422 protein-coding genes, 23 tRNA genes, 3 rRNA genes, 2 other RNA genes, 6 pseudogenes and 2 riboswitches (2 of these 458 cut by a window edge) are annotated in these 461373 nt (G+C 41.0%); of the genes and pseudogenes, 274 read left to right on the forward strand and 182 right to left on the reverse strand.

The genetic code is table 11. The features are described from left to right. Both trxC and MST17_RS02580 read left to right on the forward strand, forming a co-directional pair. Positions 1–364: the 3' portion of a thioredoxin TrxC gene (gene trxC / locus MST17_RS02575; RefSeq protein WP_180026773.1), read on the forward strand. It extends 68 nt beyond the left edge of the window; the window shows 364 of its 432 coding nt (coding positions 69–432); the start codon falls outside the window, past its left edge; the stop codon is at positions 362–364. A gap of 21 nt (positions 365–385) precedes the next feature. Beyond that, positions 386–805, forward strand: a complete 420-nt coding sequence (locus MST17_RS02580; protein ID WP_078191328.1) for an acyl-CoA thioesterase — start codon at positions 386–388, stop codon at positions 803–805. Between the two features lie 63 nt (positions 806–868). On the opposite strand, the gene MST17_RS02585 is transcribed toward MST17_RS02580, so the two are convergent. From MST17_RS02585 to MST17_RS02595, 3 genes are all read right to left on the reverse strand, one after another. After that, positions 869–1369: an ester cyclase gene (locus MST17_RS02585; protein ID WP_180026772.1), complete on the reverse strand. Its 501-nt coding sequence runs from the start codon at positions 1367–1369 to the stop codon at positions 869–871. A 132-nt stretch (positions 1370–1501) separates the two neighbouring features. Further along, positions 1502–2005, reverse strand: a complete 504-nt coding sequence (locus tag MST17_RS02590; protein WP_180012065.1) for a DUF4442 domain-containing protein — start codon at positions 2003–2005, stop codon at positions 1502–1504. Positions 2006–2032: 27 nt separating this feature from the next. Then, a complete protein-coding gene (locus MST17_RS02595; RefSeq protein ID WP_078194203.1) occupies positions 2033–2521 on the reverse strand; it encodes a YajQ family cyclic di-GMP-binding protein in 489 nt (162 codons plus the stop codon). A gap of 92 nt (positions 2522–2613) precedes the next feature. On the opposite strand from MST17_RS02595, the gene MST17_RS02600 reads away from it, so the two are divergent. Then, the gene (locus MST17_RS02600) at positions 2614–2928 is read left to right on the forward strand and encodes a rhodanese-like domain-containing protein (protein ID WP_078194202.1); all 315 of its coding nucleotides are present in this window, start codon (positions 2614–2616) and stop codon (positions 2926–2928) included. 44 nt (positions 2929–2972) lie between these two features. Here MST17_RS02600 and mnmC read toward each other — a convergent pair whose 3' ends face one another. The 4 genes from mnmC to MST17_RS02620 are packed head-to-tail and all read right to left on the reverse strand — an operon-like array spanning position 2973 to position 6420. Continuing rightward, on the reverse strand, positions 2973–4919 hold the full coding sequence (mnmC, locus tag MST17_RS02605; RefSeq protein ID WP_180026771.1) for an FAD-dependent 5-carboxymethylaminomethyl-2-thiouridine(34) oxidoreductase MnmC: 1947 nt from the start codon (positions 4917–4919) through the stop codon (positions 2973–2975). 37 nt (positions 4920–4956) lie between these two features. Continuing rightward, positions 4957–5472, reverse strand: a complete 516-nt coding sequence (locus MST17_RS02610; RefSeq protein WP_078191313.1) for a hypothetical protein — start codon at positions 5470–5472, stop codon at positions 4957–4959. Between the two features lie 5 nt (positions 5473–5477). Beyond that, on the reverse strand, positions 5478–5780 hold the full coding sequence (locus tag MST17_RS02615; RefSeq protein WP_078191312.1) for a YciI family protein: 303 nt from the start codon (positions 5778–5780) through the stop codon (positions 5478–5480). Positions 5781–5808: 28 nt separating this feature from the next. Next, on the reverse strand, positions 5809–6420 hold the full coding sequence (locus MST17_RS02620) for an inner membrane-spanning protein YciB (protein WP_078191311.1): 612 nt from the start codon (positions 6418–6420) through the stop codon (positions 5809–5811). Positions 6421–6464: 44 nt separating this feature from the next. Here MST17_RS02620 and MST17_RS02625 point away from each other — a divergent pair, with 44 nt between their 5' ends. Then, the gene (locus tag MST17_RS02625; protein ID WP_180026770.1) at positions 6465–7322 is read left to right on the forward strand and encodes a PHP domain-containing protein; all 858 of its coding nucleotides are present in this window, start codon (positions 6465–6467) and stop codon (positions 7320–7322) included. Here MST17_RS02625 and MST17_RS02630 read toward each other — a convergent pair. From MST17_RS02630 to radC, 3 genes are all read right to left on the reverse strand, one after another. After that, positions 7309–8358 carry a hypothetical protein gene (locus tag MST17_RS02630; RefSeq protein ID WP_180026769.1) on the reverse strand — a complete coding sequence of 350 codons (1050 nt, stop codon included), beginning with the start codon at positions 8356–8358 and terminating at the stop codon, positions 7309–7311. The genes MST17_RS02625 and MST17_RS02630 overlap by 14 nt on opposite strands. Before the next feature lie 77 nt (positions 8359–8435). After that, a complete protein-coding gene (locus MST17_RS02635; RefSeq protein ID WP_078191309.1) occupies positions 8436–9347 on the reverse strand; it encodes a bestrophin family protein in 912 nt (303 codons plus the stop codon). A gap of 75 nt (positions 9348–9422) precedes the next feature. Continuing rightward, positions 9423–10124: a DNA repair protein RadC gene (radC, locus tag MST17_RS02640; protein ID WP_180026768.1), complete on the reverse strand. Its 702-nt coding sequence runs from the start codon at positions 10122–10124 to the stop codon at positions 9423–9425. Positions 10125–10236: 112 nt separating this feature from the next. Here radC and coaBC point away from each other — a divergent pair, with 112 nt between their 5' ends. Together coaBC and MST17_RS02650 are read left to right on the forward strand one after the other, a co-directional pair. Next, positions 10237–11508: a bifunctional phosphopantothenoylcysteine decarboxylase/phosphopantothenate--cysteine ligase CoaBC gene (gene coaBC / locus MST17_RS02645; RefSeq protein WP_180026767.1), complete on the forward strand. Its 1272-nt coding sequence runs from the start codon at positions 10237–10239 to the stop codon at positions 11506–11508. A 392-nt stretch (positions 11509–11900) separates the two neighbouring features. After that, a complete protein-coding gene (locus MST17_RS02650) occupies positions 11901–12419 on the forward strand; it encodes an Asp-tRNA(Asn)/Glu-tRNA(Gln) amidotransferase subunit GatC (protein ID WP_180026766.1) in 519 nt (172 codons plus the stop codon). A gap of 118 nt (positions 12420–12537) precedes the next feature. On the opposite strand, the gene dusA is transcribed toward MST17_RS02650, so the two are convergent. Further along, positions 12538–13569, reverse strand: coding sequence for a tRNA dihydrouridine(20/20a) synthase DusA (gene dusA / locus MST17_RS02655; RefSeq protein WP_180024574.1), 1032 nt, complete (start codon positions 13567–13569; stop codon positions 12538–12540). A 284-nt stretch (positions 13570–13853) separates the two neighbouring features. Here dusA and MST17_RS02660 point away from each other — a divergent pair, with 284 nt between their 5' ends. The 3 genes from MST17_RS02660 to MST17_RS02670 all read left to right on the forward strand — a co-directional run bounded on the left by MST17_RS02660 (position 13854) and on the right by MST17_RS02670 (position 16609). After that, on the forward strand, positions 13854–15269 hold the full coding sequence (locus MST17_RS02660; protein WP_180026765.1) for a methylenetetrahydrofolate reductase C-terminal domain-containing protein: 1416 nt from the start codon (positions 13854–13856) through the stop codon (positions 15267–15269). Between the two features lie 187 nt (positions 15270–15456). Then, entirely contained in the window at positions 15457–15867 is a 411-nt protein-coding gene (locus tag MST17_RS02665; protein ID WP_180026779.1) for a hypothetical protein, read from the forward strand. 97 nt (positions 15868–15964) lie between these two features. Then, positions 15965–16609, forward strand: coding sequence for a HEPN domain-containing protein (locus MST17_RS02670; RefSeq protein WP_180022580.1), 645 nt, complete (start codon positions 15965–15967; stop codon positions 16607–16609). Between the two features lie 52 nt (positions 16610–16661). Here MST17_RS02670 and MST17_RS02675 read toward each other — a convergent pair whose 3' ends face one another. Both MST17_RS02675 and MST17_RS02680 read right to left on the reverse strand, forming a co-directional pair. After that, on the reverse strand, positions 16662–17858 hold the full coding sequence (locus tag MST17_RS02675; RefSeq protein WP_180026764.1) for an MFS transporter: 1197 nt from the start codon (positions 17856–17858) through the stop codon (positions 16662–16664). 123 nt (positions 17859–17981) lie between these two features. Next, on the reverse strand, positions 17982–18899 hold the full coding sequence (locus MST17_RS02680; protein ID WP_180026763.1) for a DMT family transporter: 918 nt from the start codon (positions 18897–18899) through the stop codon (positions 17982–17984). 942 nt (positions 18900–19841) lie between these two features. Here MST17_RS02680 and MST17_RS02685 point away from each other — a divergent pair. The 5 genes from MST17_RS02685 to MST17_RS02705 all read left to right on the forward strand — a co-directional run bounded on the left by MST17_RS02685 (position 19842) and on the right by MST17_RS02705 (position 25068). Then, positions 19842–20969, forward strand: coding sequence for a Re/Si-specific NAD(P)(+) transhydrogenase subunit alpha (locus MST17_RS02685; RefSeq protein WP_180026762.1), 1128 nt, complete (start codon positions 19842–19844; stop codon positions 20967–20969). 11 nt (positions 20970–20980) lie between these two features. After that, positions 20981–21301: a proton-translocating transhydrogenase family protein gene (locus MST17_RS02690; RefSeq protein WP_078191287.1), complete on the forward strand. Its 321-nt coding sequence runs from the start codon at positions 20981–20983 to the stop codon at positions 21299–21301. Positions 21302–21304: 3 nt separating this feature from the next. Beyond that, positions 21305–22759 (forward strand): NAD(P)(+) transhydrogenase (Re/Si-specific) subunit beta, encoded by a 1455-nt coding sequence (locus tag MST17_RS02695; RefSeq protein ID WP_078191286.1) that lies wholly within the window; start codon positions 21305–21307, stop codon positions 22757–22759. Positions 22760–23105: 346 nt separating this feature from the next. Then, entirely contained in the window at positions 23106–24437 is a 1332-nt protein-coding gene (locus MST17_RS02700; RefSeq protein ID WP_180026761.1) for an ammonium transporter, read from the forward strand. A gap of 13 nt (positions 24438–24450) precedes the next feature. After that, positions 24451–25068, forward strand: coding sequence for a hypothetical protein (locus MST17_RS02705; RefSeq protein WP_111885449.1), 618 nt, complete (start codon positions 24451–24453; stop codon positions 25066–25068). Between the two features lie 92 nt (positions 25069–25160). Here MST17_RS02705 and rsfS read toward each other — a convergent pair whose 3' ends face one another. The 5 genes from rsfS to MST17_RS02730 form a co-directional block, all read right to left on the reverse strand. Beyond that, positions 25161–25562, reverse strand: a complete 402-nt coding sequence (gene rsfS / locus MST17_RS02710; protein ID WP_078191283.1) for a ribosome silencing factor — start codon at positions 25560–25562, stop codon at positions 25161–25163. Between the two features lie 73 nt (positions 25563–25635). Next, positions 25636–26433, reverse strand: a complete 798-nt coding sequence (locus tag MST17_RS02715; RefSeq protein ID WP_078191282.1) for a hydroxypyruvate isomerase family protein — start codon at positions 26431–26433, stop codon at positions 25636–25638. Between the two features lie 42 nt (positions 26434–26475). After that, a complete protein-coding gene (locus MST17_RS02720; RefSeq protein ID WP_180026760.1) occupies positions 26476–27345 on the reverse strand; it encodes an NAD(P)-dependent oxidoreductase in 870 nt (289 codons plus the stop codon). Positions 27346–27377: 32 nt separating this feature from the next. Continuing rightward, positions 27378–28166 (reverse strand): crotonase/enoyl-CoA hydratase family protein, encoded by a 789-nt coding sequence (locus MST17_RS02725; protein ID WP_180009005.1) that lies wholly within the window; start codon positions 28164–28166, stop codon positions 27378–27380. A 111-nt stretch (positions 28167–28277) separates the two neighbouring features. Next, positions 28278–31085 carry an ATP-binding protein gene (locus MST17_RS02730; RefSeq protein WP_180026759.1) on the reverse strand — a complete coding sequence of 936 codons (2808 nt, stop codon included), beginning with the start codon at positions 31083–31085 and terminating at the stop codon, positions 28278–28280. Between the two features lie 153 nt (positions 31086–31238). On the opposite strand from MST17_RS02730, the gene cysM reads away from it, so the two are divergent. From cysM to MST17_RS02755, 5 genes are all read left to right on the forward strand, one after another. Beyond that, positions 31239–32159 carry a cysteine synthase CysM gene (gene cysM, locus MST17_RS02735; protein ID WP_078191278.1) on the forward strand — a complete coding sequence of 307 codons (921 nt, stop codon included), beginning with the start codon at positions 31239–31241 and terminating at the stop codon, positions 32157–32159. A 32-nt stretch (positions 32160–32191) separates the two neighbouring features. Beyond that, positions 32192–33010: a 3'-5' exonuclease gene (locus MST17_RS02740; RefSeq protein WP_180009011.1), complete on the forward strand. Its 819-nt coding sequence runs from the start codon at positions 32192–32194 to the stop codon at positions 33008–33010. 6 nt (positions 33011–33016) lie between these two features. Further along, positions 33017–34405: a 23S rRNA (uracil(1939)-C(5))-methyltransferase RlmD gene (gene rlmD, locus MST17_RS02745; RefSeq protein WP_180026758.1), complete on the forward strand. Its 1389-nt coding sequence runs from the start codon at positions 33017–33019 to the stop codon at positions 34403–34405. A 33-nt stretch (positions 34406–34438) separates the two neighbouring features. After that, the gene (locus MST17_RS02750; RefSeq protein WP_078194183.1) at positions 34439–36745 is read left to right on the forward strand and encodes a bifunctional (p)ppGpp synthetase/guanosine-3',5'-bis(diphosphate) 3'-pyrophosphohydrolase; all 2307 of its coding nucleotides are present in this window, start codon (positions 34439–34441) and stop codon (positions 36743–36745) included. 79 nt (positions 36746–36824) lie between these two features. Further along, the gene (locus MST17_RS02755; RefSeq protein WP_180026757.1) at positions 36825–37475 is read left to right on the forward strand and encodes a hypothetical protein; all 651 of its coding nucleotides are present in this window, start codon (positions 36825–36827) and stop codon (positions 37473–37475) included. Positions 37476–37537: 62 nt separating this feature from the next. Here the strand turns inward: MST17_RS02755 and secF are convergent, their stop codons facing one another. From secF to queA, 8 genes are all read right to left on the reverse strand, one after another. Then, complete coding sequence (gene secF / locus MST17_RS02760; protein WP_111885820.1) at positions 37538–38500, reverse strand: protein translocase subunit SecF; 963 nt, start codon at positions 38498–38500, stop codon at positions 37538–37540. Positions 38501–38510: 10 nt separating this feature from the next. Beyond that, positions 38511–40409, reverse strand: coding sequence for a protein translocase subunit SecD (gene secD / locus MST17_RS02765; protein WP_180026756.1), 1899 nt, complete (start codon positions 40407–40409; stop codon positions 38511–38513). 54 nt (positions 40410–40463) lie between these two features. Continuing rightward, positions 40464–40793, reverse strand: a complete 330-nt coding sequence (gene yajC / locus MST17_RS02770) for a preprotein translocase subunit YajC (RefSeq protein ID WP_078191271.1) — start codon at positions 40791–40793, stop codon at positions 40464–40466. A 106-nt stretch (positions 40794–40899) separates the two neighbouring features. Next, the gene (tgt, locus tag MST17_RS02775; RefSeq protein ID WP_078191270.1) at positions 40900–42030 is read right to left on the reverse strand and encodes a tRNA guanosine(34) transglycosylase Tgt; all 1131 of its coding nucleotides are present in this window, start codon (positions 42028–42030) and stop codon (positions 40900–40902) included. An 80-nt stretch (positions 42031–42110) separates the two neighbouring features. Then, positions 42111–43007 (reverse strand): DUF4303 domain-containing protein, encoded by an 897-nt coding sequence (locus MST17_RS02780; RefSeq protein WP_180026755.1) that lies wholly within the window; start codon positions 43005–43007, stop codon positions 42111–42113. Positions 43008–43087: 80 nt separating this feature from the next. Further along, positions 43088–43654 (reverse strand): LemA family protein, encoded by a 567-nt coding sequence (locus MST17_RS02785; RefSeq protein WP_078191268.1) that lies wholly within the window; start codon positions 43652–43654, stop codon positions 43088–43090. A 54-nt stretch (positions 43655–43708) separates the two neighbouring features. Further along, on the reverse strand, positions 43709–44737 hold the full coding sequence (locus tag MST17_RS02790; RefSeq protein WP_180026754.1) for a hypothetical protein: 1029 nt from the start codon (positions 44735–44737) through the stop codon (positions 43709–43711). 21 nt (positions 44738–44758) lie between these two features. Next, positions 44759–45799, reverse strand: a complete 1041-nt coding sequence (gene queA, locus MST17_RS02795; RefSeq protein WP_180026753.1) for a tRNA preQ1(34) S-adenosylmethionine ribosyltransferase-isomerase QueA — start codon at positions 45797–45799, stop codon at positions 44759–44761. A 178-nt stretch (positions 45800–45977) separates the two neighbouring features. On the opposite strand from queA, the gene MST17_RS02800 reads away from it, so the two are divergent. Continuing rightward, positions 45978–46064 (forward strand) — tRNA-Leu (locus tag MST17_RS02800). A 257-nt stretch (positions 46065–46321) separates the two neighbouring features. On the opposite strand, the gene MST17_RS02805 is transcribed toward MST17_RS02800, so the two are convergent. Further along, positions 46322–46621, reverse strand: coding sequence for an HNH endonuclease (locus MST17_RS02805; protein ID WP_168378735.1), 300 nt, complete (start codon positions 46619–46621; stop codon positions 46322–46324). A 191-nt stretch (positions 46622–46812) separates the two neighbouring features. Then, complete coding sequence (locus tag MST17_RS02810; protein ID WP_180026752.1) at positions 46813–49047, reverse strand: NADP-dependent isocitrate dehydrogenase; 2235 nt, start codon at positions 49045–49047, stop codon at positions 46813–46815. A 1122-nt stretch (positions 49048–50169) separates the two neighbouring features. On the opposite strand from MST17_RS02810, the gene MST17_RS02815 reads away from it, so the two are divergent. The 9 genes from MST17_RS02815 to MST17_RS02855 all read left to right on the forward strand — a co-directional run bounded on the left by MST17_RS02815 (position 50170) and on the right by MST17_RS02855 (position 61017). Next, positions 50170–51456: a sensor histidine kinase KdpD gene (locus tag MST17_RS02815; RefSeq protein ID WP_180026751.1), complete on the forward strand. Its 1287-nt coding sequence runs from the start codon at positions 50170–50172 to the stop codon at positions 51454–51456. A 92-nt stretch (positions 51457–51548) separates the two neighbouring features. Continuing rightward, positions 51549–54308, forward strand: coding sequence for a bifunctional [glutamate--ammonia ligase]-adenylyl-L-tyrosine phosphorylase/[glutamate--ammonia-ligase] adenylyltransferase (glnE, locus tag MST17_RS02820; protein WP_180026750.1), 2760 nt, complete (start codon positions 51549–51551; stop codon positions 54306–54308). An 18-nt stretch (positions 54309–54326) separates the two neighbouring features. Then, positions 54327–55253: a branched-chain amino acid transaminase gene (locus tag MST17_RS02825; RefSeq protein WP_078191262.1), complete on the forward strand. Its 927-nt coding sequence runs from the start codon at positions 54327–54329 to the stop codon at positions 55251–55253. Between the two features lie 83 nt (positions 55254–55336). Next, positions 55337–56227, forward strand: a complete 891-nt coding sequence (locus MST17_RS02830) for a mitochondrial fission ELM1 family protein (RefSeq protein ID WP_180026749.1) — start codon at positions 55337–55339, stop codon at positions 56225–56227. 12 nt (positions 56228–56239) lie between these two features. Continuing rightward, a complete protein-coding gene (locus MST17_RS02835) occupies positions 56240–57049 on the forward strand; it encodes a polysaccharide deacetylase family protein (RefSeq protein WP_180026748.1) in 810 nt (269 codons plus the stop codon). Between the two features lie 3 nt (positions 57050–57052). Then, complete coding sequence (locus MST17_RS02840; RefSeq protein ID WP_180026747.1) at positions 57053–58045, forward strand: glycosyltransferase; 993 nt, start codon at positions 57053–57055, stop codon at positions 58043–58045. Position 58046: 1 nt separating this feature from the next. Then, positions 58047–59069, forward strand: a complete 1023-nt coding sequence (locus MST17_RS02845; protein WP_180026746.1) for an ELM1/GtrOC1 family putative glycosyltransferase — start codon at positions 58047–58049, stop codon at positions 59067–59069. A gap of 101 nt (positions 59070–59170) precedes the next feature. Beyond that, the gene (locus MST17_RS02850) at positions 59171–60226 is read left to right on the forward strand and encodes a glycosyltransferase family 4 protein (protein ID WP_180026745.1); all 1056 of its coding nucleotides are present in this window, start codon (positions 59171–59173) and stop codon (positions 60224–60226) included. Next, positions 60223–61017 (forward strand): glycosyltransferase, encoded by a 795-nt coding sequence (locus MST17_RS02855; protein WP_180026744.1) that lies wholly within the window; start codon positions 60223–60225, stop codon positions 61015–61017. Before MST17_RS02850 ends, MST17_RS02855 begins: the two co-directional genes overlap by 4 nt. A gap of 44 nt (positions 61018–61061) precedes the next feature. Here the strand turns inward: MST17_RS02855 and MST17_RS02860 are convergent, their stop codons facing one another. From MST17_RS02860 to MST17_RS02880, 5 genes are all read right to left on the reverse strand, one after another. After that, the gene (locus MST17_RS02860) at positions 61062–62153 is read right to left on the reverse strand and encodes a glycosyltransferase (RefSeq protein ID WP_180026743.1); all 1092 of its coding nucleotides are present in this window, start codon (positions 62151–62153) and stop codon (positions 61062–61064) included. A gap of 77 nt (positions 62154–62230) precedes the next feature. Beyond that, positions 62231–62449, reverse strand: coding sequence for a hypothetical protein (locus tag MST17_RS02865; protein WP_111885360.1), 219 nt, complete (start codon positions 62447–62449; stop codon positions 62231–62233). Positions 62450–62574: 125 nt separating this feature from the next. Further along, a complete protein-coding gene (locus MST17_RS02870; protein ID WP_180026742.1) occupies positions 62575–63441 on the reverse strand; it encodes a lysophospholipid acyltransferase family protein in 867 nt (288 codons plus the stop codon). 315 nt (positions 63442–63756) lie between these two features. After that, the gene (aspS, locus tag MST17_RS02875; RefSeq protein WP_180026741.1) at positions 63757–65541 is read right to left on the reverse strand and encodes an aspartate--tRNA ligase; all 1785 of its coding nucleotides are present in this window, start codon (positions 65539–65541) and stop codon (positions 63757–63759) included. 160 nt (positions 65542–65701) lie between these two features. Further along, a complete protein-coding gene (locus MST17_RS02880; protein WP_180026740.1) occupies positions 65702–66481 on the reverse strand; it encodes a DUF4184 family protein in 780 nt (259 codons plus the stop codon). 146 nt (positions 66482–66627) lie between these two features. On the opposite strand from MST17_RS02880, the gene znuD reads away from it, so the two are divergent. Further along, positions 66628–68712, forward strand: a complete 2085-nt coding sequence (gene znuD, locus MST17_RS02885; RefSeq protein WP_180026739.1) for a zinc piracy TonB-dependent receptor ZnuD — start codon at positions 66628–66630, stop codon at positions 68710–68712. Positions 68713–68821: 109 nt separating this feature from the next. Continuing rightward, positions 68822–70288: a phospholipase D family protein gene (locus MST17_RS02890; RefSeq protein ID WP_180026738.1), complete on the forward strand. Its 1467-nt coding sequence runs from the start codon at positions 68822–68824 to the stop codon at positions 70286–70288. Positions 70289–70375: 87 nt separating this feature from the next. Here the strand turns inward: MST17_RS02890 and MST17_RS02895 are convergent, their stop codons facing one another. Further along, complete coding sequence (locus MST17_RS02895) at positions 70376–70834, reverse strand: hypothetical protein (protein ID WP_180005494.1); 459 nt, start codon at positions 70832–70834, stop codon at positions 70376–70378. 183 nt (positions 70835–71017) lie between these two features. Here MST17_RS02895 and MST17_RS02900 point away from each other — a divergent pair, with 183 nt between their 5' ends. After that, on the forward strand, positions 71018–71482 hold the full coding sequence (locus MST17_RS02900; protein WP_373685127.1) for an RcnB family protein: 465 nt from the start codon (positions 71018–71020) through the stop codon (positions 71480–71482). Between the two features lie 47 nt (positions 71483–71529). On the opposite strand, the gene MST17_RS02905 is transcribed toward MST17_RS02900, so the two are convergent. After that, entirely contained in the window at positions 71530–72027 is a 498-nt protein-coding gene (locus MST17_RS02905; protein ID WP_180026737.1) for a phosphate-starvation-inducible protein PsiE, read from the reverse strand. A 170-nt stretch (positions 72028–72197) separates the two neighbouring features. Between MST17_RS02905 and MST17_RS02910 the strand changes: the two genes are divergently transcribed. Continuing rightward, entirely contained in the window at positions 72198–72833 is a 636-nt protein-coding gene (locus MST17_RS02910; protein WP_180022436.1) for an FMN-binding negative transcriptional regulator, read from the forward strand. A 44-nt stretch (positions 72834–72877) separates the two neighbouring features. On the opposite strand, the gene MST17_RS02915 is transcribed toward MST17_RS02910, so the two are convergent. From MST17_RS02915 to MST17_RS02925, 3 genes are all read right to left on the reverse strand, one after another. Further along, positions 72878–74659 carry an acyl-CoA dehydrogenase C-terminal domain-containing protein gene (locus MST17_RS02915; RefSeq protein WP_180026736.1) on the reverse strand — a complete coding sequence of 594 codons (1782 nt, stop codon included), beginning with the start codon at positions 74657–74659 and terminating at the stop codon, positions 72878–72880. Between the two features lie 193 nt (positions 74660–74852). Then, complete coding sequence (locus MST17_RS02920) at positions 74853–76655, reverse strand: acyl-CoA dehydrogenase C-terminal domain-containing protein (protein WP_180026735.1); 1803 nt, start codon at positions 76653–76655, stop codon at positions 74853–74855. Positions 76656–76973: 318 nt separating this feature from the next. Then, positions 76974–77603, reverse strand: a complete 630-nt coding sequence (locus MST17_RS02925) for a hypothetical protein (RefSeq protein ID WP_180026734.1) — start codon at positions 77601–77603, stop codon at positions 76974–76976. A gap of 141 nt (positions 77604–77744) precedes the next feature. Between MST17_RS02925 and MST17_RS02930 the strand changes: the two genes are divergently transcribed. The 5 genes from MST17_RS02930 to MST17_RS02950 all read left to right on the forward strand — a co-directional run bounded on the left by MST17_RS02930 (position 77745) and on the right by MST17_RS02950 (position 84736). Beyond that, positions 77745–78614 (forward strand): IS982 family transposase, encoded by an 870-nt coding sequence (locus tag MST17_RS02930; RefSeq protein WP_005137615.1) that lies wholly within the window; start codon positions 77745–77747, stop codon positions 78612–78614. Between the two features lie 102 nt (positions 78615–78716). Then, positions 78717–80393 (forward strand): sensor histidine kinase efflux regulator BaeS, encoded by a 1677-nt coding sequence (gene baeS / locus MST17_RS02935; RefSeq protein WP_180027151.1) that lies wholly within the window; start codon positions 78717–78719, stop codon positions 80391–80393. A 12-nt stretch (positions 80394–80405) separates the two neighbouring features. Then, positions 80406–81092: a response regulator gene (locus MST17_RS02940; protein ID WP_111885370.1), complete on the forward strand. Its 687-nt coding sequence runs from the start codon at positions 80406–80408 to the stop codon at positions 81090–81092. Between the two features lie 233 nt (positions 81093–81325). Next, complete coding sequence (locus MST17_RS02945) at positions 81326–83023, forward strand: carboxypeptidase regulatory-like domain-containing protein (protein ID WP_180027150.1); 1698 nt, start codon at positions 81326–81328, stop codon at positions 83021–83023. Between the two features lie 357 nt (positions 83024–83380). Next, a complete protein-coding gene (locus MST17_RS02950) occupies positions 83381–84736 on the forward strand; it encodes an amino acid permease (RefSeq protein ID WP_180022415.1) in 1356 nt (451 codons plus the stop codon). 642 nt (positions 84737–85378) lie between these two features. Here the strand turns inward: MST17_RS02950 and MST17_RS02955 are convergent. The 5 genes from MST17_RS02955 to MST17_RS02975 all read right to left on the reverse strand — a co-directional run bounded on the left by MST17_RS02955 (position 85379) and on the right by MST17_RS02975 (position 91347). After that, positions 85379–87298: an acyltransferase family protein gene (locus tag MST17_RS02955; protein ID WP_168378762.1), complete on the reverse strand. Its 1920-nt coding sequence runs from the start codon at positions 87296–87298 to the stop codon at positions 85379–85381. A gap of 196 nt (positions 87299–87494) precedes the next feature. Next, entirely contained in the window at positions 87495–87866 is a 372-nt protein-coding gene (locus tag MST17_RS02960; RefSeq protein ID WP_218949225.1) for an MmcQ/YjbR family DNA-binding protein, read from the reverse strand. 35 nt (positions 87867–87901) lie between these two features. Next, complete coding sequence (locus MST17_RS02965; RefSeq protein ID WP_180027149.1) at positions 87902–88507, reverse strand: murein L,D-transpeptidase family protein; 606 nt, start codon at positions 88505–88507, stop codon at positions 87902–87904. A gap of 112 nt (positions 88508–88619) precedes the next feature. Then, positions 88620–90065, reverse strand: coding sequence for a YdiU family protein (locus MST17_RS02970; protein ID WP_180027148.1), 1446 nt, complete (start codon positions 90063–90065; stop codon positions 88620–88622). Between the two features lie 121 nt (positions 90066–90186). Next, positions 90187–91347, reverse strand: coding sequence for an acyl-CoA desaturase (locus tag MST17_RS02975; RefSeq protein WP_180027147.1), 1161 nt, complete (start codon positions 91345–91347; stop codon positions 90187–90189). A 189-nt stretch (positions 91348–91536) separates the two neighbouring features. Here MST17_RS02975 and MST17_RS02980 point away from each other — a divergent pair, with 189 nt between their 5' ends. After that, positions 91537–92070 carry an META domain-containing protein gene (locus MST17_RS02980; RefSeq protein ID WP_180027146.1) on the forward strand — a complete coding sequence of 178 codons (534 nt, stop codon included), beginning with the start codon at positions 91537–91539 and terminating at the stop codon, positions 92068–92070. A 66-nt stretch (positions 92071–92136) separates the two neighbouring features. Here the strand turns inward: MST17_RS02980 and MST17_RS02985 are convergent, their stop codons facing one another. The 3 genes from MST17_RS02985 to MST17_RS02995 form a co-directional block, all read right to left on the reverse strand. Continuing rightward, positions 92137–92850 (reverse strand): glycerophosphodiester phosphodiesterase, encoded by a 714-nt coding sequence (locus MST17_RS02985; protein WP_180005543.1) that lies wholly within the window; start codon positions 92848–92850, stop codon positions 92137–92139. A gap of 185 nt (positions 92851–93035) precedes the next feature. Beyond that, positions 93036–93620 carry a cob(I)yrinic acid a,c-diamide adenosyltransferase gene (locus MST17_RS02990; protein ID WP_111885379.1) on the reverse strand — a complete coding sequence of 195 codons (585 nt, stop codon included), beginning with the start codon at positions 93618–93620 and terminating at the stop codon, positions 93036–93038. A gap of 47 nt (positions 93621–93667) precedes the next feature. After that, positions 93668–95521, reverse strand: a complete 1854-nt coding sequence (locus MST17_RS02995; RefSeq protein WP_180022410.1) for a TonB-dependent siderophore receptor — start codon at positions 95519–95521, stop codon at positions 93668–93670. A 236-nt stretch (positions 95522–95757) separates the two neighbouring features. Next, positions 95758–95914: riboswitch (cobalamin riboswitch) on the forward strand. A 127-nt stretch (positions 95915–96041) separates the two neighbouring features. On the opposite strand from MST17_RS02995, the gene MST17_RS03000 reads away from it, so the two are divergent. The 6 genes from MST17_RS03000 to MST17_RS03025 all read left to right on the forward strand — a co-directional run bounded on the left by MST17_RS03000 (position 96042) and on the right by MST17_RS03025 (position 102531). Next, complete coding sequence (locus MST17_RS03000; protein ID WP_180027145.1) at positions 96042–97910, forward strand: TonB-dependent receptor domain-containing protein; 1869 nt, start codon at positions 96042–96044, stop codon at positions 97908–97910. A gap of 159 nt (positions 97911–98069) precedes the next feature. Next, positions 98070–98711 (forward strand): phosphoribosylanthranilate isomerase, encoded by a 642-nt coding sequence (locus tag MST17_RS03005; RefSeq protein ID WP_180022408.1) that lies wholly within the window; start codon positions 98070–98072, stop codon positions 98709–98711. Next, complete coding sequence (gene trpB / locus MST17_RS03010; RefSeq protein ID WP_111885382.1) at positions 98695–99921, forward strand: tryptophan synthase subunit beta; 1227 nt, start codon at positions 98695–98697, stop codon at positions 99919–99921. The genes MST17_RS03005 and trpB overlap by 17 nt, the downstream gene beginning before the upstream one ends. A 205-nt stretch (positions 99922–100126) precedes the next feature. After that, a complete protein-coding gene (locus MST17_RS03015) occupies positions 100127–100852 on the forward strand; it encodes a CPBP family intramembrane glutamic endopeptidase (RefSeq protein WP_180027144.1) in 726 nt (241 codons plus the stop codon). A 22-nt stretch (positions 100853–100874) separates the two neighbouring features. Further along, on the forward strand, positions 100875–101399 hold the full coding sequence (locus tag MST17_RS03020; RefSeq protein WP_180027143.1) for a DUF1543 domain-containing protein: 525 nt from the start codon (positions 100875–100877) through the stop codon (positions 101397–101399). A 139-nt stretch (positions 101400–101538) separates the two neighbouring features. Beyond that, positions 101539–102531 carry a DUF2804 domain-containing protein gene (locus MST17_RS03025; protein WP_180027142.1) on the forward strand — a complete coding sequence of 331 codons (993 nt, stop codon included), beginning with the start codon at positions 101539–101541 and terminating at the stop codon, positions 102529–102531. A 51-nt stretch (positions 102532–102582) separates the two neighbouring features. On the opposite strand, the gene MST17_RS03030 is transcribed toward MST17_RS03025, so the two are convergent. Further along, positions 102583–103458 carry a metal-dependent hydrolase gene (locus MST17_RS03030; RefSeq protein WP_078191325.1) on the reverse strand — a complete coding sequence of 292 codons (876 nt, stop codon included), beginning with the start codon at positions 103456–103458 and terminating at the stop codon, positions 102583–102585. 145 nt (positions 103459–103603) lie between these two features. On the opposite strand from MST17_RS03030, the gene MST17_RS03035 reads away from it, so the two are divergent. After that, complete coding sequence (locus MST17_RS03035) at positions 103604–104632, forward strand: AraC family transcriptional regulator (RefSeq protein ID WP_180027141.1); 1029 nt, start codon at positions 103604–103606, stop codon at positions 104630–104632. A gap of 84 nt (positions 104633–104716) precedes the next feature. Here MST17_RS03035 and MST17_RS03040 read toward each other — a convergent pair whose 3' ends face one another. Beyond that, entirely contained in the window at positions 104717–106051 is a 1335-nt protein-coding gene (locus MST17_RS03040; RefSeq protein WP_180027140.1) for a Na+/H+ antiporter NhaC family protein, read from the reverse strand. Between the two features lie 363 nt (positions 106052–106414). Here MST17_RS03040 and trpA point away from each other — a divergent pair, with 363 nt between their 5' ends. From trpA to MST17_RS03060, 4 genes are read left to right on the forward strand one after another with little or no spacing between them, the layout of a single operon-like run. Further along, positions 106415–107218 (forward strand): tryptophan synthase subunit alpha, encoded by an 804-nt coding sequence (gene trpA / locus MST17_RS03045; protein ID WP_078191221.1) that lies wholly within the window; start codon positions 106415–106417, stop codon positions 107216–107218. Next, on the forward strand, positions 107215–108111 hold the full coding sequence (gene accD, locus MST17_RS03050; protein ID WP_180005414.1) for an acetyl-CoA carboxylase, carboxyltransferase subunit beta: 897 nt from the start codon (positions 107215–107217) through the stop codon (positions 108109–108111). The genes trpA and accD overlap by 4 nt, the downstream gene beginning before the upstream one ends. Beyond that, positions 108108–109391, forward strand: coding sequence for a bifunctional tetrahydrofolate synthase/dihydrofolate synthase (gene folC / locus MST17_RS03055; protein WP_180027139.1), 1284 nt, complete (start codon positions 108108–108110; stop codon positions 109389–109391). The genes accD and folC overlap by 4 nt, the downstream gene beginning before the upstream one ends. Further along, positions 109382–110401 carry an SPOR domain-containing protein gene (locus tag MST17_RS03060; protein WP_373683938.1) on the forward strand — a complete coding sequence of 340 codons (1020 nt, stop codon included), beginning with the start codon at positions 109382–109384 and terminating at the stop codon, positions 110399–110401. Before folC ends, MST17_RS03060 begins: the two co-directional genes overlap by 10 nt. Before the next feature lie 20 nt (positions 110402–110421). Here MST17_RS03060 and MST17_RS03065 read toward each other — a convergent pair whose 3' ends face one another. The 3 genes from MST17_RS03065 to MST17_RS03075 all read right to left on the reverse strand — a co-directional run bounded on the left by MST17_RS03065 (position 110422) and on the right by MST17_RS03075 (position 112768). Next, positions 110422–111021, reverse strand: coding sequence for a dual specificity protein phosphatase family protein (locus MST17_RS03065; protein WP_180027138.1), 600 nt, complete (start codon positions 111019–111021; stop codon positions 110422–110424). Next, on the reverse strand, positions 111011–111838 hold the full coding sequence (locus tag MST17_RS03070; RefSeq protein WP_180027137.1) for an MBL fold metallo-hydrolase: 828 nt from the start codon (positions 111836–111838) through the stop codon (positions 111011–111013). Before MST17_RS03070 ends, MST17_RS03065 begins: the two co-directional genes overlap by 11 nt. Positions 111839–112132: 294 nt before the next feature. Then, positions 112133–112768: a peroxiredoxin gene (locus MST17_RS03075; protein WP_180027136.1), complete on the reverse strand. Its 636-nt coding sequence runs from the start codon at positions 112766–112768 to the stop codon at positions 112133–112135. A 337-nt stretch (positions 112769–113105) separates the two neighbouring features. On the opposite strand from MST17_RS03075, the gene secA reads away from it, so the two are divergent. The 10 genes from secA to MST17_RS03125 all read left to right on the forward strand — a co-directional run bounded on the left by secA (position 113106) and on the right by MST17_RS03125 (position 119760). Next, positions 113106–115829 (forward strand): preprotein translocase subunit SecA, encoded by a 2724-nt coding sequence (secA, locus tag MST17_RS03080; RefSeq protein WP_180011742.1) that lies wholly within the window; start codon positions 113106–113108, stop codon positions 115827–115829. Between the two features lie 144 nt (positions 115830–115973). Beyond that, complete coding sequence (locus MST17_RS03085; RefSeq protein ID WP_078191213.1) at positions 115974–116330, forward strand: hypothetical protein; 357 nt, start codon at positions 115974–115976, stop codon at positions 116328–116330. A 160-nt stretch (positions 116331–116490) separates the two neighbouring features. Then, complete coding sequence (argJ, locus tag MST17_RS03090) at positions 116491–117711, forward strand: bifunctional glutamate N-acetyltransferase/amino-acid acetyltransferase ArgJ (protein ID WP_180005408.1); 1221 nt, start codon at positions 116491–116493, stop codon at positions 117709–117711. A 153-nt stretch (positions 117712–117864) separates the two neighbouring features. Continuing rightward, positions 117865–118932, forward strand: coding sequence for a quinolinate synthase NadA (gene nadA / locus MST17_RS03095; protein WP_078191211.1), 1068 nt, complete (start codon positions 117865–117867; stop codon positions 118930–118932). Positions 118933–119086: 154 nt separating this feature from the next. Then, a tRNA-Pro gene (locus MST17_RS03100) sits at positions 119087–119163 on the forward strand. Positions 119164–119208: 45 nt separating this feature from the next. Then, a tRNA-Arg gene (locus MST17_RS03105) sits at positions 119209–119285 on the forward strand. Positions 119286–119329: 44 nt separating this feature from the next. Further along, positions 119330–119405 (forward strand) — tRNA-His (locus tag MST17_RS03110). 3 nt (positions 119406–119408) lie between these two features. Further along, positions 119409–119485 (forward strand) — tRNA-Pro (locus MST17_RS03115). Between the two features lie 105 nt (positions 119486–119590). Next, positions 119591–119666: transfer RNA gene (locus MST17_RS03120), tRNA-His, on the forward strand. A 17-nt stretch (positions 119667–119683) separates the two neighbouring features. Further along, a tRNA-Pro gene (locus MST17_RS03125) sits at positions 119684–119760 on the forward strand. Between the two features lie 114 nt (positions 119761–119874). On the opposite strand, the gene MST17_RS03130 is transcribed toward MST17_RS03125, so the two are convergent. Genes MST17_RS03130 through MST17_RS03140 form a run of 3 tightly spaced genes read right to left on the reverse strand, consistent with a single transcriptional unit; the run spans position 119875 to position 122077 of the window. Then, a complete protein-coding gene (locus MST17_RS03130) occupies positions 119875–120354 on the reverse strand; it encodes an OmpA family protein (RefSeq protein ID WP_180005407.1) in 480 nt (159 codons plus the stop codon). Between the two features lie 8 nt (positions 120355–120362). Next, positions 120363–121580, reverse strand: a complete 1218-nt coding sequence (locus MST17_RS03135) for a diguanylate cyclase domain-containing protein (protein WP_180027135.1) — start codon at positions 121578–121580, stop codon at positions 120363–120365. Beyond that, a complete protein-coding gene (locus MST17_RS03140; protein WP_078194120.1) occupies positions 121577–122077 on the reverse strand; it encodes a YfiR family protein in 501 nt (166 codons plus the stop codon). Before MST17_RS03140 ends, MST17_RS03135 begins: the two co-directional genes overlap by 4 nt. Positions 122078–122600: 523 nt before the next feature. Between MST17_RS03140 and MST17_RS03145 the strand changes: the two genes are divergently transcribed. From MST17_RS03145 to hisC, 12 genes are all read left to right on the forward strand, one after another. After that, positions 122601–124139 (forward strand): 16S ribosomal RNA (locus tag MST17_RS03145). Between the two features lie 61 nt (positions 124140–124200). After that, positions 124201–124277, forward strand: a tRNA-Ile gene (locus MST17_RS03150). Positions 124278–124325: 48 nt separating this feature from the next. Next, positions 124326–124401: transfer RNA gene (locus tag MST17_RS03155), tRNA-Ala, on the forward strand. 442 nt (positions 124402–124843) lie between these two features. Further along, positions 124844–127737 (forward strand): 23S ribosomal RNA (locus MST17_RS03160). Between the two features lie 176 nt (positions 127738–127913). Next, positions 127914–128028: ribosomal RNA gene (gene rrf, locus MST17_RS03165) — 5S ribosomal RNA — on the forward strand. The 16S, 23S and 5S rRNA genes sit together here with 2 tRNA genes alongside, the layout of an rRNA operon. Before the next feature lie 291 nt (positions 128029–128319). Beyond that, positions 128320–129774, forward strand: a complete 1455-nt coding sequence (locus MST17_RS03170; RefSeq protein ID WP_180005468.1) for an RNA polymerase factor sigma-54 — start codon at positions 128320–128322, stop codon at positions 129772–129774. Between the two features lie 168 nt (positions 129775–129942). Further along, on the forward strand, positions 129943–130275 hold the full coding sequence (gene hpf, locus MST17_RS03175) for a ribosome hibernation-promoting factor, HPF/YfiA family (protein WP_078191195.1): 333 nt from the start codon (positions 129943–129945) through the stop codon (positions 130273–130275). Between the two features lie 135 nt (positions 130276–130410). Beyond that, positions 130411–130662, forward strand: coding sequence for a BolA family iron metabolism protein IbaG (gene ibaG, locus MST17_RS03180; RefSeq protein WP_078191194.1), 252 nt, complete (start codon positions 130411–130413; stop codon positions 130660–130662). A gap of 6 nt (positions 130663–130668) precedes the next feature. Beyond that, positions 130669–131925, forward strand: a complete 1257-nt coding sequence (gene murA, locus MST17_RS03185; protein WP_078191193.1) for a UDP-N-acetylglucosamine 1-carboxyvinyltransferase — start codon at positions 130669–130671, stop codon at positions 131923–131925. Next, a complete protein-coding gene (hisG, locus tag MST17_RS03190; RefSeq protein ID WP_180021457.1) occupies positions 131925–132626 on the forward strand; it encodes an ATP phosphoribosyltransferase in 702 nt (233 codons plus the stop codon). The genes murA and hisG overlap by 1 nt, the downstream gene beginning before the upstream one ends. Positions 132627–132827: 201 nt before the next feature. After that, positions 132828–134129 (forward strand): histidinol dehydrogenase, encoded by a 1302-nt coding sequence (gene hisD, locus MST17_RS03195; protein ID WP_180026924.1) that lies wholly within the window; start codon positions 132828–132830, stop codon positions 134127–134129. 181 nt (positions 134130–134310) lie between these two features. Then, entirely contained in the window at positions 134311–135408 is a 1098-nt protein-coding gene (gene hisC / locus MST17_RS03200; protein WP_180026923.1) for a histidinol-phosphate transaminase, read from the forward strand. Between the two features lie 116 nt (positions 135409–135524). Here hisC and pabB read toward each other — a convergent pair whose 3' ends face one another. Further along, a complete protein-coding gene (gene pabB / locus MST17_RS03205; RefSeq protein ID WP_180026922.1) occupies positions 135525–136865 on the reverse strand; it encodes an aminodeoxychorismate synthase component I in 1341 nt (446 codons plus the stop codon). A gap of 256 nt (positions 136866–137121) precedes the next feature. Between pabB and MST17_RS03210 the strand changes: the two genes are divergently transcribed. The 6 genes from MST17_RS03210 to MST17_RS03235 all read left to right on the forward strand — a co-directional run bounded on the left by MST17_RS03210 (position 137122) and on the right by MST17_RS03235 (position 145544). After that, positions 137122–138171: a DUF6160 family protein gene (locus MST17_RS03210; RefSeq protein WP_180026921.1), complete on the forward strand. Its 1050-nt coding sequence runs from the start codon at positions 137122–137124 to the stop codon at positions 138169–138171. A 197-nt stretch (positions 138172–138368) separates the two neighbouring features. Further along, on the forward strand, positions 138369–139202 hold the full coding sequence (locus MST17_RS03215) for a C39 family peptidase (protein WP_180026920.1): 834 nt from the start codon (positions 138369–138371) through the stop codon (positions 139200–139202). 60 nt (positions 139203–139262) lie between these two features. Continuing rightward, a complete protein-coding gene (locus MST17_RS03220) occupies positions 139263–140462 on the forward strand; it encodes a hypothetical protein (protein ID WP_180009927.1) in 1200 nt (399 codons plus the stop codon). A gap of 12 nt (positions 140463–140474) precedes the next feature. Then, complete coding sequence (locus MST17_RS03225) at positions 140475–142139, forward strand: OmpP1/FadL family transporter (protein ID WP_168378502.1); 1665 nt, start codon at positions 140475–140477, stop codon at positions 142137–142139. Between the two features lie 14 nt (positions 142140–142153). Continuing rightward, positions 142154–143506 carry a putative pilus assembly protein FilE gene (filE, locus tag MST17_RS03230; RefSeq protein ID WP_180026919.1) on the forward strand — a complete coding sequence of 451 codons (1353 nt, stop codon included), beginning with the start codon at positions 142154–142156 and terminating at the stop codon, positions 143504–143506. Between the two features lie 22 nt (positions 143507–143528). Beyond that, positions 143529–145544, forward strand: a complete 2016-nt coding sequence (locus tag MST17_RS03235) for a hypothetical protein (RefSeq protein WP_180026918.1) — start codon at positions 143529–143531, stop codon at positions 145542–145544. 68 nt (positions 145545–145612) lie between these two features. Here the strand turns inward: MST17_RS03235 and MST17_RS03240 are convergent, their stop codons facing one another. Further along, the gene (locus MST17_RS03240; RefSeq protein ID WP_078192366.1) at positions 145613–146161 is read right to left on the reverse strand and encodes an NUDIX hydrolase; all 549 of its coding nucleotides are present in this window, start codon (positions 146159–146161) and stop codon (positions 145613–145615) included. A gap of 126 nt (positions 146162–146287) precedes the next feature. Between MST17_RS03240 and MST17_RS03245 the strand changes: the two genes are divergently transcribed. The 9 genes from MST17_RS03245 to MST17_RS03285 all read left to right on the forward strand — a co-directional run bounded on the left by MST17_RS03245 (position 146288) and on the right by MST17_RS03285 (position 154645). After that, positions 146288–146896, forward strand: coding sequence for a CoA pyrophosphatase (locus MST17_RS03245; protein ID WP_078192365.1), 609 nt, complete (start codon positions 146288–146290; stop codon positions 146894–146896). Between the two features lie 35 nt (positions 146897–146931). After that, the gene (locus tag MST17_RS03250) at positions 146932–147462 is read left to right on the forward strand and encodes a gamma carbonic anhydrase family protein (RefSeq protein WP_180026917.1); all 531 of its coding nucleotides are present in this window, start codon (positions 146932–146934) and stop codon (positions 147460–147462) included. Positions 147463–147624: 162 nt separating this feature from the next. Further along, positions 147625–148290 carry a tRNA (adenosine(37)-N6)-threonylcarbamoyltransferase complex dimerization subunit type 1 TsaB gene (tsaB, locus tag MST17_RS03255; RefSeq protein WP_078192363.1) on the forward strand — a complete coding sequence of 222 codons (666 nt, stop codon included), beginning with the start codon at positions 147625–147627 and terminating at the stop codon, positions 148288–148290. Positions 148291–148302: 12 nt separating this feature from the next. Beyond that, a complete protein-coding gene (locus tag MST17_RS03260) occupies positions 148303–149127 on the forward strand; it encodes an undecaprenyl-diphosphate phosphatase (RefSeq protein ID WP_078191179.1) in 825 nt (274 codons plus the stop codon). Further along, entirely contained in the window at positions 149121–149939 is an 819-nt protein-coding gene (locus tag MST17_RS03265; protein WP_218949201.1) for a class I SAM-dependent methyltransferase, read from the forward strand. Before MST17_RS03260 ends, MST17_RS03265 begins: the two co-directional genes overlap by 7 nt. A 125-nt stretch (positions 149940–150064) precedes the next feature. Then, positions 150065–151456: a C13 family peptidase gene (locus tag MST17_RS03270; protein ID WP_168378508.1), complete on the forward strand. Its 1392-nt coding sequence runs from the start codon at positions 150065–150067 to the stop codon at positions 151454–151456. 28 nt (positions 151457–151484) lie between these two features. Then, complete coding sequence (gene fghA, locus MST17_RS03275) at positions 151485–152330, forward strand: S-formylglutathione hydrolase (RefSeq protein WP_180026916.1); 846 nt, start codon at positions 151485–151487, stop codon at positions 152328–152330. 132 nt (positions 152331–152462) lie between these two features. Then, a complete protein-coding gene (locus MST17_RS03280) occupies positions 152463–153569 on the forward strand; it encodes a YjgN family protein (protein ID WP_180026915.1) in 1107 nt (368 codons plus the stop codon). 14 nt (positions 153570–153583) lie between these two features. After that, positions 153584–154645 (forward strand): M48 family metallopeptidase, encoded by a 1062-nt coding sequence (locus tag MST17_RS03285; protein WP_180026914.1) that lies wholly within the window; start codon positions 153584–153586, stop codon positions 154643–154645. Positions 154646–154676: 31 nt separating this feature from the next. On the opposite strand, the gene MST17_RS03290 is transcribed toward MST17_RS03285, so the two are convergent. After that, complete coding sequence (locus tag MST17_RS03290; protein ID WP_168378512.1) at positions 154677–154973, reverse strand: DUF2218 domain-containing protein; 297 nt, start codon at positions 154971–154973, stop codon at positions 154677–154679. Positions 154974–155578: 605 nt separating this feature from the next. Between MST17_RS03290 and rpe the strand changes: the two genes are divergently transcribed. The 9 genes from rpe (at position 155579) to MST17_RS03335 (ending at position 162992) form a co-directional block, all read left to right on the forward strand. Then, entirely contained in the window at positions 155579–156265 is a 687-nt protein-coding gene (gene rpe, locus MST17_RS03295; RefSeq protein WP_168378513.1) for a ribulose-phosphate 3-epimerase, read from the forward strand. Between the two features lie 613 nt (positions 156266–156878). Then, positions 156879–157394 carry a hypothetical protein gene (locus MST17_RS03300; protein WP_180026913.1) on the forward strand — a complete coding sequence of 172 codons (516 nt, stop codon included), beginning with the start codon at positions 156879–156881 and terminating at the stop codon, positions 157392–157394. 46 nt (positions 157395–157440) lie between these two features. Next, entirely contained in the window at positions 157441–159396 is a 1956-nt protein-coding gene (locus MST17_RS03305) for a multicopper oxidase domain-containing protein (RefSeq protein ID WP_180026912.1), read from the forward strand. After that, on the forward strand, positions 159383–160357 hold the full coding sequence (locus MST17_RS03310; RefSeq protein ID WP_180026911.1) for a copper resistance protein B: 975 nt from the start codon (positions 159383–159385) through the stop codon (positions 160355–160357). The genes MST17_RS03305 and MST17_RS03310 overlap by 14 nt, the downstream gene beginning before the upstream one ends. Before the next feature lie 300 nt (positions 160358–160657). Next, positions 160658–160975, forward strand: coding sequence for a multidrug efflux SMR transporter (locus tag MST17_RS03315; RefSeq protein ID WP_078191168.1), 318 nt, complete (start codon positions 160658–160660; stop codon positions 160973–160975). A gap of 55 nt (positions 160976–161030) precedes the next feature. Next, positions 161031–161348, forward strand: coding sequence for a quaternary ammonium compound efflux SMR transporter SugE (gene sugE, locus MST17_RS03320; RefSeq protein ID WP_078191206.1), 318 nt, complete (start codon positions 161031–161033; stop codon positions 161346–161348). Positions 161349–161385: 37 nt separating this feature from the next. Continuing rightward, entirely contained in the window at positions 161386–161868 is a 483-nt protein-coding gene (locus tag MST17_RS03325; protein WP_180026910.1) for a methylated-DNA--[protein]-cysteine S-methyltransferase, read from the forward strand. 39 nt (positions 161869–161907) lie between these two features. After that, a complete protein-coding gene (locus MST17_RS03330; protein ID WP_180026909.1) occupies positions 161908–162561 on the forward strand; it encodes a nuclease-related domain-containing protein in 654 nt (217 codons plus the stop codon). Positions 162562–162623: 62 nt separating this feature from the next. After that, positions 162624–162992 (forward strand): SseB family protein, encoded by a 369-nt coding sequence (locus MST17_RS03335; RefSeq protein ID WP_078191165.1) that lies wholly within the window; start codon positions 162624–162626, stop codon positions 162990–162992. A gap of 56 nt (positions 162993–163048) precedes the next feature. Here MST17_RS03335 and MST17_RS03340 read toward each other — a convergent pair whose 3' ends face one another. After that, positions 163049–163981: a tRNA-dihydrouridine synthase gene (locus tag MST17_RS03340; protein ID WP_180026908.1), complete on the reverse strand. Its 933-nt coding sequence runs from the start codon at positions 163979–163981 to the stop codon at positions 163049–163051. A 449-nt stretch (positions 163982–164430) separates the two neighbouring features. Here MST17_RS03340 and MST17_RS03345 point away from each other — a divergent pair, with 449 nt between their 5' ends. After that, entirely contained in the window at positions 164431–164640 is a 210-nt protein-coding gene (locus MST17_RS03345; RefSeq protein ID WP_067761877.1) for a cold-shock protein, read from the forward strand. 151 nt (positions 164641–164791) lie between these two features. Here MST17_RS03345 and MST17_RS03350 read toward each other — a convergent pair whose 3' ends face one another. Next, positions 164792–165601, reverse strand: coding sequence for an inner membrane protein YpjD (locus MST17_RS03350; protein ID WP_078191164.1), 810 nt, complete (start codon positions 165599–165601; stop codon positions 164792–164794). A gap of 138 nt (positions 165602–165739) precedes the next feature. On the opposite strand from MST17_RS03350, the gene ffh reads away from it, so the two are divergent. Next, entirely contained in the window at positions 165740–167143 is a 1404-nt protein-coding gene (gene ffh / locus MST17_RS03355) for a signal recognition particle protein (RefSeq protein WP_078191163.1), read from the forward strand. A gap of 283 nt (positions 167144–167426) precedes the next feature. Further along, entirely contained in the window at positions 167427–168020 is a 594-nt protein-coding gene (locus MST17_RS03360) for an alpha/beta hydrolase (protein WP_180026907.1), read from the forward strand. Between the two features lie 137 nt (positions 168021–168157). Here MST17_RS03360 and MST17_RS03365 read toward each other — a convergent pair whose 3' ends face one another. From MST17_RS03365 to MST17_RS03375, 3 genes are all read right to left on the reverse strand, one after another. Then, positions 168158–168835, reverse strand: coding sequence for a hypothetical protein (locus MST17_RS03365; RefSeq protein ID WP_180026906.1), 678 nt, complete (start codon positions 168833–168835; stop codon positions 168158–168160). Between the two features lie 223 nt (positions 168836–169058). Beyond that, positions 169059–169787 (reverse strand): type III pantothenate kinase, encoded by a 729-nt coding sequence (locus MST17_RS03370; protein WP_180026905.1) that lies wholly within the window; start codon positions 169785–169787, stop codon positions 169059–169061. A gap of 23 nt (positions 169788–169810) precedes the next feature. Continuing rightward, complete coding sequence (locus MST17_RS03375) at positions 169811–170566, reverse strand: biotin--[acetyl-CoA-carboxylase] ligase (RefSeq protein WP_180026904.1); 756 nt, start codon at positions 170564–170566, stop codon at positions 169811–169813. A 29-nt stretch (positions 170567–170595) separates the two neighbouring features. Between MST17_RS03375 and MST17_RS03380 the strand changes: the two genes are divergently transcribed. From MST17_RS03380 to ligA, 5 genes are all read left to right on the forward strand, one after another. Then, the gene (locus tag MST17_RS03380) at positions 170596–171408 is read left to right on the forward strand and encodes a sulfite exporter TauE/SafE family protein (RefSeq protein WP_180008514.1); all 813 of its coding nucleotides are present in this window, start codon (positions 170596–170598) and stop codon (positions 171406–171408) included. 147 nt (positions 171409–171555) lie between these two features. After that, a complete protein-coding gene (locus MST17_RS03385) occupies positions 171556–172251 on the forward strand; it encodes a GntR family transcriptional regulator (protein WP_078191157.1) in 696 nt (231 codons plus the stop codon). A 10-nt stretch (positions 172252–172261) separates the two neighbouring features. Then, positions 172262–175711, forward strand: a complete 3450-nt coding sequence (gene smc / locus MST17_RS03390; protein ID WP_180026903.1) for a chromosome segregation protein SMC — start codon at positions 172262–172264, stop codon at positions 175709–175711. Between the two features lies 1 nt (position 175712). Beyond that, positions 175713–176765 (forward strand): cell division protein ZipA C-terminal FtsZ-binding domain-containing protein, encoded by a 1053-nt coding sequence (locus MST17_RS03395; RefSeq protein WP_180026902.1) that lies wholly within the window; start codon positions 175713–175715, stop codon positions 176763–176765. Between the two features lie 98 nt (positions 176766–176863). Continuing rightward, positions 176864–178897 carry an NAD-dependent DNA ligase LigA gene (ligA, locus tag MST17_RS03400; protein WP_180026901.1) on the forward strand — a complete coding sequence of 678 codons (2034 nt, stop codon included), beginning with the start codon at positions 176864–176866 and terminating at the stop codon, positions 178895–178897. A 240-nt stretch (positions 178898–179137) separates the two neighbouring features. Here ligA and MST17_RS03405 read toward each other — a convergent pair whose 3' ends face one another. The 3 genes from MST17_RS03405 to MST17_RS03415 form a co-directional block, all read right to left on the reverse strand. Next, positions 179138–180601, reverse strand: coding sequence for an amino acid permease (locus MST17_RS03405; RefSeq protein WP_180026900.1), 1464 nt, complete (start codon positions 180599–180601; stop codon positions 179138–179140). Further along, positions 180601–181635, reverse strand: coding sequence for a methyltransferase (locus MST17_RS03410; RefSeq protein ID WP_180026899.1), 1035 nt, complete (start codon positions 181633–181635; stop codon positions 180601–180603). The genes MST17_RS03405 and MST17_RS03410 overlap by 1 nt, the downstream gene beginning before the upstream one ends. 66 nt (positions 181636–181701) lie before the next feature. Further along, on the reverse strand, positions 181702–183072 hold the full coding sequence (locus MST17_RS03415; protein ID WP_078191151.1) for a uracil-xanthine permease family protein: 1371 nt from the start codon (positions 183070–183072) through the stop codon (positions 181702–181704). 173 nt (positions 183073–183245) lie between these two features. On the opposite strand from MST17_RS03415, the gene typA reads away from it, so the two are divergent. Both typA and mscL read left to right on the forward strand, forming a co-directional pair. Continuing rightward, positions 183246–185081: a translational GTPase TypA gene (gene typA, locus MST17_RS03420; RefSeq protein WP_111884800.1), complete on the forward strand. Its 1836-nt coding sequence runs from the start codon at positions 183246–183248 to the stop codon at positions 185079–185081. A 291-nt stretch (positions 185082–185372) separates the two neighbouring features. After that, positions 185373–185804, forward strand: a complete 432-nt coding sequence (mscL, locus tag MST17_RS03425) for a large conductance mechanosensitive channel protein MscL (RefSeq protein WP_180026898.1) — start codon at positions 185373–185375, stop codon at positions 185802–185804. Positions 185805–185842: 38 nt separating this feature from the next. On the opposite strand, the gene MST17_RS03430 is transcribed toward mscL, so the two are convergent. From MST17_RS03430 to mutM, 3 genes are all read right to left on the reverse strand, one after another. Then, entirely contained in the window at positions 185843–186217 is a 375-nt protein-coding gene (locus tag MST17_RS03430; RefSeq protein ID WP_005007840.1) for a hypothetical protein, read from the reverse strand. Between the two features lie 197 nt (positions 186218–186414). Beyond that, positions 186415–186693, reverse strand: a complete 279-nt coding sequence (locus tag MST17_RS03435) for a peptidylprolyl isomerase (protein ID WP_180026897.1) — start codon at positions 186691–186693, stop codon at positions 186415–186417. Beyond that, positions 186690–187544 (reverse strand): bifunctional DNA-formamidopyrimidine glycosylase/DNA-(apurinic or apyrimidinic site) lyase, encoded by an 855-nt coding sequence (gene mutM / locus MST17_RS03440; RefSeq protein ID WP_180026896.1) that lies wholly within the window; start codon positions 187542–187544, stop codon positions 186690–186692. The genes MST17_RS03435 and mutM overlap by 4 nt, the downstream gene beginning before the upstream one ends. 389 nt (positions 187545–187933) lie before the next feature. Here mutM and MST17_RS03445 point away from each other — a divergent pair, with 389 nt between their 5' ends. The 3 genes and pseudogenes from MST17_RS03445 to MST17_RS03455 all read left to right on the forward strand — a co-directional run. After that, positions 187934–189217 carry a carbohydrate porin gene (locus MST17_RS03445; protein WP_180026895.1) on the forward strand — a complete coding sequence of 428 codons (1284 nt, stop codon included), beginning with the start codon at positions 187934–187936 and terminating at the stop codon, positions 189215–189217. A gap of 18 nt (positions 189218–189235) precedes the next feature. Beyond that, positions 189236–191341 carry a TonB-dependent receptor gene (locus MST17_RS03450; protein ID WP_180026894.1) on the forward strand — a complete coding sequence of 702 codons (2106 nt, stop codon included), beginning with the start codon at positions 189236–189238 and terminating at the stop codon, positions 191339–191341. A gap of 12 nt (positions 191342–191353) precedes the next feature. Beyond that, positions 191354–191725 (forward strand): annotated as a pseudogene (locus MST17_RS03455) (oxidoreductase); the annotation flags it as partial. 38 nt (positions 191726–191763) lie between these two features. On the opposite strand, the gene MST17_RS03460 reads toward MST17_RS03455, so the two are convergent. Continuing rightward, positions 191764–192929 (reverse strand): IS3 family transposase gene (locus MST17_RS03460; protein WP_119285041.1). Its coding sequence is split into 2 segments (ribosomal slippage): positions 191764–192671 and positions 192671–192929, totalling 1167 coding nucleotides; the frame shifts between segments, so codons are not numbered across the junction. A gap of 67 nt (positions 192930–192996) precedes the next feature. Between MST17_RS03460 and MST17_RS03465 the strand changes: the two are divergent. Together MST17_RS03465 and MST17_RS03470 are read left to right on the forward strand one after the other, a co-directional pair. Further along, positions 192997–193746 (forward strand): annotated as a pseudogene (locus MST17_RS03465) (tRNA-dihydrouridine synthase); the annotation flags it as partial. An 81-nt stretch (positions 193747–193827) separates the two neighbouring features. Beyond that, on the forward strand, positions 193828–194757 hold the full coding sequence (locus tag MST17_RS03470; protein ID WP_180027265.1) for an AEC family transporter: 930 nt from the start codon (positions 193828–193830) through the stop codon (positions 194755–194757). Between the two features lie 72 nt (positions 194758–194829). Here the strand turns inward: MST17_RS03470 and MST17_RS03475 are convergent, their stop codons facing one another. Further along, positions 194830–195636, reverse strand: a complete 807-nt coding sequence (locus MST17_RS03475; RefSeq protein ID WP_180027264.1) for a tetratricopeptide repeat protein — start codon at positions 195634–195636, stop codon at positions 194830–194832. Between the two features lie 249 nt (positions 195637–195885). Here MST17_RS03475 and MST17_RS03480 point away from each other — a divergent pair, with 249 nt between their 5' ends. Together MST17_RS03480 and MST17_RS03485 are read left to right on the forward strand one after the other, a co-directional pair. Beyond that, entirely contained in the window at positions 195886–196131 is a 246-nt protein-coding gene (locus tag MST17_RS03480) for a hypothetical protein (RefSeq protein ID WP_078191141.1), read from the forward strand. Positions 196132–196339: 208 nt separating this feature from the next. Next, the gene (locus MST17_RS03485; RefSeq protein ID WP_180027263.1) at positions 196340–197521 is read left to right on the forward strand and encodes a sorbosone dehydrogenase family protein; all 1182 of its coding nucleotides are present in this window, start codon (positions 196340–196342) and stop codon (positions 197519–197521) included. 83 nt (positions 197522–197604) lie between these two features. Here the strand turns inward: MST17_RS03485 and MST17_RS03490 are convergent, their stop codons facing one another. Together MST17_RS03490 and MST17_RS03495 are read right to left on the reverse strand one after the other, a co-directional pair. Further along, positions 197605–198855, reverse strand: a complete 1251-nt coding sequence (locus MST17_RS03490) for a YgcG family protein (RefSeq protein WP_180027262.1) — start codon at positions 198853–198855, stop codon at positions 197605–197607. Positions 198856–198954: 99 nt separating this feature from the next. Further along, entirely contained in the window at positions 198955–199683 is a 729-nt protein-coding gene (locus MST17_RS03495; RefSeq protein WP_180027261.1) for a folate-binding protein YgfZ, read from the reverse strand. Between the two features lie 623 nt (positions 199684–200306). Between MST17_RS03495 and acnD the strand changes: the two genes are divergently transcribed. The 24 genes from acnD (at position 200307) to MST17_RS03615 (ending at position 220484) form a co-directional block, all read left to right on the forward strand. Further along, entirely contained in the window at positions 200307–202925 is a 2619-nt protein-coding gene (gene acnD, locus MST17_RS03500; RefSeq protein ID WP_180027260.1) for a Fe/S-dependent 2-methylisocitrate dehydratase AcnD, read from the forward strand. 82 nt (positions 202926–203007) lie between these two features. Continuing rightward, positions 203008–203916, forward strand: coding sequence for a hypothetical protein (locus tag MST17_RS03505; protein ID WP_180027259.1), 909 nt, complete (start codon positions 203008–203010; stop codon positions 203914–203916). Between the two features lie 67 nt (positions 203917–203983). Next, positions 203984–204214 (forward strand): antitoxin, encoded by a 231-nt coding sequence (locus MST17_RS03510; RefSeq protein WP_078191134.1) that lies wholly within the window; start codon positions 203984–203986, stop codon positions 204212–204214. Further along, positions 204214–204633: a type II toxin-antitoxin system VapC family toxin gene (locus tag MST17_RS03515; RefSeq protein ID WP_078192327.1), complete on the forward strand. Its 420-nt coding sequence runs from the start codon at positions 204214–204216 to the stop codon at positions 204631–204633. Before MST17_RS03510 ends, MST17_RS03515 begins: the two co-directional genes overlap by 1 nt. 132 nt (positions 204634–204765) lie before the next feature. Next, a complete protein-coding gene (locus tag MST17_RS03520) occupies positions 204766–204909 on the forward strand; it encodes a zinc ribbon-containing protein (RefSeq protein ID WP_078191132.1) in 144 nt (47 codons plus the stop codon). Positions 204910–205036: 127 nt separating this feature from the next. Then, positions 205037–205612 carry a DUF4126 domain-containing protein gene (locus MST17_RS03525; protein WP_111884815.1) on the forward strand — a complete coding sequence of 192 codons (576 nt, stop codon included), beginning with the start codon at positions 205037–205039 and terminating at the stop codon, positions 205610–205612. A 192-nt stretch (positions 205613–205804) separates the two neighbouring features. Continuing rightward, complete coding sequence (locus tag MST17_RS03530) at positions 205805–206251, forward strand: DUF2569 domain-containing protein (RefSeq protein ID WP_180027258.1); 447 nt, start codon at positions 205805–205807, stop codon at positions 206249–206251. A gap of 217 nt (positions 206252–206468) precedes the next feature. Beyond that, positions 206469–206678 carry a hypothetical protein gene (locus MST17_RS03535; RefSeq protein WP_078191130.1) on the forward strand — a complete coding sequence of 70 codons (210 nt, stop codon included), beginning with the start codon at positions 206469–206471 and terminating at the stop codon, positions 206676–206678. A gap of 105 nt (positions 206679–206783) precedes the next feature. Continuing rightward, positions 206784–207041 carry a hypothetical protein gene (locus MST17_RS03540; RefSeq protein ID WP_180027257.1) on the forward strand — a complete coding sequence of 86 codons (258 nt, stop codon included), beginning with the start codon at positions 206784–206786 and terminating at the stop codon, positions 207039–207041. 752 nt (positions 207042–207793) lie between these two features. Next, positions 207794–208036, forward strand: a complete 243-nt coding sequence (locus MST17_RS03545) for a DUF6868 family protein (RefSeq protein ID WP_078191128.1) — start codon at positions 207794–207796, stop codon at positions 208034–208036. A gap of 106 nt (positions 208037–208142) precedes the next feature. Continuing rightward, on the forward strand, positions 208143–208847 hold the full coding sequence (locus tag MST17_RS03550) for a DUF1003 domain-containing protein (protein WP_180027256.1): 705 nt from the start codon (positions 208143–208145) through the stop codon (positions 208845–208847). Between the two features lie 604 nt (positions 208848–209451). Next, positions 209452–209910 (forward strand): GIY-YIG nuclease family protein, encoded by a 459-nt coding sequence (locus MST17_RS03555; RefSeq protein WP_180027255.1) that lies wholly within the window; start codon positions 209452–209454, stop codon positions 209908–209910. A gap of 85 nt (positions 209911–209995) precedes the next feature. Next, on the forward strand, positions 209996–210661 hold the full coding sequence (locus tag MST17_RS03560; RefSeq protein WP_078191125.1) for a pseudouridine synthase: 666 nt from the start codon (positions 209996–209998) through the stop codon (positions 210659–210661). 497 nt (positions 210662–211158) lie between these two features. Beyond that, a complete protein-coding gene (locus tag MST17_RS03565) occupies positions 211159–212094 on the forward strand; it encodes a hypothetical protein (RefSeq protein ID WP_180027254.1) in 936 nt (311 codons plus the stop codon). Between the two features lie 133 nt (positions 212095–212227). After that, positions 212228–212614, forward strand: a complete 387-nt coding sequence (locus MST17_RS03570) for a ribonuclease E inhibitor RraB (protein WP_168378552.1) — start codon at positions 212228–212230, stop codon at positions 212612–212614. Between the two features lie 329 nt (positions 212615–212943). Beyond that, a complete protein-coding gene (locus MST17_RS03575; RefSeq protein ID WP_078191122.1) occupies positions 212944–213390 on the forward strand; it encodes an SRPBCC family protein in 447 nt (148 codons plus the stop codon). Between the two features lie 45 nt (positions 213391–213435). Beyond that, a complete protein-coding gene (locus MST17_RS03580; RefSeq protein ID WP_180009302.1) occupies positions 213436–213804 on the forward strand; it encodes a DUF488 domain-containing protein in 369 nt (122 codons plus the stop codon). Between the two features lie 156 nt (positions 213805–213960). Further along, complete coding sequence (locus tag MST17_RS03585) at positions 213961–214302, forward strand: zinc ribbon domain-containing protein YjdM (RefSeq protein ID WP_168378554.1); 342 nt, start codon at positions 213961–213963, stop codon at positions 214300–214302. A gap of 162 nt (positions 214303–214464) precedes the next feature. Continuing rightward, positions 214465–214827 carry a 5-carboxymethyl-2-hydroxymuconate Delta-isomerase gene (locus MST17_RS03590; RefSeq protein ID WP_180009304.1) on the forward strand — a complete coding sequence of 121 codons (363 nt, stop codon included), beginning with the start codon at positions 214465–214467 and terminating at the stop codon, positions 214825–214827. A 265-nt stretch (positions 214828–215092) separates the two neighbouring features. Then, a complete protein-coding gene (locus tag MST17_RS03595) occupies positions 215093–215428 on the forward strand; it encodes a YegP family protein (protein ID WP_180009306.1) in 336 nt (111 codons plus the stop codon). Positions 215429–215611: 183 nt separating this feature from the next. Beyond that, complete coding sequence (locus tag MST17_RS03600) at positions 215612–216295, forward strand: DUF2939 domain-containing protein (RefSeq protein WP_180004734.1); 684 nt, start codon at positions 215612–215614, stop codon at positions 216293–216295. Between the two features lie 25 nt (positions 216296–216320). Beyond that, entirely contained in the window at positions 216321–216752 is a 432-nt protein-coding gene (locus MST17_RS03605; protein WP_257224049.1) for a hypothetical protein, read from the forward strand. Positions 216753–216905: 153 nt separating this feature from the next. Continuing rightward, a complete protein-coding gene (locus MST17_RS03610; protein ID WP_257224048.1) occupies positions 216906–219341 on the forward strand; it encodes an AI-2E family transporter in 2436 nt (811 codons plus the stop codon). A 90-nt stretch (positions 219342–219431) separates the two neighbouring features. Further along, positions 219432–220484 (forward strand): DUF1176 domain-containing protein, encoded by a 1053-nt coding sequence (locus MST17_RS03615; protein ID WP_180021350.1) that lies wholly within the window; start codon positions 219432–219434, stop codon positions 220482–220484. Positions 220485–220563: 79 nt separating this feature from the next. On the opposite strand, the gene MST17_RS03620 is transcribed toward MST17_RS03615, so the two are convergent. Then, the gene (locus MST17_RS03620) at positions 220564–221331 is read right to left on the reverse strand and encodes a hydroxymethylpyrimidine/phosphomethylpyrimidine kinase (protein WP_180027253.1); all 768 of its coding nucleotides are present in this window, start codon (positions 221329–221331) and stop codon (positions 220564–220566) included. Between the two features lie 98 nt (positions 221332–221429). Here MST17_RS03620 and MST17_RS03625 point away from each other — a divergent pair, with 98 nt between their 5' ends. Beyond that, positions 221430–222101, forward strand: a complete 672-nt coding sequence (locus tag MST17_RS03625; protein ID WP_180009333.1) for an HAD-IA family hydrolase — start codon at positions 221430–221432, stop codon at positions 222099–222101. Positions 222102–222129: 28 nt separating this feature from the next. Here the strand turns inward: MST17_RS03625 and MST17_RS03630 are convergent, their stop codons facing one another. Then, a complete protein-coding gene (locus MST17_RS03630; protein ID WP_180004736.1) occupies positions 222130–222579 on the reverse strand; it encodes a hypothetical protein in 450 nt (149 codons plus the stop codon). Positions 222580–222879: 300 nt separating this feature from the next. Between MST17_RS03630 and MST17_RS03635 the strand changes: the two are divergent. Beyond that, positions 222880–224050 (forward strand): annotated as a pseudogene (locus MST17_RS03635) (low temperature requirement protein A). 93 nt (positions 224051–224143) lie between these two features. Further along, positions 224144–224557, forward strand: a complete 414-nt coding sequence (locus tag MST17_RS03640; RefSeq protein ID WP_218947267.1) for a TM2 domain-containing protein — start codon at positions 224144–224146, stop codon at positions 224555–224557. A 40-nt stretch (positions 224558–224597) separates the two neighbouring features. Here MST17_RS03640 and MST17_RS03645 read toward each other — a convergent pair whose 3' ends face one another. The 7 genes from MST17_RS03645 to MST17_RS03675 form a co-directional block, all read right to left on the reverse strand. Beyond that, positions 224598–225197 carry a DUF805 domain-containing protein gene (locus MST17_RS03645; protein ID WP_168378560.1) on the reverse strand — a complete coding sequence of 200 codons (600 nt, stop codon included), beginning with the start codon at positions 225195–225197 and terminating at the stop codon, positions 224598–224600. A gap of 64 nt (positions 225198–225261) precedes the next feature. Beyond that, a complete protein-coding gene (locus MST17_RS03650; RefSeq protein WP_180004739.1) occupies positions 225262–225870 on the reverse strand; it encodes a DUF805 domain-containing protein in 609 nt (202 codons plus the stop codon). A gap of 46 nt (positions 225871–225916) precedes the next feature. Then, positions 225917–226387, reverse strand: coding sequence for a transposase family protein (locus MST17_RS03655; protein ID WP_257246855.1), 471 nt, complete (start codon positions 226385–226387; stop codon positions 225917–225919). Beyond that, the gene (locus MST17_RS03660; protein ID WP_071851480.1) at positions 226335–226730 is read right to left on the reverse strand and encodes a transposase family protein; all 396 of its coding nucleotides are present in this window, start codon (positions 226728–226730) and stop codon (positions 226335–226337) included. The genes MST17_RS03655 and MST17_RS03660 overlap by 53 nt, the downstream gene beginning before the upstream one ends. A gap of 228 nt (positions 226731–226958) precedes the next feature. Further along, positions 226959–228242: a ribonucleotide-diphosphate reductase subunit beta gene (locus MST17_RS03665; RefSeq protein WP_078191110.1), complete on the reverse strand. Its 1284-nt coding sequence runs from the start codon at positions 228240–228242 to the stop codon at positions 226959–226961. 116 nt (positions 228243–228358) lie between these two features. Further along, positions 228359–228595: a CRISPR-associated protein Cas2 gene (locus MST17_RS03670; protein WP_180025856.1), complete on the reverse strand. Its 237-nt coding sequence runs from the start codon at positions 228593–228595 to the stop codon at positions 228359–228361. Between the two features lie 598 nt (positions 228596–229193). Continuing rightward, positions 229194–232025, reverse strand: coding sequence for a ribonucleoside-diphosphate reductase subunit alpha (locus MST17_RS03675; RefSeq protein ID WP_180025855.1), 2832 nt, complete (start codon positions 232023–232025; stop codon positions 229194–229196). Between the two features lie 588 nt (positions 232026–232613). Between MST17_RS03675 and bfmR the strand changes: the two genes are divergently transcribed. Both bfmR and bfmS read left to right on the forward strand, forming a co-directional pair. Continuing rightward, the gene (bfmR, locus tag MST17_RS03680; protein WP_067764711.1) at positions 232614–233330 is read left to right on the forward strand and encodes a response regulator transcription factor BfmR; all 717 of its coding nucleotides are present in this window, start codon (positions 232614–232616) and stop codon (positions 233328–233330) included. A 45-nt stretch (positions 233331–233375) separates the two neighbouring features. Continuing rightward, positions 233376–235037 (forward strand): sensor histidine kinase BfmS, encoded by a 1662-nt coding sequence (gene bfmS / locus MST17_RS03685; RefSeq protein WP_180025854.1) that lies wholly within the window; start codon positions 233376–233378, stop codon positions 235035–235037. A 93-nt stretch (positions 235038–235130) separates the two neighbouring features. Here the strand turns inward: bfmS and MST17_RS03690 are convergent, their stop codons facing one another. Next, positions 235131–235487, reverse strand: a complete 357-nt coding sequence (locus MST17_RS03690) for a hypothetical protein (protein ID WP_180025853.1) — start codon at positions 235485–235487, stop codon at positions 235131–235133. 567 nt (positions 235488–236054) lie between these two features. Here MST17_RS03690 and ndhC point away from each other — a divergent pair. The 16 genes from ndhC to MST17_RS03770 all read left to right on the forward strand — a co-directional run bounded on the left by ndhC (position 236055) and on the right by MST17_RS03770 (position 253161). Next, positions 236055–236603, forward strand: a complete 549-nt coding sequence (gene ndhC, locus MST17_RS03695) for an NADH-quinone oxidoreductase subunit A (RefSeq protein WP_078191106.1) — start codon at positions 236055–236057, stop codon at positions 236601–236603. A gap of 6 nt (positions 236604–236609) precedes the next feature. Further along, positions 236610–237287: an NADH-quinone oxidoreductase subunit B family protein gene (locus MST17_RS03700; protein ID WP_078191105.1), complete on the forward strand. Its 678-nt coding sequence runs from the start codon at positions 236610–236612 to the stop codon at positions 237285–237287. 87 nt (positions 237288–237374) lie between these two features. Next, positions 237375–239162, forward strand: coding sequence for an NADH-quinone oxidoreductase subunit C/D (nuoC, locus tag MST17_RS03705; RefSeq protein WP_078191104.1), 1788 nt, complete (start codon positions 237375–237377; stop codon positions 239160–239162). 14 nt (positions 239163–239176) lie between these two features. Next, complete coding sequence (gene nuoE / locus MST17_RS03710) at positions 239177–239686, forward strand: NADH-quinone oxidoreductase subunit NuoE (RefSeq protein WP_078191103.1); 510 nt, start codon at positions 239177–239179, stop codon at positions 239684–239686. Beyond that, positions 239683–241014, forward strand: coding sequence for an NADH-quinone oxidoreductase subunit NuoF (gene nuoF / locus MST17_RS03715; protein ID WP_111884890.1), 1332 nt, complete (start codon positions 239683–239685; stop codon positions 241012–241014). The genes nuoE and nuoF overlap by 4 nt, the downstream gene beginning before the upstream one ends. Positions 241015–241025: 11 nt before the next feature. Then, a complete protein-coding gene (gene nuoG / locus MST17_RS03720) occupies positions 241026–243704 on the forward strand; it encodes an NADH-quinone oxidoreductase subunit NuoG (protein ID WP_180009323.1) in 2679 nt (892 codons plus the stop codon). 3 nt (positions 243705–243707) lie between these two features. Beyond that, positions 243708–244724, forward strand: a complete 1017-nt coding sequence (gene nuoH / locus MST17_RS03725) for an NADH-quinone oxidoreductase subunit NuoH (RefSeq protein ID WP_078191100.1) — start codon at positions 243708–243710, stop codon at positions 244722–244724. An 18-nt stretch (positions 244725–244742) separates the two neighbouring features. Further along, positions 244743–245285 (forward strand): NADH-quinone oxidoreductase subunit NuoI, encoded by a 543-nt coding sequence (nuoI, locus tag MST17_RS03730; RefSeq protein ID WP_078191099.1) that lies wholly within the window; start codon positions 244743–244745, stop codon positions 245283–245285. Continuing rightward, on the forward strand, positions 245285–245803 hold the full coding sequence (gene nuoJ, locus MST17_RS03735) for an NADH-quinone oxidoreductase subunit J (protein ID WP_171262661.1): 519 nt from the start codon (positions 245285–245287) through the stop codon (positions 245801–245803). Before nuoI ends, nuoJ begins: the two co-directional genes overlap by 1 nt. Then, entirely contained in the window at positions 245803–246111 is a 309-nt protein-coding gene (gene nuoK, locus MST17_RS03740) for an NADH-quinone oxidoreductase subunit NuoK (RefSeq protein ID WP_067665227.1), read from the forward strand. The genes nuoJ and nuoK overlap by 1 nt, the downstream gene beginning before the upstream one ends. After that, positions 246108–247997 carry an NADH-quinone oxidoreductase subunit L gene (gene nuoL, locus MST17_RS03745; protein WP_078191097.1) on the forward strand — a complete coding sequence of 630 codons (1890 nt, stop codon included), beginning with the start codon at positions 246108–246110 and terminating at the stop codon, positions 247995–247997. The genes nuoK and nuoL overlap by 4 nt, the downstream gene beginning before the upstream one ends. Before the next feature lies 1 nt (position 247998). After that, a complete protein-coding gene (nuoM, locus tag MST17_RS03750; RefSeq protein ID WP_078191096.1) occupies positions 247999–249612 on the forward strand; it encodes an NADH-quinone oxidoreductase subunit M in 1614 nt (537 codons plus the stop codon). 3 nt (positions 249613–249615) lie between these two features. Beyond that, the gene (gene nuoN / locus MST17_RS03755) at positions 249616–251160 is read left to right on the forward strand and encodes an NADH-quinone oxidoreductase subunit NuoN (protein WP_180025852.1); all 1545 of its coding nucleotides are present in this window, start codon (positions 249616–249618) and stop codon (positions 251158–251160) included. Between the two features lie 126 nt (positions 251161–251286). Continuing rightward, positions 251287–251922 carry a uracil phosphoribosyltransferase gene (upp, locus tag MST17_RS03760; protein WP_168378566.1) on the forward strand — a complete coding sequence of 212 codons (636 nt, stop codon included), beginning with the start codon at positions 251287–251289 and terminating at the stop codon, positions 251920–251922. Positions 251923–252007: 85 nt separating this feature from the next. After that, positions 252008–252301 carry a cold shock domain-containing protein gene (locus tag MST17_RS03765; RefSeq protein ID WP_168378567.1) on the forward strand — a complete coding sequence of 98 codons (294 nt, stop codon included), beginning with the start codon at positions 252008–252010 and terminating at the stop codon, positions 252299–252301. 107 nt (positions 252302–252408) lie between these two features. After that, a complete protein-coding gene (locus MST17_RS03770) occupies positions 252409–253161 on the forward strand; it encodes an excalibur calcium-binding domain-containing protein (protein WP_180025851.1) in 753 nt (250 codons plus the stop codon). A 42-nt stretch (positions 253162–253203) separates the two neighbouring features. Here the strand turns inward: MST17_RS03770 and gigC are convergent, their stop codons facing one another. Beyond that, a complete protein-coding gene (gigC, locus tag MST17_RS03775; protein ID WP_078191091.1) occupies positions 253204–254088 on the reverse strand; it encodes a LysR family transcriptional regulator GigC in 885 nt (294 codons plus the stop codon). Positions 254089–254173: 85 nt separating this feature from the next. On the opposite strand from gigC, the gene MST17_RS03780 reads away from it, so the two are divergent. Next, complete coding sequence (locus tag MST17_RS03780; protein ID WP_180025850.1) at positions 254174–254935, forward strand: ferredoxin--NADP reductase; 762 nt, start codon at positions 254174–254176, stop codon at positions 254933–254935. 428 nt (positions 254936–255363) lie between these two features. Here MST17_RS03780 and MST17_RS03785 read toward each other — a convergent pair whose 3' ends face one another. From MST17_RS03785 to MST17_RS03805, 5 genes are all read right to left on the reverse strand, one after another. Continuing rightward, positions 255364–256107, reverse strand: coding sequence for an amino acid ABC transporter ATP-binding protein (locus MST17_RS03785; RefSeq protein WP_078191089.1), 744 nt, complete (start codon positions 256105–256107; stop codon positions 255364–255366). Then, positions 256104–256787: an ABC transporter permease subunit gene (locus tag MST17_RS03790; protein ID WP_078191088.1), complete on the reverse strand. Its 684-nt coding sequence runs from the start codon at positions 256785–256787 to the stop codon at positions 256104–256106. The genes MST17_RS03785 and MST17_RS03790 overlap by 4 nt, the downstream gene beginning before the upstream one ends. Continuing rightward, a complete protein-coding gene (locus MST17_RS03795) occupies positions 256787–257530 on the reverse strand; it encodes an amino acid ABC transporter permease (RefSeq protein WP_078191087.1) in 744 nt (247 codons plus the stop codon). The genes MST17_RS03790 and MST17_RS03795 overlap by 1 nt, the downstream gene beginning before the upstream one ends. A 70-nt stretch (positions 257531–257600) precedes the next feature. After that, entirely contained in the window at positions 257601–258548 is a 948-nt protein-coding gene (locus MST17_RS03800; RefSeq protein WP_180004747.1) for a transporter substrate-binding domain-containing protein, read from the reverse strand. A gap of 337 nt (positions 258549–258885) precedes the next feature. Then, the gene (locus tag MST17_RS03805) at positions 258886–259308 is read right to left on the reverse strand and encodes a hypothetical protein (protein WP_078191199.1); all 423 of its coding nucleotides are present in this window, start codon (positions 259306–259308) and stop codon (positions 258886–258888) included. Between the two features lie 348 nt (positions 259309–259656). Between MST17_RS03805 and MST17_RS03810 the strand changes: the two genes are divergently transcribed. The 3 genes from MST17_RS03810 (at position 259657) to MST17_RS03820 (ending at position 262239) form a co-directional block, all read left to right on the forward strand. Further along, a complete protein-coding gene (locus tag MST17_RS03810; RefSeq protein WP_078191085.1) occupies positions 259657–259935 on the forward strand; it encodes a hypothetical protein in 279 nt (92 codons plus the stop codon). Between the two features lie 273 nt (positions 259936–260208). Further along, positions 260209–261987 (forward strand): mechanosensitive ion channel, encoded by a 1779-nt coding sequence (locus MST17_RS03815; RefSeq protein WP_180007507.1) that lies wholly within the window; start codon positions 260209–260211, stop codon positions 261985–261987. Positions 261988–262056: 69 nt separating this feature from the next. Then, positions 262057–262239 carry a hypothetical protein gene (locus MST17_RS03820; RefSeq protein WP_180025849.1) on the forward strand — a complete coding sequence of 61 codons (183 nt, stop codon included), beginning with the start codon at positions 262057–262059 and terminating at the stop codon, positions 262237–262239. A 378-nt stretch (positions 262240–262617) separates the two neighbouring features. On the opposite strand, the gene MST17_RS03825 is transcribed toward MST17_RS03820, so the two are convergent. The 5 genes from MST17_RS03825 to MST17_RS03845 all read right to left on the reverse strand — a co-directional run bounded on the left by MST17_RS03825 (position 262618) and on the right by MST17_RS03845 (position 268274). After that, positions 262618–263817, reverse strand: a complete 1200-nt coding sequence (locus MST17_RS03825; protein WP_180025848.1) for an NAD(P)/FAD-dependent oxidoreductase — start codon at positions 263815–263817, stop codon at positions 262618–262620. 33 nt (positions 263818–263850) lie between these two features. Next, positions 263851–264741 carry a 1-aminocyclopropane-1-carboxylate deaminase/D-cysteine desulfhydrase gene (locus tag MST17_RS03830; protein WP_180025847.1) on the reverse strand — a complete coding sequence of 297 codons (891 nt, stop codon included), beginning with the start codon at positions 264739–264741 and terminating at the stop codon, positions 263851–263853. A 147-nt stretch (positions 264742–264888) separates the two neighbouring features. Next, on the reverse strand, positions 264889–266007 hold the full coding sequence (locus tag MST17_RS03835; RefSeq protein ID WP_180025846.1) for an HlyD family secretion protein: 1119 nt from the start codon (positions 266005–266007) through the stop codon (positions 264889–264891). A gap of 62 nt (positions 266008–266069) precedes the next feature. After that, entirely contained in the window at positions 266070–267719 is a 1650-nt protein-coding gene (locus MST17_RS03840; RefSeq protein WP_078192276.1) for an MFS transporter, read from the reverse strand. 6 nt (positions 267720–267725) lie between these two features. Next, positions 267726–268274, reverse strand: coding sequence for a TetR/AcrR family transcriptional regulator (locus MST17_RS03845; protein WP_180007512.1), 549 nt, complete (start codon positions 268272–268274; stop codon positions 267726–267728). A 307-nt stretch (positions 268275–268581) separates the two neighbouring features. Here MST17_RS03845 and MST17_RS03850 point away from each other — a divergent pair, with 307 nt between their 5' ends. Beyond that, positions 268582–268785: an NF038215 family lipoprotein gene (locus MST17_RS03850; RefSeq protein WP_078191077.1), complete on the forward strand. Its 204-nt coding sequence runs from the start codon at positions 268582–268584 to the stop codon at positions 268783–268785. 236 nt (positions 268786–269021) lie between these two features. Here the strand turns inward: MST17_RS03850 and MST17_RS03855 are convergent, their stop codons facing one another. Beyond that, positions 269022–269480 carry a DIP1984 family protein gene (locus MST17_RS03855; protein ID WP_168378581.1) on the reverse strand — a complete coding sequence of 153 codons (459 nt, stop codon included), beginning with the start codon at positions 269478–269480 and terminating at the stop codon, positions 269022–269024. 171 nt (positions 269481–269651) lie between these two features. Between MST17_RS03855 and MST17_RS03860 the strand changes: the two genes are divergently transcribed. From MST17_RS03860 to MST17_RS03880, 5 genes are all read left to right on the forward strand, one after another. Further along, complete coding sequence (locus tag MST17_RS03860) at positions 269652–270275, forward strand: LysE family translocator (protein ID WP_180007513.1); 624 nt, start codon at positions 269652–269654, stop codon at positions 270273–270275. Positions 270276–270518: 243 nt separating this feature from the next. Continuing rightward, entirely contained in the window at positions 270519–271193 is a 675-nt protein-coding gene (locus MST17_RS03865) for a CsgG/HfaB family protein (RefSeq protein WP_180007514.1), read from the forward strand. A gap of 33 nt (positions 271194–271226) precedes the next feature. Continuing rightward, complete coding sequence (locus MST17_RS03870; RefSeq protein ID WP_180007598.1) at positions 271227–271583, forward strand: DUF4810 domain-containing protein; 357 nt, start codon at positions 271227–271229, stop codon at positions 271581–271583. Beyond that, positions 271580–272260, forward strand: a complete 681-nt coding sequence (locus tag MST17_RS03875) for a GNA1162 family protein (RefSeq protein WP_180007515.1) — start codon at positions 271580–271582, stop codon at positions 272258–272260. The genes MST17_RS03870 and MST17_RS03875 overlap by 4 nt, the downstream gene beginning before the upstream one ends. 294 nt (positions 272261–272554) lie before the next feature. Next, positions 272555–273142, forward strand: a complete 588-nt coding sequence (locus MST17_RS03880; protein WP_180007516.1) for a DUF4375 domain-containing protein — start codon at positions 272555–272557, stop codon at positions 273140–273142. Between the two features lie 290 nt (positions 273143–273432). Here the strand turns inward: MST17_RS03880 and metG are convergent, their stop codons facing one another. Beyond that, positions 273433–275490, reverse strand: a complete 2058-nt coding sequence (gene metG / locus MST17_RS03885; protein WP_180007517.1) for a methionine--tRNA ligase — start codon at positions 275488–275490, stop codon at positions 273433–273435. A gap of 171 nt (positions 275491–275661) precedes the next feature. Here metG and MST17_RS03890 point away from each other — a divergent pair, with 171 nt between their 5' ends. Both MST17_RS03890 and MST17_RS03895 read left to right on the forward strand, forming a co-directional pair. Then, positions 275662–276456 carry a hypothetical protein gene (locus MST17_RS03890; RefSeq protein ID WP_180007599.1) on the forward strand — a complete coding sequence of 265 codons (795 nt, stop codon included), beginning with the start codon at positions 275662–275664 and terminating at the stop codon, positions 276454–276456. Between the two features lie 242 nt (positions 276457–276698). Beyond that, positions 276699–277097: a hypothetical protein gene (locus tag MST17_RS03895; protein WP_180025845.1), complete on the forward strand. Its 399-nt coding sequence runs from the start codon at positions 276699–276701 to the stop codon at positions 277095–277097. Positions 277098–277146: 49 nt separating this feature from the next. On the opposite strand, the gene MST17_RS03900 is transcribed toward MST17_RS03895, so the two are convergent. After that, positions 277147–277485 carry a hypothetical protein gene (locus MST17_RS03900; protein WP_180025844.1) on the reverse strand — a complete coding sequence of 113 codons (339 nt, stop codon included), beginning with the start codon at positions 277483–277485 and terminating at the stop codon, positions 277147–277149. 346 nt (positions 277486–277831) lie between these two features. On the opposite strand from MST17_RS03900, the gene apbC reads away from it, so the two are divergent. Then, positions 277832–279103: an iron-sulfur cluster carrier protein ApbC gene (apbC, locus tag MST17_RS03905; protein ID WP_180025843.1), complete on the forward strand. Its 1272-nt coding sequence runs from the start codon at positions 277832–277834 to the stop codon at positions 279101–279103. A gap of 501 nt (positions 279104–279604) precedes the next feature. Here the strand turns inward: apbC and MST17_RS03910 are convergent. Genes MST17_RS03910 through MST17_RS03920 form a run of 3 tightly spaced genes read right to left on the reverse strand, consistent with a single transcriptional unit; the run spans position 279605 to position 283093 of the window. Next, positions 279605–281617, reverse strand: a complete 2013-nt coding sequence (locus MST17_RS03910) for a TRAP transporter permease (protein WP_180025842.1) — start codon at positions 281615–281617, stop codon at positions 279605–279607. Then, the gene (locus tag MST17_RS03915; protein ID WP_227591861.1) at positions 281614–282108 is read right to left on the reverse strand and encodes a DUF1850 domain-containing protein; all 495 of its coding nucleotides are present in this window, start codon (positions 282106–282108) and stop codon (positions 281614–281616) included. The genes MST17_RS03910 and MST17_RS03915 overlap by 4 nt, the downstream gene beginning before the upstream one ends. Next, a complete protein-coding gene (locus MST17_RS03920) occupies positions 282086–283093 on the reverse strand; it encodes a TAXI family TRAP transporter solute-binding subunit (protein ID WP_168379308.1) in 1008 nt (335 codons plus the stop codon). The genes MST17_RS03915 and MST17_RS03920 overlap by 23 nt, the downstream gene beginning before the upstream one ends. A 435-nt stretch (positions 283094–283528) precedes the next feature. Here MST17_RS03920 and MST17_RS03925 point away from each other — a divergent pair, with 435 nt between their 5' ends. From MST17_RS03925 to MST17_RS03950, 6 genes are all read left to right on the forward strand, one after another. Continuing rightward, positions 283529–284122, forward strand: a complete 594-nt coding sequence (locus tag MST17_RS03925) for a LysE family translocator (RefSeq protein WP_078192265.1) — start codon at positions 283529–283531, stop codon at positions 284120–284122. Positions 284123–284234: 112 nt separating this feature from the next. After that, a complete protein-coding gene (gene dcd, locus MST17_RS03930; RefSeq protein ID WP_005008040.1) occupies positions 284235–284804 on the forward strand; it encodes a dCTP deaminase in 570 nt (189 codons plus the stop codon). A gap of 245 nt (positions 284805–285049) precedes the next feature. Further along, the gene (locus MST17_RS03935; RefSeq protein WP_180025841.1) at positions 285050–287110 is read left to right on the forward strand and encodes a hypothetical protein; all 2061 of its coding nucleotides are present in this window, start codon (positions 285050–285052) and stop codon (positions 287108–287110) included. A gap of 10 nt (positions 287111–287120) precedes the next feature. Then, entirely contained in the window at positions 287121–287810 is a 690-nt protein-coding gene (locus MST17_RS03940) for a hypothetical protein (RefSeq protein ID WP_168379306.1), read from the forward strand. Between the two features lie 30 nt (positions 287811–287840). Further along, positions 287841–290021 (forward strand): DUF6160 family protein, encoded by a 2181-nt coding sequence (locus MST17_RS03945; protein WP_180025840.1) that lies wholly within the window; start codon positions 287841–287843, stop codon positions 290019–290021. 50 nt (positions 290022–290071) lie between these two features. Further along, positions 290072–291379: a hypothetical protein gene (locus MST17_RS03950; protein WP_180009837.1), complete on the forward strand. Its 1308-nt coding sequence runs from the start codon at positions 290072–290074 to the stop codon at positions 291377–291379. Between the two features lie 64 nt (positions 291380–291443). On the opposite strand, the gene MST17_RS03955 is transcribed toward MST17_RS03950, so the two are convergent. The 4 genes from MST17_RS03955 to MST17_RS03970 form a co-directional block, all read right to left on the reverse strand. Further along, the gene (locus tag MST17_RS03955; RefSeq protein WP_180025839.1) at positions 291444–293159 is read right to left on the reverse strand and encodes a proline--tRNA ligase; all 1716 of its coding nucleotides are present in this window, start codon (positions 293157–293159) and stop codon (positions 291444–291446) included. Between the two features lie 96 nt (positions 293160–293255). Further along, positions 293256–296360 (reverse strand): efflux RND transporter permease subunit, encoded by a 3105-nt coding sequence (locus MST17_RS03960; RefSeq protein ID WP_180025838.1) that lies wholly within the window; start codon positions 296358–296360, stop codon positions 293256–293258. Positions 296361–296383: 23 nt separating this feature from the next. Further along, the gene (locus MST17_RS03965; RefSeq protein WP_180025837.1) at positions 296384–297487 is read right to left on the reverse strand and encodes an efflux RND transporter periplasmic adaptor subunit; all 1104 of its coding nucleotides are present in this window, start codon (positions 297485–297487) and stop codon (positions 296384–296386) included. A gap of 46 nt (positions 297488–297533) precedes the next feature. Beyond that, positions 297534–298127 (reverse strand): hypothetical protein, encoded by a 594-nt coding sequence (locus MST17_RS03970; RefSeq protein ID WP_373683064.1) that lies wholly within the window; start codon positions 298125–298127, stop codon positions 297534–297536. A gap of 343 nt (positions 298128–298470) precedes the next feature. Between MST17_RS03970 and pilG the strand changes: the two genes are divergently transcribed. From pilG to MST17_RS04000, 6 genes are all read left to right on the forward strand, one after another. Continuing rightward, positions 298471–298854 (forward strand): twitching motility response regulator PilG, encoded by a 384-nt coding sequence (gene pilG / locus MST17_RS03975; RefSeq protein ID WP_078191060.1) that lies wholly within the window; start codon positions 298471–298473, stop codon positions 298852–298854. Positions 298855–298883: 29 nt separating this feature from the next. Then, positions 298884–299252 (forward strand): response regulator, encoded by a 369-nt coding sequence (locus MST17_RS03980; RefSeq protein ID WP_078191059.1) that lies wholly within the window; start codon positions 298884–298886, stop codon positions 299250–299252. A 6-nt stretch (positions 299253–299258) separates the two neighbouring features. Beyond that, a complete protein-coding gene (locus MST17_RS03985) occupies positions 299259–299795 on the forward strand; it encodes a chemotaxis protein CheW (protein ID WP_078191058.1) in 537 nt (178 codons plus the stop codon). Between the two features lie 44 nt (positions 299796–299839). Continuing rightward, complete coding sequence (locus MST17_RS03990; protein ID WP_078192256.1) at positions 299840–301915, forward strand: methyl-accepting chemotaxis protein; 2076 nt, start codon at positions 299840–299842, stop codon at positions 301913–301915. Positions 301916–302077: 162 nt separating this feature from the next. Beyond that, the gene (locus MST17_RS03995; RefSeq protein ID WP_180025836.1) at positions 302078–306592 is read left to right on the forward strand and encodes an Hpt domain-containing protein; all 4515 of its coding nucleotides are present in this window, start codon (positions 302078–302080) and stop codon (positions 306590–306592) included. 3 nt (positions 306593–306595) lie between these two features. Then, the gene (locus tag MST17_RS04000; protein WP_168379297.1) at positions 306596–307063 is read left to right on the forward strand and encodes a hypothetical protein; all 468 of its coding nucleotides are present in this window, start codon (positions 306596–306598) and stop codon (positions 307061–307063) included. 68 nt (positions 307064–307131) lie between these two features. On the opposite strand, the gene dapE is transcribed toward MST17_RS04000, so the two are convergent. The 3 genes from dapE to MST17_RS04015 form a co-directional block, all read right to left on the reverse strand. Then, positions 307132–308265, reverse strand: a complete 1134-nt coding sequence (gene dapE / locus MST17_RS04005; RefSeq protein WP_180025835.1) for a succinyl-diaminopimelate desuccinylase — start codon at positions 308263–308265, stop codon at positions 307132–307134. Positions 308266–308386: 121 nt separating this feature from the next. Beyond that, positions 308387–308536 carry an entericidin A/B family lipoprotein gene (locus MST17_RS04010; RefSeq protein ID WP_078191053.1) on the reverse strand — a complete coding sequence of 50 codons (150 nt, stop codon included), beginning with the start codon at positions 308534–308536 and terminating at the stop codon, positions 308387–308389. Positions 308537–308690: 154 nt separating this feature from the next. Further along, on the reverse strand, positions 308691–309554 hold the full coding sequence (locus tag MST17_RS04015) for a DUF1853 family protein (protein ID WP_180025834.1): 864 nt from the start codon (positions 309552–309554) through the stop codon (positions 308691–308693). Positions 309555–309642: 88 nt separating this feature from the next. Here MST17_RS04015 and MST17_RS04020 point away from each other — a divergent pair, with 88 nt between their 5' ends. The 11 genes from MST17_RS04020 (at position 309643) to MST17_RS04070 (ending at position 312479) form a co-directional block, all read left to right on the forward strand. Continuing rightward, entirely contained in the window at positions 309643–310077 is a 435-nt protein-coding gene (locus MST17_RS04020) for a YbaN family protein (RefSeq protein ID WP_180025833.1), read from the forward strand. Beyond that, positions 310070–310564 carry a cell wall-recycling L,D-carboxypeptidase ElsL gene (gene elsL, locus MST17_RS04025; RefSeq protein WP_180007533.1) on the forward strand — a complete coding sequence of 165 codons (495 nt, stop codon included), beginning with the start codon at positions 310070–310072 and terminating at the stop codon, positions 310562–310564. Before MST17_RS04020 ends, elsL begins: the two co-directional genes overlap by 8 nt. Positions 310565–311026: 462 nt before the next feature. Next, positions 311027–311102: transfer RNA gene (locus MST17_RS04030), tRNA-Val, on the forward strand. A 29-nt stretch (positions 311103–311131) separates the two neighbouring features. Next, positions 311132–311208: transfer RNA gene (locus MST17_RS04035), tRNA-Asp, on the forward strand. A 47-nt stretch (positions 311209–311255) separates the two neighbouring features. Next, positions 311256–311332 (forward strand) — tRNA-Asp (locus tag MST17_RS04040). A gap of 21 nt (positions 311333–311353) precedes the next feature. Beyond that, positions 311354–311429 (forward strand) — tRNA-Val (locus MST17_RS04045). Positions 311430–311442: 13 nt separating this feature from the next. After that, positions 311443–311519 (forward strand) — tRNA-Asp (locus tag MST17_RS04050). 31 nt (positions 311520–311550) lie between these two features. Continuing rightward, positions 311551–311626 (forward strand) — tRNA-Val (locus MST17_RS04055). Between the two features lie 43 nt (positions 311627–311669). Continuing rightward, positions 311670–311746: transfer RNA gene (locus tag MST17_RS04060), tRNA-Asp, on the forward strand. Positions 311747–311844: 98 nt separating this feature from the next. Continuing rightward, positions 311845–311920: transfer RNA gene (locus MST17_RS04065), tRNA-Val, on the forward strand. Between the two features lie 97 nt (positions 311921–312017). After that, positions 312018–312479, forward strand: a complete 462-nt coding sequence (locus MST17_RS04070; RefSeq protein WP_078191441.1) for a DUF2750 domain-containing protein — start codon at positions 312018–312020, stop codon at positions 312477–312479. Positions 312480–312534: 55 nt separating this feature from the next. Here the strand turns inward: MST17_RS04070 and MST17_RS04075 are convergent, their stop codons facing one another. The 4 genes from MST17_RS04075 to yccS all read right to left on the reverse strand — a co-directional run bounded on the left by MST17_RS04075 (position 312535) and on the right by yccS (position 319115). Then, positions 312535–313305 (reverse strand): YdcF family protein, encoded by a 771-nt coding sequence (locus tag MST17_RS04075; RefSeq protein WP_180025832.1) that lies wholly within the window; start codon positions 313303–313305, stop codon positions 312535–312537. 104 nt (positions 313306–313409) lie between these two features. Further along, a complete protein-coding gene (locus MST17_RS04080) occupies positions 313410–316112 on the reverse strand; it encodes a sulfite reductase flavoprotein subunit alpha (RefSeq protein ID WP_180025831.1) in 2703 nt (900 codons plus the stop codon). Between the two features lie 188 nt (positions 316113–316300). Beyond that, positions 316301–316861, reverse strand: a complete 561-nt coding sequence (locus MST17_RS04085; RefSeq protein ID WP_078191438.1) for a YcxB family protein — start codon at positions 316859–316861, stop codon at positions 316301–316303. 85 nt (positions 316862–316946) lie between these two features. Further along, complete coding sequence (yccS, locus tag MST17_RS04090; protein ID WP_180025830.1) at positions 316947–319115, reverse strand: YccS family putative transporter; 2169 nt, start codon at positions 319113–319115, stop codon at positions 316947–316949. A 135-nt stretch (positions 319116–319250) separates the two neighbouring features. Between yccS and MST17_RS04095 the strand changes: the two genes are divergently transcribed. From MST17_RS04095 to MST17_RS04140, 10 genes are all read left to right on the forward strand, one after another. Then, a complete protein-coding gene (locus MST17_RS04095; protein WP_180025829.1) occupies positions 319251–320453 on the forward strand; it encodes a multidrug effflux MFS transporter in 1203 nt (400 codons plus the stop codon). Positions 320454–321096: 643 nt separating this feature from the next. After that, positions 321097–322431, forward strand: a complete 1335-nt coding sequence (locus MST17_RS04100; protein WP_180025828.1) for a DcaP family trimeric outer membrane transporter — start codon at positions 321097–321099, stop codon at positions 322429–322431. Between the two features lie 632 nt (positions 322432–323063). Beyond that, entirely contained in the window at positions 323064–324305 is a 1242-nt protein-coding gene (gene gltS / locus MST17_RS04105; RefSeq protein ID WP_180025827.1) for a sodium/glutamate symporter, read from the forward strand. A 59-nt stretch (positions 324306–324364) separates the two neighbouring features. Further along, positions 324365–325840 (forward strand): sodium:alanine symporter family protein, encoded by a 1476-nt coding sequence (locus tag MST17_RS04110; protein WP_180025826.1) that lies wholly within the window; start codon positions 324365–324367, stop codon positions 325838–325840. 243 nt (positions 325841–326083) lie between these two features. Beyond that, complete coding sequence (locus tag MST17_RS04115) at positions 326084–327076, forward strand: patatin-like phospholipase family protein (RefSeq protein WP_180025825.1); 993 nt, start codon at positions 326084–326086, stop codon at positions 327074–327076. Between the two features lie 386 nt (positions 327077–327462). Then, a complete protein-coding gene (locus MST17_RS04120; protein WP_171262670.1) occupies positions 327463–327639 on the forward strand; it encodes a hypothetical protein in 177 nt (58 codons plus the stop codon). 282 nt (positions 327640–327921) lie between these two features. Then, positions 327922–328443 carry an acyl-CoA thioesterase gene (locus MST17_RS04125; RefSeq protein ID WP_078191431.1) on the forward strand — a complete coding sequence of 174 codons (522 nt, stop codon included), beginning with the start codon at positions 327922–327924 and terminating at the stop codon, positions 328441–328443. Positions 328444–328639: 196 nt separating this feature from the next. Next, positions 328640–329236, forward strand: coding sequence for a TetR/AcrR family transcriptional regulator (locus MST17_RS04130; RefSeq protein WP_180025824.1), 597 nt, complete (start codon positions 328640–328642; stop codon positions 329234–329236). Continuing rightward, positions 329233–330438 (forward strand): MFS transporter, encoded by a 1206-nt coding sequence (locus MST17_RS04135; protein WP_180025823.1) that lies wholly within the window; start codon positions 329233–329235, stop codon positions 330436–330438. The genes MST17_RS04130 and MST17_RS04135 overlap by 4 nt, the downstream gene beginning before the upstream one ends. Then, the gene (locus MST17_RS04140) at positions 330438–331331 is read left to right on the forward strand and encodes a LysR substrate-binding domain-containing protein (RefSeq protein ID WP_078191428.1); all 894 of its coding nucleotides are present in this window, start codon (positions 330438–330440) and stop codon (positions 331329–331331) included. Before MST17_RS04135 ends, MST17_RS04140 begins: the two co-directional genes overlap by 1 nt. A 601-nt stretch (positions 331332–331932) precedes the next feature. On the opposite strand, the gene MST17_RS04145 is transcribed toward MST17_RS04140, so the two are convergent. Further along, complete coding sequence (locus MST17_RS04145) at positions 331933–332721, reverse strand: DUF4349 domain-containing protein (protein ID WP_257223964.1); 789 nt, start codon at positions 332719–332721, stop codon at positions 331933–331935. A 215-nt stretch (positions 332722–332936) separates the two neighbouring features. Here MST17_RS04145 and MST17_RS04150 point away from each other — a divergent pair, with 215 nt between their 5' ends. Continuing rightward, positions 332937–333545: a glutathione S-transferase family protein gene (locus MST17_RS04150; RefSeq protein WP_180025862.1), complete on the forward strand. Its 609-nt coding sequence runs from the start codon at positions 332937–332939 to the stop codon at positions 333543–333545. Positions 333546–333719: 174 nt separating this feature from the next. On the opposite strand, the gene MST17_RS04155 is transcribed toward MST17_RS04150, so the two are convergent. The 3 genes from MST17_RS04155 to MST17_RS04165 all read right to left on the reverse strand — a co-directional run bounded on the left by MST17_RS04155 (position 333720) and on the right by MST17_RS04165 (position 336692). After that, positions 333720–334223, reverse strand: coding sequence for a hypothetical protein (locus MST17_RS04155; RefSeq protein ID WP_180025822.1), 504 nt, complete (start codon positions 334221–334223; stop codon positions 333720–333722). A gap of 299 nt (positions 334224–334522) precedes the next feature. Next, on the reverse strand, positions 334523–336127 hold the full coding sequence (locus tag MST17_RS04160) for a bifunctional 3-(3-hydroxy-phenyl)propionate/3-hydroxycinnamic acid hydroxylase (RefSeq protein ID WP_180025821.1): 1605 nt from the start codon (positions 336125–336127) through the stop codon (positions 334523–334525). Positions 336128–336470: 343 nt separating this feature from the next. Further along, the gene (locus MST17_RS04165; RefSeq protein WP_078191424.1) at positions 336471–336692 is read right to left on the reverse strand and encodes a hypothetical protein; all 222 of its coding nucleotides are present in this window, start codon (positions 336690–336692) and stop codon (positions 336471–336473) included. A gap of 568 nt (positions 336693–337260) precedes the next feature. On the opposite strand from MST17_RS04165, the gene MST17_RS04170 reads away from it, so the two are divergent. From MST17_RS04170 to MST17_RS04190, 5 genes are all read left to right on the forward strand, one after another. After that, positions 337261–338274: a GTP-binding protein gene (locus MST17_RS04170; protein ID WP_168379278.1), complete on the forward strand. Its 1014-nt coding sequence runs from the start codon at positions 337261–337263 to the stop codon at positions 338272–338274. A gap of 65 nt (positions 338275–338339) precedes the next feature. Continuing rightward, complete coding sequence (locus MST17_RS04175; protein ID WP_180025820.1) at positions 338340–338870, forward strand: YaeQ family protein; 531 nt, start codon at positions 338340–338342, stop codon at positions 338868–338870. Positions 338871–338984: 114 nt separating this feature from the next. Beyond that, positions 338985–339608, forward strand: coding sequence for an MgtC/SapB family protein (locus MST17_RS04180; protein WP_180005309.1), 624 nt, complete (start codon positions 338985–338987; stop codon positions 339606–339608). An 80-nt stretch (positions 339609–339688) separates the two neighbouring features. Next, entirely contained in the window at positions 339689–340027 is a 339-nt protein-coding gene (locus tag MST17_RS04185; RefSeq protein WP_078191421.1) for an FKBP-type peptidyl-prolyl cis-trans isomerase, read from the forward strand. Between the two features lie 187 nt (positions 340028–340214). After that, the gene (locus MST17_RS04190; protein ID WP_180025861.1) at positions 340215–342011 is read left to right on the forward strand and encodes a diguanylate cyclase domain-containing protein; all 1797 of its coding nucleotides are present in this window, start codon (positions 340215–340217) and stop codon (positions 342009–342011) included. A gap of 144 nt (positions 342012–342155) precedes the next feature. Here the strand turns inward: MST17_RS04190 and MST17_RS04195 are convergent, their stop codons facing one another. After that, positions 342156–342602 carry a GNAT family N-acetyltransferase gene (locus MST17_RS04195; protein ID WP_180021235.1) on the reverse strand — a complete coding sequence of 149 codons (447 nt, stop codon included), beginning with the start codon at positions 342600–342602 and terminating at the stop codon, positions 342156–342158. A 435-nt stretch (positions 342603–343037) separates the two neighbouring features. Between MST17_RS04195 and MST17_RS04200 the strand changes: the two genes are divergently transcribed. Further along, the gene (locus MST17_RS04200) at positions 343038–343526 is read left to right on the forward strand and encodes a hypothetical protein (protein ID WP_168379275.1); all 489 of its coding nucleotides are present in this window, start codon (positions 343038–343040) and stop codon (positions 343524–343526) included. Here the strand turns inward: MST17_RS04200 and MST17_RS04205 are convergent. From MST17_RS04205 to MST17_RS04215, 3 genes are read right to left on the reverse strand one after another with little or no spacing between them, the layout of a single operon-like run. Further along, the gene (locus tag MST17_RS04205; RefSeq protein ID WP_180025819.1) at positions 343508–344071 is read right to left on the reverse strand and encodes a TetR/AcrR family transcriptional regulator; all 564 of its coding nucleotides are present in this window, start codon (positions 344069–344071) and stop codon (positions 343508–343510) included. The genes MST17_RS04200 and MST17_RS04205 overlap by 19 nt on opposite strands. Before the next feature lie 50 nt (positions 344072–344121). Next, entirely contained in the window at positions 344122–345012 is an 891-nt protein-coding gene (locus tag MST17_RS04210) for an alpha/beta fold hydrolase (RefSeq protein WP_180025818.1), read from the reverse strand. Between the two features lie 54 nt (positions 345013–345066). Next, positions 345067–345852: a crotonase/enoyl-CoA hydratase family protein gene (locus MST17_RS04215; protein WP_180007551.1), complete on the reverse strand. Its 786-nt coding sequence runs from the start codon at positions 345850–345852 to the stop codon at positions 345067–345069. Positions 345853–346074: 222 nt separating this feature from the next. Between MST17_RS04215 and pnuC the strand changes: the two genes are divergently transcribed. The 4 genes from pnuC to MST17_RS04235 all read left to right on the forward strand — a co-directional run bounded on the left by pnuC (position 346075) and on the right by MST17_RS04235 (position 348310). Further along, the gene (gene pnuC, locus MST17_RS04220; protein WP_168379271.1) at positions 346075–346659 is read left to right on the forward strand and encodes a nicotinamide riboside transporter PnuC; all 585 of its coding nucleotides are present in this window, start codon (positions 346075–346077) and stop codon (positions 346657–346659) included. A gap of 77 nt (positions 346660–346736) precedes the next feature. After that, on the forward strand, positions 346737–347036 hold the full coding sequence (locus tag MST17_RS04225) for a hypothetical protein (protein ID WP_168379270.1): 300 nt from the start codon (positions 346737–346739) through the stop codon (positions 347034–347036). A gap of 424 nt (positions 347037–347460) precedes the next feature. Next, positions 347461–347646 carry a hypothetical protein gene (locus MST17_RS04230; protein ID WP_180021221.1) on the forward strand — a complete coding sequence of 62 codons (186 nt, stop codon included), beginning with the start codon at positions 347461–347463 and terminating at the stop codon, positions 347644–347646. A 166-nt stretch (positions 347647–347812) separates the two neighbouring features. Further along, on the forward strand, positions 347813–348310 hold the full coding sequence (locus MST17_RS04235; protein WP_078192225.1) for a DUF2505 family protein: 498 nt from the start codon (positions 347813–347815) through the stop codon (positions 348308–348310). A gap of 53 nt (positions 348311–348363) precedes the next feature. On the opposite strand, the gene MST17_RS04240 is transcribed toward MST17_RS04235, so the two are convergent. Then, positions 348364–349644, reverse strand: coding sequence for an MFS transporter (locus tag MST17_RS04240; RefSeq protein ID WP_180025817.1), 1281 nt, complete (start codon positions 349642–349644; stop codon positions 348364–348366). Between the two features lie 740 nt (positions 349645–350384). Here MST17_RS04240 and def point away from each other — a divergent pair. From def to MST17_RS04270, 6 genes are all read left to right on the forward strand, one after another. Further along, the gene (gene def, locus MST17_RS04245) at positions 350385–350867 is read left to right on the forward strand and encodes a peptide deformylase (protein ID WP_180025816.1); all 483 of its coding nucleotides are present in this window, start codon (positions 350385–350387) and stop codon (positions 350865–350867) included. Between the two features lie 190 nt (positions 350868–351057). Continuing rightward, positions 351058–352269 carry a GGDEF domain-containing protein gene (locus tag MST17_RS04250; RefSeq protein ID WP_180025815.1) on the forward strand — a complete coding sequence of 404 codons (1212 nt, stop codon included), beginning with the start codon at positions 351058–351060 and terminating at the stop codon, positions 352267–352269. An 18-nt stretch (positions 352270–352287) separates the two neighbouring features. Continuing rightward, positions 352288–352440, forward strand: coding sequence for a hypothetical protein (locus MST17_RS04255; RefSeq protein ID WP_180007557.1), 153 nt, complete (start codon positions 352288–352290; stop codon positions 352438–352440). Beyond that, positions 352430–352666 (forward strand): hypothetical protein, encoded by a 237-nt coding sequence (locus MST17_RS04260; protein WP_180025814.1) that lies wholly within the window; start codon positions 352430–352432, stop codon positions 352664–352666. The genes MST17_RS04255 and MST17_RS04260 overlap by 11 nt, the downstream gene beginning before the upstream one ends. A 90-nt stretch (positions 352667–352756) precedes the next feature. Further along, a complete protein-coding gene (locus tag MST17_RS04265; protein WP_180025813.1) occupies positions 352757–353797 on the forward strand; it encodes a molecular chaperone DnaJ in 1041 nt (346 codons plus the stop codon). 170 nt (positions 353798–353967) lie between these two features. Beyond that, entirely contained in the window at positions 353968–354336 is a 369-nt protein-coding gene (locus MST17_RS04270) for an endonuclease domain-containing protein (RefSeq protein ID WP_180007560.1), read from the forward strand. Positions 354337–354378: 42 nt separating this feature from the next. Here the strand turns inward: MST17_RS04270 and MST17_RS04275 are convergent, their stop codons facing one another. Next, positions 354379–355491 carry a hypothetical protein gene (locus tag MST17_RS04275; protein ID WP_120363799.1) on the reverse strand — a complete coding sequence of 371 codons (1113 nt, stop codon included), beginning with the start codon at positions 355489–355491 and terminating at the stop codon, positions 354379–354381. 58 nt (positions 355492–355549) lie between these two features. Beyond that, positions 355550–358444, reverse strand: a complete 2895-nt coding sequence (locus MST17_RS04280) for a valine--tRNA ligase (protein ID WP_180025812.1) — start codon at positions 358442–358444, stop codon at positions 355550–355552. Between the two features lie 184 nt (positions 358445–358628). On the opposite strand from MST17_RS04280, the gene MST17_RS04285 reads away from it, so the two are divergent. The 3 genes from MST17_RS04285 (at position 358629) to MST17_RS04295 (ending at position 361242) form a co-directional block, all read left to right on the forward strand. Further along, entirely contained in the window at positions 358629–359300 is a 672-nt protein-coding gene (locus MST17_RS04285) for a hypothetical protein (RefSeq protein WP_180007564.1), read from the forward strand. 44 nt (positions 359301–359344) lie between these two features. Then, on the forward strand, positions 359345–360151 hold the full coding sequence (locus MST17_RS04290) for an SDR family NAD(P)-dependent oxidoreductase (RefSeq protein WP_180025811.1): 807 nt from the start codon (positions 359345–359347) through the stop codon (positions 360149–360151). Between the two features lie 74 nt (positions 360152–360225). Beyond that, positions 360226–361242 carry a hypothetical protein gene (locus tag MST17_RS04295; RefSeq protein WP_180007566.1) on the forward strand — a complete coding sequence of 339 codons (1017 nt, stop codon included), beginning with the start codon at positions 360226–360228 and terminating at the stop codon, positions 361240–361242. Positions 361243–361275: 33 nt separating this feature from the next. Here the strand turns inward: MST17_RS04295 and MST17_RS04300 are convergent, their stop codons facing one another. The 8 genes from MST17_RS04300 to sdsA form a co-directional block, all read right to left on the reverse strand. Further along, a complete protein-coding gene (locus MST17_RS04300; protein WP_111885285.1) occupies positions 361276–361719 on the reverse strand; it encodes a YbjQ family protein in 444 nt (147 codons plus the stop codon). A gap of 3 nt (positions 361720–361722) precedes the next feature. After that, complete coding sequence (locus MST17_RS04305; protein WP_078192212.1) at positions 361723–362079, reverse strand: YbjQ family protein; 357 nt, start codon at positions 362077–362079, stop codon at positions 361723–361725. A gap of 151 nt (positions 362080–362230) precedes the next feature. Next, positions 362231–363685, reverse strand: coding sequence for a multidrug efflux RND transporter AdeIJK outer membrane channel subunit AdeK (gene adeK / locus MST17_RS04310; protein ID WP_078191396.1), 1455 nt, complete (start codon positions 363683–363685; stop codon positions 362231–362233). Next, positions 363685–366864 (reverse strand): efflux RND transporter permease subunit, encoded by a 3180-nt coding sequence (locus MST17_RS04315; RefSeq protein WP_180007567.1) that lies wholly within the window; start codon positions 366862–366864, stop codon positions 363685–363687. The genes adeK and MST17_RS04315 overlap by 1 nt, the downstream gene beginning before the upstream one ends. Before the next feature lie 12 nt (positions 366865–366876). Next, positions 366877–368142, reverse strand: a complete 1266-nt coding sequence (locus MST17_RS04320; RefSeq protein ID WP_168378125.1) for an efflux RND transporter periplasmic adaptor subunit — start codon at positions 368140–368142, stop codon at positions 366877–366879. Between the two features lie 42 nt (positions 368143–368184). Further along, a complete protein-coding gene (locus tag MST17_RS04325; protein WP_180025810.1) occupies positions 368185–368781 on the reverse strand; it encodes a phosphatase PAP2 family protein in 597 nt (198 codons plus the stop codon). Between the two features lie 152 nt (positions 368782–368933). Continuing rightward, on the reverse strand, positions 368934–370985 hold the full coding sequence (locus MST17_RS04330) for a site-specific recombinase (RefSeq protein WP_180025860.1): 2052 nt from the start codon (positions 370983–370985) through the stop codon (positions 368934–368936). A 31-nt stretch (positions 370986–371016) separates the two neighbouring features. After that, positions 371017–371994, reverse strand: coding sequence for an All-trans-nonaprenyl-diphosphate synthase (gene sdsA / locus MST17_RS04335; RefSeq protein ID WP_180025809.1), 978 nt, complete (start codon positions 371992–371994; stop codon positions 371017–371019). A gap of 459 nt (positions 371995–372453) precedes the next feature. Here sdsA and rplU point away from each other — a divergent pair, with 459 nt between their 5' ends. The 10 genes from rplU to MST17_RS04390 all read left to right on the forward strand — a co-directional run bounded on the left by rplU (position 372454) and on the right by MST17_RS04390 (position 380861). Continuing rightward, positions 372454–372765, forward strand: coding sequence for a 50S ribosomal protein L21 (gene rplU, locus MST17_RS04340; RefSeq protein WP_078191390.1), 312 nt, complete (start codon positions 372454–372456; stop codon positions 372763–372765). 19 nt (positions 372766–372784) lie between these two features. Then, the gene (gene rpmA, locus MST17_RS04345; protein ID WP_067764378.1) at positions 372785–373039 is read left to right on the forward strand and encodes a 50S ribosomal protein L27; all 255 of its coding nucleotides are present in this window, start codon (positions 372785–372787) and stop codon (positions 373037–373039) included. Positions 373040–373484: 445 nt separating this feature from the next. After that, entirely contained in the window at positions 373485–374426 is a 942-nt protein-coding gene (locus tag MST17_RS04355; protein WP_306669409.1) for a hypothetical protein, read from the forward strand. 12 nt (positions 374427–374438) lie between these two features. Then, positions 374439–374702 carry a YadA-like family protein gene (locus tag MST17_RS04360; RefSeq protein WP_180025786.1) on the forward strand — a complete coding sequence of 88 codons (264 nt, stop codon included), beginning with the start codon at positions 374439–374441 and terminating at the stop codon, positions 374700–374702. Between the two features lie 232 nt (positions 374703–374934). Continuing rightward, on the forward strand, positions 374935–375630 hold the full coding sequence (gene lolA, locus MST17_RS04365) for an outer membrane lipoprotein chaperone LolA (protein ID WP_111885313.1): 696 nt from the start codon (positions 374935–374937) through the stop codon (positions 375628–375630). 161 nt (positions 375631–375791) lie between these two features. Further along, a complete protein-coding gene (locus MST17_RS04370) occupies positions 375792–376583 on the forward strand; it encodes an RsiV family protein (RefSeq protein ID WP_180025808.1) in 792 nt (263 codons plus the stop codon). 117 nt (positions 376584–376700) lie between these two features. Continuing rightward, complete coding sequence (serS, locus tag MST17_RS04375) at positions 376701–377972, forward strand: serine--tRNA ligase (protein WP_180007573.1); 1272 nt, start codon at positions 376701–376703, stop codon at positions 377970–377972. Positions 377973–378045: 73 nt separating this feature from the next. After that, positions 378046–379446, forward strand: coding sequence for a siroheme synthase CysG (cysG, locus tag MST17_RS04380; protein ID WP_180025807.1), 1401 nt, complete (start codon positions 378046–378048; stop codon positions 379444–379446). Between the two features lie 266 nt (positions 379447–379712). Beyond that, positions 379713–380192, forward strand: coding sequence for a tRNA (cytidine(34)-2'-O)-methyltransferase (locus MST17_RS04385; RefSeq protein ID WP_180025806.1), 480 nt, complete (start codon positions 379713–379715; stop codon positions 380190–380192). A gap of 168 nt (positions 380193–380360) precedes the next feature. Next, positions 380361–380861, forward strand: coding sequence for a hypothetical protein (locus tag MST17_RS04390; protein ID WP_218949159.1), 501 nt, complete (start codon positions 380361–380363; stop codon positions 380859–380861). A gap of 92 nt (positions 380862–380953) precedes the next feature. Here MST17_RS04390 and MST17_RS04395 read toward each other — a convergent pair whose 3' ends face one another. Together MST17_RS04395 and MST17_RS04400 are read right to left on the reverse strand one after the other, a co-directional pair. Beyond that, positions 380954–382567, reverse strand: coding sequence for a PT dipeptide repeat lipoprotein (locus tag MST17_RS04395; RefSeq protein WP_180025805.1), 1614 nt, complete (start codon positions 382565–382567; stop codon positions 380954–380956). Positions 382568–382637: 70 nt separating this feature from the next. Continuing rightward, the gene (locus MST17_RS04400; RefSeq protein WP_078192198.1) at positions 382638–383033 is read right to left on the reverse strand and encodes a hypothetical protein; all 396 of its coding nucleotides are present in this window, start codon (positions 383031–383033) and stop codon (positions 382638–382640) included. 152 nt (positions 383034–383185) lie between these two features. Between MST17_RS04400 and MST17_RS04405 the strand changes: the two genes are divergently transcribed. From MST17_RS04405 to MST17_RS04415, 3 genes are all read left to right on the forward strand, one after another. After that, positions 383186–384382 carry a cupin-like domain-containing protein gene (locus MST17_RS04405; RefSeq protein WP_180025804.1) on the forward strand — a complete coding sequence of 399 codons (1197 nt, stop codon included), beginning with the start codon at positions 383186–383188 and terminating at the stop codon, positions 384380–384382. Positions 384383–384448: 66 nt separating this feature from the next. Continuing rightward, positions 384449–385261 carry a DUF6502 family protein gene (locus tag MST17_RS04410; protein WP_180025803.1) on the forward strand — a complete coding sequence of 271 codons (813 nt, stop codon included), beginning with the start codon at positions 384449–384451 and terminating at the stop codon, positions 385259–385261. After that, positions 385239–385877 carry a hypothetical protein gene (locus MST17_RS04415; protein WP_180025802.1) on the forward strand — a complete coding sequence of 213 codons (639 nt, stop codon included), beginning with the start codon at positions 385239–385241 and terminating at the stop codon, positions 385875–385877. Before MST17_RS04410 ends, MST17_RS04415 begins: the two co-directional genes overlap by 23 nt. A gap of 61 nt (positions 385878–385938) precedes the next feature. Here the strand turns inward: MST17_RS04415 and MST17_RS04420 are convergent, their stop codons facing one another. From MST17_RS04420 to rpoD, 6 genes are all read right to left on the reverse strand, one after another. After that, positions 385939–387336 carry an APC family permease gene (locus tag MST17_RS04420; RefSeq protein ID WP_111885298.1) on the reverse strand — a complete coding sequence of 466 codons (1398 nt, stop codon included), beginning with the start codon at positions 387334–387336 and terminating at the stop codon, positions 385939–385941. 265 nt (positions 387337–387601) lie between these two features. Continuing rightward, entirely contained in the window at positions 387602–388786 is a 1185-nt protein-coding gene (locus tag MST17_RS04425; protein ID WP_111885299.1) for an iron-containing alcohol dehydrogenase, read from the reverse strand. Between the two features lie 3 nt (positions 388787–388789). Further along, positions 388790–389323: a hypothetical protein gene (locus tag MST17_RS04430; RefSeq protein WP_180011534.1), complete on the reverse strand. Its 534-nt coding sequence runs from the start codon at positions 389321–389323 to the stop codon at positions 388790–388792. Between the two features lie 75 nt (positions 389324–389398). Further along, the gene (lipB, locus tag MST17_RS04435; RefSeq protein WP_180183115.1) at positions 389399–390058 is read right to left on the reverse strand and encodes a lipoyl(octanoyl) transferase LipB; all 660 of its coding nucleotides are present in this window, start codon (positions 390056–390058) and stop codon (positions 389399–389401) included. A gap of 157 nt (positions 390059–390215) precedes the next feature. Next, positions 390216–390503, reverse strand: coding sequence for a YbeD family protein (locus MST17_RS04440; protein WP_078191448.1), 288 nt, complete (start codon positions 390501–390503; stop codon positions 390216–390218). Positions 390504–390630: 127 nt separating this feature from the next. Continuing rightward, complete coding sequence (gene rpoD, locus MST17_RS04445; protein WP_078192191.1) at positions 390631–392520, reverse strand: RNA polymerase sigma factor RpoD; 1890 nt, start codon at positions 392518–392520, stop codon at positions 390631–390633. Positions 392521–392919: 399 nt separating this feature from the next. Between rpoD and MST17_RS04450 the strand changes: the two genes are divergently transcribed. Beyond that, the gene (locus MST17_RS04450; RefSeq protein ID WP_078191373.1) at positions 392920–393129 is read left to right on the forward strand and encodes a PA3496 family putative envelope integrity protein; all 210 of its coding nucleotides are present in this window, start codon (positions 392920–392922) and stop codon (positions 393127–393129) included. A gap of 67 nt (positions 393130–393196) precedes the next feature. Continuing rightward, entirely contained in the window at positions 393197–393721 is a 525-nt protein-coding gene (locus tag MST17_RS04455; RefSeq protein ID WP_078191372.1) for a YecA family protein, read from the forward strand. Positions 393722–393801: 80 nt separating this feature from the next. Here MST17_RS04455 and MST17_RS04460 read toward each other — a convergent pair whose 3' ends face one another. The 5 genes from MST17_RS04460 to MST17_RS04480 form a co-directional block, all read right to left on the reverse strand. Next, the gene (locus tag MST17_RS04460) at positions 393802–394218 is read right to left on the reverse strand and encodes an ABZJ_00895 family protein (RefSeq protein ID WP_078192190.1); all 417 of its coding nucleotides are present in this window, start codon (positions 394216–394218) and stop codon (positions 393802–393804) included. Between the two features lie 123 nt (positions 394219–394341). Further along, positions 394342–394752 carry an ABZJ_00895 family protein gene (locus MST17_RS04465; RefSeq protein ID WP_180021958.1) on the reverse strand — a complete coding sequence of 137 codons (411 nt, stop codon included), beginning with the start codon at positions 394750–394752 and terminating at the stop codon, positions 394342–394344. Positions 394753–394772: 20 nt separating this feature from the next. Continuing rightward, entirely contained in the window at positions 394773–395384 is a 612-nt protein-coding gene (locus MST17_RS04470; RefSeq protein WP_111885305.1) for a DedA family protein, read from the reverse strand. A 366-nt stretch (positions 395385–395750) separates the two neighbouring features. Continuing rightward, positions 395751–396047 (reverse strand): hypothetical protein, encoded by a 297-nt coding sequence (locus tag MST17_RS04475; protein ID WP_180011540.1) that lies wholly within the window; start codon positions 396045–396047, stop codon positions 395751–395753. A gap of 194 nt (positions 396048–396241) precedes the next feature. Next, a complete protein-coding gene (locus MST17_RS04480; protein WP_180025801.1) occupies positions 396242–397174 on the reverse strand; it encodes a rhodanese-related sulfurtransferase in 933 nt (310 codons plus the stop codon). A gap of 189 nt (positions 397175–397363) precedes the next feature. On the opposite strand from MST17_RS04480, the gene MST17_RS04485 reads away from it, so the two are divergent. Both MST17_RS04485 and MST17_RS04490 read left to right on the forward strand, forming a co-directional pair. Beyond that, the gene (locus MST17_RS04485; protein WP_078191447.1) at positions 397364–397852 is read left to right on the forward strand and encodes a DUF1289 domain-containing protein; all 489 of its coding nucleotides are present in this window, start codon (positions 397364–397366) and stop codon (positions 397850–397852) included. Between the two features lie 61 nt (positions 397853–397913). Next, the gene (locus MST17_RS04490) at positions 397914–398525 is read left to right on the forward strand and encodes a LysE family translocator (RefSeq protein WP_180025800.1); all 612 of its coding nucleotides are present in this window, start codon (positions 397914–397916) and stop codon (positions 398523–398525) included. Positions 398526–398612: 87 nt separating this feature from the next. Here the strand turns inward: MST17_RS04490 and ribB are convergent, their stop codons facing one another. Further along, entirely contained in the window at positions 398613–399272 is a 660-nt protein-coding gene (gene ribB / locus MST17_RS04495; protein WP_078191365.1) for a 3,4-dihydroxy-2-butanone-4-phosphate synthase, read from the reverse strand. A gap of 103 nt (positions 399273–399375) precedes the next feature. Beyond that, positions 399376–399529, reverse strand: a riboswitch (FMN riboswitch). Positions 399530–399699: 170 nt separating this feature from the next. Here ribB and MST17_RS04500 point away from each other — a divergent pair. Continuing rightward, positions 399700–401541, forward strand: coding sequence for a DUF2157 domain-containing protein (locus tag MST17_RS04500; protein WP_180025799.1), 1842 nt, complete (start codon positions 399700–399702; stop codon positions 401539–401541). Continuing rightward, complete coding sequence (locus MST17_RS04505) at positions 401538–402152, forward strand: GDYXXLXY domain-containing protein (RefSeq protein ID WP_257223963.1); 615 nt, start codon at positions 401538–401540, stop codon at positions 402150–402152. Before MST17_RS04500 ends, MST17_RS04505 begins: the two co-directional genes overlap by 4 nt. Positions 402153–402282: 130 nt before the next feature. Here MST17_RS04505 and panD read toward each other — a convergent pair whose 3' ends face one another. The 11 genes from panD to MST17_RS04560 all read right to left on the reverse strand — a co-directional run bounded on the left by panD (position 402283) and on the right by MST17_RS04560 (position 408424). Beyond that, positions 402283–402663 (reverse strand): aspartate 1-decarboxylase, encoded by a 381-nt coding sequence (panD, locus tag MST17_RS04510; protein ID WP_078192181.1) that lies wholly within the window; start codon positions 402661–402663, stop codon positions 402283–402285. A 150-nt stretch (positions 402664–402813) separates the two neighbouring features. Then, a complete protein-coding gene (pth, locus tag MST17_RS04515; RefSeq protein WP_168378106.1) occupies positions 402814–403389 on the reverse strand; it encodes an aminoacyl-tRNA hydrolase in 576 nt (191 codons plus the stop codon). Between the two features lie 20 nt (positions 403390–403409). Beyond that, complete coding sequence (gene rplY, locus MST17_RS04520) at positions 403410–403706, reverse strand: 50S ribosomal protein L25 (RefSeq protein ID WP_168378105.1); 297 nt, start codon at positions 403704–403706, stop codon at positions 403410–403412. A gap of 98 nt (positions 403707–403804) precedes the next feature. Further along, positions 403805–404758, reverse strand: coding sequence for a ribose-phosphate pyrophosphokinase (locus MST17_RS04525; protein ID WP_078191360.1), 954 nt, complete (start codon positions 404756–404758; stop codon positions 403805–403807). Between the two features lie 37 nt (positions 404759–404795). After that, positions 404796–404870, reverse strand: a tRNA-Gln gene (locus MST17_RS04530). A 91-nt stretch (positions 404871–404961) separates the two neighbouring features. Then, positions 404962–405036 (reverse strand) — tRNA-Gln (locus MST17_RS04535). 28 nt (positions 405037–405064) lie between these two features. After that, positions 405065–405139: transfer RNA gene (locus tag MST17_RS04540), tRNA-Gln, on the reverse strand. A 38-nt stretch (positions 405140–405177) separates the two neighbouring features. Continuing rightward, a tRNA-Gln gene (locus MST17_RS04545) sits at positions 405178–405252 on the reverse strand. Positions 405253–405255: 3 nt separating this feature from the next. Continuing rightward, entirely contained in the window at positions 405256–406095 is an 840-nt protein-coding gene (gene ispE, locus MST17_RS04550) for a 4-(cytidine 5'-diphospho)-2-C-methyl-D-erythritol kinase (protein ID WP_180025857.1), read from the reverse strand. A 28-nt stretch (positions 406096–406123) separates the two neighbouring features. Next, positions 406124–406702, reverse strand: a complete 579-nt coding sequence (gene lolB, locus MST17_RS04555) for a lipoprotein insertase outer membrane protein LolB (RefSeq protein WP_180025798.1) — start codon at positions 406700–406702, stop codon at positions 406124–406126. Between the two features lie 9 nt (positions 406703–406711). Further along, positions 406712–408424: a hypothetical protein gene (locus tag MST17_RS04560; RefSeq protein ID WP_180023231.1), complete on the reverse strand. Its 1713-nt coding sequence runs from the start codon at positions 408422–408424 to the stop codon at positions 406712–406714. Positions 408425–408502: 78 nt separating this feature from the next. Between MST17_RS04560 and hemA the strand changes: the two genes are divergently transcribed. Further along, positions 408503–409786, forward strand: a complete 1284-nt coding sequence (gene hemA, locus MST17_RS04565) for a glutamyl-tRNA reductase (protein ID WP_180025797.1) — start codon at positions 408503–408505, stop codon at positions 409784–409786. 366 nt (positions 409787–410152) lie between these two features. Here the strand turns inward: hemA and MST17_RS04570 are convergent, their stop codons facing one another. Then, on the reverse strand, positions 410153–412081 hold the full coding sequence (locus MST17_RS04570; protein ID WP_180025796.1) for a DNA primase: 1929 nt from the start codon (positions 412079–412081) through the stop codon (positions 410153–410155). A 212-nt stretch (positions 412082–412293) separates the two neighbouring features. Further along, complete coding sequence (locus MST17_RS04575) at positions 412294–413283, reverse strand: outer membrane protein assembly factor BamD (RefSeq protein WP_067764275.1); 990 nt, start codon at positions 413281–413283, stop codon at positions 412294–412296. Positions 413284–413354: 71 nt separating this feature from the next. Between MST17_RS04575 and rluD the strand changes: the two genes are divergently transcribed. The 5 genes from rluD (at position 413355) to MST17_RS04600 (ending at position 417362) form a co-directional block, all read left to right on the forward strand. Then, on the forward strand, positions 413355–414407 hold the full coding sequence (gene rluD, locus MST17_RS04580; RefSeq protein WP_180025795.1) for a 23S rRNA pseudouridine(1911/1915/1917) synthase RluD: 1053 nt from the start codon (positions 413355–413357) through the stop codon (positions 414405–414407). A 44-nt stretch (positions 414408–414451) separates the two neighbouring features. Beyond that, positions 414452–415192: a peptidoglycan editing factor PgeF gene (pgeF, locus tag MST17_RS04585; protein ID WP_180005456.1), complete on the forward strand. Its 741-nt coding sequence runs from the start codon at positions 414452–414454 to the stop codon at positions 415190–415192. Positions 415193–415232: 40 nt separating this feature from the next. Continuing rightward, entirely contained in the window at positions 415233–415784 is a 552-nt protein-coding gene (locus MST17_RS04590; RefSeq protein WP_180025794.1) for a flavodoxin family protein, read from the forward strand. 229 nt (positions 415785–416013) lie between these two features. Then, positions 416014–416649 (forward strand): hypothetical protein, encoded by a 636-nt coding sequence (locus MST17_RS04595; RefSeq protein WP_257223962.1) that lies wholly within the window; start codon positions 416014–416016, stop codon positions 416647–416649. Continuing rightward, positions 416646–417362 (forward strand): hypothetical protein, encoded by a 717-nt coding sequence (locus MST17_RS04600; RefSeq protein ID WP_257223961.1) that lies wholly within the window; start codon positions 416646–416648, stop codon positions 417360–417362. The genes MST17_RS04595 and MST17_RS04600 overlap by 4 nt, the downstream gene beginning before the upstream one ends. 55 nt (positions 417363–417417) lie before the next feature. Here MST17_RS04600 and smpB read toward each other — a convergent pair whose 3' ends face one another. Beyond that, the gene (gene smpB / locus MST17_RS04605) at positions 417418–417891 is read right to left on the reverse strand and encodes an SsrA-binding protein SmpB (protein ID WP_078191351.1); all 474 of its coding nucleotides are present in this window, start codon (positions 417889–417891) and stop codon (positions 417418–417420) included. Between the two features lie 137 nt (positions 417892–418028). On the opposite strand from smpB, the gene coaD reads away from it, so the two are divergent. The 4 genes from coaD (at position 418029) to MST17_RS04625 (ending at position 419341) form a co-directional block, all read left to right on the forward strand. After that, complete coding sequence (coaD, locus tag MST17_RS04610; protein ID WP_078191350.1) at positions 418029–418520, forward strand: pantetheine-phosphate adenylyltransferase; 492 nt, start codon at positions 418029–418031, stop codon at positions 418518–418520. 1 nt (position 418521) lies between these two features. Then, the gene (locus MST17_RS04615; protein WP_078191349.1) at positions 418522–418785 is read left to right on the forward strand and encodes a YfhL family 4Fe-4S dicluster ferredoxin; all 264 of its coding nucleotides are present in this window, start codon (positions 418522–418524) and stop codon (positions 418783–418785) included. A 26-nt stretch (positions 418786–418811) separates the two neighbouring features. After that, an RNA gene (gene rnpB, locus MST17_RS04620) (RNase P RNA component class A) lies at positions 418812–419191 on the forward strand. A gap of 73 nt (positions 419192–419264) precedes the next feature. Continuing rightward, positions 419265–419341, forward strand: a tRNA-Met gene (locus MST17_RS04625). 81 nt (positions 419342–419422) lie between these two features. Here the strand turns inward: MST17_RS04625 and MST17_RS04630 are convergent. Then, a complete protein-coding gene (locus MST17_RS04630) occupies positions 419423–420004 on the reverse strand; it encodes a hypothetical protein (RefSeq protein WP_257246881.1) in 582 nt (193 codons plus the stop codon). A gap of 158 nt (positions 420005–420162) precedes the next feature. On the opposite strand from MST17_RS04630, the gene MST17_RS04635 reads away from it, so the two are divergent. After that, a complete protein-coding gene (locus MST17_RS04635) occupies positions 420163–421572 on the forward strand; it encodes a P-loop NTPase fold protein (RefSeq protein ID WP_180025792.1) in 1410 nt (469 codons plus the stop codon). Here the strand turns inward: MST17_RS04635 and MST17_RS04640 are convergent. Continuing rightward, the gene (locus MST17_RS04640; protein ID WP_180025791.1) at positions 421552–422169 is read right to left on the reverse strand and encodes a CatB-related O-acetyltransferase; all 618 of its coding nucleotides are present in this window, start codon (positions 422167–422169) and stop codon (positions 421552–421554) included. The two genes, MST17_RS04635 and MST17_RS04640, sit on opposite strands and share 21 nt — an antisense overlap. An 84-nt stretch (positions 422170–422253) precedes the next feature. After that, positions 422254–422664 (reverse strand): RidA family protein, encoded by a 411-nt coding sequence (locus MST17_RS04645; RefSeq protein ID WP_180005422.1) that lies wholly within the window; start codon positions 422662–422664, stop codon positions 422254–422256. Between the two features lie 111 nt (positions 422665–422775). Between MST17_RS04645 and MST17_RS04650 the strand changes: the two genes are divergently transcribed. Then, a complete protein-coding gene (locus MST17_RS04650; protein WP_180021942.1) occupies positions 422776–423363 on the forward strand; it encodes a TetR/AcrR family transcriptional regulator in 588 nt (195 codons plus the stop codon). 78 nt (positions 423364–423441) lie between these two features. Here the strand turns inward: MST17_RS04650 and greA are convergent, their stop codons facing one another. From greA to carA, 3 genes are all read right to left on the reverse strand, one after another. Then, entirely contained in the window at positions 423442–423918 is a 477-nt protein-coding gene (greA, locus tag MST17_RS04655; protein ID WP_180025790.1) for a transcription elongation factor GreA, read from the reverse strand. A gap of 107 nt (positions 423919–424025) precedes the next feature. Then, entirely contained in the window at positions 424026–427256 is a 3231-nt protein-coding gene (carB, locus tag MST17_RS04660) for a carbamoyl-phosphate synthase large subunit (protein WP_180025789.1), read from the reverse strand. 13 nt (positions 427257–427269) lie between these two features. Next, positions 427270–428412 carry a glutamine-hydrolyzing carbamoyl-phosphate synthase small subunit gene (carA, locus tag MST17_RS04665; protein WP_168378093.1) on the reverse strand — a complete coding sequence of 381 codons (1143 nt, stop codon included), beginning with the start codon at positions 428410–428412 and terminating at the stop codon, positions 427270–427272. Positions 428413–428721: 309 nt separating this feature from the next. On the opposite strand from carA, the gene MST17_RS04670 reads away from it, so the two are divergent. Continuing rightward, on the forward strand, positions 428722–429207 hold the full coding sequence (locus MST17_RS04670; RefSeq protein ID WP_168378092.1) for a hypothetical protein: 486 nt from the start codon (positions 428722–428724) through the stop codon (positions 429205–429207). 238 nt (positions 429208–429445) lie between these two features. Here MST17_RS04670 and MST17_RS04675 read toward each other — a convergent pair whose 3' ends face one another. Further along, positions 429446–429985: a DOMON-like domain-containing protein gene (locus MST17_RS04675; RefSeq protein ID WP_180010009.1), complete on the reverse strand. Its 540-nt coding sequence runs from the start codon at positions 429983–429985 to the stop codon at positions 429446–429448. Positions 429986–429991: 6 nt separating this feature from the next. Continuing rightward, positions 429992–430315, reverse strand: a complete 324-nt coding sequence (locus MST17_RS04680) for a YhbY family RNA-binding protein (protein ID WP_180025788.1) — start codon at positions 430313–430315, stop codon at positions 429992–429994. A 195-nt stretch (positions 430316–430510) separates the two neighbouring features. Between MST17_RS04680 and rlmE the strand changes: the two genes are divergently transcribed. From rlmE to MST17_RS04695, 3 genes and pseudogenes are all read left to right on the forward strand, one after another. Further along, a complete protein-coding gene (rlmE, locus tag MST17_RS04685; RefSeq protein ID WP_078191339.1) occupies positions 430511–431161 on the forward strand; it encodes a 23S rRNA (uridine(2552)-2'-O)-methyltransferase RlmE in 651 nt (216 codons plus the stop codon). Between the two features lie 136 nt (positions 431162–431297). Further along, a complete protein-coding gene (gene ftsH / locus MST17_RS04690; RefSeq protein ID WP_218949157.1) occupies positions 431298–433187 on the forward strand; it encodes an ATP-dependent zinc metalloprotease FtsH in 1890 nt (629 codons plus the stop codon). Positions 433188–433285: 98 nt separating this feature from the next. Beyond that, positions 433286–433527, forward strand: a pseudogene (locus MST17_RS04695) (IS5/IS1182 family transposase); the annotation flags it as partial. Between the two features lie 238 nt (positions 433528–433765). On the opposite strand, the gene MST17_RS04700 reads toward MST17_RS04695, so the two are convergent. The 4 genes from MST17_RS04700 to MST17_RS04715 all read right to left on the reverse strand — a co-directional run bounded on the left by MST17_RS04700 (position 433766) and on the right by MST17_RS04715 (position 436710). Continuing rightward, positions 433766–434860 (reverse strand): hypothetical protein, encoded by a 1095-nt coding sequence (locus MST17_RS04700; protein ID WP_121531781.1) that lies wholly within the window; start codon positions 434858–434860, stop codon positions 433766–433768. Between the two features lie 98 nt (positions 434861–434958). Further along, entirely contained in the window at positions 434959–435429 is a 471-nt protein-coding gene (locus MST17_RS04705) for a transposase family protein (protein WP_257246855.1), read from the reverse strand. Continuing rightward, complete coding sequence (locus tag MST17_RS04710) at positions 435377–435772, reverse strand: transposase family protein (protein ID WP_071851480.1); 396 nt, start codon at positions 435770–435772, stop codon at positions 435377–435379. The genes MST17_RS04705 and MST17_RS04710 overlap by 53 nt, the downstream gene beginning before the upstream one ends. A gap of 278 nt (positions 435773–436050) precedes the next feature. Beyond that, complete coding sequence (locus MST17_RS04715) at positions 436051–436710, reverse strand: hypothetical protein (protein ID WP_180026972.1); 660 nt, start codon at positions 436708–436710, stop codon at positions 436051–436053. Positions 436711–436772: 62 nt separating this feature from the next. On the opposite strand from MST17_RS04715, the gene folP reads away from it, so the two are divergent. Next, positions 436773–437627 carry a dihydropteroate synthase gene (folP, locus tag MST17_RS04720; protein ID WP_218949206.1) on the forward strand — a complete coding sequence of 285 codons (855 nt, stop codon included), beginning with the start codon at positions 436773–436775 and terminating at the stop codon, positions 437625–437627. A gap of 87 nt (positions 437628–437714) precedes the next feature. Next, positions 437715–438029 carry a DUF5713 family protein gene (locus MST17_RS04725; protein WP_078191338.1) on the forward strand — a complete coding sequence of 105 codons (315 nt, stop codon included), beginning with the start codon at positions 437715–437717 and terminating at the stop codon, positions 438027–438029. 60 nt (positions 438030–438089) lie between these two features. Here MST17_RS04725 and MST17_RS04730 read toward each other — a convergent pair whose 3' ends face one another. The 3 genes from MST17_RS04730 to MST17_RS04740 form a co-directional block, all read right to left on the reverse strand. Next, positions 438090–438542 carry a hypothetical protein gene (locus tag MST17_RS04730; protein WP_180082414.1) on the reverse strand — a complete coding sequence of 151 codons (453 nt, stop codon included), beginning with the start codon at positions 438540–438542 and terminating at the stop codon, positions 438090–438092. Positions 438543–438846: 304 nt separating this feature from the next. Continuing rightward, positions 438847–438932 (reverse strand) — tRNA-Leu (locus tag MST17_RS04735). A 169-nt stretch (positions 438933–439101) separates the two neighbouring features. Beyond that, positions 439102–439836 (reverse strand): hypothetical protein, encoded by a 735-nt coding sequence (locus MST17_RS04740; RefSeq protein ID WP_180005427.1) that lies wholly within the window; start codon positions 439834–439836, stop codon positions 439102–439104. A 195-nt stretch (positions 439837–440031) separates the two neighbouring features. On the opposite strand from MST17_RS04740, the gene MST17_RS04745 reads away from it, so the two are divergent. Further along, positions 440032–440538, forward strand: a complete 507-nt coding sequence (locus MST17_RS04745; RefSeq protein ID WP_078191335.1) for a hypothetical protein — start codon at positions 440032–440034, stop codon at positions 440536–440538. A 95-nt stretch (positions 440539–440633) separates the two neighbouring features. Here MST17_RS04745 and MST17_RS04750 read toward each other — a convergent pair. From MST17_RS04750 to MST17_RS04765, 4 genes and pseudogenes are all read right to left on the reverse strand, one after another. Next, positions 440634–441973, reverse strand: a pseudogene (locus MST17_RS04750) (CitMHS family transporter). 267 nt (positions 441974–442240) lie between these two features. Continuing rightward, positions 442241–442519 carry a hypothetical protein gene (locus tag MST17_RS04755; protein WP_180026970.1) on the reverse strand — a complete coding sequence of 93 codons (279 nt, stop codon included), beginning with the start codon at positions 442517–442519 and terminating at the stop codon, positions 442241–442243. A gap of 53 nt (positions 442520–442572) precedes the next feature. Beyond that, a complete protein-coding gene (locus tag MST17_RS04760) occupies positions 442573–443901 on the reverse strand; it encodes a hemolysin family protein (RefSeq protein ID WP_078191332.1) in 1329 nt (442 codons plus the stop codon). A gap of 129 nt (positions 443902–444030) precedes the next feature. Further along, positions 444031–445023 (reverse strand): LysR family transcriptional regulator, encoded by a 993-nt coding sequence (locus MST17_RS04765; RefSeq protein WP_078191331.1) that lies wholly within the window; start codon positions 445021–445023, stop codon positions 444031–444033. A gap of 682 nt (positions 445024–445705) precedes the next feature. On the opposite strand from MST17_RS04765, the gene MST17_RS04770 reads away from it, so the two are divergent. Continuing rightward, positions 445706–447310, forward strand: a complete 1605-nt coding sequence (locus MST17_RS04770) for an isocitrate lyase (protein ID WP_168378085.1) — start codon at positions 445706–445708, stop codon at positions 447308–447310. An 88-nt stretch (positions 447311–447398) separates the two neighbouring features. Here the strand turns inward: MST17_RS04770 and MST17_RS17180 are convergent. Further along, a pseudogene (locus MST17_RS17180) lies at positions 447399–447500 on the reverse strand (IS5/IS1182 family transposase); the annotation flags it as partial. A 329-nt stretch (positions 447501–447829) separates the two neighbouring features. Between MST17_RS17180 and MST17_RS04775 the strand changes: the two are divergent. Next, entirely contained in the window at positions 447830–449026 is a 1197-nt protein-coding gene (locus MST17_RS04775) for a YncE family protein (protein WP_257221007.1), read from the forward strand. Between the two features lie 90 nt (positions 449027–449116). Beyond that, the gene (locus tag MST17_RS04780; RefSeq protein ID WP_168378083.1) at positions 449117–449581 is read left to right on the forward strand and encodes a hypothetical protein; all 465 of its coding nucleotides are present in this window, start codon (positions 449117–449119) and stop codon (positions 449579–449581) included. Positions 449582–450053: 472 nt separating this feature from the next. Here MST17_RS04780 and ssrS read toward each other — a convergent pair. The 3 genes from ssrS to MST17_RS04795 all read right to left on the reverse strand — a co-directional run bounded on the left by ssrS (position 450054) and on the right by MST17_RS04795 (position 451177). Further along, positions 450054–450236: non-coding RNA, 6S RNA (gene ssrS, locus MST17_RS04785), on the reverse strand. A 99-nt stretch (positions 450237–450335) separates the two neighbouring features. Beyond that, the gene (locus MST17_RS04790) at positions 450336–450623 is read right to left on the reverse strand and encodes a cell division protein ZapA (RefSeq protein ID WP_168378082.1); all 288 of its coding nucleotides are present in this window, start codon (positions 450621–450623) and stop codon (positions 450336–450338) included. A 2-nt stretch (positions 450624–450625) separates the two neighbouring features. Then, on the reverse strand, positions 450626–451177 hold the full coding sequence (locus MST17_RS04795; protein WP_078189180.1) for a hypothetical protein: 552 nt from the start codon (positions 451175–451177) through the stop codon (positions 450626–450628). Positions 451178–451241: 64 nt separating this feature from the next. On the opposite strand from MST17_RS04795, the gene MST17_RS04800 reads away from it, so the two are divergent. The 6 genes from MST17_RS04800 to MST17_RS04825 all read left to right on the forward strand — a co-directional run bounded on the left by MST17_RS04800 (position 451242) and on the right by MST17_RS04825 (position 457916). Beyond that, complete coding sequence (locus tag MST17_RS04800) at positions 451242–451859, forward strand: UPF0149 family protein (RefSeq protein ID WP_168378081.1); 618 nt, start codon at positions 451242–451244, stop codon at positions 451857–451859. 102 nt (positions 451860–451961) lie between these two features. Further along, a complete protein-coding gene (pepP, locus tag MST17_RS04805; protein WP_180021935.1) occupies positions 451962–453296 on the forward strand; it encodes a Xaa-Pro aminopeptidase in 1335 nt (444 codons plus the stop codon). A gap of 189 nt (positions 453297–453485) precedes the next feature. After that, positions 453486–454661 carry a tetratricopeptide repeat protein gene (locus MST17_RS04810; RefSeq protein WP_180026968.1) on the forward strand — a complete coding sequence of 392 codons (1176 nt, stop codon included), beginning with the start codon at positions 453486–453488 and terminating at the stop codon, positions 454659–454661. A gap of 382 nt (positions 454662–455043) precedes the next feature. Further along, positions 455044–456252 carry a 2-octaprenyl-6-methoxyphenyl hydroxylase gene (gene ubiH / locus MST17_RS04815; RefSeq protein ID WP_180008936.1) on the forward strand — a complete coding sequence of 403 codons (1209 nt, stop codon included), beginning with the start codon at positions 455044–455046 and terminating at the stop codon, positions 456250–456252. Then, the gene (locus MST17_RS04820; RefSeq protein ID WP_180008938.1) at positions 456249–457493 is read left to right on the forward strand and encodes an FAD-dependent monooxygenase; all 1245 of its coding nucleotides are present in this window, start codon (positions 456249–456251) and stop codon (positions 457491–457493) included. The genes ubiH and MST17_RS04820 overlap by 4 nt, the downstream gene beginning before the upstream one ends. A 174-nt stretch (positions 457494–457667) precedes the next feature. Further along, positions 457668–457916: a hypothetical protein gene (locus MST17_RS04825; RefSeq protein WP_078189169.1), complete on the forward strand. Its 249-nt coding sequence runs from the start codon at positions 457668–457670 to the stop codon at positions 457914–457916. Positions 457917–458050: 134 nt separating this feature from the next. Here MST17_RS04825 and MST17_RS04830 read toward each other — a convergent pair whose 3' ends face one another. Both MST17_RS04830 and rsmI read right to left on the reverse strand, forming a co-directional pair. After that, the gene (locus MST17_RS04830; RefSeq protein ID WP_180008940.1) at positions 458051–458473 is read right to left on the reverse strand and encodes a hypothetical protein; all 423 of its coding nucleotides are present in this window, start codon (positions 458471–458473) and stop codon (positions 458051–458053) included. 101 nt (positions 458474–458574) lie between these two features. Further along, positions 458575–459417, reverse strand: coding sequence for a 16S rRNA (cytidine(1402)-2'-O)-methyltransferase (gene rsmI, locus MST17_RS04835; RefSeq protein ID WP_078189168.1), 843 nt, complete (start codon positions 459415–459417; stop codon positions 458575–458577). A 10-nt stretch (positions 459418–459427) separates the two neighbouring features. Between rsmI and MST17_RS04840 the strand changes: the two genes are divergently transcribed. The 3 genes in view from MST17_RS04840 to MST17_RS04850 are tightly spaced (at most 60 nt apart) and all read left to right on the forward strand, a layout consistent with a single transcriptional unit that may run on beyond the window. Next, positions 459428–460372: a penicillin-binding protein activator gene (locus tag MST17_RS04840; protein ID WP_180004163.1), complete on the forward strand. Its 945-nt coding sequence runs from the start codon at positions 459428–459430 to the stop codon at positions 460370–460372. A 46-nt stretch (positions 460373–460418) separates the two neighbouring features. Further along, positions 460419–460826, forward strand: coding sequence for a YraN family protein (locus MST17_RS04845; RefSeq protein ID WP_180026975.1), 408 nt, complete (start codon positions 460419–460421; stop codon positions 460824–460826). Positions 460827–460886: 60 nt separating this feature from the next. Further along, positions 460887–461373, forward strand: the 5' portion of a protein-coding gene (locus MST17_RS04850) for a BON domain-containing protein (RefSeq protein WP_180026967.1). The gene runs 212 nt beyond the window's last position; only the first 487 of its 699 coding nucleotides appear in the window; its start codon is at positions 460887–460889; its stop codon lies off the right edge, out of view.

Raw genomic sequence — 461373 nt, forward strand, 5'->3', positions numbered from 1 at the left:
TGCATGTGGTCAATGTCACCAAGCATTGATTCCATTGGCGCCCATCGAGTTGAATGAAAAGAACTTTGCAAATTTTATTAGCAATAGTGATTTACCTGTGCTGATCGATTTATGGGCTGAATGGTGTGGACCATGTAAGATGATGGCGCCCCACTTTTCACAAGTTGCAAAATCTAATCCGAAGGTGGTTTTTGCCAAAATTGATACCGAAGCAAACCCTCGATTGAGCGGTGCATTTAATGTTCGTAGTATTCCTACACTGGTTTTGATGAATAAAACCAACGAAATTGCTAGAATAAGCGGTGCAATGCGTGCTGGTGAGTTACAACAATGGCTCAATCAGCAGTTAAATCTACCTCAATAAATGTCAGCGCCAGGAGCTAAAGTGTCAGAAACTCATGTAAAACCTGAAGGAACGCTTTCCCTACAAACCATCGCGATGCCTGCAGACACCAACTGGAGTGGTGATGTTTTCGGTGGTTGGATCGTGTCACAAATGGACTTGGCCGGTGCAATTCACGCAGAGCGTTTCAGTCAAGGACGCTGTGCAACGATTTCAATTAACCAAATGACCTTCCTCGTTCCTGTGAAAGTCGGGGATGTCATCAGTGTATATACCAAAATTTTAAAAGTGGGTAATACCTCTATCCAAATGCAGATTGAAGTTTGGGATAGTCACGACAGTTCACGTGATCCAATTCGCGTAACCGAAGGTGTATTTACATTTGTCGCTGTCGATGTGAAAGGTGCTAAGCGTCAAATTCCTGCGGATGCAAAAGCTAAATTTGCTGCAGATCAAGCTTAATTAAAGTAAGACAAAAAAAGCCGCTCAATCGAGTGGCTTTTTTTATGAATAGTGGCTGAGAAATTAAAACATCGTGTTTGAGTTGGCACTGGTTTCAGGAATGCTTTGTTGCACATCCCAATGTTCAACAATTTTGCCATTTTCAACACGGAAGATATCAATAATGGCTTCTCCGCGGTCTTGCTTATTTTGCGTAGAATGCACATGTAAATAGACCAAATCACCTTCGGCAGCGGCACGTTTGATCTGGTTTTTTGCTTCAGGATTTTGTTTAAAATACTGGGTAAAATAATCGACAAAAGGCGCTTTGCCATCAGGTACATGCGGATTATGTTGAATATATTGATTGCCAATATATCGGTCAGCATATGTCTTAACCTGATGTTTAAGAAAGACACCTTCATAAAAATCAATCACGATTTTCTTATTTTCCGCTGCTTGGCTGGTTTGAATATTGCTATCAGCCGCTTGATTTGGAGTCGTTGGCGTTGCAGGAATAGTACTTTGACATGCAGTTAAAAAAACCGCCATGCCGATGAATGAAAGGAGAATGATTTTTTTCATAAAGTGCTCAATATATTTGTGTCGTGCAAGCATATTGAGCGGAATTACTGCGTATAAATAGTAAAAAACAGTCTTGATTTTGCTGAAATTTGGTAAAACTTATACTTACCTAAAAGTAAGTTTTATTTACATTTATTTATTTTTCAGAGCGGATTTTGCCACCCACGCCCAAAGCATTTCACATTGAATCGGTGCTTCACCAGATTCATCGGTGACTAAGACCTGTACTAAGGTTTCACCTTTTTCTGTGCTTTGCATTTGTCGTTGCTGTTCGGGTGTAAGCGTTGCGATGGCTTTCATCCCACCTTGGGTTGGACGTTTAAAATCAACTTTGAAACTTTTAATTAGGACAATGGCGCTATCAGGGACGTTCATTGCTGTGACAAAACCTGTGGCTGTTTCTGCGATCAGCGCCATGGCACAGGCATGTACTTGCCCGATATGGTTTTGCATCGCCTTATGATTGGCGATGCTCACCTCAACACGCTCAGGGCTGACATGTTGATATTGGATTTTAGCCGTTCCAACCATGGGCACGACACGACCAAAAGCTCGACTGAGCAAACGACTTTGAATACCTTTGGGTAATTTAGAGCTTGCTTTGACCAGTTTATTTAGACGATTTGGACGTGCCATATTGACCTCAATGGCAGTTGTGCTGCCTTAATCTTTAAAGTTGTTAAATTGAAGCGGCACACCAAACTGTTGCTCTTTTAAGAACGCCATCACTTGTTGCAAAGTGTCACGTTTCTTGTCAGTCACACGAATTTTGTCGCCTTGAATAGAAGATTGCACTTTAATGCCGCTTTCTTTAATGGCTTTATTGATTTTTTTTGCAGTATCAGAGTCAAGACCGTCTTTTAGTTTGATCACTTGAATGACGTTTTTACCAGAAGCCGTCATTTTTTGTGGATCGAGTGCTTGAATGTCGACTTTACGTTTGAAGAAATGATTTTCGAGCATGGTATACACTTGCTCACATTGGAAATCGCTTTCTGTTGAGATTTTGATTTCCTTATTTTTCTCATTTAACTCAATTGAAACGTCTTGACCACGGAAGTCAAAACGCGTCGCAATTTCTTTTTGCGTGTTTTGAACTGCATGATTTACTTCAAAAACTTCTAATTCGGAAACAATATCAAAAGAAGGCATAGATTAGACCTTTACAAAGGGAAAGAATATCTGAGATGCTAGGGATGTTTTCTTCATTTGCCAAGTGTTGTTTACATCAAAAGGAGTGCGCAATGATCCGTAAACAAGAAATTACAACATTTGAGTTCCCAGAAGACTCGATTATCTGGGATGTTCGCGATGCAAGTGCTTATGCTGAAGCACATGTGAAAGGTGCGGTTAACCGACCGATCAACGCATTGTCATCAGATGCACTGACTCAGGTGTCAACGGATCAACCCATTTACATTTTATGTGGTGGCGGAAGTAAAGCTCCACGTGCAGCAGAGTTACTAGAGGGTTTTGACAGCTCACGTGAATATGTAATCTTAATGGGCGGCACGCGTGCTGCTCGTGATGCCGGTCTTCCTTTGGAACAAGGGAAATAAGATCGAATCAAAAAAAGCGCCGAAAGGCGCTTTTTTATTGCAAGTTATTTTTCTTGAGGTGGTGCTGAGGGCACCTGACCTTGAAAATAAGGTTTCTTGGTTTTTTGTTTCGCTTTGGCGCGTCGTATAAAACGTGCTGCATGAATTTTATCGAGTAGCTGTGTTGGAATAGGGCAGGCTTCTTTTAAGACTAGCGCGGCAATGATTTCACTACAGAGCGGTGCATACAGGAAACCTTTAGAACCGAGTCCACTACAGCTATAAATGTGCTGATCTTCATGGACTGCACCAATTACCGGGAAAAAGTCTTTCGTCTGTGCGCGAATCGCAGCACGTCCATGCCATTGCTCAATCGGTGCTAAGGTTTTGGCAAAGTCAGGGAACACACTGTGGATAAGTTCATAGTTATGCACATGGTCTTCGGTGAGAACGTCGGTGTCATCACGGCCGGGATAAAATGACGCGCCCATAATCATCTGTTCGGCATCCAGTTGCATACAATAGCCTCCATAACTATAGGCGGTATGCATATCCATTTGTTGAGCGGGGTTGTTCAACCAACTGACTTGTCCACGAATGGCACGCAGCTCTGGATAATCTGTTTGTAGCTGCATACTTTCACGTGCTGCACAGAGAATGACATGTTCGACAGATGGAAGCTGCTGATCCTGTGTAAATAGCGCAACGCCATTTTGTTGCTGCTCAATGCGTTGAATATCTGCTTGTAACAATTCAATGTGCGGATGTGCCAAGATTTGGTCACGAAGCTGATGTGGACTGACCGCGCCTGCTTGTTTGAGGAGCAGGGTTGGAAATGCTGAAGCTAATTGATTTGGCGTGCCTTCTTCAGCAGCTAACACCTCTGAAGGATAAGCTTGAGCTAAATCAAGGTATTCTGCTTTATTTTTTAAAATAGATTGGTGAATCTGTAAGGGACGAAATGCCTTGAAGTTTTGATAATGCTTGAGCGCATATAACCAACTGAGGGTCATCAGATGCTCAGCACTTTGTTCAATTGGACAGAGTTTAGGGTTGAGTAGAGCAAGAGGATTACCCGACCCACCGCTGAGTGGTGCTGATTTCTCGTAAATACGCACTTGATGCCCGCGTTGAGCAAATGCCCAAGCACAGCTTAAACCTGCGATGCCAGCGCCAATAATTGTGATTTGACGAGGGTTATGACCTACAGTGATTTCAGAATTTTTTTTTTCGTCTAAAGTGGGAAGGTTAGCAACTTCGGATTGATCATCTGATCTTTCAGGTACGAGCCAAAAAGCTTTGAGCATTTCACGCTTATGAGCAAAGCCACGTGGTCGTGTAATGGTAATACCATGCTCACGTAAGCCGCGTTTCAGTACACCTGCCACACTAAATGAGGCGAAGGTCGTCCCAATGTCCGATAGACGCACGATATTTTTGAGTACGTTTTCTTCCCACATGTCAGGATTACAGGCGGGTGCAAAACCGTCCAAGAACCATGCATTGACTGTAGCAGTTTTTGCCATGACAGGAAAAACGTCGTGTGCATCGCCTAACCAAAGATCAATCGAAAAACGCTCTTCTGGAAAATTGAGTCGATGACATCCCGCAATGGGTTCAGGATATTGCGCAATCAGTTGCTGTGCCAAAGGCTGTAATTCAGGCCATGCATTTAATGTACGAATGAGGTCTGCTTTAGATAAAGGGAATTTTTCTACAGAAATAGCATGCAGATGACTGTGATTATCTGGACGAACCTGTTGCCATAATTGCCACAAGGCCAAAATATTTAAGCCTGTACCAAAACCTGTTTCGCCGACACTGAAATATTCAAAATCAGTCAGTGCCGCAAGGCGAGTGTCGAGGTCATTCCCTTTTAAAAACACATGACGTGTTTCGAGTAGGCCGTTATCCTTCGAAAAATACACATCACCAAACTGTCTAGACACTGGAATATCAATGCCATCGATCATTTGCCAATCGAGATCGGCAGTCTGAATTGCACCTGACAAAACTCAAGCACCCTTTAAATTGAAGTAGAAAAACGAATTACCATTGACGACGACGTTTGGTATAGACGTAACTGGCCAACAAGAAACCTAAAATCACACCAACACCTAGTGTGGTCCCGCCATATAAAAACATCTGCGCGCTACGTTCACTTTGTAGCACTTGTACTTGTACACCCAAGCTATCATTTTTAAGTTGTAATTCTTGGTTTTGCGCCAAGGCTTCAAGGTTAGCTTTTTCTAACTGTTGTAAGCGTACAGATTGGTCTTTGACCATCGCTTTGACTTTGGCATCTTGCAGCGCTTTATTTTTTGCCAATTGCTCAATGGTCAATGGATTTGCATCTTGAGGTTGACCATTGGGATTGACGGTTGCCGCCACTTTAATGATGCCCGGTTTATTGGCAGGAATAGTATGCGGCACAGGATTGGGAGGAGGTGTTGCAGTCGTTGCTTGAGCAGCAGGGGCTACAGCAGGTGCAGGAGCCGGTTCTTCAGCCCATGCAGTTGAACAAATTAAAGATAAGCCCAGTAAACTAGAAACAACGACGCGCATGAACCTTATCCTTTAGGAAATGCTTTGTTAAATGGTTTGACATCAATTTGGCCATAAACCCCTTCTTTGAGGAAAGGTTCATCTGCCAACCATTGGTCTAGGGCTTCACGACTATCAAAATCGACAATGATCGTACTGCCATAAAAACCAGCTTGTGGGTTTGCCGGATCTTTAGGCATCGCACCTGCAACAATCAGACGACCTTCATCATCAAGTTTTTGTAGACGTTCAAGATGTTGAGGGCGAACTGCAAGGCGCTTTTCTACTGTACCTTCATTATCTGTACAGCTTACGACGAATAATGGCATGACTTTTCCTGATTTTTGACCGAATGGATTATTCTGAGGTCTTAAAGTATTTACGTAATACAATAAACTGAATAATGATAAAGGAAAACATCACGATCATGTCACCAAAAGCAGTGAATTCACCCCAATATTTTCCGTCTGCAAACAAATAAGCGAAAAAGGTGTGTAAACATGACATCACCACGAACATTGCAGCCCATGCATAGTTCAATCGTTTCCAACCGACAGCGGTTAAATTTAAGACTGGACCAAATAAACGTTCGATGAGTGGTTTCTTATCTTTACTAAACAGTGGAGAAAGTAAAAACGCCCCAGCAAACACTAAGTTCAGTAAAACGGCTTTTAACCGAATATAAAAATCATCGCTTAGCATCAGGGTAATACCACCAAAAATCACGGTCATGAACAACACAATCCATTGTTGTTTATCTAGACGAAATTTTTGCATGACAAACAATGCACCATAAACCACAAGCATGGAAATGATGAGGCCTGATGTTGCCACAAGAATGTTATTGTTATCGACACCCCCAGCAGAACCAATCAATTGTAATAATGGGTGCTGCGTATCTTTTGGATCTACAGTTTTATATAAATAAAAGAAAATAATGAGTGGCACAAAGTCTAAAAGTGCTTTCATGTTAGAGTATCTAAATCTGATCAAATAAATGACATAGTATAGAGATGCAAGGCGTAGATTTACATACACACAGTAATATTTCTGATGGTACTTTGTCACCAGAGGCTCTGGTGCAGGCCGCAAGTGCTATTGGAATTCATACGCTGGCTTTGACTGATCACGATACGATGGACGGTTTGTTGGCTGCAGAGCAGGTTGCGCATGAATTAAAGCTGCAATTAATCTCTGGTGTGGAGATTTCTAGCCAGTGGTCGAGACCTGCGACCAAAAAAAGTTATGGTGTGCATATCGTCGCTTTAAATGTGCAAAATCCTGCGCCCTTACAAGCCTTATTAATGGATCAAAAGCGTATTCGAGCGGAACGTGCTCGGCAGATTTGTGACTTATTGATACCGTTAATTGGTCAAGATATTTATAGCGATGTGATTGCCAAAGTCGACCAGATTCCAGATCGGGTTACACGTACCCATATTGCCAAAACTTTGGTGGAAAAGGGGGTAGTTTCACGTCCACAACAAGCTTTTGATAAATATATTAAAGAAGGCAAAAAAGCTTTTGTAAAATTTGAAGGTCCAAGTCTTGTTGAGACCATTGAGGTGATTCATGCCAGTGGTGGCTTTGCAGTGTTGGCGCATCCAACGCGTTATGATTTGTCTGCAACCAATATTCGTTATTTGATTGAAATCTTTGCTGAAGCGGGCGGTGATGCAGTGGAATTACCACCGGCAATTGAGCCATTATCGACTCGTCAAATGGTGGATCGTATGATTGCTGCCTTTAACTTAAAAGTTTCTGTTGGCAGTGATTTTCATGGTGACAATATGCCATGGATCAAACTCGGCAACATCCCTCGAGTGAAAGAAGGGCAAGTTGGAATCTGGGACAGTTTTAAGTCACATTGACATCAGGATCTTCGATAAACGGTGAAGTTCGATAATGCTGAATGTTACGGTAAAGCAGATAGAGGCAGCCCACGGCAACGCATGCCCAGAACCATGACTTGAACAAAAACGCGATGATAAAAACACTGATGGCGATTATGCACAACAGTAGACGTGTCACGCGTTGAGGATGCCTCTTGGTCAGCAAGGCAGATTGCATGGTAGGTTGATGTTTAAAATTGCGATAAGGAATAAAATCAATGGCGCTTGAGAGTGCCAATTCGAGTTTATCAAAATGCCGTGCCTGTGAACTGATACGATAGCTCTGCCCATAACTGGTTTTCAGTTTGAGGAGATAACCGGGTTGATCTTCTTCACGAACGGCATGAATTTCCGATAAATAAGGTAAATCCAACGTAAGCCGTGTTGGAATCTGCTCAAAATAGATATTCCCCGTATAGGGCATGGCAAAGTAGTTTTTCATTTGATGAAAATCATCAAGCTGATCATGCGCATATAACTGCACGATGGTGCGCGTACGTGCCAAATAATGCACCAAAATCTGTTGCCCAATGAGGGCAGAATTCAATTGCACATGAATGTTTAAAAACAAAGTACTCGCAAAGACTTGATGGAGATCGACGCTAAACCATTTCGCCTCTTCAAGTTCATTGAGCTTTAAGAGCAATTGTTGCTGTTTGCCTTGCCACCAATGTTCACGCACCTCTCGATAATCCACAATCACAGCATCTGAACTGCGTAAGGCGTGTTCTTTTAAATCCAAAGCCAATTTGGGATCAATCAAATGCTGTTGAATCCAAAATGGAAATTTGATTCTTTGCGATTTGTCACGAAATATACTGATGACCAATAGAGCACTCATCAGGAATAAGAATTGCCAATTGCTTTGCCATGATGTGAATAATATGCCTTGCCATGCTAGGAGTAATGCGATGCTAAACAGCAACACAACGAACATGAAAATCACAGCAAGCGCTTTGCAAGGATGCAGAATCGGTTGTGGCTTATAAGTGAAAATCCGTTTTTTTATTTTCATGATTTTTCATTATTATGGGTGTTGTATGGATCATGGATCTGAATGCGATCCGTGCATTCAGGCGAAACGCATACCAATTATAATAAATTATGATCTTTAGCTTGAATCGGTGGTGGGGTGGGTTTGCCTAAAGTTCCAAGTAGCTCAATTTCAATAGTTCGAACCATTGAGTCCAAAGGAAGGTCATTGCTTTGTGTACCAAAGGGCTCTTCAATCTCTGAACTCAGCGCATCTAAGCCTAAAAAGGTATAGGCCAAAATCCCCACCAATAGGGGGGTCGCAAGACCTAAAGTAGAACCCAAGCTAAAGGGTAAGACAAAACAGAAAAAATAAACGGTTCGATTCAGCAAGACCGAATAAGCAAACGGTAATGGCGTGGTGGCAATCCGGTCACAGCCTGTTTGTACGGTGCTGAGTTCCATCACATGCTGATTCATCTGGGTATAAATAATATCTGAAATTTCACCATCTTTAAGCGCCTGCATCAGCTCCCATTGGATCAAACTCAACGTGTACTGCGGTGCATTGGCTTGTTGGTATAACTGGGTGATGGCATTCGCGCTCATGCCGCTGGTTTCAACTAGTTCAGTAGGGTTGGCGGTTTGATGGCGGAGTCGGTCACGTAAAACATTGGCAAACACAATCACATGTTGAATCACACGTTCACGACGGCCTTGACTGAGTAAACGGCAGTCACGGTCAAAATGTCGCGCATTGGCAATCAAAATGCCCCATAAACGCCGAGCTTCCCACCAACGGTCATAGCAGGCTGAGTTTTTAAAGCCTAAGAAAATCGACAGCACAACACCGATTAGGGTAAAGCCGACCAAAGGAAATTCGGTAAAATGGAAGATATCGACATAGGATAAGCCGCCCACAATGGCAGACAGCAACATAACGATCCCGAGCGGCGGTAAAACCTTAGGTAAAATCGTTCCTCGCCAAGAAAATAGCAGTTTAAAAATACTCGGTTGGTCACGGACGATCATGTTCGAATGATAATTTCTAGTTTTAAAAAATTATGATGATCTTCGGGTTTGCTCAAGCACTTGTCAATAACTGTTTCATGCAGATGAGTGTGCTTGGAGCAAGCCATGTTCAGCAAAGGAAAAACTCCCTTCTGTTGAGATAATGCAATGATCGATCAGTCGAATTTCCACCAGCTGACAAGCCTGCTGAATGAGTCGAGTCAATTCAAGATCGGCAGCAGAAGGTTCTGCACGACCGAAAGGATGATTATGTGCAATGACAATACTGCTGGCGTGTTCAGAAATGACATAACGCAGCAGTTGATTGATGGAAATTTCACAGGTATTGAGGCTGCCATAAAAAAGTTTTTTAAAGTTTATTTTTCTTAAATGCGCATCTAGACAGAGCACGCCAAAGACTTCTTGACGTTCCGATAAAAATTCAAAGCGAAGAAAGTTTTGCAATTGTTCAGAATGTTGCAAGTGTAAGGCTTCATTTTGAAAATGCTGACTCACATAGCGTTTACCGAGTTCTTTTACCGCCATGAGCTGCGCATATTTACTATTTCCGATGCCATGAAATTGGCGTAAATCCTCAAGTGACGCATCCATTAGCGCTTGCAACTGACCAAAATGTTGAATCAGGACTCGTGCAAGTTCGACAGCAGAGTGCTGCTGGGAACCAGAGCGTAGGAAAATAGCCAGTAGCTCAGCATCGGATAAACTTTGTGCGCCTTGTTGAATCAGGCGCTCACGTGGACGCTCTTGTTCAGGCCAATTTTTAATTGAATTATTCATTATTCTTAGACTTTTTTATTATCAGTCAATCGGCTTTTTCACAGCAGATTATTGGGTCAGTGCATATTTAATGCTATTGTGAGCGCCACTGCAACAGATAGGTAGCCTGTTCGTGAGCTTTGATTTAAGTGTAATGCCCACAAAAAATATTCTTTTAGGTGTCACTGGTGGTATCGCAGCCTATAAAAGTGCCATTCTTGTCCGTCGATTAAAAGATGCCGGATTTGATGTGCGCGTGGTGATGACACAAGGTGCGCAAGCCTTTGTGACCCCGCTAACGTTTCAGGCGCTTTCAGGCAACCCTGTGCATACCGAATTACTCAATCCCGAAGCAGAAGCGGGTATGGGGCATATTGAATTGGCACGTTGGGCTGATTTGGTATTGGTCGCTCCTACAAGTTGCGACACGCTGGCAAAATTTGCGGCGGGTTTAGCAGATGATCTTCTTTCGACACTTTATCTTGCGACAAAAGCACCCGTCTGGGTTGCCCCAGCGATGAATCAGCAAATGTGGGCAGCCAAAGCGACACAACGTAATTTAAATACACTGGTTGAAGATGGCGTACATGTGATCATGCCTGATGCCGGTTCTCAAGCATGTGGAGATGTGGGCTTAGGACGTATGCCTGAGCCAGAAGATTTGGCGGATCAAGTGACGGCCTATTTTCATCAAGCACAGCGAGCCATTGCTGAAAAATTTGGCATGCTTGCAGGTAAACATGTGGCGATTACAGCCGGTCCAACACGTGAGTCGATAGATCCTGTACGTTATATTTCCAACCACAGCACAGGTAAAATGGGGTTTGCTCTGGCAGCGGCATGTTATGCAGCTGGTGCTAAAGTAACGCTGATCGCAGGACCCGTCAGTTTAGATACACCAAATGGTGTACGACGGATTAATGTGCAGTCTGCAATTAAAATGTTAGATACCAGTCTGCAAATGTTAGATGAAGGCTGTGATATTTTTATCGCAACAGCGGCGGTTGCAGATTATCGCGTGGCAGAAGTTGCAGAGCATAAAATCAAAAAAGCTGGCGATGAACTCAATGTGGCTTTAATTAAAAATCCAGATATCGTTGCAACGATTGCGCAGCAGTCAAAACGTCCATTTATGGTTGGATTTGCCGCCGAGACACGCAATGTCGAAGAGTATGCTGCCGGCAAACTTGTGGCAAAAAAACTCGATATGATTGCGTGCAATGATGTTTCACGTAAAGACATTGGTTTTGCTTCAGACGAAAATGCCATGACTGTGTTCTTCGCAGATCAATATCAAATGGAAAAGCGTGATTTAGAGAAAGCCTCAAAACAAGAAATTGCACAGCAATTGGTGGAAGCCATACATGATGCGCTACATCATGAGCCTGAAACAGACGATGAATAATTTCAGTTGATTCCTTAAAAATCCCCGCAATGTTTGGGGATTTTTTTTATGGCGCTTTTACGATGTTTTGTTTAAGGCTCTATATTGAAAAAATCACAATAGGATCGTTTTAATGTTGAAACTTTGACGGCTAGGAAACTATTACCAAAATGGTCATTTTCAACAAAAATATGTCAGCAATAGACCAAGGCTGTCAGTGTTTTAAAACAGCAAAAATGCAATTTAAGTGATTGATATCAAAATTAAATATAAAATTGAGAAATCTTGATAATTTGGCTTGTACTGTGTGTTTTATTGGCTATTATGAAGCAAACAATGAGGAATGTTTGGATCGCAATCTGTGAACGGTCTGACTTTTTCATCAAAAATAAATGCATCATGGGGGATGCAATATGTTTCGATGGCTCACCATTTTTTTACTGTTGAGTTTGGCTGGTTGTAGCTATTTTGTCTCGACAGATGAATTATCTCGGCAGATTGAGCAGCAGATGCAGCACGAGTTTGATCAGAATCCAGATTATCGGCAGTACCATTTACGGATTCAAAATATAAAAGTATTAGAACGTAAGGGATTAAGTTTTAAGGCTCAGGCGACGTTGCAATACGATGGTCAGCCTTATACTGTTTTGGTCGATATTTACAAAGATTTGCAAGGTTATGCATGGAAAATAGATGAAGAACAATTTGCCTTCATTGACGAAGCTGAAATTGCAAAATATCAGGCGCAGTTAGATCAAGAGTTGAATCATTTGGTTGAGGAATTGGAACAGCCAACCGAGGAGGTTGAGCCTGTTACATCGGCGCCTGAGAGCTATGTGGGTTTACGTGAGGAAGAAGATCCATCAGATTATCAATGGACTGGCTATGATGAGCCTTTTCCCAAGGGGAACATTACGGTCAATAGTCATTGAGTGATGATGTGACTTTTTAGATGATTTAGCTGAGTTGTGACGATGTTGCTAAACACGTACTTGGTGAGGCATGACGAATAAAAAAGCCCGCAAAATAGCGGGCTTTTACTTTATAGAATTAATCTTCTAAAACGACTTTAGGATGATCACGTAAATAGTCTTCTGTACGTTGCATTGCATCTTTAATATTTTGGATGGCATTTTCCACATCGGCAAAGGTTTTGGCATTGCCACCACTTAAAGCCTGACGCCATTTTCGAGCACCTGGTAGATTTTGGAATAAACCTAAAATATGACGGGTAATGATAGAAAGCGGCGCACCTTCTTCCATGCGTTTAGCAATATACGGTAGCATCTGATCGATAATATCGAAACGGTTGGGTAATTCGAGATCCCAAAGCTGACCGATCTCAGCCAATAAATACGGGTTGTGATAAGCCTCACGGCCAATCATCACGCCATCAACATGTTGTAAATGTTGCTGTGTTTCAGCAAAGGTTTTCACCCCGCCATTAATTTCGATCAATAAATTTGGACGTTCTTGTTTCAGACGATAAACATCTTCATAACGTAAAGGTGGCACATCACGGTTTTCTTTTGGCGACAAACCTTGCAGCAGGGCAATACGGGCATGCACGATAAAATTGTTACAGCCAGTCTTTGCAACCGTATCAACAAAATGCAGCATTTCTTCATAAGACTGCATGTCATCAATCCCGATGCGGTGTTTCACGGTCACTGGAATATCAACAGCATTTCGCATTTCAGTAATACATTCTGCAACCAAATCAGGCTCTGCCATCAAGCATGCGCCAATTTTATTGTTCTGAACGCGGTCACTCGGACAGCCGACATTGAGGTTTACTTCATCATAGCCCCAGTCCTGTGCCATCTTGGTACAGGTCGCTAAATCTTTGGGATTTGAACCACCAAGCTGTAACACAATCGGGTGTTCTTCGTTGTTATAGTCCAAATGACGATTCGCACCGCCAAATAAAATCGCACCTGTGGTGACCATCTCGGTGTAGAGAATCACATTGGGATTAAATAAGCGTGCAAAGAAACGATAGTCACGAGTCGTCCAATCCATCATTGGCGCAACACTAATTCGTGGTTGAAGTTTATTTTCAATGGGTTGGAGATCAGTCATTAAAAAAACACGCCTTAAAAGAACAAGATGGAAGAACGAAATGGAAAATGGTGAAGAAATACCAAAAGCTGTCTGAAATACGATGAAAAAAACCGCATTTCAAGACGCGCGCAATATTAGCATAAATTGTGGTTTGGGGCATGGTCTTGCTAGCGTGACATATTCAAGGTCAGGCTAGAAAAAGTCGGAAGTGTGGCTTAAGTAATTTAAATTTTTATGTGATTAATCTATAATTTTATAAACTTTATTGTATGGTTTCTTAGCAGATTTGACTGCCTGCCTTTATGTCTTTATTTTCCCAATATCTATTGCAACGCCAGTTTTGTATCTCGTTTGAATATCTAACGACGCAAAAAACGCATCTGGTCCCAACGACATTTGCAGGCTTTCCTGTGTGCATGACATTGGCTGACCGAGTACAAAGTGACACGGATATTGCTCCTTTAGAAGCAATGCAAGACTACCCTCAAAGCAAAGAAAAAATTCTGCATTATTCGGGGAAAGGTCGAGATATCTCAGATTTTCAAACTTTTCTGAAAGATGCTCAGCAGCACGGGGTAGAGAATTTACTTTTGCTCAGTGGTGATAAACTCAAGCAGCATCAGGATGGGGCAAATGATCCGACTCTACGGAGCCGTTATTTAGAGTCGGTCAATCAAGTCATGGCAGCCAAAGACTATGGCGGGTTTTATTTAGGGGTAGCATTTAATCCTTTTAAATATGCAGAAGCAGAAAAGGATGCGCAGTTTTTTAAACTGAATAAAAAAATTCAAGCTGGCGCTGACTATGTGATTACACAGTTGGGCTTTGACATGGATGTGTTGAGCAGTTACCAACACTATATGCAGCAATACTATCCACATGTACCTGTATTGGCGTGTGTCATGCCGCTGACATTTGCCCGTGCCCGCTTTATGGCCAAGCAAAAAGTCGCAGGCATCGTGCTTTCAGCAGATGTATTAAATTTTTTGCAACAAGAACAGCAAACTGATGCCATACAAGCTGAACAAAATGTCTATGCCCGATGCGCTTTACAAATTTTAATGTGTCAGCATTTGGGCTATGCAGGGGTTCATTTATCAGCTTGCCATAAAGTGGAAGAGCAAGAGAAGTTGCAAAAAGCAATTTTGCAATTTGCCACATTAACGTTTGAACAGTGTTTAGCAAAATGGAAAATGCTTTGGCGCTCTAGTGTAGATGTGAACTTCCACCCGACGGGCGCAAATAACCATAAGGCTCCAGTTGAACAAGTTTTGAAATATAAAAGTATGCATGTCATGCATGAGTTATTTTTTAGTTCAAAACTGGCCAAAGGGGCGGGATCTTATATTTTTTCGGCCAAATTATGGCAAAAACCGAAAGCTGATGCGGCCTTGCTGAAAACAGAATTTATCAGTAAACATGGCATCGTGGGCTGTGAAAATTGCGGACAATGTCGTTTAGGTGAAACCTTATATATTTGTCCTGAAACCTGTCCCAAAGGATTAGCCAATGGACCCTGTGGTGGCTCCAACCTTGACCGCTGTGAGTTTGAAGACCGTGAGTGTATACACTCGGTCAAAGCGCGGTTGGCGAAAGCCGTGGGTCAAGAAAAAATGCTGAAGCAAGAGCTCATCCCTACCGTTGCAATTGAAACTCGCCATAGTAGCTCTTGGAAAAACTGGTTTGTTCCACCGAATTCGTCACCAACAAAACAATAATTAACTTAAAGCATTATTCAGTCTGAAACCTTCATAAATGTGAATCTTTCAAGCGCTAATCATTCTAAAAATCAGACGAATAGTCGTATAAAAAAATGAAAAAGATGAAAGAAACAATTAAGATCAACAGCAGATGAAAATCAAAAATTAAAAATAGAAATGTGAAGAATTTGGGGAATACCACATGATGAAAAAAACCTGCTTAGGATTAGCTTTAGTTTTCACATTATCAGGCACAACAGGCTGTTCTGTTGCTATGGCAAGCAAGCAGCCAAACAAGAAAAATACCGAAATGATTCAACAAGGGCTGTCTCGTAACTTGGTGATTGCTGAATTTGGCGCACCGATCACCTCTGAATATAAAAATGGCAAACGCCATGAAATTTATACCTTTACCCAAGGTTATTCGACTGCCAGTAAAGTCGGACGTGCGTTTTGGCATGGTGCTGCAGATGTGGCGACCGTGGGGTTATGGGAACTTTTAGGAACACCAGCCGAATCCGTTTTTAACGGGAAGAAAATGTCTTATGAATTGATTTTTGATGAAAATGATCAGTTAGAACGTTATACCTATCTCACACAAGATGAGACCAAATAGTTGAATACAGAGATATTTTGATTGCATGCCGGTAAACAATTGCGCTAAGTTCAAATGGTAGAAAAATAAACGAATTATCCATTGGAATTTAGCAGCCATGATGCTACTTGAAGAAATATTTAAAAGTAAAAAGTCGGAACATACCGACCAATTTAATTTACGCATTCATCGAGGGTTAAGTTGGCTGAAAAAGTCAATTGATCTTCAAGATGACCTCGATTTGCAATTTATCAGTTTGTGGGTGTCCTTCAACGCAATATACGCGCAAGACTTACAGATTGCACAGGACAAGCAAAGCTTAAGGCAGTTTTTATATGTGATTTGCCAAAAGGATGCAGAGCATAAAATCTATAATATTTTATGGGAGCGTTTTAGTCAGCCGATACGGTTGTTTTTGGATAATCCCTATGTTTATCAGGGCTTTTGGGATTATCAAAATCAAAAAATTAGCCATGACGCATGCAAAGAGGGCTTGGCGCATGAAAAACAAAAAGTACTGCACGCGCTTAAAGAAAAAGATTCCGTTGATATTTTAATGGTGCTGTTCAATCGCATGTATACGCTACGCAATCAAATGGTTCATGGCGGCGCGACCTATAAAAGTTCGGTCAATCGGAAACAGCTTCAAGACGGCTGCACAATACTGTTGGCACTCTTACCGGTGTTTATGGTGATTCTTTTGGAAAATGCAGAAACCTTGGATTTAGGCAAACCCTTTTATCCTGTGGTGCAGGTCAGTTAATTTGTAAAAATAAAGCCACTTATTGTGGCTTTATTGCGGTGATGAATACTTCTCATTGTGGATATTTTAGTTGCCGCGCAGTATAGAGTTGATCGATCAATACAAAAAATCCAGCAGCAATGACTAAAGCAATCCCTGTCATGCAGGTGGTGGTCCAGCCGCCATGATGCCATGCAAATACGCCCAAAGCTGAACCACATGCACCACCGACAAAATAAAAAGTCATGTAAATTGAATTGATTCGAGAGCGTGCAATCGGGTTGAGTTGGAAAATAATATTTTGATTACAGCTATGCACCATTGCCAAACCGAGGTTGATTAAACCATAGCCCAAAATATAAAAAGCAAGAGATGATCCACCCAAATATAGCAGTCCCCAACTGAGGGCTAAGATGCTGCAACCGAGCCAGGTTAATTTTCGGTTAAAGCCTAAATCTGCCCAACGACCAATCCACTGTGTCGATAGCGCACCAAACACACCAACTAACGTTACAACACCGACCCAAACATCGGCTAATTGAAAAGGTGGCTCAGTCAGTAACATGGCAATGGTGGAAAACAGCATACTCATCGCAGCAAAGACACAGCCCCCAATCAGAGATCGGAAAATTAACCGTGGCTCATGTTTGAGTAATGCGCCCATTGACTGGAAAACTTGGCTGTAGGGCATCCGTGTGATGCTGACCACAGGCAGACGCTTTTTGAGTAAGACGGCTAATACCAACATCAAGAGCGCACTGAGGATGTAAATCGATTTCCAATGAAACAGATAGGACAATAAGCCTGAGAGACTGGTCGATAACAGAATACCGACCAATAACCCACTCATTAAAAAGCCGACAACAGCCCCAATTTTTTCAGGTCGAATCGCAACCGTGACCAAAGGGATGAGGACCTGAGCAGCCACTGAAAATAGCCCGGTGATAATGGTTCCTGCCCAAAGCATGTATAGATTGGTTGAAAAAGCACAGAGGGCTAAACCCACAGTCGCTCCAAGCATGAGCAGAGGAATAAATTTGGCTTTATTCACAATATCGCCAATCGGCACAATAAACAGTAGACCAAAAGCATAAGAAATTTGCGCAAAGGTGACGGTTAACGCCACTTCTGATTGTGGAATCTGAAAGCTTTGTTGGATAGAAGCGACTAAAGGTTGGCAATAATAATTGGCACCCGCACATAAACCACATGCAGCAGCCATAAGCCACAACAGGGTTTTATCATGGCTAATGTCGATCGAGGCTTTCATAAATTGTCCAGATTTTGGGCGGAAGCGTATGCAAGGAATTTGCTCCCATACTGTTGTGGTCACTATAAGGAAAATCAAACAGGTCTTAAAGTGTTTCTCTGTGAATAGTATCCAAGCGCGCGATTAGGATTTCTTACTGAGACTGATCATCAAGACACCCAGCATATTCAGACCGCAACCGACCCATTGCCATAGGTTTAAATGTTCATTCAGTAACGCAACGGCCAGTAAAATCGTTAAAATGGGCCCGATAGAGGCAATCATAGCCGATTGTGCAGCCCCAAGTCGGACGATACTTTGCATCATCAAAATGGTGGGAAGCACGGTAACCAATAGTCCGAGCGCTAAACCATACAGCCAAACTTGACTCGGGAGTTGTTGGAGCAAGGCAATAGGCTGTGGTGTTGCAAATAGAAAATGAATAATCGTCCCAATGCAGGCAATGCTCAGAGCTAGACCGGTAAAGTGTAAAGAACCAAACTTTTGCATGAGTCCTGGCGTGAGTAATAAGTAAATTGCAAATAGCACGGCACTGGCAAAAACCAAACTACATCCGAGCCAAAAGTACTGATCATGTGGTGTGGCATTTTGTTCTTGTAGCATCACTAACACTGTCCCGCCATAACTTAAAATCAGGGCAAGAATTGTTTTAAAACTTAGTGGCTTTTTGAATAAAACAGCGGAAGCCAGCACGGTTAATGTGGGATATAGGAACAGTATAATTCGTTCAAGCGAAGCACTGATATACATCAAGCCACGGAAGTCGAGCCAGCTCGAAAAGTAATAGCCGATTAATCCTGAAATGAGTAAGAGCACCCAATCTTTTCGTTGAATCGTTTGATAAGAACATCGACTCAGCCATGTAATGACCAAGAAAAACGGCAATGCACTCATCATGCGTAAGGCCATGAGGACAGTGGCATCGACAAGAGGAGAAAGTGCATAGGCTTGCTTAATAAAAATTGCTTTGGTACTAAACAAGAAGGCAGCAATCAGCGCAAAAATTGCACCGATGAAGTGCGGACTAAGGTTTCTTGACATAAGTTAAGGTGTGCCTCATGACGACTGAACGAATTCGACAGCATTGATCCGATAAGTTTGAACTATCATTTTGATTATAAAAAATGCATCGTGTGAGTAAAAATGCAAAAAAAGAATAGTACTTATTCCTTTATGCATAAGGGATTGCTAGATCAAACATGAAAAACAGTGGAAGAAATGACCAATTTGGTTTTGAATTTTTTTAATCTCAACATGACTCGGCAGGTCAAATATATCAGGCTGAAACATTTAAGGTGAAAATTGCACATAAATGGTGCAATTATTGTTTTTGGTGATACAAAGCCAATAGCGATATCATAATGCTAAATATTCAAAAAATTATTTTTTTAGCTAAAAAAGCCAATTCTAAGACTTAAGGCGAAGCATCAGGTGGGGAGGGCAAGACTTCGATAAACCCGAAACGTGCGCAAAAATTCATCGAATATTCAAGCTGACCGATTTGACTAGACTGTGGTAGAAAAAAGTCAGTTTTCAATACCAGTCAGCACGTCAAAACTGTCAAATGAGTCAACGAGCTGATGCAGTTTGAATGAACGACTGGCTTTACCTGACTTAAGTCGATTTGTAACGACAAGTTCGAATCATTAGTTGTCGAATGAAAATGTCACAATGATCAACGCGCTGAAACAATACGCGCTAAAACCGACTAAATTATTTATGTTTTGAGTCTTAAGTAATATTAAAAAGTTATAAGTAGAATAAAAATGAGTAATAAATCGACAAATAAAACTGAATAAATGAAGTATCGCATCATTCTTTTCATGAATCATGAGTTCAAAATATGGGCATTTATTAAATAAATATTGGGTAGTATTTTAAAAAAGTTCAATTAGAATCCAAAAATTGTACAAAAACACATCCTGAGGGGAGACATCGCGGATTGCGATGTTTACTTAAGAAAAATTAGCTTGAGGAACGCTCATGCAGATCGGAATTCCAGCCGAAACTGTTGTCGGTGAAAATCGCGTCGCTGCGACGCCTGAAACAGTAAAGAAGTTGATCAGCGCTGGTTATAGCGTCGTTATTGAACGTGGAGCAGGGGTAAACGCTGCTTACATCGATAGCGCCTATGAACAAGTTGGTGCCAAAATTACGGATGATGCCTATACCGGTAGTCAAATGATTTTGAAAGTTCGTGCGCCTAAAGGTGACGAAATTCAAAAACTCACAGCGGGCACCACCGTTGTGGGGATGTTTGACCCTTACCGCAACACCGAACTTGACCAATTTGCGTCACAAAACGTGTCTGCATTTGCATTGGAACTTTTGCCACGGACCTTATCTCGTGCGCAAAACATGGACGTACTTTCATCTCAAGCCAACCTTTCAGGTTATAAATCTGTGCTTTTGGCTGCGGCAGAATATCAACGTATGTTCCCAATGCTGATGACAGCAGCTGGTACAGTAAAACCTGCACGTGTTGTGATCATGGGCGTAGGTGTTGCAGGCTTACAAGCTATTGCAACAGCGAAACGTTTAGGTGCCGTAGTTGAAGCAACTGACTTACGTCCTACAGCACGTGACCAAGTTGAATCTTTGGGTGGTAAATGGTTAGACGTACCAATGTCACCAGAAGAGCAACAAAAAGCAGCTGATGCTGCAAAAAATGGTTATGGCTGGATGCCAGGTGAAGACTACATTCGTGACCAAGCGATTATTGTTGATAAAGCCGTATCGAATGCTGACATCGTGATTACGACTGCATTATTGCCGGGCCGTGACGCACCACGTTTAATCAAAGCAGAAACTGTTGCCAAAATGAAACCGGGCTCAATCATTTTAGATATGGCGGTTGAAACTGGCGGTAACGTTGAAGGTTCTGTCTGCGGCGAAAATGTCGTGACTGCAAATGGTGTGAAAATTCTCGGTATCCCAAATATTCCTTCAACAGTTTCGACTGAAGCGTCGGCACTGTATGCACGTAACGTTTTGAATTTCATTGAAACCATGTTTGATAGCGAAAAGAACTTCGCGATTAACCCTGAAGAAGAAATTCAAAAAGCACTACTTGTCACTCATGGCGGCCAAGTGCTGCTGAAACGTGGTTAAGGAGAATCATCATGGTTGAAACGATTACTATTTTTGTCTTGGCAATCTTTGTTGGTTACTACGTGGTTTGGGGGGTAACACCTGCACTACACACACCATTAATGGCTGTAACCAATGCTTTGTCATCGATCATTATCGTTGGTGCGATGATTCAAACCGTTGGTATCCCAGGTATTGTGGATGCAAGCGTACAGTTCCAAAGCATTAACGTGGTGAGTATTTTAGGTGCGATTGCTGTTTTCCTTGCAAGTATCAATATTTTTGGTGGCTTTGCGGTGACTGCACGTATGCTTGAAATGTTCAAACCTAAGCAAAAGAAAAAAGAGGGTTAATCCATGGAATTCATTAAAGAATATGCGGATTGGTTCTACCTGATTGGTGCCGTTCTTTTTATCTTAACGTTGCGTGGTTTGTCTGGTCCGAAAACTGCGATTCAAGGTAACCGTTACGGCATGATCGCAATGGCAATTGCTGTAATCACCACATTCTTTGTCGCAGATCATCCAGTGATTTGGATGATTGTGGGTGCAATGGTGTTGGGTGCGGTCGTTGGTATTGCACGTGCAAAAACAGTTCCGATGACGCAAATGCCTGAAACTGTGGCACTGATGCACTCATTGGTCGGTTTGGCTGCGGTACTGATTGCGATCGCTGCGATTCTACATAACAACCAATTGACTGCGGCATTCGCGGAGAATGAAGCGGTATTAACAGCAGCGGGTGTAGAACATGCCCACATGAGCAAAGTTCATTTATTTGAATTGTTTGTAGGCTGTTTCGTTGGTGCGATTACATTCACAGCGTCGGTATTTGCTTACGGTAAATTGGCTGCGAAGAAATGGGCAAAAACCATTTCAGGTGGATGGGTAAAACCTGTTCAAGCTTTAATTTTCCTTGCGATGTTGGCGTGTGGTATCTACTTCTTCACTACAGGCAACATGAATGCTTTCTGGGCAATGACTGTTCTTGCACTTGCATTTGGTTGGGTATGGATTGCGCCAGTAGGCGGTGGTGATATGCCAGTGGTGGTATCGCTACTGAACTCGTTCTCAGGTTGGGCAGCAGCAGGGATTGGTTTCACGCTTGAAAACAACATGCTGATTGTTGCAGGTTCACTGGTTGGTTCATCGGGTGCGATTCTGTCTTACATCATGTGTAAAGCCATGAACCGTTCAATCATCAACGTTTTGTTTGGTGGTGCAATGGGTGGTACCGCAGTAGCTGCAGCGGATAATGGTGAAAAAGCACAGCGTAATCACCGTTCAGGCTCTGCAGACGATGCTGGCTTCTTGATGTCAAATGCGGATAGCGTGGTGATCGTACCGGGTTATGGTATGGCGCAAGGTCGTGCACAAAATGCCGTGAAAGAATTGTGTGAAATCTTAAAAGAACAAGGTGTAAAAGTTCGTTTTGCGATTCACCCAGTGGCAGGTCGTATGCCGGGTCACATGAACGTACTTTTAGCTGAAGCTGATGTTGCATACGAAGACATTCTTGAAATGGACGAGATCAACTCAGACTTCCCAGCAACAGATGTAGTACTGGTGATTGGTGCGAATGACGTTGTGAACCCAGCGGCAAAAGACGATCCAAGTTCTCCAATTTACGGTATGCCAATCCTTGAAGCGCATAAAGCACGTACCATTATGGTGATCAAACGTTCTATGGCTACAGGCTACGCAGGTCTAGATAATGACTTGTTCTATAACGATAAAACGATGATGATCTTCGGTGATGCGAAGAAAGTTGTGGAAGATATGACAAAAGCCATTAATGGCGGTGGTCATTAATCCATATTGCCAAAGTCCCGCTGTGATAAAGCGGGATTGAGGAAGATTTAAACCACCTTCGGGTGGTTTTTTGTTTTCTTCGCTTTTATTTTCTTGGCTTTTGATTAATGAATGCTTCACACTAAAAGTGCACAAATATTTAGCGCATCAGGTGCTTGAATCAAATTGATGCGTGTTTTGAAACCAAGGTACAGATCGATGAGCTGTTTTGTTCCATTAAATTCGATCTCAGTGATTCAAAATATTGTCGCGAACTGGTTTTGTGACGCAATGTATTGAAAAATAATTAATTGTCTGAAATTTGGTATTCTTTTTGCACAGCATGGTTATTCTTGGGGGAATAATCATGAAAAAAACATACTTGATGGCACTGTTTCTGAGTGTCCTGACATCGACTGCATGGGCAGTTGACCCGCAAATCGCCAGTAATATTCAAGACATTCGTATTTCGCTCGACAGTATTTGGGTGGTACTGGGCGGTATCTTGGTGTTCTTTATGCAAGCCGGATTTGCCATGATCGAAAGTGGTTCAGTTCGCAGTAAAAATACCGTGAATGTACTCATGAAAAACTACATGGATGCCTGCTTGGGTGGTCTGGTGTTTTGGTTGGTGGGTTTTGGTCTGATGTTTGGGGTCAATACCACGGGCTGGTTTGGCTTCAGTCATTTTGCACCCGATCAACTGGATGATTGGCACTGGAACCTTCTATTTTTCCAAATGATGTTTGCTGCAACGGCAACCACCATTGCCAGTGGTGCAATGGCAGAGCGGATTCATTTTGTCGCTTATGTGGTGAGTGCGGCCGTTGTCTCAGGTCTGATTTATCCTGTCTTTGGTAGTTGGGCATGGGGCAGTTTATTTGGCGGAGACGGTTGGTTAAAAGCACTCGGATTTATCGACTTTGCAGGTTCGACCGTGGTGCATTCAATGGGCGGCTGGGTTGCCTTGGCTGGCATCATTGTATTGGGACCACGTTTGGGTCGATTTGGACGCAATGGGCAAAGCCATTATTTACCAGGGCATAACTTACCTTTGGTAGCATTAGGCGGTTTTATTTTATGGTTAGCATGGTTTGGTTTTAATGCAGGCTCGACCATTAATGCCAATGTCAGCGTAGGACGTATTGCTTTAAATACGCATCTTGCGGCGTGTGCTGCCGTGGTTGCATATATGTTGCTCTGTCTCATCCGATCTAAAGCCATTTTGATCCGCAGTACGATCAATGCCTCACTGGGTGGCTTGGTTGCCATTACGGCAGGCTGTGCAACGATGTCTCCACTGTATGCGGTCATCACCGGTTTATGTGCAGGTGTGATGGTGACCTTCCTACCAATGCTCATGGAAAAAATGAAACTGGATGATGTGGTTGATGCGGTGACCGTGCATGGATTCTGTGGCGCATGGGGAACATTGGCTGCAGGGATCTTCCTTGAAAATAATATGTTTAATGGCGATGTCATCGCGATACAAGGGCTTGGAGTGATTGCAGCCTTTTTATGGGGCTTTGGCGTTGCGTTCATTGTATTTAAGGTCTTAGATAAATTGTTGGGTGGCTTACGGGTGAGTAAGCAACATGAACAACGTGGTTTGGACTATACCGAGCATGCTGAATTGTCTTATCCCGAGTTTCAAAAAGATGTGACTTTTGAAACGGATGATATGACCAAACGTCATTAACAGGAGTAATGCAATGAGCACCGAACTGTTGAATTTGGCACAACGCCGCGAAGCTTTAGAAAAAGGCTTACAACAATTTATTCATGGGACTTTACTCGACAGTGCACTACGGCACTGGGAGCAGCAGTACAGCATGAAACCGTCATTTGTCTTAAATCGCTTCTTAAATGATATCTGTACCACAGAAGAGCTACGCTTTTATCGTAAAGATATGCTGAAGCAAGTCTTGTATGAGTTATCTACCTTAGAAAAGCAGGAACTGTTAAGGGTTGAAAAACCGCAGGAGCAGGAGCAAGAAGACGAGCTCATTGCAGAGACCATTAGCGAGGCCTTTTTAGGCTTTATCGAGTCAGTCATGCTGACGGTGAAATCTACAGATCAGGCTGATTTCACCCAAGATGTGATTGAGCAATTAGAAGAAATCGGGCTGGCAATTGCGGCAAATGCACAAATTAATTCAGCGAGTTTTGTCGAGTTTTTGCCTTTGACCAGTTATGCCAAAGTTTTAACGAGCATTTATGAAGTGTATTGTGACTTTTATGGCCCGATGCGTGCAGACCAAGTTTATGCACAAACCAAGCTGAAAATTAAAGCCAATTATCCTGAGGTGGATTTACACCAACTGCTTTAGTGTCGGGGGTAAAACACCATGAAGCTGATTGTCCGTGTATAAAGTGAAGGGATAAAAAAAGCGACCTAATTAGGTCGCTTTTTTCTGGAAGCTTAAGCTACAGTTTCTGGAGCTGTACGCCATAAGCTTTCTAAATCATAGAATTTACGTGCTGTAGGTAACATCACATGTACCACTACAAAACCGAGATCAATCAGGATCCATTCAGCATCACGTTCGCCTTCAACACCGATAGGGCGGAATCCAGCTTTACGTGCTTCTTCTGCCACGTTGTCTGCAAGAGACTTAATGTGACGAGTTGAAGTACCGCTCGCAATAACAATCGCATCTGCTACGTTGCTGATAGTGCTGATATCAAGTTCAATAATATCTTTGGCTTTTACATCTTCAAGTGCTTCACGTACAACAGCTAAGCAAGCTTGTACGTCTTTGATTTGCGTTGATTTTGCGAGATCGAGAGAATTAGAAGCGCTGGGCGATGGTTCTAAATTCATAGAGGGTATGATTTCCTGACAATTTTACATGATCTAATATAGCGGTTTTGTTGCTGAATTTCAAATCAACACGTCATTGGCCATTGGCTAAATGAGGGAAGTATTTGTCTTTCCACGCAAAAGAATGTGATGAGTTGCTTCGTGGTCGGTATTCAGCCGCGATGTAACCTGTATATTGGCTTTGATCTAACCATTTAAAAATCTCTGCAAATGGAATCTGCGCTGAGTCAGGTTCATGTCGCCCCGGACAGTCAGCAAACTGTATGTGACCGATATCCTGAATATTTTCTGCCAAAGTACTGAGAATATCTTCACCCATCATCGCCATGTGGTAGCAGTCATATTGCATCTTCAAAGTAGAGTGTTGTACAGCTTCAAGCATTTCCTGAGCTTGGGCAATATTTTGCACCAAAAAGCGCGGCATATCAGTGCCATTAATCATTTCAAATACCGGTTGAATATGATGTTCGGACAACATGTGGCATGCCAGTTTAAGGTTGCTCGACAAGGTATTTAAACATGGGAGTAAGTCTGCATCTTGGGGCTGTTTGCCGGCTAAAATATTGACACTCGGTACATTTAACGCAGTGGCATAGCGAATACATTGCTCTAAGGCCTGATGAAATTGATTTTCACGCCCCGGAACTCCCGCAAGACCATCGCCGCCTTGCATCAAATCACCCGCAGGGACATTAATTAAACACAGGCTTAAATCATTGATAGTGAGCTGGGTTTGGATTTGCTCAATACTCAGCTCATACGGAAACTGAATTTCTACATGCTTAAAACCATGTTCACGAGCCAAAGCAAAACGCTCTAACAACGGCACTTCGGTAAAAATCATGGATAAATTAACCGCGAGCTGAGTCATGTATATCGTCCTTGAAGCAATTTACTTCTAAAGTGAAAGTCGTTAGTTTTGTTCGACATGTTGAATGATGGTGGCTAAATCTTTTTCTGCAAAACCATTGTCCTGATGGGCTTTGAGTTGCGATAAAGCAAGGCTGGCAACAGGGATGCTTAACTCAAACTCGGCGGCCAGTTGGACTGCATTATTCAGGTCTTTAGATAAAGTTTGAACTTTCCATTGCACGGGCTCGAACTGATGTGTTGCCATACGTGGAGTTAAAATCTGAAAAGGCTTTGAATCTGCAAAACCACCGGCAAGCGCTGGTGCTAATAACGTGGTGTCTACACCTGATTTCTCGGCCAGTGCGACAGCTTCTGCGATTAACGTGCTATTGGCAGCGACGATCAGCTGATTACAAATTTTGGTGGCTTGACCTGTACCTGAGTCGCCCATGCGAGTAACACGTTGAGATAAAACATTGTAAATCAGACTCAAATCTTGAATCGTTTCAGCATCACCACCGGCAAAGATGACCAAGGTGCCTTGTTCAGCACCGGCTGTGCCCCCCGAAACAGGAGAGTCAATCCAAGTGACTTGTTTCAACGTTGCAGTATGAGCCAATTGATGGGTTTGATTTACAGAAAGACTCGAGAAGTCGACAATAATTTGTCCTGCCGCTAAATGGGTTTCGATGCTTGCATACACCGCGGCAACAGCAGCATCATCTGCGAGACAAGATAAAACCACAGGATAATGGGCAATCTTCTCCAATTGAAGCGCTGTCGCGCCAATCGCAATCAACTCATCACACGCAGCAGCAGTTCTGTTCCACACCGCTACTTCAAATCCTGCCTGAATGAGACGCGTGGCCATACGGCTACCCATCAGCCCCATACCTAGAAATGCAATTTTTGTATTACGATCAAACGCCATGTGCTGTACTCAATCTATCCTGTGTGACTATTTTACTTATATTGGCGTGGTAAAAACTGAACCTCTGGGTTCTTGTCTTTTTTACGTGCCAATTGGCTGTTTTTGCCGAGCAATAATTTTAATTGCCAGATTTTTTCTAAGCGTAAAGAGCGTTTTGGACTATGTTCCATGGCATCTAGCACTTGTTTTGCCGCTGCCAAGGCATCTGGAGAACGTTGTGATAATTCTTCGGCTAACTGCTGCGCCTGAAGCAAAGGTTGTTCATTTAAATGTGTCACCAATCCAATTTCCTTGGCATATTCTGCGTCAAAAATACGTGCTGTTAAGGTTAATTCTTTGGCTAAATCCAGTCCAATCACACCTTTGAGTGAGCGCGTTAAGCCCATATCAGGGACTAAGCCCCAACGACTTTCCATAATCGACATTTGCGTTTTCGGGTGGGCAATACGGATATCGGCAGCCAAGGCAAGTTGCATGCCTGCACCAAAGCAAAAGCCTTCAAGTGCGGCAATCACCGGCACAGGAAGCTGTTGCCAAATCAGGAAGGCTTTTTGAAATAAACTTTGACCGGGCTTTAACAGTTCCCACGCGGCATAGGCACGATTTTTTGGATCATTTAGGTCAGCCAAATCAATGCCAGCACTAAATACATTGGCTTCACCGGTTAAAATGACACAGCGTAAGCTACGATCTTTTTTTAATTTTTCAGCGGTGCTGACCAATTCTTTGAGCAATGCAAAGCTCATTGCATTACGTTTTTCTGGACGGTTTAAGTAAACCGTTGCAATGCCATTATTTTTTTCTACTCGTAATAAAGCCATGGTAATTACTCTTGTTGTTTCTGCGCCCGAGCATAGCATGCACCCTGACAGGATACATGACAGTGCAGTCACAACAGAAGCTAGACGGCACTGACTTTAGTCGGACTGCGCTTAATTATTTTGTTTGGCTAAGATTTGTTGAGCTGCGTGTTCAACTTGAGCCATGACATTTTTTAACTCATCAAAACGGTTCAGGGTTTCTTGGACAAAAGCGTCATCTGCTTTACGGCGTTCCTTACGTAAGGTCGATACAAACTGCTCAAAATGACCTGAAACCTCTTGGAGGGTCGGAGCGCCCACATAGCGGGTTGCGCCATAAAGCCGATGTAGCACATGCTCTAATTGTGGAAAATCTTCATCTTCGATGAGCTGTGCCATTTCATGGGTTTCTTGCTCAAAGCTATCGACGAGCATTTTCAGTAAATCGACCGCAAGGTCTTCTTTATTCGCGGCCAACTGCAAGCTTTGCTGCCAATCTAAAATACTTGGCTCTAGGGCTTCAATCACCGAACTGCGCTCTAAAACCGGTACTTTCTTAAAGTTATCGGTAGTCCATTGAGTCAAGATTTGAATAATTTGATCCATTTGAATGGGCTTGGTGACATAGTCATCCATACCACTTTGCAGAAGCTTTTGTTTTTCATCCGAGAGCGCATGTGCCGTCAATGCAATAATTGGAAGGCGCTTATGATTTTCAAAGGTCGACTCAAGTGATCGAATGGCACGCGTGGTATCAACACCTGACATCACAGGCATTTGAATATCCATAAAGATGAGGTCAAAAGCTGCCAAACCTTGCTCTTGGCGAGCTTGAATGATTTCAATGGCTTCTTGTCCACTTAAAGCCTTGGTGGTTTTCACATTCAGCTCAGAGAGCAGGGCCTCAAGCACAATCAGGTTTGGCAAATGGTCGTCGACAGCCAAAATGTGCAGACCTTGACCATTAAATTCTTCATGCTGCTCTTGATCAAACCACGGCTCATTACTCAACAACTGAATCAGCGCTGTACGGCTGAGGGGTTGATGCAATGGGCGAGCACGGTACTCGTTCAACATGTTTGGATCGAGCATCATTTGATAGCCATAAACCGCTAAGTTACCGCTATACCGATGACGAATTTCTTTCAGTAAAGCTTCGGAGTCGCCGCTATGATCGACGATCAACCAAGTATTTTCATTGGTTTGCAACTGATTAAGTCTACTAAATAAATCAAGGATCGACTGCGTTTCAATATGCTCAACATCATAATTTTCTAAATAATGACGTAGGACATTGGCAGTTGCTGGGTGCGCCAAATAAGACACAACTTGTAGATTGCTAAATTGTGGATGCACAATTTCAATTTCTTCATCGACCACAAAGCGCGCAGTAAACCAGAAGGTTGAACCTTTTTCTGTTGGCGCACGTTCTTGGTTATCTTCAAAACCAATTTGTCCATGCATTAGGCTGACCAATTGTTTGGAGATGGCAAGACCTAAACCTGTACCGCCAAATTGACGGGTCACAGATGCATCACCTTGTGAGAAGGATTCAAACAGTTTCTTGCGGTCAGTACCGCTTAGGCCGATACCACTGTCTTGGACACTAAAGTGCAGCAGACATTGACCGATGTCATCATGCTCCATACGGACACGGACAATAATTTCACCATCTGGAGTGAATTTAATCGCATTTGAAATTAAGTTGGTCAAAATTTGTTTGAAGCGAAGGGCATCACCAACCACAAATTTCGGCACATTGTCCGCATAGTAGAAGGTCATATCGATGTGCTTTTGTGCTGCCAATGGTGACAACATATCCATCACATCAAAGACGGCTTCTTCTAAGTCAAATTGCGCAGTTTCAAGTTCTAATTTACCTGCATCAATTTTGGAGAAATCAAGCACGTCATTAATTAAAGCCAATAAATGCGCTGAAGATTTACGAATCGTTTGTAGATATAAATTTTGCTCATTACTGAGGTTGCCTTGGCGCAGTAAAAGATGAATAAAGCCATCAATACTGTTAAGTGGCGTGCGCAGTTCATGGGAAATATTGGCTAAGAACACCGACTTCGACTGATTGGCATGGATCGCTTGGTCACGAGCTTGACGATAGGTGATGTTTTGCACTTCCAAAGTATCGAGGGTGCGTCTTAAGTCATCTTCAGTTTGTTCGGTATGTTCACGTAACTCTAAGAAACTGAAATGCAAGCGTTTAACCACATTGGCAATATCACGCTGTAATAAACGGAGTTCGCCAGTACTGTTAATGATCATGTGCTGATCTAGGGTGTCGGCATTTAAACGTTGTAACTGCATACGAATTTCGTACATTGGTGCAATCCAACGACGTGAATAGAAATTCAAACACAGCAAAAGTAATAAGAGCGTCAATAAACCTGTTGCAATCAACACGATTAACACGCGATAGCGGGCAATTTGCAGCGGTTGATTATCCAGTTCAATGCTTAACCATGCCGGCGTCTGGGTTGAATCTGAAATTTTCAGGGCATAAACATGGTTACCCTGATGTGGAATTGGTCCAATAAAAGATGCTTTACTGTCAAAAGCAGGCCAAATAGCTTGATCTTGAAAGCCAATGCTCAGGCGGTTATTGCCTTTGAAATCTATAATCGCAGCACGAATCAAATGTTTTTCGTTCAACATGCTTTGCATGGCATTACGAGCTTGATCAAACTGCCACGGATAATGGTTGAGCAACTCTATAGCCGATTCTGATGTCGGTTGATAGCGCGTCAGAATCGCAACAGCCATTTGTCTTTGTTGTGCTTTGGCTGCATTGGAGGTTTCTGTTATTACCAACATCGCACCGACACAGGCCAAAATGGTGATCGGCACAAAAATAAGTGCAATCAACTGACCATAGGCATGATTTAAGTGTAGGCGTTTAAAAAGCTTTTTGTTGATATTTGACATGGTTTAAGCAGTTTATTCCTTATGCCCCGAATATTAGCATGGATTATTTAAAACTGATTGTGCTTTAATCACTTTCGCGAAAAAGCGAGGCAAATGGGTGCAGGCAAAGGCATTTTTTCATACAATAGGCGCACCTCGATATAGGTGTGAATAATGAGTAATACAACCCCTGATTTTCAAGCAGACGATTTTTTATTAGACCATTACGTCGGCAACACGCCGTTAGTGCGTTTACAACGTCTGGCAAGTCATACTCAAGCAACAGTATTAGCCAAGTTAGAAGGCAATAACCCAGCGGGTTCGGTCAAAGATCGCCCTGCATATAACATGATTATGCAAGCGGAAAAGCGTGGTCAGATTAAACCGGGTGATACGTTGATTGAAGCGACGAGCGGAAATACAGGGATTGCTTTAGCCATGGTTGCTGCAATGCGTGGCTATAAAATGACTTTGATCATGCCTGCAAGTTCTAGCCAAGAGCGTAAAGATGCCATGCGTGCCTACGGTGCCGAACTGATCGAATCAGAAAACATGGAAGAAGCACGTGATCTTGCCCTTCAAATGGAAAAAGACGGCAAAGGTTTAGTCCTAAACCAGTTTGGTAACCCGGACAATGTAGAAGCACATTACCTCACTACGGGTCCAGAAATTTGGAAACAAACGGGCGGTAAAATTACACATTTCGTCAGCTCTATGGGAACCACCGGGACCATTATGGGGATTTCGAAATATTTAAAAGAACAAAATCCGGATATTCAAATTGTCGGTTTACAGCCGTCTGAAGGCTCAAACATTGCTGGTATTCGCCGTTGGCCACAAGAATATCTTCCTACGATTTTTGACCCTTCACGTGTTGATCGTATTATGGATATTCCGCAAATTGAAGCGGAAAAAACGGCTCGTCGTTTAGCGCGTACAGAAGGTATCAGTGCAGGTACATCATCGGGTGGTGCGGTATGGGCTTCAGTTAAATTGGCTGAAGAAAATCCGGATGCCGTGATTGTTTGCATCGTATGTGACCGTGGTGACCGTTACTTGTCTACTGGTCTATTCTCTGTTGTTGATCCTGAATAATTACAGTGGCCGAACGGCACTGGTGAGTACTTATGCGTTTACCTGTTTTAATTTTTGATATCGAAACACTGACAGATTTGAAGTCAGGTGCGCATTTGTATGGACTGGATCTGCCTGAGGTGGATCTAGATGCTGCGCTGACTAAACTGCGTCGCCAAGAGGCGGGCACGGATTTTCAGCGTTTGGCCTTGCATGAAATTGTCTGTATCTCTGGACTATGGATTGATGAAAAGGGCATGAAGTTGTTTTCATTTAGCCGTGAAGACAATAGCGAAGCTGAAATTTTAAAAAAATTCGTTTCTATTTTTGAAAAGCGTCATCCGACCTTGGTCAGTTGGAACGGTTCACAGTTTGATTTGCCTGTGATTTTGTTCCGTGCCATGTATCACGGACTATCTGCACCAAGTTTGTTCGATCAGGGCGAGATTGATACGCAAAAGCGCTATAATAACTACCAGAATCGTTATCATCATCGTCATGTAGATTTGATGGATGTCATGGCCATGTTCCATGGTCGTCATTTTCAAAAGCTCGACGATGCAGCACATTTACTTGGTTTCCCCGGTAAACGTGGTGATGGTGGCTACCATGTGCCTGAATATGTGCGTGAACAACAGTGGATGGAACTGACCAGCTACTGTGAAGGTGATGTGCTCAATACATGGTTGATTTATTTACGCTGGCTGTTGCTGAAAGGACAGTTATTGTTAAATGATCATCAGCACTTGATTCAAAGTACGATTCAATATTTACAAACTCAGCCGCAACACGCTGACTTTTTATTGGTATGGCAGCAAACCTCGCAACGTACCGAATTCACCCAATCTGATTTCCCATCTTCCACACATTAGGTACGCATGAAACACAAAGCCAAACCCCAAAAAGCCCAACAACCCATTTATACATTTCAGGTTGAATCGCTTTCACATGAGGGGCGAGGCATAGCGCACTTTGGGACGCATCCAGATCATCCTGCAGAAAAACACGGTAAGAAAGTCTTTATCCGTTATGCCTTGCCGGGTGAAACGGTGCGTGCGCGTATTACTAATGTCGTTAAGCGTCTCGAAGAAGCAGACAGTCTGGAATTACTGAGTGAAGAGTCTGCTCTACGGGTTAAACCGGCCTGCCCACATTATGGGGTTTGTGGTGGGTGTAGCATGCAGCATATTCATCCCGACGAGCAAATTCGTTTAAAACAAGATGTTTTACAATCACATTTGCAACATTTTGCTGGGATACAACCTGATCAATGGTTAGCTCCTTTACGTTCATTGCGTGAAGACTACCGTCGCAAAGCACGTATTGGTGTGCGTTACCTACCTGCAAAAGATAAGCTTGTGGTTGGCTTTCGTGAAAGCCAGTCAAATAAACTGACTTCGATTGACCGTTGTATGGTGTTGGATCGTGAGTTTGGCTCCATCACCACACTCAAACAACTGTTACAAGGTCTGCAAGGTAAAGCAGATATTGGGCATATGGAACTGGCCATGGGAGATCAAGAAATTGCTCTCCTGATTCGTCATACGGCGGAACTTTGCGCGGAAGATGTCAACCAATTAGTAAAATTTGCGTTACATAAAGAGTGGCAACTGTACTTACAACCTGAAGGGCCAGACAGCTTACATCGTGTGGATCATTCCGATGCACCGATGCGTCTGCACTATGGTCTAAGTGACTTTGCTGTGAAATTTGGCTTTAATCCTCAGGACTTCACGCAAGTGAATTCCACGATTAATCCGCAAATGGTGAAACTGGCATGTGAATTGCTTCAGTTACAACAGGGTGAGCGAGTTCTAGATCTGTTTTGTGGCTTAGGAAACTTTTCTTTACCACTTGCTCAATGTGTGGGTTCAACGGGTCAAGTCGTTGCAGTTGAAGGGAGTGAAGAAATGGTTCAGCGTGGTGCAGAAAATGCACAAAACAATGGCCTTTCGCAACTGAAATTTTATTCACAAGATTTAACAAAAGATTTTTCGCATCATTCTTGGGCAAAACAAGGATTTGATGCATTATTGATAGACCCACCACGTTCTGGTGCAGAAGAAATAATGCGTTATGTGCCCAAATTTGGTGCAAAAAGAATCGTTTATGTGTCATGTAATCCTGCAACACTAGCACGCGATGCTGGAATGCTGGTACAACAAGGCTACCGTTTGAAAAAAGCGGGTGTCATGGACATGTTTACCCATACAGGGCATGTCGAATCGATTGCTTTGTTCGAAAAAGAAAATCAGATAAACGATTAAAAGTTATGAAGCGTAGAAAACTAGGAGTAGGGTATGGTCACAGTACGTGAACAATTACCTGGACGTCTCAATGAGCTGTCTCAGGAAACGACTGTAGAACATGCCGAGCAAGCACAGCATGATTTGGCTGAATGGCTAGAGCGTGTGAGTGGCATGTTTGACGGGGCTCCTCTAAAGCAACTCGAAGAAGTTGCACATCTGACCTTACAGAATGAACTTGAAACAACGGTCAACCATCGCTCGAATACCTTCTATACCGGTATTGAAATGGCGGATATTCTTGCTCATCTGTATGCGGATGAAGATACGTTATCAGCAGCCATGCTGTATCGAAGTGTTCGTGAAGGCGTAACCAGTTTAGAAGAAGTCCAAAGCAAATTTGGCGATCAAGTGCATGCTTTGGTGAAAGGCACGCTTGCCATGGGTAAGTTGTCTGACCTGATTGAGCAAAATAAACGTCTAGAAGATCATTTTAATAATAACCAACGTGAACATTTGACCGGCATTTATAAAATGCTGATTTCGGTGACCGAAGATGTACGTGTTGTATTAATCAAACTTTCTGAACGTACCTATGCATTACGTGAGTTGGCGCACTCAACCAAAGAGCGTCAAGAGCGTGTCGCACGAGAAATTTTAACCATTTACTCGCCGCTTGCGCACCGTTTAGGGATTGCACAGCTTAAGTGGGAGCTTGAAGATCTTGCTTTCCGTTATCTAGCACCTGAACGCTATAAAGAAATTGCCTCTTTACTGAATGAAAAACGTTTAGAGCGTGAACAATATATTCAGTTCGTGACAGAAAAGTTACGTAAAGAACTATTAGATCATGGCATTGAGGCCGAGATTAATGGTCGGGTGAAACACATTTATTCGATTTATCGAAAAATGAAGAGTAAGAACCTGAGCTTTGATCAGCTTTATGACATTCGAGCGGTTCGTGTTCTGGTGGATAATGTACCTGAGTGTTATCACACACTGGGGATCGTTCATCAGATTTGGCGTCATATTCCGCATCAGTTCGATGATTATATTACCAACCCGAAAGCCAATGGTTATCGCTCACTGCATACGGCCGTGATTGCAGAGAACAAATCTTTAGAAGTGCAAATTCGTACGCACAATATGCACGAAGAAGCTGAACTCGGGGTGTGTTCGCACTTTAACTACAAAGAAGGTTCTAAAACCACAGATTATTCATTTAATCATCGCTTACATTCTTTGCGTGCAGTGCTTGAACATTATCAAGAACGAAATGATGCTAGCGCCCATAAAGAAGATGAGGCTTCTGAAAACTTCGAACAAATCCAAGAGTTTGAAGATTTTGAGAAAATCTATGTGTTTAGTCGTGATGGTGATATCAAAGAATTACCACGCGGTTCGACCGTGCTTGACTTTGCCTATCATGTGCATACTGAAGTGGGCAACAAGTGCTATGCAGCACGGGTGAACCAACGTTATGTACCTTTAACCTATACCCTAAAAACTGGGGAGCAGGTCGAGATTTTAACCAAGAAAGATCGTGAACCGAACCGAGATTGGTTGGTGAACTCGCTGGGTTATATCAAGACGGCTCGTGCACGTGACAAGTTGCGTCATTGGTTCCGTCAGCAAGACCGTAGTAAAAACTTGGAAGTGGGACGTGAGATTCTGAATAAAGAATTGTCACGTTTGGCGATTCACCCGAAAAGTATCGATTTGAATGATTACTGCAATCATTTTAATGTGAAATTGGGTGAAGATATATTGATTGGCTTGGTGAGTGGTGACATTAGCTTGCATGCTTTAATCAATCAGGTTAACCGTCATATGCACCTCGATCAGGATGAGCCTGAACTGGTGTTAAAACCAACCTTGAACCCACGTGCAAGTCATACGCTTTCGGCGCATGGTATTTTGATTGATGGTTTGGACAATGTAGAACTACACATTGCTCAGTGTTGTCAGCCTGTGCATGGTGAATCGATTGCTGGTTATATCACCCTGAATCGTGGCGTAAGTATCCATAAGGTCGCATGTCCGGATTATATCCGTATGATTGGGCAAGAGCCTGAACGTGCGGTTGAAGCGGATTGGGAAATGCAGCCAACTCGTGGTCAAAGTGTGCAAATCGTGGTGGAAGCTTATGACCGTCGTGGTTTGCTTAAAGATCTGACTCAAGTGATTTTCTCAGACCAAATCAATATTCGTCAGGTGAATACCATTTCCGAGAGTGATGGTATTGCCAATATGAAGCTGTTGATTGAAGTGAAAGGCTTGGCGCAGTTGTCGAAACTGTTGGCACGTCTAGAGCAACAACCAGGCATTATCAGCGCACGTCGCTTGGTACAAGGTAGCTAAAAATAAAGCTGTATAAAAAACCCGCTGCGTGCGGGTTTTTTATTATATTGGGGGAGAGAAATTATAAAATTGAATGCTTATGCTGCCTTCAGAGCTTTTTGAAAAGCGTCGACAGAATCTAACACAAGCCATTGACCATTGGGTGGCAACAGGCCCCTTTAAAAATGGTAAAGCTGTGTGTGAACATTTTGGCTTAGCGGTTCCTTTAATTTCCCAATTATTAAATAGTCATCGGCAGATTGGAGAGAAATTTGCACGTGAATTAGAGTCACAATTGGGACTCATTAAGGGAAGTTTAGATAATGAGGTTCAGTTTATAGAACAAGACAAGTGCACTGAGGAGCAAGCAAGCTTGGTCCTTTTTGAAATGCAGGTGGTTGAGACACAGGCATTTTCTTTAAAACCGATTTCAAATGATTCATCTCAATATTCAGCATTATTTAAAAACACTCAAGACCTGTATTTGATTCGCATCACAGCATCGTATTATGCCCCTGTATTACAAGAGGGTTGGCTTGTGGTCTGTGATGAACGGCGAGGGGTAGAGAGATCGGATCTAGCCTGTGTATATTTGCGAAATGGCTTAAATTTAATTTTAAACGTGATACAGCAAACAGATGATACATGGCAATTTGCAAGTCTAGACCAAAAACGACAGGTAGAATTCCTGCAATCCGATATTAAAAAGTTACATCCTATTATTGCGATTTTGCCTAGCTCATTTATTTAAGGTAGTCGCATAAAAAAACCCATCCGAAGATGGGTTTTGATTTGAACTATAAGTCGAAAAGCTTAAGGAATCTCTTCTTCTTCAAATTCAGGCTTCACTTGTACAATGAAGTCTTGACGGTTCAGGCCACGCCATAGCGCGAAGGCTGTACCAATGTAGATTGATGAATATGTACCCACAAATACACCAACAAACATTGCAACAGAGAACCATTTCAGACCATCACCGCCCAGTACCATCATCGCCACAACAACCAGTAATAGTGTCATAGAGGTGTGAATGGTACGGCGAAGTGTTTCAGTTAATGCACTGTTGACAACTTCAAGAGGCTCAGCACCACGAATCTTACGGAAGTTTTCACGAATACGGTCAGATACAACGATGTTATCGTTGAGCGAGAAACCGATAATCGCGAGTAGTGCAGCCAAAACTGTTAAGTCAAACGGCCACTGCATCATGGCAAAGATACCAATGGTCACCACGATATCGTGGAATAAAGACAGTACAGCACCCATCGCAAGTTTGAATTCAAAGCGAATAGTGACATAAACCAGCATGAGCAGTAGGGCAAGACCTACAGCGCCAGCAGAACGCACGTAGAGTTCATTACCGACTTGACCGCCAACTACATCAACTTTATGTACTTCTGCTTTATTGCCTGGCAATTGAGCAGCAGTCGTAATGGCTTTGGTTAAGTCTTCAGCTTCAATGTCTTTTTGAACTGGCATACGAACCATCAGGTCGCGGTCAGATCCTAAGGTTTGTACTACAGGGTCTTTAAAACCAGCTTTTGTCAGCGCTGAGCTCACATCGGTAGATTTTACTGGTTGACTATAGTTCAACTCTGCTGCCACACCGCCAGTAAAGTCCAAACCGAGGTTTAGACCTTTGGTGCAAATAAAAAAGATACTTGCGAGCGTTAAAATAATCGATATCAAGGCTGCCGGTTTGGCAATCTTCATAAATGGAATAATGCGCTCGTTGTCCGGACGGCCGTATTGTTTCGGTTGAGTATTTTCAGTCATCTTCGATCTCCTAAATGCTCAACTTCTTCAGGTTACGTTTTTTACCATAAATGATTTGTACGATTGCACGTGTCACAGTAATTGCTGTGAACATTGAGCACACAATACCAATCATTAGGGTAACCGCGAAGCCTTTAATTGGGCCTGTACCAATTGCGAACAGAATGAAAGCCACCAAGAATGTGGTTAAGTTGGAGTCAAAGATGGTGTTATACGCACGATCATAACCCGCAACAATCGCCTGTTTCGGCGAGGCACCCCATTTAATTTCCTCTCGTATCCGCTCACAGATCAGTACGTTGGCATCGACCGCCATACCAATGGTAATTACGATACCTGCAATACCCGGAAGGGTGAGGGACGCGCCAATCCAAGACATGATGGTTAAAATCATGGCAAGGTTAACCACGAGTGCAAAGTTGGCAATCAAGCCGAACACACGGAAGAAGACCACCATCCAAATCGCAACCAATAAGAAACCGATTTGAGTTGATAACACGCCTTTGTCGATGTTTTCTTGACCGAGACTCGGACCAATCACACGTTCTTCCACGAAGTACATTGGCGCTGCCAATGCACCTGCACGTAGCATCAATGCAAGTTCAGACGCTTCTTGAGGTGAATCCAGACCAGTAATACGGAACTGAGAACCCAATACGGCTTGAATCGTTGCCGCATTGATGACCACAGATTCGGTATAAGGTGTACGAACTTCAGTTTGTGTGCCTGTTGTAGGATCTGCAACATAACTAATTTTTTGTTTGTTCTCGATGAACAAAACTGCCATTCGTTTGCCTACAGCATTACGAGTGGCTTCAGACATCAACTTACCGCCCGCAGTATCCAAAGTAATATTTACTTCAGCACCACCTGTATCTTGGCTAAAACCTGATGACGCATTTTGTACACGTTCACCTGTTAAGATACGGTTACGGTTAAGCAATAATTGACGACCGCTGTCCAAAGATTCATAAGCAAATACTTCTGTACCTGGCGGTAATGAGCCTTTTGCTTGACCTGTGTAAGGATCGATATATTGATCATTTAAGTCAGAAACTAAGCGGAACTCAAGGTTTGCAGTACGACCAAGTACACGTTTTGCTTCAGCAGTATCTTGTACACCCGGTAATTCAACCACAATACGGTTGCTACCTTGAGTTTGCACCAATGCTTCCGCTACACCTAACTCGTTAATACGGTTACGTAAAGTTGTTAAGTTTTGGTTGACAGCATAAGACTGAATTTCTTGTTTACGTGTATCTGTGTAGCTTAGACGAAGAGTCGAACCTTCAGTTGTTGCAACCGCTTGTTGAGTATATTCATTGCCGTTACGACGAAGGAAATCCATAGCTGCAGAACGGTCATCATTATTTGCAAATTGCATCGTAATGGTGTTGTTGTTCAAAGATAAGCTATTGAATTTTAATTTATTGTCACGAAGTTGGCGACGTAAGTCAGCCGCAGACGTTTCCATACGTTGTGAAATGGCTTTGTCCATATCCACTTCAAGTAGGAAATGTACACCACCACGTAAATCCAGACCCAGCTTCATTGGTTTAGCACCAATTTTTTGTAGCCATTCTGGGGTAGTAGGCGCAAGGTTCAGTGCGACGACATAATTTTCACCGAGCCCACGACGCAGTGCTTCTTTCGCTTTTAATTGTTGTTCGCTCGAATCAACACGTAATAAAGCGGCATTATTGGTGAAGTTATTGTCATGGCTGGCAATATTTTCAGATTTTAAAATCTGCTCTGCTTTTTGTACGATGCTTTGGTCAATCTGGGTACCGGCTTTGGCACCTGAAATTTGAACAGCAGGTTCATCAGGATACAAACTTGGCAGGGCATATAATGTACTGATGGCTAGTACCACTAGAATCAGTAGATATTTCCATGCTGGGTAACGCATTCGTTTTCTTCTTAAAATGAAAAAAGCCGTGCGGGTGCACGACTTATTTTTTGATTAAAGGTTATTTAGAGTGCCTTCAGGCAGAACTGAAATCACACTTGCGCGTTGTACTTTTACTTCTACGCCACGGTTCAGTTCAACAACTGCAAAATCACCTTCGATTTTTGTGATTTTACCCATTAAACCGCCCGCAAAAACAACTTCACTACCAACACCTAGGCTTTCAATTAGTGCACGATGTTCTTTTGCACGTTTTGATTGAGGGCGCCAGATCAAGAAGTAGAAGATTGCGACAAATACCGCAATCATCAACAGGTTTGCCATCATGCTCGGTTGCTGTGCAGCTTCACCTGCCGCGTGAGCAGTAGAAATAAAAAGGCTCATTTCATTTTCCTAAACTAAAAAAACTGGTTATCAATACTTTGATAAATAAATTGGACTTGTTCAGCAATTTACCTTGTCTTTTTCTTCAGCGCAAATGCTGAAAGAATTAATCTTGAGGACAAGGTGGCACTTCCATGCCGCGACGACGATAAAAGTCTTCAACAAACTCATCAAAAGTGCCATGATCGAGAGCATCACGCATCGCTTCAGTCAGACGCAGGTAATAACGTAAGTTATGAATAGTACCGAGCATCGAACCGAGCATTTCGCCGCATTTCTCAAGATGGAAGAGATAAGATTTGGTGAAATTTGTACAGGTATAGCAGTCGCAATGTGGGTCAAGCGGACTTTGATCATGACGATATTTGGCATTGCGAATACGCACTAAACCGTCAGTCACAAAATAATGACCATTACGTGCATTTCGAGTTGGCATCACACAGTCAAACATATCGACACCGCGACGAACTGCTTCTACGATATCTTCTGGTTTACCGACACCCATCAAGTAACGTGGTTTATCCGCAGGCATTTTCTCTGGAAGATAATCCAATACTTTGATCATTTCTTCTTTAGGTTCGCCAACAGACAAGCCACCAATGGCATAACCATCAAAATCAATTTCTTTGAGACCATTTAAAGATTCATCACGTAAATCTTCATACATGCCGCCTTGGATAATACCAAACAGGGCATTACGGTTTTTCAGCACGTCATGATGTTGAGTCTTACAACGTTTCGCCCAACGCAATGAAAGCTGCAGTGATTTTTGCGCTTCTTCATGTGTCGCAGGATAAGGCGTACATTCATCAAAAATCATCACGATGTCTGAATTCAGTGTGTGCTGAATATCCATCGAAATTTCAGGAGATAAAAAGACTTTAGAGCCATCAATCGGAGAGCGGAAAGTTACGCCATCTTCTTTAATTTTGCGCATAGCGCCAAGACTGAAGACTTGGAAACCGCCTGAATCTGTCAAAATCGGGTTATTCCATTTCATGAATTGGTGTAAACCACCATGTTCACGAATAACATCTAGGCCTGGGCGTAGATATAAATGGAAAGTATTACCCAAAATAACTTGGGATTTAATTTCTTTAATGTCACGTGGGAGCATGCCTTTTACAGTACCGTAAGTACCAACAGGCATAAACATAGGTGTTTCAACGACACCATGTTCAAGGGTTAAACGGCCGCGACGAGCACGGCCCGATTGCGCCAATTTTTCAAACTTCATACAAGGTCCAGATCAAGGCGAAAAAACAGTTCGCTGATGGTAAGAGTGCTAAAAGTGCTCTATTTTCCTTGATTCTGCGGTTAAACGCTAGCTTTGTCGGGTGTTAAGTCTGTAAATTTATAGATTGCATCTTGTGACAAGGCTTCATTTGAACTCTTGGCATTAAAATAGAACTGGTTAATTCGCTGCAAAATTTCTTCTTTATCCATCGCAAATGTACCTTTCGGGTCCGATGTCATGGCCACGATGCTGTCAATAAGCTTTTGAATATAGGGATTCGTGGTTGCATAGCTTTTTTCTAAGCTTAAAAGATAGACTTCATTGGCTACATGTAAATAGTTATAAGGTTGTATTTCAACGATTTGAGCCAAATCAATCAGCAGGTCTTTATCATACTGAGACAGCTTCATACGCTTGTGTAAGCTGTCGAGTTTGAGCGGTTGCTTGGATTTGAGAAAATCGTCAAGTTGTGTGCTTGGAGTATTTAAAACCTGAGCTGAATAAATTTCTATTTCGGGCTGTGTCGGGACCGTGATAAAAAACAGAATATTGTCCAGTTCTATGCCGTAGGACTGAACCAAGTCGACTTTTGTTTGTTGTATGGCATTGAGCAAGATTGAAAGATGGTTAGTTGACTCAGACTTCATTGAGCTTTCGATCGAAGATGGATTGAGGTCTAAAAGACCCACTTCATTTACAGATGTTAGTTTAAACTGCGCCAAGTCTTGGTTGAGGGAAAGGGCACTACGAGAGCGCCATTTCGACACATTCCATCGATCATGCGCTGCAAGATATTGAGCAGAATATTCATCTTCGGCAAAAATACTACGCTGCGTAGAGACTGCGATATAGTCTATGGATAAATAGGGATTGAACGCCAATGTACATGCGTAAATATGGTCGTCTTGGTGCTGCTCATAGAGTTTGAAAAACGCCTGAATCAGCACATTTTTCAGTGCATTAATTTGATTTTGCATATTTTATTTTTCTTTCTAGTTTTGGAGGTGCTTGATCACCTCATCATTATTTTTTTACTTTGGTATGTTAAAGCCCGAACTTAAAAGTTCGGACGATAATCAAAATTTTGGCTGGCAGCTTGATCGCGGAAAGGGCGAACCGCTTTTTTACTCAGCAATAGCGTATTAATAATATTGTTAGGAAACACTTGAATGTGGTTGTTGAACAACTCAACGTTGCGGTTAAAAATAGTAATCGCCGCACCGACATTTTCGTTTTGTTCTTCAATTTCATTCATCATTTTCAGATAAATATCATTGGCTTTGAGCTCTGGGTAGTTTTCAACCACAACATTCAGGCTGCGCATTAGATCTTGATTTAAGGCTTCAATACGCTGTAATTGGCTGACATCGGTACTATTGACGTTCAAATTCATAATATTTTGACGGAGTTCAGTGACTTTTGCCAAAGTCCCTTGTTCAAAATTCGAATATTGCTCAACCAGTGGCTGTAATCCATCTAAAATTTTGATTTTTTGACGTTCATAGCTGGCTACATCTGACCATGCACGAATGGTTGCATTGTGATGTCGGACAATGTTGTTGCGAATCATGATTGCACCAATCACCAATGCAATGATGATTAAAACAAAGATCAAAAGCCCCATAAAATTTTATCCTCAAGATAAAAGGTCGTAATTTAAAGCATTATTGTATGAAATCTATTTTAAAAACTGCGTTAAGTCGTTTTTCAAATTTTCTAAAGCATTTAATTTAAAGGTTCTGAGATGTCCACGCAATGCAGAAACATCCTGAATTCGTTTTGCTTTACTACTGACTTTAAATAAATCTGTAGAGCCAAGATAGCACATTATTCGGTGGCTCGGATGAAATAGCAGATCACCTTCACGGTTTTGAAAAAAATCCGCTAGTCGAAGGACAAAGCCCGGGCTGAGCAATTTAGCGATTTCCATTTGGTTATTGCCATAAAACTTTAATTTTTGATTGGTTTGAATGTCGCTGCTGTGCCAAGGAAAACTATAGGGATAGCCAAAGTTTTTGCCTGTTGCAGATACGGCAAGTCCATGGATGCCAATATCAAAAACAAATACGCCCCACAAGTCTTTATGAATTTCTTTAACCGTGACTTCATCACCGTCTTTGTCACGTACTTTCAGTTCATTCACATAGTGATAATGAAAGACCATGACTTGATGCTGTTGCTGATTTTCATCTTCCCAAACGGTGCTCGCGAAGGTCTGAATATCATTCGAAAGGCTGCCTTGCTTAAATACGGGGAACATACGTTTAAGATTGCCAATAAATTGTAGATTATTCAGCGGCATTGAAATGTATTGAGGCTGTCGGTTAAAAGCCAGTTGGTATTTTTTTGCGATGCATTCGGTTTCCAAAAACGCAATAACATCTTCGAGCGGGTCATCTTTTTCATAGCTGATATAGGCCCAGAACACCATGGCCAACCCCACAGCAAAGCAGAGCTGTGCCCAGCCATGATCGGGCTGAATTACAATAAACAGCATGAATCCGATACCCAGTGCGGCTAAAGCTAGGGGGAGTAAATTTTCAAATTTGAGTGTAATGGGAGCATTCCATGGATGCAGTCCATCGAGGAGCTCTTGGTGTGTTTTTGCATTTCGGCCTATATCCCAGAGCCGAGCGATATTCTGAAAAACCACAGCATTCTTTTTTCGACGAATATGGATGGAGTGCTTTACAGAATCTATCGGCATAGGGATGATTTCGGCGTAATTTTATTTGTGGTTAATATTATCAATTAACATCGCATCACCATAACTAAAGAAGCGATATTGGCTCTCGACGGCATGGTGATAGGCATTCAAAATATTATCTCGACTGGACAACGCTGACACTAACATCAGCAAGGTAGATTCAGGTAAATGGAAGTTGGTAATTAAACGATCGACTACTTTGAACTCATAACCTGGGTAGATAAAGATCTGTGTATCACCAGTCCAACCCTTGAGTTCGCCGCCATTGGCTTGAGCTGCACTTTCAGTCGCGCGAGTCGCTGTAGTACCGACAGCAATGACTTTATTGCCACGTGCTTTTGTTTCACGGATTAAAGCCATAGATTCTTCTGATACGTCACACCATTCGCTGTGCATGATGTGGTTTTCAATGTCATTGGTGCGCACGGGTAAGAATGTACCAGCACCCACATGCAAGGTAACAAAGGTTTTATTTACGCCTTTGTCTGCCAATTTTTTGAGTAGCGCTTCATCAAAATGTAAGCTTGCTGTTGGTGCTGCAACTGAAGCCAATTTGGTCGGATCGTTAAAAACAGTTTGGTAACGTTCGGTATCAATCGCTTCTGCTTCACGGTTAAAGTAAGGCGGAATCGGTAAAGCACCGTATAAATCTAAAACTTGTAAAATAGGCTGTGAAAATTCCACAACAAATAAGTTTTCATGACGGCCTTGAACGGTCACTTTAACTTCGTCTGGACCAATAAATAATTCCGCACCTTGTTTAGGCGTATTGCTGGCTTTAATGTGGCAATGTGCGGTTTTCGGGTCAAGAATACGTTCAACTAAGACTTCAACTGCACCACCAGTTGCTCGTTTGCCTTTTAAGCGGGCTTTCATCACTTTGGTATCGTTCAGTACCAATAAGTCACCTTCATTGAGCAAGTCTAAAATGTCAGTGAAATGATGGTCGTGATATTCGCCATTTAGATCGAGATGGAGCAGACGTGATGCACTACGTGTTTCGAGTGGATAGCGGGCAATGAGTTCGTCGGGGAGATTGAAGTTAAAGTCAGAAAGTTGCATGTTAAGAAATCTGAAAAGGGGATAATGAAATTTGGCTTAGTATAAGCTTTTTTGGGTTTTAACGCTGAAATTGATGGATTATCCATCTAAAAATTCTTATACGGTTTATTTTTAATCAAATGAGAACATCATGCGTTGACAAGTTTTTGAAACAGTTTATTATACGTTTCAACACCTTCCCGAGGTGGTGAAATTGGTAGACGCGGTGGATTCAAAATCCACTATCAGAGATGATGTGTCGGTTCGAGTCCGACCCTCGGGACCAAAATTCTAAAAGACCCCAAGCTTATTAAGACTTGGGGTTTTTTATGTCTAAAAGTAATGAATTATATAAAATTCCTAGAAAATTTCCAATGATTTCACTAGCCACGTTTCAGGTGGTCACTTCGTAAAATGAGTACCTGAATTTTGTTTGGGTACTCATGGTGGAATCAGATGCTAAGCTTAAATTATTAGATCAATACAATAATCAAATGTGATTGATCGGGTGTCTTATAGGGCTTGTAGTATTTAAAAGATTTATTAACTATCTAAAGCTACTTTGATGACATCTGCAATTGTCTCAGTGTTGACACCTCTTTTTCGAGCATTCTCAGAGTGGAACCAAGTTGCTAAGTCTTTATTGCCTTTAGATGCATTGCAGCCAACACAGCACAATGCAATATTGGTTAAGGTTGTAATTCTTATATCGTTGATAATGTGTTCCCAAGACTTCTTGTTGGCTCTTTCAGTGCCAAACTTTTTGCCGCAATATACACAGCACAGGTCTCGCTCCGAGACCGCATCCTCTATGTGCTTTGGTATTCCCCATGAATTTGCCATTTTAGGTTTTCCTTATTTTAGGGCTGTAGTTGAATGAAAAATCCTAACCTTTGATAAATCACATTCATAAAATTTAGATCTAAGCATTAAATGAAAGAGTTGTCATAACACTATATAAATGAGGGTATAAAAAAACCAGCGCTTTCGCGCTGGTTTTTTACATCCCTAACTTGCATTAGTTCAGCATCAACTTATTGAGCAGCCTCAAGAGCAGCATTTAAAGTTGCGCTTGGACGCATTACAGCATTTACTTTTGCTGTATCTACAGCGTAGTAACCACCGATGTCCGCGGCTTTACCTTGAACTTCAGCAAGTTCTGCAACGATTTTTTCTTCGTTTTCAGCAAGTGCTTGAGCAAGAGGAGCGAATTTCGCTTTAAGCTCTGCATCTTCGTCTTGCGCAGCAAGTTCTTCAGCCCAGTATTTAGCAAGGTAGAAGTGGCTGCCACGGTTGTCAAGTTCGCCAGTACGACGTGATGGAGACTTGTCATTGTCAAGCAATTTACCAGTCGCAGCATCAAGTGTATTTGCAAGAAGTTTAGCTTTCGCGTTGTCTTCTTTGATGCCCATTTCTTCAAGAGAAACAGCAAGTGCCAAGAACTCACCTAAAGAATCCCAACGTAAGTGGTTTTCTTCTACAAGTTGTTGTACGTGTTTAGGCGCAGAACCACCCGCACCAGTTTCGTACATGCCGCCACCAGCCATTAGAGGCACGATAGAAAGCATTTTCGCAGAAGTACCCAATTCCATAATCGGGAACAAGTCTGTTAGGTAGTCACGTAGGATGTTACCAGTTACAGAAATTGTATCTAGGCCACGAGCAACACGTTCAAGTGTATAACGCATAGCACGTACTTGAGACATGATTTGAATGTCTAAACCAGTAGTGTCGTGCTCTTTCAAGTAAGTTTGAACTTTCTTGATGAGTTCGTTTTCGTGTGGACGGTACGGGTCAAGCCAGAAGATCGCAGGCATGCCTGAGTTGCGTGCACGAGTCACAGCAAGTTTCACCCAGTCACGGATCGGAGCGTCTTTCACTTGGCACATACGCCAGATATCGCCTTCTTCCACGTTTTGTGACATCAACACTTCACCAGTTTCTAGGTCGGTGATGTTTGCAACACCCGCTTCAGCGATTTCGAAAGTTTTGTCGTGTGAGCCGTATTCTTCAGCTTTTTGCGCCATCAAACCAACGTTAGGTACAGTACCCATAGTGCGTGGGTCAAAGTTACCATTCCATTTACAGAAATTGATCATTTCTTGGTAGATACGCGCGAAAGTAGATTCAGGCATTACAGCTTTACAGTCGTACTGTTTGCCGTCAGCACCCCACATTTTACCGCCACCACGGATCATTGCGGGCATAGATGCATCTACAATTACGTCATTAGGTGAGTGGAAGTTAGTGATGCCTTTTGCAGAATCAACCATTGCAAGTGCAGGACGGTGTTCTTGGCAAGCATGTAAGTCAGCAATGATTTCTTCACGAAGAGAAGTCGGAAGAGTTTCAATTTTTTCGTAAAGACCAGACATACCGTTGTTGATGTTAATACCTAACTCATCAAACAATTTGCCGTGTTTTTCGAATGCTTCTTTGTAGTAAATCTTCACACAGTGACCGAAAACGATTGGGTGAGACACCTTCATCATGGTCGCTTTTACGTGTAGAGAGAACAAAATGCCTGCTTCTTTACAATCATCTAATTCTTTTTCATAGAAGTCGCAAAGTGCTTTTTTGCTCATGAACATTGAGTCGATGATTTCGCCGTCTTGAAGCGCAACTTTAGGCTTAAGAACAATAGTTTCACCAGACTTAGTGATCAATTCCATTTTTACATTGCGAGCGCGGTCTAAAGTCATAGACTTTTCGCCGTGGTAGAAGTCACCTTCGTCCATGTGAGAAACGTGAGTTTGTGACCACTGTTTCCATTCGCTCATAGAGTGCGGATGTTTCTTCGCGTAATTTTTTACTGCAGTAGGCGCACGACGGTCAGAGTTACCTTCACGAAGTACAGGATTTACAGCAGAACCTAGGCATTTGCTATAACGTGCCTTGATTTCTTTTTCTTCCTCAGTCGCTGGGTTTTCTGGATAGTTCGGAATTGCAAAACCTTTAGACTGTAATTCTTTAATGCAAGCAGTTAATTGGCCAACTGAAGCACTGATGTTCGGAAGTTTGATAATGTTTGTGCTTGGATCTTGGGTTAATTGTCCAAGCTCTGCCAAGTTATTTGGCACCTTTTGTTCTTCGCTTAGGTAGTCTGAAAATTCAGCGAGTACACGTGCTGCAACTGAGATATCGCGTTTAACGATTTCAACGCCAGCAGGTTTAGTAAAGGTTTCAATGATCGGCAGCAGAGAGTAAGTCGCCAATAATGGCGCCTCGTCGGTCAGTGTGTAGATGATAGTTGACTTTCCACCAGCCATATATAGCCCCTTGCTTTAGATTGTGTCTTTGAGGTCCGAGCTTGTGGCTCGCCTCTATGAACCGATTTGCTTAAATAAAACTATGAAAGTATCGGGGTTCATTGCTTTTCAGTCAACGCAAGATCCTGTGATGTGGTCATTTCGTAGAAAAATGATACAAAAGAAGTGCAGTTTGACGCCCAATTTTAGCGCAAAACCGAGAAGGGAAATATTGAAAGCTTGTTATTCATAGCTTAAAGCTATTGAACAATTAAATTTATATCATTTTTTTGGGGCTGATCTGTTCTTTATGGCTCGTTCGAGTTTTAGTTGTAAAGTAAAGCGTTTGATAGGTCAAACCGAATGCCTTAACTTTTAGGTGTAGATTTGGTGCGGAAGTTCGAAAATTAGTCAGGATTGGGGACTTTATTAAAGAACGACGTGAGTTTGATGCTACGTTTGACTTTGAAGGCTCGCGGAATGCTTATGCGATAACTTATATATCTGATGAATAAGGCATGGCACTTTTTCAGCTTCAGTCATTTGGGTGAATGAGTTCATGTGCAGTAGAAGCATGAAACGAATCTTTAGCTCAGTTTAATAAAGTAAAAGCAAGCAAGTATGGTTTAATGCTCAAATGACACACATAACTGATAAAAACTAATAAATTAGTCTAATAGAAAAACTTAAAAATAGATTCATTTAGTGTAGCTGACTGAAACGAGCATCCTGATGAGCAATCTGGTCATAGAATAGTCATAAAACTCACTATTTTTTGTGATGGAGTTAAAGAAAATTAAACCCAGTTTTTTAGGTCTTATGTAAGTGAATGTTTCTTTTGGTCATGTTTTTAGTTTGAATAAAACGCGAAAAGTACGATTTAAAATAAACAGTTAATAAAATTTAAATTAATTTAAGTTTCTAATTTTATTGTTTTAATTTTTGTTTTACCTTTAATGTTATGTTCTTTATAGATATTTTTATTTTCTAATTGGATGAAAGTTCGATTAAATAGCGCATTCGTAAATGATGTTTGTTTTTTTGTTGGGTTTTGTTATTGAGTGTTTGGGCTATTTTTGCTATTAATCTTGAACAGAACAGTTGGTTTTTATCTTTAAGATAAACCCTGAGGAGAGCAACGGGATGGCTTTACGTTTACTGGATATTGGTACACAAACCGAATTATTAACTGCCTGTCGTTTGTCTTTATTGATGGGGGTTTATACGGACGACAACCGCATTGCAGAATTTTTAAAGTTTGCGCGTGGTATTGTGCAAGTCGATAATGCTGTCCTAGCATTTAAAAATGAACCTTATATATGGTATGCGTCAGAGCACATATTTAAGGCCTTTATGGCCGAAGCTGATGATGATCGTCTAGATCAGTTTTTTGCTGAACATTCCCGTATAGATCGCGACACTGAAAATTACCAAGCTTACTGCGACTATATGCAGGAACTGGGTTTAGGGCATCAGCGTTTAGTCGCTTTCGATTTAAAATATGATCAAGACTCTATTGGTAAAGTGATTTTGTTTGATGATCAAGTCACTGCATTTGAAGCCAAACAATTAAAGATCGTTGAAGAATTTGTACAAAGTCTAGTCAACATCATTCAACTCCGTGTTGAAAATGCCGAATTAAAAGAAGCCTATGAACAGCAGTCGGCACTGAATTTTAGTAAGACTAAATTTTTCCAAATTATTGCTCATGATTTAAGAGCACCTTTTCATGGTCTATTAGGTTTTTCTGAAGTTTTGGCGCAGGAACGCAATACCTTAGATGATTCGAGTGTGCAAAATATTGCAGACTATTTATATGACACCACACAGTCGACGTATAACCTTTTAGAAAGCTTATTAAACTGGGCTATGGCAGAAGGTGGTCGCTTTGTTTATCACCCGATTAATTTTGATTTGCATCAGTCTGCAAAAATCGTCAGTGATGTCTTAAATAGCTTGGCTGTGAAGAAAAATATCCGACTGATCAACGCCGTGCCTGAAGGCATTAAAGTCAATGCAGATATCAATATGATCACATCAGTGATGCAAAACTTGGTGTCAAACGCATTGAAATTTACTCATACCGATGGACGAGGTGTGGTGACGATTTCTGCCGAACGAGATGGCGAACGGATTTTATTCACCATTCAGGATACTGGATTGGGCATGACCCAAGCTCAGATTGACGATTTATTTCAGCAAAAACTGACGGTTAGTATTAAAGGTACGGCAGGAGAACGTGGTACGGGGTTGGGTTTAGTCCTTTGTAAGCGCTTTGTGGACTTAAATCAGGGTGAAATTGTGGTGAACTCGAAAGAAGGTGAAGGCACACAATTTAAAGTCTGGTTGCCAAAGGCGACGAGTCTGCATCAAACCTTAAGTACCGAGAGTAGCAGTGCACAGAAAGATGCGACCTTAAGCGAACTTTAAAGTCCGTCTATTGGTATAAAAGCCTAAAAATACTTTTCCCTAAGCGTTATCAACTGTTATAACTAGAAAAAAATCACGCTAGGGTTTGTGAAATGAATGCGGAGCAATTGCAGAAAACATTACGTGCCAGTCAATATGCTGAACAGGTGCTCGGAATCCATCAGGCCAGTTTAGAACAAGACTATGCAATTGATCAGTTTCAAACCTCGCTCAGTACAGCACAAATTCAACATTTTGTCGCAAGCAGCCTCGCTGAAATTCAAGATGAAAATAGCTGGATGCGTGTAATTCGTGTGCTGCGCGCACGCCTCATGTTTCGTTGGATTTGGCAAGATGCCAATCAACTCACCGATGTCGTTACCTTAACTCGAGAGCTTTCAGACTTTGCCGATGCTTCTATCTGTGCGGCAAAAGATTTTGCACTGAATCCGTTGATTGCGAAATATGGCGAACCGCTAGGCTATAAGGGGAAAGTTCAAGACCTGATTGTGGTTGCCATGGGAAAACTTGGCGCACAGGAACTTAATCTTTCAAGTGATATTGATCTTATATTTGCCTTTGATGAACAAGGCGAAACCAACGGTCGAAAATGTATTGATGTGCAGCAGTTCTGTATTTTATGGGGCCAGAAATTAATTTACTTGCTTGACCATATTACCGCAGATGGTTTTGTCTTCCGTGTAGATATGCGCCTTCGCCCATGGGGCGATGGTTCTGCCTTGGCAATCAGTCATGCGGCATTAGAAAAATATTTAAGCCAGCATGGCCGAGAATGGGAACGCTATGCCTGGATTAAGGCACGGATCGTCACGGGCGGTAAAGAAGGCGCCGAGTTACTGGAAATGACCCGACCTTTCGTCTTCCGCAAATATGTCGATTACACCGCTTTCGAAGCTATGCGTGACATGAAAGCCATGATCGAACGTGAAGTGCTACGTCGTAATATCGAAGATGATATTAAACTCGGTGCAGGCGGAATTCGTGAAGTAGAGTTTATTGTTCAAGTCTTTCAGCTCATCTATGGCGGTTCAAAACTCGAGTTGCAAGACCGTCAATGTTTAGTGAGTCTGCATCATTTAGGTGAAGTTGGATTATTAGAAAATACCGCGGTTGCTGATTTAGAAGATGCGTATTTATTTTTACGTCGTATTGAACATGCGATACAAGCGCTCAATGATCAGCAAACCCAATCGTTGCCACATGAGCCTGAACCACGCCAACGTATTTTAGATACTTTAGGTTTTGCATCTTGGGATGACTTTTTGAATGTGCTCAATCAGAAACGTGCCAAAGTCATTTACCAATTTGAACATCTTATCAAAGAAAAAGAACCCGATCCGTTATTGGAAAGTTTTAGTCATTTAGAAGCCCAGTTGAACGATGTTCTAGATGATGATGCCAAAAATTTAATTCACGAATTTTGGTATGGACATGCGCTGAAAAAATTACCTGCCAAAGCTGTACAGCGCTTAAAAACCTTTTGGCCACATCTCATTGAGGCGATATTACAGTCAGATAAACCTCAGGTGGCCTTACTACGTCTCATGCCTTTGGTGGAGTCGGTGCTGCGCCGTACAGTCTATTTGGTGATGCTGATTGAGAGCAAAGGGGCATTACAACGATTAGTGAAAATGGCAACAGTGAGTCCTTGGATCTGCGAAGAATTGACGCATTATCCCGTGCTGTTGGACGAGTTTCTGTCGATGGATTTTGAGCTACCAAAGCGTAAAGATTTAGAAGACTCTCTACGTCAACAACTACTTCGAATTGAAATTGATCAAGTTGAAGATCAGATGCGTGTTCTTCGATTATTTAAAAAATCCAATGTCTTAGCAGTAGCTGCTAGTGATGTGTTGGCCGAAAGCCCATTGATGAAAGTATCGGATGCATTGACCGATATTGCTGAAGTGTCGGTGAATGCAACCTTGCATTTGGCATATCAAATTGTTGCCAAAAAACATGGTTATCCAATCGATGCAGAAGGGCAGCGTTGTTCGATTGATCACACGGCTTTCGCGGTAATTGGCTATGGCAAGGTGGGTGGCATCGAGCTAGGTTATGGTTCGGACTTGGATTTGGTGTTTATTCACTATATGGACGAACAAGCCGATACCGATGGACAGAAACCAATTAGTGGCTTTGAATTTGCCATGCGGGTTGCACAAAAATTTATGTCCTTAATGACTACGCAAACCCTAGATGGTCGAGTGTATGAAGTGGACACACGTTTGCGACCTTCGGGAGAGGCGGGGTTATTGGTGACCAGCTTAAAAGCTTTTGAGCAATATCAACATAAAAATGCTTGGGTCTGGGAGCATCAAGCTTTGGTACGTGCCAGAACCATTGCAGGCGAGCACAGTTTACGGATTGAAATTGAAAACTTGCGCTGCAATATTTTGACGCAGCCACGAGATGAGAACAATGTTCGTGCAGAAGTGCTAAAAATGCGCCAAAAAATGAAAGACCATCTAGGTTCTTCTAAAGAGCAGCAAAAAGATGGAATTTTTCATTTAAAACAAGATGCAGGTGGTATCGTTGACATCGAATTTATGGCACAGTATGCAGTATTAGCATGGAGTGGGTCGAATCCCGATCTCGCCCATTACTCTGACAACGTACGAATCCTTGAGGATGCCGCAAGAACGGATTGCTTATCCAGCGCCGATGCGACAGCATTGATTCAAGCTTATCTCCGTGAACGAGCCGAGAGCCACCGTTTAGCACTTGCGAATCAATCCATGCAAGTTTCAGCTGACGATTGGCACGATACCCGAGTGGTCGTTTGCAAGCTATGGCAAAGATTAATTGATCCAACTGCAACGTTTGCATTGGATAAAAATGACTGTGTGTAAAAATTTGGAGTGTGTGCCATGAACTTGGCTGATCGTGATGGTTTTATTTGGCAAGATGGACAATTGGTTGACTGGCGTGAGGCGAAAACTCACGTATTAACACATACATTGCATTACAGCATGGGTGTGTTTGAAGGCGTCCGTGCTTATGAAACTCCGAATGGAACGGCTATTTTCCGTTTAAAAGAACACACTAAGCGTTTATTAAATTCTGCAAAAATTTATCAAATGAAAGTCCCATTTGATCATGCAGCATTAGAACAAGCTCAAATTGATGTGGTTCGTGAAAACAAATTGGCTTCTTGCTACCTACGTCCAATTATTTTTATTGGTTCAGAAAAATTAGGTATTGCAGCAACTGACAATACCATTCATGCCGTTGTTGCTGCATGGAGCTGGGGTGCTTACCTTGGTGATGAAGCGATGGCGAAGGGTATCCGTGTTAAAACGTCTTCATTTACGCACCATCATCCAAACGTGACCATGTGTAAAGCAAAAGCATCTGGTAACTATACTTTGTCCATTCTTGCACACCAAGAAGTGGCACATGCTGGCTATGACGAAGCAATGTTACTCGACCCACAAGGTTATGTATGTCAAGGTTCAGGCGAAAACGTATTCTTAGTTCGTGATGGCGTGATTCATACTCCTGACATCGCGGGTGGTGCACTTGATGGTATTACCCGTCAAACCATTATTACGATTGCGAAAGACCTTGGTTTTGAAGTGGTTGAACGTCGTATTACACGTGACGAATTCTATATCGCTGATGAAGCATTCTTTACAGGTACTGCTGCTGAAGTGACGCCAATCCGTGAATATGATGACCGTCAAATTGGTGAAGGTTGTCGTGGTCCAATCACTGAGCAAATCCAAACTGCATTCTTTAATGCGGTTCAGGGTAAAGACCCTAAATATGCGCACTGGTTAACTTACGTAAAATAAGCTGATCGGTTAAGATGAAAAGGCGAAACTAAGTTTCGCCTTTTTTATTGGCTTGAAGACATTGAATTTTTGGGAAAGTGACTATGCATATTGTTTATGTCAGTGATGGTAAAGCAGGACATCGCTCACAAGCTTTGGGTTTATTTAAAGCCATGCAGCGCCAATCTCAGGAAGCAGTCACTTTTCAAGAAATTTCAATTGATGATTTGCCTATAGTGACACTTATTTCTGCGCTATTTAGCCATCAGCTTCATGCCGTAGAACACGAGCCAACTTATATTTTTGGCGTCGGCAGCCATACACATTTTCGAGTATGGCTGTTGGGCAAAGTGTATAACAAAGCCAAAACCATTATTTTAATGAAGCCAAGCTTGCCGTTTGCATGGTTTGATTATGCGGTGATTCCACAGCACGATGGTATTCAAGCATCAAATAAAGTACTAACGACACAAGGTGCGTTAAATCCTATTGTAAATGAAGAACGGCATCAACATGGTCGAATCCTAATCGCTTTGGGTGGTTCTTCAAAACGCCATCAGTGGAATGCAGCTAAAGTACTTCATGCAATTGGACAGATAGTCGAGCAGAATCCAAATTCAGAAATCATTTTGACCACTTCACGGCGCACACCAAAAGCGTTTTTAGCAGAACTTACGCAGTTGAAAAATATTGAAAAAGTACAGATTTTCCCAGTTGAAGACACCCCGCAAGGTTGGATTTTTGAAGAAATGCAAAAAGCCGAAGCGGTTTGGGTGACTGAAGATAGTGTTTCAATGATTTACGAGGCTCTCACCGCGGGTTGTAAAGTCGGGGTGATTGAAGTGGATCGGTTGAAGAAAGATCGGATTACAGGTTCAATAGATTTGATTTTGCAAAAGGGCTTGATTTCTTTATCAAGTTCAATTTTGCAATTGGCTGAACCTAGCGCTTTTAAAGAAGCGGATCGTGTGGCAACATATCTTCTGACAAAATAACTGGTCTTAACCGTGATTTATATATTCATTTTTCTGTTGGTTTTGATGATTGCATTTAGTTATAAATATGCATGGTGGAAACCGGCAGTAGATTGGAAAAGACCACGTGTCTTAATGTATCACATGGTCCGAGAACATTTTGATGGTGCGAAGTTTAATAAATTAAGAGTGAAACCTGCTGAATTTGAAAAGCAAGTCGCTTGGATGAAAAAAGAAGGGTTTAACTTCGTTACCATGCAGGAATTGGTTGAAAATTGGGGTCAACATCCAGAAAAAACAGTTGCGATTACCTTTGATGACGGTTATTTAGATAATTTAGAAAATGCTTTTCCCATACTAGAAAAGTACCAAGCCAAAGGCACTATTTATGTGGTGGTTGATCGCCATGATCGTGACTGGTCGACCTATAAAAAAGCCCATCATAATAGTGGTGAATTGGCACGTGAACCGAAACTTAATGATGAGCAAGTTCGCTTTTTGGCACAAAGTGGTATTGTCGAAATTGGTTCACATACATTAACGCATGCCAATTTAGATAAATTAAATGATGCTGAGTGTTTGAAAGAGCTTGATGAATCTAAACAAGCTTTAGAAAATTTAATATTAAAACCCGTAGAGAGTTTTGCCTATCCTTTCGGCATTTATTCTGAGCGCGATGTGCGTTTAGCAGAGCAGGCAGGTTATAGCAATGCTGTGACCACCAAAGAGGGCATTGATGGCCTAAGTCCCGACTTTATGCAATTACAACGGATTAAAGTTAGTGGTAAGGACTCAATGTTTGCGGTGAAGTTGCGGATGAAATTAGGTAAGCGTGAGGGGTAGTCTGTGCGTATTACTTTGGTGATGGCTAGCTGTGAAGATGGTGGTTTAGAAAAACATGTTATTGAACTTGCAAATGGTTTAGCAAATGAAAATGACGTGAGCGTAATCGCACATCAGCGCTTTAAAAATTTTTTTAATAATAATGTTCAATGTATCTGTTTTGACATGAGTGGTAGTCGTCATAATCCATGGACCAAATATCAGCTTTTGAAAAAAATTAAGATGACTCAGCCTGATATTGTGCATGCACACGCATCGAAGACAGCACAGCTCATGAGTGGGTTAATAGATAAAATCTCTGTACCATGTGTGGTTACGATTCATGGTGCAAAATCTAAATTAAAACATTACTTTGCTTTTGATCATATTATTGCAGTCAGTCAAAAGCTAGCAGAACAAATAGACCTACCTTCTAAGACATCAGTGATTTATAACGGTGTTGACTTGTCGGAAAAGCCTAATAAATGGGAGAAAAATAGAAAGTTTATTGCGATTGGTCGCTTAAATGAAGTTAAGGGTTTTGACATACTAATCACAGCCTGGAAGGATATTGATGCAGAACTCAATATTTATGGGGAAGGCGAAGAATTTGATCGCTTACAAAAGTTGATTGGTGATCTGGGTTCAGAGTCTCGGATTAAGCTCTGTGGATTTAGTCATGAAATCCAGAAGAAAATTAGTCACCATGAGGCTTTGGTTGTTTCCTCACATCGTGAAGGTGGACCTTATACTTTGAGCGAGGCATTGTTACTCAATCGACCTGTTTTTGGAACAGATGTTGGCATGATGAGCGAATTTGTGCCCAAAGACTTATTATGTCACCCAGCTAGTGTGGCTGAGCTACATGCCGTGATTTTAAAGTACTTAGAACTAGATCATCCTTTAGACAACTATGTTCCTTATTTTAGTAAAGCTCAACAGCATTTAAGTTTTAACATGATGCTGAATCATACTTGTGAGATATATAGTAAATTAATTCAAGATGGAGTGGCTTAGGATGGTTAAGATTGTACTATTAACTGATGGTAAGCCTGGGCACGAAACGCAATCTATTGGCATTGCGAAATTACTTAATAAAGCGCAGAATTTTGAGATTATTAAGATAACAATTAATAAGCCTAAAAAAATTGTACAGCAAATTTTTAAGCGGTTTTATAATATGCTGTCTAAAGAGTGGATGTTAAGCTTTTTCTTAACGCCAGAAGCTTTAAAAACTTTGAATGAAACATCTGATCTTTTTTATATTGTATCTGCAGGTGGTGATACGCTTTTAGCGAATGCATTATTGAAAAAAATTTTAATAAATAGTAATCCGAGTTTAAAAAATATAATTGCAACATCATTAAGAGGTATGCCTGAATCTGCTTATGATGTAGTCTTTACGACTGATCCAAATAAAGAAAATCAAGCTCCTTATTTATTTTATCCTATTGCTCCAAATAAGATGGTGAGTTTTAATCTCAAACAAGATGAGATTAATGCAAAAAATAAACTCGGTTTAAATCTGGACCAATCTATTGTGAGTATATTGTTAGGCGCCGATACAGCAGATGTAAAAATTGGGAGTGGTTCAAATTGGTTAAATTTAATCAAAAATTTGGCCTTGCAAAATATGACTCAAAAATATTTTGTTTGTACATCAAGGCGTACTCCTGAACTATTACAACAGGAGTTGAAGCAAGAATTATCTTTGCCGAATGTTAAGCTGATTTTATTTGGGCAAGAGCAAGGCATTACAATACAGGATTTGATTTTTTCTGCGCGTAGTATTATTTGTTCACCTGACTCAACTTCGATGTTAAGTGAGGCAATAATTGCGAATAAGAATGTGATTGTGCCACTTTTTCAGAATACCAAGCTTAGTCAAAATTTCCAGAGCTATTATCGGAAGATGAATCCTTATGTGATGTGTGTAGAGGCTCAAGAGGTGAATGAGCTGTTAGATAGTCCTAAGTTTCAAGATCAAAATCACGTTGATATCTTGCAAACTAAATTCGTTCAAGCTTTGAATCTTGCATAATTTAAAGCGCATTGAACAATGCTAAAGAACGAATTTACTTTATTTAGAGTGAATCTAGTCAATAAAAGCAAAACTGAAGATGATTAAATTTTGAGTAAATTATGAAAGTTGTACAAACGGTTTATGGGGATGCCTCGGGCGGGCGTTGGCAAGCAATGCTTAATACCTATGAGGCTTTAGAAAGTAAGGGTCATGAGGGGATGATTGTTTATGGCACTGATAATCAAAAGCAAAAAATTGAGGGCTATCGCTCTTGGTGCCTAAATAACTCAGGATTTTATGATCCAGTCGCTACAGTTAAATTAGCACTATGGTTAAGACACTATAAACCTGATGTGGTGATTGCTCATAGTGGGCGTGCGGTTTATTTATTTAAAAATGCACTGCTTTTTGCACGAATTCAATGCCCTGTTATTACGATGAATCATAGTCATAACGTGAAAAGAACATTACGTGCAGATGGATTTATTCATATTACTCCTTATGTAGGGCAGTGTGTTGCTGAGGCTGCTAAAAAGAAAGGGGTAGATTTGAGTCAAAAATCACAAGCGGTTATTTCAAATTTAATACATTTACCAGATGATGAGCCTTCTTTTGCTAAAAACCTTGGGGAACCCGTAGTCTTAGGTATTATGACGCGTTTAGTTGAATATAAAGGTACACATATAGCAATTTCTGCTGTAAAACAACTGAAGCAAAGAGGTTATATAGTTAAATTGTTAATTGCTGGAGAAGGTGAGCAAAAGGAATCCTTGATCAAGCAAGTTAAAGACTCTAAGTTAGAAAATGAAGTTGCGTTTCTTGGATGGATTGGGGGCAATGATAAAACAAAATTCTACAGAGATATTGATATTGCCCTTGTTCCTACCATGAATGACACTCAACCTTTAGCTATATTAGATGCTTTTGCTTGGAGGGTCCCTGTAGTTGCGAGCGATCATATTAGTGTTCAGCAGATTATTAAAAATGGAGATAATGGAATATTGGCAAAACAGGACAGTTATGCAGATTTAGCTGATAAAATTGAGATGCTGTTAAAAGATAGTGATAAAATAATTTCTTTAGCTAAAAGAGGATATGTTGATGCTATAAGTAATTATGAATTTAAAATTATTGCTAACAAGCTTTCAAATTTTATTGAAGGGGTATGTAAATGATTTTTAAAAAAATAAAATTTGGTATAATTACAACAACTTATAATAGACCCTTATTGCTAGAAAGGGCCATTAATTCAGTTTTAGGACAAACTTACGTAAATTGGGTACAAGTCGTAGTAAATGATTGTTCAGATATATCTTATGATTATTTGGCTACAGTATATGATGATAAGAGAATTATTTTTTTAAAAAATAAAAATAATTCTGGCGTAAATTATTCAAGAAATAAAGCTTTGGAAATACTTGAACAAGAAGGTTGTGATTTTATTACTTTTTTAGATGATGATGATTATTTATCAAGTGCTGATGTTTTTAAGGAAATGATTGAAGATATAAGCAATAAGCCTTTTATTGATTGGTTTATATATGAAATTAAGAACATTGGTTCCTTTAATATAGAGCCACAGCAGTGTGAGTTTGATCTCGATTATATTAATGATTATCTATATGGAAATAAGTTAAAAGGTGATAAACATCATTTAATTCGGGCTTCAATGGCGAATGGTAAACGTTTTACTGAGTTTGTAAAAAATGGTTATGAATGGACTTACTTTATACAGTTTTCAAATTTAAATACTAGATATGTCTCTAGGTCAGTAAAATGTATTGAATACCAAGAAGATGGTCTGACAAAAAATGGTCAACCTAAAAAAGTTAAAAACATTATTTTACAAACAGCTTTACCAACGCTAGTTTGGATGAGTCGTCCAAATAACTTAAAAGCTCTTAAAAGAATGATAGCTTTATGGTTGAAGTTCCCATTGCGTTTAGGTCTAGCATTATTTCGATAAGTTTAAAATTACTTTATGGTATACAAGTTTAAATGTTTAGTATTCTAAAAAATTAGGGAAATAAACTTTGAGGCCATATTTTTAATCTGTAAGATTTCTTGGGTCTCCTGTTTTATATTGTATGGGGATTTAAGGCAACTTTCTAGTTTCTGTGACAATAGGGTTATATTGTTATAGGGGATTAAATAATTTTCCATATCTTTTTGAAGAGAAAATATATCATTTACGCCAGAAGAACAATTATAAGCAATTATTGGAGTTTTAAGGATGATGCTTTCTGCTAGAACTAATCCAAATGACTCATAGCGTGAGGTTACTACTAAACATTTTGAGCTTGCTATATATTCGTAAGGGTAATCGACCCAACCTAAAAAATCAACTCGATTGGCTATTTTTAGTTCTCTAGTCAAATCTTCTAGTTTCTGTCTTTCAGTGCCATCACCAACGATTGCCATTCTACCGTCTGTGTCAGACATAGCGAAAGCTTTGATTGCATGATCAACTTGTTTAATTGGTACTAATCTTCCAACAAAAATGACGTCCCATTTTTTTTCTGTAGATGCATATTGATTTAGAAATATAGGTGGAATATTTACACCATTCGCAATAGTTTTGACTAAGCTTGGGTTAGCATATCTTTTAGCTTTATTTTCTAGATCACGGTTAACAGTGATTAAATTTCGATTGTGAAATAATTTAGAAAATTTTCTTTTATTTTTGAAAAAACGTAGGTATTCTTTCATTTGCTTCAAGGGGTTATTAAATTTTCGAACTTCTAAAAGATCACCATGAATCCAGTGCCATACATTCCCTTTTAAATAAGGTGCCAACCAATGTCCGTTATTATATCCAGTAATAATGAGATCAAAACTGTATTTTAGTAATTCATTTATTTGGTGTACTTCAGATTCAGTTAGTTTTTTATTTTTCCATATTTTTCCATAAGCAAAAGAAATTTGGATTTTAAGGTCTATATATTTAATAATTTTTGAACAAGAGTAATGATTTGATTTGCCATTTAAAACTGCGAGATGAATATCATGCCCATTACTAGCTAAATACTCTGCTAATTTGAGTGTAATTTTCTCTGCACCGCCACAGCCAAGATGGTCAACAATAAATAAAATTTTATGCATGATAAAGCAATAAGCAATCTAACTATTTTTTAGTATACCAGCCATACATAAAATACTGAATCTTAGTGTTTATTAAATTATTCTTTATCCGCATTACCTTTCAACACCATATAAATCAAACCGACAAAGATTAATAATGCACCTGCAAGGCTGCTGACACAGAATAAAACAATACGGTTATAGGTGGTTAAGTTAAATAATTCGTTGGCTAAAATGTAGCGCATGAACAACCATTGTACGACAGAAAAAACAATCAACACGATTGCACGACGACGGACTTCAGGACGCATAGCCATAGGAGAATCACTTAAAGTGGAAATTGAGGCTATTATGCCACTGTCGATAATCGATCTCAATTGAATAAGATTAATTCAAGCCTGTGGAACACAACTCTAAAGGTTGAGATGTTCTTAGATCACCTTTATTTGCGGTATATATTGATATTGCCAAAGCAGACCCGAAAGCGCTTATAAGACCAGATATACTGTTCTGGTGCTTGGTTAATGATGTCTTGCATCGCGATGTTCAGTGCGTCGACAGAACATTGTAAGTCTTTAGATAAAATCTCGTCTGATAAGGTTTGGCAATGCACATCAAAGTACTGTAGGTTAGGTTGTCGGATACAACTTAATCCAATGACATTGCATTGGGTTTTTGCAGCAAGTTTTGAAACAAGTGTGATCGATAAAGTATTTTGCCCAAAAAAATTGGAATAAATGCCGCCTGAAGGCTTTGGTAAATGATCAGGTAAAATGACCGTCAGACCACCTTGTTTCAAATGTTTAAAAATGGCACGGATCCCTGTTTCATCTGTCGGGACTAGGGTTGCATTAAACTTCTCACGTGCTTCTAACAGATACCGATTGATCCCTTTATTTTTATTCGGTTTATACATAATCATCGGTTCTGTATACAAGTTCAGCCATGCATTGAGTAATTCCCAGCAGCCAAAATGAGGAACCACCACGATCACACCTTTTTTATTTGCCAGTGCTTCCGTGAGGATATTTTCACCATAAATGTTTTTCAATAAGCTCAGGCTATAACTTGGCGGCATCCCCCAACATTTAATAAATTCAATATAGGTCAGGCATTGGCTGCGGATACTTTGACTGACGAGCTGTCTCTTCGCTGTCGCTGACATATCTGGGTAGGCCAGTTGAATATTGATGCTAGTGATACGTTTGATTGATGAGTTAAACAGGTTAAGAATAAACGCGATCATCAAGGCCAAGTTTTGTAACAGCCAAAGTGGCAATAGCGCGATGATTTTGAATATAAAGTACATGGATCACAAGGTCTCAAAATTGACAGCATGGAATAAAATAAATTTTGCCAAGAGACCGGACTTATTCAGTGAAAAGTACAAAAAGATCTGAATCTAAAAACAAAATAATCGGAAGTGGAAAATTGAGCTGTCCATTGCTCAAAGGATGTAATGCAACATCATAACGTACTTGAAGCGTTTTGATATTAGCAAAGTCAATCAAATCTTTAATTTATGTTTTGTAGGTTTTCAACGACCTTTTGTTGATCGAAATAAAAAACCCTGCATTGAGCAGGGTTTTTTTAAACCTTTAAATCTAAATCTAAAAATGTAAGATTATTTAGATTCTTCAGCTTTTGGTTTTTCACGTAAGCGAATACCTAAGTCACGCAATTGGGTTGCTTCAACTGGCGCAGGCGCTTGAGTCAGTGGACATTCAGCAGTTTTCGTTTTCGGGAATGCAATCACGTCACGGATTGAAGATGCACCAGTCATCAACATCACTAAACGGTCAAGACCGAATGCTAAACCACCGTGAGGAGGCGCACCGAATTTCAACGCATTTAACAAGAAGCTGAATTTCTCTTCTGCTTCTTCTTCAGAAATACCAAGCGCTTCGAAGATCGCTTTTTGCATTTCAAGGTTATAAATACGAAGTGAACCACCACCGATTTCAGTACCGTTCAATACCATATCGTAAGCAACAGACAATGCCGCACCTGGATTGTTCTTCACTTCTTCAATGCTTGATTTAGGAAGCGTGAATGGGTGGTGAACAGATGTCCATTTGCCATCGTCAGTTTCTTCGAACATTGGGAAGTCAACAACCCAAAGTGGCGCCCACTCGCAAGTTGCAAGTTTCATGTCGTGACCGACTTTAATACGTAAAGCACCCATCGCATCATTTACGATTTTCGCTTTGTCCGCACCAAAGAATACGATGTCGCCATTTTCAGCACCAACGCGTTTCAATAGATCAAGTACGATAGGCTCGATAAATTTAACGATTGGAGATTGAAGACCTTCAATACCTTTTTCAAGCTCGTTGACTTTAATGTAAGCCAAACCTTTCGCGCCATAAATGCCAACGAATTTAGTGTATTCGTCGATTTGGCTACGTGGAAGCGCGCCAGCACCTGGTACGCGAAGCGCAACAATACGGCCTTTAGGATCTTTTGCAGGACCTGCGAATACTTTGAACTCAACGTCTTGCATCATGTCTGCAACATCAACAAGTTTCAAAGGAATACGTAAGTCAGGTTTATCAGATGCATAGTCACGCATTGCATCTGCATACGTCATACGTGGGAACTTGTCGAACTGAACGTTTAGAAGTTCTTTGAACATCTTAACCGTTAAACGTTCCATTAAATCCATAATGTCATCGTCACTCATGAACGATGTTTCAACGTCGATTTGTGTGAATTCAGGCTGACGGTCAGCACGTAAGTCTTCATCACGGAAACATTTAGCAATTTGGTAGTAACGATCAATACCGCCAACCATCAACAACTGTTTGAACAATTGCGGAGATTGTGGAAGCGCGTAGAAGCTACCGTTAGAAACACGACTTGGTACTAAATAGTCACGCGCACCTTCAGGAGTAGCGCGAGTCAAAATCGGTGTTTCAACGTCTAGGAAACCATTTTCTTCGAAGTAGTTACGAATCAGGTTGGTTAATTTAGAACGGAAACGTAAACGATCTAACATTTCTGGACGACGAATATCGAGGAAACGATATTTCAAACGTACTTCTTCAGAAATATTGGTATTTTCGTCATTCAATGGGAATGGAGGAGTTTCAGACGCAGCAAGAACTTCAATTTCTTTGCCTAAAACTTCGATTTGACCACTCACGATATTCGCGTTTTCAGTACCTTCGTAACGACGACGTACACGGCCTGTAATTTTTAATACGAATTCTGAACGTGATTTATCAGCAGTCGCGAAAGCTTCAGGAGTATCAGGGTCAATCACCACTTGAACAAGGCCATCACGGTCGCGCATGTCAAGGAAGATTACACCACCGTGGTCACGGCGACGGTGAACCCAACCGCATAATGTAACGGTTTGGTCGATTTGGGCTTCAGTAAGTGAGCCGCAGTAATGAGTTCGCATCATAGCGTTAGAAATCCAACTATATGGGTTAAGGTCAGCGAATACGTAAACAGCGTACCGCTTTTATTCGAATAGGGGATTATGCCTCTTTTTGGCTGTTTTGTCACAAGGACTTATTGCTAAAACAGCCAAATTTACAGCAAATTTTTGCTCAATGAAGGGCTTAAGCCGATGACGTAGAAAAAATGTTAGTGCTCTTGCTTATGATTAGAAATATCAGACTACCAAGGCTAAACGTGGCCAAAAATGCACGAAAAAAATAATTAATGGCTTTGCCGACATAGGCATACAAGTCGTGTACAAAGGCATCAGAATAAATACTGTCAGCAAAATAAAAATAACTTGCGATGCCCGCAGCTAAAGACAGGGCCGCTAAACCATATACATAGACTTTGATGGATGTGGGGATGCTTACTGTACTTCGATAATGAAGATGATGACGATAAATCATCCATGCCAAAACGGGGAGTGCCAAGCCAGATAATCCAATTTGCAACACACGATGTAAGGGATATGAATGACCGAAAAATTGAATCGGTAGACTCAATAGATCCTTAAATGCAAAGGTACGAAAGTCAACATGGGTCAAGCCATCCCAAACAATATGCGTCGAAGTTCCAATGATGAGTGCGAGGATGAGACTGAGCATAAACCCACAGCATTGATTGAAATTCTGTAGATTCAGCGGCTTATTTAAACCAAAAAAAGCAAATAACATCGGGCGATAGAGCACATACCACAGCATACAAAACAGCAAACCAAGGATTAAGTTTGGAACAATTAACCCCGACCATTGATGTGAACCTGCATAGTCAGCATTGGTAAATAAACGGAATAAATCTGGCACCATGCTACCAATTGCGAGTGCTGCAATAGGCAGGCGATTTCCGCTTAATTTGGAAATAGGCGGTGCGAGTACAGCATGGGATATGGTAAAAGGCATTGAACTAAAATAAATATATGAATAAATACAATGTGGTATAGGTGAGTGTATATGATTTGGGCAGATTAGAATGTTTTTTATTGCAAAATAAATGAAATGTTATATTATAACATTATTCAAAAATAGCCTGATTTGAGTCTCTCCAAATGTCTTTTCATAAGAATTTAATCACAATCTCAATTTTTGCAGTGATTGCACCCAATATTTATGCTGATGATCAGCAACAACAGGTACAAAAGCTCGAAGCCATTAATGTTCAGGTTCATCCTTTAAATCAAAGTGCCGCAGATTTTGCGGTTGCAGATAACATTATTAAGCATAAAGATTTGGCACAAGGTGGAGTCACTATTGGTGATGCGTTAGCCGGACAACCGGGTGTATATTCAAATCAGTTTGGTGCAGGCTCAAGTCGACCTGTGCTGCGTGGGCAAGATGGGCCACGTGTCAAAGTTTTGGAGCATGCATCTGAAACAGCAGATGTTTCAACTTTATCCCCTGACCATGCAGTGACGGTTGATCCAATTTTAGCGAAACAAGTTGAAGTGATTCGTGGGCCATCCACTTTATTGTATGCAGCTGGGACGGTTGGTGGGTTGGTGAATGTTACCGATCAAAAAATTCCAACGCAGATGCCTGAAAATGGTTTAGAGGGGCAGGTTGGGCTACGTTATAACTCAGGTAGTGACGAAAAATTAGCGAGTGCAGGTGTCACTGCTGCGCTAGGAGAAAATTTTGCACTGCGAGTTGAGGGATCAAAGCGTAAAGCCAATGACTATATTGCACCCGATTATTTCCATGACCATGAGGGTGAGTTAGAAAAAGAACGTCGTGTGGGTAATACTTTTGCTGAAGGCGAAAATGTAACGATTGGTGCTTCATGGATTCATGAGCCCGGTTTTGCTGGACTGTCTTATAGCAACCGTCAAGACCAATATGGCTTACCGGGGCATAGTCATGAATATGAAAGCTGTCATCCACATGATGACCATTTACATTGTGATGGTCATGACAACCATGGGCATACCGATGAGCATGATCATTCAGCCCATGACGAACATGATCACGATCATGATGCCGCAGGCCCATGGGTCGACTTAAAGTCAGAACGCTATGATTTCCGTACCGAACTTGCGAATCCGTTTGCGGGCTTCCAAAAAATCCGTGCACATGCAAGTTATACCGATTATCAACATGATGAAATTGAAGGCGATACAGCGGCAACAACCTTTAAAAGTAAAGGTTACGATGGTCGTTTAGAGTTGGTGCATAACCCGATTGCGGATTGGGAAGGTGTGATAGGAGCACAATACAATCAGCAAAAGCTCAATATTAGTGGTGAAGAGTCACTGATGAATCCAAATAAAACCCAAAAATGGAGTGTGTTTGGTTTAGAGCATAAACAATTTGGTGATTTTCATGTCGAGCTGGGCGCCCGTGTAGATCAGCAGAAAATTCAAATCGATTCTGCACAAAAAGACTATGATGATTATGGCATCTCTTATTCAGGTGCTGTGAATTGGGCGTTTGCACCCAATTATAAATTGTCCTGGGTGGGTTCTCATCAAGAGCGGTTGCCATTGGCGCAAGAGCTGTATGCAGATGGCAAGCATTTTGCGACCAATACCTATGAACGTGGGAATGAAAATCTAGATGTTGAAAAATCCAATAATCTAGAATTAGGTTTCCATTATGAAAAAGATCAGTTGGATTATCACGTTCATGTGTACCACAACTGGTATGACAACTACATTTATGCCGCAACCAAAGATAATTTTGAAAACTTCCGCTTAGTTGATTACACCCAAGACAAAGCTAAGTTTTATGGCGCGGAAGCTCAAGTAGGCTATGCCATCAATGATATGTATAAACTCAGTGTCTTTGGTGATTATGTTCGCGGCAAAATTGATGGTGAAAATGCGCCACGTGTGCCTGCAGGGCGTTTAGGAACCAAGGTCGATGTTGACTTTGCCGATGGTTGGTCAGGTCTTGCAGAATATTCACATGTATTCAAACAAGACAAAATCACTGCATTTGAGCGTGAAACAGATGGCTACAATATGGTGAATTTGGGTGTGGCCTATAGTGGTCAATTGAAAGATCAAAATGATTATCGAGTCTATTTCAAAGCCAATAATTTATTGGATGAAGATGTTTACTCTCACACGTCATTCCTTGCCAATATTCCTCAAGTCGGTCGTAATTTTACGGTTGGTCTTGAATTTGGTTTCTAATTGAATTTGCACAGACTTTTCTAAGTAAGTCTAGGTAAAGTCACAGAAATCCTCTTGAAAAATCAATGAATAAAACCTAGTCTGAGCGCATTAGACTAGGTTTTTTCTTATGCGCATCATTCAACGAATACATCACAAGCTTAATTGGTCACGTCGTCGCTATGTGGGTGTGGTCATTGGTTTATTGGTTTTAGGTTATTTGGCATCGGCAACCTATCACACGCTAAAACCACTCCCTGAAGGGCTGAACTACACGGGAAAACTTCGCCATGCTGAAGTGAACTTTTTAGTAGATGAAACCTATATCGATGCGCAAGGAAAGCAGCAACAGGAACATCGCATTTTTAAAGAAATGCTGAAAATGATCGAAGAAGCGCAGTCGACCATTGTGTTGGATATGTTTCTCTTTAATCCTCAAGTTGGCGACTCTCAATTAAAACATGAACCATTAACACAGGAACTGACCGATGCACTGATTTTGAAGCGTCGTCTATCTCCTCAAGTGGAAATTTTTGTGATTACTGACCCGGTCAATTCGGTATATGGCGGCATTCAACCTGAACATTATCGTCAATTGCGTCAAGGTGGAATTGAGTTAATCGAAACCAATTTGGTACCGCTTCGTGCATCCAATCCTGCATGGTCAGGCTTTTGGTATATCTGCTGTCAAGATATTGGCAATAATCCTGAACAAGGCTGGTTACCGAATCCATTAGGTACGGAAAAAGTGACGATTCGCAGCTATATGGATCTGTTTAACTTTAAAGCGAATCACCGAAAAACTTTGGTGGTAGATACCATCGATGGCTGGAAAGGTTTAGTCACCTCTATGAATCCACATGATGGTAGCTCACGACATTCTAATGTTGCTCTGACTGTGAAGGAAATGACTGCAATTGACCTATTAAAAACCGAGCAAGCCGTAGGCATGATGTCTAAAGCTAATATTCCATTTGTAGTGATTAAAGATGTTGAAGCCGCGAAAACTCAGCCACAGGTTCAAGTGCTGACTGAAAAAGCCATTTATGATGCCACACTCGACTTAATTGATAGTGCGAAGAAAGCTGGAACTGAAATTGATATTGCTATGTTCTACTTGTCAGAACGTAAAATTACCAAGGCACTCATTGCTGCGCATGAACGTGGCGTGAAAGTGCGTGTATTACTCGATCCGAATAAGGATGCTTTTGGGCGGACTAAAAATGGCATTCCAAATCGACCTGTAGCATCCGAATTACATGATGCGGGTATTGATGTACGTTGGTGTAATACCCAAGGTGAGCAGTGCCATAGCAAGATGATTTTAAAACGAACTGCTTATCAAGCCGATATGATTTTAGGTTCGGCAAATTTCACCGCGCGTAACTTAAAAAACTATAATTTAGAAACGGATTTACGCGTGATTGGTCTGAAAAATGCGCAAGTTTTTAAAGATGCATCGCAGTACTTTAATACGGCTTGGTCAAATCTGGATGGTAAACAAATGAGTGTCGATTATAGTAAATATGCGGATGAATCGACCTTGAAATATGTGTTGTATCGCTTTATGGAATGGAGCGGAATATCTACTTTTTAGAATTGTCTTAATCTCCCAAATCCCTCTTTTTTAAAGAGGGGCTTTCCTCCCTTTTTTAAAGGGAGGTTAGGAGGAACTAAATCAGTTTTAATTCTTCGGTACAGGATTCGGCGGAACGATTTGATCTAAATCTTTATCCGTCATTTGATCCAATTCTTTAATATCGGTTTTGATTTTCCATTTATCTGCATCATCTACCGGTTGTGGCAAACGAGCTTCTAACCAGTCACAGATGACATCTGGTGGAAAATCGGCATGGTTACATTGAATCACCCAAGACAAGAATTGTCTTGCTTCGCCATTCATATATGGTGGCGGAGAAACCGGTAAAAATTGAGTCGGTAAGCGTTCATTTTTAGAAATATAGTTCAATACATGGCCCAATTCTTGAACAGTTTGCCATGCTAAAGGGTGATCTACATTAATTTGAAATTTAAACCACCAAGCAGTTTTACCATCGGTTCCGTACGAGTCAATCAGTTGTTCTTGAATACTTGGAACTTTAGAAAAAAATTGATGAAGTCGGTCAAAACTTAATTCAGACACAGCATTTGATCCACTACGAAATAAAATCAATCTTAGCATAATCCAATGAAAAACAGGCTAGCCTGAAGGTGCGATCAGCTTGGTCGGAAAATTAACAAATTCTTGCACTTGATGGATTTTTATCCATTTTTTCTCCTACAATGGAATTTATACTGAGCGTATAAACCGTCGAGGAGAGCTTAAGTGAAAACCACATTATTCTATGCGATTGCAGGTGTGATGCTGATCAGTGCTTCAGCCAGTACTTTTGCGGAAAACAAATGGGCAAATTACCAAGGTGTAGATACATCAAAACCACAACACCGTCCACCGTCGATGAATCGGCCTGGCTATCCGCAGCATGCGCCGAATTATCCTCAACATTATCCTCAGTATCCAAGTCGTCCGCCGGTTTATCCGCAATATCCAAATCGACCTTATCCGCAGTATCCTCAGAGTGGCATTAGCATTCAATACAAGGCACCGACCACGATTACTCAAAATTCACAAAGCTATAGTTGGGTCAATGGCGATCCTGCGAGTGCCAGTATTTCCAGTTCGACCTATACCTTTATCAGCGATTGGAAACGGATTGGTTTACCAGCACCCCCAAGTGGCATGTATTGGATCTTTGAAAATGGTCGCTATGTATTAGTGCCGAATCGGTAATTTAATCTCCCCAAACCCCTCCTTAAAAAAGAGGGGCTTTAATAAGACTAAGCTAACTCATCATCTTGCGGACGTGGGGTTTTTCCTTCAGGCAGTGGCTTCTCGGAATGCTTATCTCGAATAACCGAAGGATATGTCCAAGAGGCATAGCGCACAATCAAAATGGCCACAGCAAGGATGAGGATCGAACCTGTAGTAATGACCAAGCCCATATCCGCTTTATGGTCATGTTGAATGTCCGAAATCAGTAAACGGGTCAGGGCAGTAATAGCAATATAAATCAGGAAGCGAACAGGCATGTGGTTGGTTTTAAAATAAATACCAACCATGGCACCGAGTTCGAGGTAAATAAACAATAATAAAATATCGTCAATCGTGGCGAATTGCTTAACTGTAATAATTTCAAAAATGGTATGACCCGCAGACCATAAAATCATACAGCCGATGACAAACAGCGCAAGATAATGAAAACCTTCTACAGCAAGATTGCCAAGTCGGTCGAGGAGGGCTTCAATTTTTTCTACTTTAGGATCACGGTGTTTCATATATCTTCCTCCTGTGTAAATTGCGTGAATATTCAATCAAGAACAAGTCATTAAATACCAAGCAAATTTCATGCACATGAAGCGCATATGACAAAAATATTTTTTAGGTTAAATAAAGTCTTTAATGTTAAGTTTGAGCTTAAATTTTGTCCTATAAGAATGAAGCGACGATGTATCAACCAACGCATTTTAAACAGAATGAACTCCTTGATCTGATTGATCTTATGCGTAAGCATGCTTTGGCGACAGTAATACTGACGGCACCCAATGGTGAGTTGGAAGTGAATCATTTACCACTAGAATATGACACTGAGTCAGGCGAATTGGGTATATTGCGCGGTCATATTGCCAAGACCAATCCAATGTTTGAATTGCTAAATCAGTCAGCGCACGCCTATGTGATTTTTCATGCCGATGATGCATATATTTCGCCTAGCTGGTATGAAGGAAAACAGGAGCATCATCGCGTTGTACCGACATGGAATTACCGTGTGGTGCATGTCAAAGGCACAATTCGTAAAGTTGACGATGAAAAATATTTACGAGGGGTTCTGGCTCGGTTGACTCGACAACATGAAGCTAGCCAACCCGTGCCGTGGAAAATGGGCGATGCGCCTAATGATTTTATTGCTGAACAGTTAGAGAAAATTGTGGCGATTGAAGTCGATATCCAGTCGATGATCGGGAAATTTAAAGTCAGTCAAAACCGAAGTGCTGTAGATGCGATGAATGTGGCAAAAGCTTTGGAAAATGCGAATTCTGAAATGGCTAGGTCAGTCAGGAAATATTATCACTACAATGAATAAAAAAATGCCCGATAAATCGGGCATTTTTGATTTTGTGTATTTAATTAAGCTTGGTTGGTAAAGTAATCTTCAGAGAAGTTCATGATCACTTCAGAACCTGCTTTTACTTTAGCAATGCGTAATGCCAATTCAGGTAAAATACGCTGCGTGAAGTAAAGAGTCAGTGCAAGTTTGTTTTGGTAGAACTCGCCATCTTTGTCTTTTGCTGCATCTGCAATGCGGGCAAACATATAGGCAAAGCTGAGTAGGCCTACAGCATGTAGGTAATCAACTGCTGCTGAGTTCGGGAACTCAATGTTTTCACGAGCAGCTTCAAGTACATATTGAGTCACCGCTTCAACTTCAGCTGCTGCATCTAAAGTGGCATCTTTGATGTAGTTCAAGCTGGCATCTAAGTTATTGGCAAAATCACGGATTTCTTGAATATATTCAGCAATGAATTCACCATTGCACTTAATGGTTTTACGACCAATTAAGTCTTGAGACTGAACACCGTTGGTCCCTTCGTAAATCTGTGCAATACGCAGGTCACGGATACATTGTTCCATACCCCATTCACGAATAAAGCCATGACCACCGAAGACCATTTGAGCATCGAGTGTTGCTTGGAAAGCTGTATCTGTTAAATACGCTTTCGCAATAGGTGTTAACAGCGCAACACGGTTATTGGCTGCTTTGACTGCTTCTGGGTCAGTAGAGAACTTGGTAATGTCCAGTTGTTGACCAACATAAACCGCAAATGCACGAGACGCTTCATTGTTGGCACGTGCGTTCAGCAACATACGACGTACATCACCATGAACTAAGATGCTGTCTGCAGGTTTTGCAGGCGATTGAACGCCAGAAGCGCTACGGCCTTGTAAACGATCAGTCGCATATTGCGCTGCATTTTGATAAGCAAATTCAGAAGCACCTAGGCCTTGAATACCCATAGACAGACGTTCGTAATTCATCATGACGAACATCGCTGCAAGGCCTTCATTTTCTTTACCAACCAGGTAGCCTTTCGCGCCATCAAAGTTCATTACACATGTTGCAGACGCTTTGATCCCCATTTTATGTTCAATAGAACCAGGGCCTACAGCATTACGCTCTCCCAATGAACCATCTGCATTCACCAAGAATTTAGGTACGATGAATAGTGAAATTCCGCGTGAGCCCGCAGGCGCATCAGGCGTTTTCGCTAAAACTAAGTGGATGATATTTTCAGAAAGGTCGTGGTCACCGCCAGTGATGAAAATCTTCGTACCTGTAATGTTATAAGTACCGTCTTCATTACGTTCGGCTTTAGTTTTGATAATACCTAAATCTGTACCTGCATGCGGTTCAGTTAAGCACATGGTGCCTGACCATTCGCCTGTATACATTTTTGGTAAATAAGTTTCTTTTTGCTCTTGTGATGCATAGCTGTTTAATGCCATGCCTGCACCTACAGAAAGAAGCGGGTAGAGCATGAATGATGGGTTGGTTGCAAACAGCATTTCGTCAGACAGAACAGTCAGCATTTTTGGCATGCCTTGACCGCCCCATTCTTCATCTGCGCCTAGACCAATCCAACCGCCTTCTGCATATTGTTTAAATGCTTCTTTGAAACCAGCAGGAGTCGTGACATTGCCATTGCTATAGGTTGCGCCTTCTTCATCACCTGTGCGGTTTAAAGGATGAGTGACGTTTTGCGCAAATTTTGCCATTTCTTCAAGAATGGCTTCTGCAGTAGCAGCATCAAGGTGAGCAAGATTTTCGTTGTTTTGCCAGAATTGTTCTGCTTTAAAAACATCATTTAAGATGAATTTCATATCTGCAAGCGGCGCATTATAAATTGGCATGTTCGTTCACCTGTTTATTGTTTGAATCTGTGGACTTGGGGCAATTTGTATCGACATAAAGCGTGGAGAAAATTGACCAAAGTAAAATTATGAGACTATTTATAAAGAAAAAGGACTGCCAATGCTATGACCGTCCTTTCTCTATTTCTGCACTCAAGAGTACAATTTTTTGAATATGTTTTAGATATTCACATTAGAATGCAAAGTGTTCTGCATCCAATGCCATAAGAGGATCTAGGCCACCTGCGATCACTTCTACATGAGAGCGAACGCGCGGTAAGATTTTCTTGAAGTAGAAGCGAGCAGTCGTTACTTTTGCATTGTAGAAATCAACATCTGTTGTTCCTGCAGCTAAAGTTTCTTGTGCAACTAAGGCCATGCGAGCCCATAAATAAGCAAGCGTTACATAACCAGAGAAGTAGAGGTAATCGACTGCAGCAGCACCTACTTCTTCAGGGTTTTGCATTGCTTTCATACCAATCTGCATGGTTAAGTCGCCCCATTCTTTGTTTAGCGCAGCAAGCGGCTCAACAAATTCTTTCATGGCAGCGTTGTCTTTGTTAGCTTCAACAAATTTATGGATGATCTTGGTGAAGTCTTTCAACATTGAACCTTGAGTACCCAATACTTTACGGCCTAACAAGTCAATTGCTTGAATTTCAGTCGTACCTTCGTACAAGCATGAAATACGTGTATCACGTACAATTTGTTCCATACCATGTTCAGAAATGAAGCCGTGGCCACCAAATACTTGAACACCGTGTTTTGCAGATTCAGAACCTGTTTCAGTCAAGAATGCTTTAGCAATTGGAGTTAGTAGAGACAAAATGTTGTCAGAGAACTTACGTTCTTCTTCCGTTGCACCTTGTTCCACGATATCGGCATGGAAAGACAATAAGTAAACCAGAGCACGACCAGCTTCAGCAAATGATTTTTGCGTAAGCAGCATGTTGCGTACTGCAGGGTGAACGATAATTGGATCTGCTTCTTTTTCAGGTGCTTTAGGGCCTGAAAGTGAACGCATTGCCAAACGGTCTTTTGCGTAAGCAAGTGCACCTTGGAAAGCGCCTTCAGAAGCTGAAAGACCTTGTACAGCAGTACCGATACGTGCAGTGTTCATGAATGTGAACATGCAGTTTAGACCGCGGTTTTCAGGGCCAATCAAGAAGCCTTTTGCGTTATCAAAGTTGATGACACAAGTCGCGTTACCATGGATACCCATTTTGTGTTCAATCGAACCACAACGTACCGCATTGCGCTCACCAATTGAGCCATCAGCATTTACATTGAATTTAGGTACGATGAATAATGAAATACCTTTCGTGCCTTTTGGTGCACCTGGAAGACGAGCAAGTACGATATGGATGATGTTTTCAGCCATGTCGTGTTCACCAGCAGAGATAAAGATTTTCTCGCCAGAAATTGCATAGCTACCGTCTGCTTGTGGTTCAGCTTTAGAGCGGATAATACCTAAGTCAGAACCTGCATGAGATTCTGTTAAGCACATCGTACCAGTCCATTCACCTGAAACAAGTTTAGGAAGGTAAGTGTCTTTTTGCTCTTGAGAACCGTGATGTTCTAATGTACGGACAGCGCCATGAGATAGACCAGGGTACATACCCCATGCCCAGTTCGAAGTACCCACCATTTCTGAAATGATGTTGCCTAAAGAAACCGGTAAGCCTTGACCGCCGTATTGTTCTTCAGCAGATAAAGATGGGAAACCGAGTTCGATATATTTTTGATACGCTTCTTTAAAACCAGTTGGTGTTGTTACAACGCCATCATTCCAAGTACAACCTTCACGGTCGCCGACTTGGTTAAGAGGAGAAAGTTCATTTTCACAGAAGTCAGCAGCAGCTTCTAGATATTGGTCAACCAACTCACGACTTACTGTGTCTGAAAATGCAGGCAGTTGTGCATAGTGATCTTCTGCTTTTAAAAGTTCATGCAGAACAAATTGCATATCACGTAAGGGCGCTTTGTATTGTGGCATATCGTTTTCCTCAATACTGGTTTCTACCAGCGTTAGTAATCCTAAATAAACATTTGAACGTGTCTTCAATGACACGTATTGGAATGGTTCTAATCGTGCAACATCTTCTTATTGGGTACAAGCATTTCAGGGCGATTTGTTGGTGACTGTAAAGTCAAAGAAATATTCCTTGAAAATGCTAAGTGCATTGAGTGTAAACACTTTTGGCTGAAAATGAATGACACAAATAGTCAAAAAGCGTAAAAAGATATGTCCAATAAAAAAGGCACTCCTGGGAGTGCCTTTTTTTACGCAATGATATTGCGATCTAAGTTTGGATTATTTCACTGGTGCTGGCGTTGGGGCAACAGGAGCTTTAGGTTGGAAGCGAACTTCACATTTACCATTGATTTGCTGTTCGCCAACTTTAATGGCAACCGCGCTACCATCAGTCTTACCTTGGCATGCTTTCATAATCGCTTGTTGCTTCGTTTGGCGTTCTGCTAAACGTTGATCAAATTGTTTAGTCAGTTCTGCACGTTTTGCATCAGTCAGTGGCTCACCGCGTTGCATCTGACCACGCATGTCGCCACGCATTGGATGATGTTCACCGCGCATTGGTTTGTGTTCACCACGTGCTTTTTTCATGTCTTGACGGTCTGCTTTGAACACCATGGTACATGTACCATCAATATTTTTATCGCCAGCTTTTACTTGAACTGTTGAACCTGTAGCCTTACCATCGCAGGCTTTTTGCATATCAGCAAACACTTGACGTTGCTCGGCACGCATTTGTTTAAAATGTTCACGTTGCTCAGGTGACATACGACGATCGTGATCACCATGATGTTGTTTCATCATACGGCCATGATCGTTATCTTTTGGTGCGGTTGTCGATTGACAAGCCGTCAATGCACCCATGCTCAGTACGCTTGCACCGATTAAAGCCATTTTGGTCATTTGTTTCATAGTCTTTACCCCACCAGATTAGATATTTTTCCGATGGTTAAAGATTAAATAACCCGAATCGCGGATAAGAAATAAACTTGAAAATAAGAAGACTAGAGCCATCAGTTGAGTTACCACACAAAACTCACAACTCTAGTCCTAATGTTCAATAGTACCGAATTATTCTGCGTAATTGATGATTTCTTTCTTAAATTTGAAGCAACTTATTGGAACTTTCTCAAACAAAATAACCATTCTTTAAGAATCAGACGTGCTCATCTGACGATCTCAGAAATCTGCTTTATTGCCATTTGGTATAAATGTTCTTATTTCAGCAATTTCAAAGCCTTTTTCACATGGTTAAAAGAAGATAAAAGACATTTGTTTAAAAGCTTACCATGTTACCAACGGATGATTCATCTGATCAATATGCACCAATTAGCAATACATGCTTTACATGTGGCTCTGATGAAAGGTCAAAATACCCAATATTTGTGGATTGATTCAACGACTTTGCCAGTCTGTAAAAATCAACGTATTCAACGCCATAAATCATTAGCTCAAATAGCATCTCGTGGTAAAAGCTCAATGGGCTGGTTTTATGGCTGTAAGCTACATATTGCGATGAACCCATTTGGTGAAATCGCTTGTTCTGCTTTATCAAATGGGCATATAGCTGACATAAAAATGGTTGAGCAATTGGCTGACGGCTTAGAAGCAAAGCTATATGGAGATCGTGGTTATATCAGCCAGGAACTAAAAAGCAGGTTAAAAGATCAAGGTATTGATTTGATTACTTACCATCGAAAAAACATGCAATCCATCCAACTATCTGCATCAGATGAATATCACTTAAGACAACGAAATAAGATAGAAACGTTATTCAGCTTATTGAAAGGACAATACAATTTAGTGACGAGTAAAGCTCGTAGTATTCATGGATTTCTGAGTGGGATTTACGCATCGTTATGTGCATATCAACTTAATCATCAAAATAAACCAACAATTCAAATTATGGAATCATTGGCTTAAGCGGGATTCGGGTTAAATAATAAAGATGTAGAAACAATGGAGAGTTTTTTAGTTGCGTGTTCGCTACAATAATGAATATAGAAGAAAAATGAGAGTTCTCTTTTGAAAATACGTCGTATCCCGATTGCCCTACGCTTGTTTCTGACTGTGCTGTTGACGACGCTCGTCATCACAACGGTAAGTCTTGGCGTTTTGCATTGGAATATGCAGCGTAATTTCACCAAATATGTGGCCGATGTCGAGATGCAAAAGCTTGACCATGTCATTGAAAATTTAGCCGATGTGTATACGGTCTATCATGATTGGGGCAATGCGATTCAGGCGCAAATTTTGCAAATTGAAGGGCAGGCTGCGCCAGATGACTATGATCGTCTCTCTCGGTGGTGGCTGCGTCGTCAATATGACATTGCATTGCAGCAGCGCTATTTCCAAGATCATAGTTTGAATGCAGCATCGATGTTGGCAACGCCACAGCAAACGGCAGAACAAAAAACTGAAGAGCTAAAATGGCTGGAACAAAACTTACCGTCTGAGTTTCAACCCTTTGAAGGTTTAAAATTTCCTTTAAGCGCGAATCAAAATGTGTTCCGCCCCAAAGAGTCGAATGCGGATGAAAAAGATAAAGATGCGGGTCAATCCTCTCAAAACAACACCAATAATGGTGGTAAAAAACAGTTTATCCAAATGCCTGACCGCTTGGGCTTGAGTTCGCGTTTATCTTTATATGATGCACAGCGCCAATTTGTCGTGGGTGAACCGACAGATGAACAGATTTCTTATCGTCCGATTATGGTGAATAATCAAATCGTGGGGTATCTAGGACTCAAACCTGTCCTCGAGCAAGATGATGCAATCAGTATTAACTTCTTTAGTAAGCAAAAACGTTATTTATTATTGGTTTATGTGCTTACGTTTATTGCAAGTTTGATTGCAGCATTGTTATTGGCAACATACTTTAAAAAACCGATTCAGCGTTTGTTAATGGGAACACGTGAGTTAACCAAGGGCAATTATCAACATCAAGTCGCGGTGAACCGTAATGATGAGCTTGGTGATTTATCGAATGAATTGAATCAGTTGGCCGTAATTCTCGATCAGCATGAAACGTCACGTCGTCAATGGGTGGCTGATACTTCACATGAATTGAAAACGCCATTGGCCGTGTTACAGGCTCAAATTGAGGCGATGCAGGACGGTATTCGTAAGCCAACGCCAGAGCATTTTACTTCGATGTTGAATCAAGTCAGTAGTCTGAAAAAATTGACCAAAGATTTGGCTGATTTGGCGCAAGCTGATGCACAGCAATTAAATTGTTATCTCACTACGATTAATCCGTGGGATGTCATTGTGCAGGAGGTTGAAAGCTTTAAACCGAAGTTTGAACAAGCCGATTTGAAAATTACCGCAACGGGCGATGGCACTTCATTACAATTAGATATAGACCGTTTTAAACAGATTATGGTCAACTTATTGGGTAACAGTATTCGTTATACGGAAGCTGGTGGTGAAGTGCATGTTCATACTGAGCAAGATGAAACCCAGTGGACCGTGTATGTTGATGACAGCCCATTTGGTTTAACTGATGAACAGTTGGCACGTTTAGGTGAGCGTTTCTATCGTGTGGATGATTCACGTACGCGTGCAACTGGTGGTACAGGATTAGGATTGGCGTTATCCGTAAAAATAGCTAGAGCATTGGGCGGAGAATTGAGTTTTGATCATTCTCCATTGGGCGGTTTGCGTTGCAAATTGACATTTCCCAAACAGATGAAATATTAAAAGGAAGCATGCATGAAACATATCATGTTGGTTGAAGATGAAGTGGAACTTGCACAGCTAGTGCGTGATTATCTAGAGGCTGCAGGCTTTGAAGTCAGCATGTTTCATGATGGTCAAGAAGCCTATGAGAGCTTCACGCAGCGTAAGCCGAGTCTAATGATTTTGGACCTAATGGTGCCACGTATGGATGGCTTAACCATTTGCCGTAAAGTCCGTGAGCAGTCTGATCTGCCAATTATTATGGTGACTGCACGCACTGAAGAAATTGACCGTGTATTGGGGCTCAATATGGGTGCTGACGATTATGTCTGCAAACCGTTTAGTCCGAAAGAATTGGTGGCACGTGTGCAAGCGGTATTACGTCGTTTAGAACGTAAAGCAGAGCCAGAGGTGAATGATTTATTCCGTATGGACAAAGCACAGCAACGTATTTGGTATCAACAAAAAGCGTTGAGCTTAACGCCAACAGAGTTTCGTTTACTTGAGTTGTTTTTAGAGCATGTAGGGCAGGTGTATTCACGTGCGCAATTGCTTGATCATATTAACCCAGACAGTTTTGAAGTGGCTGACCGTGTGATTGATAGTCATATTAAAAATTTACGTCGTAAGATTTCAGATGCAGCGGAAACTGGCAACCGTCATGAATGGATTCAAGCCGTGTATGGCGTTGGCTACCGTTTTGAATATCCAGAAGATTAAAACATAGATTGTAAATTCTAAAAGACAGGCTTTGGCCTGTTTTTTTGTACATACCTAGCTAAATTAATTTTAAAAACAAGAAAAACAAAGCAATAAAAACATAAAATGTGAAATTTGCGCATTTAGTGGAAATTAGGTATTATTTTGCTTGAATATTGACCAGTATGTTTGGGCTGGCAGAGTTCAATGTAGAGATAACAATTTTAAAAATGGAAAATTAGAGGGCAGAACAGATGAAAAATAGCGCTTTTGTAAAAATAATAATGGTCACGGGTGTCTTGGGTTTAACGGCATGTGGCGGTAGTGATCGTGACGAGACAGGGAGTGTACCGCCAGAGGCAGTTGCCGATGCTATGGTTCAAAAAAGCGTAGAAGAGCTGACTTTATTAGATGTGAATAATCTTGCTTTAAATGCTGCATCGATTCAGATTTTAACTGATGAAGAATGGCAAAAAGTACAAGCAGGCAGTCTGAAAATAGCAACGAATACAATTATAGCGGATGATTCTGAGCAGTTCTTTCCACCGATCAATAGTTTACCGACAGCAACTCATTTTAAAGGTCAAAGTTATCTTGCCAATGCTCAAGGCATCGTTAAACTGCCTAAATTGGCTGCAGGCACATATTATGTTTTGGTCACTAAAAATGGACAGTCTACAGTTTCGGCATTCTTGATCCATCCTAAAAATACCAATAAGAGCATTGTGTTGAATGTGGTTCTCAACTGCTTAGATCAAGACTGTCAGACACTAAGTGATGCACCAGTCAATGATGCAGTGGTCGGAACATTGTCTGGTCAAGTGATTTTTAAAGGGAAACCTTTGGCGAATGCGCAAGTGTCATTGTCTGGCGGTACAGCGACCAATGGCGCATTTGTTAGTGCTTTGACTGATGCCAATGGATATTTCACGCTTTCATTTAATGTGAGCAATGATCTGCTTGAAGCATTGAAAAATGCCACGCTCACTATTAGCAGTGCAGGAACTAATACCATTACGAAAAAAGTTACGGTCATTGCTTCTTCTGCATCGGGCTATCAATTTGAAGTGCTGCCCGAAACAACATCTACAGATGCGGTATGGCGTGAAACTTTTGAAGCGGATTCTGCTACTCGCAATGCATGGACAAGGTCGCAGCCAAGTGTGGCTAATGTCGATTGGCAGTTGCTAAACAAAGGTCACAACATTCGTAATAATCAAGTAAATCAGCGTGTGCGCTTAGCGCCGAATGATCAGAGCCAAGGCAAGGTGCCTGAGCCACTGCAAGGTAATACGGCATATTGGTATGGTGACAAAGTAAATGGCAACTTTATTGGTGCTTTAAGTGATTCATCTACGGCTCCAGAGTTTGATGGCGGCACCTCGCAGTATGACAATAGGGGTGAATTGATTTCACCTTCCATTAATCTAAGCCAGTATCAGGCGCCTTTGAGTTTAAGCTTTAAAACATGGTGGGAAATTGAGTCGGTCAATCCAAATAATCAGGGATTCGATTTGATGAATATTTTAGTTTCTACCGACGGCGGTAACAGCTTCAAGACTTTGGCTCGATTAAACCCGCTGGCAGATCCATCCTCGGCATATGAGCGCGCGCCGATTCCATACAGTAATTTAGGCTTTAACCTCGCACCGGCTGCTGTTCAGCAAGAAGCAATTTCATTAGATGAATATGCAGGCAAGGCCAATGTTCAGCTGAAATTCCAATTCAGAACAGTCGATCAACTTTATAACGGTTTCCGCGGTTGGATGATTGATGATGTGGTGATTCAGAAAAAAGCCGGTACTTTCCCATTATTTGATGGTGCGAGTTTTGATGAAAATTCAGATAGTTTCTCTCAGGACTATAGTGGCGTCGCTGCAAAACAAGCGGACACTGTGCTGAAAAGCACGAAGAGTTATGCACGGTGGGCTGAAGTTCCACAGCGTAAATAACGATTTACATGGTGGTGCAGTATGAATGGTTAGAATAGGTTTAGACGTACTGTATTCACTATCAATCATCCATCAAGTGAAGTGAATGCTAAAAAGCAGCTCTCTATTGAGGGCTGTTTATATTTAAAGGGACAATATATTCAGCCACTTAAGTATGCTGGCAGCTAAATTTTCTGGCTGTTCTAATAGAACCATATGGCCTATATTGTCCATCCTATCAAGTTGACTATGTGCTATAGATTGATGCAGCTCACGCACTGTATTCCATAATGATTCATACAGAAATGATTTGCGAATATTTGGCTGCAAAGAGCTGCACAGGCTACAATCCACTTTTTTATAAGATGAGAACGTGTTGTGAGCAGCGAAATGCCTCAATTGCAGCGCCGATTAAAGAACCGTCATATTCAGCTGATTGCAATGGGTGGCGCAATCGGGACAGGGCTATTTTTAGGCTCTGCGCATATTATTGAGTCGGCTGGACCATCGATAATTCTGGGCTATTTGATTGGTGGTTTGATTGCTTTTCTGATTATGCGCCAGTTGGGCGAGATGATTGTACAAGAGCCAGTCACAGGTTCATTCAGTCATTTTGCTTTTAAGTATTGGGGCAAGTTTGCGGGCTTTTTAACGGGCTGGAACTACTGGATTCTGTATATTTTAGTAGTGATGACCGAGCTGACCGCGATAGGCAAATATGTCAATTACTGGTGGCCGCATGTGCCTGCTTGGGTTTCAGTTTTGGTGTTTTTTGCTGTGATTACGCTAGCCAATTTAGCCAATGTCAAACTGTATGCAGAATCTGAATTTTGGCTGTCGATGATTAAAGTTGTGGCGATTGTTGCCATGATTATTTTTGGTATATATCTGCTACTTACAGCAGGCGCAGACTCTACCGCTTCGATTAGTAATTTATGGGTACATGGCGGCTTCTTCCCGCACGGTTTTGAAGGCTTATTCTACATGCTAGCCTTTATGATGTTTGCTTTTGGCGGCATTGAATTAATCAGCATGGCGGCGGCTGAAACTGAAAATCCTGATCAAAATATCCCGAAAGCGGTGAATCAGACCGTGATCCGCGTGTTCTTATTTTATATCTGTTCCTTGGCGGTACTGCTGTCGCTGGTGCCGTGGAATCAGTTGAAACTTGGCGGTTTGGATCATAGTCCTTTTGTGATGATTTTTAATCAGATGGGGATTGATTGGGCGGCACATTTGCTGAACTTTATTATTTTGACTGCATCCGTTTCGGTCTGTAATAGCGGCATGTATGCCAATAGCCGCATGCTGCTCGGTTTGGCAGAACAGGGCAATGCGCCAAAAACGTTTAAACAGGTAAATAAACACGGCACGCCGATTGCCGCGGTTTTATTTTCTGCTTTGCTGATTTTTGGTTGCGTGCTGCTGAATTATTTCTTGCCTGAAAAAGCCTTAAGTTACCTGATTTATATCGTGGTGAGTGCTGCGGTGCTGAATTGGATGTTAATCAGCTTGATTCATTTGAAGTTTAGAAAAGCGATGCAGCAGCAGGGTATACAGACCAAGTTTCCTGCTTTATTTGCACCGTTTACCAACTACTTTGTCTTAGTGTTCATGCTGATGATTTTGTACATCATGTGGAATCAGGGCTTTATGCTATCGGTGTTGATGCAGCCGCTATGGATTTTACTGCTGTATGTGCTGTTTAAAGTGATGCAAGCAAAGAAGGTTTAATACCATGAAGGCTTAGGGAAGAGCCTTTTGAAGTTTTAAATTCTTGGTTTAAAGTTGTTTAACAACGATTTTGAAAGAGTTTTATTAAATTGTTTGAATTAATAATTTGGTTTATTTAAGTAATTAAAATGTAAGTTAAAATATGTGATTTGTGTTGATTTTAGAATCAATAAATTTCATTTATTTTCTTGAATGATAAGTAAAATGAATAATTTATCAATTAACTCTCCTAATTCTCGCTGGGTTAAATCTTAGTTTTACTTTGGTTGCTTTAAGTTTCTTTGGGCTATCAAAGGAGCTTGCTTTAGCAGGAGTTTCAAGTACTTTAGGATTCTTATGTTTTTGGTGTCTGTGGAGTCAAATGACGGGGGGAATCTATCAAGAATTTTTTAAAGTGGATGATCAAGTGGCGAGTAAGTCTTATACCTATTTAACACTCATTGCTACTCATGAATTTCATGATGATCGATTTATTACCTAATGGATGGTAATAAAAATGAAGCATACTACATTAAGTCTATTTATTTATTTGAATTATATTAAAATATTTAATAATGGAAGCAGAAAAGATTTTAAATTTTAGTTTTAAATTCACCTAAATGACTTCAAAAAATTAAAGTCATTTAGGCGTACTTTCACTTTTTATGGATTGAGGGCTTCTTTAAACATTGGAACTAAAAGCTTATTTCCATATTCACTTAAGTGATTACCATCACGATAAATCGGGCGTCCTTTATACTCAGAAATACATTCATTTCCTTTACATAGATGTAATGCAGGGTCTAAGACTTTGGCCTGACATTGCTCTGCACTTTCTTGAATAATTTTGCGAATCTCTCCTGATCTTTTTAAATATGTGTCGTGTGAAATAAATATTTTTTCATTACGCTTGTAGAATACATTCTTAATGATTCTTTGCGGTAAATTGAAACCAACTTCTGGAATGGGTTGCACGATATAAACAGGATTGGTCTTAGAGGTCTGACACAAAACTTCAGTTAGATTCTTTTGAAATGAAATCATTCGATTCTTTTGAGTGATGTTTGGATTATCATCAAAATAAACAATAGGTTTAGAACTCTTAGCATCCATGATATCAGGGTCATTTTCTCCAATTAAATAGCTTGGGTACCTTGCAATGAAAACCATTGGAATATTTTCATATTTTTTGGATGCAATTAAGTTTAAGCGTTTCTGATTAATTTCTGGGCAAGGACTTTTATCTTTGTAAAACTGTAGATTGGGAATAAATGGGCAGGCAGAAGTTGTAAATGAAATGATACCGTCAGCTTTCAAATTAAAAGTGGTTGCCACAGAGGTGGTCATTGCATCAGCATGGCTATCTCCAATAACAATGGCTTTAATTTTAGTTGGGTTTCCTATAATACATTCATGCAACTCTTGTTGGTCACAATCATAAGGATTGGTATTATTGATTTCTTCATTTGCGATTTTAGCTACTTCTGGAAGTCGAGAATCGACACCATCATTAGATTTGATGAAATGGCCGACGCCTAAAAGGAATAAAGCGAGATAAATTGCTTTCACTTTATAAAGCTTTTTCCAAGATGAATAGCGTGGGAAATGAATCTTTTCAATAGCGTGATAACTTAAGACGCCACATAAAATTGACAGAGGGATTCCGTATATCCACCAATTTTCGAGGCCAAGATAGAAACCCAAAACAACCAAGGGCCAATGCCAGACATAAATTGAATATGACCATTTTCCAACGTGGTTAAAAATTGGATTATTAATCAATATATTTTGCTGATGATTACTCACAATAATTAAATAAGCACCAAATACAGGAATAAGGGCCATATAACCCGGCCAAAGTGTTTCACTAGATATAAAGATATACGATGCTAGAATCAGAACGAGTCCTAAGCATTGTGTCATGAGCTGTGATTTTTTGTTTTTTAGTGACCAAGGATAGAGGAATGCTAAACCACCTATGAGCATTTCCCATGCGCGACTTGTTAGTAGAAAATAGGCAGTTTTGCTGTCTTTATAGGTTGCAAAAATACAATAAATAAAGCTGACTAAAAAGAGCAAAAACACCACGCGTTTTAAATTATGAAGGTTTAAATATTTTTTTAAAAACAAAATGATAAGTGGAAAAACAATATAAAATTGCCATTCAACAGACAAAGACCATGTGTGTAATAACCATTTTGTGTGTTCAGCAGTATCAAAATAGCCACTGCCTTTTGAAAAAAGAATATTGGAAATAAAGAAAGAGCTTTTTTCGACTTGTCGTCCTAAATCCTTGTAATCAACTGGTGCTAAATAGAACCAGCCAAATATGACTAAAATGATAGACATTGTGGCTAAAACAGGAATAATTCGGTTTGCACGCGCTGTATAAAATTTAAATAGATTAAATGTGTTTTTTTCTATGCCATTAAAAATAATGGCGGTCATCAAGAAGCCTGAGATGACAAAGAAAACATCGACGCCTGCGAAGCCGCCGGTTAGCCATTGTGGATTAAAGTGAAATAGTACAACGGCCAATACGGCTATGGCCCGTAATCCATTGATATCGTGTCTGAATTGCATAAATAAAATAGCTAATCATTTAATTTTGGATGATTCTAACTTTAATTGGAGAGTGATCGATTAAAATTTCCATTTTTTTAATTTTTTGTTCAAAACAGGCAGACTGTTTTCCAATTTGATTTGAAATGATTTTAGATCAGTGAGGTGCTGTTTTTATTTTGAGTTTTGAATTAGAAAATAATAGTTAAAAATTAAGCTATAGACGTTGGAGGAGCTCAATCCTCTGCCGTTGTCCTTTCTTTAACTTCGACACCACCAATTCATAAGAATTTAGCACCAAATCTTGCAGCAGTTCTTCTTCCAAGTCTTCATCTGCAAATACAGAAATCCAATGCTGCTTATTCATATGCCAGCCCGCACGAATAAAGGGATAAATATCTCTGAGCATCACGCCATTGTCCGGCAGCACCTTTAAATTAACGGCTGCTTTGCCTTCTAAGTGAAAACTCAGCAAAAAAATCTTATCCATCACTTTAAATACATCACAGCCTTCACCAAAAGGCTGGCTGCATGTGGTTTCTGGCAGGGCTAAGGCTGTCTTCGCAGCTACAGCATGTAATGCAATCATAGGGGATACCCAAAAATAAGCCTGAGCGTTAAAGCCTAAGGATGAATATTAATCGCTGTATCATTATTCACCAGTTGCCAAATTTCATCCATATCAATATTGCGCACTGCAATACAGCCCCAAGTCCAATCTTTTTGTGGGAAATACGTCATCAGTTGTGGTGCAGCTTTCATTTGTAAACTGGTCGCCGAACCATGAATCATAATGTCACCACCTGCAGAAACCCCTAGATTTTTAGCCTTCTGTTTATCCGCCGCATTGGGGTAAGAGATATGCAAAGACTTATAAAATGAACTTTGCGGATTGCGCCAATCAATCATATAGCTGCCTTCAGGCGTTTTGCCATCACCTTCTTGAACTTTATGTCCAAGCGGTTGAAAACCCAGACGCATCGGGTAACGCCGAATGACTTGATCCTGATGTTTTAATTCCAAATAACGCTGAGCCTTATGTACCTGAATATTGTCGATCGGTGTTTCTGTGCGAATTTTTTGAATTTGCAAATCACTTAATTCAGGTGGAAAGGCTAGTGCATTGGCAGGTGTAGGTAAATATTTTTCAAATTTTTGATAGGCAAAGCAGGCAGCGACAATACAGACGAGGATAGCGAAACTAAAGATCGTGATATTTTTTCTTGTCATTATTTTTGAGAGGATGAAGTGCTTTCGCAGTCCATCGATTTCTGAATTGTGGATAATGTTTAAATTATCCACAATTATGACCCGAGTGAAATGTGGATTTGTGGATAAATGTTTAAGACGAGCAGCTAACCATCACTTCAGGCACATCACTTGGTAAAGGTCCTAAATCTTCTGTTGTTTCCAGTTCAGGCTGTTTGCTAAAGGGCCGACTGAGCAATGTAAACAAACGCTCTACTTCAGAAAAATCATTACGTTCAGCAAGTTCAATCGCCTTTTGAACCATATGGTTGCGCAAGATATATTGCGGGTTGGCTTGTGCCATTTCAGCATCTAAAGCATGGGTGTCCTGATGCCCACGGATGCTTTCATATTGTGCCAAGAAACCTTCAAAGGCGCGGCGGTCTAAGCAGTCATCTTTAATGGCTTCATATTCATGATTTTGCAGACGGATAAAGCTTTGTGTGTAATCCAGTTGCTCACTTTGTAGAATACGCAAAAAGGCCATAGCGCAGTCGAAGCTGCCTTTATGAAAACTCGGCAGGCCCATTTTCTGAGCTAAGCCCAATTTATAATGTTCCAAGAAGGTCAGTTCAAAATGCTCTAAGCATTTGGCTAGATCGTCTTTCCACTGTTCTTTGTCATAATCTGAAGGGCAGAGCGGAACGAGATTATTCAGCCATTGCCATAAATTCCAATGCCCGATACTTGGCTGCTGTTGATAGGTATAGCGGCCTTGGTAGTCCGAATGGTTGTTGATCCAGTTTGGACGGAAGCGCTCCATAAAGCCATAAGGGCCGAAGTCCAAAGTTGAACCGGTAATATTCAGATTGTCAGTATTCATCACGCCATGTGCAAAACCAATCAGCTGCCATTTGGCAATCATCACTGCGGTACGCTGAATAACTTGAGTGGCAAAAGCCAAAATGGGCTGTTCAGCATCCAAGCATTCAGGGTAGTGCCACTCAATACATTTTTGCGTGAATTCAGGTAGTAAATCACCCTGATATTGATTGATCCATTCAAAATGTCCCAATCGGATATGACAGTCAGATGTACGCAGCATCATCGCGCCGAGCTCGAGTTTTTCGCGCTTTACACCTTGCTCAGAACTGGTAAAACCCACCGCATTGCTGGATGCAACGCCTAGGTTGTTCAGCGCATGTCCTGCCAAATATTCACGAATGGTCGAGCGCAGCACTGCACGTCCATCGCCCATGCGTGAATAAGGCGTAGAGCCGGCGCCTTTAAGGTGCAGGTCAATGGTTTGCCCATGTTTATCGATGATTTGCGCAATCAATAAGCCGCGTCCATCGCCCAATTGGCCGGCCCATTGTCCAAACTGGTGACCTGCATAGACCATGGCTAAAGGTTCAAATTCAGCAAAGGTTTTTTGACCGCTGCAGATTTCAACCCACGCAGCTTGATCTTCTGCCGACCATTGCAGCTCATCTGCAAGAGCCGCATTAAAATGCCCAGCTTTTGCGCCTTTTAGAGGAACAGGTTGCTGATGATGGTACAGGCGAGGTGGCAGGGTGTTATAGCGGGCATTGAACAGCATAATGATCTTTAAAAATTCAAATTATGTTTAAACTATAACAAAGACCAGATAGAAAAACTGTAGCTTAAAATCAATAAAGCCTCCACAAGGGAGGCTTTATCATTTGAGAGGCTTAAAAGAATTAAGCGGTTTTCTTTTTCAAGTTACGCATCAATTGATTCAGTGTTTCACGGTGCTGTGACAAACGCTGTTCAACTTGTAGGAATTCAAGTTTGAGTTTGTCATCCATTTGATGAATTTTTTCAGCAACTGCTGTTTTCTTCGCTTGAATTTCCTGTTCTTTTAATTTTGCCCAGTCATTCAAAGTTTGCGAAAACGCATCATATTCTTGAGAAATACGTTGTTTTGCTGTTGCAATGTCATCGGTCATGTTGAGACCATAGATCGCAAGGTCTTGTTCCGCATACTTGAACTTCATAGCCAACTCAGCTTTTTTAATATTAAAGCTAGGAATACGGCGTAAATTTTTGGCAAGGCCTAATTTAGAGCAGCTCCAAATTAACCATTTTGTTGGATCGTATTGCCACCATTTCACACCATTACGGTAGTCGTATTGGAAAATGTGGTGATAGTTATGATAACCCTCACCCCAAGTAGCAATAGCGAGCCAGAAGTTATCACGAGCGGTATTTTCGTCAGTATACGGACGTTTACCCCACATGTGGCACAGTGAGTTAATAAAGAACGTCACATGATGGCTCAAGATTAGACGCATTAAACCGCCCAATAATAGAACGCCCCACATGTCGCCAACAGCCCAACCAATTGGCACTAAAATCGCTGCATGCACAGCAATCACCAGTGGAATGTAGTATTTATCTTGGAACAAAACGACTTTATCTTTTAAAAGATCTGGCGCGTTTTTGTAGTTCGGTTCTGCTGCTGGATAATCACGAAGCATCCACCCGATATGGGCATACCAGAAACCACGATTAATCGAGTATGGATCTTGGTCAATATCGTCTACATGACGGTGATGTGTACGGTGACCTGAAGCCCAGTACAAAATACTGTTCTGAACAGCAAAAGTACCCATGAGCATTAAAATGATTTTTAAAGGCAAGGTTGCTTCATAAGCACGGTGTGCCCATAAGCGGTGATAACCTGCGGTAATACCTAAACTGCTGACACCCAGTAAAACAAACATACTGATCCAAGCAGCGGCACTAAAATCATGATTAATGGCATATAACGGAATTGCAATAACTGCGACAATAGGTAAAAACACCAATGCAAAAATAGCAATCCAGTTCATTGGGGCTTTGGGTAGGGGAGCATTCATCTCCAACAGCACTCCTGAAACCTTGGGAGGTATAGATAGGACGAATCCCATTAATTTTTTAAGGGATTTTAAACGTACAGAATAGTAGCACGGGAAAACCCGTTTTCACCACTGTTATTGTACAGTTGTATTGTTCTAAACAGTAACATAATACGACTGAAGTTATTTGACTTTTTGTGGAGTAAAAAGATGCCAAAAAATCAGCAAATTTGTCAAAATAATCTGAAATTACTTATCAAATACTGCATCTGGGGCAGCTTTCTGATCAGTTGTCTTGGACTGATGGCTTGTCAAAATTCTCCTACGCAGACGGTGACTATAAAGTCACACGGAAAGTCACTGGGCAACAGTATTGAGCAGCCATTAAAAGTTATTCGCGTGAACGATGGGATACAAGATATTCCATGGATGATTGTGAAAATCGCTGGACAAAAAGCTAAGTTCTTTCATCATCAACCTTATCTTCAGTTCAATTCGCAATTTCGACAAATTCAGGGAAATACGGGATGTAACAATATCAATGGCACTTATGTGATCGATACCTTAAAACACAGCATTGATTTGAATGCGCGAGCAGGCTATTTCAGTTGTGATTCGGCTTTGGCTCAAGAGGCTGAACTTTCAGATGCCTTGCAAGCCGCAACACAATTCCAAATACAAGGGAAACACATGACGATGCAAAACAGTCGGGGACAAACTGTATTGGTTTTGGAAAGAAAATAGACCGATTAAAATAGCGACGTGTTGATCGAGAAGTGAATTACACAAATCTAGGTGAATAAAGCAGCATTAAAAATGCTGCATCATTAATTTAGGATAGTCGGTAATTAAGCCGTTAATGCCCCAATCTTTAAGCTGTTTAGCACGATCAACGTCATTGACAGTCCATACGCTCACATTTAATTTTGCCTGCTGCGTGGCCTGAATAATGTCTGAATTGGCGAGTTGGTTCATCCAACCGATTTGGATACAACCTAATTCAAGTGCTTGTTCAATCGCTTTAAATTTTACGTCTGTTTCAACCAGTAGCCCGCGTTTGAAGCCGGATTTTTTTTGTTGCAAAGCAAGATGAATTTTAGGGTCAAAACTGGTGATCACCGCGGAATGTTCGAAACCTTGGAGCTGTTGTTCCAAGGTTTCAGTCAGTGCTTCAGCTTCAGTCTGTGTCTTCACTGCTTTCACTTCGACTTCAATATGATCGAAGTTATGAATAATTTTGAGCGTTTGTTCGAGCAGTGGCGTCGGCTCAACTTTATTCCATTCTGACCATGTCACTGCATGGTTATACGGTTCTAGTTCAGAACTTTCGCATTCATAAAGATACTTATCTTGGCCGGTGGTACGGATGAATTGATCGTCATGCATCACAATTAAGGCGCGATCTTTTAGTTGTCGCACATCAAATTCAACTGAGCGTATGCCTAAATCTTGAATATATTGGAAACCACCTAGGGTATTTTCAGGTGCTTCACCACGAGCGCCACGGTGACCGATTATGCGCATAAAGGGCCTGCAAAATTGAAAGATAAAAACATAGTGTCCTGTAAGAATGACAGGGAGATGACACTGTTATTTTGATCCGATCATCCTGAAATACAAGAATGATCGGACGAAATGTTTCGATTTATTTCAATGTAAAATAGACTTTTAATTGGTCAAAGGATTTGAGCAATTTTTGAATCCAAAACTTATTGATCAATCGTGTCGTTAATATTTTTCTGCCACAGCACCTCAGAACCACCTTCAGCGCGTTGTAATGTACGCGATGCGACAAATAACCAGTCAGAGAGTCGGTTAAGTAGCTGCAATGACGGTGCTTGAATGTTCTGGTCACGGTTATGTACAGCCATTAAACGACGTTCTGCACGGCGGCAAACTGCACGCGCTTGATGGGCAAAGCTGCACACCAATGTTCCTGATGGCAGGATAAAGTCTTTGAGCATTGGCAGTGCTTCATTCATACGGTCAATGTCATTTTCCAAAAACTCAATTGACACAGGTTGTACCAAGTTGAAGTTTGGAATGCAAACTTCACCGCCAAGGTCGAATAACCAATGCTGAATCAGGCTGAGCGATTTATCCCAAGCCGCTTTGTCTTCAATACTGCTAAGTGCGATGTGCGAACGCAGAATACCAATGCTTGAATTGAGTTCATCGACATCTCCTAAGGCTTCAATGCGTAAATCATCCTTTGCTACACGTGATCCGTCACCAAGACCTGTTGTGCCTGAATCGCCTGTGCGGGTATAAATTTTACTTAAACGGTGGCCCATTTTAATTGTCCATTTTTTGATTAAAAGTTGAATAAATCAGTGTGAAATTAATATCTAACTGTGATGCCAAAGGAAGCCAAACGGCCGCCATTTAAATAGAATTTGCCGTCGAAATTGCCAGCAGAAGCCGTTTTATATTGAACATCGCCGACATTTTGAATATTGGCAAAGAAGCGCAGTTGCTCGTTGGGTTGGTAATAACTATTGAAATCAATCTGAGCATGTCCAGGGATCACATCCTCATCATAATTACTGCTGTCTGAATGGCTGTTCGCACTCAGTGTTGTTGACAGCCCATAATGTTCATCAGCCCAACCAGCTGACAATGCCAGTTTTTGACGTGGGCGGCGGCTCAAATCCAAACCTGTTTTATCATTTTTTGCTTGATTGTAGCTATAACTGGCCTTTGTAAAAAATGCCTCATTGCTCCAATTCACATAGACTTCTGAACCTTGAATGGTCACTGCATCAATATTGGCAAACTTCCAGTTATTGTTGGGATCAGAATCAATAAGGTTATCAATTTCAGTTCTGTAGATAGACAAACCAGTTTTTAGTTGTGGTGTCATTTGTAGGTCTAGCCCAATTTCATAGGATTGACTTTCTTCGGGTTTTAAGTCAGGGTTTGCATAGTCGCCATAATATAAGTCGTTCATGGTTGGCGCTTTAAATGCTGTACCAATATTGGCATAGCTACTAAACAACGGCGTGAAAAAATAACGCGCAGCAACTTGTCCGACCGTGTGTTGACCATATTTTTCATGGTCTTCACGACGAATACCCGCTTGAGTTTTTAATTTATCAGTTTGATATTGGTGCTGTAGATAATAACCCGTACTGTTTAAGTCTTGATGAAAAGACTCTGCAGTTTTTAGCGTTGATGTTTCTAGCTGCCGATGGGTGATGCCTGCAATGATGTTCTGAGACGGCGTCATTTGCTGTTTTGCGGTCAGTTCATATTCAGTGGATTCATAATGGGTCTGTTCAAAGATTTTGAGCTGTTCCAACTCATCTTTAAAATAAGACACGCGAGCATTCAGGGTCAGCTGATCTGTGGGGTTGAAGTGTGACTTCAGGGTTGCAATTTGATTTTTAAAATCTTGCGACTTTTGCTCATATTGCAGTGAATTCCAGCTGTATTGCTCATATTGAGCATTACCTTGGTTTTCAGAATAATCCAATGAAGTGCCAAAGCGTGTTTCTTCATAGCCAAATTTGGTAGACACGCCTTTTTGATTAAAGCTAGAAGCTCTGGCATTTTCATGTTCATGAATCAATGTGCCGTCGGTTTCTAAACGCTGTCCACGAATTTGCGCATAAAAACCTTGCTTGGCTAGGTCTACCCCGACAGTACTTTTATAGGTTTGATTTCCACCTATTTCAGCGCTGATAAAAGCTGCATTTTTTTCAGGGGTTTTGCTAATGATTTGTACCACACCACCAATGGCATTGGTGCCATAAAGGACAGATGCTGGGCCTTTTAAAACCTCAATCTGCTTAATGTCTGTGGTATCTATAAAATTATTTGGCGCTAAACCGCTGGCATCATTATTTAAACGGACACCGTCACGCAATACCAAAGTGTGGTCTGACTCTGTGCCACGTAAAAAAAATGAAGCTTGTTGTCCATAGCCACCCAGCTGCACCATATTGATAGAAGCATCACTCATTAATAAATGTGGAAATGATGCAATTGGTGATTGATCTATGAGCGACTCATCAATAATGGAAATACGTGCTGGCACATTTTCCAATTTTTCTGCAGAACGTGTTGCTGTGACGACAATGGTGTCCATTCTAGGTTGTGTAATGGAATCCGCTGCAACAGACATTTCGGAGTTAAAAATACAAAGCGCAGATATGCCAGCTGCAAGCGCAGTCGGCTGAAAAGGAAAAGGCATACAAAGCTCCATGCATTTACCCCACGTAAATGATTGAGTGATAGAACACGGTCGGCAGGTATCGGACTGGCAAGGTTTCGCTTGCGCACCGTTGCGGGGGCAGTGTTGTAGAGACTTCCCATGCCAACTGTTGTGAATGGCTTAAGTATAGAGAACTCCGATTTATCGAACAATCGAATCTGTCGGGCATTTTAAGATAGCTGCATATACAGCTTGACTTGCTGTGGAGCAGAAATTAATCTGCCTGCGCTTCAGGTGCTTTCTTAATTGAAAAGTGAAACTGGGAAGTCAGTCCAAAAGGCTATGCCTATTGTCATCTGACACTGCCCCCGCAACGGTGAATCGTTATTCATAACGTAAGTCCGGAGACCGGCCTGATGCAGACCTATTCATAATGCGGCGGGCGTTATAGCGGGATTGCATGCTTCTGTCTGAAAAATGGCAAGCCATCGCTTACCCAAAAACTGCCTCGCGTTAATCACTTTTATTTCGCACGGGTGGTGCGATCGGGGAATACAGCATGCATTCTTTCTCTAAGACTCTACTAGGGTCGCTTTTTGTTTTATCTCCACTTTCTGCGGCCATGGCAGAAGACCAAGTTCATCAACTTCCAGTCATTACCAACACCGTTGCCAATATTGTTGAGCAAGACTCACAAAAAACTTTGGCAGCAGTGACCGTGATTAGCCGTGAAGAAATTGAACGTAAGCAATTTAATTCATTACAAGACTTATTACGTACTGTGCCGGGCGTCACGTATAGCAATACTGGCGGTTTAGGTAAAGTTACCAGTGTTTCAATTCGCGGTACGGGTAATCGCCATGCATTGGTCTTGGTGGATGGTCAAAAGGTAGGTTCAGCAACGCTTGGTGAAACGGCTTTTGAACACTTCCCAATTGATCAGATTGAGCGTGTCGAAGTTCTGCGTGGTCCGCGTTCTAGCTTGTATGGTTCAGAAGCGATTGGCGGTGTAATTCAAATCTTTACCCGTAAAGGCACGCAAAACGGCATAAAACCATTTGCATCTTTTACCTATGGTTCGCATGAAACGTATCAAGGGAATGTTGGTTTAAATATTCGCCAAAATGATACTTGGGCAACACTGAATGTTGCAGGAACAAAAACTCAAGGCATTGATGCGACAAATATTGCGGAGCCTTATGACCTTGATAAAGATGGCTATGAAAACAAGTCAGCATCTTTACGTATGGGGCATAAATTCAATGATCAGTTTGATATTGATGCAAGTGTTTTAGTTGTTGATGGTGAAAATGAATATGATAATAGGGATGACTGGGGTTCTCCTTATATTGATGCAAAAAATGTGCATAGTAAAATCGAGCAAAATGTTTACAGCATTGGTGCTACCTACAAGCCATTTGATGTGTGGACTACAGGATTAAAGTTAGGTCGCTCTGAAGACAAGTTAGATAGCCGAGATGGCTATCCATCAGTGATCAACACTCAGCGGGACAGCTTATCTTGGCTGAATACATTGAACTTTAATCAGCAAAATACATTGATGCTTGGCTTTGATTATCAGAATGATGAAGTCTCAGGTACTAAAGCTTATGCTGTTAAAGAGCGTGATAACAAAGCTTATTTTGCGCAATATCTAGGTTCATTTGGTAACTTCGATGTGCAAGGTGCAGTCCGTCAGGAAGATAACGAGCAGTTTGGTAATCATACGACTGGAAGCGCAACTTTAGGATATCGCTTCAATGATGCCATACAAACTTATGTCAGCTATGGCACCGCATTCAAAGCCCCAACATTCAACGATTTGTATTGGCCAGGAAGTGAAAGCCCGACATTGGTTCCAGAGGAATCTGAAAACTATGAAGTTGGTTTCAAGGGCGTGGTCAGCAATGTTCAATGGGAGCTAAACGCTTTCCATAATGAAATTGAAAACATGATCGCATGGGCACCAAATGCATCGGGGAACTATGTTCCAAGCAATATAGATAAAGCCAAAATTAAAGGCGCTGAACTATCACTTACTCAGCAGTTGAATAATTTTCTTTGGAATATCAATTATACCTATCAAGAGCCTGAAAATGAGACAGCAGGGTCCCATGGCAAGCAGTTGGTCTTAAAGCCAAAGCAAATCTTTAATGCATCAGCTGATTATACGATGGATAAATGGACTGTCGGCGCTTCAGTTCATGCCGAAGATAAGCGTTATACCAATGCTGCAAATACTGATGAGTTGGGTTCTTTTGCCACAGTAGATACGCGAGTAACTTATCAAGCAACGCCTGAATTCAGTGTTCAAGCCAAGCTTGCCAATATGTTTGATAAAGAATATTCGACCAACTACAGCAATAGCACTTTATTTAATCAAGACGGCCGCACAGCTTGGATAACCTTACGTTATGCGATGAAATAATTCATTAAAATTTCAAAAGGCCCTGATCATTCAGGGCTTTTTATTTTTGCGCAGTAATCATGCTGAAAATCCACGCAATGCATGAAAATTGCATTACAATGATTCGCCTTCATATTCATAGATAGGCTATGAATAGGGCGGAGTCAGAGCCAAAACAACATGCGAACCCGTGCCAAAATCTGCGGAATTACACGTACTCAAGATATTCAGTCTGTCGTCCAAGCTGGTGCAGATGCGATAGGATTTGTATTCTTTGCGCCCAGCCCGCGCAGTGTAACGGCAGTGCAGGCCGCTGAACTGATTCAGCATGTGCCGCCGTACGTGCAGACCGTGGGTTTATTCGTGAATGCGTCGGCTGTGGACATACAGGCTATTTTAAAAATTTCACCTGTAGACATACTGCAGTTTCATGGCGATGAAAGCCCTGAACAGTGCCAAACGATTGCGAAGTCCGTTGGACGCCGTTGGTATAAAGCCATTCAAATGAAACCTGAATTGGATGTGATTGCAGAAATCCAAGCTTTTCAGCAGGCAGGGGCAAGCGCCGTACTGTTAGATGCATGGCATCCTGAGCTGAAAGGCGGTACAGGGCATAGCTTTGACTGGGCACAGTTCCCAAAACTCGATATTCCTTTAATATTGGCAGGTGGTTTAAAGCCTGACAATATTGAAGAAGCGATTCAAACCACTGGCGCTTACGCCGTAGATGTGAGCGGTGGTGTAGAATCGGCAAAAGGTATTAAAGACCAACAACTCATAGAACGCTTTATGCAAGGAGTCCATCGTGGATCAGCAAAATAAGATTGACTATACCCAATTCCCTGACGCACAAGGGCATTTTGGTATTCATGGCGGGCGTTTTGTGTCAGAAACTCTTATGGCAGCACTTGAGGACTTAGAAAAACTCTATTTCCGTATGAAAGATGATGCACAGTTTTTGGCAGAATTCGACCGTGACTTGGCGTATTACGTCGGTCGTCCAAGTCCTTTGTATTATGCTGAGCGATGGTCGAAAGAGTTGGGTGGTGCGCAAATTTACTTAAAACGTGAAGACCTGAACCATACAGGCTCACATAAAGTGAATAACACGATTGGTCAGGCTTTGCTGGCTAAACTTTCAGGTAAAAAACGTATTATTGCCGAAACAGGTGCAGGTCAGCACGGTGTAGCAACGGCAACGATTGCAGCACGTTTAGGCCTTGAATGCGTGGTGTTCATGGGTGCAGAAGACGTAAAACGTCAAGCGATGAACGTGTACCGTATGCGTTTACTCGGTGCGACTGTTGTGCCTGTAGAAAGCGGTTCAAAAACATTGAAAGATGCTATGAACGAAGCGATGCGTGACTGGGTCACAAACGTAGATTCTACTTATTACGTGATTGGTACAGTTGCAGGCCCGCATCCATATCCGCAATTGGTTCGTGATTTCCAATCAATCATTGGTCGTGAGGCGCGTAAACAAATTCAGGAACAAGCAGGCCGTTTACCGGATGCACTTGTTGCATGTGTGGGCGGCGGTTCAAATGCAATGGGCTTATTCTATCCATTCTTAAATGATGAAGATGTGAAAATGTACGGTGTTGAAGCTGCAGGCTACGGCATTGAAACGGGCAAGCATTCTGCACCATTAAACGCAGGTCATGTCGGTGTACTTCACGGTAACCGTACGTACTTGATGTCGGATGATCAAGGTCAAATCATTGAAACACATTCAATCTCTGCAGGCCTGGACTACCCAGGTGTAGGCCCTGAGCACAGTTTCCTCAAAGATATGCACCGTGTGAACTATGTGCCAATCAATGACACTGAAGCGCTACAAGGCTTCCGTGATTTAACCCAAATTGAAGGTATTATCCCTGCATTGGAAAGCTCACATGCGATGGCTTATGTGACGAAACTTGCGCCGACCATGGACAAAGACCAAATTATTATTGCGACTGTATCAGGCCGTGGTGATAAAGACTTAATGACCGTTGCCCGCATTGATGGCGTGGAAATGGTTGAGATGTAAATTCCTTTAAGCCCTCTCCTTTAAGGAGAGGGTTTGGGAGAGGTTATATATTCTGAAATATCAAATCGCGCAGAAGCAATTCCGCGCGATTTTTTTTATGACCATAAATGTAAGTCTAAAAAGGCCTACAAAAAACAAGCAAAGTTAAAGAGTGAGATAAGTCACAATATTGCTGAAATTTATAGCGTTGAAAGACTCAATAATAATGACATTTACACACTTGGTTCGTGCTGAATCATTTCCTCAAAAAATCAGTTGGAATGCACGGGATACTTTTGCGGTACTCATCATTCCTTTGATTTTGCTGAATAGCTTTGTCTTGGATCAATTGTTCGGTGCGTCGGTTCAAGTTGCTTTGGGCGATTCGATTTTTCGCGGCATTTTATTTATTGCTGTATGTTGGCTCTATAAAACGATGCTGTATACGCACTGGCAAAAGTATAAGCAGGCCTTTTGGCGCTCAAGCCTGTTGGTGGTTGTCGGTGCAGTCGTCTTACAAGTGGTGATTTCTTTTACACGCAGTCTGTTGCCCGTCGGTGAGAGCATTGAAAAAGAATCGACCATTGATCCTAATACGATTGCGTTTTTTAGCTTGCTGATCATCAGCCTTGGGCCATTATTTACCGCTTTGCTTGAAGATATTATTTTCCGCTATACCTTGCTGCAAAAGCTGTTTGTACAGCCGTGGCTATGGCGAGTGATTTTGGTCTTACTGAACTCAATCTTATTCGGCTTGATTCATTATCATAATTTTGATGGCGATTTGATTGCGACCATCAGTTTTATGGCGGCAGGCCTATTTCTCAACCTGATCTATTTGTGGACGCGTAACATTTGGCATGTCTTACTCATTCATTTCGTTAACAATGCAGTACTATCGCTAGGCGGCGTGATTTTATTGAAATTGCTTCAGCCCTATGTGGGCAGTTGAAGTCAAAAATAGGGGGAAGATTGTGTCCAGTTTATTTATGGTGATGCTCGGCGGACGCCATCCAAGAGCAAATATTGAAGTGCATGACGTCATTCTTGCAGTGGGTAACGCATTAGAAGAGGTTTATCCGCAACTGAGAACGGCATGGTTTGGTGAGCAAAAAGGCTTACATATTGATGCTTGGGCACAAGTACATACAGTCAGCACTGAAAATCGGCATTATCGCATCCAATTTTGTGATGCCGCGCCCCGAGCTGAAGATGAAAAATTATGGCTGATTAATCTCGGGGGATATGATGCCCGCGAATTTGGTGAATTACATCGTTATGTTTTGGTGACAGGACAAAATGCCGTTGTTGCAAAACAACGAGGCAAGGCTTTTTTTGAGTCACATTGGCAAAAACAGCATACCGACCGAACCCTAGATGTTGATGATTGTATTACGATTGATCATGTGTATGGGCGCTATATCAAATTGGTTGAAACGCCGCATAGCCAGCAAAATTCATGGAAAAATGATTACATCTTAATAAATGAACATTTGTGATGATTAAGAGCTGAAATGTCAGCTTTTATATTTTTTTGTGATATTCGCCTGAAATCAGATGGATTGTCTTTTCAGGCGTTAAATAATAGGCATAATAACATTCAGGATTTAGACCTTAAACCTCAATGGAATGGCGTATATGGATTTAATACGGCCGAATGGACAGCCGCATTATGGGCGTTTTAGTGAACTTCCCAATCGTATCGATTTAAGTAAGTATGAATATAAGACACCGTATGGAAAACGACTTCAAGGTTGGCGTAAGCGTTTAAAATATAAAAAATTTAAATTTTGTTGTATTCAGCATGAACATTATACGATTGGTCTAGCGATTGCCGATATCGCGTGGGCGGGGCACGGTTTTGTCTATGTGTATGACCATATTACGAATGAAGTGTTGGAATGGAATTCGATTAATTTCCTGTCACGCAATACCGTTTTAGATGAACAACCTTTATTTAATCAGAGTCATTTTATTAAGTCAGGGATTCAACTGGACATTCAGCATGCCAATGGTGTGCGATACATTCAAATGTCGAAACATGGCGAACTCAAACTGAGCGCTCGAGTGTTTTGTGCGGGGACTGATCCGCTGAGTATGTGTAGCCCCACAGGGATTAATGGTTGGACCTATACTCAAAAATTGACGACGTTAGGGTGTGAAGGTTTCTTCATCAATAAGCAAGGTAAGACCATTCAATTCCATGACCGGACATTGGTGTCTTTAGATGATACCTGTGGTTTTCTTCGTCCTGAAACCGCATGGTTTTGGATGTCGTGTAACTTTTGGGATAGTCAAAATCGACGCGTTGGGATCAATCTTGCCTCAGGGGTAAATGAAAGCTTTGGCAATGAAAATTGCCTTTGGGTCAATGGACATCTGTATGCCATGTCTGATGTGCTGTTTCAGCAACAAGGCGATAATCAATGGAATATTAGCTCATTAGACAACAGCTTAAATTTGATCGTCAGCACAGGTTGGCGGCGCTATGAAAACCTGAATTTAAGATTGGTCGGTAGTCAGTTCAGTCAATGGCAGGCAAAAATTAGCGGTACAATTCAACGTGATGACGAAGAAATTGTATTCTTAAATGAATATGGTTTACTTGAGCAGCACTATGCCAAATGGTAAGTCTAAGCCTATAAAAAAGCCGCAATCGATGCGGCTTTTTTTATTCAATTTTTATTTTGCAGCTTGCCAAAACACTTCAGCTGCTTGTATCGGATCATTGGTTTCTTCATAAGTTTTTAACCAGAGATCATAATTTTGCACAATGGGATGCTGACTCGGATGGAAGTCTTTTTTAAACCAATCTCGATATGGTTTGCTCATACGGGTGAGGGTGCCATTTTTACCAAAGAACCACGGTAAGCCTTTCATATTTAATTTTAAACGTTCAGTGAAACTGAAGCCGTCATGTTTCAGCATCACATTGGCACGGTATAAGGTAAAGCCGAGCATCAATCCACTGGTCCAGACCAGAGTGAATTTCTTTAAATTTTCATCGACCTTCGCCACATCTTTCATCACATCAAAAGCCACATCGCGATGTTCCATTTCTTCTATCGCATGCCAAATAAATAATGCACGGACATAAGGATGCGCAGATTCTAAGACGGACTTTTGGCTACAGAACGTTTCAGCCATCAGCGCAGTTAAATGCTCGGCGGAAGCCGTCATGGCAATGTTGTATTCTGGTGAGCGCTTGCTCAGTTCAAATTTAAAAATTTTATTCAGACGTTTAATGAACGCATCGACAGGCATGCCTTGTTGTTTCATCAACATATTCATTTTGTCATGCGCCATACCGTGCTGCGCTTCTTGACGAATAAAGTCAGCGACACGTTGTTGTAAATCAGGGTCTTGAATTTGACTGCGGAACAGACGTACAGATTCAATAAAATAGCGCTCGCCATCAGGAAAGGTCAGGCTCAAGGCATCAAACATACGTGTTAAAAAGGGGTCTCCGCCAAACCAATAGCGCGGGATTTCTTCTAACTTAAAATTCAGCTTTGTGCGAACAATAGGTTCGACTTGATATTTGACGATAGCATTCATGATATTTTTTCTGTGCGAGTCGTGTTGATTGCAGTATGTCGGAGAAATTGCACTTTGTTTTGACAGATATTGCCAATTTTTATACATTTTACGCCATGATGAAAATATAAAATGTCAGAATTGGCAGGTCAGAAAGAGGGGCGAGATGGCTGAAATTCAGATCCCAAATGGTTACTTCCAACTATGGAATATGGTCTTAATTGAGCGTGAATTAAACTATACACAGCTCGAATGGATTGCGCCGTATGCTGCGCAAATTCAGCATGTGCTGTCTTTGCCGATCGACTCTCAATCGCCGAATTCTTTTTTTAATACCATCATGCAACTGACTCAGCAGCATCTGGATTGCCCGCAATTGGTTTTTGAAATGGCCAAGTATATTCGTGCAGAGCATTTTGGGGTGTTAGGCTATATGGCGACACTGAGTAATAGCGTAGCAGATGCTTTGCAATATGTGATGCGGTTTAGTCGTTTGGTGATTGATGGCGCGCAAATTGTGCCTATGAATATGAGCCATCAAGATCATCAAATTATACTGTCTTGGCCTCAGCATGATGATGAGTATGCGTTGGTCAATGAATTGACCATGGCCTGTATGGCACATTTGGCCAAGCAAATTTTTCCAGATTCTTTAAAGTTACTCCGCATTCATTTTGCCCATGCGCCGCGGATGGCACGTTATCACTATGAAAAGTTTTATGGTTGCCAAATGGAATTTTCGACCCTTAAATATTCATTTGTGATTCATGCAGACAGTTTGGATTTAAAGTCAGAACTTGCTGATCCGTCACTGATGCAATTGTTATTACGTCAGGCCGAAGAGGCGATAGCCGCTCGTCCGCAACATGCAGATCCAATTCAACAGATGCAACAATGCATAGCAGATTATCTCAAATTACAGCAGCAAGCCCCTAAAATAGAGTGGTTAGCAGAGGAGTTACATCTGTCAGTCAGAACCTTGCAACGACAGTTAAAGGAGAAAGACACCTCGTTTAAACGGCTTTTGGAGCTTGAACGGATGAAACGCTGTGAATATCTACTTTCACAACAAACCCATTTGACGGATATCGCGTTGCAGTTAGGATATTCAGATCAGTCTGCTTTGGCACGTGCTTTTAAGGCATATAGCGGAGAGACATTATTAGCGCGAAAAAAAGCCTTGAGATTAGAATAAAACTTGCAGATTGCTCGTCAAGAAAAGCCTTTCAAACAACATTAAAAAAAGCGGTCAAACGACCGCTTTTCTTTTAAGCCAAGCTTATGCCGCAGCTTTTAATTTTGGATAACGAAGTAAAATGGCAAGGATGGCAAAGATCGCCAAGACCCAACAGTAATACACACTACCAATCAGTTCCACAGGCGAAAGTTTTGCGATCGAACAAGCCAGTAACAGCTGTGCGCCATAAGGAATGAGACCTTGGACTACGCAAGAGAAAATATCCAAGAGCGCAGCAGCACGTTTAGGGTCTACACCATATTCTTTCGCGACTTCACGTGCCATGTCACCAGATAAAATAATTGCGACAGTGTTGTTTGCCACAAATAGGTTGGAGAAACTCACCAAGAAACTGATACCAATTTCACCCGCGCGTTCGGCACCAACTTTAAAGCAGCGTGTCATGCTGTAAATACGTTGAATCAGCCATTCTAAACCGCCTTCTTTTTGCATAATGGCAGAAATACCACCTAAGAAAATAGAAAGCAGGGCAACTTCAAACATGCCGGTAAAGCCCTCATAAATAGAATTATTTAAGCTTAAAAAATTAAATTCAGGTTGAATCACCAAACCAATCAAACCAGACAGTAAGACACCAATAGTCAGCACAGCAAGCACGTGCAAACGTGAAAAGGCCAAAATAAATACGGCTAAATACGGCAGGATTAGCCACGCATTATAAGCTTTGTGTTCAATCGCTTGTGAACCTTGACTCATAATTAAATAGATACAGATGCTGACGATCGATGCAGGAACAGCAATCCAGACATTGACCTTAAATTTATCGCGAAGTTGAACTTTTTGACTGTTCGTTGCAGCAATGGTGGTATCTGAAATCATCGACAGATTATCACCAAACATAGCACCACCGACCACAGCACCAATGGCATACACCACTTCAATTTCGGTGACTTGAGTAAAACCAAAGGCAATTGGTGCACAGGCTGCAATAGTGCCCATGGAGGTTCCCATCGCTGTGGCAATAAAGGCCGCAATAATAAACAGCATAGGCAGCACGAACTCAGGCGCAATTACCGATAGTCCCAATTGCACTGTTGCATCGACACTACCGATGGCACTGCTGACACTGGCAAAAGCACCAGCGAGCATAAAGACCATGAACATTAAGATCAAATTCGGGTGGCTGGCACCTTTCATAAAGGTATCAATCGCGTCATTTATCTTGCCGCGATAGAGCAAAATTGCCAATACAATCGCAGGAAGAGCAGCGACTGGCGCTTTCACTTGATAGAACGCAAACTCAGTTCCAATGATGGAATGGTAAATACCACTGCCCAAAAAAATGGTCAGAAAAACAATAAGCGGGAGCAGTGCAAATGCCCGAGCAGGCACTTTCACTTGTGAATCGGAGGACATAGGAGATAAAAAAATAAAAGTATGCGGCTAGTATAAAGCAGGTTTTGCAATTTAAGGAAAATTAAAATGTAAATGCTAAGCCTGTTATTTTTAACATTTTTTTGATGATAAAATTAAGTTAATCTAAAACCTTATAATTTTGCCAGATCCTAAAATTAGGCATCTTTGATCATTGTGAAAAAAACTGAAATATCGGTAAATGATGCTTTCGGGTTGTTCTGGAAAATTATGTTTGCATGAGAAATGCCGACTGAGGATTGTATACCCTGTTCAATGGGTAAAAAATAGCGTTACAATGCGATGTCTTGTATTTCGACAAAACCCACATCATAGTTTTGATTCATTCAAGGAAAGTATAACCCTATGTCACGTTTAGCCACTCGATTTGGAACGCTTAAATCTCAACAGCGTAAGGCCTTGGTTTCTTATGTTATGGCTGGTGACCCTCATCCACAAGTAACGGTACCTTTGTTACATCAAATGGTTGAGGCAGGTGTAGATGTGATCGAATTGGGTCTTCCATTTTCAGACCCAATGGCGGATGGTCCTGTTATTGCACTTGCTGCTGAGCGTGCGCTTGCTGCAGGAACCAATACTCTAGATGCCTTGAACATGGTGAAAGAGTTCCGTAAAAACGATACAGAAACACCAGTAGTACTGATGGGCTATTTAAACCCTGTTGAAGTAATCGGCTATGAAAAGTTTGTTGCCTATGCACATGAATGCGGTGTAGATGGCGTGCTCTTGGTGGACCTTCCACCAGAAGAAGCAAAAGATCTAGATGCAGTATTGAAAAAATACGACATGGATCAAATCTTCTTACTTGCGCCAACATCCACTGATGAACGTATTCAGCATGTGGTGAAACAAGCCAGTGGATTTATCTACTATGTTTCTTTGAAAGGTGTGACAGGTGCAGCGACTTTAGACGTTGCTGAAGCTGCGGCACGTATTCAAAAAATCAAATCGTATACTCAGGTACCAGTTGGCGTTGGCTTTGGTATCAGTGATGCAGCATCGGCGAAAGCCATGGGTGTGGCTGCAGATGCGGTGATTGTAGGTAGTGCTTTTGTTAAACAATTTGCAAACTTAGCGCCAGAACAAGCTGTAATCGAAACAGTGAATAAAGTGAAGGAGCTTCGAGCTGCGCTCGATGAGTTAGTATGAGTCAAGACGCAAAAACAGGCAAAATTCTGAGCGCATCTACGCCATGGACAGAGCGTGCGGTACCAGGTATTCATGTACCTGATGAACAGCAAGCATTAAAGGCGACATTTACTGAGCCGACGATTGAATGTCCTGAGTGTCATGCACTTGTGACTCGTACTGCAATGTCATTTAATGCCTACGTTTGTCCGCAGTGTGATGAACACTTGCGAATGAAAGCGCGTGATCGTTTGAACTGGTTCTTTGACCAAGTACAAAAAGAATTGGGTCAAGAATTTAAAGCCAAAGATCCACTTAAATTTGTAGATAGCAAAGCGTATCCAGACCGTATGTCTGAAGCGCAGAAGAAAACCGGTGAAACAGAAGCTTTAGTGGTGATGCAAGGAACGCTGAAAGGCATTCCAATGATTGCAACCGCATTTGAATTTGATTTCATGGGCGGTTCAATGGGCACTGTGGTTGGTGACCGTTTTGTTCAAGCGGCTGAACTTGCGATTAAAGCAAAACAACCGCTTATTTGCTTCGCTGCCTCTGGCGGTGCACGTATGCAAGAAGGCATGTTGTCACTCATGCAAATGGCGCGTACTTCTGCTGCCATCCAAAAAATGAAAGATGCTGGCTTGCCTTATCTAGTGGTGCTGACACATCCAGTCTATGGTGGTGTGACTGCATCATTGGCAATGCTCGGTGATGTTCACTTGGCTGAACCGAAAGCCATGATTGGTTTTGCTGGTAAGCGTGTAATTGAGCAAACTGTACGTGAAAAATTGGAAGAACCGTTCCAACGTGCAGAATACTTGCTTGATCATGGTGTAGTCGATCAAATTGTCCACCGTCATGCATTACGTGATACAGTTTATCGTATTGTAGCGAAATTGATGAACTTGCCTTGAACACAGCACCACTTGCAACTGATTCTTTAAACACATGGCTCGATTATTGGAGCCATGTTCATGTTACGGGTATTGATTTAGGACTGGAGCGGGTAATTCCTGTTGCGGAACGACTAGGTGTAACCCAGCCTGATGCGAAAGTGCTGACGGTCGCGGGAACAAACGGTAAAGGTTCAACCACGACCACTTTGGCTGCGATTTTAAATGCCCAAGGTTATAACGTGGGGCTATACCAATCACCGCATATCTATCGATTCAATGAACGTGTAAAGCTTCAAGGTGTTGAAGTAGCCGACCAAACCCTGATTGATGCTTTTGTAGCTGTTGATCAGGCGCGTCGTGAATGTGAATTAAGTTTATCTTTTTTTGAAGCGACCACTTTGGCCGCTTTTGTTATTTTTAAACAACAACATTGTGATGTATGGGTACTTGAAGTAGGCCTAGGTGGTCGACTTGATGTAGTCAATGTTGTCGATCCAGATGTTGCAGTGATTACCAATATTGGTTTAGACCATACCGATTGGTTGGGCGACACCATTGAAAAAATTGCTTTTGAGAAAGCAGGAATTATTCGTCCGAATATTCCCGTAATTTTTGGTGGGCAGCAAGTTTTGCCTGAAGCTATTCGTCAAAAAGCAGAAGATTGCCAAGCCGCTTTACATGTACTCAATCGTGATTATTTTTATCAGTACAGTGATGATGGACAATCTTGGATGTTTGCCTCATCAGGTTCAACCTTAAAACTACCCGTGGGTTCTTTGGCACTCGAAAATATCTCTACGGCTGTAGCAGCAATATTAGCTAGTGGTTTGGTGGTCTCTCAGCAGTCGATCGCTCAAGGGATTATCAATGCCAAGTTACAAGGCCGTTTTGAAGTTAGAGAAATTGCAGGTAAAACGGTGATTTTCGATGCGGGACATAACCCGCATGGTGTTGAATTTTTGTTAAAGCAATTGCGAAATTTTCTCCAGTACAATAAACAATACACAGAAGTGATCAGCGTTTTCTCCATGCTGACTGATAAAGACATAAATTCTGTCGTTAACTTATTGAAAGATACGGTAAGAATGTGGAAAATTGCACAATTAAATGTGCCACGTGCGGCATCTATCACACAATTGGATAGCGCACTGCAGCATCAAGTCGTAGAACATTATGACAATGTGCAATTAGCTTTTAAGTCCGCGCTGGAAGAAACAAAGAATAATCAGCTGATTCTGGTATGTGGTTCATTTCATACCTTAGAAGCGGTATGGGAGTATCTGGAAGAATGTCAATGAATAACAAACAACGCTGGATGGGTGGTGTTGTTTTATTAGGTGGTGGTGTACTGCTGGCCGCACTTTTACTTAAAGGCAAAGAAGAAATACATCAAAATCAAAGCCAAACCCCTGAAATGGCTCAAGTTGAGCAACAAGGTCAGGGTGCGGGTAAAATGTCATCATTGACTGTTGATGTTGAAACTGAAAAGCGTTTGCTCGAAGAACAACGACGTACCCGTGAAAAATCGGTTGCGGAGCAAGAAGCACGTGCAGCAGAATTTTTAGCGATGCAACAACAAGCGGAAGCGGATGCAGCACGTAAAGCAGCAGAAGAATATGCAGCTTTAAACGCACATCGTTCAGCTCAACAAAGTTCGGATAATATTCCGCCCGAATTGGTTGAAGATGAAAAAGCCAAGCAAAAGCGTTTAGCTGAGGATAAGTTGGCGGCTCAAAAAAAGTTAGAGACTCAGTCGGCGCAGCAAAAGGCTGATCAGGCACGTATCGCAGCAGATAAACAAAAAGCCGAAGCAAAACGTAAAGCGGATGCTCAAAAAGAAGCTGAACGTAAAGCACATGCTGAAGCTGAGAAAAAAGCAGCAGATAAGAAAGCAGCCGAAGCGAAGCAACAGGCTGAAGAAAAGCGTAAAGCCGAAGAAAAACACAAGGCAGAAGAAAAGCGTAAAGCCGAAGAAAAACACAAGGCAGAAGAAAAGCGTAAAGCCGAAGCCAAGAAAAAAGCTGAAGCTGAAAAAGCACGTGATCTGTTGGAAAATGGCGATAAGCAATGGATGGTACAAGTTGCTCTAGCTGCCAATGAAGCCAATGCAGATGCCGTCGCTGCAAAATTACGTGCAAAAGGCTATAAAGTGACGAAGAGTCCTACATCTAAAGGCATTCGTATTATGGTTGGCCCTTCGAAGGACCGTGATGCTGCGGACGCAACACGTAAAAAGATCAATTCAGATGCAAGTTTGAATATGAAATCGGCTTGGGTGATTGATTGGGTACCTCTCGATAAACGCTAAGTTTATTTGAGAAATGACCTTTAATAAGATGGATTCAGTAGTTGTTGCTGAATCCATTTTATATTTTCAGGGCTGAATAAACGGTCAATATTTTTCCAAATAGGGTGGAAGCCATAGCCACCTTGTTTCATTTCACGTTTTGCTTCCTCAATGGACCAATGCTGAAAAATTATACGGTACATGGCCGCACTCGCGCCTGTACGGTCTGAGCCGTGGTAGCAATAGATTAATACTTTTTGCTGCTGTTGTTCAGCCACTTTTATGGTTTTCATCACCGCCAATAAATCTTCACGATCGATTTGCCACGTGTGTATCGGAATATGTACAAAATTAATCTTTTGCATATCAATAGCGTTGTCTAAGCGTTCTGGGTCATGGTGCCGTGAACGTAAATTTATGATCACATCGATGTGCTGTTCTCGTAGAACAGGGGCGAGATCTACATCAGGTTGTTCACTGCGAAATACTGTTGGGCTGATTTGATAAAAATTATGCTGTTGATGAACGACTTTTCCCCAATGCTGAGGACGTTCATTTAACGGTAATGGATTTGATGTCATGCAACCCGTGAAGCTGAAGCTAACACTAAGGAGGATCATTGGCAGGATTTTAGCGGTCATTGCTTGTGTTCTGATGGCGAGCGAGTTCGAATGGGTCATGTGCGCAGATGAGATCGATGTCCGGATGCTGTGCTAACTGCTGAATCTTATGAAGTGTGTGCAGTCGCTGTGTATTGTCGGTGGCAAATAAACGTTCAAGCTGATTTAAGGCCCGCGAATGAAAATTTGGATTTAATTGATGCTGTGAGTAATAAGCATCGCCGCAATATAACAACCAGCGCTGGTTATTTTTAATCGCAATACCGGCATGACCAGCGGTATGTCCCAAAAGTGGAAGCATTAAAATGTCATCTTGAAAAATAGATAGACCGGCAGTGTGTTCTAAGTTAAACCATGCTTGCGTCCCGATGCTTTCGATAAAATTCCAATAACGATGCAGTTGGAATTGCTGTGGTCGATAGCGCAGTCGTGATTTTAAGCTATGAAGGTTTTGAGTGGCATTATATTCACTGGCTAAGACATGCACAGTCGCCTGCGGAAAATCAGAGATCCCGCCAGCATGATCAAAATCTAAGTGTGACAACAAAATGTGTTGAACATCTTGAGCCTTAAAGCCTAATTTTTGAATTTGATGAATCGCACTCAGTTGCGGATTAAATTTGATCTGCGCTGTGCGTGAAATAAACCGACCTAAACGATTTTGTGGATGCAAATAATCTTGTAAGCCCAGTCCTGTATCGACTAAGACGAGCCCTTTATCGGTTTCAATGAGCAGGCAATGACAGACCAAATGTGCGCGAAAGCCTTTCTGTCCAAATAAAGGGGCACACGTTGGACAAAAACTACCACAATGTAAATGATGAATTTGATGAATCACGGTTTGTTGTTTTCAAGTTTTTCTTAGTTATAACGGAATTGTGATGTTTAACCAATCTAATCCCTGAGAGGAATTTGTAATCAAAAAAAGCTCATCCGGAGATGAGCAGGTTGGAGAATGCCAGAACGGGCTCGTCATTCGTTCTGAAGGGGGAAAACTATATTAACTATGGTTATGATCCTTAGTTTACTTAGGTGCTGCACTTAAAAATAGTTAAATTTGTACCTTCGCTTTGGTCACTCACAGCAGAGCTTCTTATCTTGCGCTCGGACAGCGTAATGCTCCGTTTTATCCTCACTTAGGTTGAGGCGTTAAACGAAGGTAAGGCGTAACTGCGTTATATCCTTGAGGAAAGCGTTGTTTGATTTCCTCTTCATCTTTTAATGACGGCACAATCACCACATCTTCACCTTGTTGCCAGTTGGCCGGTGTTGCAACTTTATGGTTGTCTGTCAGTTGCAAAGAGTCAATGACACGTAAAATTTCATGGAAGTTACGCCCTGTAGATGCAGGATAAGTAATGATTAAACGGACCTTTTTATTTGGATCGATGATCACCAAAGAGCGAACAGTTAATGTTTCGCTGGCATTGGGGTGAATGAAATCATAAAGGGTAGACACTTTACGGTCTTTGTCTGCAATGATCGGGAAGTTCACCGTGGTATTTTGAGTATTATTAATGTCATTAATCCAACCATGATGCGACTCAACATCATCAACAGACAGGGCAATGGCCTTGACACCACGTTTGCTAAATTCATCTTTTAGTTTTGCGGTAAATCCAAGTTCTGTGGTGCAGACTGGGGTGTAATCGGCTGGATGCGAAAATAAAATGCCCCAACTGTCACCTAAAAAGTTATAAAAATGAATGCTGCCTTCGCTTGAGTCTTGAGTAAAGTCTGGTGCAGTATCACCTAAACGAATCGTCATGGAATATCCCCGTATTTATTGAATTTGTTTAACTCAAAAATAAATATGAAGGATTTTTTTTATGATTAAAAATAGTGTTTTTTCATTTCTTTATGAATATATTTCATATAAAACAGTTTTATTGGGGGATAAATGCGAAATATCTCACGACAGAGTCACTATGTTGTCTGCAGAAAATTTGTTACATTAGCTTGCCTTAAGTCTCCGGGGCTAGAACCCGAGCGCAGAATATTTAAGGGGATTTTTGTGCAAAACCCTTGTACTTCGAATTTCTAGCACCATAATAACGACTAAGAAAATATATTCATTTGACAAGCAAGATTTAGAGAGTCTATTCATGTTGGCAAGTCTGATCGGAGGAATCTTCGGTACCAAAAATGAGCGCGAACTCAAACGCATGCGTAAAATCGTAGAGAAGATTAATGCGCTCGAGCCGACGATATCTGTTCTAAGCGATGCAGACTTATCTGCAAAAACTGAAGAATTCAAAGAACGTTATAAAAAAGGCGACAGCCTTGATAAATTATTACCTGAAGCGTTTGCTGTTTGTCGTGAAGCTGCAAAGCGTGTCATGGGCATGCGTCATTATGATGTACAGCTGATTGGTGGTATTACTTTACATGAAGGTAAGATCGCAGAGATGCGTACCGGTGAAGGTAAAACCCTCATGGGAACGCTTGCTTGTTACCTCAATGCGATCAATGGTGAAGGTGTTCACGTGATTACGGTGAACGATTACTTGGCGCAACGTGATGCTGAATTAAACCGTCCATTATTCGAATTTTTAGGTTTAAGCATTGGGATTATTTACTCAATGCAAGACCCAACTGAAAAAGCTCAAGCGTATCGTGCTGACATTACTTACGGTACCAACAACGAATTCGGTTTCGATTACTTGCGTGACAACATGGTGTTTTCTGCTGCTGAGAAAAAACAGCGCAGCTTAACCTATGCCATCATCGATGAGGTCGATTCGATCCTGATTGATGAGGCACGTACACCTTTGATCATTTCTGGTCAATCAGAAGACTCATCACAGTTGTATGCTGCCATTAACAGCATTCCACCAAAACTTCATGCACAAAAAGAAGAGAAGGTACCAGATGGTGGTCACTTCTGGATTGACGAAAAACAGCGCTCAGTAGAAATGACCGAAGTCGGTTATGAAACTGTTGAAGCTGAATTGATTCAAATGGGCTTGCTTGCTGAAGGTGAAAGTCTATATTCATCTGCTAATTTAAACTTGGTGCACCATGTTTCTGCGGCCATTCGTGCGCATTACCTATACCAACGCAACGTGCATTACATCATCCACGAAGGTGAAGTGATCATTGTCGATGAAAACACTGGTCGTACCATGCCGGGTCGCCGTTGGTCAGAAGGTTTGCATCAAGCAGTGGAAGCAAAAGAAGGTTTGGAAATTCAACCTGAAAACCAAACTTTAGCAACTACAACATTCCAGAACTATTTCCGTCTATACAAAAAATTATCAGGGATGACGGGTACAGCAGATACTGAAGCTGCAGAGATGAAAGAAATTTATGGCTTGGATGTTGTACTTATTCCAACCCATCGCCCGATGATTCGTAATGACCAAAACGATTTAATTTATTTAAATCGTGAAGGTAAATACAACGCCATCATTCAAGAAATTCAACGTGTTCATGAGGCGGGTGTTGCACCGATTCTGATTGGTACAGCAACCATTGAAGCCTCTGAAATTTTATCAGATAAGCTGAAAGAAGCTGGTATTCAACATGAAGTACTTAATGCGAAACAACATGAGCGTGAAGCGGATATTATTGCGCAAGCGGGTTCACCTCGTGCAGTGACCATTGCGACTAACATGGCTGGTCGTGGTACTGATATTCTGTTAGGTGGTAACTGGAAAGCGTTGCTGGCGAAGATTGAAGAGCCGACTGAAGCAGATGAAGCACGTTTGAAAGCAGAGTGGGAACAAAATCATGAAATGGTGCTGAACTCTGGTGGTTTACACATCATTGGTTCAGAACGTCATGAATCTCGTCGTATTGATAACCAGTTACGTGGTCGTGCGGGCCGTCAAGGTGACCCAGGTGTATCACGTTTCTACTTGTCGCTTGAAGATGACTTGATGCGTATCTTCGCGGGTGATCGCGTAGTTGCAATGATGCGTGCCATGGGTCTGAAAGAAGATGAAGCCATTGAACATAAAATGGTGTCACGTTCGATTGAAAATGCACAACGTAAAGTTGAAGCACGTAACTTCGATATTCGTAAAAATCTATTGAAATACGATGACGTAAACAACGAGCAACGTAAGATTATTTACTCTCAACGTGATGAAATTCTTGAAGAAGCATCATTGCAAGATTACATCGAAACAATGATTCACGATGTGACTAAAGGCATGATCGAAGTATATATTCCACCCGAGTCTATTCACGATCAATGGGATATTGAAGGTCTTGAAAAAGCACTTCGTGAAGATCTATCGATTGAACTGCCAATTTCACAGTGGCTAGAGCAAGATCGTCGTTTAGATGAAGAAGCTTTGGTTGAACGTATTACTGATGAAGTTCTTCAGCACTACCGCTCACGTCGTACGCAAATGGGTGACGAAACAGCTGCAATGCTAGAACGTCACTTTATGCTGAATTCATTGGACCGCCATTGGAAAGAGCATTTGGCAGCGATGGATTACTTACGTCAAGGGATTCATTTACGTGGTTATGCGCAGAAAAATCCTGAGCAAGAATACAAAAAAGAAGCCTTTAACTTATTTGTAAACATGCTTGCGGTGATTAAGTCAGATGTCGTGACAGATTTATCTCGTATTCATGTACCAACAGCCGAAGAACTTGCAGAAATGGAAGCTCAAAAACAGGCTCAAGCAGAATCAATGAATCTTCAATTGTCACACAATGACTTTGATAATTTATTGGCTGAAGCTAATGGTGATGACATTATCGATGCGCAATATACACCTGCAGAGCAAGTGATTGTGCCACCGGAAAGCCGTAACTCACCGTGCCCATGTGGTTCAGGTCTGAAATATAAACAGTGTCACGGTAAAATTTAAACAGCATTGTTTAATTTCAAATAAATCAGAGCCTTCGCGCTCTGATTTTTAATTTACACTGCTGATCTGACCTGAATAGTATTTGCAGTTCAGCAGATTAAATGTTATTTAGTTTCTATCAATAACCGTAAGACGGAAAAGACAATGAAAAAAGTACTAAAACCGTTCATGATTGCTGCTTTGGCTTTGCCAACTTTTGCCTTTGCAAACGCTCCTCAGACGACTTCTGTCGAGAAAGTTCAACAAGCAGTTGGTCCAACAACAACTCAAGTACAGGTTGGTACTGACGGTCAAGTGACTGTAGCAAGCCCGCGTACGGGTATTCGCTATACCTTTGCCAATCCAAATCGTCCGATCGTATTGCAAACTGCGAAAATTGCAGCAGCCAATGCGGCGAATGCTGACCGTATTGTGGCTGAAAACCCAGCACTTTCTGCTGCGAGTCAACAAAAAGCGAAACAAGTGCTTCTTGATGAAGCAACTCAGCTGGCGCGTAACTAATTTACGACGAACAGTGGTAAAGACCAGTCGGAAGACTGGTTTTTTTATGTGCAAAAGAAATCCACAATAAAATTACAGCAAAACCGTGCTTCTGCTCGATTTTTTATAGTTTTTGCACTAAGCTGTATTTTTTATAACTCATATAGTTGGACGTTGAAAAATGGCAGTTGGTGACGTATCTATGCCACAGATGCATGTGGTGAAAGGTGTAAAAATCGGTTCGGCTGAAGCGTATGTGCGCTATCAGAACCGACGTGACCTTGTCATTTTTGAATTTGCTGAAGGTTCTAATGTTGCAGGCGTTTTTACTCAAAATGCATTTTGTGCAGCGCCGGTTCATATTTCGAAAGCGCACTTATTAGCAGGTAATCCACGTTATTTAGTGATTAACACCGGAAATGCCAATGCAGGTACTGGCAAAATCGGTATGGCAAATGCTGAAGCGACATGTGCGAAACTGGCGGAACTGGCAGGTGTTCAAAATACAGAAGTCCTTCCTTTTTCAACGGGTGTAATTGGCGAGCAATTACCTATTGATCGTTTGGTTCAAGGCTTGCAACCCGCATTAGATAGTTTACAAGAAGATGCTTGGTTGGATGCGGCAACAGGCATTATGACCACAGATACCACACCTAAAGGTGCATCTGAGCAGTTTGAGCTAGATGGGGTTCTGTATACCATGACTGGTATTTCTAAAGGTGCAGGCATGATTCGTCCAAATATGGCGACCATGTTGAGTTATGTAGCAACTGATGCACCCATTAGTCGTGAGTTAGTGCAACAACTTTTGAAAACCACAGTTAACCTGTCGTTTAACCGTATTACGGTGGATGGTGATACCTCAACGAATGACTCATGTATTTTGATTGCAACGGGTCAAGCTGGTGGCGTAGAAATTACTTCAGAAACAGATTCACGTTATGCTGCTGTTTTAGACGTGTTAACACGTGTGATGAAACGTCTTGCACAGCTCATTGTTCGTGATGGTGAAGGTGCGACGAAGTTTATTACTGTGGCGGTAGAAGGCGGTGCAGATACTCAAGAATGTTGTGATATTGCTTATAGCATTGCACATTCACCGTTGGTTAAAACTGCAATCTTCGCATCAGATCCAAACTGGGGTCGTATTTTGGCAGCAATTGGTTATGCCGGTGTGCCAAACTTAGATGTTGAAAAAATTCAGGTCTGGTTGGGTGATGTTCAAATCTGTAAAGATGGTGGCGCAGCAGCAGATTATACCGAAGCAGCAGGGGCTGCGGAGATGGAAAAATCTGAAATCACGATCCGTGTAGATTTAGGGCGTGGCAGTGCTCAAGATACTGTGTATACCTGTGATCTGTCGTATGACTATGTCAAGATTAATGCAGATTATCGTTCATAAGATATTTGATGTTTTTGAAAAGCCTCCGTTGTGAGGCTTTTTTATAAGTGGAACTTTTTAATGACCGGTAAAAAATAGCCAAGTGCCATATTTATGGGTCAGTTGTGAAGCACCTGTGTAGTAGCAGGCATTAAGGGTAGAGAAGACGTTGTGATGAATAATGCAAACAACTTAATTGCAAATGAAGCAAAATCAATTGTACAAGCGCATTTGGATCGTTTGGGCGATGTTAAAGAGCATCACTTAACGGAAGCTGCAAAGCTTGAAAAGTTTGAATTAATTAAAGCGGAACTCAAAAAACGTAACGCTGTCCTTGTTGCACACTATTACTGTGATCCTGAAGTGCAGGAACTAGCAGAACTGACAGGTGGGTGCGTTTCGGATTCACTTGAAATGGCACGTTTTGGTCGGGATCATGAAGCAACGACGTTGGTGGTTGCAGGGGTGAAATTCATGGGGGAGACCTCGAAGATTTTATCTCCTGAAAAAACCGTACTGATGCCTACTCTAGAGGCAACATGCTCACTTGATTTGGGCTGTCCGGTCGATGAATTTACTAAATTTTGCGATGCACATCCGGATCATACAGTTGTAGTATATGCCAATACCTCGGCAGCAGTGAAAGCGCGTGCAGATTGGGTGGTCACCTCGAGCTGTGCAGTTGAAATTGTTGAGCATTTAGATAGTTTAGGCGAAAAAATTATTTGGGCACCCGATCAGCATCTCGGTCGTTATATTCAAAAGAAAACCGGTGCAGACATGTTGCTATGGGATGGGGCATGTATTGTTCATGAAGAATTCCGTGCGCGTGGTATTGCCAATATGAAAGCGTTGTATCCTGATGCAGCAGTTTTGGTGCATCCAGAGTCACCAGAATCTGTGGTGGATATTGCAGATGCCGTCGGTAGCACCTCGCAACTGATCAAAGCTGCACAAACCTTGCCACACGAACGTTTAATCGTGGCAACAGATCGTGGTATTTTTTATAAAATGCAGCAAGCTGTACCAAATAAAATTCTCATCGAAGCACCGACGGCAGGTGAGGGAGCGACTTGTCGTTCATGTGCGCATTGCCCTTGGATGGCGATGAATGAATTGGATGGCATTCTGGAAGTTTTACAAAAAGGCGATCAGGAAATTTTTGTAGATCCGGCATTGGCTGAGCGTGCTAAATTGCCTTTAGATCGGATGTTGAATTTCAGTGCCAGTTTAAAACGTTAATTTTTGCTTGAAAAATGATTAAAGTGCTTGATAAATAATCGCTTGAAATGATTTTTTATGTTTTTTTGAAGATAGGTGTTGACGTTAATCAACGTCACGCCTAGAATGCACACCGTACCGCACGATATGCGATACAGCGAAAGCTGAGATGAAACGGAGCATAGCACAGCCTGGTAGTGCACCTGGTTTGGGACCAGGGGGTCGTAGGTTCGAATCCTACTGCTCCGACCAATTTCTCAAGGCAAAAATCGCGTGATAGTCTATGTCATCGGTAATGCGCCTGTAGCTCAGTTGGATAGAGCATCCGCCTTCTAAGCGGATGGTCACAGGTTCGAATCCTGTCAGGCGCGCCATTATAATGGTGTTCTGATACTAGAATCTGAAACTTGTTGTGATGGTGGATGTAGCTCAGTTGGTAGAGCCCCGGATTGTGATTCCGGTTGTCGTGGGTTCGAATCCCATCATTCACCCCAATTCGGAGCATAGCACAGCCTGGTAGTGCACCTGGTTTGGGACCAGGGGGTCGTAGGTTCGAATCCTACTGCTCCGACCATTTTCTCAAAGAAAACGGTCGATAAAAGATACCGCATACAGCGGTTTTTTTATGCCTGTAATTTAAAATGCGTTATATTGGTTATTCACAAGCAAGAACATGATGGTGGATGTAGCTCAGTTGGTAGAGCCCCGGATTGTGATTCCGGTTGTCGTGGGTTCGAATCCCATCATTCACCCCAACTTTTAAAGTTGAAAGCGGAGCATAGCACAGCCTGGTAGTGCACCTGGTTTGGGACCAGGGGGTCGTAGGTTCGAATCCTACTGCTCCGACCATTTATCTCAAAAGCAATACTATGAAAAAGATGCCGCATTTAGCGGTTTTTTTATGCCTGAAATTTATAAAAAATAAAAAAGCCACCTGAAGGTGGCTTTTCCAAATTCCGCTATTTAGGGGATGATGGTGACATTTACACGACGGTTGATGGCACGATTTGTTTCGGTGTCATTGGAAACCATCGGCTGTTCAGCACCACGGCCAATAATTTGAATATTTGAACTGTTATAACCTTGCTTTAAAAAGACGTTTGCGACGCTTTGCGCACGTTTTTCTGACAGTTGTTGGTTGTAATTGGCTTGTCCAACATTATCCGTATGACCAATAAACTTAATTTTGTTTAGGTCATATTTAATCAGTTGAGTGGCGAGGGTATTTAGTTTGCCTTCTTGGTGAGGTTGTATTTGATAATCATCAAAACCAAATAAAAGTCGTTCTGGTAGGGCAAGTGTCCAACCATCATTGGTCAAGACAAAACCTTCTTTTTTAAGCATACGTGCTTGTTTATAGCTTAAGTTACCTAAACTCATGCAGGCTGTCATAGTGGCCGTGAATGCAAGTATAAATAAAACTTTAAATGCGTTCTTTAACATAGCAAATCCTATGAGTTGGGGCGGTGTAGTGCAATGCACCAATGATTATTCGAAAGTTTAGCATCATACATCGCGCGTTCCGCATCTGCGATCAAATCTTCTGGCGATTTTGCATTTTGGATCAGTGCCACACCAATATTAGCTTGTAATGCAATATTATGTTGCTCATAAACAAATGTGGAACCATAGCATTCATGTATTTTGTGACAAAAGACTTCGAGTTCTGTCAAGAAATTTAAACGATTGATAATAATTGCAAATTCATCACCACCGAGTCGCGCAACGAAAGCATCATCTGGCAGTGCTTGTTTTAAACAATGTGATGAGGCACGCAGTACTGCATCCCCAGCTAAGTGTCCATATTGGTCATTCACATGTTTAAAGTTTTCAATATCTACAAAGAACACAGCAGCATTCGCTTGTAAGTCAAAAAGTTCAAATAGCTTTTCATAAAAATAATTACGATTTGGCAATTGGGTTAATGCATCATGACGTGCTAGATGAATAAGTTTGTCATTTTCTGAAATTAAGTTTTTATTCGACTGTTCGATTTCACTGAGTAAGCCATTAAAGGCGGTACTAAGCGCGTGTAATTCTTGAATATCGGAATTTGAAACCCGCATTTTATAATCTTTCTTAATGCTAATGGTCTGAGCAGATTCAACAATAGAGCGAACGGATTGCATTAAGTATTGATAAACAGAATTCACCGACCAAAATACGGTAGCCAATAAAAGAATAAAACCTAAAAATAAACCCAATAAAATTTTATGGAAGAAACTAACTAAATCTGAAGAGTTTCCATATACGATTAGTTCACCATAACTTTTCTGATCATGATGGATATCTAAACGAATCGGTTGGCTAAAAAAGAAATAATCCAAAATCGCTTGGCTGGAAAAAGTTGAAATTTCTTGTTGTTCAGTATGTGCGAGCGAGGCATTTTGATGGTTAGTAATTTCTATCGATCGAATGGGATACAGTCGAGTGTATTCGTTTAAAATTTGACGCATCGTTGTTTGGTCATTAAACACCACAGCAGGTTGAACGCGTTCATTTATTGCATTCGATAAAATCGTTAAGCTGTTTTTTGCATAGGTATGCATGGTATAGGTGGAAATAACCAAAAAAATCGCAGAACAAATCGTAAAAGTTAAAGCAAAGATGGTGAGCTGCGAACGTGTAAATAATTGGTGTAATGTAATTGGGTTGTAGAGTTGTTTCATTCAGCTGACTCCGATGACTTCGCCAGTAATAAAACGCGTGGATCAATATGTATTTGTGACTGCGTTAAGCTTTCCATATTAATTTTAAACGAATAACTCTGATTTTTTTTATACAAACAAAATGCACTGCCAGACTCACACTCACTATTGTTACTACTTAGAGAGAGGGCGGGGAAATTAACATGGTTGTTTAAAATACTTTGTTCTTCTTTTGCTGATAGATTAGAAAAAAATAAAACTTGGCAATGACTAGACTTGATGTCATTTACATTGATGGCTGTAATTTTATAAGTGCTGTGGGTTGGCGCAAGTTTTTTAAAATCATTGACTAAACTTGAATTATTAATCACACAAAATTTGGGTGAAGTGGTTTCCCACTTGGCATAACTCAAAATAGAGAAAGTGGTTGTGAAAATATTTGCTGTGGGAGCTGCATATAATAAGGGTGAAATGGAGCACGCCATTATTAAATAGGCAGTTTTTTTAAAAACAACCATACGAAATCAAAAATGTCTTAAATTAAATGGAATGAAAATTGGGTTTATATACGTTTTATTATATGAAATAGGGCGTATATAGCCCAATAATAATACAAAAGAATGTTTATGTGTTTAAAAAAACGACATGCGTAAAATAAATCATAAAAAAGGTGTTGCAACGGATGTGAAATGCTGTAGAATGCACATCCATCGGCGGTGATGAAGATTAAAACTTCTGATAAAACAATGACTTGGTTGAATTGATTGAGTTGGGTTTTATTTGATAAGTTTAAAAATAATTTGAATTACTGGTTGACTCTTTAGAAATAAAGAGTAATATAGCCGACCTAGCTTGCTGGTGACGAACCAACAAGAAGATCATTAAGAGATTATGAAGAACAACTTGTGTGGATTTTTACTGATTGATCGATCGAAATTATTTTCATTGATTAATGGTAGAAATTACTCGAAGTTTATTTGAGCAAATTTTTGTCAGTAATTGATGAGCCAAGATTGGTACACTATATGTACTATTGATTTTAAACTGAAGAGTTTGATCATGGCTCAGATTGAACGCTGGCGGCAGGCTTAACACATGCAAGTCGAGCGGGAATAGGTAGCTTGCTACCGATTTCTAGCGGCGGACGGGTGAGTAATGCTTAGGAATCTGCCTATTAGTGGGGGACAACATTTCGAAAGGGATGCTAATACCGCATACGTCCTACGGGAGAAAGCAGGGGATCTTCGGACCTTGCGCTAATAGATGAGCCTAAGTCGGATTAGCTAGTTGGTGGGGTAAAGGCCTACCAAGGCGACGATCTGTAGCGGGTCTGAGAGGATGATCCGCCACACTGGGACTGAGACACGGCCCAGACTCCTACGGGAGGCAGCAGTGGGGAATATTGGACAATGGGGGGAACCCTGATCCAGCCATGCCGCGTGTGTGAAGAAGGCCTTTTGGTTGTAAAGCACTTTAAGCGAGGAGGAGGCTACCTTAGTTAATACCTAAGGATAGTGGACGTTACTCGCAGAATAAGCACCGGCTAACTCTGTGCCAGCAGCCGCGGTAATACAGAGGGTGCGAGCGTTAATCGGATTTACTGGGCGTAAAGCGTGCGTAGGCGGCTTTTTAAGTCGGATGTGAAATCCCCGAGCTTAACTTGGGAATTGCATTCGATACTGGGAAGCTAGAGTATGGGAGAGGATGGTAGAATTCCAGGTGTAGCGGTGAAATGCGTAGAGATCTGGAGGAATACCGATGGCGAAGGCAGCCATCTGGCCTAATACTGACGCTGAGGCACGAAAGCATGGGGAGCAAACAGGATTAGATACCCTGGTAGTCCATGCCGTAAACGATGTCTACTAGCCGTTGGGGCCTTTGAGGCTTTAGTGGCGCAGCTAACGCGATAAGTAGACCGCCTGGGGAGTACGGTCGCAAGACTAAAACTCAAATGAATTGACGGGGGCCCGCACAAGCGGTGGAGCATGTGGTTTAATTCGATGCAACGCGAAGAACCTTACCTGGTCTTGACATAGTAAGAACTTTCCAGAGATGGATTGGTGCCTTCGGGAACTTACATACAGGTGCTGCATGGCTGTCGTCAGCTCGTGTCGTGAGATGTTGGGTTAAGTCCCGCAACGAGCGCAACCCTTTTCCTTATTTGCCATCGGGTTAAGCCGGGAACTTTAAGGATACTGCCAGTGACAAACTGGAGGAAGGCGGGGACGACGTCAAGTCATCATGGCCCTTACGACCAGGGCTACACACGTGCTACAATGGTCGGTACAAAGGGTTGCTACTCCGCGAGGAGATGCTAATCTCAAAAAGCCGATCGTAGTCCGGATTGGAGTCTGCAACTCGACTCCATGAAGTCGGAATCGCTAGTAATCGCGGATCAGAATGCCGCGGTGAATACGTTCCCGGGCCTTGTACACACCGCCCGTCACACCATGGGAGTTTGTTGCACCAGAAGTAGGTAGTCTAACCGTAAGGAGGACGCTTACCACGGTGTGGCCGATGACTGGGGTGAAGTCGTAACAAGGTAGCCGTAGGGGAACCTGCGGCTGGATCACCTCCTTAACGAAAGATTGACGATTGGTAAGAATCCACAACAAGTTGTTCTTCATGACGATGTATCTGAGGGTCTGTAGCTCAGTTGGTTAGAGCACACGCTTGATAAGCGTGGGGTCACAAGTTCAAGTCTTGTCAGACCCACCACTACTGACGAAGTACGGAAAATCAGAGACATTGACTTATTGATAAGCTGGGGACTTAGCTTAGTTGGTAGAGCGCCTGCTTTGCACGCAGGAGGTCAGGAGTTCGACTCTCCTAGTCTCCACCAAATTTCAAGATAAGAAAAACAACGTTTTTCCTTGAAATTTAAGCAAGAAGCTACGCTTCGCGCAGGCTTTAATCAAACGAAGCTTGAGCTGAGTGTTAAACACCCAGATAAGTGTTTAGATCCTAGAGATTAACAAGTACAAGCGTTATGATACGCGGACTTGATAATCTCTGTGATTTATCACAGTTTCCTGACCTGACGAAGGCTGGAAAAATCATTAACAGAATATATTTGAGTTGAAATAATTTGTTCATACTCGTTTGATTTAACCTAACAAGCAATTGTGAAAGTTGAATGAAATGAGTTACTAGCGAAATTAACTGAATCAAGCGTTTTGGTATATGAATCTAATTGAAGCTGTACAGTGATTAAATTCACGAAGCTCTAAACTGTAATGTTGGTTGATCTACTTGTAGGATCAAACGACTGTTTGGGGTTGTATAGTCAAGTAATTAAGTGCATGTGGTGGATGCCTTGGCAGTCAGAGGCGATGAAAGACGTAATAGCCTGCGATAAGCTCCGGGGAGGCGGCAAATATCCTGTGATCCGGAGATTTCTGAATGGGGAAACCCACCCGCTATAAGGCGGGTATCATAAACTGAATACATAGGTTTATGAGGCGAACGAGGGGAAGTGAAACATCTCAGTACCCTTAGGAAAAGAAATCAATTGAGATTCCCTCAGTAGCGGCGAGCGAACGGGGAAAAGCCCATTAAGTTATCTAAGCTTTAGTGGAACGCTCTGGGAAGTGCGACCATAGTAGGTGATAGTCCTGTACGCGAAAGGGCTTAGATAATGATGTCGAGTAGGGCGAGGCACGTGAAACCTTGTCTGAATATGGGGGGACCATCCTCCAAGGCTAAATACTCCTGACTGACCGATAGTGAACCAGTACCGTGAGGGAAAGGCGAAAAGAACCCCTGTGAGGGGAGTGAAATAGATCCTGAAACCGCATGCATACAAGCAGTGGGAGCCAACTTGTTTGGTGACTGCGTACCTTTTGTATAATGGGTCAGCGACTTACATTCAGTAGCAAGGTTAACCGATTAGGGGAGCCGTAGAGAAATCGAGTCTTAATAGGGCGTTTAGTTGCTGGGTGTAGACCCGAAACCGGGTGATCTATCCATGAGCAGGTTGAAGGTTGGGTAACACTAACTGGAGGACCGAACCCACTGTCGTTGAAAAGCCAGGGGATGACTTGTGGATAGGGGTGAAAGGCTAATCAAACTCGGTGATAGCTGGTTCTCCCCGAAAGCTATTTAGGTAGCGCCTCGGACGAATACCATTGGGGGTAGAGCACTGTTTCGGCTAGGGGGTCATCCCGACTTACCAAACCGATGCAAACTCCGAATACCAATGAGTACTATCCGGGAGACAGACTGCGGGTGCTAACGTCCGTAGTCAAGAGGAAAACAATCCAGACCGCCAGCTAAGGCCCCAAAATTATAGTTAAGTGGGAAACGATGTGGGAAGGCATAGACAGCTAGGAGGTTGGCTTAGAAGCAGCCACCCTTTAAAGAAAGCGTAATAGCTCACTAGTCGAGTCGGCCTGCGCGGAAGATGTAACGGGGCTAAAACTATATGCCGAAGCTGCGGATTTACACATTAGTGTAAGTGGTAGGGGAGCGTTCTGTAAGCCGATGAAGGTGGATTGAGAAGTCTGCTGGAGGTATCAGAAGTGCGAATGCTGACGTGAGTAACGACAAAACGGGTGAAAAACCCGTTCGCTGAAAGACCAAGGGTTCCAGTCCAACGTTAATCGGGGCTGGGTGAGTCGACCCCTAAGGCGAGGCCGAGAGGCGTAGTCGATGGGAAATTGGTTAATATTCCAATACTTCAGTGTAATGCGATGAGAGGACGGAGAAGGTTAAGTCAGCCTGGCGTTGGTTGTCCAGGTGAAAGGAAGTAGGCATGTATCTTAGGCAAATCCGGGGTACTCTATGCTGAGATCTGACAGCAAGCTGTACTTGTACAGTGAAGTGGCTGATACCATACTTCCAGGAAAAGTCTCTAAGCTTCAGTTACACTGGAATCGTACCCGAAACCGACACAGGTGGTCAGGTCGAGTAGACCAAAGCGCTTGAGAGAACTCTGCTGAAGGAACTAGGCAAAATGGTACCGTAACTTCGGGAGAAGGTACGCTGCTTTTGGTGATGGAACTTGCTTCCTGAGCTGAGAGCAGCCACAGAAACCAGGCCCCTGCAACTGTTTATTAAAAACATAGCACTCTGCAAACACGAAAGTGGACGTATAGGGTGTGATGCCTGCCCGGTGCTGGAAGGTTAATTGATGGGGTTAGCGTAAGCGAAGCTCTTGATCGAAGCCCCAGTAAACGGCGGCCGTAACTATAACGGTCCTAAGGTAGCGAAATTCCTTGTCGGGTAAGTTCCGACCTGCACGAATGGCATAATGATGGGGGCGCTGTCTCCAGCAGAGGCTCAGTGAAATCGAATTCGCCGTGAAGATGCGGTGTACCCGCGGCTAGACGGAAAGACCCCGTGAACCTTTACTGCAGCTTGACATTGAACTTTGATCTTACTTGTGTAGGATAGGTGGGAGGCTTTGAAACCGAGACGCTAGTTTCGGTGGAGCCAATCTTGAAATACCACCCTGGTAATATTGAGGTTCTAACTCTGTCCCGTTATCCGGGACGAGGACCATGTCTGGTGGGTAGTTTGACTGGGGCGGTCTCCTCCTAAAGAGTAACGGAGGAGTACGAAGGTGCGCTCAGCGTGGTCGGAAATCACGCGTAGAGTATAAAGGCAAAAGCGCGCTTAACTGCGAGACCCACAAGTCGAGCAGGTACGAAAGTAGGTCTTAGTGATCCGGTGGTTCTGTATGGAAGGGCCATCGCTCAACGGATAAAAGGTACTCTGGGGATAACAGGCTGATACCGCCCAAGAGTTCATATCGACGGCGGTGTTTGGCACCTCGATGTCGGCTCATCTCATCCTGGGGCTGAAGCAGGTCCCAAGGGTATGGCTGTTCGCCATTTAAAGAGGTACGCGAGCTGGGTTTAGAACGTCGTGAGACAGTTCGGTCCCTATCTACCGTGGGCGCTGGAAATTTGAGAGGATCTGCTCCTAGTACGAGAGGACCAGAGTGGACGAACCTCTGGTGTACCGGTTGTGACGCCAGTCGCATCGCCGGGTAGCTATGTTCGGAAGGGATAACCGCTGAAAGCATCTAAGCGGGAAGCCTACCTCAAGATAAGATTTCCCTTGGACTTTATGTCCACTAAAGAGCCGTTGAAGACTACGACGTTGATAGGTTGGATGTGGAAGTGCGGTGACGCATGAAGCTGACCAATACTAATTGCTCGTGAGGCTTGACTATACAACACCCAAGCAGTTGTATATATAGCATCAATTGATTCACATATAATCAATCAAACTTGATTTAGTTAACGCTTAAGAACAAAATATGCAACTTAGATATGATCTGTTAATAACTCATTTGACCAAGCAACGGCACTGAAAAGATAAGACCAAATGCAAAGTCATAACAGTTGTGCTGGCGACAATAGCAAGAGTGAACCACCTGATCCCTTCCCGAACTCAGAAGTGAAACCTCTTAGCGCTGATGGTAGTGTGGGGTTACCCATGTGAGAGTAAGTCATCGCCAGCTCATTATTCGAAACACCCCCTGACTAGTGCAGGGGGTGTTTTTTTATGTCGGGAAAAATAACAAGAACAATGGAAAACAAAAAATACAGTGACAGCCGGAGTAAAATGAATAAGAAATCTAATTATATAGTTAATTTATAAGGCGAATTGTTCCTAATAAAAGAATAAATTAGCTGAATAATGTGTCTAAAAAAGACAAAAAATCGGGCGTTCTCTTCGAAATTATGCTATAAAAAATAAAACGGCATAAAAATTGCTTATAAAGTGCGGTTAATTATAGGGGGAGTTATTAATGAAATTAGCGATGGGGTTAAAGGTTGCCAATTCCTTATCATTAACACCTCAATTACAACAAGCCATTCGTTTATTACAGCTTTCAAGTTTGGAATTGGAACAAGAAATTCAAATCCAACTCGACAGTAATCCTCTATTAGAGAAAGTTGAAGAACAAAATACCGTTGAAAGTTTAAATAGCTTACAAGAACAAGAAAGGGAAAATAAAGACTTAACCAATGAATTAAATGCCGATCATTTGCCTGATGAGTTACCGGTAGATACGGAGTGGGATGATGTTTATACGCATCAACCTACAAGTTTAGGTGCTGCTGAATTTGAAGAGCGCGAAGATAATCGGCAGGGGCATCAAAGTTTACAAGCACATATGCTTGAGCAAGTTAATCTTTTACACTTTTCTGTGATCGATAAACTAATTGCACACTGTATTATCGATGCTTTAGATAACAAAGGTTTTTTAGATTGTGACTTAAATGAAATTACCCAATCTGTTCAGCATCTTTTAGATTCTATGGATTATGAAGAAGAAGTCGAAGATGACGAAGTTTTGGTGGTTTTAAAGCATATTCAGCGTCTAGATCCTTTAGGTGTAGGTTCACGTAATCTCGCTGAATGTTTAATGGTACAAGTTGAAAATCTTCCTGAACATGTCGAATATCGATATGAAGCTATTTTATTATTGAAAAATTATGAGTTGCTGATTACCAATGAATTACCTAAGTTAATTAAGCAAACGGGTTTAAATACGGAACAACTTAAACTAGCCATTTGTTTGTTAAAAACATTAAAAGCACATCCAGGGCAAGAGTTTGAAGATAAAGATTCAGACTATCAAATTCCAGATGTAGTGGTGCTAAAAAAGAATGAACATTGGTTGGTACAGTTAAATCCTGATGTAATGCCAAAGCTACGAGTGAATTCTTTCTATGCCAATATGATCAAGCGTGCAGATCAAAGTGACGATAATCAATATTTACGTAATCAAATGCTTGAAGCTAAGAATTTCATTAAAAGCATTGATGAACGACATAAAACTTTATTAAAAGTGGCAACCTGTATTGTGGAGCATCAACGAGCGTTCTTTGAACAAGGGCCTGAGGCAATGAAGCCTTTGGTCCTGCGAGATATTGCGGAAGAAGTTGAACTCCATGAATCCACAGTTTCCCGTGTAACCACAAATAAATATATGCTCACACCACGTGGATTATTTGAGTTGAAATATTTCTTCTCAAGTCATGTTGGAACATCGTCTGGTGGGGAAGCATCTTCGACGGCAATTCGTGCAAAAATTAAAAAGTTGATTGCAGAAGAAAATACACGTAAGCCTTTGTCTGATAATGCAATTGCAGTTTTGCTTAATGCAGAAGGTATTGATGTTGCTCGTCGTACAGTTGCGAAGTATCGTGAATCGTTACATATTCCATCATCTTCAGAGCGAAAAGTGTTGATCTAAATTTGAAAATCTGACTATTCTAGAGGTTCATTATGACGAAATAATGAATCTCTTTTTTTATAAGGAATGGCCGAAATGATCTGATTGTGTAAATGTATGCTTCGCATATTGAGTTGGATGATTCGGCTTGAACTTTTCCAGTCCTGAAAGAAGGTGAGGGATAGAATTATGCAGATTACAATTCGTGGCCATCATTTAACAATTACGCCAGCAATAGAAGAAAATATTCGTCTTAAATTTGCGGAAATGACCAAACATTTAGATCAGGTCAATAGTATGCAAGTCAAACTGACTAAAGATCATCAGGTTGATAAACGTTCAAAAAAAGGTAGTGATAATCATATTGCGGAAGCGATTATACGATTACCTGGGACAGAACTTTTTGCACAAGCGTGCGCTGATGATATGTATACCTCGATCAAAAAATTGTCTGAAAAATTAAAAAAACAATTACATAAACATCGAAAAATGCAGCTCATTTATATGCCTTTAACGGTTTAGATTGTAAATTGTACAAAAAGAGGTTTTTTATAACCTCTTTTTTTATATATATAATGTATGTGACTAATGAATTATTTTTTAGATTTATAGTAAAATGACGGGTTTTACACCGTTAGTCCTATATGGGGTCTTGTGATGAATAGTGAACAGCTCACTGAAATTTTAAAAGCTGCTTTTCCAGAAGCTGAGGTTGCAGTTAGTGGGCAAGGCGGCAAATTTGATCTACGCATTGTCGATGATCAATTTGAAGGCAAACGTCCTGTTGCTCGTCAACAATCTGTTTATGCACCTTTGAACTCCTACATTGCCAGCGGTGAAGTACATGCAGTAACAATTCGTGCAATGACCAAAGAAGAATGGCGCAAAGCAAGCTTATTCGGAGCTTAATAATTAATGGATAAATTTCTGATTCAGGGCGGTACTAAGCTCGAAGGTGAAGTTCGTATTTCTGGTGCGAAAAATGCTGCATTGCCATTACTCGCTGCAACTATCCTTGCGGATACACCTATTACATTAACTAATGTGCCAAATCTAAAAGATGTGAACACCTTAGTGAAATTGATCGCAGGTTTAGGTGTTCAAATCAGTTATGAAGGTGATACGGTTAAGGCTGATACTTCTAGCTTAGATAACCAATTTGCACCATATGAACTCGTGAAAACCATGCGTGCATCTATTTTGGTGCTTGGCCCGTTATTGGCGCGCTATGGTAGTGCAAAAGTGTCTTTGCCGGGTGGATGTGCAATTGGTTCACGCCCTGTAGATCAACATTTAAAAGCTTTAGAAGCACTTGGTGCTGAGATCGAAGTTGAAGCAGGTTATGTGCATGCCAAAGTGGATGGTCGTCTAAAAGGTGGCGAAGTTGTCTTTGATATGGTCACAGTTGGTGGTACTGAAAATATTCTAACTGCTGCGGTTCTTGCAGACGGTGTAACGACCATTCGTAACGCGGCTCGTGAACCTGAAATTACCGATCTTGCTAATATGTTGATCAAGATGGGTGCAAAAATCGAAGGTTTGGACACAGATACTTTGGTTGTTACAGGTGTTGAAAGCCTACATGGCTGTGAATATGCCGTTGTTGCTGATCGTATTGAGACAGGTTCTTATCTCGCTGCAGCAGCGATCACTGGCGGTAAAATCAAAACCACACATACTGATCCAAACTTGTTGGAGTCTGTGCTAGATAAATTTGAAGAAATGGGCGCGGAAGTTACGCGCGGTGAAGATTGGATTGAACTGGATATGATGGGTAAACGCCCGAAAGCAGTTAGTTTCCAGACTTTACCACACCCAGAATTTCCAACCGATATGCAAGCACAGCTTATGGCTGTGAATGCAATTGGTCGTGGTTTTGCCACAATTTCTGAAACGATTTTCGAAAACCGTTTCATGCATGTACCTGAATTAGCACGTATGGGTGCCAATATTCAGGTTGAAGGTAATGATGCTGTTGTTACAGGTGTAGAGAAATTATCTGCTGCACCCGTGATGGCAACTGATTTACGAGCTTCTTTCTCATTGGTTTTAGCAGCACTTGCCGCTGATGGGGAAACGTTGATTGACCGTATCTATCATATTGACCGTGGTTATGAAGATGTTGAAGCGAAGTTACAAGGTTTAGGTGCCCAAATTAAGCGAGTAAGTTAATGAGCGATATGAGAAACGATGATCCCAATTTTGACGTAATGGGCAATTTTGATCATGGTTTAACTTTAGCATTAAGTAAGGGACGTATCTTAAAAGAAACTTTGCCATTGTTGGAAACAGCTGGCATTAACTTATTGGAAGATCCGGATAAATCTCGTAAGTTAATTTTTCCAACGACCCATAAGCACGTACGTATTTTAATTTTACGTGCTTCTGATGTACCAACTTATGTTGAAAATGGTGCTGCAGATATTGGGGTGGCAGGTAAAGATGTGCTGATGGAGCATGGTGCACAAAATGTGTATGAACCATTGGACTTAAAAATTGCCAACTGTAAGTTAATGACGGCTGGTAAAGTCGGCATGGTTCGTCCGAAAGGTCGTTTAAAGATTGCAACCAAGTACGTCAATTTGACCCGTCAATATTATGCAAGCTTAGGCGAGCAAGTTGATGTGATCAAACTGTATGGTTCTATGGAACTTGCGCCATTGGTTGGTTTAGGTGATTACATCGTCGATGTTGTGGATACCGGGAATACTTTACGTGCCAATGGTTTAGAGCCTTTGGAAGAAATCTGTAAAGTGTCTTCACGTTTAATCGTGAACAAGGCAAGCTTTAAACGTAAACAAACTTTGTTGAATCCAATTCTTGCACAGCTAGAAAAAGCCGTGGAAGAACGCGAGCAAGCAAAAAAAGCATAAGTCGTTAAATTTCTAGCTATGCTGACCAAACCGCTCAAATCTGGGCGGTTTTTTTATGAAAACTAAAAAATAATGATAAAACTGTATTTTCACTAATTTTAACGAAAGTTATTTTCAATAAAACTCCACATGAACACATGCGATAGATGTCCACAAGCTGCTGTAAAACAGGTAAACTAATCTTTTCCAATAGATTACCTTGTGGGTAAATTGATGCGACGTTTATCGACTCAAGATCAAAACTTCAAGCAAGCTTTTGCTGACTTGTTGGCTTTTGAAACTGTGAATGATCCAGAACTTTTAAAAACCGTTGACCAAATCATTGCTGATGTTCGTCAGCATGGTGATGCTCATGTTCTTAAATTGACACAGCAGTTCGATCGACATCCAGCGCATCAATTCTCAGAATTAGAGCTGACACAAGAACAGCTGAAAGCAGCATTTGATGGTTTAAGTTCAGAAGTGCGTGAAGCCTTAGAACTTGCTGCGAACCGTGTTCGTGAATTTCACCAAGCACAAAAGCAAGACGGCTGGACCTATGTTGATGCTTTAGGAAATACCCTTGGTCAAAAGGTCACACCGCTGGACCGTGTAGGTATCTATGTACCAGGCGGTTTAGCTTCTTATCCGTCTTCTGTATTGATGAATGCTGTACCTGCGCATGTTGCTGGCGTGCCTGAAATTATTATGGTGGTGCCTGCGCCGAATGGTGATTTGAATCCATTGGTTTTGGCAGCAGCTTACTTAGCCGGCGTACACCGTGTATTTACCATTGGCGGCGCGCAAGCGGTTGCAGCATTGGCTTATGGTACAGAAACTATTCCATCTGTGGACAAAATTACTGGCCCGGGCAACCGTTTTGTTGCTGCAGCAAAACGTGCAGTATTTGGTCAAGTCGGTATTGATATGATTGCAGGGCCATCCGAAATTTTGGTCTATGCCGAAGGTCAAAACAATGCTGAATGGCTGGCAATGGATTTATTGTCACAAGCGGAACATGACACTGTGGCTCAAGCGGTATTTATTACGCCAGATGCAGAACTTTTAGATCAAGTTGAGCAATGGATTGAAAAGCATTTAGAAGCGTTACCAAAAGCGGATATTGCGCGCACTTCAATTGAAAACCGTGGTGCATTAGTTTTAGTCAAAGACCGTGCTGAAGGCGCTGAATTGATTAACCAGGTTGCGCCTGAACATTTGATGCTGTGCTTAGATCAAGCGCAGGAAATGGCTGAAGATATCCGCCATGCCGGTGCAATTTTTATGGGTCGATATACGCCTGAAGCGATTGGTGATTACTGTGCAGGTCCAAACCACGTGTTGCCTACTTCGGGCACAGCGCGTTTCTCATCACCGCTCGGTGTTTATGATTTCCAAAAGCGCTCAAGTTTAATTATGTGCTCTGAAGATGGTGTGAAAAGTTTAGCGAAAACGGCTGATACATTAGCGGAGCAGGAAAACTTAGATGCGCATGCGCGTTCAGCACGCTATCGTTATCAGTAAGAAAATATAGACTAGGTGAAAAACTTAGTTTTCCAAAAATATAAACCTTTCCCTAACCCTCTCCTTTCAGGAGAGGGGAAATCTCATAAAATGAATATTCCTCTCCCTGAACGAGCTTTAAGGATTCCTTTAAAGCGAAGTGCAAGAGAGGTTAGGAGAGGGTGAGAAAGAGCAAAATAAAATGCCAAATATTACCGCTGAACAAATGCGTTTTTGGAGTCCTGATGTACGTGAATTAGAGCCGTACACACCGGGTGAACAGCCTAAAATCCAAAATATTTTAAAACTCAATACCAATGAAAACCCGTATCCGCCATCGCCAAAAGTGGTGGAAGCAGTTCAAAAAGTGTTGGCAAATTCTGCTGACGTTTTACGTTTATATCCAGATCCAGATGCGTCTGAGTTAAAGCAAGCGATTGCAAAACAGCAGCATGTACCTGTTGAGCAGGTCTTTGTCGGCAATGGCTCGGACGAAGTGCTTGCACACATTTTTAAAGCTTTCTTTGTGCAAGAACTACCAATTTTATATCCAGATATTACTTATAGTTTTTATCCAGTTTATAGCCAATTTTTTGGTATTGTCGCCAATACTAAAATTTTACCACTCAATGATGACTTTGAAATTGTTGTTGATGACTATAAACAGCCGAATGGCGGCATCATCATTACCAATCCGAATGCACCAACCAGTATTGCTTTAGGCCTTTCGGCCATAGAAGAGGTGCTGCAAGCCAACCCGAATTCAGTGGTTGTGATTGATGAAGCATATGTCGATTTCGGTGCGCAATCTGCTGTGGCTTTGGTTGCAAAATATGAAAACCTTGTGGTTTGTCAAACCATGTCTAAGTCGCGTTCACTTGCCGGTTTGCGTGTCGGTTTCGCGATTGCACAGCCCCATTTAATCGCAGCACTTGAGGCGGTAAAAAATAGCTTTAACTCCTATCCGATGGACCGTTTTGCGATTGCAGCAGCCGTGGCGTCATTTGAGGATCAAGCGTATTTTGAAGCGCAAAATGCCAAGGTGATTGTGAGCCGTGAAAAACTTGTAGAGCAGCTTTCTGAGCTGGGCTTTAAAGTATTACCCTCTGCGGCAAACTTTATTTTTGCATCATTGCCAACGAAAGACGCGGGTGAATTAGCTGCTGAATTGCGCGAACGCGGAATTATTGTGCGTTACTTCAATAAGCCGCGGATTAATCAGTTCCTGCGGATCACCATTGGTACAGATGAACAAAATCAGCGCCTTGTGGATACTTTGAAAAACGATATTTTGGCTTAATCTTTGCAAGCTCCGCGAAATGTAAATCTAGCCGAACCCTCCTTTTGAAAAGGTGAGAAGCACTGCTTCGCAAGGGGAGGGTTATAAAAAAGCGATTCAATTGAATCGCTTTTTTGTTATTCAGGTTTATGCCAGGTATTTAACAAATTCAGCATCGCTTCAACTTTATCAAAACATTCTTGATATTCAGCATCGCAATCTGATGCGATGGTGATTCCGCCGCCTGCCCACAGCGAAACCTGATCTTGGTATTTTTGAATAGAGCGGATCAAAATATTCCAAGAGCCCGTGCCATCGTGATTAAAATAACCCATCGAGCCGCAATAGGCACCGCGCGGGGCGCCTTCAAGTTCATCAATGATTTGCATCGCGCGAATTTTAGGCGCGCCGGTAATCGAACCGCCTGGCAGGGCAGACATCAGAACCTCAAAAGGGTGTACATCGGTTTTCAGCACGGCCTCAACTTCACTGACCATGTGATGTACCTGATTAAAACTTTCAATATCAAAAAGTTTAGGTGTTTTTACAGAACCTGTTTCTGCATAAACACTCAAATCATTACGCAGTAAGTCGACAATCATGACATTTTCAGCCATGTCTTTTTCAGATGATTTTAACCGTTGTTTTGACTGCGCATCTAACACTGGATCTTCATAGCGAGGCATCGTGCCCTTGATTGGCTTAGTAATAATCTTGCGTTTAGGCTTAAAATCTATAAAAAGTTCAGGCGAACAACTTAAAATTTCAAAATCATTAATACGTAAGTAGCCTGAATATGGTGCATCAGTCAGTGACCAAAATTCTTGAGCGGTATCTAAGAGTGAACCGTTTGCTTGAGCTGTGAATTCTTGTGTTAAATTAATTTGATAGCAATCACCCGCTTTAATATATTCCTGCACTTGATCAAAGGCTTTCGTGTAGTCTGACTTAGACCATCTTGCAGTACATTTTTGTCTTAATTTAAATTGATTCTGAGTGATCTCGGTTTGAATTATGTGATCAATGTAGTCGTAAATCTTAGCTGCAGAATGATCTGAACTATAAAAATACCAACCATCATTCTCTAATTTTAAAAAACTGGAAAATTGTCCTAAAAACAAGCGAGGTTGCGCTTTGGCGTGCAAGGAAATCTGTTGCTGCGCTGCATAATCATAGCTAATAAAGCCAGCCCAGCCCCCAGAAAACCCACTGCCTAAGTTTGAACATAAATCTTGGAAGGCAATATTTTGCAAGGGCTGAGTATCAGATTCCTCATATTGATCTAAATTGGTACGGACATAAGCTTTAAGTTCATCATTCTTCAATTGTTGATATTGATTTGCCAAAAAGCAAATAACAGGTTGGTTTTGATCTTCTAAAAAAATCACATGTGACAAGGGTGCAAGCGCTTGCAAAATTTTTTGAGCACTAACAGTTTGTTTGAGAATAAATTTTTTAAAAGAAATTGGCTTTTGCATCAACAGAAAAATTAACTTTAAAGAATAAAATGGATTTTATACCATTCCTAATTCATTTGGTTTGCAAATACCGTTTATCGGTAAGAATTAGATTGCGACCAACGACAGTTGAACAAATTTCAGCTTGGATATAATTTAATCGAGCGAGCAAACAACTCAAGGAAAGATTTAACAGTTGTCACAAAATAATATTACAGCTGAATAAATCGAGTGGTTGAAAATCAAAAAAAAATAAATACTCTTGGGAGAGTACCGTATGAAAAATTTCACTAAATTAGCTCTAGTTTCTTCAATCGCATTTAGTGCGAATGCTATGGCTATGCAAGCAATGGACGATGCTGCACTTAGTTCAACCACTGGTCAAGATGGTATTAACATCGGGATTGGTATTTCAAAAGTTGCAATTGAGAAACTTTACATTCACGATAATGACGGTTTAGCAACTGATGCAAAAAACGTTGTGACAGGTACAAAAGTTACTTTTGATACAACTACAACTCCTCCTAAGCCAACAGGTTTTGCTGCAAATGCAGAAGTTTCTTCAACAAATATTGTTGGTGGTACAGGTGTAGCAGGTGCTCTTTTAATTAAGGGGAACGGGATAACCGGTGATGCTAATGAAAAGCATGGTCTTGTAATTACTGCGAATTCACAAGCTTTGTTAGCAAGTCATAATTTGGCTGATTTACGTATTGACTCAGATGCTGGTAATTCTGCAAAAGGTGGAGCATTTGTTAATATTGCAGCACAAGTTTCAGGCTTAGATATTAAAATTGGTGAAATTGGTGTAACTGCATCAGGTACGGCTGGTACAACAGGTATTCGCCGTGGTGGTGATGACAGCAACTACAATGCAATTCTTTCTGGCTTAACTTTGAAAACAGGTCAGATGGCTGCAAATATTCAACTTGGTGCAGCTCCACAGGGTGCAATGATCAAATTGAATACAACTATGATTGGTGGTTTAGAGATTCAAAATCTAGGTATTCTGGATGCATCAACTAAAACTACTGCACGTGCTGCTGGTGAAATCTTTATTGAAAGCATAAAAGTTGCTGATGCGGGTAAAACAGACTTAACCATTAACCAAGATATTAGTGTTTATGGTGCAGAAGGAACATCAAAAGGATATATTCAAATGGTGAGCAACTCTGGTCCAATTGATAACTATGTGAAAGGTGTTCATTTAGGTAGTCGTACTGCTGGTTCAATTGGTGATATCGAAGTTCAAGGCTTGCAAACATATTATAGCCCTAGTTTAGGTGTTTATAATCCAGGTTCTGTGATTACGATTTCTAGTAACTAATCTAGAGCAAAAATAAGGCGCGTGTTGATCACGCGCTTTTTTTTACAAAAAAGTGCAGAATGACCCAACAAAGCATAAAAAAATGCTGTTTTTTTATAAAAAAAAAGGTATCTTGCATAATACATGGATGTAGAGCATTAGCTCTAAAAAATAATGAAAAAAGGCACATCATTGCCGATAACTAAAAGTTAGAAGATATGTTAGAGATAGCTGTAGGCTCGGCATTGATGTATTACTTTGCCAAAGAGTCCTTCGATTTAAAAGAAAAGCCAGTCGGAACAGTTCACTATACCGAAACATTGGATTCACGAAATGATTCCTTTACTCGGATGCACCGTGAATCTGTAAAAATTAAACCTGCCATAGAAGATCAATTTCGAGGCATCGTTCGGCAAGCCTACGACTACAGTTGTGGTTCGGCGGCCTTAACTACTTTATTAAATGGTTATGTAGGTACACAGCTGACTGAGCAACAGACCATGAATGGTTTGCTGAAATTTGGTGAAACTGAAAAAATTATCGAACGTCGAAGTTTCTCCTTATTAGACATGAAACGTTTTGTCGCTGCTGTCGGGCTAGACAGTGGGGGCTACAAAGGTGAGTTTTCAGATTTAGTTAAACAAGGTCAACCTGCGATTGTTCCAATTTCATATGCTGGCTTTAAACATTTTGTGGTTTTTAAAGCCTATAAGGATGGGCGTGTTTATGTCGCAGATCCAGCACTTGGGAATATTAGTTTCGATGAAGTTCGTTTTCAAGAAATATGGGAAAACAATACTTTATTCTTAATCAATGTTGCACCTGAGCAACGTAAAAATTTATTGGCTTTGCAAGATACAGACTTGCGACATGTTGAAGATGCAACCGTGAACCGTTATGCATTGGTTGATATTCAATATCCGCAGTTTTATATGGAAAAAATTGCGGACAAAGCATCTACGATACGACTTGATAAAAATATGAATGAAGAGTCGGAGTCTTATGGTAAATCGAATTACAACTTTCTAAGGCTTTACTATAAGAGTAAATAATTAGATGAATGCGTATAACAAAGCGTCAAGATTAAAAAAATAAAAACGGTGGGAAGGAACATGAATCGTAAATGGATGAACAAAACACTACTAGCCATGAGTATTCAAGTGGTGATGGGGGTTGCATATGCAGCTGAAGAGCCAAGTCTAGGAGAGTATGATCCGGTTGAGCAAGAGACAGTTGTTGAAGAGTCGGCATCTCCTGTTACGGCAACCCAAGCTGATACTACACATGAAGCTACTGCCGAGCCAGAAATTGGACAGTATGAATCTGTAGAAGAGCCCGTACAAGCTGAAATGCCACAATCCGAAGTCGCTACTGCCAATGAAAAAGCATCGACAGCACTTCAGCAACAAGAAGGTGATGCGAGCCAAGAAGCGAATTTACAGGAAGTATTTAGCTCGAATGAACGTCAGTATTCATTGATTAAAAAAGGTGAAATATCATCTTTTTACGATATAGATTACACCTATTACCGTGATACACAGCTTGATATGGAAATGGCACAAGGCCAGCTTTATCAACTACGTGTACAAGAAAATGCAACACATTCGATGACCAATACATTTACCGTGCAATACGGTGTAATGGATAATTTGACATTCTCTGCATCTTTGCCTTTAGTGGCGAAAACTGATTTATTAAAAGATACTTCAACTGCAGGTTTAGGGGATATTTCTTTAGGCGCACGCTGGGAACCATTCCCACTGAAGCAAGGTCGTTTGCCTCTTATTTTATTTGGTAATTTGTCCACGAAAACTGGTGATAGTCCATACGAAATTAATGCTGTAAATGATCTAGCAACAGGTAAAGGTTACTATTCTGCAGGTATCGGTGCCAGCACACGTAAATATATTGATCCCGTTGTGTTGTTTGCATCCGTCTCGGCAAACTATGGTTTCAAAGAAACTGACTTAAACCAACGTCGTGGTTCGCGAGTCATTGAAGAGTTTGAACCGGGGATTAGTGGCGGTTTTGCATTCGGTTTTGCATACTCGTTTAACTACGATGTTTCCCTTACCATGTCATATCAACAAAGTTTCAATACCGGCGCAGAATTTACGTATAGCAGTGGCGAATCCTATTCACCTGCAGACCAAACCAGTTCAACTCTAGCGATTTCTTTAGGTGTACGTGTATCTCCAGAGACCATTGTGAATGGTACGGTGGGGTTAGGTTTAACTGAAGATGCACCAGATGTGTCATTAGGGTTGTCTTTCCCGTTGGATATTCTAGGTTTTGGAAAAAAACTTCGTTAAGAGGGCTGTCGTATGCGTAAAATTCGACTCAGCCCACTTGTTAGTGCGATCGTTTTAACGGGCTGTTCTAGTGCTGCTTTTGCACAATTGGGTACCAACCTTTCAGTTGATGTACGGTCACTTGCATTAGGTAATGCAGTAACTGCGGATCCTCCAGGAATTAGTGCAGTACATTTTAACCCTGCAGCATTAACTAAGATTGAAGGTTTGCAAACAGATATGCAGGGCATCATTGCAAACTTTGATATTCAACGTGAATTTACCGTTCCTGCGGGTTATAACGTTTTTGGTTATTCAGATGATCCATTAGTCTGTAATGATGGTCCTGAAGTGACGGCTGATATTTGTACGGACTTTAAAGATAAGGTTTCTGGTGATGTTGAATATGCATCCTTATATGTACCTGTCTTAAAAAAGATGGTGGATTTTGGTGCTGGACAACCCATTGCCGCGCCAACGATGGGGATTGCCTACAATCCACCGGGTTCTAAAGCAACATTCGCATCAGCTGTTTATGCACCTTTGATTGCGGGTTTTGGTGCTGAAAATGGTAACCCAGGTAATTTCATGGGGCAACAAGTTGCTCTAGAGCGTATTACTTATCTATCGCCAACAGTAGGCTATCAAGTCAGTGATGAGCTATCGATTGGTGGTGGTGTGGGGATGTCCTATCAAGCCATTGGATTGAAATCTGACCTGCGATTTCCCAATGAATTGATCGGCATGTTAAGGATGATTGATGAAGTCGTCTGTACACCATTTAAGGAAAATTCGGACATTATTACCGACATCTTGCTATTGGGGATGTGTAATACCGAAGAAGGGATGAATCCATTTGGCAAATTTGGTCAGATGGAATTGGCTTTAGAGCAGTCACTGAGCCCAAGTTACAACTTAGGGGTTTTGTGGGAGCCACGCGAAGATTTTAGTTTTGGTATGGTGTACCAAAGTGCAGCGAAAATGCGCATGAAAGGTCGTTATCGCATACAAAATGCGAAAGCACCTCAGGAGATGATTAAGGGATTAATGTCATCACCAACAGGTCAAATTTTAGCTGCAATTTTAGGTTTCCCAAATGCTGTGCCAAACTCGGAGTCGGGTTTGGTTTCGATGGATTTTGAATATCCACAGCACGTACAGGCCGGGATCAAATATAAGGTTATGCCTGATTTACAAATCAATTTTGATGTGGGCTGGACCGATTATCGTGCTTGGGACAAATTCCGTTTTGAATTCGACCGTCAAATTTCAGCGCTGAAAATTGCAAAATTATTATCTGAAAATGTGACCGATAATTCTTTGGCCTTACCTTTGAAATTTACGTCGCCTTGGAACTGGGGCATCGGTATTGAATATTCAGCAACAGATCGTTTGAAATTGCGTGCAGGCTATGAACCACGGAGTACCTCTATTCCTGACGGTAAGCGAAATACCATGGTACCAATTAATGGTGCGCAGCTCTTTGGTATGGGGATTGGATATCGTTTTGATGCAGATACGGATCTAGATTTATCAATCGGCTTTTTACGCAGTAAAGATAATATTCCAGCGAATGGTAGTAGTCTGGCAAACTTAACCGGTGTGAATAACATACTTTTAAACCCATATGCTGGAATGAATGTAAAAACCGATACGAAAATCACCATCCTAGGATTAAATTACAGAACTCGTTGGTAGGATAAGCAGACAGAATGAAAAGGATTTTATTCATAAAAACGTTACTTGCACTGTCTGTGGTGCAAGTGTCGTATGCCTATGCCGGGGCGTTTCATACCATTATTGGGCCGGATGGGCGCCCAATGGTGGTACAAATACAAGAAAAAGCTGTAAAGAAACTCAAAGAAAGTTCTATAGCTAAAATGATTGATTCACCATCTGTACAGCAACACGTTACTCAACCATCTGTAAGCATTAGTCCGTCTCAAACCAAGACACCGATGACGCGTCAAACGAGTCCAACAGCACAGGCTGCTGAACCGGTGAAGTTTCAGAGTTTAAGTACACGTGAGCCGGAAAAACGGGATGATAATAAAGCTGTCGCAGTCGATAAAATTAAAGAGGTCTCAGGTGATAACGTTCCCAAATCTGAAAAATCAGTACAAGAGTCAGGTACTTCAACAAAAGTTGTACCTTCAACCATATGGACCGAAAAGTTACAGCAATCAGAGCTAACCCAACCTAGTGCTCCGTATCAGGCCAAAGTTCAGGCTGAAAAAGATAAACCTATCGTCGAAAAAAAGATCCTTGCTGAGAAAGTTGTTAGCACTGATAAAGCCGTACAATCTTCAGGTGAAAACTTAGAAAATCATCCTTCAAAACAATCGGCTAAGGCAAAACAAGAGCAAGGCTTTTCGACGATGGCTGGTGAAAAGTATGTCAATAATGAATATCTTGAAGATAAAGAGTTTAACTTAGAAGGCAAAAAGCGCTTTTACACCATGCCCGAAGGCGTTATTGATAGCAAGATGGGGCAAACGCGGATGCAAACCATTGAACGTGAAAAAGGTGTCAGTCGCTCCGTCATTGATAATTTATTTAAACGTAATCAACCCGAAGATACAGGCCCAATCACTTTAGCCACATCATATTATCGGGTGTCACAAGCTGATACCATTCAAGGTTTAGGTCAGCAATGTTTTTCAAATAAAAAAATGAAGAAAGCCAAAGAGCTTGACTTGGCACAAGATATTAATTTATGGCCTCGAGCGCCTTTATCAGACGAATTTGACTATGAAGTCGTAAAACTAAAATCACCATTACAAAATATTCGTATACATTCATTTGCATCCAAAGTACAAAATCCTACATTTTATTGGCCATTTGCGGTATTTTTAGACAAAAATGGATGTGTCATGGAAGGCGCAGGTGGATTCAAAAATAACCAAGGTGAAGCGGATCATCTTTACCATGAAAAAATTGAAGGCGTGATTCAAGTGCCTAAAGGTAGCCAGTATTTATTTTTAACGCCTTTAGCAACAGCAATTGACGTCGATGGTCGCGTATTAACCAATCAAGGCCAACTTAAATTAACAGCAATCCGTTAAGGACATAAAAAAGAGAATTAGGATGAAAAATAAAATTTTATTACCGTTTGCTTTAACGGCATTGGTTGCAGCGCTCAGTGGCTGTGGCGGTGAAAGTGCAAATGTGAATCCTGAAATTTATGATACCAGTACGACCAATGGTACTTGTAAAAGTAATACCGAAGGCTGTGTTGAGTTCGTTTTAGATTATCCAATTGAAGGTCTGAATTTTAATTGTTCGAGCGACGTTAAAAATACCTACATTACTTTATTTGATCTAAAAGAAGGTGTTTCGACAGGTGCTTGTAAGATTGGCGATACGGTAACTTTCTTTGTCCAAGGTGAAAAATCACGTCGAATTGATTTGGGTAAAGTAGATTTGAAGCAAATTTCCAATGTAGCCAGTGGTACGACACCTCCACGCTTGACCTTATTGGATTTGGCAGCTGGCATCGCGGGTAAACCTGCTGCAACGATTGCAAATACCGACGCAACGGTTAAAGTGGCCATGCGTTTGGCTAAAATTATTCAAGCCTTGGCTTTGAAAAATAACAGCGCAGTTACAGCTACAGATATCCAAGCGGTTTATATCAACAATGCAGATAAAGTATTGATTGATCAAATCACTCGAAATGTCGCGACAGCAGATTTCAGTATCAGTTCAGATACGGAATTTAATGACTTGTTTACACCTTGGCTAGACCTGTCCGAAGTCAGCAATGAAAATGCATTTACCTTAGTTTCAAAACTCATGAATATCTCAACGGCTGCGGTATATCAGCCTGAGTTTGCGTTATTTTCAACTGATGGCGTAATTACCAATGCCAGTGGTTCAAATGGACTGGTCGGCTGTGACAAAAATGAATGTTTGCCGACCGATAGTTCAAAAGTCAATTTATTTGGTCATTTCATGTTAATGACGGACCGCCAAGGTATGACTTTTGGTAGTGGTTTACAGTGGAAGGGCAAAGTTGATCAACAGTTGAGTACCATTGGTGGTGTGAATGTCTTGCTCTTGACACAGGTACGACCAACACGTTTAACAGCAACGCCACAGGACAATTGGATTGATCCGCTTACCAAGCAAATTGATAGACCTGGCATTCTGGGTTTCCGTTTTGATGCAGAAGAAGCCAACTCTGGCCCTTTGATTATTAAACAAGGGACGCTACTTGCCGACAAAATGGTGGTCGGTACAGGTGGAAGTTTATATAAAACGTTAATGGCTAAAAAAGATGATTATGTTCTGACGGCCGATGATAAGAAAAAATTAGGTCTTTGGGAGCAAAACATTAACCAAGTGCAATTTAAAGGCACGATGGATTTATACAAGCTTTATCCGCTGTCGTATTTAGACAAAAAAGTCTTTAAGTCTGTTGAAAATGTTGCTGCTGGACAAAATTATATCTTCCCCTTGTATGCAGATTTAACCTTTAAATTTACCGATACTTCGATTAAAACAGTGAAATTGGGTGTGGTGATTGACCGTAATGGTGATATTCGCACAAATATAAAATCTGGCGTGCCAGACGATGTATTTACTCGTCAAGATAGCCAAATTGTCGACTTGTCTACACACGCGACGGAAGGCTGTAGCGGAAAAGATGTGCTTGACCCACTGTTAATGAAAGATGACAAAGGTGTACAGCAATATCGTATCGGAACGACAACCCGTACCTTTACGCCTGAAGGAAATATCAATCCAAATACCATTTCGATTCGTATGATTTTAGCTGACCCATATTTCCATACGCTTGATGGCGCGCTGATTGGAATGAACTCAAGTGTGAAAACTTCAGCGGATACATCAATGGTTGTAGGCGGTGCTTTAGTGCAGTTACACAATATGATCAATGCCAATGCAGGCACACGTCCCTCTGGCGTTGCGTTGACGGATTCGGATAATAAAGTGGTGAAGTGGGGGAATAGTTTGGCCAGCTTTAGTTATATTTATAGCTTAAAAAATCCAAATGATACAGCTGCGGCTCAAACGGCGAAGTTAAGCGGTGGTGATATTTCTTTAGAATTGGCTCCTTGTTACACCATCAAGGCAAAATAATCATCAAATATGAGTAAAATAAAAAAGCCCATCTTATGATGGGCTTTTTTAATTAAGAGATCTGTAAATTAACCTGTGTGATCGAGTCGCGTACCAAGGGTTTCGAGATGCATTTCAAACTGACCTGTTTTGCGGTCAGCAAAATAATGCCGCAGCGTTCTTTCCACACTTGGAAAGGCTAAATCATCCCAAGGAATATCTTCTTCACTAAACAATCGTGATTCAATGGTTTCATCACCCGCACCAAATTCACCATTGATTAGTTCAGATTTGAACAAGGCATAAATTTGCCCAATACGGGGAATGTTATACATGCAATATAGTTGCTCAATGTTGACTTCTGCTTCGGCTTCTTCGCGAGTTTCACGCGCTGCACCTTGCTCCATTGTCTCATAGAGTTCCATATAGCCAGCGGGTAATGTCCATAGCCCATAACGTGGCTCAATCGCACGACGGCAAAGTAAAACTTGATTGTCCCAAACGGCTAAAGCACCACAAATAACTTTAGGATTCACATAATGAATAAACCCACATGCGGTACAAATACGGCGTATCTGATGATCTCCAAGCGGGATCGCTTCTTTTGTTTTTTGTCCGCAGTTTGAGCAAAAGTTCATATTCATCGTCATGGATTGTGTGAACCGTCAGAATAACTTAAAAATAAAACTTTGGCATCATTTCTAACCAGCTTGGCCGAAATTCAGCTATGATGAAAATAAGATAATTATAAGGATGTAATGTGGATGGATGAGGGTTTATTGACTCAGCGATTGCAGCAAAGTTTACGTTTTTCTAAGCGTATTCAACCTGCGCATGCTGCTGTATTGATTGCGATTACCCAAGAAGATAATCCACGTATTTTATTGACCCGCCGCTCGCTCTATATGAATAATCATGCCGGTGAAGTGTCCTTTCCCGGTGGCAAACGTGATGCTCAAGACACCAGTAATATCGTGGTGGCTTTAAGAGAAGCTCAAGAAGAAACCGCTCTAAATCCATTTGATGTGCAGCTTTTGGGTGATTTACCGATGCAAAAAGCACGGAATGGGATGTTGGTTAAACCGATCGTGGGATTGATCCCGCCTGACGTAAATTTAATACCTCAACCCACTGAAATTGACCGTATTTTTTTTGCATCATTAAGACAGCTTTTAGAAACACCGCCAACGCCATATGAAGTTCGTTTTGCCCAGCAATCGCTTTATTTTCCCAGTTTAAGAATCGAAAACGAAATCGTATGGGGCTTGACTGCACGGATGCTGATTTCCTTATTTCAATATGGTCTGAATTATCAAAAAGAATGGCCTTTTTTATTAAATTCTCCTTCATTTCATTTGGGCCGTGAGCCATAAATCATTTTTAGAAAGTCAAAATAGGATGTTTGATCATGTTGTACAAATTTCAAGGATATAGCCCGAAAGCCACGCATCAACCTTGGGATGGTTGGGTTGCAGAAAATGCAACGGTCATTGGGCAAGTTGAATTAGGCCGAGAAGTGAGTGTCTGGTTCGGAGCCGTCATTCGAGGGGACAACAGTCGTATCAAACTGGGTGATTTTACCAATGTACAAGAAAATGCGGTGCTGCATACCGATGCGGGCATTGAAATGATCATTGGCGATTATGTCACGATTGGGCATCAAGCCATGCTACACGGATGTACCGTAGGCGATAATAGTCTGATCGGAATCAATGCCGTGGTTCTAAATCATGCTGTGATTGGTAAAAATTGCATCATTGGTGCGAATGCTTTAATTCCAGAAGGGAAGGTGATTCCGGATAATTCTGTTGTGATGGGTTCACCGGGTAAAGTCGTCAAGACTTTAGATGAACAAGCCGAAGCACGTCTAAAAATGAGTGCCATGCAATATGCCGCTCATTTTAAACATTTTACTCAACTCGAAGTCGCTGAACTTTAGAACGCTATACATGGTAAGCAAAAAAGCCTCGACGTTTGTCGAGGCTTTTTTATAGATTAAATACAGAAAGCGCTGAGTCTGTGGTGGAAAATCTCGCGAACTGCGATGGAGTGGAGTATCATATTCAACGTTTTTTAAGATTAAATTTAATTAAGGTTGCGCATGAAATTACTGGCATTGGAAACTGCCAATGAGCAGTGTTCCGTCTCGATTGTAGATGAAACTCAAGAGCTTTATTTTCAACTCGATTTACGGGCAAAAGCGCAGACGCAAACCATTCTCCCAATGATTGAGCAAGGGCTTAATCAAACTGCTATTGAGTTAGCGGGTTTAACTGCGATTGCCTTTAGTCGTGGGCCTGGCTCATTTAGTGGTGTTCGTATTAATGCAGCGGTAACACAAGCCTTGGCATGGGCCAATGACGTACCTGTTGTTCCAGTATCAACTTTGCAAGCTTTGGCTCAAGCGGCGCATCGTGTACATGGTTTGACTGAAGTAACGGCAGTCCTTGATGCACGCATGCAAGAAGTGTACATCGCAAGCTATCAACTCGATGCCAATGGCATTATGCAGGCTGTAGATGAAGAACAACTATTAAGCTACGCAGATGCCACACCGCAGATCAAATTTACCGTTGTGGGTTCTGGTAGTGAGCTCATTCAATCAGAACAAACACAATACAAAGACTTAAGTGCAACAGCACAAGATATTGCTACTATTGCCCGCGAAGCGGCGCAAAGAAAAGCATGGGTGAGTGCTGAACTTGCATTGCCCGTATATTTACGAGATAACGCCTGGAAGAAAATTTCAGAACAAGGCAAGCCATAATTAGGGTTATATATGGATCTTCTACTGCTGCTCAAAGCGGCAATCATGGGTATTGTTGAAGGTATTACCGAATTTTTACCGATTTCAAGTACAGGGCATTTAATTCTGGCTTCAGAATTAATGAACTTTTGGACCAAAGAAAAAAGTGATGTTTTCGTGATCGCAATTCAAATGGGTGCGATTGCTGCGGTGATTTATGAATACTGGGGCCGCCTGTGGGGCGCAGCAACCGGTATGGTGACTGGCGAAGAAAAAGGTCGCCGTTTAGGTTTTGGCTTAATTCTCGCTTCGATTCCAATCGTGTTGATTGGTTTGACGTTTGGTCAGACGGTGAAAGAGCTACTGTTCAATAACATTGCGATTGCTATGGGGTTGATTATCGGTGGTTTGATCATTATTTGGATCGAAAAAAATCCACCGCAGGTGCGTGCCAAAGAAGTAGAAGATTTAACCATTAAAGATGCGATTTGGATTGGTTTAATTCAAGTTTTATCTTTAATTCCTGGGACTTCACGTTCAGGTGCAACTATTATTGGTGCTATGTTCTTAGGGGTTTCTCGTAAAGCAGCCACTGAGTTTTCATTCTTTTTGGGTATTCCTGTTATTGTCGGTGCAGGTTTACTGGATTTATATCAAAGCTATGATGTATTTCAAGGCACTCAAGATTGGACGGTAATCGCCGTTGGTTTAATCGTTTCATTTGTCTCTGCATTGATTTTAATTCGTGCGCTTGTCGCTTATGTGGCAAAACGTGATTTCATGATTTTTGCGTGGTATCGAATTGTTTCAGGTTTATTGATTTTATTGTTCGCATTTACAGGCTGGAAATTATGGTAAGCGAAATCCGCTTATACACAGAACAAGAGTTTCATGAGAAAGCACAGCAGTATTCTGCTGTGCTTTCTTCACGTGGTGTATCTTTAAATATTGAATTGATTGAAAAATTAAACGCGCGTTTTTTACGTTTAAACTCTGAACTCAGTTTGTGTGTCGATGCAGATGGTTTGTGGTTAGCGGCCAATGGCATGAAGATGCAACCCGATTGGAAAGCAGAAGTGGGGCGTTTAAAGCGAGCATCCTTAAAGTCTGAGATGATTGCACGTGCGTGTAATTTGGCTGAAAAACCACAGCTTGTAGATGCAACCGCAGGGCTAGGGCATGATAGTTTATTGATGGCCCATTTGGGTGCGCATGTGACCCTTGTGGAACGTCATCCAATTTTATTTACCCTATTGGAAGACTCACATCAACGTGCGCAGCAAGATGCGTTTTTAAGTTCGGTTGTAGCTCGAATTGAATTGGTCTTTTCAGATTCGGCAGATTATTTGAAACATTTGTCGACGACCAATCAAATCTTTGACGTGGTTTATCTCGATCCGATGTTTCCGCAGCGAGATCAAAACCAGCAAGCCGTCAAAAAGCAAGCTCAGGTCAAAAAACAAATGCAATTACTGCATTTGCTGTTACCTGAAGATGGTGAGATGGATTTAGGTGATAATTTACTGGATTTAGCACAAAAAATTGCTAAACGTGTCGTGGTTAAACGTCCACGATTGGCGGTTTTTTTAGCGAATCAAGAGCCACAACATCAGTGGCAAGGTGATGCTTGTCGCTTTGATGCATATTTCCAACATGATCTTGTGACTTAAAATGATATTTGCTTCAATATTGTTCAAAGATTTGTTATATAGTTAAAAAATAGCATTGCTAAAAACGACATCAGGCATAAAATTATTTGTGCAATTAAGCAAGCCAAGGCCACCATCAGAACTCTATGATTGATTTCAAACCCTCCATCAATTTTTGGCATGATTTTAAAAGCAACCAAACTGCGGGGATGTGGTTATTTTTGGGGTCTCGTCGTTCTTTACAAATCGTTCGACCATCGATTTTACAATTGGTGTTTTGGGGGATTTTAGGTGGTTGTGCCAACAGTTTATTTAGTTGGCTCAGCACGGGGCGTATTGGCGAATTTAATGCCCAAGGTCTCATTAGCTACGCATTGTGGCCATTTATTGCTTTAATCGTGGGGATTTTCCTGTCACAACGTGTGAATAATCCACGGTTAATGTTGGTCCCAGCATTGCTTTGGTTGGTGCTTGATACGCACATCATGTTGTTTCAATGTTTGATTCAATATTTGGGAGATCTCGATTTTCTTCCATACTTCTTGTACGACTACATTCCAACGTTATTCATTATTCTATTTGTTTGGCAAAGTCTGGCTGTCGTTTGGGTATTTTCACGTGAGCTGAAATGGCCATGGTGGGAGCGAGCACTGATTATGGGTGCGACGCTATTTACTTTGGTCGTGTGGCAAGTCTCAGTCAAAGATCAGCCGATTTGGAAAGTGGAAGAAGTTCCACCAAGCTTTGCTGAAGATGCCTTCTATGCACAAAGCCGTTTGCTCAATAAATCTTTAGACGCAGTGGAATATGGTGAATTTGCTCAATCCCATTGGTACTTCTTAGGGGTGGCGGGTGCGAGTTATCAAGATGTCTTTAAACTGGAAATTGAACGGATTAAAGAACAGTTTGATACACGTTTTGGCACCTATGGGCGTTCGGTTGAACTTATCAATAACCCTGCAACACGCACTGAAATTCCGCTGGCATCTAAAACCAGTATGGAGTTGGCGCTGCGTCGTATCGGTCAGCAGATGAACCGAGAAAGTGATGTCTTATTTTTATATATGACCTCACATGGTTTACCAAATGTCTTTGAAATGGAAAATGCACCTTTGGATTTGGCGCAAGTCGATCCTAAATGGTTAAAAGAAGCCTTGGATGCGTCCGGAATTCGTTGGCGTGTGATTGTGATTTCTTCATGTTATTCAGGAAGTTTTATTCCAGCACTACAAAATGATAATACTTTAATCATTACTGCATCGGCAGCTGATCGACAGTCTTTTGGCTGTTCGAATGAAGCTGAATACACCTATTTTGGCCGAGCGTTCTTTGATCAGGCGATGCGTGAGCAGACCAGTATTCAAGCGGCATTTAATGAAACCAAAGCGACTGTTGCGAAATGGGAAGCAGCGCAAGGTTTCGAACCTTCTGAACCGCAGTGGTCGATGGGGAAAAACATGGCATTAATGTTGCCTCAATTAGAACAACGATTGTTCCCGCCGACAACTACTGCACCGGCTACGACGGTTACGCCTTAAAAGATTAAAAAAGTTTAGGATAAAGATCATGGAATTAGTACAACGAAATACTTGTTTTGCTGGTGAGCAGCGCATTTATCAATTGGATTCTTCAAGTCTAAAGACCGCGACAAAGTTTGGTATTTTTCTGCCAGAAGTAGCCTTACAAGGCCAAGCGTGTCCTGCATTGTTTTATTTGGCGGGATTAACCTGTACTGAAGAAACCTTTGCCATTAAAGCGCATGCTCAGCGTTTAGCTGCGCAGCTTGGCCTGATTTTAATCAGCCCTGATACTTCTCCACGTGGGGAACAGGTAGCACAAGGTGATCATTGGGATATTGGGCAAGGCGCAGGCTTTTATATTAATGCAACGGAACAACCGTGGGCCGAGCATTATCAAATGGAACGTTTTATCACTGAAGAATTGTATTCGTTGGTACAGGCTAAATTTCCGGTACAAAAAGGTGCGATTGGCATATTCGGACATAGTATGGGCGGTCATGGGGCATTAACTTTAGCGTTGAAGCATCCTGACCTGTTTAAATCGGTTTCTGCTTTTGCACCGATTTGTGCGCCGAGTCAGTGTCCATGGGGCGAAAAAGCCTTTAATCAATATCTAGGTTCAGACCGACAGCAGTGGCTTCAGCACGATGCTACAGCTTTAGTGAAATCTAAAGGGGCTTTGTTTAAAGCCATTTTGATTGACCAAGGTATTGATGATCAATTTTATAGCCAGTTAAATCCGATGTTGTTTAAGCAAGCGTGTGAGCAAGTTGGGCAGCCACTCGAAGTGCGTGAACATGCAGGCTATGATCATGGTTATTATTTTATTCAAAGTTTTATGGATGATCATTTGCAATTTCACGCTGTCCAATTGCAAACAGCGGTTCATTAATTCTAAAGCCAGTGGTTAAAAAAATATTGAGGCACAGCTTGCTTTGATATACGTATAAATAAGGCATGGTGATGAGCATTGCCATGCAAATGAATAAATTCGACATACCAAAAAAAATAATTTAGGGTACTTATGCAAAATTCACAATTGGAAACGCCGCTTCCGCCAGAGCTGCCCGTGATGAATCCACCGAGTCTATTTGGTGAGACAGAACAGGCTGATATTTTGGGAAGAAATTATCATTTTAGGTTTAAAGGTAATGCATCTGAATATTTCGGTATTTGGATTGTGAATATCTTACTGACGATTGTCACGCTTGGACTTTATGCGCCTTGGGCAAAGGTCCGCCGTTTACGTTATTTTTACGGTAATACTTGGGTATTTCAGCGTCGTTTTGACTTTACCGGTTTGCCTACAAAAATTTTAGTTGGACGAATCATTGCGTTAGTGGTCTATGGTGGTTTCTCTTTTGCTATAAAGTATTCTTGGGAAGCTTTCTTAGCGGGCTTTGTCCTGATCTTCTTTGCGGTTCCTTGGCTCATTCGATCTACGATTCGTTTCCGTGCTCGCAACAGTAAGTTTAGTAATAGCCGATTCTTTTTTTCAGGGACAAATAAAAGCGCATATTGGTGCTTTGTTAAATGTCTTGCGGTGGTTGTCTTTACCCTTGGATTGTTTACACCAGTTGCGGTCTGGCTATATAAACGTGAATGTCTGAATCATTTGTATCTGGGGCAGTTGAAATTTAATCTGAATAATACGTGGGGCGATTATATGCGCGCCATGTATGTGCCTTTATTTCTGTTTATGGGCTTTGGTGCATTGCTGGCAGTAATCTTTGCAATACTGTTTGGTAGTTCAGATGGTTTAAATGACGCATCTTATGTCTTCATTATTTTTGGTATGTATTTGATTGGCTATATGTTTATTTGGCCACTCACAGCTGCACGTATTTTTATTACCACTTGGAATAACACCACGTTGAGCCGCAGTCAGTTTCATACGGACTGTAATCAATGGCGTTATGCATGGATTGTCTTGAGCAATTGGTTGGCTAAGGTGATTAGCCTCGGTTTACTGACACCATGGGCAGTTGTGCGACTATATAAATATCAGACGGAATCTTTGCATTTAATGTTGGTCGATGATCCAGACCAATTACAAAATCAAATGCAGCAAGATCACAATGCGATTGCTGAAGAATTATCCGATATTTTTGACCTAGATATTTCCTTATAACACAGGTGAATTACATGAAAACATCAGTAGTGAATGCAACCTATTATGATGGGAAAGTGTCAAAACCCTTTGTTGCTCAAATCAGCGCAGATGGGGAACATGCCGTGATTGTGCGTTATGGTCAAGACCTAGAACAAACGCAGCATTACACCTATCAAGATATGACGCTGATCGGTGCTTTAGGTGATATTCAGCCAGTGATCGAGTTAAAGGACGATGCTCGTTTAGAGTTTCATCAACCCTTGCCGGAGTGGTTTAATCTCGACGTAAAGTCGCGTTGGCATTCGATTTGGAAATTAGAGCGTTCACCTTCTCTAATCATTTTTAGTGTGATTTTTGTGGTGGCTTTTGCTTTTGTCTTGATTAAATGGGGCATACCTGCGGCGTCACATGTGGTGGCCAATCAACTGCCTGAGACCGCTTTAACGAGTTGGGGGGATCAGGCGGAAAAATATATTATCGATATGACTGAACCCACAAAATTGCCACAAGCACGCCAAGACAAACTGAAACAAGAATATCAACAATTGGTGGCTGAAAATCGTCCTGCGAAGTTGTTATTCCGCGGTGGTGGTAGCATCGGTGCAAATGCATTGGCGATACCCAATAACACCATTATCGTGACAGATGAGTTGGTTAAATTAGCGAAAAATGATTATGAGCTCATAGGTGTGCTTGCCCACGAGCAGGGGCATTTAGTTCAACGCCATAGTTTGCAGCAAAGTTTGTCAGGTTTAGGCATCAGTATTATTTTGTTGATGATTACAGGGGATGGCTCAGATATTCTCACCAGTTTACCGGTTGCTGCGGTAGGTGCAAGTTACTCACGAGACTTTGAATCTGAAGCAGATTTATACGCCCTAAAACAACTTTCAAAACATCAAATTCCAACGGCACATTTTGCAAACTTCTTACAACGTATGGAAGATGAAGCTGACGGTGAAATAGCAAAAGAGAAAGGTGCAAAGGATGAAACTGCCAAAGATCAGAGATCTTGGACAGATTTCTTTGAGTCACATCCAGCGACGAAAGCCCGTATTGATGCAGTTAGAAATTATCAATCACATCAGCATTGAGTGAAAGGCTTTGACAATATGGCGACGTAGACTACGGTTCGCGTTGCCATGTTGCACTGAGTTCTTCTTGTCCCATACGGATCAAATGATCTAAAACCACATGTTCCAATTGATCTAGATTTGCACTTGGATCTTGGGCTGAAATTACTACATCTAAAAAAGCAGCTTGTGGTAAAAGATTGACCTCTGCAGAGGGTAGTTGAATCTTGAATGCAGTATTTTCTCCAATGAGCTGTTCATTGACTTCAAATTTATGTTTCCAATGATTGACTAGGCGTTTAGCAACACGCGCTGCTTGGGCGGTGGTGATGTGTGTTGAACTTTTCATAGATGCAATTTTATTATTAAGTCGTCAGTCCTTTAACTTAGCAAAGTACATAGATGCCCGTTAAGTCTAAAAATGCAACGCTGTGTTTCTATCCCTGAGATCTTTATCCATATTAATCACTGATGTTACGCACGCAAAAAATAATTTTGCATTTTTAAAATGATATTTAAGTCAATTCGACTGAGTCTTACATCTAGGGCTTAAATAAAGGGATTAGCCTTCGGCTGGAGGTACTCTTACGAAACGATGATTCTCATTAGGCAAAATGAGAAGCGAAGCTTCGCAAGGAAACCATCTTGCAGAGCAATGCTCCTCACCGCAAAACTCGCTTTCTAGCGTCTATTTAATTAAAGTATTGCAAAAACATTTTTGATTAGAAGTCGTGCTGTCTCAAACAATTGCGGATGACGTTACCGCGTATCGTTCTTTTATTTGAATCAAATTTCGGTTCTGATGTTATTGCGTAATATCAGTTCATCCTAGGTTTCTTTATTATAGAGATCTCAATCATCGGCATCGAAAAAACGACTAAGGGCATGGGCAGCGAATAGGGGGACAATTTGCTATAATGCGTCAATCACTCCCTTTTCAAAGCTAGGTTTTTCATGTCCAAGCCATTCTTAATCGCACCTTCAATTTTGTCAGCAGACTTTGCGCGCTTAGGTGAAGAAGTTGAAAATGTTCTAGAAGCCGGTGCAGATGTTGTTCATTTCGATGTCATGGATAATCATTATGTACCGAACTTAACTTTTGGTGCGGGCGTTTGTAAGGCATTGAAAAAATACGGCATTAAAGCGCCAATTGATGTGCATCTAATGGTTTCACCGGTAGACCGTATGATTGGCGATTTCTTAGACGCTGGTGCAGATATCATCACTTTCCACCCCGAAGCAACTGACCATATTGACCGCTCTTTACAGTTAATCAAATCTGGTGGTGCGCAAGCGGGCTTGGTGTTTAACCCTGCGACACCTTTGCATTATTTAGACTACGTTTTAGATAAAGTTGACCAAGTCTTGTTGATGAGTGTGAACCCAGGTTTTGGCGGTCAAAAGTTCATTCCAATGACTTTAGAAAAGCTGCGTCAAGCACGAAAAATTATTGATGCTTCAGGCCGTGATATTCGCTTAGAAGTGGATGGTGGTGTTACCCCAGCCAATATCCGTGACATTGCTGAAGCTGGTGCAGATATGTTCGTTGCAGGTTCAGCGATTTTTGGTAAGCCTGATTATAAAGCTGTGATTGATGACATGCGTTCTGAATTGGCAAAAGTGCATGCTCAAGAGGCTTAAGCCTTTGGGTATAAGTTATTCATGGCTTGTGGATAACTTTATGGATAACCGTATGGATATCTGTGTAGATAAGTATATGGATAACTTGAATAAATTATAAACGATTGTGCATCAATGGTTTAATAATTAGACGTATTAAGTATAAAAAGGACTCAATTGAGTCCTTTTTTTATGGGGTAAAGTGTTTGAAATACTGTGTATTTATTAAACTAAGGTAAATAATTAATCAGTTTAAAAAATAACTTTTATGTTTTAACTGGGCGATATGCACTGATTTTTATGACAGCGCAATAAATTTAAAACTGTTGTGAATAACTGCACAATTAATTATGCTGTTATCAACTATTGAGATAAGCTGCGACTGGCAAAACACATCATAGATCGCACTAGATAGTGCTATTAGATATTTCTGAATGTATCGTTCATGATGGATAAATAGGTCGAGCTGAATGTCATGTTGATACGAATGTCATGTGATTGAGTTGAGTCATAAATAACATCATCATGGTGTTTCATGCGGATTTCAGCTGAGCTGATCGCGTGATGTTTTTAAAGATGTTTTAATAGGGACATGTTGTCACAGTGCATCATTGGGTTGAATTAGGGTACTAAATTGTTCAATTTTTTGCGTAAGCATCTTGGCTTTGTTTGGCTCATGGCGTTCGTCATGGGGTGGAGCAGTGTGGTCAGTGCACAGCAAAATTTTCAACATCAACAAATGATGACTGCGAATGCCCATCAGGCATCATTTCATGCAGCACATACTGATCCTTCACATTTAACTATGGCAAATTGCCATCAAAATCAGCGGCAAGCTGTTCCTGAGCATGCAGCACATCATGGCAAGCAAGCAACACCTGACGTCATTTCAATGATGGATTGTCATCAATCTTTAGATGCGACATCTGCACTGCAAGATGGTCAGGTGCATCATTCAACGACACAAAGTACAGACTGTCAGGACTGTACACTCGCACATTGCCAAATCAGTACCTCTTATCTCGATAGCGCATTGGTTGCATTGCAAACCGTCAATGTGCATCTTTATGCAGAACCTCCTCGTTTTATTTTTGCTGGACAGCATTTAAAAGGCTTTTGGCAAGAAATTCTAAGACCTCCGCAAGCTTAACCTGAGTTTTAAATACGTTTTTTCGTTATTTTATAAAGGTTAAGTCATGTCTAATTTATTTAAGTCAGGCCTCGTGCTCGGGGTGTGTCTGCTGTCTCCAACGTGGGCGTTTGCAGCCATTAAAGAATATCATCTGAATATTGATGAAAAGACCATCAATTTGACTGGTAAAGCGGTCAAGAAAATCAGTGTCAATGGTCAGTTTCCAGCCCCTTTACTGGAGTTTGAAGAAGGCGATGATGCGGTCATCTATGTGCATAATCAGCTCAAAAAACAAAATACCTCGGTGCATTGGCATGGTCTATTGCTGCCCGGTTTAATGGATGGTGTACCCGGCTTTAATGGTTTCAATGAAATACAGCCGGATTGTAGCTTTACTTATAAATTTAAAGTCCGTCAAAGCGGAACGTATTGGTATCACGCGCATTCCAAAGGCCAAGAACAAGACGGATTGTATGGCGCTTTGGTAATTTATCCGAAAGGTAAACAAGCACTTGCCGTACATGAACAGACGCAACGTGATTATGTGGTCATGCTGTCGGATTTTCATGAATCATCTAGCGCTCAGATCATGGCAAATTTGAAAAAGTCTGCCGAATACTATCAAAATCAACGTGAAACAGTTTCAGATGTATGGACGCAAATTAAACGAACGGGTTTAAAAAACACTTGGCAAGATCGTTCGATGTGGAATCAGATGCGTATGCTGAAAACGGATTTGTCTGATGTCACGGGTTATACGTTTTTAGTGAATGGCAAAACACCACAGCAGAACTGGACGGGGATGTTTAAGCCCAATGAAAAAGTCAGACTTCGTTTTGTAAATGCTGCGGCTATGTCGTTTTTTGATGTGCGTATTCCTCAGCTCAAAATGACGGTGGTCAGTGCAGACGGTCAAGCGGTCAAACCAGTCGATGTTGATGAATTCCGTATTGGTGCAGCGGAAACCTACGATGTGATCGTAGAGCCTAAGTCTGCGCATTATCAGATTGAAGCTGAATCGATTGATCGGACAGGATTTGCGATAGGCACTTTACATGATGAAACGCAGCCTCAGCACTCAGGCATTCACATGCCAAAAGCTCGACCACGCGCTTTGTTGACCATGGAAGATATGGGCCATGGTTCAATGTCAGGTATGGATCATAGCAATATGGGACATACTACTACAGGCTCAACCCAAACTTCAGCAATCCAGCAAGCGAATGCTCATGAGCACAACGCGCATACTGAAAATCAGTCAAAGATTCAGCCGAATCAAGTACATGATCATGCTGCAATGGGGCATGACATGGACCATTCTCCAGTGACTGCGCATACTACTATGCAGCATCCAGATATGCATAAACAGAATATGTCTGATTCAGCGCATGCCAATATGGATCATAGTGTGATGGATCATTCATCCATGAAACATGATACGCATACAGCGATGGAGCATGCACAGTCTAAAGAGGAGACGCGTGCAGTTGAAAATTCAGCAACGGTTATGGGTTGGGCCAATGCTTCTACTCCTGTCGGTGATAAGGCACTGCAATATAGTGACTTAAAAGCATTAACCCCGCAGCCTGATACACGTGAACCGACGCAAGACTTGGTCATTCATTTGGGTGGAACAATGGAACGCTATATGTGGACCATGAATGGCAAAAAATTCAGTGAAGCTGAACCACTAAAGGTGAAATATGGTGAGCGAATCCGACTGAAATTTGTCAATGACAGCATGATGGCGCATCCGATGCATTTACATGGCATGTTTATGCAATTGGAAAATGGGCAAGTGTCTTCTGAAATGCCAAATAAACATACGGTGATTGTGCCGCCGGGGAAAACTGTCACGGCTCTGTTAACGGCCAATGAATTAGGGGAATGGGCGATTCATTGTCACTTGCTGTATCACATGTCCGCAGGGATGATGAATAAACTTGTGGTCGCAAATGTCGCGGAGAATACTAAAACAGCATCTGTGCCGAAAAAGGAGGTGTCTCATGCGCATCATTAAACCATGCACATATACAGTACTGGGTTTAGCTTTGGCATCTGTCACTCAAATGACCATGGCGCAAGATGCACATCACAGCATGCTGATGTCAGCTCAACATGAGTCGCATTCCTCACATGATTCGTCGCATCAAGAGATACAAACAGCGATTGAATCGAGCCAGATAGAGCATACTGCAGAACATGCAGAACATGCAGAACATGCAGAACATGCAGAACATGCAGAACATGCAGAACATGCAGAACATGCAAATGCATCATCTATTGCGTCACGTGCTGCTTCTGCGCAGCATCCTGTTGATCATAAGCGTGAACATGGTGGACAGATTTATCAAGCGACTGAGATCGACAGTCGATGGCTCAATAATGCCGATGGTCGTGGAAGTTTAAAGACTGAAATTGAGAGTCGAATCGGGACCGATGAAAATAAGCTCTTCATCAAACTACATGCCGATAAAGCAGAATCTCAAGACGCTGATTATGCGGCTCAAGTGATGTATAGCCGTATGATCTCTGACTTTTGGGATGCGCAAATTGGCGCACGTTATCGTGTCGATGAACATCAAGTGACGGACAAAGAACAGTTAGATGCTGCGGTGGGTCTGCATGGTCTGGCACCGTATTTCTTTGAAACCGATGCTTATCTATATTTTGGTACAGATAATCAGGTCAGTTTTTCTTTAGAAACCGAACGTGATCTGCTGCTGACGCAAAAATTGATTTTAAAGCCGTATCTGAACCTAGATGTGGTGCTGAGTGATGATTCTGCCTATGCACAAAAAACAGGACTCAGTTCTGTATGGTTAGGGCTAGAAACACGCTATGAAATCAATAAAAAGCTGATGCCCTTTATCGATGTCGCTTACAGCTATGAAAAAGGAAATCAGCATACGGCACGGCAAGCTGAAACTGGAAGTGAAAAACAATGGTGGTATGGCGTAGGACTTCGTCTGAAGTTCTAACAGTCAAATAGGCCAAATAAAGAGGGCATCATCAACAGGTTTTGGTGATGCCTTTTTTATTTCTGAATTTGTCCTTTGAACAGACATGCTATGTTTTGGCGCAAATCATCAGCACTAGAGTTTTACTCAACTGAATAACGCCCTGAATTTGGTCAAAAAATGTAAAGACTGCACTAAAATTCAGCATATTTGCTATACTGAGAAAATATTCGGAGGAACGACCTCCCTTACATCTTTGTTCAAAGCCAGTAAGAGAAATCGTCAGGACGACCTGACTCTATTAATATGGAGGAAGGCATCATGGCTTGGGTTGTTCTGGTATTCGCTGGTATTTTTGAAATCGTTTGGGCCTATTCGATGAAGCTCTCAGAAGGCTTTACAAAACTTGGCCCAAGTTTAGTTACTTTATTTTTTATGATCCTGAGCTTTGGTTTATTGGCCTATGCCATGAAAACGTTGCCTCTGGGAACAGCTTATACCATTTGGACAGGAATCGGCGCGATTGGCTCATTCCTCGTGGGTATTTTTATACTCGGTGAGCCTGCAACTGCCATGCGGATGTTAGCCGCAGTACTGATCATTTCGGGTCTAATCTTGATGAAATTATCTTCAAGTTAATATGTTCTAAAGCACAGCGGTCATTGATCCCTGTGCTTTTTTTATGGGTAAAAATATGGCTTGGGTTTTATTAATTGTAGCGGGATTGCTTGAGGTGGTTTGGGCCTATTGTATGAAAGTCTCTGAAGGCTTTAGCAAACTGACGCCAAGTATTTTGACCATCGTTTTCATGATCGCAAGTTTCGCTTTATTGTCTTATGCAATGAAATCCTTACCGCTGGGTACAGCCTATACGGTGTGGACAGGGATTGGTGCAGTGGGTTCATTTATCCTCGGCATCGTTGTATTGGGTGAGCCTGCCAATGCCATGCGCATGCTAGCTGCGGTACTGATTATTTCAGGACTGGTCTTGATGAAATTATCGTCCTCCTGAATAATGAAGTGCTGCGATTTTGAGCTTGGAGTATGTCATGCAACTTTCTTATCAGTTTTTAGATTCACCCGTTGGACAATTAAAACTTGTTGCACATGAAACCGCATTGGTGGCTGTCCTTTGGGAAAATGAAAACCCTAATCGTGTGCGATTGGCGGCTTTGGTTGAAGATCGGCAACACCCGATTTTGCTCAAAACTGCACAGCAATTAAATGAATATTTTGCAGGTAAAAGACAGCAATTTGACTTGCCGCTAGACTTTGAAGGTACCGCATTTCAGCAACAAGTTTGGCAAGCTTTACTGACAATTCCTTTTGGTGAAACTCGCAGTTATAAACAAATTGCAGAGCAGATCGGCAATGTCAAAGCCGTACGTGCTGTCGGTGCAGCCAATGGTAAAAATCCAATTTCAATTATTGCACCCTGCCATCGTGTCGTGGGGGCAAATGGAAAATTAGTGGGTTTTGCAGGTGGTCTAGAAAATAAAGAAATATTGTTAAAAATTGAGAAATTACAATAAAATATAAAATATACTTATTTAAAATAATGAATCAAATCAATGAATATTTCTCAAATTTTTGCACCCCTCATTTCGACGTTGTGGTGGCTAATTCCATTGTTACTGATTGTGGGGGCAATCAAAGCATTTAAACCTTATTTAAAGGGGAAAATGGGGGAGTTTGCTGTCGCCGTTCATGTCAAACTTTATTTGAAAGACCATTATATATTGTTAAATGATTTGACCTTACCAGATGGCGAGGGAGCTACGACTCAGATTGATCATCTTCTTTTAAGCCCTTTTGGTGTGTTTGTGATTGAAACTAAAAACTATAAGGGCTGGATTTTTGGGAGCGAGAGACAAAAACAATGGACGCAAAAGATTTATAAAAAAAGTTTTAAATTTCAAAATCCGATTCACCAAAATTATAAACATATGAAAGTGTTAGAGCAGGTGTTGAGCGATATTGTGGATAAAGACAATATGCATTCTGTGATTGTTTTTATGCCTGAAGCGGTGTTTAAAACAGAGATGCCGCCGAATGTATTTCTGGGTACAGCTTGGGTGGACTATGTTCAAACTTTTCAGCAACCGGTGATCTCTGAAATGAAACTTAAACGAATACAGTTGCGTTTAGAAAAAGAAATTTTAGAAAAATCGTGGAAAACAAATCGACAGCACGTTGAAGATTTAAATCAACGGCATAATTCATAAATTTCCTGTATGCTGTGGATTGTGAACAGTATCTGACTGATAAAAATAGACGGACAATAACAATGAACGACACGCTGCAACATCTTTATGAATCGACTTTAGATCATCCTGAGCAATACCAAGACTTTTATCAGCAACTTTTAGCTAGCCAAGTGTATTGTTTGGGTGAGCGTGATGCTGAGCAGCATTTACATTTTCAATTGATGGAAACGGAGCAGGGCGAGCAAGCCATTCCATTCTTTCTGAGTCTTGCGATGCTTCAACAGGATGTTGGCGCAGATGCAGAATTTGTCATGATCAGTGCTGAAAAATTATTTGCGATTACCAAAGGCGCAAGCTTGGTGATGAACCCGACTTCGGAACATCCGAAAGAGTTTTTGGCAGATGAGATCGACGCAATTTTAGAGTTTGCTAAACAACAAAGCCTTTGAACACTGTAGGTGTGATCAAAGGCTCTGCGGCTACGCTGAGATATGTGCTTTAAAACTTACATACCAGCTTTGAGTTTTTCCACGATTTCATCGAGTGGTTTGACACGTTTTACTTCATCCCAAAGGACTTTGGCTTCTGGGTAATGTTTCGACATCATGCCGAGCCATTGTTTATAACGACCGACCATATTCATTTCTTTTTTATACGAGCCATTTAAGAAACGAATTTGTAATCCAAGTAGTTCATGCCATGTAATCAGCGGTTCATCGGTATTACGACGGATACACTGTGTAATGTCAGGAGTGGTCACCGCAGCACGACCAATCATTAGGTCTTCACAACCAGATTCGAGTTGGCACTGTTTGGCATCGGCATTATTCCAAATTTCACCGTTGGCAATCACATTGATTTTCAATGCTTCACGAATGGGTTGCAACTGATCCCAAAAGGCAGGCGGGGTATAACCATCGGCTTTGGTTCGCGCATGGACTGTAACCCATGCAGCTCCGGCATCTTCGATGGCATGCGCATTTTCCATTGTGAAGTTACGGTCCATATAACCCAAACGCATTTTTGCTGATACAGGAATATGACTCGGAACGGCGTCACGCACAGCTTTGACTAGCTCATACACCACTTCAGGTTCATCTAGCAGAACTGAACCACCACGGTGGCGGTTGACGGTTTTTGCAGGGCAACCAAAGTTCATATCAATTGCAGGGGCACCAAGTTCTACTGCGCGTACAGCATTTGCCGCGAGCATAGTGGGATTGTTACCTAAGAACTGCACATGAACCGGTGTTCCTGCTACAGTTTTGCCTGCATTGTTTAGTTCAGGACAATAGCTATGATAAATATGATCGGGCAGGACAGAGTCCGTGACACGGATAAACTCGGTTACACACCAGTCAAAACTCCCCACATGCGTCAACACATCTCGCATAATTGGATCGGTTAAGCCTTCCATCGGCGCAAGAACAAGTTTCACGGTCACACAGCCAAAAATTGAAAAACGGAGTTATACGTGGTTTTGAAAGGGATGTCTAGGTTTTGTGCTTCTGGTGATGCGGAATACGAAATCACAAGATTTTATGTAATTATTTGGTGAAATTAGGACCAAAGTCGTAAAGTCTTGACTGACATAAAACTTAAACAATAAAATGAGTAAATACAGATGGATAGTAATAATAAGAAGATGGCTTTTACTGTTGTTTTTTAATGGAATCAACAACATATACTGTGCTTGAATCTTTTAAGATTTCATGTATGATGGCTGCAACTAGAAAAAAAGTATTGTTTCGTAAATTTTCTTTAAGTATCGCAGTGTTAGTCATAATCCTTCGTTTTTTACAGAAATGAAGTTCAATTCTTTATTATTTTCCAAGTTATAGTCAGTCATCATCCAATGGCTAAATCAACAAATTAATAGGTATTATTATGTCTAATACAGTTACTGGTACAGTTAAATGGTTCAACGAAACTAAAGGTTTCGGTTTTATTGCACAAGACAACGGTCCTGACGTTTTTGCTCACTTCAGCGAAATCACTGGTTCTGGCTTCAAAACTTTGCAAGAAGGCCAAAAGGTTTCTTTCAGCATCGCTCAAGGTCAAAAAGGCCCGAATGCTGTAAACATCGTTGCTCTATAATTTAGACGTAATGAAAAAAAAAGCGCTGTATAGCGCTTTTTTTATGCCTGTTATTTCTGTGTGAATAATCAAGCTATAAAAAAGAGAGCCGTAGCTCCCTTCTTGATAAAACTTACTTTTTGATAAAATATTAAATCGTTTCATCGTCGACTTAGCGGCCCAAAACCATTTCTAAAATAAACTTAGATCCAATAAAGCCAACTGCCAAGAGACAAAAACCAATAATGGTAAAGCGAATAGCTTTTTGACCACGCCAGCCAAATCGATAGTGTCCAATGAGCAAAGCACCATAGACGAACCATGAAATAATGCTAAAGGCAGTTTTATGCGCCAAATGCTGTGCAAAGAAGTTATCGATGGTGAAGAAACCAAACCCAAGCGCCACGGTCAGTAGTGCAAATCCAGCAATCAATAAATCAAATAGCAAAGATTCCATGGCTTGGAAGGATGGAAGCAGGCTCACCCATACACGCTTTTTCTGTTTGTTTTTCAGTTCACGGTCTTGTAAACGCAAAATAACCGCTTGAATAGTTGCCATCAGCAGGACGGCATACGCGGAAAGTGACAAGATGATATGGATGTCTAAACCCAGTGAATGTTGTTCTATAAATTGATTTTGTCGACTAAATGCAAAGCCTAAAATCAACCCCGTCGCTGCCACAGGAATACCCAACAGGTTCATTGCCAGCACAGGTCGATAGGTACTAAATAACACACTGAGCAATAGCATGAGACCTGAAGTAAATGACATCAGGTTGAACACGTCATAGTTCACACCCATAGGCGTCAACATGTCGTTATATAAAACACCTGCATGCAATAACATGCCTAAACCAAGTACAACACCAATAAACCAATGGTTCGGCGCACGTTTAGACATTAAATGGCTGAATAAATACCAAAAAGACGTGGTATAAGCGATTAATGCTAGGATCGTGTAAACCAAGGGGAGACTGATCATGTCAAACCTTTTTCAGGATGTTGAATATTCATTTATATAAATTCTGCAAGAACTAAAGTATCCTATAGCATTCTATGCATAAATTTTCTATTTTAAGAAACAATTTTTTGCTCATGGCTATTTTAAGCGGATTTTGCAATGTTTGATACCTTAACAGAACGACTCACGCAGAGTTTAAGAAATGTTACTGGCTCAGGGCAGCTAACCGAAGACAATATTAAAGATACGTTACGCGAAGTACGTATGGCACTTCTTGAAGCCGATGTTGCGTTACCTGTAACTCGTGAATTCATCGCGAAAGTTAAGGAAGAAGCATTGGGCCAAGAAGTGATGACTCAGTTATCACCGGGGCAGGCTTTCGTCAAAATCGTTCATGACGAATTGACCAAAATGATGGGTGAGGCGAATGAAAGCCTAGACCTAGCGGCAAAACCACCAGTTGTTGTACTTCTTGCAGGTTTACAAGGTGCGGGTAAAACAACCACTGCGGCAAAACTTGCACGTTTCTTACAAGAACGTCAAAAGAAAAAAGTAGCAATGGTGTCTGCCGACGTTTATCGTCCAGCAGCGATTAAGCAGCTACAAACGGTTGCAGGTGAAGTTGGCGCGATTTTCTTTGAATCAAGCGCAGACGAAAAACCGATTACCATCGCAAATCGTGCGATTGAGCAAGCAAAAATTCAATTTGCTGATGTCTTGATTGTCGATACAGCAGGTCGTTTACATGTAGACGACGAAATGATGGATGAAATTAAAGAGCTTCATGCAGCGATTAAGCCGACTGAAACATTGTTCGTGGTTGATGCCATGACTGGTCAGGATGCGGCGAATACGGCAAAAGCCTTTAATGATGCCTTACCTTTAACAGGTGTGATCCTGACAAAAACGGATGGTGATGCACGTGGTGGTGCAGCACTTTCTGTTCGTGCCATTACTGGTAAGCCAATCAAATTCTTGGGTATGGGTGAAAAACTCGATGCCCTAGAGCCATTCCATCCTGAACGTATCGCACAGCGTATTTTGGGTATGGGTGACGTACTTTCTTTGGTCGAAGAAGTTGAACGTAAAATCGACAAAGAAAAAGCCGAAAAAATGGCAAAAAAACTGCAAAAAGGCGGTAGCTTCAACTTTGAAGATATGCTGATGCAGTTTGAACAAATGAACAAAATGGGCGGCATGATGGGCTTCCTGGATAAACTTCCAGGCATGAGCAACTCAGGGATTCAAGATGCAATTGCACAAGCAAATCCTGAAAAGCAAGTGAAGAAAATGGAAGCGATTATTCAATCGATGACCATTAAAGAACGTCGTAACCCAGACTTGATGAATCCAAGCCGTAAAAAACGTATTGCAGCAGGCTGTGGTATGGATGTTGCAGAAGTGAATAAACTCATCAAGCAACATGCGCAAATGGCGAAAATGATGAAGAAATTTGCCAACCCAACGGGTATGGCAAAAATGATGAAATCATTAGGCAATATGCAAAAACAATTTGGCGGCGGTGGCATGGGTCCATTGTTCGGCAGTAAAGATCCGAAGTAATTTGGACTTAAAAAAAGGCGCATTTAGCGCCTTTTTTTATGGCTGCAATTTGACGAGACTGTGCGCTCAAGCAAAGTGATCGAGTGCATTTGATAGCAAGTACTGGATGAAGGAATCTTGCTATACCAGCAGATAGATACCGAACTGAGCTAAATCATTACAAAAAGATGCCAAATTGACATTGAGACCATGTTAGTGAAAGGTTTAAAACAGAGGTGAAAATTTGCCGAACTGCAAATTGAACGCTCCACCAAAAATAATCACCTAAAATAAGAATCAAATCATGAATACACCGCATACGCCAGAAAGCCAAAAGATCTATATTGTTCATGGTCATGATGCATCACCGAATGATCATTGGTTTCCTTGGTTGGGACGAAAGCTGCAAGAAGCAGGACATTATTCTCGACGCATCGTGATGGCAAATGCAGCACAACCTGATTTTGACCATTGGCAGAAATTTCTAGCGTTGCAAATGCCTGATTTGGATGAAAATACCATTGTGATTGCACATGGTTTGGGGTGCTTAACCACGCTGCATTATCTCAATCAATATTTTGAACAGCATGGCACACGGATTAAAGCGGGCGTTTTTGTATCGGGTTTTAAAAGTAGTTTACCGACACAGCCTGAATTAACTGCATTTATTCAACGTGCAAAAATGGATAGCGGTGTTTTACAGACCTATATGCCGATTTGTATCAGTCTGATTTCATCCAATGATCCTATTGTGCCGCCACCGGTTGCGATCCAATTGGGCAATTTTATAAATGCACAAATTTATGAAGTGAAAGAAGCAGGGCATTTCACAGCAAAAGATGGCTTTTCTGAGATTCCACAACTGTGGCACGTGTTAAAGCCGATTTTAACGGCTTAGCTAGGTTCTGTGCGCGTGTTTTATAGATCGCGTGTTTTGTCGATAAGGTATTTAGTGAAGACTGAGATTGCAATCATGCAATTGAAGAGAAAAAAGGCGCAATCTGCGCCTTTTTGTTTGTTCGAATTATTGATAGATCAGTCGAGTTCTAAAGCAACACGTTCACGAATGTCGTCAATGTCGTCATTGGCTTCGCGACCATCTTCTTGCCATGCTTTATAGCCACCAACATATTCACCATCGGTATCGACGACATATTCAGCCGCAATTTTTCCTGAGGCATACCATAAGCGATAAGCGTCATTGCCATTTTCATCGACTTTATACGCTGCGCCACGTTGTCCTGTTGGATAAAACTCTTCGCCGTGGATGCTCACGCCATCTTGGTTTACAAAGGTTGATTCTACTTTGCCGTTTTTGCGATAAAGTGTTACTGGGCCTTCAATGTCACTGCCACTGAAACTAAATAGTTTCATCGGATCTTTGACCCAAGCAGGTGAGGATTGAGGGGTTTTGGTTTCTTGGTAAAAATCTTGGACTAAAAAATCACCTGTCGCATTACGACCTAAAAGTACACGGTAATAGCCGTCTTTGACTGGAGTCATGTAATAGCTTGAGTCAATATATGATACGCAGCCGCAGTAATCAGGATTATCTTCATCTCCAAAATAGCCCAAAACTGCTTCAGAGGTGCTGAGCTGTGATTTGATTTCGGCAGGGATTTTAGAGTTGGCTAGATTTTGTGTCGTGGTACAACCGCCGAAGAATAATGTAGAGGTGAGCAGGCTTAAACCCAGTAAATTTTTAAATTTCATATCTATACTCTTCGTCTTATATTCTATCTTGAAAGACATTTTTAAATTATAAAGTTGCTGATGTATCTGTCGATCATCGCAGGCTATTGTAATTCGTTGGGCGAAAAAAGGTCATGAATCGCGATACAATTTGTAATTATGCTTGTATGAAATGATTGTAAAAAAAGCGTGATGACCATTGATCATCATGCTTTCACAGTTTGTTATCAAATAAATGGCTAAACTACACGCCATTTACATAACTTTGTAGGCCTCGAAGCAGCAAATCCGCTTCGACAGCCGGCTGATATTGTTCTAAATAGCGTGCAAATAGCGCAGCATCGCCACCGGTTAAAATTAACCGACTTGGATATTTATCGAGAACCTTTTCAATGGTGCTGACCAAGCTGAGCAAGATGCCATGATGAACAGCGTCTATGGTGTTTTTACCAGGAGACAGCTCATCAAAGGTGGCATCTGGAATTTTAATGCCTTTGGTGTTTTGGATGAGCGAATCACGTTGCAAATACAAATTTGGCAAAATATAGCCGCCTAAATGTTGTAAGCCATCCGTTAAGTCAATGGTGAGTGCCGTGCCACAGCTAATGACACAGTATTTTTGTGTAGGGTCTTTGACCACTGCGAGCATTTGCAGCCAACGGTCGATCCCGAATTTACTGGTGTCTTCATATGCACAGCGTAAGCCCGCATATTCGGCATGTACTTTGGCAATAGTGACAGGAACGGCTAAAAATTTAAGAATTTTTTGAATCCGATCATTATTTTTTTTGTCGAGTACCGAGGAAATCCCGACCTGACCTAAGTCCAAACTTTTAAAGTGCTGGATTAAACCGAGTAGGAGTTCGGCAGGCGACTGTAAATGCAGTTCCGCAGCATGCTCTATAATTTGATCGTGTTCGGTAATCCAGTATTTCAGCCGGGTATTACCGACATCGAGCCATAATTTTTTCATCAGTAGGCCTTTGCAATCCTGTTTTATGATTGATCTGCTAAACGTAAGCGACCTTGGAAATGATTTTCTAAGTGCTGCGAAGTTTGGATGTTGATCGAACCATCATTTTCAATACCGAGAAAGCGGCCTTGGCTTTTGCCTTGCAGGTGTTCAAGTTCAACGGGCTGTTGCATAAATGCAGCATAATGGTTGAATCGTGCAGCGAGGTTATAGCAGTTATGATCGAACCATTCACCTGCAAGTTGAATCGCGGCATAGAGTTCAGCGATTAACTGTAAACGGTTTGGCGAGTGAAGTCCGAGTTCAGATAACGAGGTTGCACGTTGCTCAATTCCTGTGGATGGAATCGGAAATAAGTTCATCCCAACGCCAACAATTGCTTGATGTGGCGAAATCGGTTCAATCAAAATCCCGCCCCATTTGCCTTGTGGGCTATATAGGTCATTGGGCCATTTCACTTGTAAAGGGAGATTTTGCAAACTTGGCATTTGCAAGATATTTAAGGCAATTTCAAGTGCAAGCCGTCCATCTATTGCTGTCTGTAAATTCAGCAATGTGCTTAAATAGATATTACCAACGGGTGAGACCCATTGATGATCGCGTTGCCCACGGCCTTGAGTCTGTTGTTCACTGCATACCAAAACATGTTGAATGCCTTTTTTGGCAATCTCACGGACATCGTCATTGGTCGATGTGGTAATGGGCTTCAGTAATAAAACTTCAGGCGGTTCAGGTACTGTGCTCAGCAATTGCTGTAAGTGTCTGGTCTCTAAATCCATTTGAATCTGAGAGTTGTGGAATAATATTGATGGAGTTAATCATATATTTACTGATTGGTGCAATCGCTGGTTTCGCTGCGGGGCTATTTGGTGTAGGCGGTGGCCTGATTATTGTGCCAATTTTATTCATTGTCTTTACCCAACTTCAGTATGACCCCAGTGTGATTATGCACATGGCGGTGGGCACGTCTTTGGCCACGATTATTGTGACCTCACTCAGTTCGGTTTCGGCTCATCATAAAAAAGGTGCAGTGCTGTGGAATGTCTTTCGGAATTTGGCACCGGGTTTGGTGATCGGTTCATTTCTCGGTGCAGGCATTGCAGATTATCTCTCAGGGCAGGGTTTGCAACTGTTAATCGGCTTTTTTGCAGTCTGGGTGGCCTTTAAAATGTTTCGCGGTGCTGCGACACCTGTCGATCCGAATAAACATTTACCCTCACAAGCCATGCAAATGGCAGCAGGCGGTGGCATTGGGATTGCCTCTGCGATCTTCGGAATTGGTGGTGGCAGCTTAACCGTCCCGTATTTGAATAAAAATGGCGTCATTATGCAAAAAGCAGTCGCAACGTCTGCTGCATGTGGTTTACCGATTGCGATTGCAGGGGCACTCGGCTTTATGTGGTTTGGTCATCAAGCCGATATCGTGGTTCCCAATACCATTGGCTATATCCATATTTATGCATTTATCGGGATTAGTGTAATGAGCTTCATCACTGCGAAATTGGGTGCGAAAGTGGCTCATATGTTGTCGCCATTTATGCTAAAGCGTTGTTTTGCATGTTTATTAACAACAGTCGGCTGCTATTTTATTTACCAAGGTGTGCAAGCCTTTGGCGCATGATTGTCCGTTTTGACTGAAAAAATTGGCTTTGTTGACACAAGATTGTCAGACAATGTCATGTTCAATTAGGTTGCTTATCGTTTCTAATGCAAATAGATTGAGTGTAAATCTGAACATTGCATCTTATAAAAAAAAGATAGGAACAGTATGCAACAACAAGAAGCGGACAGTTTGTCAGAACAAATTGCCAAACACATCGGTGAACAAATTATTCGCGGTGAGTTGGTCGAAGGCGAGCGTATTCAGGAACTCAGAATTGCGGCCGAATTGGATGTGAGCCGTGGCTCTGTTCGTGAAGCTTTATTGATTTTAGAACGGACCCAGCTCATTGAAATCTACCCGCGACGTGGCGCCTTAGTCTCTGAAATGTCGGCTTTACAAGTGCGCTCATTATTTGATATTGCAGCATTATTGTTGGGTCAAATTGTGCATCGTATGGCGGAAACGTGGCGCAGCCATGAAGCTGAGCGTATTCAGTTATTACTTGAACAATTAGACGTGGAAACTCGCCAAGGCAATACTGAAAAGTTTTATGATCTGATTTTTCAGGGCATGGCTCGTCAGCATGAAATGGTGGGAAATACCTACCTGATGCGTTATTACCAAGAATTGTTGCCATCACTCAGACGCAGTTATTTTCTGACACTGAATATTTCACGACGTGAACTACAAGAATCTTTTGATTTGTTTAAATTAGTGACTGATGCAGTTTTAATCAGAAAATCACATCAAGCCACTTTATTTATGGAAGATTTTTGTCGACACTTACGCAACCTTGTGTTGGAATCACTAACACGGATGAAACAAATCGAATTAGCGTGGGCGAGACGTTCACGCCGCTGATCAGGACATTATGCGTTTAAGCAGTTTAAAACTTTCCGGCTTCAAATCTTTTGCCGATAGCACAACTCTAAAATTTGAAGGCAACCGTAGTGCGGTTGTTGGACCGAACGGCTGTGGTAAATCCAATGTGATTGATGCCATTCGTTGGGTTATGGGTGAATCCAGTGCCCGTCAATTGCGTGGTGGCACCATGCAAGATGTTATTTTTACCGGAACGGCAAAGCGTAAACCAGTCGGGATGGCGAGTGTTGAACTGCGTTTTGATAACACCTATGGCAAGTTAGGTGGTGCTTATAATGCCTATACTGAACTGGCAGTTCGCCGTCAGGTCAATCGTGATGGTAAATCCGAATATTTCCTCAACGGCACCAAATGCCGCCGTCGTGATATTACTGATATTTTCTTAGGTACCGGTTTAGGTCCGCGTTCGTATGCGATTATTGAACAGGGCATGATCAACCGTTTGGTCGATGCCAAACCTGAAGAAATGCGTGTGTATATTGAAGAAGCCGCTGGGGTTTCTCGCTATCAAGCTCGTCGTCGTGAAACTTTACAGCATCTAGAACACACCACTCAAAATTTAGAACGTCTCGAAGACATTGCATCAGAACTGAAGTCTCAGTTGAAAACCTTAAAGCGTCAGTCTGAAACGGCAGTGCAATATAAAGAATTAGAAACCCAAATTCGTACTATTAAGATCGAAGTGCTGTCTTTCCAATGTGAACAAAGCACGCGTTTACAGCAAGAATACACGCTTCAGATGAATGAGCTCGGGGAAACCTTCAAACTGGTGCGTTCTGAGCTGAATACTCTAGAGCATGACTTATCTTCCACCAGTGCTTTATTTCAACGGCTTATTCAACAGTCCACGCCATTACAAAGCGAATGGCAACAGGCGGAAAAGAAACTGTCTGAGTTGAAAATGACACTGGAGCAAAAGCAGGATTTGTTTGCACAAAATTCGGCAAGTTTGGTGGAGCTTGAAAAGCAAAAAGCGCAAACCAAAGAACGTTTACAGCTATTAGAGTTACAACTGGAAACGCTGCAAGAACAACAAGATGGATTTGTTGAACAATTACAGCGTCAAGAAAGCAGTAGTCAGGAACAGACTCAACAATTGGCCGATTTGAAAGCTCAGCATCAACAAGCGGTTCAACAATTTGAACAATGCCGTGGGCAAGTTGAAAAGCAGCAACAGCAAAAGCTACAGATGCTGGCGCGGAGTGAACAATTGACCAAAAATATTGGTCGTATTGAGCAACAACGTGAGACTCTGCAACAGCAACGAGGTCAAATTCAGCATCAGGCGCAGCAAGATGAGTTGGAGCAGTATCAGCAAGATAAGCAACAGCTCGAACAACAAATTATGCAACAAGAGCTGGTGATTGCCGAAACTCAAGCACAGCTTGCAGCTGCACAAGAACAGCAGGCACAGCACAAAAATACGGTGTTGCAGCTAAAGTCAGAAATACAGGTGCTGTTGTCAGAGCAGAAAAACCTAAATCAATTGATGATTAAAGCCAGTCCAAAGCAGCAAAGCCAGCGTCAACATTTAATGCAGCAGTTGCAGTTGAGCACACAAGGTAAACAGCATGCACAACTGGTCGAGAAATTTTTGTCTAAATGGCTGAGTGCCCAAGTCTTGGGACACAGTGATAATTTTCAAGACAGTATTGCACGTCAGGTCAAAGGCAGTCATCACACCGCAGCACAAATCGTTGGATTAGACGCTTTGGCGACGTGGATTGAAGCACCACAGCTTTCAATCTGGCAGCAGGTCGCGATTGCTGAAACATTGACGGTGGCATTGAGTCATCAGGCTAAACTGGCTGCTGGTCAGTCGATACTCACGCTCGATGGTTATCATGTCGGTGCGGATTGGGTGATTGGTCTAGACTATGATGAGGACAGCCAAGCAGGGCAAGGTGCATTGAGCCACCGTATTCGTTTAGATGAATTGACTGAATTACTTGCAGAGCAGCAGCCAAAGCTGACGCAACTAGAAGGCCAATTGCCTGAGTTGCAAAATGCCGTACAAGCTTTACAGCAAAATCTGCAACAGCAACATAGCCAATTAAAAAATTGGCAAAAAGACATTCAAAATGCTGATGTTGCGATTGCGAAGGTACAAAGTTCCAATCAGGCATTTGCATTACAAAAGCAGCAGTTAGAAGATCAATTGCAGCAACTTGAAGCGCAGCTTGAAGAAGATGCCATGCAAAAAGACGATTTGGAAATAGATCTGCATGCGCTGACGATGAAGCTTGAGCAAGCCTTGCCCAATTATAAAACCTTGCAATTCCAAGTTGAGGAATTGAGTCTAGCGCTGGAAAGTGCTCAGCAAGTGGCATTACACAGTCAGCAAGAATTGGAAATCGTGCGTCGTCAGTCTGTACAGACGAAACAACAGATTGAATTATTAGAAAAAGACACGGTGTTTTTGAAAGCGCAAACTCAGCAAATTATTGGACAGATGGAACAAGCAAAGAAATTTGTTGATCCTGTACAGTTAGAATTGCCTGCGCTTGAGTCACAGTATTCAGAGCAAGCCCAAGTCACTGAACGTTTACAAAAAACCTGGAATGACTGGCAGCTTGAACTGAATAACGTGCAGAGCAAACAGCAGACATTGACGGAACAACGCCATTCACATCAACAGCAAGATGAAAAATTGCGTACGCAATTGGAAGAAAAGCGTTTGGCTTGGCAATCCGCGCAGTCTGATTTGCAGCATTATTCTGAACAGCTGAAAGAAATGAACAGCGAAATGCTGACAGGTTTAAGCATTGATGTGGTATCCCATCAGCAAAAACTAGAAAAAGCACAGCAGCAGTTTGATAAATTGGGTGCAGTCAACTTGGCTGCGGCAGAAGAATATACTGAAGTTTCTAAACGCTTTGATGATTTAAGCCACCAAATTGATGACTTGCAAAAGACCGTTGAACAACTGCAAACTGCGATGAAAAGCATTGATCAGGAAACGCGGAAGCTGTTTATGACCACCTTTGATAAGGTTAATGCTGAACTTCAAGCGTTGTTTCCGAAAGTATTTAATGGTGGTGAAGCAAGTTTAAGTCTTGAAGATGGTTGGCAATCAGGTGTAAAACTGATGGCACGACCACCGGGTAAACGAAATAGCTCTTTAGCATTATTGTCAGGTGGTGAAAAGGCACTGACCGCATTGGCTTTGGTTTTTGCGATTTTCCGCCTAAATCCTGCACCATTTTGCGTTTTAGACGAAGTCGATGCACCTTTAGACGATGCAAATGTAGGAAGATTTTGTAATCTTGTAAAAGAGCTTTCAGAACAAGTGCAATTTATCTACATTACACACAATAAACTGGCTATGACAATGGCAACTGACTTACTTGGTGTGACCATGCCAGAACCAGGAACTTCAAAATTAGTGACTGTGAATATAGAGCAAGCCAAAGAATACGGTTTAGCTGCGGAGGCATAACATGGAAATCACCACTATAGCTGGGATTGTAATCGCTGTAATTATAATGGTTGTGGGTATTCGAATGATGTTTCGTAAACCTGCAGATGCAGCGCCATCACTTGACACCGAATTACATATTGATCCTGATAGTCAGCAACCTGTTATTCCGCGCCATGTACGCAATCAGTTAAATACACCTGAAACCACGCAACGTGTAGAGCCGACTTTGGCTGAGGAAAAAGTCACAGCGGTTGAAACGACTGAAGCTGTTCAAGCAAATGTAACGCCAGAAGCAACGGCAACGGAACAAGCGGAGCAGAGCGTTGAGGCTATTGCAAAGACTGAGACGACAACGACGGATCCCGTTTCAGTTGAAAACGCTCAAACTGCAACAGAAGACAGTACATTGTCTACAGAAGCAACTGAATCTACAACTGTTGCATCTGTAGCCGCCGATGCCAATGACGCAGCGACTGCTGCGACACACGTTCAGGCTGACGCTGTTCCTGCGGAAAAAGCGCCAGAGTTTAGTGTAAATAGCGCAATTGAAAAAGCTGAAATCAGCGATTTTGATGAAGAAAGCAGTATTTTGGATGCGCATTTACATGAACAAAAAATTGTTGATGAAGAAAGTGCTTTAGCAACTGCGGAAACTTATATCGCCTTAAATGTTTTCCCAGATAGCCGTGCATTGTCAGGTGAAAAAGCATTAAAAGTGTTACTCAAATACGGCCTGCGTTTTGGCGAAATGGCCTGTTTCCATCGCTATGATGAAGAAGGTACAAAGTTATTATTCTCTGTATTGCAAATGAATAATGATGGCGCTGCGCAAGGTTTTGATCTTGAAACTTTATCGACTGAAGAAGTAAAAGGTTTGGCCTTCTTCTTAGCGCTGCCACACAGCGATGTACAAAATGCCTTTGATACCATGGATAGCATTTCACGTCTAATTGCCCGTGAAATTGACGGTACTGTGTATGATCAAAATAACCAAGAATTTACACCGCAGATGCGTGAACATTGGCGTCATCAAGCGATTGATTATCGTCAAGGTCAAGCCATCGAAGTCTAAGCGTCTTTGATTGAAACTCACCGAGTGGGTTTCTATAATAGCAACAGATAATGAAATTTGAGGGCGGAGCATGAACCGCCCTTTTTTATGGTGAATGTATGACACAACAATCCACTGTCGTTGCACAGATGCGACAACTGATTCAACTCTTGGCGAAACATAACCATGCCTACTATGTCATGGACACGCCAGAAATTGAGGACAGTGAATATGATCAACTTTTTCACCAATTAAAAGCCTTAGAAGAGCAATACCCTGATTTAGTGCAACCTGATACACCAACCACAAAAGTGGGTGGAAAGGCCTTGTCTAAGTTTGAATCTGTAACCCATGCAGTACCCATGTTGTCATTGGGTAATGTATTTAATGCAGAAGATTTATTTGGCTTTGCACGCCGCGTAGAAGAGCGCTTACCGAATCAAAAAATTGAATATGATGTCGAATTAAAATTTGATGGGCTGGCCATTTCTCTTTGGTATGAAAATGGCATTTTAGTCCGTGGTGTGACACGGGGTGATGGTGAAACAGGGGAAGACATTACCCAAAATGTAAAAACTATTCGTAATTTACCTAAAGTACTGACTTCTACACAGACTGAAATTCCAAGTCTGCTTGAAGTTCGTGGTGAAGTCCTGATGCCAAAGTCAGGCTTTGAAAAGCTCAATGCTGAAAACGAAGCCAAAGGTGAAAAAAACTTTGCCAATCCACGAAATGCAGCAGCAGGAAGCTTACGTCAACTCGACCCTGCAATTGCGGCTTCACGTCCATTGGCTTTTTATGCCTATGGCATTGCACAGTGCGAACCACATCATGGTCAAACCACCATGTCTGATAGCTTAGAATGGTTGACGCAGTTTGGTTTTGCTGTCGGTGAACGTCACTTTATTTGTGACAGCATTCAGGACGTACAAGCTGCGTATGAACAAATGATTATTGATCGTCCAAGCCTGAGCGTTGAAATTGATGGCATGGTGATTAAGGTAAACAGCCTGAAGCAGCAGCAAACATTGGGTTTTTTAAGTCGTGAACCACGTTGGGCAACGGCATATAAATTCCCTGCAGTCGCAGCGCTAACGACGGTTGAAAATATTGATTGGCAAGTGGGGCGTACAGGGACTTTAACTCCAGTCGCACGTTTAAATCCTGTTGCAGTCGGTGGCGTAACGGTTTCCAATGTCACTTTACATAATATTGGTGAAATTCACCGTTTAGATGTCCGTGTGGGTGATACAGTCAGTGTCTACCGTAGTGGCGATGTGATTCCAAAAGTGGAAAAAGTATGGCCTGAATTCCGTCCTGTAGATACGGTAGAAGTTCAGTTACCTGCATATTGCCCAGTCTGCTCATCTCCAGTGGTGATGCCCGAAGGTGAAGCCTTGGCACGTTGTTCAGGTGGTTTGTACTGTGCTGCACAGCGTATTGAGGCGATTCGTCACTTTGTATCGCGTAAAGCTATGGACATTGAGGGCTTAGGCGACCGTTGGGCGGAATCACTTTTACATTTGGATTTGCTCAAAGATGTTGCTGATATTTATAGCTTGCCAGAGCATCGTGAAAAATTACTGACCATTGAAAAAATGGGTGAGAAGTCGGTTCAAAACCTCATCGATTCTATTGAAAATAGTAAGAAAACGACACTAGGTGCATTTATTTATGCACTCGGCATTCGAGGCGTGGGTGAAACCACGGCACGCATGCTCGCCAATACCTTCCAAACCTTTGATGCGATTCGTCATGCAGATCTCGAATCCTTGAAAAAAACGCCAGACGTTGGTGATATTACCGCAGAATGGATAGTCGACTTTTTCCAAGCGCCGCATAATCTCGAAGTGGTTGATCGTTTGTTGGCAGCAGGGATTCATTGGGATGCACCGGTTGCGCCAAGTCGTCAGCCACTGAATGGCGAAAGTTGGGTGATTACAGGGACTCTGAGCACCATGGGGCGTGATGAAGCGACGCAAATGCTACAAGCTTTAGGCGCACGTGTCAGTGGTAGTGTTTCAGGTAAAACCAAATGTGTAGTTGCGGGTGAAAAGGCAGGTTCTAAATTAGAAAAGGCTGAAAAGCTGGGTGTGCCTGTGATGAGCGAAGAAGAGTTCATTGCCTTTGTACAACAGCATAATGCTTCTTAAGTATTGAAAATCAAACCTGAAAAGGTTGTGACTTTTGAACAAACGCCTGATGCATTGCATTGGGCGTTTTTATTTGAGCGCTTAAAAATGATCGAATGAGTAGATAAATTGGCGGTTATAGGTGAGACAGCGTACTTTAAATAGACACTAAGCATTTTGTTAAAGCGTGAATGTATTGAGATACAATTTTAGCCATAAAAAAGCAGCCCTGAGGCTGCTTATTTTTATTCAGTGATCACATTATTCTTGATCAACTTTCATTGGTTTTACATCCATTTCTTGATATGAAACCAACTTAGTTTTGTGTTTCCACTTATAACCGAACCAAATGGCAAGGAATAAGAAAATACCAATATAGGTAGAAACAACGGCCAACCATTCACCATCTAAAACGGCTTGATAGTTCTGACCAAGGACTACGATAGCACACAAAACAAAGGCAAACCACGGTGCAAATGGGAAGAATTTTGCACGGTAAGCAAGATCTTCCAATTTATTGCCTTGAGCCAAGTAGCCTTTACGGAAGCGATAATGTGAAACTGCAATACCGAGCCACACAATAAAGCCACACATACCTGACATGTTCAGTAACCAATTAAAGACCGCTTGTTCACCGATAAAAGTGGTTAAGAAGCACAGTGCCGCAATCGCCGTCGTTGCATAAAGCGCATTCATCGGTACGCCACGTGCATCTAAGCGACCAAAGACTTTCGGCGCACTGCCTTTACGTGCCATATCAAACAGCATACGAGTAGAGGAGTACATACCAGAGTTACCCGCTGATAAAATCGCAGTCAAGATCACCGCATTCATCACCGATGCAGCAAAAGCAAAACCTGCTTTTTCATACAGTAAGGTAAATGGTGATAGTGCAATATTTTCAGAAGATGCCGCTTGTAATAAACGTGGGTCATCATAGGCAATCAGTGTGCCGATAATGAAAATACACACGATATAAAACAACAAGATACGCCAGAAAATTTGCTTGATGGCAATAGGGATGGTCTTTTCAGGATCTTTCGATTCACCTGCAGCCACACCAACCATTTCAGTCCCTTGGAAAGAGAAACCGGCAATCATGGCGACACCAATCAAGGCAGATAAACCACCGACAAATGGGGCTTCACCCTTGCTCCAGTTGGCAAATGTTTCTACACCCGGTGTCAGCATGATTTTGCCAATCATAAACAGACCGATAATGATAAAGGCAACAATTGCGAGCACTTTAACAAGCGAGAAGAAGAATTCAGATTCACCGAAGCCTTTTACGGTCAGCGCATTAATAGCAAAGACGATTGCGAGGAAAATCGCACTCCAGTAAAAGCCCGGAATATCTGGAAACCAGAATTTCATAATGAATTGGACAGCAACCAATTCAAATGCCACGGTAATCGCCCAGTTGTACCAATAGTTCCAACCCAAAGCGAAGCCGAAACCACCCTCGACATATTTGGTGCCGTAGGTAAAGAATGCACCCGAAGTTGGGTTATGTGTTGCAAGCTCACCTAGACTGGTCATCAAGAAGTAAATCATGATACCAATTAAGCAGTATGCAAGCAGGGCGCCACCCGGGCCTGCATTGGCAATGGTTGCACCTGAGGCAAGGAATAAACCTGTACCAATTGATCCACCAATTGCAATCATGTTGAGATGGCGAGCACCCAACTTACGCTGAAGCTGAGCTGGTTTTTGAGTTTCGCTCATCATTGTTCCTTAAGATTTTTTTGCGTGCTCGCAAACAAGACTTTAAATCCTTGTTGGTCGGCTTTGATTGTACATTGACCGTAATGTTGCTCAATTAAAGTCGGATAATTGAGGAATCGGTTGGCAACAATCCAAAGCTCACCCCCAGACTTCAAATGTCTGCGCGAAGTTTTGCATAGATTTTCACTGGCATTGTAGTCGGTTTGAATCCCTTGATGGAAGGGTGGATTGCTGACTATGGCATGTAAAAATAATGGAGCATCCTCGATTCCTGTGACCGCTTTAATCTCAAGTTGTTCAGGTTCAAGCAAATTTTGTTCAAATGTCATTTGTGTAGACGCTAGTGCAAAGGCATCTACATCCATGGCAAAAATACGATTTTTAGGATTCAGTTTGGCTAAATAAGCACTGATAACACCCGCTCCACAGCCAAAATCAGCAATTTTGCCCGAAGTGACTTGTGATAAATAAGGCAATAAGGTAGCCGTACCCACATCTAAACGGTTCTGGCTAAATACACCCGGCAGTGCGCAAATCGTAAGCTCACCATTTGGGGTCTCTACTGGATATTTTTGCACCCATTCTTGCAGTGGCTTCAGTGATACAGTTTTTTCCAATAGGGTTTGCCACATTTGACAGTGACGCGCACTATCAATTTTTAGGGTTTTACCAAAGGGCTGTAATTGTTTTGCAGCGCGTTCAACACCGCCTTTTTTTTCACCCACGAGGAAAATAGACGTACCTTGAGCAAGATGACTTGCGACATTGTGTAATAAATAATTTAGCAGCTCTTTTGATTTCGGAACAAAAATAACCGCTTGATCAAACTGACCTTCAGGAAAATCGACACCAAAATGGACATTTGACTGTTGATTTTGAAAGTACTGAAAATCATTAAAATTCCAGCACCAAATTGATGGCTTAATATTGTCATTCAATTGACTGAGTAAGTCATCTGTCGGTGCATTTACGAAAAGCACGCGATCTTGTAATAAATCGATCTGTCGTATAACGACTTCACTTGTGAGATCCATAGATTTCTCCATCATAAAAAACACTGCCTAGGGCGGAACCTAGGCAGTGTTCTTTGACAAATGAACTTACTTCTTCACTTCAGGAAGAACAATATTCAAAATAAGGGCAGCGATACCACCAGTGGCAACGCCTGAACTGAAGATATTACGGAACAATTCAGGAAGATGTTCAAGGATTTGTGGTACTTGTGCAACACCTAGACCCAATGCCAATGAAATCGCAATGATTAATAGTGCGCGGCGGTCTAAATGAATGCCTGACAAGATATTAATACCCGAGGCAGCAACAGCACCAAACATGACCATTACAGCACCACCAAGCACGGCTTGTGGAACTGCCTGAATGACACCTGCTACAGCAGGAAGTAAGCCTAAAATAACCAATAGGGCAGCAATCCAAATGCCTACATAGCGGCTTGCAACACCTGTTAACTGAATAACACCGTTGTTTTGCGCAAATACAGAACTTGGGAATGTGTTAAAGATACCGGCAAGGAATGAGTTTGCACCATTCACCAATACACCACCTTTGATACGCTTCATCCATTCAGGACCATCTACAGCTTGATTTGAAAGTTTAGAAGTCGCGGTAATATCGCCAATCGCTTCTAAAGATGTCACAAGGTAGATAAATGCCATTGGAATAAACAAGCTCCACGAGAAGCTTAAGCCAAAGTGCATCGGTGTTGGAATTTGAACCAGTGGCGCATCTTTTAAACCATCAAAGTTTAAATGACCCATAAAGCCTGCAAGGATGTAACCCACGACTAAGGCAATTAGGATGGCAGAACTTTTTACCCATGTAATACGCACACGGTTCAATAAAATGATCAGTGCCAAAACGGTACATGACATGATGAGGTTGTCTGCATTGGCAAAGGTTTTATCGCCCATGGCCTGATAACCACCACCCATTGAAATTAAACCTTCTTTGATTAAGGTTAAGCCAATAAGTAGTACCACAATACCTGTAACCAGTGGTGTAATCAGTTTTTTCACCCACGGTAAGATTCGTGATACACCCATTTCAATGAATGAACCCGCGATCACCACACCAAAGATAGATGCCATAACTGCTTCTACAGGTGTGCCTGCCGCAACCATTGCAGAACCAATACCGATAATAGGACCAATAAAGTTAAAGCTGGTTCCTTGTACAATCAGGAGACCTGCACCAAATGGACCGACTTTTTTACATTGTAAAAAGGTTGCGATACCAGAGATCACCAATGACATCGACAGAATCATATTGGTGTCTTCTTTTGACACACCAAGTGCCAAACAGATCAGCAGACCCGGCGTCACAATTGGGACAATAATGGCCAATAAATGTTGGAACGCAGCGAGAAAAGCAATAAAAGGTTTTGGTCGATCATTCAATCCATAGACTAAATCGAGTTGATCTTTTGCTTCGGGAGATTGGTTTAAATCAGACATGCGGCACTGAAAATTAAGGCTAGGTGGCGCTATTCTAATCTGTTTACACAGCTTTACAAAACCAAAAGCGTACCAGTCGTCAAAAAAAATGCGATTGTCAATAAACTGTCACTACTAAAATCTATATTTTTTCTGTATAATTTGCCCTCAAACTTTAGGCGTATCGAATTCACATGTCAGATATTAAAACTCTCCGTAACATTGCCATCATCGCGCACGTCGACCATGGTAAAACTACTCTTGTAGACAAACTTTTACAGCAATCAGGTGCTCTTGGCGATCGCGCAGGCGAGATCGAACGTGTAATGGATTCTGGCGCTATTGAAAGTGAACGTGGTATTACCATTCTTGCAAAAAACACTGCAATCAAATGGTTAGACAAGCGTACTAACACTGAATACCGTATCAATATCGTGGATACCCCGGGACACGCCGACTTCGGTGGTGAAGTAGAACGTGTAATGTCAATGGTTGACTGCGTACTTCTTCTTGTTGATTCTCAAGAAGGCCCAATGCCACAAACTCGTTTCGTAACGCAAAAAGCGTTCGCACGTGGTTTGAAACCAATCGTAATTATTAACAAAGTGGACAAGCCAAACGCTCGTCCAGACTGGGTAATTGACCAAGTATTCGATTTGTTCGACAACCTTGGTGGTTCTGACGAACAGTTAGACTTCCCAGTCGTATATGCTTCAGGTCTTCGTGGTGTGGCTGGTCCATCTCCAGAAGAACTTGCTGAAGACATGACTCCATTGTTCGAAACAATTGTAGACATCGTTGAACCACCAGCGGTTGACGTTGACGGTCCATTCCAAATGCAAGTGTCTTCACTTGACTATAACAGCTTCGTAGGTGTTATCGGTGTTGGTCGTATTCAACGTGGTTCAGTGAAATTAAACACTCCTGTAACTGTAATCGACAAAGACGGTAAAACACGTAACGGTCGTATCTTAAAAATCATGGGTTACCATGGTTTAGAGCGTATCGATGTTGAATCAGCTTCTGCTGGTGACATCGTTTGTGTAACGGGTATTGATGAACTTCATATCTCTGACACAATCTGTGATCCAAAAGCAGTTGAAGCTTTACCTGCACTTTCTGTAGACGAACCTACAGTATCGATGACTTTCCAAGTAAACAACTCACCGTTTGCTGGTAAAGAAGGTAAATTCGTAACTTCACGTAATATCCGTGAACGTCTAGATCGCGAATTGATTCACAACGTAGCATTACGTGTTGAAGATACTGACAGTCCTGACCGTTTCAAAGTATCTGGTCGTGGTGAGCTTCACCTTTCAGTTCTTATTGAAAACATGCGTCGTGAAGGCTTCGAAATGGGCGTATCACGTCCACAAGTAATCATCAAAGAAATTGATGGTGAAAAACAAGAGCCATACGAAAACGTAACGTTTGACGTTGAAGAGCAGCACCAAGGCGCTGTAATGGAACAAATGGGTCACCGTAAAGGTGAAATGACCAATATGGAAGTTGACGGTAAAGGCCGTATCCGTATTGAAGCAACAGTTCCTTCACGTGGTTTGATTGGTTTCCGTTCTGAATTCTTAACTATGACTTCAGGTACAGGTATCATGACTTCAAGCTTCTCGCACTACGGTCCTATGAAACAAGGTACTGTTGCGAAACGTCAAAACGGTGTGTTGATTTCTATGGTTCAAGGTACTTGCTTGGGCTATGCACTATTCAGCTTACAAGACCGTGGCCGTCTATTCGCTAAACCTCAGTTAGAAGTTTATGAAGGTATGATCGTTGGTATTAACTCACGTTCAGACGACATGACTGTTAACCCAACTAAAGCGAAACAGTTAACTAACGTACGTGCTTCTGGTACTGATGATGCGTTGACTCTCGTTCCGCACATTGAATTTACGCTTGAACAAGCGCTTGAATTTATTGAAGACGACGAATTAGTTGAAGTAACTCCTAAGTCAATTCGTATCCGTAAACGCTGGTTGACTGAAAACGAACGTAAACGTAACCGTAACGGTTAATTTTACAGTTTCAAAAAAACCGCTGACTTAGGTTAGCGGTTTTTTTATGCATGGGTGTTTTGAATAAAAATGCAAAAATTGAATGACTTTATTCATTTAATTCGACATGTATAATTTTGATAAATCCTTTTTAATAGAGTGAATTACTATAGTGAAAAATGTTTTGTGTGAATTTTTATACATGGCATTTAGAATCTAATAAAAACCAAGTAAATTAGGTGGAAATAGTTATACAGATATAATGTATACTTCGTCACAAAATTAAAGCTGAAAAAAATTTCTGGAGATCACATGAGTATTATTCAAGAATTTAAAGAATTTGCCGTGAAAGGCAACGTGATGGACTTGGCTGTCGGTGTCATCATTGGTGGTGCTTTCGGTAAAATCATCGATTCCATGGTAAAAGACATTATCATGCCTTTTATTTCTTGGATCCTTGGTGGTGACGTTGATTATTCAAATTGGTTCTTAGTATTGGGCGATAACCCAAACAATTTAACCACGCTAAAAGCAGCACAGGATGCAGGCCTTAATGTTTTGGCTTACGGTAACTTCTTAACTATCTTAATCAACTTCTTGCTTTTGGCATGGGTCGTATTCTGGTTAGTGAAATTGATGAACAAATTGCGCCGTCAAAAAGTTGAAGAGCCAGCTCCAGAGGCGACTCCAGAAGATATCGAATTACTTCGTGAAATTCGTGATGAATTAAAACGTAAAGGTTAATCCTTTAGCAGTGAAAACGGCGCTTAAAGCGCCGTTTTTTATTGTGAATTTTGTTGAGGCGTCATTTTCATAAACTTAGGTTCTGATGTCGAAAAAACAATGCCATTTCGAATGCCTGTAAATACTTCATTTGCTTCTTCAGGTGATTCGGGTGCGCAGGCTTGTTGACCTAATATAAATAAGACTAAAGGGTGATTTTTGGATAATTTGCTAATTTGCTGTATCGCATCATACCATTTTGATTCATCGTTACGATTCCCATCTAAATCTAGTGCCAACTGGACTTCACCATGAGGGTTCATATCTTGATCATCATATAATGCTTGGATAAGTGCATGCTTTCGTTCACCTCGAATGATTGTAAAATCTGTTGTATCGACAGTGCCAAGACGAAAATAGTTGTAATAGCCCAATGGAATGTCCTTTATTTATTATTAAGTAGAATTGATTTAGTGCAATGTTATCTGGTTGCTATGATTTATATTATATGATTGAAAACCGCCAGCCAATGTTCTGAACGATTGAAAAAAATACTGGGATTATGTGCTTTAAGATGAAAAGCACATATTCGCGATATACTCGTTATAGCATGTTCAATGTGGGTGCTATGTTACATCCGAAACTTAATTTCTAATAAATGCCAGCCAAATTGGCTTTTGATCGGACCATGCAGTTCACGTTCGGGTAGGGTAAATACCGCCTTATCAATTGGACCAACCAGTTGGCCTTTTTTAATGTCGCCAAGCTCACCGCCTTTTTTACCTGAAGGGCATGTCGAATGCTGCTTTGCAATTTTGGCAAAGTCCGCACCGCTTTTGATTTTCTTTTTCAGTTGCTCACATAGTTCTTTATCTTTGACTAATATGTGGCGAACAATCGCAGACTTCATGCGTTATTTCCTTTCACGGTTTTCTTAGTCAGCATTTTAACCTTTTTTAAAGGCTGACACTCTGGGCAAAACACCGATGCACGTTGCCCTAGTTTGATATTTTGCAAGATGGTTTCACAGTTGATGCACATTTCACCGGCACGTCCGTAGGCGAGCAGAGTTTGTTGGAAATAACCATTTTCGCCCATCGCATTGGTGTAATCACGTAACGTCGAACCGCCTAAATCAATTGCCTGTTTTAAAATACGTTTGATTTCGATGACCATTTTTTCAACTTGTTCAAAACTCAAACTTGATGCAGGCTGCGCAGGGTGTATGCCGAGGTTAAATAAGCTTTCCGTTGCATAGATATTGCCGACACCAACCACAATATGATTGTCCATGATCGATACTTTGATACTGGTCTGCTTATTTTTAAATTTTTGGAATAAGTATTCAGCATTAAAGTCATCACTCAGCGGTTCAGGGCCAAGCGTATCAATCAGTTTGCTTTGAGATGATGCATCTAACCATAAAATACAGCCAAAACGGCGCGGATCATGATAGCGTAATTGCATATCTTCAAAATGAATCACCAGATGATCATGCTTTCGTAATGCTTCATGACCTTCACAAATCCGAAAACTGCCAGACATACCCAAATGCCACAACATGCTGTCCTGTTCAAATTCAGCCAAAATATATTTTGATCGACGGCTGAGCTGAAGCAGCTTTTGTCCGACGAGTTTTTGAATGTCGTCAGGAATAGGCCAACGCAGGCTCGACTGAAAAACCTCAACTTTGAGAACCTTTTCATTCAATAATGGCAATAAACTGGTTTTAGTGGTTTCTACTTCTGGTAATTCAGGCATAAAGGTCGAAGCAATGGATCATTCAAGTTATGCATACTATTGGGTCTAGCCCTACAGAATGCAAGTTTCATCGCGGCCTAAGGGAGTGTATGAATAGGTTATTGATTATTAATTGTGAGAATAATAAACCAACAAGTCACAATAATGAGTTTGAAAAAGCGATCAGAAGTTAAACAATTGAATTAATAGATATATAAGATATTGAAAAATAATCACTAAAAATATTGCATAACAATAGATTTATTTAAAGTCACTTATTGATAAATTAAAGTTTGGTGAATGATAAAAATAATGCTGAGATAGAACGTGAAAAATTATGTAATTTTTGTGACATTAGATTTCAAGCCTTGTGGCTTGTCTAGAGACTCTCTCCAGATTTAGGTTTTACCATGAAAAAATACAGTCTAGCTCTTCTACCTGCATTTGTTGCAGCAGCCATGACACATGTTCACGCCACAGAAGCATTCGACACTAAAGGTCAGTACATGCTCGGGGATTGGGATGGTAAACGTACCGAACTTGCACAACAAGGTGTGAAGTTTGAGGCCAATATTGCTGCTGATGCTGCCTATCTTGCCGATGGCGGTCGTAATCCGGGACATTCAGCAACGGTAGCCAGCCAATTGTGGTTAGGTACACAGCTTGATATGGAAAAACTCGCAGGTTGGGGTGGTGTGACTGTGCGTGCTGTAATGACTGCTCGTCAAGGTCAAAGTACCTCAGTTCGTGATTTGCAAGGAGATGTTCCTCAATTGGCAAATGCACAAGCCAATTTTGGCCGTGGTAACCAAGACAGCCGCTTAACCGAGCTTTCGATTGAAAAGAATTTCAAAGAACAAGGCATTAGTGTAAAAGCAGGTCGTTTAGGTCTAGGTATGGACTTTAACGTGATGGCATGTGACTTTGCCAGCACCGCATTTTGTGCAGCGCAAATGGGTAAATGGCAAGGCACAATTTGGATGAACACACCTGTAGCACAATGGGGTGGTCGTGTTAAATATCAAGCAACGCCAGAACTTGCTGCACAAGTCGGTGTATACGAATTCAATCCTGATAATGGTAATGGTAAAGCTGAAGGACAAGGTTGGAGTTTGGACACCGACAATGCTGATGGTGTAAGTATTCCTGTCGAATTGATTTGGACACCTAAACAAGCTGTAAATGGTTTGCCTGGTAGCTACCGTATCGGTGGTATGTATAACACGGCAGATAATGCTGAAAACCAATTTGATATTGCTAAAGGAAAGGTCGATGGAAAAGGGGTAAGCCCTGAAGATCGTACCTTTGGTAGTTGGATTGCGATTGAGCAACAGTTGACTTCTACGGGTTCAGGCCGTCAAGGCTTACATAGCTTTGCAAACTTCACTTGGCATGATCGTGTCACCACAAAAGTTGATAACTCACAGCAGTTGGGTTTGAAATACATTGGATTGGCCGATCGTTTACCAAACGATATGGTTGGCTTGGGCGTGAACCGTGTGCATGTCAATGATCGACTTTCTGCTGAGAAATTTGATGCAAGTGCAGAATATAATGTCGAGTTGAACTATAGCCATAACCCGACGAAATGGTTGATGATTCGTCCAAGTTTACAATATGTGATTAACCCAGGCTCAACAAATCGAGTTGATGATGCTTTCCTAATTGGTTTAAGCTCTAAGGTAATCTTCTAATGTTAAAATAGGTGCTCTATGCAAAGTAAATTTAACGTCACATCATTTAAGACACATTTACTTTGCCTGACGGCATGTATTAGCCAACAGCTGTATGCAGAAACAGGTTCTACGGAACCTGTTTTACTTCCTGAGATTACTATTGAAGCACCACGAACCAATACCACGTGGTTAAAAACACCTGCATCGGTATACCGTGTACAGCAGGCTGAAAATAATAACAATACTGGCGTGAATCTGTCCGAAACCTTAAAAGGTGTGCCCGGACTACAACTGAATAACCGTGAAAACTATGCACAAGACTTGCAACTGTCTATGCGAGGCTTTGGAGCACGTTCAACATTTGGTGTGCGTGGTATCCGTTTATATGTTGATGGAATCCCTGCGACCATGCCGGATGGTCAGGGACAGACATCAAATATCGATATGAGTAGCTTAAATCATATCGAGGTATTGGGCGGGCCATTTTCCTCTTTATATGGTAACTCTTCGGGTGGGGCGATTTTAACAACGACCAAGCAAGGTACTGGAAAAGACTCCATCGAACTCGGCTATTCAGGCGGCAGTCATAATAAAAGCCGTGCTGATATTGTGCTGCAAGGTGGCTCAGAACAGGCCAATGAACCTAGCTATGTTGTGAGTTCTTCTTATTTTGAAACCGATGGCTACCGTGATCATAGTGCTGCAAATAAGGTACTCAGCAATGCAAAACTGACGTGGGATTTGGATGATGGTTCCAAGGTCAATTGGATTGTGAATCATGTGGATATCAATGCCGATGATCCACAAGGTCTGAATCGGGAGCAATTGCGTCAAAATCCGAAACAAGTTAATGATGCCAATAATACCTATGATGTACGTAAGGAAATTAGCCAAACTCAAACTGGGTTGACGTGGAAAAAACCATTGAATGAGCAGCATGAACTCAATGCAATGGTGTATATGGGGCAACGTGATGTGGTGCAGTATCAGTCCATCCCCAAAAATCCACAAAATAATGCGCGCCATGCAGGTGGTGTGATTGATTTTAGCCGTGATTATTATGGAACAGATATTCGCTGGACAGGCAAAGACCTTTTGCCGAATACGCGTTTTACTGCAGGCCTTGCCTTTGATTATATGGATGAAGACCGTAAGGGCTATGAAAATTTTGATGCCAATGGAAATTTTGGCAAGAATGGCAATATTCGTCGAAATGAAAATAACACCTTGTGGAATTTAGATCCCTATGTCCAAGCTTCGTGGAATTTTTTACCCAATTGGACTTTAGATACAGGGCTACGATATAGCAATGTTCATTATGAATCTGACGATAAATATGTCGTGGGTTTAAATAAGGATGACAGCGGTAAAACCGACTATGACAAAGTTTTACCTTCAGCAGCATTAAGTTGGAATATTGCGCCTCAACTGAATGCCTATGCCAGTTATGCCAAAGGTTTTGAAACACCGACCTTTACAGAAATGGCCTATTCTAAAGATGACGGTATGAATTTTGATTTAAAACCGGCCAGTAGCGATAACTACGAGCTTGGGCTTAAATCACAAAATGCATTGGGGAATTTCACTGCAGCGGTGTTCCAAAGCAAAACTCAAGATGACATCGTCTCTGCAGGAAGTATCAATGGTCGTGCAACCTATAAAAATGCCGATAAAACCTTACGTGAAGGTGTGGAGCTTTCGTGGAATAAACAGCTATGGCGAGATTTAAGCGCGCAAGCAAGTTACAGTTATATCGATGCCACTTTTGATGCCGCAATTCCTGACAGTGATGTCGTCAAAGGCACCTATATTCCGGGTATTGCCAAAAACCAAGCGTTTGCCGCACTGAATTGGCTGCCAGATATTGGCTTTAATGCCGGCCTAGATGTTCGCTATATGGATAAAGTCTATGTCGATGATGCCAACAGTGATGCTGCGTCGAGCTATACCGTGGTTTCTGCCAACGCTGGTTATGTGTGGAAACAAGCAGATTGGAAAGTTAAAACCTATGTACGTGCAGATAATTTGTTTGATGAGAACTATGTCGGATCAGTGATCGTCAATGATGGAAATGGACGCTTCTTTGAACCAGCGGATGGTTTGAATTGGAGTGCAGGATTAAGTGTGACCAAAGCCTTCTAAAAGGAGAGTAATGTGGCGTTGTTATTTCAACCAATTCAGTTTGGAACATTGGGGCTGACTAATCGAATCGTGATTGCACCCATGTGTCAATATTCTGCCAATGAGCAAGGGGAGTTAAGCTATTGGCATGAACAACAATGGGCGAATTATGCCTTGTCAGGTGCCGGACTTTGTATCGTCGAGGCAACGGCTGTAAAGGCAGAGGGGCGCATTAGCTATGCAGACCTCGGCCTTTGGAATGATATGCAACGAGCGCAGATGAAGGCACTATTGGCCAAGGTGAAATCACTTTCCCCTATGCCATTTGCTATCCAACTGGCACATGCGGGTCGTAAGGCATCGACAGATAAACCTTGGGCAGGACGTGGACAATTACCCCCTGATGTGTGCTGAATTAGCAGGAGACTTTCACTTGGGAGATTCTAGGCAGCTAACCGATAAAAGTCTTCTGCCATTTGATTTGGTGTCTTAAAATCCAAGCCTTTTTGAATTCTTCGCTGATTATAAAATAACTCTATATATTTTGTAATATCCGCTTTGGCTTCTTCCCTTGTTTTGTAGTTGCGATGATGGACTAGTTCATTTTTGAGTATGCCCCAGAAACTCTCTATCGGTGCATTATCAAAGCAGTCGCCTTTTTTGCTCATTGAACCCTGAAAATCAAATTTCTCAAGTAAGTTTCGATATTCATTACTGCAATATTGGCTGCCTCTATCTGAATGTACAATGAGATCTTTAGCAGGTTTCTGATTGCGAATAGCCATATTCAATGCATCACAAACAAGCTTGGCTGTCATGCGCTCATTTAAGCTATAGCCAACAACCTGTTTCGTGTAAAGATCTTTGACAGCTGCCAAGTACAACCAGCCCTCAGCCGTCCAAATGTAGGTAATGTCACTCGACCACGCAAGATTAGGCTTCGTCATTGAAAACTGTTGCTTGAGTAAATTGTCATAAATAGAACGGTTGTGATCACTGTTCGTGGTTCTTTTGAAACGCTTATGGCGCTTACAATACAACTGATTTGATTTTTTTATTTGGCGCACAGCATACGTACTTATTTTGATACCTTGCGCTTGTAAATGCTTGGTTAATCGAACATAGCCATAGCTTTGTTTGGTTTCTTCATGGGCTATTTTGACCAAAATTGTCTGCTGATTTCGCTGAATTGATCTTTTACTCATGCCTCGCTTTAGCCAATCATAAAAGCGAGAAACGGATACACGAAGTAATCGAGCCATTAAAATAATCGGAAATAAGTGGCTTTGCGATTTCATATAGGCGTACCTCACTGACTTTCTTTGGCAAAGTACGCTGCTGCCTTTTTTAAAAATTCACGTTCCATTTCAGCTGTTTTGAGCTGTTGTTTAAGCTTCTTATTTTCTTCGAGTAAGGCGTTTAGATCGGGCGAATACTGTTTTGTGCCTGCTAAAGTTCCAGCCTTTGCTTTGTTATTCCAGTTCGAAAGGGTTTGCATTGAAATGCCAAGTTGTCTAGCGGATTCCGATACATTACCTTGGTTCTCTTCAATGGCTTTTATGGCTTCAGCTTTAAATTCTGCGGTGTAAGTCTTCTGTTTCTTGCTCATGGTAAACTCCTAATGAGTATGTATAGTTTACCAAGTTAAACCCTCCTGTTTTTTAAGCACACATCACCCAGATCATCCTCAAGGATGGCAAACTGTTTCAGCAAGTGAGTTGCCCTTTAATGTCACAGATCATGCACCCCATGCTTTAAGTCGAGATGAAATCCAGCAGATCATTCAAGACTTTGCCGATTCAGCAAAACGTGCAGTAGATGCGGGCTTTGACTTAATTGAGCTACATGCTGCACATGGTTATTTGCTGCATCAATTTATGTCACCATTGTCGAATCAACGTAGCGATGAATATGGTGGCAGTCTGGAAAATCGCATTCGGCTGACGCTTGAAGTGTTCCAAGCCATGAAAAATGCCGTTCCTGAAGATTATCCAATTGGGGTACGTATTTCTGCAACTGACTGGATGGAATATACTGAAGCACCGAGTTGGGATCTAGACTCGGCTGTTGGCTTGTCAAAAGCGCTTGCACAACTAGGCACAGCCTATATTCATGTTTCTAGTGGCGGCTTAGATGTGGCCCAAAAAATTCAATTACAAGCCAGTTATCAAGTGCCTTTTGCTGAAGCCATAAAGCAAGCCGTTCAGGTTCCCGTAATTGCTGTGGGTTTAATTACCGAAGCAATGCAAGCCGAAGGCATCTTACAATATGGCATGGCAGATGCGATTGGTCTTGCTCGTGCAATTCAATATGACCCGCGTTGGCCATGGCATGCCGCTGCTGAACTCGGTGAAAACCTAAAAATTTCTCCGCAGTATTTACGCTGTCAGCCGCATGCACAAAGAAGTCAATTTACGGCTTTCTAATTTTCAAAATTTATAGCGGTCCGATCTACACTCTCAGGTTGAGGGTGTGGATAGAAGAGTCTATTACACAGGATATTTCGTATGGTCTTTGAGGTGATTGGTCCAATCTTTTTTCTTTTGGCCTTGGGATATCTGTCTGTAAAATGCAGTTTATTGAGCAAAGAACAAGTTGGAACCATTGGCGCATTTGTGATTAAGATTGCATTGCCGGCTTTGTTTTTTCAGTCATTAGCTTCTAAAGATTTGCATCAAATTTGGTATCCCGGCTATTTCTTTGTTTATACCGGAGTCACGTTTTTACTGTATGGTATGGCCTATTGGCTATTGTCGACACATTTTAAAAATAATATGTCGCAAACAGCGGTACTGTCATTAGGCGCTGGCATGTCAAATACAGGCTTAATTGGCACTGCAGTGCTAAGCTTGTTGGTCGGTCAAAATGCGATGACCTATACCTCACTAATCGTCATTATTGAAAGTGTGCTACTGATTCCAACGGTACTGGTCCTTGCGCAATTAGGAAGTTCACAGCAAAAAGCCAATATTGGCGACATCATCAAAAATACCTTAATGACCCTGTTAAAAAATCCACTCTTTGCAGGGGTAATGCTAGGGATTGGGTTTGCAATTTTCCAAATTCGTTTGCCTCATCAAATCAATGATGTACTAGCGATGTTAGGTCAAACGGCTTCACCACTGGCACTGTTTGCAATTGGTGGAGGGATTGTCGGTATGAGCTTAAAGTATGTGAATGCTCAGAGCTTCTATTTGGTGATTTCAAGCAACTTGGTGATGCCTTTACTGACTTATTTAGGCTTACGTTATTTGACCGATGTCAGCCAAGAGATGTTATATGCAGGGACGATTATTGCCGCATTACCGATGCCGACGATTTTTGCCATGCTAGGACAAGTGTATGGCTTAAATGAAAAGACCTTAACGCCTTTGTTGATGAGTACTATCTTGGGCTTTGTCGTAACAGGTGTATTAATCAGTCTGTGGTGGGCGTGATTTTGATCAGCTCAAGATTTGCTTAAACCCATGAAAAAGCCCTGCATGTGCAGGGCTTTTTTTAATGCTCAATTAACTCTTTTTCGCATTGGCTTTAGGTGCTTTGGCTTGTTCAGCAATCATTTTATCCACGGTTGCCAAAGATTCTTTGGCTTGCGGAATATTTTCTTTGGCTAATGCGCTAAATATTTTTTTAGCTTCAGGCAAATTTTGCGGGATGATATTGCCATTTACAAACATATTGCCCACTGCCATCAATGCAGGGACATAACCTTTTTTCGCTAACTCTTGAATGCTATTTAGACCTTGCTGAATAGGCTTTTCATTTTTAGCTTTAAAGCCAGCACTGATGTCATAAAGCGCTTTGGCATGAATCGCAGGGTAGTTGCCTTTTTTAATCAGCGGATCAAGTTTGCTGAGTGCCAATTTATCTGACTCAGGCTTATTTTCTGCAAAAAGTAAAATGGCATAGTCGATGGAGGCATCGTCAAACCCTGCCGAAGATGCGCGTTCTAAATATTGTTTGGCCTTATTGGTATCTTGTTTTAAGCTCAGTGTGCCCGTTGCATAATTTTTACCTAAAACATAGTTAGCAACTGGGTAACCTTTGGCTGCAGCCTGTTCATAGAGTTGGATGGCTTTTTTCTCATCCTTCGCTACGCCTTGACCTGTTTGAGTAAGATAGCCCAAATTATAAATGGCCTGAGCATTACCTTTTGCTGCAAGCTTGCTCAGTGTCTGGTAGGCACCATTCATATCTTTGGCCTTGACCATAGCTTCCACTTTAGCAAATTCAGGATCGACGGCATCTGTTTTAGTTTCAGCAAAAGCCAATTGAGCGCTCATTGCTATAATGCTTGCGAGTAGGATTTTTTTCATCTTGAAACCTTTTGTAAATCATACACATAATTCCGTTTATGTGTTTTGGTGGTTATTTTTGTCGGTTTTTACATCATAGGTAGATTTACGTAAATGTAAAGTGAGGAATTGTGATTTAAAGCGTTTTTATAAAATAATGTTGATTGCCCTTAGCGCTTTAAATGCCATGACTTTATTGCATCAAAAGCCTTTGCAAAAAAGCAGGACTCTGATTTAATCGCGCATTGTTATTTTCTCAGAGGCAGCGCGATGTTTATTAAAGGCATTAAACGCAATTACGATAAAATCAATGCAGATGAATCGATTGCAGATGAAGATAAAATAGATGCGCTTTTGATGAAACTGGGTGCAGAGTTTTTAGTCAGTAAAGAGGATCGGGTTTATATTTTCAAAAAAGGCGATTTAGAAGCTAAATTTGATGCCAAACATGCGCGCGCCTATCATTTTAAAGAATATGTATGCAAAGACATGAATAAGTTGTTTCATGGATTTTGATTAAAATCATGATTTAAAAACGAAGACGTGAGGGGAAATAAAGTTCCTCCTTATTTTTGACTGTTGTGTGCTGCAACAGCATATGTGATTTAAAAAAACCTTTCTTTTCAAAAGTATAATATTTTCTAAAAATATAAATTGAATAAAATAGATACAAGGCATCTATGATGAATATAGATATACATGATTCATTGAGATGTATTTAAATATGATAAAAATAAGTGCCATCTTGATCCTTAGTTTCGTTTGTTCAATGACCAGTTGGGCTCAACAACCCAAGCTTGTACCTCATCCAATCCATTTAAAAAATGGCAAGCAGTTTTCATTAAATTTGCCTGCAAATTTCGAGATCATTCCTGCTGCTGAAGGTCTCAAACGGGTACGCTTTTTTTCGCAAGCGCCTGATCGCAGAATGCTTGTCACGGATATGTATGACCTAACAGATAATAAAAAAGGTACTGTATATATATTGGATGATTGGAATGCTGACACAGGTAAATTTGGCAAAATCATTCCTTATTTGACTGGTTTGAGAAATCCAAATTCAGTTCAGTTTTATACCGATGCTCAAGGACAGGATTGGCTCTATTTGGCAGAAACGCACCAACTGACACGGCAAAAATTCAACAAAGGAGAAACTCAGCCTTCGAGTAAGGCTGAAGTTTTAGCGACATTTCCTGATTATGGTTTGAGTTATAAATACGGCGGTTGGCATCTGACGCGGACGATTGCAGTCGGTGGAAATGGAAAGATTTATGTGTCGGTTGGCTCGAGTTGTAATGCGTGTGTAGAGAAAGAAAAAGTGCGAGCCTCAGTCATCGAGATGAATCCTGATGGTTCAGAGCAACGGATGTATGCGACAGGTTTACGTAACGCAGTTGGATTAAAATGGATCGGAAAATTTCTATTTGCAACCAATCAAGGTTCCGATCATTTGGGAAGTAAAAAGCCCGATGAAACTTTTTATGCGTTAAAGCGGGATGCCGATTATGGCTGGCCCGCATGTTATTCATGGCAGGGCAAAGTCTTGGCGGATTCTAAATTTAAACGTGCATCTGGCTGTAAAAATGTTCCATCGCCCTATGCTTATTTTCCTGCTCATTCCTCTGCATTGGGTTTTGATTATTTTGATGACCCTCATACCGATGCCACTATTAAAAATGCTTTTTTAGTGGCTTTGCATGGCTCTACCGACGAGGCGATTGGTCATGGCTATCAAATTGCAATGATGCGTAAAGGACAAAAACTTGAAACCTTTATGGATGGTTTTTTAGTCGGTAAAACGGTGTATGGGCGACCCGCAGATATTTATAAGATCGATGGAAAATCATTTTATTTTTCAGATGATCGGGCAGGAGTGATTTATTATGTGAGGGAAAAAAATGAGTGATATAAAAGCCAAAATTTTTAGGCTTTGGCTTTAAATGATTGGATTTTAAAAATTACGATTTAATCGCAACTTCGTTTTAGGTATTACCATGAACCCGAGGCGCCACCACCACCTGAGCTTCCTCCTGATTCTCTTGAAGAAGAGGAAGAACTACTTGAGCTGCTTCCTGATGAAGAACTGCTGCTTGACGATGAAGAGCTGTAACTAGAGGAAGAAGACTGACTTGATTCGTTCGTTCTATTGAAAGGATTTAAACGCTCATATTGTTCATCCAACATTTTTTGACGTGCTTTTTCTTGTAAATATTGATTATAAAAAGCAGTGAGATAGGTATTTTCAGTACCTGCTCTGAATCGATATAAAAACACTGCATATCTTAATAAAAGCAAAATAAAACAAGTGGTTATGGTTGTTAATATAATGAATGATATTTGAGGATAGAATTCGATGAAGTAAAAAATGCCGAAGCCAAATAAAGCAAAAATCTGAAGTGGTAAGCTGTATAAAATAGTTTTAAGTAACCTGTATTGTTCATTGAAGGGAAGAAATATAGTCAACATAAAAGGGGCATAAAGAGGAATAGATGCGCAAAGTAAAAATGCAATTTTTTCAAAATTTAAATAACCAAAAATCAAAAGATGAATAAAAATTTCAAAGATAAGGAGTCCAATAAAAGCACCTAAGGCACCATTAGTACCAAATTTAATAATCACTTTTGTGTAACACCAATAGAGTGGGATACACAATAAGAATGATAGAAATATTCCAGCTGTTGTTTTTAGAATGTGATCTATTTTTTGATCTTCGTTTTTAGGTTTACCAAGAGTAATTGATTTATCTAGTAACTTTTTTTGTGTTTCTTTAAAGCCATTAAAATAGTCATTATTTTGGAAATTTGGAGCGAGGGTGTGTCGAATTATGCGCCCAGCTTCTATATCAGTTAAATCTCCCTCTAAACCATAACCTACCTCGAACCGTATTTTACGATCATCTTTTGCAACCAAAAGTAGTAAGCCGTTATCGAGCTTTTCATTGCCAATTTTAAGTTTATTGAATATCTCAAGTGCATATTGATCAATAGCTTTTCCATTGGTCGAGGGAATCATCAAAATTTTAAAGTCGACATGCTTTTGCTGATAAAGCTGCTCGTTTTGATTTTTTAACTGGGCAATTTCATCGCGGGAAAGCGAATTGGTTTGATCGACCACATTGCTATTTTGTAGCTCTTCCAATACCGCTGAATTTATCTCGGCATAAATATTTGGCGATATAAAACAACTAATGAGAATGAGGCAATTCAATAAGAAAAAGCGAAATGGAAAAGGGATAAGCATTTTTATAAATCTTTATATTTTGTTGTAATTTTAAATAGTAATCAGAATAAGAGCCAAACAGCTTTTGTAATTTGGCTCTTATTTTAAAAATTAAGATGTTTAAGCAGGTCTCGCCACATCACCATTCAATGCTTCAGGCAAGGCTAAAACTGTCACATCTAACTCTTCCAAAGCTTCTGGACGTGCCACCACTAAAGCTACATAACCATTTTCTACAGCCGCGCTATTGACCACTTGTACGCCTTTATTCAGCTGTTCGCCTTGTGCAGGCGCAGTTCCTGTGCCTTGAATTGCATGCAACCAAGCTTTTGGTTTGGCTTTAAACCATAAACGTGCAATCACTTCCTGACCCAAATAACAGCCTTTGTCATAGTGGACGCCTTCACGCTGATGTAGACGTAACTCTTGCGGTTGGAACACATGTTCAATCGCTTGGTCAATATAGGCTTGGCCTGCTTGAATGGCTTGAATTTCCCAAGCGGCGATATCTGTTGCTTCAGTTGCGAAGGTTGTTGTGTTTTCAGTCAAGGCCGGGAAAACTGCACCGGCTTCTTCCAGTTTCATTTTTGAAAAAGCGCCGAATTTTTTAATGTGTTTGGCAAATTCTTCGGCTTGATCTGCCGTTGTGACAATCTCAAAACTTTCAGGACTGTGTTTGGTCAGCCACAGGCCAAAATGAATGCGGCCTTTCAGGTCGCAGATCACGGTATAGCGGGTTTGATTTTCTTCCAGACGCTCCGCATGCAAAGTGACTTGGCCTTGCAGGAATTTTTGTGCGTCTACACCGTTTAAGGTGAATTTTTGGAAGCTGAGGGAAGCGTCAGTCATAAGATCGCCTATGCAAAATGCTGAAATATATATGGACTGAAATATAGCACATAGTCAGGCTGCGCTGAGGCAGGCCAGCGCTGAAAATAAGCTTTAAATAAGAAGAAAACGCTGCGCAGAAATCTGCTGCAGCGTGTGATGTAAAAACGAGCATTGCCCCATCAAAAGCACAAACAGGCCTGCGGTGCAGGAATACGCCCCGCGCAATGCAGCGGGACTGAAAATCTAGAGCGGCTATGCAGAGTTTAAATATGAATACAGCGCAGAAATATCCCTAAATAGAGAGAAGTAATCAAAATATTACGTTTAACACCATGATGCGGCAGAGCCGAATAAAGCGCGCGCAGCCAGCGAACCGGCAGGAAAATACTGTTTGAATGCTGATATAAGACTAAAGAAGGGGCTTAAAATCGGATGAATTTTCGGCAAATGCGGAATTTAGAGTGAATATTCCAAAGTTAATGTAACTAAATATTTCCAAAACCCCTGTTTTTATAATTAACTATATGAAATATATAAGATTTGGGAAATGGGTTTTCGGCAGTGTAGTATGCCTATCGAACAAAGATGAATTGTCTATGAAAAAGACAACGCAAAAATGAAAGACTGAGGGCAGGAACGCTATGAACAACAACTACCGTAAACCGCTGCAAGGCACCCAGCTAGAATACTTCGATGTGCGCCAAGCCGTAGAAGATATTCAGCCAGGCGCATACGCAAAACTCCCATATACATCTAAAGTCCTTGCAGAGCAGCTGGTGCGTAAATGCGACCCTGCAATCTTAGAACAGTCATTAAAAGAACTGATTAACCGCAAACAAGACCACGATTTCCCTTGGTACCCTGCGCGTGTGGTGTGCCATGACATCCTTGGTCAAACCGCCTTGGTTGACCTTGCAGGCTTGCGTGATGCGATTGCAGACCAAGGCGGCGACCCGTCAAAAGTCAATCCTGTAGTGCCGACTCAGCTGATTGTTGACCATTCTCTAGCTGTAGAGTTTGGCGGTTTTGACCCTGACGCATTTGAGAAAAACCGCGCGATTGAAGACCGCCGTAACGAAGACCGTTTCCATTTCATTGAATGGACCAAAACAGCCTTTGAAAATGTTGATGTGATCCCTGCGGGCAACGGTATCATGCACCAAATCAACTTGGAAAAAATGTCTCCAGTGATTCAAAACCGTGATGGTCTGGCATTCCCAGACACTTGCGTGGGCACAGACTCACATACGCCGCATACTGATGCCTTGGGCGTAATTTCTGTCGGTGTCGGAGGACTCGAAGCTGAAAATGTGATGCTGGGACGTGCATCTTGGATGCGTCTGCCTGACATCATTGGTGTAGAACTTGTAGGTCAGCGTCAAGCAGGCATTACCGCAACCGATATCGTATTAGCGCTCACAGAATTCTTACGTAAAGAACGTGTGGTCGGTGCTTATTTAGAGTTCTTCGGTGAAGGTGCTGACAGCATGTCAGTGGGTGACCGTGCAACGATCTCGAATATGACCCCTGAATACGGCGCAACGGCTGCAATGTTCTACATCGATCAAAACACCATTGATTACCTAACGCTGACAGGCCGTGAAGCGGATCAAGTGAAATTGGTTGAAGGCTATGCCAAAGAAATCGGTCTTTGGGCGTCAGATATGACCGCAGCGGAATATCCGCGTGTACTGCGTTTCGATTTGTCGAAAGTGACTCGTAATATAGCAGGGCCATCGAACCCGCATGCGCGTGTATCAACAGCAGACTTAAAAGCCAAAGGTATTGCAGGTAACTTAGACGCAGCGCGTGCGCAAGAAGCGGAAGGTTTAATTCCAGATGGCGCGGTGATCATCGCTGCAATTACTTCATGTACCAATACCTCTAACCCGCGTAATACCGTTGCGGCAGGCTTACTAGCACGTAAAGCCAATGAATTGGGCTTAGTACGTAAACCGTGGGTGAAATCATCTTTTGCACCGGGTTCTAAAGCCGCTGCTTTATATCTCGAAGAAGCAGGTGTACTCGGTGATTTAGAGAAACTTGGCTTTGGTATCGTAGCCTACGCATGTACCACATGTAACGGTATGTCAGGCGCTCTAGACCCTGTGATTCAGCAAGAAATTATTGACCGTGATGTGTACGCAACGGCGGTACTTTCAGGTAACCGTAACTTTGACGGCCGTATCCACCCATACGCAAAACAAGCATTCTTGGCGTCTCCGCCTTTAGTTGTGGCGTATGCCATTGCAGGAACGATTCGTTTTGATATCGAAACTGATTCACTCGGCAATGACAAAGACGGTAATCCAATTTACTTGAAAGATATTTGGCCGTCTGATGCTGAAATTGATGCACTGGTAAAAGAAGCGGTGAAGCCTGAACAGTTTAAGAAAGTGTATATACCAATGTTTGATTTGGGTGAGCGTGAAAAAGCGGCAAGCCCACTATACGACTGGCGTCCGCAAAGTACTTATATCCGCCGTCCGCCGTATTGGGAAGGGGCTTTGGCTGCACCACGTACACTTGCAAATATGCGTCCGCTTGCGATCTTGCCTGACAATATCACCACTGACCATTTATCGCCTTCAAATGCGATCATGATGGATTCGGCAGCGGGTGAGTACCTGCATAAAATGGGCGTGCCTGAAGAAGACTTTAACTCATACGCAACCCACCGTGGCGACCATTTGACTGCACAACGTGCAACATTTGCGAACCCGAAATTGTTTAATGAAATGGTGGTTCGTTCTGACGGTACGATCAAGCAAGGTTCAAAAGCGCGCGTAGAGCCAGAAGGCGAAGTGATGCGTATGTGGGAAGCGATCGAAACTTATATGAATCGTAAGCAGCCGCTGATCATCATTGCAGGTAAGGACTACGGTCAAGGTTCGAGCCGTGACTGGGCTGCTAAAGGTGTGCGCCTTGCAGGTGTAGAAGTGATCGTGGCAGAAGGTTTTGAGCGTATTCACCGTACTAACTTAGTAGGTATGGGCGTGCTGCCGCTTGAGTTTAAAACGGGTACAGACCGTAAAACTTTGAAGCTGGATGGTACTGAGCTGTATAGCGTGATTGGCAATATCGCGCCGCGTTCTGACCTGACTTTGGTGGTTGAGCGTTCGACGGCAGACGGCAAAAATGAAATTATTAAAGTGCCTGTGACTTGCCGTTTAGACACTGAAGAAGAAGTGCATGTGTATGAAGCGGGTGGTGTATTGCAGCGCTTTGCACAGGATTTCTTGGAAGGAAATGTGGCGTAATTTAAAATAAGTCCTTTTAATACTTGAAATAATTCAATAAAGCCATATGTCAGATATGGCTTTATTTTTTGGAAAATGAAAAATGTCTCTTTTAAGAGAAATTCAGAACGATGCAGTAAACTCTAATATTAAAGTTTCTGATTTATTAAGAAGATGTAAAGTTTTAGCTTATCGATTGGGAAATGAAGATTTTAAAACATGGGTTGATTCAGAGCTTAATGGATATGAATCGTTGGATGGTATTCCTTCTTATCGAATTTATAACGATGTTAATTCAAAAGGTCATTTTTCAGGTGCATTTGGATCTGGGCTAAGAAATGCTGACATTCCATCAAATTGCTTTCCTAAAGAATTTCGAAAGAATTTAACAACGGTTTCATTAACTGCTCCAATTGCTGAATTTGAGTCACTAGTAATAAATGCTAAAAAGGGTAAACTGTTACAACAACCGTGGGACGCAAATTTTGTGGCTATGTTTAGCAATAAAATTTATAAGAATATGGTGTGTGTACAGGCTTGGAAAGTTATACCTTCTACAAAATTAGAGGGGATTATTGATATTGTAAAAACAAAAATATTAAATTTCGTATTAGAAATAGAAGTTATTAATCCTGAAGCTGGAGAAGCAAAATTGAATACGAATCCTATCCCACAAGATAAGGTGAGTCAGATTTTTAATATAAATATTTCAGGAAATGTTGGGAATTTAGCTTCAGGGAATAGCAACAGCGGTATTCAACAATCTACAAATAATGAAATTCCAAAAGAATTCTTGGAGATAATTACTAAGATTCAGGAAGAAAATAGTGATGAAAACTCTGTTTTACAAGAGCTAGAGAATAAAGTAGAAGAGCTAGGACGGAATGTTGGAACTGTAAAATATAGTGAAAAATATAAGGAATTAATAAGTTTTATGTCTGATCATGCAACTGTTGTTAGTGGATTAATTTTGCCTGTTTTGCCATATTTAAGTTCATTATTAAATATATAGTATTGATTGAAAAATATTCAAAAAATACCCATCATAAGGTATATATCAAAACTTATGGAGTCGCTTTATGACTACAGCAAAAGTTTTTATGACAGGTCGCAGTCAAGCTATTCGGTTACCTAAAGAATTTCGCTTTGAAGGCAAGGAAGTTGAAATCTTCCGCCGTGGTGACGAAGTCATATTGCGTGAAAAACCGGTCACAGCAGATCAATTATTTAAAGTTTTGGCACAAATGCCAGACGACTTTTATGCAGAAACAAGAGTGGATGAACCACCGCAAGAACGAGAAGAGTTCTAATGCCAACACAATATTTATTAGATACCAATATTTGTATTTACATCACCAAGCATCAACCCGAAATTGTCCGTCAGCATTTTGAAAAACATTTACCTGACGGCAATATTTTTATTTCAGTGATTACTTTGGGGGAACTTCGCTTTGGTGCGGAAAAAAGCCAATGGAAAGACAAAGCTTTCAAAGTTATCGATGAATTAACTTCAATCATTCCTGTTATAGAGTTAGATGAACACACCGCCGTACACTATGCTCAAATTCGAAAACAGTTAGCGCTTCAGGGGCAAATAATTGGCAATAACGATTTATGGCTAGCTGCTCATGCACGATCAAATAATTGGGTCATGGTCACAAACAATGAAAAAGAATTTCTGCGTGTAGACGAACTGCAAGTAGAAAACTGGCTCAGCAAATCTCTGTAAACCCACCAAAATTTCCATTCGAAATTATGCTTTGCCTAAATGCCATTATCAATTGTCGAAATGACCAATAGACATTCATCACAAGAGGGTTATACTGAATCTACCATTTCTAAAAACACATGGAGAACAAAAATGGTTACTGCTGGTCAAAAACCCGGAACAGGCTTCTATTTTTGTGTTCAATGCGGACACCGCGTCTACTTAGAAATTGGTACTGATCGTTTACCACCGTGTACCAAATGCCAAGGCAATCAATTTAACAATAAGAATGCTTAAGCTGCAAAACACTAACAGTTATCCGCTGTTTAGAAAGAAAAGCCCTATCACTCGATAGGGCTTTTTGCTAACGTATAACACAGCATATATAAAAACAAATTGTACGTTTGACCATTCGGAGAAGCCCATGGAAACAATATTAGGACTGTGTATTGGTATTGGCTTAAGTGCTGCCTGTGGTTTCCGTGTCTTTGTACCTTTATTGGTGATGAGTGTTGCTTCCATTTTAGGACTATTCGAACCGATGAAAGGATTCGAATGGTTGTCTATGCCTGCGGTTTGTATTGGCTTAGCAATTGCGACGGTTTGTGAAATTGCAGCTTACTATATTCCTTGGGTAGATAATGCGCTCGACACCATTTCAACACCTGCAGCCATGATTGCAGGGACCATTGCCACAATGGCAGTCAGCTCAGGTGAAATGTCACAGTTTGCCAGTTGGGCTGCAGCAATTATCGTGGGTGGTGGTACAGCAACAGCAGTGCAAATGAGTACTGTCGCTGCGCGTGGTGTATCTACCGCAACCACAGGTGGCGTTGCAAACCCCATCTTATCTACAGGAGAATGGATTGGTGCTGCAGTCTTGTCAGTATTGGCCTTTTTAGTTCCATTTTTTGTTGTGATCTTAGTGATTGCAATCGTGATCTGGCTGGTTCGCCGCATTCGTCAGAAACGAACTGTACAGGTCGACACCCCTTTATAAACCAATCAACATTTCACTCTAAAATGAATCCATCTTTTAGAGTGAGTGATCTGCGTTATGCTTAATAAATATAGAAATAAAAATCCGAAACTGAGTTTTTCAGCGTTTGATAAAGATTATTAAAATTATGAGAAGTGATACAAAAAAAAGAACAATCAGAGGAATTTAAAAGGTTTGGGCGGGTGGCTTATTGTGTTGGGGATAAAAATTGTCCTATCACTACTATTGCTTTCATTTGATATTTATAGCCTATATCAACTTTTTCAAAATGAGGCGTTAAGTCAAATAAGTGATCAAAAATCGGAACTTTATTATCCAACTCTGATGTATTTACTCTATATAGAAAGCATCTTAAATATTGTATTTTTCTTACTTTCAGTTTGTGCTGTCTACTTATTTTTTAGTAAGCATCTTTACTTTCCAACATTCTATATTACGTTTATGGCAAGTTTTTTATTGGTACAGTTATGTGATAGTGCCATTTTGAGTGTGCTATTCAGTGATAAAAATGCATTTGATACAGAGACCATCATGCAGTTAGCGACGAGTACTATGGGTTGTCTGATTTGGACGCCGTATTTGTTGATGTCAGTTCGAGTGAAAAATACCTTTACTCAACATTCAAAGCACTCGGCTTAAGCACATAAATTTGATCAAACAATTGCAACTATCTGTCCTAAAAGAGCACATCATTCTGCGTTTAAGTCATCCAAGAGACGCCTAAAAATATCTTTAAAATATGGTTGATTTTTGAACAATAAAGGCATAATTTTATTATGTGATTATAAATCACATAATTTTTATATGGATTTATTAATCATTTGAATTTTATAAAAAATAATGAGGGGAATGGTAGATGATTAAATTTATAGTGGATGAAAATGCCTTAACGAATGGCTCGCATTTAATTCACAATGGTACGCAAGGATGTGTAGACATGCCGCAATTTGACCAGCAAATATTGATTGGTTATTTTGCCAATTTCGAACTCGCTTATAAGCGTGCACGAATGAGCTGGCCAACAGAAAAAGTTGTCGGTTGCGATAAATGCTGTAGTCAAAGCTAGAAATTCAACATGCATTAACCTTGAAATAAAGCTGTATATCCAAGAAAAATGGCGCAGAAATTGCTAACTAAAAAAGGTAATCGCGTTATTAATAGGATATACAGCATGACCACAGAAACCATCCGTTCTACAAAATATCCAGCAGAGGCGCATGCCTATGCAGCATGGCCTTTGATCCTGATCATCATTGGTGGTGCGATTGGACTGGTATATGCCGTGATTGCATATCTGATCAATCTCAAAATATATGCATCAGACCTCAGTCGAATGAATAAAATTTTGGCCAATTTACTCTGTGGCATGGCGGCATGTAGTGGTTGGTGGTTTAGCGCACACTGGGTACAAAGCTATTTAGCTCATTGACCAATACCTCGTTGAATAGATCAACCCTAATATCGGCAGAACATGGATAGGCTTAGATCTCTACTCAGAGGACGATACTTTGTGAGTCGTGTTCAACCTAGATGTATGAAGTTAAGGGGGATGAATGCTCAGTGGCTATACATTTTAAGTTTGACGCTGTATTTGCACGTTTGAGCTGTTGTAAAAGAAAATTTTCTTATAATTGGACAAATCTGCAGATAAAAAACGCTGAAATGAGCTGAAAAGATAAAATATCCTGCTAAATCTAAAATGGCTGAAAAAATTTGCTGAATTTGTGGAAAATTAGAAAAACTTAGGAAATTAATCCCGATGCCCTTTGGTTAAAGTATATCTCAAGGGTGTGATAGAGATTGAAAAGAGTAGCATGCTGTCAGTGGTGCAAAACACGCGTACAGTACTCACCCAAAAGGTCTCGATTCAGCTTAGGACGCTATAAACCAGAAGTTTATAGGCTATAAGATCATGACTTATAAAGTGATGATAGTTGAAGTAAACAACATTGTTTTCTCTTATACCACCCCAAAAATTTAAGCCAAAATAAAAAAGAATAATAAATCATTACTCCTTTAATCCGCACAAAACAAACCACACCAGTTAAATCAGCACAAGCTCAAAGATCGTCAGGCATCTCTCTTAAAAATAGTCCAAATCTAAGCGGAAATTTAAAAGCAATATTCAATTGCTCGAAAGGGGCATAAACTAAGGATAAAAATACGCTTAGGAGATTTGCCATGAACTTGAGTCATTTAAGCGATTTCTTGCTGTATAGCTTAGTGATTAACTATCTGATTTTAATCATTTGGTTTGTGGTATTTGTCTTTGCTAAAGATTGGATGAAACGCCTGCATGGGCAGTGGTTTAAGCTGAGCGATCAGCAGTTTGACGCTATTCATTATGGTGGAATGGCTGTCTATAAAATTGGTATTTTACTTTTGAATTTAACCCCCTATATTGCATTGCACTATCTAAAATAGGCTTAACCATAAAAAATACTGAGTGTAAAAGCACAAGCTGCTTGCATTAAATTTAGGCAAAACAGTATGCTCAAAAGAACATAAAATTCAATTGGGCAAGGCAAGAATGAACGGGAAAGTAGAATGCCGTACTTGTTTGGTGTGCAAAAAAAGTTTCCCACTGAAAAATATGATTCCAATGGGAATCGTGCGTAAAGTCATTACAGAAGAAATTGCACAGGATTTTCCTGAATCTGGTGCTCAGGACTATATATGCCAAACTGATTTGACCAAATACCGTATGCAATATGTACAGTCAATTCTGAACTCCGAACAAGGCGAAGTCTCCAATTTAGAATATGAAGTGCTGAACAGCATGCAGCAGCATGATCTGATTAGCAAAAATGTTGAAGAAAAGCTGGATCAGCAGTGGAGTTTTGGCGAAAGGCTAGCGGATAAAATTGCAACATTCGGCGGTAGCTGGGCATTTCTTATTTGTTTTACATTGTTTTTAGCAGTGTGGATTTTAGTCAATACGGTGGTAATGGTGAAGCATCCTGCTGATCCTTATCCTTTTATTTTGCTGAATTTGATGTTGTCTTGCCTCGCTGCCATACAAGCGCCCATTATTATGATGAGCCAAAACCGTCAAGAAGCTAAAGACCGCATGCGTTCGGAAAATGATTATCAAGTGAATTTAAAAGCTGAATTAGAAATTCGCCATTTACATGAAAAGATAGATCATTTGTTGATGCATCAATGGGATCGTCTTGCCAAGATTCAGGAAATTCAGTTGGATTTACTGTCCGAAATGAGTAAAAAGAAGCAATAGTGTGCTTTGAACAGCATAAATAATTGTTATTTGAGTACTAAGTCTTGGCGAAAATTCTCGGGAAAAGTCATTTATCAGATGGAAAAAATGCTAAAACATGATACAAGAAGAAAATATTTTCAATATATCTTTAAATGTGAAAAATATTTTTAAAATAAGTCAAAAATAGTAATTTTCAGGGAAACAATCCCTCATCGATACCACTACTATATATCTCAAGGGTGTGATAGAGATTGAAAAGAGTAGCATGCTGTCAGTGGTGCAAAACACGAGTACAGTACTCACCCAAAAGGTCTCGATTCAGCTTAGGACGCTATAAACCAGAAGTTTATAGGCTATAAGATCATGACTTACAAAGTGATGATAGTTGAAGTAAACAATACTGTTTTCTCTTACACCCTAAAAAATTTTTAAGAATTCAATCGAATAATAAATCCTTCCATCTTTTTCAAAATTCCAAACTTCGCATTCATTCCAGACAAACTTTGATCATTGCTGATGTAATGAATATCACGCAGAACAACTCAAACTTAATCTAAGCTTCGGATTGTCCTTTTTCACAAAGTTGTTATGCTTAACTATCTAAATTTTAAATAATTTTATTATGGGTTATCTTGATCAATTGATACAGGATTGTCTGCAGGCACAGCAGACTAAAGCTGAGCGTATATTTGAGTTTTCAAGTTTTGATGATCTTGCTCTACACGCACATTATATTTATGTGATAGAGCAAGTTGGTGGCGATATACAGCAGACATATCAGGACTATGCTGCATTTAAGGCATTGAAAACCCATACTTGCGCCAAGTTAAATCAACCCAATCACATTCTGTATGTCGGATCATCACGGACAGGTATAAAGAATCGTTTAAAACAACATTTAGGTTTTGGGCCTAAACGAACCTATGCCTTGCATTTATCGCAGTGGTTTCAGGGCAAATATCGCATCACACTACATCAGTATCCTTTAACCACGAGTGCAAGCATCTTACAGTTACTGGAGGATGATTTGTCTCATTCATTAGCACCAGCCTTTGGTAAATTGGGGACCAATAATCGTTAGGGTTAGACCTGATCGGCCAAAGTCGATTGACAGCGAATTAGTCAGTTGTTATTTTGCCGACATTCTCCCAGTACACAGTCTATCCATGCCTTTAGATCCCAACTTTGTCTATGCGCCGCCTCAAGGTCCTCTACGTATTTTGTATGAAGATGCAGACTTGGTTGTTATCGAAAAACCGGCGGAATTGTTGTCGGTTCCGGGACGTTTGCCTGAGCATCATGACAGTGCCTACCTTCGTGTTTTGGAGCAGTATCCTGCTGCAAAAATTACCCATCGTTTAGACATGGCAACATCAGGCATTTTGATGTTTGCGAAACACCGCGATGCAGAAGTGGCAGTGAGTAAAATGTTCCAAGCGCGGACGGTTCAAAAGCAATATGTGGCTTTAGTTCAGGGCAAACTTGAAGGTGAGGGCAGTGTTGAAGTGCCCCTCATTACGGACTGGGAAAATCGCCCACGTCAGATGGTGCATTTTGAATTGGGCAAACCCTCAAAAACCTTGTATCAAGCCATTAGCTATGACGCAAGCAAGGACATTAGCCGAGTATTATTAACACCAGTGACAGGGCGTTCTCATCAGCTACGTGTACACATGATGCATATTGGGCACCCAATTACAGGGGATCAACTGTATCACCCGAATGCAAAACAGAGCTCACTCGGACGGATGGCGTTACATGCTTGCGATCTGGCATTTACCCAGCCTTTAACTCAACAAGCTGTTCATATTCATTGTGCGGCAGAATTTTAAAGCATATTCATGTGAATGCTCATTGTTCATAAAAACTGCTGCATTGAATTAAAACCTTTGGGACTCGTAAAAAGCGCAGAATATCTACAGCTTTAAATAGGTTTTTCTGCTTAAAAATGATTCATGATATACACTATATCCCCAATTCTGGGGATATATAAATAATTTAAATATCTCTATAAAGTATGTGAAAAATTTAGAAAGATTGATATTAAATTTCTTTGTAGCTTTTAGTAAATAAACGCCATTTTTAAGGTTTTATTATATTTTCTAATGAATATTGAATGATTACTTTTTTAATATAAAAATATTTTATTAAAATGATTTAAAACAGCATTTTAGTTAAATTGTGTGCAAGTGTGTATTTGGTCAGATAAATACAGTTTTTTGCATTTATTCTGCTAATATGAAATAAATTATTGATTTTAATTTTTATAAATTAGGTTTTTTTTGGGGAATAAACTTAAATTATTGAAGCTTATTTTGAGGATTGGCAAATGATCAATATTGCTTTAATCGTCCTTATCATCCTATTAATTGTGGCTCTCCTTTTTGTTTATAACCGCAAATTGAAAAATGATAAAACCCTACGTTCACTGCAGGAAAACTTCGATCGTGCGCGGTTAAAACTGGCTGAAACAGAGTCGCAACAAGATGAACTGAATTATGAAATCAGTCAATTACGCATTCAAAACAGTGGCTTAAAAATCCAAGTCGATAAAGTAGCGAAATATCAACATATTGTGGATATTGAACAATATGTTGAGTATCGAACTTTACAGGCAGATGGCTTGTTAGAAGTCACCAAAGCCAATGCAGATATCATGTTGAATGATATTCGCGCCAAGATCGAACAAGTGCGTCAGTATTTGAGCAAATATCAAGAAAAAGCCAAATTACAAACGCAGGAACAAGCCCGTGCCGAGTTAAAAGGTTTATATAGCCAAGCGCTGGATCAGCAGCATTTGGAAAACATCAACCGTGCTTTGGACAACAAAATACGGGGCTATCAGTCAGCGTTCTTTTTGCCTTTACAGAGTATTTTAGATCAGCTGATGGATGGTATGAATGAATCTGCGGCAAAGCAAAATTTGACTGCGGTACGTTGCAAAATGATTGATGCAATGGAGCAGCAATCGACTGCAAACTGTAATTATGTTGATGAAGAACGTCGTTTGGCTGCGATGCAATTATTTACATTGGTGTTTAATAGTCGTGCTGATTTGTATTTAGCCCAATTAAATACCAAAAACTTAGGTGAGCTATTGCAGGCTTTGGCGGATGATTTCACCTTGCTCAATGCGCATGGTGTACATTTTAGTCAGGCACGGGTACTCGACAGTTATCTACAATTACGCTTAGAAGAATTGAAAATGGCAGCTTTGGTTTTACATCTCAAAGAAACTCAGGCCCACATGGATGTTGTGGTTTAATTTGAATTGTTATCAGAAAGATCACTTCGGCGGTCTATTTCTGATTAAAGAGATTTCGCTAATGCAAATTGCAACAATTATCCGTTAATCTAAGTCAACAGAATAAAATTCATAAACGATAAGGGAAAGTACAATGACTCGTGATTTTAAACAATTTCCAGATGATGATAATGGCAATGTGCTGTGGCAGATGCAGCAAGATGGTGATGATTTATCTGTGCCGCACGAAATCGAATATTCAATTGCCTTTTCGAACGAAGCGCAGGCTGAACAGTGTGCATTGTATTTATTGAAAGAAGAGCAAAAAATTTCGTTGTTCCAAGATGAAGAATCAGATCGCGTGGAATGGATTATCACGGTCTATGTCTATATGGAACCTGATTATGAAGATATCGTTGATTTAGAGCAGTGGTTTATTAAAATTGCGGAACAACATTCGGGCGAATATGATGGCTGGGGTTGTATGGCTTATATCTATGAAGATGATGATCTGGAAGAAGATGAAGCACAATTGAGCTAAGTCTCACTATTGCATCTTTAGCAACAAGAACCCAGTCTTTCAACTGGGTTTTTTATTATTTAAATTTTAGAGAAATTGTGTAAAATTTTGATTTTTCAATATTTTTATAAAAATCAATATAAATGCAGCTCACAAAACATAACACGGCATTGCGTTAAAGTGATGGGATCAATCTGTAGGATTCACTATAGTATTGAACAGCAATGACCTTTCTCGCATGTCTCAAAGCTGTTTCATTTAGAACGTTTCAGTGTGATAAAAATGGACGATAAAGCGAGGGTGAATGCATGTGGATGATTCAGTGAAAACAATGACACAAGGACATCATCATGAGCAATACTGTTCGATTACATCGTGTTTTTAGTGCGCCTGTAGAGCGCGTTTATCGTGCCTTTGTGGAGCCAGATGCTTTGGTGAAATGGATGGCACCGCATGGATTTACGGCCCATGTGGAGCATTCGGATGTGCGTGTAGGTGGCTCGTACCGCATGTCGTTTCAAAATTTTTCAACGGGAACCACACACGCTTTTCATGGTGATTATCATGAAGTCGTGCCGAATCATTTACTGCGCTATACAGACCAATTTGATATGCCAGAGTTAGCTGGTGAAATCGAAGTCACTGTTGAGTTTAAAGCGGTCTCCGTAGGAACCGAAGTGACGATTGTACAGGCAGGGTTGCCGAGCGTTATTCCACCTGATGCCTGTTATTTGGGGTGGCAGGAGTCTTTACAGTTGCTGGCTTTTTTAGTGAATCCAGCGATCCCCGATGAATAATCTGAAGAATGATCGAAAAACTATAAATAGGCGAAGGAGGGCTTAATGACTGTACACATTAAACGTATTTATGATGAGATAAGCCCAGACGACGGTAAACGCATTTTGGTCGATCGCTTGTGGCCGCGTGGTATCAGTAAAGTGAGCGCAGAGCTAGATTTGTGGCCGAAGGCATTGACGCCATCTACAGATTTACGTCGTTGGTATCATCAAGATGAGGCAATGGCTTCTCGATGGGACGAGTTTAAACAGCGCTATTTGCAAGAAATACAGCCACATCAAGCCGAGTTGGAACAACTACGGGCATGGGAAAAAGAGGAGCCACTAACCTTACTCACAGCGGCTAAACATACGGATAAAAATCATGCGCATATCTTAAAAGCGTTAATATTAAACACCTCATTAGATATCTAAAATTTAAACCTTCAAGTGCTGTAGCGTTGTGAAATTTACGACCTTCACAAGGTGATTAAACCATACGATATTTATGGTTTTTAAGTTCATGAAATACATAAAAATGTTATATTAAGTTTTTATGGATTTTTACATCCATCTTTTTTGAGGTCTTTTATGTCTTTACCCAATTGTCCCCAATGTAATTCTGAATATACCTATAATGATGGTGACTTACTGATTTGTCCTGAATGCTCACACGAATGGCGTGAAGGCGAAAGCGCTGCAGATGAACAGGTGCTGATTAAAGATGCCAATGGCAATGTATTGGCCGATGGCGACACGGTTACTGTGGTGAAAGATCTTAAAATTAAAGGCTCATCGTCAGTGGTGAAAGTTGGTACCAAAGTTAAAAATATTCGACTTTTAGCTGATGCAACAGATGGTCATGACATTGACTGTAAAATTGATGGTATCGGGGCTATGAAACTCAAATCTGAATACGTGAAAAAAGTTTAAGTTTCGTTTTTGTTCGCTCTAAAGCAACCTTCAAGCATCCTAAGCGAAGTCAACACTTGGCTTAGGATGTCTACTTAAACATGAAATTGATATCTAATCCGCTATAGATTTTACTTTTCAGCCTGCATAATAGACGCATTACAGGTTTGAAATGTCTTTACTATGCCGCATATTCATTTGGAATATTCCAATAACCTTGACGTCGAAGCTCGACCTTTACTTAAAGCGCTAAACGCTGCCTTATTTGAATCGGGTCATGTGAGTGCCATCAATGATATTAAGAGCCGTGCTGTCGCTCAACAAGATTTTGTTGTGGGCTTGGATGAACACGCTCAACATGCGTATATGCATGCCAAAGTTTCATTATTGACGGGTCGAACGGTCGAAGTGCAAAAGCAAATTTCATTGTTGTTATTGGACGTGCTGAAACAACATGTCACAGCTTCAGTAGTAGAAGTGCAACTTTGTGTGGAAATTTTAGAAATGAATAAAGCGACGTATTCAAAGCAGATCGTGAGTTCTTAAGACATTCATTACATGCAGAAACGCGCATATATTTTGAAATACATCATGCTGTAAAAATGATGAAATCTGACTTCGGTCGGATTATTTTTTATTGGAATTATTTATTAAAAAATCCCTTTTTGATTAAATTTTGAGCTTTATACTGATCAAAAAAGACATTGAAAAATGTGACCGAGTTCATTTATATTCTGTAGATCAGGTTGAATTTCCAACAACAAATCCTGATCGAATAATAGATAAAACAATGAAAATGAAGGGGTAACCTATGTCGGGATGGTACGAGATCAGTCACTCTAATGATCAGCAGTTCCGTTTTGTTTTAAAAGCGGGTAACGGTGAAATCATTTTAACGAGTGAATTATACAAAGCGAAAGCATCAGCACAAAACGGGATTGAGTCTGTACAAAAGAACAGTGCAGATGACAGCCGTTTTGAACGACTGACAGCCAAAAATGGCAAACCTTATTTCAATTTGAAAGCGGCAAACCATCAAATTATTGGAACTAGCCAATTTTATGCCAGTGAGCAATCGCGAGATAAAGGCATTGAATCAGTTAAAACCAATGGTGCAAGTACCCAAATTAAAGATCTAACAGTTTAAATTTGCAATAACCTGATAGAGATAGTTGAAAGGGAATAAACCCTGATGGCTCATCAAAATCACTAGGTCAAAAGCAATATGGTTCTCAGATAAGTGCTGTTGGGTTGGACGCTATTCAATCAGATCAGGCTTATTTGACGGTACAAGGAAGTACCACAACTTCACTGGCTAGAGTGGTGAACGATGAATAAGCAGAATCATATTTTGTATTATGGGCTCATTACGATTTTGATCATCGTCATGGGTTGGATGATTGCGTCTCCGTATTGGGTGTTGTATCAAATACGTCAAGCCTATGAGCACAATCAACCTGAAAAAATTGCTCAATATATCGATTTTGCGGCAGTCAAATCGAGTCTAAAACCACAAGTTGAAGACCTCATTCAACAGAAAACTGGGCTACAGCATTTACCCGAATTTGCCCAGTCTTGGGGTGGGCAGCTCAGCACAGTCCTCAGTGCAACGCTAGTCGATAGTCTGGTCAATCCAACCAGTATCATGCTGCTTTTACAAGGCAAAGCATTAAAAGAGTCGATCCAACTACCAGAAATAACCAAACTGACCAATCCGAGCATGATTAGCCCAGGGATTGAACTATTCACGCATGCTGAAAATAAGGTAGCAGAACAACCTTATGCGTCAACACTATCCAAAAATGACGAAACTGCAACCGCTGTTGCTTTAAAGCAAAGCCAGCCACTTGAACCCAAAGCCAGCTATAGCGCTTGGAATCGATTTGATCTGTATGTGCCGCTCCAAGGCCTAAGCGAAGAAAAATATACCGTATTTAGTATGCAACGCCGCGGTTGGAGCTGGAAGATCGTTAAAATTCAACTTCCAAACGCCGCCCAGAACAATGCTTCATAAAAAATAAAATAAATAGGTGCCAGAGATGCAAGATAAAATCAAAATAGTTGGTGACCAACAGGCCGCTGACGAAATTCTGCAATTTTTAGCCAATTGGGATGAGGTCATCTGCCAATTGAAAATTGAAAATATTGCTGAATCCTGCGCAGCAGATGTGTACTTTTTTGATGCCAGTTGTGAAATGCGTGGCTTAATGGCATATCAAAAAATGTGGGAATTTTATCGGGAGTATTTTCGTGAAGGCTTAAAGGTATTTAGGCGGGAATTGGTCATCCATGCAGATCCTGATATTGCCTTTCTGCACTGTTATTCCAAAATTGATGATCAGAGCGGGATACCGACGCCGGGGATCTCGTGGTGTCGTAATACCATTGGGATGAAAAAAAACGCAGTCTCAATGGAAGATCGTTCATCAACATATTTCTGTTCCCGTGGATATTGTGACTCATCAAAGTAAAGTGATTACCTTTTAATTCCTCTCGAAACGCAGTATGAAAACAGAGCTATAAAGCTCTGTTTTTTTCTTTGCAAATCATTACATGAAATGCGTATGCAGCCCTAAAACTTCAGCCTAAATTAAAAAATAATGACCATCGTTCAGGATAAGAAAATGGATCATAAAAATAATAAATTAGCGCAAGAATTTGAATCATCACCATCAGGTCAAAAGCAAGGCTTGCAAGACCTGAACGCATCGAAGCAAATGCCCCCTGCAGATTTACATAAAGTGATTCGAATCACAGCAGGGTTTATCATCGGCAGTTTGCTGATTGCGGCCTTATATCTTGGTAAAGATATTTTTATTCCATTGGCACTCGCAATCTTATTGGCTTTTTTAGTTGACCCTTTGGTGATGAAACTCCGAGGTTGGGGACTACCACAGATGCCATCGATATTTATTGTGGTCGGTTTGGCTTTGGCGATTTTGTCCGGCGCGGCCTCTTATTTGGGTTATCAACTGGGGCAATTAAGCCAAGAGTTACCGCAATATCACGGTACGATTCAAAAGAAAATGGATTCTATTCGTCAATTTGCACGCGGCCCGAGTGTTTGGGATGGCGCAAAAACCACCATAGATACTGTTGAAAACTCGATAGATGATGTGGTGCCTGAAGAGAAAAATCCTAAAGTGCAGCAAGTGGAAGTGGTGGGACAACAACAAACCACGGCTGAAGCGGTCATGGCTTGGAGTGAGCGGGTGCTCAATCCCTTGGCAACCGCAGGTATTGTATTTTTATTTGTGATTCTGATTTTGGTCAATCGGAAAGATTTGCATGACCGTTTCCTTAAGCTGCTGGGCGGCAATTTAAATATCGGAACAGACGCACTAGATGAAGCCGCCAATCGTATCGGTAAATATTTACGTATGCAGCTGATGGTCAATGTGACCTACGGTATTCCGATGGCCTTGGGACTTTGGTTTATTGGGGTGCCGGCAGCAATTATGTGGGGAATGGTGGCGATTGTGATGCGCTTTGTTCCCTATGTCGGCCCAATGATTTCTGCGATTTTCCCCATTGCATTGGCTTTTGCGGTAGATCCCACATGGAATATGGTGCTATGGACAGTGGGTTTAATTTTGCTCTTGGAGTTGGTCAGTAATAATATTATTGAGCCTTGGTTATATGGGGAAAGTACCGGACTTTCAACCTTAGCCATTATTATTGCTGCCATGTTTTGGACGGCTGTGTGGGGGCCGATTGGTTTGATTTTATCGACGCCTTTAACCGCGTGTTTATTGGTGCTTTCGAGCTATGTACCATCCTTAGGTTTTATTAAAACCCTGATCGGTAGTACGCCTGCATTGGCACCGCATGAGCGCTTCTATCAGAGATTAGTCGCTGATGATGTGCAAGATGCCGTGGATGTCGCACAAAATTTTATTGCTAAAAAGTTACCGAAGGATGCGACGGATGAAATCAAGGCACGGCGGGTTAATGCGTTTTATGCCAAAGTCGCGATTCCAGCCATACGGATTTTTTCGAGAGGCCACAACACCGAGGCCAGTGCTGAACATCGACTACGTTTACATCAGGGATTAAAACTGTTTAATCATAGTTTTCAACGGGCATATCCAGTGGCACAGCAGGATCAGAAAACTGAGGTTTTGTGTATCGGCGCACGTTGGGAAATAGATGTTCAAGTATCGGCTATGTTGGCGCATGGCCTAAGCTTAAGCGGTATTCAGGCTCAGGCTTTTAGCGATGTCTTAATCCAGAATCAGCATCAAAATATGGGTGATATCCAAGAGGATATTCAGATCGTATGTATTTCGATTTTTCATACAGCACCTGAAGCTCAAATCCGTCTATTAAGCCATTTTTTTAAGGCACAGTTTCCAGATAAAAAAATGATTTTTGCACTGTGGAGCTGTGATGAAGTAAAGCAATTAGATGCGATCAAAGAAAATTTCACCGTCGATGCTGTGGTCAATAATATGAATGATTTGATATTAACCATTGAAGCTTTTCAATTGACGCATGGTGAATCTTGGTTGGATGAGCCTGATCCTAGCGTTGAAGCACAGCGCTTAAAAGCATTAGAAGAACTGAATGTTTTGGATGAGCGGAATTTGCCGATCTATGAACAATATATTGAAGAAGCCCGACAAGCCTTCGATGTGAAATATGCACAAATTTCTTGGGTCAAGCAAGATTGGGTCTATACTCCAGGTAGCCCTTTGGCTCAGGCTACCGAGCAACCGATGCAGGTGCGCCAGTCGAAACAAGACTCAATCTGCAGCCATTTGGTATATCAAAATGAACGCTTGATTATTGAAGACTTACAACGTGACCCACGCTTTGCTCATTTACCTGAATTGATGCATAACCGCATTCGCTTTTATGCAGGCGTTGCACTTAGAGACCGTAATGGGGTGGCCTTGGGAAGTTTCTGTGTTTTAGATCGGCAGCCGAATCAAATGACCGATGATGATATGAGTCTTTTAAAAGGCCTAGCGGCAGATTTGATGAATACGCTCAGTGATGAAAATGCGAAACGAAAAAAATGTGAAGAGATACAGCAACTGAATGATTCATCTCTATAAATTTAAATCATGTAGCAGATCCATTTAAACTGGAGTTTCAGTGAAAAGCATTCTAAGATGGCTCTAATATAATTATTTTGAGCCAAAGACATGAACAAAAATAATGTCATCTGGCAACTTTTATTGGGCTACATTGCTGCATTGGGTTGTAGTGTGAGTTTTGCTCAAATTCAAGGAAATTATTTTTCACATAAGGATTGGGAAATCGCTTGTGATAATACGGGGACATGTCGCGTTGCAGGTTATCAAGCGGAAGGCAATCAGCCCGCTATTTCTGTGTTATTACAACGTGCTGCGGGAGCTCAAGCGCAAGTCAGCGCACGAGTAAAACTCGATCCTGAAACCTTCAATGCGGCAAATAAACCACTTCAACTTTACATTTTAGGTAAAAATCAGGGAACTGTGCAGCTTGATGCCAAAACCGCGGAGGGTCAGTTAAGTGCAGCTCAAACTCAAAAACTGATTCAAGCCTTACAAGCCAACCAACCAATTGTGTGGAAAGGCAACAACAAAACATGGTTATTGTCCGTGCAGGGCGCTAGTGCAGTTTTACTCCGTATGGATGATTTTCAAAAGCGCATAGGGACAAATTCGGCATTATTGCGTAAAGCCAATAACAGTTCGGTCAATGTACTCAAACCGAAAAGTATTCCGAAAGTGAATATTCAAAATTATAGTAAGGGCTTACAAACACGGTATGCCGTCAATGCGCCCACAGCCAAACAATTGTTTGGATTGATAAAGAAGAAAACGACAGTAGAAGATTGTCCTCAACTCTTTGATGCAAATTTCTTAGAGGATGATCGGGTCGTGGTGTTTCCAATCAATGGGAAAAATGCCTTGGTCGAAGTGCCATGTTGGCGTGGGGCATATAATAGTGGTAATGGCTATTGGCTGATGGATCGAAATTTAAAGCAAATCAAACAATCCGTGACCTTTTCCGGAAGTGGTTTTAGCGAAGGGCAGATTTTCTCCAATCAACGTGGACGAGGCATTGGCGACTGTCATAGTACGGGGGAGTGGTCATGGAATGGTCAGCGTTTTATCCAAACCTATATGGCAAAAACCACACAGTGCAAAGGATTTGCTGGTGGTGCGTGGGAAATTCCAACCTTGGTCTATCGCGTTCAACTCGACTCTTAATTTGAAAAAGCCCTGATATTCAGGGCTTTAAATGATATAGCGGTTTATTCTATGGGGTTTAAATAAATAACCGAGTACTTTAAAAACGTTTTGGTATTTTTTGTCCACCGACAACCGGTGATTCAGCGATTTTCAACACACCAAATAACCATGTTTCGGCATGATGAACAGCCGTTTTGAGCTCATCACCTAAGGCTAAACGCCCTGCAATAAAACTCGCCAATGAACAGCCCGAACCATGATATTCCCCATCCAGTCGTGGACAACGGGTTTCAGAGACTAATTCACCCTGAACATATAACGAGTTTTGAATATAGTCAGGCGTATTTTCATGCCCACCTTTTACTAATACCGCTTGAGCACCCATCGCAAAAAGTTGCGCAGTTGCTTTAGAAATATCCTCTTCACCTGTGAGCGCACGTAATTCTACGGTATTGGGTGTAAGCACAGTGGCAAGTGGAATTAGTTCTGCAAAGGCTTTGACCAAAGTTGCTTGATCGCCCAAAGAGCCACCACTATTGGCAACTAAAACGGGGTCGAGAACATAATGATATTCGGGATGTTCACGTAAAAACTCAGCGAGAGCCGCGATATTTTCAGTCGTTCCTAGCATTCCTGATTTTACACAGCGAATAGGGAGGTCACCGACGACAGCATGTGCTTGGGCCAGCAATAACTCACGAGAGGTTGCTTCAAACGAATACACTCGTTGTGAGTTTTGAACGGTTAATGCTGTACACGCAATGGCAGCATGTGCGCCACTTTGACCAATGGCTTCAATGTCCGCTTGCAGTCCTGCACCACCTGAAGGGTCAAGACCTGAAAAGCACAGTACAGTAGGGCGCACAATGATGTCCTTATTACACAAAATTTGCGATAGTATAGGCAACTTTGAGCGAACACTCGATAGTATTTTTGCAGAAGTGAATGGATAAGGTAAAAGCTGTGATTAAGAATATATTGATCGATCTCGATGGAACATTAACAGATCCAAAAGTTGGCATTACCACTTCAGCACGCTATGGACTGGCGAAAATTGGACATCCTATTTCGGATGAGACCAATATCGATTGGATCATTGGACCACCTTTGAAAGCCTCTTTGGCCAAAATCCTCAATGTCGATATGCATAATGTACTTGCAGATCAGGCTTTACTTGGTTATCGCGAGCGCTTTGCCGTTACGGGCTTATTTGAAAATAAAGTGTATCCTGCGGTTGCCGACACTCTAGCAACTTTACAACAGCAAGGCTTTCACTTGTACGTCGCTACAGCAAAGCCGACGGTCTATGCCCGCCAAATTTTAGAACATTTTGATTTGGCAAAATATTTTACTGTGATCTATGGCAGTGAACTGAACGGTGAGCGAACCAACAAAGGCGATTTAATTGAATACATTTTGCAGCAAGAACAGTTGGATGCGAAGGAATGTGTGATGGTGGGAGACCGTGAGTACGATATTTTAGGCGCGCGCCGTAATGCTGTGCCGAGTATTGCTGTGAGCTATGGTTATGGTAGTACAGAAGAAATTCAAATGGCTGCACCAGCGCTAGTAATTGACGGTTTTAACGATTTGATTTCGAGTATTGAGCAATTGCAGCAGCAGAAAGTGTCGTAGTTGCACCGAACCTAATGAATGATGCTGATTATTTAAAGATAATCAGCAAAATGAGCAAGATCACCCCACAGAAAAGCCATTTGAGCAAAGGAGACTCATCATTTTTGATGGTTTCTGCTTCGAGTGCGATACCATGTTTGTCGTAAACAAATACAAAATGTGCATTTGCGCTTAGAGCCATTTCTTGAATGGCTTGTAGCTCGAGTGCGCTGACTTCTTCACTTAAGCGTTCTTTTAACTGAATAAAAATAACCGGCTGTCCAAACTCATACCACTTGAAGTGGATCTGTTGTATGAGTTGGTTGAAGCACTGTTCTGCAACATGATAGTTTCGGACAAAACTTCCACGTTCTATAAAAGCCAGAGGGCAGTTTTGTTCAGCTACAATTTGATGATCACGCGTTAAAACTTGCATTTGATCATAATGAATCTGTACCCAAACTGCGTCAGGAAAAGACGCTAATTTTTCTTCTAACATTACTTTTAGGTTTCATTATTATTTTAGTGGATAGCAGTATGTCATTAAAATTTAGAGAAAAATATAGCTGAGATATAAAAAACACATCGATCTATCGAGTTTTTATCTTAAAACGTCTTTCGCAGTTTTGTCACTTTGAATTTTTAACTTCTACAATTGAAATATCTAAATCTTAAGTGTGTTTTTAAAGCCATTATCCTTTTTCTAGAAAACTGTTTCTCATCTGATTTATGTAATCGATCTTGTAACTGTTTCAGGCTTTTGAAAAAATTCAGACAGAAAACAATAAAGCTGAATGCTATGTCCAAATCATTTTTATTCCCTAGTCAGTGGCTCAAACCTTTGCACCCACGTGATCCACATGAGCATCATCGTGTCGCGACCTCTTTAGAATTGCTTTTTGACTTGATCTTTGTCGTGGCGATCGCAACAGCAGGGCAGCAACTGCATCATGCCATTGTTGAAAATCATTTAGCTCAGGGTTTAACGCTGTATGGCATGGTGTTTTTTGCCTTGTGGTGGGCGTGGATGAACTTTAGTTGGTTTGCTTCGGCGTATGATAATGATGATGCGCTCTATCGAATCTTAACTTTCGTACAGATCATTGGTTCTTTGGTCATTGCTGCAGGTATTCCAAGCGCTTTTCAAAAGCAGGATTTTGACGTAATTGTGATTGGTTATGCCATTATGTGTCTGGGCTTAGTTACAGCAGTGGTTTCGCGTTGCAAAGCATGATCTGTCCCGTCGGAAAACAGCATTACGCTATGCTTTTGGCATCATACTGGTGCAAGTGGGGTGGCTGTTCTTTCATTTTTCACCGCTGCATTTCACAGTTTATCTTTTCATTTTGCTCGGAATTGCTGAACTGTCTATCCCAGTTTTTGCAGAAGCTGCAAGCCGTACACCTTGGCATGCGCATCATATTGCAGAGCGATATTCACTGCTTACCATTATCGTTTTAGGCGAATCTATTGTCGGATGCTCGATTGCCATAACCGATGCATTAACAAATCAGCGTTTTAGTACTGAACTGATTTTTCTGATGGTGGGCGGCCTGATGATGATGTTCACCATGTGGTGGTCTTATTTTGATACCAGTATTGCAGAGCGTCTAAATAGCCGAAAAATGGCATTTACTTGGGGTTATGGACATTTCTTTGTCTTTATTAGTATTGCGGCGACTGGTGCTAGTTTAGCTGCCGCAGTCGATGTGGTTTCGCATGAGGTACTGATTAGTTCTGAAAAAGAAAGCTACTTTGTGGCGATCAGCCTCGTGATTTATACGACAAGTTTATATTTACTCCATGAATTGCATCATCAAAGTGGCTTTAGAAAACTTTTATATCCTTTAACCGTGGTGATTGTTTTGTGTATTCCGTTGTTTATTACTCCTGCGGGTTATGCAATATTTGCGATGGCAGTGGTATATGCATTGAGATTGATGTTTACAAAATGCTATTTGGCAAGATAAGTTAATGATATGATATTCATCAATAATTCGTTATATTACTGATGAAAATAACGTCCAAGAATCATCAAATAAAGATAAAACATAGAGGATTATATGAAAGGGCAAATACTCGATTTTTCTGTTCAAAATAATACAGGCATCATCAGTGGAGATGATCAGAATCGTTATCAATTTTCTGGAAGCGATTGGAAAGGACAAACTGTTCCTGCTCGTGGACAATTTGTTGATTTTGAGACAAGTGGATTGGGTTACGCAACCGATATTTACTTAGTCGCTGTGCCGAATGCTTTAGGCACGCAATACGGTCAAAAGAGTCGTATTGTTGCTGCACTCTTAGCATTCTTCCTTGGTGGATTTGGTATACATAAATTCTATTTGGGTCGTATTGGATGGGGGATTGTGTATCTGCTATTCTGTTGGACCTTTATTCCATCCATTGTTGCTTTTATTGAATTTATTGTTTATCTATGCACTTCAGATGAAGATTTTGCGCGTAAATATGGCTAAAGTTTTTTGTTAAAAGATAAGGCGCATTGTGCGCCTTATCTTATTGTTGCAGATCTCTAGCGGGTTGACCCCATTGGTTGTTCTCGGCTTTGGTGTCTGTAGCCCACCATATAATCAGTGGAATGATTCCGATGATTGTGAGCATTAAAAGTTGCCACCAACCTGAACGTCCCGTGTCATGTAGTCGACGTGCGCCAACAGCTAAGCTAGGAATAAGTAAAACGATATTGGTAATATTTTCTAGCCAAGGTTCACTGCCAATAACGAAATCGCAAATAGAGGCAAGTATAGTGACCAATATACAAAATAGCCAAAAGAACCAGAACTCTTTACGTCGAGCACGTCCTTCAAATTCAGCAAACTTTTTCAGTGGTTTGAATGACCACGCGAAAAAGTCATAGTTTTCCTCTTCTTCACTGTAGTTTGCTCGCGTATTCGTGGAAAAACTTTGTTGGTGTAATGCAATATAGACTTGAATCGCTTGCCCACTTTCATCCAAAGCAAAATCAACCTGTTCTCCACGTGTAGGTGGTCTTTGACCGCGCCATTCATGACCAGCAAATTGATAGTGTTTTCCATCTTCAGCACTAATCACCCCAGTATTAGTTTGAATCGAAAAATCTAGTATTTGTCCTTTCATATTTTTCCTGAGTTAATGTGCTGTAGATAGGGTGGCTACATAAATAGTAGCCACGATTTTTTATTTATTTGGCAGGTTGTCCCCATTGGTTTACTTCAGGTTTGGTTTCTGTTGCAAGCCAAATTAGAACCAGAATTGGTCCAACGAGCGGAATCATTTGTATTAACCAATACCAACCAGATTTATTAATATCATGTAAACGACGTACTGCAACAGAAAGGGACGGAATAACCATTGCTAAGATGAAAATACCTGTGAATATTCCTCTGGTTCTAAGCACTGAATCGACAATCAGAGTAATAATCATTGCGATAAGATAGACCAAAACAAAAAACCAATATTCTTTACGGCGTGCACGTCCAGTAAAGTTGGCATAATTTTTTAGACATTTGACAAACCAATCAATCATGTTGAATTTTGATTCAGCTTGGTCTTGGTTTGAAATTTTATCGAGGTGCTGTGAAATTTGTTGAATAGGATTACTGCTGCCAAGTGCATTGAATACTTGAACCGCTTGACCTTCGGGACTGATATCGAAATCTACATGATCGCCACGTTTAGGTGAGTTTTGGCCACGCCATTCTGCACCTGTAAACTCATAACGGTTTTGATCATCTCCACTGATGATGCCTGAATTGGTTTGTACTGAATAATCTAATATCTGACCTTTCATTCTGTCCTCTTTTATTATGTGATTTTTATTAGATTTCTTTCATAAGTCATTTTTCACTCAGCTCCAAGTTATAAATTCCAGCAATTAGATTGAATCTTAATGCTAGTCTTTTGCCTCGATTGCGATATCGCTCAGCAAGAATTTTGAAGGTTTTCAAACTGCCAAATACATGCTCAATTCCAATTCTTCTTTTATTGATTTCCTGATTATAGATTTTTAGTTCGGAATCCAGTTTACAGCGCTTCTTTGCTTTTAATGGCAACAAGCTATTTGGATACACTGTATAAATTCCCTGATAACCCTTATCCGCAAGGATAAATGCACCTGCAGGAATCTGATTCAAGTTACGTCTGAAGAGTTCGAAATCATGTACGGCACCACGACTCGTACATAAACTCAGGATTTTTTGAGTTTGATAATGAATGATGGCCTGTACTTTGAAAGTGTGGATCTTTTTCTTGCCGCTATAGCTTTTCTTCTGTTTTTTTAGGCCTTTGGATTGGAATTTCTGTGGCATCCACGATCACAACATTCCAATCGATGCCTTCGCCCTCGGGTAAATCTTTGGGTAAATTAAAGAGATTGGACCGAATCAGGCAGTCTTCAACATGACGGACAATTCTTGAGGCTGTGGGCTCTGAAACCCCGTAGCTCGTCGCAACGTGAAATAAGGTTCGGTATTCCCGCCAATAGCTTAGACAGAGCAGAACCTGGTCTTCCAGGCTTAACTTGGGCGGTCTGCCTTTGGCAGGGACATGTTTCTTCAATTGCTCAACCATCAAATAGAAAGTTGACCATGAGATGCCTGTGTATCGCTTGAACTGAGGATCAGAAAGCTTGTTTGAATCGATGTATTTCATCCGCAGATTATGCACGAATGCTAAGAAATCCGGAGTGCAAATATTAACCAAAAAGAAGATCGTTTTTTGATTTATGAAAGAGATCTATTAATTAATGTATTTTTATACCGTTTTATATTAGCAGAATATGAATTAAATTAAATGCATAGATTTGCTTGGGTGAATGAAATTCTTCATAAAAAAAGCGGAACACTTGGTTCCGCTTTTGATATTTTGCTGAAAAATTTATTACCAGCTTAACGCGCCACCAGTTTGGTAATCCGTTACGCGAGTTTCAAAGAAGTTCTTCTCTTTACGTAAGTCCATCATTTCTGACATCCACTGGAATGGGTTATTCACACCAGCAAATTGTTCAGGTAAGCCTAATTGGCTCAAACGACGGTTACAGATGAACTTCAAGTATTCTTCCATCATGCCTGCATTCATACCCAATACACCGCGTGGCATAGTGTCACGTGCATATTCGATTTCAAGCATTGTACCTTCAAGAATCATTTGAATGATTTCTTCTTGGAACTCAGCAGTCCATAGGTGAGGGTTCTCGATCTTGATTTGGTTGATCATGTCGATACCAAAGTTCAAGTGCATAGATTCATCACGTAAGATGTATTGGAATTGCTCAGCAACACCATTCATCTTGTTACGACGACCCATAGACAAGATTTGGCTGAAACCACAGTAGAAGAAGATACCTTCAAGTACGCAGTAGAACGCGATCAAGTTGCGAAGCAAGATTTGGTCGTTTTCAGGTGTACCTGTTTTGAAAGTAGGATCACTTAAAGATTGTGTATATTTTAGGCCCCATGCCGCTTTACGAGCCACTGAAGGAATTTCACGGTACATGTTGAAGACTTCGCCTTCGTCCATGCCTAAAGATTCGATACAGTATTGGTAAGCGTGCGTGTGAATCGCTTCTTCAAATGATTGACGTAAAATGTACTGACGGCATTCAGGGTTGGTAATGTGACGGTAGATTGCAAGAACCAAGTTGTTTGCAACCAAAGAATCCGCAGTCGAGAAGAAACCTAAAGAACGCATAACAATGGTACGCTCATCTTCGGTTAAGCCATTTTCAGACTTCCAAAGTGCGATGTCATGGTTCATGTTCACTTCTTGCGGCATCCAGTGGTTTGCACAACCGTCTAGATATTTTTGCCAAGCCCATTCGTATTTAAACGGTACAAGTTGGTTTAAGTCAGCGCGGCAGTTGATCATCGCTTTATCGTCAACTTGAACACGCTGAGCACCCATTTCTAGCTCTTCTAAGCCAGGTGCAACGTCTAGATTTTCTAGAGCGTTAGATGCTCTTGCCAACGGATCGGTTGGATCTGTTGGTCGATTTGTACTGGTTCGAGCGGGTTGTGCAGCTGCCAAATTCGGCGATGAGTGCTGTGCATTAGATACCACTTGCGAATCAGTCGTTTTTTGCGGTTCGACGGGCGCAGGCTGGTGAGCTTGTGCAGCTTGTTTCGGTTCATCATCTTCGAAATCGTCCCAACTTAGGATAGACATGGGATTCTCCTCACTTTATTTAAAAAGCAATGAACCCCATTTTGAAATAGAGAAGAGATTATAAACCTCTCCCTATTTCAAAACCATTTATTATGATTAATAAATGGGCGGGGTATTTACTCCTTTAATATGTTTAATAAATTTTGGTCAATTGGGAAAACCGCAAAACGGTCATCATGATCAACGCAATGCCTAAAATCATTCATGATTTCATCAGAAGATTTAGTGGTATTTAATAACCAAATCGACTTTTGTAATCTTTGGTGTTCATATAGTCCAAGAGTTTGATAAATCTTAGAATAATTTGAACGTGGTTTATTTTTTAAATCGTAACTTAAGCACCATTGGCTCATATAAAGCTCCTTTCACAATGATTGAGTTGGACTGTTTGTTTGCTTTCATTTTTAAAACTCCTAAAAACAAAGCTTTAGTTTTAAGGTGAAAATTAACAGTTGACTCAAAACTCAAAGTGAACGAAGATTTCGTTACTTTCTACTAAGAAAGTTTTCAGCCAACCGAGTTCTCGGTTATCTGAGATTGATGGAGGGGATATTGCAGTATCCCCAACATTTTTCCCAAATCCTTTCTAAATCTCCAATTACTTTCTATCTTTCATAATCTTTGATCTAGGTTTGATTGTGTATTTCTACATTATCAAAAGAAGTAATTCTGTCTATAAAACTACTTATTTTGATTACGCGATTTATATGCCTTGAACCAGAAATAGGCGATCGGGACATAAAAAGTCAAAATAAAGGAAACCACCAAGGCGATAAGCCCTAACTGATAGTTATGCGTCATATGTGGCATGGTGGTGTCCTTTATTTATTTTTAATTTTTTAAATCTCCCCAAACCCCTCTTTAAAAAAAGAGGGGCTTCCTTGAATCCAAAAGGGTTTTAGGAAGTCCCCCTTTACAAAGGGGGATTTAGGGGGATTAAAACCTGTCAGATTATTGACAAGCTTCACAATCAGGGTTGTCAATTGAACATGCCATAGGCACTGGAGCTGCTTGACCAAAACCTTCTTCTTCAGCAGCAACTTCAGCTTTAGGTTCTTCTTTCGCAACAGCAGTTACAGGTGCTGCAACAGTAGCAGGCTTAACTGCGTTCAATGCGCCAGTGTTAATGGTTGATTTCTCAGCAGAAGTCGCACCCAATGCACGTAGGTAATAAGTGGTTTTTAGACCACGTAACCATGCCATTTTGTACGTCATATCAAGTTTCTTACCGTTTGCACCAGAGATGTAAAGGTTAAGCGACTGAGCTTGGTCGATCCATTTTTGACGACGTGATGCAGCATCAACAATCCAACGTGGCTCAACTTCGAACGCAGTCGCGAAGATTGCTTTAAGCTCTTCAGGAATACGTGCAATTTTTTGAACCGAACCTTCGAAGTGTTTCAGGTCGTTCACCATTACAGAATCCCAAAGACCGCGATCTTTTAACGCACGTACTAGGTACGGGTTGATCACTGTGAATTCACCAGAAAGGTTAGATTTCACATACAAGTTTTGGAAAGTTGGTTCGATTGACTGTGATACGCCACAAATGTTCGAAATGGTTGCAGTCGGTGCAATTGCCATCACGTTTGAGTTGCGCATACCGTCTTTTTGAACTTTAGTACGTAAAGTATCCCAGTCCAAACGTGTTGTACGGTCAACTTCGAACATACGGTCAGGACGCGCTTTTTGTACGATATCTAAAGAGTCAATTGGCAAGATACCTTGATCCCAAAGTGAACCTTTAAATGTCTCGTAAGTACCACGTTCAAGTGCCAAATCGCTAGATGTTTGAATCGCGTAGTAAGAAATCACTTCCATCGATTCGTCAGCGAACTCAACCGCAGCATCAGAACCATAAGCCAATTTCATTTCGTATAAAGCATCTTGGAAGCCCATGATACCCATACCTACTGGACGGTGTTTCAAGTTCGAGTTACGCGCTTGAGGAACAGCGTAGTAGTTGATGTCAATTACGTTATCGAGCATTCGAACAGCAGTTTTAACTGTACGAGCAAGCTTTTCACGATCTAACACACCGCCTTGAACGTGTTGTACAAGGTTAATTGAACCTAAGTTACATACTGCGATTTCATCTTCGTTAGTGTTCAGCGTAATTTCTGTACACAAGTTAGAAGAGTGAACTACACCAACGTGTTGTTGTGGTGAACGTAAGTTACATACGTCTTTGAATGTGATCCAAGGGTGACCAGTTTCAAACAACATAGACAACATTTTGCGCCATAAGTCTTTCGCACGGACTTTCTTATGTAGCATGTTGGTTTCTTTCGCAATGCCTTCATAGTAAGCATAGCGTTCAGCAAATTCTGCACCTGTTAGGTCATGCAAATCAGGTGTTTCAGATGGTGTGAACAGAGTCCATTCAGCATCTTCGAATACACGTTGCATAAACAAATCAGGAACCCAGTTCGCTGTGTTCATGTCGTGTGTACGACGACGGTCATCACCCGTGTTCTTACGAAGTTCTAGGAATTCTTCGATGTCCAAGTGCCAAGTTTCAAGGTATGCACATACTGCACCTTTACGTTTACCACCTTGGTTGACTGCAACAGCAGTATCGTTGGCAACTTTAAGGAACGGTACAACACCTTGTGACTTACCATTTGTACCTTTGATGTACGAGTTAAGCGCACGAACTGGTGTCCAGTCATTACCTAAACCACCCGCCCATTTAGACAACATTGCGTTATCACGCATTGCGCCATAAATGTTGTAAAGGTCATCTGAAATCGTTGTTAAGTAACAGCTAGATAACTGTGGACGTAAAGTACCAGAGTTAAATAGAGTAGGCGTAGATGCCATGTAATCGAAGCTAGACAATAAGTTATAGAATTCGATTGCACGTTCTTCACGGTTTTCTTCGTTCAATGAAAGACCCATTGAAACACGCATGAAGAATAATTGTGGTAATTCGAAACGTACACCATCTGAATGGATGAAGTAACGGTCAAATAAGGTTTGTAGACCTAAATAAGTAAATTGGTTTGAGCGTTCTGGTTGAATCGCAGCAGCCAATTTTGCAAGGTCAAAGTTAAGTAGTTCTGGAGAAAGAAGATCAAGCTCGATACCTTTCTTCAAGAAAGTTTCTAAAGCATCGCCTTCATTCGTGTCAGTATCTAAACCTAAGAACTCTAACCCTGTAGCAACAAGGTCATTACGCAATAAACGCGCAGTCACATAAGTATAGTTTGGTTCTTGTTCGATACGTGTACGAGTAGCCATCATCATGGTCGTTGAGATGTCTGACTCTTTTACGCCGTTATAAAGGTTTTTTACAGTCTCATCGATAATCGCTCGAACATCGATGCCTTCTAAACCTTCAGCTGCTTTAACAATATTTGCCTCAAGTGCGCCAAGATCAAGCGGTTTAAGCTGACCGTTTGAACTTGTCACTTGTAAAGTAGGGTGGTGGTGAGCACCAGTTTGTTTACGAGCTTCGGCACGTTGTTCGCGGTAAATCACGTAAGAGCGAGCAACTTTTTGCTCACCTGTACGCATAAGCGCAAGTTCAACCTGATCCTGAATTTCTTCAATATGAATGGTACCGCCAGAAGGTAAACGACGGTTAAAGGTATTCAATACCATCTCAGTTAATTGAGAGATACGGTCATGAATACGGCTGGAGTCAGCGCTTTGCTGGCCTTCAACGGCCAAGAACGCTTTACCAATCGCCACAGAGATTTTTTCTGCATCAAAAGGTGCAACGTCACCGGTGCGTTTAATCACCTGAATTTGACCAGGGGTTGAATTCGTTACGCTCATGCTAGCATAGCTCCATTTGTCATCTATTTTTATGTTAGGACCGTTTGAACTGGGCAATTTTTATGCCACAGTGTTTGAGGTTTAAACACAAGACCTAGTGGTTTAAAAATTTATTGAACACAAGATACGGGAAAATTCAGGGTATATCAATATTGACATTTTACTAAATGCTTTGAACTTTTCTGGCAGAAATCCATCTCAAAAAATCCCTATTTTTTATCTTTGTTATATATGCCTTATCCGACAAGGGCATAGCATAGCAAAGTCGAAAAAGAGTGCTTATAGATAACATTGTGGATAACTTCAGAAAGCCTAAAAAGTTGTGAATTAATCAGTCAGTTTTTATTCGATGAAAATGTATCCAAATTTATAATTGTTGGTATTGTGAGCAATAGGGCATGGAAATGATTGGTAAATACGGCTGCAAAAATGTAGCAGGTTAAAATTTATTACAAAATACGATATTGATGTATCAGTTTGGTGAATGCCATCTTGTTTACAATGTAAACGTGTGTATATTGCAAACTATGTTTAAGCGTATCTATCGGATTTCAAATAGGATACGCCCAATCAAATAAGGGGCAATCAATGAGCCAAGAAGAAAAGTTACCTAAAATTTTAATTGTTGAAGACGATGAGCGTCTTGCTCGTTTAACTCAAGAATACTTAATCCGTAACGGACTTGAAGTTGGGGTAGAACCAGACGGTAATCGTGCGATTCGCCGTATTATCGCTGAACAACCAGATATGGTATTACTCGACGTGATGCTTCCGGGTGCAGATGGTTTAACCATTTGTCGTGAAGTTCGTCCACACTACCATCAACCAATTTTAATGTTGACTGCACGTACCGAAGACATGGACCAAGTGTTGGGTCTAGAAATGGGTGCAGATGATTATGTTGCAAAACCTGTTCAACCTCGCGTTTTACTTGCGCGTATTCGTGCATTATTACGTCGTACAGATAAAGCACCAGAAGATGAGGTTGCACAGCGCATCGAATTTGATGATCTTGTAATTGATAATGGTGGTCGTTCTGTCACACTCAATAATGAGTTGGTTGACTTTACTAGTGCGGAATATGACCTTTTATGGTTATTGGCATCTAATGCGGGTCGCATTCTTTCTCGTGAAGATATCTTTGAGCGTCTTCGTGGTATTGAATACGATGGTCAAGACCGTTCAATCGACGTGCGTATTTCACGTATTCGTCCAAAAATTGGCGATGATCCTGAAAACCCGAAACGTATTAAGACCGTACGTAGTAAAGGTTATTTATTCGTAAAAGAAACCAACGGCATTTAATGTAAAATGCCGTCCCTCAGTTTGGCAAAGTAGGACACTTTTTACGTGTTTAAACACAGTATATTTTTGCGCGTCTACGCGGGACTACTGATATTAGTCTTCTTAGTCGCTACATTTGGCTATTTGCTGGTACAGATCATCAACTACCAGCGCGCGCAAGAATATCGTGAATCGCTTACTGACGGTTTGGCTTTCATTATAAGTGAAGGTATTGCACGTCAGCCAAATGAACAACAAAAGTCAGATTGGGTGTCAGATGCATCTGATCTACTTGAGTTGCCTATTTATTATGTAAAAGCTAATCAGGTTGATTTAACCCGAGCGGAAACCAAGCGTATAGAAGAGCGCAAAGCTGTGGTGCGTTGGGACGCACAAACTACGGCAGCCTATATTATTATTGGCTTAAAAGATGACCCTGCGCATCTGCTGTATATCAAAGCCGATAATATTTCAGAACGCCAAATGAAGGCGTTGCCTGTCTTTATACTGGATTATTTGGTGTATTACCCAGGTCAAGAAAAACAATATCTTGAAAAAATTCAGCATCATTTTTCATATCCAATTTCAATTCAAAATGTTCAGAGTTTACCTTTAGATTCTGAGCAAATCGGCCGATTACGCTTAGATCACAGCATTATTTTGTATCGTGACAGTGCGACGGAGCGCGGCACGACCATTTCGATTGTATCGCCAATTCCAAGTTCAACTTCAGAAGTCTTGGTCATGGGGCCGGTACCATTATTTAATTGGATGCCTTTCCAGTTGGCAGCCGGTATTACGCTACTAAGCTTATTTGTCTTGAGCTTGGGTGTTTATGGTCTATTGGTGCCGATGCAACGTAAGTTACGTGCTGTAAATTATGCGTTAAATAAAATGAAGGGCGGGGACTTAACTGTACGTCTGCCTGTCGAAAGTACCGATGAATTTGGTACTTTAGCATCGAGTTATAACTCGATGTCAGATCATATTGAGCGTTTAATTGAAGCACAGCGTGAGTTGATGCGCGCGGTATCGCATGAGCTGCGAACACCTGTGGCGCGGATTCGCTTTGGTGTAGAAATGATGGCGGATGAAGATGACTATGACTACCGTCAGCAGCAAGTTGAACAAATCGACAAAGATATCGAAGCCCTCAATACCTTAATTGATGAAATCATGACTTATGCCAAGCTCGAACAAGGCATGCCATCTTTAGAGTTTGAAGATGTCAGCTTGTTTGAAGTTTTAGATCAGGTCTTGATTGAAACCGAAGCCTTAAAGACTGGGAAAACTTTGGAATTGCAAGCACCACCAATTGGGGTGATTGTGGAAACTGAGCGTCGTTACTTGCATCGCGTTGTACAAAACTTAGTGGGCAATGCAGTGCGTTATTGTGATGATAAAGTGCTGATCAGTGGTGGTGTGAATGATGAAGGCATGGCCTATATCTGTGTTGAAGATGATGGCCCCGGCATTCCAGAAGAAGATCGTAAGCGTATTTTTGATGCCTTTGCACGCTTAGATGATAGTCGTACCCGTGCTTCAGGGGGCTATGGTTTAGGTTTATCGATTGTCAGCCGTATTGCTTACTGGTTTGGTGGAACAGTTGGTATTGATGAAAGTCCAACTTTAGGTGGGGCGCGTTTTACCATGACATGGCCTGCGACACGTTTTAAGAAAAATAAACCGAAGCTAGATGGTAAAGAGCTTAGTGCCAATGACAGCTAAGCGAGCTAAGAAATCTAGCTCAGCTGCATTTAGCGAATGATACATATAAAAAAGCCATTCAATTTGAATGGCTTTTTTATATCAGGTTTTTACTTATTCGGTAATCGTTGCATCAGGTTCAATAATGGGTTTGCCATTTTTCAGAGCAGAAAGGGCATCTGTATTGAAATCGATGAGTAAAGAGTTGTTTTTTGCATCGATAGAATAATTGCTAATGAGTTTTTGGTCGCCGTTTAGGGTTTCAAGTTTATATTCATCTGCAATATTCATAATCCCGCTAAGGTTGGTGGTTGCAGAAGCTAAATCTTGACGTAATAACTCATAGATATCACGTAAATCAAAAATGGCATTTTGAGCATCAGGGTGCTTATCTAAGTAGTTTTTAATATGGTGAATCACCAATTGCGCAGATAGAAAATAATCAGGTTTATGCGTAAATTCTAAAGTCATTATTGTCTCTCCGTTGTGATTGCTTTTTGTGTTTTAACTACAAATATCACACTCTTTATAGGTCGTGTCAAAGAATTGCAAAAAAGCCACAAGAAGCTAAAAAAATGTCTTTTTACATAGAACCAATACAGCTGGCTTTTCATTTGAAGAAAAGATCAAAAGCAAAAGAAGTGAATAAAGAAACAACAAAGTTGAGGTGGGGGAGTATTTATTTAATAAATGACACAGTTGATAAAAATACGCCAATTTGAACGTGTATGCTGAGAAATGAAGGGTTTGTTGATGAAACTGAACAGTCATAATTTTCTGATAAAATCACATAAATGTAATAATTAATAAAAAAATGCAATCTAATCTAATTAAGCGATTAATCCTAATTTTAAGGGAGTAAACCCAATTTAAATGCTGAAATGATTAAAAAATCATCCTAAAGACGAATACCGATAAGCTAGCAAGAAGCCTCCTCAATCAGGTACAATTGGCGGGATTAATTTTGTGTTTGGTGTATTTGAAGGCCAATACATACATTCTTTGTTAATAAATAGGCCTGCCAGGAGTTATCCCCGCATGAGTGCCATTACTCCATACGATTGGGCAATTATTGCCTTCGTGATCGGCGTTACATTCCTTTGCGTCTTTATGCTGACCGTCCCTTTACTCCTTGGGGGTAAATCATGGGGTCGTGCTAAGCAAGAGCAGTTTGAGTCAGGTGTAGTAGGTGCTGGTGGTGCACGTATTCGCTTGTCTGCGAAATTCTATTTAGTTGCAATTTTCTTCGTCGTGTTTGATATCGAAGCACTTTATCTATATGCATGGTCTACTTCTGTTCGTGAAGCAGGCTGGTTTGGTTTTACTACCGTGGTTATTTTTGTGGTCGATTTATTGATTGCTTTAATTTACGCGGTAAAAGTAGGTGCATTAGATTGGGCGCCTTCTGATAAGCGTAAAGCTGCAGGTAAAGCGTTGAAAATTGGTTCACCAAATATGGACATCGCAGAAATCACACGCTTTAACTCTATTGAAGAGTTGGTTATGGACCCTACAGGTCAAATTCCAGCGCAATCATCTGGTCGTGTGAAATCTAAGTCACCGACTGCATCATCTGACAAGGAGTAAGACGGGATGAAATATACATTAACCCGTGCGAATCCGGATGCTGATCAATATCCACTTCAAGAGCGTCAAATCGTTACCGATCCGCTTGAAGAAGAAGTGAATAAAAATGTGTTCATGACTCGTTTAGAGGATGTTGCACATACAGCAGTAAACTGGGGTCGTAAAAACTCAGTTTGGCCGTTTAACTTTGGTACATCTTGCTGCTACGTAGAGTATGCAACGACTTTAACAGGCGTGCATGACTTGTCACGTTTCGGTGCCGAGGTTATTCGTGCTTCACCACGTCAGGCTGACTTGATGATTGTTGCAGGTACATGCTTCATGAAAATGGCGCCTGTAATTCAACGTTTGTACGAGCAAATGCTTGAGCCTAAATGGGTAATCTCAATGGGCGCATGTGCAAACTCTGGTGGTATGTACGACATTTATTCAGTTGTACAAGGTGTGGATAAAATCATCCCTGTCGATGTGTATATCCCGGGTTGCCCACCACGTCCTGAAGCTTTAATTCAGGCATTGATGTTATTGCAAGACCAGATTCAACTTGAGCGCCGTCCTTTATCGGCCGTGATTGGTGATGATCTTAAGCCAGTGTATAAGCCAAAGATGATGCCAGAACGTGACCGTAAGAACGCACAGCGTATTGCAGTGAAAAACTTACGCTCAATGGATGAAATTAAATAATCACTGCGACGAAATATTGATACACCCGGACTGGGTGTAATTGTCGTTTTGATTGACTGAATTTGTATTAAATAGGAAGCCAAGCCAATGGCTGAAACTGACATTGCTATGCCAGAATCAACTCCAGTTGATTCCCGCCCTGCATTTGCAATTGTAGAAGAGCTCAAAACCAAATTTGGTGAGAACTTCTACGTGCAAACGACTTTTGAAGACTTTCCAACAGTCTGGGTTGAGCGCGCACGTGTACAAGAAGTTTTAATGTTCTTGCGTACGGTGTCACGTCCATACGTGATGCTGTTTGACTTGTCTGCGGTTGATGAGCGTTTACGTACACACCGCGATGGTCTGCCTGCATCTGACTTCACTGTGTTCTATCACTTGTTATCGTTAGAGCGTAACAGTGATATTCGTATCAAGGTTGCATTAGCTGAGAATGATGTAAACATTCCAACGGCAACCAATATTTGGCCGAATGCCAACTGGTACGAACGTGAAGCTTACGACATGTTTGGTATCAACTTCGAAGGGCATCCAATGCTCCGTCGTATCTTGTTGCCAACATATTGGGAAGGTCACCCGTTACGTAAAGAATATTCTGCACGTGCGACCGAATACACGCCTTATCGCCAAAACCAAGCGAAACAGGATTACGAACAAGAACATCTTCGTTTCGTACCTGAAGATTGGGGTATGAAGCGTGGGAACGATGATGAAGACTTCATGTTCCTAAACTTGGGTCCTAACCATCCATCTGCGCACGGTGCCTTCCGTGTGATCTTGCAGTTGGACGGTGAAGAAGTGAAAGACTGTGTTCCTGACATCGGCTATCACCACCGTGGTGTGGAAAAAATGGCTGAGCGTCAAACATGGCACTCATTCATTCCGTATACAGACCGTGTTGACTACTTAGGTGGTTGTGCGCAAAACATGCCTTACGTTCTTGGCGTAGAGCAAATGGCAGGGATTACCGTTCCTGACCGTGCACAATGTATCCGTGTCATGATGTCTGAATTGTTCCGTATCAATAACCACTTGTTGTTCATTGGTACTGCGATTCAGGATGCCGGCGGTATGACCCCTGTATTCTATATGTTCGCTGACCGTCAAAAAATCTATGACGCGATCGAAGCGATCACGGGTTACCGTATGCACCCAGCATGGTTCCGTATCGGTGGTACAGCGCACGACTTGCCAAACAACTGGCAGCACCTCATTCGCGAAATCCTAGATTGGATGCCGAAGCGTATGAACGAGTACTACACTGCGGCACTGAAAAACTCAGTGTTTATCGGTCGTACCCGTAATGTTGCTCAGTATGATGCAAAATCAGCATTGGCTTGGGGTGTAACAGGTACAGGCCTACGTGCTACAGGTATCGACTTCGACGTTCGTAAATATCGTCCGTATAGCGGCTACGAAAACTACGACTTCGATGTGCCTTTAGAGTACGAAGGCGATGCTTATGCACGTGTTCTTGTTCACTTCCGTGAAATTGAAGAATCACTGAAAATCATCAAACAATGTTTAGACAACATGCCTTCTGGTGCATACAAAGCAGACCATCCATTGGCTGTTCCACCACCAAAAGATAAAACTTTACAAGACATCGAAACATTGATTACGCACTTCTTGAGCGTGTCATGGGGTCCTGTAATGCCAGCAGGCGAAAGCTCTGTAATGGCGGAAGTGGTAAAAGGTGCGTCGAACTACTACTTGACTTCAGATAAGTCAACGATGAGTTACCGTACACGTATCCGTACACCAACCTTCACGCACTTACAGCAAATGCCTTCTGTGATTAACGGCAGCTTAATGTCTGACTTAATCATTTATTTAGCGACAATTGACGTCGTAATGGCTGACGTGGATCGCTAAGGGGTAATCGCATTATGATGATTTTGACTGACAAAAAACCACGTGTGAATGTTGAAGGGATTTTAACTGCGGAAGAAATCCACGATATCGAACATCACATTGGTCACTATCCGTACCCACGCGCAGCATGTCTTGATGCTTTGAAGTGTGTACAACGCCGTAATGGCTGGGTAGATGATGCACAGATGAATGCTATTGCTCAATTGCTTAGCATGAGCCTTGCAGACCTAGAAGGTGTTGCTACTTTCTATAACCGTATTTACCGTCAACCAGTTGGTCGCCACGTAATTTTATTATGTGACTCGATTGCTTGCTTCTTGATGGGTGCGGAAACACTTGCTGAAGCATTCCAGCGTGAATTAGGCATTTCATTTGGTCAAACGACTGCAGATGGTCGCTTTACTTTATTGCCAATTTGCTGCCTAGGTAACTGTGACAAAGGTCCGACGTTAATGATTGACGAAGACACTCACGGTCTAGTTGAAGTGACTTCAATTAAACAGTTATTGGAGAAGTATGTATGAATACTGAACCAAAACCAATTTATGGCGACGGTAACCCAGAAACTCACCCACTCACATGGCGTTTGAGCAAACAGGAACACGTTCGCAGTGCAGATGATTACGAAGCACTTGAAGGGTATGCAGGCTTTAAGAAAGCTGTTGGCATGCAACCGAAAGAAGTGCTTGAAGTGATTAAAGCTGCGACTGTAAAAGGTCGTGGTGGTGCGGGCTTCCCTGCAGGGATCAAATGGTCGCTTATGGCGCCAAATGATAACTCAGGCCCTCGTTACCTCATCTGTAATGCCGATGAAATGGAACCAGGTACCTTTAAAGACCGTCTGTTGATGGAAAAACTTCCTCATCAGTTGATCGAAGGTATGTTGATTGCTGCTTATACATTAGAAGCAACACAGGGTTATATCTTCATCCGTGGTGAATACATCGAAGCGGCTCAATACTTAAATGAAGCATTGGACCAAATTCGTGCCAAAGGTTACTTGGGTGAAAACATCTTAGGTACAGGTTGGAACTTCGAGTTACACGTGCATACTGGTGCGGGTCGTTATATCTGTGGTGAAGAAACTGCATTGATTAACTCGCTTGAAGGTCGCCGTGCGAACCCACGTACTAAACCGCCATTCCCACAAGTTGCAGGTGCTTGGGGTCGTCCTACGATTGTTAACAACGTAGAGACTTACAACAACTTACCCGCAATTATGCTTCGTGGTCCTGAATGGTATATCGGTTTATCTGAAGGTAAGTCGAAAGATCCAGGTACTAAAATTTATGGCGCTTCAGGCAAAGTAAAATTCCCAGGTCTTTGGGAACTTCCATTTGGTACAACTGCGCGTGAAGTGATTGAAGATCATGCGGGTGGTATGCGTGATGGTTTAAAACTCAAAGCATGGTTACCGGGTGGTGCTTCTACAGACTTCCTTGCTGCTGAACATATTGACCTTCCTATGGATGCTGAAAGCATCATGAAAGCAGGTTCACGTTTAGGTACGTGTTTGCTCATGGTAGTCGATGAAACTCAGTGTATGGTTTCTGCGACACGTAACTTAGAAGAATTCTTTGCGCGTGAATCTTGCGGTTGGTGTACACCATGCCGTGATGGCTTACCTTGGGCGGTTAAAGCGCTTAAAGCCTTGGAAGATGGCACAGGTAAGAAAGAAGATATCGATCACTTACAAGAACTGACTCGTAAGCTTTGGATTGGTAAAACTTTCTGTGCGCATGCTCCAGGTGCGATGGAACCGTTAATGGGCGCACTCAAACATTTCCGTGGCGAGTTTGAAGCTAAAGTCGTAAATGCGGCAGCTCAAACTAGCAACGTAGAACAAGCTTAAGGAATTCGACTATGGCTACAATTCATGTCGATGGAAAATCGTATGAAGTCAACGGCTCAGAGAACTTGCTACAAGCATGTCTTAGCCTTGGCATCGACATCCCATACTTTTGTTGGCATCCATCCTTAGGTTCTGTCGGTTCTTGCCGTCAATGTGCTGTGACTCAATACGCGAATCCTGAAGATACTCGCGGTCGTTTAGTTATGTCATGTATGACGCCTGCATCTGACAATACCTACATCTCGATTGAAGATGACGAAGCAAAAAATTTCCGTGCTTCTGTTGTTGAATTCTTGATGACCAACCACCCACACGACTGCCCAGTCTGTGAAGAGGGTGGTCATTGTCATTTACAAGATATGACTGTAATGACTCAGCATGACCGTCGTCGTTACCGCTTCACAAAACGTACGCATTACAACCAAGAGCTAGGCTCTTTCATTTCTCATGAAATGAACCGTTGTATTGCGTGCTACCGTTGTGTGCGTTACTACAAAGATTATGCAGGTGGTACAGACTTTGGTGTGTATGCAAACGCTTCGCGTGTTTACTTTGGTCGTCCAGAATCAGGTACTTTAGAATCTGAATTCTCTGGTAACTTGACTGAAGTGTGCCCAACAGGTGTATTCACAGATAAAACTCACTCTGAACGCTATAACCGTAAATGGGACATGCAGTATGCGCCAAGCGTATGCCAAGGCTGTTCTTCAGGTTGTAACATCTCTCCAGGTGAACGTTATGGCGAACTACGTCGTGTAGAAAACCGCTTTAACGGTGACGTGAACCAATACTTCCTTTGCGATAAAGGTCGTTTCGGTACAGGTTATGTGAACCGTGAAGATCGTCCACGTCAACCACAATTCCGTTCTGGTGCAAATGTAACTACAGTTTCTGTAGACCAAGCATTGGATACCGTAATTGAAAATATCCAAGGCAAAAAAGTATTGGGTATCGGTTCACCACGTGCATCACTTGAATCAAACTTCGCGCTTCGCGAACTTGTAGGTCAAGACAACTTCTCAACGGGTATGTCTCAAAAAGAGCAAAAACTTGTTGAACTTGCAGCTTCTATTATGCAAACCGAAGGTGTTTATAACCCTGGTATGCGTGAAATCGAAAGCTACGATGCTGTGTTGATTTTGGGTGAAGATCTGACTCAAACTGCGCCTCGTATGGCTCTATCTGTTCGCCAAGCTGCGAAAAATAAAGCTAAAGAAATGGCTGCAGAGCGCCGTACGCAAGAGTGGTTGGCTGAACCTGTACAACGTATTGCTCAAGATGCCAAATCTCCGATTTACATCCTTGCTGCAACTCAAACACGTTTAGCTGATGTTGCAACAGGTGAAGTTGTTGCATCACCTAACGACATTGCACGTTTAGGTTTTGCGGTCGCTGCTGCTGTCAAAGGTGAAGTGATCTTAGGTTTGGATGACGATGCAAAAGCATTTGCACAAACCATTGCTGACACTTTAAAAGCTGCGAAAAAACCATTAATCATCTCTGGTACAAGCTTGCAAGACGCATCAATCATGGAAGCTGCTGCACAAGTTGCACAGAACCTTGGTAATGCGGGCTTAACATTGACTGTTCCAGAAGTGAACTCAATGGGCTTAGCGATCTTTGGTGGTCAAAGCTTAGAACAAGCATTTGCACAAGATTATGATACCGTGATCGTGGTGGAAAATGACCTTTATCGTCGTTTACCAGCCGCTCAGGTGAATGCTGCACTTTCTGGTAAAGAAGTGATCGTACTTGATCATTCTGAAACTGAAACTGTGAAGAAAGCCAACATCGTACTTTCTGCTGCTTCATTTGCTGAAGGTGACGGTACTGTTGTCTCTCAAGAAGGCCGTGCACAACGTTTCTACCAAGTGTATGACCCAAGCTACTATAAACCTGAACTTGCGATCAAAGAATCTTGGCGCTGGTTACATGCCATTGAAACTGGCGTGAAAGGCAAAGCCATTTCTTGGACACTTCTTGATGACGTGATCGAGTCAGTAGCGAAAAACGTTCCTGCACTTGAAGCGATTCAAGATGTCGCACCAGATGCTGGCTTCCGTGTACATGGTCTGAAAGTGGCACGTGAACCACGTCGTTACTCAGGTCGTACAGCGATGCGCGCACCACTTTCTATTCATGAACCAAAACAACCAGTCGATAAAGACTCTGCGTTGACGTTCTCTATGGAAGGTTATGTAGGTAACCAAACTCCAGCTTCACTTGTACCATTTGCTTGGTCTGCAGGTTGGAACTCTCCACAAGCTTGGAACAAATTCCAAGACAACGTGGGTGGTCACTTAAAAGGTGGTGATGCAGGCGTTCGTTTATTCGATCGTTTAGCGAAACGTCCAGCACGTACTTTCGTTGCACCTGCACCTGTTGCGGTTAATGGTGAAAGCTTCCGTCTTGTGCCGATGCATCACATCTTCGCTTCTGGTGAATTTACAGTGAAAACACCTGCGATGGAATCACGTATTCCTGAAGCAATGTTTGCTGTGGGTGAGCAAGATGCAGCACGCTTAAATGTTCAAGATGGTCAACGTATCGCTGTGAAAGCAGGGGATGCAGAAATCATCCTTCCAGTTCAAGTGATTGAATACTTACCTACAGGTTATATCGGTTACCCAGTGGGTCTTGCACCTACAGTATCGCTTGCAGAACCTGTTTCAGTCGCGGTAGGAGTGTAATTCATGGAACAAGAATTAATCCGTCAAACGCCGCTGTGGGCTGAAAACTGGCCAATCGCCTATTCAGTTCTTCAAGCAATTGTGATCTTACTGGTTGTGGTATTGATCGCTGCGTTGATGTCTTTTATTGAACGTCGTTTACTCGGCTTGTGGCAAGACCGTTACGGTCCGAACCGTGTAGGTCCGGGCGGTATGTTCCAGATTGTTGCCGACATGCTGAAAATCATGTTCAAAGAAGACTGGACACCAAAATTTGCTGACAAATTGACTTTCCGTATGGCTCCAGCAGTGGCGATGGCAACTGCGGTGCTATCGTTCATGGTTATTCCTGTTTCACCTTATTTAGGTGTTTCAGACATGAGCATCGGTCTATTGTTCTTTATGGCAATGGCTGGCATTGCGGTATACGCAGTATTGTTCGGTGGTTGGTCATCAAATAACAAATATGCATTACTTGGTGGTTTACGTTCTGCTGCTCAAACCATTTCTTATGAAGTGTTCTTGGGTATTTCACTAATGGGTGTGGTTGCGATTGCAGGCTCATTCAACATGCGTGAAATTGTTGAAGCTCAACGTGATGTTTGGTTTGTTATTCCTCAGTTCTTAGGTTTCTTGATCTTCGTGGTTGCGGGTGTTGCGGTAACTCACCGTCATCCATTTGACCAACCAGAAGCAGAACAAGAATTGGCGGAAGGTTACCATGTCGAATACGGCGGTATGAAATGGGGTATGTTCTTCGTTGCGGAATACGTCAACGTCGTACTGATCTCTGCATTAATCGTGACTTTATTCTTCGGTGGTTGGTTAGCGCCTTTCAACCTAGATATTCCATTCATTCCAGCTGCGTTCTGGTTCATTATTAAAACAGCATTCTTTGTAATGATGTTTGTCTTGGCTCGTGGTTCTTTAATGCGTCCACGTTATGACCAAGTTATGAACTTTGGTTGGAAAATTTGCTTGCCATTGGCGTTGGTTAACCTTCTGGTAACTGGTGCTGTGATTCTGATGAATCAGGCCTAAGACAGCAGGGAGAATAAAATGTTTAAATTTCTAGCTGGATTTGGGTCAATTGTACGTTCGTTGTGGATGGTATTCTCACACGCGACACGTAAACGTGACACCATTTTATATCCAGAGGTTAAAGCGGAAGACATCGTACCACCACGTTTCCGTGGTCGTATCGTGTTAACGCGTGACCCTGATGGCGAAGAGCGCTGTGTAGCATGTAACCTTTGTGCGGTTGCATGTCCAGTCGGCTGTATTTCACTACAAAAAGCTGAAAAAGAAGATGGTCGTTGGTATCCGGAATTTTTCCGTATCAACTTCTCACGTTGTATTTTCTGCGGTATGTGTGAAGAAGCATGTCCTACGACTGCGATTCAAATGACACCTGACTTTGAGTTAGGTGAGTATGTTCGTCAGGACTTAGTATATGAGAAAGAAAACCTTCTTATCTCAGGTCCTGGTAAATACCCAGACTATAACTTCTACCGCGTAACAGGTATGGCTGTTGCTGGTAAAGATAAAGGTCAGGCTCAACGCGAAAGCACACCAGTTGATGTACGGAGTCTATTACCATGATGTGGCCATTTTATTTGATGGCGCTTGTGGCCATCGTCTCTACCGTTCGTGTTGTAACTAACACGAACCCAGTACACGCTTTATTAAGCTTGATTATCTCTTTACTTGCAGTTGCAGGTATCTTCATGATCGTGGGTGCGCCGTTTGCCGGTGCTCTCGAAATTATCGTTTACGCTGGCGCAATCATGGTGCTATTCGTATTCGTCGTGATGATGCTGAATCTTGGTCAAAATACAGTTGAACAAGAAAGCAAATGGCTGACTTCTTCAGCGTGGGCATATCCTGCGTTGATGAGCTTCCTGATGGGTCTAATCCTTGTTTGGATGTTGAAGTCAGACTACACAACTGCTGGCACTGTCATGGGTGCTCAAGTTGTCGGTCCGAAAGAAGTGGGTACTTCACTCTTTACTCAGTACTTATTGCTGGTTGAAGTTGCTGCGATGTTATTGCTTGGCGCACTTGTCGCTGCATTCCATCTTGGCAAACGTGAGCCAGGTGCAGAAGAGGACAAAGAATAATGGGCAACATCCCTTTAGAACATGGTTTGATCGTTGCAACCATTCTTTTTGCACTGGGTTTTTACGGTGTGATGGTTCGACGCAACCTACTATTTATTTTAATGAGCCTTGAAATCATGATGAACGCTGCTGCTTTAGCGTTCGTTTTGGCAGGAAGCGCATGGGCACAGCCAGATGGTCAAGTGATGTTTATCTTGATCTTAACGCTTGCTGCAGCAGAGGCTTGTATCGGTCTTGCGATCGTCCTTCAGTTCTATCATCGCTTCCATCATCTGGATGTGGATGCTGCTAGTGAGATGCGCGGATGAGTTATTTATATTTAACAGTACTTTTCCCGCTAATTGGTTTTATCCTGTTGGCGGCAGGTCGTAAAAATCTTCCTGAATCAGTTGCTGCAATTATTGGTGCAGGTTCAGTTGGTCTTTCAGCTTTATTTGCATTAATTGCCGGTATCGACTTTGTTAATAATGGTTCAGTTGCAACAACTCAGCATCTTTGGACTTGGTTCAGTGCAGGTAACTTAGCACCAGGCTTCACGCTTCATTTAGATGGCTTATCATTATTGATGATGGGCATGATTACAGGTGTGGGTTTCTTAATTCACATCTTTGCAACATGGTACATGCGTGGCGAAGAAGACTTTGCACGTTTCTTCTCATACTTCAACCTATTCGTGGCAAGCATGCTGCTTTTAGTGTTGGGTGACAACTTAGCGTTGTTATTCCTCGGTTGGGAAGGTGTAGGTCTATGTTCATACCTATTAATTGGTTACTACTACCAAACACCTGCAAACGGTTTTGCTGCAATTAAAGCATTCACTGTGACACGTGTGGGTGACGTATTCTTACTGATTGCATTGTTCTTGATCTACCAACAATTCGGCACTTTAAACATTGCAGAAGTTGTGGCTGCTGCGCCAACAGTTTTGGCTCAGAGTTCTTCGATTGCAATTTGGACTGCATTGATGTTGTTCTTGGGTGCTGCAGGTAAATCTGCTCAGATCCCATTACAAACATGGTTGGCAGATGCGATGGCTGGTCCTACACCAGTATCTGCATTGATCCACGCAGCAACAATGGTAACAGCAGGTGTTTACCTATGTAGCCGTATGTTCAGCGTGTTTGAACAAGCGCCAGAAGTGATGATGTTCATCTCAATCACAGGTGCGGTAACATTGTTGGTTGCGGGCTTTGCTGCATTGGTACAAACAGACATCAAACGTATTCTTGCTTACTCTACTATGAGTCAGTTGGGTTATATGTTTATGGCTGTAGGTGCTGAAGCTTACCAAGCCGGTCTATTCCACATGCTGACTCACGCATTCTTCAAGGCATTATTATTCTTGTCTTCTGGTGCTGTGATTTTGGCTTACCATCATGAACAAAACATCTTCAAGATGGGTGGTCTATTCCACAAAAACAAATTCTTGTTTGCTTGTTTCGCGATTGGTGGCGGTGCATTGGCAGCGATTCCATTCATCACTATCGGCTTCTTCTCGAAAGATGCGATTCTTGGTGCGGTATGGGTGAAAGGTCAAGCGATTGCAGTTTATGACTGCTTGTACTGGACTGGCGTAGCAGGTGCGTTCTTAACTTCAATTTATACATTCCGTCTTATTTGGGTTGTATTCTTTGGTAAAGAAAACACGCCTTACCATGAAATCAAAGGTGTTACTTACTGGGGTCCATTGGCGATTCTTGCAGTGCTTTCAACTGGTTTAGCTTATGTCTTAAAAGCACCAGTAACGAATATTTTAAATGCTGCACAAATCCCAGCATTTAATATTCCAGAAGCACTAGAACACGGTATGCATAGCGCTGAATACACAGCTGTTGGTATTGCACTTGCGGGTCTTGCAGTAGGTGTGGTGTTATTTGCCTTTGCTTATGGTGCAGTGAAATCGTTCGCGAAAACTTCACTGGGCGCGGGTCTTGCAAATATCTGTCGTAATGCACTTGGTTTCGATGCTTTGTACAACATTGTTTTCGTTAAGCCTTATTTGCTACTGGCTAAAATCTTTGGTCGTGATCCAATTGACGGCTTATGGCTTGTATTGCCTGCACTTGTTAAAGGCGGTAATAGCTTTACAAGTTCACGTCAAACAGGTTCATTGCGTGAATACGCATCTAGTATGGCATTCGGTACGTTTGCATTACTATTGATCCTGGTCGTGATTCAGGTCGTGGGGAAATAAAATGGAAACTCCAAACAATTTAATTCTACCCGCTCTGATCCTTATTCCGTTCATTGCAGGTTTTGTATGCTGGCTTGTCGATAAACTCGACAAGCACTTACCACGCTATATTGCCTTAATTGGTATGCTATTAACGTTGGTGCTAACCGTCGTTTTATGGCAAAGCGGTACTTATAACTATGAGTTGGGTACACAAGCTCCACAGTGGGCTGCTCAATTTAACCTACCGTGGATTACCACTTTAGGCATTAACATTCACCTTGCGGTGGATGGTCTTTCACTGCTTATGGTGGGTTTAACTGCATTACTGGGTGTACTTGCAGTTGGCTGTTCATGGGGTGAGATTCAAAAGAACGTTGGTTTCTTCCACTTAAACCTACTTTGGTCTTTAGGTGGTGTGATCGGTGTATTCTTAGCGATCGACATGTTCCTATTCTTCTTCTTCTGGGAGATGATGCTGGTACCAATCTACTTCTTGATCGCACTTTGGGGTCATAAAGGGGCAGAAGGTAAGTCACGCGTTTACGCTGCAACTAAATTCTTTATCTATACTCAGGTTGCGGGTCTGATCATGTTGATCGGTATCTTGGGTCTAGTGGTTGTTGGCTTCCAACTTCACGGTCAAATCAGCTTTAACTATGACTTCTTGATGAGTGTTGCACACACTGTTGAGGCAAAAGCTCCAGCACTTGCGTATGCATTCATGATCTGTATGTTTATTGGTTTTGCGGTAAAACTTCCAGTTTTCCCATTACACGGCTGGTTACCAGATGCACATGCGCAAGCACCTACAGCGGGTTCTGTCGACCTTGCAGGTATCTTGATTAAAACTGCGGCTTATGGTCTTTTACGTTTCGTTATTCCATTCTTCCCAGTAGCATCTGCTCAGTTTGCTGACATCGCGATCATTCTTGGTCTAATCGGTATTTTCTACGGTGCATGGTGTGCATTCCAACAAACAGACATGAAACGTCTGCTTGCGTACACATCTATTTCGCACATGGGCTTCGTACTTCTTGCCTTGTATGCAGGTAACATCCTGACATTCCAAGGCTTGATGATTATGATGCTGGCTCACGGTCTATCTTCTGCTGCATTGTTCATTATGTGTGGTCAGGTTTACGAACGTCTGCATACACGTGACATGCGTTTGATGGGCGGTATCCGTGGTCAGTTCCAATACCTTTCATTCTTCTTAATGTTCTTTGTTGCGGCACTTGTAGGTATTCCAGGTCTAGGTAACTTCATCGGTGAATTCCTGATCTTGATGGGTTCTTATGACAAGTTCCCTGTGTACACAATCCTTGCTGCAGTAAGCTTAGTATTTGCCGGTCTTTACGGTTTAATCCTGATCCACAAAGCATTGTTTGGTACACCAAACGAAGAACAAAAACAGCATTACGCAAATCCGTTGAAAGACTTAAATGCGCGTGAAGTTGTGATTCTTTTAATCTGTGCTCTTGGTCTAGTATGGCTTGGTCTATTCCCACAAACCTTCCTTGATATTTCAAATTCAAGCATGGCGTGGATTGCAAATAGCTATATTCCAGTTCAAGAAGTCGTTGATGTTGTGCAGCAGATTGCTGTACAACCTGAAAATGTGGAGATGCAATAAGCCATGGACTTCACAATGTCATTTTCTGAGCTTATGCCATTAGCTCCTGTGATGATCGTGGCTTTAACTGCGATCGTCGTGATGTTGCTAATTGCAATCAAGCGTAACCACAATTTAGTTGCAACGACTTCCGTTATAGGTCTGAACCTTGCAGCCTTTTATATTATTTTTGTTTTCGTTGTAGGGCAGTATGCACCTGCAAACGTAATGAATTTGTTCATCGTAGATCCATTTACGATGTTGTACCAATTCGTGATTTTGATTGCAGCACTTGCTTGCTGCACATTGTCACATGCGTATATCGAAACCTATAAAGATAACCGTGAAGAACTTTATATCTTGATGCTGTGCTCTGTAACAGGTGCATTGTTAATGGTTGCAAGTTCGCACTATGCGTCTTTCTTTATCAGTCTTGAGTTAATGTCGATTCCTGTATACGGCCTATTGGCTTATACACACCAACGTTCACAGTCGCTTGAAGCGGGTGTGAAATATTTGGTGCTTTCAGCAACCGCTTCTGCGATGTTGTTGATGGGTATGGCTTATGTATATGCGTACACAGGTACAATGGCATTCGTTGCTGAACCAGGCAAAATGTTCACAACTTTCAGCCAACCGGGCGTAGTCCTTGGTCTTGCACTAATTGTCTTTGCTGTTGCATTTAAATTGTCTCTTGCGCCATTCCACAAATGGACACCAGACGTGTATGCCGGTGCGCCAGCGCCAATCGCGACATTCTTAGCGACTGTGGCTAAAGTGGCAATGATCGGTCTATTCGTTCGTTACTTCTTGGCTTCTGGCTTAATCCTTTCTGACAGCTTCATTACAATCGTGACCATTATTGCAGTATTGTCTATCCTTGCGGGTAACTTACTAGCAGTACGTCAAGTGAACTTGAAACGTATCCTTGCATATTCTTCAATCGCTCACTTTGGTTACTTACTTGTTGCGATTGTGAGTGCACGTAATACTGACTTTGTTCAAGTACAAGGCTTTGCAACATTCAGTAGCGTCAACGTGTATGTGATTACTTATGTATTAACAACGATTGGTGCGTTCGGTGTTGTGACACTGATGTCTAGCCCTTACAACAACAAAGACGAAGCAGGTAGCCTTGCGGAGTACCGTGGTTTGTTCTGGCGTCGTCCAGTGTTGACTGCAACACTGACTGTCATGATGTTATCTCTTGCAGGTATCCCATTAACAGCAGGCTTTATTGGTAAGTTCCTTGTGATCAAAACAGCGGTTGCTGGTGGTTCATGGTTCTTAGCTGCGATGGTGATCCTTGGTTCAGGTATCGGTTTGTACTACTACCTACGTGTGATGGTTGTGATGTACATGACTCCACCAGAAAACCCACGTATCGATGCTGTCGATCATTGGGGTCAAAAAGTGGGTGGTATTATGGTGCTTGGCGCAGCTGCTCTTGTGTTGTTGATCGGTGTATATCCAGATCCAATCATTGCAGTATCTCAAGTGGCATACTTTGCGATCTCACCTGAATTACAACAGTTCATTTTTAGCTTAATTCAAAGTGGATTTAACTAATGAATTAAGCAATTAATTTGCTTATTACAAAAAAGCCTCCTGTAAAGGGGGCTTTTTTATTTTTATCATTTGTTAAATAGCTTTATAATGGTTGAAATTTTATCTTAACCTTTTAGGTGTTCTCCCGTGGCTATCCATGAAATCCGTCATCCTTTAATCCGACATAAACTCGGCTTACTTCGTCGTGCAGATATTAGTACTAAAAACTTCCGTGAGCTTGCTCAAGAAGTGACTATGCTTCTGACTTATGAAGCAACGAAAGATTTACCAATGGTCGATCATGAAATTGATGGTTGGAATGGTAAAGTAATTGTAGATCGTATTGCCGGTAAAAAAATAACAGTTGTACCGATTTTACGTGCAGGTATTGGTATGTTGGATGGTTTCTTAAACCTGATTCCAAGTGCGAAAGTATCTGTATTGGGTTTAGAGCGTGATGAAGAAACTTTAGAAGCGCGTACTTACTACAAAAAATTAGTACCAGACGTACAAAACCGTTTAGCGATGATTATTGACCCAATGCTTGCAACAGGTTCATCGCTCGTTGCTGCTATTGACGTTCTAAAAGCCAGTGGTTGTAAAGATATTCGTGTCATGGTGCTTGTAGCAGCTCCAGAAGGCATTAAACGTGTGAATGAAGCTCATCCGGACGTAACGATTTACACAGCATCTGTAGACCAAGGTTTAAATGAAAACGGTTATATCGTTCCTGGTCTTGGCGATGCAGGCGATAAAATTTTCGGTTCAGTTCAAAAAGACTAATTTTTGCATCATGAACAGAAAAGGGGCTTTTATAGCCTCTTTTTTATATACTAAAGACATTGGCATAAATGGAATAGGGTACTTTATGAAGTCCGAACAATATAAAGGTAAAGTGAAGCAGTACAATCCTGAAAAGGGCTTTGGCTTTCTTTCATGTGAAGAAGGTGATGTATTTTTCCATATCTCTGACTTTCCCGCAGATGGTGTCGAACCAAAACGTAATGATCGCGTGAAATTTAATGTGGTGGAAAATGGAGATCGTTATAAGGCCATTAACATTGAGCGTGAAGAAGACAAATCTGCAAAAGCTAAAAAATCTAAAGTCGTGGCAAATAACCAGTCGATTACTTCAGCTTTGCTTTCAAATTTGCGTAAATAATGTGATTTTAAGATTTCGTGGAAATCATTGAAATCGAAAAGAGGTCTATAGGGCCTCTTTTTTTATTATCATAAGAGTATTAAAAGAAAAGATGAGAGACAATTTTTATGTTTAAAGAGGGGAAAATCAAAAGCTATAATGTTGAGCGCGGCTTTGGATTTATACAACAAGATCAAGCAAAGGATTTATTTTTTCATATTCGTGATTTTCCTAGCCGACACATCGAACCACGTGTTGGAGAAAATCTCAAATACAGGATTGAAGCAGATCAAGGTAAATTTAAAGCTGTAAATATCATCCGTTTAGATTTGAAAAAAGAGCAGTCCACTCATGAACAGATAAATCCGTCATTTGAATCAATGCCAGATCGAGTAAACGATCAAGTTACTCCTCACGATATAGCCAAAGGCACAGTTTGGGGCAGTAAAATCATCAGCATGATTGGACTCATTGTGATTCTAGTTTTAGCTGTGGCCGTCTATAGTAAATATCAGCAGTACCAAGAACAGAAGCAACAACATTTACAACAGCTCATGCAAGAAAATGAAAACATCGTAAAAGAACAACGTAAAGCTCAGGGGGATTTACCCGATCGGGTGCTGTCTGAGCAAGGTGAAAAAAATCTATATGGCACAGGTTCAACGCAAGCTCAGTCTGGTGTTCAAGACACTGCGCAGGCACCTTCTTCAAGTGATACGCCAAGGGCAGAAGAAAAAGCTCAGTTTAGTTGTGATGGACGACAGCATTGCAGTCAAATGCGCTCAAGAGATGAAGCTCAGTGGTTTATTAAGAATTGTCCAAACACGAAGATGGATGGTGATAATGACGGTATTGCTTGTGAGAATGATTCTAGGTGGTAATGGAAGCATTCACAAAAAAAGCGCCATTAGGCGCTTTTTTATTTATACAGATTTTTCACAAAATTGCATAAAGGCTTTGAGCCCTGGTCCTTGGTATTTCTGACGATGTACCAACATGAATAATGGACGGGCAAGTTGCCAGAACGGTGTATCTAAAACCACCAATTGACCTTTTTCACGTAAAGGCTCAATCGCCAGTTTAGAAATACATGACATACCAAGACCACCTGCCACGATTTTTAAAATGGCTTCGTTATGACCCAAGGTTAAACGAATATTGGCATCTGGCAGGTCTTTTAAAATTGCGTTGTCAAATACTTCACGTGTGCCTGAACCTTCTTCACGTAAGATCCATTCCACGTTATCAAAGTCAGCTGCAGTGAGTGCACGATCCAACTTCGCTAAAGGGTGCTCTGGTGAACAGCACACGGCAAGTTCATCGTCACGCCAGTGAATACATTGCAACTGTGGCAGATGGCATGAACCTTCAATTAAGGCCAAATCCAACTGAAATTGGTTTACCGCTTCAATCATTTGGCGGGTATTGCCGACTTGAAGTTGTAAATGTGCTTGAGGTTGAATTTGTAAGAAATCTGCCATGAGGTCTGGCATCAAGTAGTCACTGATGGTCAGGGTCGCGCCCAAACGTAGATCAATACTTTGTAGTTCGCCTTTGGCTGCTTGTTCAAAAGCTTCACAGCGCCCTAAAATTTCCAAAGCTTGTGGCAATAAAAAACGACCCAAGTCATTCAATTGCAAGCGTTTACCAAGTCGGTCAAACAGTGGAGCACCGAGACCATCTTCGAGGTCTGCCAATGCCATACTTGCTGCACTTTGAGTAAGTTTGACAGCATCACTGGCTTTGGTAACGGTACCTTCTTGAGCGACTGCTACAAAAACAGCCAACTGGCGTAAAGTCATGCGCATGAATCAGGCCTTAACATTTAAAAAATATTAATAAATTATGCTGTCATGCTAACATGAGCACAGTCTGTCACGCCACGTTCAAATCATGTCAATTGAAAAATTTAGCTTAGAAAAGGTTTTATCTGTACACCGTTGGACCAATACTTTGTTCAGTTTTACCATGACACGCCCTGCACATTTTAAATTCACCGCTGGTCAGTTCGCACGAATTGGCTTGAAAGTGGGCGATGAATTGGTGGTTCGTGCCTATTCTGTGGTGTCGTCACCCTTTGATGAAACTTTAGAGTTTTTCTCTATCGTCGTTCCAGATGGTGCGTTTACCTCGAATTTACAGCATCTACAAGTGGGTGATGAGCTGTATTTAGAAAAAGTCCCTTATGGCTTCCTTACCTTGGCACGTTATCAGTTGCCATTGCCGAAGGACTTATGGCTGTTGGGGACAGGAACGGGTCTTGCACCATTTTTATCAATGCTACAAGACTTTGAAACGTGGTCTAAATACGAAAAAATTAATCTAGTCTACAGTGTGCGTACCGTATCAGAATTGGCTTATATCGAGCGTATTCAAGAAATCGCCGAGACCTTTGGTGAAGGGCATACGGGTTTTAAATTTATACCTATTGTGACACGTGATCCAAATGCACCGCTGCATGATCGTTTACCAGTTTTAATTGAAAATGGCGAGCTAGAACAGGCGGCGGGCTTAGCGTTTAATGTGGAAACGACGCATGTCATGTTGTGTGGTAATCCACAAATGGTTGATGACACCAAGGCGGCATTAAAGGCGCGTGGTTTGACTATGAACCGTCGTGGTGAAGGCAATATTGCTGTAGAAAATTATTGGTAATCTGCCATGAAAAAAAGCTCATCGATGGATGAGCTTTTTATTTTCGGAAATTAAATAACTGATGTTACGCATGCAAAAGTAATTTTGCATTTTTAAAATGATTTTTAAGCCAATTCGACGGAGTCTTACATCAAGGGAATGAATAAAGTGATTAGCCTTCGGCTGGAGGTACTCTTACGAAGCACGCTTCTCATTAGGCAAAATGAAAAGCGTGCTTCGCAAGGAAACCATCTTGCGGTGCAATCACCTCACCGACAAAACTCGTTCACAAGCGTCTAATTATCTAAAGTATCGCAAAAACATTTTTGATTAGAAGAAGTTCTATCTCAAACACTTGCGGATGACGTTACCGCGTATCGTACTTTTATTTGAATCAAATTACGCTTCTGATGTTACTTCGTAACATCAGTTAAATAAACGTTTTGATGTTAATGCAGAATTTTATTTAAGAACTGCTGCGCTCGTTCACCACGAGGAGCATTAAAGAAATCATCTTTGCTGCAGTCTTCTACAATTTTTCCTTGATCCATAAAGATCACTCGGTCTGCAACCTGACGAGCAAAGCCCATCTCATGGGTTACACACATCATGGTCATACCTTCTTTGGCAAGACCCACCATTACATCAAGCACTTCGTTAATCATCTCTGGATCAAGTGCCGAAGTTGGTTCATCAAACAGCATGGCAATCGGGTCCATACTGAGCGCACGTGCAATGGCAACACGTTGTTGCTGTCCACCTGATAACTGTGCAGGAAATTTAGCGGCATGCGCACTCAAACCCACACGATCTAAATAAGCCAAGCCTTTTTTCTTGGCTTCGGCTTCTGATCGACCCAAGACTTTAACCTGCGCAATGGTCAGGTTTTCGGTAATGGATAAATGTGGAAACAGTTCAAAGTGCTGGAACACCATACCGACACGACTACGCAATTTATTTAAATCGGTTTTTGGGTCATTAATGGAAATACCGTCGACTAAAATCGTACCGGCTTGAAAAGGCTCAAGTCCATTGACGGTTTTAATGAGCGTTGATTTGCCTGAACCTGAAGGTCCACACACGACAACCACTTCACCTTGTTTAATTTGAGTCGTGCAATCGGTAAGCACTTGAAAATCTTTATACCATTTACTGACATTTTGGAGGTCAATCATCGTTTTTTGATCGGTCATACACTTAACCTCCGTTGTAATTTTTTAACTGCATAGGTAGCGATCATACTAATAGTGAAATACACCAGACCGGCAAACAGAATGTATTGAGTTAACAATGACATGAGGTCGCCTCGAACATAGTTGGTGCGGAAAAAGTCTAACAGTCCGATGGCATATACCATGGTTGAATCTTGGAACAGAATGATGGTTTGCTGTAAAAGCAGTGGCGTCATTTTGCGAAAAGATTGCGGCAAAATAATTAAGCGCATCGCTTGGCTATAGCTCATACCGAGAGCATAAGCTGCAGAAGTTTGACCTTTAGGAATTGACTGAATCCCGGCACGGACAATCTCTGAAAAGTAAGCCGCTTCAAATAGCATGAAGGCCACAATACTCGACACGAGGGCAGTATCAATCGTCAGATAGTTACCTGTGATTCCTGTGTAGATAAAGGGTACGGCAAAGTAGAACCACATTAGCACCAAGAGCAAAGGTATAGAACGAAAGAGGTTCACATAGCCTTTAGCAAAAATATTAAAAGCCTTAATCGAGGACAGGCGCATCAACGCCAATAAAGTCCCAATAAAGACACCACCAATGGTTGCCGTGATCACCACTTTGAGTGTGATGCTGAAACCATGCCATAGTGCAGGGCCAGACGCTTGGAGGTCTTGAATAAAAGAACTGAGCCATTCCATTATTTATCTCCTGCAATTAAGCCAGGAACGCGTAGGCGTTTTTCCAGAAAATTCATGAAACCAATTAAACAGATGTTGATCACGATGAAAATAATGGTGACGTAGGTATAAATTTCGATGGTGTTTTGCGTGTATTCACTGATGGTTTTCATCTGTGAAATGATTTCTGCAACACCGACCAAAGACGCAACTGAGGTGTTTTTGACACAGTTGGTCAACTCAGAGCTGAGGGGTGGCAAAATCGTGCGGAATGACTGCGGTAAGATCACATAGCGGTAAAGTTGAGCCGTGCTAAATCCCATGGCATAACCTGCATTGGTTTGCCCCAAAGGAAGCGCTTCAATACCTGTCCTGACTTGCTCACAGACCCGTGCAGCTGTAAATAGACCCAAGCCGACACTTGCAGAAATTAGGGCGGTCGTATTTGCCCCAAGGTCATTCATCCACCAGCTTTTAATCGCAGCAGGGAGGAAGTTAGGTACAACATAGAACCAAATAAACAGTTGAATCAATAAGGGTACATTTCGGAAAATAGTCACGTAGGCAGTACCAATACCTCGTGCTACAGGACTCGGTAGGGTACGCATAATACCCAAGATGCTGCCAAGCACCATCGCAATGCTCCATGCCACCAAAGCGATGACAAACAGCCAGCCGATCCCAATTAAAATCCAATTCAGGTAGGTCGAATCACCTACACCTGTAGATTGGAACAGCACACCCCAATTCCAGCTATAATTCATAGGAACTCCCTATAATGAGCTTAAGCCAAAATCCGTTTGGCTTAAGCATCTTTAGAATGTTTAGGGAAAGTTATTCGTCACGGTCATGTGGATTGCTAATCAATGCTTTTAATTGATCAGACATCGGGAAATTCAAATTGATATTTTTTGGTGGAATTGGCGTTTGGAACCATTTTTTATACATGTCATTGATTTCACCAGAGCTATAGGTCGCTTTGATTGCATCATCAACCACTTGTTTAAAGCCAGTATCGCCTTTACGTAGCATACAACCATAAATTTCTTGAATCGGTGCTGTACCCACGATTTCCCATTTATTTGGATCTTTGGCTTTCGATTTTTCACCCGCCAGCAAAATATCATCCATCATAAATGCCGCTGCACGACCATTTTGTAGCATGAGGAAAGACTCAGCGTGGTCTTTGGCAGAAATGACTTCACCAATACCTAACTCTTTTTCATGTTGACGAATATAACGCTCAGATGTAGTTCCTGCCGTGGTGACTAATTTTTTACCTTTAAGGTCAGCGAAGTCTTTAATCCCAGAGTCTTTTGCAGTAAGTAAGCGTGAACCCACCTCAAAGAAACCTGTTGAGAAATCAACTTGTTGTTGGCGTTCTTTATTGTTGGTGGTTGAACCACACTCTAAGTCGACGGTGCCATTAGAAACTAATGGAATTCGGTTTTGGCTGGTCACTAAGTTATAACGGATTTTTAAATCGGGAAGATTTAATTGTTTTTTTACTGCTTCAACTACTTTTAATTGAAGATCATGCGCATAACCCACAGGTTGGTTTGGATTATCTGCGATATATGAAAATGGAATCGATGAATCGCGATAGCCTAAAACAATCGTGCCCGATTTTTTGATCTTATCTAAAGTCCCTGAGTCAGAAACAGCAGCTTCACTTCCTGCAGCTTTATCCGTTGTAGGTGCTTTATTGTCACTACATGCGCTAAGCCCTAAAGTGAGCGCACTTGCACAGAACAAAGTTGCTAAATGTTTTTTTGACGTCATCGTTAAAACTCCTTTTACCCTGATTTAATATCCACTTTTTATGATCTTGTTACGTATTTAGTTTTATTGCTCTGTTTTTAAGAATGTTTCAACAATAAAAAAGAGATCATTTTCTACATCTTAGGTGATAAATCGAACAAGGCTCAAGCAAAATTTATTGCCGAATTGTTACTAAGAAATGGGATAAGTTATGAACATTTTTTATAAGAAAGTTTGCTATAAGTCATTAAATATAAAATAATTTAATTTTATTGTGAAATAGATAATGAAAATAAAAGGGCATAAAAAAACCTCCAAATGGAGGTTTTCGGGATTAAACTTTAGTTTAATCTCCGTGTTAATGCACAAACATATCCATAAATTCACGAATTTCTTGAATCGCTGTGTCTACGTCGGAAGTCAACCAAGTCGGTTCAAAAAAGCCAGCATAATGCTCCAGTCGATCTTGGGGAACAACTAAGCGAATCGGGCATTCTTCTTCGAGCAAGCGCCAAGGAATAATAGGCACTTCATTATCTAAAAAAGCCGCAATATTTCGAATATCAATCACCATCGCATTGATGCATTCAGGGAATGGCATCACTGAAAACTCTTCAGTACGTCGGCGGAAATATTCCAAATCACCCCATTTCAACACATAACTTGGCTTACTAAATTCAATAATGCCAATAAGATGCTGATCACGAGTGTAATGAAGGGAACATTGATGAGTGACGTCAGTGTCAAGATCAAGCGTTACACCTTGTTGATGGTACGCCATAGATTTGATAACAGGTGAAAAATAAGGTGCATGATTATAGCTCATTTCATTCATCAAAAGCAGAGAATTCCATCTAGCTCAAAAAAGCATTTATTTTTGCAACACTTGATACTCTGAAAATGAATACGATTGAAATGGTACATTCATTTCATGCTCCGATATTTTTACCTTAGCGATTGATTTTAAATCTAAAAATCAGTCATCTATTTAAACAGCAAGACGGATGTAAATTGAACTGATCTTTCAAGTTACATGTTTTCACGGATTGTAATTGTTCTTCACACAACAAAGGATATTGTATTGTTAGTATAAAAAGTGAACGACGAACAACAAAATAGCGAGGGGAATATGACACACGATTTTAATAAACCGCCCCATACCACCAGCGCAGAAGAAACAACACAAAAAAAACGTATCCCAGTGTATATGCTAATTTTAGTGGGTATCTTCTTAATCGCGTTATTGTTTTATATGTTTGCAGATATGAAACCGTCTGCTTCGGATGCACCACCTGATCATCCTGCACCCAATGCACAAACTGCAACTGCCAATGATACGACTAGCGGTACAGCGGGGGATGAAGCTGTTGCCAATGATTCAAATACTGCAACTGCGACAGATCATTGATGATAAATACATGAGTCAGATTTACATGATTGCAAGATCTGAACCTTAAGCATCTCATCAGAATGACACAAATAAAGCCTTGGTTATGCCAAGGCTTTTTTACATTCAATTGTGAGCTTTTGTTGGAGTTATGCATACTTTGGTTGATTAAAAAATACGCAAAAACTAAGGTGGAAAAGAAAGCTTAAGTTCAAAGCATTAATGCTGTGTGATACGCGGCATACGTAAAAATGCACATAACAACAGATCATGTATAACAATGAGGGCGAACGTATGAATGATTATCTGGGTGGTCCGCGTGGCCGTTTTGATGCCATGTATTATTGGGAACAGTTTCACCCCATTTTAAGTGCAGTAGCAATTCTCCTGATAGGTTGGGTCATTGCTTTATTGGTTGCTGCTGGCGTCAAAAAAGTTCTGCAAAAATTAGGTACAAATCAAAAACTTTCAAATGCAACTGGGCACCGTTCCAATGTTGAAAATATAGTCTCCAGAGTTGTGTTCTGGATAATTTTGATCATTGCCGTCATTGGTGCACTCAATGTACTGAATTTGACTAGTGTCAGTGGCCCATTCAGTAACATGATTCAGCAGTTCTTGTTATTTATTCCACAGCTCTTGGCTGCGGTAGCTGTAGGTTTTATTGGTTGGATCGTGGCGAGTTTGGTCAAAGTCGGTTCAAAGAAACTGCTTGATAAAACCCAACTCGATGAAAAACTTAGTTCTGAGGTTGGTGTCAGCCCAATCAGTCAAAATATCAGTGAAATTGTATATTGGCTGATTTTGTTACTTTTCCTACCGATTGTTTTATCGATCTTGGGTTTGAACGGTCTATTGTTCCCAATCCAAAATATGGTCACTGAAGTTGTTTCTTATCTTCCCAATATCTTTATTGCCGGTGTCATCGTCTTTGTGGGGTACATCTTGGCGAAGATTGTGCGAGGTATCGTGGAAGGCTTGGTGAACAGTTTGAGTTTGCAGCAGCAAGTCGAAAAAGTGGGCATGTTTAAAAACGCAAAACTTGCTCAAGTTTTGGGTAATTTTGTCTTTGCTATAGTTATTATCACTGCTTTAATTGTGGCTTTCGAAGCACTTGGTATCGAGGCGATTTCTCAGCCTGCAACAGCCATGTTGCATGAGATCATGTATGCGATACCGAACATCATTGCCGCAGGTTTAATCTTAATCTTGGCTTATGTGGTATCACGTTTTGTGGCACGTCTAGTGGTAGATGTGATCTCGGGTACTGGTGTCGATGCTGTACCAGAAAAATTAGACATTCAACGCTTTTTGGGCAATACCAAAGTGTCGGATGTGGTCGGTTGCCTGATCGTATTTTTCACCATGTTGTTTGCGGTATCTGAAGCTGCTAACCGTTTAGGCTTTGAGCAAATCAGTGCCCTTATTGCTATGTTTATCCAGTTCGGTGCAAGTATTTTACTTGGTGCTGTAATCTTGGTGGTGGGTTTCTGGCTTGCCAATATTGTGGCAAATGTGGTGCAACGAGGGGAATATAACAGTTCACGTTGGTTAGGTAATTTGGTTCGTGTGCTGATTATGGGCTTGGTTGTTGCCATGGGTTTGCGTGCCATGGGTATTGCCGACTCGATCGTGAATTTGGCCTTTGGTTTAACTCTCGGTGCGGTTGCAGTTGCTTTCGCTTTGGCCTTTGGTTTAGGTGGTCGCAATCCGGCGGAACGATTGTTATCAGATCTTATCGATAAAGCGAAACGTGAAGCCAACGAACCGAATCCAGTACAGGAACAGGCGAAGGCAAAAACCACCTTTAATACGCCTACATCGTCTGTAGCGAGTCCAACGCCATCAACATCTGTGATGACTTCTGAAGTGAAAATCGACGATGGCTATCCAAACATTCAACAGGCTGCACCCGGCGTCAGTGAAAAAGAAACGGCCACGCCAGATCAGTTGGATGTAAACCCAAGTGATCAACCACAAAATAATCCATTTGGATCGACAGGCGAGGCTGAAAAACAGGTCGATGCACCTTCGGCACCTGTAACTCCGCCAAAACCGGATGACCCTAATTAACCTGTTCCGTCTTTAGAAAATCGGCCACGCTTAAGTGGTCGATTTTAATGCTCTATTAAGGAATATTGTATGGCAAAAGCACCGAATAAATTTTTAGCCCCAGTGATTATTGCAGGGATCACGGTGGGTTTTTTGGCAAGCGCACGACGCTTTATTTTTGCAAAATCAAAACGCACTAATTTGGAGCAGGCAGAACAATCACCGCCAAACAGTGAAAAAAATTATACCAATCAGTCCAAAAATAATGATTGAAATTTACTCGAAAATTGGTATTTTAAGTAATAGTGATATATGGAATATTACTTAAAATATAAAAACTTAGGATTCATATTGCTGTCATGAATGACACTTATGATCCGTGCAAAGGAATGGCAAAATGGGGGTAATTTCAATGCTCAATACTTTAGTATCGACACTCAAACAAACCGCAAGCGTGCAACCACAACATATTTCAGTTGCCGTTGAAAAAATGGATCTGACAATTCAACGAACTTCGTCGTCGTCAGTATCATTATTTAAAACCGACTATCTTGAATAAGTCAGATCGGGCATAAAAAAAGGGCTGAATGAATCAGCCTTTTTTATGCAGAGATCATCTGCAGATTATGATTAATTCATTCTATGTCGAGATCAGACGTATTCAGAAGCCGCATGTGCAGAAGCCCATGCCCATTGGAAATTGTATCCACCTAAATGACCCGTTACATCGAGCACTTCGCCAATAAAGTACAAGCCTTTCTGTTTTTTACTTTCCATGGTTTTTGATGAGACTTCAGTGGTATCCACACCACCGAGTGTAACTTCAGCAGTACGGTAACCTTCAGTGCCTGATGGCTTCACTTCAAAGCTTTCTAAACGGCTTGCAATAAGTTCTAGTTTTTCATCACTAATATTGCCAATGGCTAATTCAGCTTGTTCAGGCCAAATCAGATTTTGTAATTCTATAACTACACTTTTCGGTAAGTGTTCATTGAACAGTGTACGCAGTAACACTTTGGGTTGACTAGATTTCTTAGATTTGAGGAAATCTAAAACATCTAAAGCTGGAAGGAAATTGATATTAAAGCGTTGGCCGACATCCCAGTAGTTTGAAAGCTGCAATGAGCTTGGGCCACTTAAACCACGGTGAGTAAAGAGTAGAGCCTCAGTAAAACTGTTTAACTCATTCGATAACGTGGCTTCAACAGCATTGCCGCTCAAGCGTGTGGTGACTTCTTTAAAACTATCGGAGAAAGTGAAGGGTACTAAGCCAGCGCGAGTGGGGTAGACAGAATGACCAAATTGTTTGGCAATCTCATAGCCAATTCCTGAACCACCTAAAGTAGGAATAGAAAGACCGCCACTGGCAATAACCACCGATTCTGCTTCAAAATAGCCTAGATTGGTTGCCACTTGAAAGCCTTGTTCTGGCAAGGCATTGACTGCTTTTACTTCACAGTTGGTTTTAATATCCACCAAGCCTGTTTTGTCACATTCTGCCAATAGCATGGCGAGAATTTCTTTTGCACCATTTTGGGTAAATAACTGCCCATGTTTGCGCTCTTCGTACTCAATGCCATATTCGCAGACCATACCAATGAAGTCCCAGTTGGTATAGCGAGTTAATGCTGAAATAACAAAGTGCGGATTATGTGAAATATAATTTTCTGGTTCGACATATAAATTGGTGAAATTGCATTTACCGCCGCCAGACATTAGGATTTTTTTGCCAACTTTATTAGCTTTTTCAACCACCAAAACTTTGCGTCCACGCTGCGCCGCTTTAAATGCCGTCATTAAGCCTGATGCGCCAGCACCTAAAACAAGGACATCATATTGATTTTGCGACATGGTAAGTTTCCGCGTGGAAGAAAGGACGCAGGATTATACGCTTTTTAGCGCTTCGGTTGAACCTTTCAGGCGACCTTGTAGGCCACCAGTATGAATCACTAAAACACGTTGATGGCTTGTAATTTGACCCCGCTCAATCATGCAGAAAATACCTCGCAGCATTTTAGCCGTATAGACCTGTTCTAATGGAATCGCATAGCGTTGCTCAAAGTCATGCATAAACTGTAAAAGTTCCGGCGTTGTTTTGGCATAGCCACCACAGCAAAATTCATCACTGATGCTCCAATTGGTTTTCTGCGTCAGCTGAGCAACATCGTCGCAAAGAAAATTGCCTTTGAGCGCTGAAAAGCCAAGAACATGTTGATGTTCAGCACTGGCTTCAATCAAGCCCGTTATGGTTCCACCTGTACCGACTGCACAGCAGATGAGATCAAAATTTTTTTGATTTTCATGGCTTAAGATTTCTCTACAGCCACGGATAGCCAATGCATTGGTTCCACCTTCAGGAATGACATAATGTTCGGGAAATTCCTGTCGTAATTGCGCTAAAGCGTCTGCTTGTTTCTGTTCTCGATACTGTTGGCGTGTGACAAAACTGAGCTGCATACCAAACTGTTCGGCGGTGGCTAAAGTAGGATTTCGGGCTTGATGTTGTAATTCTTCTCCACGAATGATGCCTAGACTACCGAATCCAAATAAATGTGCAGCATATGCTGTGGCTGCAATGTGATTTGAATAAGCACCGCCAAAGCTAAGCACCTGTTTAAACCCTAATTTCTGCGCCTCAATAAAATTATATTTGAGTTTATAAAATTTATTGCCTGATATTTGTGGGTGTACCAAGTCCAAACGCTTAATACACAAATCAACCCCTTGATATTGAATAGTCTGCTCAGGAATGGCGTGGGCGATAGATTCAAACATGTTGGTAATCGTTATCTTGGTGGTTAGAGGTCAAATAGGTAGGCATTGTAAAACGGTAGGTGCGGAAGATGAAATCCTTTACATCTTGTTCAGCTCAACTTTACTTAAAGCACTTCACTACTAGCATCCGCTAACTAGCAACATCAACTAACTAGCAACATCAACAGAGGTGACGACAGACATACCGGGTCTTAAGTTTTCCAAACCTTGTTGATTAGGATCAATTGCAATTTTCACGGCAATGCGTTGCACGACTTTGGTGAAATTTCCTGTAGCATTGTCAGGTTTCAATACACTAAATTCAGAACCAGCCGCAGGGGAGATTTGCTCAACTTTGCCGTAAAATTTTTGATGTTTCATACCATCGACGCTGAACCAAGCTTTTTGACCAATATGCATATCTGCAATTTGCGTTTCTTTAAAGTTAGCAGTCACCCAGCGCTGCTGTGGAATTAAATACATCAGTTGAGAGCCTGCAGCAACATATTGACCAATACGCGGGCTGACTTCACCAAGCTGACCATCCATAGGTGCCACAATCGTGCTGTAGTCTTTAGTGGTCACTGCCTGATCAAATTGTGCTTTGGCACTATTCACTTGCGCTTTAAGCCCTGTCGCTGCAACTTGTGCAGTTTTGAATGATTCTTTGGCAACTAGTAAATTGGCTTCTGCTTGATGAAGTTGGGCCAAACTATTTTTAGCGTCTGCAATCGCTTTATCTTGTTCTGATTTCGATGCAGCGCCAGTATTGCCGAGTTGTTGGTAGCGCGTCATTTGTGCAAGAGCTAATTCATAGGCCGCACGTGATTGGTCCACTTTCGCTTCGGCTGCCGTAATATCTGCTCTGCGTTGTTCAATGGCTTGACTTTGATTGGCAAGAGAGTTCTGTGCTTGTTCCACCCCAGATTCAGCCTGTGTGACTTTTTGATCATAGGTCGTTGCATCGATATGCATAAGCACTTGACCTTTTTTCACATGATCAAAATCCGTCACCAAAACATCTTTCACATAACCATTAATTTGTGATGAAAGCACCGTGGTTTTGCCTTTGACATAGCTATTTTCAGTCGACTCGATACTGTTATGAAATGGACCAATCCGCCACGCCCATAAGATCAGTGCAATCCCCAACAAGAGGATAATCAACATGAAAATCAGGGTGCGCTGCGGCGTAGAAATAAGCTTGCTCGATGGCGCAGGCATAGCGGTTGCTGTTTGTGGTTGCTGCGGTGCTGCTTGCTCAGTGGGTTTATGGTCTTCGGTCATGGTGTTCTCAATATCAATTAGGTCATTTGGCGGTTGCTTATGTTGTTTAAGTCGGGAAAATTTTAGCTACTATCCGTGCGTTGCTGTTGGCGTAATTGATATTTATTTTTGCCCATCAGCAATAAACCCCAAAGCAACAATAAAACGGCGAATATGCCATTTAAAAAAATCACATCGTTATAGGCTCGAACTTGGGCTTCTCGTGTGATGGTTTGATTAAGGCTACGTATGGCTTGTTGTTGGTCTAAATTGGGGTCTAAAGAATATTGATGCGCACTTTGCGCCAATTGTTGTAGGCGCTGTTCGACTATAGGGGAGGTTTGCGATAAATCATTATAAATCTGTGCCTGATAGGTTTGAGTACGCATTTGCTGATAGGTCGAAAAGAACGATGATCCGACCAGTCCCCCAAAGGTTTGCGTTGCAGAAAACAGCACGATAAACGTCACCATGTGAGATGGGCCTTTTTGCAAAGCACTGACAATGCCTGTAAGCAAAAGTGGGCCAATAAACATGCCACTGGCAAAGCCCACCAAAAACTGACTCCAATAAAAATCATGCGGTCGAACATCACTGGTCAGGTGGTAATCCAGCGCACAGGCAAAGAGCACGAGACCTGCTGCACCAAGCAGATGAAGCACGATTTTTTCTTTGGAAAAGGTCAGGGCACTAAACACTGTGCCTAAGACAATTCCGATCAGCACAACGGTATAAAAAGAAACGAATTGGTCGGGTCCCATGCCCATGGTTTTCAAAAAATTCACTGCCGCATAGCTTTGTTCAGACATGAGAAAGCGAATGGCAAAGGCACCAATAATAAAACTCACGGTAGACGATGTTCCGAGCCAGCGTGTGACAATAAGGGGGTTGACCCGAAAATGTTCATAGGTCAGACCAACAACTAAAAGAATCAAAGCGGCGATGAGTAAATAGGCCAACCATTCAGCTTCAAACCACCAAAGAATCGGGCCTTGAGTCAACACGATACATAGCAACGCAAAGCCGGGTGCCAATAATGCAAAGGTGAATAAATCTTGCTTTTCAAACACTTCGATACGTAGACTGCGTGGCAGTTTTAGAGAGACCACCATCGCCAAACAACATAAGGCTAAACCTAATTCAAAGGTATAGAAAATAGACCAATCATTTACATCGACCAGATAGGGCGACATGATCCATGCCAGCGGTATACCCAACTGCTGAAAGCCCAAAGCCAGATAAAGCCCACGACCAAAATGAGCACGTTTAAAGGCTTGCATGATGTAATACATCCCAAGCGAACTGAGTGGAGCTGCAAGTAAGCCACTGATCACCCGTGCAAAAATTGCCATTTCATAGGTATGGACAAATAAATGCAGCACCATCACCGCGATAAATAATACCAAGCCAATTTCTGAAAATAGCCTAAGTCCATATTGTTGGCGGGCTTTAAATAAGATCAGGTTAGAGCTGACATTGGCCATAACAAATGCCGCAGGGATCCATGCCGCTTCTGAAGGCGTTAATCCATATTCACCTTGTAGAAGGGGTAAATTTGCCGTGATAAATCCATTACTTAAACTCCCCGAGATCGCAACAAATAAACCGATAAAGAAGTATAAAAAACGCTTATAGGTGGGATGTGCAATGGCAGCCGGAGAGCCGGGCAAAGTCGGTTTTTCTTCGGGTGTCCAATCCGGAGCAGGTTCCAATAAACGCGGTGATTTGGACATGACGTGTTACCCGCAAATACCATGTAGTAAAAATTCCACGGCACGTTTGGCGAGTTTTTCCTGATCTGCCTCGGTATGGCCTTGCAAAGCTGCACGTAAAATGGAGGTGACCATGGCATAGTCTGCCGGTTTAAAGTCTGCTCGGCAGCGACCATTTTGAATGGCCTGATCAATCATCGGTTGCAAAATGGCATCACGTCGTTGGTATATTTCAACCATGGCAGGATCATCCCGATCGATCACACGCCAATATTCCATTAAAGCCGTGAGATAGGGAATATTATAAATATGGTCTTGAATGAGGCGAATAAATCCATCATCGAACTGTGCATAATTAAGCGCACGCTGTTCAAGTCGGTTCAAGGCAGCTTGCATTAAGGCGAGTACCAACTCACGACGGTCATTAAAATTACGATAAAACGTCGCACGTCCAACTTGAGCCTGATTGATGATGAGTTGTAAAGGCGCATTGATCCCGTGAATACGGAATACCTCAATTGCAGCTTCTAAAAGCACTTCTCGGTTTTGCGCAGCGAGTTGTTGACGTGTGGACATTATTCTTTGACATCATCATTCTAAATTTATCTAGCTATTAAACGGACAAAAGTGTCCGAAGTAAAATCGTATTCGATAGCAGTTTTGTAACTTGTCTTCTATGTGGTTATAAGAAAATGAATAAATTATTTATTTTAAAAAGAAAATATTTTTCTATCGGCATCAATCTGCATCCGCATTGGAAAGACCGCCGAGACATAATTCCTGACAATTGACCCTAAATCGGCAGATAAATAAGGTGAATATCTGCACAAAAATGCTATGCTGAATTTATAAGCAAGATAATTATAAAAATGGAGGGCATCCAATGAGCAAATTAAGTCGGGCTGTGCTGCCTATGCTGTGCCTGTGCAGTTTTTGGATGGTGGGTTGTGATACGACTGACGAATTGCATCGTCCTCAAAACGAACATCGCACCATGATCATTGGTGGTGTCCCTGTAAATGACCATGACTATAAATTACCCCGTGAGGATGTTGCACTCAATGAAGCCGCTGCGGATGACGACTAGCAGATAGATCCGTCAAAAATAGGGTGGACATACTGTCAGTACACGGTAGTGAGACGTGACATGTAAAGAGTCACAGATGCAGTGTGCTACGTCACATGTGTGAACATTTTGAAGTAGACGTCTTACTTCTGCAGTTTAGTTTGTTGGATTAAAGCCTTACAAACATTTAAAAAGGCTCTGTACTCGCCCAGTATGCCCGAATTGGAATGAACCGCGGTTCAATTGATTAAATCAGGTCAATCTATTAGGTCTATTTGCCAATTGGATGCCTGAATTTCTAAGTTATTTTGTCTAAGTTGCTGACTAATGCTATCGGCTTGTTTCTGTAAATCTGCCACTGCAATGGTTTTAATCCAACGGATTTCACTTGAGCTATAACGACCATTTTCACGGCGTGAGCTGTCAATCGCTTGTTGCAAGATACGATGCTGTTGGGTCAATAAATCACGTTCATTGAGGACCGAAAGCATGCAGCGTCCTGAACTGGTTTTAGCCTGTGCGTTGGTGGCGTGAATCTTTTCAATTAAGCCATAAAGTTCTGTATTTACAGCAAATGCTTCTTGAATTAAAGCATTTGGTTCTTCGCTGGGTGCATCACCTTCTTGAATGAGCACGTTGTTATTGATTCGTTGTTGCAGCGAGGCCAATTTAGTTTGTAAGTCACTGCGTAAAAGTAGGGCTTCGGCTAATTTCATTGTCTTGATATTAATTTGTACTTTTAGCGATCATGCGATGGATTAATGCGGTATTCAAGTTATTTATAGTGAAAAATTTGGTCAATTAAAATAAACACTGCAAATTATAGGGAGAAATTCAGAGATTCTATCTGTAAAATTGCCACGAATTTAAGTGAAAACGGTGTGACAGTGGAATCATTTTGGATATTAGGCTCGATTGCGGCAGCACTATTACTTGGTGCAATGAGCCCGGGGCCAACGTCAATTTATGTGGCGAAGAATTCCATTGCGATTTCACGTAAACACGGTTTATTTACCGCGCTTGGTACAGGTTTAGGCGCTGCAATATTTGGGCTATTAGCGGTATTGGGTTTGCAGGCATTTTTATTGGCTGTACCTTCTGCTTATTTGGCTTTAAAAATTTGTGGTGGTTTATATCTGCTTTGGATGGCATTTAAAATTATAAAACATGCCAAAGAACCCATCGAAGCAGGCGATGCGAGCAGTTCGGAAATGTCACTCCGTCGTGCATTTACCACTGGTTTAATTACCCAGTTGTCGAATCCGAAAATTGCAATTGTGTTAGCCAGTATTTTTACGGCACTTTTACCGAAAGAGATTCCAACGTATTTTTACTTTGTACTGCCAGTTTTGTGTTTCTTTATCGATGCAGGGTGGTGCTCATTGGTCGCTGTGGCTTTGTCAGCAGAAAAACCACGTAAAGTCTATTTGAAGTTTAAAGCGGGTTTTGATCGGGCAGCAGGGGCAGTGATGACAGTGCTTGGGTTAAAGCTGATTTTTGGGATGAAGTGATTGAACTTAGCTCCCCAAAAAAAGCCTCTACGAATAGAGGCTTTTTTATGCTGAAATTTTTGAGGTCAAATGTATCTTTGCAGGCTGTCGCGTATTAATTCTGCTATATGTGTTGGTAGAGCTGAGTTAAAAACAAGTTAATTAGATCGATATTGTTGCTATTAAACGGGTAAATTTCTTCATTTATCATGTTATTTACTGTTATTATTTGTATGCTTTTTATATAAATATCAGAGGGATGATATGTCTAATAAAATTTTATTAATAGCTGCATTGGGGTGTATGTCTTTAACAGCTTGTTCAACAACAGAGACTTCTAGAACTATACAAGCGCCGCAAGTCACAGCAGCAACCGCAGCGGTTCAATATACTGGTGTAAAAACACCTGTTTCGATTGGTAAATTTGACAATCGCTCAAGCTATATGCGTGGTATTTTTTCGGATAATGTTGATCGTTTAGGTGGTCAAGCAAAAACAATTTTAGAAACGCATCTTCAGCAGTCTGGATATTTCTCTGTACTTAACCGCGATAATTTATCTGAATTACAGCAGGAATCTGGATTCAGTAAATCTGCGCAGTCGATTAAAGGTGCGCGTTTTGTATTAACTGGTGATGTGTCTGAGTTTGGTCGTAAAGAAGTGGGTGATCACCAGCTTTTTGGTGTACTAGGTCGTGGTAAAACTCAAATTGCTTATGCAAAAGTTAATCTAAACATTGTAGATGTAAAAACGGCTGAGATTGTACACTCTGTACAAGGTGCTGGTGAGTACGCACTCAGCGAACGAGAAGTACTTGGCTTTGGCTCTACTGCATCTTACGATTCAACATTAAATGGTAAAGTTTTAGATTTAGCTGTACGTGAAGCAGTGAATAATCTTGTGCTTGATTTACAGACTGGCAAGTGGTCTAACAAGTAATAGGATGTTGCTGTGAGACATATTTTTTTATTGATGAGCGGTCTTATTTCGCTAAGTTTGGTTGGGTGCGCAACTGCGCCAAAGTCATTGTACAGCTGGGGTGAATTTCCACAGCAAACTTATTTATCTTTAAGTTTGCCTGAGAAAGCGATGCCACAAGATCAAGTATTAAAACTTGAAAAAGACGTTGAAAAAGCTAAGGCGAAAAACTTAGCTGTTCCGCCTGGACTGTATGCACATTTGGGACTGCAATACCTAAATATGAATGATGCACCGCGTGCGATTCAATATTTTGAGCTTGAGCGTCAGGTCTATCCTGAGTCGACTGTATTAATGGATCGTTTATTGAAAAAAATGACGGGTCAAACTTCAGCAGGAGCAAAAAAATGAAGCATTTAAAAACTTTATTTACAGTTACTGCCGTTGTTGGCTTATTAACGGGTTGTGCAACTGCACCTAAAAATACACGTGATTTAAGTACCTATACTGCAAATATGCCAAAATCTATTTTGGTGATGCCACCTGTGAATGAATCACCTGATACTCGTGCAACCAATAGTTACTGGTCGACTGTGACGGTGCCAGTAGCTGAAGCTGGCTATTACGTTTTTCCAATCAGTGTTGTTGACACCATGTTTAAAGAAAATGGTGTTTATAACGGCGCAGATGCACAAACGATTAGCCCTAAAAAGCTTCAAGAAATCTTTGGTGCTGATGCTGCGCTTTATGTCAAAGTGAAGGAATACGGTTCTAAGTATCAAGTTATTCAAACTGTTGCAACGGTTGCTGTTGAAGCGAAGTTAGTTGATCTAAAAACAGGTGAGTTACTTTGGGAAGGAACTGAAAAGCAAGTGCTGTCTAACAGCAACAATAATGCTGGTTTAGTCGGTATGCTAGTGGGTGCTTTAGTTGACCAAATCTCGAATCATTTAAGCGATAAAGCTTATGTGTTGTCTGGGACAGTTAGTCATTTACTTTATTCACCTCGTTTAAGTGAGCAGAAGGGCTTGTTGTATGGGCCTCGTTCGCCAAACTTTGCGCAGAATGGATTAAGTCCGCAGAAATAATAAAAAGCCCCTCTAGTTAGGGGCTTTTTAGTTGTTATGTTTATGTGTTGATGAGAATACGTGCAAAGAATAGGGGTTTTATATTTTTCATGGAATTCTTATAGCTTGTAAGATAGTGGATGTTTTTAGCATACATTAGGTTGTTTTTCCTTTTAATAAAAAAATTGATCGTTTCTCGAATATAAATGTGATTATTTTTGGTTAAATTTTTATTTTTTAAGTAGGAATAATCTTATTATTGGAAGTTGCTTAGGGTAATGTGTATCTGCAAGCATAAAATATATGGAGGTGTAAATGGAAACAAGAATTGCTTGTTTGACTTGTAAAGCACTTATTTTATCTGATACGGCAATAAAGAATCAGGGTTTATGTGTTCCTTGTGCTAAAGGCTATAGAAACCAAATAGAAGCAGCTAAGAAATACTACGATGAGGAGAAAAAATATAGAGCATCTGAAGAATATGTATATTGGTTGAATTTATCACAGCAGGTATCTGATTTAGCGGATTTGAAAAAACTAAGTTTTGAGAATCAAGTCTATTTTGTTGTGAAAATATTAATTGCAGAAGTTTTTAATGGTGGATTTGATCAATATTTTCATAATAGCTCAGGCGATTATTATGCTGAAACGATACAAGCTCTAAAAGCGTTACAGGCTTTTGAAAGTTTAGAATTATTAGAAAGTGCGAAAATACTATTATTTGGTGCTTTAGAGGTTCCAGTTGAGCAAGGATTAAGATTTAATATTTTAAAAAACAGCACCGAAGCTGAAAGTATTCAATTGGATCAGTTGGATAAATTTTTTGGGGAGTTTCCAGATCAACTTGATCAAAAGCTACGTCAATTTGTCGAAATGAATCATTTATTTAAAGTATATGAGTAGCTAAAAGTGATTCTTTGCAATACGACAAGGCAAATGCTGAAGTTCTAAAATTTACAGCTGATTTGCTCGATTTCATAAAAAACAGAACTAGTCACAGAGCATTGTTTTAGATGGTAGGCGACATGGATGTCGCCGTTCACTTGTGATACATGGACGCACCATCAAGTAAACAAAAGATTTTTTGTTACCTTGCGAAGCAGTGCTTCTCATCTCCTAAAAGGAGAGGGAACTTTTAGGCATAAAAAAAGCCCCTACAACGTAGAGGCTTTTTCCAATCTTAATCTTAAAAGTTAAGACACTTTATCACCAGCTTTAGCACCAGATTCAGGTGAAATTACCCAAACACCTTCGCCATTACCCGCAGCTAAAACCATACCGTTAGAAATACCAAAACGCATCTTACGTGGTGCAAGGTTAGCCACCATCACCACTAATTTGCCTTTTAAGTCTTCAGGTTGGTAGAACTCACGAATACCGCTAAACACGTTACGTGGCTCAGCTTCGCCGACATTTAAGGTCAATTGAAGCAGTTTGTCTGAACCTTCAACGTGAGCAGCTTCTAAAACTTCCGCTACACGTAAGTCAACTTTCATAAAGTCTTCGATACCGATAATTTCAGCTTCGCCAACTTTAAGCTCAGGTTTCTTTTCAGCTTTCTTCTCTTTTTTCTTCTCAGCTTTTGGTGCTTCCGCAGGTGCAGCTAAAGAGTCTTTAGACGCATCAACCATAGCAGCAACAGCTTTTGGATCTACACGCTGCATTAATGGTTGGAATTGAGCAATTTCATGATCCACCAAAATCGTTTTACCAGACGCAAAGTCGAAAGATTCTAATTTTAAGAAGCTTTGAACTTCTGCTGCCAAGGTAGGAAGTACTGGTGCAAGGTAAACAGCCAATTGACGGAATAGGTTAATACCTACTGAACACACGTCATGTACTTGTTGTTCTTCGCCTTCAATTTTCGCTAAAGCCCAAGGCTTTTTCTCGTCGATATATTGGTTGGCTTTGTCAGCAAGCGCCATGATTTCACGGATTGCCGCAGAGAATTCACGTGCTTCATATTGAGCAGCGATTGATGCACCTGCATCAATAAAGCTTTGTACCAATTCAGGCTCTGCACACGTTGCAGAAAGTTTGTTATCAAACTTGGTGTTGATGAATTTCGCACAACGGCTAGCGATGTTTACCACTTTACCAACAAGGTCTGAATTCACTTTTTGAACGAAATCATCAAGGTTCAAGTCAGAATCTTCAACTTTGTCAGAAAGTTTAGACGCGAAGTAGTAACGTAAGTATTCAGGGTTCAAATGCTCAAGATACGTTTCTGCTTTAATGAATGTACCACGAGATTTAGACATCTTCTGACCGTTTACAGTCAAGAAACCATTAACGAATAAGCTTGTTGGGGTACGGTAGTTTGCACCTTCAAGCATTGCAGGCCAGAACAACGCGTGGAAGTAAACGATGTCTTTACCAATGAAGTGATAGACTTCATTTTGAGAATCCTTTTTCCAGTAATCGTCAAAGCTTAGGTCAGGACGTTTGGTCTTGATGTAGTTTTCAAAGCTCGACATATAGCCGATCGGTGCATCTACCCAAACGTAGAAGTATTTGTTTGGCGCATCTGGAATTTCAAAACCGAAGTAAGGTGCATCACGTGAGATGTCCCAGTCAGATAAACCTGCTTCAAACCATTCATCCAATTTGTTGGCAATCGACACAGGTAGACGACCTTCATCACGTGTCCATTTTTGTAGGTATTCACCAAAGTTCGGCAGTTTAAAAAAGTAGTGATCTGAAGATTTCTCTACAGGAGTCGCACCACTTAAAGTCGATTTCGGATTCAACAATTCAGTTGCGTTATAGGTTGTACCGCACACTTCACAAGAGTCGCCGTATTGGTCTTCTGCTTTACATTTTGGGCATGTGCCTTTAATGAAACGGTCAGACAAGAACATCGCTTTTTCAGGGTCAAACAATTGCGTAACAGGGCGTACAGCAATGTTGCCTGCTTCACGGTTCTTAATATAAATCTCAGAAGCGCGTGCTTGGTTTTCAGGGCTGTTGGTTGAGTCGTAATGGTCAAAGTCAACTTTAAAGCCAGCAAAGTCACGCTCATGTTCTTTTTGAACATTGGCAATTTGCTGTTCAGGTGTAATACCGTTTGCTTCCGCACGGAGCATGATCGCTGTGCCGTGAGCATCGTCCGCACATACATAAGTCACGTTATGACCCATTGCACGCATCGCACGTACCCAAATATCTGCTTGGATATAACCGAGTAAATGACCCATATGAATTGGGCCATTCGCGTATGGAAGGGCGTTAGTAACTAAAATATTACGCACGGATATGACTCTCTCATTCGTATTTATGCAATGGGCTGTAATTTTACATGAGATAGCCAGTACTTGCACAAGGGAATAGGTGAAATCTTTGCAAAAGTAAAAAATTCTATATTGCTGACACAATTACAGTGATAATAGGGCATAACTGTGATGCCTAAGAGTAACAAGCCCATGTATGAAGATGACTATGAAGACGATCAGCCAATCACTCGTATTCCTCAAAATGAACAGCGTCATAAATTGGGGCATCACATTATTAAAGATGCGCAGCAATATTTAGAACAGATTTCAGCAGATGAACATGCCTTACTGATTCAAACTCTGCGTCATTTGGCACAAGATGAGCCTTATTTCGATATTTTGGCCGATGAATTAGATCAGCCGGTAGAAATGAAAGTAGCGAATGATGCTTTAAATTTATTGTATTTTTGGCAACTGCTTCATCAACATGAAAATGATGCAGACTTTGATTTTCTGAATGTCATCAATAGCGAGTTTTTCCAAACTGAAATGTTGAAAGCCTTTGATGCTTTGAATATTGGTGAACATAAAGCAGCGCGCCGTCAGGTACTTTTAGATGCGTTTAAACTGTATAAATTAGACATTCATGCAGGCTGTATCCCAGTGTTATATGCACAGCTTGAAGGCATCTTGACAGACGTGCTGATTCAAACGGGTTTCTTAAGTCAAAATGGCACTAAATTTGTCGATGTCTATAAAATTGTACCGGGGCTTAAAGGCAGTGAAATTAAAAGCCTTTGGCACAAATCTAAAATTGCCAATGAGTTAAATCCGTATTTTGCCGAATTGGCGGCCTATCAAATGGATAACAGCTCTACCGTAGCGATGACCCGTCATAATATTTTGCATGGTACCGATGTCGCGCATTTTAATCAGGGACGGAGTTTCATCCTGTTTATTTGGCTGTTTTCCGCAGTGAGCTTTATGAGTACGGTCAGCAAATAAGTTTAATTTCAAGAGATCAATGCATAGGAGTGGCATTGATCTCTTTGCATTACATCATCCTTTAAAATTAAAAGCATAGAGTAAAATCGACCATACATATTTGTATCAAGCCATTGTGAAAATAGGCAATCACATGGCGTTTTCCTGTGGTTGATTTGTTTCTAAATGCGTCTATTTCAGGTATCTGCTTCAAATCGCGTTATAACTATTGTTAGACAATAACTGAGAATAGGGTGAGCGAGATGACAACAGAAAGCACATTAAATGATTTAAAAAATAAAGCATCAGAACTCGGTGATGACATACAACTCAAGGCCAAAGAGGCGCAACTAGAAGGCGAAAAAGCACTCGATGGTGCAAAGCATAAAGTTGAAGAGCTCAAGCTTGAGGGTGAAAAAGCCTTAAATGAGGCCAAACATGAACATGCAGAACAGCATGCAGAAACCAAAGACCGTCTAGAGCAGTTAAAAGCAGAAGCGAGTCATAAATTTGATGAAGCCAAAGTCAAAGCAGCCGAACTTAAACATGAGGCTGTCGAAAAATTTGATGAACTAAAAGTGCAGGCGACAGAGAAATTTGACGAGTTAAAAAAGAAAGCCACTGACACACTGCATAAGTTTAAAAAAGATGACCAAGCTTAATTAGGTTTGATGAAAAAAGCCGTTCTATAAAGAGCGGCTTTTTTAGGATTCATTGTTTTAATCCATCTAAATTTTCAGTCTTAATATTTTTGACTTGATCATCGACTATGGTAATCACATAGCGCATATTGGCAATTTCATAGGTGTAATCTACCGCTAGTTTCGCAGGCAGATTTTTCTCTTGCAGCGGATAAGACACCATTTTCATCGGAGAAGCTTGCATACGCGAGCGCATGAGATCGATGCTATCACCAATCGCTACAGTTTGTCGGTCAGGTGTTTGAATGGCTTCAGTCGCAATTTCTGCATAGGCTGCTGAAGTCAGGAGCATCAAGGCACATAAAGTCGTTTTATAAATATTCTTCTTATAGATAGTCTTCGGATACATCGTCATCCCCATTTTAAAAACTAAAAAGCACAAAATGTGCCTTTAGATTGCACATCCATCGCTATGATTATTCTGTTGAAACGACTGAAATATAAACTGAAATTACGCTGTAAAAGTATGGTTGATATGTAATCAATTCAAATTTAATGGCTTTGGTTTAGCCGCATAGATCAACTACACGGGCATTTTAAGTGGCGCACGCTAGAAAAATTGTTTGAAAGCTGACTAAATTACTCAACTTTATAAGCTTATAGGGATAAGTCATTCATCTCCCTCTTACTCTGTGGCAAATGAACAGGTAAACTATCGCTATTATCTTTTGATTTTCCTGTTTGGAGACAACATAATGTCGTGGCTTTCTTCTCTAAAATCTGTGTTTTCACCCTCCCAAGAGGTGAAAGAAGAGGAAATCCAACAGGTTTTACAAAACTATGTACTTCCCAATTCAAATAATGCCTTAAAAGACCGTATTTCACAGGTCAATGTGCAAGGTCAGATCTTACAGATTACGATTAACACCTTTCCTTCAGAAGCTAATGACTTACAAAAAATTCATGATGATTTGGCTGATGCGTTGGAAAAATGCGGTATTAATGAGCTGAATATGCATGTGATTCAACAAAAAACAGGGCATAAATCTGAAGGTGGTTGTGGTCACCATCATGCAGAAGGCGAAAGCTGTTCTAGCCATGAAAAAGCTGAAAGTTCAGCAGCAAAAAGTCAGTTACCTCCAGTTGTGGATGCGTCTGCGAAAACACCTGAAGCACCTGCTGAAGTTGATCCGAATAATCCGCCGATTCAAAAAGCGGCTCCACAACAGCGTGATGTACCGAAACATCAACGCATTAAAAATGTCATTTTGGTGTCATCTGGTAAAGGCGGTGTGGGTAAATCGACCACCACTGTGAACTTGGCGCTCGCATTACAACAGCTGGGTTTAAAGGTTGGGGTATTAGATGCAGACATCTATGGTCCAAGTATTCCAACGATGCTCGGCAATGCAGGCCGTACGCCTATGATTGAAGCTGAACAATTTGTACCAATTGAAGCTTATGGTTTGGCAGTCTTATCGATTGGCCATTTAACAGGTGATAACAATACCCCTGTGGCTTGGCGTGGGCCGAAAGCGACGGGGGCGTTAATGCAGCTCTTTAACCAAACTTTATGGCCTGATCTGGATGTATTGGTCATTGATATGCCACCAGGCACAGGTGATATCCAGTTGACGCTTGCACAGCGTATACCGGTGACAGGTGCTGTGATTGTGACGACACCACAAAATGTTGCATTAATGGATGCGACCAAAGGCATTGAGTTGTTTAATCGTGTACATATTCCCGTGATGGGCGTGGTTGAAAATATGTCGACTCACATCTGTTCGAACTGTGGGCATGAAGAGCAAATCTTTGGTACAGGTGGTGGCGACCAACTTTCAGCCCAATACGACATTCCGCTCTTAGGTCGTTTACCGCTGAATGTACAAATTCGTGAAAATGCCGATGCAGGGAAACCATCTGTGATAGCAGGTGATGATGCTGCTGAAAGCTACATGGCGATTGCACAAAAAGTTGCAGATGCGTTACCTCAGGCTGAAAAAGATAAAAACCGTATTTTCTAAGGGTGAACTGAAATTTAAGTTGATCGTATTAAAATCTGGCCTCGTGCCAGATTTTTTATAACGTGGTATTGGGAGTGTTTGAAAATTATGAGTACTGAACTTTAGACATTCAACGATGTCTATGAATTACACATCTAAAAAACGATTTGCACAATTTCTTATTTTTCCTGCGATTATAAGCCGTCTGCCAAGGATAAAATTCTTGAGGCATATCAAAGGATGTCGCGTTTGTACTTAGTTTTTACAAAATAGCTTTCACGATATTTCTATTATTTTGGCTAGGATCAATTCTTTGAACGGCAGTAACTGTACAAACGCATTGTGTCTTAGATTTTTTGCCAAATGTCCTCTGTTACAAGGGGCTTAGCATTGAAAAAATATAGAGGAACAAATAATTTTAAATATTATTTGAAGTCATTAAAACCCACCCATCAAATGAGGGTACGCCTTAGTCTAAGAAATTAAAAAGCCCGGTAATTACCGGGCTTTTTAATTGGTTTTTTAGGAGGAAAGAGACGGGTTTGCTTTACGTTTAGCAGTGATAATATTCACCGTAATTGCGATGATGACCATGATAATGCCTACAATATCTGTAATGGTTTCTGGAATAATCATACACAGCGCACCCACACCTAAAAAAATACGCCAGAACCAGTTGAGATAAGTCTTGAAATAACCTTCAACTGCGGAGCCTAAAGCGAGAATTCCTATCACTGAAGTGACAGTAATACTCGCTATAGTTGTCCATGCAGGAAAGGCAAATTCTCGAGCATTGACTGCAACATTGGTGGTATCAATCATCAGCATGGCAGGGTTATAAACGAATAAAAATGGGACAATAAAACCAGCAAGAGAGAGTTTTAAGGCCTGAAACCCAGTGCGCATTGGATCACCGCCTGCAATTCCTGCGCCCGCAAAGGCGGCAAGGGCAACTGGTGGGGTGATGTTTGCAAATAAACCAAAATAGAACACAAACATATGCGCGACTAATACAGGGATATCAAAGTTTGCGAGTGCTGGTGCTGCCATGGTGGCAGTAATGATATAGGCCGGAATAGATGGAAGCCCCATGCCTAAAATCATCGATGCAATCATGGTTAAAAATAAAGTGAGAAAGAGACTACCTGCACCTAAACTCATAATTGAAGAAGTCATTACTGAACCAAAACTTGTCAGACTTACTACGCCGATAATAATACCAACGACAGCACAAGCAGCCATCACAGATAATGATTGTTTGGCTCCATCAACGAGCGCATCTAAAATATCTTTTACACCCATTCGTGTTGATTTTCTTAAAGCTGCTACAAAGATGCTCAGGACGATGGTGTAGACAGCAGCATAGCTCACAGGAATATTTTGAAATAAGAAAAAGACCAGTGCCAAAATTGGAATAAGTAAATGTCCACGCTCTTTTAGAACTTCTTTTACTTTAGGTAAATCAGCTTTAGGTACGCCTTTCAGATCATCTTTACCCGCACGGAAATGAACTTGAGCCATGACGCCAAGGTAATACAATAAAGCAGGTAATAATGCGGCTAGTGCAATCGTGCCATAACTCACGCCAGTTGTTTCGGCCATAATGAAGGCACTCGCACCCATGACTGGCGGCAAAATTTGTCCACCGACGGATGCACTGGCTTCAACGGCACCAGCAAAATTCTTGTGATAACCAATTTTTTTCATCAATGGAATGGTAAATGAGCCTGTGCCAACAACATTGGCAACAGCAGTTCCATTAATACTGCCCATAAATCCACTTGAAATTACAGCAACTTTGGCAGGACCACCTTGTTTATGACCCGCCAATGCCATGGCAAGATCATTGAACAATTTCCCCATACCTGATTTTGCAAGAAAAGCACCAAAAAGGATAAATAAGAAAATAAAAGTGACGGATGCACCAATTGCCGAAGAATATAAGCCTTCGGTTTTTAAATACATATGTCCGAAAATGTCGCTGATGGTATAAGGGCGAGTAATTAATCGATCTGGCAACCAATCAAAGTGACTGATAAATGTATAGGTCAGGAAAATTAAACTTAAAATGGGCAGCATCCACCCCATGACCCGGCGAGTTGCTTCTATGACTAATACCACACTCATAATTGCAAACGCGATATCTAAGGTATTTGGAATACCACCTCGAGTGGTCATAATAGATTGATATTCTTTCCATAAATATAAAAAACTGAAGATGGAAAGCAAAGCCAAGAACCAATCGAGAAGTGAAATATGCTGCCGGGAGCTTGCTTGACGAGCTGGATAGAGTAAGAAAATGAGTGCTAGGCCAATAGCGACATGGGCTGCACGCTGTATTAACTCAGGTAAAGGATTAAACGTAATAAATAAATGAAATAATGAATAAAAGATCGCTACAAATGCAACAAAGTAGGTAACAGATTTGCTCATATTGATTCGAGTAACAGATTCCCGATCAAATTTTTCTAATATGGCTTGTTGTTGTTTCTCATCGAGTTGTTCTAATACAACTTTATCTTCTTTGGAATTCATAGGCATTCTCCAATCCACCAAGACTTCCATTTGGGTTGATATTGAACCGAGATGTTGACCAAACTATAGTCTGGGTAACTTTGAAAAATAGACCAAATTTTTTGGTCAGCGAGGATCGTGCCTTGCATATTTCTAGAAATCACCCAGTTGATTTCATCTATATTTTGATTGACCCGCATTCTAATCACACCATTTTTTTGAAACTCAATGGGATAATTTGAGGGTGTACCTGCACCAAATGAAATCAAATCGGTGTGGCGCAGTAAAAACTTATTCTTTTGACGCTGATATTGTTCAGACCAAGCCGTCTTTTCTACTGAATGCTTCCACTGTAAATCAAATTGATCAGTTGAAATTTTGCATATATCAGTTTCAACTCTAACCTGCGTATACAGTGTTGGATAGCTAGCATAGATTAAGAAGAACAATATAAAAAATGCAGTATAAACTGCATTTTTTTGAAGCTTATTATTTTTTAGCCACTTCATCATAGTAGCGTTTCGCGCCTGGATGTAGAGGCGCTACAAGGCCTTGTTGAGCACCTTCAAGCGTGATTTCTGTTGCTGCTTGGTGTGAAGTTGCCAATTGAGGCAAACTGTCAAAGAAAGTTTTTGTTAGTTTGTAGACATCATCATCCGATATATCAGTGCGAACAACTAATGCATTTTTAATTGCGGCAGTTTGAATGTCCGCAGTATTGCCATATGTGCCTTTTGGAATAATCATCGGTAAGAAATAACTTTGATCTTTAGCTATTTCTTTGACTTTATCTGCATTGATTGAAACTAACTGTAGATCAAAGCTTTGTTGAAGTTCCATGAGTGATGAGTTTGGAATGCCACTGGTCAGGAATGCTGCATCAAGCTTGCCACCTTTTAAAGCATCAGCGGCTTCAGCATAGCCCAAATAATCAACTTTAATATCTTTATAGGTGATTCCAAAACCATTCAACAGTGTACGTGCATTTACTTCTACACCTGAATTTTGTGCACCTACAGCGATACGTTTACCTTTCAAATCTTCGATATTTTTGATCCCTGATTTTTTAGAGGTTACGATTTGTACGTAGTTGGGATAAAGCGCTGCGACTTGGCTGACATTCTCAACTTTACCATTTGCGAAACTTCCTGTTCCGTTCAGTGCTTCTGTTAAGCTGTCACTCATAACAAATGCCATTTCAACTTTATTCTGTTTCAGAAGGTTTAAGTTTTCGACTGATGCACCTGTAGTCTGAGTCTTAGAATTTACACCAAAAGTTTTGTTATAAATTTCTGCAAGACTCGTCCCAATCACATTGTAAGGTCCTGATGCTCCGCCAGTTGCAATGGTTACGAACTTGGTTTGAAGTTTGTCAGATGTAGCAGTTTCTGCGCTTTTTCCTTCCGTGGTATTTTTTGAAGTAGATTGATCATTTGAGCAAGCAGTAATACACGCCAAAGTAACCGAGAGTAACGTGAGTTTTGTCCATTGGTTCATAGAAACGTCCTTTTACACATAAATTTTGAATATTGATTTGATGAGTTTTAATTTTAATTTCCACTACTCAATTGAACATAACTTAATCAATTATTTTTGAAAAGTATTTTTTTTTATTTTTTAGTCTCCAATAAATAATGGTTATGCGTAAGAATGGCATGGAGCTATATCGTTTATTTTAATAATATTTTGTTACGTGTAAAAACTGTAGGGTATACATGGAATCATGTGAAATTTCTTTTATAAATATAAGTTCAAGATATTTCTTTGAATTGTAAGGTGCTCTAAATGACTGTTCAGCTAAGGTTTTGTTTTTCTATTTAAGTTACTGAATTTATAATTAAATAAGGAGTTTTTTATAAGCATTTCTATTTTTTATTTTGCTAATACGAAACAACTGAATTAATCTTCGCGGATTAAGTTTGAGGTCAAAGTATGATTTCATGGTTTTTTATTGGTCTAGTTATCAGTATTTTGTTAACGCCGGGACCAACCAATACGCTACTCGCATCTTCGGGTATTCAAGTTGGGCTACGTAAATCATTCCGACTCATTCCAGCGGAAGCCTTTGGTTATCTTATTTCGATTAGCCTATGGGGTTTTCTCATTGGTAAAATTTCCGTACATCTGCCTTTACTGCCGACCATTTTAAAACTGTTTAGTGCTGGCTATATTCTATTTTTGGCTATGCGATTATGGCGTACAGCAACTGTTGCTGAAAATTTTAATCAAAAGGGCATTCGTGCACGCGAACTCTTTGTTGCGACGTTATTAAACCCCAAAGCATTATTATTCGCATCTGCGATTTTTCCTGCATTGGCTTGGCAAAATGCGCAGTATTATGTAGCTCACATGCTGATCTTTTTGTTGTTGATCGTTCCTATTGCATTTTTTTGGACCTTCCTTGGTTCAGTTTTGGCATCGAATAAAATTAGTTGGCTCAATCAAGCCAATTTACAACGAACAGCATCGCTAGTCTTGGTTAGTTTTTCGATACCACTGAGTTATTCTGCGATTTTAAAACTTTAAATTGATTTGAAAATGACTAAATCCGCTTAGTTCGGCAAAGCTTATTTTCATTAAGTTGGATTTCAGTTAAAGTACCACGCAATAATTGATTTAAGTTTTTGGATAGAGATAAATGGCTATTAAGTCTGATCGTTGGATTCGCGAAATGAGCGAAAAACACGGCATGATTGAACCGTATGCAGAAAACCAAGTCCGTTATGATGAAAATGGCGAAAAGCTTATTTCGTATGGCGTGTCGAGCTATGGTTATGACGTGCGCTGTGCTCGTGAATTTAAAGTCTTTACCAATGTTCATTCAGCAATTGTTGACCCTAAAAACTTTGACGATAAAAGCTTTATTGATATCGAATCAGACGTTTGTATCATTCCGCCAAACTCGTTTGCACTAGCACGTACAGTCGAATATTTCCGTATTCCACGTAATGTGTTAACCGTTTGTTTGGGTAAATCAACCTATGCTCGCTGCGGTATTATTGTCAATGTGACGCCTCTTGAACCAGAGTGGGAAGGTCACGTGACTTTAGAATTTTCGAATACAACCAACTTGCCTGCACGTATTTACGCGGGTGAAGGTGTCGCACAAATGTTGTTCTTTGAATCAGACGAAGTGTGTGAAACCTCTTATAAAGACCGTGGTGGTAAATACCAAGGTCAAACCGGTGTGACTTTACCGAAAGCTTAATCCTTCGGATTTAGTTTAAAAAAAGCGGGCGAATTAGCCCGCTTTTTTGTTGGGTCATTCATCGGAAAATAGACCATTCGGTGGGGAAGTTTTTGCAATTGAGTAATTATTCAGCATAATAAAAAGTTAAGTGACTGGTCTATCACAAGTCTCCATTTAAGGAATAAATGGACAATAACATCAAAGCCAGTTCTCAGGAATAAATATAAGAGAGATGCAGAGCATCTGATAAAAGGAAGGTCGAGATGACTCAATTCACCCAGGCTAAGTTATTCCGCCAGAGTTGCTTAGCAGCCGCAGTCAGCATGTTTGCTGCACCATCTGTTTATGCGCTTCAAGATTTATCAGATGAAGCACTTTCAGCCACAACAGGTGAAGGTGTTGCACTCACTTTAGAAAATTTCAAAATGGTCTTTCAAGGGCCAAATGACCGTTCTACGGCTTCTAGTTATGCGTCTGGTATGGTTGATCCAGGGAAAAGCGATACAGGTTTTATTCGGATTATTCCTACAGGTGAAAACTATGAACAATTAGGCCAGCGTGCTTACGATAAAATCTATAAAGCTGCATATGTTGATGCCTATCAGCAAGGCCGAGTTACGGGCTATAACGGTGTTTATGACTCCACTTTCTTAAGTTCTAAAAGCACCTATGAGACCAATAATGCTACACGAGTAACCAATGAAACCATCGCAACATATTCAACAGAATATCGTGGCCGATTAGTACAGTCTTATCTTGAATCACCAACGATGAAGGCATATTACGATCAGCGTTATGCAGATTATTATGATGGTTCATCGTCTGGTTTGAAATTAGAAGATGATGGTACAACGAAAGAATCAATTACACCGTGGTTAAAAGAAAAGTCTCAAGCTGCTGCTTTAAAAAATACCTATGAAATGATTGAGTTACTATACGGTAACAATAGTACGGGTAATTTACCTGCTGGGTCTACGTTTTATAAAAATTATGTCTCAGGAAAAATTACACGTTCAAATCTTATTGATCCAACAAAAGATGCTCAGTTAAATGCCAAAGCTGCAGAAACCCTCAATCAGTTGGCAACGGACTATGCCAAGCTTGAAGCTCAAAAGGCGAGTGATTCAGCATTAGCAACGGTGAAAAAAAATGCTGAAATTACAGCAAAACAAATTGCCTCGACTGCGACCGTATCGAGCCTCAGATCGAAAGCAGATGTATTTATATATGGCTTAGCCCTGTCCAATAGCAAAGATAAAAATGGAAAAAGTTCATTAGCAACGCGCTATACAGACCAAGGATTTAATTGGGGTACAGCAGAAAACCCATGGCTTTTCCATGCGGGTAATCAAGATGTTGAACAATTTGCGAAAGATAATAAGGGGAATGTTGGTTACTTAGCGATTGAGGCACCATTAAAGAAAATTGCGGCAGATGATGCATCTAACAACATCAAGCTTGGTTTGTGGATGGATGTATTTTCACGGTCGTTGAATTCAAGCAATGTCGTCGATCCGATTACCGGTGCGCCGACTAGCGGCTTAGATAAAGACTATCGTTTACGTACTCAAATTGTTGCGAATGGCCTGAGTTTTAATGGATCACAAGTTCGAATTTTTCAAACCCTAAAATCTACAAATACAAATTACAACCAAACCTTAGGTTTAGCCAGTTTAATTCGTATTAATACCAATGATCGTGCTGAGTCACTGAGTATCAATGATGGAGATTTGGATGCTCGCGGCATGCGTATCAGTACAGCTGCACGCCCTGAATTGGATGATGGAACAGCAGCGACACCAGCGATGGATCGATCTGCAGCTCCAATCTTTCATGAAACTGAAGGTCTATATTTATATAGCCCAAATATCAATTTAGTTTTAGGAAATATGTATCAGCCCTTTATTGTGGGTTCAGAAGGTCGAAATATTATTTTGGAAGTGACACGTATTCCAAATGTACCTTCTATTTACAGTAAAATTTATACTTACTATACGGATATCGCTGGTAATACCACAGGTACATCGGGTTTAAATGCCTCAGACTTTAAAGGATCAACCTGTAACGTCTATAGTTGTGGCACGGAGTTAAAAGCAAACTCTTCAGATGCGACAGCACTATATCAAGGACGTAATGCAACACACAGTAGCATTGCGATCGGTACAGTAGAGCGCTTGCCTGGTAATCTGTTGAATGCAAAAAGTACGGATACTGCGACAGGTGTGGTGTTTAAAGGTGTCAATGGACAAAGCACGAATTTAGGATCTGTTGCCATAGATGGCGTATTGATTCAGCACTTAAAAATAAGAACAACAGGGCTGTAGGAGAAATCACATGTATAAAATTTTATGCGCTGTTGTTTGTGCTGCACTGACACAAACTCATGCAGGTTTAGTGTCTATGGATAATAGGGAACTTACCGCTGCAACCGGTCAAGGCGGTGCAGATCTCAGTTGGACACTTTCCTTAAATCATCAATATGCCAATGATATGTCAAAAAACAACATATCAATCATGGATGCGAATGGTAAAACAACGCAAGCATTTTATGGATATCAATGTTCATCCAATGAGTTTTGTCGCTTAGCACTTGCGCCCAATAATCATGTGGATGCAAATGGTAATAAGAAATGGTTGGTGTTTAAACAGTTTCAAGGAACGTTACAGATCGATCAATTTTCACTAGATGGTGTGACGATTATCAATCGTGAAGGTAATCCACAAACGGCTATGCAGTTGACATTTTATGATGATAAGCCATTAAAAATTAGGAATTTAGGCTTTGCTACGTTGGCGGTGGAAACAGGTACGACAGGTAAGGAAGGTTACGAGAATACCAGTACTTATACGACCTATACCGAAAAGAAAGCTGATGGAACAACTTCAACTTTAGCTGTGCCTGATTTTGATCGTGGTTCAGAACAAGGATTTATGGGTGTTAATGTGCATGGCAACATGCACATGAGTGGAAAGTTAAACATCTTCAGTTTTAACTGCACTGGAAATGGTGCAGGTCGCTGTTAATCAGCTGTGACTGAATATAAGGATATAGTGATGAAAAAAATAACAACTTTGACGGCACTCGCAACCAGTATTTTACTTGCTCAACACACCTATGCTTTTGAAGCAATGACCGACGAAAGCTTGGGTGCAGTTACTGGCCAAGATGGTATTTCGATTACCCATGAAGTTTCTAGAGTCAAAGTCGATCAATTAAATTGGGTTGACCCAACCGACCAAAATAAGATGAAAATGGGTTTGCACAATGTGCAAATAGATGGCGTTGGGCAAAGCACCATTACATCAAAATTAGATTTTGATGTTGGGACTACGGATGCTGGTGTAGGCATGCGTATAGCTGCGAGTGTCAGCCCATTTACGGCTGTTGCACAAAATATTATGTTGCTGTGTCAAGGAACAACGTGCCAAACGCCTACACAAAATTTAGGTTCACTTACGATTGCAACATCTTCACCTTTAAAAGTATTACTTGAAACCAGCAATGGTCTATTTAACCGTAATGATACGGCGTATATGGAATTTCAATTGCAAAATGCCAGTATTAGTCATGGGATGAATGGATATAGCGTAACCTTAAAGGACTTTAACTTTAACTTTGCTGGTTCAGGTTATATGTATGTTGCAGCTGATGAAGGCATTGTTCTCACCACAAAATCCACAGGGAGCAAAGATCATACGGTCAATTTGGGGCGGGTCAAGGACACATCAGATGTGCATAGCTCACGTAGCGATGCCACAAACCCCGGCGTTAATATCGATTTACGATACGGTACCGATGGTGGTGCACAGCGGAATTTAATTCGTATGGGAGCATCGGGTGCTGTCACTAATGCACGAGTGGCCTTAAACGCCAATCAAGAAGGAATCAAAGATTTTGGTCTAGCAACGAAAGCTTCAGGATATGAGTCTGTTGGTTCAGGTGGTTTACATTTAGGAGTGCGCGCGGATTTTACTTCAAAGGATGATCCGAGTCTTGTTGCAGGTCAAGCACCGACAACCTTAGAAATTGGCCATACGGGTATTGGTAGTTATGCCATTGAATTTTCTAATTTAACGTCTTTAGTTGCTGATAAAAATGCCTATATTGATTTTGGCGATATTTATATCAATACCATTCAAGCCAAAAGCCTTGATTTTCTGGTAAATGATAAATTAAAAGCGACATTAGGCTTAACCAATAATGTTTTAACCCAGAATCTGTCAAATCAAACGGCGGGTGGAAATTTTGCACTTGTGGCGATTCGTGGTATGGATTTTCAGTCCATCGCGCGTACCGCACGATTTATTTCTGATAACTCAATTGCTGCAATTGCAAGTAATGACAACAGTTGGGGGATTGGTATCCCGATTTATAATATGAATGCCAATGTTGCATTATCAGAGAAAAAATACAGTTATAAAAATGCGGCTGAAAAATCAGGTATTGGCTATAACCTTGTAATGAGCACAGATGGTTATGGTGTTGATAAAAAAACAGGAACACCAAGTACAACTTCCATTATTTTGATTGATGGTAAAAAAGGTATTAATGGTCAAGAAGTCAATTATTATGCAGGCTTACGAAACATCAATGCCCTTATTCAATCTGATGGTGTGATTGGTTATGAAAATGACGGTATCTATGTACGTGCAGATAATTTATTGATTGCAGCCAATGCCGAGTTAGCGATTGGTCAACTTCCGGGTTCAACCTATAACTGTGCGACTACAGCTTCTGTCAAATGTGGGACAACAGTACCTTTAGATAATTTCTCTAAACGTGATGATGTGTTGACGAATATTGCGTTTAAGCTCGATGGTAAGGGGGAGCTATTTATAGTACCGGGTCTAAATGACAGTGCAGAAAATAATTATTTGTCTTTCCGTGGAAGCTTTGAATTTAAAGCCTTAACAGATGCTGAAAAGAAAGATCAAAAAGTTATGGGAAGCTATTTAAGTTTGATGAATGAAGATGTAAATGCCAGCGGTGTCGTTTCAGCTTCAAGTATCAATATTAATAAAATGCAGGGTGATCTAGGTTTTGATGCTCGAATTAAAATGAAACAAGATTCGGTAGAGTTTGATAATCAGGTGAAATTCAATCCAACCAATAATATGTCTAAAGCGTTTCGTGCAGAAGTATCGATGTTAACAAATGGCAATATGCAAAAGATGGCGGATATAGCCCTAACCGGTGGAACAATGCGAAGCACCATGGGGATTACTCCACGCTAATAATATTAAATCAATAACAAATAAATAAAATAACGAACAGGGAATTTGTTATGAAAAAGAAGTTAATCAGAGGTTTGATCTTCTCGACATTTGCGATGAGTAGCTTATCTCATGCAATGATGGCTTTAGATGATGAAAGCTTATCAAAAGTTGATGGTCAAGCATTACTCTCCATGGAATATACGCAGGGGTATAATTCTGTGGATGAGAGTGGACAAGCCGTAGACCAATCCAATGTCGGCTTTTATAAGCTTGGTTTAGAAGCTGAAATGGAGCTCAATGCCAATATTAAAAAGCTGCAATTGGGTTGTGGTGGTGCAAATGGCTCAGGTGCTTGTGATATTGATATCGATCATATTTCATTGAGTGGATTGCCTGTAAATAGCAATTATACGTCTGATGAACGTGCGGCAACTTCTGCTTTGTTGACCAATCCTTTTATCGAAATTGCAATTAAAGATCCCAAATCAGCTGCAACTCGTGAAGTGATGGGCTTTCGTCTGAGCGCTGAAAAAATTTCTGGGTTAATGACATTAGGTACAGAAAATAGTAATACACCCAATGGTATCAACACCTTTAGTGGGTATATGAAAACCAAAGCGTCTGCGGGTGTTGCAACAACTGCCGAGCGTGTGATGGACTATGCTTCTACGCAGCAATACATTGAAGGGGCTGTTAAGGGGACATTATTTGGTGCTGAAGTTGATCTACCGCTTCACTACAAATCAGATAATTATTCTTTTAATTTAAAATCAACCACAGCACCTTTTACAATTCCAGCCACTGTCGTGAGCGGGAATAGAATTAAGGATAATATTGCGGTATTAAAAGGCACAGGTACAGTTGATCGTCTAGATTTTAGTGGTCCATTAGAAGCTCAGATCTCTCTACTTGGGTTAAATATTAATTTGAATAAAGACGTAACAGGCTATCTTACTGGACTACAAACCGATATTACGGTAAATCAAAGTTTAGGTTTGATCCATGCACTTTATCTAAATAACCCTGCTTCGTTATCCTTACAAGCTCAAAAAATACTCTGGCCTGGTGCTGCAGTTGCAGCAGAAAGAGGTTGGTGGTTGGCGATGGAAGATGAGGTCGATTTGGGGAGTATTACACCTTCAGATAAAGTGGCGATTACGGATGAAGTGTTGAAACAAACGATCGCTGGAATTAACCATGACTTAAGTACCAATGTTCGTAATTGTGGAGATTTAATCTTTGGTTGTGTTGCAGGTTCGGCTTTAGATGTTAAAGAAATTAAAAACCCGTCATTAATTGATTTCCCATTAAACAATTTAAAACTTTCTGGACAGGAGTTTCGTTCTAACTGCTTCGGCGGGCTGAAATTCTGTTAAGGCTTAAAGTATTTAATATAAAAAAATCCCGCACTTAGCGGGATTTTTTTATATTTAGCGCAAATTATTTTGCAATTTTCGCTAAAAGGTCTTCTTTACTGAGGTTGCTTGATTCTTCATCACGGCGACCTTTGTACTCAAATGTACCAGCATCCAAACCTTTCTCACCAATAACGATACGGTGTGGAATACCTGTTAACTCGATATCAGAGAATTTAACACCAGGACGCTCATTACGATCATCAAGAAGAACATCATAACCAGCAGCAGTTAATTCTGCATACAGTGCTTCAGCTGCTTCCATTGTACGTGGTGACTTATGTGCATTCATTGGCACGATAGCAACTTCGAAAGGAGCAATTGCAGACGGCCAAATAATACCTTTGTCATCGAAGTTTTGTTCAATCGCAGAAGCAACAACACGAGTTACACCAATACCGTAGCAACCCATAGTCACAACGAGAGGTTTGCCATCTTCACCTAAAACTTTGCAGCCAAGCGCTTCAGAGTATTTTTGACCCAACTGGAAGATATGACCAACTTCGATACCACGTTTAATCAAGATTGTACCTCGACCATCTGGAGAAGGGTCACCTTCAACAACATTACGCAGGTCATAAACTTCGGTGTATTGTGCATCACGTTCCCAGTTTACACCTACAGCATGTTTATCAACTTGGTTTGCACCAGCAACAAAGTCTGAAAGTACAGACGCTGCACGGTCAACAATAACGGTAATGCCTTTTTCGGTTAAGCCTTGAGGGCCACAGAAACCAGCAGTTAAGCCTAAGTCAGCTAATTGTGCTTCAGTTGCAAAGGCCAATGGAGCAGCAATTAATGGGTGTTTTTCAGCTTTAATTTCATTCAGTTCATGGTCGCCACGTAGGAATAAGGCAACCACTGGCGCAGCTTTACCTTCTTCAGCAACACCTTGAACCAACAATGCTTTTACAGATTGAGCAGGTTTTGATTTAAGGAATTCAGAAACATCAGCTATGGTTTTTTGATTTGGTGTATCAACAATTTCAAGTGCTTTAGTCGGAGCAGCACGTTCACCAACTAGTACGGCTTCAGCCATTTCTACGTTAGCAGCATAATCTGACTCTGTAGAGAATGCGATGTCATCTTCACCGCTAGACGCAAGGACGTGGAATTCGTGTGAACCAGAACCACCAATTGAACCTGTATCCGCTTGAACTGGACGGAAATTTAAACCTAAACGCGTGAAAATCTTGCAGTAAGCTGCATACATGTTGTCATAGGTTTCTTGTAAAGAGGCTTGGTCAACATGGAAAGAATAGGCATCTTTCATGATGAATTCACGTGAACGCATCACACCGAAACGAGGGCGGATTTCGTCACGGAATTTGGTTTGTACTTGGTAGAAGTTTGCAGGCAATTGCTTATAGCTTTTCAACTCATTGCGAGCAAGATCTGTAATCACTTCTTCATGTGTAGGGCCAAGTACAAAGTCATTGTTATGACGGTCTTTAAAACGTAAAAGTTCTGGACCATATTGTACGAAACGACCTGATTCTTCCCATAAAGATGCGGGTTGAGTGACAGGCATCAGGACTTGAAGTGAACCAGCACGATCCATCTCTTCGCGGATAATCGCTTCAACTTTATTTAATACGCGAACGCCCATCGGCAGCCAAGTGTATAAACCTGAAGCCAATTTACGAATCATCCCGGCACGAAGCATAAGCTGATGTGAAATAACTTCAGCATCGTTTGGGGTTTCTCTTAACGTTGCAAATAAAAAGCGACTCGCGCGCATGGAAACTGTCCTAAAAAATTAAGCGTTAAAGTGGAGAGTATACAATAAAAAATGAGGTGAACATTTTCCAAAGTCACCTCATTTTAGATTTTGTCATTATGACATGATTTTTTTGGCCTGACGTGCAAGGAAGTTTCGGAAATCATCCAAATAGGTAAAAATCACTGGAACAACCACGAGTGTCAGTAAGGTAGAAGTAATCACTCCGCCAATCACGGCATGTGCCATTGGCGCGCTTTGTTCACCGCCTTCACCTAGACCAAGTGCAAGCGGAACCATACCCATCACCATTGCACTGGTGGTCATTAAAATGGGGCGTAAACGGGTTTTACCTGCTTCAATAATTGCGTCATAACGATCTACACCATGATCCATGGCTTTTTTAATAAAGTCGATGAGTAGAATTGCGTTCTTTGTCACCAAGCCCATGAGCATAATAATCCCGATAATGGAAAAGAGGTTCATGGTTGAATTAAATAAGAATAAGGCTAAGAACACCCCAATCAATGATAAGGGCAATGAAGCCATAATGGCTGCAGGGTGAATGAAGCTATTAAATTGTGAACCCAAAACAATATAAATAAATACAATAGAGAGGGTAATCGCTGTCATTGCATAACCCGCAGACTCAGCCATATCTTTATTGGCACCTTGCGTGACAAAACTATAACCTGGTGGCAAGTCGAAGTTTTTCTCTATCTCATTGATTTCGGCACCAATATCACCCGCAGGACGTCCTGCTGTGTTGGCTTCAACCATTACTTCACGTGCCAGATCACGACGGTTAATTTGTGAAGCACCAAGTGTTTCTTCAAAGCTTGCCACACTTGCCAATGGAACTAAAATAGGTAAGCCTGCAGCATCGGTTTTTTGTGATGTGATGTACATGCTTTGAATGTCAGTTGGCAGTCGACGCTGATCTTCAGTGAGTCTTAAATTTACATCATAGGTTTCGCCTTTATCATCCTTCCACGTTGTTACATTATCACCCGCAAGAAGAGGGCGTAATACATTGGCGATTTGATTGACGGATAAACCTAAATCACTGGCTAAAACGCGATTGATATGTACACCTAAGGTCGGTTTAGGTTCTTTGAGTGAGCTTTCTAAGTCGACAATACCTTCGACTTTGGCAACTTCAACCAAGAATCGATCTGAAATGCGTTGTAACTCATCTAAGTCTGGTCCTTTAATCGAGATCATTACCGGCTTTTGGCCGCCCGATACTGTTTCATCAGCTGAGGCAATCGAGGTAATGGTAATACCTGCTACATGTTTTAAGCGGGTACGGAATTCATTGTTGAGATCCGTTAATGTTTGACTACGCTCCGTACGTGGTGAAACAGTGACACGAATGCTAGCATGGTTTTTGCCGCGGTCAGTGGCACTATTAATTGCACCATAAGTGGCTTTGACTTCTGGATGTTGGCGAATGATACGATCTACTTGCTTAAGCTTAGCCTGCGAATATTCAAGGGTTGCATCAATTGGTGTTTCAAATTTGATCCGAATTTCACCTTTGTCTGGTACGGGTACAAATTCAGTTCCGATCATTTTGGATAAACCTAATGCACCAAATAAAGACGCGACGGCGATTAAAAGGGTAATGAGCCTAAATTTTAAAGCAAGCTTGAGTAATTTTTCATAATGATGGCTTAGGTTGTCGAGCTTGCCCGAAATCCAGTTAAAAAAACGTTTGATTTTACCCGGCTTTTTATTTGGATCGTGGCGCTCTGCCCAGTGAGCAGACAACATCGGGTCAAGGGTGAAACTCACAAACATCGAAATCAGTACAGCGGTACTGACGGTTACACCGAATTGATAGAAGAAACGCCCAATAATGCCGCCCATAAATGCCACAGGTAAAAATACTGCGACAATGGTCAATGTTGTGGCCAATACGGCTAAACCAATTTCTTTCGTGCCGTCGAGTGCAGCGGTGACGTGGTCCTTGCCCATATCGGCATGGCGGACAATATTTTCACGAACCACAATGGCATCATCAATGAGTAGACCGATACTCAGCGAGAGAGCCAGTAGGGTCATCATGTTGATGGTAAAACCAAAAATCCAAACAAAGGTGAGGGTGCCCAGTAGCGAAATCGGTAGGGTTAAACCTGTAATAGCTGTCGAACGAAATGAACCGAGAAATAGCAAAACAATGAAGACTGCAAGTACAGCACCTTCAATAATGGTACGTGCCACATCTTTAATGCTGCCACGAATACCTTTAGATGAATCAACCACAATTTCTGCCGTCGTGCCTTGTGGTAATTGCTGTTGAATTTTACTTAAAGTTTTACGGGTATTATCAACCACCTCAATCACATTAGAGTCCGAACTTCGCAGAATGTCGACAGCAACGGCTGTTTTACCATTCAGATAGGCACTCGACTCCATTTCGGCTTGGCTATCTTCTATCTCGGCAATTTGTTTGAGATAAATCGGCGCGCCATTTTTATTGGCAACCACTAAATCTCCAAAAGAATTTGGGTGAATAACCCGAGATTTAATTTCGACCACCAATTCTGAGTTCTTTTGTTTTAAGGTTCCTCCCGGAACTTCAATATTTTCAGATTTTAGGGTGTTTATAACTTGATCGATCCCAATCCCGAAACTTTGTAATTTTTGCGGATTTACTTGTATTCGAATTTGTCGCTGCGCATCGCCCAATAAATTGACCGTACCTACACCGGGAACTGTTCTGAGCTGTGGCACAATCCGTTGATTGAGATAGGAACTCAAATCACGTAAAGACATGTCCTTTGATTCAAAAACAATCGACATAATCGCACTGGCAGTAGGGTCGTAGCGTTCTACAATGGGGTCATCAATTTCATCACGAAATTGTGCGGTTACCGGTGCAATTTTATCTCGAATATCCTGTGCAGCTACAGAGGATGAGACGTCTAGATTAAATTCGACAATAACCGTGGATAAACCTTCACTGGATTGAGAAATGACTTGCTTGAGGCCTGAAATGGTATTGATCTGATCTTCAAGTTTCTTGGTGATTTCAGATTCGACAGACTCAGGAGAAGCACCTGGATAGTTGGTGTAGACCACAACAAAAGGGAAGTCGACATCAGGAAACTCTTCAACACCCATACGTTGCCAAGATGCGAGTCCTAGTACCATCAGACAGAACATCATCATAATGGTGAAAACAGGATATTTCACACTAATTCGGGTTAACCACATAACAAATGTCCTGCCTTATTCTTTTAATTTTGGCTGATACTTACATCTTGTTTGATATCTGAATCATTAAATTTAATTCGGCTGATCAGATCACTATTTTGTAAGCCCTGAACAATCGCGGTGTTATTGCTATAACTCTGATTCAAAATTTGTACAGGCACTTTGGCAATTTTATTTTGACGAATGACCCAGACATAAGGTTGGTCTTTTAGACTTTGAATGGTGTCGAGTGGAATTTTTTGGCCTGAAATATTATCTGTACCTAAAATGTGACCTTCGACAAAAGCACCAATACTTAATGATGTAATGGTTTCATTTGGGGCTGCAAAAAATTCAATTTGGCGACTTGCTTGATCAGCAATGGGTGAAATCCGACTGATTTGTGCAGTGAGTAAATTGCTATTGCCTTGGATGCTATATTCAATCTTTTGTCCAATTTTCAGTGCAGCTTGCTGATCACTTGGTAATTTGGCTTGAATTTCCAATTGGTCTGGATTGACGATTTCAAAAAGGGTTTGTCCCGCAGCAACCGTTTGTCCCGGTTCAACATCACGTTTGGTAATCACGCCTTGGATAGGGCTATAAATGGTGCCGTCTTGATTGGCTTTTCGTGCAATATCGACATTGGCTTGTTGGGCACGAACATTTTCCATTTGAGCTTGGTAATCGACACGACTTTGTTCAAACTCTACTTTGGAAATAAAGCCTTGATTTAGCAAACGCTGTTTGCGCTCCATCATTAGTTTGGCTTGATTGGCTTGAGCTTGTGTGGATGCAAGGTTTGCTTGTGATTGAGCAAGACGTGCGGCATTGTCTTGATTATTTAAACGCACCAACACTTGGCCTTTGCTGACACGTTGTCCGACCTCTGCATTAACATTGGTTGCAGTCGCAGTGACTTGGGCTTGAATACTGCTCTGATTGACCGCCCGAATGGTGCCTGTAAATGCAGTTTTGGAAATTGCGTTGCCTTGTTCGATCGTGACCAGATCTTGTTGAATCAATTCAATCTTATTTTCTGGTTTTACACTTTGCTGCGAATCTTCTTTTTGACATGCAGCCAAAGTCAGGCTTATGCAAAGCAGGCTAAGCTTTAAAAATGGGGATGATTGCTGTGCAGATTGCATAATGGTCCTTATATCAGCGGTCTACAAAAGCAATTGAATAACAAGTTTATTCCATCGCTTTTAAACGCGTAATAATTCTGTCGTATTCAGCTTCTGTATTTCGATAGCGAGTTTGTAACGATTGAATGTATTCTTTTTTCGCTACCATATTTTTTTGATTATTATCCAACATTGTTTTTAATTTTGCCGGAACGGTTTCACCTTTTCGAAAATGTTCACGTTCTTGGCGAACAAATAATACACGATCATTTTGTAATTGTTTTAATTGTTCTTGTTCAAACACGATCTGTTTACGTATACCAGTCAGTGCATCACGCTTTTTAATGGCCGCAGTTCGGCTATTGGTATAGGCTTTTTTAAGTTTGATATCTGAAGCTTGCTGACGTGCTTGGGCAGCACGCTGAGGAGCTTGTCTAACGTCCGCTTCAGCATTGTAGGGGCGGTTACGTTTAATCACTTGCATATTTTGATCAAGTGCTTCATAACCATAGCGGATGTGATTTGGTGTCACATTGGTACTGATGTTTGCTATGCCTTTACTGTCATAGTAACGATACCAAGTCGCCTTTTGTGGTTGCTGCGTATTGGTTGGTGCAGCAAATAAAAGCGGGGTATAAGCCAGTAAACAAGTCGTCAGAATGACTTTTTTTGAGAAATGTTTAAGGCCAATCAAGTGAATTTTTTTTGTAAACGGACTCAACCTTGTACTCCCCAGTTTAAAGTTGACTAAATTACTTATTTTAAAGTAATAATCTTGCTATAATATGCTTAATTAAGACAATTAAATACTATTCCAAGTTAAAAAAAAATCGTTGGTCATCGGAAAGTGTGAAGCAGTTAATAAAAACAAGAAATCTTGTGTGTTTGCGCAGAAAATGTTCATTGAAAACGCAAGTAAAGATATGTTAAAAATGTTCACAACTTGTAAATAATAATGCTGCTAACTTAATTGTTTGTACATCCTCAATGGGTAGGGTCAATAAATGGACGATAAATTCCAAAATCTAAAAGTCATGGTAATTGATGATTCAAAAACCATTCGTCGTACGGCCGAAACGCTGCTTCAGCGTGAAGGATGTGAAGTCGTCACTGCTGTAGATGGTTTTGAAGCACTTTCAAAAATTGCAGATGCGAATCCAGATATCGTATTTGTCGATATTATGATGCCACGTCTTGATGGCTATCAAACTTGTGCCCTGATTAAAAACTCTCAAAATTATCAAAATATTCCTGTGATTATGCTTTCAAGTAAAGACGGTTTATTTGATCAGGCGAAGGGTCGTGTTGTGGGTTCGGATGAATACTTAACGAAGCCATTCAGTAAAGATGAATTGCTGAATGCAATCCGTAATCACGTTACAGCTTAATTAGATTTTTTATTTTTTGGGGAAAAAGCATGGCACGTATCCTAATCGTTGATGATTCACCAACAGAAACATTCCGTTTTAAAGAAATTTTAGGTAAACACGGTTTTGAAGTGATTGAAGCTTCAAATGGGGCAGATGGTGTGACAATGGCTCAAGCTGAGTTACCTGATTTGGTCTTAATGGATGTGGTAATGCCGGGTGTGAATGGATTCCAAGCAACACGTCAAATTGCACGTGGTGCGACCACCAAACATATCCCGATTGTCATTGTAAGTACCAAAGATCAGGCAACTGACCGTGTTTGGGGTAAACGCCAAGGTGCTTCTGATTATCTGACTAAACCTGTAGACGAAAAACAATTAATTGATGTGATTAAGCAACACCTCAATGCAGGATAAAGCTCTATGGCAGCAAATGGATTTATCGAATTACTTCGAATCGCAAAACGAGGAAACAAAAACTACGTTTCCACTGAAAATGAAGTAAACCGATGGTCAGGCATTGCTTTTGAGATGATGGGGCAATATTACGTTGCTCCTTTAGGTGAAGTAGCTGAAGTGATCTACCCACCAAAATATACGCCAGTTCCCAATACCCAACCTTGGGTGATGGGACTAGCCAATATTCGGGGACGCTTACTTTCTTTGTCTGACCTAGCACAATATATAACCGGTCATCGAAGTAGTTTTTCACCCACTCAAAAAGTTTTATGTATTAGTCATAATGACCATTATGTCGGTTTGGTAGTCGATCAAGTTTTGGGTATTCAACACTTTAATAAGAAAAGTTATTTTTCTAAACATAATGAGTTGGATCGAAATTTACAGGAATATTGTCAGGGGTATTTCCACCAGCATAACCAGCAGTGGAATGTATTTCTCTTCAGTCGTTTACTGCAAAATCCAAAATACATGAACGCATCTATAAAATTTATAAATTAATTGTCGCGCACGAACGAAAGAAGGCGTAATCGGGGAGAAGCTGAATGGGCTTTAAACTTAAAAAGAAAAATACGGGTGAAAGCACCAGTGGTCGTAAAGGCGGTAATGCTTTTCTGGCAAAACTGCAATCACAGACAGATCAATTATCTCGAGTTTTTGGTGATAGTGAAAAATCCAAACCATTTATTTATGGTGCGATTGGTTCATTAGTACTGGCAACGATTATTTTATTATACCTATTCTATAGCGTTCCTCGCGGTAACCAATTAACGCAAAGTTTGGGTGAACTCCGTCTTCTTTCGCAAACAATTTCGCGTCAAGCAACTGAGGCAACTGCTTCAGGTACTGAAGATGCAATGAAAAAATTAATTGCCTCTCAAGATTCGTTCAAAGAAAACTTAGAAACTGTAAAAGACATTCATGCAAATACAGATGCGCTGAAATCTGTAGATACGCAGTGGGCTGAGGTTTCAAAAAGTATTGACTTGATTACTTCGCAACAAAAAATCATTAATAAGTTATATGACACGAACATCGCGATTGGTGAAACCATTCCGGGGATTCAGGCGGAATATAACTTGATGGTCGACCAAATGGCACGTCAAGACATGCCTTCGAACCAGGTGGTGATTGCGAAAAACCAGGTATTCATTGCAGAACGTATTTTACGTTCGATCAGTTCGGTGCTTTCAGGTTCTGATAGCTCACGTGAGTCTGCAGATGACTTCAGTGCCGATACTGAAACCTTCGGTTTGTACTTAAATGCCCAATTGGATGGTAGTACAGAGCTTGGTGTACAACGTATTGAAAGCCCTGAATTACGTGAGTCACTTGAAGGCATTAAAGCTGAATATGACGATGTATTAAAATCAGCGGCTGCGACAATTTTGAAAAACTCAACGCAAATTGTGAACGTACGTAAAGCATCTTCACAAATTTTTGCTGAGTCAGACAAATTGTTGGACAACTTAAATCAATTGTCTTCTAGCACAGGCTTGAAAACCATTTTACCTGCGGTACTGTTGATTCTTGCTTTAACAGCCTTCTTGATCTGTGTGTTCAAACTTCTTTCTTTACGTGGTCAATCGGATAAATTCCGTGTAACCCGTCTTCAAGAAGAATATGACCGTAACCAGAACGCGATTTTACGTTTACTCGATGAAATTGCCGATCTTGCAGACGGTGACTTACGTTCGTATGCGACGGTATCTGAAGACTTTACTGGTGCGATTGCCGACTCGATTAACTTCGCAATCGACCAATTACGTGACCTTGTATCGCGTATTACAGAAACTTCTCAAGAAGTTGCACAATATACGGCGAATACGCAGGGTATTACCAACCAGCTTGCAGAAGCATCTGAGCATCAGGCGCAAGAGATTGCTGGTGCATCTGCCGCGATTAACGAAATGGCAATGTCGATTGACCAAGTATCTTCGAACGCTGAAGAATCAGCTGTCGTAGCAGAACGTTCAGTACAAATTGCTGCAAACGGTGCAGATGTTGTAAACCGTTCAATTGAAGGTATGGACACGATTCGTGAACAGATTCAGGAAACTTCAAAACGTATTAAACGTTTGGGTGAGTCTTCTCAAGAGATTGGTAACATTGTCGCACTGATTAACGATATTGCCGACCAAACGAACATCTTGGCATTAAACGCAGCAATTCAGGCGTCGATGGCGGGTGAGGCAGGTCGTGGTTTCGCCGTGGTAGCGGATGAGGTACAGCGTCTTGCGGAACGTTCAGCGTCTGCAACCAAACAGATTGAAGGCTTGGTAAAAACCATTCAAACGGATACTAACGAAGCCGTAATTTCGATGGAACAAACGACTTCGGAAGTTGTACGTGGTGCGAACTTGTCTAAAGATGCCGGCGTAGCACTGGATGAAATTCAGTCTGTATCGGGTAACTTGGCGAAACTGATTGCAAACATTTCGGATGCTGCAAAACTTCAGTCTGCTTCTGCAGGTCATATTGCGACAACGATGAACGTTGTACAAGAAATTACCTCGCAAACCACCAGTGCAACATTTGATACTGCACGTTCGGTATCTGAATTGGCGAACATGGCTGAATCATTACGTGAATCTGTATCTGACTTTAAACTCCCAGAGTAAGTCAGGCGCAAACCTGCAGTACCTTAGCTACGGCTAGGGTACTGCACCGATTACAGATAACACATCGATAAGGTGAACTTAACGTCACAGTTAAGTCTTAGGTGATGGTTACAATTAAGTTTGAGCAACCTTCTTGGTGGCAAAACATAAGAAGCCTTAGCTATGAAAGAAATATTAAAAAATTTAGTTGAAACAACTACGCTTCCTGAAGATAGTTATCTTGATCAAGATGCAGAAATTTTAGAGATTTTTGTTGAAGAAATAGAAGAAATCTTTGAAGAACTAGCGGGTTTATTTACAACTTGGTTGGAAAATCCACAAGATAAAGACACTTTAACGACGATTCGTCGTCATTTCCATACCCTGAAAGGTTCAGGTCGTATGGTCGGGGCAAAATCGGCGGGTGAATCTGCATGGGCAGTTGAAGATACGCTGAACCGTGTTATTGCGGGTTCAGTACAGTTAACGCCGACCGTTCAAAAGTTTGCACAAACAGTTTTAAATGTTTATCAATATAAGCTCTATCCACGGTTTAAAAATGTTGCCGAATTGGATGTTGACTTACGTCCATTGGTTTTAATGGGGCAACAATTACAACAAAATATTAGCCTTGAGCCTGCACTCGAAGAATTATTAAAACTGGCAGATCAATTAAAATCTGAAGATGCTGTCACTGGTTTAGAGCTGACTGAAGTTGAAACTACAGAACATGTGGAAGTAGTTGAAAGCACGATCGATGCAGTGGCCGAATCAGAAACAAATCTTGAGCAAGTGGATGCAGATGCATCACTGGTCGAAGAGACTGTGAGCATTTTTATTGAAGAAGCTGAAGAACATCTACAAACGATTGATCAGTTCCTCCAATCTGATGATAGTAAATCACAAGACTATAATGGCTTGATTCGCGCGCTACACACCTTACGTGGTAGTTCGTCGATGGCACAAATCGAAGAGATTTTTGAAGCCAGTTCAAAAGTTGAAAATTTATTCAAAACCTTATTGCAAGACGAAATCGTATCGAGCTCGAAAGAAACTGCTTTATTGATTCAATATGCTGAATTTGTTCGTGATTATTTACACGTGCTCCGTTCAGGGGATAAGGCAAATCTTGCGTCTATTTATGAAACCTTCAAAGCCGCTTGGGATGATTATGGTTTTGCAAGCCAAGATCAATTGGCGCCTGAAGATAATCCGCAAGGTTTGGTTTCTAAACTAATCGAATTAAATATTGATCAGTTATTAGATGCTGAATTTGAGTTTGATAAACGTGCTCTAGCTGAATTCCCAGACTATATTCAACAGCTCAGTCAACAAGCTTTAGAGTTGATTGAACATACGGATAATCGTGCGTCTGTTGGTATCCATGATTTCACGACTCAAATGCGTGCAGCGTATCAGTCTTTAATTGAAAAGCCTGAATTGCTCCATGCTGATTATGGATATGAGTTATTTGCACAAGCGCATCAAGAATTCATTCACTTATTTGACACCTTAGCTGCGGGTCAGCGTGTGGTGTTAAGTGAAGAGGTTCAGCGTTTCTTAAATGAGCTAGCTGCATTTGTTCAACAAGACATTGAAGCAGTTGCAGCAACGACTACACAAGAAGCCAATATCGTTGCCGAACCTGTTGCCACTGCAGAAGATAAAGCCGCTGTTCCAAATACAACAGCAGTAGACTTTGCACAATTAAGTCAGCGTATCCAACTTGATCATCAACAGATGCAAGCGGCGGATGCGAATAATGACTTTGATGAAGATCTTTTAGGGATCTTTATTGAAGAGGCAGAAGAATTATTGGTGGGGATTGACCAAGACCTCAGTACTTGGACACGTGATAAGACCAATACTTCAGCTTTGAATAATTTAATGCGTTATTTGCATACCCTAAAAGGTGGTGCAAATATGATTGCCGCGTCTCATGTGGGTTTAATTTCGCATGAATTGGAGTCAATTTATGAGCGCATTATTCGTCAGCAAATTTCGATTACTCCTGCGTTAATTCAAATTATTCGCTTGGTGCAGGATGATATTTCAGATCGTATTCAAACCATTCGTGACCAAGGGATCGACTACCCAGCGAATAATGTGATCGATATTCTAAGGAATATTCAGTCAATTGTGGCAGGAGAACATTCAGAACCTGTTGCATTGGCTTCGGCTCCTATTTTAGCTGAAACTGAACAAGCAGCAGTAGAACCAGATGTATCGGTGTCAGAGCCGATGAATGTTGTTGAAGACACAGCAGAAGCAGTGGTTGAAGCTCAAACGACTGCTCACACTGAGTCCGCTGTTGAACATCTTGAACATGCGGTTGCTGATCATGTTGAGCATCCAGATGATGATCTACGTTCTGTCATGGAAGAAACCTTCCTTGAAGAGTCTGAGGAAATTCTTGAACAAGCCGTTCAATTATTAAATCAATGGACTGAACAACGTAGTGACCGTAACGTATTGCTTCAATTACAACGTGCTGCCCACAGTATTAAGGGTGGTGCGCGTATGGTTGAAAATGAACCTGTTGCCGCAATTGCGTATCAACTTGAGACGACGTTTGAGCATTTCGCGGTTCATCATTTCAACTCAAATGCATATGACGGCTTACTCAAAACGACGTTGGCATGGTTAAAAGAAGCGATCTTCAACCACGACTATAGTAATTTTGACAGCATCAAATTGAGCTTAGAGTCCATTCAATATGTGGATGTTACGGTTCAACTGCCAAACCGTGTTGCAGAATTGGAACAAGGTATCGTCAGCAAAGGCTTTGAATTTATTCAAGGTGATGGTGTTGAACCGCCATCGATGTTGGGTGAGTGGACTGAAGCCAATTCTTCTGATAACAGCAATGAGATGATTCGTATCTCGGCTGATCTCGTCGAGAAGATGATTGACTTATCAGGCGAAAACTCGATTAACCGTTCACGTATTGAAATGGACTTAGGTCAGCTAGGCAATACCTTGAATGAAATGGAGTTAGCAATTAAGCGACTTGCTGACCAGTTACGTCGAATGGATGGTGAGCTTGAGTCACAAATTATTGCCAAACATGGTTCTGAAAATTCACGCTATGCGGATTTCGACCCATTGGAGATGGACCAATATTCATCGATTAACCAATTGTCAAAATCTCTAGCCGAATCTGCGTCGGATTTGGTTGACTTCAAGAGTACTTTGGCAGAAAAAATCCGTGATGCGGAAGGTCTGTTATTACAACAATCACGTATTCAGTCAGAAATTCAAGAAAGTCTGATGCGTACCCGTTTGGTGCCATTTGATCGTTTGTTACCACGTTTACAACGTATTGTGCGTCAAACCTCTTCGACCTTGAACCGTCCTGCAGAATTGATTGTTCAAAATACAGAAGGTGAATTGGACCGTACGATCTTAGAGCGTTTGGTGACACCATTTGAACATATGCTGCGTAATGCGGTCGACCATGGTTTAGAAGATACTGCTGACCGTTTGGCTTTAAAAAAGCCAGAAGTAGGTAGCATCGTCTTGAACATTAGTCGTCAGGGTACTGATGTACTGGTGTCTTTCAGTGATGATGGTAAAGGGATTGATGAAACCAAAATTAAAGACAAAGCCTTAAAACTTGGTTTAATCAAAGCGGATCAGTTCCTCGATAAACAAGAAATCTTGCAATTGATCTTCCATCCAGGTTTCTCAACGGCACAATCGGTAACGCAAATTTCGGGTCGTGGTGTTGGTCTGGATGTGGTGCAAAGTGAAATTAAAGCCTTGGGTGGTCATGTTTCCGTTGAGTCTGAGTTAGGTAAAGGGACGACCTTTACCATTCGTGTACCAACCACAGTAGCGGTCAGCGATGCCTTGATGGTGAAAGCGGGCGATCAGCAATATGCGATTTCATTAGCGCAAATTGAACGTATTGTCCGTATTGCACCTACGGCACTCGAAACTTACTTCAATAGTAAGGATGACGTGTTTAAAATTGACAACACCAATTACAAACTACGTTATCTATCAGAGTTTGTGGGTAATCAGCCAATTCCACGTTTAAATAATGTCGGCCATTCATTGCCTGTATTGCTAATAAAAGGCAACAGTGGTCAAACCATTGCTTTATTGGTAGATCAGCTGGTGGGTTCACGTTCTCAAATCGTGGTGAAACCAATTGGTCAACAATTTACCAGTGTGGCCGCGATTGCAGGTGCCACGATTCTAGGTGATGGTCATGTATGTTTGATTTTGGATGGGCAAAATATTGCACGTCAAATTCAAACTACGCAGCGTGTTAAACATTCAGCTGAACAGCGTGATTTGGGCCGTCAATCCAATGCACGTCGTTTAGTGATGATTGTCGATGACTCGGTGACAGTACGTAAGGTGACTTCACGCTTACTTGAACGTCAAGGTTATGACATCGTGACCGCGAAAGATGGTGTAGATGCAATTGAGCAGCTTGAAAATGTCCGTCCAGACTTGATGCTACTCGATATTGAAATGCCACGTATGGATGGTTTCGAAGTGACAAACTTAGTCCGTCACCACGACATTCACCGTGACTTGCCAATCATTATGATTACATCGCGTACTGGTGAAAAACATCGTGAGCGTGCATTTAGCTTAGGTGTGACTCACTATATGGGTAAACCATTCCAAGAAGCTGAATTGCTTGCCAATATTGAAGCTTTAATTGCAGAAAAGCAGGGGTAATTTATGAGCCAAAACACTGTTTCTCAGGTTGTCAGCGATAAAATTGATCAGCAGGAACTGCAACATCTCATTACGGTTTCTACCGGTTTTATCGATGCGTATATCATCGATTGTCATGGTAAAGAGCCAATGTTGTTGCCACAAAATATTGTGCTTTCAGCGCTCGATAGTGCAACCAAGGTTCCTTTTGTTGAATGGCATGAATTGAAATTGCCTGTTTTCTCGGTCAATGATCCTGCAAAAAATCAGGGCGTGGCTTTGGTGATTGAAGGCGATGATGTTGGACAGCGTTTTGCACTGATGTGTAATGAAATGCCGAAAACCATTCGTCTGCGTATTTCTGAAGTGGTTGATGAAGAAAAAACCGTGAAAGACGCCAATATTTTCCAATATGTACGCATGGCCGATCAGGTATTTCATATTCCAAATTTAGCCAATATTCAAAACAGCATTGGGCTTCAAGCGGCTTAGTATTTGTAAAAACGAGATATAAAAAAGGAACTCCATTGAGTTCCTTTTTTTGACTATGTGGGGAATATTTAAGCCAACAGGTTTTCTAAAATCTTTTCGTAAATTTCAGAAAGTGGTTCCAACTCTGCCACATTGACGTGTTCATTGATTTGGTGAATCGTGGCATTTAAAACACCCAGCTCAAGCACCTGTGCACCTGTAGGCGCAATGAATCGACCATCAGAAGTACCACCACTGGTCGAAAGTTCAGTTTCTGTCCCAGTAACATCTCGAATGGCATCACGTGCGGCATTCACTAACTCACCGACTGGGGTTAGGAATGGAAGACCAGATAACGTCCAAGAGATGTCATATTCAACACCATGACGATCTAAAATTTCCAAGGTACGTGCTTTGAGTTCATCTGCCGTTACTTCTGTTGAATAACGGAAATTAAACAGTAAATTCATCGTGCCCGGAACAACGTTGGTTGCACCTGTGCCGGCATTAATATTGGAAATTTGGAACGACGTTGCAGGGAAGTATTCGTTACCATTGTCCCACACGGTATCGCAAAGCTCAGCCAATGCTTTTGAAGCTGTATGGATTGGGTTGATTGCTAGATGTGGGTAAGCAACGTGACCTTGTTTACCTTTAACTGTTAAATTGGCATTTAGCGAACCACGACGACCATTTTTAACAATATCGCCAAGTGTGTTGGTGCTTGAAGGTTCACCCACCAAACACCAAGTCATTTTTTCATTACGCGCTTCTAAAGTTTCAACAACTTTGACTGTCCCATTGATCGAAGGACCTTCTTCGTCAGAGGTAATGAGAAATGCAATAGAACCTTTATGGTTTGGATGTTTCGCAACAAAACGTTCGGAAGCAACAACCATAGCTGCCAACGCGGTTTTCATATCTGCGCTGCCACGACCATATAGTTTTCCGTCGCGAATTTCAGGAAGAAATGGGTCAGAACCCCATGCATCCAAGTTACCCGTAGGTACTACATCCGTATGACCTGCAAAGCAAAATACTGGTGCTTCAGTCCCTTTACGTGCCCAAAGATTATCTACATCATCAAAACGCATATTTTCAATGTTAAAGCCAATTTTGGCTAAACGATCCGCCATAATGTTCTGGCAGGTATGGTCAATCGGTGTCACCGACGGTTGGCGAAGTAGTTCTAGGCTGAGATCAAGAGTTGCTGTTGAGGTCATGCTAAATACAGAAGTCAAAAATGTCGCAATATAATAGGCGAATCAACAAGCGAAGGGAAATTTAGACGTAAAAAACCCTATTAAAAAAATAGGGCTCTTTTATAAATTCTTGGGAAAGAAATTAATTGCGGCGAATTTCTTCCGAAGTTTTCTCAGCAGTATTGGTTACAGCATCTCCAGCTTTAGATACGTCTTTACCAACACCTTTTACTGTATTACAACCTGTCAGTACGAAAGCAACCATAAGTGATGCAGCTAAAATTTTTTTCATTGAATGTAATCTCCATTATGAAAGAATAATTTTTAGAAGACTAAATTATTCTGTTGTGAGATTTAGATTAAAAAATAGCCGTATCAAACAGTAGGTGGTTTTTACGGTGGTTGAGTAAATAAATGTAAATTTCTACTAAATGGTGCATTGAGTCTTAAATTGTTTGCGGCAAAACCAAGCGTGGCTGTCTATACATATAATAGCTTTCATCACTGTCTTTTTTATATAAACCATCTGTCCACCAATGTGCGGTTGCACTCGTCGGTTGCTGCTGCACGCAGATCCATTCATGTCGTTGTAGGCGATAATAGCCTTGACTCGTAGATGGAATGACATGTCCCCATTGACCTATTCTACGCGCAGGATTGACCCAGTTTGGCAATGCGTTGGTACGCTGAATAGGTAAATATAATTGGCCCTTTAAAACGCAATAGCGCTGTTGAATCTGCTGCCCAAGTGCTTCATCAAATTGGAATTGTTTTTGGGTAAAATGATTAAGCTTACGAGCCAAAGTATCACTACGATTTAAGCCATACCAATAGGGTAATTGAAAATCGCGCTCGGCTAGATAATATTTTAAAGCCACTTCCCAATGTTCAACTTTACCACTTTCGGTATTTTTTAAAACAAAATCCAGTTCACCAACTGTACGAGGGCCGTCAATTTTTTGAATGCTATGTCCGAGTAACTGGTATGGATGGTATGGGTGATCGAGCAGCCAAAACCATATAAACATTTCGAAACGTAAACCAAGGCGAGTACTTTTTAATTTTTGTAAAAATTCTACTAATTCACTTGGGTGTTGTTCGAGTTGTTTTAAACGGGGAAGATAGGCTTCAAAATATTTATGCCAAAGCTCGTTTGGATGAAAATGAAAGGGATAGCGGATTTCGAGTTCATTGGGAATTTGCTGCAGAATATTTGGGCTAGCAATACAGAAAGCCAATTGGCGAACTAAGGGCTGTTTAAATTGCAACCATGGCTCAAAATAAGACGACGTTGTCGGGGTTACAGCCATATTGAAACCTTTCGAATAATGCAGAATAACAACGGATAATTGTTAAAAACATCTTATACTACCTGAATTGAAAGTTCAGGGTAGCGGTATGAAGACGTTGTTTTGGCGAAGCTTAGTGGTTGTCTTTGTCATTTTAGGCTTTATAGGGGCTTTATTGCCGGGAATGCCCACGACAGTCTTCTTAATATTAGCAGCATGGGCAGCTTCAAAAGGCTGGCCACAAATGGATGCTTGGTTATTGAATCATCCTAAATACGGCCCAACCCTACGCGCTTGGCGCGAAAATGGCACCGTCCCCCGCAAAGCAAAATGGTTTGCATCGATCATGATGTTTGTGAGTGGTCTGATTATGCTTTTTACTTCTGCACCGATTGCCGTCAAGATTTTCACGGACTTAACCATGTTGATCGTTGGTATTTGGTTATGGACACGACCTGAGCCAAATCAGATGCGGACTATTGAACAATCGCCGCAGACACAACCAGTAGATAAAGATAAGCAGAAAGAGCAAGAGCATGTCTGAATATACCCAAGATCAAGCCGATATCCTGATTAACTTGAAAGATCAAACTTTAACTTTGCCGAAGCTCAATAAGTTTTATCTAATTTCATCGGGTAAAAATGGCATTGGTGAACAAGAAAATAGTGGTAAGACTCCACGTGGTTGGCATCAAATTGCGGAAAAGTTTGGTGGACAACAACCTCAAAATGCAGTTTTTAAAGCACGTCAGTGGACAGGTGAGGTTTACGACGAGCAACTTGCCGCATTACATCCTGAGCGGGATTGGATTTTATCTCGAATATTGTGGCTCAGTGGTTTGGAACCCGGCTTTAATGTGGGTGAGGGCTGTGATACTTATCAGCGTTATATTTATATTCATGGCACACCAGATACTGAACCAATGGGTATACCTATGTCACATGGTTGTATTCGCATGCGAAACAGCGATGTTGTAGAACTTTATCAATTGATTCCATTAAATGCGCTGGTTTACATCACTGAACATTGAACACGTCGTTAAAAGCACAAGCCATGAAAACCGAAGTTCATGGCATCAAAACAAAGATTTGAAAAATTAAAGTGAGTTTGAAAGGCGTTTTTTTGTCAGGACTTTTGTCAGGACTAATGCTCGCAAACCAACAGAAAATCGTGTTTGAATGTATTTTGTACACTAGGTTGTTTTAGAATGCCGGATGTGTGGTGAATTAATCGTCGGTTTGCTGAATGATTAGTTATGAGTCCATCTGAAAAACTGTTTTTTATGTGAATGATGCAGAATATAAGTCATATTTTTAGTAATAAATTTACAGGTTTATAGCTAAAAAATGTTCAAAAATACTGATTTTTCCGCAATATAACTTATTTTTTAATCACTCAAACAGAAAAAGTGGAAAAGAGTTAGAAAAGCGTTTGACAGACCGTGAGGATTCTCTATAATGCACCTCATCAAACGATGAACATGTTTTGAAAAGGGCGCTTAGCTCAGTTGGTAGAGCGTCTGCCTTACAAGCAGAATGTCGGCGGTTCGATCCCGTCAGCGCCCACCAAACCTTTTCAACGTTAAGATATTTAGAGTGCAGCGGTAGTTCAGTTGGTTAGAATACCGGCCTGTCACGCCGGGGGTCGCGGGTTCGAGTCCCGTCCGCTGCGCCACTTTAAATCTTAATTCGTTTGAACCACAATAGCGACATTGTGTAAGTGCAGCGGTAGTTCAGTTGGTTAGAATACCGGCCTGTCACGCCGGGGGTCGCGGGTTCGAGTCCCGTCCGCTGCGCCATTTACATGATAGACCTTTTGAGGGCGCTTAGCTCAGTTGGTAGAGCGTCTGCCTTACAAGCAGAATGTCGGCGGTTCGATCCCGTCAGCGCCCACCATATTTTTTGTGATGCAGCGGTAGTTCAGTTGGTTAGAATACCGGCCTGTCACGCCGGGGGTCGCGGGTTCGAGTCCCGTCCGCTGCGCCATTTCAAAGAATATAATTGTTGTACCCTTTAAGGGCGCTTAGCTCAGTTGGTAGAGCGTCTGCCTTACAAGCAGAATGTCGGCGGTTCGATCCCGTCAGCGCCCACCATATCTTTATGATATTGGTTGTGTTTCGAAAGAAACTACGTGATGCAGCGGTAGTTCAGTTGGTTAGAATACCGGCCTGTCACGCCGGGGGTCGCGGGTTCGAGTCCCGTCCGCTGCGCCATTTATCTTAAAAATCTCTGTTCAAGAGAATGCCTTTAGAAAAATCTTCGATTTTTCTCTTGCGCTCAGACAAGGCTCCGCTTTGTTACTCTTCGCTCAGGGCGCTTAGCTCAGTTGGTAGAGCGTCTGCCTTACAAGCAGAATGTCGGCGGTTCGATCCCGTCAGCGCCCACCATATTCTTCTATAGAAACTTCTTTATCCAAAAGCTTGCCTAAATTTTCTGATTTACATAAAATTCGCTCTATAATAATTTTAATATTGTATGTGATCTATGAGAAATCCATATCAGCGCAAGGCAGCGTCTAAAACTCAAACTACAAATTACAATCCTCAAGAAACCTATAAACAATTTATTGAAAATATGGTCGCTCAAGGTGGCGTGATTGCGTTATATCAAGATGGTTGGGCACTTTGTGCGACACCTACAGGTCAACGTTCCTTCGCTATTTGGCAAAACCGTGGTTTGGCACGTTTATTAATTAAAGACAATTGGTCCAATTATGAAATTCAGGAAATTTCATTAAAAGACTTTATCGAAAAAGTCATTCCGTTTTTACGCAGCGAGAGCACTACGGTATCTTTAGATTTGACCCCAGAAGGGCAAAATATTTTGGTTGCGCCTGAAAAGATGCTGTTAGATATTAAAAATTATTTATATCAAGTCTATCAACAGCGCCCAGAAATCTTTGAAAACCTTAAAATTCCTTTGCCACGTAGCATTCGTTTAAATTAATGATTTATTTACAGCATAAAAAAGCCCTTGTTTACTGATCAAACAAGGGCTTTTTTTAATATTCGTTAAGTACAAAACCGCTCAAAAAAGCAAAATATTCACGTAGCCAAGAGTTGTAGCGGATGTACAGCGGTGTAGGCGCTGCAATGGTATACACCTGTGTATAGCCTAACTTTCGTGCAATTGCTTTTGCACGTGGAAGGTGAAAGTCACTACTGGCAATCGCAATGGGGGCATCAAGCGAAATCTGATGTCGTTTTAAAATCATTTTACTGTTAATCAGATTGAATTCTGTGCTGGTACTTCTGCTTTCTTCATATATGCGTGCGGCTGAAATGTCATAATGTTGAAGTAAATAGCGCTTCATGACAGAAGATTCGGTCATTTTTTCATTAAAGCCTAAACCACCCGTCATGATCATAATAGTATTGGGCTGTTGCAAGGCATACGGTGCTGCGGCATCGAGACGCGCCTTTAAGGTCGGAGAGGGTTGACCATTTTCAATACCGCTACCCAAAACGATGATGGCTTGGAAGGAAGTAAATGGCTTAGATTGGTGGCTATTGAAGTGTAAATACGCAAAAAACAGCAAAAGGCTCAATAGCCAAAGCCAAAACAACCACCATGCCGCACGCCAGAGCCTTTTGAGTTTGGGGGAATGATCTAAAATATTGTGGATTTTGGTTGTAAATAGTCCGGATATAAGAAAAATACACCCAATGACTAAGGGTAAAAGAATGCCTAAATGAATTTTATCTAATGTAAGCAACCAAATGGCATCTACACAGAGCAGCAAGCCTACACAAAGCAGTAGTATTCTTTTCATTCAAAAAATTAAAGCAGTATCCGTATTTGGCCTAAGTATAGCGAAAAAAAAACCAGACACGAGGTCTGGTTTTGAGTTGGGGCTATTGATTAGTAAACATCTTATTAGTAAACATCACGACGGTAACGTCCAGCTTGACGCAGTTCAGCAACAACATCTTCATCTAATATATCAATCAGTGCGTAGTCAACGTCCGTTGCCATACCGTTGATACTACCGCAAACGTAGATCACGGCACCTTGTTCTACCCATGATTTTAGTAAGGTCGCATGGTCACGTAGCTCATGATGCACATAGCGTTTCTCCGCTTGATCACGAGAGAAGGTGAGGTCTATGCGTTGAACTAAGCCTGTGTTTTGCCATGCTTCAATGATGTCTTGATAGAAGAAATCATGTGCGCGTTGACGCTCACCAAAAATCAGCCAGTTTTGCGTATAGTCTTGACGAACGCGTGCATGTAAAAGACTGAGTAAACCTGCAATACCTGTACCGTTACCAATACAAATCACAGGACGATTATCTGCAATCAGATGGAATGATTCATTGGTACGAATACGCAGTTGTAGTGTGCTGTTGATCGCTGCATGTTGTGTTAACCAACCAGAGCCTAAACCAAGCTCACCATCCGCATTGGACTGCTGACGTACCACTAAGCGTAATACTTGCTGACTTGGAATACTGGCAATGGAGTATTCACGAGTTGGAAGCGGTGGAAGCTGTTCGAGCAAATGATCAAGATTGGCAAATGGTTCAACATCCGTATTTAGGTTACGATCCCATAATGCATCTTCAATGCGTTGCTGAGTAGAATCAACCACTTGCTGACTTTGAATTTGGTGCTTTTGCATGAAGTTTGCAATACGTTCAGCACTATTACCTGGTTGAATCTCTGCAATATCACCCGCTTGCCAATTGGCTTCATGTTGCGGTTTTAACTCAATATTAAATGCAGGTGCACCTAAACTGTTCGGGTTGAGTAAATCACGTTTGGTCAATGTCCATGCATCAAAAGTTTTTTCAATTTGCATGTGCTGAAGTTCAAGTTTAGTCGCTTTGGCTAAAGCGCTATTCCATGCTTGAATGGCTTGGGTGTCGCCATTATTGACTTCAATCGTGTCAAACAGGGGCTTCGCAGCATTGCTTTGCATCCAGCGATGAATCGCATGACCAAAGCTACAGAAAGTATCAGGATATTCTTCTGAACCTAAAGCTAATACGGCAAACTGAACATGACTCAAATCGAGGTTTTGTGTCATCAGTTTACGTTCAAAGCTTGAAGCAAGGTCAGGTGCTTCGCCAGTGCCATAGGTACTTGCAACAAATAAAACCTGACAGGCTTGCGTTAAGTCATCAGCAGAAAGTTGCTGAACAGCTTTCACTGTGACAGGCTGACGAGCCTCTTGTAAGCTTGTTGCTGTACGCCATGCCAATTGTTCAGACAGACCTGTTTGTGATGCATAGCAAATTAACCAAGGCTGTGCATTTGGATCGATGGCAACTGGTGCTAAGCTTTGACGGGCTTGCTGTGTGAGTTTTTTCTGTTTACGACGTTTGAGATAGAGCATCCATCCTGTGACAAAGAACAGCGGCATCATGAGGGATGCAATAACCACAAAGAACTGATAAATCGGTCCGAAGAAACTACCACGATGCACAGGTAACATGCTGGTCATGATTTTTTCATTCAACTTTTTATCTTCGTATAAATCGATATCGGTGAGTGCATCCGTTTGGTAGTTATAAGTCGCTTTGTTGCGCGCACGCTCATGTTGAGGGACGGCATCTACAAAGTTAATTTCTAATTCACCATTGGCTTTTTTCGGAATATTAAAAGTGACACTTGAGTATTCACGACCAATATTTTGATTAAAGCCATTCCAACTTTGCGTAAGGGCAATATTCACTTGTTCAGGTTTTAGACCACGTTTTTCTCCGCGACCTTCAGCACCATGTTTATTTTCTTGAGCGCCGTGTTCAGAGGGACCTGACGTTGCAGGATTTCTTTCAGAACGTGCTTGGTGTTCACCACGAGTTTGTTCTGCCTCAGTGGGTGGTTTTTCACCACTTTGCTTTTCACCCGCCTGTTCAGCAGGTTGCCCATTCGGTTTTGGACCTTCTTGTAATTGCGGCTGTGGACGTTCAACGCCCATGACTTTAAACATGCCATTACGCCACCAGTCATAAGACCAATACAAACCTGTACATGCCAAAATGAGGTAGAAAATAATCACCCATGTGCCGACGACTGCATGTAGATCCCATAGGAAATTACGTCCTTTGAGCTTTGGTTTTACTGCAAGCCATTGTTTTACTGAATGTCTTTTTGGCCAGCGCAGATATAAACCACTCAATACAAAATAAATCAGCATGAGTGTACATGCGCCGGTAATTTGTTTACCTACAGGGCCAACAGTTAAATTACGGTGAAGTTGTTGTACAAACTGGAAGAATTTTTGACCTTTGATTTCAGGTAAAACTTCGGCTGTATAGGGGTTAACCATCATGTTATAGCCACGACGAGCACCTTCTTTGACAATATTCACGGTACTTGAGGCGGTAGCATCTGAGGCAATAGAGATGCTGTTAATTTTCATGTCAGGAAAAGACTGACTAAAGTGCTGATAAAGCTCAGCAGGGGTTAGTTTGGGCTGCTGTTGAGCCTGAACCACATAACTGTCCTGATTGATTGCTTTAAGTATTTGCTGTTCATAGGAATAAATGGCACCTGTAACCCCCATGAGCGAGAGTATTAAGCCGGCACTAATCCCCAAGAACCAGTGAATCTGGAAAAGGGTTTTCTTAAACATGATGGATTTAATATTGATAAAAGGTTGCTGAATTGCGACGAATTATAAACGATGATGTAGTAGAGAATGTGGAAAAAGTAAGTAATATTCATTCTCATTATTGTAATTATCAATGATTATTCGAAAATTAAACTGATAAAAAAACCTCCAAAAAACGGAGGTTTTTTATACATAAATGTCTGTTTGGCTTAAATAGCTTTAGCAGGGCCTACAGTTTCATTTAAGTGTTTACGAATGGTCGAAAATGGAAACTTCTTGCTATCCATACGTTTAGGCAAGATGTATGCACCGTCTTGACCCTTCACTTTAAAGTTTAAAAGGATGAAGTCTTTAGTGTCATACCATTCATGAATGTCTTTCCAACCGACAGTCATCGTCCCCATGTTTGCGCCCATACGTTGCTGCATAGAGATCCCATGCGGCTGAACACCCATACGAATGCCTTTAATTTCTTGTACAGGGACTTCATTCAGTTTGCGTTTCGCATACCATTCGATACCGAATTTACGCACAAGGAAGTAAATCACAACACAGACAATAGCTACCCAGCAAAATACTGTTGAATAGTTCTTAATAAAGATGAGGCCCAAGAGTGCCAGTGCAAGAATTGCACCCATAATTAGCCATGCTTTTTTGCCAATTTTGAAGTTACTGCGAGACAGAACAAGTTGAGCATAACGTTGTTCTTCTTCAGAAATTTCATAAGCCACTGGCTCTAGCGTGTAGGCATATAAATTTTTTGCGGTCATAGTGAAAGTAACAGATTTAAAACTGTAAAAAGTTTAGCATTATTTATACCAATTCAGTGAGTATATTGTTCCAAAATCATCCAAATTATAGTGAAGCCAGTTCCGTCGATGCCTGATCATGCTCATGACTTAGATTTTGTTTCAATTGGCTAAATTGGTTCAACACGTTAAACATCAAAGAAAGCTGTTGTAGCACAATCAAGGATTTTTGATCTTCCTCACTGTTTTGTGACAAACGCTGGCGGATTTCTTGCAACATATTTTGCGCCGTTAAGTCCGGCACTTCGTCACGCAGCAATGCACCTTGAATGTCATCTGTGGCTTTATCCAATAAGGTTAAGACCTGTTGGTCTTGAATTTTTTCACGATGCGCACCTAAGGCCGCGATATAACTAATAAAGGTGTGATTGAGACACAAAAACTCAAAGGCTAAAGCTTTTTGAGTCGGATCGGTATCGGGTTCGGTGGCTAAGGTGGAAATCAGTGATGCTACTTCTGCATCGGTATTATGTGCTGCACGACGGACCACACGATAATTCAAGCCGTTATTACGACCAGATTTGTATTGTTCAACCACTTCGGCCAAATAATCACACTGCGCTTGAATCGAACGGCTGATGGTTCGAGGCAGGCGACGGAACTTCCAGTCTGGGAAAATGAAACTCACACCAAACCATGCCAAGGCACAACCAATCAGTGTATCAATCATACGCGGCATAGCTGCGGCAAAACCCATGCCATCTAAGTTAAAGTTGATCAGCGCCAAAATGGTAATAAATGCAGTAGCTTGTGCATATTGCTTACTGCGTAATTCAAAAAACAGTACGCCACTTAAAATGAGCAGTAATAACTGACCTTCGACAGAAGGGACAAAATATAAAATTGCATAACCTAAAATAATCCCGACCAAGGTGCCAATGATACGTAAATAGAGGCGGCGCTTGGTGGCGTTAAAGTTCGGCTGGCTGACAAACAGGGCAGTCAATAAAATCCAATAGCCATAACTGATATTGGTGACTTGGACAAAAATATAACCAATAAATAACACGGTCGACAAACGCACAGCATGACGGAACAGCACCGACTCAGGACTCAAATGTTGTTTGAATCGAATGACGATGTCATCCCAACCTTTTAAATCATCATCTTTTAAACGATTTTCAATCAGGGCTTGTCGGTCAATATAACGCTCAGTTTCGACGTTGCGTAATTGTGCATCGATGCCTTTTAGGTTTTGGTATAAAGCAAATAAAGAGTTGATCCAAACTTCATCGTATTTTTGCTCTTCACGCAGCTTTTCGAGTGACAATTTTAGATTGTGGAATGCATGCTTAAAACGTTGATTATGATGATAGGGTTTTCGCTGTAAGATGCTGATACTCAAATCTTTACAAGCTTTTCCTTGAATCGAGAGCACGCGTTGAAAGCGAAATAAAATATCACTATGTTCAAAAATACGGGTCAATTTTTGATAATCAATATGTGCGGAATCGGCACGTTCATGAATGTCTTGCGCTACAAAATAATATTGCAGGCTACGACGCGTATCTTTTTGTCCACGGTCACCTTTTAAACGAGTTAATAAGACCGTTTTCATATCGTTGAAAATGCCAATTAATTTGCCATTTTCTAGTGATAGCTCAATCAAACTTTGCTGGTAACTTTCCGGTGTCATATCGACATCAAACAAGTTAGATTTTGCAAATAAGAAGTCACCTAGAGACGAATAGCTTTGGGCCAATTTGTCCTGAACTTGACGCACAGGAAACAGCAGAAAGCTCAAAGTCGAAAGCAGTCCGTACCACATCGCACCGATGACCAATAAACCTGCTTGTGTATACCAATTTTCAAAAAGTTCAACCCCAAGCATGGAATACACGGAGATCACCAAACAGCCATAAGAAATGGTGGCGTAGCGACGACCCAATGAACCCAAAAGAATCCAACCGATACAAGACACAATCAGCCCCAAAGCAAATAAAATCGGATGCGGGAACAACAGATAAATGGATACCGCAGTAACAAAGAACCCAATATAAGTATAAATTTGATTGAGCACGCGGACTGAAAAGCGGTCATCGATATCACTTAGACCTGCGGCAACCACACCCAAGGTGAGGGGAATGGTCATCAATTGCTGATCTAAAAAATATGGGACAAAGGCTGTTCCTGCGAAGGCAATGACCATGCGCAAGTTATACATAAAGGTCGTGTTATAGGTTGCTTGTTTCAGTCGTGCGAGCCAGGCGTTCAAAATTTTTCCTTTGCTAAAGCGATGGGGCAGTAAGCAATGTGTATCGTGTGAATTTTCACATTGAAGCCAAGAAATAATACTATGTGCAGTGTAAACTTGTCTGCAAAACTTGCTTGCAATAAATGAATTATTCTTATGAAAAGCGTCGAATCACAAAAGGAATTTTCTCAACGCTGGATCGTCTTATTGGCGTTGCTGACTGCTTTGGGGCCACTTTCAATCGACATGTATTTGCCGGCTTTACCTCAAATGGCCGACGATTTTGGTGTGACAACGCAACAAGTGGCCAATAGTCTTCCAGCGTATTTCTTGGGTTTGGCGATTGGTCAGTTAATTTATGGGCCGGTCAGCGACCGCATTGGGCGTAAAACACCGCTATATTTCGGTTTGGTTTTATATATTTGTGCCAGTTTTCTGTGTGTCTTTGCCAACAGTGAATGGAGCTTGATCGCGGCTCGCGTTTTGCAAGCCTTGGGTGGCTGTGTTGGTGTGGTGATTGCCCGTGCAGCAATTCGTGATCGCTTAAGTATGCAAGCTTCTGCTCAAGCATTTGCCAGTATGATGATCGTGACAACAATTGCACCAATCATTGCACCTACTTTAGGCGCATGGGTTTTGCAGGTGTTTGAATGGCAATACATATTTGCGGTATTGGTACTTGTCGGTATTTTTTGTCTTTTCTGCGTACATTTTTTCTTTCAAGAAACCCTGCCTGTTGAGCGACGCTTAAAATTAAGTTTAAAGCAAGTCTTAGGTTTATATGGTGCGATTTTACAGGACGAAAGCTTCCGTAAACCGATGCTCACAGGTTGTTTCTCTGGCGCGATTTTATTTTGTTATATCAGTGGCTCATCTGCCATTTTGATGGATGGTTATGGTCTGAGCCAACAGCAATTTGCTTATGTATTTGGGGCGAATGCTTTAGGGATTATGGTGTTTTCGACCCTCAATAAGAAACTTGCCAATCGACTGGATGTTCGCCATCGTTTGCAATTGGGTAATGCACTTCAATTGTGTGGTGTGCTGATCTTATTGGCGGCGGGGCTATTTTATCTTTCATCTATCGTTGTTGTAATGTTGGGCATGTTCTTATGTGTTGCTTCAATCGGCTTCACTGGTCCAAATGCGATGGCATTGGCGATGTCTGAACAAGGCTCACGAGCTGGCACAGCCAGTGCAATCATGGGAAGTATGCAATTTGCCTGTGGTCTATTGGCCGGAGTGTTTTTGAACTTTTTAGTATGGTCAGCGCTAATCAATATGGCTCTGATTATGCTGTTATTTGTGGTTGTTGCAATGTTCACCATGCATAGTTTAAAAGCTTCAGCCATGGGTTGAACTAAATGCAGGTGATGACGTTTAGCAGGTCTGACTTAAACGTCGGTCATCAACGTACGTGTATTATTGATCAAATATCCGCGTCACTCATTATAAATGTTCATCATCCATAACTATGAATGATTGTGCTATTTTCCCATTGTGAGGTTAGTTTCTATTTTCTCGAAACTTATATCTAAACAATCATCCACTTGAAAATAAAAAGTGAAACAGTGGATCGCTGTTGTCCCACTCGAATGAAATAGAGCAACTGATAAATAAGTATTATTTGCATCAAACACAGTACTTTATGCTGAATCAATACATTGTGAATGTCTCTATCGGTAATATGTCGGATTTTATCATTTTTATGACATACCTATAGGGTATGGATATTTACCTTTAAGGTATGAGTAATGAGCTTTTTTGCCATCTGTATCGGCTAAGTCTGAATTTTAACTAAATATTTCAGTCTATTTTCAGTGATGGATTCAGCGTTTTTGCTTTTTGCTTTCAAGTATTTCGTTCTTGGGAGCTGCAAGTTGGGGTTTTAATGCGACTAAAGCACAGATAGGCAGCTTTAAATTTGTCCGCTCAAATAGGCGAATAACAAAGCGCCCAGAGTTAGGGCATACAACAATGACAGGACAATAGAGAGCTTAGGATGAAAACTCAAACTGTATTCCACCCAATTAAAACCCTTGTTGTTGCCATGAGTTTGGCAACGGTCTCAATGACTCATGCAGGCAGCAATACTTCTGAAATTGAACAATTACGTGCAGAAGTTGCAGAACTGAAAAGTTTAATTAAAGCGCAGCAGCAAGTTCAACAACAGCAACAAACAGAGATTCAGCAAGTTAAAGCGCGTCCTGTTGCACCACCACCGCCACCAGCTACTCCAGCTGCAAGCTTAAAATCTAAAACAGGTGCAGATGTAAGCCTTTACGGTTTTGTTCGTGGTGATGCAAACTACATCATTGAAGGTGCGGATAACGACTTCAACAACGTACATACCTCTAAAGAAGAAGCACGAGATAAACTTCGCGCAACTGCAAAAACCACACGTTTTGGTTTAGATTTTACAGCACCCGTCGGTGGTGATGATAAAGTGGGCGGTAAAATCGAGGTCGATTTCAATGGAAGTGGCGAAACTATTCGTCTACGTCATGGTTATTTAACCTTTAACAACTGGTTATTTGGTCAGACCACATCAAACTTCTTGTCTAGCCATGCACCAGAAATGATTGATTTTGCTACTAACGTGGGCGGTGGTACAACTCGTTTGCCACAAGTGCGTTACAACGTAAAACTTGCACCGCAAACACAATTATTTGTAGCTGCTGAAGAAGGTGATAGTAAAGCTCAAGCACTGACTACCAAAACAACGGGCACGCCTCCTGTAAGTAATACAACGTTTGAGGATTCAACAGTCAAATATAGCTTACCAGCGTTGACAGCTAAACTGACTCAAGGTTATGCGGATGGTAAGGGGAATGCATCTGCACGTGCGCTTGTGGAACATCATAAAGTTCAAGGCGGTAATGATGATGAATTAGGGTGGGGTTTGGCAGCTGGTACAACGTTTGATGTGACGAAACAGCTAAAAATTAATGGTGATGTATCTTATGTAGAAGGGAACAGCAACTATTTATATGGCTCAAATACCGCATATGTTGTTGATGCTAATGGGGATATTGAGCAGAATAAATTTACCGCAGTACAAATCGGTGCAACCTATAAGTTTAATGAAAAGTTGCGTTCAACTTTAGCTTATGGTGCATTATTTGCTGATGAAGATACAGATTATGCAAAAGCATTTAAAGATGTTGGAAATAACTCTGCAAACAAAGAAGTACAGCAAGCTTGGTTAAATGTGATTTATACACCAGTGAAACCAATTGATTTAGGTGTTGAATATGTGAATGGTAAACGTGAAGCGTTTACAGGGAAAACATATAAAGATAACCGCGTTGGCTTAATGGCTAAATATAGCTTCTAAGCTCAAATTCCGATTCTAATCGATCAAAAAAGCCTGACTCAGTTCAGGCTTTTTTTGTTTAAAAAGGGGACATATCAATGTAAATGAACCCACAGCACTAAGTAGATGGATTCACTAAATCGCCTGAGTCATGATGTCGTACTGGTTAAAGCAGTCGTTGAATCACGTACAGTGTATAGATCACGCTTAAATGTTTAATATTTTATATAGATAAAAAATACGAATGCATTTAAATAAAAACAATTGGATATAACTTTAAATTATAGAAAAATTAACTTTTTGTAATAAAAAGTACTGAAATTTTATTTTTCAGGCTGCATAATGTGCGACTTTTCAGAAATAGTGCGAAACAGTACAGACATACACAATGTTCTGTCATTGAATTTGCTTCATTTGAGGCTGTTTCTCAATTTAAAACTTTTAGCGATTTGTTAGTCATTTTGAGTTAATTTTTAAAGCTCAGACTTACTTATTTGAATCAGATGATGAATATTTTTCAAACTCTTTAGCTTGAGTCGTTGAATTGCATTATTGATTTGAAATTACAAAATGTAGTTGTATTTCAGACCATAAAGGCAGCTAATGCTGATAGAAGAGCTTTAAAAATATTCAAATAATTTTGGACAAATTATATGGAATTTAGTTTTAACGCGTTTTATACCTTAATCGCAGCGGTAATTGTGCTTTTGTTGGGACGATTTCTTGTTAATCGTATTGGATTTTTAGGTCGATACAACATTCCAGAGCCTGTTGCCGGTGGTTTAGTTGCCGCGATTATTTCTTTGGTGGTGCACAGTCTTTGGGGCTATAGCATTACAACGAGTAGTGAATTACAAACGAGTTTCATGCTGATTTTCTTCGCTTCTATTGGCTTAAGTGCAAACTTTGCCAAATTAAAAGAGGGAGGAATCGGCTTGGTCATCTTTATAGTCGCTGTTGCTTCATTCATCATAGTGCAGAACCTCGTAGGTATCAGTCTTGCGACGGTGCTAGGTATTGACCCTCTGATTGGCTTGATTGCAGGTTCTATTACCCTTACTGGTGGTCATGGTACTGCAGGCGCATGGGGTGAAATTTTAGAAGTTCAACATGGCATTCAAGGTGCATTAGCCTTAGGTATGGCAAGTGCGACATTTGGTTTGATTATTGGCGGCATTATCGGTGGTCCACTGGCTAAGCTATTAATTAACCGCTATCAACTTGCAACGCCACGTACTCATGAACAAATTGAAAAAAGTGATAACACTCCTTTAGCAGATATTAATTCAACAGAATATGTGCCGTTTGAATATCCGCATCGAGTTCGTCTCATTACAGCAGATAATGCGATTACCACATTAGGTTTATTTGCAGGGTGTTTAGCATTTGCGGACTTCATGACAGGTTTTAGTAAAGGTACTGTATTTGAATTACCGACATTTGTTTGGGCACTGGCTGGTGGTGTAATTTTGCGAAATGTACTGGAAGGTATTTTCCGTATACAAATTTTCGACCGCGCTATCGATGTATTTGGTAATGCATCTCTATCTTTGTATTTGGCGATGGCATTGTTGTCATTAAAGTTATGGCAATTATCCGATCTCGCTGGCCCACTTGTAGTCATTTTGGGTGCACAAACGCTGACGATGGCTTTGTATGCTGCTTTTGTGACTTTCCGTGTCATGGGTAAAAACTATGATGCTGCTGTTTTATCAGCAGGTCACTGTGGTTTTGGTATGGGTGCAACGCCGACGGCTGTGGCAAATATGCAAGCGGTTACAAATATGTATGGCCCTTCACATAAGGCATTTTTAATTGTACCGCTATGTGGTGCATTCTTTGTTGACTTAATTAATGCGACGGTTATTCAGTTAATTCTCAAATTTTTCGCTTAATTCTACAAAGGCTCTAAATTAGAGCCTTTGTTTTTGTATTCGCATTTTAGGTATTGATTATGGATGAACAATTAAATGCAACTCTCATGGGCTGGGTCAAAGTTTTTAATGATCCACTTTGGGATTTCTTAGTCGTATTTTTAGTGGCGGTTGGTATTTTTTATACCTTAATCACTGGTGCAGTTCAGATTCGTCTATTTTTTCATAGTATTAAAGTGATGAAATCTAGCCGTAAAGAAGGCGATGATGAACATGGGATTACACCATTCCAAGCCTTTGTGACAGGGTTAGCCAGTCGTGTCGGTGTAGGTAACGTTGCAGGTGTTGCAATTGCGATTGCGATTGGTGGGCCTGGTGCGGTGTTCTGGATGTGGTTTACCGCATTTTTAGGCATGAGTTCAGCATTTGTGGAATCTTCACTTGCACAGCTCTTTAAAGTGCGTGATACGCAAAATCAGCAATTCCGTGGTGGACCAGCGTATTACATTACACAAGGTTTAAAGCAAAAGTGGTTGGGTGTGGTTTTTGCCATCGCGCTGATTTCAACCTATGGTTTTGTCTTTAATGCGGTGCAAGCCAATGCGATTACAGGTGCGACCTCACATGCGTGGGGCTGGGATAAAGCCAACATCATTTTAGACTTAGGTGGTTTCGGTTTTGAAATCTCTTGGGTGGGCTTATTCTTGGTGCTCATAACTGCGCTGATTATTTTTGGCGGGATTAAACGGATCGCCAAAGTTGCAGAAAGATTTGTGCCCTTTATGGCTTTGCTTTATCTCGCAGTTGCTTTCTATGTTGCATTTGCTAACTTTGCGATTCTCCCAGATATTTTCCAGTTAATTTTCAGTAAAGCCTTTGAATTTGATGCAGCAGCAGGTGGTTTTTTCGGTGCCATGGTTTCTATGGCAATGATGCAAGGGATTAAACGTGGTTTATTCTCGAATGAAGCGGGTATGGGCTCTGCACCCAATGCTGCGGCAGCATCAGACGTTAAACACCCAGTCAATCAAGGCTTAGTTCAAATGCTCGGTGTATTTGTCGACACATTTGTGGTGTGTACCTGTACGGCCATCATTATTTTGGCGTCCGGTTTGTATGAAAATGCAGGCTTTGAAGGCGTTGCTTTGACGCAAATGGCGCTTGAGAGTCAGATTGGTGCTTGGGGAGATGACTTCCTTGCCATTATCTTGTTCTTATTCGCTTATTCTTCAGTAATCGGTAACTATGCTTATGCTGAAGGTAATGTGCAGTTTATCAATAACAATCCTAAGGTCATGTTTGTATTCCGCGTATTCGTCCTCATGATGGTGTACTTTGGTTCAATCATGAGTGTGCCTCTGATTTGGAACTTAGCAGACCTCTTCATGGGCGTAATGGCGAGTATTAACCTCTTTGCGATTTTATTGCTGACGCCATTCTTATTGATGCTGATGAAAGACTACACCTCACAGTTAAAACGGGGTGTAAAAGAGCCTGTGTTTAAAATGGATGAACATCCAAAATATAAGGATCGCGTTAATTCCGATATTTGGTAAAGTCAAAAATTAACTTTAAAAAGCTCCGTTGTCGGGGCTTTTTTTTGCTAGACAATGTTTTGGATCTTGAGGTGGAAATTCTGCTAGACATTGAAATTTTGACAGCCAATGACTTTCTAGGTTGTATGTCAATATAATGTGCATCGGTCATAGGCATTAACGAATAATAACAGTGACGTGAATGCGGACTGATTAGACTACTTTTTCTCTTCAAATATCGAGTTGCATTTGGAATATCTCTCAATGAAAAGCATAACTGTTTTGATGACTGCATTCGCAATCAGCCTTGTAGGTTGTCAAAGTGTGGGCTCAAAAACGGTCAGCGCTGAAACAACCGCACAAATTCGGACTTATACAGCAGCACCTGCACAGGTGGCGAATAACCGCATTGACTTTAAAAAAGTGAAAAAGCAGGAAAAGCGTCCGATTGTTGCTTTGGTTTTAGGGAGTGGTGGGGCACGTGGTTATGCACACATTGGCGCCATTCAGATACTTGAACAGCAGGGAATACACCCAGATTTCATTGTTGGAACCAGTGCGGGTAGCATTGTGGGTTCAATCTATGCATCAGGTAAAAGTGCCAATGAGTTAAGAGATATCGCCTTAAATATGAAAGCCAATGATGTTCGAGAAATACGCTTGGACAAAAAAGGCTTTTTTGACGGTAAAAAAGTTGAAGATTATATTAATGAGCAAGTTGATGACGTGCCTTTAGAGTTGCTAAAAACCCCAATGTATGTGGTGGCAACCGAGTTAAAGGATGGCAAAAAAGTTGTGTTCAACTATGGCAATACGGGGCAGGCTGTTCGTGCTTCGGTGTCGATTCCGAGCATGTTTATTCCAACGATTATTGAAGACACAGAATATGTCGATGGTGGCTTGGTCAGCCCTGTTCCTGTGGACGTTGCACGCGATTTAGGGGCGGATATTATTATTGCGGTGGATATTTTGGCACGACCGATTCATACCGAAACGTCGAATGTTTGGGGCTTGTTTAACCAAAATATCAATATTATGCAAAATCGTTTAGCTCAAGAAGAACTCAAGCGAGCAGACATTGTGATTCAACCTGATTTACGTGAAAAAGCACATATATTTGATGTAAAAGGTCGTGAAGCGACGATGCTTGCAGGTGAAGAGGCAACCTTAGAAAAACTTGGAGAGATTTCTCGGGTTTATGCTGAACATCAATATAGCAAGGGACATCATATTCCTTATTTAGCAGCCAAAGACTAGGTTGGTACGATCCGTAAATTGACATGCATCCTGTTCACCTAGCAGGGTGCATTTTTATTTCAGCTAAGCATTTTAATTTTTGCTCTCAGCTCTTCCCATGCTCAATAGTATCTAGTAATCATTAATATATTGGATGTTGATTGGTTTTAGGTCTTAATCAAAAGATTTGCCAAATATAAAAATCGTAATAATAAGAAAATATACAGTTAATTATTTGAAATTAATTAAGAAAATCATATTAATTGGTTTTACGTAGATTTTAAGAGTATATACCTATATTAGCGTTTTTATTCATGTGCTTACGTTTACCAATACTGTTGAAGTGTTTAGAATATCATCAGGTTATTAATACTTAAAACCAATAAATATTTTAAAGGTGGCTGTAGATGAAAACGCTTGATGTAGGACAAAAAGTAAAGCTTGCGATGATGGAAGAGAGCGTATTTATTGTCACTCATGTACATGTAGATAACTCTTACACGCTAGAAAGTACCAATGATGGTGGACAAAAAACCAGCTATGACAACGTATCTTTCGAGATGTTAAAAGTCTTAGAAGATTAAGTTTAATGCCGTGCTATGTTGAATCGATGAACAACGCATTTTAATGAATATGTTTTAAATATAAAACACAGCATAGCTTGGATTAAAAAAAATTGATAGATAGCGCGATAACTACTTGTTTATCGGGTGTATATCGTTATCAATATATATTTTACTGAATGATGGTATGATCACTATAAATAATAATGATGGTTTTTTTGCCGATTTGAACATTTAATTTTGATTAAAATCTATATAATAATCACATTAATCATTGTTATATCACGAGTCTAGAGAAACAAGATGTCCCCATTAGATCAAATTGCGAATGCACTAGACGACCAGTCAGAATTATCGATGTCAGTTTTAATGACTCCTGACATGGCGAATTTTTCGGGTAATGTGCATGGTGGAACGATTCTAAAATTGTTAGACCAAGTCGCGTATGCTTGTGCAAGTCGCTATTCTGGTAGCTACGTGGTGACACTATCAGTCGATAAAGTAAATTTTAAAGAACCAATTCACGTGGGTGAGTTAGTGACTTTCCTTGCAAGTGTGAACCATGTAGGTCGTACTTCTATGGAAATTGGTATTCGTGTTGAAGCGCAGAACATTCAAAAACGTACAGTGCGTCATACCAATAGTTGCTATTTCACAATGGTCGCTGTTGATGATCAAGGTAAACCAAAACAAATTCCGGCATTAAATCTAGATAATGACTGGAAACGTTGTCGCTTCGAAGCTGCGGAACATCGTAAAGTGGCGCGTTTACAGGAAAATCATCATCCTTCTTGCAGTATTTATAAAAAGTCGACACAAAGCTAATCACTTTGGTGGCTGAATATTTGAAAAGATCGCTTAAGCGATCTTTTTTTTATTCTGAAATTCGTCTGGAGAGTGCAGTTGGGATTTGAATTCCGAGTGTGCGACTAAAGTTTATTCTTCACAGCTCAGTTAATGATAGTCATTCAGTCCAATACTGTTTAATATAAAACGATACGTAGCGTTTCGTTTTTAAATTATGAGTGAAACTGAAAAAACTTCTCGGCGTAAGCAATGTATCTTACAAGCGGTCACAGATGCTTTGGCGGAAAGTGATTATCGAAGCATGACCATTGAAGATATTGCCGCTCGCGCAGGCGTTGGAAAATCGACGATTTACCGTTGGTGGAAGCATAAGTCCGATCTGGTTTTCGATGCTTTTAAAGCGCACACCGCCTCGGTGTTTGAACTCGATTTATCACAAAGTTTAGAGTTCAATCTAAATCAACAATTGCTCAAATTATCACGGGCTTTAAATCAGCACGTGGGTCGAGCATTGCTAGTGGTTTTGGCAGAGCATCGTGAAGCAGCGGGTGAGTTTTTTAAACAGTATTTGTTACCTCGACGAGAAGCAACACGTGAGCTGATCCAATTGGCCATTCAACGAGGCGAAATTCGCGCGGATTATCCTTTCGAACTCATGTTGGACATGTTGTACGGCCCGATTCATTATCAGATCATTTTCTTTAATACCCAGCCAGATGAAGACTATATCAAGCGACTGGTGCAGTTGGCGCTAAACCCGATTTTTACGCAGTCCCAAGCCACGCGTAGCAGCGAGACAATGATCTCATGACTACTCAACATCAGGCATCGCTATGGAACAAGTCTTTCGTTTTTTGTCTGTGTAATAACTTGTTTTTATTTAGCTATTACTTTGCGCTGCTGACCATATTGCCCATTTATATTATGAAAGAATTGGGTGGTTCGATTCAGCAAGCGGGTATGGCTTTAACGCTGTTTTTGGTGTCATCCATTGCGATTCGTCCCTTTTCCGGCATGATCATTGAGCGTTTTGGTAAAGCCAATTCTGTACGTATTTCAGGCTTTATTTTTGTCGTTTTTGCGCTGAGTTATTTGTGGATTGACAGCATGTGGTCGTTGTTGGTCATTCGTTTTTTACATGGTTTTTGGTTCAGTATATTAACCACGGTCAATGTTCCCATCGTAAATGATTACATTCCAGATCACCGAAAAGGCGAGGGCATGGGTTACTTTGTCATGTCGACCAACTTAGGCGTGGTGATCGGGCCATTTTTAGCGCTGAGTATGATTCAATTCAGCAGTTTTAGTACCTTATTTGCAGTATTAGCCTTATTGGTTGCAGTGGGCTATATTTTTACGTGGTTAGTTCAAATACAAGAATACGTACAGCATAAATCAAGTGATCAAGCGAGCCAATCCGCAGCCATCCAATGGCGTGATGTGATTGAAACACGAGTACTTGCCATCAGTTTTGTGGCACTACTAACTGCGTTTGCATATTCGAGTGTGATGAGTTTTATCACCGCTTATGCAGAGTTGAAGCATTTACTCGCTTATACCAGTATCTTTTTTATTGTCTTTGCTGTGTCGATGTTGGTCGTCCGTCCTTGGGTTGGCAAAGTCTATGATCGCAAAGGCCCGAGTGCAGTCATCTATCCATCATTTATTTGCTTTGCCATTGGTTTGGTGATTGTGAGTTTTCTCACGAATCAATGGGTGCTTTGGATATCGGCAGTTTTTATGGGCATCGGCTACGGTTCAGTTTTCCCATGCCTGCAAACGGTCGCGATTCAAACGGTAGAAAAAGCCCGAATGGGACATGCGATATCCACCTTTTTTGCCTTGTTTGATATTGGCCTTGCTGTCGGTTCGGTCATTATGGGTGTGCTGATTGCATACTTTGGATTTCAGGCAACCTATTTATTTTGTGCGGTGATGGTGCTGTTCACTTTGTGGATGTATCGTCTATTCGTGGCAAACCAATTTAAACGCAGTGCTTTAGGAGCTGAATAATGGAATTACGACATCTACGATATTTTGTTGCGGTTGCCGAAGAGCTAAATTTTACTAAGGCTGCGCAGCGAATGTGTACTGTGCAACCTTCTTTAAGTCAGCAAATTAAAGACCTAGAACAGGAAGTTGGGGTGCAATTATTGATGCGAACCAACCGAAAAGTTGAGCTGACTGCAGAAGGTCAGGCCTTTTTAAAAGAAGCGCGTTTAAGTTTAGAGCATGCTGAAAAAGCCATGATAGATGCGCGTCAAATTGCGCAGCTCAGTAAAGAACAACTGAATATCGGCTTTGTTCCTGTGGCTGAAATGAAGGTCTTTCCTTATATCATGCCGAATATCCGTGCTCAGTTTCCTGAGTTAAAAATTCATTTTCATAGTTTAATGGATGTCGATCAGATCAGTGCAGTGCGTAAAGGGGAAATTGATATTGCCTTTACCCGTTATGTCGAAGAAAGCCCTGATATAGAATCTGTTCAGATTTTTACTGAGCCTTTGGCGCTGATTGTACCGAAAAATTCGCCTGTGGCAGAACAGCGGCACATTAGCATTAAAAACATGAATAATCAGGATTTTATTATTAGTGATGAACATTCATCACCTGAGCTATACCGAATTATTCAAGATTTCTTTAAGCAAAATAAACTGAATGTGAACTTGGTACAGCATTCGACCAATATTTTGTTAAATGTCAATTTGGTCGGTATGGGCGTGGGGTGGAGTTTGGTACCGTCTTATGTCATTCCATTGCTCGGTGATAAAATATTGGTTAAAAGTACGGTTGAACCTTTGCCGACCATTGGTTTGTATGCGAGCTATCGAAAAGATCGTAAAAATGATGCAATCGAATTGATTTTAAAAGTCTTAAAAGAGCAGTTCTATATGGGCTTTTTCTAAGCTTTTACATATTGCCGTAAGATCTAAATAACTGATGTTACGCAGTAACATCAGAAGCGCAATTTGATTCAAATATAAAGTACGATACGCGGTAAGGTCATCCGCAAGTGTTTGAGACAGGACAACTTCTAATCAAAAAAGTTTTTGCGATACTCTGAATAATTTGACGGTAGTGAACGAGTTTTGCGGTGAGGAGCATTGCTCCGCAAGATGGTTTCCTTGCGAAGCTTCGCTTCTCATTTTGCCGAATGAGAAACAATGTTTCGTAAGAGTACCTCTAGCCGAAGGCTAATCCCTTTATTCAATCCCTAGATATAAGACTCCGTCGAATAGACTTAAAATGCATATTAAAAATGCGAAAGTACTTTTACGTGTGTAACATCAGTTAAACAAAAAATCTCGAATTAAGAGTTTCGGGATTTTTTTATTTATCGTATTTTTAATCAAAGACTCAATGATACATAGCCTTTGTCACTCTGATTTATTTAAACCATTTTTGTAAATAGGGTTTCATCACGCGGTAGGCAATCAAACCGATGAGTATAATCAGATAGAGTGGCCAAATCGTAATGAGAACAACCAACAGGCTCAACACAAATTGCTACCCTTTTTGTATACCGTACCATGCTCTTTGCCAGAAACTATCGCCATTTAACTGCGCAACAGCATCAAGGTTAATATCGATATGTTCACGGACAGTGGCAGGTTGAGTAAAGCTAATCACAATCGTGCTATAGCGGACACGATCTTGAACTTCTAAGCGGGTCAGGCGTGAGATTTCATTGACTTGCGCTGCAGAAACATGGTCGGGCACGACCTGTGTTTGCGACATTTTTTCTTCGAGTAGTTTTAGCTCATAGCGTTTTGCCGAATATTGCTGACGGTTCAAAAAATGCATTAGTGGTAACAGTTGATTGACGAAATGTGCAGCTTTTTCACTTGGCACACGAATGATCATTTCCGCTTGCGGATTTACTTTTTCGAAGATTTTAATTTTGCCGTCAGCAATCGGGTAGGATTGACTCTCTTGCACCATAAAGTCGATATTTTTCTGTTCAATAAAGCCGCCTAAACTTAGCGTCAGTTTTTCAATTTCTAAGGCCGTTTTAACGACATCTTTCGACTCAAAACTGACATTGGCTTCTCGTACCATTTTACGTGAGGCTTCGGCTGGGTTGACCTGCTCATTTAAAATAGTTTCAGGTTTTTGTGTTGTTGCAGGCGTGGTAGACGGCTCATTGGAAGTGCTTTCCGCTGCTTGATCTTGCTGTGTACTGACTTGAGCAGGTTGTGCATCTGCGCTGGCTTCAGTTGCCATTTCATCGGTTTTCTTGGAACAGCCTGAAATTAAAATCACCGTTAGCATGGCAATTAAATATTTATTTTTCATCGATGTAGAGCTCAATTGTTTGATTATCAGAAAGTCGGAGTAAATACTTTTTGCTTTAAATATAAATTCAAATTTAGCGTAATTATTAGTCGGGCGTATTGTATCGGAAAGTGTTTAAAGCACGGATGAACGCAACATAATTCTACATAAAGCCGCGTATAGTAATAGACAGAACAACAAGGATGAAAATAAGGATATCTACAATGAACCCAGCAATGAAACTCTACAGCAATCCACGCTCACGCAGTAATACCATTCTGCCTTTATTGAAAGAATTAGACATCGAGTCAGAAGTTGAGATTATTGAAGTGCCATATGAAGAGATGCATCAAGCGGCATATCTCAAGATTAATCCCATGGGCAAAGTTCCCTGCTTGGTCGATGGTACTGCTGTGATCAGTGAAACTGCAGCCATCTTTAGCTATTTAGCCGATAAATTCAGTGACAAAGGTTTAGCACCCGCCTTGGATGATCCAAAACGGGGTGAATATTTGAAATGGATGTTTTTTTGTCATGGTCCGCTGACTGAATATATGGACATGAAAAATGTCGGCATTAGTACTGAGTTGATGGATGAAAAACGTGGCAGTTTGAGTTTTGGTAATGAAAAAATACTTTTAGATTTTATTAAAACAGGGCTTGCGCAGGCACAGCCATATCTGTTGGGGGATAAAATTAGCGCAGCAGATTTGTATTTAGCTTATTGGATGGTGTATGCAATTTCATTCAAAATATTGCCATATTTAGATGAATTTAAACCTTTTATTCAGCAGATTCAGCAACGTGAATCGGTAAAAAATGTGCATTGGTTTCAGTCGGTTTAACTTGGATGCTTATTTGATTGTTGGCTGAACGTGGCGTTGCTATATGTCTAATCATGTAACTCTTTCTTTGGAACTACAAAGAAAGAGTTTTAAATATCAATCACTAAGATGATAAAGCGATTTTAATTATTGCCTAGATAATGTATGGCATATATTGCGCTAAATTAAATAGACTCAATCGTTGTTGGTTCTATTTAAAAAATCATGGGCTTCATCATCAGATAGAGGTGGGCCTAAATCTCTTTCAAGTTTGGCATATATTTCAAGCAGTCTTTTTTGATGTGGATCCATATCTAAGGCACGATGCTGCTGATATGTCAATGGATTTTCAATCCAATAATAATCTTGAACCGCAGCCCCTGCGAAACTGGTTTTCAAATGGAGTTTGTAATAACCAGAAAAGTTAAGTTTCTTGGTATCTAGACAGAGATACGCGAAGGTAGACCAACCACTTTCGGGAAATTTAAGGCGAGTTCGGCAGGGCTTCTTTTCTAGTGTAAATGTGGGTGAATAGACTTGGCCTTTTAGAATGATATTTTTATCTTGACCAAAATATTGAGTTTGTAATGCAAATAAAGCAAGAATCACTGTGGTGAGAAAAAAGCTGGCAATAACTGCATAAAAAAATGAAATGTATAAATGGAAGGACAAAAAATTAGATTCTTCGTTTTTGTTCACATCTTTTTCTAAGCGTAATAAATAGTAATTCAAAGAAATAAGAAAACAGAGGCAAAAAACGAAAATAGGTAACCAACTATTGGCATGAAAATGATGTATCTCTACGAAAATGAGTGAACAGATAAAAATAAAACCTAACAAACTATAAATGAATAATTTCTGAAATCTTTTTTGCATTTTGCGAAGCTTATAATTATGTATTGAACGATTATAGCATGCGATGTTTATAGTGATTGTAGAAAAAAATCACCATGCTTTATGCATGGTGATTTTTAATTCTTGCAGATCTATTTAGATTATTAAGCATGCAATTTTGCAAACAATTGTTGGCTCACGCTGTCTAAAGTTTGTGGAATTGCAATCGCTGCAACAAAACGGTCTGGTCGAAGAATCGTAATAGATTCAGTGGTTTTACCAAACCAACCACGAATATCAGTACCAATATCACCAATCGTAATCACATTGTCGTACTTGGTGCGATTTTCATTGCTAAGCTGAACAGCAGGCAATACTTGGATAAATTTAACGCCCAATTTTTGCCATTTTTTCATGGTCGCATCTGACAGACCCCATTTTGGATCGACGCCCCAAGCAATGATTGCAAAGTCGTTACCGATGACTTCATCAAGTAGGACTTTTTCGCCAGATTCAAGTTGAACATGTGGCTGAATAAACATTTTACCTACAGGTGAGTCTTTAACACCGTTATTGATCAATGCACCGTCGTTGTACTTCGGCATTGGCTTGAAGCGCATTTCCAATAGATATTGTTTGATCGGTTTGATGTAATTGAGCGCATAGGCAATACCATCACGGACGAAACCTTGCCATTTTTTTGGTGGCGCAAGGACATGACCCGCCATTACAGAAAGATCAATCATCGCTTTGGCATGATCTTTACGTTCAACTTGGTATGTATCTAAAAGCGCAGGGCCAGCTTTGCCTTGTACAACCATTGCAACTTTCCACGCAAGGTTGAATGCATCACGCATACCACTGTTATACCCTTGACCTTGCCATACTGGCATGATGTGCGCAGCATCACCTGCAAGTAAAATACGGTCTACACGGAATTTATCTGCAATACGGGCATTGTGGGTATAAACGCGCTGACGAATCACTTCAATACCGTCGGTCGTTGGAAGCACTTTCGACAATAATTTGGCAATGTTTTCAGGTTTGCTTAATTCTTCTTGAGTTTCACCAGGCATCACCATAAATTCGAAACGACGAATACCGTGTGGAAGCGCAGCAGATACATAAGGACGCACAGGGTCACAGCATAGGTAAATGTGTGGCGTTGCAAGTGGGTCGTTATTGATGTCGATCACGATCCATTGGTTCGGTGCAGTTTTACCATCGAAGCCGATGTTGAGGGTACGACGTACCACTGAGTTACCACCATCACAAGCAATCAAATACTGCGCTTGAATTTTTTCAGCTTCACCGTCTTTATTTTGAATATTTAGCGTTACACCATTGGCATCTTGGCTAAAATCAGACAATTGACGAGAGAATAAAACATTTGTGGTTTCGTACTGTTTTAAACCTTGTAGCAGTACATTATCGACTTGTGGTTGAATAAAGGCATTACGACGTGAGAAACCAAATTCACGAGTGAGCGGTTGAATGTCTGCGAAACAACGGCCTTTAGGGGTTAGGAAACGCATCGCGTGGTTCGGTGTCGTATGCGGTAACACTTGGTCCACTAAACCTAATGATTGGATGGTACGTAATGATTCATCATCAATACCAATCGCACGTGGGTAGTCAATCAGGCTGTCTAGTTGTTCAATCACAGTGACGTTGACGCCTTGCTTACTTAAGTAGTTTGCAATGGTTAAGCCGACAGGACCTGCGCCCAGAATGGCAACTTCCGTTGTGTAATTTGCTTTATTGCTCATGCGTAAACATCCAATCACTTCACATATGCCACTATTAAGTTCTAAAGCGAGGCTTTCAACAAGCTAGGCATAAGTCGAAACGATGAATCGAATTGTCGTGTTTTTTGCAGGGTTTTATTTTAAGTAAATGATATATATTTATTTATATGAAAATCATCAATCATTTTGAGTGATTTATCGATCATTAAAATCTATCAATCAGTAGCTTTGAGCATAAAAAAGCCGAACCATTTTTCAATGATCCGGCGACTTTAATTCATTTAGCACAACATTCTATTAGTGAGGGATAAATGTTGAGCAGCAGACTAAATGAATTTAGCGTGTGGAGTACGCTATTCGTATATTACTGAGCAGGTTGAGCTGGTGCAGAACCTTCAGCATTTGCTTCTGAAGCAGGTTGAGCAGCAGTACCTTCAGCAGCAGTTGTTTCAGTCGCTGGCTGTTCTTGAGTGCTAACCACTACTTTTTCTTGTTCAGGTGCTTCTTGTTTATCTTTGCTCGCAGCAAAACTTGTTGCAGCTGCAGCAGCTAGAGTAGAAGCAAGTAAAATTTGAGTTAATTTCATTTTGAGCATCCTTATATATTTTAGTAAGTCCTGAAAAGATCATCACGTCCATCAGGAGAGAACTCATGCTAAATTGAGAAAACCGAGTGATCAATGCGAGCAACAAAGTGAAACAGACTGGTTAACTGGATGAATACATAACCGTCCATCCTGTGTTTTAAATGTAAAAAAATATCGGAATCTTCATTTAACTTTGCAAGAAAAAATGACCAAATCGACTTCATGATTCATTCATTGTTTACATGATGATTACATCGAAGTCGTAATTAAGCTGAATCCAGAATTTTCACTAAAATCCAAATGTAAGGATTCTTTTCGATATGGCTATTTTTTTAAATATAAGAGTTAACTTTGCCAATAAAATGTGACCAGATATGTCATGCATTCATGCAAATGGAATAAATAGGCTGTTTAACAGCCAGATCATCATTCAATGCCTCGGATACTAGGCTAATCTATGCTTTAGGAAAATGAAGACGGAGAAATGAAGACTAGGCTTGCAGCATTTTTTTGAAATCATTATGGTAAAGGCCATCAATCATTGGCTATTTATTTGAGTGACTCACTTTTGAAATTAGTTTCTACCCACGGTGCTATTCCGGTTCATATTATTTCTGGCTTTTTAGGTGCGGGTAAAACCACAGTTTTACAGCAGTTATTAAAGCAAAAGCCAGCGGGCGAAACTTGGGCCGTACTGATGAATGAGTTTGGGCAAATTGGGGTCGATCAACAGATGTTGCCGCAAGATCAGGGCTTTGCGGTGAAGGAATTATTGGGTGGATGTCTATGTTGTAGCAGCCAACTGCCGATGCAAATTGCGTTGTCACGGTTATTGTCAGAGGTGAAACCCGACCGACTGTTTATTGAGCCGACAGGTTTGGGGCATCCGGGACAACTTTTGGAGCAATTGACTGAGCCACATTGGCATCCGCATTTAGCCATGCGAGCATTGGTGACCGTGGTCGATGGCTCACGCTTACATGATCAAGATTGGACTTCGCAAAACCTGTATGCCGATCAACTCAAAGTGGCACAAATCGTTGTGGTGTCTCATGTCGATTGTATGAGTGATGCCGATCAAGCTGGTTTGGAACGACTCAAACAAGCGTATTTACCGTATCAGCAGCAATGGATCAATGTCGTCAAAGGTGAATTAAAACTGGCAAATATTGATCTCGCCTATGTGGGAAGTCCGCGTAAAATTCAGCCTTTATTGGCGATGCAAAAGCAAACGTTGGTCGATGTACCCACAGAAATTAAACAGTTGCCTTATCATTATGTTGAATCCGCTCAGGGCTATAGTGTCGCAGGTTGGAAACTCCCAAAACGATGGATTTTCGACTTTTTTGAGCTGTTAGATTTACTCTGTGAGCAGCAAGATTGGCTACGGATCAAAGGTATTTTTCAGACAGACCAAGGTTGGAAAACCTTTAACTTTAATCCTGATCAGTTTAATTATCAGTCGAGCGAGGAAAGTATCGATAATCGTGTCGAAATTATTTACCAAACTGAACGTGAATGGCTCGAATTTGAAGATCGCTTAATGCAGTGTCGTATCGATGCCGATAAAGCGGAGAAATAAGTAAATCAACGCAGCAAAAGCTTGCTAAATCTTATATGCTAAGCGCCAAATTTGAGGACTTTACCATGGCGCTAAAAGCTACAATTTATAAAGCAGATTTGAACATTGCCAATATGGATGTACACCAATATGGTGATTATCAATTGACGATGGCTTTGCATCCTTCTGAAACGATTGAACGTTTGATGGTACGTGTCTTGGCATATGCACGCTATGCAGATGAAGCATTAGAATTTACCAAAGATCTTTTCGAAACAGACGAACCAGCGCTGTGGGAAAAAGATTTAACAGGTCAATTGGTGAAATGGATTGAAGTCGGTTGCCCTGACGAAGACAAAGTCAAAAAAGCCAGTGCTCGTTGCTCACACGTTGCTGTGATTACCTATGGTTCTTCAGTAGACGAATGGTATAAACGCAACAGCAAACTGAAAACCCTGAAGAATGTTGAAATTTGGCAATTATCTGAAGCGAGTACAGCTGCCATTCAAGAGTTATGCGAACGAACCATGTCTTTACAATTAAACGTAATGGATGGCGAATGGACTTTGATTGGTGATAAAGCTCAAGCGGTGATTGAATGGACACAATTGCAATAAGCGCATGATTTGATTTAACGCATCCTGATGGATGTGAGTTTAGGCTTGCATCCTGACTATAAAATTCGGTATATCTACAAACAATGAGAAAATTTTAAAGATGGGGAGCAGCCGATGTACCCTGATTTTTATTTGTTATTTGTGGCGCTTATGATTGGCGCTGTCATTGGTGCGGAACGTGAGTACCGAAGTAAGTCGGCAGGTCTGCGCACCATGATTATGGTCAGTTTAAGTTCATGTTTATTTACTATCTTATCGTTACGTATCGGCGTTGATAGTCATGATCGAATTGCGGCCAATATTTTGACTGGCCTCGGCTTTTTGGGTGCGGGGGTAATTTTTAAAGATGAAAATCGAATTTCAGGCATTACCACAGCAACTACCATTTGGATGACCGCTGCCTTAGGCATGGCTGCGGGAGCGGGCTATGTCATGCTGAGCTTGATTGGTACGGTGATTGTGCTGATCGTTTTAATTGTTTTGATTTATATTCAAGCGTGGATTGAAGCGAAAAACCAAGCACGGAGTTATCGTATCGTTTGTCACTTTCGACAACAAACGCTGGATGACTATGAAGAGCTGTTTAAAACCTATCAAATGCAAGTGGTTCGTAGTGTGCGACATAAAACTGAACATAAAATCAGTGGGCGTTGGATCTTAATTGGCTCTGCGACAAACCATAGAAAATTAACTCAAGATCTAATGAATGATCAGGATATTCTGGAGCTCAATTTTTAACAGCGTATTTACTACGGCATCCAAAGTAATCCTGTTTATAATAGTGCTTTATTTAGATTGCGGCATTTGAGGTTGAGAGCATGAGCACGGAATTAGAAATTATTGACTTAGTGGTAGGTGAAGGTAAAGAAGCGGTTAAAGGCGCTTTGATTACAACACACTATACAGGCTGGTTAGAAGACGGTACTAAATTTGATTCATCACTGGATCGTGGTAATTATTTTGAAACAGTGATTGGTACTGGCCGTGTGATTAAAGGTTGGGATCAAGGCATCATGGGGATGAAAGTCGGTGGTAAACGTAAGTTAATCGTGCCATCACATTTAGCTTATGGTGAACGTAAAATGGGTAATGTAATTCCTGCCAATTCAAATCTTATTTTTGAGATTGAATTGTATGATGTAAAAACTCGCGATTAATAGATCAATAGTTTTAGATCAATGACATGGACGTTATTGATCAATTGGATAAAATAGATGTTGTTATTTTTGTCTTTTACCGTAGATTAGAATAATTACTCGAGTATAAACGCAGGAATCAAAGCCATTGTATTTACAGTTGCCTTGTACCAGATTGTTCTGGGTTTTTACCTTTATTATTTTTACACTGGCATTTACTGTATCGACTGTTCAAGCACAGTATGAAACTGCGCCTAAATCATTTTATTTAAAGCATCAAAACGAAGTTAACCAAATCTACTTCACAGAAGACACCAGTAGCCTCTTACAAGGCAAATGGTTGTTTTATCCAAATCAATTTTTAACGTCTCCGAGTTCGGTTCTAGTCGGTCAAACGGTCTATCTGCCTGCATCATTTAAAGACATCACAGGGGACAGTAAAGGTTTTGGGACATTTACTGGACATTTCCAAATCCCTAAACAATTTATTGGTCGACGTATCGCGGTATTGATTCCAAATCAGTACGGTGCGTATCGGGTATTTTTAAATGGTGATGTGATCGTTCGTTTGGGCGAGGTGGGGCGTACTGAAGCAGAACAAAAAACGGAGAATGCACCGCGAATTGCCTATTTTGTGGCACAAGATGAATATTTCACTTTAACCATTCAGGCTTCAAGTTTTAACAGTATGCATGGCGGGTTTGAAAACCCAATGCGTATTGGTATCGCCAAGACAGTAAACCGCCAATTCCAACAACAAATGATGAGTATTGGGATGGTGTCGGGCGCCGTCTTGGGTGTGGGACTATTTACGATCCTATTTTCTGTTTTCCGAGGTTTACGCGGTCGCAATAGCCGAAGTAACTTGGTGTTTGGCTTATTTATTGTCTTTTTAGCACTCCATAATTTATTTTCAGCACCTTATGCCTATACCACTTTTACCGATATCAATTGGTTGTGGGGCACGCGATTAGAATACTTATTTACCTATTTGGCATCGATTTTCTTTTTAAGTTATATCCACTTGCTCAGTCGTCGCTATTTATTTACCTTAAATTATCAGATCGCGATTTTGCTGTTGTCGTTGAATATTTCAGTGACTTTTGTTTCGACGCCTGAAATTTTTCAACCTTTGGCAACTTACAGTTTTGCCTATGTGATCGTTGTTCTAAGTAATTTTGCTTATGGTTTTTACCTAACACTGAAAAAGAAAGAACCGTATTCAAAATTAAATTTAATCGCGGTTATTTTCCTGTGCATTACCTTTTTAAACGACTTTTTGCTGATGATGAATTTGATTGATTCAGTCAATTTATCGTTCATTTCAACCAGTTTGTATGCCTTGTTGATCATGTTTCAGCAATCGCACCATTATGCACAGCAGTCGATGCATACGGAACAGTTGAATAATAGTTTGCTTGAGCTAAACAGTTCACTCGATCAGAAAGTCAAAGAGCGCACCTTACAGCTCCATGAGCTGAATAAAAAATTAGAGCTACAAATTCGTATTGATGCCTTAACGGGGGCATTCAACCGCCGTGCACTGAATGCTGAAATTCAACGCTTATATTCGGAAGTCCGTTTTCATAGCCATCGAACACTGGTCTTTGCGATGTTAGATGTCGATTATTTTAAAAATTATAATGACCACTATGGACATCTTAAAGGCGATGAGGTGTTACAGCAGATCGTGAAAACCATGCAAAATACCCTGCCAAGTTCAGCCTATGTGGCTCGCTACGGGGGAGAAGAGTTTGCCATATTGATGCATGATGTTCCGTATGCGATTGCCCAAGAGCAATTACAATTGGTACTCGAAGCCATGCGTAATGAACAGCTTGAACATGTTAATCGGGGTGATGACAAAAATTACGTCACTCTAAGTTTGGGCATGGCATGGATGGATAAGCAAAATGACTTTGACAGTATCGAAGCTTTAATGAAACATGCAGACCATTATTTATATATGGCCAAACAGGCAGGACGCGATCAACTTAAGCCTTGATACCTAGTCGTAAACGGTTTAAAACTTTGTGGAGGTATCGGTAGTATCCATTGCCAATACTTATTTAGATTGATCTCTCTTTAAATTCACCTATCATAATCATCCTATTTGAACATCTATCCTTCTAGGAGCTTTACCTCTCTACTAACAGAGCTGTTTGACCAATTTAAGCGGAACATCAGTAGGCTCAAAATCCTGATGTGCGACAAAGCCATATTTTTGGTAAAAGGCGAGTGCCGTATGGGTACTTTCTAGACTGATCTCGGTAATATTCTTTTTCCGGACGCAGTGCATCATGTTTAACAATAACGCCTTACCAATGCCTTGGTACTGACGTTCAGGGCAGATATAGTTCAGTAAAATTTGTCCCTGATCACTGACTAAAATAAAGCCGACCACTCGATTGTCACTGACGTAGACCCAACTGTCGTTGTAAAGCATCCACATTAAAATATTTGATTGGTTTGCCTCCTCAAGCCAAGTTTGAATCACACTTTCATTACGTTGATGGTCCTGGATACATGAACGAATGCTGTTGTGAATCACGTGAATAATTTCGGGTATGTCCTGGATTTGTGCTTCGCGTATCATAATTTTTTCTTTTTATAAAAAACTCCAACAGCCTGCCATTTCAGAAGATATCGCCCTGTGCTTAAAGAGGCTTATTGTTGCGTTTTATGTTTTTTTGCTGCCATTGCGCTGTTGGGTTGGGTTTTTATTTCAAAATTGTTGCAAAATTTACAAATGTATATTTATAAATTAATCATTAAATATGGATAAATAACCACATAAATGCATCTAACTATACTGTTTTTAAAGTAATAATAGATCTTTTAGAAATGTATACATACTCAATGATTTCAGCAGGTGTAATAGTTTGAAATAAATTAGCAAAGAAAATAGGCCAAATTTCAGCTTTAAAATAATTTTGTATGAATTTTAAACGTTATTGTGCGTTATATTAGTCCATAAAAATATTCGATGATTCAAGATGTGCATGCGCGTCATCGGCAGTAGGTTGTTATTATGGTTAATTTTCTCATTGTGATATGTATTCTGATCGCGTTGTCTGCAGCGGGCATTGTGGTCAAAAAAATCCTAAAAACAGAAAAATATCGTCAAAAATATACGCGCTACCAAGCACCAGAAAAATCGAACAGTATCTCTTTAGCATCGAATGATGATGCTATACGCCAAGTCGATCAGGTCATTGAAGTTGATGAATATGAACAGCAACTTTTTGATGATATTGCGGAAATTTTCTTTCAACAACAATACAAATTAGATTCGCTACAGGCAGCCGAGCAGTTACAAGAAGTCTTTTTACGTCGCATGCCAGTGAATTGTAAAACTCAAATTCGCCAATTAGATTTGAATGAATGGTCGATTTATTGGAATTTTTACAATCAATCACTCGAGTATTATTTAGGCCGATACGGTGAGTTTTATACACATGTCGACCGTTTTGGCGAAGAACATAAAATTGAATATCGCTATCAAGACTCCGCAAGTTGAAGCAAAATGCGATCTTGGACTAAATCGAGATAACTCAAATCATCGGTTATTCGGGCCATTAAAATAGCGCCTTCATAATCCGCCAAGCTGACTTTGGCAAGTTGAGCGGCGTGTTCGATGGTCATGCATCGCTTAAAAAACACTTCAAAGGCGAGTTGCCACTCGTGAAAGATGGATTGTAATTTTGCAAAAATCTCAGTTGGCAAATGTTGCCGCTCCATACTTAATATCCCGACTAAACAACCTAATCCACCTTGGCTAAAAAATTGTATGGCGAGTTGATGGATGTGCGAGAAAGCCTGTTGAGGTGAGGTAGTAGTTTGCTGTAATTGCTGAAAAATACTGTGCTGTAACTTTATATGCGTCAGGTTTAAAATTTCCATCAGCAATGCGTCTTTATTCGGATAGTCATAATAAAATGCAGCTTTTGAGAGACCACAGACTTCGGCCAATTTCCCCATGCTACAGCCCATATAGCCATAGCGTTTAAAAGCGTGTGCTGACTGTAACAATAGATGTTCAGAGGTGTTTTTCCGTGGACGCATGTATCTCTCTATTCGAATAAATCAATATGATGTGTATAAAGTAAATTGCTTTAGGCGACTAATAGCTCGTTAAACCTTCCAATCACTTCCTGCCATAAGAGTTCAGCACCTTTGCGGAAATATCCCATATGACCAATCTGTTTTAGACCATAATCTTCCGCTTCAATATTGATATAGTGCATTGATGCTTGCGCATAATGTTGCATAAAAGCATGTCGTGAATTGGGTAATGCCCAGTCATCATCAAGTGCAGCGACCGCATAAATCGGCGTTTGAACTGCAGCATATTGTTGAGATAGCTCACTCAGCTCAGGGTCGGCAAAGAAATAGGTTGGGTTTTTACACCAACGGCGCCATTGTTTATAGACATCGACAGGAAGGTCAGCGCCCATATTGAGTTTGCTCCAAGGCAAATATCCTTTGACGGCAACCATCGGCGGAAAAACGATATTCCACATCACATGAACCTTCATTTTTTCTTTAAAGGGCATATAGCCATGCCAACCTGCGCCAGTGCCAAAACAATACATGGCACGTATCTGATCATGATTTGAGGTAAGTCCTAGTGCTTGGCCGCCATAGGAGTGTCCCACTAGAAAAGTTTCCTGACCCTGTTGTTGCATATAAGCTATGGCACCAGAAAGGTCATAACGTCCCCAGTCAAGATAAGACATCTTAAAGCCTTTAAGTTTTGACGGTGCAGAACGTCCTATACCACGATAATCAAAAGTCAGTACTTGATAACCGAGTCCTGCGGCATATTCCGCAAAACGACGGTAAAATTGTTGAGGTACACCTGTTGCACTTGAAATAATAATATTGGCCTTAGCGGCAGTATTAGGCCGATATTCAACGCCTGAAAGCGTATAACCATCGGTTGCAGGGAAACTCACGGGTGTACTATGTATTTCTTGCGCTGCTGGTTCTAAATCCGTTGACATAATTTTTCTCTTGATAGGCAGGACGTAAAGGGTTTACTCACTTTAAATAAAGGGTTATTTGCCCTGAAAATTGGCTGCGCGACGTTGTAGCATGGCCATCACACCTTCTTGTACATCTTGTGTTTTTAGTAGTGGTTGTAAGTGCTGATCCAATTGAGCAAAGGCAGCATCGGCTCCCAAATGCACCCCTTGCTGTGCTGCAGCGAGTGTTGCCTGAACCGCCAGTGGTGCAGCCTGTGCAATTTGTTCTGCAAGTTCTATTGCACGAGATAAGGGCGCTTGGTCGGTGATTTCAGTCACCAAGTTCATGTCATATGCCGTTTGCGCATTGAAACGTTCACCTGTGAGTAAATAGCGCATGGCTTTATTCCAACCCGCTGCTTGCACAAAGCGAACTGTTGCGCCACCAAAGGGAAGAATGCCACGTTGCACTTCCATTTGAGCAAACTCCGTGTGACGCTGTGCGATCACGATATCGGCATTCAGCATGAGTTCAATACCCGCTGTAAAACAGAACCCTTGTACCGCGACCACAACTGGTTTTTTTCGTTGTCGTGAGTTGGTTCCCCACGGATTAATTTGCTGATCAGGAAAATTAAACAGCCCGCTGCCAAGTTTGGGTTGTAGTTCGACCAGATCTAGACCCGCAGTAAAATGATCGCCATGAGCAAAAATCACCGCACAGCGTAAATTTGGATCATCTTCATATTCAGTGAGCGCCAGTGAAAGGTCATGAATTAAATGACTGTCAAACGCATTTCGTTTATCTGCACGGTCCAAACCGATTAAATAAAGATGACCACGAATTTCTCGACTTACACGACCTTGTTGTTCTGACATTTGGATGATTCCTTCTGATTATTCTTTATGCATAGCTAAGTTTTTAAACGATTGTTAGAAAACTGTCAAAACTGATGCGTTCAAAACATCAAAATCATCGTCTGGTGGATGAGTGGTTTGATTTAAAATTTACAGAGTTGATATGAAATAGTGCAGGATATAGCTTGCCTTTGGGCTGATTTTTTCCATAATAGCTGCAGCTTTTTTAAGGCCCAATCTACCATGTCAAACTTAGAAATTTTTGCAGTCATTATTAGCTTAATCGGGGTGACTTTAACCATTAAGCGAAATATGTGGTGTTGGTGGTTTAACTTTGCAGCTTTTTTGCTGTATGCCTACCTGTTTTATACCTACAAACTTTATGGCGAAACCATTTTGCAGTTTTTCTTTGTAGTGGTGAACTTCTACGGTTTTTATCATTGGTTGAAGGGCAAACAACAAGACCACGACATTCGTATTGAACCGATTGCGACCAAACTCGTGATCTTTCAAATGCTCTTAGCTGCGGTGGGCGGTTTGATTTTTGGTTTAAGCCTGCACTATTTTACCGATGCAGCCGTGCCGATTTTGGATGCACAATTGGCCGCATTTAGTTTACTCGCAACGTATTGGACCAGCCGGAAACATATTGCTACTTGGGTGCTTTGGGTATTTGTCGATATTATCTATGTGGGTATGTTTATATACAAAGACCTGTATCTCACTGCGGCGTTGTATGCTGGTTTTGTGGGCTTGGCGGCATTTGGTTGGTGGCAATGGACACAAGTCAAAAATAAACAGCAGCAACAGGCGATGAAAGCTTTATAAGGATCATTGGGTGATGGCAAAGCTACTTTTAATAGCCGATTCCGAACCCGATGAATAAGTAAAGAGCGTGCAGAGTCATGATTATCGACTTTCAACTTGAGCAGCAACTGCGTTTTGATCGACAAGCTGGGTTTCTATTGCAGCAAAAAGCGAGCTTTTTTCAGTTTGAACAAATAGCAGATGTGTATAACGCTGAATGGCTCAATGCATTTCCACAAGGCACGCAATGTAGCATCAGCGGTTTGGATGATGGTGCAGATGAATACGGCATCCAAATCAGTTACAAACACCAAAGTATCTTGATTGATTATTCACAAGTAATCAAATTGGTACACCGTGATCGGGATGGTGTGGTGCATAGCATGATCTTAAATTAACAACTGATGTTACGCACGTAAAAGTACTTATGCACTTTTAAAATGATTTTTAAGTCTATTCGACGGAGTCTTACATCTAAAGATTGAATAAAGGGATTAGCCTTCGGCTGGAGGTACTCTTACGGAACATTGTTTCTCATTCGGCAAAATGAGAAGCGTGCTTCGTAAAGAAACCATCTTGCGGTGCAATGCACCTCACCGACAAAACTCGTTCACTACCGTCAAATTATTCAAAGCATCGCAAAAACATTTTTGATTAGAAGTCGTCCTGTCTCAAACACTTGCGGATGACCTTACCGCGTATCGTTCTTTTATTTGAAGTAAATTGCGCTTTGATGGTTACTGCATAACATCAGTTAATCAGCTATGTATTGAACTTTTTCATCATTATGGCTCGCACTGCACGTCTTATGAACCCAGCGCTTTGATACATGCAAAACCAATTCAACAGCTTCCTGAACAAGCCAGCTTTGATATTGTAAGCCTCGACTTCGGTCATTGGTACGCAAAGTTGTCCTATGCAGGGATGTATTTAAAAATCGATGCGGGCTGGGAATTTCAGCTCGAGTTTAAAGATCAGCATGGGCAAATCTATCAAAAAGTCCTTTAAGGCAGAGTCCCTCTGAATTTCAGTATGGCAATTCTGTTTTTCTAGCTTGGTTTCAGGTCAATGACAGCCACAGCGCTTTCCGATTTAATCCAAAACACAGTTATAGCAACTGTAGACTGGGCGAAATAAAACAATAAAACCAATATTGACCTGAAGGATTACGAGAATGGCACATCAATTTACCGTCAATGCCACAATTCATGGCGTTTCACTTGAAGATTTTAAACGACTAGCCGCAGATATCAGCTTGCATGAAGCGGTGTGCAAACGCATACCGGGTGAAAATCTAGAAATTTTAGAATCAAAAAAAACAGGTGATATGTATACCTTAAAACGTGCGTATAACCTTGATGTAAATATTCCAGATATTGCCAAGAAGTTTTTAAAAGATGCGTTTCGTCTGAAACGTACGGATATTAGTAATTTGGCGGCATTAACCTCTGACGTCAAACTAGATCCGAACCTACCGCTCGAAGCCAGTTGTAAACGAAGTGTCAGTGGTGATGCAACACAAGTGAGTTTCAATTTGGACTGGACGGTGAAAGTCAAAGTTCCACTTATTGGTGGATTACTTGAAAAACATGCAGAAGGTGAAATTCGTCGTTTTAGTCAGCTTGAGATTGAAATTGTAGAAGATGAATTGCGTAAAAATTTAAAAGCCTGAATTGATTTGAAAGAGATTTAAAAAAAGCGGTCATTGACCGCTTTTTTATTATTTTAATGAGATGTTTTTTCAAAACGTTGACGATAAAGCATCGCAGTAAAGAAGGTCACCAAACAGACAGTCCATATATAATACATAGCGCCAATGTTGCTGTATAAACTCAACCACTGAACCAATGGTAAGGTGATACCACCCGCGATGGCATAGGCCAAATTGTATGAAAATGAAATGCCCGAGAAACGAATCTGTGCAGGGAACATTTTCACCATACTATAAGACACCATACCAACTGTACCTGATGCCAAACCGAGCAACATATAGAGCGCAAACACGGTCGATGCTGCCACATGGCCCAAGCTGTTATAGAACACGCCCGCAATTATCGCGACAAGGAGGGAACCGAACAGCATCACTTTGCCCGCACCGAAGCGATCTGCCAAAAGACCTGCCAAGATACAACCGACCATTTGCATCACAATAGCGGCACTTTGCATTTTAAAGGCATCGGCACGTTCAAAACCAAAGGCGCCCGTGAGTAAATTTGGCATCGCTAAAATCAGCACAACAACGCAGCCAGTTAAGAACCATGTAAACAGCATACCAATCACAACGCCTGTTTTGTGCTGTTGCAGTACTTGTTTCACTGGAAGCTCTTTAGCCAATTGTTTCTTTTCTTGCATGGCTTTAAATACAGGCGTTTCTTTTAAATAACTGCGGAGATAGAGCGCAACAAAGCCAAAGATCCCGCCTAAAATAAATGGAATCCGCCATGCCCAATCATGGATTTCTGCCTCTGTAAATTGTAATGAAATAAACAAAGACATCAGTGCACCCAATAAGATACCCAAAGATAAGCCAGCAGTGAGTAGGCCGTTGGCGATACCAATTTTTTGCTCAGGCACATGCTCTGAAACAAAAGTCCATGCAGCAGGGATTTCACCACCAATCGCGATGCCTTGAATCACACGCATCAGTAGGAGCAGGAGTGGTGCTGCATAGCCAATACTTTCAAAAGTCGGCATCACACCAATCATCAGTGTAGGCAGAGCCATGAGTAAAATAGACAAACTAAATAAACGCTTACGACCAATCAAATCGCCAAAATGCGCCATTACGACACCACCCAATGGGCGGAAAAAATATCCTGCTGCAAAAATACCGTAGGTATTCAACATCGCCCAAAATGGACTGAGGCCAGTGGGGAAAAACAGTTCCGAAATAATTTTGGCGTAAAACACATAAATGACAAAGTCATAAAACTCAAGTGCGCCACCGAGGGATGACAGTCCGAGGGTGCGTTTATCTTGACGAGTCAGGCGTGGCTGAGCTTCCATGCAAATATTTTCCAGCAGCAAATAGCATTTGACGATTTTAGTGATTCAATTTTTTATTGAATAATCAAACTTTTTTGCCTTATTAAAAACTTATAGTTATGAAAATATTATTAATTAAGAACAAAATAATATAGATAAAGTCGCATTAACTTAAAGAATGATTGGTAATAGATAATGGCGTACTTTGATGTATAAATGATAAATATCAATGGTATAGGGTAGTATGATCTACTATTTTACTTTGTGCTCTATATAAACCACAAAAGATTCAAAGCCATAGCACGCTGTTGTTTTATACTCAGAACCGATAATAATGCATATTGCATGGTTGTTTTTTTAAATAACTGATGTTACGCAGTAACATCAGAAGCGTAATTTGATTCAAATGAAAGAATGATAAGCGGTAACGTCATCCGCAAGTGTTTGAGACAGGACTCCTTCTAATCAAAAATGTTTTTGCGATACTTTGAATAATTTGATACTAGTGAACGAGTTTTGTCGGTGAGGTGCATTGCACCGCAAGATGGTTTCCTTGCGAAGCTTTGCTTCTCATTTTGCCTAATGAGAAACATTGTTTCGTAAGAGTACCTCCAGCCGAAGGCTAATCCCTTTATTTAAATCCTAGATGTAAGACTTCGTCGAATAAACTTAAATATCATTTTAAAAATGCGTAATTACTTTTACGTGCGTAACATCAGTTAAATAATTTAAGCTTGCTAGACTTAAAAAAGGATAAATACATGAGTCATATTGCTGCTGTTGCACAACGTGGTGAAGCAATTTTGACGCTCACTGCCGCAGAGGTGCAAGCATCTGAAATAGGTTCTGCATGGTTAACTGCACTAAGTGAAACACTTCATGCCACTATGCTTGAGCGTCAAGGCGTAGGCATTGCCGCACCGCAAATTTATGTTTCTAAGCGGGTAATTATCGTGGCTTCACGTGCAAATTTACGCTATCCCGATGCGCCTGAAATGGAGGCGATCGTGATGGTCAATCCAGTGATTACATCTCGATCTACGACCACGGTTTTGGGTGAAGAAGGCTGCTTAAGTGTGCCGAATGCACGAGGACAAGTCCCGAGAGCCGAGCAAATTCACGTGCGATATTTGACCCTTCAAGGTGAAGTCAAAGAGAAAACCTTGAATGGCTTTCCCGCACGGATCGTACAACATGAGGTCGATCATCTGAATGGGATCTTATTCACCGAGCGTTTAGAATAAAAACCGTGCTATTCCAAAAATATAAAAGTGACCAATTGAGCTAAAAAAATAGCGGAAAAGTAATTTGAATAGTGGTGCAAGTGAAGTTTAAAGGCTTCAAAGATTGCATGCTTAACTGTGAAAATAGACTTTCTTTTTGAAGCTAAAACCTTGTATAACTAGCGAAATAATAAAATAAAAAAGTAGATTAATGGGGAAAAATTGGGGCAATGCTGTCTGTACAAAATGGGGCGTACAATGGCGTAAATTGAAGCATCTTTTGTTTGAGTCAGACTATCTCATCATCAATTGGTCTGACTACGATAAAGGGCGTTTACTCCTCATCTTTGGCATGCTGAGTCAAGTTAGCGTGTTGAAGTGGTGCATCATGAATTTTTATTATTCGACCAATCGGATTTGGTTTAATCCGAGTGAACTCAAGTTCAGGATCATCGTCGCTTGTATAATCCTACTCAGTTATGGCGTATTGGCAGTACTCAGTCTTTATTTCAAAAAATATTTAAATTTTAGACTGTTTTTTAGCTATTTTGCGCCCGTCCTGTTTGGGATCGGCATGATCTATGGTGGCTATATGATCGGGATCTATAGTCCTGCCACTATGGCGGGGACGGTCAATCTGCTGATGGTCGGTTTGGTTTTTTATCGTCCTGCGATTATGCTCAGTATTACATTTCCGATCACACTGTTTATTGGCTACATTTGCTATCAAACTTCGATTGACCATCTAGAATATGCACCGATTTTCAGCCCAGCTTTAAAACAGAGTGAGTTTTACGACAACGCCTTTTGGCTCATGAGTATGGCGGAGTTGTATTTGCCCATATTGATCGTCAGTGCAGTATTTTTTCAGATTTTGCTTTTACAGTGGCGACACCGTGAACAAAAGATGGAAGTCCTCAGCCGTGTTGATGGCCTGACCAATGTGTTTAACCGTCGTTATGTCAGTCATGAACTTGATACGCTCAGCAAACAGACACGGCCTGAATTTGCAGTGGTTTTGCTTGATCTCGACCATTTTAAATTGATCAATGACCAATATGGACATGATGCAGGAGATGCCGTTTTACAACGTGTTGCTCAAATTTTAAATGACAATACTCGTGTACAAGATGTGGTTGGGCGTTATGGCGGTGAAGAATTCATTTTAATTCTAAAAAATCAGAGTTTAGAGCAGGCGATAGACGTGGCTGAACGCTGTCGATTGGCAATTTTTGAAGCTGAAACCATGATAGCCAACCATCAAATGTTGAAGATTAGTGCAAGTTTTGGTGTGGCAACAGCAATTGAGGGAACACCGTCTGCTGTGGTCACGCGTATGGCCGATCAAGCGCTGTACATGGCAAAGCAACAAGGTCGTAACCAAGTACGCAGCTTTCGTGAGTTAAACTTGGCAGAAGATTAAATAATTTAAATGATAGTTATGCAGCAATTACAATTTCAGCTCGGATTAGCGCAGCTCCACTTTCAGACCGAGCAAAAGAATATTCATTTTGATCATGGCTTAGCGGCGTGGGTACAAAAATGTGTTCAACAGCGCTTCATCTGTAATGAGGCAGCGACTATTGCAGAATGAACCTGTCGCGAATAACCATATCATTTTAGATCTGACTAATATTTCTTTGATACACGATGTTGGTGTCCGAATGCTCTTTGAAGGTGTAGACCGTTTAATTGCGGATGGTCATCGCGTGGCAGTGATCGACTCAGAACATCTCTTGGAACAAAGTCGAAGTCATGCAGGACATGAGGTGGTGGTTCGGGAAGAGCTGAGTCAATATTTACAACGGTTTGAGCGTTAATTAATAAAACGTGATTTTTGAGTTAGGCAAAGGGCTCATAAGTTTAGTGCTTAGATCGGCTATAATTTTCTTTTTGCGTTAAATTTGCTTATGTCTTTTGAGTTAAAAGTCAGTTTACTCCCGAGTGCTGAAGCTTTATCCCCACAGCATAAAAAGCTGAATAAACTGATTGAGCAAATCGAACAGCAAAAGCAAGACTTAGCGCTTTGGCAAAATGCCAAAAGAGAGATTCAGAGTTATATCCAACTGAAACTTGTGCCGATCTATCGTGATTTGCATGCGGTGTACTACCGTCAGCTTGCACAACTTTGGCAGCATCTACAGCAAGAAGACTTTGCCAAAGCAGATTTAGCTCAGCTCGATGTGAAGCTTGCGAAACTAGCAAAGCAACTGAAAAAATCCAACTACTTAAATACTGCCGAACTGGAGAAGGTTGCAGAGGTTGATGCTTTTTATCAGCAGCATCATGCACATAATCAAAAGCCGAATAAAAAAGCCAAGTTAGCCCAAACTGAACAGAGCATAGTAAAAGGTTATGTTGATATAGAACAAGAAACGACAGAAGAATATGAGTCATATGAAGAGTGGGACAGCGAACAATATCAACGTGAGAAAGAAGAGCATCAGCGGAAACGCTTAGCGCAAAAGCGTGAACAAGCTGAAAAGTTAGTGAACCAATCACTGAAAACCGTGTATTTAAAAATCACTGCAATGATTCACCCAGACCGCGAGCCTGACGAAACTAAAAAAGCTGAAAAAACCGAGTTGCAGCAAGTGGTGAATCAAGCTCATGAAGCACAGGATTTGTTTTATTTATTAAAGCTGCAATTACAGCTTGAAACCAATAAAGGCAAAAGCCCTAAAGCTTTAACTGATGAACATTTAAAGTTTTATAAAACGGCTTTAGAGGCTCAAAGCCAACGCCTAGCCAGTCAGATAGATGACATTACGGATAGTTTTCACTGGAGCGAAAAGCCGAAGCCGAAAAATATGCAGGTGAAAGATGTGTATAAGGTGATTGATGGCGATGTTGCAGTGCTGAAAGAGCAAGTGAAGTGGGAAAAAGAACGGCTGAAATATATGGAGAAGGTGAAAGGGTTGGAAGTGTTGTTGGGGAATGGGGTTTTATAAAATCACCTCTCCCTAACCCTCTCCTGAAAGGAGAGGGGAAATCCATTACATATCAAATTTAAGTTATAAATTTGGATGTATTAGTGGGGCTGAAATTTCATAATAAAAATTAGATTCACAATGAATGTTCCCTCTCCCTATGGGAGAGGGCTAGGGAGAGGGAAATAAAAATGAAAATAGACCCTGTATTATTAGAGTTTGCCAAAAACATGCGCCACACAGCCACCGATGCTGAAAACCTCATGTGGCAAATTCTACGTGCCAAACGTTTTATGAACCTGAAATTCCGCCGTCAGCATGTGATCAAACTTTATATTGTGGATTTTTACTGTCATGAAATTGGTTTAGTGATTGAGTTGGATGGTAGTCAGCATGGAACGAATGATGCGATTGAATACGATGCTGAGCGAACTAAGTTTTTAGAGGCTTTGGGTTTAACTGTTGTACGATATTGGAATTATGATGTGTTGGGGAGGACGGATGTGGTGTTGGAGGATTTGTGGAATTTATGTCTTGAGCTGAAAGTAAATCAAGAATGAAAAATTCCCTCTCCCTCGGGGAGAGGGCTAGGGTGAGGGTAATTATTCAAGATTAAATGATGCATCTAAACCTATTAATGTATGGTCATTAATAAAAATTTGTAGCTCTCCAGATTGTTCACATTTGACAATGTTATATATATCTTCAACTGAGCTAATATAATCATCACATGGATTATAGTTTCGCCCAATATGAATGACTAATTGGTGCTCTGATAGATAAACATCTTCTTCAAGAAAGCAGTTATAAGCATCCTCAAAAATTCTATGAATTGCTAGTTTGATGCTTTCCTCATCCGATAAAGGAATCTGCGATGAAACTTGCATAATACCTTGTGTATAACTTTTACCTGAAATTTTACATAAAAAATTTTCTAGTTTTCTAAAAGCAAATGGTCTATTAAAATCTTCATTAATCATAATAGAAAAAATTAAATTTTTTATAAAAATTTTAAAAATGTTATCAAAAGGCTTTAGTAAAGAATGTCTTAAAAACTTATAATCCTCTAGCTTTTCTTGATCAATTAGATAGATATTCGCTTTATTTTTAAAATTTTTTAGCTCTTCATCAATGGATTGATCAATGATACCTTCATATTTACTCTTAAATAATGACAAACGGTTTTCAATATAACTATCAACTCTTTTTTTCTTGAATTTAGGTTCAAATTTCACTTCATTAAAGATCTTATATAAAAACAAAAAAATTATAATCCATAGTTCATTAGCAACGGTCTCTAAATCAGGGAAAAGTGGTGTTTTCGGTAAAATTAAATATTTATAAGCTAAATATGTGGCTAATATTGCGATGGTCGCATATCCAATTTGTGCATACCAATTTATTAACTTAGTACGGTTATGTACTAAATTCCAAACAGCTCGAAATGCAAAACTGTATACTACTAATAAGTAGATGTTAGTTACTAAACAGTCATATTTGAAGTAAAAAATTACTGAAGAAACAAGGATGGTAAAGACTACGGGGGTAAGTATCCTGAGAATAAAATTAAACCCTACGAGTTCATCACTATGAATATCAAATTTAATTTCTGCATACCCAAATCCTTTTGAATATTTACCTATAAAATTTACTGTAAAAAATAAGATTATTCCTAATGTAATTAAGAAAATATGATGCCCTATTATTGTTTGCATAAAAATCCCCTCAAAAATGAAGGGATTTTATCTTATTTGTTAAATATTTAAAAAGAAATCAAAGCGCTGCAATCTGCTCCATATTCGCTTTAATTTTCGCTAACTGGTCAGCAAACTCAGCAAGTTTCACTTTCTCGCCTTCAACCACAGCAGCAGGTGCTTTCGCCACAAAACCTTCATTGCCAAGTTTGGTTGCAATTTGGTCATGCTGTTTTTGAACCTTGTCTAAGTCTTTTTGCAGACGACCCAATTCCGCTTTAGGGTCAATTAAGCCCTTCATTGGAACGAATACGGACACATGACCGACAACAGATGAAGAAGACAATGGCGGTTGTTCACCATCAGCCAAGAAGGTAATGCTTTCAACTTTTGCCAATGCTTTAAACAATGGTTCAATACGAGCAATCTGCGCTTTTTCAGCATCAGTGGTATTTTGAAGAAGAACAGGCAACAAGCGAGCATTACCTAGACCCATCTCACCACGAATATTACGTACCCCACCAATCAAACCTTGCAGCCATTGCATATCTGCTTCAGCTTGTTCGTTGATTTTCGCTTCATCCGCAACAGGGTACTGAGCCAACATGATTGTTTCGCCAGAAATGTTCAGTTTCGGCGCAAGCGTTTGCCAGATTTCTTCTGTTAGGTAAGGCATCAATGGGTGAGCCAAACGTAAAGACGCTTCCATTACAGCAAGAAGAACACGACGTACTTCAGCTTTACGTTCAACCGATACGTTTTCGTCATTTAGAACAGGCTTAGTCAGCTCTACATACCAGTCACAGTATTCATTCCAAATGAACTCATAAATCGCTTGCGCAGCCAAGTCTAAACGGTACGTTGCAAATGCAGTTTGCACCGCTTGTTCCGCTTTTTGTAAACGGCTTACGATCCACTGTTCAGGCAATTCCCAAAGGTCTTGACGAGCATTGATACCAATCACTTGCTCTTCACAGTTCATCATCACGAAACGCGTTGCGTTCCAGATTTTGTTGGCAAAGTTACGGTAACCTTCAACACGTTTCATGTCGAACTTAATGTCGCGACCAGTGTTCGCAAGCGCACAGAAAGTGAAACGAACCGCATCAGTACCGTAAGATTGAATACCTTCAGGGAATTCTTTACGGGTAGATTTTTCAATCTTCGCCGCTTGTTTCGGGTTCATGAGTCCTGTAGTACGTTTTTGTACTAGAGTTTCAAGGTCAACACCGTCAATCAAATCTAATGGGTCAAGCACGTTGCCCTTAGATTTAGACATTTTCTGACCTTCGCCATCACGTACCAAACCGTGAACGTACACAGTTTTGAACGGAACTTGTGGTGTGCCGTCTTCATTTTTCATGAAGTGCATGGTCATCATGATCATGCGGGCAACCCAGAAGAAGATGATGTCGAAACCTGTTACCAGTACATCAGTCGGGTGGAAAGTGTTTAGGAAATAGTTTTCTTTATCTTTCGCCGCGTCGCCAGTCCAACCTAAAGTTGAGAACGTCCAAAGACCAGAAGAGAACCATGTATCCAATACATCTTCGTCTTGTTTCAATTCAACTTCAGGCGCAATGCCATTTTTCGCACGAACTTCAGCTTCGTCGCGACCGACAAATACGTTGCCTTCAGCATCGTACCAAGCTGGAATACGGTGACCCCACCATAATTGACGTGAGATACACCAGTCTTGAATGTTATTCATCCAAGCCATGTACATGTTGCTGTATTGCTCAGGTACAAATTTGATGTCGCCATCTTTAACCGCTTTAATTGCAGGCTCAGCAAGCGGTGCAATTTTCACATACCATTGGTCAGTCAGTAGTGGCTCAACGATTACGCCTGAACGGTCACCGCGAGGTGGCTTCAAGGTGTACGGTTGAATTTGATCTAACCAGCCTTCAGCTTCAGCTTGAGCAACCAATTTTTTACGTGCAGCAAAACGTTCTAAACCAATGTAGTCCGCAGGGGCAGGAATGGTTTTAGAAATTTGCTCGCCCGCTTTCGCGATGTATTCAAATTCAGCAAGAACTTCAGCATTTTTGTTGAAGATGTTGATGATTGGAAGTTCACAGCGTTTGCCCACTTCATAGTCATTGAAGTCGTGCGCAGGGGTGATTTTCACACAGCCTGTACCAAATTCTTTGTCTACATATTCGTCTTTAACGATTGGAACAGCACGGCCTGTAATTGGCAAGATAATGTTCTTACCAACAAGCGCTGCATAGCGTTCATCATCAAGCGCAACCGCAACTGCAGTATCACCTAGCAATGTTTCAGGACGAGTTGTTGCAACCACGATGTGATCTTTACCGTCATGGGTGCGGATTGATTTGTCTTCAAAGAAATATTTGAAGTGCCAAAGTGAACCTGCTTCTTCTTTATCAGACTCAACTTCCAAGTCAGAAAGGGCAGTTTGTAGTTTAGGGTCCCAGTTGACTAGGCGTTTACCACGGTAAATTAAGCCTTCTTCATGAAGTTTAACAAATACTTCTTTAACCGCGTTAGAAAGACCTTCGTCCATGGTGAAGCGTTCACGTGACCAGTCTACAGATGAGCCTAGACGACGAATTTGACGGGTAATGTTCCCGCCAGATTGTTCTTTCCATTCCCACACTTTTTCGATGAACTTTTCACGGCCTAGGTCGTGACGGCTGATGCCTTCAGCGCCCAATTGACGTTCAACAACCATTTGCGTTGCGATACCGGCATGGTCAGTACCCGGCTGCCAAAGGGTATTTTTGCCAGACATACGGTTATAACGAGTCAACGCATCCATAATGGCATTGTTGAAACCATGACCCATGTGCAAGCTACCAGTGACGTTTGGTGGCGGAATCATAATACAGAATGAATCACCTTTTTGAGATGGCTTGAAGTAGCCTCTCTCTTCCCAAGTCTTGTACCATTTTTTTTCGATCTCGGTCGGATCGTAGGTCGTAGCAATATTTTGCGCTGAATCAGTCATAGTCTAAACAGATCAAAAGTGGATAAAAAATTAGATCTATTGTAGCAAAAAAAATGGTGAATTAGGGATGTTGGGCGAATGTTAACTTTTAGGATTTGGCAGTAAATAAAAGAGTCCGTATGATAGGACCTAAGATAAGAAGTATCCATTGATCCCAAAACTAAGATAAAAGGAGCAATATCAAATGACTTATTCTATTTCTTTAAAGATTCAACCTACGACATATCAACGTTTTGAGACGATTCATCAAAAACTCAATGAAGGTGAAACAGAAAGTCAGTCCAAAGCCTTAGGGGATAATTTAGCGGATATTGCATGTGAAATTTTAGATCAAGTTTTTGGCCAAATGGCGCGCATGAATAAGTCTGGAGACAATGAATCCGAAAAAATTATTCAGCAAATACGTGAAACGACCCGTAAATATATGCCGTGGTCGGTGTCTTTTTTCAGCAATGACCGCCTTGTACCGATGGTAAATTATTTATATGGACGTTTTTACAGCGAAGATGGTCAGCATTATATGCATTATCCGATCGATGCCTCTTTAGCCACCGACTTGCTTGCCTATGTCAGTCAAATGAAAGAAGGGCAGAATCAATATGTCCCACTCGCATTGAAGGCATTTACACAAGTGGTCGATGCCGGGGTGACGCATTTGGTGCGAGAACCAAAAAAAATGCTGAAATTTAATATGGTGGTGGATAAAACTTTAACCGGTGTCATCAATCTCACCACGCAACTCGGTTATAAACGTTTTGATAAACTCGGCAAAATTTATGATGCACAATCGATGAGTCAGTACTTTGACCATTTTATGGTGTTTTTGAGCAATGAGCCTGTACTACATAAAGCATAAAATACATATAAATGAATAAATTAGTTATTTAAAAGGATGTCAAAATGGCAAAACGAGATGATTTGAATGGAAAAGTGGTGTGGATTACTGGGGCATCTTCAGGTTTGGGTGAAGCTTTAGCAAAAGAATGTGCTTTGCAAGGGGCGCAGGTCATTTTGACCGCACGTCGTTTTGAAGAGTTGGAAAAAGCCCGTGTTTCATTATTACATCCAGATCAGCATCTTTCAGTGTGTGCAGACATTACCAATGAAGAACAAGTTCGCCATGCTTATGAACAAGTCCTTGCGCATAAAGGTCGAATTGACTGGCTAATCAATAATGCGGGATTGAGTCAGCGTGCATTGATCACGGATACGACCATGCAGACTGAACGAGCCATCATGGAAGTAGATTATTTTTCTCAAGTATTTTTGACTAAAACCGTTCTACCGACTTTTTTAGCGCAAAAGTCTGGTCGAATTGCTTTTGTTTCAAGTGTTGCAGGCTTATTAGGGACACAATACCGCGCGACCTATTCTGCTGCAAAAGCTGCTATTCATATGTGGGCAAACAGTCTACGTGCGGAAGTTGCGGATCAAGGGGTGGGCGTATCAGTGATATTCCCCGGATTTGTCAAAACCAATGTTTCATTTAATGCACTCAATGGTGCAGGCAAGCCACAAGGGCATCAGGATGAAGCCATTGAAAATGGTCTAGAAGCCAATGAGTTTGCCGAAACGGTGGTGCAATCTTTGCAACGTGGGGAAGAATACATCGTGGTGGGTGGTTCTAAAGAAAAGCTCGGTGTTTGGGTATCTCGATTATCACCAACAACGTTGTATAAAATGATTCGTAAAACCAAAGTGAAGTAAATTTTATCAAGTTTAAATAGTTTAAAAGTCACTCTTAACAGTGACTTTTTTAATGAGTATCGAGATTATAAGAAATGAAAAAGAATAATTTTAACAAATGGGGAATAGCCATCATTTTGTGCGCAATCATTGGTGTAATTGGTACGGTGGCTTATTTTTATTTTAAACAGAAAACTCAAAAAATTGAGCAGAAGTCAACGCTCGAAAAGCCTGAAAAAGAAATAGGAACTGTATCAGAACCAGTTACTGAATCTGTTGAGATTGAACCTAATGTTGAAGCGGCGAGTGCAGAAGTTGTAATACGAGGACCAAATGAGGGGTGGTTACCGATCGAAGCACTATTTGATGAAAAAGGATTATTGAAGTCTGAGTATTACAGTCAAAATCCTCAAGATTCAGATGTTGATAAATTACCTTATAGCTCGAATAAAATTGGTGATTTTAAATGGCGAGCTGAATTTCATCCTGTTGATGATTTTAAAGGCGATCAGGCTAGATTCAAAGATCAATGTTTTGGATATTGTATTTTAGTGAAAGGTAAGTTGCTGACCAGTGTTGAATCGACTGTATTTACAGGAGCATTTATTGCGAAAGATCATTTGATCGAAGTGATTGCACATAAGGGGAGTGGTGCATATATGCCTGTCAACTATAACTTTATCAAAATCGACAAAGCTGGTAATGCAGAGTTAATCTCAGATGATCATAATTCTTACAAAGATCAATTGGCTCGTATCAATCATTCGGGACTCGAGATTGACTTAAAACCATTTAGAAAACTTCAATATTTTCTTCTAATGAATGAAAATGGTTTAAATGTGTCGATGCAAAAACCCAATAAGGTGGATGTCGAACCGACTCAGTGTAAAGAGTATTACGAAGGAACATTAGAGGCATGTCCAACTTTATATGGATGTAAAGCTGACATTGTGGTGCAAGATCTGGCACGTGCTTATGCTGGAGATGTTGCATTTAGTTATCATGATCCAAATATTGATGAAAAGAAATTTAATGAGGTTTGCTTTAAAATTTGTCGCAATGAAAATGTGAGTTATGAAGAGTTTGAAAACACATTGTGTAAAGTAAATTAAATAGTAAAAATGAATTGGGGAGAAGTAGAGAGATCAGATGTCTCTCTTTTGAATTGCTGTTCCATACGCAAAGACTTCGACCATGCCGCCTTGCATACCCAACTCAGTGGTGCTTAGACGCAGGCCCATAATTTGCGTTGCGCCCATCTTTTCAGCTTCTTGCTTTAAACGCACCACGGCTTCACGACGTGCCCTATCGACGATGCTTTCATAACTGGTCAAACGTCCGCCAAAGAAGTTCTGAATATTGGCAATCACATATTTAAAATAATCATGCGAAATTACCACATTACTTGAAATCAGTTGTCCAAAATGTTCAGTAGTTTTAAAGCGGTTGTTGTCTATTCGTATATGTGCCAAACGCTTTTCTTGAGCTTCGAGTTCTTTGAGATGCTTTTGTTCGATATGGCGACCGAAGCCCCAACCAATACAAAAGAGCACCACAAAGATCAGGACTTTAAAAATAAAGGCATCCATGACTTAGTCCTGAGTTGGAAATGGGTCTGGGAGTTTTGCTGAGTTGGCTTCTACGCGAACTGCTGTGCCGTACACAAATAATTCAGAAGCACCTTGAGCAATATTTGAGGTTGAAAAACGGATGCCGACGACCGCATTCGCGCCTAAGGCACGTGCTTTATCAATCATACGGCTCATGGCTTCTTGACGGGATTCTTCGAGTAGTTCTGTGTAACCTTTGAGCTCACCACCTACAATATTTTTTAGGCCAGCCATAAAGTCACGACCAACATGTTTACTGCGGACAGTACTGCCATAAACGACATCAAGTTGTTGTGTAATGGTATGACCCGGAACAGATTCTAGATTACTTAAAAGCATTTTTTAGTTATCAATATAAAAAGGTGAATTGAAGATAGGAAACTCTTCAGCAAAAAGCAATATGTTCATTTTTATTTTGAAGTTTCGATCTAAAAATGAAAAAGCCCACCGAAGTGAGCTTTTCAAATATTACTGGCTAGGCTAAATCAAATTATTGTTTTGACGCAGCTTTACGCTCAGCAGTAGACGGTTGGTATTGCACAGCATCAGAAGTGTTGGCTTTGATACCACCACCAAGTGTTTTATACAATTCAACTTGGTTGTTGAGATTTGCTTGTTCAAGCAACAACAAACCTTGCTCAGCTGCATAAGATGCACGCTGCGCATCCAGTACAGTTAGGTAGCTATCAATACCAGCACGGAAGCGAGCATTTGATAGTTTGTAGGTTGTATTGGTTGCATCAACTAAACGGCGCTGTGCTGCAATACGGTCACCAATGTTTTGACGAACTGCAAGCGCATCATTCACTTCACGGAAAGCAGACTGAACTGATTTTTCATAATCAGACAATGCAATTTTCTGATCAGTTTCAGAAACTTTAATATTGGCCTGACGTGTACCCCAGTCGAAGATTGGAATATCTAGGCTCGGGCCAGCAGACCATACAAAGTTGCCTGATTTAAATAGATCACCTAAGTCCGTTGAAGCATAACCCGCAGAACCTGTCAGGCTAATAGTAGGGAACAGACGTGCTTTAGCTGCACCAATGTTCGCACCAGCAGCAGAAAGTTTGTATTCAGCTGCGCGGACATCTGGACGATTGTTCAACAAGTCACTTGGAATACCTGAACCAATGGTATTGGTCGAAGTAATTCGATTGACACGTTGGTTCGGCAGCAAGTTCGCAGGCACTTGTTGACCCACTAATAGGTTCAATAAGTTTTGTGCTTGAGCAATTTGAGTCTTGTAGTTCGCAACATCATTACGTGCAGTTTCTACAGAAATTTGAGCCTGACGAACAGGAACTTCACTGTCGATACCGACATCAAAACGCTTTTTGTTGAGATTATAAGATTCAAGCTGAGCCTTTAAGGTTTGATCCGCAAGCTTCAAGTTTGAGTTGGCATACGCATAGTTTAACCATGCTTGAGCCACTTGACCCACGAGCGCAATTTGCGTTGCATCACGGGCACTTGCAGTTGCAAGGTAACTATCTAAGGCGTTGTCTTTTAAACTACGTACACGACCCCAAAAATCAAGTTCATAGGCAGTGACACCTAAACCGACATTGTAAGAAGTTACAGGCTTTTGCGTATTCAACGTGTCTTGACGAAGTACGCTACCACTTGCACCAATGGTTGGTAATTGACCATTGGCAGTGATTTGATACTGTTGTTGTGCACGTTCAATATTTAAAGCAGCCGTACGTAGGTCACGGTTATTGGCTAAAGCTAAGTCAAGAACTTGTACCAGACGTTGGTCAGCAAAGAAATCTTTATATCCTTGCTCAGCCACAGAAGTGCCAGAAGCACTTGCTGTGTAGCTTTCGGGGATATTGGTCTGAACAACCGGCTCTGGACCACGCATGCTTTGGCAGGCAGCCAAAGCAAGCGCAAGTGAAGAAACCGCAATGCTACGACCTGCAATAGACCATACATTTTGCATCACGATAAATGCTCCTGATTATTTTGTTGTTTTGGTTTGTACTTAAAGATACTTCGGATCCATACGTAGAACACAGGAATAAAGAAGATACCAAGTAGGGTAGAACTGATTACGCCACCCAATACACCATAACCTACAGAGTGCTGACTACCTGCACCTGCACCCGAAGAAAGGGCAAGCGGAAGTACACCAAAACCAAAGGCTAAAGTGGTCATGATAATTGGACGTAGACGCATTTTAGCGGCATGCAAAGTTGCGTCAAACAGATCTTCACCTTTTTCTTGAAGTTCTTTGGCGAATTCTACGATCAAGATCGCATTCTTCGCGGACAAACCAATGACGGCAATAATAGCCACCTGGAAGTAAATGTTATTCGCCAAGTTTGGATTTTTGAAGAACACCATTCCAAGGAAAGTCAGTAATAACGCACCCAATACACCTAATGGTACAACCAGTAATACTGAGAACGGAATAGACCAGCTTTCATACAAGGCAGCAAGACATAGGAAGACGATTAACAATGAAAGTGCGTATAGGAATGGTGCTTGTGCGCCAGACTCACGTTCTTCTAGAGATAAACCAGTCCATTCATAGTCAAAGCCTTGAACGCCCATCGAAGGAAGTTTTTGTACAATTTCTTCCATCGCTTTCATCGCGTCGCCCGAACTTACACCCACACCCGGTGAACCTTGAATGTTCACAGATGCGATACCGTTATAACGTTCAAGACGTGGTGAGCCATAAGTCCATTCGCCAGTAGCGAAGGTCGAGAATGGAACCATTGTGCCTTGGTTGTTACGAACATACCACTGGCTCAGGTCTTCAGGCATCATACGTGCCGCAGCTTCACCCTGTACATAGACTTTCTTCACACGACCACGGTCAACGAAGTCGTTGATGTAAGAACCACCCCATGCCATACCCATTGTGGTATTGATTTCAGAGATGCTGACACCCATAGCACCGGCTTGAGCTTGGTCAATCGTGATTTTGTACTGTGGCGTATCTTCTTGACCGTTAGGACGAACACCCATGAGGCGTTTATCTTGAGCAGCCATACCGAGCACCATATTACGGGCATCGATAAGTTGTTGATGGGTTTGACCTGCAGAAGCTTTTAACTGCAAGTTGAAGCCAGCAGTTACACCCAATTCTGGCATTGCTGGTAATTGGATTGGCATGATGTATGAAGCATCCTTCACGATCATGTTCAATGCCATACCACGTTGAATAATCGCACCTACTTGAGATTCAGGTGATGTACGGTCTTCCCAATCTTTTAACTTGACGAAAGCAAGACCTGCGTTTTGACCCACACCTGTGAACGAGAAGCCGGCAACACTGAATACAGACTCGACATATTTTTCTTCGTTTTTCAGGAAGTAATCGGTCATTGCAGTGACAGTTTTATCCGTACGCTCAAGTGAGGCATTCGGTGGTAACTGTACCAGTGTCATTACAACACCTTGGTCTTCTTCAGGTAAGAATGATGATGGTAACTTTTGGAATAAAAGCACTAATAAGCCGATTACAACTGCATAAATCACACCAGAGAAAATCTTGTGGTGTGTCATGAAGTTCACGCCGCCTTGGTATTTATGCGCAACTTTATCAAAAGAGCTGTTAAACCAACGGAAGAAACGGGCAAAGATATTGTTGCTTTCAGGTTTGTTTGGATCATGTTGTTTCAACATGGTCGCACATAGGGCAGGGGTAAAGGTCAATGCCACAATCAATGACAGAATCATTGCTGTTACCAGCGTGATTGAGAACTGACGATAAATTACACCTGTCGTACCACCGAAGAATGCCATCGGCACGAATACAGCGGTTAACACAGAGGTAATACCGATGAGGGCACCCGAGATCTGTTTCATTGAGATTTCAGTTGCAGTCACTGGGTCAAGATGATCTTCAACCATGACACGTTCAACGTTCTCTACGACAACAATTGCATCATCCACGAGGAGACCAATCGCCAGTACCATCGCGAACATGGTGAGAGTGTTGATAGAGAAACCAAACATGTTAATGACAGCAAAAGTACCCAATACCACTACAGGTACAGCCAATGTCGGAATAATCGTTGCGCGCCAGTTCTGTAAGAACAAGAACATCACAAAGAATACGAGAATCACGGCTTCTACAAGGGTATGTACAACACTTTCAATCGATAACTTAATGAATGGAGTCGTATCAAATGCAAGCGTGTCTTCTAAACCTTCAGGGTAGTTTGGACGTAGTTCTTTTAAACGTGCTTCAACAGCTTCGGCTGTGTCTAATGCGTTTGCACCAGTTGCTAGTTTGATCGCTACACCACCAGCAGGTTTGTTGTTGAACTTAGAGTCAAACTGATAGTTGTCTGCACCTAATTCAACACGTGCAACATCACCTAAACGTACTTGAGCACCATTGATACTATTACGCAGGAAAATATTTTTGAATTGATCAGGCGTTTGCAACAAACTTTGTGCTGTAACTGTCGCGTTCAGCACTTGACCTTCAGTTGCAGGCGCACCACCTAACTGACCAACAGCAACCTGAGCATTCTGTGTACGGATAGCCGCAGCCACATCACTCGGTGTAACTTGTAGGTTTGCCATTTTGGCTGGATCTAGCCAAATACGCATCGCATAAGAGCCACCAAATACTTGGACTTCACCTACACCTGCCACACGGCTGAGAGGTTCAGAAATATTCGAGTTTACATAGTCCTTAATGTCGTCCGCAGTCAACTTACCCGATGGTGAGTGGAATGCTACAACTTGTAGGAAGCTTGCGCCAGATTTGGTGACTTTTACACCTTGACGCTGTACATCTTCAGGTAATAACGCTGTCGCAGACTGGAGTTTGTTTTGGACTTGAACTTGGGCGATATCTGGATCGATCCCTTGTTCAAAGTTCAATGTAATAGATGCCTGACCGTTACCCGCACTGTTTGACGAAATATAACGTAAGCCATCCAAACCATTCATTTGTTGTTCAATGATTTGGGTTACGGTGTTTTCAACTGTTTCTGCAGACGCACCTGGGTAAGTCGCAGAGATTGAAACCGTTGGCGGCGCAATGGTCGGATACTGTGCAATTGGCATATTAGATAGCGTGAGTACACCCGCTAGCATAATTACCAATGCAATCACCCACGCAAAAATGGGGCGATGAATAAAGAATTGAGCCATTCAGTCTACTCCTTATGCGTTTGAAGTAGCTTTTTGTTCAGTTTTAGGCGCTGCTTGTTCTGTTGCTTTACCTTGTTCTTTTGCTGCAGCAGGTTGTTGAGCACCTTGAGGTGCAGCAGCCTGAGGTTGATACGGTTTGGCTACAACTTGTTGCTCTGGCTTAACTTTCGCAATACCGTCAACAATCACTTTATCGCCAGTATTCAAGCCTTGAGTCACGATCCAATTCGAACCTTGTGTACCAACAGTGGTTACAGGGCGAGATTCAACAGCACCTTTTGCATTCACAATCATTGCCATTGCTTGACCTGTAGGGGTACGTGTAATAGCAGCTTGTGGAATGAGGTAAGCGTTTGGAATCACACCCTGAACGATGCGAGCATTGGCAAACATACCCGGAAGCAATAAATGGTTCGGGTTAGAGAACACAGCACGAAGGGTAACCGTACCTGTATCAGGGTTCACACTTGCATCAGAGAATGCAAGACGACCTTCAATTGGGTATTCGCTACCATCTTCAAGACGTAATTTCACTTTGGTGTTATTACTGCTGTCTAAGTTGCCTTTGCTTAACTGTTGGCGTAGACGAAGAAGTTCAGCACTTGATTGGTTAATGTCAACGTACATTGGATCAAGACGTTGAATTGTTACCAATGGATCAGCCTGAGATGCAGTAACTAAAGCACCCGCTGTCACTGTTGAACGGTTGGTTTGACCTGAAATTGGCGCACGTACAGTTGAGTAACCTAAGTTAATTTCTGCATTTTTAAGTTCTGCCTGAGATGCAGCAACATCTGCTTCAGCCAGTTTAACTTGAGCAACAATATCGTCGTATTCTTGTTTAGAAATCGCATTTGAGCCAACAAGCTGACGGTAACGACCTTCTTTAACACGTAACACGTTTAGGTTTGCTTGTTGACGTGTTAAAGCAGCACGAGCACTGTCAGCTGAAGCACGGTTTGTACGCGAGTCGATCTCGTACAAGGCTTGTCCTTCGCGAACATAACTGCCTTCTGCAAATAGACGTTTCAGTACTACACCACTGGTTTGTGGACGTACTTCTGAAATTTCATAGGCAGATGTACGGCCGGAAAGTTCAACAGATTGTTCAACGCTTTGCGGTTGGGCAACAATGACACCGACTTCAGTTGGTGGCATTTGCTGTGCAGCAGCAGCTTGCTGTGCATCTTTAGGATCTTTGCTACAACCAACAAGTGCAATACTTGTTGCCAATGCGCAAGCAGTCAGGGCGGGAGCCCAAAGCTTTGCAGACATCATTGTTCCACCTCAATTAGATATTTATCTAAATTATTCATTTGTTTACGCTTTACTGATTTTGATGTAACTCAAATAAAGTAGCGCGATCCAAATAAAACTTATGCTCCAACCGGATAAGACATCTGTCGGAAAATGAACCCCAACATATACTCGCGAAACACCCATACACAGCATCCATAACAATGCCAAAATGGTGATCAAGCGATGTTGAGCATGTTGTCGGTAAATCAAGATCATAAGACACGCAAGCGATGCAGCATAACAACTGTGTGCGCTTGGGAATGAACTCCCGTAAGACGCTACAAGATAGTACATTTCTGGGGGACGCGGTCTGGTGAACGTAAATTTAAGCAACCATGCAAGGCCGATACTTCCAAAGATCCCTATACTGATAAAAACAATCTCTGTATATTTTTTATACCACGCAAAGTGTAAACACCATAGCGTGGTGAAAAATAATACAAAAGGCATGCCCCCTAGCGCGGAAAGTCCGATGGCAATTTGATTAAAAACAGCAATACGGTGCTGACTCATCCATTCCACGATACTTAAATCTAATAGATTTAAATAGCTAGAATAAAGCGACAACACACTGATAATTAATGCAAAAAAACCAACAAACAGTAGCGTTCGTGGCATATTTTATTCCTTGTCATTTTAACCGGTTTGAGCTCGGTTAATTAATGGACTAAAGTGTACTCATCAGTACACTTTATTTCAAGTCTGTGTAAATCATACTGATTTTATTTTTTGTGTTCATTTACATCTTACTAAAATAAAACACAAATCTGCTAATGATTGTTCTTACTGGCTTGTGTGCCATCTTCAACTTCAAGTGGGGTTTTCGGTGGCCAGAAAAAATCACTTGGTCGCGTTAGAAAATGAGTCATCACCAGTTTAGCCAGTGGTTTCCATTGTTCAAATCTTACGCGACGTGCCCGTAGTGCCACAATAATGGTTAACGTGAAACTGACGAATAAGTTAGTCAGACCGATCAGAATAACCCCTAAGAATGACACAATGATTAAGCCAATGTCTGGTGAACCATTAATATTGATGAGGCCTTGAATGAAGTTGGCCGAGGCGAAGGCGATATGGCGAATATCTAAAGGTAAACCAAAAATAAATCCAATCGTACCCATACTGCCCAGCATGATCCCGAATAAGAAGTTACCTGCCAAAGCACCTAAGTTTCGCTCAATGTAAGCGGCAAGCTTATCCAGTCTCTCTTGACCCATGATGCGTTTTAACTTTGGATGTGCTTGAATCCGTGGTCCAACTTTGCGATAGATCGCCATGTTGTCAAAGTACCCAGCAAGCAAACCTGATAAAAACAAACATACTCCAGCTATCGCAGCATGTGGCACAGCCAGTGAGGTAAATGGATTGAGGTCGTGTAAGGTTTTAGCTGCTTTTGCATGATTCATTAATGGCTCATGTAAAGCCATGTCCCAACTTAATGCGATCAATGCTGCAACAGGAATCGCAATACTGATGTTGCCTAAGATTGCAATAAACTGGGTTCGAATGATGTTAATAATTAGCGCGGCAAGTTCGGCAATCTGCGCCATTTTCGAGCCTTTACGATGCTGAACCGTCGAGGCAAGGGCGGCAGCTGTCATCGCAGGCTGTTTAGTGGCAACAGTAAAATGTAAGACATGAATCAGCATAAAGCCGAAAGAGTAGTTCAGACTATATGAAATGGCTTGCATGAGCGGTGCCATGCTGACACGGGCCATCAGCACTTTTAAAGTTGCCATACATGCAATGATCACACCGGCACCTGCCGCAGATCGGTACATGCTCATAAAGCCTTGTTTGTCCGTACTTACATAGTGTTCGCCAGTTTTACTTGCGTTTTCGGTGACTTGTAGGGCAACCAATTCACTATTGGTGGCGAGCAAATCGCGCACACTGCGCTCGCTATAAATCGCTGACGTCACATCACTGAGTAAACTACCCATAGATACATAGCGGACATCATCTTCTTCAACAATCAGGTTGAGTAAGATTTCTAAGCGATCTAAACACTGTTCTAAAAGCGACAATAAGTAAGTCAGGCTGACACTTACACCAATTCGTTTGGTCGCACGCCGAATTTTCAGCACCACATCACGACATTGTTCCAGCATTACCAACGCTTGAGAAGCATCTGGCGGTAGCACAGCACTCATTTCTTCAGCACTTTGATGCAGCTTTTTATACTGCTGAATAAAATCGTTTATTTCGCGGTTTTGCACCAAAAAAGGTGATTCATATTCGGTCAGTTCAGGTTGTGCATTAATAAATTCAGGATATAAGCCAATACCACTTACCCGATAGGACAAAACGGTAATGGCTTTAATTAACTCACGGCGAATTTTCTTTTTTTCTTCCTGATTGCTATGACCTTGATTAAATAGTCGAAAGAGCTGCATCCATTGCTGATCATCAATACTGTCCAGCCAATATTTGTCGCTATGACGATAAAAAACTCGACGGACTAAATCTTGTAATTGAGTTTCGTCATTGATCAGAGGAAGAAAATGTGCGCCAAGCCGTTGGAACAGTTGTCCCCAGAAACCATCGAGAGACAAAATACCCGTGTCCGCATATAAACTGGTTTGTTTATATCGGCTAATGAGCTTTAGGACAAAACTTTGCAGGGTAGAGGCTGCATCTGGCGTGATGAGTAAAGCTTGGATGAAAGCCTGAAATTTTTTCTTAATTTCGTCGGTATTTTTTGTATCTTCTGGTCGAATTCGGTTGATCAATTCGATCAGCAGGTTTTCATCCAGCACAGCCCGAGGGGTATCGAGCTGTTGCTGCATGGTCAAAAAGATATCATTGAGTTTTATATGCATAGGCAAGGGGAATTACGATGAATATTGTTAATTATTGAATTCGGTGTAATGCCAAGTTTGCGAGGTTGATTAAAGCTTGACGATATTCAGTATCTGGTAGCGCTGCTAAAGCGGCTAGTGCTGCCTCAGTTTCTTCAGTCGCTCGTTGGCTACAATAATCAAGTGCCCCAGAGCTTTGTACAATCTGAATAACATGCTCTAAATCTGCCGTACCGCCTGTGGCAATACTGCGGCGAATAATGTCATGTTCTTCGCCAGTGGTATTCTTTAAGGCAGAGATTAAAGGTAAAGTTGGTTTACCTTCCATCAAATCATCGCCAATATTTTTACCTAATGTTTCAGCATCTGAGGTGTAATCTAAAATATCGTCAATAATTTGAAAGGCATTTCCAAAGTGTCCGGCAAATTTTCTAAGCGGTTCACGGTACTCTGGTGTACCCGTCAAAATCGCGGCACCTTCGGTGGCCAACTCAAATAAACGTGATGTTTTACCGTGAATAATATCTAAATAAGTTTGTTCAGTAGTTTCGGGTTGGTGCTGTGATTGAAGTTGTAAAACTTCACCTTCAGCAATTTCACAGGTACCCGTTGAAAAGTCTTTGAGTAATACCTTGCTGTCTAGATCCACCAATAAATCAAAAGCTCGTGAAATTAGAAAATCCCCCACTAGTACGGCAGTTTGATTATTCCATGTCGCATTTGCGGTTGGGCGACCACGGCGTAATCCCGATTCATCAACTACGTCGTCATGAACCAAGGTTGCGGTATGTAGCATTTCTATAATTGCTGCAAGTTTACGGTGTTTTTCTAAATCTTCTGCGCCACATGCCTTTGCTGCAAGTAAACACATAATTGGACGCATGCGTTTACCGCCTGCTTCAACCACATGTTTACTGACTGCCATGACCAAGGCAACTTTAGACGTGATCCCTTCATTAATAAATTTGTCCATCGCAGCAAAGTCAGTGGCAACAGGCGCGAGAATATCTTGCTTAAAGTCGATGGTCATATGAAGAGAAACCTCAATAATTTTTGAATTACAGACGTAGTGTAGCAATTTGTTATATGAATAACAGATAAGAACTTACTCAATTGACTTAATCTTAAGTGATTTTTTTCATCAAGCGGAAGTATTGTACTTATTTTTTAACAGACTTTTATCTTTAGCATGTTGTTTGAACAGCATGATGTTGATGTAAGTCCAGTGTATATTAGCGAATTGTTGCTAAAAATCTATGTCAAACCTTGCCAAAAGCATGATAAGTGAAATAGAGCACTCATTTTAATGGTTTTAATGACACTGTTTATATAATAAACGCATACTCATCTAATATTTTACGGAAATGACTTGTTGTTTTTCGGGTTATCCCTTAAAATCTTTGCCTTTGCGAAACCCCAGTGACGATCGTTTTAAGATCGGTATATCCCTTTACCGGCACGACAACACGGGCATGTTTGGAGTACTTAAATGTACGCAGTAATCCAAAGCGGTGGTAAACAACACCGTGTAGTTGAGGGTGAAACCCTTAAAGTAGAATTATTGAAAGCTGAAACTGGCTCAACTGTTACTTTTGATGACGTGTTGATGCTTGTTAACGGTGACAGCATTCAAATTGGTGCACCAGTAGTAGCTGGCGCTAAAGTAACTGCTGAAGTAGTTAGCCATGGTCGTCACGACAAAATCCGCATCATCAAAATGCGTCGTCGTAAACACTATCGTAAACAACAAGGTCACCGTCAATGGTTCACTGAGTTGAAAATTACAGCTATTTCAGGCTAATTACGAGGAGTAAGTAGACATGGCAACTAAAAAAGCCGGTGGTTCGACTAAAAACGGTCGTGACTCGAACCCAAAAATGTTGGGTGTTAAAATCTACGGCGGTCAATCTGTGACTGCTGGTAACATCATCGTTCGTCAACGTGGTACTGAATTCCACGCTGGTGTAAATGTAGGTATGGGCCGTGACCATACTTTATTTGCAACTGCTGACGGCGTTGTGAAATTCGAAGTGAAAGGCCAATTCGGTCGTCGCTACGTATCTGTTGAAGCGTAAGCTCGAATAGAAAAAAGACCCGCATTTTTGCGGGTTTTTTTTCGTCTGAATAAAATGTGAGGTATTTTTTAGATTGTTACAAGTGAGCTACAAATCAATAAATTCACAATAAATAGTGATTTGAATCACAAAAAATAAAGAGCGTAATAGAGGAGTACAAATACAAAAAAAGGATAAGGACATGAATAAAATATTGAATACAGTTTTTATCGGTGCTGACTATCAGAAAAGGAATTGTCCTGATAAAAGCCAACAAATTGCATTTTAAAAGACACTACAACTTGGTGAAACAACTTCAATCGCTATTAAAGCTGTACCAAAATTACTTGCTGTGAGTATTTTACTTTCTCTAGGCTCAATTGCATGGGCTGGTGGGAGTGGCTCGTCATATCCTGAGCATACTTGTAATCGTTGCAATAGTGGTATTCCTGGGCCAGTAGGGTCAATGGGACCTCAAGATCCTGCTGGTGAGACAGGAGCAACAGGTGCACAGGGTGAGACTGGAGCTAAAGGTGACAAAGGCGCTACAGGTGCAACCGGAGCTAAGGGTGACAAAGGTGATACTGGCGCAGTAGGCGCTACAGGTGCAACCGGAGCTAAGGGTGACAAAGGTGATACTGGAGCAACAGGCGCTACAGGTGCTACTGGTAAAGATGGACTCAATGGCCGAGACGGCATCGATGGTAAGGATGGGTTGAACGGTCTGAATGGCAGCAATGGTCTAGATGGTGCAAGTGCTTATCAAGTTGCGGTGAGCAATGGTTATGAAGGCAATGAGGACCAATGGCTAGAAAGTCTACATGGTGTAGTTGGCGCACAAGGGCTAACAGGTGAAAATGGTTTCAGTGCGTATGAACTTGCGATAAAAAATGGATTTGTCGGTACTGAAGTTGAATGGTTGTTGAGCTTAAAAGAAACAGATCCGTACATTAAAATTCAATCAAACGTTGCCAATACAGCACCTAAACCAACTGCGAATGGACAAGATGCGATTGCAGTTGGTGCAGGTAATAAAGCTGATGGTAATCAGTCTATTGCCCTCGGTGTAAACAATACAGTCAGTGGTGATGGATCTGGTGCATTAGGTACCAATAATACAGTCACTGGTAATAATACCTATGTGGTTGGTAACAATATCAACACCTCTGCAAATAATGCTGTTGTACTTGGCAATGGTTCAAGCTCTGACCGCAATAATACGGTTTCCGTTGGCTCGGCTGGTGCAGAGCAGCAAATTATCCATGTGGCAGCTGGTACGGCAGACACCGATGCGGTAAACGTGAAACAAATGCGTCAAGCAGATCTAGAAGTGTTAAATAGTTCAAAAGCATATACAGATCAGCATGGGGCAAATGTACTTAATCAAGCCAATAGTTATACCAATTAACGTGTGAATGAATTGAACCATAATTTCAATAAATTTAAAGATAATGTTTACGGTGCTGTTGCTTCAAGTATTGCAATCGCCTCCTTACCTCAACCCACAGATGCAGGTTACAACATGTTCAGTGCAGGTATGGGGACTTGGGACGGTGAACAAGGCTATGCTCTTGGCTTCAGTGGTGTCACTGAAAACAAAAAATATGTGTATAAAATTGGGGTAACCAGCAACTCTGAAAGTGACTTTGGTGCAGGAGCTGCTATTGGGTGGCAATGGAAATAACTGAAAATTGGAATGTTGAAATTGCTAAATCATGGTTTAATTATTTGAAAGGCATTTGAGTCAAATCAAGTGCCTTTTTACTTTATATTTCTCCATCATGATGAATAAAAAACAGCAATTTGCATTAATAACCATACAAAACTTCTTATTTTCTCTAAATTTAGTCAATGAAAGTGGTTTAAGATGGAGCCATCTAACAAATTGCGTTGATGCAAATATAAAAGGTGAATCTATGAAAATGCTTCGTAAAACCATCTGTGCTATGGCATTAGGTGCAGCGACACTGGCACCGGTTATGAGTACGACAGTATTCGCGGCACCAGTTGCAGCGTCGGAGCAGCAGGCAACTGCCAATTTGGTGAAACAATTATCGGGTATTAAAAGTTTTACTGCTAACTTTCAGCAAACTACAAAAGTGACCAACCCGAAAGCAACTCAAAAGAAAGGTTTAAGTGCTCAGCATATGAACCAGACTTTTACTGGGGTCATGAAAGTTCAGCGTCCGGGTAAATTCTATTGGGAAACAACCAGCCCATCTAAGCAAACCATTGCGACTACAGGTAAAACGGTTTGGATCTATGACCCAGACCTACAACAAGCGGTACGCCAAAGCTTAGATGACCAAGTTGCGAATACGCCTGCATTATTATTGTCAGGTAATACAGCTCAAATCATGAAGTCTTATCGTATTACACAGCCGAATAAGACCAAAACCTATTACACCTTATATCCAAAAAGTGATGATGGCGTGTTTCAAAGCTTAACCATTAGTTTTGGTGCGAAAAATGCGCCGACCTTAATGATTCTCCAAGACTCATTAGGTCAAACAACCCATGTACGTTTCAATAATGTGAAGGTCAATGCGTCTATTCCAGCATCAACTTTTAACTTTGTACCTCCAAAAGGTACGGACATTATTGATCAATAATTCTCATGAACGAAAAAAAGCAGACATCGGTCTGCTTTTTTTATGAAGAAATGTAAAGGACGCAAGCTGAATTTAAGTGAAATTTAGTAGTATGCTGATATTCACAGTTTGCTTAAATGAAGTAACTTGTGGTTTTGATTGTTGCTATAGGGAATTTTGGGATGAAAAAAAATCATATGAATAATATAGCTTGGGCTGTTTCAGCTGTGGTTTTAGTCGGGTCATTAACGGCCTGCCATCCTCGAAATGAACCTGTTGAAGGTGCAACGACGGAACAGAAGCCAGCGGTCGTCGCTGATGCGATTCCACTTATTCAATCTAAATCTGTTGAGATGCAATTACCAAAAGCTCAAGCTTGCGATGCGGAAGGTTGTACCCAATATAGGATTCAAACAGTTGAAACCAATGTTGATTGGATTAATCAATATTTTACTGATCGGATTAAAAAAGCAGACCCGATTGCATTTTCAACTGAGCCGAATCAAAAAATCGATTTATCAGACAAGACGGATGTAGGCCTAAGTCAAAGTACCACTTCTGTTCGATATATTAGTCAGTGGGGACATATCGCAACTTTTGCAATCGAAAGCTATACCTACGCAGCGCATGCGGCTCATGGCATGTCGCATGTTGAATATGTCAATTTTGATTTAAAAGCCAAAAAACGTTTGGCTTTACAAGATGTCTTGGTCAAAGGTGCAGACGCGAAAGTGATTAGCGCACTTTTTGATGCCAACTATATGTGGTTGGATAGTCACGATATTGAACGTTCAAAACTACAGTTAAGCGATAATTTTTATTATGGCGCGAACGGGATCGTATTTGCTTATCCATTGTATGAATTGGCGAGCTACGCAGAGGGCATGCCTGAGCTAAAACTTCCATATTTTATGGCTAAAGGGCTATTTAAACCTGAATATTTACCAAGTTTGCCAAATTACGAAACCAAATAAGACAATTTGAAGCAAGATTATTGGTCTAATAAGGGGCACCTGTAAGCTCGGTCACTGTATTTTTAAGTGTTAAGAGCTTACACTATAGCCAGTTTTTTTCTTTACTTAAGATTGGCTATGATCGACCCGAAATTACTCAGAAATAATATTGAGGCTGTAAACTTAGCCTTAGCAAAACGTGGTGTTCAACTTAACGTAGCAGAGTGGGCAGACCTTGAAGCTCGCCGTAAGGAAATTCAGTCTAAAACTGAGTCGTTACAAGCTGAACGTAATGCTGGTGCAAAACAAGTTGGTCAAATTAAAAAAGCTGGCGGTGATGCATCTGAAATCATGGCACGTATGTCTGCTATTGGTGATGAAATTAAAGCCGCAGAAGTTGCACTTTCTGAGCTTCAGGCTGAACTTGAAGCCAAATCTTTATCGATTCCAAATTTACCTCATGAGTCTGTGCCAGAAGGCAAAGACGAAAATGACAATGTTGAAGTTCTAAAGTGGGGTACACCACGTCAGTTTGATTTTGAGATCAAAGACCATACTGACTTGGGTGAAATGATGGGCGGTTTAGAATTTGAAACCGCAACCAAATTGACAGGTACTCGTTTTAGCGTACTCAAAGGCCCATTGGCGCGTTTACAGCGTGCAATTACCCAATTTATGTTAAATACACATACCTTGGAAAATGGCTATACAGAAGCGTATGTACCTTATTTAGTTAATGCAGATTCTTTACGTGGTACAGGCCAATTGCCTAAATTTGAAGAGGATTTATTCAAACTTCAAGGCGAAAAAGAATACTACCTGATCCCGACTGCAGAAGTGCCTGTAACCAACTTCGTGCGTGATGAAATCATTGACCCAGAACGTCTACCTTTAAAATATGCAGCACATACGCCATGTTTCCGTAGCGAAGCGGGTTCGTATGGCCGTGATACACGTGGTTTGATCCGTCAACACCAATTTGACAAAGTAGAAATGGTTCAGATTGTAAAACCTGAAACTTCGATGGATGCTTTGGAAGAATTAACGGGTCATGCCGAAGGTATTCTTCAAGCATTAGGCTTACCATACCGTAAAGTCGTTCTGTGTGGCGGAGACATGGGCTTTGGTGCAATCAAAACTTATGATTTAGAAGTTTGGGTGCCAAGTCAAAATACCTACCGTGAAATTTCATCTTGCTCATGCATGGGTGACTTCCAAGCACGCCGTATGAAAGCGCGTTACCGTGCTGACCAAAAGAAAACTGAGTTTGTACACACGCTGAATGGTTCAGGTTTGGCAGTTGGTCGTACTTTACTTGCCGTGATGGAAAACTATCAACGTGCAGACGGTTCAATTGAAATTCCAGCAGTACTTCGTCCATATATGGGCGGTGCTGAATTTATCGATTAATAGTCGATAAAGTGCATACATTTGTGCACAAAAATTGCTTAAGACAATCAGATTTAAACTATTGAGGTCGTGTGTGGATATCTTTCCAATCTCTTTGAAGTTGCAGCAGCAACCTTGTCTGATTGTTGGCGGTGGTCGAATTGCATATCGAAAGGCTGTGCTGCTTGCAAAAGCGGGCGCACAGCTGACAGTTTGCTCACCTGAAATTGAAGATGATTTATTGAGCTTGGTTAATAAAACCCAAGGTCAATATCTCAACTCGATTTATCACGAATCGGTTTATCAAGAAAATGCCATTGCGCTGCGTCAGTTTCGTTTAGTGATTGCAGCAACCAATGACAAAGCTGTCAATCAGGCGGTATTTGAAGCCTGCGAAGCTGAAAATGTCTTGGTTAATAGTGTCGATGATCCGCCGCATTGCCGTTTTATGGTTCCTGCGATAATTGACCGTTCTCCGCTGGTCATCTCTGTTGCATCTAATGGCACATCGCCAGTGCTTTCACGCCAAATCCGCACCCAGTTAGAAAGCTCAATTCCACATGGCATGGGCAAACTGGCTGAGTTCTCAGGCCAATGGCGCGCAGCTGTTAAAGCCAAAATCGTCAATCCAGATGAACGCCGTATTTTTTGGGAAGATTTGTATGCAAGTCCGCTCAAAGAGCAAGTATTCAATGACAATTTGACTGAAGCCAATCGTTTGATTGAACAGGCCTTATTGGAATGGAAACAGCCGAAAGGTGAGGTGTATTTGGTTGGGGCAGGGCCGGGTGATCCTGAACTGTTGACCTTAAAAGCTCTGCGTTTAATGCAGCAAGCGGATGTGGTGATCTATGACCGTTTGGTTTCTCAGCCGATTATGGACCTCTGCCGCCGCGATGCCGAAAAAATCTATGTAGGTAAAGCAAGATCCAATCATGCTGTTCCGCAAGAAGGCATCAATGCCTTACTGGTGAAATATGCCATTGAGGGAAAACGCGTCTGCCGCTTAAAAGGTGGAGATCCGTTCATCTTTGGCCGCGGCGGTGAAGAAATTCAGGAACTCTTTGCGGCAGGCGTTGCCTTCCAAGTCGTTCCGGGAATTACTGCTGCCTCTGGATGTTCGGCTTATGCAGGGATTCCTTTAACGCATCGAGATTATGCGCAAAGTGTACGCTTCTTGACAGGACATCTCAAAGAAGGTTCACCGGAGCTACCTTGGAATGAGTTGGTTTATCAAAATCAAACGCTCGTGCTGTATATGGGCTTGGTCGGTCTAGAAAAAATTTGTGAGAAACTCATCGCGCACGGGCAGCGTCCAGATATGCCTGTCGCATTGGTTTCTAAAGGGACGACACCTGAACAAAAAGTCGTGGTTGGGACATTGGCAGATATTGCATCTAAAGTCAGTGAATACCAAATTCAGGCGCCTACATTGACCATTATTGGTGATGTGGTGAGTCTGCGTGAACAACTTCAATGGCATGAGCGAGGATAAGCAACGCAACGCGTTGCCCGAGCGCAAGGTGAAGGCTATGCCTGAGCAAAGAGGATAAGCAAGCTGCTGAATTGTCCACGTGCAAGGCGAAGGCTATGCCTGAGCAAAGAGAATAAGCAAGTTATTGTATTGTCCAATTGCAATGCGAAAGCTAAGCAATGTAGATAAGCAAGCGCTTGTTGTACCATCTAAACTTATGCTACAGCTATAGAAACTATAGCCTGAGCTTTAAGCCATTATTTAACTAAAGAGTAGAGAAAAAAACTGTGATCCATGTTGTTTTATACGAGCCAGAAATTCCTGCAAATACAGGGAATATCATTCGTTTATGTGCCAATACTGGAGCGCAGTTGCATTTGGTCAAGCCATTAGGTTTTGAGCTGGATGATAAAAAACTCCGCCGCGCCGGTTTGGATTATCATGAATGGGCACACATGAAAGTGTGGGAAAACTTTGAAGAATGCCTTGCGGGCTTAAAAGCGCAAGGTATTGACATGGATGCCATTTATCCATTAACCACCAAAGGTTTTGAAACACCGCATACCTCTAATTTAAATCGTCCTGTGGCACTGTTGATGGGGCCTGAAACACGTGGTTTGCCGGAAGATGTCCGTATGATGTTCCCAAAAGAACATTGGATTCGCCTCCCGATGGCACCAAATTCGCGTAGTTTAAACTTGTCTAATGCTACTGCTGTGATTTTATATGAAGCTTGGCGTCAGCAAGACTTTAAAGAATTGGTCTAAGTGTGATCTGTTCAAAAAGCCGCTCTATCGAGCGGTTTTTTATTGGGAGTGAACACAGTGAACCGTTTACAGCAATGAAGTTTTGTAAAATAAGGGCTTAAAAACTTCAGCATCAATATAAAAATGTGTATAAGAACACTGTGAAGAAATAAAACGGGTACTTAAAACTTGAAATCTATAAATTTAAAAGCTTTTGGTGTCGTGATTGCGACCGGATTCATTTCATCAATGAGTTGGGCTAATCCAACCGTATCGAACACAACAGAACAGACACCAGTGACCGTCACTGCAACTACAGAAAATGTTCCAGTTGTACCGAAGGTTGAGGTGATTAAGCCTTTTACTAAAGCTGAAATCCAGCAGGGTATGCTGGAAATGCAGCAAAGGCAAAATCAGCGTATTGAGGAATGGGGAAAAACACTAAAAGCCGACGATTTTGAGAGGTCTTGGTATGGTGGTCGCCAATTGAAAAAAGCAAAGCGTCAGGAAGTATGTGGGCTATATCAAGACTTAGTCAATGAAACATACAGCTTGGCTCAAAAAAATAAAGCGCGTCTTAGCCCTGCCGATCAGCAGTTAGTAGCAGATCGAAATCAATTTATTCAAAGCTTAGGTTATGAAAATAATATCGTTGATACCAAGATGGGTTTTAATTGCCGCTTAAAATAAGTGATTTTTATCACTGCTTTGATTTATGTGAATGATCCATGTCCTTGATGTAAAAAATAAAGGACATGGAAAAGCTCGAGATACCTCATGAATTAATCAATTAAATTAAAGTCACTCAGTTCTGTTTGTAGATGTTTTGGATTATTTGCAAATAGAAGTTGACCACTGGTGTATAACCAACCCAATTGACCTTGCTGCTGAAGACGTTTCAGTAAGACGTCGTTAAATGTCGACGTTGCAAAGACAGTTTCACTAAAGACTTTAAACTCACCGACATTAGTGTTTTCACTGTCTTTCATAAACAGCATGCCGTTTTTGGTGGTTGAACTCATATCTAAAGCACGGCTGACTAAGCGGTAACCGTCTTTAGCTTGCTCATCGATCATCTCCTGTAATTTTATGCTGCGCTCTACACTATTGCTGCCGGTTGGGTAAGTTTTATAGCGATAGCTGTAAGTGCCATGGTGTGCGCTGCTATTTATACAGGTTGCAACTTTAGGACTATTTTGTTTGCCGTTCAGAATTTCAGGACGAAAACCTGTGTAATAGCTTTTGAATTGAATAATACGGCAGCCTTGGGCACCCAGTGTATTGAGCATAGTTTCCAGTTGCACTGGGTCTACGAGCGGGGAAACATAGCCGCTGTCGTAAGTATATGTCGCGGTATCATTTTCCTTTTTAATGAAATAATCTTTGAAATTCAGGGCATTGGTTGGTCTGACGCTATGCAGGTATTGATAGCCTGATTTGCCTTTTTCATTTAACTGATTACGCCATGTAAAATATATGTCAGCGATAGAGGGTGCTGTACGGTCTGCAACAATATGATTGAAACGCGTATTTTCATTGGCAAGTTTCATGTAGCTATTAACATTACCATTGTCCAAAGTTTTAGAATCATAGCCAATTAACTTATAACCACTTTGTCCCATTGTATTGAGCTGAGCCAAGAAGTTTACTGTGTCGGTGGTATTAATAAAATTCTCAGACTTAAAGTCCGCAGCTGTGATTTTGGTTTTCGGTTTTAAATTGGTGAAGAATTCATTGGAATTTTTTGTATAGCAGCGGCTGTCCTTGAGTGGGTCAGTAATTAGTCCGCGTTGCATGATGATATAGCTTGGATTTGAAATCGTCGCGTTAATTACACAGAAAGAATGATTATTTAAAAAAGTTAAAACGCGTTTGCTCGTCGCGCCACCTCTGACTGGTTGAAACTTAATCGAATGATATTCAAAGTTATTTAGTGTTGCAGCCGGCTGTATTTCACTCATGACCATGTCATGAAGTAATTGATAGCGTTTGGAAATAAATTCACCGCTGCAAGTTTTACTTGAACTATTGTGTACCGCATATTTTAGTTCTTCGTTCAGTGAACTGACTGAATTTTCACTAGTTTTATGAATTGAAATTTGTGGCAAATCACAATTACTGTTACCGAGGGCAGAGTTCCCTTGAATCCATTCTCCTGTGAATTTATCCGCTACAGTTGTTGGCGTTGGCGTTGGCGTTGGCGTTGGCGTTGGCGTTGGTGTAGGTGTAGGTGTAGGTGTAGGTGTTGGTGTTGGTGTTGGTGTTGGTGTAGGTGTAGGTGTAGGTGTAGGTGTAGGTGTAGGTGTCGCGCCACCATCATTGGAGCTTGATCCACCACAGCCCACCAATGTCGTAAATACAGCAGCGATAATGCTGATTTTGTGATTATTATTCATGACTAGTGCTCAATAGAGTGAAGTTGTTATGTATGGCTGATGCCGTTGTATACACTTTTAAAATCTAGATTTATTGCACAAGGTGTGACTCAATCCAGCCATTGCCATGTTCTGTAGTGACTTCTATCAAACCTGTTTTAGTCATGTTTCCCGCAAAAATAATGTCTGCATTTTTTGACAGTTTATTAATGACTTGGCTCGATTTATCGGCAGTTTGATAAAGCGGTAGATTATTAATTTTAGGTCTGAGTTGCTGTCCCATGCTGAAACCATTTGCAGCATAATTTGAGTTAGTCGTGGCCCGACTGCCTGTCCATTCTTTTGCGGTATTCGATACTTCTTTGGATGTTTCATTAAATTGATTCAGCGTATTTCTTAAATCACGCATGGTATCGGCAAAACCTGCATATACCGGTATTGAAGCTAAAGACAGACTGCTAACGATGACTAAATGACGAATTTTCATGAACTTTCTCCTTTACTTTGTTATGTCATTCCGCGTGATATTTGACGGATTCATAACATTCGCGGTGTTTAAATAATTTTAAAATGCGAAAATTTAGCATTTTAAAAATAGATCATTTATACTTCACTTGTAAAGAGGGTGGAGTGGTGAAAATGAATGTAGAAAGCCAGAGTGAACATCTAAAGCAAAGTAAAAATTGGTATCAGTCCTTACCGACGGAATGGCAAAATTGGTTGAATGAAAATATTGAAAATGGTTGCGATGTACAGAAAATAAGTCTAATTTTACAATCACATGGATTAAGCCCAAGGGTGGATCAATACTTATTTTCTGAAGATGAACAACTTTCAGAACAGCTGCAAAATGAACTTTTGGACTACAGTCTTGAGGGCTTAGAGACAGTTGAAATTTTAGAAAAAATTAAGCAAAAAAATATTTCAAATCATTTGATCATTCAGTTTTTAAAGCATGTAAACAATAACGTAATTTTTAAAAAACTGAAGCAACTACAGCAACAGCAGAATAAACAGCGCTGGTTATTACAGGTGATGGGTCAATTGAATCAATTGAACGACCACAGTCCATCCACAATCGATTGCATAGAAACACCTGATTTTGCAACATTTCTAGAGCAGTATTATAGCCAGATGCGGCCGGTCATTTTAAAAGGTGGGATACAACATTGGCCTGCATTGCATAAATGGAGTCCTAAATATTTTGCACAGCATTTTGAAAATGAGTTGGTTGAAGTCCAGATGCATCGTGAGCAGTATCAAGATTTTGAAAAAAAATCGGTACAGTTGAAACGCATTATTTTGATGCAAGATTTTGTCGCACAAATCAAAGCCACTAAGCGTAGCAATGACATTTATTTAACTGCGAATAACGCCGCTCAAAATAAGCAGTTCATGCAAAAGATAAGTGAGGATCTAGGTGACTTCGCCAAAGGTTATTGTCAAAAAGAGATCAAAGATCGACATTTTTTATGGTTTGGCCCTGCAGGCACATTTACACCACTGCATTATGACTTAACCAATAATATGTTGGCACAAATCTATGGACGTAAAAAAGTGACTTTGATTCCTGCATGGCAAATGCCGTATATGTATAACGATCATTGGGTATTCAGTCAGGTTTCAGACGTCGCAAAGGCTGATCTAGTAGCCTATCCACTGTTAGAAAATGTGACACCGTTCGAGTGCATTTTGCAACCAGGGGAAACCTTATTTATCCCAATTGGTTGGTGGCATAGTGTTGAAAGTTTAGATATCTCGATCAGTGTTTCTTTTACGCATTTTAATGTAAATAATCATTTTTTTACTGAATATCCTCAAGATCTCATCAGATAAAAATTGTGAAGTAGATTAAACAATGCGAAAATTTCACTTATGCAGTCTAATTTTCATGGCAATTCAATGAGCAAACTTCTCACTAATGAGGCAGATCAAAATTTACAGCAAGTATTGGTGCTGATGAATGAGCTGAGCCAATGGCTGATTCGCTCAGGTGTGGGATATACCGAGTTTACTGCTGCATTGAAACCGGTTTTTTTCCAACAAGCTGTACAAGAGTTAGAGCGTATCGATCAAAAACCGACGATTTCCGCGATCAGTTTACTTTCTGGCCTACACCGTAAAGACGTGACTGCTTATAAAGAAGTGATTTCTGAAGGTAAGGATTTGACCGAAGCGACTGTTTCGGAGCCGATTAGTGTGCCATCACGTGTGATGGGTTTGTGGCTTGCAGAAGGTTGGGGGGATTCTTTACCATTTAGCAGTGAGTCAGAAAATAGCTTTGAAATGCTGGTGAAACGTATCTCCACCGAGCGCCATCCACGTTCGGTACTCAATGAGCTTGTTCGTTTGGAAATTGCCACTGAAAAAGATGGACAGGTGTATTTACAACAACGTCGTTTTATTCCAGATCCTTCGCAGTTAGAAGCACGTAAAATTTTAACACGAAATGTTCAAGCGCATTTAGAAGCGGGTTTGCATAATTTATTGAATCCTGATGAAATACCTTACTTAGAACAAGCCATTTGTGCTGACGAATTAACAGAAGAATCGATTAATAAATTACATGAAATGAGCTTAGAGCTTTGGCAGAAATACTCACTACAACTTTTAAAACTTGCCGCGGAGCGTTGCGCAATGGATGACGGGAATCCTGAAGCAAATCGTGCATTTCGCTTTGGAGTTTATCAACATGATGCGAAAATTAAATTTTAAAATACTGACACTTTGCAGCCTGATGTCCATATTGTCAGGCTGTGAAATTGATTTTTTTTCGAGCGGCGGGGTAACGATCGAAGGCACAGGTGATCCAATCATTGATATCGGTCATGCAGGGGATGGCCGCGGAACAATTATCTTGGGGACACGATATTTAGAGTTTTCAGCTTCCGTGCAGGATTCTTGTTATGGCGTGGAACGTAAATTAGCCTTCCTCAATCCATTTGATCGTCAGTCGATTGACACAAAAACGTATGTAGAAATACCTGCTGCCCAAGCGGATCTTAATTCGCAAAATGTTCAATTGATCTTAAAAAATACCAATAGCGTACCAGTCACCATTCATTTGCAATGTGATATGCCATTAACCATGCAATTATTCGAGCAGGTTAGACCATATTTTCCAAAACAAGTATGTGATACACCTATAGATATCAAACTCTATCCACAACAACAGCATATATTTGAAGCAGCTGTAAATTTAGAGACTGTTGAAGATGGTATATGGTCACACGGTGATGGAGCATCGGTTGAATTAAAAGGCAATACACCAGACAAGTGTGAAGAAATTTCAATTCAATTTCAGCAATCTAGAAAATTCATACAACCTTAATTGGTATATTTAAAACAAAAAAGGCGCTTTAAGCGCCTTTTTTGTTTAGAGATAAACTTGCTTAGAATTTATCATCAAATTCGTTATGCTGCGGTGCAGGGTGTTTAAAACCTTTAGTTTTATAACCAAGGTATAAAATACCGAACATTGCCCACCATAAACCATATTTCAAAGCAGTTTCTTCAATTTCTAACCACATCGCAAAGATACTGATAAAGCCAAGCATTGGAATAACCACGAAGCTAAAAATATCTTTGGCTGTTTTTGTGCGGCCATCACGAAGTGCATAACGTGAAATCACAGATAAGTTCACGAAAGTAAAGGCTGTCAATGCACCAAAACTAATCATCGAAATGACAATATCAAGATTCATAAAGCCCGCAGTTAATGCAACCGCACCTACGATCATGATGTTATAAGATGGGGTGAAATTTTTCGGGCTGATATGACCGAAGATTTTCTTATTAATAACACCATCACGGCCCATAACATACATTAAACGTGATACACCTGCGTGAGCAGAAATACCTGATGCCATTACTGTCACAATCGCAAAAGTTAAAACATAGGATTGGAACAGTGAGCCGCCGACGAGCAAGAGTATCTCTGGCTGTGTTTCAGCAATATTCTTGAAATAGTTACCTGGCTCAGCAGGGAAGAACAGCTGCATGAAGTAGGTACTAATAATGAAGATAATCCCTGCGATTAAAGCAGTTAAGAAAATCGCTTTCGGCAGTGTTTTCTCAGTATCTTTGGTTTCTTCTGCCAATGAACTTAATGAGTCAAAACCAGTGAACGAGAAGCACAGTAATGTTGCACCTGTAATCAGCGCACCCACAGACGTCAGCTCATTCCAGAATGGCTCAAGGCTCCATAATTGGTAGCGTTCTGCAGCAGAAATAGGGCCATCAGCATTGAAGCCCATTTGAAGCTTGCTGTAGACCATCCACGTGAAAATACCAATTACTAATAACTGCACAAGTACAATCAAGCTGTTAAAGTTAGCAACAAAACGCGCACCGCGTAAGTTAATTCCAGTCATGAATGCCGTTAGCACAATGACCCATACCCAGTGGTTTACTGTTGGAAATAGTGCTTCAAGGTAAATCACTGCAAGAATGATATTTACCATTGGAGATAATAGGTAGTCTAACCAAGAAGACCAACCCACCATGAAACCTACGTTCGGGTGAATAGATTTTTGGGCATAGGTATACGCAGAACCCGAAGAAGGGTAGCGACGGATCATATGACCATAACTAATCGAGGTAAACAGAATTGCAATCAGGGCAATAATGTAAGATGTCGGCACGTGTCGATGACTTTCTTCAGATACTAAACCAAAAGTATCAAATAGAGTCATTGGTTGGATGTAAGCCAAACCAATAATAATAATGTGCCAGAGTCCAAGCGTTTTTTGCAGTTTAGCTGCCGATTGAGTCCCAGAGATATTTGTCAACGGCGTTATCCTCTTATCGTTGATCAAGGATCAGTCATATTCTAAGGATCGTTTGAGACGAACGATCCCCCCTACGTTTTAAAACAAAAGTGCGCCAATCTACTCCAAATTGGTACATTTTGTCAGTAACTTTGAAATTATTTTTAGCAGAAATTATGCCAGTTTGATTAAAAAATAACTGATATTGCGTTCTGCAAGTGAAAAGCCCGATGTTTAAAAAAACATCAGGCTTAATTTTTCGCTATATTCGCTTATTTTTCAGCAATTACCAAGCTTTTTTTAGAATAGTTTTGAGGTCTTCTAAGCTGGCTTCTTTAGGATTATAAATAATCGATCCATCATTCAGTGCTTTCTCTGCCACTTCATCTAATTGAGCTTCAGTCACTTTACCTGTTTCACTCAAAGTACGTGGTAATTTGGTCAAACTAAACAAGCGGTCACGCATGGCTAAAAGCGTTGAAATAGCTTTTTCAGCGCGGAGGTTGGCCGGTGTTTGTGCATAAATATCAGGACCAGCCAGTGGTAATAGCAATTCAGCAATCTTATCGCCATTCACTTCTTTGTTGTATTCCAACACATACGGCAAGAATAAGTTCATGCATAAGCCGTGGGGCAGGTGAGCGACTGCACCCAGCGCATGACCTAATGAATGCACTAAACCGACCATTGAGTTCGAAAATGCAATTCCTGCCATCGTAGAGGCTTGTGCAAGTTCTAAGCGCCCATGTGCATCGCTGGTATTATCTAATACACCAAATAAGCTATTGCTAATTTTCTTGATTGCGGCAGTTGCATAGGCATCTGAAATCGGGTTCGCCGCCATGCACGTATAGGCTTCAATGGCATGCGTCATCGCATCCATCGCTGTCATTGCTGTAAGATGAGGCGGCAAAGTTTGCGTCATACGTGGGTCAAGAATTGCTGCATGTGGCATCAAATAATTCGATGCAAAAGCCATTTTAACATTCTTTTCAGGGTCAGAAACCACAGCGACCATAGTCACTTCTGAACCTGTCCCTGAGGTTGTTGGAATCACAAAAAATGGTTTTAAAGGTTTAGGTAAGTTGTGCGCACCTGAGTATTTCAGTAAGTCATCACCACCTTCAGATACCAAGATGTTGGTTGCTTTAGAGGTATCAATCACTGAACCGCCACCGACGGCAATAATGGCATCACATTGGTTGTCGCGGTAAAGTTGAGCCGCTTTACGTACGGTTTCTAGACTTGAGTCTGGCGGAACATCATCAAAAATATAGCCAATCACCGTCTCGGTACTTTCAAATGCCGCTTCAATCGGTGCAAGTAATTGATTACTGCGAACGCCTTTGTCAGTAATGATCATGGGGCGTTTAGCACCTAAAGTAGACAGTTCGAATGGAATGTGTTCTAAAGCAGCATGGCCAGCAATCACTTTTACAGGACAGAAAAATTCGTAATATGGTTTAGCCATGTGTTATGCGCTCCGTTTTAAATAAGACTGGGCTACTTTTAAATAAATATTTGCAGCACCGCTCAGTTTTTCTTTTAGGCTTAAATGTGTTGGATATTCTTTGACAGCCAATTCAGCCACCAATTTAGGTAAAATTAACGCTTCCATTTTGTTGAGACAACGCACCAGTCGGATGGCATAAGACAAATCACCATCGGCGATCATGCGGTCATTGGCAAAGGCTTGTGCGGTACTTTCTTGAAATGAGAAGACCAAAAAGGCATGATTCAAATGCTTAAACGTAATGGTTAAGTCAGGCTTTTGAGTGCCGGGTGTGAGGAGTTTGAGTTGATGGTCTTCCGTGACTTGCGCGACAAATGCAGCACCATTAGGAAAAACATTCATAGATAAAATAAAATTAACTGGAAATTTAGCAACTTCTTGTTTAATTTCTTCATCGACCTGGCTCGCCATGACCAGACCTCTGCCAATCACATCCATCATGAGTTTGACATAGGCCTGCTGGAGCGCGGGTTTAACGGATTTAGTTGCAATCACGTGTACATCCCTTATCTATAATTATTAATTTAGAGCTTTTACTCTAAATTATTTTATTTGAGAAAGCAAAGTCTTTTATAGTTGTTTGACTGTTACGTCTTTAAAGTAACCACTGTTTTTCAAAGTATCAATGATATCGACGCATAAGTTTTCAAATTTAGGGTAATCTTGCACCAAATCTTGTATACGAACCATTTCTAATCCAGCATAGCCACATGGATTAATGGTATGAAAACCAAATAGATCACAATCGATATTCAGTGCCAAACCGTGATAACTGCGGCCTTTACGAATTTTAAAACCGAGAGAACCAATTTTGCGTTCTGCAACATAAACACCGGGTGCATCAGGCTTGGCATAAGCGTCGATGCCGTACTTTTTCAGCAGTTCGATCATCAAGTTTTCTGCATAGGAAACCAGCGTACGCACGTTCCAACCTAAGCGATTTAAGTCAAACATGAAATAAGCGACCAACTGACCCGGTCCATGCCAAGTGACTTGTCCACCACGGTCTGTTTGTACCACAGGGATGTTACTTTGCACCAAAATATGTTCAGGTTTGCCAGCTTGCCCCTGAGTTAATACATCGGGATGTTGCAATATCCACAGCTCATCAGGTGAGTTTTCATCTCGCTGTTCAGTGAGAGTTTTCATCTCTAAAAAGCGGTCTGCATAAGGGGTAAGGTGGTTATATTGACGAATGATTAATTCGGGTTTTTGAACAGTTTCAGTCACGTATTTCGTGTCCTTTTCTATCAAAGTCATGTATGGATTATAATGAATTAGACGTACAAAAGGGGGGTTAAATACTGAATTACTTGAGGGTATTACTATTATACTTAGACATAAAAAACACGCTCGAAAGCGTGCTTTTTTATTTAAATCAACAGAATTACAGCGCGGTACGAATGTGTTTACAAGCTGCTAAATCCGCATAGACCGCATGTACTTGTTCTAACTCTTCGAAACGTAATTGAGCAGTAATTGAATGATATTTACCTGTACGAGATGGAGTCACAGTCATTTTACTGCCATCAAAATCAGGAAAATGTTTAACAAAAATTTCATTCACTGCAAGGCGAAGTTCTTCACCTGCATTACCAATCAATTTAATAGGGTAGTCCATAGGGAAGACCCAAAGATGCTCTTGCAATTCACGTGAAGGAGCGCGATTAGTCATATCAGTCATGGGACACCTCATTATTTAAAAATACCTGCAATGAGCAGGTATTTGGAATTATTTGCTACATGCTCATAATATGGGGCGGAAAACCCCATATTCAAGCCTGCATTGTCCTAGTTATAGGTTAATCATTCTCAAGGAATGAACGCAGATGTTCTGAGCGTGAAGGATGACGTAATTTACGCAATGCTTTCGCTTCAATCTGACGAATACGTTCACGTGTTACGTCAAACTGTTTACCCACTTCTTCCAAGGTATGGTCGGTTGGCATATCGATACCGAAACGCATTTTCAAGACTTTCGCTTCACGTTCAGTCAAGTTTTCAAGAACTTCACGTGTTGCTTCTTTTAAGCCTTCTGACGTTGCAGCGTCAATAGGAGAGGTGATATTACCGTCTTCAATGAAGTCACCAAGATGCGAATCTTCATCATCACCAATTGGTGTTTCCATTGAAATTGGTTCTTTCGCGATTTTAAGCACTTTACGAACTTTCACTTCGTCCATTTCTAGACGTTCACCTAATTCTTCTGGTGTAGGTTCACGACCCATTTCTTGAAGAAGTTGGCGAGATACACGGTTGATCTTGTTAATGGTTTCGATCATGTGTACTGGAATACGAATAGTACGTGCTTGGTCGGCAATCGAACGCGTAATCGCCTGACGAATCCACCAAGTTGCATAAGTAGAGAATTTATAACCACGACGATACTCGAATTTATCCACCGCTTTCATCAAGCCAATGTTACCTTCTTGGATCAAGTCGAGGAATTGCAAACCACGGTTGGTGTATTTTTTCGCAATCGAAATTACCAAACGTAAGTTAGCTTCAACCATTTCCTTTTTCGCACGGCGAGCTTTCGCTTCACCAATCGACATACGTTTAGAAATGTCTTTGATGCCTTTAACATCTAAACCAAGTTCTTTCTCGATGTCAGCGATTTTTTGTTGGAATGCCAGAACGTCAGGGCGGACTTTTTCAAGATAGCCTTTCATTTCTGCAGGTGCTTTAGCAATTTGTTCATCTAACCAAGCAAAGTTAGATTCTTGACCTGGGAAAGACGTACGGAATTGAGTACGGTCCATACGACCACGACGTACTGCATAGCGCATAACTTCACGTTCAGAAGTACGGATTTGGTCATGGGTATTACGAATCAAATCAGAGATGATGTCGAATAAACGTGGTGTGAATTTGAACATCATGAACACAGTTGCAAGTGCTTCAAGTGCAGCAGCAGCTTCTTTACTGTTACGCCCATGTTTTTCAATTGCAGCTTTAGTGACTAACCATGCTTGTTCAAGCTCAGTGAAACGTGCTTTAGCAATTTCAGGATCTGGACCAGATTCGCCTTCAGAATCATCATCACCTTCAGACTCTTCTTCTTCATCGTCATCATCAAGTTTGACATCTTTAGTTGGCTTGTTGGTTGACGCTTCATCTTCATCGATCTCAGAATCATCTTCGTCGATCACTTCAGGGATGGCTTCGTCAGATTCTGGATCTAAATAACCAGAAAGAATATCAGCTAAACGGCGTTCACCCGCTTCATAATCTTTATATTCTTGCAATACAACTTCGACTGCATTTGGCCAATAAGCAATAGAATGTAAAACGTCACGAATACCTTCTTCGATGCGTTTTGCAATGCTAATTTCGCCTTCACGTGTCAAAAGCTCAACTGTACCCATTTCGCGCATATACATACGCACAGGGTCAGTGGTACGACCGGGTTCATTTTCAACAGATGCAAGTACAGCAGCGGCTTCTTCTTCAGCAACTTCGTCAGTCGCTTCGCTGCCACCTTCAAACATTGTATCGTCAGTTTCTGGTGCACGATCATGTACCGGAATACCCACGTCATTCAACATCTGAATGATGTCTTCAATCTGTTCACTTTCAGTGATTGAGTCCGGGAGATGATCGTTAACCTCGGCGAAAGTTAGGTAACCTTGCTCTTTGCCTCGGCTAATCAGAGCCGCTACTTGAGAAGTAGGGGAAGTCATATCGCTCATCTTTGCTTACTCTTCGTTGAATCTGTGGCAGTAAAAAACCGTGCATTTTAGCACGATCGTCTCATTAAATCTTGTTAATAGCTGGCTTATCCCATTAGGACGGTACAGCATCAAGCTGTCCAATGAGATATTAAAAATTTAAATTCAGTAATTTAGGTGGGGCTGAAATTGTTGTTTTCAAGTTCATCCCATGCATCGATTATTTTACGAGTCATCTTTGACTGTCATAAAAATGAAGGACGCAGGGTGGATTATATCATGCCACAGGTTTTGGTAAGAAAAAAAGACCTATTTTTAAAGTTTAGTTGTTAAAAAAACAAATAAAACTTGACAATATTTTATATCCCATATAAATAGCGGCTAGACCCCTTCAATTTTTTTCATTATGAGGTAGTTTTGGTGTCTTCTACAGATTTTGAACTAGATGATAACTACGGTGATGATGATGTGAATTTCGATGAGGCCAGTGCAAAAACTAGCGCGAAAGAATCGTTAGAAAAGCGCCGACTTATTGATGACCTTCTGGCTCAGCGCCGTCTTGAACGTGAGCTTAAAGATTTTGATTACGACATCGACGATGACGATGATTTTGATGACGAAGAAGACTAAATAGCGATTTAGCATAGCGCTTGAAAATGCTATGCTTACGCATTAAGTTTCTAACTCTGGATTTGAAATGAGTGCTTTAGATTTAGACCTTTTGAGTGACTATTTAGACGGCGATGACAACGAGCATGGTCTAGATTTTGCAGCGACTCATGGTTTTTTATGTGCAATTGCAGTAGGCCCAGCTTTTGATAAATGGCTAGACGAACTTTTTGATAACAATCAGAAAAAAGTACCTGCTGAAATTATTGCACAAGTAAAAGCATGGCTCGAATCGATTCGTCAGAATCTTGCCAATGAAGATGGTATTGAATTTCCATTTGAAATTGAAGAAGCCGATGTTGAATCAAGTCTTGGTGACTGGAGTGTTGGCTTCGTTGATGCCATGTTCCTAAACGAAGATGCATGGTTCACCGACGAGTTTGAAGAACAATTGGTAGATTTAACTTTGCCAATCATGGTGTTCAGCGGCATTGATGAAGAAGATCCACAAATGGAATCTTTCCGTCGTAATGGTCAGTTGATGGATGAACTTGCAGAAGAAATCCCAACCAATTTGAACGAATTATATTTGATGTATCACACACCAAATTAATTTCGACGAAATTTAAAAAAAGCACCTTGGGGTGCTTTTTTTAGCGCTATACCTTTTCAATTCAAAGTTAGTCTAAAGGCTTAACTACGTTTGGCTTTTAAGAAGCTCTTTGCCATCCATCCAAAAGATAAAGCCAACATGAGATAATGGATGAATAAGGTAAAGCTGATAGCAAGCAGCCAGACCCAAGCGGGTAATTGCGTTAGCGCCATTTGAATAAAGGCTTGGGTTTCAGGGAAGATCAAGAGACAAATGACTGTAGCAACGACACTGATGAGAACCGAAGCTAAAATACAGCTCCAAATCAAAGTTCGCTTTTCTAACTTATTTGGCACTCGCTGATGGTCTTTAACAAAGCTGGATGCCGCAGCAAAACCGCCCACGATGAGACAGGTAATGGATGAACCACCGGGTAAATCAAAGAAAGACTCTATGGCTGCGACAGCGACCATGGCGAGGGCATAAGCAATGCTAAATGTGATGATGTATTTTTTCATTATTTAATGTTCATGTTTTCGTTTTATAAAGAGCGAGTATAGCTTGCCCGAAGTTTCTTCACTCAATTTTAAGTTTCAGTGAAGGGTATTGATTCAAATTCTAACGGAATAAGTTAAAAAAATTTATAATTTTTTAGCGCAGTAGTCTGCATACCAACCGTAGGCAATATGAAATATCGTGCCATGAATGGCGACCATGCAGAGCATAATTACAGCAGTTAGCCCAATGCCTGCATTATCCACAGACTTCATAATGCTTTCGGCATTGGGATTCATCAGCACCAAGAACAGCACAAAAAAGCTACCAATGATGATTGCAACGGCACTGGAGCCCCAAACCAGTTGGATCTTTTCATGGTTGCTAGGCACACGTTGTTCTTTCTTTACAAAATGCCCAACGCTGATTAATGCACATGCCACCAATGTAGGAATTAATGTAATACCACCAAGATTTAATCCAAAAATTAATACGGTAATCAAAAGCACCAAGGCGATGCTATAAACAGCAGCAAAGTGTAGGAGATAGTGTTTCATTTAAGCCCCAAAACAAAAAATTAACGAGGTCGACGTTGATGTCGACGGTACAAAATCCAAGCAATAATGATGACTGTGATCAGAATAATCACATGGCCAACTTTACTAAATATTTGCTGCATTAACTGCTGATTTTCACCTAAATAAAAACCCATACAAGCTAAAAAAGTGGTCCAAATAATCGTACCTAAACCACTATAAAACATAAACTTCCAAAATGGCATGCGGCTCATTCCAGCAGGAATACTAATGAGAGAACGCACAGCTGGAATCATTCGTCCGAAAAATACAATGCGGTGACCGTATTGCTCAAACCATGCTAGAGATTTTTTTACATCTGCCGATTTGATAAATAAATACTTTCCATAGCGATCGACGAAGTGAAAGATGGATTCATGCTTAAATTTATAGCCAATCCAATATAGCAATGCAGCCGCCAGTAAAGAACCGACACAACCTGAAATAATGACACCAATGAGGAGTAGTTGACCTTGGGAGGCAGAATAGCCAGCCGAGGGCATAATGATTTCAGAGGGGATTGGGGGGAAGACATTGTCAAGAAACATGAGCAGGGCAATACCGAGATAACCCAATTGTTCCATGATTGAAATGATCCATTCAGTTAAAGTCATGGTAGCCAAGGCAGAGAAAAGGTGTATTTATCCTATGTTGAAAAGCGCAGTGGGTAAAGTTCCGTTTTAAATATTCCTGAAACCACCTAAGCAAAAACAACAAATGTTGAGTTCATCTTGTATTAAGTAGCACGTAGGCTTAATGAGAAGGAAAATGTATGAATGAGTGATGGTATTGAGCAATGCTGAGTAATAGTAAAACTGAATAATTGATAGGCATAGAGTACGGTTTTTATATTACTGAGTTTACGCTGTGCAGTTTGGATTTTATTTTTGATTTTGGCGCTTTAGCAGCCTTAAAAATCGTTTTATATACTGAACAGCGTAGGACAAAGTTGCAATAAGTAGCTTTGCAAGGTGCGCAAATTAATCATCATGTTCCATATTTAACAGGGTGTGAATATAGACTTGGCGTAAGCTCAGCGATAAAGCAAATGGAATCGCACAAAGTCCAAGAATGTTGAGCAGAGTGGGTTGTAAGTGCAAGGTATAAGCAATAAATAAGGCAAAAATTGCACCAATGCATGTGGCAATACTGACTATCAAAATATGCGACTGTTGGTTAAGGAGGTGTTTTAATTCTGCAACACTTTCTTTTACACGTGGAGCGGGTAAAGCAAGGCGCCTTGAGGTTGCAATAGGAGAGTTGATTAATTTTGGCATAATGCTTTCCTTTTCAATTATCTATAATGATTTTCTCGGATCAATTGATCAGAATAAGCATAAATGCGCGAACTGATTCTCGTAAATAACCAGATATAGTTATTTTGTCAAAAAAATTAAGTCACTGTTGAGAATGCGTAAAAAAAGCCCTAAAAATAGGGCTTTTATTTATATATCGTTACAACAAATTTTCCTTAGAGACGCTTACGTTTTGCTGCCACAATTTGTGATTGACGCATACGGAAGCCTGCTTTTTGCTGTTCAGTAGTTTTGTCGATACAGTATTTGCATGATACGCCGTGTTCGTAGCTCGGAAGTTCAACTTCAGCAGGAGCCAGTGGCCAACCGCATGCGTGACATTTGATATTTTCGCCTTCTTCCATACCGTGAGTGACAGCAGTACGACCGTCAAATACGAAACATTCACCTTCCCACATGCTGTCGGAAGCAGGGGTTTCTTCTAAATATTTTAAGATACCGCCTTTAAGGTGATAAACCTCATTAAAGCCTTCTTGAAGTAAAAGTGAGGTTGATTTTTCACAGCGAATACCGCCTGTACAGAACATGGCAATTTTCTTATCTTTATGCTGCTCAAGCTCTTTTTTCACGTATTCAGGGAATTCACGGAAAGTCTCAGTTTTCGGGTCAATCGCACCCTTAAATGTACCTGCTTTGTACTCATAGTCGTTACGTGTATCAATTAGGATTACGTCATCACGTGTAATTAGTTCATTCCATTCTTTAGGATCAAGATAGTGACCGACTAAATCACGTGGTTTCACTTCCACACCTAAAGTCACGATTTCTTTTTTCAGTTTGATCTTCATTTTACGGAATGGTTTATCCGCACTATGCGATTCTTTGTATTCCATCGCATTGAATCCTTCGTTGAGAAGGAACTGATGGATGATATCTACAGATTTACGGTCACCAGCAACTGTACCGTTAATACCTTCACCTGCCACAATTAGAGTACCGCAAAGGTTGATGGTTTTTACCAAGTCTAAAAGACGTTGTTGAAGATCAGCAGGATCTTGAACTTCTTTGAATTGATAAAGTGCGGCAACAACCCAACCAGAGGTCGCTTGCTGTTCTACAGGTGCAAGCTGTTCTACAGTAGCGTTCATGGAGTACTCCAAATGAATAAAACAGGATAAAAATTAAGGCGCACATTCTACCGCGATTTGGATGAATAAGCGAGTAATGCGGTGGCTTTTAGCCACACATTTCATCATGGCTTCATTTCAGCAGTTTTAGCGTGTATAGTCATGCCGAGTTGTTTCTATCCTATAAATATTGATTGAATGGAGCCGGTTTTGAGTACTGATCGTCGAATTGCCTCGTTGACCCCATGTGCAGGGCGTTGTTCTACGGTATTTGGTGATTCAGTCTGCCGTGGTTGCCGCCGCTTTAACCATGAAGTCATAAAATGGAATACCTATACAGCCGAGCAACACACGGCCATTTGGTGTCGTTTAGATGCGCAGTTAGATCAAATTTTAATACCGATGTTGCCGCAAGCAGATATCGTCCATGTCGAAGGCTTTGTTTTGTCTAAGCGAGTTCGCTTACGTCCAGATGCAAGCAAAGGCCGAAAACTGTATCACGCACTCAAGCTCTGCGAAAAAAACCGTCATTTCACAGATGACAGTGGACTCGGGATACATTACAAACAGGTACGACCGTTGTGGGATGAATTTGAGCGTCGCGTTTTGGCACTCGCCACAGCCAGCTATGATTTGGCATTCTTAAGAGCAGATGCCATTCGCTTGCATTTATTGCAAAACATGGATGAAGAGGACTAAGTCCTCTTTTTTTATGTATGAAATTTATCGTGATCTAAATAATAAGTGAAGGAATCTCAGCGTGAATTATTCGGAGTACTTTTTATATTGTGTGGCAGTCATCGTAATGATTGCAACGCCTGGACCTGTCATGCTGTTGGTCGCAAGTGCAGGCTTACAAGGTGGCTATAAAAAGGCATTTCAAACCATTGTCGGGACGAATTTTGCTTCACTGATTTTGATCGTACTGTCGGTGTGTATTTTAAAAGGCATTTTAAATGTGAATGCGCACTGGCTCGATGGCATTAAAATACTGGGTTGTATATATATTGCTTATATTGGGTTTGATATTTTAAAAGAAGTGATGACACAGCCCACTGAGCAATCTCTGCAGTTAAAAGCAGCTCAAGGGGGCTTTAAGCAAGGACTGATCGTGGGGATTTCAAATCCTAAGGATATTATTTTCTTTGCTTCATTTTTTCCGCAGTTTGTAGGAATTACTCCTCATCTTAATCTGAGTTTAATTGTGTTGACCCTCAGTTGGATCGTTTTAGATTTTGCGACCTTGTCTTTGGTGTATTTGTCTTTTCATCGATTGTCGAAATCACGCTGGTATAAAAAATTGTTGGCACTGTGTGGGCTGATTTTAGTGGTAGTTGCCATCTACGGGATCTATAGCATATTCACGGTTTAATTCTTAACTTGAAATGTGCAGTAAAAAATAAAAAAGGCTGATTCAATCAGCCTTTTTATGAATGTGTAGAGCTTTAATTAATTCGCACTAGAGATTGTGCTGTAAACGATATTGCACAATTTCTTCAATGGTGAGTACAGTCAAATGATGGGTTTGTGCATACGCTAAAACTTGTACGCCATTGGCCATTGTGCCGTCTGGGTTGGTTAATTCACACAAAACACCTGCAGGTTTTAAACCGGCCAGACGTGCCAAATCAATAGTCCCTTCAGTATGTCCACGACGGGTCAATACGCCGCCTTCACGCGCACGTAAAGGAAAAACATGACCCGGACGGTTTAAGTCACTAGCAACAGCACCATCTTTAATTGCGGCTTTGACTGTTGTTGTTCGGTCTTTTGCTGAAACGCCAGTAGTAACACCTTCCGCAGCTTCAATGGTGACAGTAAAGGCAGTTTTAAAATGGCTAGAGTTATCAGACACCATGGGTGGAAGTTCTAAATGATTGGCTTGAGCATCGGTTAAACACAGGCAGACAATTCCTGAACCGTCACGAATCATACGTGCCATGGTTTCTACAGTGAGTGTTTCTGCAGCAACAATCAGGTCGGCTTCATTTTCACGGTCAAAATCGTCCATGACTAAAACAGGCTTGCCTTGACGAATGTCTTCTAAGGCTTGCAGCATGCGCTGTTCTGCAGGTGGAAGGGCAGAAAAGAAAATTTCGGGTTGAATTAAACTAGACATTGAAACGCTCGCGTAAATTTTAGATACGGTTGAACATTTCAGGACGTGTGAAATAGTGGCGTTACGATATATATTGAAAATGATCAATGATATAGAGATGTGACGTCGTCTTCTTTCATCCGGACTATACCGTCGGCTCAGGTATTGCACCTGATCTGCGAATCGTGTTTAAACGATTGGCTCGTGGGCTTTTTGTAGGGCGTTCAACCCAGCAAATTTACCACCGGTGGGGAATTTCACCCCGCCCTGAAGCGATGTATCTTGAGTATAGACCTGTTTGTGTGGTGATGGGGGATTATTGCCTAGAATCATTTGCAAAATTTTAGATAAGTAAAGTTATAAGATTGGATTTGTAAGCATTTTTATAAAGTGTGCCAAAGCATGCTATCGTGCCGATAAATCAACCATGATTGCATAATGATAAAAAATGACCGCTCCTCAGCATTCTCAGCAGCAGAATATAAAGCTGCATCGTTCACATTTAGATCAAGAGTTTTCAACAGATCTGTTCCAAGATGTACAGGTCATTCGGTATCTGCAAGTGATCGGTGTTGCACTGATAGCAGCCAGTTTCGTGTATTTGATCGCGGCAAACTGGCTGATGTTGCCAAAATTCATCCAATTGGCAATTCCAATGGTGCTGTTGGTACTGAGTGCTGTGACGAGTGTATATTTTGTAAGGCATGCTTGGATTCAGCAAAGCTTAGATGCTTTAAGTGCTTTGTTGCTCGGATTAAGTTTAGCTGTGATTGGGCAGGTCTATCAAACAGGAGCAGACAGTTATCTGTTATTTTTGGTCTGGGCTTTGCTGCTTTTACCTTGGTTATATCGACCGAATATCGGAGTCTTTGCGTTACTGTGTTTGATCAGCCAATTGGCATTATTTTTATATTTTAAACAAAGCTATTTAATCGTTGATCATTCATGGTGGTATTTACTCTGTATGAATGTATTGACGGCAATTTGTGTGACCTATTGTTTGAAATATTATGCTGCACTGCGCTTAGTATTTATTGCATTCATTACACTAATCTCGATGTATTGCATGTTTTTATACTGCGGAAATGGGGTAGAGCAGTATCAATGGCAATATTTAATTTTTGCCTTGTTGCTTCCAACATATCTGATTATCTATTTTTATCGACAACAGCGTGCATTAGAAACCAGTTTACAAGCCGCGGGTCTTGCCGCGAGTTTCAGTATTTTGATTTTCCAATGGGCAGAACATATTTTATCAGATTCGATTGCAGGATTGCTGGTTTTTGCTTTGCTGATATTTGCTTGGTTTGCGGTGATCAGTTGGGCACTGATGAAATTTCTGCCACAGACTAAATTTGCGGTTATTCCTTTAGCGATTGGGGCATGGTTGGCAGGCATTATTTTATCGAGCTTATTGCTGACCTATTGGAAGGCGTTTTCGATCGTCATGGGCTTAGTTTTTGTAGCTGTGGCTTGGTGGTTGATTCGACGAGCTAAAAGTATCTTTAGTCGCCAATTTGCTTACTGCTTATGGGTATGTGGCCAATCTGCGGTCTTCATTCATACAGAGAGCTTAACCAATAGCATTTCGTTTATTTTAGTGTTGCAAATTGGCGTTATATTGCTCTGTTTGTTTAGTCGAATGCATTGGTTTATTGTTTTTATTCAACTCATTGCAGGATACGGCCTTGCAGTGGCCACACTATTTGATGCCGATCTTTTTATGAGCAATGAACATGTCATCTTAGCTGTGATTGGATTGAATTATATTCTACTGATTTTGTTGCTCGGGAGTGCAACAACTTGGTTGCACTCGATGTATCGAAAAAGCATTGTGTTATGGATGTTATGCATCGTATTGGCGGGTGTGGTGTTGCAGACGTTGTCAAATAACGTTCTACTGTTTGAACAGACCCAACATGGCATTCTTGACCTGTTTGTCGGTTACCTGCTGCCTGTGGTTTGGCTTGGCCTTTACATCGCAAATCAGCAAAAACAGGTGGGGAGCGAAAAATGGCCGTTACTGCTATTGGGCCTTGTGCTGATTGCGATGGGCTATTTTGGAATTTTCTTGTTATTGGTTTTATTGGCATGGGCGCAGGTCTATCAGCAATCTTTGGTTAAAGCCTTGAGCATCTTGTTGATCATTTTTAGCTTATGGATGCTGTATTACAATTTAGGTCTGAGTTTTTTATTAAAAAGTTTAACGATTTTGATCTCTGGTCTTTTGCTGCTTGGCATTACCAAGATGTTATCTACGATACAGCTTAAACAAGGGGGAGGAGCATGATGAATATACTCAATAAAAAAATACTTCCTATTGGTTTGGCTGTACTCAGTATTCTTTTATTTGTGCTGATGATTGCACGTCATGAATGGCATCTGGCAAACAGTCAGAGTATTTATGTAAAGCTGCAACCTGTCGATCCGCGCTCTTTAATTCAAGGGGATTATATGGCCTTGAATTATCAGCTCTATTTTGGTGGTCAGCCATCAAAAGAGCAATCTGCCAATGGGCAGGCTGCCAAAGCAAATACAGAAGAAAATGTACACCGTGACTATTTTGTCGATCAAAAAAGTATTGTGAGTTATGTGCAGCTTGATGCACAGCGTAGAGTGATTCGAACCAGTTTCAACCCAGAGTTGTTAGCGCAGTATCCAAGCTCATCCACAAAACTGGTGCTCAAAAATCCTGACAATAGATTTGAGGGTTTATATCCCGCTGCGAGCAGCTTTTTATTTGCTGAAGGCTTGGAACCGTGCTATCGCGATGCGCAATATGCAGAGCTAAAGGTACAAGAAAATGGTCAGCCTTTGTTGGTGGGGTTGGTCGGAGAGCATTTACAGCCCTTTGATTGTAAACAAAACCAAGCATGGTGGAAGGGCCCGAGAGCAGGGTAGACAAATTGAGCTGTTGAGTTGTATGTAGTGATATGCGTCTAATACTGAATTTTTGCAGTCAATAATCATAGTTCAGCCATAAAAAAGCCCGCAAATTTTGCGGGCTTTTTAGAATCTTTAAATGCTTGAATTAAGCAACTTGAACTGGAATACAGTTCGCTGTGTGGTTCACAGTGTTGTTTGGGTTCGCATAGACTAAACGTGGCTTATGTGCATTTGCTTCAGCTTCTGTGAAATCGCCAAAAGTTGCGATAATCATCAAGTCACCAATATCTGCTTGGTGAGCAGCACCGCCATTTACAGAGATAATGCCAGAACCTTCTTCACCACGAATGGCATAAGTGGTAAAACGCTTACCATTAGTCACGTTCCACATATGAATTTCTTCATATTCACGGATACCGGCTAAATCTAGAAGAATACCGTCAATTGCACAAGAACCTTCATAATGTAATTCTGCTTGTGTAACGACGCAACGGTGGATTTTAGCTTTTAATAAACGAGATAGCATGGCTAGCGTCTCCTTGGTAGACCTAAGATCGTATCTTATGGTGGAACAATCTCTTGAATGCTGGGTGAGCAGTCAAATGCAAGCGCATTTTGCTCTGAAATCATTCAGATGGCAATAAGTATTGTTCAACAATTTGTGGAATTGTCAGTTCTATTTGTAAGCATTGATCTGGTTCATGGCTTGCTGAATCTCACCACTTACCAACAATTTAGTACGTGATAAGGCATGTGCAATTGCATCATCCATTAAACCTTGTTCACTACTTGGTGCTTTACCTAAAACATGGCCTGAGACACGTTCTTTAGAACCAGGATGACCAATACCAATACGTAAACGATGGAAATTTGGACCAATATGCGGGACGATATCGCGTAAACCATTATGACCACCATGACCACCGCCCGTTTTCAGGCGAATGACACCCGGGTTCATATCGAGTTCATCGTGTGCGATAAGCATTGCTTCAGGAGCAATTTGATAGAATTTGGCGAAGGGAACAACACTTTGACCTGAGAGGTTCATAAAGGTTGTGGGTAACAGCAGACGAACGTCTTGACCTTCGATATTACCACGACCACTGATGCCTTTATATTTAGGATCAGCTTTAAGTTGGATGCCATATTGTTCTGCAAGGCGTTCTACAAACCAGAAGCCTGCATTATGGCGGGTTTGGGCATACTCAGAACCTGGGTTACCCAAACCAACAATCAGTGAAAGTTTGCTCACTCATTTACACCATTTAACACTTATGCGCGTTTGAAGTCAGCGTGCATAGGAGTGTTTTTAGCTGGGTGACGTTGTAAAGCTTGGATTTTAACGCTTTCAGCTTTACCGTCGATGTTGATTTCAACAACTTCTTCAAAGAACGCGTTGCTTTCTAAAGCTTTAACAAGTTCGCGAAGTTCTAAAGTAACTGCTACAGGTTCAGCTGCACCACCGTAGATGATTGCTGGTACTTTATTTTGAAGACGAAGGCGGCGGCTCGAACCTTTCCCTTGTACTGCTTCTTCACGTGCTACTGCATTTAATACGAAGTTTGCCATGATAGACATTCCTATTTAAGTTTAATTGACTAGACCTTCGACCAGTCTAGTGATAGAAAGCCCCACCAAAAGGCAGGGCTTTTAAATTTAGCGCTATATTATAGATAAGAATCGAACATTGCGCTAATAGATTCTTCGTTGTTAATACGACGAATTGTTTCAGCAACCATACTTGCAACTGAAACTTGGCGAATCTTACCAAGAGCTTGAGCTTCTTCTGAAAGCGGAATGGTGTCTGTTACAACCAATTCGTCAATCACAGAGTTTTTCAAGTTTTCTAAAGCTTTACCAGAAAGTACTGGGTGAGTTGCGTAAGCAACAACTTTGCGAGCACCAAAAGTTTTTAGTGCGTCAGCAGCTTTACACAATGTACCTGCTGTATCCACCATATCATCAACGATGACACAGTCACGGCCTTTAACGTCACCGATCAAGTGCATTACTTGAGATTCATTCGCTTTTTGACGGCGTTTGTCGATGATCGCAAGATCGATATCACCCATTTGCTTAGCAACAGCACGCGCACGTACTACACCACCAACGTCAGGAGAAACAACCATTAAGTTGTCGTGTGACTGTTGACGAAGATCTGCTAAAAGCGCAGGAGTACCGTAGATGTTGTCTACAGGAATATCGAAGAAACCTTGGATTTGGTCAGCATGAAGGTCGATCATGACAACGCGGTCAATACCAACAGTTGTGAGCATATCTGCAACAACTTTTGCTGTAATTGGCACACGGCTTGAACGTGGACGACGGTCTTGACGAGCATAACCAAAGTAAGGAATGACAGCAGTGATACGACCAGCACTTGCACGACGCAAAGCATCAGCCATAACTAAGATTTCCATAAGGTTATCGTTAGTTGGGGCACAAGTTGGTTGTACGATGAATACGTCTTTACCACGAACATTTTCAGTAATTTCGACAGCGATTTCACCGTCAGAAAATTGACCTACAGATGCAGCACCTAGAGGGATGTGAAGGTGGCTAACGACTTTTTGGGCGAATTGTGGATGTGCAGATCCACTAAAAACGACAAGATTGGGCATGAAGCACCCTTGGCGGTTGGCAAATTAGGGAATTAGATGGCAGGGGCGGCTGGATTCGAACCAACGGATGCCGAGATCAAAACCCGGTGCCTTACCACTTGGCGACGCCCCTAATGCGGCAGAACTTTAATATTTTTGCGGTATTTTGTCAAGTTGAAACAACAAAGATACTGCAAATTATGCTCTGTCTTTTTTGAAGTAAATGGCAGGGGCGGCTGGATTCGAACCAACGGATGCCGAGATCAAAACCCGGTGCCTTACCACTTGGCGACGCCCCTAAATTGATGAAATAGCGAATAAAGTAAATGGCAGGGGCGGCTGGATTCGAACCAACGGATGCCGAGATCAAAACCCGGTGCCTTACCACTTGGCGACGCCCCTAATACTTTACAGCAATTACATCTACAGGTGAAAAATGATGGCAGGGGCGGCTGGATTCGAACCAACGGATGCCGAGATCAAAACCCGGTGCCTTACCACTTGGCGACGCCCCTATATCAAACTTCAAAATGACGTAATGGTGATTCTTGTAAGCTGCGAACCAAGTAAGATTTACATGGTGCATTTTTCAATATGTCATCAATATTCATATTTTCAGTCACTTCAGTAAATACACAAGCACCTGTACCTGTAAGCTTTGCTGCACCGAACTGATCTAAGTACTGCATTGCTTCATCGACTTCGGGATATAAGCTTCGTGCCACAGGCTCAAAGTTATTTCCAAAATCAGATGGCGTTTCCTGATAGCCGCAAAATTTAGTGGGCTTTGAGTCTCTTGTCAACGTTTTTTGTGAAAAAAGCAGTTGAGTGCTGATAAAACAGTCAGGTTTCAGCACAATGTACTGTTTTTGAGCTAAATCTATGAATGTTAAGTGTTCACCGATGCCTTCAGCCCACGCATTTAGACCATGTACAAACACGGGAACATCTGCTCCAAGTTGTAAGCCGAGTTCTGCAAGGTGTTCAGTATTTAGTCCACATTTCCACAGTTGATTGAGCACGATAAGGGTGGTGGCTGCATTGGATGAACCACCACCGAGTCCTGCACCCATCGGAATATTTTTTTCAATGTGGATTTTTTGTGCAGTCAGAGCTTTAGCAATTGGTTTGAGTATTTGAGCAGCACGATAAATTAAATTTTGTTCAAGATTGACGCTGTTTAAGCCCTCAATTTGAATAAAATCTTTATCAGCAGAATTTGCAAGTGGGTGAAATTCCATCCAATCAGATAAATCGATGAGCTGAAAAATCGTCTGCAATTCGTGATATCCATTAGGACGTCGGCCAGTAATGTGCAAAAACAAATTGAGTTTTGCAGGAGAAGGTACACGAATCACAGAAGTCATAGCTCAGCTTTTAGGCAAATTAACGATTTTGAATCACCATTGTAATACGGTTTTCCTGACCGGATTCAAGTGCTTGTTTTAAAATTAACTTGTTCGGTACCGTCGCAGTCTTGTTATAGCTTAGGTCAACCGTCCAACCATCTTCAATAATCTGTTGTGGGCGCTGTGCAGTATCGCGTTGAATTTTTGCTTGTGTGGTTGCAGGGCGCGCCTGTACCCAGTCGACGAGGTGGGTAATGGGAGCTTGCCAACCGGTAGCACGCTCGAGTAATTCTTCTGGTGTTGCTGCTTCAATCAAACCGGTTTTTGCACTATTGAGTTGAACTTGACCGGGTTTACCGTTGATTTGAGTTTTTCCAACACCTAATATGCCACTCAGTTCGATATCATATTCATTGCGGTCTTGAACCCAAGTAAAAAAAGCACTTCCTGACTGTTGTGGCGTGCGCACACCAATCTTACCTTGTAAGTTGAATTGATTTGCAGCGACCTCTTCAGGGCTAGGTTGAGCGGGTGTTTTAACATATTGCTGACAACCGGTAAAAAATAAAGCGCAGCAGGTCAGGGCAGATACCCCAAATTTTGAAGATACTTGCATAAAGTCTTTTTAACTCTTTTTCATGGGTTGGGGTAACAATAACGAATGTAGTTGCTCTAATTGCGGATCATTCGGATGTTTTTGTTGGAGTTGTTGTAACAACGCGTCAAATTTATTCATATCACCTTGCATGAAGACTGATCGTGCATAGCGAATGCCAATTTTTAAACTATTACTCAGTTCATACGCTTTGGCCAAAACAGATGCAGATGTACTAAAATCATTTTGCAAATAACAAATATAACCGAACGTATCTAAGATTGAAGCTTGCTCAGGAGCATATTCTAAGGCATGTTCGACGTATTTTCGGGCTTCATCTAAGCGTCTATTTTGTACCGCCAAGGTATAGGCATATGCATTTAAATAGGTCGGGCTATTGGGTTCAATTTCAAGTAATTGTTTTAGTAATTGGTCGAGTCTATCTTTATCTTGATGGGCGTCGAGCAGTAGAACTTCGGCATAAATGAGCTCAGGATCTTCGGGCAAGTTTCTTACCGCTTCATCAAGCAAACGGACTGCTGCTTTTTTATTGTTCATGCGTTTTAAAATATCTGCCTGAGCAAGATATAAGAAACTGGCATGTTGAGGATAATTAACCCGCTCTTGGGTTAAAAAGCGCAGTGCATCATGCAGCTTATTTTGCTGGCTAAAAATGCTGATCATATTGCGCCGTGAAACTGTATAAAGACTGCCATCAACAAGGCGATAATAGGCTTTTGCCGTTTCATAATGCTGTTTGCGTTCAGCATTTACTGCGAGATAGTAATACGCTTCATTTTGGTATTTGCTCGAATAACGTAACTCCACCAAATACTTTTCGGCTTTTTCATAAAGCTCTAAGTCAATACTGGTCAAACCTGCCATAAATAGCGGTTCTTCAGCAGATGGCCATTTCTTTAGTATATCTTCGAGTTTTTCTAGACCTAATTCTGACTGATTGATTTTAATTAAATATTTTGCTTCTGCTAAGCGAACTTCCATATTGTTGCGGTGTTTACGGCTGGATTTTTCGAACCATTTTAAGGTTTCTTCTTCATCACCTAACGACATAAGTAAATTGGCTTTCATTAGGATATAGCCAGTCACTTTCGGGCGTTTTTTCAGTGCTAAATTAATGGTGTCTAAGGCATCAGCAAAGGCACCATTTTGAGCTTGTAAACCTGCGACTAAGACCAAAATAGAAGGGTTGGTTTTTTCCTTGCTAGCGGTCAGTGCTTGAATCAGATAAGCGCGATCTTCCTCTGATTCAGGGGAAATACCCGCCAAAATTTGTTCTAAATCTGCATTTGGGTCAATGGTTAAAATTTTATCAAGTGTTTCGGCGGCAAGCTCATATTCATGGGCTTTCAAAGCAATATGTGATAAATAAAATAATGCTGGTACATCTTCAGGTTCTTGGACGACCCAATGTGTGGCAATGTCTAAAGCTGCTTGTAGATCATTTTGCTCAATTGCAACGTTTAAAGCACGTTGTTTGACCATGGTGGATTTACTTTTGATTGCAAGCACGGTGTAGTTATGAAGCGCGGTTGGAATGTCGTTATAGGCTAAGGCAAATTCCGCAATCATACTTTGTTTAATTGCATCATATCCTGAATTTGCATGGTAAACTTCTCCCACGGCCCGAATTGGGGCAGTAGAAGCCATGCTACCGACAAGTAAGAATGTGGTAGAATACTGCTTTATTGTCTGGCCGTTCAGTCGGCTATTTGTTAGACGCAATTTTTCTTGATCCAAGTAATGCTTTTTATGACATCGATGTTGCACAATAGCATAAATTTAGCGAAATGATGATCTGATATGTCTTTCTTTGCATTGGGTGTCAACCATCAAACCGCTTCTGTAGAGCTGCGTGAACAGATTGCATTTAACCCTGAAAAGTTAACTGCACTGCTTGAACAGCAAAGCCATACGCCTGAACTCAATGACATGGTGGTGGTGTCTACATGTAATCGTACCGAAGTCTATGCGATGTCTGAAAATGCAGACGTGGTATTGAATTGGCTCGCCCAATCAAATGGTATCGATGTAAAGCAATTGTCAAATCATGTGTATCGTTATGAAAATGCACAAGCGGTGACACACCTCATGCGTGTGGCTAGCGGCTTGGATTCGCTCATGCTTGGTGAGCCTCAAATTTTAGGTCAAGTCAAAACGGCTTTGTCCTTAGCCAAAGATGCCGAAACCGTTTCCCCAAATTTAAACCGTATTTTTGAATATGCCTTTTATGCGGCAAAACGTGTGCGTTCTGAAACAGCCGTTGGAAGTCATGCGGTGTCGATGGGCTATGCTGTTGCTCAGCTCGCTTTACAGGTCTTTAGTCAGCCTGAAAAATTGACGGTGATGATTGTTGCTGCTGGTGAAATGAATAGCTTGGTTGCAAAGCATTTGGCCGAAATGGGTGTGGGCAGAATTATTATCTGTAACCGTACACGTGCCCGTGCCGAAGCTTTATCGCAAGAGATTGCTCATCGTGTAGAAGTTGAAATTATTGATTTTGCAGATTTGGCAGACAATTTACATCGTGCAGATGTAATTTCAAGTTGTACCGGAAGCTTGCATCAAGTGATTTATTTTGCGGATGTCAAAGCAGCACTGAAAAAACGTCGTTATAAACAAATGCTATTGGTTGATTTGGCTGTACCACGAGATATTGAAGCCAAAGTTGAAAGTCTAGATGGCGTTTATTTATATGGTGTCGATGACCTGCAAACTGTCATTGAAGAAAATTTGGCTCAGCGTCGTCAGGCGGCAGTTGAAGCCGAAGTCATGGTCAATCAGCTTGCGACAGATTTAATCACGCAGCAAAAAGTGAATTTGGCTGGCTCGACGATTCATGCATACCGTGAACATGGTGAGTCATTGCGTCAAGAAGAACTGGCTTTGGCGCTGAATCGTCTACAAAAGGGCGAAGATGCTGCGAAGATTATGCAAGAAATGTCGCATCGTTTAACCCAAAAGCTTTTGCATCCAACCTCTATCGTGCTGCGAAATGCAGCAATGGCAGAAGATCCCGCTTATTTTGAAATGATAGAACAAGATTTAGTTAATGTGGCTGAAAATCGTCGTAAACCAAAGAAATAAATTTATTTACTGATGTTACGCACGTAAAAGTAATTTTACATTTTTAAAATGATTTTTAAGTCTATTCGACGGAGTCTTACATCTAGGGTTTAAATAAAGGGATTAGCCTTCGGCTGGAGGTACTTTTGTTTCGGCAAAAGTACCCAAAACCATTGTCATCCGCAAAACTCGTTCACTAGCGTCAAATTATTTAAAGTATCGCAAAAACATTTTTGATTAGAAGTAGTGCTGTCTCAAACAATTGCGGATGACTTTACCGCGTATCGTTCTTTTATTTGAATCAAATTATGCTTCTGATGTTACTGCGTAACTTTAATTTGTTTATTAAGTAGAAGGCCGTTCAAAGCTTGAACTTGAAGTTAAAACTTAATCTTCAAGGAGCGTGAGCGATCTTTTTTTATCAATATCATAAATACGTTGTTTTAAATTACGCATTTCTGCAAGGCTAGAAAACTTATTCGACTTGATCTTGAGTTGTAAGAATTGATATTGCAATTTTGTCGATAAATCTGCCGCAAGTTTATCTGCTTGTTCAGGTGAAGACGTATAATCGCTGATATTGGCATGTTCTAAAATATGTTGTAATTCATGATGATGTGCTGCACAAGCACCGAGTACATAATAGGTTGATAACTCTGGATCATCAGGCAATTCATCAAAAATCACATTGAAAATATTTAAAACATGATAAAGCAATAAATCTTGTGAAACTAAAGCGCGTAAAGGCTCAAAATGAATGTAAAGATAAGGATGATTGATCAAAATCGCAATCACATATTCTTCAGCATCAATTTTTGTACTAAAGCTCAGAGATGCATCATTATTGACTTGAGGCTGCCACTTTCGGCTAAACCCTAATTTTTCACGGAAATATTGTTGTAGCAAATAACGATATGAACCACCTTTCGGCAACAGTTCAGTGAGCTGTCTGAGTTCACCCATCACCTGACTTTTACCCTCAGGTGAACTGACATCATGATTTTGCGTTAAATGTGCAAAAACAAATTCAGAAAGAAGCGGTGAGGTGTGCAGTAACCGTCGAAAATTTTCAATACCTTCACGACGGATCAATGAATCTGGGTCATGGTCATTCGGCAAAACAAAGAATTTAAGTTCACGACCATCATTCAGCAGTGGGAGGGCAATTTCGAGCGTACGTCGAGCTGCTTTTTGACCTGCGGCATCTCCATCAAATGCAATGGTAATACGGCTATTTTGCTTAAATAAAATGTTTAAATGTTCAGTATTACTGGCAGTCCCTAAAGTCGCTACAGCGCCATGAATGCCATATTGCTGTAGGGCAATCACATCCATATAACCTTCGACCATTAACCAATCTTGGGCTTTTTGTTTACGGCCTTCATATAAACCATAAAGTAACTGGTTTTTATGGAAAACTTCAGAGTCTGGGGAATTGATGTACTTCGGTTTGATTTCATCATTTAGGGCACGACCACCAAAACCGACCACACGACCTTTCGCATCTCGAATCGGGAAAATCACCCGCTCACGCAGTAGGTCAAAGTCACGACCACTATCACTAGTTCGAATCAAACCGAGAAGTTTGAGTCCTTCGATATCCTGTGGAAAGGCTTTTTCCAGATGTTGCCAATCTTCAGGGGCATAGCCTAAGCGCCAATAGGCGATGGTGTCTGCACTGAGACCCCGTTGTTTAAAATAAGCTTGCCCAATTGGACTGAGCGGAAGTTGTTGCTCATAAAACTGTGCGACATTTTCCAGCAAGTCATATAAGTTTCCGTCTTGCGGCACATCTTCAAATCCATTGGTAACTTGGTCAAAGTGAGCAAACGGATCGTTCCCATAAAAGGCATCTTCGTTATTTTGAAACTCAGCAAATGGGTCGTGTTCGAAATTTACTGCAGCAGGATTTGTGTCGGTTTCGCCTGTTTTGGGTGGCAGAGCTTTTGCTTGGATTGGAGGTTTTTGTACAGGTTTGGGTTTAGATTCGCGTTTATATTTGAGTTTATTGGAATCGTTATTGTCTTTCGGTAGTTCAATACCCGTTTGGCTAGATAAATCCTTCATTACTTCGATGAAGTTACGGCTACCAATATCCATTAAAAAACGGATGGCATTACCATTGGCCTGACAACCAAAGCAGTGAAAATATTGTTTATCACGATAGACATGGAAAGATGGCGATTTTTCCTGATGGAATGGGCAGCATCCTGAGTAGGTGCGTCCAGTCTTTTTCAATTTCACAAATTGACCAATCACATCGACAATATCGGTGCGATCTAAAATTTGATCAATTGTATGTTGAGGAATGGCCATGCTGTTTTATCTGTCTATCTATTGAATTTGGGCAGTTCGTGAAATATGTTGAAATCAGCAATGCTGTAAGTTCAGGTGGAGATGCAGTACAGCATCGTCCATCGAACTATTGTATACCTTTTAATCTAACCGAATCTGTAGATCCTGAAAAGATAAAAGGGCAAGTATTCTAACTTGCCCTTTGTGAAAAATCGACCTTCGTTGCGACTATATTATTCAGCTGCTTCGGTCGATTGTGTTTTTTCATCTTTTGGACGATCGAGTAAGCCAAAGCTTAAACGATTAGTCAAACTACGTTTTTCTTCATCGGCCTCAACTTCAGACGGGTTTTGTTCCGTTAAAGTTTGGGCTTCTTTACCAAAAATACCTAAGGTCGCACGGTTAATAAAACTACCTTCACTACGTGCGGCACGCATATTCACGGTACCGTCGGACTTAACCAATTTAGGGTAGTTGAGCTTCAGCACTTCAATATATTGTTGAGATGTTGTTTTATCACCGAGTTTGTCATAGCCATAAGCGACAGTTGCTAAAGCTTCGGGTACTTGCGGTGCTTGCGGGTAGTGTTCAATCACCCAAAGTGAGCGCTCAACCGCAGCTAACCATGCTTTACGCTTTACGTTGAAACGTGCAGCATTCATTTCGCTTTCAGCCAATTCTTGGCTAATAAACTTCATGCGCTGTGCGGCATCAACAGCATATTCGCTTGAAGGATAACGACGAATAAAGTCGACAAAGTTCTGGTATGCCACTTTTAAATAGCTGACATCACGGTGTGACTGTTTTAATGACGTATAGCGAAGTAAACCGTTATAGTTTTGCTCCATGTTTGACACACCACGCACATAGTAAGCGTAGTCAACTTGTGGATGCTGTGGATTCATACGAATAAAACGGTCTGCAAGTGCGATTGCACCTTCATAGTCTTTTTGCTGAAATTTTACATACAATAGTTCAAGTTGCGCTTGCTGTGCATAGTTACCCGTAGGGTAATAGGTTTCAAGTGCTTCAAGGTGTTTTGCCGCATCTGTATATTGGTTACGTTCAAGCGCTTTTTTTGCTTTTTCGATATAAACCTGTTCGCTTGATTGTGGACCTGTGTCGACCACTTCTTTCTTTGGATTACTGCTACAGCCTACCATTGCCGATGCAATGCCTATAGTTAGAGCAAGCATTGTCATTTTATATTTTGGTAGCGACATAAAAATTCCTCTGTTAATACGGGCAATGAGCTACAATTGAACTATTAAACCACTTTTGTCTGAATGAGCAAATGAGTCAAGCACAATCTTCCAATTCTAATTTCCCTGAAACTGATTTCAATTTACTTGAAGATTCTGAGGATGCAGATAACCATACTTCAGACTCAACTGCAACACGTTTATCGTTGCAATTTCAATTGGATGAAAGCTATTTAGGACAACGTATCGACCAAGTTTCTGCGCTGGTTTGGACTGATTTTTCTCGTGAAAAACTCAAACAATGGCTCAAAGAGGGCCATTTGTTGGTCAATGGTAACACTGTCAAGCCAAAGTACAAATGTGAAGGCAATGAGCTTTTAACACTCGAAGTTGAGCTTGAAGCACAGACACGCAGCTTACCTGAAGACATTCCATTAAATATTGTCTATGAAGATGACGATATTATGGTGATTAACAAACCTGTGGGTATGGTAGTACATCCGGGTGCAGGTAATAGTAGCGGAACGTTAGTGAATGCAATTTTGCACCATTACCCAAAATCTTCAGAGTTGACCCGTGCAGGTTTGGTGCATCGTATTGATAAAGACACCTCAGGTCTGTTGGTTGTTGCGAAAAACCTCGAATCCCAATTTTCTTTAAGTAAGCAATTGGCGAAGAAATCGGTTTACCGTATTTACGATTTGATCGTATATGGCAACATTATTGCAGGCGGTACAGTGGATGAACCAATTAAACGTCATCCTGTTGATCGCATTAAAATGGCTGTCTTGCCGGGCGGTAAAGATGCGGTAACTCACTATAATGTGAAAGAACGTTTCCAAAACTTTACCCGTGTTCAAGCACGTCTAGAAACGGGTCGTACCCATCAAATTCGTGTGCATTTTACTTATATCGGTCATGGTCTCGTTGGCGATCAAGTGTATGTACCACGTGTACGTATGCCTGCAGGCGCGTCGATGTTATTAGATGACACTTTACGTGGCTTTAAACGTCAAGCGTTACATGCAGTTAAATTGGGTCTCGTTCATCCACGTACAGGTGAAGACATGATGTTTGATGCACCATGGCCAGAAGACTTCAATCATTTAGTTGAAGTGCTCCGTACAGAAAATAAAGCTTATTAAGTTTTAAACTGATTTACACGCCATAGATAGAAAAGGACGGCAACATGCAATTTGTTCAGGGACTTCCACAGGGTGTTTTTGTGGGACAAACTCGAGTTCATCATGATCAGACGCAACCCGCTGAACAACCTGAACTGGCAGGATTTAATCTGGCATTGCATGTGGGAGATGATGCAGCGCGTGTGCAAAAGCACCGGATGCAATTGCTCAAAGACTTTGCTAAATATGGCGTGAATAAAATCAGCTGGATGAACCAAACGCACAGTACGCTATGCCATCGCATTGATGAACAGATCAACTTTGTTGCACCCGAAGGCGATGGTATGGTCACGCAGTCTAAACACCATGCCCTGATGATGATGACCGCAGATTGCTTACCCGTGGTTTTGGGTAATGCTGACGGGACTGAAGTTGCCAATCTGCATGCAGGTTGGAAGGGCTTGGCAAATGGTATTGTGGAAAACACCATTGCAGCCATGCACACTCAGCCAACATGGGCTTGGTTGGGGGCAGCCATTTGCCAAGAGAGTTTTGAAATTGGCGCAGAAGTCAAAGCTGCCTTTTGTTCCAAATACCCAGAACTTGAAAGTGCATTTAAAGCTGGTGTAAAAGAAGGCAAATATTATGCTGATCTTTATGCGATAGCGCGTTATATTCTTGCATTACATGGGGTTAAAGCTGTAACCGGTGGCGACCAATGTACCTTTTTGCAAGCTGAAGAATATTTTTCTTATCGCCGAGAAGCGAAAACAGGACGTATGGCAACATTCGTCTTTATGCTTTGAAAATGCTAAACTTGACTGAATCTATCGACTTTTAAATGTTATGTCTTTGACTGCTAAATCTTTTGCTGTTGTTTACCACAGTCCCTATGGACACACTGCCAAAGTGGCGAATTTCATTGTACAAGGTGCAGAAAAAGCCGGTGTAAAAGTCCATCTCATGAATGTAGAGCGTGTGGATTGGGATGTATTGGACAGTGCAGATGCCATCGTTTTTGGATGCCCAACCTATATGGGCAGTATGAGTGCGGCTATGAAATTATTCATGGAGCAATCATCTAAACGTTGGTTAGCACGGACATGGCAAGGCAAGTTAGCCGCAGGTTTTACCAATGGTGGCGGCTTAAGTGGAGATAAATTGGCGGTATTACAGCAAATCAATTTATTTGCCATGCAGCACGGCATGTTGTGGAGCGGTCTTCCATTAATGCCAACTGGACGAAGCACAACAGATTTAAATCGGATGTCGAGCTTTTTAGGTTTAATGACACAATCGGATAATGCGCCTGTTGAAGTCACACCACCTGCGGGTGATTTAGAAACTGCCATTTGGTTTGGTGAATATCTGGGGCTGTTGTTAAATAAAGTTAATTAATTTGTAAATAAATCGTTTGAACTATCATTTATAAATCTTTGAAAACCCTAGTGATGGAAATGTTACTGAGGTTTTTATTGGCCTAAAATTCGTGGAAATTGGTATTTTGTATAATATAGTTGTGATGTGTGTCACAAATTGTTATTCATTTACGCCAACGCTATTGATTTAATCTTCTCATAAATTTCACTCGGGATGAGTGAGGAATATTAAAAAGGATTAAATAATCGTGAAAAAAACAATAGTCGCAATGGCATTGACCTTATGTGTTTCTGACGTTGTTTTTGCAGCAGAAGGCTTGGTGGAATTAGCCGATGAAGAATTATCTGCCATCAATGGTGCTGCATTGATGAATATGTCCTATACCGATCCTGTTTTAGTCAACCAACAAATGGTCGATGAAAATATTGGTTTCTACAAACTCAGTTTAGATGCGGTTATGGATCTGAACGTCAATGTCAAAAGTTTGCAACTCGGCTGTGGTGGGGTAAACGGGTCAAATGGCTGTGATATTGATATTCGTCATCTAGCGCTGAGTGGTAATGCTACTTCAACCGATGCCAATGGTAATCCCGTCTTTAATGGTGATCGAGCGTCGACAAGTGCCGAACTGAAAAATCCGTTTATTGAATTTGCAATTAAAAACCCAAAACAAGCCGCTTTACGAGAAGTTAAAGGCTTCCGTGTCAGTGCTGAATCAATTACAGGTTTACTGACCACTGGTATTCAAAACACGGGTGCGCCGACAGACGGGATTAAGTCACTGAGCGGTTATATGAAATTGCACCGACTTCAGGGACAGCAAAGACCCAAGCAGCGCTCTTTGGTGATAGTAGCAGCGAGATTTTATCGGGGAATTTGGTGATTAATACGATTTGGAACAATGATCGTAGCTTTGTCAGCCAACCTGAAAATAGTCAAGGATTAAAAATTCCTTCAATGAATGTGCCGTTTACCGTTCCTGAAATTACGATTAATGGAAAACGACAAACTCAAGCCATTGCCAAAAATATCAGTGCGACTGTGCCATCGATTCAGCTCAATCGAGATAGCGGTAGCATGCAGGTCAAACTTGACCGCAATTTGTTATGGGTTGAAGGGGCGCAGTTCTTTATGGATTCGGGCTCATCAATTGATGGTTTGAAAATGAACATTACCTTTGAGCAAGCCTTAAATATGATTCATAACATTCCATTAAATGGCACAGCCGGTTATTTATCGCTTCAATCTCAAGATATCAGTTGGCCAGATGCCAATGCAGATGATATTGCACGTACAGGTTGGTGGATGTCATTTAAAGACCCGATCAATATTGGTAAATTAAATCCAACATCTGAAGTAGATATTTCAGGCGTCTTGCCACAAGTTGCAGAAAAAGTATCGCAAATTTTAACCAATGAACCGATTTATATTCCCTTAGGTTCTGCTGTTGGTGCTGCATTTGGTTTACCGATTTATAAAAATGTCGGTTCAATTAACCTCAGCAATGCTGGTGCGGCCAATTTAACTTTAAAAAATCAAGTCTTGGGGAACCAGGAAGTTCGGACCAACTGTTTTGGTGGGTTGAAATTCTGCTAAATGTGCAATGTATCAATAAAAAAACCTCCAAAAAAGGAGGTTTTTTTTAATGAACTTATTTATGAAAAATACGGGCTTTATCGCGTTGCCAATCACGGTCTTTTTCCGTTGCACGCTTGTCGTGAAGCTGTTTACCTTTTACTAGGGCGATTTCAAGTTTGGCATGAGGACCTTTCCAGTAACATGCCAAAGGCACACATGAATAACCTTTTTGGTTAATCGCACCTTGTAGTTTTTCAATTTCACGGCGGTTCAGCAATAATTTACGAGTACGTGTTGCTTCAGGCACCACATGTGTCGAAGCACTCAGTAAAGGTTGCACTTGAGCGCCGAATAAAAATGCTTCACCATTTTTAAACGTAATATAGCTCTCTACGATAGTCATACGACCCGCACGCATTGATTTGACTTCCCAGCCTTGTAATGAAAGACCCGCTTCAAATTTTTCTTCAATGAAATAATCGTGACGCGCACGCTTATTTAGGGCAATCGTACTGCTACTATTTTTTTTAACTACTGCTTTCGTCATAATCAAAAACTTCCAAACTTAGCACTATTGTACCCGAACTTTGAATAAGATGAAGTTTTTAAATTTACAAGCTGACTTCACCTATAAATCAAGATTTTGTTAAAATACCCATCTACAAAATAACAGAGTACAACTGGATGTCTAAAACTCGTGTAATTTATCCGGGCACATTCGATCCAATTACTAATGGTCATATCGACTTAGTGACACGTGCATCACGCATGTTTGACGAAGTTGTCGTGGCAATTGCAATTGGACATCACAAAAACCCTGTGTTTAGTCTGGAAGAACGTGTTGCACTAGCGCAAGAGTCTTTAAGTCATTTGTCAAATGTTGAGTTTGTAGGTTTTGATGGGCTGTTGGTCAACTTCTTTAACGAGCAAAAAGCAACAGCCGTGTTACGTGGTTTACGTGCAGTTTCAGATTTTGAATATGAATTTCAATTGGCAAATATGAATCGCCGTTTGGACAGTAAATTTGAAGCGGTGTTCTTAACCCCATCAGAGCAATATTCGTTTATTTCATCTACGCTCGTGCGTGAAATTGCACGTTTAAATGGTGATGTCACTCAGTTTGTACCACAAGCTGTCGTGGAAGCCTTTAAGCGTAAACAACAGCAAGGTTGGTAGAGTGTCTTTATATATCACTGATGAATGCATCAACTGCGATGTCTGTGAACCTGTATGCCCCAATGAGGCGATTTTCATGGGGGAACTCATTTATGAGATTAACCCTGATTTGTGTACGGAATGCGTTGGGCATCACGATAAACCGCAGTGTCAGTTGTTCTGTCCAGTGGATTGTATTCCATTGGATCCGGCACATCCTGAAACTCAGGAACAGCTTCAACAAAAGTACGAAAAACTAACTGCTCAAAAAACATCAAGCAATTAGTTGTCAGATTTGTTAGAATGCGCCCCGAAGTGAACCAGACGATCGCTGCTGTGTATAGGTCTCCGTGACTAAAGCAGGGGAGGAAAGTCCGGGCTTCATAGGGCAAGGTGCCAGGTAACGCCTGGGCGGTGTGAGCCGACGGAAAGTGCAGCAGAGAGTAGACCGCCTTCATTATGGTTTCGAGTAATCGAAATCGGAGGTAAGGGTGAAAGGGTGCGGTAAGAGCGCACCGCGTGTCTGGTAACAGTTCACGGCATGGTAAACCCCACCGGAAGCAAGACCAAATAGGGATCCTTTAGGCATGGCCCATGCTGGATCCGGGTAGGTCGCTTGAGCGTATGAGTGATTGTACGCCTAGAGGAATGATCGTCCTCGACAGAACCCGGCTTATCGGTTCACTTCAACAAATTTTGATCAAATACGCGCATTATGGGCTTGACGATATTTAAATATCCCTCCATAATGCGCGCACAGTTTAAGGCTATGTAGCTCAGTTGGTTAGAGCACCGCACTCATAATGCGGGGGTCACAAGTTCAAGTCTCGTCATAGCCACCATATTCAAAAAAAGACCACTCCGTTTGAGTGGTCTTTTTTTTGTCTTTACGTTTTAAAGTCTAAAGTTTTTTATCTTAAATATCATCGATAGACAAAACGACGCATGCCTGCACGTAAGGCAAATGCGCCATGCATATATACGCCGCCGAGCCAATACGGCACATTGTAAATATCTTCATGGCGATATTTAACTAAAGCAAACTGAGCCAATAGTCCTTCAAAGAACATACCACCAAAAGCAAGCATGATGGCTAATATCAGTAGCCATGTACGCTCATAGCTAAATAGCCAGCGAATAAAAAAGCTCAGGTAAAAAATCCAACAAAGTGCTTCGGGATGAAAATTGCCAAATCCGCTGAGTATGTAGACGATGGCAAATAGTATTAGGCTCTCGACGAGTGGCGCAGTGCCGTCATGATGGCAACTGAGCTGAGTCATCACATAATGTTTAAGTCGTTGTGTAAGTTGAATATAGCTAAATGCCATGAAGGCAAAGGCAATAAAAAAGCCGGGGAATACCCACCAAGCCTGATGGAAAAATAATGGGTTGGGATAACTAAGCGTCTGGGTATAGACATGAATCGCATCGCAAAAAGTTGCGACGACTGCTGCCAGCAGGGCAAGTATAAATATGCCTGAGAATTGAGTGGTTCTCGTCATCATTCATCCTGAAAAGTGGGTCTTTTTATTTTATGTGTTCTTTATAGTCTTTATTTGGGGAAAAGGCTATGACAAGTTACGAGATGCTCATGGGTTAAATGTTAATTTATAGCGCTACTGCTATACTCAATACATAGTTAACTTGATGAATATAAATAGAAATGATAGATAACCAATTGAACTGGGCTAAAGATAATTTTGAGAATATTGAAACTGCATGGGAAGGTGATCTTTGGCATCGCCGTCGTTTAGGAGAGCAGCTTACAAGTTATGTTGATCGCTTAAACTGCGGTGCTGTTCTTGCTTTGGATGCACGATGGGGTGAGGGTAAAACGTGGTTTGTTCGTCATTGGGCGAAACATTTAGATGATACTCAGCATAACGTGATTTATTTGGATGCGTTTGCAAATGATTATTTGGAAGATCCATTTTTAACGATTGCAGCTGAAATAAGTCAAACTTTTAAAGAGTCAGAAGAAATTGATGATGATGAAATTAAAGATTTTAATGCTAAGACTGCTTCAGTATTAATATCGTTGGCGGCTGTCATACCAATGATTGCGGCTAAAGCGGGCATGCATTGGATTGGCTTGGGTGGAGCTGGAGAAGCATTTAAAGAGGTATATGAAGAAGGAAAAGCGTTGTATGACACAGCAAGTGAGGAAATAGCTGCAAAAGTTAAGGAGAAAATCGAAAAGAAAATTGAGAATCATCAGGTTGAGAAACAAACAATTCATGACTTTAAGAAAGAACTTGCTGTATTAGCTGGAAAATTAGATAAACCTTTAGTTTTTATTATTGATGAATTGGATCGATGTCGTCCTGATTTTGCAATTCGTCTAATTGAAAGAATTAAGCACTTTTTTGATATTCCAAAAATTGTTTTTGTTTTGGTAATGAATAAGCCTCAATTATTACAATCAGTCAAATCATACTATGGCTATGATTCAGAGATGAATGGAGATTATCTTGAAAAATTTGTGGATTTTACGTTTAAATTTCCAAATTTAGATAATTCTGTATCACATGAAAAAATAATAAAAGATCAGCTGTTTAGAGTTGGGGAAATTTCAACGAAGGAAGGTGATTCCGAGTTGTATTTTTGGATTATTAATTTTCAAATGACTAAAAAATATAATTCTAGGGAGTTGATAAAAAAAATTAACCAATACGCACTTTTAAGGACTGATGATCCGAAGTTAAATTTAATTTTATGTGGATTTATTTTTGATGGGTTATTTGAAGTGACTTATCCATATCTTACAAAGCAAATTCATAATTTATATAATTATTTTGAAGGTACTGATGATATGTATATGACAAAAAGCTATTTTATTAATCAAAAGATTGTAGAACACACAAATATCAAAAATTCTATAATCTGTGAAATATATGATGCAATTCAATATTTAGAAAATAATTATAAAACTCAAGGTCAACAAGGACAAAAAGAGAGTGCTATGAGTCGGATTTTAAATCAATATTGTGTTGGTACAAAAATAAATAGAAAGAATTTCAAGGATATTTGGAAGCAATACATTAAAACAGGGTTATTTGAAGTACAGGAATAATTTTTCAATATCATCTGTCTGCAACTGCTCCCGCATCTTTAAAAACTGCTTTTCATCTAAATCATAGAGCTTAAGTGAAAGCAGTTTTTTGATATCTTCTTCAGAAAAGCGATATTTAATAATTTTAGCAGGAACCCCGCCGACAACAGCATAAGGCGGTACATCTTTGGTTACCACCGCGCCTGTAGCCACCACAGCACCTTCACCGAGTGTAACACCTTGCATAATCATCGCACGTGAGCCGATCCAGCAGCCATCACCAATGATTGTGTCACCCGCAGGGATAAAACTCCGTGTATCAAACGGAAAGGCTGAAATCCAATCCGTGCGGTGGAGTTGGTTGCCGCCCATCATAATCACGCATTCTGCGCCAAAACAGACAAAATTACCGATATGTAACTGGTCTATCGGCTTTTCAGCTGTTGCAGGTTTATCGTGCAAATAACGCACCACACAGCGCTCAAAACCTTGATCCCAATATGCAGAATAATATGAATAATTACCTTTGATGTGAATATTAGGGTTCTTCACTGTTTTAGAGATGAACTCAAATTCACACCAATGATTTACAGGTGAATTAATCAATTTTTCAGACATAAACAGTACAACTTAAAAAGGGTAAACCATTATAACCAATTGAACTGATGTCATGCGTCGTTCATCCCTATTAAAAATCAATCGCTAGACCGAAGTGTTTGTAGGGAGGTTTGGGATCCGAGCAATGACTTTAATTTCAAAATCAAAACCTGCAAGCCAATTAACACCTATTGCTGTCCAGTTTGGATAAGGCTTTTGTGTAAACACCTCATTTTTAACTTTCATGATGACTTCAAATTGCTGTTCAGGGTTTGTATGGAAGGTGGTGACATCGACAATTTCATCGAAAGTACAGCCTGCCGCAGCGAGAGTATGGCTAAGATTCTGGAATGCTAGTTTTACCTGTTTCTCAAAATCAGGTTCAGGACTGCCATCTTCACGGCTACCGACCTGGCCTGATACAAAGAGTAAATTTTCCGATTTAATAGCAGCAGAGTAACCATGCTGTTCATACAAGGCATGGCGATCTTGGGGAAATATTGCAATTCTAGTCATGTTTATTCTCATTCAATATCTGGTTTTAAAAGTGGGGGGAAAGCAGCTTTATTTTTGACATACGCCTGGTATGTCAATTAAAATTTTTGTGATGATGAGGTAATCAAAGCAATGTCTGTTCGTGAAAAAAAAATGGCGGCAACCCGCAAGAAACTGATTGAAGTGGCACGCCGTACGTTTGCTGAGTATGGCTATGCAGACACCTCAATGGATAAACTCACGGCAGAAGCAGGGCTGACCCGTGGTGCGCTGTACCATCATTTTGGCGATAAAAAGGGCTTATTTGCTGCTGTGGTTAATCAAATTGATTCAGAAATGGCTTTATCTGCCCAGAAGTATCTGGAGCAACCCGAAGATCTTTGGGAGGGGTTGATGCTTGAGGGGAAAACCTATATTGAAAATGCCTTGAATCCTGAGTTTCAGCGAATTGTATTACGCGACGGACCTGCGGTATTGGGTGATCCTGCGCATTGGCCGAGTCAAAACAAATGCTTGAAGTCTACACGTGAATGCGTAGAACAGTTATTGGCAGCAGACCGAATTAAAGCAGTGAATTCTGAAGCGGCAGCCATATTTTTAAATGGAGCAGCCATGAATGCGGCGCTTTGGGTGGCTTCTAGCAAGAATCCTGAGCAGGTGTTGTCAGAAGCATTACATGCCTTTCAACTTTTTGCATCAGGATTATTAAAAGAAGGATAGAGCAGGGGTATAATAATTATTTGTCTGATTATAAAAAACCCCTCAAAAGAGGGGCTTAAAATTGCTTATCTTAATGAATTACAGATATTCAACTTTAGAAACTTCGTACTCAACTTCACCTTGTGGTGTGTTGATTTTTACATCATCGCCTTCATTTTTGCCCAAAAGACCACGCGCAATTGGAGAGTTCACAGAGATTTTGTTGATTTTAAAATCTGCTTCGTCATCACCAACGATTTTATAAGTCTTTTGTTCTTCAGTATCTAAGTTTTCAATGGTCACAGTCACACCGAAAACCACACGGCCATTTTGCTCAAGTGATTTAACATCAATTATTTGGCAAGCACCCAATTTACCTTCGATATCTTGGATACGGCCTTCACAGAAACCTTGTTGCTCGCGAGCAGCGTGGTATTCTGCGTTTTCTTTCAAATCCCCATGTTCACGCGCTTCAGCAATTGCTGCAGTAATACGTGGACGATCAACACTTTTAAGTTGCTGTAATTCTTTCTCTAGGGCAATTTTGCCTTCGGGAGTCATAGGATAACGTTGCATTGTTGTCCCTCATGTTTGTAAAAAGAAAAAATCAGTAAAATTTTTACTGACCTAGAAATGAAAAAAAGCCCGCCACCGAGAGGTGGCGGGACTTCTCGGTAACTTAATTAACCTTTAGTAAGGTCTTGTAAGCGGTATACATCCATTGGCAATTTGATTGCTAAAGCTTGGCATACTGCATCAGCACCGTTAAGGGTAGTTGTGTAATACACTTTACCTTGTAATGCAGAGCGACGGATCGAGAATGAATCTTCTTGAGCCTGTTTGCCTTCAGTTGTATTGATAATGAGGTGAACTTCGCCATTTTTCAAGCGGTCTACGATATTAGGACGGCCTTCAGTCACTTTGTTCACACGTTCACATTCAATACCAGCATCTTTAATCACATCATAAGTACCGCCAGTAGCGATGACTTTGAAGCCAAGGTCGGTTAACTGTTTCGCAATACCAACAGCACGAGGCTTGTCAGAATGACGAACAGATAAGAATGCGTGTTTTACTTCGCCTTCCGTTGGCAGGCCTGGTAAACGGTCATTAGAGCCTAACACAGCTTTATAGAACGCTTCACCAAATGTTTTACCTACACCCATCACTTCGCCTGTAGATTTCATCTCAGGGCCAAGAATCGGGTCAACACCAGGGAATTTGTTGAATGGGAACACCGCTTCTTTTACAGAGAAGTGTTCAGGAATAATCTCTGTAGTGAATCCTTGAGATTCTAGAGATTGACCTGCCATACAACGTGCAGCAACTTTCGCTAAAGATTCACCGATACATTTAGAAACGAATGGAACAGTACGTGATGCACGCGGGTTCACTTCTAAGATGTATACGTCAGTACCTTTAACCGCAAACTGTACGTTCATCAAACCGATTACGCCAAGCTCTTTCGCCATTGCAATCGTTTGACGGCGCATTTCGTTCTGAACTTCTTTAGATAAAGAGTAAGGAGGAATAGAACATGCTGAGTCACCTGAGTGAATACCCGCTTGTTCGATGTGCTGCATGATACCGCCGATCACAACGTCTTTACCGTCAGATACGCAGTCCACGTCAACTTCAATCGCATCGTCTAGGAAGTGGTCAAGAAGTACTGGCGCTTCATTCGATGCTTGAACTGCATCACGCAGGTAGCGTTTCAGTTCGTCATCGTTGTACACGATTTCCATCGCACGGCCACCAAGTACATAAGAAGGACGTACCACAAGCGGGTAGCCAACTTTTGCAGCTTCAGCCATACCTTCTTCAGCAGATTTTACAATGCTATTGTTTGGTTGACGAAGCTGCAGACGTTGAATCATTTGTTGGAAACGTTCACGGTCTTCTGCACGGTCAATCGCGTCAGGTGATGTACCGATAATTGGCGCACCAGCTTCTTCCAAAGCGCGAGCCAATTTAAGCGGAGTCTGACCACCGTACTGAACGATAATGCCTTTAGGCTTCTCGATACGCACGATTTCAAGTACATCTTCCAAAGTAATTGGTTCGAAATACAAACGATCTGATGTGTCGTAATCCGTAGAAACCGTTTCAGGGTTACAATTCACCATGATGGTTTCATAGCCGTCATCACGCATTGCAAGGGCAGCGTGTACACAGCAGTAATCGAATTCGATACCTTGACCAATACGGTTTGGGCCGCCACCGATGACCATGATTTTGTCACGGTTCGATGGGTTCGCTTCACATTCTTCATCGTAAGTTGAGTACATGTAAGCTGTGTCAGATTCAAACTCTGCAGCACATGTATCCACACGTTTGTAAACTGGAGTTACGCCCAAGTTCCAACGGTGTTTACGGAATTGTTTTTGTGAAATGCCCATCAAGTCTGCAATGCGAAGATCTGATAAACCTTTACGTTTGAACGAACGGATGTTGTCAGCGTTTAAGTCACCAAAACCTAAAGTTTTGATTTGGTTTTCAGTTTTGATGATGTCTTCGATTTGAATCAAGAACCAACGGTCAATTTTGGTTGCTTCAAATACTTCATCAAGAGTGAAACCGTGACGGAATGCATCGCCCACGTACCAAATACGCTCTGGACCTGGAACTTTCAATTCAACAAGAATTTTCTCACGTGCGCCTTCAGTACCCACAGCGATTTTTTCATCAAAACCACATGCGCCAACTTCAAGACCTCGAAGCGCTTTAGATACAGACTCTTGGAAGTTACGGCCAATGGCCATCACTTCACCCACAGATTTCATCTGTGTAGTTAAAGTTGCGTCAGCTTGCGGGAATTTCTCAAAGTTGAAACGAGGAATTTTCGTTACAACATAGTCAATTGCAGGCTCGAATGACGCAGGTGTTGTACCGCCAGTGATGTCGTTTTTCAACTCATCAAGTGTATAACCTACTGCCAATTTCGCAGCAATTTTTGCAATAGGGAAACCAGTTGCTTTAGAAGCAAGGGCAGATGAACGAGAAACACGTGGGTTCATCTCGATCACAACCATACGGCCGTCTTTCGGGTTGATACCGAACTGAACGTTCGAACCGCCAGTTTCTACACCAATTTCACGAAGTACAGCTAAAGATGCATTACGTAGTAATTGGAATTCTTTGTCTGTCAATGTTTGTGCAGGAGCAACAGTGATTGAGTCACCTGTGTGCACGCCCATTGGGTCAAAGTTTTCAATGGTACATACAATGATACAGTTGTCGTTTTTGTCACGAACAACTTCCATTTCGTACTCTTTCCAACCAATTAAAGATTCATCGATCAATAATTGTTTAGTTGGAGAAAGATCGAAACCGCGTTCACAGATTTCAATGAACTCTTCACGGTTGTATGCGATACCGCCGCCTGAACCACCCATCGTGAATGATGGACGGATAATGACAGGGAAGCCGAAACGTGCTTGAATTTCAAGCGCGTGTTCCATGCTTTCTGCAACGTCAGCGCGAGGGCATTCCAAACCAATTTTGCGCATTGCGATATCGAAAAGTTTACGGTCTTCCGCTTTTTCGATTGCTTCTTTCGTCGCGCCAATCAATTCAACATTGTATTTATCTAAAATACCGTTGGCATCGAGTGCAAGGGCACAGTTCAATGCTGTTTGACCACCCATTGTCGGAAGAACTGCGTCTGGGCGTTCTTTCTCAATGATTGCAGCTACAGTTTGCCAAGTGATTGGCTCGATGTAAGTTGCGTCTGCCATAGCAGGGTCAGTCATAATGGTTGCTGGGTTAGAGTTTACCAAAATAACACGGTAGCCTTCTTCACGAAGGGCTTTACATGCTTGAGCACCTGAGTAGTCAAACTCACATGCTTGACCGATGACAATCGGACCAGCACCAATAATTAAGATGCTTTTAATGTCTGTACGTTTAGCCATGATGCTTCCTTAATTACTTCTTAGATGCTTCGATAAGTTCGATGAAATGATCGAACAATGGTGCGCAGTCATGTGGACCAGGGCTTGCTTCGGGGTGACCTTGGAAACTGAACGCAGGTTTATCTGTACGGTGAATCCCTTGTAGGGTTTGGTCGAACAGTGATTTGTGCGTAGCTTTCAAGTTTGCAGGTAATGTTTCTGCATCGACTGCGAAGCCATGGTTTTGCGAAGTAATCATCACAATACCAGTTTCCATGTTTTGAACAGGATGGTTGGCACCGTGGTGGCCGTGAGGCATTTTCACAGTTTTTGCACCTGAAGCAAGTGCAAGAATTTGGTGACCCAAGCAAATACCAAATACTGGTACATTGCGAGCATCTTCTACAATTGTTTTTACAGCTTCAATTGCGTAGTCACATGCAGCTGGATCGCCGGGGCCGTTCGATAAGAACACGCCATCTGGATTCAATGCAAGTACGTCAGCAGCAGGAGTTTGCGCAGGCACGACAGTCAATTTACAACCGCGGTCTGCGAGCATACGTAAGATGTTGGTTTTGACACCGTAATCGTATGCAACAACATGGAATTTAGCTTCAGGCTGAGAGAAACCTTTACCTAATGTCCAAGAACCTTCAGTCCATTCAAAGCCTTCAGGGTCACAGCATTCTTTTGCAAGGTCTAAACCATTTAAACCACCAAAAGCGCGTGCTTTAGCTAAAGCTTCTTCTTCTGTAATGTTTTCGCCAGCAAGGATACAACCATTTTGTGCACCTTTTGCTCGCAGAATACGCGTTAATTTACGTGTATCGATGTCTGCAATAGCAACAACATTGTGTTGTTCAAGGTAATCACCAAGTGATTGCTCAGCACGGAAGTTGCTATGCAATAAAGGTAGGTCACGAATGATCAATCCGTTAGCCCATACTTTATGAATTCGACCTGACTCAGCGTCTTCATCATTACAACCTGTGTTACCGATATGTGGGTAAGTTAGTGTCACAAGTTGTTGTGCATAACTAGGGTCAGTCAAAATTTCTTGATAGCCAGTCATTGCTGTATTAAAAACGACTTCACCAGTCGTACTACCCGATGCGCCAATAGAAGTACCTTTAAAGATAGTTCCGTCGGCAAGGGCTAAAATTGCTGGGGTGCTCAAACCAAAGCTCCTGAAATTTAGGCTGTAAAAAAGCGAGAAGACGAAAAAAAAGGAAGGCTGCTTAAAAACCTACCCTCCTTACATCTGCTCGCTTGAACTTAACACGGCATTATACGCAGAAAGCCACTGAAAGTCCATCGCAAATAACAGGAATAAAGCAGATAAAGCGCTTGCATTTTAGAATAAAGTTTGGTTTTGCAAAATCTTAGAAAAATGTAAGCAATTAATTATTGTCAGACAAATCATAAATTAAAATTTATCAAAAAGCGCTAATGTGGGTCGGTCAGCAAAAACTATAGGTACAAAGTCATGGCAACACAACAAAAACAAACAGCGGCTAAAACCTCCCTGAAAGAAGTCGTTATCGAAGGTGCTGAAAAGCTTGAACAAGTTGCAAAAGAGGCAAGTGTTCAAGCCACAGAAGCGGTCACTGAAAGCAAAGGAAAGATCGGAGCAGAGGCAAAGCAGTTGAATGCCAGTGTGCAAGATCAATTGCGTCAGTTGAAGCAAGATGTATTGAATAAACTTGATCAGTTAAAAGTTCAGTTTGGTTCATCGCAAAAAGATTTTAGCGAACTCAAAGAATTTGTGAAAACTGAGTTTAATACTGTTATTGATGATCTTTCAAAACTTGGAAAAGAGCTGAAAGAAGATGTGACCCAAATTTCAGGAAAGCACAAAGATCATCTAACAGAAACATTTAAGCGTTCTAAGGAACATACTTTGGAAGCGTGGAAAAAAGTTTCACCAGTGAAAGCTGAAGTTACGGATCAAACCACAGATCTTAAAAGTTAATTGTGAATGACATGAATTTTAAAACGCTTGAGCTAAGTCTAGTCATTCCAGGGAGCTGGATTCGGTGAGAGCGAATTAAACTTCAATTTAACGCTAAATATGCAAAAGGGAGTCATTAATGGCTCCCTTATTGTGAATGGTACATTTAAGTCCAAAATACTTATTTAAAATAAGCAGGCAATAAAAAAGCAAAAGATCGTACTTTTGCTTTTTATCGAAGATCAAAACATTAAAAAGTTTAGAACTGATGTAGCCAATCACGTTTGTTGTGAAAGTCAGCATTTGGACTACTATGCTGCATGGCATAGTACTGTTCACCTTGAGGGGTTTTCAGTACTGCAGTTAGACCGATATAGAGATCTTCCCATTTAAGTTTGTACTTCAGCATAAATTCGGTCAGATCAAGACTGACATTTAAGCCATAGTGCGTCCGTTTCAACTGATTCAGTTCAATATCGTAAGCAGCTTGTGGCGGCATATCTTCTGGATAGCGATATTCTTCAAACTGGTAAGCCTGCCAAGCTTGTGAAGGGGAGAGGTTGATTTCACGATAAAAGTCTTCATTGTGTACACCAATAAAAACTTCTAAGCAGGTCTGTTCCCACAAAAAATCGATTCGTGGGTGAGCTGACACCAATTCTGGCCATTGAATCAGTTGGTTTGGGTCTCGAATCCAATAACCCACATTTAAAGTATATGGGCTTTGTTGTTCGATAGCACCAACGACTGATACAGCCTGAAAGCGACGATCAAAAGCGCTGAGTTCGAAACTTGCCATAAATGCTTAGTTAGACAGGTGTGCGTAGCGAACAAGGTTAGACAGTTTTGCATTTTGTTTTGCCGCTTTGCGGTAAATCAAAGCAATCTTACCAATCGTTTGAACAACTTCAGAACCTGAAACAGTCGCAATTTCAGTAATCATTGCAGCACGAGTTTCACGGTCTTCTGCCACAACTTTCACTTTAATTAACTCATGGTCGTTTAACGCACGGTTTAATTCTTCAACAACGCTTTCTGATAAGCCTTTGTCCGCAACCATTACAACTGGGTTTAGGGTGTGACCAATTTGACGTAAGCGTTTACGTTCTTGAATAGATAAAGCCGCCATAAATATAACCTAATTTTAAAAACGACCTAGTATAGCAAAATCAAAGTTGAAGCGCTGTATTTAATCGGCATTTTCTCGATGAAGATTATTGAAAAAAACATGATTTAAGATGCTTTTTAGATACACATGTCTACTGCAAAAGTGCTGAATTTCACGTACAATCAAGACTGAGAAGTTTTTTTTATTTAGAGAGTTATGGCTACCCGCATTACTAACCAGAAATTATCCAAAAGTAGTCGTGACTGGATGCGTGAGCATCTTGATGACCCCTTTGTGAAAAAAGCACAAAAGGAAGGATATCGTGCGCGTGCCGCTTATAAATTGCTTGAAATTCAAGAAAAATACAAATTGATTAAGCCGGGCATGACCGTTGTCGACTTAGGTGCTGCACCAGGCAGTTGGTCGCAAATTGCCGGAAAACTTGTTGGTGACAAAGGTTTGGTTATTGCTTCTGATATTTTACCAATGGATGCTTTACCCGATGTGACCTTCTTGCAAGGTGACTTTCGTGAACAAGAAGTGTTCGATGAATTGTTAAAAATTTTAGATGGACGTACTGTAGACGTTGTAATTTCAGATATGGCCCCCAATACATCAGGTAATAAGGCTGTAGATCAACCGCGTCAGATCTATCTTTGTGAATTAGCAATCGACTTTGCTCAAAAGGTTCTTGGACCAAATGGACAGTTTGTTGTTAAAGTGTTCCAAGGTATTGGATTTGATGAATACCGTAAGCAAGTTGTAGACACATTTGATGTGCTGAAAACAGCAAAACCGGCGGCTTCACGTGCTCGATCTAAAGAAGTGTTTTTAATCGGGCAGGGACGTAAGAAAGCTTTCAAGTAAAGTTTACTTGCCAACTCGTTAAAAATTGTGCATTTTGTACGTTTTTAAATTATTGCGAAGCTACTCTGCAGCGTAAGTATTAGAGTCACCCATGTAAGTGGGATTGAACGAATTAGATAGAAATGGGAATAAAGCTTTGAGCGATCTTTTTAAGAATGCCGTGTTGTGGCTGGTTATCCTAGGCGTGCTGGTTTTAATCTTCAGCAACGTCAGTGACCGCAATCAACCGACCGCGATGAATTATTCTGAGTTCGTGGCAGCCGTAAATGCGGGTCAGATTAAACAAGTCACCATTGATGGCGAAAGAATTCGTGGCGAAAAATCAAACGGTTCAGAGTTTGAAAGTATCCGTCCTGCGGTTCAAGATCCTGAACTTATGCCGAACCTGATCAAGAACAATGTTGTTGTTGAAGGTACAGCGCCACAGCGTCAAAGTATTTTGATGCAACTTCTGATTGCAAGTTTCCCTGTTCTTTTAATCATTCTGTTATTCATGTTCTTTATGCGCAACATGGGTGGTGGAGCTGGTGGTAAGAATGGCCCAATGAGTTTTGGTAAGTCAAAAGCAAAAATGCTGTCTGAAGACCAAATCAAAGTGACATTTACTGATGTTGCGGGTTGTGATGAAGCTAAACAAGAAGTTGTTGAAATCGTTGACTTCCTAAAAGATCCATCTAAGTTCAAACGACTTGGTGCAAGCATTCCGAAAGGCGTGCTCATGGTTGGTCCTCCGGGTACAGGTAAAACTTTACTTGCTAAAGCGATTGCGGGCGAAGCGAAAGTACCTTTCTTTAGTATTTCGGGTTCTGACTTTGTTGAAATGTTCGTAGGTGTGGGTGCGTCCCGTGTCCGTGACATGTTTGAACAAGCAAAGCGTCATGCGCCATGTATCATTTTCATCGATGAGATCGATGCCGTTGGTCGTCACCGTGGTTCAGGCACAGGTGGTGGTAATGATGAGCGTGAGCAAACATTAAACCAAATGTTGGTTGAAATGGATGGCTTTGAAGGCAACGAAGGTATTATCGTTATTGCTGCAACAAACCGTGCTGACGTATTGGATAAAGCTTTACTTCGTCCGGGTCGTTTTGACCGTCAAGTGATGGTATCTCTACCGGATATTAAAGGTCGTGAGCAAATCCTGAATGTACATTTGAAAAAATTACCTTCTGTGACTGGTGTAGATGTTAAAGTCTTGGCACGTGGTACACCGGGCTTCTCGGGTGCTCAGTTGGCTAACCTTGTAAACGAAGCAGCACTGTTTGCTGCACGTCGTAACAAGAACACGGTCGATATGCATGACTTTGAAGATGCTAAAGACAAGCTTTACATGGGTCCTGAACGTAAATCGATGGTGATTCGTGAAGAAGAGCGTCGTGCGACGGCTTATCATGAAGCAGGTCATGCGATTGTTGCTGAAATCTTGCCGGGTACAGACCCAGTGCATAAAGTGACAATCATGCCGCGTGGTTGGGCACTGGGTGTTACTTGGCAGTTGCCTGAACATGACCAAACTAGCCATTACAAAGACAAAATGTTGAATGAACTTTCAATTTTGTTTGGTGGTCGTATTGCAGAAGAAGTCTTCATTAACCAAATGTCGACTGGTGCTTCAAATGACTTTGAACGTGCAACGAAAATGGCACGTGCAATGGTTACTAAATACGGTATGTCCGATAAAATGGGCGTCATGGTTTATGAAGATGACTCACAGCAGTCGTTCATGGGTGGTTTAGGAAGTCGCGTGATTTCTGAAGCAACGCAGCTTGAAGTTGACCGTGAAGTTCGCCGTATTTTAGATGAACAATATAAAGTTGCACGTGATATTCTTGAAAATAACAAAGATATCGCACATGCCATGGTGAAAGCATTGCTTGAATGGGAAACCATTGATCGTGATCAAATCCGTGACATTATGGAAGGTCGTGAACCTCAACCACCAAAAGTGTACATCGCAGAAAATCCAGTGATTGATGTTACGCCTACAGATGGTCCAGCTACGCCACCGCCGTTACCTGCAAATTAATGCATTAACTGCGTAAGTTTAAAAAAGAGTCTCAATGAGGCTCTTTTTTGTTTTTGGGTTAGCACAATAACCGAGTATCAAACCTTATTCAGCAATGTGGATTGCATTTACTCGTAGCTTCCGTAGAATGAAAATTTCTAGGCGAAGGTGTGATTGAAACATAAAAAATATCCGCTTGAATACCGTCGGAAATAGCATAAGCTCCACATTGGTACAGATGCTGAAACATTGCATATACGTTCAGTTCAGCTCAAAATGAGCAATATCAGCGATTCAGTGGTTCTCGATGATTTACTGACTTTATCAGGTCCCACTTGAAGAACGAACTGATTCCATCTATTGGACATGTTGTTCAGATCATCGAGCAAGTTCAGGAACATTTAGTGCAGGCGCTACGATTAAAAGCAATGCTGTTAAATTTCCAAGCGGAATTCGCTGTAAAATGTTTTTATAAAATTTAAATCAAAAATATTAATGATCAAAATAAACCAATCATTTGTATTATTTATAAAATTTCAAAACATAACTGTTCCTATATCTAGAAACAGCTATGTAAACTCTTTTCATTTTAAGATTACTTATCCTCTAAAAATATTTTTTATTTCTTTTTCTAATCTTTCATGAAATTGTTCTAAAGTTGCATTTTTCAATGGCCCTCGCCCCCTAATAGCATATGGCAATGCTTCAGCAACCAATTGCTCATATAGTGGATCATTTACATATTTAGCCAGTATTAAGCGTTGGATAACAGCTAGACCTGTTATATATTCTTTTTCATCGCCATGGTTCACCCACTGATTGAGGCTTTCTATATCTTTATGCTTTTCTGCATCATAGATTAAAAAATCATACACTTGCTGAAGTACCAATTGTAACTGTTCAGGTTTCTCAAAATGACTTGCTTCACCTTCGATACCATGAAGGCTCAGTAAATATTGTAATGTATACTGATTTATTGGATGTGGGCGAAATATTCTTATTGCTTTTTCTGGTAAAATTTGTATATAACTGGTAACACATATAAGATCATAAGCTATAACGCCTCTTTTACCTGAGCTTAAAAATATAATATCTTCATATAATTCATCATTAAAGTCTCGGTAATATCCAGTTTCATTAAATTGATTTTTTTTTCTCTGCTTTATAAAACTTAGAGATACTTGATTTAATTCTAGCCATTGATCTGCAAAAATACTTAATTTTTCACTTGTAGAGGGAACAACTTTGAATTGTAATAACTGTTCTTTTGTGACTGCTTGAACAGCATCTAACATTTTTTCAATACTTTTTTGATCAGGAAAAATAACATCCTTACTAAAAAAAATATAATGCTTTGAATCAAAGGCAACAAGATTATGTCTACGTAAGGTTTCGACCAGTATTTTATATAGGTATTTGCTTTTTTCTTGTAAATATTCAATCACAAAAACATCGGTTGAAAAATTGAAAAAGCCTTCTACATTACTAAAAAATTCAATAATTTCTTCATCAAAGTTTTCAGCAAGTTCGGGGCTAGTCACTATCCTTTCAACATCTAAAAGCCAATTTTTTAAATTTTCAGTAAACCCTAAATCTTGAGGATGTGTCGCAAAATACTCTGCTTGTTCCAAAGTTGTAATTGTTGTATTCGAATTATGCTGTGCTGCATCCCAAACATAAAATAATGCTGCCATAATATCCCCTAAATAATTTCAAATTAAATTTATGAGATCTCCAGAAGCGGAAATCTAACTCTTATATTTTCTATATTATACTAGATTTCTTTCATAAGTCATTTTTCACTCAGCTCCAAGTTATAAATTCCAGCAATTAGATTGAATCTTAATGCTAGTCTTTTGCCTCGATTGCGATATCGCTCAGCAAGAATTTTGAAGGTTTTCAAACTGCCAAATACATGCTCAATTCCAATTCTTCTTTTATTGATTTCCTGATTATAGATTTTTAGTTCGGAATCCAGTTTACAGCGCTTCTTTGCTTTTAATGGCAACAAGCTATTTGGATACACTGTATAAATTCCCTGATAACCCTTATCCGCAAGGATAAATGCACCTGCAGGAATCTGATTCAAGTTACGTCTGAAGAGTTCGAAATCATGTACGGCACCACGACTCGTACATAAACTCAGGATTTTTTGAGTTTGATAATGAATGATGGCCTGTACTTTGAAAGTGTGGATCTTTTTCTTGCCGCTATAGCTTTTCTTCTGTTTTTTTAGGCCTTTGGATTGGAATTTCTGTGGCATCCACGATCACAACATTCCAATCGATGCCTTCGCCCTCGGGTAAATCTTTGGGTAAATTAAAGAGATTGGACCGAATCAGGCAGTCTTCAACATGACGGACAATTCTTGAGGCTGTGGGCTCTGAAACCCCGTAGCTCGTCGCAACGTGAAATAAGGTTCGGTATTCCCGCCAATAGCTTAGACAGAGCAGAACCTGGTCTTCCAGGCTTAACTTGGGCGGTCTGCCTTTGGCAGGGACATGTTTCTTCAATTGCTCAACCATCAAATAGAAAGTTGACCATGAGATGCCTGTGTATCGCTTGAACTGAGGATCAGAAAGCTTGTTTGAATCGATGTATTTCATCCGCAGATTATGCACGAATGCTAAGAAATCCGGAGTGCAAATATTAACCAAAAAGAAGATCGTTTTTTGATTTATGAAAGAGATCTACTTCTTACTGAAGTCGGTTTGTGATTAATACTTAATTCACAATATTGTGAAATACATTGCTCATCATAGGCTCTACTGATTTAAAGTTAAGTAACTCGGAAGAATTTTAATTTTTTTATCTTTGTGCAACAAAGTCTACAGAACTCATTCGGACTATTTTTATTTTTTATCATAAGCACACCTTTCTTGTATTAAAAAAAATTTTTCTCTCGAATTGAAATATACATATAATAAAAACAACCACCAAAATAAAAAATAATAAAAATCAATTTCATATAATTTTCTTTTTTATATTTTTCATTAAAATATTTTTCATCATAAGTAATTTCAGAACTTTTTATATAAAAAGCAAATTTTCTTGAAAAAAAATTACTTTCTACGTATTTAACATATACATCTAGATTAGTTTCATTACTAAATGGACAACCTAACTCTGTAATTGAGCACTCAACTAAAACCAATATATTTGAATTTTTTTTCCTTAAAGTTAAACTTTCATATGATGAAGGCTCAATCCAACTATCTCTCCCGGTCAAACTACCCATTTTCCTTGTTCTATTTTTTGTTTCTTCAATAATATAATAACCCTCAATAATACCTCTATTTTTTAAATAATAATTTGGATTTTTATATAAAACTGATAAAATTGAATATACAATAAAAATCAACATCAGAAATATAATTAAATAAAATTCAAAAAATTTATTTTTCATATAAGCAACAAGAGAGCATAACACCGCCAAACTAAACAACATCAAATAAGTAAAAAAACTATCAAAGAAAAACAAGCAAAATACAATCTGAAAAATAAAAAAAATATGATTTTTTTTATTTATTAATAAATCTTTCATACCACTGCGCCTTCACATACACAAAATTGATAACATAGTCAGATTCATGTAGGAGATGTTGTATGCGCTTAATGCCTTTACCAAATAAAATCTTAAAGTGTGGCAAATTGACATTAGATCTGTCGACCCCACATGTGATGGGGATTTTAAATGTGACACCAGATTCATTTAGTGATGGCGGGCAACACAATGGTAAAGATGAAGCGGTAGCACGTGCAAAGCAAATGATTGCCGAAGGGGCAACAGTCATTGATGTAGGGGGCGAATCAACCCGACCAGGTGCATCTGTAGTTGCTATCGAAGAAGAAATCCGACGCGTGGTACCAGTAGTAGAGGAATTAGCAAAATTAGGTGTGGTGATCTCAATTGATACCTCTTCACCAGAAGTGATATCTGCAGCTGTAAACGCTGGAGCACATATTTGGAATGATGTACGTGCCTTAACTCGTCCACAAGCATTAGAAACTGCAGCCCGCTTAGACATACCCGTGATTATTATGCACATGCGTGGCGAACCTACCACGATGAATAATCTAGATCAGTATCAAGATGTCGTGGCTGATGTCATCGATGAATTAAAGCAACGTGTGCAAGATGCATTAGACGCCGGTGTGCGTGCAGAAAACATTATGATTGATCCAGGTTTTGGTTTTGCTAAAAATGCACAGCAAAACTTAAAGCTTTTACAGCAATTCTATCAATTGAATGACATGGGCTATCCGATCCTGTCGGCATTATCTCGTAAGCGTTTTATCGGTGAGGCACTTGGTGGTGCGGATGCACAAAATCGCGCTGTAGGCTCGGTTGCAGCGCATCTACTCAGCATTCAACAAGGTGCATGTATGGTTCGCGCACATGATGTCAAAGCAACGGTAGATGCGATACGTGTTTGGCAAGCCATGCAGAATGCAGTCTGATTTGAAAATACTGAATCCCAATAAATTTGGTGAATTGTAGTATTTGTGTTATATAAGCGCCCTGAATATTTTGTGATAGAGTTTCGTATGTTTGCAGATTTACTGCTACCCATGTTTGATGATGAATATTACCCAGATGTGTTGGTTGCAGAGGTGAAGTTATTGGTTGTTCAATTTGCGAAGAAAATTGCAAAAGCAGATTTAAGTTCAACTGATATCTACCATTTTGCCAATGAAACAGTTGCACAGCTCAATAAGATGAAACCTCAATTTGAAGATTTAGATTCGTCTTTGGATGATACGGCTGCAGATTATATTGCAGAAGCCATGATGATGGTGCTGCAAGATGAAGGTCATATGGATATTGAAATGGAAGAGTTGGTTGCTAACCGAGAATGGTAATTGAACTTTAAAAAAAGCCCTGTAGTGACAGGGCTTTTTTGTGTCCAGAGTTTTAAAAAGTCATTGAGCATTGTCTAAAAAATCTTTAAAGGATGATTTGATCGATGCTGATAATTTTTGTTCTTCTTGCATGGCTTGTAAGTGTAGGGTGTAGAAATACGTTTGATGTTCTTTTTGTTTTAAGGATTGTTGGTAAGACCAAAATGCCAGTTGGCGAAGCTTTTGTAGTTTTACTCGTTCAATGGCGCTGCTTTCAGGTTTATAAAATAATTCAGTAAATACACATAAAAACAGACTGAAAAAAAGTCCACTGAGACTGATGAGGTTTAATACATCTGTTTGTAGATACTTAAAGTTTATAGCAAGGAGAAGTGTTAATCCGCCAAGGAGATATAGTTGTATTTGCAGGCGTTGAACTGCGGACTTGCTGCTAAAACGTGCTTGATAATGTGCATACCAGACATAGCAATAGATCAAAGGAAGAATAATCAATATACCAAGATTAAACGCCATTTTGGGGTCGTGTATTGAAAGTGCCGTTGAAAGCATATGACCAAGTACAGCGCTGCTAAGGGGGATAGAAAGTATCAGGCAAAAGCTAAAGATTAAAACAGGTGCAGTGGGTGTGAGATTGATAATTTTAAAATGTGCAAACAGCAGCCGTTGATAAAAGGCATCGGGATGCTTGAGTTGTAGTGCGGGGAGATTAAAATCTGAAGGTGTCGGCATCGAATAATAATAGATTTCTAAATTTTAGGCATAAAAAAACCAGCAAATTGCTGGATCTTTTATTGCACCAATCTTAGAAGTATAAGAATGGTGCCCGAGGCCAGACTCGAACTGGCACGCTTTGTGGGCGGGGGATTTTAAATCCCCTGTGTCTACCGATTTCACCACTCGGGCATGTGCGCAATAATAGAGGACGAAATGAAGCTTGGCAAGAGTATTTGATGGTGTTTGTTTTAAAATCAATCAATTCATGCATATAAGTTGAAAATATTCAAAAATAGCGATGTATTGAATGACTTTTTGAGCAGTGATTTAAAGTTTTTTGCACTATATCAATGCCAGCTTATTTCATTAACTCATCAAGATAATGTTCAACATTTTGGTGCTTTAGCTTTTTACATAGCTGATTTTCCTGATGCAGCATTTGTATGTGCAAATTTTGGAACAGGGTAAAGCGCTCAGATAACTGTTTATGATTTGCCTGATTCGGATTACTGAGCGACAAACGTAATTTTGCTTTAAGCATTTGTTTATACGACCAATATGCAATACGACGTGTCTCTTGCAGAAAATAGTATTCTTGGGTGTTACTTCCACCTTTGAAAAGATTTTCTTTATAAAAACGCACAAAGCCGAAACTCATGGCGAAAAAGAACAATACAGATTGAACAAAGGTGCTTTGTAAAAAGGCGATATTGAGTAATTGTAATAAAATCACGATCGCAAGTCTGAACGGCGTATTTTTCAAACTTTGATACAGGGACATTGAACTGTGCTTGATTTGCTTGATGACTAAGGGCACAACCAGCATGAAAAACAGCATAATACTTAGTACAGCAATACCATGAGCGCGAAACTCACTCATTTCTGGAAAATACAGTTGCACTGCATGTCCAATACTCATGCTCAAAGAAATAAAAATCATCGCCGCCAAAACCCAAGGAATAAGTTCTTTGAGTTCGTCTAAAATGCCTTGAGTTTTCAGTTGGCTATAAAATAAATAATTATGTTTAAAGGCTGCTGGATATTGCTGTTTCAGTTGTTGAAGGTAAAGCGCAGCCTGTTTCTTTTGAGCCATATTGTGACGTTAGTATTAAAGCGTGAAAGTAATATAGTTGATTTCGATATTTTTGACAGAATTTTTTTCTAAATCATGTTGTATATCTGAACATTATAAGAGAAATCACAATTTCTATAGTGAAGGTCGCAGTTTTCATCCTTCTTTTATGCGAAAATACATATTTATTGAATATTAAGTTTTTATAGGCAGTTTATGACTGATCATTCTCCTGAAACATTAAGCGATATCGAAATTCTAGACATTCTTCAGTCGATGAAATCAGATGTTTTAAATACTGAAGCAAATGAAGTGATTCGTAGTGGGGGAAAAGCTGGTCGTCAAGAAGCACACAAACAAGCTTTGGTAAAATTAAATCAAGCATTTGAAGATAAATTTGTTGAAGCTGTGACTTTAGCTTTAGGCTTAAATGAAGGCCAAAGTAAAAAAATCCGCTACAAAAAAGACCGTATCCGTATTTTGAAAGTTCGTGGTATCGATTATTTAGCGATTGATGGTGCTGAAACTGCACAAGTATTGTCGCAAGTTGCACAAGCGATTGTACGTGAAGACGCAACGGTGACTCATGACCTCCATAACATTTTTCCATTTTGGAAAGAAGGCTGGCCAATGGTTCAATTCGACAATGTTTATAAAATTTTAGAAGATGACATTCGTATTCATTATGAAGCAGTTCTAGAAGCATTAATTTCAAAGCATTAATCACTACAAATGAACCTGTGAGTGTAAAACACTGGCTAGTTCAGTATTGTTAAGCATAAAAAAGCACCTGATGGTGCTTTTTTATCTTTAAAATTTTAAGTTAAGCTCGAATAAAAGGGAAACATTCCAAAGATCAGACCTGCTGCTAACATGACAAAACACGTGATTACAGCCCAGATAATGGTAAATTTCTGATGTTGTCCAAACTCGATACCCGCAAGTCCACAGAGTAAATAGGTCGAAGGGACAAGTGGAGAGAGTAGGTGTACAGGTTGCCCTACGATGGAGGCACGTGCCATTTCTACAGGTGCAATTCCATAATGAGCTGCTGCATCTGAAAGAATTGGCAAAACCCCAAAATAGAAAGCATCATTCGACATAAAGAAAGTCATCGGCATACTGATGACAGCGGTAATCGGTGCTAAATAGGGACCCATACTTTCAGGGATAATTGCCACAAGTTGTTTGGACATGGCTTCTACCATGCCTGTTCCAGCTAAAATTCCGGTAAAAATACCTGCAGCAAAAATGATGCCGACCACGTTTAAAGCACTACCTGCATGATGTGCGATTAACTTTTTCTGCAAGTCGACATTTTTGTAGTTGACGACTAGCGCAATACATAAAGCCACCATGAATAAAATAGGCATAGGTAAAATACTAAAAACCAGACAAATCATCAGAACGACGGTTAACAGTGCATTAAACCAACGTAGATCTGCGCGGTTGGCTTCTGGATTATCTGAGATTTGAATGTTTTCACCATGGCTGATATCCAATTGGACAATTCCTAGACGCTTTCTTTCCATGCGACCATACATCGTTCCTAAGAAGTACAACCAGCCGATGGCAAATAACATCGGTAAAACCATCGGGACAAATACATCACTTGGGTCGACATGAAGTGCGCTGGCGGCGCGGGCTGTAGGCCCACCCCATGGCGTAAGGTTCATAATGCCGCTAGAGAGCATAATCAAACATGCCATAATCAATGGGCTCATACCTAAGCGCTTATAGAGTGGCAGCATGGCAGCAACACAGATCATATATGTTGTAGAACCATCTCCATCCAAAGAGACAATTAACGTCAGGGTAATGGTTCCAAGAACGACTTTTAAGGGATCACCTTTGACCATTTTTAAAATAAATTTCACCTAAGGGTCGAACAAACCTGTATCAATCATGATGGCAAAATACAGAATCGCAAAAAGCAGCATGATGCCAGTCGGTGCAAGTTTTTTACACCTTCAATCATCATGTCGCCAATTTCATTTATTTGTATGTGTGACAAGCTGTCAAAATAAAAACCAAGTAACCACGCAATCAAGGCAAAAAGTAGGGGAATTAAAGTCAGTGCAACAAGTGGGCTTAAGCGTTTCGACATGATCAAATACATAAAGCACAAGATCATGCCCAAACCGAGTACGGTTAACATGGTTCATTCCTTTGAAATATAAAGCTGTTTTTAAATCCAAGGGCAGAGCATAAAGATAAATTTCATCAGTCAAAACAAAGGTGAGAAAATGTGAAATACATCACTATTTTAATGAAAAATAGTCATTAATAATGAAGGTATTAAGGAAGGGAGATTTTTCGATTTATTTTAATTTTTATTCAAAAAATGTGGTCTGTTTACATATATTCAACATCAGTAGAGAACTGTAAGTGCTGTGCAGATACAGTTTGATCACAACAAGTACGCTTATGCAAAAATAGACAGTAGCGTCCGAATCGGCCAACTAAAAAATCGGAACCAAAATATTAAGGGATTATAAAAAAACAGACCAAAACGCATGGTTTCGTCATATTGTTGTCTGCCACGTTCATAAGGATAAGGCGTTAAAAACCACGCAGTGGCGATCAGTGTAACACCGAGCAATAGAAATAAAGGTTGTGGATGAGCTTTAAAAAAATAATAGATCAGATAAGCCCCAGTATAAAAACTAAAGCAAGTCAAAATCGCTTTAAGTGAAAAAGACATCTTCGTATTCCATCGTATTTATATTTTATTGTTTTAGAAAAAAAAGAATCGAATTAATCCGATTCTTCTGGTGTATCTAGTTCAGTTTCAGCCTGTTGTAAGCGGGTCACTAATAATTGGTCAATTTTAAAGTGGTCTACATCCACAACTTCAAATTTGTAGCCATGATAGGTGACAAAGTCCGCTGGGCGTGGAATTTTACGCAGTTTAAACATCATAAAGCCCGCAAGGGTTTCATAGTTTTCTTCATCGGGCATTTCATCTAAAGCGAGGGCATGCTTTAAATCTTCGATTGGTGTACTGCCATCGATAAGCCAAGAATCCGCATCACGTTTAATAATTTGTTGTTCTGCTTCAATCGGTGTTACCCAGTCGCCCATCACGGTAATCATAATGTCGGAGAGGGTAATAACGCCGACAACCAACGCATATTCGTTAATTACTACGGCAAATTTTTCTTTGGTTGAACGGAAACGATCGAGTAATTCGGACAGTGTTAAAGTATCTGGAATCGTGAGGACATTACGAATGGTATTTTCGTTGAGTTGTAAAAGTGACTGATTGTTCAAGATACGAACCAAAATATCTTTGGCATCTACATAACCAATCACGTCATCAATATTTTCACTACAGACCAAAAACTTCGAATACGGAAATTCTGCGAGTTTTTGACGAATACTGGCTTCTGATTCTTTTAGGGTAAAGTACACCACATTTTCACGTGTAGTCATACTTGAAGGGACATTACGTTCTTCCAGTTCAAATACGTTTTCAATAAAGTGGTGTTCTTGCTTTTGTAGTACACCAGCTTGAGCACCGGCATCCATCACGGCTGAAATATCGTCAAAGGTAATATTGTCATCACGTGTTGTATTCACTTTGAATAAACGAAACAACAAATTGGCAATGGCATTAATCACCCATGCCATTGGTTTACACACTTTAATGAAGATTTGAATCGGGTCTACAACAGCAACGGCGATTTTTTCAGGTGCGATCATCGCCAAACGTTTTGGCATCAAATCAGCAAATAGAATGAATAAGGAGGTGACTAAAGTAAACGACAGGGTGAATCCTATGGTTTCAGTCCACGGGCCCTGATAAAAACGGGTCACTAAGGTTATGAAATAAGGACGAAATGCACCTTCACCCAAAATACCGCCAAGAATTGCCACGGCATTTAAGCCAATTTGTGATGCGGCGAAAAAGTCTGCTGAGTTGGCTTGTAAGTCAAGCACACGTTGTGCACGTGAATCTCCAGATTCAGCCAAAATTTTAAGCTTTACTTTTCGTGCACCCGCAAGGGCAATTTCTGTTAAGGATAGAAAACCCGCACCGACGATCAGGAGAATAATAATGACAATATTTTGGAAAAGGCTCACGAATACACCTGTTTGTGATTCATTCTATTTTTCTGTATTTCTAACACAAAAATGGGCAAGGTAGTAGTCTTAACTACTACCTATATAGTGACAGTATACGTTTGAATTAATAAGGAATTAAAGAACTAATTACTGATACTGTGAAAACTGAGAGTTATTCATTAAGTATTCGCGGTTTTCTTCTTCAATCATTTGACGTGCAACATACAAAATAAGTTGACGCAACCAGCGATGAGCAGGGTGATGATGAAGTAAAGGACACCACGCCATTTTTAATTCAAATTCAGGAATATAGAATGGTGGATCGCGAAGTAACAGGTTTTGACTTTTGGCTTGAAGGCGAGCAATACGGCTTGGCAGAGTCGCAACCAAGTCAACATTCGAGGCCAATAAGCCTGGCATTTGATAATGACGGGTGAAAACTGAAATTTTACGTTTTTGGCCAATACGTTCTAAGGCTTGATCAATCCAACCTAGACCCGCTTGTTTTTCAGGATTGACACCAAAACCGACACCCATACCTGTTTTAGATACCCAAATGTGTTGTGCATCTAGATAGCTTTTCAGGTTTAAATTATTTGCAGCAGGGTGCTTGGCATTTAAAAGGCATGAAAAACTGTCACGCCAGACCAAAACTTGGTGGAAACTTTGCGGAATTTCATTAAAGCGGTTAATCGCCAAGTCGACTTTACCTTGTTCCATATCTCGATAAGACACATCACTAGGCGTTAAAAAATCCAGAACCACATTGGGTGCTTCTGAGCGCAAAGCTTTTACTAGGCGCGGCACTAGTGTTGCTTCAGCATAATCTGACGTCATGATGCGGAAGACACGATTTGAAGTGTAAGGTCGGAACTCGGTACGGGGTTCCAAAATCATCGAAAGGTCAGAGAGAGCATCACGGATACGTGGCTGTAATTCAAGCGCACGTTCTGTAGGTGTCATACCTTCTGAAGAACGAATAAGAAGTGGATCATTAAATAAGTTGCGTAAACGACGTAAAATATTACTCATCGCAGGCTGAGTTACACCCAGTTGCTCGGCAGCACGAGTCACATTTTTTTCACGAAGTAGTACATCAAGATAAATTAATAGATTGAGATCGACCCGCTCCAGATTCATAAAATAAATACCGACAATAAAATCATGAAATTTATCTGATTATGCCATAACTACTAAGGCTTGTGTAAAAAATGGATGAAAAAATGACGTGTACTATTGTACTAAAATTCGGCAGTTTTAAGACAAATTTGCTGAAGCGACAGCACATATTTCTTAAACACTTATTACCTGTTTAGAATGATATTTTTAAATAAATATATAAAAATACGGAGCAATTTTGATTATGCGAAGTGATGTTCATAAAACTCAAAAGTAAGATGAAATATCTCATTTACATGATCATTTGAGGACGGAATAATCATGCATTTAGTTTGGTAAGTTTGGGCAAAAAAGGCGTAAAAAATGCTGTTTTTTTTAAAAGTGAATGCTCAGTCGACTTAAGTCTAATGAAGAATAATTCATCAGAGTGTTTGTAAAATAGACAAAAAAATCAGCCAAATTTATTAATAAAATAATTTAAATACAAATACTTAAAAATATTGGTTAATTATTATAATACGACTTTAATCTACATATTTTTTAAATAAATACTGAAAATTAATGCAGAATATTGGATTAATTTTTTTAGTCAATCTACTCTGTGTCTATCGCAACGAAATGTTCTAAATCTGAACAATCATTCGAGGGTATGATTTTAGCCTTACGTTGCAGAAAAATCCTAATATTATTACAGGAACATATCATGTCTACATACTTAACAGCGATTGATGCAATCCGTGAATTAAAAGCAAAATTCGGAAGCACTTGGCGCGATATTAGCCCAGAAGATGCTGCACGTATGCAAATGCAAAACCGTTTCAAAACTGGTTTAGACATTGCGAAATATACAGCTGCTATTATGCGTCGTGATATGGCTGCTTATGATGCTGATTCTAGCAAATACACTCAATCATTAGGTTGCTGGCACGGTTTCATCGCACAACAAAAAATGATTGCGAACAAAAAATACTTCGGTACAACTGAACGTCGCTATATCTACCTTTCAGGTTGGATGGTTGCAGCTCTTCGTTCAGAATTCGGTCCACTTCCTGACCAATCTATGCACGAAAAAACTTCAGTACCTGCATTGATCGAAGAAATCTACACTTTCCTACGTCAAGCTGACGCGAAAGAATTAAACGACTTGTTCCGTGCGCTTAAAAAAGCAAACGAAGCTGGTGATACTGCTAAAGCTGCTGAAATCACTGCTCAAATCGACGGTTTCCAAACTCACGTTGTGCCAATTATTGCTGACATCGACGCTGGTTTCGGTAACGAAGAAGCGACTTACTTACTAGCTAAGAAAATGATCGAAGCGGGTGCTTGTGCACTTCAAATCGAAAACCAAGTATCTGACGCTAAACAATGTGGTCACCAAGCTGGTAAAGTTACAGTTCCACACGAAGACTTCATCGCGAAAATCCACGCTCTTCGCTATGCATTCTTAGAAATGGGTCTTGATGACGGTATCATCGTTGCTCGTACTGACTCTGAAGGCGCTGACTTGACTCAAAAAATCCCAGTGGTTAAAGAGCCAGGCGACATCGCTTCTCAATACATCAGCTACTTAGACACAACTGAAATTGACATTTCAGAAGCTCAAGAAGACGAAATCCTAATCAAGCGTAACGGTAAACTTCACCGTCCAAAACGTCTTGCTTCTGGCTTGTACCAGTTCCGTCCAGACACGCAAATTGACCGCGTTGTACTTGACTGTGTATCTAGCCTTCAAAATGGTGCTGACCTTCTTTGGATCGAAACTGCGACTCCAAACGTTGAAGAAATCGCTCACATGGTTAACCGTGTTAAAGAAACAGTTCCAAATGCGAAACTTGTTTATAACAACTCGCCTTCATTCAACTGGACTTTAAACTTCCGTCAACAAGCTTACGACCGTTGGGTTGCTGAAGGTAAAGACGTTTCTGCTTACGACCGTGCTAAACTAATGAGCGCTGAATACGATAACTCTGAATTAGCTGCTGAAGCTGACGAAAAAGTTCGTACGTTCCAAGCTGATGCTTCTCGTGAAGCGGGCGTGTTCCATCACTTGATCACACTTCCGACTTACCATACAGCTGCTCTTTCTACTCACGAGCTTGCTCAAGGTTACTTCGGCGACCAAGGTATGCTTGCTTATGTAGCTGGCGTTCAACGTAAAGAAATCCGCGGTACGATTTCTTGTGTTAAACACCAAGCAATGGCTGGTTCTGACATCGGTGACGACCACAAAGAAATCTTCGCTGGTGACAACGCGCTTAAAGCGGGTGACGATGCGAAAAACACAATGAACCAATTCGCTGCTCACTAAGCATTGAACTGATTCGAAAAAAAGCCCAGCGAAAGCTGGGTTTTTTTATGGCCTTAAAATCGTGTTGAATTTAGGTTCTGTTGATATTTCATAATGACAGCCAAATAAATATGTAAGCTAAGGCAACTGATTTTTCATAGTTCTGCTTGAGTCTTGCAAATGTATTCTGGATTGTTTTTTTGGATAGATAGCAAGCCAAACTGGGACAACTCTTAAATAAGCTTTTGAAATTGAAAAGATTTGAATGAAATATTTGAAGCAAAGAAAAGTGGTGGAATGGAGCAGAGATAGAGTATTACATTATTGAAGAAGCCTTTAGTGGCAGGTTTGTGCGCCTTTAATCAACAACTCATCGGAATTAAAACAAATACGCTATATCTACACTTGTATATTTAATAAGCTTTCTTTGCGCTAAAAAAGCGACACTTATCTGATGGCTTTGGTCAAAAGGTATGCATAAAAACAAATGAATGGACAATAAAAATGGAAAAAAATCTCTGGATCAGGACACTTCTTTGTATGACAGTTACGGTGTCGCCACTTATTTTCGCAGCGACAACCACTGCACCCGTTCCACCCAATAGCCAGCAAGTCTTTTTTGTCGGCAATAATTGGGATGGTACGGTTACAGTGATCAATCCTGCAAAAAACTATCAGAAAGTTGGTGTCATCAATATGGTGCCCGACAAAAAACAACGCCTCACTGAAATTTACCTCAACCCAGTAAAATTAATCGCTTATAGCTATATTCGTAATACGGCAGGAGAGGGAAATGATCAATTGGTCGATGACATGTATTCCACACCAGATGGCAAATCGGTGGTTGCATCACGCCCAAGTTATGCAGATGTAGTCTCGATTAACATTGCAACGGGGAAAATCAATTGGCGCACACCCGTTGAAGGATTTCGAGCAGACCATATGGCGGTTTCACCCGATGGGCAACAAGTTGCTGTTTCAGCATCTTCAGGGAATGTTGTACATGTACTCGATATCAACACGGGCAAAGAATTAGGACGTTTTGCGACGGGCGATAAACCACATGAAAATATCTATTTTGCCAACGGTACTAAAATTCTAAATTCAGCCATTGGAAATGTCGAAACAGCCATGGATGCATCTTGGCAAGATTTTACTAAAGGCAAACGCTATATCACGATCGCAGATGCTCAAAATTATAAAGTCCTTAAAAAAATCGATTTTAGACCTGCTTTAGATGCCGTGGGACGAAAAGATCTGTCTAACTCAGTTCGACCGATTGTATTTAGTAAAGATGAATCCAAAATCTATGCTCAGGTCTCATTTTTTAATGGTCTGGTCGAATATGATCTCAATCAAGACAAAGTCACGCGCATTGCACAGCTTCCGGGAAGTACAACGATTCCCTCAGATCGCACCAAATGGGTGAATGACTCACGCCATCATGGGCTTTCAATCAGTGGTGATGGTGAAAAACTGTGTGTCGCAGGAACCATGGATGATTATGCCACTATAGTAGATCGTAAAACTTTGACCGCGGCGAAATTGATTGCTGCAGGTAAACCGTATTGGGCAACGCAAAGCCCAGATGGAAAACGCTGTGTAATTTCTGAAAGTGCGACAGATGCAGTAACAGTGATTGATTTCGCGACAGGTGAAAAAGTCATCACAGTTCCAGTTGGCAATCACCCACAGCGTGTTCGTTTGGGTTATGCGCCAGCAGGATGGGGCAACTAATAATTTAGATAAAATTAAATAAAAAGGTAAATTCAGAGTCAAATCGGCTCTGAATTTTTTAAATATCAGAAGGTGTCTAGAGACTGCATCATGAATAAAAAATGGATTGTTTTAGGTTTGACGTTTAGTTTAATTTTATGGTTGATGATTCAGTTTTTAAAACCACGGCAGCAGGAGGTTCATGAACAGCTACCTTTAGATCAACAAAAAGTGTCCGAAACACATTCAGATCAAACCACGGAAAATGTTTTACAGCATTCAAGTTCCAAACCCAAACAAGAAAGACAAGATAATGAAACGCACACCCAGTTATTACAGCAACGTGAACAGGTATTTCAACAATTTCAGCAAATAAACACACAGATGAGTCAGGGGCAGCAGCCGAATCAAAATCAAGTACTCGCTTTACTCGAGCAGCAATACAGATTGGTTGAAAAAGGCGTCGTGAACGTGGATGAAGCTATTTCATCTATTCAATATTTACGCCAAATACTTCCCGAAATGGATCGATTTTTAGATGGGCAGCAAGCTAAATTGGAACAACTCAAAAATTGAATAAGGCGGATTAAATCAGCTTTTGAAGGTGAACAAACTTGAATAAAAATTTTTAACTGATGTTACGCAGTAACATCAAAGCGCAATTTGCTTCAAATAAAACAACGATACGCGGTAACGTCATCCGCAAGTGTTTAAGACAGGACTACTTCTAATCAAAAATGTTTTTGTGATGCTTTGAATAATTTGGCGGTAGTGAACGAGTTTTGCGGATGACAATGGTTTTGGGTACTTTTGCCGAAACAAAAGTATCTCCAGCCGAAGGCTAATCTCTTTATTTAATCCTTAGATGTAAGACTCCGTCGAATAGGCTTAAAATTATTTTAAAAATGCGAAATTACTTTTATGTGCGTAACATCAGTTTTTAAGAAAAGAACAGGAGTCGAATAGCGCAGAAATAGAATAGTGAATTTTTTAGAATATTTTTGAATTGAGTTGAATGCTGAAAATTCATTTAATGACTTGGAAGATAAACACTCCGAAGATGCCGCTGCAAATGTCGTGACCCTGAACCCGATGAGTTCAAGGTGGACGCGACGTACACTCGCTGGGTTTCCCACACGAGGAGGGCATACGCTCAGAATATACAGAACACATCCATAAGTTTAAGTATCGGCAGGGGATTAGACCTAGCTGGCGAACACCTCAGAGATGTACTCAGTATAACGAATTCAGCGTTATTGGCAAATCACCAAACGCTGACAAAGTGTTTAAAATGAAGCAATCGGGCAAAGTATAATCACTAAACCACCGATTAATCAGTCAATTCTTCCACTTGTTCCAAAATATTTTGCAACAAAAGTTCGCAGTTTGCATATTCTTGCAAACTCTTATTCATCGACAGGACTTCTTGCATTAACTCAAGTGCGACCATAATGATCAACTTGCTTGGTTCCATACGTGGCGCTTTACGACGAAATTCATCGTATTTGTCATTCAGCAGCTGCGCTGCACGTTCTAAATCTGCTTGTTGGTCAGAGGTCGTTGCTAAACGGAAACTATGACCTAGAACTTTTAAATCAACTGCAATTTGTTCACTCATGATCAAACTTCCTCATTGCTTTCAGTCGGATGCGCCAATTGTTGAATTTCTTGTGCATGTTGATCTTGAGCAGTACCTAAAATGGCTAAACGTTGAATAATCGCTTCAACTTTGGCTTTGGCATGTTCATTTTTTTGAAGCAGACGTTCACGTTCTTGCTTTAAACCTTGAATTTCTTGCTGAGCATGACGTTGTTCATTTTGCATTTTTTCTTTGACGATACGTAACTCATTACGCTCTGCCAAAATTTCCTGAAAACGATTTTTTAGATCAGTACAGCTTTTTTCGAGGCGGCTGTATCGGTCAGCCAAAGCAGTTGCATCAGTATTGAGCTGTTGAAGTTGAGCACGTGAATCAGTTAATTGCTCATTCAGTGTTTCAATTTCTTCTTGTTTCGAGGTGATAATGCCGTTCTTATGTACAATTTGAGCATGATGCTGCTCATTAGATGAGTTTTTCTCATCTTGTAAGGCACCATTTTCGCTTTCAAATTGCGCCAGTCGCGTTTTTAAAACGCTAATATGCGCTTGGAGACGCTGTAATTCTTCTAACATAACGTAGTCGCACAGTCTTGCAAACAAAGGTAATATATACGAAGTATAGAGATTGGATAAGCGAATGCAAGACGATATTTCAGGTTGGTCAGATTGGTCCCACAATTTTTCTAAAATTGAAGAAATTTCAAGCCCAAGTGAGTTACATGGTTTACTCACCGGTATAGTTTGTGTGTCACAACCACCGAGTCGTGAAGAGTGGCAACAAATTTTAGCAACGCTTGATGTTGCTGAATTAGATGAAGATGCATTGGCATTGTTAACTGAAGAAGCAGAAGATGTAGCTCATTCTCTTTCAGATGATGAACTCGACTATCTTCCTTTATTACCAGATGATGATCACTTACTTGGTGAGCGTGTGCAAGCCTTGGCAGACTGGTGTGCAGGTGTGGTTCTTGGTTTTGGTTTGGCGGCAGGACATCTGCGTACCAATGAACAAGAATTGATTGAGCATTTACAAGATGTCGCTTCAGTAGAATTTGAAGATTCAGATGATGATGAAGAAGGTGAAGAAAGCTATCAGGAATTATACGAATTTGTTCGTTTAATCCCAGTAAGCCTATCTATGGGACGTACCAAAGTAGATGTTTCAGAAACACCGTTGTTACAGCTGAGTGCTAAAAATTCATCGGCTCAAGCGGGCAATGTGGTTGAAATGTTCACACCACACCGTCCAAGTTAAGGCATTCTTTTTGCATTAATAATTAATAGATGATGGGCTCTATCTAAGGAGTTCATCATCCTATTAAATCAATCATAGTCCAAGCGTATAAGAAGCATATCAATGAAGAAATTAACTCAAGCAGATTTTCAGGAACGTCGTGACATCCTTGCAGGTGAAATGGGCTTACGCAGCATCGCAATTATTGCCACGAGCAAAGAAGCCATGCGAAACCGAGATGCTGACTATAAATTCCGTGCTGATAGTAGTTTCTTTTATTTAACAGGTTTTGCTGAACCTGAAGCGGTTGCAGTGATTGAAACCTTTGATAGCGAAGAAGAAGGTTATAGCTATAGTTTGTTCTGCCGTGAACGTGACCGTGAAATGGAAATTTGGAATGGTTACCGTGCGGGTATTGATGGTGCGATTGATGACTATGACGCGGATGAAGCCTTTGCTATCGATTTATTAGACGAAGAAATTTTAGAAAAATTACAAAATAAAGATAAATTATTTTACCGTATTGGGCAGCAAGCAGATTTTGATGCTCGTGTGGCGCAGTGGATTGCAGCTGCAAGCGGTGAATCACGTAAGGGTGCAAGTGCGCCTGCACAAGTCATTCAATTGGATCGCATTATCGATGAAATGCGTTTGCATAAGTCTGATGATGAACTCGAACTGATGCAGATTGCTTCGGATATTTCAGCAGAAGCGCATACCCGCGCCATGCAAACGGTTAAACCGGGCATGATGGAATATGCACTAGAAGCAGAACTGAATTATGTCTTTGGTCAAAATGGTTGTGTACCGTCCTATAACAGCATCGTTGGTGGTGGTGAAAATGGCTGTATTCTGCACTATGTGGAAAATGATAAAGAATTAAAAGATGGTGATTTGGTACTGATTGATGCCGCATGTGAATATCAGCTATATGCCTCAGATATTACCCGTACTTTCCCAGTCAACGGTAAATTCAGCCCTGAACAAAAAGCACTTTATAATGTTGTCCTCGATTCGCAAATTGCGGCGATTGATGCTGTGCGTATCGGCAACTCTTATAAAGAACCGCATAACGTTGCAGTGCGTATTTTAGTTCAAGGCTTGCTGGATCTTGGCATCATGCAGGGCGATATTAACGAAATCATCGCAAAAGAAAGTTACCGCCAGTTCTATATGCATGGAACAGGTCACTGGCTCGGTATGGACGTGCATGACGTCGGTTCTTACAAACAAGACGGTGAATGGCGTGCCTATGAAGAAGGTATGGTTGTGACTGTTGAGCCAGGTCTTTATATTGCGCCAGATGATGAAACAGTGGATGAAAAATGGCGTGGGATTGGCATCCGTATTGAAGATGATGTTGTAGCAACTCAAAATGGTCCACGTGTTTTAACCGCTGCAGTGGTGAAATCTGTAGAAGAGATTGAAGCGCTGATGGCGAAAGCGAAAGCCGCTTAAGTTAATATAGTAATTAAAAAAGCCGGTCAGATGATCGGCTTTTTTTATCTACAAGCAGTCATATAAATACTAATCATACAGACAATGTTAATTAGCAATGTAGTTGATTTTCTGATGTTAAGTTTTTACAAAAATTAGATATAAGTCTTTTAAAATTAATCGTATAAATTTTTTATTTTAATCATAATTATGGGCGTTAGAAAAGCTGGGGTGGTTATTCCCTTTAATGGCAATCAACAGGATATAGAAAGACTGGTAAATGATTGGCTGGTTTATTTTGAAGAAAACTCAAAATCTGCATTAGATATAGAGTGGCTGACGGATCATGTTGTTTGTATCAATAGTGCCGGATTAGCGCATTTTGCTTTTACTGAACCTGAAAAATGGAGCAGCTTGCTGAGCAGTGGGTTACCGATTAAATGGATGATATTCTTTGATTTTGCAGACACAAATTCAAGCTATAGCTATGCGCTTTATAAAGAGGGTGCAGAAATTAGATGTGTCATTCAAGCGGAAGAAGATGAACTTTACATGGATGGGCAAATACAAGATTTTGAAAAAGAATGGTTAAACTTTTCAACAAGATATTTATACGAATATGTTGAAAATGGCAAAATTCAAAAAAAATGGATGACTGATTTAAACAGTTTAAAAGAAGAGATCAATGAAGATTTGGAAAGCTATTATCAATATTATTATTTTAGCGAAAAGGATCATTTAATTTATCATACTCAATTGGTTCGGCTGTTATTGATTGAACTCTTTAAAATCTATGTCGGTTTTGAAATCTTTGATAGTGATTATAATCCAGTAAAGAAAATAAAGTTTAAGTATAACAATCAGCGTACTTATGATGATTATTTAAGTTTAGCATCAAGAGGGGATATTGCTGCCCAAATTAAATTGGGTGAAATGTATGAAATGGGATGCGGCGTCGAAAAAAATGATTTAACAGCACAAGGATGGTATCAAAAAGCGGTTGATCAAGGGGATGATGCGGCGATGCTGAAGTTAGCAGCGCTGTTGTTCAAAAAACCATGTAAAACAGAGGTTCATATCGCTTTAGCTCTACTGAATCAGTCAGTGGAAAAGGGAAATATAAACGCAAGAACGGCCCTTGCTGAAATATATGAAAAGGGCGAAATTCTTGATCAAGATTATAATCTAGCTATGAACTTGTACAAGCAATCGGCAAAACAAGGCTGTGCAATTGCCCCCTATAAAATTGGTTTAATGTATGAGCTGGGTAATGGTGTAAATCTAGACTTAAAGATAGCAAAGCGCTGGTATCACCAAGCGGCGAATGCTTTTAATCAAGATGCAGAAATTCGATTACAGAAATTAATCCAGTATTTTAATGCTTAACTTCCTAAGCACCTTATTTAAATTACTGATGTTACTGCGTAACATCAGTTAGGCAGAATAACAAGGCACTTTTTATGAAGGGCGATGTGAATCATTTGAATGAGGAAGCTGATGCTTGAAATTAAAATGATCTGTGGTTGAGCCGGAAATTTAATCGGCTCAGTCATTTTTATTGTGATTTTAAGTGATTCGCTATTTTTTGAGATGAATATTTACGGCGAGAGATGATTTATTTTGTATTTATTCAGTGCAAATACCCGCAACAAATTTGTATTTCATTATAAAAAATCATGCCCTTGATGTAAGATAAAATCCATTACAGATTATATGTATTTCGAGTGAATTTCCTAAATTCGAATACTTGATAAAAAAGGAAGTAAGCATGCAGCAAGAAGTCATCATTGTCGGTGGTGGTATGGTCGGTTTAAGTCTGGCACTCATGTTGGCCAAAGCCAAAATTGGCGTAAAACTTTTAGAAGCCATTAAATACCCAAATTATGATGATGCAAACCTTGCGCCTTATCACTCTAGTTTTGATGCGCGAAACAGCGCCTTGTCACGCCGTACGGTGCAGATTTATCAAGAACTTGGTCTGTGGGATGCTTTGCAAGAACATGCCACGCCTATTTTAGAGGTGAATATTACAGAGCAAGGCAGTTTTGGTAAGGCACGACTAAAAGCAGAACAAGAAAAAGTCGAAAGCTTTGGACAAGTCATTGAAAATGCATGGCTCGGTCGTGTGTTGCTCACAGAAGTCAAAAAACAACCATTAATCGAATTAATTGATGGCGTACAAGTGACTTCACTGACGCAAGATGCAGACTTTGCATATATAGAAGCACAGCGTGCTGAAGAACAGCTCAAACTACAATCTAAAATCGTGATTGCCGCAGATGGCCGTGATTCATTCTGCCGCAAAGCCCTAGGCGTTGGCGCATCAGAACATGACTATGACCAAGTGGCGATTGTCACTACGGTGCAAACCTCTAAACCGCATGCTCATGTCGGTTTCGAGCGCTTTAGTCCACTTGGCCCGTTAGCGCTATTGCCACTTCCGGGTGAATACCGCCGCTCAGTGGTTTGGCCTGTTCCTAAAGGAACTGAAGGCGAGTGGATGGGTGATGAAAATGATCAGCACTTCTTAGATGCCTTACAAGAAACCTATGGCGACCGTGCAGGTAAATTCCAAAAAACGGGTAAACGTTTCAGCTTCCCATTATCCCAAGTGCTTGCAGAAAAACAAGCTGTCGGCCGTGTAGTGCTGATGGGCAATGCTGCACATACCATTCATCCAGTGGCGGGTCAGGGTTTTAACTTATGTATGCGTGATGCCTATGTACTGCACCGTTATTTAACAGAGCAAAGTACCCAAGGTGCAGATTTGGGTGATGCAGCTATGTTGCTGGATTATGAAAAATCGCGCCTGACCGATCAGCAGCGGGTGATTAAATTCTGTGATTCAGTTGTACGTGGTTTTAGCAACCAGAATCCAATTTTAAAACTCATTCGCAATACAGGATTAGTTGCCTTTGACACCATTCCGGGGATCAAGCCTTTGGTCGCGAATTATGCAATGGGGCTAAAAGCATGAGTTTCAATCAAACAGATGTACTGGATGCTGTGATTGTCGGCGGTGGCTTGGTCGGTGGTTTAACGGCATTGTTATTGGCGCAGGGCGGTGTGCAGGCTACGGTATTGGATGCGGCACCTATATTGGATGCAGAAAAAACCAAAAGTATTGCGAATCCTCGAGTTTTGGCGCTCAGTCAAGCCACTATTCATTTACTCAAGACCGTGGGTGTTTGGGAAAAGCTTGCTCGTCAGCAGCCTTATACAGGCATGCAGGTGTGGAATAAAAATGGCTATGGCGAAATCAATTTTGGCCATGCTACAGAGCAAACGCCATCAGTTGAGCAAGCTTTAGGTTCAATGGTTGAACCAAGTGTTTTGAATTTAGCTATTCAAGAAAAAATGCTAGAACAACTCGAAGACTACCGAACCCAAGTCAAGGTAAGTCGAGTTGAGCGTGGCGTTGGTGTATGGATCATTCACCTCGCAGATGGTACCCAGCTCAAAACAAAACTGGTGGTTGGTGCAGATGGTGCAAACTCATTTGTCCGAGAACAAGCTTTCATCGATCTAGATGTCTTGGACTATAAACAGGCGGGTGTGAGCTGTGCAATTAAAACCGCCCAACCGCATCAGCATGTAGCGCGTCAAATTTTCTTAGAAACTGGGCCTTTGGCATTTTTGCCGATGGCGAGTCTGAAAAAAGAAGAAAGCGGTTATTGGCAATCCATTGTGTGGACCTTACCAGATGATTATGCCGATGAATATGTCGCTTTATCCGATGTGGAATTTACTGCGTTGCTCACTCGAGAAAGCCATCACATGCTCGGCGAGGTCTTAGAAGCAACGCCACGTGCTAAATTTCCATTGAAGGCACGAGCTGCACAGCAATACGTTCATGATGGTCTGGCGCTGATTGGAGATGCGGCCCATGTGATTCATCCGCTTGCAGGACAAGGCGTGAATATTGGCTGTTTAGATGCAGCAGTACTTTGCGATGTGCTTTTGACCGATAAAAAACGGGGTGTGTGGGCACATGAACAAAGTTTGAAGCGCTATGAGCACCGCCGTAAAGGGCAAAACGATGCCATGATGCATAGTATGTCCGCAATTGGTTGGTTAGAAACTACAACTTTTTCTCCTGTGGTGTGGGCGCGAAACTTTGGTTTAAAACAAGTGGAAAATCAGACTGTTCTTAAAGATGCATTTATGGCTCAAGCCAATGGTCTGAGTATTTTAAAAGATACAATCTACGCAGCTTAGGTCAAAGTCAGATATTTTTTAGACAGTCGTATAAACAAGGTTACGATTTTGATTAAAAAAGATACGATTTTTTGATTGTGGGTACTAGTCGAAATGCTCAGAGATTGCTAAATTTCTGTTAATTTAAAACCAGCCATTCGCTGGCAAACAGAAGTCATTCGCGGGGAGAACACAATGACTGATATGAACGATTATGATGATCCAGAAGATTCAGTAGTTGATGAAGATGAAGCACAAGCAGCTGAAAAAGGTGCAGGTGACGCAGCTGATTCTGCCTCTGATGGTGACACCTCTGAAGCTGAAACATTAACAGTGACTGCAAAACTAAAACAACGTCAGGCGCTTGAAGATGAAGTTGCTGCGTTCTTAGCGCGTGGTGGTCGTATTACCGAAGTCCCTCCAGACGAATCGGCAAAAGATTAAAAATGAAAAAACACCACGTCATGTGGTGTTTTTTTTTGCTTCATTCGCTTGTGCGAGGATGCATGTCATTCAGTTCTTAACTCTGTAGCATGTTTGCTCAAGAAGTTAAGTCGTTAATAAGATGTGAAATCGCTTCAAGCCGTCTTTGGCTTCATATATTTACGACTGATCGCGTAAATAGGATAGAACACAAAATGCAGTAAAAGCAAAAACATACAATTAATAATAAATGCAGCAATATACGGCGGTGCATGCATGGCCGCCACAGCAGCGACAAAAGATTGAAAAAGTAATACCGCACTCAAAACGACATAAGCCCAATAGCGATGCCTATCCCAAAATTGGCTCAGTTTCAGTAAATTACCGACTACAAAATAGAGGGAACAATATCCACAGACCATCGCAATCGCGCTATGATCGGCCGTCATTTGCTCGCCACTAATATAGTGCGGATAGGGTTGAATGCCAGTAAAAATAATATGTACAAGGGCCGTGAGCCAAACCAGATTAAAGAGAATGAACACCAGCGGTTTTTTGACAGACAGATTTATGGACATGTTATAAGCAACTTTTTTCATTCTATTTAAATTATTGTAAGGAATAGCTTATGGAACCCGTAGGTTCCATAAGCGGTTTAAATTAAAAGAAAAAATTAAGCTTAATCGTTCGCTTGGGTTAACTCTAAAGCACGTTGATAGGCCACTTTCTTTTTAATCCCAGTTAAATCTGCAGCCAATTGAGAGGCAGCTTTAACGGACAAATCTTGAAGTAAACGTGTTAGCAATTTGTCTAACTTTTCTTGCTCTAGGTCTTTTTCTTCGGTCGCACCACCAATCACCAAAACGATTTCGCCTTTTTGCTGATTGTGATCAGATTCGACAAAATGAACCAATTCACCCAAAGACATTTTTTTAATAGTTTCAAATGTTTTGGTAATTTCACGTGCAAAGCCCACAGGACGATCTGCACCAAAGACATTCGACATATCTTTTAGGCAATCCACAATACGGTGCGGCGCTTCATAAATAATCATGGTTTGAGTTTCGTCTTTCAGTTTTTCCAATGCTAAAAGACGTTGTGACTGTTTAGAAGGTAAAAAGCCTTCGAAACTAAAACGGTCACTGGGTAGGCCGACAGCACTGAGAGCAGCAATGGCAGCACAGGCACCTGGCACAGGAATGACACGAATATTTTTTTCTTGTGCAGCTCGAACCAATTTAAAGCCAGGATCACTGATCAATGGCGTGCCTGCATCACTGATTAGCGCCATATTTTCACCCTTTTCGAGGCGTTCAATCAGCTGGTCTATTTTGTTACTTTCGTTATGGTCGTGGCAGGCGGTTAAAGGTGTATTGATACTAAAATGTTTAAGTAATTGTGCGGAAGTTCGTGTATCCTCGGCGGCAATAATTTTAACCGACTTCAATACCTCAATTGCACGATAACTAATATCATCTAAGTGCCCGATTGGAGTTGCAACAACAAATAACTGAGCACTCATAGGTTTCTCCATGTTGGATAATAAGAACAAAATTTTGGGTCTTTGCCTTTTAAGCAGTCTGTTTACTGCTGCACAGGCAGACGTCTTGGTCATTCTACCTGAATCTGGCCCTATGGCGCGAGCCGCATCCAGTATTAAGCAAGGTTTCAATAGCGCATATCAATCGTCAGACTACAAAGTGCCCATTAAGTTTGTAGATTCAAATCAAAAGCAAATTGCAGCGATATTGAAGCAACAGGTCAATAAAAAAACTCAATTGGTGATTGGTCCTTTAGCACGTCAAGATGTAGAAGCACTTGTAAAAGCAAAGCCTAAAGTCCGCGTGTTGGCTTTAAATGAAACGACGAGCCAAATTCCAAACGTCTGGCAGTACAGTCTATCAAAACGTGATGATGCTTTAGCACTCCAAAAAGTCTTCGAAAAAGACAAACTAGCGCAAGTGTTAGTGTTACGTCAGCCTGCAACTGAGGCAGAACATGAATTATTGCTCATGTCCTTAATTAGTCAAAGTTCAGTGCCGATACAAGTGGTTGAACAACTCCCAACGAAGCTGGACAAAAATCAAGGGGTGTTGTTGTTAGGCAATAATGAATGGATAAACAGTCAAACAAAACTACCTAAAGCAAAACTATATACCGTTGCCAATGCGATTGAAGCCACAAAGCCCATTCCTGTAGGGCTGAAATTTTGTGATGCACCTGCATTGCATGACGCGCGTTGGCCTGACCTGATCCGAGCTTATGAGGAAAACCCAGTAGATATGCCATATCAACGTCTTTTAGCTTTTGGCGGAGACACATGGCATATCGCAAAACAATATTTGCAAGAACCGAAATTAAAAAGCATTGAGTTTCAGGGGCGAACAGGGCTAATCAAAATTAGTCAAAATAATATTCAGCGTGTTCCTCACTGCTATGAGCGAAGTAAAAAAGGCATCGTGGCGATCTCACTTTAGGGATGAAACGATGCAGCTAAACTTAGAGCAGATGAATTTGGGACAGATGAATCTGGGGCAGTGGGCAGAACGGCAAGCGCTGCGTTTGGTTGAGCAGCAAGGCTATGTACAGGTGCAACAGAATTATCATAGTCGTTATGGTGAAATTGATTTGATCGTCACACGTGGTCAAGAATTGGTGTTTATCGAAGTTAAAGCCCGTTCGAATACCCGTTATGCTCAAGCCGTTGAAAGCATTTCTATTCACAAACAACGTAAGATGATGACGACTGCGTTGCATTTTTTAAATGAACAGTCACATTTTCAAAATTATTATTGTCGCTTTGATGCAATTTGTTTTGATTTTTATCAGCACTTTGCAAAAACACTACAGCAAGACTTTTCTAAATACCCGTATCATCAGCAATGGATTGAAAATGCTTTTACTTTTGATCAAGAGTTGATTAATCTTTGATAAAACAAACTGTGTAAACGCATAGAAAAATACGTGTGGAAATTTGAGGAGTCGTGCTGAGTGGTTAAGCGTATTGGAATAACGATGCTTTGTGTCGCAAGTTTATCTGGCTGTGCGAGTTTTATTTCGAATGGAACAGGATCAGCACCTGTAGGAACTGAAAGCGGCGCACGCTCATTGGGACAAGTTTTTATTGACTCTTCCATTGTTCGAACAGCAAAAATTAACTTATATAAATTAGATACTCGTTTTAAACAGTCACGTGTCAATATTGAAAGTTTTCATGGCAATGTCTTATTGACTGGGCAAGTGCCAGATAATCATTTAAAAGAATTGGCAGAAGAAAATGTCCGTTCAATGAGTGATGTCAAAACTGTACATAACTATATTACAGTGGGTAATCAGATCAGCTATAGCACCATCATGCAAGATACTGCGGTTACTGCGAATACCCGTGGTTTGATTATGAAAGCGCCTGTGGTATCTGACAGCAAAGTACACATTCATACTGAAGATGCTGTTCTTTATGTGATGGGCCGTTTAAACA

The sequence above is a fragment of the Acinetobacter sp. YH16056_T genome (assembly GCF_024605895.1).
GTDB classification, from domain to species: Bacteria; Pseudomonadota; Gammaproteobacteria; order Pseudomonadales; family Moraxellaceae; genus Acinetobacter; species Acinetobacter amyesii.

Coding starts and splice junctions, on each gene's coding strand:
- MST17_RS02585 (WP_180026772.1), bottom strand. CDS start 1,369: ATGAAAAAAATCATTCTCCTTTCATTCATCGGCATGGCGGTTTTTTTA.
- MST17_RS02590 (WP_180012065.1), bottom strand. CDS start 2,005: ATGGCACGTCCAAATCGTCTAAATAAACTGGTCAAAGCAAGCTCTAAA.
- MST17_RS02595 (WP_078194203.1), bottom strand. CDS start 2,521: ATGCCTTCTTTTGATATTGTTTCCGAATTAGAAGTTTTTGAAGTAAAT.
- MST17_RS02600 (WP_078194202.1), top strand. CDS start 2,614: ATGATCCGTAAACAAGAAATTACAACATTTGAGTTCCCAGAAGACTCG.
- MST17_RS02610 (WP_078191313.1), bottom strand. CDS start 5,472: ATGCGCGTCGTTGTTTCTAGTTTACTGGGCTTATCTTTAATTTGTTCA.
- MST17_RS02615 (WP_078191312.1), bottom strand. CDS start 5,780: ATGCCATTATTCGTCGTAAGCTGTACAGATAATGAAGGTACAGTAGAA.
- MST17_RS02620 (WP_078191311.1), bottom strand. CDS start 6,420: ATGAAAGCACTTTTAGACTTTGTGCCACTCATTATTTTCTTTTATTTA.
- MST17_RS02625 (WP_180026770.1), top strand. CDS start 6,465: ATGCAAGGCGTAGATTTACATACACACAGTAATATTTCTGATGGTACT.
- MST17_RS02630 (WP_180026769.1), bottom strand. CDS start 8,358: ATGAAAATAAAAAAACGGATTTTCACTTATAAGCCACAACCGATTCTG.
- MST17_RS02635 (WP_078191309.1), bottom strand. CDS start 9,347: ATGATCGTCCGTGACCAACCGAGTATTTTTAAACTGCTATTTTCTTGG.
- radC (WP_180026768.1), bottom strand. CDS start 10,124: ATGAATAATTCAATTAAAAATTGGCCTGAACAAGAGCGTCCACGTGAG.
- MST17_RS02650 (WP_180026766.1), top strand. CDS start 11,901: ATGTTTCGATGGCTCACCATTTTTTTACTGTTGAGTTTGGCTGGTTGT.
- dusA (WP_180024574.1), bottom strand. CDS start 13,569: ATGACTGATCTCCAACCCATTGAAAATAAACTTCAACCACGAATTAGT.
- MST17_RS02660 (WP_180026765.1), top strand. CDS start 13,854: ATGTCTTTATTTTCCCAATATCTATTGCAACGCCAGTTTTGTATCTCG.
- MST17_RS02665 (WP_180026779.1), top strand. CDS start 15,457: ATGAAAAAAACCTGCTTAGGATTAGCTTTAGTTTTCACATTATCAGGC.
- MST17_RS02670 (WP_180022580.1), top strand. CDS start 15,965: ATGATGCTACTTGAAGAAATATTTAAAAGTAAAAAGTCGGAACATACC.
- MST17_RS02675 (WP_180026764.1), bottom strand. CDS start 17,858: ATGAAAGCCTCGATCGACATTAGCCATGATAAAACCCTGTTGTGGCTT.
- MST17_RS02680 (WP_180026763.1), bottom strand. CDS start 18,899: ATGTCAAGAAACCTTAGTCCGCACTTCATCGGTGCAATTTTTGCGCTG.
- MST17_RS02685 (WP_180026762.1), top strand. CDS start 19,842: ATGCAGATCGGAATTCCAGCCGAAACTGTTGTCGGTGAAAATCGCGTC.
- MST17_RS02690 (WP_078191287.1), top strand. CDS start 20,981: ATGGTTGAAACGATTACTATTTTTGTCTTGGCAATCTTTGTTGGTTAC.
- MST17_RS02695 (WP_078191286.1), top strand. CDS start 21,305: ATGGAATTCATTAAAGAATATGCGGATTGGTTCTACCTGATTGGTGCC.
- MST17_RS02700 (WP_180026761.1), top strand. CDS start 23,106: ATGAAAAAAACATACTTGATGGCACTGTTTCTGAGTGTCCTGACATCG.
- MST17_RS02705 (WP_111885449.1), top strand. CDS start 24,451: ATGAGCACCGAACTGTTGAATTTGGCACAACGCCGCGAAGCTTTAGAA.
- rsfS (WP_078191283.1), bottom strand. CDS start 25,562: ATGAATTTAGAACCATCGCCCAGCGCTTCTAATTCTCTCGATCTCGCA.
- MST17_RS02715 (WP_078191282.1), bottom strand. CDS start 26,433: ATGACTCAGCTCGCGGTTAATTTATCCATGATTTTTACCGAAGTGCCG.
- MST17_RS02720 (WP_180026760.1), bottom strand. CDS start 27,345: ATGGCGTTTGATCGTAATACAAAAATTGCATTTCTAGGTATGGGGCTG.
- MST17_RS02725 (WP_180009005.1), bottom strand. CDS start 28,166: ATGGCTTTATTACGAGTAGAAAAAAATAATGGCATTGCAACGGTTTAC.
- MST17_RS02730 (WP_180026759.1), bottom strand. CDS start 31,085: ATGTCAAATATCAACAAAAAGCTTTTTAAACGCCTACACTTAAATCAT.
- cysM (WP_078191278.1), top strand. CDS start 31,239: ATGAGTAATACAACCCCTGATTTTCAAGCAGACGATTTTTTATTAGAC.
- MST17_RS02740 (WP_180009011.1), top strand. CDS start 32,192: ATGCGTTTACCTGTTTTAATTTTTGATATCGAAACACTGACAGATTTG.
- rlmD (WP_180026758.1), top strand. CDS start 33,017: ATGAAACACAAAGCCAAACCCCAAAAAGCCCAACAACCCATTTATACA.
- MST17_RS02750 (WP_078194183.1), top strand. CDS start 34,439: ATGGTCACAGTACGTGAACAATTACCTGGACGTCTCAATGAGCTGTCT.
- MST17_RS02755 (WP_180026757.1), top strand. CDS start 36,825: ATGCTGCCTTCAGAGCTTTTTGAAAAGCGTCGACAGAATCTAACACAA.
- secF (WP_111885820.1), bottom strand. CDS start 38,500: ATGACTGAAAATACTCAACCGAAACAATACGGCCGTCCGGACAACGAG.
- secD (WP_180026756.1), bottom strand. CDS start 40,409: ATGCGTTACCCAGCATGGAAATATCTACTGATTCTAGTGGTACTAGCC.
- yajC (WP_078191271.1), bottom strand. CDS start 40,793: ATGAGCCTTTTTATTTCTACTGCTCACGCGGCAGGTGAAGCTGCACAG.
- tgt (WP_078191270.1), bottom strand. CDS start 42,030: ATGAAGTTTGAAAAATTGGCGCAATCGGGCCGTGCTCGTCGCGGCCGT.
- MST17_RS02780 (WP_180026755.1), bottom strand. CDS start 43,007: ATGCAAAATCAAATTAATGCACTGAAAAATGTGCTGATTCAGGCGTTT.
- MST17_RS02785 (WP_078191268.1), bottom strand. CDS start 43,654: ATGGGGCTTTTGATCTTTGTTTTAATCATCATTGCATTGGTGATTGGT.
- MST17_RS02790 (WP_180026754.1), bottom strand. CDS start 44,737: ATGCCGATAGATTCTGTAAAGCACTCCATCCATATTCGTCGAAAAAAG.
- queA (WP_180026753.1), bottom strand. CDS start 45,799: ATGCAACTTTCTGACTTTAACTTCAATCTCCCCGACGAACTCATTGCC.
- MST17_RS02805 (WP_168378735.1), bottom strand. CDS start 46,621: ATGGCAAATTCATGGGGAATACCAAAGCACATAGAGGATGCGGTCTCG.
- MST17_RS02810 (WP_180026752.1), bottom strand. CDS start 49,047: ATGGCTGGTGGAAAGTCAACTATCATCTACACACTGACCGACGAGGCG.
- MST17_RS02815 (WP_180026751.1), top strand. CDS start 50,170: ATGGCTTTACGTTTACTGGATATTGGTACACAAACCGAATTATTAACT.
- glnE (WP_180026750.1), top strand. CDS start 51,549: ATGAATGCGGAGCAATTGCAGAAAACATTACGTGCCAGTCAATATGCT.
- MST17_RS02825 (WP_078191262.1), top strand. CDS start 54,327: ATGAACTTGGCTGATCGTGATGGTTTTATTTGGCAAGATGGACAATTG.
- MST17_RS02830 (WP_180026749.1), top strand. CDS start 55,337: ATGCATATTGTTTATGTCAGTGATGGTAAAGCAGGACATCGCTCACAA.
- MST17_RS02845 (WP_180026746.1), top strand. CDS start 58,047: ATGGTTAAGATTGTACTATTAACTGATGGTAAGCCTGGGCACGAAACG.
- MST17_RS02850 (WP_180026745.1), top strand. CDS start 59,171: ATGAAAGTTGTACAAACGGTTTATGGGGATGCCTCGGGCGGGCGTTGG.
- MST17_RS02855 (WP_180026744.1), top strand. CDS start 60,223: ATGATTTTTAAAAAAATAAAATTTGGTATAATTACAACAACTTATAAT.
- MST17_RS02860 (WP_180026743.1), bottom strand. CDS start 62,153: ATGCATAAAATTTTATTTATTGTTGACCATCTTGGCTGTGGCGGTGCA.
- MST17_RS02865 (WP_111885360.1), bottom strand. CDS start 62,449: ATGGCTATGCGTCCTGAAGTCCGTCGTCGTGCAATCGTGTTGATTGTT.
- MST17_RS02870 (WP_180026742.1), bottom strand. CDS start 63,441: ATGTACTTTATATTCAAAATCATCGCGCTATTGCCACTTTGGCTGTTA.
- aspS (WP_180026741.1), bottom strand. CDS start 65,541: ATGATGCGAACTCATTACTGCGGCTCACTTACTGAAGCCCAAATCGAC.
- MST17_RS02880 (WP_180026740.1), bottom strand. CDS start 66,481: ATGCCTTTTACCATATCCCATGCTGTACTCGCACCGCCTATTTCCAAA.
- znuD (WP_180026739.1), top strand. CDS start 66,628: ATGTCTTTTCATAAGAATTTAATCACAATCTCAATTTTTGCAGTGATT.
- MST17_RS02890 (WP_180026738.1), top strand. CDS start 68,822: ATGCGCATCATTCAACGAATACATCACAAGCTTAATTGGTCACGTCGT.
- MST17_RS02905 (WP_180026737.1), bottom strand. CDS start 72,027: ATGAAACACCGTGATCCTAAAGTAGAAAAAATTGAAGCCCTCCTCGAC.
- MST17_RS02910 (WP_180022436.1), top strand. CDS start 72,198: ATGTATCAACCAACGCATTTTAAACAGAATGAACTCCTTGATCTGATT.
- MST17_RS02915 (WP_180026736.1), bottom strand. CDS start 74,659: ATGCCAATTTATAATGCGCCGCTTGCAGATATGAAATTCATCTTAAAT.
- MST17_RS02920 (WP_180026735.1), bottom strand. CDS start 76,655: ATGCCACAATACAAAGCGCCCTTACGTGATATGCAATTTGTTCTGCAT.
- MST17_RS02925 (WP_180026734.1), bottom strand. CDS start 77,603: ATGAAACAAATGACCAAAATGGCTTTAATCGGTGCAAGCGTACTGAGC.
- MST17_RS02930 (WP_005137615.1), top strand. CDS start 77,745: ATGTTCAATAGTACCGAATTATTCTGCGTAATTGATGATTTCTTTCTT.
- MST17_RS02940 (WP_111885370.1), top strand. CDS start 80,406: ATGAAACATATCATGTTGGTTGAAGATGAAGTGGAACTTGCACAGCTA.
- MST17_RS02945 (WP_180027150.1), top strand. CDS start 81,326: ATGAAAAATAGCGCTTTTGTAAAAATAATAATGGTCACGGGTGTCTTG.
- MST17_RS02955 (WP_168378762.1), bottom strand. CDS start 87,298: ATGCAATTCAGACACGATATCAATGGATTACGGGCCATAGCCGTATTG.
- MST17_RS02960 (WP_218949225.1), bottom strand. CDS start 87,866: ATGATTGCATTACATGCTGTAGCTGCGAAGACAGCCTTAGCCCTGCCA.
- MST17_RS02965 (WP_180027149.1), bottom strand. CDS start 88,507: ATGACAAGAAAAAATATCACGATCTTTAGTTTCGCTATCCTCGTCTGT.
- MST17_RS02970 (WP_180027148.1), bottom strand. CDS start 90,065: ATGCTGTTCAATGCCCGCTATAACACCCTGCCACCTCGCCTGTACCAT.
- MST17_RS02975 (WP_180027147.1), bottom strand. CDS start 91,347: ATGAATGCTCCCCTACCCAAAGCCCCAATGAACTGGATTGCTATTTTT.
- MST17_RS02980 (WP_180027146.1), top strand. CDS start 91,537: ATGCCAAAAAATCAGCAAATTTGTCAAAATAATCTGAAATTACTTATC.
- MST17_RS02985 (WP_180005543.1), bottom strand. CDS start 92,850: ATGCGCATAATCGGTCACCGTGGCGCTCGTGGTGAAGCACCTGAAAAT.
- MST17_RS02990 (WP_111885379.1), bottom strand. CDS start 93,620: ATGGGCCACCGTTTAAGTAAAATTTATACCCGCACAGGCGATTCAGGC.
- MST17_RS02995 (WP_180022410.1), bottom strand. CDS start 95,521: ATGCCTTTTCCTTTTCAGCCGACTGCGCTTGCAGCTGGCATATCTGCG.
- MST17_RS03000 (WP_180027145.1), top strand. CDS start 96,042: ATGCATTCTTTCTCTAAGACTCTACTAGGGTCGCTTTTTGTTTTATCT.
- MST17_RS03005 (WP_180022408.1), top strand. CDS start 98,070: ATGCGAACCCGTGCCAAAATCTGCGGAATTACACGTACTCAAGATATT.
- MST17_RS03015 (WP_180027144.1), top strand. CDS start 100,127: ATGACATTTACACACTTGGTTCGTGCTGAATCATTTCCTCAAAAAATC.
- MST17_RS03025 (WP_180027142.1), top strand. CDS start 101,539: ATGGATTTAATACGGCCGAATGGACAGCCGCATTATGGGCGTTTTAGT.
- MST17_RS03030 (WP_078191325.1), bottom strand. CDS start 103,458: ATGAATGCTATCGTCAAATATCAAGTCGAACCTATTGTTCGCACAAAG.
- MST17_RS03035 (WP_180027141.1), top strand. CDS start 103,604: ATGGCTGAAATTCAGATCCCAAATGGTTACTTCCAACTATGGAATATG.
- MST17_RS03040 (WP_180027140.1), bottom strand. CDS start 106,051: ATGTCCTCCGATTCACAAGTGAAAGTGCCTGCTCGGGCATTTGCACTG.
- trpA (WP_078191221.1), top strand. CDS start 106,415: ATGTCACGTTTAGCCACTCGATTTGGAACGCTTAAATCTCAACAGCGT.
- accD (WP_180005414.1), top strand. CDS start 107,215: ATGAGTCAAGACGCAAAAACAGGCAAAATTCTGAGCGCATCTACGCCA.
- MST17_RS03060 (WP_373683938.1), top strand. CDS start 109,382: ATGTCAATGAATAACAAACAACGCTGGATGGGTGGTGTTGTTTTATTA.
- MST17_RS03065 (WP_180027138.1), bottom strand. CDS start 111,021: ATGACCGCTAAAATCCTGCCAATGATCCTCCTTAGTGTTAGCTTCAGC.
- MST17_RS03075 (WP_180027136.1), bottom strand. CDS start 112,768: ATGACGATTCGTTTAGGTGATACTGCACCAGACTTTACTCAAGACTCA.
- secA (WP_180011742.1), top strand. CDS start 113,106: ATGTTGGCAAGTCTGATCGGAGGAATCTTCGGTACCAAAAATGAGCGC.
- MST17_RS03085 (WP_078191213.1), top strand. CDS start 115,974: ATGAAAAAAGTACTAAAACCGTTCATGATTGCTGCTTTGGCTTTGCCA.
- argJ (WP_180005408.1), top strand. CDS start 116,491: ATGGCAGTTGGTGACGTATCTATGCCACAGATGCATGTGGTGAAAGGT.
- nadA (WP_078191211.1), top strand. CDS start 117,865: ATGAATAATGCAAACAACTTAATTGCAAATGAAGCAAAATCAATTGTA.
- MST17_RS03130 (WP_180005407.1), bottom strand. CDS start 120,354: ATGTTAAAGAACGCATTTAAAGTTTTATTTATACTTGCATTCACGGCC.
- MST17_RS03135 (WP_180027135.1), bottom strand. CDS start 121,580: ATGAAACAACTCTACAACCCAATTACATTACACCAATTATTTACACGT.
- MST17_RS03140 (WP_078194120.1), bottom strand. CDS start 122,077: ATGGTTGTTTTTAAAAAAACTGCCTATTTAATAATGGCGTGCTCCATT.
- MST17_RS03170 (WP_180005468.1), top strand. CDS start 128,320: ATGAAATTAGCGATGGGGTTAAAGGTTGCCAATTCCTTATCATTAACA.
- hpf (WP_078191195.1), top strand. CDS start 129,943: ATGCAGATTACAATTCGTGGCCATCATTTAACAATTACGCCAGCAATA.
- ibaG (WP_078191194.1), top strand. CDS start 130,411: ATGAATAGTGAACAGCTCACTGAAATTTTAAAAGCTGCTTTTCCAGAA.
- murA (WP_078191193.1), top strand. CDS start 130,669: ATGGATAAATTTCTGATTCAGGGCGGTACTAAGCTCGAAGGTGAAGTT.
- hisG (WP_180021457.1), top strand. CDS start 131,925: ATGAGCGATATGAGAAACGATGATCCCAATTTTGACGTAATGGGCAAT.
- hisC (WP_180026923.1), top strand. CDS start 134,311: ATGCCAAATATTACCGCTGAACAAATGCGTTTTTGGAGTCCTGATGTA.
- pabB (WP_180026922.1), bottom strand. CDS start 136,865: ATGCAAAAGCCAATTTCTTTTAAAAAATTTATTCTCAAACAAACTGTT.
- MST17_RS03210 (WP_180026921.1), top strand. CDS start 137,122: ATGAAAAATTTCACTAAATTAGCTCTAGTTTCTTCAATCGCATTTAGT.
- MST17_RS03215 (WP_180026920.1), top strand. CDS start 138,369: ATGTTAGAGATAGCTGTAGGCTCGGCATTGATGTATTACTTTGCCAAA.
- MST17_RS03220 (WP_180009927.1), top strand. CDS start 139,263: ATGAATCGTAAATGGATGAACAAAACACTACTAGCCATGAGTATTCAA.
- MST17_RS03225 (WP_168378502.1), top strand. CDS start 140,475: ATGCGTAAAATTCGACTCAGCCCACTTGTTAGTGCGATCGTTTTAACG.
- filE (WP_180026919.1), top strand. CDS start 142,154: ATGAAAAGGATTTTATTCATAAAAACGTTACTTGCACTGTCTGTGGTG.
- MST17_RS03235 (WP_180026918.1), top strand. CDS start 143,529: ATGAAAAATAAAATTTTATTACCGTTTGCTTTAACGGCATTGGTTGCA.
- MST17_RS03240 (WP_078192366.1), bottom strand. CDS start 146,161: ATGAACTTTTGCTCAAACTGCGGACAAAAAACAAAAGAAGCGATCCCG.
- MST17_RS03245 (WP_078192365.1), top strand. CDS start 146,288: ATGGATGAGGGTTTATTGACTCAGCGATTGCAGCAAAGTTTACGTTTT.
- MST17_RS03250 (WP_180026917.1), top strand. CDS start 146,932: ATGTTGTACAAATTTCAAGGATATAGCCCGAAAGCCACGCATCAACCT.
- tsaB (WP_078192363.1), top strand. CDS start 147,625: ATGAAATTACTGGCATTGGAAACTGCCAATGAGCAGTGTTCCGTCTCG.
- MST17_RS03260 (WP_078191179.1), top strand. CDS start 148,303: ATGGATCTTCTACTGCTGCTCAAAGCGGCAATCATGGGTATTGTTGAA.
- MST17_RS03265 (WP_218949201.1), top strand. CDS start 149,121: ATGGTAAGCGAAATCCGCTTATACACAGAACAAGAGTTTCATGAGAAA.
- MST17_RS03270 (WP_168378508.1), top strand. CDS start 150,065: ATGATTGATTTCAAACCCTCCATCAATTTTTGGCATGATTTTAAAAGC.
- fghA (WP_180026916.1), top strand. CDS start 151,485: ATGGAATTAGTACAACGAAATACTTGTTTTGCTGGTGAGCAGCGCATT.
- MST17_RS03280 (WP_180026915.1), top strand. CDS start 152,463: ATGCAAAATTCACAATTGGAAACGCCGCTTCCGCCAGAGCTGCCCGTG.
- MST17_RS03285 (WP_180026914.1), top strand. CDS start 153,584: ATGAAAACATCAGTAGTGAATGCAACCTATTATGATGGGAAAGTGTCA.
- MST17_RS03290 (WP_168378512.1), bottom strand. CDS start 154,973: ATGAAAAGTTCAACACACATCACCACCGCCCAAGCAGCGCGTGTTGCT.
- rpe (WP_168378513.1), top strand. CDS start 155,579: ATGTCCAAGCCATTCTTAATCGCACCTTCAATTTTGTCAGCAGACTTT.
- MST17_RS03305 (WP_180026912.1), top strand. CDS start 157,441: ATGTCTAATTTATTTAAGTCAGGCCTCGTGCTCGGGGTGTGTCTGCTG.
- MST17_RS03310 (WP_180026911.1), top strand. CDS start 159,383: ATGCGCATCATTAAACCATGCACATATACAGTACTGGGTTTAGCTTTG.
- MST17_RS03315 (WP_078191168.1), top strand. CDS start 160,658: ATGGCTTGGGTTGTTCTGGTATTCGCTGGTATTTTTGAAATCGTTTGG.
- sugE (WP_078191206.1), top strand. CDS start 161,031: ATGGCTTGGGTTTTATTAATTGTAGCGGGATTGCTTGAGGTGGTTTGG.
- MST17_RS03325 (WP_180026910.1), top strand. CDS start 161,386: ATGCAACTTTCTTATCAGTTTTTAGATTCACCCGTTGGACAATTAAAA.
- MST17_RS03330 (WP_180026909.1), top strand. CDS start 161,908: ATGAATATTTCTCAAATTTTTGCACCCCTCATTTCGACGTTGTGGTGG.
- MST17_RS03335 (WP_078191165.1), top strand. CDS start 162,624: ATGAACGACACGCTGCAACATCTTTATGAATCGACTTTAGATCATCCT.
- MST17_RS03345 (WP_067761877.1), top strand. CDS start 164,431: ATGTCTAATACAGTTACTGGTACAGTTAAATGGTTCAACGAAACTAAA.
- MST17_RS03350 (WP_078191164.1), bottom strand. CDS start 165,601: ATGATCAGTCTCCCCTTGGTTTACACGATCCTAGCATTAATCGCTTAT.
- ffh (WP_078191163.1), top strand. CDS start 165,740: ATGTTTGATACCTTAACAGAACGACTCACGCAGAGTTTAAGAAATGTT.
- MST17_RS03360 (WP_180026907.1), top strand. CDS start 167,427: ATGAATACACCGCATACGCCAGAAAGCCAAAAGATCTATATTGTTCAT.
- MST17_RS03365 (WP_180026906.1), bottom strand. CDS start 168,835: ATGAAATTTAAAAATTTACTGGGTTTAAGCCTGCTCACCTCTACATTA.
- MST17_RS03370 (WP_180026905.1), bottom strand. CDS start 169,787: ATGAAAAAATTATGGCTCGATGTCGGTAATACCCGGCTGAAATACTGG.
- MST17_RS03375 (WP_180026904.1), bottom strand. CDS start 170,566: ATGGATTTAGAGACCAGACACTTACAGCAATTGCTGAGCACAGTACCT.
- MST17_RS03380 (WP_180008514.1), top strand. CDS start 170,596: ATGGAGTTAATCATATATTTACTGATTGGTGCAATCGCTGGTTTCGCT.
- MST17_RS03385 (WP_078191157.1), top strand. CDS start 171,556: ATGCAACAACAAGAAGCGGACAGTTTGTCAGAACAAATTGCCAAACAC.
- smc (WP_180026903.1), top strand. CDS start 172,262: ATGCGTTTAAGCAGTTTAAAACTTTCCGGCTTCAAATCTTTTGCCGAT.
- MST17_RS03395 (WP_180026902.1), top strand. CDS start 175,713: ATGGAAATCACCACTATAGCTGGGATTGTAATCGCTGTAATTATAATG.
- ligA (WP_180026901.1), top strand. CDS start 176,864: ATGACACAACAATCCACTGTCGTTGCACAGATGCGACAACTGATTCAA.
- MST17_RS03405 (WP_180026900.1), bottom strand. CDS start 180,601: ATGAGCGAAACTCAAAAACCAGCTCAGCTTCAGCGTAAGTTGGGTGCT.
- MST17_RS03410 (WP_180026899.1), bottom strand. CDS start 181,635: ATGGATCTCACAAGTGAAGTCGTTATACGACAGATCGATTTATTACAA.
- MST17_RS03415 (WP_078191151.1), bottom strand. CDS start 183,072: ATGTCTGATTTAAACCAATCTCCCGAAGCAAAAGATCAACTCGATTTA.
- typA (WP_111884800.1), top strand. CDS start 183,246: ATGTCAGATATTAAAACTCTCCGTAACATTGCCATCATCGCGCACGTC.
- mscL (WP_180026898.1), top strand. CDS start 185,373: ATGAGTATTATTCAAGAATTTAAAGAATTTGCCGTGAAAGGCAACGTG.
- MST17_RS03435 (WP_180026897.1), bottom strand. CDS start 186,693: ATGAAGTCTGCGATTGTTCGCCACATATTAGTCAAAGATAAAGAACTA.
- mutM (WP_180026896.1), bottom strand. CDS start 187,544: ATGCCTGAATTACCAGAAGTAGAAACCACTAAAACCAGTTTATTGCCA.
- MST17_RS03445 (WP_180026895.1), top strand. CDS start 187,934: ATGAAAAAATACAGTCTAGCTCTTCTACCTGCATTTGTTGCAGCAGCC.
- MST17_RS03450 (WP_180026894.1), top strand. CDS start 189,236: ATGCAAAGTAAATTTAACGTCACATCATTTAAGACACATTTACTTTGC.
- MST17_RS03470 (WP_180027265.1), top strand. CDS start 193,828: ATGGTCTTTGAGGTGATTGGTCCAATCTTTTTTCTTTTGGCCTTGGGA.
- MST17_RS03475 (WP_180027264.1), bottom strand. CDS start 195,636: ATGAAAAAAATCCTACTCGCAAGCATTATAGCAATGAGCGCTCAATTG.
- MST17_RS03480 (WP_078191141.1), top strand. CDS start 195,886: ATGTTTATTAAAGGCATTAAACGCAATTACGATAAAATCAATGCAGAT.
- MST17_RS03485 (WP_180027263.1), top strand. CDS start 196,340: ATGATAAAAATAAGTGCCATCTTGATCCTTAGTTTCGTTTGTTCAATG.
- MST17_RS03490 (WP_180027262.1), bottom strand. CDS start 198,855: ATGCTTATCCCTTTTCCATTTCGCTTTTTCTTATTGAATTGCCTCATT.
- MST17_RS03495 (WP_180027261.1), bottom strand. CDS start 199,683: ATGACTGACGCTTCCCTCAGCTTCCAAAAATTCACCTTAAACGGTGTA.
- acnD (WP_180027260.1), top strand. CDS start 200,307: ATGAACAACAACTACCGTAAACCGCTGCAAGGCACCCAGCTAGAATAC.
- MST17_RS03505 (WP_180027259.1), top strand. CDS start 203,008: ATGTCTCTTTTAAGAGAAATTCAGAACGATGCAGTAAACTCTAATATT.
- MST17_RS03510 (WP_078191134.1), top strand. CDS start 203,984: ATGACTACAGCAAAAGTTTTTATGACAGGTCGCAGTCAAGCTATTCGG.
- MST17_RS03515 (WP_078192327.1), top strand. CDS start 204,214: ATGCCAACACAATATTTATTAGATACCAATATTTGTATTTACATCACC.
- MST17_RS03520 (WP_078191132.1), top strand. CDS start 204,766: ATGGTTACTGCTGGTCAAAAACCCGGAACAGGCTTCTATTTTTGTGTT.
- MST17_RS03525 (WP_111884815.1), top strand. CDS start 205,037: ATGGAAACAATATTAGGACTGTGTATTGGTATTGGCTTAAGTGCTGCC.
- MST17_RS03535 (WP_078191130.1), top strand. CDS start 206,469: ATGATTAAATTTATAGTGGATGAAAATGCCTTAACGAATGGCTCGCAT.
- MST17_RS03540 (WP_180027257.1), top strand. CDS start 206,784: ATGACCACAGAAACCATCCGTTCTACAAAATATCCAGCAGAGGCGCAT.
- MST17_RS03545 (WP_078191128.1), top strand. CDS start 207,794: ATGAACTTGAGTCATTTAAGCGATTTCTTGCTGTATAGCTTAGTGATT.
- MST17_RS03550 (WP_180027256.1), top strand. CDS start 208,143: ATGAACGGGAAAGTAGAATGCCGTACTTGTTTGGTGTGCAAAAAAAGT.
- MST17_RS03555 (WP_180027255.1), top strand. CDS start 209,452: ATGGGTTATCTTGATCAATTGATACAGGATTGTCTGCAGGCACAGCAG.
- MST17_RS03560 (WP_078191125.1), top strand. CDS start 209,996: ATGCCTTTAGATCCCAACTTTGTCTATGCGCCGCCTCAAGGTCCTCTA.
- MST17_RS03565 (WP_180027254.1), top strand. CDS start 211,159: ATGATCAATATTGCTTTAATCGTCCTTATCATCCTATTAATTGTGGCT.
- MST17_RS03570 (WP_168378552.1), top strand. CDS start 212,228: ATGACTCGTGATTTTAAACAATTTCCAGATGATGATAATGGCAATGTG.
- MST17_RS03575 (WP_078191122.1), top strand. CDS start 212,944: ATGAGCAATACTGTTCGATTACATCGTGTTTTTAGTGCGCCTGTAGAG.
- MST17_RS03580 (WP_180009302.1), top strand. CDS start 213,436: ATGACTGTACACATTAAACGTATTTATGATGAGATAAGCCCAGACGAC.
- MST17_RS03585 (WP_168378554.1), top strand. CDS start 213,961: ATGTCTTTACCCAATTGTCCCCAATGTAATTCTGAATATACCTATAAT.
- MST17_RS03590 (WP_180009304.1), top strand. CDS start 214,465: ATGCCGCATATTCATTTGGAATATTCCAATAACCTTGACGTCGAAGCT.
- MST17_RS03595 (WP_180009306.1), top strand. CDS start 215,093: ATGTCGGGATGGTACGAGATCAGTCACTCTAATGATCAGCAGTTCCGT.
- MST17_RS03600 (WP_180004734.1), top strand. CDS start 215,612: ATGAATAAGCAGAATCATATTTTGTATTATGGGCTCATTACGATTTTG.
- MST17_RS03605 (WP_257224049.1), top strand. CDS start 216,321: ATGCAAGATAAAATCAAAATAGTTGGTGACCAACAGGCCGCTGACGAA.
- MST17_RS03610 (WP_257224048.1), top strand. CDS start 216,906: ATGGATCATAAAAATAATAAATTAGCGCAAGAATTTGAATCATCACCA.
- MST17_RS03615 (WP_180021350.1), top strand. CDS start 219,432: ATGAACAAAAATAATGTCATCTGGCAACTTTTATTGGGCTACATTGCT.
- MST17_RS03630 (WP_180004736.1), bottom strand. CDS start 222,579: ATGTTAGAAGAAAAATTAGCGTCTTTTCCTGACGCAGTTTGGGTACAG.
- MST17_RS03640 (WP_218947267.1), top strand. CDS start 224,144: ATGAAAGGGCAAATACTCGATTTTTCTGTTCAAAATAATACAGGCATC.
- MST17_RS03645 (WP_168378560.1), bottom strand. CDS start 225,197: ATGAAAGGACAAATACTAGATTTTTCGATTCAAACTAATACTGGGGTG.
- MST17_RS03650 (WP_180004739.1), bottom strand. CDS start 225,870: ATGAAAGGTCAGATATTAGATTATTCAGTACAAACCAATTCAGGCATC.
- MST17_RS03655 (WP_257246855.1), bottom strand. CDS start 226,387: ATGCCACAGAAATTCCAATCCAAAGGCCTAAAAAAACAGAAGAAAAGC.
- MST17_RS03660 (WP_071851480.1), bottom strand. CDS start 226,730: ATGAAATACATCGATTCAAACAAGCTTTCTGATCCTCAGTTCAAGCGA.
- MST17_RS03665 (WP_078191110.1), bottom strand. CDS start 228,242: ATGTCTATCCTAAGTTGGGACGATTTCGAAGATGATGAACCGAAACAA.
- MST17_RS03670 (WP_180025856.1), bottom strand. CDS start 228,595: ATGAGCCAATGGTGCTTAAGTTACGATTTAAAAAATAAACCACGTTCA.
- MST17_RS03675 (WP_180025855.1), bottom strand. CDS start 232,025: ATGAGCGTAACGAATTCAACCCCTGGTCAAATTCAGGTGATTAAACGC.
- bfmR (WP_067764711.1), top strand. CDS start 232,614: ATGAGCCAAGAAGAAAAGTTACCTAAAATTTTAATTGTTGAAGACGAT.
- MST17_RS03690 (WP_180025853.1), bottom strand. CDS start 235,487: ATGACTTTAGAATTTACGCATAAACCTGATTATTTTCTATCTGCGCAA.
- ndhC (WP_078191106.1), top strand. CDS start 236,055: ATGAGTGCCATTACTCCATACGATTGGGCAATTATTGCCTTCGTGATC.
- MST17_RS03700 (WP_078191105.1), top strand. CDS start 236,610: ATGAAATATACATTAACCCGTGCGAATCCGGATGCTGATCAATATCCA.
- nuoC (WP_078191104.1), top strand. CDS start 237,375: ATGGCTGAAACTGACATTGCTATGCCAGAATCAACTCCAGTTGATTCC.
- nuoE (WP_078191103.1), top strand. CDS start 239,177: ATGATGATTTTGACTGACAAAAAACCACGTGTGAATGTTGAAGGGATT.
- nuoF (WP_111884890.1), top strand. CDS start 239,683: ATGAATACTGAACCAAAACCAATTTATGGCGACGGTAACCCAGAAACT.
- nuoG (WP_180009323.1), top strand. CDS start 241,026: ATGGCTACAATTCATGTCGATGGAAAATCGTATGAAGTCAACGGCTCA.
- nuoH (WP_078191100.1), top strand. CDS start 243,708: ATGGAACAAGAATTAATCCGTCAAACGCCGCTGTGGGCTGAAAACTGG.
- nuoI (WP_078191099.1), top strand. CDS start 244,743: ATGTTTAAATTTCTAGCTGGATTTGGGTCAATTGTACGTTCGTTGTGG.
- nuoJ (WP_171262661.1), top strand. CDS start 245,285: ATGTGGCCATTTTATTTGATGGCGCTTGTGGCCATCGTCTCTACCGTT.
- nuoK (WP_067665227.1), top strand. CDS start 245,803: ATGGGCAACATCCCTTTAGAACATGGTTTGATCGTTGCAACCATTCTT.
- nuoL (WP_078191097.1), top strand. CDS start 246,108: ATGAGTTATTTATATTTAACAGTACTTTTCCCGCTAATTGGTTTTATC.
- nuoM (WP_078191096.1), top strand. CDS start 247,999: ATGGAAACTCCAAACAATTTAATTCTACCCGCTCTGATCCTTATTCCG.
- nuoN (WP_180025852.1), top strand. CDS start 249,616: ATGGACTTCACAATGTCATTTTCTGAGCTTATGCCATTAGCTCCTGTG.
- MST17_RS03765 (WP_168378567.1), top strand. CDS start 252,008: ATGAAGTCCGAACAATATAAAGGTAAAGTGAAGCAGTACAATCCTGAA.
- MST17_RS03770 (WP_180025851.1), top strand. CDS start 252,409: ATGTTTAAAGAGGGGAAAATCAAAAGCTATAATGTTGAGCGCGGCTTT.
- gigC (WP_078191091.1), bottom strand. CDS start 254,088: ATGCGCATGACTTTACGCCAGTTGGCTGTTTTTGTAGCAGTCGCTCAA.
- MST17_RS03780 (WP_180025850.1), top strand. CDS start 254,174: ATGTCAATTGAAAAATTTAGCTTAGAAAAGGTTTTATCTGTACACCGT.
- MST17_RS03785 (WP_078191089.1), bottom strand. CDS start 256,107: ATGACCGATCAAAAAACGATGATTGACCTCCAAAATGTCAGTAAATGG.
- MST17_RS03790 (WP_078191088.1), bottom strand. CDS start 256,787: ATGGAATGGCTCAGTTCTTTTATTCAAGACCTCCAAGCGTCTGGCCCT.
- MST17_RS03795 (WP_078191087.1), bottom strand. CDS start 257,530: ATGAATTATAGCTGGAATTGGGGTGTGCTGTTCCAATCTACAGGTGTA.
- MST17_RS03800 (WP_180004747.1), bottom strand. CDS start 258,548: ATGACGTCAAAAAAACATTTAGCAACTTTGTTCTGTGCAAGTGCGCTC.
- MST17_RS03805 (WP_078191199.1), bottom strand. CDS start 259,308: ATGGCGTACCATCAACAAGGTGTAACGCTTGATCTTGACACTGACGTC.
- MST17_RS03810 (WP_078191085.1), top strand. CDS start 259,657: ATGACACACGATTTTAATAAACCGCCCCATACCACCAGCGCAGAAGAA.
- MST17_RS03815 (WP_180007507.1), top strand. CDS start 260,209: ATGAATGATTATCTGGGTGGTCCGCGTGGCCGTTTTGATGCCATGTAT.
- MST17_RS03820 (WP_180025849.1), top strand. CDS start 262,057: ATGGCAAAAGCACCGAATAAATTTTTAGCCCCAGTGATTATTGCAGGG.
- MST17_RS03825 (WP_180025848.1), bottom strand. CDS start 263,817: ATGTCGCAAAATCAATATGATGTCCTTGTTTTAGGTGCTGGCGCATCA.
- MST17_RS03830 (WP_180025847.1), bottom strand. CDS start 264,741: ATGTTTGAATCTATCGCCCACGCCATTCCTGAGCAGACTATTCAATAT.
- MST17_RS03835 (WP_180025846.1), bottom strand. CDS start 266,007: ATGACCGAAGACCATAAACCCACTGAGCAAGCAGCACCGCAGCAACCA.
- MST17_RS03840 (WP_078192276.1), bottom strand. CDS start 267,719: ATGTCCAAATCACCGCGTTTATTGGAACCTGCTCCGGATTGGACACCC.
- MST17_RS03845 (WP_180007512.1), bottom strand. CDS start 268,274: ATGTCCACACGTCAACAACTCGCTGCGCAAAACCGAGAAGTGCTTTTA.
- MST17_RS03850 (WP_078191077.1), top strand. CDS start 268,582: ATGAGCAAATTAAGTCGGGCTGTGCTGCCTATGCTGTGCCTGTGCAGT.
- MST17_RS03855 (WP_168378581.1), bottom strand. CDS start 269,480: ATGAAATTAGCCGAAGCCCTACTTTTACGCAGTGACTTACAAACTAAA.
- MST17_RS03865 (WP_180007514.1), top strand. CDS start 270,519: ATGTCTAATAAAATTTTATTAATAGCTGCATTGGGGTGTATGTCTTTA.
- MST17_RS03870 (WP_180007598.1), top strand. CDS start 271,227: ATGAGCGGTCTTATTTCGCTAAGTTTGGTTGGGTGCGCAACTGCGCCA.
- MST17_RS03875 (WP_180007515.1), top strand. CDS start 271,580: ATGAAGCATTTAAAAACTTTATTTACAGTTACTGCCGTTGTTGGCTTA.
- MST17_RS03880 (WP_180007516.1), top strand. CDS start 272,555: ATGGAAACAAGAATTGCTTGTTTGACTTGTAAAGCACTTATTTTATCT.
- MST17_RS03890 (WP_180007599.1), top strand. CDS start 275,662: ATGTATGAAGATGACTATGAAGACGATCAGCCAATCACTCGTATTCCT.
- MST17_RS03895 (WP_180025845.1), top strand. CDS start 276,699: ATGACAACAGAAAGCACATTAAATGATTTAAAAAATAAAGCATCAGAA.
- MST17_RS03900 (WP_180025844.1), bottom strand. CDS start 277,485: ATGTATCCGAAGACTATCTATAAGAAGAATATTTATAAAACGACTTTA.
- apbC (WP_180025843.1), top strand. CDS start 277,832: ATGTCGTGGCTTTCTTCTCTAAAATCTGTGTTTTCACCCTCCCAAGAG.
- MST17_RS03910 (WP_180025842.1), bottom strand. CDS start 281,617: ATGAATTCCAAAGAAGATAAAGTTGTATTAGAACAACTCGATGAGAAA.
- MST17_RS03915 (WP_227591861.1), bottom strand. CDS start 282,108: ATGATGAAGTGGCTAAAAAATAATAAGCTTCAAAAAAATGCAGTTTAT.
- MST17_RS03920 (WP_168379308.1), bottom strand. CDS start 283,093: ATGAACCAATGGACAAAACTCACGTTACTCTCGGTTACTTTGGCGTGT.
- MST17_RS03925 (WP_078192265.1), top strand. CDS start 283,529: ATGATTTCATGGTTTTTTATTGGTCTAGTTATCAGTATTTTGTTAACG.
- dcd (WP_005008040.1), top strand. CDS start 284,235: ATGGCTATTAAGTCTGATCGTTGGATTCGCGAAATGAGCGAAAAACAC.
- MST17_RS03935 (WP_180025841.1), top strand. CDS start 285,050: ATGACTCAATTCACCCAGGCTAAGTTATTCCGCCAGAGTTGCTTAGCA.
- MST17_RS03940 (WP_168379306.1), top strand. CDS start 287,121: ATGTATAAAATTTTATGCGCTGTTGTTTGTGCTGCACTGACACAAACT.
- MST17_RS03945 (WP_180025840.1), top strand. CDS start 287,841: ATGAAAAAAATAACAACTTTGACGGCACTCGCAACCAGTATTTTACTT.
- MST17_RS03950 (WP_180009837.1), top strand. CDS start 290,072: ATGAAAAAGAAGTTAATCAGAGGTTTGATCTTCTCGACATTTGCGATG.
- MST17_RS03955 (WP_180025839.1), bottom strand. CDS start 293,159: ATGCGCGCGAGTCGCTTTTTATTTGCAACGTTAAGAGAAACCCCAAAC.
- MST17_RS03960 (WP_180025838.1), bottom strand. CDS start 296,360: ATGTGGTTAACCCGAATTAGTGTGAAATATCCTGTTTTCACCATTATG.
- MST17_RS03965 (WP_180025837.1), bottom strand. CDS start 297,487: ATGCAATCTGCACAGCAATCATCCCCATTTTTAAAGCTTAGCCTGCTT.
- pilG (WP_078191060.1), top strand. CDS start 298,471: ATGGACGATAAATTCCAAAATCTAAAAGTCATGGTAATTGATGATTCA.
- MST17_RS03980 (WP_078191059.1), top strand. CDS start 298,884: ATGGCACGTATCCTAATCGTTGATGATTCACCAACAGAAACATTCCGT.
- MST17_RS03985 (WP_078191058.1), top strand. CDS start 299,259: ATGGCAGCAAATGGATTTATCGAATTACTTCGAATCGCAAAACGAGGA.
- MST17_RS03990 (WP_078192256.1), top strand. CDS start 299,840: ATGGGCTTTAAACTTAAAAAGAAAAATACGGGTGAAAGCACCAGTGGT.
- MST17_RS03995 (WP_180025836.1), top strand. CDS start 302,078: ATGAAAGAAATATTAAAAAATTTAGTTGAAACAACTACGCTTCCTGAA.
- MST17_RS04000 (WP_168379297.1), top strand. CDS start 306,596: ATGAGCCAAAACACTGTTTCTCAGGTTGTCAGCGATAAAATTGATCAG.
- dapE (WP_180025835.1), bottom strand. CDS start 308,265: ATGACCTCAACAGCAACTCTTGATCTCAGCCTAGAACTACTTCGCCAA.
- MST17_RS04010 (WP_078191053.1), bottom strand. CDS start 308,536: ATGAAAAAAATTTTAGCTGCATCACTTATGGTTGCTTTCGTACTGACA.
- MST17_RS04015 (WP_180025834.1), bottom strand. CDS start 309,554: ATGGCTGTAACCCCGACAACGTCGTCTTATTTTGAGCCATGGTTGCAA.
- MST17_RS04020 (WP_180025833.1), top strand. CDS start 309,643: ATGAAGACGTTGTTTTGGCGAAGCTTAGTGGTTGTCTTTGTCATTTTA.
- elsL (WP_180007533.1), top strand. CDS start 310,070: ATGTCTGAATATACCCAAGATCAAGCCGATATCCTGATTAACTTGAAA.
- MST17_RS04070 (WP_078191441.1), top strand. CDS start 312,018: ATGAGAAATCCATATCAGCGCAAGGCAGCGTCTAAAACTCAAACTACA.
- MST17_RS04075 (WP_180025832.1), bottom strand. CDS start 313,305: ATGAAAAGAATACTACTGCTTTGTGTAGGCTTGCTGCTCTGTGTAGAT.
- MST17_RS04080 (WP_180025831.1), bottom strand. CDS start 316,112: ATGTTTAAGAAAACCCTTTTCCAGATTCACTGGTTCTTGGGGATTAGT.
- MST17_RS04085 (WP_078191438.1), bottom strand. CDS start 316,861: ATGACCGCAAAAAATTTATATGCCTACACGCTAGAGCCAGTGGCTTAT.
- MST17_RS04095 (WP_180025829.1), top strand. CDS start 319,251: ATGAAAAGCGTCGAATCACAAAAGGAATTTTCTCAACGCTGGATCGTC.
- MST17_RS04100 (WP_180025828.1), top strand. CDS start 321,097: ATGAAAACTCAAACTGTATTCCACCCAATTAAAACCCTTGTTGTTGCC.
- gltS (WP_180025827.1), top strand. CDS start 323,064: ATGGAATTTAGTTTTAACGCGTTTTATACCTTAATCGCAGCGGTAATT.
- MST17_RS04110 (WP_180025826.1), top strand. CDS start 324,365: ATGGATGAACAATTAAATGCAACTCTCATGGGCTGGGTCAAAGTTTTT.
- MST17_RS04115 (WP_180025825.1), top strand. CDS start 326,084: ATGAAAAGCATAACTGTTTTGATGACTGCATTCGCAATCAGCCTTGTA.
- MST17_RS04120 (WP_171262670.1), top strand. CDS start 327,463: ATGAAAACGCTTGATGTAGGACAAAAAGTAAAGCTTGCGATGATGGAA.
- MST17_RS04125 (WP_078191431.1), top strand. CDS start 327,922: ATGTCCCCATTAGATCAAATTGCGAATGCACTAGACGACCAGTCAGAA.
- MST17_RS04130 (WP_180025824.1), top strand. CDS start 328,640: ATGAGTGAAACTGAAAAAACTTCTCGGCGTAAGCAATGTATCTTACAA.
- MST17_RS04135 (WP_180025823.1), top strand. CDS start 329,233: ATGACTACTCAACATCAGGCATCGCTATGGAACAAGTCTTTCGTTTTT.
- MST17_RS04140 (WP_078191428.1), top strand. CDS start 330,438: ATGGAATTACGACATCTACGATATTTTGTTGCGGTTGCCGAAGAGCTA.
- MST17_RS04145 (WP_257223964.1), bottom strand. CDS start 332,721: ATGAAAAATAAATATTTAATTGCCATGCTAACGGTGATTTTAATTTCA.
- MST17_RS04150 (WP_180025862.1), top strand. CDS start 332,937: ATGAAACTCTACAGCAATCCACGCTCACGCAGTAATACCATTCTGCCT.
- MST17_RS04160 (WP_180025821.1), bottom strand. CDS start 336,127: ATGAGCAATAAAGCAAATTACACAACGGAAGTTGCCATTCTGGGCGCA.
- MST17_RS04165 (WP_078191424.1), bottom strand. CDS start 336,692: ATGAAATTAACTCAAATTTTACTTGCTTCTACTCTAGCTGCTGCAGCT.
- MST17_RS04175 (WP_180025820.1), top strand. CDS start 338,340: ATGGCGCTAAAAGCTACAATTTATAAAGCAGATTTGAACATTGCCAAT.
- MST17_RS04180 (WP_180005309.1), top strand. CDS start 338,985: ATGTACCCTGATTTTTATTTGTTATTTGTGGCGCTTATGATTGGCGCT.
- MST17_RS04185 (WP_078191421.1), top strand. CDS start 339,689: ATGAGCACGGAATTAGAAATTATTGACTTAGTGGTAGGTGAAGGTAAA.
- MST17_RS04195 (WP_180021235.1), bottom strand. CDS start 342,602: ATGATACGCGAAGCACAAATCCAGGACATACCCGAAATTATTCACGTG.
- MST17_RS04200 (WP_168379275.1), top strand. CDS start 343,038: ATGGTTAATTTTCTCATTGTGATATGTATTCTGATCGCGTTGTCTGCA.
- MST17_RS04205 (WP_180025819.1), bottom strand. CDS start 344,071: ATGCGTCCACGGAAAAACACCTCTGAACATCTATTGTTACAGTCAGCA.
- MST17_RS04210 (WP_180025818.1), bottom strand. CDS start 345,012: ATGTCAACGGATTTAGAACCAGCAGCGCAAGAAATACATAGTACACCC.
- MST17_RS04215 (WP_180007551.1), bottom strand. CDS start 345,852: ATGTCAGAACAACAAGGTCGTGTAAGTCGAGAAATTCGTGGTCATCTT.
- pnuC (WP_168379271.1), top strand. CDS start 346,075: ATGTCAAACTTAGAAATTTTTGCAGTCATTATTAGCTTAATCGGGGTG.
- MST17_RS04225 (WP_168379270.1), top strand. CDS start 346,737: ATGATTATCGACTTTCAACTTGAGCAGCAACTGCGTTTTGATCGACAA.
- MST17_RS04235 (WP_078192225.1), top strand. CDS start 347,813: ATGGCACATCAATTTACCGTCAATGCCACAATTCATGGCGTTTCACTT.
- MST17_RS04240 (WP_180025817.1), bottom strand. CDS start 349,644: ATGGAAGCTCAGCCACGCCTGACTCGTCAAGATAAACGCACCCTCGGA.
- def (WP_180025816.1), top strand. CDS start 350,385: ATGAGTCATATTGCTGCTGTTGCACAACGTGGTGAAGCAATTTTGACG.
- MST17_RS04250 (WP_180025815.1), top strand. CDS start 351,058: ATGGGGAAAAATTGGGGCAATGCTGTCTGTACAAAATGGGGCGTACAA.
- MST17_RS04255 (WP_180007557.1), top strand. CDS start 352,288: ATGCAGCAATTACAATTTCAGCTCGGATTAGCGCAGCTCCACTTTCAG.
- MST17_RS04265 (WP_180025813.1), top strand. CDS start 352,757: ATGTCTTTTGAGTTAAAAGTCAGTTTACTCCCGAGTGCTGAAGCTTTA.
- MST17_RS04270 (WP_180007560.1), top strand. CDS start 353,968: ATGAAAATAGACCCTGTATTATTAGAGTTTGCCAAAAACATGCGCCAC.
- MST17_RS04275 (WP_120363799.1), bottom strand. CDS start 355,491: ATGCAAACAATAATAGGGCATCATATTTTCTTAATTACATTAGGAATA.
- MST17_RS04280 (WP_180025812.1), bottom strand. CDS start 358,444: ATGACTGATTCAGCGCAAAATATTGCTACGACCTACGATCCGACCGAG.
- MST17_RS04285 (WP_180007564.1), top strand. CDS start 358,629: ATGACTTATTCTATTTCTTTAAAGATTCAACCTACGACATATCAACGT.
- MST17_RS04290 (WP_180025811.1), top strand. CDS start 359,345: ATGGCAAAACGAGATGATTTGAATGGAAAAGTGGTGTGGATTACTGGG.
- MST17_RS04295 (WP_180007566.1), top strand. CDS start 360,226: ATGAAAAAGAATAATTTTAACAAATGGGGAATAGCCATCATTTTGTGC.
- MST17_RS04300 (WP_111885285.1), bottom strand. CDS start 361,719: ATGGATGCCTTTATTTTTAAAGTCCTGATCTTTGTGGTGCTCTTTTGT.
- MST17_RS04305 (WP_078192212.1), bottom strand. CDS start 362,079: ATGCTTTTAAGTAATCTAGAATCTGTTCCGGGTCATACCATTACACAA.
- adeK (WP_078191396.1), bottom strand. CDS start 363,685: ATGCAAAATGTATGGTCTATTGCAGGTCGTAGCATTGCGGTTTCTTCA.
- MST17_RS04315 (WP_180007567.1), bottom strand. CDS start 366,864: ATGGCTCAATTCTTTATTCATCGCCCCATTTTTGCGTGGGTGATTGCA.
- MST17_RS04320 (WP_168378125.1), bottom strand. CDS start 368,142: ATGATGTCTGCAAAGCTTTGGGCTCCCGCCCTGACTGCTTGCGCATTG.
- MST17_RS04325 (WP_180025810.1), bottom strand. CDS start 368,781: ATGCCACGAACGCTACTGTTTGTTGGTTTTTTTGCATTAATTATCAGT.
- MST17_RS04330 (WP_180025860.1), bottom strand. CDS start 370,985: ATGCATATAAAACTCAATGATATCTTTTTGACCATGCAGCAACAGCTC.
- sdsA (WP_180025809.1), bottom strand. CDS start 371,994: ATGACCATCGACTTTAAGCAAGATATTCTCGCGCCTGTTGCCACTGAC.
- rplU (WP_078191390.1), top strand. CDS start 372,454: ATGTACGCAGTAATCCAAAGCGGTGGTAAACAACACCGTGTAGTTGAG.
- rpmA (WP_067764378.1), top strand. CDS start 372,785: ATGGCAACTAAAAAAGCCGGTGGTTCGACTAAAAACGGTCGTGACTCG.
- MST17_RS04355 (WP_306669409.1), top strand. CDS start 373,485: ATGGGACCTCAAGATCCTGCTGGTGAGACAGGAGCAACAGGTGCACAG.
- lolA (WP_111885313.1), top strand. CDS start 374,935: ATGAAAATGCTTCGTAAAACCATCTGTGCTATGGCATTAGGTGCAGCG.
- MST17_RS04370 (WP_180025808.1), top strand. CDS start 375,792: ATGAAAAAAAATCATATGAATAATATAGCTTGGGCTGTTTCAGCTGTG.
- serS (WP_180007573.1), top strand. CDS start 376,701: ATGATCGACCCGAAATTACTCAGAAATAATATTGAGGCTGTAAACTTA.
- MST17_RS04395 (WP_180025805.1), bottom strand. CDS start 382,567: ATGAATAATAATCACAAAATCAGCATTATCGCTGCTGTATTTACGACA.
- MST17_RS04400 (WP_078192198.1), bottom strand. CDS start 383,033: ATGAAAATTCGTCATTTAGTCATCGTTAGCAGTCTGTCTTTAGCTTCA.
- MST17_RS04405 (WP_180025804.1), top strand. CDS start 383,186: ATGAATGTAGAAAGCCAGAGTGAACATCTAAAGCAAAGTAAAAATTGG.
- MST17_RS04410 (WP_180025803.1), top strand. CDS start 384,449: ATGAGCAAACTTCTCACTAATGAGGCAGATCAAAATTTACAGCAAGTA.
- MST17_RS04415 (WP_180025802.1), top strand. CDS start 385,239: ATGATGCGAAAATTAAATTTTAAAATACTGACACTTTGCAGCCTGATG.
- MST17_RS04425 (WP_111885299.1), bottom strand. CDS start 388,786: ATGGCTAAACCATATTACGAATTTTTCTGTCCTGTAAAAGTGATTGCT.
- MST17_RS04440 (WP_078191448.1), bottom strand. CDS start 390,503: ATGACTAATCGCGCTCCTTCACGTGAATTGCAAGAGCATCTTTGGGTC.
- rpoD (WP_078192191.1), bottom strand. CDS start 392,520: ATGAGCGATATGACTTCCCCTACTTCTCAAGTAGCGGCTCTGATTAGC.
- MST17_RS04455 (WP_078191372.1), top strand. CDS start 393,197: ATGAGTGCTTTAGATTTAGACCTTTTGAGTGACTATTTAGACGGCGAT.
- MST17_RS04460 (WP_078192190.1), bottom strand. CDS start 394,218: ATGAAAAAATACATCATCACATTTAGCATTGCTTATGCCCTCGCCATG.
- MST17_RS04465 (WP_180021958.1), bottom strand. CDS start 394,752: ATGAAACACTATCTCCTACACTTTGCTGCTGTTTATAGCATCGCCTTG.
- MST17_RS04470 (WP_111885305.1), bottom strand. CDS start 395,384: ATGACTTTAACTGAATGGATCATTTCAATCATGGAACAATTGGGTTAT.
- MST17_RS04475 (WP_180011540.1), bottom strand. CDS start 396,047: ATGCCAAAATTAATCAACTCTCCTATTGCAACCTCAAGGCGCCTTGCT.
- MST17_RS04480 (WP_180025801.1), bottom strand. CDS start 397,174: ATGAACGCTACTGTAGAACAGCTTGCACCTGTAGAACAGCAAGCGACC.
- ribB (WP_078191365.1), bottom strand. CDS start 399,272: ATGTCTAGTTTAATTCAACCCGAAATTTTCTTTTCTGCCCTTCCACCT.
- MST17_RS04500 (WP_180025799.1), top strand. CDS start 399,700: ATGACCGCTCCTCAGCATTCTCAGCAGCAGAATATAAAGCTGCATCGT.
- MST17_RS04505 (WP_257223963.1), top strand. CDS start 401,538: ATGATGAATATACTCAATAAAAAAATACTTCCTATTGGTTTGGCTGTA.
- panD (WP_078192181.1), bottom strand. CDS start 402,663: ATGCTATCTCGTTTATTAAAAGCTAAAATCCACCGTTGCGTCGTTACA.
- rplY (WP_168378105.1), bottom strand. CDS start 403,706: ATGGCAAACTTCGTATTAAATGCAGTAGCACGTGAAGAAGCAGTACAA.
- MST17_RS04525 (WP_078191360.1), bottom strand. CDS start 404,758: ATGCCCAATCTTGTCGTTTTTAGTGGATCTGCACATCCACAATTCGCC.
- lolB (WP_180025798.1), bottom strand. CDS start 406,702: ATGCAAGTATCTTCAAAATTTGGGGTATCTGCCCTGACCTGCTGCGCT.
- hemA (WP_180025797.1), top strand. CDS start 408,503: ATGTCTTTCTTTGCATTGGGTGTCAACCATCAAACCGCTTCTGTAGAG.
- MST17_RS04570 (WP_180025796.1), bottom strand. CDS start 412,081: ATGGCCATTCCTCAACATACAATTGATCAAATTTTAGATCGCACCGAT.
- MST17_RS04575 (WP_067764275.1), bottom strand. CDS start 413,283: ATGTCGCTACCAAAATATAAAATGACAATGCTTGCTCTAACTATAGGC.
- rluD (WP_180025795.1), top strand. CDS start 413,355: ATGAGTCAAGCACAATCTTCCAATTCTAATTTCCCTGAAACTGATTTC.
- pgeF (WP_180005456.1), top strand. CDS start 414,452: ATGCAATTTGTTCAGGGACTTCCACAGGGTGTTTTTGTGGGACAAACT.
- MST17_RS04590 (WP_180025794.1), top strand. CDS start 415,233: ATGTCTTTGACTGCTAAATCTTTTGCTGTTGTTTACCACAGTCCCTAT.
- smpB (WP_078191351.1), bottom strand. CDS start 417,891: ATGACGAAAGCAGTAGTTAAAAAAAATAGTAGCAGTACGATTGCCCTA.
- coaD (WP_078191350.1), top strand. CDS start 418,029: ATGTCTAAAACTCGTGTAATTTATCCGGGCACATTCGATCCAATTACT.
- MST17_RS04630 (WP_257246881.1), bottom strand. CDS start 420,004: ATGATGACGAGAACCACTCAATTCTCAGGCATATTTATACTTGCCCTG.
- MST17_RS04635 (WP_180025792.1), top strand. CDS start 420,163: ATGATAGATAACCAATTGAACTGGGCTAAAGATAATTTTGAGAATATT.
- MST17_RS04640 (WP_180025791.1), bottom strand. CDS start 422,169: ATGTCTGAAAAATTGATTAATTCACCTGTAAATCATTGGTGTGAATTT.
- MST17_RS04645 (WP_180005422.1), bottom strand. CDS start 422,664: ATGACTAGAATTGCAATATTTCCCCAAGATCGCCATGCCTTGTATGAA.
- MST17_RS04650 (WP_180021942.1), top strand. CDS start 422,776: ATGTCTGTTCGTGAAAAAAAAATGGCGGCAACCCGCAAGAAACTGATT.
- greA (WP_180025790.1), bottom strand. CDS start 423,918: ATGCAACGTTATCCTATGACTCCCGAAGGCAAAATTGCCCTAGAGAAA.
- carB (WP_180025789.1), bottom strand. CDS start 427,256: ATGGCTAAACGTACAGACATTAAAAGCATCTTAATTATTGGTGCTGGT.
- MST17_RS04670 (WP_168378092.1), top strand. CDS start 428,722: ATGGCAACACAACAAAAACAAACAGCGGCTAAAACCTCCCTGAAAGAA.
- MST17_RS04675 (WP_180010009.1), bottom strand. CDS start 429,985: ATGGCAAGTTTCGAACTCAGCGCTTTTGATCGTCGCTTTCAGGCTGTA.
- MST17_RS04680 (WP_180025788.1), bottom strand. CDS start 430,315: ATGGCGGCTTTATCTATTCAAGAACGTAAACGCTTACGTCAAATTGGT.
- rlmE (WP_078191339.1), top strand. CDS start 430,511: ATGGCTACCCGCATTACTAACCAGAAATTATCCAAAAGTAGTCGTGAC.
- MST17_RS04700 (WP_121531781.1), bottom strand. CDS start 434,860: ATGGCAGCATTATTTTATGTTTGGGATGCAGCACAGCATAATTCGAAT.
- MST17_RS04705 (WP_257246855.1), bottom strand. CDS start 435,429: ATGCCACAGAAATTCCAATCCAAAGGCCTAAAAAAACAGAAGAAAAGC.
- MST17_RS04710 (WP_071851480.1), bottom strand. CDS start 435,772: ATGAAATACATCGATTCAAACAAGCTTTCTGATCCTCAGTTCAAGCGA.
- MST17_RS04715 (WP_180026972.1), bottom strand. CDS start 436,710: ATGAAAGATTTATTAATAAATAAAAAAAATCATATTTTTTTTATTTTT.
- folP (WP_218949206.1), top strand. CDS start 436,773: ATGCGCTTAATGCCTTTACCAAATAAAATCTTAAAGTGTGGCAAATTG.
- MST17_RS04725 (WP_078191338.1), top strand. CDS start 437,715: ATGTTTGCAGATTTACTGCTACCCATGTTTGATGATGAATATTACCCA.
- MST17_RS04730 (WP_180082414.1), bottom strand. CDS start 438,542: ATGGCGTTTAATCTTGGTATATTGATTATTCTTCCTTTGATCTATTGC.
- MST17_RS04740 (WP_180005427.1), bottom strand. CDS start 439,836: ATGGCTCAAAAGAAACAGGCTGCGCTTTACCTTCAACAACTGAAACAG.
- MST17_RS04745 (WP_078191335.1), top strand. CDS start 440,032: ATGACTGATCATTCTCCTGAAACATTAAGCGATATCGAAATTCTAGAC.
- MST17_RS04755 (WP_180026970.1), bottom strand. CDS start 442,519: ATGTCTTTTTCACTTAAAGCGATTTTGACTTGCTTTAGTTTTTATACT.
- MST17_RS04765 (WP_078191331.1), bottom strand. CDS start 445,023: ATGAATCTGGAGCGGGTCGATCTCAATCTATTAATTTATCTTGATGTA.
- MST17_RS04770 (WP_168378085.1), top strand. CDS start 445,706: ATGTCTACATACTTAACAGCGATTGATGCAATCCGTGAATTAAAAGCA.
- MST17_RS04775 (WP_257221007.1), top strand. CDS start 447,830: ATGACAGTTACGGTGTCGCCACTTATTTTCGCAGCGACAACCACTGCA.
- MST17_RS04780 (WP_168378083.1), top strand. CDS start 449,117: ATGAATAAAAAATGGATTGTTTTAGGTTTGACGTTTAGTTTAATTTTA.
- MST17_RS04790 (WP_168378082.1), bottom strand. CDS start 450,623: ATGAGTGAACAAATTGCAGTTGATTTAAAAGTTCTAGGTCATAGTTTC.
- MST17_RS04795 (WP_078189180.1), bottom strand. CDS start 451,177: ATGTTAGAAGAATTACAGCGTCTCCAAGCGCATATTAGCGTTTTAAAA.
- MST17_RS04800 (WP_168378081.1), top strand. CDS start 451,242: ATGCAAGACGATATTTCAGGTTGGTCAGATTGGTCCCACAATTTTTCT.
- pepP (WP_180021935.1), top strand. CDS start 451,962: ATGAAGAAATTAACTCAAGCAGATTTTCAGGAACGTCGTGACATCCTT.
- MST17_RS04810 (WP_180026968.1), top strand. CDS start 453,486: ATGGGCGTTAGAAAAGCTGGGGTGGTTATTCCCTTTAATGGCAATCAA.
- ubiH (WP_180008936.1), top strand. CDS start 455,044: ATGCAGCAAGAAGTCATCATTGTCGGTGGTGGTATGGTCGGTTTAAGT.
- MST17_RS04820 (WP_180008938.1), top strand. CDS start 456,249: ATGAGTTTCAATCAAACAGATGTACTGGATGCTGTGATTGTCGGCGGT.
- MST17_RS04825 (WP_078189169.1), top strand. CDS start 457,668: ATGACTGATATGAACGATTATGATGATCCAGAAGATTCAGTAGTTGAT.
- MST17_RS04830 (WP_180008940.1), bottom strand. CDS start 458,473: ATGTCCATAAATCTGTCTGTCAAAAAACCGCTGGTGTTCATTCTCTTT.
- rsmI (WP_078189168.1), bottom strand. CDS start 459,417: ATGAGTGCTCAGTTATTTGTTGTTGCAACTCCAATCGGGCACTTAGAT.
- MST17_RS04840 (WP_180004163.1), top strand. CDS start 459,428: ATGTTGGATAATAAGAACAAAATTTTGGGTCTTTGCCTTTTAAGCAGT.
- MST17_RS04845 (WP_180026975.1), top strand. CDS start 460,419: ATGAATCTGGGGCAGTGGGCAGAACGGCAAGCGCTGCGTTTGGTTGAG.